Annotated in this window: 312 protein-coding genes, 4 tRNA genes and 1 pseudogene (1 of these 317 cut by a window edge); 165 read left to right on the top strand and 152 right to left on the bottom strand. The window is 43.3% G+C overall.

What is annotated here, in order from left to right:
- Window positions 1-2,382 (bottom strand): annotated as a pseudogene (locus ABDW02_RS15220) (T9SS C-terminal target domain-containing protein); the annotation flags it as partial.
- A 443-nt stretch (window positions 2,383-2,825) separates the two neighbouring features.
- Here ABDW02_RS15220 and ABDW02_RS15215 point away from each other — a divergent pair.
- On the top strand, window positions 2,826-4,808 hold the full coding sequence (locus ABDW02_RS15215; RefSeq protein ID WP_343635935.1) for a DUF4157 domain-containing protein: 1,983 nt from the start codon (window positions 2,826-2,828) through the stop codon (window positions 4,806-4,808).
- Window positions 4,809-4,895: 87 nt separating this feature from the next.
- Here ABDW02_RS15215 and ABDW02_RS15210 read toward each other — a convergent pair whose 3' ends face one another.
- Together ABDW02_RS15210 and ABDW02_RS15205 are read right to left on the bottom strand one after the other, a co-directional pair.
- Complete coding sequence (locus tag ABDW02_RS15210) at window positions 4,896-6,179, bottom strand: M28 family peptidase (protein WP_343635933.1); 1,284 nt, start codon at window positions 6,177-6,179, stop codon at window positions 4,896-4,898.
- A complete protein-coding gene (locus ABDW02_RS15205; RefSeq protein ID WP_343635931.1) occupies window positions 6,172-6,948 on the bottom strand; it encodes a hypothetical protein in 777 nt (258 codons plus the stop codon). Before ABDW02_RS15205 ends, ABDW02_RS15210 begins: the two co-directional genes overlap by 8 nt.
- 172 nt (window positions 6,949-7,120) lie before the next feature.
- Here ABDW02_RS15205 and ABDW02_RS15200 point away from each other — a divergent pair, with 172 nt between their 5' ends.
- A complete protein-coding gene (locus ABDW02_RS15200) occupies window positions 7,121-7,696 on the top strand; it encodes a thymidine kinase (RefSeq protein WP_343635957.1) in 576 nt (191 codons plus the stop codon).
- A complete protein-coding gene (alr, locus tag ABDW02_RS15195; RefSeq protein WP_343635929.1) occupies window positions 7,693-9,981 on the top strand; it encodes an alanine racemase in 2,289 nt (762 codons plus the stop codon). The genes ABDW02_RS15200 and alr overlap by 4 nt, the downstream gene beginning before the upstream one ends.
- A gap of 68 nt (window positions 9,982-10,049) precedes the next feature.
- On the opposite strand, the gene ABDW02_RS15190 is transcribed toward alr, so the two are convergent.
- From ABDW02_RS15190 to ABDW02_RS15180, 3 genes are read right to left on the bottom strand one after another with little or no spacing between them, the layout of a single operon-like run.
- A complete protein-coding gene (locus tag ABDW02_RS15190; protein ID WP_343635927.1) occupies window positions 10,050-10,808 on the bottom strand; it encodes an OmpA family protein in 759 nt (252 codons plus the stop codon).
- Window positions 10,809-10,837: 29 nt separating this feature from the next.
- On the bottom strand, window positions 10,838-11,245 hold the full coding sequence (locus tag ABDW02_RS15185) for a hypothetical protein (RefSeq protein ID WP_343635925.1): 408 nt from the start codon (window positions 11,243-11,245) through the stop codon (window positions 10,838-10,840).
- A gap of 1 nt (window position 11,246) precedes the next feature.
- A complete protein-coding gene (locus tag ABDW02_RS15180; RefSeq protein WP_343635923.1) occupies window positions 11,247-12,062 on the bottom strand; it encodes a methylated-DNA--[protein]-cysteine S-methyltransferase in 816 nt (271 codons plus the stop codon).
- A 397-nt stretch (window positions 12,063-12,459) separates the two neighbouring features.
- On the opposite strand from ABDW02_RS15180, the gene ABDW02_RS15175 reads away from it, so the two are divergent.
- Together ABDW02_RS15175 and ABDW02_RS15170 are read left to right on the top strand one after the other, a co-directional pair.
- Window positions 12,460-13,617: a hypothetical protein gene (locus ABDW02_RS15175; protein ID WP_343635921.1), complete on the top strand. Its 1,158-nt coding sequence runs from the start codon at window positions 12,460-12,462 to the stop codon at window positions 13,615-13,617.
- An 88-nt stretch (window positions 13,618-13,705) separates the two neighbouring features.
- Window positions 13,706-14,671, top strand: coding sequence for a T9SS type A sorting domain-containing protein (locus ABDW02_RS15170; protein ID WP_343635919.1), 966 nt, complete (start codon window positions 13,706-13,708; stop codon window positions 14,669-14,671).
- Between the two features lie 78 nt (window positions 14,672-14,749).
- Here the strand turns inward: ABDW02_RS15170 and ABDW02_RS15165 are convergent, their stop codons facing one another.
- From ABDW02_RS15165 to ABDW02_RS15105, 13 genes are all read right to left on the bottom strand, one after another.
- On the bottom strand, window positions 14,750-16,681 hold the full coding sequence (locus tag ABDW02_RS15165; RefSeq protein WP_343635917.1) for an SPFH domain-containing protein: 1,932 nt from the start codon (window positions 16,679-16,681) through the stop codon (window positions 14,750-14,752).
- 428 nt (window positions 16,682-17,109) lie between these two features.
- On the bottom strand, window positions 17,110-17,865 hold the full coding sequence (locus ABDW02_RS15160) for a T9SS type A sorting domain-containing protein (protein WP_343635914.1): 756 nt from the start codon (window positions 17,863-17,865) through the stop codon (window positions 17,110-17,112).
- Window positions 17,866-17,995: 130 nt separating this feature from the next.
- On the bottom strand, window positions 17,996-18,871 hold the full coding sequence (gene atpG / locus ABDW02_RS15155; protein ID WP_343635912.1) for an ATP synthase F1 subunit gamma: 876 nt from the start codon (window positions 18,869-18,871) through the stop codon (window positions 17,996-17,998).
- Between the two features lie 75 nt (window positions 18,872-18,946).
- Complete coding sequence (gene atpA / locus ABDW02_RS15150) at window positions 18,947-20,521, bottom strand: F0F1 ATP synthase subunit alpha (protein WP_343635910.1); 1,575 nt, start codon at window positions 20,519-20,521, stop codon at window positions 18,947-18,949.
- 10 nt (window positions 20,522-20,531) lie between these two features.
- Window positions 20,532-21,065 carry an ATP synthase F1 subunit delta gene (atpH, locus tag ABDW02_RS15145; protein WP_343635908.1) on the bottom strand — a complete coding sequence of 178 codons (534 nt, stop codon included), beginning with the start codon at window positions 21,063-21,065 and terminating at the stop codon, window positions 20,532-20,534.
- Window positions 21,066-21,074: 9 nt separating this feature from the next.
- Window positions 21,075-21,569: a F0F1 ATP synthase subunit B gene (locus tag ABDW02_RS15140; RefSeq protein WP_343635906.1), complete on the bottom strand. Its 495-nt coding sequence runs from the start codon at window positions 21,567-21,569 to the stop codon at window positions 21,075-21,077.
- 77 nt (window positions 21,570-21,646) lie between these two features.
- The gene (gene atpE, locus ABDW02_RS15135; protein ID WP_343635904.1) at window positions 21,647-21,868 is read right to left on the bottom strand and encodes an ATP synthase F0 subunit C; all 222 of its coding nucleotides are present in this window, start codon (window positions 21,866-21,868) and stop codon (window positions 21,647-21,649) included.
- Window positions 21,869-21,894: 26 nt separating this feature from the next.
- Window positions 21,895-23,019, bottom strand: a complete 1,125-nt coding sequence (gene atpB, locus ABDW02_RS15130; RefSeq protein WP_343635902.1) for a F0F1 ATP synthase subunit A — start codon at window positions 23,017-23,019, stop codon at window positions 21,895-21,897.
- A gap of 303 nt (window positions 23,020-23,322) precedes the next feature.
- On the bottom strand, window positions 23,323-23,691 hold the full coding sequence (locus tag ABDW02_RS15125) for a hypothetical protein (protein ID WP_343635900.1): 369 nt from the start codon (window positions 23,689-23,691) through the stop codon (window positions 23,323-23,325).
- A complete protein-coding gene (locus tag ABDW02_RS15120; protein ID WP_343635898.1) occupies window positions 23,684-23,929 on the bottom strand; it encodes an AtpZ/AtpI family protein in 246 nt (81 codons plus the stop codon). Before ABDW02_RS15120 ends, ABDW02_RS15125 begins: the two co-directional genes overlap by 8 nt.
- A gap of 15 nt (window positions 23,930-23,944) precedes the next feature.
- Complete coding sequence (locus ABDW02_RS15115) at window positions 23,945-26,611, bottom strand: hypothetical protein (protein ID WP_343635896.1); 2,667 nt, start codon at window positions 26,609-26,611, stop codon at window positions 23,945-23,947.
- Window positions 26,612-26,867: 256 nt separating this feature from the next.
- Complete coding sequence (locus ABDW02_RS15110) at window positions 26,868-27,527, bottom strand: CvpA family protein (protein ID WP_343635894.1); 660 nt, start codon at window positions 27,525-27,527, stop codon at window positions 26,868-26,870.
- Window positions 27,528-27,684: 157 nt separating this feature from the next.
- Window positions 27,685-28,395, bottom strand: a complete 711-nt coding sequence (locus ABDW02_RS15105; RefSeq protein WP_294673392.1) for a YebC/PmpR family DNA-binding transcriptional regulator — start codon at window positions 28,393-28,395, stop codon at window positions 27,685-27,687.
- A 138-nt stretch (window positions 28,396-28,533) separates the two neighbouring features.
- Between ABDW02_RS15105 and ABDW02_RS15100 the strand changes: the two genes are divergently transcribed.
- From ABDW02_RS15100 to ABDW02_RS15085, 4 genes are all read left to right on the top strand, one after another.
- On the top strand, window positions 28,534-29,949 hold the full coding sequence (locus ABDW02_RS15100) for a hypothetical protein (RefSeq protein ID WP_343635889.1): 1,416 nt from the start codon (window positions 28,534-28,536) through the stop codon (window positions 29,947-29,949).
- 109 nt (window positions 29,950-30,058) lie between these two features.
- Window positions 30,059-30,418 (top strand): hypothetical protein, encoded by a 360-nt coding sequence (locus ABDW02_RS15095; RefSeq protein WP_343635887.1) that lies wholly within the window; start codon window positions 30,059-30,061, stop codon window positions 30,416-30,418.
- A gap of 68 nt (window positions 30,419-30,486) precedes the next feature.
- Window positions 30,487-31,824, top strand: coding sequence for an RIP metalloprotease RseP (gene rseP / locus ABDW02_RS15090; protein WP_343635885.1), 1,338 nt, complete (start codon window positions 30,487-30,489; stop codon window positions 31,822-31,824).
- A 157-nt stretch (window positions 31,825-31,981) separates the two neighbouring features.
- Window positions 31,982-32,638, top strand: a complete 657-nt coding sequence (locus tag ABDW02_RS15085) for a hypothetical protein (RefSeq protein WP_343635883.1) — start codon at window positions 31,982-31,984, stop codon at window positions 32,636-32,638.
- 56 nt (window positions 32,639-32,694) lie between these two features.
- Here the strand turns inward: ABDW02_RS15085 and ABDW02_RS15080 are convergent, their stop codons facing one another.
- The 4 genes from ABDW02_RS15080 to queG all read right to left on the bottom strand — a co-directional run bounded on the left by ABDW02_RS15080 (window position 32,695) and on the right by queG (window position 39,289).
- A complete protein-coding gene (locus ABDW02_RS15080) occupies window positions 32,695-34,248 on the bottom strand; it encodes a DUF1501 domain-containing protein (protein ID WP_343635881.1) in 1,554 nt (517 codons plus the stop codon).
- A gap of 22 nt (window positions 34,249-34,270) precedes the next feature.
- Complete coding sequence (locus ABDW02_RS15075) at window positions 34,271-35,881, bottom strand: DUF1800 family protein (protein ID WP_343635879.1); 1,611 nt, start codon at window positions 35,879-35,881, stop codon at window positions 34,271-34,273.
- Between the two features lie 122 nt (window positions 35,882-36,003).
- Window positions 36,004-38,271: a CotH kinase family protein gene (locus ABDW02_RS15070; protein ID WP_343635877.1), complete on the bottom strand. Its 2,268-nt coding sequence runs from the start codon at window positions 38,269-38,271 to the stop codon at window positions 36,004-36,006.
- A gap of 70 nt (window positions 38,272-38,341) precedes the next feature.
- Window positions 38,342-39,289, bottom strand: coding sequence for a tRNA epoxyqueuosine(34) reductase QueG (gene queG, locus ABDW02_RS15065; protein WP_343635875.1), 948 nt, complete (start codon window positions 39,287-39,289; stop codon window positions 38,342-38,344).
- 180 nt (window positions 39,290-39,469) lie between these two features.
- Between queG and ABDW02_RS15060 the strand changes: the two genes are divergently transcribed.
- Entirely contained in the window at window positions 39,470-40,258 is a 789-nt protein-coding gene (locus ABDW02_RS15060) for a hypothetical protein (protein WP_343635873.1), read from the top strand.
- A 114-nt stretch (window positions 40,259-40,372) separates the two neighbouring features.
- Here the strand turns inward: ABDW02_RS15060 and ruvB are convergent, their stop codons facing one another.
- From ruvB to ABDW02_RS15010, 10 genes are all read right to left on the bottom strand, one after another.
- Window positions 40,373-41,392 (bottom strand): Holliday junction branch migration DNA helicase RuvB, encoded by a 1,020-nt coding sequence (ruvB, locus tag ABDW02_RS15055; RefSeq protein WP_343635871.1) that lies wholly within the window; start codon window positions 41,390-41,392, stop codon window positions 40,373-40,375.
- 72 nt (window positions 41,393-41,464) lie between these two features.
- Window positions 41,465-41,764, bottom strand: coding sequence for a GxxExxY protein (locus tag ABDW02_RS15050; protein WP_343635869.1), 300 nt, complete (start codon window positions 41,762-41,764; stop codon window positions 41,465-41,467).
- 244 nt (window positions 41,765-42,008) lie between these two features.
- Window positions 42,009-43,817, bottom strand: a complete 1,809-nt coding sequence (locus tag ABDW02_RS15045; protein ID WP_343635867.1) for a cbb3-type cytochrome c oxidase subunit I — start codon at window positions 43,815-43,817, stop codon at window positions 42,009-42,011.
- Between the two features lie 47 nt (window positions 43,818-43,864).
- A complete protein-coding gene (locus ABDW02_RS15040; RefSeq protein WP_343635865.1) occupies window positions 43,865-45,148 on the bottom strand; it encodes a cytochrome c oxidase subunit II in 1,284 nt (427 codons plus the stop codon).
- 33 nt (window positions 45,149-45,181) lie between these two features.
- The gene (locus ABDW02_RS15035; protein WP_343635863.1) at window positions 45,182-46,378 is read right to left on the bottom strand and encodes a quinol:cytochrome C oxidoreductase; all 1,197 of its coding nucleotides are present in this window, start codon (window positions 46,376-46,378) and stop codon (window positions 45,182-45,184) included.
- 28 nt (window positions 46,379-46,406) lie between these two features.
- The gene (locus ABDW02_RS15030; protein ID WP_343635861.1) at window positions 46,407-47,156 is read right to left on the bottom strand and encodes a cytochrome c; all 750 of its coding nucleotides are present in this window, start codon (window positions 47,154-47,156) and stop codon (window positions 46,407-46,409) included.
- A 45-nt stretch (window positions 47,157-47,201) separates the two neighbouring features.
- A complete protein-coding gene (locus ABDW02_RS15025) occupies window positions 47,202-47,738 on the bottom strand; it encodes a DUF3341 domain-containing protein (protein WP_343635859.1) in 537 nt (178 codons plus the stop codon).
- Window positions 47,739-47,747: 9 nt separating this feature from the next.
- Window positions 47,748-49,241: an NrfD/PsrC family molybdoenzyme membrane anchor subunit gene (gene nrfD / locus ABDW02_RS15020; RefSeq protein ID WP_343635857.1), complete on the bottom strand. Its 1,494-nt coding sequence runs from the start codon at window positions 49,239-49,241 to the stop codon at window positions 47,748-47,750.
- Window positions 49,242-49,261: 20 nt separating this feature from the next.
- Entirely contained in the window at window positions 49,262-52,600 is a 3,339-nt protein-coding gene (locus ABDW02_RS15015) for a TAT-variant-translocated molybdopterin oxidoreductase (protein WP_343635855.1), read from the bottom strand.
- A 33-nt stretch (window positions 52,601-52,633) separates the two neighbouring features.
- Window positions 52,634-53,974: a cytochrome c3 family protein gene (locus ABDW02_RS15010; RefSeq protein ID WP_343635853.1), complete on the bottom strand. Its 1,341-nt coding sequence runs from the start codon at window positions 53,972-53,974 to the stop codon at window positions 52,634-52,636.
- 323 nt (window positions 53,975-54,297) lie between these two features.
- Here ABDW02_RS15010 and ABDW02_RS15005 point away from each other — a divergent pair, with 323 nt between their 5' ends.
- A complete protein-coding gene (locus tag ABDW02_RS15005; protein WP_343635851.1) occupies window positions 54,298-54,690 on the top strand; it encodes a hypothetical protein in 393 nt (130 codons plus the stop codon).
- Between the two features lie 59 nt (window positions 54,691-54,749).
- Here ABDW02_RS15005 and ABDW02_RS15000 read toward each other — a convergent pair whose 3' ends face one another.
- Window positions 54,750-55,943 (bottom strand): TIGR03862 family flavoprotein, encoded by a 1,194-nt coding sequence (locus ABDW02_RS15000; RefSeq protein WP_343635849.1) that lies wholly within the window; start codon window positions 55,941-55,943, stop codon window positions 54,750-54,752.
- 40 nt (window positions 55,944-55,983) lie between these two features.
- Window positions 55,984-57,150: a formate-dependent phosphoribosylglycinamide formyltransferase gene (purT, locus tag ABDW02_RS14995; protein ID WP_343635847.1), complete on the bottom strand. Its 1,167-nt coding sequence runs from the start codon at window positions 57,148-57,150 to the stop codon at window positions 55,984-55,986.
- Window positions 57,151-57,349: 199 nt separating this feature from the next.
- On the opposite strand from purT, the gene ABDW02_RS14990 reads away from it, so the two are divergent.
- Together ABDW02_RS14990 and ABDW02_RS14985 are read left to right on the top strand one after the other, a co-directional pair.
- Entirely contained in the window at window positions 57,350-58,150 is an 801-nt protein-coding gene (locus ABDW02_RS14990) for a polyphosphate polymerase domain-containing protein (RefSeq protein ID WP_343635845.1), read from the top strand.
- Complete coding sequence (locus tag ABDW02_RS14985) at window positions 58,122-58,787, top strand: DUF4956 domain-containing protein (RefSeq protein ID WP_343635843.1); 666 nt, start codon at window positions 58,122-58,124, stop codon at window positions 58,785-58,787. The genes ABDW02_RS14990 and ABDW02_RS14985 overlap by 29 nt, the downstream gene beginning before the upstream one ends.
- Before the next feature lie 123 nt (window positions 58,788-58,910).
- Here the strand turns inward: ABDW02_RS14985 and ABDW02_RS14980 are convergent, their stop codons facing one another.
- Window positions 58,911-61,814 carry an AsmA-like C-terminal region-containing protein gene (locus tag ABDW02_RS14980; RefSeq protein ID WP_343635841.1) on the bottom strand — a complete coding sequence of 968 codons (2,904 nt, stop codon included), beginning with the start codon at window positions 61,812-61,814 and terminating at the stop codon, window positions 58,911-58,913.
- Between the two features lie 64 nt (window positions 61,815-61,878).
- Here ABDW02_RS14980 and ABDW02_RS14975 point away from each other — a divergent pair, with 64 nt between their 5' ends.
- On the top strand, window positions 61,879-62,727 hold the full coding sequence (locus ABDW02_RS14975) for an outer membrane beta-barrel protein (protein WP_343635839.1): 849 nt from the start codon (window positions 61,879-61,881) through the stop codon (window positions 62,725-62,727).
- Window positions 62,728-62,793: 66 nt separating this feature from the next.
- Here the strand turns inward: ABDW02_RS14975 and ABDW02_RS14970 are convergent, their stop codons facing one another.
- The 4 genes from ABDW02_RS14970 to ABDW02_RS14955 form a co-directional block, all read right to left on the bottom strand.
- Window positions 62,794-63,141: a hypothetical protein gene (locus ABDW02_RS14970; RefSeq protein ID WP_343635837.1), complete on the bottom strand. Its 348-nt coding sequence runs from the start codon at window positions 63,139-63,141 to the stop codon at window positions 62,794-62,796.
- 145 nt (window positions 63,142-63,286) lie between these two features.
- Complete coding sequence (locus tag ABDW02_RS14965; protein ID WP_343635835.1) at window positions 63,287-67,150, bottom strand: tail fiber domain-containing protein; 3,864 nt, start codon at window positions 67,148-67,150, stop codon at window positions 63,287-63,289.
- 14 nt (window positions 67,151-67,164) lie between these two features.
- A complete protein-coding gene (locus ABDW02_RS14960; RefSeq protein WP_343635833.1) occupies window positions 67,165-68,127 on the bottom strand; it encodes a gliding motility-associated C-terminal domain-containing protein in 963 nt (320 codons plus the stop codon).
- A gap of 328 nt (window positions 68,128-68,455) precedes the next feature.
- A complete protein-coding gene (locus tag ABDW02_RS14955; protein ID WP_343635831.1) occupies window positions 68,456-69,664 on the bottom strand; it encodes a gliding motility-associated C-terminal domain-containing protein in 1,209 nt (402 codons plus the stop codon).
- Window positions 69,665-69,877: 213 nt separating this feature from the next.
- Here ABDW02_RS14955 and ABDW02_RS14950 point away from each other — a divergent pair, with 213 nt between their 5' ends.
- The gene (locus ABDW02_RS14950; RefSeq protein WP_343635829.1) at window positions 69,878-70,732 is read left to right on the top strand and encodes an RteC domain-containing protein; all 855 of its coding nucleotides are present in this window, start codon (window positions 69,878-69,880) and stop codon (window positions 70,730-70,732) included.
- Between the two features lie 151 nt (window positions 70,733-70,883).
- On the opposite strand, the gene ABDW02_RS14945 is transcribed toward ABDW02_RS14950, so the two are convergent.
- From ABDW02_RS14945 to ABDW02_RS14925, 5 genes are all read right to left on the bottom strand, one after another.
- Window positions 70,884-71,066 carry a hypothetical protein gene (locus ABDW02_RS14945; RefSeq protein WP_343635827.1) on the bottom strand — a complete coding sequence of 61 codons (183 nt, stop codon included), beginning with the start codon at window positions 71,064-71,066 and terminating at the stop codon, window positions 70,884-70,886.
- 30 nt (window positions 71,067-71,096) lie between these two features.
- Window positions 71,097-71,300: a hypothetical protein gene (locus tag ABDW02_RS14940; RefSeq protein ID WP_343635825.1), complete on the bottom strand. Its 204-nt coding sequence runs from the start codon at window positions 71,298-71,300 to the stop codon at window positions 71,097-71,099.
- A 291-nt stretch (window positions 71,301-71,591) separates the two neighbouring features.
- The gene (locus tag ABDW02_RS14935) at window positions 71,592-72,341 is read right to left on the bottom strand and encodes a hypothetical protein (protein WP_343635823.1); all 750 of its coding nucleotides are present in this window, start codon (window positions 72,339-72,341) and stop codon (window positions 71,592-71,594) included.
- A 349-nt stretch (window positions 72,342-72,690) separates the two neighbouring features.
- Window positions 72,691-73,608, bottom strand: coding sequence for a hypothetical protein (locus tag ABDW02_RS14930; RefSeq protein ID WP_343635821.1), 918 nt, complete (start codon window positions 73,606-73,608; stop codon window positions 72,691-72,693).
- A gap of 58 nt (window positions 73,609-73,666) precedes the next feature.
- A complete protein-coding gene (locus tag ABDW02_RS14925; protein WP_343635820.1) occupies window positions 73,667-74,338 on the bottom strand; it encodes an OmpA family protein in 672 nt (223 codons plus the stop codon).
- Between the two features lie 259 nt (window positions 74,339-74,597).
- Between ABDW02_RS14925 and ABDW02_RS14920 the strand changes: the two genes are divergently transcribed.
- Together ABDW02_RS14920 and ABDW02_RS14915 are read left to right on the top strand one after the other, a co-directional pair.
- On the top strand, window positions 74,598-74,927 hold the full coding sequence (locus ABDW02_RS14920) for a hypothetical protein (RefSeq protein WP_343635818.1): 330 nt from the start codon (window positions 74,598-74,600) through the stop codon (window positions 74,925-74,927).
- Between the two features lie 167 nt (window positions 74,928-75,094).
- The gene (locus tag ABDW02_RS14915; RefSeq protein ID WP_343635816.1) at window positions 75,095-75,424 is read left to right on the top strand and encodes a hypothetical protein; all 330 of its coding nucleotides are present in this window, start codon (window positions 75,095-75,097) and stop codon (window positions 75,422-75,424) included.
- 100 nt (window positions 75,425-75,524) lie between these two features.
- On the opposite strand, the gene ABDW02_RS14910 is transcribed toward ABDW02_RS14915, so the two are convergent.
- Window positions 75,525-76,382, bottom strand: coding sequence for a ChaN family lipoprotein (locus tag ABDW02_RS14910; protein WP_343635814.1), 858 nt, complete (start codon window positions 76,380-76,382; stop codon window positions 75,525-75,527).
- A gap of 603 nt (window positions 76,383-76,985) precedes the next feature.
- Here ABDW02_RS14910 and ABDW02_RS14905 point away from each other — a divergent pair.
- From ABDW02_RS14905 to ABDW02_RS14895, 3 genes are read left to right on the top strand one after another with little or no spacing between them, the layout of a single operon-like run.
- Window positions 76,986-78,884, top strand: coding sequence for a sulfatase-like hydrolase/transferase (locus tag ABDW02_RS14905; RefSeq protein WP_343635812.1), 1,899 nt, complete (start codon window positions 76,986-76,988; stop codon window positions 78,882-78,884).
- Window positions 78,881-79,807 (top strand): diacylglycerol kinase family protein, encoded by a 927-nt coding sequence (locus ABDW02_RS14900; RefSeq protein ID WP_343635810.1) that lies wholly within the window; start codon window positions 78,881-78,883, stop codon window positions 79,805-79,807. The genes ABDW02_RS14905 and ABDW02_RS14900 overlap by 4 nt, the downstream gene beginning before the upstream one ends.
- Window positions 79,797-80,246 (top strand): hypothetical protein, encoded by a 450-nt coding sequence (locus ABDW02_RS14895; RefSeq protein WP_343635808.1) that lies wholly within the window; start codon window positions 79,797-79,799, stop codon window positions 80,244-80,246. Before ABDW02_RS14900 ends, ABDW02_RS14895 begins: the two co-directional genes overlap by 11 nt.
- A 206-nt stretch (window positions 80,247-80,452) precedes the next feature.
- Here ABDW02_RS14895 and ABDW02_RS14890 read toward each other — a convergent pair whose 3' ends face one another.
- Window positions 80,453-80,626 (bottom strand): hypothetical protein, encoded by a 174-nt coding sequence (locus tag ABDW02_RS14890; protein ID WP_343635806.1) that lies wholly within the window; start codon window positions 80,624-80,626, stop codon window positions 80,453-80,455.
- A 162-nt stretch (window positions 80,627-80,788) separates the two neighbouring features.
- On the opposite strand from ABDW02_RS14890, the gene ABDW02_RS14885 reads away from it, so the two are divergent.
- From ABDW02_RS14885 to ABDW02_RS14865, 5 genes are all read left to right on the top strand, one after another.
- A complete protein-coding gene (locus ABDW02_RS14885) occupies window positions 80,789-81,553 on the top strand; it encodes a hypothetical protein (RefSeq protein ID WP_343635804.1) in 765 nt (254 codons plus the stop codon).
- An 11-nt stretch (window positions 81,554-81,564) separates the two neighbouring features.
- Window positions 81,565-82,893, top strand: a complete 1,329-nt coding sequence (locus tag ABDW02_RS14880; RefSeq protein WP_343635802.1) for a methylmalonyl-CoA mutase family protein — start codon at window positions 81,565-81,567, stop codon at window positions 82,891-82,893.
- Window positions 82,890-85,022 carry a methylmalonyl-CoA mutase gene (gene scpA / locus ABDW02_RS14875; RefSeq protein ID WP_343635800.1) on the top strand — a complete coding sequence of 711 codons (2,133 nt, stop codon included), beginning with the start codon at window positions 82,890-82,892 and terminating at the stop codon, window positions 85,020-85,022. Before ABDW02_RS14880 ends, scpA begins: the two co-directional genes overlap by 4 nt.
- Window positions 85,023-85,233: 211 nt before the next feature.
- Window positions 85,234-85,956, top strand: a complete 723-nt coding sequence (locus ABDW02_RS14870) for a hypothetical protein (RefSeq protein ID WP_343635798.1) — start codon at window positions 85,234-85,236, stop codon at window positions 85,954-85,956.
- 227 nt (window positions 85,957-86,183) lie between these two features.
- The gene (locus ABDW02_RS14865) at window positions 86,184-86,468 is read left to right on the top strand and encodes a septum formation initiator family protein (RefSeq protein ID WP_343635796.1); all 285 of its coding nucleotides are present in this window, start codon (window positions 86,184-86,186) and stop codon (window positions 86,466-86,468) included.
- Between the two features lie 117 nt (window positions 86,469-86,585).
- Here the strand turns inward: ABDW02_RS14865 and ABDW02_RS14860 are convergent, their stop codons facing one another.
- The 6 genes from ABDW02_RS14860 to ABDW02_RS14835 form a co-directional block, all read right to left on the bottom strand.
- Window positions 86,586-87,767 carry a SpoIID/LytB domain-containing protein gene (locus ABDW02_RS14860; protein ID WP_343635794.1) on the bottom strand — a complete coding sequence of 394 codons (1,182 nt, stop codon included), beginning with the start codon at window positions 87,765-87,767 and terminating at the stop codon, window positions 86,586-86,588.
- A 42-nt stretch (window positions 87,768-87,809) separates the two neighbouring features.
- Window positions 87,810-88,919 (bottom strand): lipid-A-disaccharide synthase, encoded by a 1,110-nt coding sequence (gene lpxB, locus ABDW02_RS14855; RefSeq protein ID WP_343635792.1) that lies wholly within the window; start codon window positions 88,917-88,919, stop codon window positions 87,810-87,812.
- Entirely contained in the window at window positions 88,919-89,230 is a 312-nt protein-coding gene (locus ABDW02_RS14850) for a hypothetical protein (protein WP_343635790.1), read from the bottom strand. The genes lpxB and ABDW02_RS14850 overlap by 1 nt, the downstream gene beginning before the upstream one ends.
- Window positions 89,227-90,000, bottom strand: coding sequence for a 5'/3'-nucleotidase SurE (gene surE, locus ABDW02_RS14845; RefSeq protein WP_343635788.1), 774 nt, complete (start codon window positions 89,998-90,000; stop codon window positions 89,227-89,229). Before surE ends, ABDW02_RS14850 begins: the two co-directional genes overlap by 4 nt.
- Before the next feature lie 182 nt (window positions 90,001-90,182).
- Entirely contained in the window at window positions 90,183-91,796 is a 1,614-nt protein-coding gene (locus ABDW02_RS14840) for a hypothetical protein (protein ID WP_343635786.1), read from the bottom strand.
- Window positions 91,797-91,965: 169 nt separating this feature from the next.
- Window positions 91,966-94,812, bottom strand: a complete 2,847-nt coding sequence (locus ABDW02_RS14835; RefSeq protein ID WP_343635784.1) for a hypothetical protein — start codon at window positions 94,810-94,812, stop codon at window positions 91,966-91,968.
- A gap of 463 nt (window positions 94,813-95,275) precedes the next feature.
- On the opposite strand from ABDW02_RS14835, the gene polA reads away from it, so the two are divergent.
- Window positions 95,276-98,080, top strand: a complete 2,805-nt coding sequence (polA, locus tag ABDW02_RS14830; RefSeq protein ID WP_343635782.1) for a DNA polymerase I — start codon at window positions 95,276-95,278, stop codon at window positions 98,078-98,080.
- A 36-nt stretch (window positions 98,081-98,116) separates the two neighbouring features.
- Complete coding sequence (locus ABDW02_RS14825; RefSeq protein ID WP_343635780.1) at window positions 98,117-98,872, top strand: LuxR C-terminal-related transcriptional regulator; 756 nt, start codon at window positions 98,117-98,119, stop codon at window positions 98,870-98,872.
- Between the two features lie 70 nt (window positions 98,873-98,942).
- Here ABDW02_RS14825 and ABDW02_RS14820 read toward each other — a convergent pair whose 3' ends face one another.
- The 5 genes from ABDW02_RS14820 to ABDW02_RS14800 all read right to left on the bottom strand — a co-directional run bounded on the left by ABDW02_RS14820 (window position 98,943) and on the right by ABDW02_RS14800 (window position 110,362).
- Window positions 98,943-101,483: a T9SS-dependent M36 family metallopeptidase gene (locus ABDW02_RS14820; protein ID WP_343635778.1), complete on the bottom strand. Its 2,541-nt coding sequence runs from the start codon at window positions 101,481-101,483 to the stop codon at window positions 98,943-98,945.
- 175 nt (window positions 101,484-101,658) lie between these two features.
- Window positions 101,659-104,388, bottom strand: a complete 2,730-nt coding sequence (locus ABDW02_RS14815; protein ID WP_343635776.1) for a tail fiber domain-containing protein — start codon at window positions 104,386-104,388, stop codon at window positions 101,659-101,661.
- Between the two features lie 211 nt (window positions 104,389-104,599).
- Window positions 104,600-105,592 carry a gliding motility-associated C-terminal domain-containing protein gene (locus ABDW02_RS14810; protein ID WP_343635774.1) on the bottom strand — a complete coding sequence of 331 codons (993 nt, stop codon included), beginning with the start codon at window positions 105,590-105,592 and terminating at the stop codon, window positions 104,600-104,602.
- 351 nt (window positions 105,593-105,943) lie between these two features.
- On the bottom strand, window positions 105,944-106,864 hold the full coding sequence (locus ABDW02_RS14805) for a gliding motility-associated C-terminal domain-containing protein (protein ID WP_343635772.1): 921 nt from the start codon (window positions 106,862-106,864) through the stop codon (window positions 105,944-105,946).
- 126 nt (window positions 106,865-106,990) lie between these two features.
- The gene (locus ABDW02_RS14800; RefSeq protein ID WP_343635770.1) at window positions 106,991-110,362 is read right to left on the bottom strand and encodes an ATP-binding protein; all 3,372 of its coding nucleotides are present in this window, start codon (window positions 110,360-110,362) and stop codon (window positions 106,991-106,993) included.
- 112 nt (window positions 110,363-110,474) lie between these two features.
- Between ABDW02_RS14800 and ABDW02_RS14795 the strand changes: the two genes are divergently transcribed.
- The 4 genes from ABDW02_RS14795 (at window position 110,475) to ABDW02_RS14780 (ending at window position 117,057) form a co-directional block, all read left to right on the top strand.
- Window positions 110,475-111,629 carry a cystathionine gamma-synthase gene (locus ABDW02_RS14795; RefSeq protein WP_343635768.1) on the top strand — a complete coding sequence of 385 codons (1,155 nt, stop codon included), beginning with the start codon at window positions 110,475-110,477 and terminating at the stop codon, window positions 111,627-111,629.
- A 45-nt stretch (window positions 111,630-111,674) separates the two neighbouring features.
- The gene (locus ABDW02_RS14790; protein ID WP_343635766.1) at window positions 111,675-112,382 is read left to right on the top strand and encodes an SDR family NAD(P)-dependent oxidoreductase; all 708 of its coding nucleotides are present in this window, start codon (window positions 111,675-111,677) and stop codon (window positions 112,380-112,382) included.
- Between the two features lie 131 nt (window positions 112,383-112,513).
- Window positions 112,514-114,682, top strand: a complete 2,169-nt coding sequence (locus ABDW02_RS14785) for a M43 family zinc metalloprotease (RefSeq protein WP_343635764.1) — start codon at window positions 112,514-112,516, stop codon at window positions 114,680-114,682.
- Between the two features lie 191 nt (window positions 114,683-114,873).
- A complete protein-coding gene (locus ABDW02_RS14780) occupies window positions 114,874-117,057 on the top strand; it encodes a M43 family zinc metalloprotease (protein WP_343635762.1) in 2,184 nt (727 codons plus the stop codon).
- An 80-nt stretch (window positions 117,058-117,137) separates the two neighbouring features.
- On the opposite strand, the gene ABDW02_RS14775 is transcribed toward ABDW02_RS14780, so the two are convergent.
- Both ABDW02_RS14775 and ABDW02_RS14770 read right to left on the bottom strand, forming a co-directional pair.
- Entirely contained in the window at window positions 117,138-117,611 is a 474-nt protein-coding gene (locus tag ABDW02_RS14775; protein ID WP_343635760.1) for a hypothetical protein, read from the bottom strand.
- A gap of 21 nt (window positions 117,612-117,632) precedes the next feature.
- A complete protein-coding gene (locus tag ABDW02_RS14770; protein ID WP_343635758.1) occupies window positions 117,633-118,352 on the bottom strand; it encodes a 3'-5' exonuclease in 720 nt (239 codons plus the stop codon).
- A gap of 126 nt (window positions 118,353-118,478) precedes the next feature.
- On the opposite strand from ABDW02_RS14770, the gene ABDW02_RS14765 reads away from it, so the two are divergent.
- The 5 genes from ABDW02_RS14765 (at window position 118,479) to ABDW02_RS14745 (ending at window position 123,278) form a co-directional block, all read left to right on the top strand.
- The gene (locus ABDW02_RS14765) at window positions 118,479-118,961 is read left to right on the top strand and encodes a GAF domain-containing protein (RefSeq protein ID WP_343635756.1); all 483 of its coding nucleotides are present in this window, start codon (window positions 118,479-118,481) and stop codon (window positions 118,959-118,961) included.
- The gene (locus ABDW02_RS14760; protein ID WP_343635754.1) at window positions 118,937-120,475 is read left to right on the top strand and encodes an Ig-like domain-containing protein; all 1,539 of its coding nucleotides are present in this window, start codon (window positions 118,937-118,939) and stop codon (window positions 120,473-120,475) included. The genes ABDW02_RS14765 and ABDW02_RS14760 overlap by 25 nt, the downstream gene beginning before the upstream one ends.
- On the top strand, window positions 120,468-121,637 hold the full coding sequence (locus tag ABDW02_RS14755; protein ID WP_343635752.1) for a lysylphosphatidylglycerol synthase transmembrane domain-containing protein: 1,170 nt from the start codon (window positions 120,468-120,470) through the stop codon (window positions 121,635-121,637). Before ABDW02_RS14760 ends, ABDW02_RS14755 begins: the two co-directional genes overlap by 8 nt.
- 80 nt (window positions 121,638-121,717) lie before the next feature.
- A complete protein-coding gene (locus ABDW02_RS14750) occupies window positions 121,718-122,653 on the top strand; it encodes a ribose-phosphate pyrophosphokinase (protein WP_343635750.1) in 936 nt (311 codons plus the stop codon).
- Between the two features lie 40 nt (window positions 122,654-122,693).
- Window positions 122,694-123,278, top strand: a complete 585-nt coding sequence (locus tag ABDW02_RS14745; RefSeq protein WP_343635748.1) for a 50S ribosomal protein L25/general stress protein Ctc — start codon at window positions 122,694-122,696, stop codon at window positions 123,276-123,278.
- A 290-nt stretch (window positions 123,279-123,568) separates the two neighbouring features.
- Here ABDW02_RS14745 and ABDW02_RS14740 read toward each other — a convergent pair whose 3' ends face one another.
- Window positions 123,569-127,069, bottom strand: a complete 3,501-nt coding sequence (locus tag ABDW02_RS14740; RefSeq protein WP_343635746.1) for an N-acetylmuramoyl-L-alanine amidase — start codon at window positions 127,067-127,069, stop codon at window positions 123,569-123,571.
- Between the two features lie 136 nt (window positions 127,070-127,205).
- Complete coding sequence (locus ABDW02_RS14735; RefSeq protein ID WP_343635744.1) at window positions 127,206-127,547, bottom strand: DUF983 domain-containing protein; 342 nt, start codon at window positions 127,545-127,547, stop codon at window positions 127,206-127,208.
- A gap of 98 nt (window positions 127,548-127,645) precedes the next feature.
- On the opposite strand from ABDW02_RS14735, the gene ABDW02_RS14730 reads away from it, so the two are divergent.
- Entirely contained in the window at window positions 127,646-128,515 is an 870-nt protein-coding gene (locus ABDW02_RS14730) for a helix-turn-helix transcriptional regulator (RefSeq protein ID WP_343635742.1), read from the top strand.
- Between the two features lie 70 nt (window positions 128,516-128,585).
- On the opposite strand, the gene ABDW02_RS14725 is transcribed toward ABDW02_RS14730, so the two are convergent.
- Window positions 128,586-129,587 (bottom strand): NAD(P)H-dependent glycerol-3-phosphate dehydrogenase, encoded by a 1,002-nt coding sequence (locus ABDW02_RS14725; RefSeq protein WP_343635740.1) that lies wholly within the window; start codon window positions 129,585-129,587, stop codon window positions 128,586-128,588.
- A 239-nt stretch (window positions 129,588-129,826) separates the two neighbouring features.
- Between ABDW02_RS14725 and ABDW02_RS14720 the strand changes: the two genes are divergently transcribed.
- Genes ABDW02_RS14720 through ABDW02_RS14710 form a run of 3 tightly spaced genes read left to right on the top strand, consistent with a single transcriptional unit; the run spans window position 129,827 to window position 131,718 of the window.
- On the top strand, window positions 129,827-130,261 hold the full coding sequence (locus tag ABDW02_RS14720; RefSeq protein WP_124747704.1) for a Rid family hydrolase: 435 nt from the start codon (window positions 129,827-129,829) through the stop codon (window positions 130,259-130,261).
- Between the two features lie 9 nt (window positions 130,262-130,270).
- Window positions 130,271-130,855 (top strand): DUF2892 domain-containing protein, encoded by a 585-nt coding sequence (locus ABDW02_RS14715; protein WP_343635737.1) that lies wholly within the window; start codon window positions 130,271-130,273, stop codon window positions 130,853-130,855.
- 8 nt (window positions 130,856-130,863) lie between these two features.
- Entirely contained in the window at window positions 130,864-131,718 is an 855-nt protein-coding gene (locus tag ABDW02_RS14710) for a class I SAM-dependent methyltransferase (protein ID WP_343635735.1), read from the top strand.
- 59 nt (window positions 131,719-131,777) lie between these two features.
- On the opposite strand, the gene ABDW02_RS14705 is transcribed toward ABDW02_RS14710, so the two are convergent.
- From ABDW02_RS14705 to ABDW02_RS14690, 4 genes are read right to left on the bottom strand one after another with little or no spacing between them, the layout of a single operon-like run.
- Window positions 131,778-132,449, bottom strand: a complete 672-nt coding sequence (locus ABDW02_RS14705; RefSeq protein ID WP_343635734.1) for a response regulator transcription factor — start codon at window positions 132,447-132,449, stop codon at window positions 131,778-131,780.
- Window positions 132,425-133,219: an ATP-binding protein gene (locus ABDW02_RS14700; RefSeq protein WP_343635732.1), complete on the bottom strand. Its 795-nt coding sequence runs from the start codon at window positions 133,217-133,219 to the stop codon at window positions 132,425-132,427. The genes ABDW02_RS14705 and ABDW02_RS14700 overlap by 25 nt, the downstream gene beginning before the upstream one ends.
- Window positions 133,192-133,839, bottom strand: a complete 648-nt coding sequence (locus ABDW02_RS14695; protein ID WP_343635730.1) for a hypothetical protein — start codon at window positions 133,837-133,839, stop codon at window positions 133,192-133,194. The genes ABDW02_RS14700 and ABDW02_RS14695 overlap by 28 nt, the downstream gene beginning before the upstream one ends.
- 3 nt (window positions 133,840-133,842) lie before the next feature.
- The gene (locus ABDW02_RS14690) at window positions 133,843-134,169 is read right to left on the bottom strand and encodes a hypothetical protein (RefSeq protein ID WP_343635728.1); all 327 of its coding nucleotides are present in this window, start codon (window positions 134,167-134,169) and stop codon (window positions 133,843-133,845) included.
- A 229-nt stretch (window positions 134,170-134,398) separates the two neighbouring features.
- Here ABDW02_RS14690 and ABDW02_RS14685 point away from each other — a divergent pair, with 229 nt between their 5' ends.
- Entirely contained in the window at window positions 134,399-134,605 is a 207-nt protein-coding gene (locus ABDW02_RS14685) for a DUF3606 domain-containing protein (protein ID WP_343635726.1), read from the top strand.
- Window positions 134,606-134,682: 77 nt separating this feature from the next.
- On the opposite strand, the gene ABDW02_RS14680 is transcribed toward ABDW02_RS14685, so the two are convergent.
- Window positions 134,683-136,620, bottom strand: coding sequence for a YgiQ family radical SAM protein (locus ABDW02_RS14680; RefSeq protein WP_343635724.1), 1,938 nt, complete (start codon window positions 136,618-136,620; stop codon window positions 134,683-134,685).
- 197 nt (window positions 136,621-136,817) lie between these two features.
- Between ABDW02_RS14680 and ABDW02_RS14675 the strand changes: the two genes are divergently transcribed.
- The 15 genes from ABDW02_RS14675 (at window position 136,818) to ABDW02_RS14605 (ending at window position 156,827) form a co-directional block, all read left to right on the top strand.
- Window positions 136,818-137,570, top strand: a complete 753-nt coding sequence (locus ABDW02_RS14675; RefSeq protein ID WP_343635722.1) for an SDR family oxidoreductase — start codon at window positions 136,818-136,820, stop codon at window positions 137,568-137,570.
- Between the two features lie 120 nt (window positions 137,571-137,690).
- Entirely contained in the window at window positions 137,691-138,644 is a 954-nt protein-coding gene (locus tag ABDW02_RS14670; protein ID WP_343635720.1) for a hypothetical protein, read from the top strand.
- A gap of 77 nt (window positions 138,645-138,721) precedes the next feature.
- Window positions 138,722-142,591 (top strand): hypothetical protein, encoded by a 3,870-nt coding sequence (locus ABDW02_RS14665; protein WP_343635718.1) that lies wholly within the window; start codon window positions 138,722-138,724, stop codon window positions 142,589-142,591.
- Window positions 142,592-142,752: 161 nt separating this feature from the next.
- A complete protein-coding gene (locus ABDW02_RS14660) occupies window positions 142,753-143,211 on the top strand; it encodes a MarR family transcriptional regulator (RefSeq protein WP_343635716.1) in 459 nt (152 codons plus the stop codon).
- A 68-nt stretch (window positions 143,212-143,279) separates the two neighbouring features.
- Complete coding sequence (locus ABDW02_RS14655) at window positions 143,280-144,146, top strand: DUF4349 domain-containing protein (protein WP_343635714.1); 867 nt, start codon at window positions 143,280-143,282, stop codon at window positions 144,144-144,146.
- Between the two features lie 165 nt (window positions 144,147-144,311).
- Window positions 144,312-145,709, top strand: coding sequence for a leucyl aminopeptidase family protein (locus ABDW02_RS14650; RefSeq protein WP_343635712.1), 1,398 nt, complete (start codon window positions 144,312-144,314; stop codon window positions 145,707-145,709).
- Between the two features lies 1 nt (window position 145,710).
- A complete protein-coding gene (pdxA, locus tag ABDW02_RS14645; protein WP_343635710.1) occupies window positions 145,711-146,823 on the top strand; it encodes a 4-hydroxythreonine-4-phosphate dehydrogenase PdxA in 1,113 nt (370 codons plus the stop codon).
- Window positions 146,824-146,948: 125 nt separating this feature from the next.
- Window positions 146,949-147,533, top strand: a complete 585-nt coding sequence (locus tag ABDW02_RS14640; RefSeq protein ID WP_343635708.1) for a DUF177 domain-containing protein — start codon at window positions 146,949-146,951, stop codon at window positions 147,531-147,533.
- Between the two features lie 21 nt (window positions 147,534-147,554).
- Complete coding sequence (gene rpmF / locus ABDW02_RS14635; protein ID WP_144332201.1) at window positions 147,555-147,746, top strand: 50S ribosomal protein L32; 192 nt, start codon at window positions 147,555-147,557, stop codon at window positions 147,744-147,746.
- A 33-nt stretch (window positions 147,747-147,779) separates the two neighbouring features.
- Window positions 147,780-148,721, top strand: a complete 942-nt coding sequence (gene plsX / locus ABDW02_RS14630) for a phosphate acyltransferase PlsX (RefSeq protein WP_343635703.1) — start codon at window positions 147,780-147,782, stop codon at window positions 148,719-148,721.
- Between the two features lies 1 nt (window position 148,722).
- A complete protein-coding gene (locus tag ABDW02_RS14625) occupies window positions 148,723-149,712 on the top strand; it encodes a beta-ketoacyl-ACP synthase III (protein WP_343635701.1) in 990 nt (329 codons plus the stop codon).
- A gap of 35 nt (window positions 149,713-149,747) precedes the next feature.
- Complete coding sequence (gene accB, locus ABDW02_RS14620) at window positions 149,748-150,239, top strand: acetyl-CoA carboxylase biotin carboxyl carrier protein (protein WP_343635699.1); 492 nt, start codon at window positions 149,748-149,750, stop codon at window positions 150,237-150,239.
- A gap of 45 nt (window positions 150,240-150,284) precedes the next feature.
- A complete protein-coding gene (accC, locus tag ABDW02_RS14615; protein ID WP_343635697.1) occupies window positions 150,285-151,619 on the top strand; it encodes an acetyl-CoA carboxylase biotin carboxylase subunit in 1,335 nt (444 codons plus the stop codon).
- 137 nt (window positions 151,620-151,756) lie between these two features.
- Window positions 151,757-154,768 (top strand): hypothetical protein, encoded by a 3,012-nt coding sequence (locus ABDW02_RS14610; protein ID WP_343635695.1) that lies wholly within the window; start codon window positions 151,757-151,759, stop codon window positions 154,766-154,768.
- A gap of 112 nt (window positions 154,769-154,880) precedes the next feature.
- Window positions 154,881-156,827, top strand: coding sequence for a SpoIIE family protein phosphatase (locus ABDW02_RS14605; protein WP_343635693.1), 1,947 nt, complete (start codon window positions 154,881-154,883; stop codon window positions 156,825-156,827).
- Here ABDW02_RS14605 and ABDW02_RS14600 read toward each other — a convergent pair.
- The 6 genes from ABDW02_RS14600 to ABDW02_RS14575 all read right to left on the bottom strand — a co-directional run bounded on the left by ABDW02_RS14600 (window position 156,819) and on the right by ABDW02_RS14575 (window position 159,818).
- On the bottom strand, window positions 156,819-157,262 hold the full coding sequence (locus tag ABDW02_RS14600) for an energy transducer TonB (RefSeq protein WP_343635691.1): 444 nt from the start codon (window positions 157,260-157,262) through the stop codon (window positions 156,819-156,821). The genes ABDW02_RS14605 and ABDW02_RS14600 overlap by 9 nt on opposite strands.
- Window positions 157,263-157,268: 6 nt before the next feature.
- Window positions 157,269-157,685, bottom strand: coding sequence for an energy transducer TonB (locus tag ABDW02_RS14595; RefSeq protein ID WP_343635689.1), 417 nt, complete (start codon window positions 157,683-157,685; stop codon window positions 157,269-157,271).
- A gap of 7 nt (window positions 157,686-157,692) precedes the next feature.
- On the bottom strand, window positions 157,693-158,124 hold the full coding sequence (locus tag ABDW02_RS14590) for an energy transducer TonB (protein WP_343635687.1): 432 nt from the start codon (window positions 158,122-158,124) through the stop codon (window positions 157,693-157,695).
- 32 nt (window positions 158,125-158,156) lie between these two features.
- Window positions 158,157-158,885: an energy transducer TonB gene (locus tag ABDW02_RS14585; RefSeq protein ID WP_343635685.1), complete on the bottom strand. Its 729-nt coding sequence runs from the start codon at window positions 158,883-158,885 to the stop codon at window positions 158,157-158,159.
- Between the two features lie 8 nt (window positions 158,886-158,893).
- Window positions 158,894-159,271 (bottom strand): energy transducer TonB, encoded by a 378-nt coding sequence (locus tag ABDW02_RS14580; RefSeq protein WP_343635683.1) that lies wholly within the window; start codon window positions 159,269-159,271, stop codon window positions 158,894-158,896.
- 100 nt (window positions 159,272-159,371) lie between these two features.
- Entirely contained in the window at window positions 159,372-159,818 is a 447-nt protein-coding gene (locus tag ABDW02_RS14575; protein WP_343635681.1) for a hypothetical protein, read from the bottom strand.
- A gap of 138 nt (window positions 159,819-159,956) precedes the next feature.
- Between ABDW02_RS14575 and ABDW02_RS14570 the strand changes: the two genes are divergently transcribed.
- The 9 genes from ABDW02_RS14570 to ABDW02_RS14530 all read left to right on the top strand — a co-directional run bounded on the left by ABDW02_RS14570 (window position 159,957) and on the right by ABDW02_RS14530 (window position 170,238).
- Complete coding sequence (locus ABDW02_RS14570; RefSeq protein WP_343635679.1) at window positions 159,957-160,442, top strand: RNA polymerase sigma factor; 486 nt, start codon at window positions 159,957-159,959, stop codon at window positions 160,440-160,442.
- Window positions 160,439-161,518, top strand: a complete 1,080-nt coding sequence (locus ABDW02_RS14565; RefSeq protein ID WP_343635677.1) for a hypothetical protein — start codon at window positions 160,439-160,441, stop codon at window positions 161,516-161,518. Before ABDW02_RS14570 ends, ABDW02_RS14565 begins: the two co-directional genes overlap by 4 nt.
- 199 nt (window positions 161,519-161,717) lie before the next feature.
- Window positions 161,718-163,640: a stage II sporulation protein M gene (locus ABDW02_RS14560; protein WP_343635675.1), complete on the top strand. Its 1,923-nt coding sequence runs from the start codon at window positions 161,718-161,720 to the stop codon at window positions 163,638-163,640.
- Window positions 163,633-164,493, top strand: a complete 861-nt coding sequence (locus tag ABDW02_RS14555) for a hypothetical protein (protein ID WP_343635673.1) — start codon at window positions 163,633-163,635, stop codon at window positions 164,491-164,493. Before ABDW02_RS14560 ends, ABDW02_RS14555 begins: the two co-directional genes overlap by 8 nt.
- On the top strand, window positions 164,493-166,184 hold the full coding sequence (locus tag ABDW02_RS14550) for a hypothetical protein (protein ID WP_343635671.1): 1,692 nt from the start codon (window positions 164,493-164,495) through the stop codon (window positions 166,182-166,184). The genes ABDW02_RS14555 and ABDW02_RS14550 overlap by 1 nt, the downstream gene beginning before the upstream one ends.
- Window positions 166,181-167,290: a MoxR family ATPase gene (locus ABDW02_RS14545; protein WP_343635669.1), complete on the top strand. Its 1,110-nt coding sequence runs from the start codon at window positions 166,181-166,183 to the stop codon at window positions 167,288-167,290. Before ABDW02_RS14550 ends, ABDW02_RS14545 begins: the two co-directional genes overlap by 4 nt.
- On the top strand, window positions 167,290-168,621 hold the full coding sequence (locus tag ABDW02_RS14540; RefSeq protein ID WP_343635667.1) for a DUF58 domain-containing protein: 1,332 nt from the start codon (window positions 167,290-167,292) through the stop codon (window positions 168,619-168,621). Before ABDW02_RS14545 ends, ABDW02_RS14540 begins: the two co-directional genes overlap by 1 nt.
- Before the next feature lie 39 nt (window positions 168,622-168,660).
- A complete protein-coding gene (locus tag ABDW02_RS14535; RefSeq protein ID WP_343635665.1) occupies window positions 168,661-169,569 on the top strand; it encodes a hypothetical protein in 909 nt (302 codons plus the stop codon).
- Between the two features lie 33 nt (window positions 169,570-169,602).
- Window positions 169,603-170,238, top strand: coding sequence for a hypothetical protein (locus ABDW02_RS14530; protein WP_343635663.1), 636 nt, complete (start codon window positions 169,603-169,605; stop codon window positions 170,236-170,238).
- 5 nt (window positions 170,239-170,243) lie between these two features.
- Here ABDW02_RS14530 and ABDW02_RS14525 read toward each other — a convergent pair whose 3' ends face one another.
- On the bottom strand, window positions 170,244-170,513 hold the full coding sequence (locus ABDW02_RS14525) for a hypothetical protein (protein ID WP_343635661.1): 270 nt from the start codon (window positions 170,511-170,513) through the stop codon (window positions 170,244-170,246).
- Window positions 170,514-170,593: 80 nt separating this feature from the next.
- Between ABDW02_RS14525 and ABDW02_RS14520 the strand changes: the two genes are divergently transcribed.
- From ABDW02_RS14520 to ABDW02_RS14425, 20 genes are all read left to right on the top strand, one after another.
- Window positions 170,594-170,806 carry a helix-turn-helix transcriptional regulator gene (locus ABDW02_RS14520; RefSeq protein ID WP_343635659.1) on the top strand — a complete coding sequence of 71 codons (213 nt, stop codon included), beginning with the start codon at window positions 170,594-170,596 and terminating at the stop codon, window positions 170,804-170,806.
- 86 nt (window positions 170,807-170,892) lie between these two features.
- Window positions 170,893-171,345 carry a hypothetical protein gene (locus ABDW02_RS14515; RefSeq protein ID WP_343635657.1) on the top strand — a complete coding sequence of 151 codons (453 nt, stop codon included), beginning with the start codon at window positions 170,893-170,895 and terminating at the stop codon, window positions 171,343-171,345.
- 18 nt (window positions 171,346-171,363) lie between these two features.
- Window positions 171,364-171,681 (top strand): hypothetical protein, encoded by a 318-nt coding sequence (locus tag ABDW02_RS14510; protein ID WP_343635655.1) that lies wholly within the window; start codon window positions 171,364-171,366, stop codon window positions 171,679-171,681.
- A gap of 48 nt (window positions 171,682-171,729) precedes the next feature.
- Window positions 171,730-172,320, top strand: coding sequence for a hypothetical protein (locus ABDW02_RS14505; RefSeq protein WP_343635653.1), 591 nt, complete (start codon window positions 171,730-171,732; stop codon window positions 172,318-172,320).
- Between the two features lie 29 nt (window positions 172,321-172,349).
- Entirely contained in the window at window positions 172,350-172,886 is a 537-nt protein-coding gene (locus ABDW02_RS14500) for a YcxB family protein (protein WP_343635651.1), read from the top strand.
- A 38-nt stretch (window positions 172,887-172,924) separates the two neighbouring features.
- Window positions 172,925-173,656, top strand: coding sequence for a phytanoyl-CoA dioxygenase family protein (locus ABDW02_RS14495; RefSeq protein WP_343635649.1), 732 nt, complete (start codon window positions 172,925-172,927; stop codon window positions 173,654-173,656).
- A 17-nt stretch (window positions 173,657-173,673) separates the two neighbouring features.
- The gene (locus tag ABDW02_RS14490; protein ID WP_343635647.1) at window positions 173,674-174,285 is read left to right on the top strand and encodes a hypothetical protein; all 612 of its coding nucleotides are present in this window, start codon (window positions 173,674-173,676) and stop codon (window positions 174,283-174,285) included.
- Between the two features lies 1 nt (window position 174,286).
- On the top strand, window positions 174,287-174,682 hold the full coding sequence (locus ABDW02_RS14485; RefSeq protein ID WP_343635645.1) for a hypothetical protein: 396 nt from the start codon (window positions 174,287-174,289) through the stop codon (window positions 174,680-174,682).
- An 84-nt stretch (window positions 174,683-174,766) separates the two neighbouring features.
- A complete protein-coding gene (locus tag ABDW02_RS14480; RefSeq protein ID WP_343635642.1) occupies window positions 174,767-175,615 on the top strand; it encodes a methylated-DNA--[protein]-cysteine S-methyltransferase in 849 nt (282 codons plus the stop codon).
- A gap of 9 nt (window positions 175,616-175,624) precedes the next feature.
- Window positions 175,625-176,335 carry a 2OG-Fe(II) oxygenase gene (locus tag ABDW02_RS14475; protein ID WP_343635640.1) on the top strand — a complete coding sequence of 237 codons (711 nt, stop codon included), beginning with the start codon at window positions 175,625-175,627 and terminating at the stop codon, window positions 176,333-176,335.
- 61 nt (window positions 176,336-176,396) lie between these two features.
- Window positions 176,397-176,573: an Ada metal-binding domain-containing protein gene (locus ABDW02_RS14470; protein ID WP_343635955.1), complete on the top strand. Its 177-nt coding sequence runs from the start codon at window positions 176,397-176,399 to the stop codon at window positions 176,571-176,573.
- A 251-nt stretch (window positions 176,574-176,824) separates the two neighbouring features.
- Window positions 176,825-177,559, top strand: a complete 735-nt coding sequence (locus ABDW02_RS14465; protein WP_343635638.1) for a hypothetical protein — start codon at window positions 176,825-176,827, stop codon at window positions 177,557-177,559.
- Between the two features lie 49 nt (window positions 177,560-177,608).
- Window positions 177,609-179,084: a hypothetical protein gene (locus ABDW02_RS14460; RefSeq protein ID WP_343635636.1), complete on the top strand. Its 1,476-nt coding sequence runs from the start codon at window positions 177,609-177,611 to the stop codon at window positions 179,082-179,084.
- Between the two features lie 436 nt (window positions 179,085-179,520).
- On the top strand, window positions 179,521-180,513 hold the full coding sequence (locus ABDW02_RS14455) for an SDR family NAD(P)-dependent oxidoreductase (protein ID WP_343635634.1): 993 nt from the start codon (window positions 179,521-179,523) through the stop codon (window positions 180,511-180,513).
- A gap of 33 nt (window positions 180,514-180,546) precedes the next feature.
- Window positions 180,547-181,365 carry an AraC family transcriptional regulator gene (locus ABDW02_RS14450; protein WP_343635632.1) on the top strand — a complete coding sequence of 273 codons (819 nt, stop codon included), beginning with the start codon at window positions 180,547-180,549 and terminating at the stop codon, window positions 181,363-181,365.
- Between the two features lie 146 nt (window positions 181,366-181,511).
- Window positions 181,512-182,999 (top strand): S41 family peptidase, encoded by a 1,488-nt coding sequence (locus ABDW02_RS14445; RefSeq protein WP_343635630.1) that lies wholly within the window; start codon window positions 181,512-181,514, stop codon window positions 182,997-182,999.
- A gap of 109 nt (window positions 183,000-183,108) precedes the next feature.
- Complete coding sequence (locus ABDW02_RS14440) at window positions 183,109-184,041, top strand: NAD(P)H-binding protein (RefSeq protein WP_343635628.1); 933 nt, start codon at window positions 183,109-183,111, stop codon at window positions 184,039-184,041.
- Window positions 184,042-184,053: 12 nt separating this feature from the next.
- Window positions 184,054-184,980 (top strand): helix-turn-helix transcriptional regulator, encoded by a 927-nt coding sequence (locus ABDW02_RS14435; protein WP_343635626.1) that lies wholly within the window; start codon window positions 184,054-184,056, stop codon window positions 184,978-184,980.
- Window positions 184,981-185,132: 152 nt separating this feature from the next.
- Window positions 185,133-186,689: an aldehyde dehydrogenase family protein gene (locus tag ABDW02_RS14430; protein ID WP_343635624.1), complete on the top strand. Its 1,557-nt coding sequence runs from the start codon at window positions 185,133-185,135 to the stop codon at window positions 186,687-186,689.
- Between the two features lie 345 nt (window positions 186,690-187,034).
- Complete coding sequence (locus ABDW02_RS14425) at window positions 187,035-187,799, top strand: hypothetical protein (protein WP_343635622.1); 765 nt, start codon at window positions 187,035-187,037, stop codon at window positions 187,797-187,799.
- Window positions 187,800-187,801: 2 nt separating this feature from the next.
- On the opposite strand, the gene ABDW02_RS14420 is transcribed toward ABDW02_RS14425, so the two are convergent.
- The gene (locus tag ABDW02_RS14420) at window positions 187,802-188,005 is read right to left on the bottom strand and encodes a YwbE family protein (protein WP_343635620.1); all 204 of its coding nucleotides are present in this window, start codon (window positions 188,003-188,005) and stop codon (window positions 187,802-187,804) included.
- A 67-nt stretch (window positions 188,006-188,072) separates the two neighbouring features.
- Here ABDW02_RS14420 and ABDW02_RS14415 point away from each other — a divergent pair, with 67 nt between their 5' ends.
- The 4 genes from ABDW02_RS14415 to ABDW02_RS14400 all read left to right on the top strand — a co-directional run bounded on the left by ABDW02_RS14415 (window position 188,073) and on the right by ABDW02_RS14400 (window position 191,387).
- Window positions 188,073-188,573 carry a hypothetical protein gene (locus tag ABDW02_RS14415; RefSeq protein WP_343635618.1) on the top strand — a complete coding sequence of 167 codons (501 nt, stop codon included), beginning with the start codon at window positions 188,073-188,075 and terminating at the stop codon, window positions 188,571-188,573.
- Entirely contained in the window at window positions 188,570-189,307 is a 738-nt protein-coding gene (locus ABDW02_RS14410) for a DUF2071 domain-containing protein (protein WP_343635616.1), read from the top strand. Before ABDW02_RS14415 ends, ABDW02_RS14410 begins: the two co-directional genes overlap by 4 nt.
- 121 nt (window positions 189,308-189,428) lie before the next feature.
- Window positions 189,429-190,778: a SpoIIE family protein phosphatase gene (locus ABDW02_RS14405; protein WP_343635614.1), complete on the top strand. Its 1,350-nt coding sequence runs from the start codon at window positions 189,429-189,431 to the stop codon at window positions 190,776-190,778.
- Window positions 190,779-190,781: 3 nt separating this feature from the next.
- Window positions 190,782-191,387 (top strand): CHAP domain-containing protein, encoded by a 606-nt coding sequence (locus ABDW02_RS14400; RefSeq protein ID WP_343635612.1) that lies wholly within the window; start codon window positions 190,782-190,784, stop codon window positions 191,385-191,387.
- A gap of 37 nt (window positions 191,388-191,424) precedes the next feature.
- Here ABDW02_RS14400 and ABDW02_RS14395 read toward each other — a convergent pair whose 3' ends face one another.
- The 3 genes from ABDW02_RS14395 to ABDW02_RS14385 all read right to left on the bottom strand — a co-directional run bounded on the left by ABDW02_RS14395 (window position 191,425) and on the right by ABDW02_RS14385 (window position 196,456).
- Window positions 191,425-192,168: a hypothetical protein gene (locus ABDW02_RS14395; RefSeq protein ID WP_343635610.1), complete on the bottom strand. Its 744-nt coding sequence runs from the start codon at window positions 192,166-192,168 to the stop codon at window positions 191,425-191,427.
- Between the two features lie 93 nt (window positions 192,169-192,261).
- Window positions 192,262-194,706, bottom strand: coding sequence for a carboxypeptidase-like regulatory domain-containing protein (locus ABDW02_RS14390; RefSeq protein ID WP_343635608.1), 2,445 nt, complete (start codon window positions 194,704-194,706; stop codon window positions 192,262-192,264).
- Between the two features lie 31 nt (window positions 194,707-194,737).
- Complete coding sequence (locus tag ABDW02_RS14385) at window positions 194,738-196,456, bottom strand: peptide ABC transporter substrate-binding protein (protein ID WP_343635606.1); 1,719 nt, start codon at window positions 196,454-196,456, stop codon at window positions 194,738-194,740.
- Window positions 196,457-196,710: 254 nt separating this feature from the next.
- On the opposite strand from ABDW02_RS14385, the gene ABDW02_RS14380 reads away from it, so the two are divergent.
- Window positions 196,711-197,517 carry a hypothetical protein gene (locus ABDW02_RS14380; RefSeq protein WP_343635604.1) on the top strand — a complete coding sequence of 269 codons (807 nt, stop codon included), beginning with the start codon at window positions 196,711-196,713 and terminating at the stop codon, window positions 197,515-197,517.
- Between the two features lie 125 nt (window positions 197,518-197,642).
- Complete coding sequence (mce, locus tag ABDW02_RS14375) at window positions 197,643-198,044, top strand: methylmalonyl-CoA epimerase (protein ID WP_343635602.1); 402 nt, start codon at window positions 197,643-197,645, stop codon at window positions 198,042-198,044.
- Here the strand turns inward: mce and ABDW02_RS14370 are convergent.
- A complete protein-coding gene (locus ABDW02_RS14370; protein ID WP_343635600.1) occupies window positions 198,024-198,653 on the bottom strand; it encodes an HAD family phosphatase in 630 nt (209 codons plus the stop codon). The genes mce and ABDW02_RS14370 overlap by 21 nt on opposite strands.
- Window positions 198,654-198,691: 38 nt before the next feature.
- Between ABDW02_RS14370 and ABDW02_RS14365 the strand changes: the two genes are divergently transcribed.
- The 3 genes from ABDW02_RS14365 to odhB all read left to right on the top strand — a co-directional run bounded on the left by ABDW02_RS14365 (window position 198,692) and on the right by odhB (window position 203,266).
- The gene (locus ABDW02_RS14365) at window positions 198,692-199,036 is read left to right on the top strand and encodes a hypothetical protein (protein ID WP_343635598.1); all 345 of its coding nucleotides are present in this window, start codon (window positions 198,692-198,694) and stop codon (window positions 199,034-199,036) included.
- Between the two features lie 195 nt (window positions 199,037-199,231).
- Window positions 199,232-201,955, top strand: a complete 2,724-nt coding sequence (locus tag ABDW02_RS14360; RefSeq protein WP_343635596.1) for a 2-oxoglutarate dehydrogenase E1 component — start codon at window positions 199,232-199,234, stop codon at window positions 201,953-201,955.
- A 30-nt stretch (window positions 201,956-201,985) separates the two neighbouring features.
- Window positions 201,986-203,266 (top strand): 2-oxoglutarate dehydrogenase complex dihydrolipoyllysine-residue succinyltransferase, encoded by a 1,281-nt coding sequence (gene odhB / locus ABDW02_RS14355; RefSeq protein WP_343635594.1) that lies wholly within the window; start codon window positions 201,986-201,988, stop codon window positions 203,264-203,266.
- Between the two features lie 216 nt (window positions 203,267-203,482).
- On the opposite strand, the gene ABDW02_RS14350 is transcribed toward odhB, so the two are convergent.
- Window positions 203,483-204,412 carry a hypothetical protein gene (locus ABDW02_RS14350; protein ID WP_343635592.1) on the bottom strand — a complete coding sequence of 310 codons (930 nt, stop codon included), beginning with the start codon at window positions 204,410-204,412 and terminating at the stop codon, window positions 203,483-203,485.
- Entirely contained in the window at window positions 204,409-204,750 is a 342-nt protein-coding gene (locus ABDW02_RS14345) for a hypothetical protein (RefSeq protein WP_343635590.1), read from the bottom strand. Before ABDW02_RS14345 ends, ABDW02_RS14350 begins: the two co-directional genes overlap by 4 nt.
- Before the next feature lie 231 nt (window positions 204,751-204,981).
- Here ABDW02_RS14345 and ABDW02_RS14340 point away from each other — a divergent pair, with 231 nt between their 5' ends.
- Window positions 204,982-205,977: a tetratricopeptide repeat protein gene (locus ABDW02_RS14340; protein ID WP_343635588.1), complete on the top strand. Its 996-nt coding sequence runs from the start codon at window positions 204,982-204,984 to the stop codon at window positions 205,975-205,977.
- Window positions 205,974-206,582 (top strand): hypothetical protein, encoded by a 609-nt coding sequence (locus ABDW02_RS14335; RefSeq protein ID WP_343635586.1) that lies wholly within the window; start codon window positions 205,974-205,976, stop codon window positions 206,580-206,582. The genes ABDW02_RS14340 and ABDW02_RS14335 overlap by 4 nt, the downstream gene beginning before the upstream one ends.
- Before the next feature lie 31 nt (window positions 206,583-206,613).
- On the opposite strand, the gene ABDW02_RS14330 is transcribed toward ABDW02_RS14335, so the two are convergent.
- The 6 genes from ABDW02_RS14330 to ABDW02_RS14305 form a co-directional block, all read right to left on the bottom strand.
- Window positions 206,614-207,951, bottom strand: a complete 1,338-nt coding sequence (locus ABDW02_RS14330) for a saccharopine dehydrogenase C-terminal domain-containing protein (protein WP_343635584.1) — start codon at window positions 207,949-207,951, stop codon at window positions 206,614-206,616.
- A 151-nt stretch (window positions 207,952-208,102) separates the two neighbouring features.
- Window positions 208,103-208,429: a hypothetical protein gene (locus ABDW02_RS14325; RefSeq protein WP_343635582.1), complete on the bottom strand. Its 327-nt coding sequence runs from the start codon at window positions 208,427-208,429 to the stop codon at window positions 208,103-208,105.
- Between the two features lie 59 nt (window positions 208,430-208,488).
- The gene (locus ABDW02_RS14320) at window positions 208,489-209,550 is read right to left on the bottom strand and encodes an META domain-containing protein (RefSeq protein WP_343635580.1); all 1,062 of its coding nucleotides are present in this window, start codon (window positions 209,548-209,550) and stop codon (window positions 208,489-208,491) included.
- 110 nt (window positions 209,551-209,660) lie between these two features.
- The gene (locus ABDW02_RS14315; RefSeq protein ID WP_343635578.1) at window positions 209,661-210,977 is read right to left on the bottom strand and encodes a T9SS type A sorting domain-containing protein; all 1,317 of its coding nucleotides are present in this window, start codon (window positions 210,975-210,977) and stop codon (window positions 209,661-209,663) included.
- A 17-nt stretch (window positions 210,978-210,994) separates the two neighbouring features.
- Window positions 210,995-212,314 (bottom strand): hypothetical protein, encoded by a 1,320-nt coding sequence (locus ABDW02_RS14310; RefSeq protein ID WP_343635576.1) that lies wholly within the window; start codon window positions 212,312-212,314, stop codon window positions 210,995-210,997.
- 4 nt (window positions 212,315-212,318) lie between these two features.
- Window positions 212,319-213,542 carry an outer membrane protein transport protein gene (locus ABDW02_RS14305; RefSeq protein ID WP_343635574.1) on the bottom strand — a complete coding sequence of 408 codons (1,224 nt, stop codon included), beginning with the start codon at window positions 213,540-213,542 and terminating at the stop codon, window positions 212,319-212,321.
- Between the two features lie 171 nt (window positions 213,543-213,713).
- Between ABDW02_RS14305 and ABDW02_RS14300 the strand changes: the two genes are divergently transcribed.
- Entirely contained in the window at window positions 213,714-214,049 is a 336-nt protein-coding gene (locus ABDW02_RS14300; protein WP_343635572.1) for a hypothetical protein, read from the top strand.
- 3 nt (window positions 214,050-214,052) lie between these two features.
- Here ABDW02_RS14300 and ABDW02_RS14295 read toward each other — a convergent pair whose 3' ends face one another.
- The 9 genes from ABDW02_RS14295 to pheS form a co-directional block, all read right to left on the bottom strand.
- The gene (locus ABDW02_RS14295; protein ID WP_343635570.1) at window positions 214,053-216,953 is read right to left on the bottom strand and encodes a PKD domain-containing protein; all 2,901 of its coding nucleotides are present in this window, start codon (window positions 216,951-216,953) and stop codon (window positions 214,053-214,055) included.
- Window positions 216,954-217,073: 120 nt separating this feature from the next.
- Window positions 217,074-218,480: a tRNA uridine-5-carboxymethylaminomethyl(34) synthesis GTPase MnmE gene (gene mnmE, locus ABDW02_RS14290; protein ID WP_343635568.1), complete on the bottom strand. Its 1,407-nt coding sequence runs from the start codon at window positions 218,478-218,480 to the stop codon at window positions 217,074-217,076.
- Window positions 218,481-218,571: 91 nt separating this feature from the next.
- Complete coding sequence (locus ABDW02_RS14285) at window positions 218,572-220,002, bottom strand: T9SS type A sorting domain-containing protein (RefSeq protein ID WP_343635566.1); 1,431 nt, start codon at window positions 220,000-220,002, stop codon at window positions 218,572-218,574.
- 96 nt (window positions 220,003-220,098) lie between these two features.
- The gene (locus ABDW02_RS14280) at window positions 220,099-220,890 is read right to left on the bottom strand and encodes an ABC transporter permease subunit (protein WP_343635564.1); all 792 of its coding nucleotides are present in this window, start codon (window positions 220,888-220,890) and stop codon (window positions 220,099-220,101) included.
- Window positions 220,887-221,786 (bottom strand): ATP-binding cassette domain-containing protein, encoded by a 900-nt coding sequence (locus tag ABDW02_RS14275; RefSeq protein ID WP_343635562.1) that lies wholly within the window; start codon window positions 221,784-221,786, stop codon window positions 220,887-220,889. Before ABDW02_RS14275 ends, ABDW02_RS14280 begins: the two co-directional genes overlap by 4 nt.
- Window positions 221,787-221,913: 127 nt before the next feature.
- The gene (locus ABDW02_RS14270; RefSeq protein ID WP_343635560.1) at window positions 221,914-222,357 is read right to left on the bottom strand and encodes a nucleoside deaminase; all 444 of its coding nucleotides are present in this window, start codon (window positions 222,355-222,357) and stop codon (window positions 221,914-221,916) included.
- A gap of 3 nt (window positions 222,358-222,360) precedes the next feature.
- Entirely contained in the window at window positions 222,361-223,437 is a 1,077-nt protein-coding gene (locus tag ABDW02_RS14265; RefSeq protein ID WP_343635558.1) for a glutaminyl-peptide cyclotransferase, read from the bottom strand.
- Window positions 223,438-223,439: 2 nt separating this feature from the next.
- The gene (ytxJ, locus tag ABDW02_RS14260; protein ID WP_343635556.1) at window positions 223,440-223,799 is read right to left on the bottom strand and encodes a bacillithiol system redox-active protein YtxJ; all 360 of its coding nucleotides are present in this window, start codon (window positions 223,797-223,799) and stop codon (window positions 223,440-223,442) included.
- On the bottom strand, window positions 223,799-224,824 hold the full coding sequence (gene pheS / locus ABDW02_RS14255) for a phenylalanine--tRNA ligase subunit alpha (protein WP_343635554.1): 1,026 nt from the start codon (window positions 224,822-224,824) through the stop codon (window positions 223,799-223,801). Before pheS ends, ytxJ begins: the two co-directional genes overlap by 1 nt.
- Before the next feature lie 183 nt (window positions 224,825-225,007).
- Between pheS and ABDW02_RS14250 the strand changes: the two genes are divergently transcribed.
- The 3 genes from ABDW02_RS14250 to ABDW02_RS14240 all read left to right on the top strand — a co-directional run bounded on the left by ABDW02_RS14250 (window position 225,008) and on the right by ABDW02_RS14240 (window position 226,306).
- On the top strand, window positions 225,008-225,382 hold the full coding sequence (locus ABDW02_RS14250; protein ID WP_343635552.1) for a hypothetical protein: 375 nt from the start codon (window positions 225,008-225,010) through the stop codon (window positions 225,380-225,382).
- A 4-nt stretch (window positions 225,383-225,386) separates the two neighbouring features.
- Window positions 225,387-225,770, top strand: coding sequence for a hypothetical protein (locus ABDW02_RS14245; RefSeq protein WP_343635550.1), 384 nt, complete (start codon window positions 225,387-225,389; stop codon window positions 225,768-225,770).
- 158 nt (window positions 225,771-225,928) lie between these two features.
- Complete coding sequence (locus ABDW02_RS14240) at window positions 225,929-226,306, top strand: hypothetical protein (RefSeq protein WP_343635548.1); 378 nt, start codon at window positions 225,929-225,931, stop codon at window positions 226,304-226,306.
- 71 nt (window positions 226,307-226,377) lie between these two features.
- Here the strand turns inward: ABDW02_RS14240 and ABDW02_RS14235 are convergent, their stop codons facing one another.
- Window positions 226,378-229,185, bottom strand: coding sequence for a prolyl oligopeptidase family serine peptidase (locus ABDW02_RS14235; protein WP_343635546.1), 2,808 nt, complete (start codon window positions 229,183-229,185; stop codon window positions 226,378-226,380).
- A 70-nt stretch (window positions 229,186-229,255) separates the two neighbouring features.
- Here ABDW02_RS14235 and ABDW02_RS14230 point away from each other — a divergent pair, with 70 nt between their 5' ends.
- From ABDW02_RS14230 to ABDW02_RS14220, 3 genes are read left to right on the top strand one after another with little or no spacing between them, the layout of a single operon-like run.
- Window positions 229,256-231,346 carry a tetratricopeptide repeat protein gene (locus ABDW02_RS14230; protein WP_343635544.1) on the top strand — a complete coding sequence of 697 codons (2,091 nt, stop codon included), beginning with the start codon at window positions 229,256-229,258 and terminating at the stop codon, window positions 231,344-231,346.
- Between the two features lie 5 nt (window positions 231,347-231,351).
- A complete protein-coding gene (locus ABDW02_RS14225; protein WP_343635542.1) occupies window positions 231,352-233,556 on the top strand; it encodes a family 20 glycosylhydrolase in 2,205 nt (734 codons plus the stop codon).
- Window positions 233,553-234,251, top strand: coding sequence for a copper homeostasis protein CutC (locus ABDW02_RS14220; RefSeq protein ID WP_343635540.1), 699 nt, complete (start codon window positions 233,553-233,555; stop codon window positions 234,249-234,251). Before ABDW02_RS14225 ends, ABDW02_RS14220 begins: the two co-directional genes overlap by 4 nt.
- A 117-nt stretch (window positions 234,252-234,368) precedes the next feature.
- Here ABDW02_RS14220 and ABDW02_RS14215 read toward each other — a convergent pair whose 3' ends face one another.
- The 6 genes from ABDW02_RS14215 to hutI form a co-directional block, all read right to left on the bottom strand.
- Entirely contained in the window at window positions 234,369-238,091 is a 3,723-nt protein-coding gene (locus ABDW02_RS14215) for a reprolysin-like metallopeptidase (protein ID WP_343635538.1), read from the bottom strand.
- A 77-nt stretch (window positions 238,092-238,168) separates the two neighbouring features.
- A complete protein-coding gene (locus ABDW02_RS14210; protein WP_343635536.1) occupies window positions 238,169-240,466 on the bottom strand; it encodes a GH92 family glycosyl hydrolase in 2,298 nt (765 codons plus the stop codon).
- Window positions 240,467-240,534: 68 nt separating this feature from the next.
- Window positions 240,535-241,305 carry an AMP nucleosidase gene (locus ABDW02_RS14205; protein ID WP_343635534.1) on the bottom strand — a complete coding sequence of 257 codons (771 nt, stop codon included), beginning with the start codon at window positions 241,303-241,305 and terminating at the stop codon, window positions 240,535-240,537.
- 326 nt (window positions 241,306-241,631) lie between these two features.
- Window positions 241,632-242,753 (bottom strand): DUF4143 domain-containing protein, encoded by a 1,122-nt coding sequence (locus ABDW02_RS14200; protein ID WP_343635532.1) that lies wholly within the window; start codon window positions 242,751-242,753, stop codon window positions 241,632-241,634.
- An 85-nt stretch (window positions 242,754-242,838) separates the two neighbouring features.
- Window positions 242,839-244,053, bottom strand: coding sequence for a TraB/GumN family protein (locus ABDW02_RS14195; RefSeq protein WP_343635530.1), 1,215 nt, complete (start codon window positions 244,051-244,053; stop codon window positions 242,839-242,841).
- A gap of 64 nt (window positions 244,054-244,117) precedes the next feature.
- Complete coding sequence (gene hutI / locus ABDW02_RS14190) at window positions 244,118-245,350, bottom strand: imidazolonepropionase (protein WP_343635528.1); 1,233 nt, start codon at window positions 245,348-245,350, stop codon at window positions 244,118-244,120.
- Window positions 245,351-245,507: 157 nt separating this feature from the next.
- Between hutI and ABDW02_RS14185 the strand changes: the two genes are divergently transcribed.
- The 5 genes from ABDW02_RS14185 (at window position 245,508) to ABDW02_RS14165 (ending at window position 251,567) form a co-directional block, all read left to right on the top strand.
- Window positions 245,508-247,577, top strand: a complete 2,070-nt coding sequence (locus ABDW02_RS14185) for a CotH kinase family protein (RefSeq protein ID WP_343635526.1) — start codon at window positions 245,508-245,510, stop codon at window positions 247,575-247,577.
- Window positions 247,578-247,679: 102 nt separating this feature from the next.
- Window positions 247,680-247,764: transfer RNA gene (locus ABDW02_RS14180), tRNA-Leu, on the top strand.
- 326 nt (window positions 247,765-248,090) lie between these two features.
- Entirely contained in the window at window positions 248,091-248,561 is a 471-nt protein-coding gene (locus ABDW02_RS14175) for a TerB family tellurite resistance protein (RefSeq protein WP_343635524.1), read from the top strand.
- A 197-nt stretch (window positions 248,562-248,758) separates the two neighbouring features.
- Entirely contained in the window at window positions 248,759-249,643 is an 885-nt protein-coding gene (locus tag ABDW02_RS14170) for a hypothetical protein (protein ID WP_343635522.1), read from the top strand.
- Between the two features lie 82 nt (window positions 249,644-249,725).
- Window positions 249,726-251,567 carry a S41 family peptidase gene (locus ABDW02_RS14165; RefSeq protein WP_343635520.1) on the top strand — a complete coding sequence of 614 codons (1,842 nt, stop codon included), beginning with the start codon at window positions 249,726-249,728 and terminating at the stop codon, window positions 251,565-251,567.
- A gap of 115 nt (window positions 251,568-251,682) precedes the next feature.
- On the opposite strand, the gene ABDW02_RS14160 is transcribed toward ABDW02_RS14165, so the two are convergent.
- Window positions 251,683-252,990 (bottom strand): T9SS type A sorting domain-containing protein, encoded by a 1,308-nt coding sequence (locus ABDW02_RS14160; protein WP_343635518.1) that lies wholly within the window; start codon window positions 252,988-252,990, stop codon window positions 251,683-251,685.
- Window positions 252,991-253,214: 224 nt separating this feature from the next.
- On the opposite strand from ABDW02_RS14160, the gene ABDW02_RS14155 reads away from it, so the two are divergent.
- The 4 genes from ABDW02_RS14155 (at window position 253,215) to ABDW02_RS14140 (ending at window position 259,203) form a co-directional block, all read left to right on the top strand.
- The gene (locus tag ABDW02_RS14155) at window positions 253,215-255,704 is read left to right on the top strand and encodes an ATP-binding protein (protein WP_343635516.1); all 2,490 of its coding nucleotides are present in this window, start codon (window positions 253,215-253,217) and stop codon (window positions 255,702-255,704) included.
- Between the two features lie 10 nt (window positions 255,705-255,714).
- Window positions 255,715-257,073 (top strand): sigma-54 dependent transcriptional regulator, encoded by a 1,359-nt coding sequence (locus ABDW02_RS14150; protein WP_343635514.1) that lies wholly within the window; start codon window positions 255,715-255,717, stop codon window positions 257,071-257,073.
- Between the two features lie 601 nt (window positions 257,074-257,674).
- Window positions 257,675-257,938: a hypothetical protein gene (locus ABDW02_RS14145; protein ID WP_343635512.1), complete on the top strand. Its 264-nt coding sequence runs from the start codon at window positions 257,675-257,677 to the stop codon at window positions 257,936-257,938.
- On the top strand, window positions 257,842-259,203 hold the full coding sequence (locus ABDW02_RS14140; protein ID WP_343635510.1) for a hypothetical protein: 1,362 nt from the start codon (window positions 257,842-257,844) through the stop codon (window positions 259,201-259,203). Before ABDW02_RS14145 ends, ABDW02_RS14140 begins: the two co-directional genes overlap by 97 nt.
- 34 nt (window positions 259,204-259,237) lie before the next feature.
- On the opposite strand, the gene ABDW02_RS14135 is transcribed toward ABDW02_RS14140, so the two are convergent.
- Window positions 259,238-260,152 carry a YihY/virulence factor BrkB family protein gene (locus ABDW02_RS14135; protein ID WP_343635508.1) on the bottom strand — a complete coding sequence of 305 codons (915 nt, stop codon included), beginning with the start codon at window positions 260,150-260,152 and terminating at the stop codon, window positions 259,238-259,240.
- Window positions 260,153-260,352: 200 nt separating this feature from the next.
- Between ABDW02_RS14135 and ABDW02_RS14130 the strand changes: the two genes are divergently transcribed.
- Window positions 260,353-260,802 (top strand): hypothetical protein, encoded by a 450-nt coding sequence (locus tag ABDW02_RS14130; RefSeq protein WP_343635506.1) that lies wholly within the window; start codon window positions 260,353-260,355, stop codon window positions 260,800-260,802.
- A gap of 280 nt (window positions 260,803-261,082) precedes the next feature.
- On the opposite strand, the gene ABDW02_RS14125 is transcribed toward ABDW02_RS14130, so the two are convergent.
- From ABDW02_RS14125 to ABDW02_RS14115, 3 genes are all read right to left on the bottom strand, one after another.
- Window positions 261,083-261,156: transfer RNA gene (locus tag ABDW02_RS14125), tRNA-Asn, on the bottom strand.
- Between the two features lie 112 nt (window positions 261,157-261,268).
- Window positions 261,269-261,721 carry a single-stranded DNA-binding protein gene (locus tag ABDW02_RS14120; RefSeq protein ID WP_343635504.1) on the bottom strand — a complete coding sequence of 151 codons (453 nt, stop codon included), beginning with the start codon at window positions 261,719-261,721 and terminating at the stop codon, window positions 261,269-261,271.
- Window positions 261,722-261,786: 65 nt separating this feature from the next.
- On the bottom strand, window positions 261,787-262,701 hold the full coding sequence (locus tag ABDW02_RS14115; protein ID WP_343635502.1) for an N-acetylmuramoyl-L-alanine amidase: 915 nt from the start codon (window positions 262,699-262,701) through the stop codon (window positions 261,787-261,789).
- Between the two features lie 88 nt (window positions 262,702-262,789).
- Here ABDW02_RS14115 and ABDW02_RS14110 point away from each other — a divergent pair, with 88 nt between their 5' ends.
- Complete coding sequence (locus tag ABDW02_RS14110) at window positions 262,790-263,569, top strand: glycosyltransferase (protein ID WP_343635500.1); 780 nt, start codon at window positions 262,790-262,792, stop codon at window positions 263,567-263,569.
- A gap of 95 nt (window positions 263,570-263,664) precedes the next feature.
- On the opposite strand, the gene hemW is transcribed toward ABDW02_RS14110, so the two are convergent.
- The gene (hemW, locus tag ABDW02_RS14105; protein WP_343635498.1) at window positions 263,665-264,789 is read right to left on the bottom strand and encodes a radical SAM family heme chaperone HemW; all 1,125 of its coding nucleotides are present in this window, start codon (window positions 264,787-264,789) and stop codon (window positions 263,665-263,667) included.
- Between the two features lie 117 nt (window positions 264,790-264,906).
- On the opposite strand from hemW, the gene ABDW02_RS14100 reads away from it, so the two are divergent.
- The gene (locus tag ABDW02_RS14100; RefSeq protein ID WP_343635496.1) at window positions 264,907-265,248 is read left to right on the top strand and encodes a hypothetical protein; all 342 of its coding nucleotides are present in this window, start codon (window positions 264,907-264,909) and stop codon (window positions 265,246-265,248) included.
- Between the two features lie 103 nt (window positions 265,249-265,351).
- Here the strand turns inward: ABDW02_RS14100 and ABDW02_RS14095 are convergent, their stop codons facing one another.
- Together ABDW02_RS14095 and ABDW02_RS14090 are read right to left on the bottom strand one after the other, a co-directional pair.
- Window positions 265,352-265,660 (bottom strand): hypothetical protein, encoded by a 309-nt coding sequence (locus ABDW02_RS14095; RefSeq protein ID WP_343635494.1) that lies wholly within the window; start codon window positions 265,658-265,660, stop codon window positions 265,352-265,354.
- 141 nt (window positions 265,661-265,801) lie between these two features.
- The gene (locus ABDW02_RS14090) at window positions 265,802-266,992 is read right to left on the bottom strand and encodes an acyl-CoA dehydrogenase family protein (protein WP_343635492.1); all 1,191 of its coding nucleotides are present in this window, start codon (window positions 266,990-266,992) and stop codon (window positions 265,802-265,804) included.
- Window positions 266,993-267,248: 256 nt separating this feature from the next.
- Here ABDW02_RS14090 and ABDW02_RS14085 point away from each other — a divergent pair, with 256 nt between their 5' ends.
- From ABDW02_RS14085 to ABDW02_RS14055, 7 genes are all read left to right on the top strand, one after another.
- A complete protein-coding gene (locus ABDW02_RS14085) occupies window positions 267,249-267,968 on the top strand; it encodes a DUF4271 domain-containing protein (RefSeq protein WP_343635490.1) in 720 nt (239 codons plus the stop codon).
- A 31-nt stretch (window positions 267,969-267,999) separates the two neighbouring features.
- The gene (locus ABDW02_RS14080; RefSeq protein WP_343635488.1) at window positions 268,000-268,749 is read left to right on the top strand and encodes a uroporphyrinogen-III synthase; all 750 of its coding nucleotides are present in this window, start codon (window positions 268,000-268,002) and stop codon (window positions 268,747-268,749) included.
- A 177-nt stretch (window positions 268,750-268,926) separates the two neighbouring features.
- The gene (locus ABDW02_RS14075) at window positions 268,927-271,452 is read left to right on the top strand and encodes a transglycosylase domain-containing protein (RefSeq protein ID WP_343635486.1); all 2,526 of its coding nucleotides are present in this window, start codon (window positions 268,927-268,929) and stop codon (window positions 271,450-271,452) included.
- A 9-nt stretch (window positions 271,453-271,461) separates the two neighbouring features.
- Entirely contained in the window at window positions 271,462-272,157 is a 696-nt protein-coding gene (locus ABDW02_RS14070) for a CoA transferase subunit A (protein WP_343635484.1), read from the top strand.
- A 276-nt stretch (window positions 272,158-272,433) separates the two neighbouring features.
- Window positions 272,434-274,248: a hypothetical protein gene (locus tag ABDW02_RS14065; protein ID WP_343635482.1), complete on the top strand. Its 1,815-nt coding sequence runs from the start codon at window positions 272,434-272,436 to the stop codon at window positions 274,246-274,248.
- A 5-nt stretch (window positions 274,249-274,253) separates the two neighbouring features.
- On the top strand, window positions 274,254-274,910 hold the full coding sequence (locus ABDW02_RS14060) for a CoA transferase subunit B (protein WP_343635480.1): 657 nt from the start codon (window positions 274,254-274,256) through the stop codon (window positions 274,908-274,910).
- Between the two features lie 29 nt (window positions 274,911-274,939).
- Entirely contained in the window at window positions 274,940-275,656 is a 717-nt protein-coding gene (locus ABDW02_RS14055; protein WP_343635478.1) for a glycosyltransferase family 2 protein, read from the top strand.
- Window positions 275,657-275,728: 72 nt separating this feature from the next.
- Here ABDW02_RS14055 and ABDW02_RS14050 read toward each other — a convergent pair whose 3' ends face one another.
- Together ABDW02_RS14050 and ABDW02_RS14045 are read right to left on the bottom strand one after the other, a co-directional pair.
- Window positions 275,729-276,694 (bottom strand): acyltransferase, encoded by a 966-nt coding sequence (locus tag ABDW02_RS14050; protein WP_343635476.1) that lies wholly within the window; start codon window positions 276,692-276,694, stop codon window positions 275,729-275,731.
- Window positions 276,695-276,793: 99 nt separating this feature from the next.
- Window positions 276,794-277,153: a hypothetical protein gene (locus tag ABDW02_RS14045; protein WP_343635474.1), complete on the bottom strand. Its 360-nt coding sequence runs from the start codon at window positions 277,151-277,153 to the stop codon at window positions 276,794-276,796.
- Here ABDW02_RS14045 and ABDW02_RS14040 point away from each other — a divergent pair.
- The 8 genes from ABDW02_RS14040 (at window position 277,140) to ABDW02_RS14005 (ending at window position 287,619) form a co-directional block, all read left to right on the top strand.
- Window positions 277,140-277,979: a LysE family translocator gene (locus ABDW02_RS14040; RefSeq protein WP_343635472.1), complete on the top strand. Its 840-nt coding sequence runs from the start codon at window positions 277,140-277,142 to the stop codon at window positions 277,977-277,979. The two genes, ABDW02_RS14045 and ABDW02_RS14040, sit on opposite strands and share 14 nt — an antisense overlap.
- 56 nt (window positions 277,980-278,035) lie before the next feature.
- A complete protein-coding gene (locus ABDW02_RS14035; protein WP_343635470.1) occupies window positions 278,036-279,742 on the top strand; it encodes a hypothetical protein in 1,707 nt (568 codons plus the stop codon).
- 142 nt (window positions 279,743-279,884) lie between these two features.
- Window positions 279,885-280,238 (top strand): YraN family protein, encoded by a 354-nt coding sequence (locus tag ABDW02_RS14030; protein ID WP_343635468.1) that lies wholly within the window; start codon window positions 279,885-279,887, stop codon window positions 280,236-280,238.
- Between the two features lie 141 nt (window positions 280,239-280,379).
- Window positions 280,380-281,300, top strand: coding sequence for a pseudouridine synthase (locus ABDW02_RS14025; protein ID WP_343635466.1), 921 nt, complete (start codon window positions 280,380-280,382; stop codon window positions 281,298-281,300).
- Window positions 281,301-281,306: 6 nt separating this feature from the next.
- Entirely contained in the window at window positions 281,307-282,182 is an 876-nt protein-coding gene (locus ABDW02_RS14020) for a hypothetical protein (protein ID WP_343635464.1), read from the top strand.
- Window positions 282,183-282,282: 100 nt separating this feature from the next.
- On the top strand, window positions 282,283-283,986 hold the full coding sequence (lysS, locus tag ABDW02_RS14015) for a lysine--tRNA ligase (RefSeq protein WP_343635462.1): 1,704 nt from the start codon (window positions 282,283-282,285) through the stop codon (window positions 283,984-283,986).
- 457 nt (window positions 283,987-284,443) lie between these two features.
- Complete coding sequence (locus tag ABDW02_RS14010) at window positions 284,444-285,568, top strand: hypothetical protein (RefSeq protein WP_343635460.1); 1,125 nt, start codon at window positions 284,444-284,446, stop codon at window positions 285,566-285,568.
- Window positions 285,569-285,600: 32 nt separating this feature from the next.
- Window positions 285,601-287,619: an FG-GAP-like repeat-containing protein gene (locus ABDW02_RS14005; RefSeq protein WP_343635458.1), complete on the top strand. Its 2,019-nt coding sequence runs from the start codon at window positions 285,601-285,603 to the stop codon at window positions 287,617-287,619.
- 71 nt (window positions 287,620-287,690) lie between these two features.
- Here the strand turns inward: ABDW02_RS14005 and ABDW02_RS14000 are convergent, their stop codons facing one another.
- A complete protein-coding gene (locus tag ABDW02_RS14000; RefSeq protein ID WP_343635456.1) occupies window positions 287,691-288,323 on the bottom strand; it encodes a hypothetical protein in 633 nt (210 codons plus the stop codon).
- A 140-nt stretch (window positions 288,324-288,463) separates the two neighbouring features.
- Between ABDW02_RS14000 and ABDW02_RS13995 the strand changes: the two genes are divergently transcribed.
- Together ABDW02_RS13995 and ABDW02_RS13990 are read left to right on the top strand one after the other, a co-directional pair.
- On the top strand, window positions 288,464-288,745 hold the full coding sequence (locus tag ABDW02_RS13995) for a hypothetical protein (protein WP_343635454.1): 282 nt from the start codon (window positions 288,464-288,466) through the stop codon (window positions 288,743-288,745).
- Between the two features lie 135 nt (window positions 288,746-288,880).
- Window positions 288,881-290,515, top strand: coding sequence for an ABC-F family ATP-binding cassette domain-containing protein (locus ABDW02_RS13990; RefSeq protein ID WP_343635452.1), 1,635 nt, complete (start codon window positions 288,881-288,883; stop codon window positions 290,513-290,515).
- Between the two features lie 40 nt (window positions 290,516-290,555).
- Here the strand turns inward: ABDW02_RS13990 and recO are convergent, their stop codons facing one another.
- On the bottom strand, window positions 290,556-291,263 hold the full coding sequence (gene recO / locus ABDW02_RS13985; RefSeq protein ID WP_343635450.1) for a DNA repair protein RecO: 708 nt from the start codon (window positions 291,261-291,263) through the stop codon (window positions 290,556-290,558).
- Window positions 291,260-293,581, bottom strand: a complete 2,322-nt coding sequence (locus ABDW02_RS13980; RefSeq protein ID WP_343635448.1) for a two-component regulator propeller domain-containing protein — start codon at window positions 293,579-293,581, stop codon at window positions 291,260-291,262. The genes recO and ABDW02_RS13980 overlap by 4 nt, the downstream gene beginning before the upstream one ends.
- 110 nt (window positions 293,582-293,691) lie before the next feature.
- Between ABDW02_RS13980 and ABDW02_RS13975 the strand changes: the two genes are divergently transcribed.
- The 3 genes from ABDW02_RS13975 (at window position 293,692) to ABDW02_RS13965 (ending at window position 295,398) form a co-directional block, all read left to right on the top strand.
- Window positions 293,692-293,765, top strand: a tRNA-Arg gene (locus ABDW02_RS13975).
- Window positions 293,766-294,168: 403 nt separating this feature from the next.
- Entirely contained in the window at window positions 294,169-295,275 is a 1,107-nt protein-coding gene (locus ABDW02_RS13970) for a hypothetical protein (protein WP_343635446.1), read from the top strand.
- Window positions 295,266-295,398 (top strand) — tRNA-Ser (locus ABDW02_RS13965). Before ABDW02_RS13970 ends, ABDW02_RS13965 begins: the two co-directional genes overlap by 10 nt.
- Window positions 295,399-295,753: 355 nt before the next feature.
- Here ABDW02_RS13965 and ABDW02_RS13960 read toward each other — a convergent pair.
- Entirely contained in the window at window positions 295,754-296,431 is a 678-nt protein-coding gene (locus ABDW02_RS13960) for a DUF2461 domain-containing protein (protein ID WP_343635444.1), read from the bottom strand.
- A 195-nt stretch (window positions 296,432-296,626) separates the two neighbouring features.
- Between ABDW02_RS13960 and ABDW02_RS13955 the strand changes: the two genes are divergently transcribed.
- Window positions 296,627-297,121, top strand: a complete 495-nt coding sequence (locus ABDW02_RS13955) for an SRPBCC domain-containing protein (protein WP_343635442.1) — start codon at window positions 296,627-296,629, stop codon at window positions 297,119-297,121.
- A gap of 80 nt (window positions 297,122-297,201) precedes the next feature.
- Here the strand turns inward: ABDW02_RS13955 and ABDW02_RS13950 are convergent, their stop codons facing one another.
- From ABDW02_RS13950 to ABDW02_RS13895, 12 genes are all read right to left on the bottom strand, one after another.
- Window positions 297,202-299,457 carry a terpene cyclase/mutase family protein gene (locus ABDW02_RS13950; RefSeq protein ID WP_343635440.1) on the bottom strand — a complete coding sequence of 752 codons (2,256 nt, stop codon included), beginning with the start codon at window positions 299,455-299,457 and terminating at the stop codon, window positions 297,202-297,204.
- Window positions 299,458-299,463: 6 nt separating this feature from the next.
- Window positions 299,464-300,450, bottom strand: coding sequence for a polyprenyl synthetase family protein (locus ABDW02_RS13945; RefSeq protein ID WP_343635438.1), 987 nt, complete (start codon window positions 300,448-300,450; stop codon window positions 299,464-299,466).
- A gap of 3 nt (window positions 300,451-300,453) precedes the next feature.
- Window positions 300,454-301,395 carry a mevalonate kinase gene (locus ABDW02_RS13940; protein ID WP_343635436.1) on the bottom strand — a complete coding sequence of 314 codons (942 nt, stop codon included), beginning with the start codon at window positions 301,393-301,395 and terminating at the stop codon, window positions 300,454-300,456.
- A 3-nt stretch (window positions 301,396-301,398) separates the two neighbouring features.
- Window positions 301,399-302,454 (bottom strand): diphosphomevalonate decarboxylase, encoded by a 1,056-nt coding sequence (locus ABDW02_RS13935; protein WP_343635434.1) that lies wholly within the window; start codon window positions 302,452-302,454, stop codon window positions 301,399-301,401.
- Window positions 302,455-303,357: a GYDIA family GHMP kinase gene (locus tag ABDW02_RS13930; protein WP_343635432.1), complete on the bottom strand. Its 903-nt coding sequence runs from the start codon at window positions 303,355-303,357 to the stop codon at window positions 302,455-302,457.
- On the bottom strand, window positions 303,358-304,668 hold the full coding sequence (locus ABDW02_RS13925; protein WP_343635430.1) for a hydroxymethylglutaryl-CoA reductase, degradative: 1,311 nt from the start codon (window positions 304,666-304,668) through the stop codon (window positions 303,358-303,360).
- Complete coding sequence (locus ABDW02_RS13920) at window positions 304,668-305,687, bottom strand: isopentenyl-diphosphate delta-isomerase (RefSeq protein WP_343635428.1); 1,020 nt, start codon at window positions 305,685-305,687, stop codon at window positions 304,668-304,670. The genes ABDW02_RS13925 and ABDW02_RS13920 overlap by 1 nt, the downstream gene beginning before the upstream one ends.
- A 7-nt stretch (window positions 305,688-305,694) precedes the next feature.
- Complete coding sequence (locus ABDW02_RS13915; protein WP_343635426.1) at window positions 305,695-307,011, bottom strand: FAD-dependent monooxygenase; 1,317 nt, start codon at window positions 307,009-307,011, stop codon at window positions 305,695-305,697.
- A 1-nt stretch (window position 307,012) separates the two neighbouring features.
- Window positions 307,013-308,056, bottom strand: a complete 1,044-nt coding sequence (locus ABDW02_RS13910; protein WP_343635424.1) for a squalene synthase — start codon at window positions 308,054-308,056, stop codon at window positions 307,013-307,015.
- A gap of 373 nt (window positions 308,057-308,429) precedes the next feature.
- Window positions 308,430-308,792, bottom strand: coding sequence for a VOC family protein (locus tag ABDW02_RS13905; protein WP_343635422.1), 363 nt, complete (start codon window positions 308,790-308,792; stop codon window positions 308,430-308,432).
- Window positions 308,793-308,808: 16 nt separating this feature from the next.
- Entirely contained in the window at window positions 308,809-310,104 is a 1,296-nt protein-coding gene (locus ABDW02_RS13900) for a short-chain dehydrogenase (RefSeq protein ID WP_343635420.1), read from the bottom strand.
- Between the two features lie 73 nt (window positions 310,105-310,177).
- Window positions 310,178-310,852 carry a hypothetical protein gene (locus tag ABDW02_RS13895; protein WP_343635418.1) on the bottom strand — a complete coding sequence of 225 codons (675 nt, stop codon included), beginning with the start codon at window positions 310,850-310,852 and terminating at the stop codon, window positions 310,178-310,180.
- A 183-nt stretch (window positions 310,853-311,035) separates the two neighbouring features.
- Between ABDW02_RS13895 and ABDW02_RS13890 the strand changes: the two genes are divergently transcribed.
- Genes ABDW02_RS13890 through ABDW02_RS13830 form a run of 13 tightly spaced genes read left to right on the top strand, consistent with a single transcriptional unit; the run spans window position 311,036 to window position 322,414 of the window.
- A complete protein-coding gene (locus tag ABDW02_RS13890; protein WP_343635416.1) occupies window positions 311,036-311,956 on the top strand; it encodes a hypothetical protein in 921 nt (306 codons plus the stop codon).
- Complete coding sequence (locus tag ABDW02_RS13885) at window positions 311,953-313,188, top strand: hypothetical protein (protein WP_343635414.1); 1,236 nt, start codon at window positions 311,953-311,955, stop codon at window positions 313,186-313,188. The genes ABDW02_RS13890 and ABDW02_RS13885 overlap by 4 nt, the downstream gene beginning before the upstream one ends.
- The gene (locus ABDW02_RS13880; RefSeq protein ID WP_343635412.1) at window positions 313,170-313,511 is read left to right on the top strand and encodes a hypothetical protein; all 342 of its coding nucleotides are present in this window, start codon (window positions 313,170-313,172) and stop codon (window positions 313,509-313,511) included. The genes ABDW02_RS13885 and ABDW02_RS13880 overlap by 19 nt, the downstream gene beginning before the upstream one ends.
- Entirely contained in the window at window positions 313,508-313,993 is a 486-nt protein-coding gene (locus ABDW02_RS13875; RefSeq protein WP_343635410.1) for a hypothetical protein, read from the top strand. The genes ABDW02_RS13880 and ABDW02_RS13875 overlap by 4 nt, the downstream gene beginning before the upstream one ends.
- A complete protein-coding gene (locus ABDW02_RS13870; RefSeq protein WP_343635408.1) occupies window positions 313,978-315,066 on the top strand; it encodes a type II secretion system F family protein in 1,089 nt (362 codons plus the stop codon). The genes ABDW02_RS13875 and ABDW02_RS13870 overlap by 16 nt, the downstream gene beginning before the upstream one ends.
- Window positions 315,066-315,476 (top strand): type II secretion system protein, encoded by a 411-nt coding sequence (locus ABDW02_RS13865; protein ID WP_343635953.1) that lies wholly within the window; start codon window positions 315,066-315,068, stop codon window positions 315,474-315,476. Before ABDW02_RS13870 ends, ABDW02_RS13865 begins: the two co-directional genes overlap by 1 nt.
- Complete coding sequence (locus ABDW02_RS13860; RefSeq protein ID WP_343635406.1) at window positions 315,476-315,946, top strand: prepilin peptidase; 471 nt, start codon at window positions 315,476-315,478, stop codon at window positions 315,944-315,946. Before ABDW02_RS13865 ends, ABDW02_RS13860 begins: the two co-directional genes overlap by 1 nt.
- The gene (locus tag ABDW02_RS13855) at window positions 315,939-317,348 is read left to right on the top strand and encodes a GspE/PulE family protein (RefSeq protein ID WP_343635404.1); all 1,410 of its coding nucleotides are present in this window, start codon (window positions 315,939-315,941) and stop codon (window positions 317,346-317,348) included. Before ABDW02_RS13860 ends, ABDW02_RS13855 begins: the two co-directional genes overlap by 8 nt.
- The gene (locus ABDW02_RS13850) at window positions 317,348-319,255 is read left to right on the top strand and encodes a type II and III secretion system protein (RefSeq protein WP_343635402.1); all 1,908 of its coding nucleotides are present in this window, start codon (window positions 317,348-317,350) and stop codon (window positions 319,253-319,255) included. The genes ABDW02_RS13855 and ABDW02_RS13850 overlap by 1 nt, the downstream gene beginning before the upstream one ends.
- Window positions 319,255-320,409 (top strand): hypothetical protein, encoded by a 1,155-nt coding sequence (locus ABDW02_RS13845; protein ID WP_343635400.1) that lies wholly within the window; start codon window positions 319,255-319,257, stop codon window positions 320,407-320,409. The genes ABDW02_RS13850 and ABDW02_RS13845 overlap by 1 nt, the downstream gene beginning before the upstream one ends.
- Window positions 320,406-320,945 carry a hypothetical protein gene (locus ABDW02_RS13840; protein WP_343635398.1) on the top strand — a complete coding sequence of 180 codons (540 nt, stop codon included), beginning with the start codon at window positions 320,406-320,408 and terminating at the stop codon, window positions 320,943-320,945. The genes ABDW02_RS13845 and ABDW02_RS13840 overlap by 4 nt, the downstream gene beginning before the upstream one ends.
- Window positions 320,923-321,915: a hypothetical protein gene (locus tag ABDW02_RS13835; RefSeq protein WP_343635396.1), complete on the top strand. Its 993-nt coding sequence runs from the start codon at window positions 320,923-320,925 to the stop codon at window positions 321,913-321,915. The genes ABDW02_RS13840 and ABDW02_RS13835 overlap by 23 nt, the downstream gene beginning before the upstream one ends.
- Before the next feature lie 4 nt (window positions 321,916-321,919).
- Window positions 321,920-322,414, top strand: a complete 495-nt coding sequence (locus ABDW02_RS13830) for a hypothetical protein (RefSeq protein ID WP_343635394.1) — start codon at window positions 321,920-321,922, stop codon at window positions 322,412-322,414.
- 8 nt (window positions 322,415-322,422) lie between these two features.
- On the opposite strand, the gene ABDW02_RS13825 is transcribed toward ABDW02_RS13830, so the two are convergent.
- Entirely contained in the window at window positions 322,423-323,787 is a 1,365-nt protein-coding gene (locus tag ABDW02_RS13825) for a serine hydrolase domain-containing protein (protein ID WP_343635392.1), read from the bottom strand.
- A gap of 376 nt (window positions 323,788-324,163) precedes the next feature.
- Here ABDW02_RS13825 and ABDW02_RS13820 point away from each other — a divergent pair, with 376 nt between their 5' ends.
- On the top strand, window positions 324,164-325,945 hold the full coding sequence (locus ABDW02_RS13820; protein ID WP_343635390.1) for a YfiR/HmsC family protein: 1,782 nt from the start codon (window positions 324,164-324,166) through the stop codon (window positions 325,943-325,945).
- Here ABDW02_RS13820 and ABDW02_RS13815 read toward each other — a convergent pair.
- From ABDW02_RS13815 to ileS, 7 genes are all read right to left on the bottom strand, one after another.
- On the bottom strand, window positions 325,942-326,853 hold the full coding sequence (locus tag ABDW02_RS13815; RefSeq protein ID WP_343635388.1) for an AraC family transcriptional regulator: 912 nt from the start codon (window positions 326,851-326,853) through the stop codon (window positions 325,942-325,944). The two genes, ABDW02_RS13820 and ABDW02_RS13815, sit on opposite strands and share 4 nt — an antisense overlap.
- A gap of 24 nt (window positions 326,854-326,877) precedes the next feature.
- Window positions 326,878-327,861 carry an NAD(P)H-binding protein gene (locus ABDW02_RS13810; RefSeq protein ID WP_343635386.1) on the bottom strand — a complete coding sequence of 328 codons (984 nt, stop codon included), beginning with the start codon at window positions 327,859-327,861 and terminating at the stop codon, window positions 326,878-326,880.
- Between the two features lie 175 nt (window positions 327,862-328,036).
- Entirely contained in the window at window positions 328,037-328,915 is an 879-nt protein-coding gene (locus tag ABDW02_RS13805) for an exopolyphosphatase (protein ID WP_343635384.1), read from the bottom strand.
- A 101-nt stretch (window positions 328,916-329,016) separates the two neighbouring features.
- Window positions 329,017-331,728, bottom strand: coding sequence for a T9SS type A sorting domain-containing protein (locus tag ABDW02_RS13800; protein ID WP_343635382.1), 2,712 nt, complete (start codon window positions 331,726-331,728; stop codon window positions 329,017-329,019).
- 124 nt (window positions 331,729-331,852) lie between these two features.
- Window positions 331,853-333,883: a recombinase gene (locus ABDW02_RS13795; protein WP_343635380.1), complete on the bottom strand. Its 2,031-nt coding sequence runs from the start codon at window positions 333,881-333,883 to the stop codon at window positions 331,853-331,855.
- 88 nt (window positions 333,884-333,971) lie between these two features.
- Window positions 333,972-335,630 (bottom strand): T9SS type A sorting domain-containing protein, encoded by a 1,659-nt coding sequence (locus ABDW02_RS13790; protein ID WP_343635378.1) that lies wholly within the window; start codon window positions 335,628-335,630, stop codon window positions 333,972-333,974.
- A gap of 101 nt (window positions 335,631-335,731) precedes the next feature.
- The gene (gene ileS / locus ABDW02_RS13785; RefSeq protein ID WP_343635376.1) at window positions 335,732-339,211 is read right to left on the bottom strand and encodes an isoleucine--tRNA ligase; all 3,480 of its coding nucleotides are present in this window, start codon (window positions 339,209-339,211) and stop codon (window positions 335,732-335,734) included.
- A 202-nt stretch (window positions 339,212-339,413) separates the two neighbouring features.
- On the opposite strand from ileS, the gene ABDW02_RS13780 reads away from it, so the two are divergent.
- The 6 genes from ABDW02_RS13780 (at window position 339,414) to ABDW02_RS13755 (ending at window position 345,898) form a co-directional block, all read left to right on the top strand.
- Window positions 339,414-339,968: a sigma-70 family RNA polymerase sigma factor gene (locus tag ABDW02_RS13780; protein ID WP_343635374.1), complete on the top strand. Its 555-nt coding sequence runs from the start codon at window positions 339,414-339,416 to the stop codon at window positions 339,966-339,968.
- Complete coding sequence (locus tag ABDW02_RS13775; RefSeq protein ID WP_343635372.1) at window positions 339,938-340,801, top strand: anti-sigma factor; 864 nt, start codon at window positions 339,938-339,940, stop codon at window positions 340,799-340,801. Before ABDW02_RS13780 ends, ABDW02_RS13775 begins: the two co-directional genes overlap by 31 nt.
- 95 nt (window positions 340,802-340,896) lie before the next feature.
- Complete coding sequence (locus tag ABDW02_RS13770) at window positions 340,897-341,790, top strand: LD-carboxypeptidase (RefSeq protein ID WP_343635370.1); 894 nt, start codon at window positions 340,897-340,899, stop codon at window positions 341,788-341,790.
- A 68-nt stretch (window positions 341,791-341,858) separates the two neighbouring features.
- Entirely contained in the window at window positions 341,859-342,518 is a 660-nt protein-coding gene (locus ABDW02_RS13765; protein ID WP_343635368.1) for a hypothetical protein, read from the top strand.
- A 133-nt stretch (window positions 342,519-342,651) separates the two neighbouring features.
- Complete coding sequence (locus ABDW02_RS13760) at window positions 342,652-344,550, top strand: hypothetical protein (protein ID WP_343635366.1); 1,899 nt, start codon at window positions 342,652-342,654, stop codon at window positions 344,548-344,550.
- A gap of 1 nt (window position 344,551) precedes the next feature.
- A complete protein-coding gene (locus ABDW02_RS13755; RefSeq protein WP_343635363.1) occupies window positions 344,552-345,898 on the top strand; it encodes a hypothetical protein in 1,347 nt (448 codons plus the stop codon).
- Between the two features lie 24 nt (window positions 345,899-345,922).
- Here ABDW02_RS13755 and ABDW02_RS13750 read toward each other — a convergent pair whose 3' ends face one another.
- The 11 genes from ABDW02_RS13750 to cysS all read right to left on the bottom strand — a co-directional run bounded on the left by ABDW02_RS13750 (window position 345,923) and on the right by cysS (window position 360,792).
- Complete coding sequence (locus ABDW02_RS13750; protein ID WP_343635361.1) at window positions 345,923-347,365, bottom strand: aldehyde dehydrogenase; 1,443 nt, start codon at window positions 347,363-347,365, stop codon at window positions 345,923-345,925.
- 91 nt (window positions 347,366-347,456) lie between these two features.
- Window positions 347,457-349,082: an OmpA family protein gene (locus ABDW02_RS13745; protein WP_343635359.1), complete on the bottom strand. Its 1,626-nt coding sequence runs from the start codon at window positions 349,080-349,082 to the stop codon at window positions 347,457-347,459.
- Window positions 349,083-349,187: 105 nt separating this feature from the next.
- On the bottom strand, window positions 349,188-349,880 hold the full coding sequence (locus tag ABDW02_RS13740) for a response regulator transcription factor (RefSeq protein ID WP_343635357.1): 693 nt from the start codon (window positions 349,878-349,880) through the stop codon (window positions 349,188-349,190).
- A 2-nt stretch (window positions 349,881-349,882) separates the two neighbouring features.
- Window positions 349,883-351,502 carry a HAMP domain-containing sensor histidine kinase gene (locus ABDW02_RS13735; protein ID WP_343635355.1) on the bottom strand — a complete coding sequence of 540 codons (1,620 nt, stop codon included), beginning with the start codon at window positions 351,500-351,502 and terminating at the stop codon, window positions 349,883-349,885.
- Window positions 351,503-351,691: 189 nt separating this feature from the next.
- A complete protein-coding gene (locus ABDW02_RS13730) occupies window positions 351,692-353,023 on the bottom strand; it encodes a DEAD/DEAH box helicase (RefSeq protein WP_343635353.1) in 1,332 nt (443 codons plus the stop codon).
- 269 nt (window positions 353,024-353,292) lie between these two features.
- Window positions 353,293-353,847 carry a fasciclin domain-containing protein gene (locus tag ABDW02_RS13725; RefSeq protein ID WP_343635351.1) on the bottom strand — a complete coding sequence of 185 codons (555 nt, stop codon included), beginning with the start codon at window positions 353,845-353,847 and terminating at the stop codon, window positions 353,293-353,295.
- Window positions 353,848-353,973: 126 nt separating this feature from the next.
- A complete protein-coding gene (mgtE, locus tag ABDW02_RS13720) occupies window positions 353,974-355,323 on the bottom strand; it encodes a magnesium transporter (RefSeq protein ID WP_343635349.1) in 1,350 nt (449 codons plus the stop codon).
- A 126-nt stretch (window positions 355,324-355,449) separates the two neighbouring features.
- Window positions 355,450-357,015, bottom strand: coding sequence for an O-antigen ligase family protein (locus tag ABDW02_RS13715; RefSeq protein ID WP_343635347.1), 1,566 nt, complete (start codon window positions 357,013-357,015; stop codon window positions 355,450-355,452).
- A gap of 28 nt (window positions 357,016-357,043) precedes the next feature.
- Window positions 357,044-358,684 carry a S41 family peptidase gene (locus ABDW02_RS13710; protein ID WP_343635345.1) on the bottom strand — a complete coding sequence of 547 codons (1,641 nt, stop codon included), beginning with the start codon at window positions 358,682-358,684 and terminating at the stop codon, window positions 357,044-357,046.
- 149 nt (window positions 358,685-358,833) lie between these two features.
- Window positions 358,834-359,220: a ribonuclease P protein component gene (gene rnpA, locus ABDW02_RS13705; protein WP_343635343.1), complete on the bottom strand. Its 387-nt coding sequence runs from the start codon at window positions 359,218-359,220 to the stop codon at window positions 358,834-358,836.
- A 96-nt stretch (window positions 359,221-359,316) separates the two neighbouring features.
- Entirely contained in the window at window positions 359,317-360,792 is a 1,476-nt protein-coding gene (cysS, locus tag ABDW02_RS13700; RefSeq protein ID WP_343635341.1) for a cysteine--tRNA ligase, read from the bottom strand.
- Between the two features lie 627 nt (window positions 360,793-361,419).
- Between cysS and ABDW02_RS13695 the strand changes: the two genes are divergently transcribed.
- The 8 genes from ABDW02_RS13695 (at window position 361,420) to ABDW02_RS13660 (ending at window position 367,866) form a co-directional block, all read left to right on the top strand.
- A complete protein-coding gene (locus ABDW02_RS13695) occupies window positions 361,420-363,198 on the top strand; it encodes a UvrD-helicase domain-containing protein (protein WP_343635339.1) in 1,779 nt (592 codons plus the stop codon).
- A gap of 50 nt (window positions 363,199-363,248) precedes the next feature.
- Window positions 363,249-364,439 (top strand): acyltransferase, encoded by a 1,191-nt coding sequence (locus tag ABDW02_RS13690; RefSeq protein ID WP_343635337.1) that lies wholly within the window; start codon window positions 363,249-363,251, stop codon window positions 364,437-364,439.
- A gap of 435 nt (window positions 364,440-364,874) precedes the next feature.
- The gene (locus ABDW02_RS13685) at window positions 364,875-365,315 is read left to right on the top strand and encodes an Lrp/AsnC family transcriptional regulator (RefSeq protein ID WP_343635335.1); all 441 of its coding nucleotides are present in this window, start codon (window positions 364,875-364,877) and stop codon (window positions 365,313-365,315) included.
- Window positions 365,316-365,416: 101 nt separating this feature from the next.
- Window positions 365,417-365,791 carry a GxxExxY protein gene (locus ABDW02_RS13680; protein WP_343635333.1) on the top strand — a complete coding sequence of 125 codons (375 nt, stop codon included), beginning with the start codon at window positions 365,417-365,419 and terminating at the stop codon, window positions 365,789-365,791.
- 152 nt (window positions 365,792-365,943) lie between these two features.
- The gene (locus tag ABDW02_RS13675; RefSeq protein ID WP_343635331.1) at window positions 365,944-366,291 is read left to right on the top strand and encodes a YtxH domain-containing protein; all 348 of its coding nucleotides are present in this window, start codon (window positions 365,944-365,946) and stop codon (window positions 366,289-366,291) included.
- A 4-nt stretch (window positions 366,292-366,295) separates the two neighbouring features.
- On the top strand, window positions 366,296-366,646 hold the full coding sequence (locus ABDW02_RS13670) for a competence protein (protein WP_343635329.1): 351 nt from the start codon (window positions 366,296-366,298) through the stop codon (window positions 366,644-366,646).
- Window positions 366,646-366,891, top strand: a complete 246-nt coding sequence (locus ABDW02_RS13665; protein WP_343635328.1) for a DUF6327 family protein — start codon at window positions 366,646-366,648, stop codon at window positions 366,889-366,891. Before ABDW02_RS13670 ends, ABDW02_RS13665 begins: the two co-directional genes overlap by 1 nt.
- A 30-nt stretch (window positions 366,892-366,921) precedes the next feature.
- Window positions 366,922-367,866: an NAD(P)-dependent oxidoreductase gene (locus ABDW02_RS13660; protein WP_343635326.1), complete on the top strand. Its 945-nt coding sequence runs from the start codon at window positions 366,922-366,924 to the stop codon at window positions 367,864-367,866.
- A 9-nt stretch (window positions 367,867-367,875) separates the two neighbouring features.
- On the opposite strand, the gene ABDW02_RS13655 is transcribed toward ABDW02_RS13660, so the two are convergent.
- The 3 genes from ABDW02_RS13655 to ABDW02_RS13645 form a co-directional block, all read right to left on the bottom strand.
- A complete protein-coding gene (locus ABDW02_RS13655; RefSeq protein WP_343635324.1) occupies window positions 367,876-368,538 on the bottom strand; it encodes a hypothetical protein in 663 nt (220 codons plus the stop codon).
- A 62-nt stretch (window positions 368,539-368,600) separates the two neighbouring features.
- Complete coding sequence (locus ABDW02_RS13650) at window positions 368,601-368,834, bottom strand: hypothetical protein (RefSeq protein ID WP_343635322.1); 234 nt, start codon at window positions 368,832-368,834, stop codon at window positions 368,601-368,603.
- A gap of 83 nt (window positions 368,835-368,917) precedes the next feature.
- Window positions 368,918-369,463 (bottom strand): hypothetical protein, encoded by a 546-nt coding sequence (locus tag ABDW02_RS13645; protein WP_343635320.1) that lies wholly within the window; start codon window positions 369,461-369,463, stop codon window positions 368,918-368,920.
- A 73-nt stretch (window positions 369,464-369,536) separates the two neighbouring features.
- Here ABDW02_RS13645 and ABDW02_RS13640 point away from each other — a divergent pair, with 73 nt between their 5' ends.
- A protein-coding gene (locus tag ABDW02_RS13640; protein ID WP_343635318.1) for a C45 family peptidase crosses the window boundary here: on the top strand, window positions 369,537-369,917 show its beginning. The gene runs 1,293 nt beyond the window's last position; 381 of the gene's 1,674 nt are visible here — the first part of the coding sequence; the start codon lies at window positions 369,537-369,539; its stop codon lies off the right edge, out of view.

The following is a 369,917-nucleotide window of genomic DNA, read 5'->3' as shown; positions in this document are numbered from 1 at the left end:
GCCGTTGTAATCGTATTGTACTTTATCCTTGAATCCGTTTGCCACAATCGCACTCTCTGATGCGGATGTCAACTGCAATTCTCTTCCTCCGTTTCCGGTTCCGTCCAAACGCGTGATGCGTGGAGTTATCCCATATGAAGCCATATGCATGGTCCCCATGGATTCGGGAGCAGGATTATGCGGAATCAACTCCAGAATTTTCACTTCCCCAATGGCTGCTTTCCGGCTTCCCAGGAAGGGTTTCTTTTGTCCGTCCAGGCCATTAGCTTCTGTTGGGTCGTAAGTTTTGTAATTATTGTAGGCATACGAAATTGCCATGTAATAATAGCGCTTGAAATTCACCAGTTTCCGGTCACCGGAAGAAAACAAATCTTCTGTCACCCGGAATGAATGCCGGATACCTTCATCCGCACCTTTTACTTTCTCCACCGGGAAGGATGCCTGCAGGTTCTCATCGAATTCAAAATTCACCAAACGCTTCACTCCGTCTTTGAGATCCACCTGAGCTACCAAACGCGCCTTGGTCGGATCCTCCAGGTCGGAAACACTGACGTTGGATTTATTCAACTGGTAAATCATGTAACCCTGGAAACGGTAATACTTATCAGCATTCGGAACAGTTGTCCCGATAAACGGATCATATTCCTTGTAATCCTCAGACTTGTTGTTGGATGCAGAACTATTAGACAAGTAAAGAATCAACTCGTTGTTCAATTCCTGTCCGGTCAGATCCGGAGCATGCGGCCCTTCCAGTACGCGGAAACAATTTTCGAATAAAGCCTGTGCTTTGTCATCGGCAAGCCGTAATGATTTCACCGATTCAAACGGATCGCCACCGGCAGATCTTGCCCAAACCATTCCCACAGTGATGTTATTTACAGCGCCTGGTTTCAGCACGAAAGGTCCGGCAGATTGCAGGAAACGGCGGTCATAAGGCAAATTATTTGCAGTTTGTTCGGTCCAGACCGGCTGAGGAATTCCTCCTGTTCCCCATCCCAGCGGATCGGTATCATCCGGGAACATGAAATCACAGGTCACATTGGGGTTAACAGTCGGATCGGAGATATGCCCGTTTCCTCCGTAATAAAACGGCGTATTGTCTTTCCATCTTCCGCGCAGGAAATTGTAATAATCTGCCGCGGTGGTCGGATCTGTCTGGTTTGGATTTGCCCCTCCTCCTGAATTGATATAATACAGGAACCGTCTCATTCCGTAGCGTTCGTTGTCCACAATTCCATCTCCGTAACCGATTCCGTTCAGCGCTTCTCCCGGCCCGATTCCATAGGCATTGTCGATTGAATCATTATCCTGGTAAGGCCCTTCGAAGAAATCTACCCCGGCAGCCGGAGGACTTGTTCCGTACCCATAAAATCCCTGGTTATCGCCATCCACTGCATCACCATTGTAGAAATATCCCAATCCACGGCTCACATCACAGCCGGTGTAATCGTCGAACGGATCTCCAAGTGCTCCATCCACAAAAACCCCGAAATAGGTATTGTACAAGGTTTGCGTTCCGCGGTTGATCAATTCGTAATTGTAAAAGGTCATGTTATTGACCTCATCATTGGTGGCAAAAGCAAAAGCCTGTGCTCGGATTTCCATCCCGATAGGTTCACCCTGAGATTCGGTATGGATATTTCCTTTGTCGTTCATGACCCACCACATGTTGAAATCCCCGTAAAGCGAAACTCTCCGGTCGGTTTTACAGTCTTTTGTTCCGTTAATATCGTACCAGGGATAATCTCCCTCTTCCCATTCGTATTCGCCATCATTATCGCGGTCGAAGAAAGGTGCCAGGTGGTAATCCTGCCCTTTGCTGACATCTCCGTGAGCCGGCCAGTTCTTGATGAAATCGGGAACTTTATAATTCGGAAAATTAGTGCCTTGCAAGCTGGTTCCGTTCTGCTGATCCTGGACTCCTGCATTGTACCATGCATCGAATTGACGCACCAAATCTTTGCTGGAAGTAAAGTGATTATCGTATTTCAAACATTCGCTCGGGTCAATTTCTGCAGTTCCCGTTGAAAGTGGCCCTGTCCAGTAATCCTGTCCCTGGCGGTAACGCAAGGCTGCCAGTTTTAATTGTCCGTTGATATCCGTTCCTCCCAACCACAACGCCGAAGTGAAAAAACACATGATTTTGGAGTTCTTAGGAATTTCATATTGGGAGAAATTTTGACCCGGAACCTGCCACAAATTTCCCGCGGTATGGATCATTGCACGCACATTGTTGTATTCCATGTACGTGGTTTTATTTGCCGGTGCACAGCTGGCAGCTTTCGTGGGAATCGGTTTCTTTGCTTTCTCTGTACCCTGATAAACCTGAGAAAACAGGCTTTTCGAGCCGATAATAAAACCAAGGATCAATAGGAATCGCATTTTCTTCATAAATAGTTGCGAGTGAAGATACTTAAAAAACCAGAGCAATAAAAAAGCAATGAGACAAGGAGATATCGTTCCTTGTCTCATGACTGATCTAACCGACTATGGGTACTTATGTTATGTAGCAGTAGTTCCTCCGGAAGGGAACGAAAACTAACTAACCTAAAACTAACCTATTATGAAACAACTCCTTCCGGAAGTCAGCTTTGTTTTGAATACCAGAACTTGTTTAATCTGATAGAGCAAAAGTAGTTTTGGAAGTGTTGTAATAAAATACCGGAAAAGGTTGTTTTTGAGTACTTGTGACAGGGTAAACACACTAACTATTCTGGTGAGGTTTCAAGAGAAATATAACAAGTTCAGACATATTCGAAAAAAAATGATATTTTGTCTCCGGATTATTACACACTATAAAGGCAAAAAACTGCTAACACTGAATCATGAACATTAACGCTGATAAGGCACAGGAAAACAAAAACGAAACAGACTCAACTGAAAAATCTCAGCTAAGCAGTGGCGGAAAATGGTCAGTCCAATTTACAGATAACCGGCCGGAAGCAGGTATTCAGCGAAACGTGACGGAAATGATGGGTTCCAGTTCAAGGAGTAAACAAATTGCCCAGCTGCAACAAATGGCAGACAAGCATGCCACACAACCCGCATTTTCAGAACCCCTAAAACCAAATGAAACAGGTTTACCTGATGAATTAAAGTCTGGTATTGAACATCTTTCTGGTTATTCCATGGATGATGTAAAAGTACATTACCATTCGGATAAACCGGCCCAACTTCAAGCATACGCATTTGCGCAAGGAACAGATATCCACGTAGCTTCCGGACAGGAAGAACACTTGCCCCACGAAGCATGGCATGTAGTACAGCAGAAACAAGGCAGAGTGAAATCCACCTTGCAAATGAAAGGAGGAATCGCTGTAAATGATGATGCGGAGCTGGAACAAGAAGCAACTGAAATGGGTGCTAAAGCTGCACAGCTAAAACCATTAGACAATTGGGAGACAAGAATGAATCTTAATCCTAGTCAACAAGTATTTTCAGACAACAACCCCTTACAGGCGAAATTCAACCGCTTGAGCGAGGCAAGAATAGAAAAGATCCAAAAGGCAAGAAAGGAGGATGGAGAAGAAGTTGAGGGGGACTTCCTGGAAGGTCTTTATGAAAAAAACGTTTCAACAGTAAACGATTCGGGGAATCCTAACCTGTATTACAAAGTGATATCTGTAACAAAAGCTGTTATGAACAGAGTGGTAGATCCCAGGTCAAAAGACACATTAGCCACAAACATGATACCGCTTTTTGCAAATATTAAGAGCGAGAAGTGGGCTAAGGACAGGGATAAATTGCTCCAGGATGACTTGGAGTTATGGGACATTAATGAAAACGGACCATATACCGTTAAACAAGTTGCGGATGCACAACAATCGCTTATAGGGAAAGGAACTGCCGCAGCAGATAAATTTAAAAACGATGTCATCGGGTCATTACTTACCGGAGGAGTAATTGAGGAAGAATCCGGTGAATACGGAGCAATCGAATTCCGATTTGCGCATGAATCGGGAGACATGTATGTGCTGGAATCCGTTGAAGAAGACATGAGAGAAGTTTTAGCAAGTATCGATCCGAAGAACAAACATCCGAAAATGAGGGTGATTGGTGAATCCAGTAGTGCGTTACAGCGCTACAAACATTGCTACCTTGCGGCCAAACTTCCTTACCCGGATTTAAGAATCGGACAGTATTATTTATTTATTGAAGATTCTGTGGAGAACAGATTTATTAAAGCTCTTCTCGATTTTCACACATCGCAAGGCATTCAGGACCGTAGCTCCAAACTGACCGCCGGGAAAGCAGGTAACCCGGTAAAAAAACTACCGGATGCTCCTTTGGCTGATAACAAGACCCGGTTTAAGTCTTATCAGGCTTCTGCGAAAAGAGGAAGCAGGGATGCGGGCCAAAAAGCGGTCATGAACAATTATTCAGCTGAAGAATACGTTCGGGTTTTTAATGCGAAAGAGGCAAATGATAAGAGTTGGGAATGGCTGCACATTCAAGGAGCGCGATTAGGCGGAGCAAATATTCCACAGAATTTGGTTGCCGGAACAAGTGAGGCGAACTCTCATATGATCCCTTACGAAAGAGCCATTCATCAACTCAGTAAATTTTCGGGCCCACAACTACCTATAAATATCACCTGGACTGCAAGTCTGATCAAAGACGGGGACGGACTTAACACCCATATTTCCGATTCCATAACAATCAGTGTGGAAATGGATGAAATGCCAGATATGCAAGATGAGAACAACCTGGAGGACCTGCTGGGTATTTTCCCGATCACATTCAACCCGATTGAAGGTGCACAATTTACCAAATTCGACCGGGACACTGTAAAAACAAGATCAGAATAAGCTTAAAACGAAAAAACTTCCCCCATTTCGTCATATCGTGATATAACGAAAACATGATATCATGTTTTAATGATTATGGACAGAAGATTATCGCTTCCAGGCCACGACTTTCCCGAAATCGATCAGAAGCTGGTAAATGTTATTGAACTTACTGAAGCTCAATTCTTCGTAAGTATCATACACATCGTGGTAATGCTTGTTCGGCCCCATGGTGTACATGAAGAAAGCCGGCACTCCTTTTAGGGTAAAGAAATAATGATCGGAATTGGCGGCCTGGCCTCTCGATCCGATTTTCGGCAGGAATTGCTGTTTGTCGTTAATGGATTTCAAAGCATCAAACTGTTCCGGGAATAAGGTGGCATTGACAACCGTTGCTCCTTCTTCACCGCTTCCCATGATATCGAGATTGAACAGGAACTGGATATCTTTCAGCGGGAAAACCGGGTGTTCGGTGTAGTATTGGCTTCCCAGCAAACCAACTTCCTCACCGGCAAATGCCATAAATACCATATTTACTTCTGCCGGATTTTTTACATAATAACGGGCCATTTCCAGTAAAAGCGCCGTACCCGAAGCGTTGTCATTTCCTCCGGGGAAATAAGTTTCCTGTCCCATCCGGCCCAGGTGATCGTAATGTGCACTGAACACAAAATACTTTTTCGATTTCTTCCTGGCCGGAACATAAGCGATCACATTTCGCGCCGTGTGATCTATCATTTTCGCGTCTGCTTTGATTTGGAAAATCCAGTGATCCGAAGAAGCATCCAATGCGCCTGATTGTACCTGGAGCAAAGCAAACCGGCTTTGTTCCTGGCTCACACTCCAGGTAAATTTCGTATCTACCAGTTCAATAACCGGCATTGATTGACCCAAAGTCTTCGCCAGGTCTTTGGCTATTTTCAGGGTATCACCTTTCCAGTCACTAAAACGGAAAGCAAACCCGATTCCCATTTTGGAACCACTCATTGCGGCTTCACTGATCTTATTCTTCAGTTTTTTCCCGTTGAACAATTCAGCAAGGGTAATCTTGTAAACCTTTAAGCTGTCGGTAAAATAGGACGGGCAAGCCGGATCGACCACAAATTCTTTTCCGGGAACAAGCGCTTTCCCGTTTACGGAACAAGTCATCCTGTTCGGAAAGGTATTTACGTTGAATTGGAAGGGCTGGTAAGGTGTATTTTTAAAGAACTTACATCCCATCTTTTCGAATTCCCCCGCAATGAAGTTGGCAGCAAGAGAATCTCCTCCGTTTACGTAACCACGACCGTGAAAAGCCGGTGAACACAATTTTTCGACCGTCAGGCGGCCTTGTTCTACCTGTCCGAGCCCGAACAGTGGTATGAAAACCAGGAGCGAAAGGAATTTATGCATACTTGCGTTCTACTTTTTGAACAAGCTCAATCGCCAATTGACTGTCTGCGTCCCAATGATATTTATTGGCATAACTGCTAACCAAAGATCTTGCCTGTTCTTTCGAGGAAATATTCTCTATCTGATCGATCAGGCTGTTGAACTCGTCATTCGACCCGTTGAACAACTCCTGGATGATCTGCAAACGCTCATTAAATCCGAAAGCACCTTTCAGGGTATCGAGGCGCACAGACATCAATCGGGCAGCGAGTGTTCCGTCGTTGGAATTCAATTTTCCATAGATCGGATGCAAACCTTGTGTATTTTCAATCGGAGCCGCAAAACCAGGTTCCTTGATAACCGGAGCTTTTTCTGCTTCTACTTCACGTACCGGTTCAACGAATGCTTCAAAATGCTCCTCCTCTGCAGGTTCTTCGACTACTTTTTCTTCGATTAATTCGAAAGGAGTTACTTCATCGATCTCTTCATCGGTATCCATTCCGAACAAGTCATAAGAAGGTTCTTCCTGCGGTTCGGGATGCACTTCCTGAGCTTCCACAATCGGAACAATTTCCTCTTTCACAGGTGCAGGAGCTTCCGCAACAGGAGCAGTAGCCGCCTGGTTTCCGTAAACTTTCGCTTCCATTGCCTTGTACCGCAAAATGATTGCTCGCTCATTCAATTGATTGGTAGCAGCCGCAAAAGCTTCCAATTCGTCAAGAGTAGCTTCTCCCGACTTTATCTTCACCAATAAAGCTGTAATTTCTTCGATCAATGCGTGCATTTCCATATTCCTCGTGTTTCGAAATTTTTCAACATTTGTCACAACTTGTAAACCTCGCCTTCTTTAAGAAGCGATAATTCACAATTTTTGCAGTATAAAATTACAATTCAGAAAAACCGGTTTTGTTCCGAAAACGAATAGTTGTTTAAAGTGAATTGTTGATAACCCTGAAATAATGATGTTTTTAGAGCAAATTCCTTCTGAAGCGAGACAAAACGGATGGATTGAAGTGATCTGCGGATCGATGTTTTCCGGAAAAACCGAAGAATTGATACGCCGTTTGAAACGGGTGGAATTTGCACAGCAAAAACTCTTGCTTTTCAAGCCTGCGATCGATAACCGTTACCACGAGGAACAAGTGGTCAGTCACAAAGGTTCTTCCCTGGAAGCAATACCGGTAAAAAGCTCAGCCGAAATCCTCAAACACTGGAAAAAGGAACGCATTGTTGCTATTGATGAAGCCCAGTTTTTTGACAACGGATTGGTGGATGTTTGTACCGACCTGGCCAAACACGGAGTCCGGGTAATCATTGCCGGCCTCGACATGGATTATTTGGGAAGACCTTTCGGCCCGATGCCAGCGCTGCTTTGCATGGCAGAATATGTCACAAAAGTGCATGCGATTTGCGTTTCATGTGGTAACTTAGCACAATACTCCCATCGGACAACCAAGGACGAAGGACAGGTATTGGTCGGAGCAGTTGAAAAGTACGAACCGCTTTGCCGCAGTTGTTACAATAAAATTGAGCATTGAGATTACAGTATTCCATTGAAGCGTGTGCGGAAATTTTTGAAGCCGAGGTAGTTGGTTCAAGCATTGATTCCATTCTACATGTTTACTTCGATTCCCGCAAAATTCAACAGGCAAAAGGAGCACTCTTTTTTGCTCTGTCCGGTCATTCAAGATCTGGAAATGAATTCATTGAAGATGCTTACCGGCAGGGAATCTGCTTTTTTGTGATTGCGAAAAATACCACCGTTACTTTTCAGCCCGATGCAGTTTATTTCAAAGTAGATGATGTGCTGAACGCGCTTCAAAAACTGGCGAAGCACCACCGGAAACAGTTTACCTATCCCGTTGTTGCAATCACCGGCAGCGTAGGAAAAACAACCTTCAAGGAATGGATCTTCCATTGCATTTCGGACAAGTTTAAAGTAGTTCGCAGCCCGAAAAGCTTCAACTCGCAAATTGGTGTTGCTCTTTCCCTCCTGGAAATGCACGAGGGTGCTTCCATTGCTTTTATTGAAGCCGGAATTTCGAAACCCGGGGAAATGAAAATCCTCCAGGATATGATCCAACCGGATTACGGGATTTTTACCGCATTCGGGAAGGCTCACCGGGAGAACTTTGCCAACAACGAAGCACATTTGTTGGAGAAATGGGTACTTTTCCGCAATTGCCGTCTGGCATTTATCCCTCATACTTTTGCGGATCTGGAAAACCGCTTGCCGGGCAATTTCCAGGTTTGCCCCTCTTACGAAAATCATCGTTTTCCTGCCGGATACAATGGAATGCTGGGTGTTTTGAAAACCTTCCTGGCCTATTTGCAACTCGACCCGGTAGAAATCAAGGAACGCATGGACTCACTTCCCACTTTGGCCCTGCGCATGGAAGTTTTTGAAGGGATCAACGGAAATACGATCATCAACGATACTTACAACCTCGACCTGGATGCTTTGGGTGAAGCATTGATCTATCAGCGGCAACTGGCTCCGGAGAAAAAACGCATCGTGGTAATCGGGTTGTCTGAAAAGCACCTGCATGAAAAACTGGAAATTGAAAAACTGATCCAATCGTTCAATCCGGATGAATTCCATTTCATTCCCGAGGGAAAATCCATTCCATGGGAAAACTTTCACAACGCGGTTGTACTCGTAAAAGCGCACAGAGACCGGGCTTTCGAATACGAAGTTGCACGAGGGAAAGCCCTGAAACACCGGACCATTGTTGAGATCAATCTCAGCGCCATCAAACGCAATATTTCGTTTTATCAATCCCGATTGCCGAAAGATGTAAAAATCCTGGCCATGGTCAAGGCTTCGTCTTACGGATCAGGTGCCGATAAAGTTGCCCCTTTCCTGCAGCAAAGCGGAATCCGGAATTTCGGGGTTGCATTTGCGGATGAAGGGGTGGAACTGCGCAAAGCCGGAATCGGTGTTTCTTCGTCAATCGTAGTGATGAACCCGGATCCGGAACACAGCGACCTGATTATCGAGTACCGCCTGGAACCGGCCATTTATTCGTTCGAGCAATTGGATGAGTTCATTACCGCTTTGATCCACCGCAATATTTCTGCTTACCCGATCCACTTAAAATTCGATACCGGAATGCACCGTTTGGGGTTTGCACCGGCCGACAAAGAGCGCGTTCTGGCAGTTATCAATTCGCAGCCCGAAGTGCAGATCAAAGGAATTTATTCGCACCTGGCTGATGCCGATAATCCGAATCACAGTGCATTTACCCAAAAACAACTGGCTGCTTTCGATGCAATTGTTTCCTATTTCCGCAAGAATAGCCCGGACGCTTTCCTGGCACATGTGCTCAATTCGGAAGGTTCTTTACGCTACCCGGAAAATTGCTACGACATGATCCGCCTGGGGATTTCCATGTATGGCTATACCGAAAACCAGGAATTGAAAGCTTCCCTGGAATCAAGTGTTTCGTGGTACAGTTCCATTTCACAGATCAAAGCTGTTCCGAAAGGCGATTTTATCGGTTACGGCATTTCCTACGAAGCGATGGAAGACATGATGATTGCCATTGTTCCCGTTGGCTATGCCGATGGATTCCGGCGCAGTTTAAGCAATGGAAAAGGATCCGTTTACATTCACGGCATTCAGTGCCCGGTAGTAGGCCGTGTTTGCATGGATATGATCATGGTAGATATTACTTCCGTTAATGCGAAAATTAATGACACGGTGGAAATCATCGGGCAGAACCAACCGATGGACGTTTTTGCCAAAGCCATGGATACGATTCCTTATGAAGTGATGACGGGCTTGTCGAGACGGATGCACCGGGTTTATGTGGAGGAGTAAAATTCTTTATATCTCCCACAGACGAACATGGATGCTTTTCACACACCTTTCAGTAAAAAATTATAGATCTATTCTGCTTTCCTGTAGAAGATAGCTTCCACCCGGCGGTTCATGGACATGTGCTCTTCCGAATTGTCGGGAACTAATTCCATGGTATTACTGAATCCTTGTGCCGACATCCGTTTTGGATCTATGCCGTTTTGCACCAGGAAATTCATCACGGCTTCTGCACGCTTTATAGACAGCGGCATATCGTTATCACAGCAAACATGACCGTGTAATTTCAATTGAAGCGTGCTGTCTTCCAGCATCAGGTTTTTGAGTTCTTCCAAATTCGGATAAGAACTCGTCAAAAATTCCGATTTTCCACCCACAAAATTGATATTCAGGTTTAGCGGTGTATTTAACTCAACAGTCAATTTGGGTTTTGTAACGGTGATCTTCCCATACACCAACAGATCTACGCGCCGGTTCAATACATCAGGAGCAGTTCGGAAACCGGAAGTTTCATTCGCATTCAGGGTTTCCACCTTCACCCGGTTCAACCCGGAATTGTTCAATAACCGTTCAACGGAACGGATCCTGTCGCTGGCCAGTGCTTTGTTTCTTTTCAGGGACCCGGTGGAATCCGTATATCCGACCAACCGGATAAGGGTTAGCGAAGAAGCATCCATCTTTTCCAATTGGGACAGTAGCTTTTCTGCATCCAGGATTTCGGATTGATTGTAGGCAAAAGAGGCTGTGATCGAATCCTTACGAACTTCGTTTTGCGCACGGCAAAAAGCGACGGAAAAGATGACAACAGTTAAAAGTACAAGTGATTTCATAAGTCGGTTTTAGGTGAAACGGAAGAATGCTATTTCGTTACATCCAACCTGGAGATCCACCGGTATGCGTCCTCAAAATTCGAAAAGGTTTTCATCGGGATCGGCGGTTTTTTCATTCCGTAAATCAGGTTAATGATAAACCCGGTCAGTTTATTGGGAGCGATCATCGCCATAGCGGAATAGGTCACAGGAAGCTCTTTGGCTGCCAGTTCACGCGTTGCCTTATCCGGAACGGATGATTTTGCTATTGAGATAATCAGTTTCACCGGTTTTTGATCGTTCAATGACTTGACCAAAGCTACATTCGACGCAATGGTTTCGACTGTTCGGCTGCTCGGTTTCGAAGCCGCATAAATGGTATCGGCATCCACACGCCAATAGGTTGCCAGTTCTGATTCCCCGATCATGGGAGTTTTTAAAAGTTCTTCCAGTTTCATATTACTTTTCAATTGCCAGTAAAATTTGCTTGCGCCAGCTTCCCCAGCGGAACGTACCTATTTTACCGCTCTGACGGACTACCCGGTGACAGGGAATCAATAAAGCGACCGGATTTGCACCGACAGCTGCTCCAATAGCCTTTGAAACGCCCGGATCATGGAGTTTCCGTGCCAGGTCTTCATACGTAACCAATTCCGACTTAGCAAGCAGTTGAAGTTCATTCCAAACGCGAACCTGGAACGGCGTTGCTTTCACCGCTACCGGAATCACTGGAAGATCTTCCGTTTTGACAAAATAACTCATCAAAGCCTGGTAAGCCAGTTCATGCAGTTCCGTTCTTTCCTCTTTGACGGTGCTTTTCGGAAAAGCTCTTCTCAAACGGATCGAACCCACTTCCGCATCTTCAAAAGTCAATTGACAAATCCCCGATTCATGACTTGCAATAAACACATTTCCCAAAAAATAAGGAAAGATTGAGTAATACACTTCTTCCGGAGATTCCTCCACGATCTGAATATCCAGGTCAATGTGTGATGCCGGTTTTTCAGGCTCTTCGTCAAACGAATCAAAGATGGAAATCTGGGCTTGTTGTTTATCCACGCGGGCCAAAGACGGTGCAAAAGCATCCTGTACAAAACGGATGGGATCTTTGCCCAAATATTCCTGGAATAAGTGTTGCGTTTCCCATTCTCCCAATCCCAGGTGTTTAGACAATTCTTCTATCGTAACCCCAATTTGCTGTGAATCAAGCATCCATTTCAGGGTCCTGAACAACAAATCCATGCGGGGAGACTGGTATGAAAAATCGGAATCCATTTGCGGATGGAAAGTTAGGGAAAATCCTGGCTTAATAAATTCCTCTGTTTAGTTAAAAATAGTAGTTTTGCGAAAAAAAATTATGAAGTCAACCATCCTCCTGATAGCCATCTTTCCATTTCTTTTTACGGCTTATGGTCAAAACGTTTCAGATTTAGGAACATTTGCTATTCCTAAGAATTTCAACCAGAAGCACGATACCTACGTTTGCGATGACGCAGTGATATTGAATTATTCACCCTACCTTCCCGTAACCAGCCTGAACCTGATTAAATTCGGATTCTATCAACAAGCGCTGGTAAAATCAGGAACAGAATTTACCGAAAAAAGAATCCCCGTTGATGACGGAATTATCCAACAATGCTTTTATTCAGGCGATACCATTACCGAATTTCTTTTGTACTACAAGAAAGGTTTCCCAAAATATAAATGCACCTATGCTGTACGCAGAAGAAATTGTAAAACCCTGGAAATTTTTGGGGAGCAAAAAACACTTGCGGAGTATGAATTCAGCGATCCGGCAGCTTACCAAAGCATGCGTTTATTAAAAGCCGGAATTGGTTATGTTTTTATAGAAATGACCGATACTAAAGGAATCGTTACTTTTTTATCTGATCAATTGGAAGAGGAAAATAAAGTTGAAATTAATTCATCTACTTTTAATGCTATCAAATGTAAAGTGTGCTATTTCGCACTTGCAAATAGTGACCGGAGTATTCTAATCGGATTTTCAGACAGAGCTTTAGGCCCTTTGAATGCTGTCAAAAATAAAATCTTAAGACTAACTGATCAAGGCGAGTTATTTTGGTATGAAACGGCTTTAACTGATTCTGAATCATCCCTTGCATCTCACGGAAGTTATCATTACAATGTAAAAACAGAACAACTTACCTGGACGTTCTTTGCTCGTTCAAAAGAAAAGTACGGGTATGGAATCGTAAAATGGGACAGTGATGGCAGACTGGTTTCGAATCAGGTAGTACCGCTTGGTTTTGAGAATATTTTTAAGAACGAGCCAGAGATTATCAGTTATTTCAAAGCCAATAAACTCTCAACAACCGATATTTGGGGCAGACTTGATTATGCTGCATCTATCAGGTTGATGAATCATGAAAAAGAAGAGTATATCGTTATCCAGAAACCACACGGTACGTATGAATTAATCTCAGCTACCTATATTGTAAAAATAGATGAAGACGGAAACCCGGAATGGATCAAACCTATCCTTTCAGAAATCCGGGACCCCATGAATTTCACGTCGGCAAAACCATATTTCAGGAATGGTAAAATGAACTTATTGATTGCGGATTATTCCACAAACACCAAAAAAAATGAGCACGTAAATCTTTCATTCAGAAAAGAAGGAGCAACAGTTTCATTTTTTAACCTGGTACTGGAACCAAAGGACGGAAGCGAAATTATACATGATAAATATAGTTTCACTACAGAAACAGGCGTACAACTAACAAATATACTTGTGGATGAGAAAACTCATCAGGCAGTTATCGAAATTCTAAAAGGAAAAGAGTTATCCTACAAAAAACTAAAGCTTTGATCGCTTGAAAGGAGTTCACAAATGATGAGCTCCTTTTTTAATTGTACAACCTTTGAAGGAATTTTGTATCATTGAGTAAACCTCCGTTATGATGAAAACCACAACTCTACTCATTGTCCTGCTTTGCCTGAAAACCAGCTGGGGACAAATTCAATACCGTCCTATGCCGGAAACAGATGCAACCTGGATACAGGCACAGTTTCTATACAGCATCGGTGGTCACGAACACCAAACAATCACGACGGCTGTTTATATCACCGGTGATACGGTCATAAACGGCTTGACTTATGTGAAAATCGGAAGTCACGGAACATATAAGTGGATGGACGGATTTGGTACGCAAAATCCAAGTACAGGCGGCGGGCCGATTGCTCACTCAACCGGTTATTTCCGTCAGGATATCGTGCAAAAAAAAGTGTTTATCTGGAATTCCCCGAATCAAACAGACGAGCTACTTTACGATTTCGGGAGTTTGGTGATCGGCCAACCTTACCCGGAAACCGTTACCAATTACAATTATCCGAACCTGTTGGTCATGGGTCAGGATTCCGTGCAATTGATGGATGGTAATTACTACAAACGCTGGGTTTTGGGAACAAACTCACAAGACTCCGCTTATGTTTCCGTGATTGAAGGTGTTGGTGGCACGAGTGGATTCAATACGCCGATATATCCGGTTTTTGAGCAGGAATCTCATTTATTGTGTCACAAGGTAGGAACTCAGCAGCTTTATGAAGACTGGCGAGGCAATATCCTTCCTCCGGAATATTCCGAAGATTGTTCGCGGACACTTGCATTAGAACAAAAAGACGAAATCAAGCTGATTATTTTTCCGAATCCGGCAAACTCAAACGTTTCTATTCAATCAAACGGGTTGATCCGGTCAGTGGAAATCTGCAATCTGAATGGTCAATCACTGATTCGTCACGAGAACAGCAACAAGGACAATGAACTAAGTCTGGATCTGAATAATTTGAAGCAAGGTGTTTATCTGGCGCGGATTTTATCCGCAGATGGACATACGATGATGCGACAAATCCAATTGATCAGATAAAAAACACATAGGGGCGTTCCGTATGTACAGGACGCCCCTACTAGTATTATTCCGGTTTATTACCCGGTGATTTCGGTTTTATTTCTGCTGGCTTACTGATCTTCTGTGGGGCTTCCGTTTCTTTTCCGGATCCATCATTTCCATCAGTTTCAAACCCAGGAGGCCATCCATTGCTGATCCGCCCTGTTGTCCGTTTCCACCGATCAACACATCCGGGATCAACTTGATGTTTCCTTTGGAAAGCTCTTCCGTGATCTTGTATCGCGTAAAGTTTTCTCCACCCAATGCTTTTACGGCCAATTCGTAAGCTTCCGCTGTAGATTTACCGACCGCCAGGATCTTGCTCGCTTCTGCCGAACCGGTTTTCGAAATGCGTTCCGCTTCCGCATCTGCTTTCAATTTCACGGCTTCCGAATCTGCTTTCGCGCGGGCTCTTGTAGCTTCTGCTTCTGCCAATGCACGCATTTTCGTTGCTTCCGCTTCTGCATTCACGGCCAATTTCACCCCGGATGCATCCCCTTCTGCTTTTTTCACCGCTGCGTTCGCTGTGCGTTCCGCAATTTCCACACTTTGCTGTGCTTTTACGATGTCTTTCTGCATATCGGCAATCGCGGTTTCTTTCTCCATCCCCTGGCGCGTTTCCTGTGCCTGTTTCTGGGTTTCGTAAGTCACTTTCTGCTCTTCCGCGATCTTACGGTCGGTCAGCGTCTTCATCAAAGATTCCGGCGGCACGATGTCACCGATCAGGGTATCTACCGCGTTTACGTTGTATTCGTCCAACACTTTCTTGATGTGTTCTTTGGCAGATTCCTGTCTTTCCTTACGTGTTGACAAGAAAGCAATCACATCGCTGTCCTGCGCCGAGTTACGGAAGTAGTTACCGATCGTTGGTTCCAATACCTGTGTTACCAGGTTCACCATATTCCCGAAACGCGCAATGACTTTCGGAGCCTCATTGGTAGGAACGTGAATGATCTGGGAAACATCCAGGTTGAACGGGAAACCGTCTTTCGAACGCACGGTGATCGTAGACAGGTTCTTATCCAGGTTGTGCGATTCGCTGCGTGCCTGTGCCCAGTTCAATACGAGGTTCGTTGTAGGTACCAATTCCACTTTCATGGTGTATTTATTTACCGGGTATTTTCCCGGGCCAAACGGTTCGGACCACACACCTTTGCTTCCTTTTTCTACGATGTTCCCGTGTTTGAAGTCGATTCCAGTCAGGTCTTTTCCATCGTGACCGATGTATGAGATCACTACTCCCACGTATCCGATCGGAATTTCTGTCATCGGAGTTTCTTCCACCTGCAGCGCCCATGGGTTCAGGTTATACGATCCTGCCAAAATGACTGTCGGCTGCAAACCGCGGTTTCCTCCATTTTCGAGGAACGTATCGAAATCCTGGAAGTTGTTGTGCCCGGTAACTGCCTTACCTGCGATTTCTCCGTGTTCGATCGGCATACCATCCAAAGTCGTTACGATACCCACCATGCTTTCGCGGATGCGCACCATTTCCGTAATCGATACCTGGAACAACATCGTGTTGATACGGTATGAACCCGCCGTGATGTAGTTTGTTTGACGACCACGCTGTCCGTTATTTCTCAGGAACATGTCTGCGTCCTGGAAATTATCACATTCTACTTTACGTCCGAGGATGTTCCCAGTCGGGATTTCAGCACCATCCTTCGAAAGTACCAACCCGATTTTTCCTTCCGGAATCACCGTAAATTGTTCCATGGTGATTTCATACTGCCACACCCACATTCCGAAATACAATCCCGGAGCAAGTGTTTTAGCCTGGAAACCTGCTTCCCCGTTGATGGCAACAATGCGTCCATCCGGAAGCTCTTTGTGTTCGCCAAACAAGACGAACTTTTTCGTAACTAATCCGATCCTGTCTTCCGGAACGATGACCATTCCGAACAGGAAGCGTAAAATAAATTTGTAGAGGATCAAACAGATGACAATCAATCCGATCCACCAATAACTAAGTAACATTTCTTTCATCGATTTCTATTGTTTAAGTTTAAAAGTTGGCACGTTACTTGCCGTGTCAAATTTAGAAGAAAAGCATTCAAAACTCCCAGTCGGACCCATTTTCTTATGCACAGAAAAACCTTACCAAAAGTTCATGCAATGGATATGGATCCCGACTTGGGAGCGCCGTTGGCGGCAGGTTGACAGAACGAATTGTTTACCGGCCCGGTAAAAAAAGCGTTTGGTCAAACTGCCCTGACTTTATTTCTCTAAATAATTCACTTCAGTATCGTACAATCCGCCGTTGCGGACGAAACGTTTCTATTCCGATAGGAAGCTTGAGGGAAGTGGCCGGATTCCGGTGGGCTGTATCGTGAATGTGACATTCACGAGGTAAATGTATATAACCTGCATTATCTGCGAAGATATTTAGGATATTTTTACTAAAAATCTGTTATTTACCGGATGAATTTCAACTGCTTTCTTAAGCCATTTTCCGAGGAAATACGGGCAATGTAGCAGCCTTTTGACAAATTGGAAATATCTACGTCCTGAGAACCTTCCATTTGGCTTTTTTGGATCACTTGTCCGGATAAAGAGTAGAAGTTAATTTCCCAAATCACATGTTGATCTGCTTTTACAGTGAGTGTATTTTCATTACTCAACCATATGGAAATGTCATTGGTAACCTCCGGAATAGTAAGTGGAGTTTCCGGTTGCGGCGGATCCTGGAAATTTACACGGATGAAATACGGTTTTAAAGTGCCCTTCTGAATTTTAAACAAGCATGGGCTCACAATGTAAGCTTCCTGTGATAAATCGTAATAAAGAGGAGAATAATACCCTTCATACGTTATCGGGAACAGATCACCTTCCAAAACGGTAATCAAGTGATTTACTTCTGAAGTATCCACATTCACACACATACCGTCTGCATGCCAGTAAGCCGTATATTGCAGCGAATCTCCGAAAGGTAACGTGATTTCATAAGTAAGCGAATCAACGGTGACATCCATATCAATGTGAAAAGCGCCGTAGGAAAGCGGATTATTGACATTAAAACCATCCAGGCGAAAATGATCACTGGCGGTCCAATCCGTTCCATTGGCATGAAATAACTGAATCGATGCCGAACAAATTCCCTTTTTCTCCGGATCCTGGGAAAATCCTGTTAATGAACCGGAGATACATGCGATTATAAGTAGTTTCTTCATACCGCATAAACGCTTAAAACTTCCATTTGTTATAATCGGAGTTTTAAACTCCGTATAATTTTCGAAGTGCCAAACAAAAAAAGGCTTCCAGTTTCCTGAAAGCCTTCTCCTCTTATTATTCTTTTCAATATTACCCGTTCAATGCTTCCGCACCACCAACGATCTCTAAGATCTCGTTTGTAATGGCAGCCTGGCGGGCTTTGTTGTAGCTTAATTTCAAACTACGCTGTAACTCCTTGGCATTATCCGTTGCTTTGTGCATCGCTGTCATACGCGCTCCGTGCTCGGATGCGTTTGAATCCAACAATGCTTTGAACAATTGGATTTTTAACGTTTTCGGGATTAACTCTTCTACGATCTCTTCTTTCGAAGGTTCGAAGATGTAATCTCCGGCTTGTTTGTCGTCTTTTTGTTCTGTCGGAACAATTGGCAACAACTGCTCTTCCACTACTTCCTGGGAAGCTGCATTGATGAAGCTGTTGTAAATCACAACTACTTTATCGAACTTCTTTTCCAGGAATGATTTCATTGCAAAATCGGCAATTACGGAAACATTTCCGAAACTCAGATCTGCAAAAATGTCATCGACAATTCCGGTCCCGGAAGTTTCGAAATACATGTTTGAGCGCTTGAATGCATCTTTTGCCTTTTTACCTAAAGCAAGAAGGCTCACATTTGCATTTGCATACTCTTCGTTGATTGCCAGGTTTACTCGCTTGATGATGTTGTTATTGAAACCACCACACAATCCGCGATTGGAAGTAATGGCAATGATCAAAACGTTTTCAACAGGACGTGCAGCAGCCAGTGCATTTTCCGAAATATCCAACGAAGCTGTCAAATTACCCAGGATCTCCTGCAATTTCTCAGCATACGGACGCATTTGAGTAATGGCATCCTGTGCACGCTTTAATTTCGCAGCAGAAACCATCTTCATTGCAGAAGTAATCTGCATCGTAGATCCTACTGAAGTAATTCGATTTCGTATTTCCTTTAAATTTGGCATAACTTTAATTATGAATTATCAATTATCAAGAGTATTACCCCTTAATAATTGATAATTATTCAATTCATAATTCTATTAATATTTTGCAGCGATCTCTTTCGCAACTTTTCCTAGAAGATCTGTATCAGCATCTTCGTATTTTCCTGCTTTCAAACGAACCAATACATCTGAATGTTTCGCTTCTAAAAAGTCCAAGTATTCTTTTTCGAAATCTTTTACTTTGTTCACAGGAACGTTTTGCATCAATCCTTTTGTACCAACGTAGATGATTGCAATTTGCTTTTCTACCGGGTAAGGATCTCCTTCGCGTTGCTTCAAAATCTCTAAGTTACGAGCTCCTTTGTCCAAAACAGACTTCGTAGCCGCATCCAAATCAGAACCGAACTTAGCGAACGCTTCCAACTCACGGTATTGTGCCTGATCCAGTTTCAAAGTACCAGCTACTTTCTTCATGGATTTAATTTGCGCGTTACCTCCTACACGGGATACAGAGATACCTACGTTAATTGCAGGACGGATACCGGCGTTGAACAAGTCATTCTCCAGGAAGATCTGACCATCCGTAATCGAAATTACGTTTGTAGGGATGTATGCAGATACGTCACCCGCTTGTGTTTCGATAATTGGAAGTGCAGTCAATGAACCTCCTCCTTTTACGATTCCTTTCAAAGATTCAGGAAGGTCGTTCATTTGCTTAGCGATGTTATCATCAGCGATGATTTTCGCAGCACGCTCCAACAAACGGGAGTGAAGGTAGAATACGTCACCCGGGTATGCCTCACGGCCCGGAGGACGACGTAGTAACAATGAAACCTCACGGTAAGCAACTGCTTGCTTGGAAAGGTCATCAAATACGATCAATGCAGGACGTCCTGAATCACGGAAGAACTCACCGATAGCAGCACCAGTCATTGGAGCATAGAACTGCATTGGAGCCGGATCAGAAGCATTTGCAGCAACGATTACCGTGTAAGCCATTGCACCTGCATCTTCTAATTTTTTATAGATTCCCGCAACTGTTGAACCTTTTTGTCCTACTGCAACATAAATACAGAAAACCGGTTCCCCGCGGTCGTAAAATTCTTTTTGGTTGATGATCGCATCAATCGCAACAGTTGTTTTTCCTGTTTGACGGTCACCAATGATCAACTCACGTTGTCCGCGTCCGATCGGAATCATCGCATCCACCGCCTTGATACCTGTTTGAAGAGGCTCAGTTACCGGCTGACGGAAGATAACTCCCGGAGCTTTACGCTCGATTGGCATTTCGTACAATTGACCAGCGATAGGCCCTTTACCGTCGATTGGCTCACCGATCGTGTTCACTACACGACCAACCATTCCGTCACCAACGTTAACAGAAGCAATGCGGTTTAAGCGTTTTACCGTGTCTCCTTCTTTTACGGATGAAGAACGACCCAACAATACTACCCCTACGTTATCTTCTTCCAGGTTCAATGCAATTCCCTGCAATCCACCGTCGAATTCAACTAGTTCCCCGTATTGAACACCTTTCAATCCGTAAACGCGAGCGATACCGTCACCGATTTGTAAAACTGTACCTACTTCCTGCAATTCAGCTTCCGAACGGAATCCTGATAATTGCTCTCTTAAAATTGCAGAAACTTCTGCTGGTTTAACATCTGCCATGTTTTCCTTATTACTTCGTTAAACGTTGTTTCAATTTATTAATTTGTGATGCAACGGATGCATCGATTTGATTGTCGCCCATACGAACGATAAAGCCTCCGATCAATTCCGGATCAATCTTCTCCGTCAACTCAACAGTTCCTGTTGTAGAAGCCTGAACTTTGGAAACGATCTCCTTTTTTACTTTATCATCCAATTTATGTGCGCTGATCAATGTCACCGGAACAATTCCCTGATGTGCTTTCAATAAGTCATCAAAAGAAGCTGCGATCTGTGACAAATATGCTTCACGACCATTTTTCACAATCAGTTCTACGAACATGTTTGTTACTTTGTCGAATTGGTCAAAAATTGCATTCAAAACAGCAATCTTTTTATCTGCCTTCACAACCGGACTTTGAAGCATGTTCTCCAGGTCCTTGTTTTCAGCACATACTGTTGCCATGTATTTCATGTCCGCCGCAACTGCATCCACTTTGTTTTGTTCGATCGCAAGATCCAACAAAGCTTGTGCGTAACGGGAAGCTGATTTCGAACTCTTCATTTCTATCGATTAGTTCAAGTTAATATCACCTGCCATTTTCTCAGCCAACGCTTTTTGCTTTTCGTCTGAAGATAATTCTCCACGAACGATTTTCTCAGCGATTTCCAATGAAATTGCAGCAACTTGTGTTTTCAATTCAGCAATTGCAGCTGTTTTTTCGGTATTGATTGTTGCACGAGCCGACTCAACGATCTTGTTTGCTTCTGCTTTCGCAGTATTCTTAGCATCCTCCACCATTTTCGTAGCTGTTTCTTTTGCATCTTTTACGATTGCGTCACGCTCAGCACGAGCTTCTTTCAACAAGTTCTCGTTTTGTGCCTGCAACGCATGCATTTCAGCTTTTGTTTTCTCAGCCAATTCCAATGCATCGGAAATTTTTTGCTCACGTGCATTTACGGAAGCTAAAATCGGTTTCCAAATGAACTTGGTTAAAATAACCAATAATAGAACGAACACTAAGCCCGTCCAAAAAAGTAATCCTAAATCTGGTGTAATCAACCCCATCTTATCTCTGTTTTAATTTTTCAATTGTTGTAAAAAAGGCTTGTTGCAACCAACCGTTACAACAAGCTTTTCTTTAATTACTTCGCTCCTGTCTCAAGACCTAGTAGACCAACTACTACACCGAATAGAGCAACACCTTCGATCAACGCTGCTGCGATAATCATAGCTGTTTGAATTTTCCCTGAAGCTTCAGGCTGGCGAGCGATTGCGTCCATTGCTGAACCACCGATTTTACCAATACCCATTCCTGCACCTAAAACTGCAAGACCTGCTCCAATTGCTGCGATACTTCCGTACATGCTATTTTGAATTAAAAAATTACTAATTAATGGTGCGCTTCTTCAACCGCTGCACCGATAAACAATGCCGACAACATACAGAACAGGAACGCCTGTAAGAATGCTACCAACAACTCCAACACTGAGATAAACAATGCCATCGGCACTGACAAACCTCCCCAAGCTGCATTTTGATTAATAAAAATAATCGAGATCAATGCCAATACGATGATGTGACCTGCTGACATATTCGCAAACAAACGAACCATCAAGGCAAAAGGTTTTGTCAAGATCCCTACTAATTCGATAGGAATCATAATAATCAACAAAGGCTTTGGAACTCCCGGCATTGCAAAAATGTGTAGCCAGTAGTGTTTGTTTCCTGAGAAAACAGTCACCAGCAAGGTACAAACTGCCAGGAACAATGTTACAGTGATATTACCTGTTAAGTTTGCCCCTCCCGGAAGGAACGGAACCAACCCAAGCAGGTTATTGATGAAAATAAAGAAGAAGATTGTCAACAAATATGGAACGTATTTTTGGTATTTGTGGTGATTGATGTTTGCCTTAGCAATATCGTCACGAACCATTACAATCAAAACTTCTAAATATTTTGCCAATCCTTTCGGAGCAACCGGACCGTTCTTCTTGTAGAAACGAGCCACATTACTCATGATCAACAAAATCAACACCGCTCCCATGAACAATGAAAGCACATTTTTGGTAATAGAGAAATCGTATGGCTTTACCGCCCCGTGAACATGACCGTCCTCGAAAGACAATTCCCCGTTTTCCAATTTATAGATTTCTTCATGAAACATCGCATAACCAGCAGCAGGACCAACCCCTTTCACGTATTCATGCTCTTCATTTGTTTTAGAATCCATTCCTTTAGCAGCTTCTCCGTGGTAAAAATGTTTGGAAGAAAAAGTCTTCAACCCACCATCAACCAGGATAATCGGAAGATAAATAGAAACCGCATCATGGTGACCACCCCACAGGTGCCATTCGTGCGCATCAGAAATGTGGTGCATGATCATTTCCCCGACGTTAAACTCACGCTTTGCAATTTCAGCTTCTTCCGAACTGTGCTGAGAAGCAAATGAAGTTGAAAAAATCAGTATTCCTACCAGTAATGAGAAAAATCGTTTTGCACTGAAAATTAATGACATCGCTTATTTATATTTAGATAAAACCCTAAATTTTGGCGCAAAGGTAGTTAATCTTTCAGAAACACCAAGAAAAAATTGCAAACAAATCCCTTTTTTACCGCATTCCCGGTAAAGATTCATCTGATCACTGAAAAAAATGATTTTGAGAAGTTTATTCCGGGAAATAAATTTCCGGATGCATTCCTTGAGAATAGAACGAAAAAGGGATGTTTCGAGTTAAAATCAGACAAATAAAAATCGCATCGAATCCTGCTAAAGGGTCGCTACCACTAGCCAAATAGACAGATATCTATCCGTCTTTTATTAGGATTTCCGCACCTTCAGCAGCATCCAGATCGCCTGGGTGAAAAGCATAACCACGAAGAAGCTCATGAAGTACCAAACGAATTCCTTGAACGAATCTTTCCAGATGTACTTAACTATCAGCACGAAAAACAGCACTAGGATCATTTGAACCGCTGTTCCAAGTATGAATCGCTGGGCACGGGATTCTGCGGTTGCCCTGGAGCCCGACATCATAATTGCCGTACTGGAAAAGAAAATGACCAACAAACCGATAATTCCCGCAAGGTGGTTTTTGGGGATTTCCCATTGACTGTTCACTCCTATCAACACCAGATAAACGGCTGCAATTACTATTAAACTCAAAAAGGCTCCCAGGCTCTTACTCATTCTCTTTTTCTTTTGACATGTCGATTACTTCCTTGATGATGATGTACATCGAAACCACTACTCCGGTCAATGTGCAGATCAATGTCCACATATTTCCACCGTGATTGAATTTCTTGTCCAGCCATACTCCAAGGAGCGCTGTTGCTACGATCGTTCCGGCCATTTGAAATGCTGCACCGGTAAACCGAACGTAATTCTTGATTTGTTTTTTCGGCTTATTCTCAGGCTTCTCTTCCATGATATTCTTATTTGATCAATAGTTCTCGTCAAAGAACAACTGGTATTCTTCCAGCTTATTTGTATCAAATAAGGTAAGCAAATTTTTCTCTGAAATGAATAAAATTTTCATTTTTTGCATATCCAGCAAATGGTTTCGCGTGCGTTTGTAGAACGAAACATAAGAGGCCGCTTCGATATCATCCTTGAACTGTTTCACTAAAATCACATTGTCGTCCTTGAGCACTTTAGAAGTCACATTTAATCGCAGCTTGCCGTAATATTCTTTGTTGAAATCTACCACGCGTGTCTTCGCCACAACGTTGTTGATCTTATCCGTCAGGAAGATCAAAACAAACATCGGTTCGCCTTCCTTGTATTCATAGATACTTTTCTTCGTGAAATCTACCGCTTCATTTGCAGAATATCCGTTCATGATAATCTTCTTCATTTCCAGTGCCTTGTTGGCTTCCGGTGTTTTCGGATAAAGCGCTATCAAGGTATCCAGGACAGGCAAGATGGATTGTTTATTCTCCGTCATTTTTGCCTGGGCCATTGCTTTCAGCAACAAATACTTGCTGCGGTAAGGGTTATCTTTTTCTTCCGCCAATACTTTGTCTGCTTTCGCAACAACCGGATAATACAAGCCTCTTTCGTAACGGTCCAAATCCGTCAGGTAAGCTTCCTGGGTAAGTTTATCCCGTTCTTTCTTCTTCAGGAAATAATCCGGGTCACGCAAATAACCGGCATAATCCGAAGTCGGATAATTGATCAGGATGTAATCTTTCTGTTCCACAGCAGCCGGATCTTCCGGGTTGTGCAGGCGATAGATTTGGTAAGCTGCCAGCAACTTCATGTCGTGACTGAAATCCTGACCTAACATGGTGCGGTATTGCTTCTCAGCCAATCCGGGTTCGCTCAATTGTTCGTTGTAAATACCACCTGCATCGAAGTAGGCATTCATCATACGGTCGCGTGAAGCTTCCAAAGCAGAATCAGAAACGGGAAGTTTGGCAACCAGCATTTCCGGCGTCAGGGAATCCAGTGCTGTTACGTCCGAAGGTGCCGGGCTATTGGAGGAAGCCGTAGAATCTTCCGGATCTGTGAAGCTTGCAAAAACGATTTTATCGGAACGTCTCCAGTCGTCTTCGTTTGCACGCTGTCCCCATTGTTTTTTAAATTCCTCTAACCCTTCGGTTTTTGCTTTGTCATTATTCCAATAGAACTTATTGCCGCTTCCGTCCGGAGACTTTTTGCTTTGGATTTCCTGTATGGCAGCCAAACGAATTGCATCCTGTCTTTTGCGCTCTTCCTCATCCTTTTTCATTTTTTTGATCACACCTTCTGCAAAGGCCAATTGATCGGATGGAGAAAGTTTTGCAATGCGCTGGATACTATCTTCGTATTGAGCCGTCTCCAATGCATTTACCAGGCTCTGCAGTTTGGATGCTTTATTCTTGATTCCTTCATAATTCGGATAAGTTTCCGGGATCACTTTTGCACAACTGTCGTAATATTTTTGCGCACTCAGGTAATCCTTCCTGGAGAAACTCATATCACCCAGCTTTTCGTAAGCCATTCCTTTCTGGCGGTTGTTCGAAGTGGAATAAAACGCCGATTTGGTGTAATTTGTTTTCGCACCTTCGTCATTCGATTCCATTTGATCCATCTTACCTAACGTATAGTAGATCTGGTCTTTGAATTCGGCATTTTTGGTATCGCGAAGCATTTTCTTCAGGCTTTTGCGCACCTTTTCTCCTCCGGCATTCAGCGCATTCTTCAAATTTGCATTGAAGCTCATTTCGTATCCCGCATTGTACTTCTTTACACGGTCGTAATGGTAAGCAGCTTTCGCCCTGTCTCCCGCATTTTCATACAATTGACCCAGGATGTAGTTGATGCGTGCCTTGTCTTTTGATTTTTTGGCGTATTCCAATGCCTTCGTCAGGGCTTTTATTTCACCTTCCGAATCTTTTTTCTTTTCGGCAAACATCGCTCTTGTAATCGCCAAATCGTATCTCAGTTTCTTAGGAAACGGCGGAATTTCTTTCTGCTTGCTGTTCTTGCTTTTCTTCTTCTTTGATTTGGAAGATTTGGAGCTTTTACCGCCTTTAGGTTCCTTCGAGTCTCCATTTTCCATGGATTCCTGCGCTTTCTCCAGGTTGGTGATCGCGTAATTGGCTTCGGTAAGTTTCCCCTGAGCCATATAAGTTCTGGCCATCCACATTTCTGCGGTATAGGAAGATTTATCCTCTGAGAAAAACTTCTTGGTGTACTCGAAGTTCTTAAAGGCTACGTCGTAATCACGTCTGTAATAATTTGCAATACCGATCGTAATCCAGTTTTCATCGATCCAGCGGTTGTGTTCTTCCTTTTTGGAAGCAGGTTTTTCCATCGACGGCATCGCATGGCGCTGGATTACCTTAGTACATTTGGCAATGGCTGTATCGATTGGCGCATACATGTTTTTCACTTCCTCCTCACTTGGTAACTGAAGGATCGGAAGGACGGAATAGTAATCTTCTTTTTGATTTTCACGATAGGTTTTCATAGCCTCTTCCAACAAGTCATTCGCGTTGAAATAGCCGTTATAGTGTGCCGTGGTACCGTGATAAGCCCTGCTGAGCATCGTGTTCTTTTCAGTAGAACATGCCCATACCAGGAAAAGGATTCCTATATAAATCAAAAAATATATTCTCTTCATTCGAATGAAAAATCTGCGCCGATGTGATTAACGATTAACTAAGAAAAGGCAAATATATTGTTTTGTTTATCAAATCAATTCCAAATCCGGTAATTAGATTTGGCAATGTACCAAAAAAACAGAAGATCGAATTGCCAGGATGTCGCGCTCCCTCAAATCCCCAAATTCCCAAAAATACGCATAGACATCCATCTATTTGCCCAGCAGGAGTGCGGGTTTCCCGGAAATAACCGGGTACATTTATATCGGCGGGGATTTATTCCCCGTTCAAAGCAGGTTCCTTATCTCCATACTTCTGATGAATCTCCAGGATTCCCTTCGCATCATTGGCATCAATTCCCAGGCTGTCAGCAATTTCTTTTGCGCGAAGTACCTGGTCAACAGTCAATCCGGTGCTGTCGGTTTCATGGTGCAATGCATTTTTCAGGAAGATGGTACTTTCTCCTAAAGCAGGAACGGTTTTCGTAGAAACGGCTTTCACCGGTTCATACAACAGGGAAGATTCTTTGGTCTTAGCCGGGAAGAACTTGCTCTTTTCATCATAAGATTCTACCAAAACAAGCACAACACTCACAATATAAAGCGATTTGATCGTAGCAAATAAAACTCCCAGGAACTTGTTCAAAGGCGATAACTGGACCACTTTGATCATCTTTTCGATCATTTTTCCTGCAAAATAGATCATGGCCCCCACAATCAGGAAAGTAAAGGTAAAAGCAATAACCGGCAGGTATTCCGAATCAATCTCCAAAGAAGATTTCAACCATTCGGATGTATAATCAGAGAAATGGATACCAACGTAAATCCCGACCAGAATTGCCAGTAAAGTAAAGAGTTCGATTACAAATCCATGCTTAAAACCCTTGTAGGCTCCATAAAGAATCGGAATAAGAATCAGGATGTCCAGGAAATTCATGTTTCAAAATTGGGGAATATCGATAAAAGAAATTTCCAGGGACAGGAAAGATACAAACGGAACATTGTTAAACAAAAAATGGGGGCGCGATGTGTTGTTAAACACGTAGGGCCGCGATACATCGCGGCCCTACAGCATATTGTTTATCATGATCCGATTAACCCATATTGGTAAAGATCTGCTGTACGTCATCGTCGTCATCGAATTTATCCATCATTTTTTCGATGTCAGCCAATTGCTCTTCGGTGAATTCTACCGGAGTTGTCGGGAAGCGCTCCAAATTCGATTTAAGTACGGCAATTCCGCGCTCTTCCAAAGCCGAACCGATTGTTCCGAATGCGGTGTAATCTCCGTAAATGAAAATGCGGTCATCCGTTACCTCAATTTCTTCACATCCTGCATCGATCAATTCCAATTCCAATTCTTCCGGGTCAATGGATCCTGTATTTTCCAATTCAAAAACAGACTTGCGGTTAAACATGAATTCCAACTGTCCGTTCGGAACAACTCCTCCACCTGCTTTGTTGAAATAGGATTTCACGTTCGCAACGGTACGCGTCGGATTGTCTGTTGCACATTCCACGTAAACCAATACTCCGTGAGGCCCTTTTCCTTCATAATCCACCTGGGTAAAAGACGCAACATCTTTTTGAGCAGCTCTTTTAATGGCCGCATCGATATTGTCTTTCGGCATGTTCTCCGCCTTAGCATTCTGAATAGCCGTACGCAATTTGGCATTTGTAGCTGGATCTTGCCCGCCTTCTTTTGCCGCCATCGTGATGGCTTTTCCTAATTTCGGAAACAATTTAGACATTTTGCCCCAACGCTTTTCTTTAGCTGCTCTGCGATATTCAAATGCTCTTCCCATTTCTGTTGTATTATTATGATCGCAAAAATAATTCTTTAATTGAAAATGTAAAATTGAGAATTGAAAAGTTCTAAACTTTCCCTTCTTTTCAATTTTACATTCTCCATTTTCAAGTTCAAAAGTTAATATATTTACATTATGAAGGTCTTCGTGGTAATTTTTGCGTTTCTCTGTTTGAGCATCCTTTCCGTATCCGGACAGAATGAACCGGTTCGCAGACCACAATTTCAGACAAAAACCAGTTTGGTCTATTATTACTTCTGGGAAGAGGATGAAGACGGCACGATCCATCATTCCCGCACGTATGCTCCGTTCAGCCTGAACCGGGTTGTTTTAATTGATACCGTCAAATCTTCCGGAAAGTGTACGGTCAGTGATACTTCTTTTATGCAGCAGGTATTGGAAATCGGAAGAAATTATATCCATAAAGAACGGTTTACCCGAAGATTGCATGGTAATAAGTTTGTGTTCGAGTGCGTTTATCCGTCCGAGCCGCAAACCGTCATTTATATCAAGCGAAAAGGAAGCTGGCACAGTTACAACGGTGGGTTGGTTTTGAATTTCATTTCCTTCCGGGATAAGATTACCTTCACTTCTTCCGGGAATAACCTCTCACTGGCAAACCAGAAAAATATCGCGATCAAAAACAATACGTATCGGGTGGTTTCATACTACCTGGGAGATAACTCCGGCGGAGAACGGAAAAATCCGGCTTTCCAGCATGTATTTGCTTTTACGGGAGATGAACTGAGCCAGGAAATCATCCGCAACCAGCAGCCGGAAGCCAAACGCTATCTGATCTTTGTGAATGGTTACCGCGGCCCCAAATACGATAAGCATGAAAGCCGGAATGAAGTGTATATGAATGACCGCACCAATTACTGGTTCAAGATAGATGATCGTTTTATCAAACGCCTCAACCCCGACACCAGTTTTTACCTCGACGGAAGTTTCCCGGTAAGAACCTCGAACCATCATTCCAAACTCGGTTTCGGGTGGAGTTATATCCGTTCCGTCCATTCGCGTATTTCAAACAAAAAATACAAGCGCCTGAACCTGATCTCCAACCCGGAAGGCTTTGACTATCGTTACGCGCGTGGTATTCTTGCAGGAAAAGCTTTCCTGAACGAAATCCGGAACACCCCGAACAGCTACCTGGTTAAAGATACCATTGATATTGTTTGTCACAGTATGGGTTATGCCTACACGCTTGGCTTACTGGAAACTTTGAGAGGCCAGGTTGTTTTTGGAAAAGCTTATTTCCTTGCGCCTGAAAATGCCGGGTATAAGGGAATGGATTGGAACCAGTTTGAAGAAGTCTGGCAGTATGGCTCAAACCTCGGGCAAAAAGATGCCGATCCGTTGTGTTACCAGGACGGTGTTGCTCCACAGGCAACTGTTTGGGGAATTGATACCCAGCAATCGAATCATGTGGGACGGGTTTGTTCTCCCTACAACTGGCCGAATAAACATTTTGTCCATTCGCACATGGTCTACAGCTACGACTGGATCTTTGACCGGATACAAAAAGGAGAACCGGGATATATTCATTAGACTTTAGGACATCGGGATTTTAAGATATTAAGATATTAAGACTTTTTAGTCCTAATATCCTAAAGTCTTAATATCCTGATGTCCGTTTTTAATCAGTAATTTTGTAGTTATGGATTACGCATTGGAATTACGTTACCAAAACCTCACCAAGCAATTAGAGCCGACATTCGGGCCGGGACTGGATTTGCAGGCCATTCTTTTTTTGATCGGAGTAGAGGAATTGGGAATCGGATATAAAATATTTAAGAAACACGAGAAAACAGATTTGATGCACGTTGCGATTTGTACCTTGCTCGAACCTTACGGATATTATGCATTTAAGGGACGCGATACGGACAATTGGCCGCATTTCGAATTCCTGAAAGAACTTCCTCCATTGAGCGAAGAAGAACAACAGGCTTTTATGAAAGAAGCCATTTTGGAATACTTTGAGCATCACGGGTATTCTACTAAACATGTACAACCGTGATCAGGCAATAGGCATTCATGAATAGTAATTGCCTAATTAACTATATTTGTCTACTTTAAATAAAAACTATGGATTTTTGGGTTCGCGCAGCTCAGCTGATTTTATCACTTTCTCTTCTGATCGTATTACACGAGTTCGGACATTATTTGCCGGCAAAATGGTTCAATACCAAAGTGGAGAAATTCTACTTGTTCTTCAACCCTTATTTTTCGGTTTTCAAGAAAAAGATCGGTGAAACGGAATGGGGACTTGGCTGGATTCCGCTTGGTGGTTATGTAAAAATTGCCGGGATGGTGGATGAGTCCATGGACAAAGAACAATTGGCACAACCGCCTCAACCGTGGGAGTTCCGTTCCAAACCTGCATGGCAGCGCCTGATCATTATGTTGGGAGGGATCATTGTGAACGTGATCGTTTGTTTTGCAATTTACATCATGGTGCTAGCTGTTTGGGGAGAGGAAAAAATCGACCAGGACAAAATGGTAGACGGTATGTCCGTTAATCCTTATATGGAACAATTCGGATTTCAGCAGGGAGACCGCGTTTTAGCCGTTGACGGCAAAAAACTGGATGAATTGCAGCAATTGGGTGGAGAGATCCTGATTTTCAACATGCGTCATTTCAAAGTGAAACACCCCGACGGAAAAATTGAAACCATCGTGCTTCCGGAAGATATCGGTAACAAAATGTGGGAAAACGGTGCCGAAAAAGGTACATTCGATTTCAGATACTACATGTCGCCTGCCGATAGTATCGCACCAAAATCCGCAGCAGCAAGAATAGGCCTTAAGAAAGGTGATCAGTTCCTGAAGATAAACGGGCAGGAAATTGATTTCCACGATCAGTTGACTTCTCAATTATACCACAGCAAAGGAAAGAAAGCTCAGCTGACTATCCTGAGAGATGGAAAAGAAATCGAAAAAGAAGCATTCATCGGTCAAGATGGTATTTTGGGTGTGAACTTTAAAAAACTGAAAGTAAGTACGGACACGAGTGCTTTTTATACTCAGAACTATTCGTTCGGGGAAGCTTTCGTTTCCGGTTTCGGAAAAGGCCTTCGCACGATGTACATGAACGTGGCACAATTCAAGTATGTTGCAACAGCTAAAGGAGCAAAATCTGTGGGCGGTGTCGGTTCAATCGGGAAATTGTTCCCTGCAACCTGGAACTGGCAGGCTTTCTGGACATTGACGGCTTTTCTTTCCATGATGCTTGCCATTATGAACTTACTGCCTATTCCGGCATTGGATGGCGGACACGTGATGTTCCTGTTGTATGAAATGATTACCGGCCGTGCTCCGGGACAAAAATTCATGGAATATGCCCAATACGTTGGATTCTTCCTGTTACTGGGATTGATCCTGTATGCAAACGGGAAAGATCTGATCGGTGCTTTTTCGGGGTAGAAAAAGGCTCAAAAGTTCAAAGAGTTCCAATTTGAACCGTTAAACATTCTGAACTTTTAAATCATTAAATATAAAAAGGTGGCATAAGTCGAAAGATTTATGCCATTTTTGTAGAAAAGAAACACCCTGATAAATGTCAGGAACAAAAAAAGACAACATGAAACATTTACTATTATCAATTTTATTTCTTGCTGTAGTAGGGACTTCTATAGCACAAACAACGGGACAGATTTCCTACTCAATGGATTTCGCAAGTGATAATCCCGACATGGCTATGGCACTTCCTATGATGCAGGGATCAACGATGGAATTATACTTCATGCCTGATAAATCTAAAATCGAAATGACAATGGGTACATTCATGAAAATGAATACGGTTGCCGATGTTAAAGCGAACAAAGGATTGTTACTGATGGAAATTATGGGTAACAAAACGGCTACGGAATTGACCGATCTGTCAAAAGCAGAGAAGGAAAAAACAGAAGAGCCTAAAGTTGAAGTGACATCCGAAACAAAAGACATCGTTGGTTACAAGTGTACGAAAACGATCGTTCGTGATGCTGACGGAAATGAGGCAATCATGTGGATCGCAACTGATTTGAAAGCGTCTTTGAAAGGACAGCAACAGTTCGGAAACAGCAAAATTAACGGAGTTCCACTGGAATTTTCTACTGTAAACAATGGAATGACTATTCACTTCATTGCTACAAAATTCAACAAGAAAGTAGACAAAAAAGTATTCGGCATGGATATTCCGGAAGGATATACCAAAGTTTCCGAAGAAGATTTGAAGCAAATGGGAATGGGACAATAATCCTTTTCTATTCGAAATTAAAAAGCCCCGACGATAAATGTCGGGGCTTTTTGCTTTTAGATATTTTTCAGTTTGATGAACTTCTTGGTAAATGTTCCCGAGTTCTTGTGCACGGTAACAATGTAGTTTCCGGAAGGAGTTCCTTCCATATCGATCGGAACCAAATGTTCTCCCGGCTGGAATTCTTTTGAACATACTTCACTGATCAGTGTTCCTGCCGTATCGTAAACACGGATTGTAACGCGTTCGCCGGAACATTTGAACTTAAGGGTCGTCTGGTCCACACAAGGATTCGGAAATACCAGCACATCATTCTCCAGGGATTTTTCATCCAATCCTAAGTTGCAGGAATCCAAAACGGGAATGAAATTGATGGTTTGTTCGAACATTCCCTGGATATCTGCCACGTCAGCCTCAAACCAATCTCTCAAAATTGACGCATAGATGTCTCTGAAATCGATTTGCATCGGTACACCCGCCTGATCGACGATCGTATTGGAAATAACCGGATTCGGCCCGATAATGCCGCTGCTGATACATGATCCGAACAGGAACAAAGGTGCAGCATCTCCGTGATCCGTTCCGTCGCTCGCATTGGAAGCAATTTGACGTCCGAATTCCGAAAATGTCATTCCGGCAACCCGGTTTTCCAATCCCAGGAGGCTTAAGTCATTTTGGAAAGCTGCCACTGCAGTAGATACGCGGGAAAGTAAATCCGCATGTGCTCCGAGAGCAGGAGATCCGTCAACCACCTGTGCATTGTGCGTATCGAATCCATTCACATTGACAATGTAGATCTTCGTTTTCAACCCTCCGGAAATCATCTGTGCGATGTATTTCAGGTTTTTGGAGATCTCATCATTCGGATCGTACATGGTCGAAAGTGAATCACCTGCATTTGCAGCCGCATTCACCTGTGCTCCGTAAGCATTTGCCTGCACAATCAGCGTAGACAAGTATTCCATGTGCGCGCCGTAATATGTTCCGTCGTTCACCTGCCCGGTTTCTACCAGGTTGTAACTGTCGAACGGGTTATTGATCGCAACCGAGAAGTTCGCCGCCAATCCCTGGCAGGTCGCGGATACTTCATATCCCATACTGATCGCGAACGGATCCGGGTTCTGTGTATTGGGATAATCGTCCGGAAAGTTCGGGAATTCCTGGTCCAGGTATCTTCCCAGCCAGCCACGTGTTGCATTCTGGTCCAGCATCCCGGAAGTCCAGATATCCATCGAACGGAAATGCGAACGGTTTTGCTCCGGGTAACCCACGTTTTGAATAATGGATAAACGCTCGTTGTTAAACATGTCTCTCATCCCGGTCATAGCAGGATGAAGGGCATTTGTCGGTGTGATCGTCAGCAATTGATTTTGCGGGATCAAAATATTTGGTCGCTGGATAGCCAGGTTGGCGTATTGGTCCAAAGGTACCAAGGTCCCCAAACCGTCATTTCCTCCGTTTAATCGAATGATTACTAAAACCCGGTCTTCAGCAGCCCGCGAAGTCTTAAACAGGTCTTCCGTTACCGCTCCGAATTTAAAGTTCTTTAAAACCAGTGGTGCTCCAATAGATGAAAGTGCGACCGACTGTACAAAATTTCTTCTTTTCATAGTTTCTGATTTTGGTCTACACTTACATTACTTGTGATTCGGGAAGCTGGAACAAACGGTAAAGTACCAGTTCCACACGCTGTTTTACCGGGCCGCTAAGGGTGGTATTTCCGGGATCGGCTATGTAATCATTGTATTGTATCGTCCATTCAAAATCAGGCTGTCCGTTCGTCAAGATAGATTTCAGAACTGCTCTTTCAACCACTGAAACTCCTTTACAGGTAAAGACGGTTAAAATATCATCGATCACCTGCGGAGCACTCGACGGAATACTCAAATTATTGAGGAAGTTCAGCGTATTGATTTTAAAGGAATTTCCGCTCACTACGATTCCATTCGTAAGCGTCAGCAAGGAACTCAGATCAAAGCGTAATTTCAGTAAACTTGAATTTGCCCATAGGCGTGAGAAAGCCGGAGTCTGATAATAAGCCGTCCAGCCACCAACGCTCGGGGTTCTCAAATATTCCATTCCCATTACCTGCGATAGGTAATACAGGTTCAGGTAAATTTCATAGTTCACCGGCACGGAATAGTTCGGAACCGAACCGGATGCATTGAGCATGGTGAACAATAATTCCAGCGGATTCTTGATGATGGATCCGCGTACGGAAATGTCGTAAAAGTGCTCACTTTTCAGTAATTGCTCAATCACCGGCATGACCTCAAAATTGTTGGAAGTTAGGGTCGAAGCCATGTCTGCAATAACCGTACTTTCCACACTTGCCGTCAGATCGTAATTGACAAACCAGCGATAGATCTTGCGGCACAAGTATTTGGCCATATCCGGCTGACTGAAAATAATGTCGACGTAATTGGCATATTCGGTATTCCCTGAATCCGGAACAACTGCCGAACCGAAATAGGAACTTAATGTCTTGCTGGATGTATCGTGAAGAATCGGGTAAAACACACTCGACGGCTGACTGGCAGTAGTACTATACAAATCCGCGACTGTCCAGCCGGTCAGGATCTTCGCTCCCGCAGCAACATCTGCTTCCGTATAATTGGTATAATCACCCGTTCCGACCTGCGGCCCTTTTCCCACTGTAAATAATTCCAGCAGCTCACGGGCATAATTTTCATTCGGGGAAAACTGGTTATTCGTAGCACCATTCAGGAACAACAGCATCATCGGGTCGATGGTCATATCTTTTACCAACTGCTTAAAGTTCCCCAAACAATTCAGGCGGTACTTTTCATGCATTCCGTAAACAGCTTTCGCCTCGTTGGTTCCGTCCACTCCGAAATGATTGTCCCAAAACAAACACATTTTTTCCTGGATACTTACGTTTGGCTGATTGATCCGCTGCATGAACCAGGCACCCAGTGAATACAATCGTGCATTGTTCGTTGGCCCGGGACTTGCCGGATACACATCATTGACCCACGTGGACCCGATCGCAGTAACCGCTTCGTCCGGGTGGAAAGCCAATGGAGGAGAAACACTCGGAAGTGTTAGTAATTGAGCAACCGTTGCATTCATCCCGTTTGTTACAGCTTGTGTAATCTGGGTGAGCGTAGCTCCAAACATGGTTCTGCGCAATAAGTGGGCAGCTTCGGCCTTGGTCCAGGCACCGGTGTAAGGCGTTAAACTCAGTGAAATGGGCTCCTGTACGTTTTCTTCAGGAATCATAATAGTACGTTTTAGCAGCGGCAAAATAATACAAATAGTCGAAAACGGCAAGCGCAATCATGCTTCCTGCAATTTTCGACTATTTCGCATCCAATCGACTTGTTTTTTAAACAAGCAGCATCTTAGTATTTAACCAGTTGAATCGTTTTCGTATTTCCGGATGTATCGCGAACCTGCAACAAATAATTTCCGGCATTCCAATTCCGTGCATCCAATACAACTCCGTTTCCTTCCAAAATTCCACCGGCTGTTTGTCTACCCAACAAATCTATCACCTGGTAAGAACCGTTTATTTCCGTTTGAATCATAAAATCCGCATTTCCCGGGTTCGGGTAAATAGTTACTGAAAGCATGGTTTCTTCATTGAGTCCAAGGGAACAATTGTTCAACGCATTAAAAGTAGGAGCAGTAAACGTAAATGTTCCGCCATCCGGACAACGTGCATAGGAGATATCCGTTGTTTGCTGACCGAAATCAACCTGGTCATAAATGGTGAAACCGTCCGACAGGATAACGGATTCACCCGTTGCGCTCAATTTAAAATTGGTATGCAAACCACTTTGTTCCGAATCGTTGTCTGTCCAGAAAATCAGCACATCATTTGCGTTGATAGCAGTACCGACCGGAATTTGCCATTTGGTCAGATTGGTCACATCATCGGAAAGATACAGGCCGGAAAGATCCTTTGCAGCAGCAGTATGATTGTATAATTCTACCCAATCATCGTTTTCACCGTTGGAATCATACGCAGTAGAACCATTATCCGCCATCAGTTCATTGATTTGAATATCGCCGATCGCGGGTAAAACGATGGTTATGTTCAAGGTATGATATTCGTGTTCGGCACGGGCAGGGCTGAATAAACCCGCATTGGAATTCTCCGCATAAATATAGTATTCCATTACAATACCGTTCAATGTAACGTCCGCTCCATAGATGTGATCTCCTGCAGCTCCGTCGTTATGCATCCCGTCATCGAACATCTGTACCCGGTTGAAGCGTAAAGGATGCTCCAGGCGATAACCCAGAAATACACTTGTTTCATTGGAACAAGTTGCCGTAATGGTTACCGTTTCTCCATAGTTCGGTGCGTTATTGCTTGCTGCATAAGCAGTAATGGATGGTGCTGAAAGCAAATAGTCGGTATTCGACTGAAAAAATGAAACGCGTGCACTCATTAATTGCTGAATTCCAGGGATGGATGCTCCTCCGCCGGGGCCTCCGCCACCCGACACAGAAGTGGTCATTCCATTCTGGAACTGCGTATATGTATAGAATTTATAAGGATCTGCCTGAACCGATGCATCAATGGTCGTACGTATGGTATTCGCCGTTGTCAGGTAATCTCCCGAAGCAAAAATTTCCTGTACAATGGTTCTCAAATGCGCCATATACATCCGTTTGTACATCGGGTTTGCCATCACCTTCATGATCAAAGGGTGATTTGCAGAGGTACTGTTTGAAAACGGATCAAGTGTGGTTGCTGTATAGGATTGCCCTTGTGTCGGTCCACCGGGAAAACCGGCAAAACTCATGTTCAAATCCCAAACCGTAGGAACGAATCGTTGGTTCAGGTCTTTATACAGGTAATAATTCTGGCGGAATGCTCCGGAATAAGAATCGAGGTTTACCAGCACATTATTAAATGCCAGCATCCACAAAGCGCGGTCCATGTCTAATTTAGACTCAATCGCCGAAAAATTATTATTTAAGGTATTCGTCAGGTCAACCAGGTTGTTCCACCCGTAATCTGATTTCAGTTCATAACCGGTTGCATACAGGGAACTGTCCGCTCCGAGGTATTTCAAATCAGGGCTTACTCCGGCTCCCGGACCGGCACCACCTATCGGGTTACATTTGAAAAAGCTTCCGTCAGAGGTGTAATAATGATCGCCGTTGAACTTGGAATTGATGGACTCGGCATTGGAATATACTCCCCGCAATGTTCCGTTGATGTATACATTTGCGAAATTTGCTTTGGGGCAATCCATGTATTGTTCCAGGATGGCGTAGGACAACACTTCACGGATCATGGAAGGATCCTGATACCCATTTTGTAGTTTGATATCGGTGTATCCCTGGTAGTCGTAGCTTCCATGCACATAATCCAGTTCAATGTGAATCGGGTTTTTGTTGTTATTCTGATTGTAGGAACTATTTCCCTTGTATTTCACTCCAACGCTATCGAAGACGATCCCATTAATCCGGACAGAATCTGCCAGCAGGTAATCCTCCGTGGTTGTTGCAAGCGCGTCCAGTTGTGCGTCCCAATCCGAAAAGCCGAAAAAGAGTTCTATTTTCTGTACCGTTGAGCGGTCATAAAATCCCTGAGCATGGGAAAATGTGGCGAAAGTACATGCAAGCATGCACAATAAGATAGTTTGTTTCATGTTGTAGTTTTCCCTATGATGCTATTTATTATCAAAGGTTTAAATCACGATTAAAATAAAATGAACAAACTTATTCTTTATCACGGAAAGTGTGAAAGGAACTGACAAAAGAAATGTTTCTTTTCAACCCGGAAAACTTGGTTCTTTTAACTGCACTTCCTTTAAAAACTGCCTGGAAGGTTAATTCATCCAGGGCTTTCCAGTCTTCTTTTGAAAAGGACAGAATTTCTTCTTTGGGCAGGAATTCCGGTTCTGTATGCGGCTTTGAAAAACGGTTCCACGGGCAAACATCCTGGCAAATGTCACAGCCATAAACCCAATTCTCCATATTTCCACGGAACAATTCAGGTAAATCCGCATCTTTCAACTCAATAGTTGCATAGGAAATACATTTGGAGCCATTTACGATATAAGGTGCTTCGATTGCATCTGTCGGACATGCATCGATACATTTGGTGCACGTTCCGCAGTAATCCCGGATCGGTCCGTCGGGCTCGATTTCCAAATCACAAATTATTTCCGCGAGGAAGAAAAATGAACCCGCTTTGGGTTGGATCAGGTTTCCGTTCTTTCCTACCCAACCCACTCCGCTTTTTTCGGCCCAGGCTTTTTCCAGGATCGGTGCACTGTCCACAAAAACGCGTCCTTCTATTTCACCTATTTCTTCCTGTAGTTCGGAAACCAGTTGTTTCAATTTCGCACGGACTACATCGTGGTAATCTTTGCCATAGGCGTATTTGGAAATTTGAAAGGTATCTTCCCGTTGTGTGGTTGCAGGAAAGTAATTGTAGGCAAGAGAAATAACGGTTTTCGCACCGGGAACCAGTAATCTCGGGTCCAATCGCATGTCGAAATGGTTTTCCATATACCCCATCTTTCCATGTTTTTCCGCTTTCAGCCAATTCACCAATCGCGGTTCCTCGGAAGCCAGGAAATCAGCCCTGGAGAAACCCACATGCAGGAAGCCTATTTCTTCCGCTTTTCTCCGAATCTCTTTTTTTAGTTGATCTTGCTGCATACCCCATGTTCCGGCAATTGCTGCCGCTTATAAAATTAGCAATACTCATCGAGTTATGAAAACCGGTGGACGGGCTACAAACCCTGCTCAACTATTTAAATCGTTGGTGCTAAATTGTTTCCGTATCTTTGTTGAACACTTTAACGGCTTAGGTGTAAGCAGTCAAAACAAAAAATAATGATGAAAAAACTCTTTTTACTAATGCTTCCTTTGTTCGGAGCATTCTCTTTACTAGCCCAAAAATCCGAATACACGTATGTGGACGGCCTTTTAACCATTGACGGTGTGGAAGTGGCTAAGATCACCAAAATCAAAGATTCCGAAAACATGGGACTTACCAGTACATTTGAAGTGAATTCGATGGATGGAGAAAAACTGATCATTGCAGCTTACGCAGGAGAATTTGAGCAGGATCCCAATAACAACATGGACCATTTTTACCGTTTGACGTTTTTAACTGCTAATCAAATCGGGATTTTTACGGTAGCTAAAATGGGAACTGAGAAGTCTTTCGCCAAGCTATTGGGAAAAAGTGGCATTTTCACGGGTGGAAAACTGGACGAACAAAAAGTACAGGAATTCATCGCCAAAAAAGGAAAAGCACCGAAGATCGCTATGGATTATACGCTGGTGAGCCGCAACAAAAGCTGGCCCCTGAACTTGAAAGAGGATAAAACCATCGAGCAGGATTCCAAAACGATCGGAAGCTTTAAAGACATCAGTGTGAAAAGTACCGGAAATGATACCTACGAATTCAAGTTGCCTTCCGGAGTGACTATTGCAAAAGCAACATTTACGGGAGGGAACAATGCGAAGAATTGCGAAATGCAAACGATGAAAGACAATTTGAAGCGCGTAGTTCCGATTGCTTCGGCAGAAAATGTAACGTTCAGCGCATCTGCAATTGATCGCAATCAGCTGGTACTGGAACGAATTGTAAAATGGCTGGTGGCTAATCAATATTTGTAGGCAAACATTCAAATCATTGAAAATGTGTAGGGGCGAATAATTATTCGCCCCTACAAAATTCGATTCGGAAAATACGATAACATGTTTTCATGATATCGTTATATAACGAAGAATTTAAAACAATCCTCCCTGCAGCCAGCCCATATCAAAGCCCAGGTGCTTAAATGCTTTTTCGGTTGCTTTTCTACCACGTGGTGTTCGCATTAAAAATCCTTCCTGGATCAAAAACGGTTCGTAAACTTCTTCCAGCGTTCCGGCATTTTCCCCGATCGCTGTGGCAATGGTCGTCAATCCTACAGGCCCACCTTTGAATTTATCAATCAGTGTTTTCAAAATGCGGTTATCCATTTCATCCAAACCGTATTTATCCACGTTCAATGCATCCAAAGCATGCTGTGTAATCGCCAAGGTGATTGTTCCGTCTCCTTTTACCTGTGCAAAGTCACGCACGCGACGTAAAATGGCATTGGCGATACGTGGTGTTCCGCGGCTTCTCCGGGATATTTCAAAAGCTGCCTGCTCCTGGATCGGAATGTCGAGCAATTCTGCCGAACGTTCAACGATAGAAGCGAGTGTTTCCACGTTGTAATACTCCAAACGCGAGTTGATCCCGAAACGTGCTCTTAAAGGCGCTGTAAGCAATCCTGAGCGAGTTGTAGCACCGATAAGTGTAAAAGGGTTCAAACTGATCTGTACAGTCCGTGCATTCGCTCCTGAATCAATGAGGATATCGATGCAGTAATCTTCCATTGCCGAATAAAGATATTCTTCTACGACCGGGCTCAACCGATGGATCTCATCAATAAAAAGAACATCGCCCTTACCGAGATTGGTCAAAAGCCCTGCCAGATCACCCGGTTTATCCAAAACAGGCCCGCTGGTGACTTTAAATCCCACATTCAATTCATTCGCAATAATATTGGCCAAAGTCGTTTTTCCAAGTCCCGGAGGACCGTGCAACAAGACGTGGTCCAATGGTTCGTCACGCTTTACAGCAGCTTTCACAAAGATCTCGAGATTCTCCACGACCTGAGGTTGCCCCGCAAAATCGTTCAATAATTTCGGGCGCAATACTTTGTCGTATTCCTTCTCAGGATTCGATGCTTCAGATCTGTAGTCGAATGATTCTTCCATGTACGGTTACAAAAATACGAAATCAGAATCATCTTTAAACCACATAGTTCACATAGAACACATAGTTATTATTTATTCCGTAAGTATTCGATATTTGTCACCTACAAGTGTTTTTTGACCTCCATGAAAAATACTCATACAATTGAAGTTAATAAGTATTCCCTTAGGGGAATCCAAAAGCCTCATATAAGTTAGTACCTGCGCTTCGAATATTGGTTCAAAAGCTTTGACCGCTTTTAACTCGACTACTACACAATCTGCAACATACAAATCACAACGCAATATAGTTTCTAATATTTGGCCATTATAGGATATTGGAACAGACATTTCGGTTCTGAAGGGAATATTTCTATTTGTCAGTTCAATTTTCATGCATTCATGATAGATGCTTTCTAATAACCCTGGGCCTAATTGAGTATGGACCTAATAGCAGCTCCAATAATTTCATAAGTCAGTTCGTCTAAATAAGATTTTGTCATATTACTGTGAATAATGGATTATATATTTAATATAATAAAAATCAACGACATCCTAACTATGTGTTCTATGTGAACTATGTGGTTAGCAAAAAAAGAAAGGCGACTCTTTCGAACCGCCTTTGAATATCTATCAATTTCTAATGATCTCCTTCTTCACCTTCAGCTAAAGGAACAATCTGAGGAATGAAATCCTCTTCTGCTCCTGGCTTCGAGTAATCGTAAGGCCAACGGTGAACCTCCGGAATTGCTCCCGGCCAGTTTCCGTGTACGTGAACAACAGGAGTTGTCCATTCCAATGTGTTCGATCTCCAAGGGTTTTGAACCGCTCTAGGACCTCTGTAAATACTGTAGAAGAAGTTGAACAAGAAAATCAACTGACCAAATGCCGCGATGATCGCAAACACCGTGATAATCACATTCAAGTCCATAATCATCTCTTGTGTCGGTTTGTCGAAATCACCGTAAACGGAGTAATCGTAGTAACGACGTGGTGCTCCTGCCAATCCAACGAAGTGCATCGGGAAGAATACTCCGTAAGCTCCAACGATAGTTACCCAGAAGTGAGCGTATCCCAAACGTGTGTTCAACATACGTCCGTACATTTTAGGGAACCAGTGGTAAACACCCGCAAACATTCCGAATACTGCCGACATACCCATTACAATGTGGAAGTGAGCCACAACGAAGTAAGTATCGTGAACTGCGATATCCAAAGCAGAGTCAGCAAGGATAATACCTGTAACACCACCTGTAATGAATGTAGAAACCAATCCTACTGAGAACAACATAGCAGGAGTGTAGATGTTGGATCCTCTCCAGATTGTTGTGATGTAGTTAAACACTTTTACAGCAGAAGGAATCGCAATCAACAAGGTTGTAAATACGAATACCGATCCGATGAACGGGTTCATACCTGTAATGAACATGTGGTGACCCCATACAATGAACGATAAGAAACCAATCGCAAGGATTGAACCGATCATGGCACGGTAACCGAAGATCGGTTTACGTGAGTTGGTAGAAATAATCTCCGACGTCAGACCCAATGCCGGTAATAATACGATGTATACTTCCGGGTGACCTAAGAACCAGAATAAGTGCTGGTACAATAATGGTGATCCACCGTGGTTTTCCAACATTTCAGATCCAACAATGATATCAGAAAGGTAGAAAGAAGTTCCTGCCAAACGGTCCATCATCAACAACAATGCAGCAGACAATAGAACCGGGAAGGATAATACCCCTAAGATCGCAGTAATGAAGAATGCCCAGATTGTCAATGGCAAACGAGTCATTTTCATTCCTTTTGTACGCAAGTTGAAAATAGTCACGATATAGTTCAATGAACCCAACAAAGACGAAGCGATAAAGATTGTCATGGAAACCAACCACATAGTCATACCCAAACCGGAACCTTCAATTGCTTGTGGCAATGCAGATAACGGAGGGTAGATTGTCCAACCGGAAGACGCAGGTCCTGTTTCGATAAACAAAGACGCCAACATGATCAAAGAAGAGATCAGGAACATCCAGTATGACAACATGTTCAGGAAACCTGAAGCCATATCACGCGCACCGATTTGCAACGGAATAAGTAAGTTTGAGAACGTACCAGACAAACCACCTGTCAACAGGAAGAATACCATGATCGTACCGTGGATCGTAACCAATCCCAGGTACATGCTTTCTTTCATTACTCCTCCCGGAGCCCAGGTTTCACCCAGGAAAAATGACAGGAAATCCGATTCCTCACCCGGCCAAGCCAATTGGATACGGAACAAGATAGATAGTAACATTGCCACTACCCCCATAAATACAGCAGTCATCAGGAACTGCTTTCCAATCATTTTATGGTCTTGACTAAAAATATATTTAGAAATAAAACCTTCTTCATGGTGGTGATGTCCATGAGCGTCGTGATGTGCGTGTGCTTCGTGAGCTGCCATGATTTTATTTTTTTACTTTATTGTTTACTTAATTAATTATTGCGTGATTACATTGCTGCTACGACAGCAGAATCTTTTGCTGCCACTGCAGTTGAATCAGCCGGTGCTGCTGCCTTTGGTTTACCTACTGCATAGATGTTTCTGAATGTCTTGCAAGCGTCAGCCGCTTTCGGATCAAACTTAGAAACTCTCTTATACCACTTGTTGTAAGCCGGTCTATCCAATACAACAACTATCAACTTCATTTTGTAGTGGGAAGATCCACAGATCTTGTTACACATCAATACGTAGTTGAACATCGGGTTGTGCATTTTCTCACGCATCTCCTTAGTTGTAATGGAAGGAGTAAACTTAAAGCGTGTAGTTTGTCCCGGTACCGTGTTCATCTGAGCACGGAAATGAGGGAAGTAAGCAGAGTGAATAACGTCTTTCGAACGGAAGTTGAATTCGTAATCCTGTCCTTTACACAAGAATAAGGTATCATTCGCATTGAATACGATATCATCCATTGCACGTGCATCCAATGCGCTGTTGTGACGCGCTTTCAATTGGTACAACATACGGATCATGCGCTCTTTTCTAGCCAAATCCTTCACCATTAAATCATGGTCTTCAGGAACAAAAATCAATTTCGGGTTGTTCAATTTAGCTTCCAACGCACGAATACCAGTTGAACTGTTTTCCATACTGTCGATCGCATCCTGGATTGTTTTTGTCGTCAACAAAGCCATCGGGTTATTGTCGTTTGTCAATTTGTAGTCGAAATACCCCAATGTGTTATCGTCACCTGACATACGAACCGTCCAGTCAAACTGCTTGGAGAATAACTCAATTCGGATAGCCTCTTTGGAAGCGTGATCTGTTTGCTCATTCCAGGATCTCAATCCAAGGATGATGATCACGGCCAAAACGATAGCCGGAACTACTGTCCAAACCAACTCCAAACGGTTGTCATGCGGGAACCAATATGCTCTTACTCCCGGTTTGCGAACATATTTGAAAGCGAATCCGAACAATAAAGCATTCGTTAAGAAGAATACTGCAATAATGATCCACAAGTTCAAATCCATCAACCAGTCAGTTCCTTTTCCGTGAACCGAAGCAGCTTCCCCGCGACCGGTAAACCCGTACTCAGCAAACAAGTACAATACCGATGCGAAAAATGCCAGCATAAACACCAATAATAAGGTTGCGTTTAAACGGTTATCGCGATTCGGTATGTCTTCCTCACGACGATTTCTTAGTTTAGAAGAAAGCTCATACATACGCACCAGCTGTGCGACGGCAATAACTCCTAAAATGATAACTATTAATACGATTAGCTTTGTCATGTTTTTTATTTTATCGTAACAACAAGTGCCTTATTAAATTTCGTGGTGAATACTTTCGTCCAGGAACGGGTGATTTACCGGCATCAATGGAGCTTTTGTCAGGTTCGTTAAGATCACTCTGATAAAGAATCCTAAGAACAATAGCGCCATTCCGATTTCCATCGCTCCGATGTAAGCATGTTTACCCATCGAACCTCCCATTACCATCAAGTATGCATCTACCCAGTGACCTGCGAAAATGATTACTCCTACTGCAGTCAATACACCAGCGTGTCTTTTTGCATCACGGGACATCAACAGCAACATCGGGAATGCGAAGTTGATGAAGAACATACCGAAGTACAACATTTTGAAATCTTCAATACGTGTCAAATGGTATGTCACCTCTTCAGGGATGTTTGCGTACCAGATCAACATGAACTGAGAGAACCACAAGTATGACCATAGGAAAGATGTTGCAAATGTCCATTTTCCTAAATCGTGGATGTGGTTTTCATTTACTTTACTCAGGTATCCTTGTTTTTTCAAATACAATGTCAATGTTACCAAAACAACCATTGTAGAACACCACATTCCTGCGAATACGTACCATCCGAACAAGGTAGAGAACCAGTGCGCATCAATAGACATGATCCAGTCCCATGCGGAAGTTGAAGAGAACACTGCGAAGAATACTAAGAACAACGCTCCTTTTTTATAGTTCGTGAAGTGAATTGCTGATCCGCCAACACGATCCTCTTCCAATGAACGCATTTTGAAACCTCTCCAGAAGATGAAGTAAACTCCCATGTAAGCCAATGTTCTGATCCAGAAGAATACCTGGTTCAAATAAGCCGATTTCTTTACTAAGATCGGGTCGTGCTGTACATGCTCGCTATCCATCCAAACGTAGATACCTCCACCTTTCATCAAAGAAAGTGTCAATAGAGTGATCAACATCAATCCGATACCGTAAGGCAGGTAACCCGCTACTCCTTCAATGATACGCTTAACAGAAGCATACCAACCTGTTTCAGTTGCGTACTGTAAAGCCAGGAAGTACAATGCTCCTAAACCGATCGCGAAGAAGAAGAAGCTATCTACCAGCAAGTTTCCTAAGAAACGTGTTTTAAAATGCTCACCTCCATGGCAACTAAATTCTACCCAAATACCCAAACAAAGGCCGATAACTCCTAACAACATCAGGACTACCGTAAGGGATTTTGCTTTTGATGAAATCTTGAATTCCATTTCTATTTGTTTTCTGTCTTAGTAAATATTACTTCTTTGCCGTTGTATCAGCTACCGCCGCATTCGCTCCCCATGCCGGAGCACCGTTTGCGTCAAACGTTCCGTACTTCGCATCCTGGAACTTTCTTACGTAGTGTACCAAAGTCCAGATCTCTTTTTTATTCAACAAAGATGCGTGGGATCCCATCATTCCTTTACCGTAGTAAATAGAATAGAACATTTGTCCTTCCTGGATCGCTAAACCACTCAATACAGCCGCACCGGTATAAGCTCCGGATTTAACCATCGGTCCTTCTCCGTCACCTTTCTCACCATGACAGTGATTACAGTTTACCTGGTACAATGCTTTTCCGTCAGCGAACACTTTATCAGCAACTTCTTTGGAAGTCAACTTGATCGGGTTCACGTCAGCAGCAGCCATTTTGTATTCATAATCCGCATCTTCGTTTGAAGACAAATCATACTGGTACAAACCATGTGTTTCTGCAAACAATCTACCTGGCATACGGTGGTATGGAAGTAAGGTATGAACAGTTGCCGAATCAGTACCCCAATAAGGAATTGCATAACGCGGCGGAACCATTGCGGAACGGCGCATTTTCATTTCATCATTGATCTGTCCGCGAACTTCACCATAATCAACATACGGCTCAACCGCAGGAGAACGATACATATCAGGCATGTATTCTAAACCTGCACTATCAGGATCAGAAGAACACGCTGCTGCCAGCAACGCTACCACTGAAAACTGTGCAAATGCCTTGAATTTTACTTTCATCTGTATTGGTCTTTAAACTCTGTAAGACTTAAGATCTACAGTTAATTAATGAATATCTTTTTGATCTATTTCTATCACTCCCGTCTCATTCAACATCGCCATCAATTCTCCTTCGGAAAACTGACCGTTGTCTGATAAACGCAATTCCATTACGAATTTATCATCTGTTGTACGAGGATCAGGGTTTGTTGCCGGCATTCCAGGCAAAGTCTTATTCAATAATAAATAAGTGATCGCCATTCCGTGAGCAGCACATAATACGGTGAACTCAAACGTAATCGGAATGAAAGCCAAAACGTTATCCAAATATGTATCGTTCGGCTTACCACCGATGTTCATCGGCCAGTCGTGGATCATGAAATAGTTCATTCCAAGTGTTGCCAAAGTAGTACCTGTCAAACCATACAAGAATGCCATGATACCCAAACGTGTGTGTTTTACACCGATGATCGGATCAATACCGTGAATCGGGAACGGAGAAAACACGTCAGCTACTTTAACTCCTTTAGCGACTAACTTCTTTGCGCCGTCTTTTAGCACATCGTCGTCGTCATACATTGCATAAATTACTTTCTCTGCCATGTTTCTCTATTAATGATTGTTAATATCGTTTGTGCCTTCCGCGTTAGGGTCAGCGTGTCCTGTACCTGAATCCGGTCCGTGATCGTGTCCGTGACTACCATGACCGTTTTTAGCAAAATAAGGGTGAACAGGAGCAGTGTCGTTTTTATAAGATTCTCCGGATGACTTCAGGATTGTTTTCAATTCGTTCAACGCCAATACCGGGAAGAAACGGGCAAACAACAAGAAGAACACGAAGAACAATCCGATCGTTCCTACATATACACCTAAGTCGATGTGACTTGGGTAGTGCATAGACCAGGAAGACGGTAAGTAATCGCGGTGAATAGATGTTACGATAATTACGTAACGCTCGAACCACATACCGATGTTTACTACAATGGAAATGATGAATGTAAACAACAAGCTTCTTCTTAATTTCTTGAACCACATCAACTGCGGTGAAACCACGTTACAAGTCATCATGGACCAGTAAGCCCACCAGTATGGTCCGGTTGCTCTGTTGAAGAAAGCGTATGCTTCGTATTCAACACCTGAGTACCAGGAAATAAATAACTCGGTGATATATGCAGTACCTACGATAGATCCTGTTACCATGATTACGATGTTCATGTACTCCACGTGCTTGGTGTGGATGTAAGCCTCCAGTTTCATGGCCTTACGCATCACCAATAAAAGTGTTTGTACCATCGCGAACCCGGAGAATACCGCTCCCGCTACGAAGTACGGAGGGAAGATCGTTGTATGCCATCCCGGGATTACCGACGTGGCAAAGTCAAAGGATACAATGGAGTGAACCGAGAATACCAACGGTGTAGCAACACCTGCCAATACCAATGAAACCAATTCGAAACGGTTCCAGTGCTTCGCGCGTCCGGACCATCCGAAAGAAAGGATGGAATACATTTTCTTTGGAATCGGCTTCTTCACACGGTCACGGATCGTTGCGAAATCAGGAATCAAACCGATGTACCAGAATACCAGTGATACGGAAAGATACGTGGAGATCGCGAATACGTCCCATAGTAGCGGTGAGTTGAAGTTAACCCATAATGAACCGAAGTGGTTTGGCAATGGAAGTGTCCAGTAACCTACCCATAAACGACCCATGTGAATCAACGGGAACAAACCTGCCATGAATACAGCGAAGATTGTCATCGCCTCAGCAGAACGGTTAATCGCCATTCTCCATTTTTGACGGAACAATAACAATACTGCTGAGATCAGGGTTCCGGCGTGACCGATACCTACCCACCATACGAAGTTGGTGATATCCCAAGCCCAACCAACGGTTTTGTTAAGACCCCAAACTCCAATACCTGTTCCTAACAAGTAAAAGATACATCCTACTCCGTATAATCCGATAACTAAAGCGATACCGAATAAAATGTACCACATGCGCGGTGCTTTATCCTCAATCGGTTTACATACGTCCTCGGTAATCTCGTGATACGTCTTGTGACCTAATATGAGGGGTTCACGAATTGCAGCTTCCTTATGCATTAGACTTTAATTTTTAGCAATTAATGATTTACTTTATTTCCATGTCCCGGTTGCTCATGCTTTGCAGCATGCTCACCATGTCCGGCATGAGCAGCGTGCTCAGCTTTCTTGGCATCTGCAACAACTTTATCCAATTCAGCATTGTCGTTGTTACGAACTTTCACCTGGTACCAAACATTTGGCTTCACTCCTACTTCTTCCAAAGCCTGGTATGAACGCTTATCTGCAGATACTTTACGGATCTTAGAGTTTACATCGTTCCAGTCACCGAATACGATAGCTCCGGCAGGACAAGCATCTGAACAAGCAGATTCGAAGTCACTATCCTGAACCGTACGGTTTTGAACTTTAGCCTCTAATTTCACAGACTGGATTTTCTGAACACAGAATGAACATTTCTCCATCACACCGCGAGTACGAACAGTAACGTCAGGGTTCAATACCATACGTCCTAAATCGTCCTGAGCAGGGTTGATTTCTGTAAATTTCTTATAAGATGGGTAGTTAAACCAGTTGAAACGACGAACCTTGTAAGGACAGTTGTTAGCACAGTAACGTGTACCGATACAACGGTTATAAGTCATTTGGTTTAATCCTTCGTTTGAGTGCGTTGTTGCAGCAACCGGACAAACCGTTTCACACGGAGCGTGGTTACACTGCTGACACATCATCGGCATGTGAACTACAGCCGGGTTTGCAGTAGGGATTTCTGATTCTACGTAATCCAAATGTCCTAAAACAGGATCTTTACGTGTACCTACAGCAGCTTCTTCGCTGGAAGCAAAGTAACGGTCGATTCGCAACCAGTGCATCTCACGACCTCTGCGTACTTCGTCTTTACCAACTACCGGGATGTTATTCTCAGCCTGACAAGCAATGATACAAACACCACAACCGAAACACTGGTTCAAGTCGATGGTCATTCCCCAACGGTGACCAATATTTTCTACCGGGTGTGCATCCCACAAATCGAATTCTGAGATCGGAACTTCACCTTCATGTGTATGTAACACGTGCTTGTGGTTGTAAGCTCCCGGCTCTTCGTTTTGGTAAATGTCCAAAGTTGTTTCTCTAACGATAGAGTTACGGGACATTACCGTATGGTGAATTTGTGTTGCTGCGATTGGATATAGATCTGATCCTGCTTTTGTCAAAGATCCGATCACATCACTTTGGTATGTTCCGTTTTCCCATGTAAGGAAGCGGTATGCGTTTTTACCAACGGATACGCGGTTACCTTTTGCATCTGTTTCGAAACCTCCGTATTGTTTTGTTACGAATGCCGCGTTACCGATGTTCTCGTTTCCTTCTCCGCGTCCGTATCCAAGAGCGATACCGATAGTACCTGCTGCTTGTCCCGGTGACGGGTAAACCGGAAGTGTGATGGATTCTCCGCCAACTTTTACAGTTGCCGTGTTCAATCCATTCTCCTGGTCGAAAGTTGTTGCGTAACCTTCTTTTCTCATGGTCTCAGGCGACATGGTAATGTAGTTATCCCAAGTCACTTTAGAAATCGGATCCGGCATCTCCTGCAACCATGGGTTACCCGCCATATCTCCGTTTCCAATACCTGCTTTTTGGTACAATACTACTTCAAGAGCTCCGGATTTCGGTAATTTACCTGCTACTTTACCCATTGCAGCGTCGTTGAACACTACAGGAGCACCCGGCATTACGAAATCATCGTTACAGCTATTGTGAATAGCCATCTCCCAGTACGTATTGAAATCCGTGTATTTTGTCTGCATCGGGAAACCATACATTTCCCAATTCTTTTGAATGTACTCATAAGCTACACGTGAATCTTTTCCTCCACGGTGTTTCTTTCCGGCCCAAACCAATAGCGACTCCATTGCGGAAGCTGTATCGAATAACGGACGGATAGTTGGCTGAGCAATTGCATAATGACCCGCTTTCGGATTGTAATCCATCCAGGATTCCAATGCATGGTGGTCAGGAGCAATGTATGTACATTTTGTAGCTGTCTCGTCTCCGTAACCGGACAATGAAACGCTGATCTTAACTTTTTCAAGTGCCTCTGCAAACGCTTTACCGTTCGGTAAGTTGTAAACAGGGTTTGTTCCCAGGAAGAATACTGCATCCGGTCCTTTTCCGGCGATCACATCAGAAACCAGTTTCTGCATTTTCGCATCTTCGGACTGGAATAGTTGCAATTGCTTGTCGAAACGGATTGTTTTTCCGTAAGCTCCCAATACGCTGTTCAATTTGTTTGTCAGGATCTGAAGGGCTTTGTTATTGGAACCGCAAACAACTACTGACATTCCTTTGGAAGCTTTCAATGCTTTTACAGCAGCGTCTGCAACAGACTGCGCTTCTTTCGGCAAAGCAGAAGAAACTCCAGCATTCACTCCGAATTTACCAAGGATATAAGCCAATACATTTGCCTGCTCACTAGGCTTGATCATTCCGCGGTAATCTGCGTTTGAACCTGTGATAGACATTGTTGATTCGAACTGGAAGTGTTTGTTCATCCACTCTCCGTCCGGGTTACGGCGTTTTCCGTAATCAGCAGAGAATGCATTTCCAAGCAACCACGTACTTAAGAAATCCGCACCGATACTTACGATCGTTTTAGCTTGTGTGAAATCGTAATCAGGAATTGCACGCATTCCGAATGATTCCATGTTTGCCTCACGCATTCCTGCGTAGGAGATCGCATCGTACTGGATGAAGTTGAAATTCGGGTGAACCGTTGCCATTCCGTTTGCATCTTTCACTTCTCCGAAGATACTTGTAGACAAGTCCACGATAGCACCTTGCATAGATGGAGAAATTACCGAGTTTGCAACGAAAGCAACTTTACCGTTTGATTTCTTGATATTAGCCAATTCTGCCTGAACAGCACCGTCTAATTTATCCCATGAAATATCTTTCCCTCCTTTAGCCTGAGCCGTTTTCAAACGAGCGTTATCGTAAAGAGAAAGAACGGATGATACGATCTGAGGAGTTAAAGCTCCCTGCGTAAATCCGAAATCACGGTTTCCTTTAATATAAATAGGTCGACCTTCACGTGTTTTAACAACAATACTTGCATATGCGTTTCCATCGTAATAAGTGGACGCATACCAGGTAGCAACACCAGGTGTTACGTTTTCCGGTTTAACAACGTAAGGAATAGCTTTTGTAACCGGAGCCTCACATGCCGCAACTGTAGCAGCTGCAACACTGAATCCTAAGAATTTCAAGAAGTCACGACGTGCCGTTGATGTCTCAGCAAGTTGATCATCACCTAAGAATTCGTCAACAGAAACAGACGGAGAAAACTCCTGGTCTCTTGACTCAATGAATGCAGGTGTTTCATGCAATTCATCAAGACCTTTCCAATATTTTTTTGACATAGCCATAATCTTTGTTCTACTGTTCGAGATTGATTAATAGTGACATTTAGCACACTCCCAACCACCTAATTCTTTAACCGTTATTTTCTTGTCCTCAAGGAACTTGTTGTATAATTTTCTGTCTTTTAACAAACGGTTATGTATTTCATTGTAATAATTGCTTCCTTTAGAATCCAATGACCCCGCAGAGATTTCTTTCTCAGCGTGACATTCGATACACCATCCCATTGTCAATGTTGCTTTCGTCAACGGAATGTTACCTTCTACCTTGTTCAATTCGGAAACCGGCTGTACTTTAGCAGTTTCGTTCATTTTTGTCATATCACCGTGACACTGCTTACAATCAACTTGCCCGGCAACTACGTGTTGTTGGTGATTGAAGTAAACGTGATCAGGTAAAACGTGAACCTTGTTCCAGATAATTTCTTTTGTTTTTCCGGAGTATTTCTGAGTTGCAGGATCGTAACCGGCTGCCGCGTAAATCTTAGCGATTTTCTCTTGTTGCTCAGGAGTATTTCCGTTGATCTGCTTGTGACAGTTCATACAAACGTTCACAGTTGGGATACCTGCCGTTTTTCCGTCAATTGCAGAGTTGTGACAGTATTTACAATCGATTTGGTTTTTTCCTGCGTGAATGTCATGCGGGAATTCGATCGGCTGAGACGGCTGGTAATCTTCCAACACCCCGATTGAATACAGGGAAAGGAATAAAGAAACGATTAATGAAAGTGTAATCACCAATCCACCGATTCCAACGTAACGCTTGTATTTCCAGGCCCACGCTTTGAATTCCTGTCCGAATGAAAGATCATCATTCACAGTTTGTCCGTCGTGCTCTTTCGTTGCGTTTCTCAACTGACGGCGTACACCACCAACAGCCATAATAATTACAACGAACACAACACCCATCAGGATCCAAACCCAGGAAAGGCCTTCTTCTTCTACTTCACCTGTTGTTGTAGCAGCAGCACCTGCAGCATCACCACCTTCAGCCGCAGCAGCAGGATCAGGCTGAGAATCAACCCAATCAAAAATTGCATCGATTTCTTTTGTCTTTCCAGCCAAATCCGGGAATGTGTTCATCGCCGTTGGCTTGGTATCCTTCACTTTAGCAGCGTAAGGATCTGAAGCAGCAGCAACACTCCAGTTAGCTACCCACTGGTAAATAGATCCTTCCTTTGCTCCGCCGTCAGCCCATTTCTGACGAACTCCGAACAGTTTCGGACCTGTACCATCTTTGTGCGGGGAGTGACATGTAGCACACTTCGCTTTAAATAACGCTCCGCCATCAACCTGAGCGAAACTATCAAATGCACCAACAACAAAAACTGTTGAAAGCGCACCGATACACCATTGTTTTATACTTCTAAACATCTGATTATTAGATATTTTTGTTTCTACAATATGTTGTCAACACTATGTTAACACAGCAATTAACGATGGCAAATTTAGAAGAATAAGGGGTTTCTGTGACAGTTTTATGACAATTTCTGCACCCGATTTTTTAATTTAAAATGATTCTAAATAACTCCCTTCTTTCACATTTCTTAACAATCCCCTAATTTGCTAACACTTACGTCTGATTCGGCCGGTTTACAGGTAAATTTTCGGCCGGTTTTTTTTCAATGAAACCAGCAAATACACCATGAATGGAGCGCCTAAAAAAAATCGCTTAACTTTGCCAAAAGCTATTTGATATGAGAAAGGTGATTTTGATGACAGCGCTATTGATTATTTCCTATGCAGGAAATGCTCAGGTTACTATTGTTAAAGATAGTAGAATCGATGATTTGGTGCGTGCTCAGGGTCAGGGTTCAACGGCCACAACGGCACCCGAAATCAATGGTTACCGCCTTCAATTGGCTTTTGACTCCAATAAATCGGTGATTGACGATTCCCGTTCGCGTTTTTCAGCACAATTTCCGAAAGTAGACACCTACGTGGAATTCGTTGCGCCTCATTATTTTTTGAAGGTCGGTGATTTCAGAACACAATTGGAAGCAGAAAAGGTCAAAGCAGCTACTGCAGCGCAATTCCCGACGGGTTTTATTGTAAAAGAGAAGATTAATTTGCCGCGGATCGATCAGTAATTAGTAATTAATTATCAATTCTTCAAGTATCAATTATCAAGAGCATTCTTGATAATTACTTAATTCATAATTGATAATTTTATGGCTTTGCCCGAAACGTATCCACTCGAAACACATCCCTGTATCAAATAACCTCCGGTAGGCGCATCCCAGTCGATCATTTCTCCGGCAACGAATACGTTCGGAAAACGGTTCAATTCTCCCGATTCCGACAGTTCGGAGTCTGCCACCCCGCCCGCGCAGGAAATCACCTCTTCAATCGGCCGGAAACCTTTGATGCCGATCGAAAATTCCTTGATGGCTTTAGCCAATTCTTTCGGATCTAAAAACCGCTGTTTGGAAACGAAATTTTTGATCCAGAACACCGCTACTTCACCCAGCTTTAGTTCTTTTAATCCCTGTGATGGATTCTTTGCTTTTTTTAATACTTCAAACACCTTTTCACGGGTCATTTGAGGCTTTAGATCTACTTTGAAAACCGGTTTTTCCATTTCCCGTAAAGCCCTGTTGATCGCATAAACCGGTTTCCCTTCCAAACCATAGCTGGTACATACGATGTCTCCCGAACAACTTTGATCACCGCAGGAAACCCGGATGTTTTTCAGGATTTTTCCCTCCAAATCTCCCAGCCAGTTCTCATACAAAACGAGTCCCGAATTACTGGGTTGAAAAGGATTTAAGGCAATTCCTTTCTGCTCAAAAACAGAAGTCCATGCTCCGTCCGAACCCGTAACCGGCCAGGATTTTCCACCCAGGGCCAGAACCAGGTAATCAAATGGAATTGTTTCTGTTTCTCCGGGATTGCCGAGCGGCGTAGAAATGCCCTTGTCCACGATTAGTTGTTTTTCATCGAAGTCCAGAAAGCGCGTGTTTAGTACAAACTGCACTTTCGGCTCCAAAAACTGCTTCCAGGCATTCAGCACCTGGATCGGTTTAATAGTATCCTCCGGAAAAATCTTCCCGGAAGAACCCACTTTCGTCTCAATACCGATTTGTTTCAGGAATTTAATCCAGTCCTTATTCGAGAACTGCCTTACAGCCTGTTTGATCCAGTCCGAATCATACTTCTCCCGGAATTCACCCGGTGTTTCAGAATGTGTGAGATTGAATCCGCCATCACCGGCAACCAGGAACTTGCGTCCTACACTTGCCTTTTGGTCCAGCACCAGGATTTCACAGTCACTTTTCAGCAACTGCGTAGCTGCCATTAATCCGGCAGGCCCGCCGCCAACGATTACTACACGTTTCAACATACACTCTTTTTCCTCAAACTCACCCTCACACTCACACTGATTATTTATAGTTGATCGTGATCTTCTTCGCCAGTTCTTTTGCCCGATCTGTAACCTGAGTCACTTCCTGGTCCCCGGAATACAACACAACCGCCATTCTTCTGTAAGGACGCGTGGTTGGTTTCCCGAAAATGCGCACATCCGAACCTTCGACCTGGAGCACTTCTTCCAACCCGGAAAAAGTTGGGATATTATCCGATTCTCTATCTGCCAGAACCACGGCGCTTGCTCCGTTTTTCAAAGAAATGATTGATGGGATCGGCAAACCGAGGATTGCGCGTGCATGCAGTTCGAATTCACTGAAATTCTGGGTTCCCGCAAGTGTTACCATTCCCGTATCATGCGGACGCGGCGATAATTCCGAGAAATAAGCCCCGTCTTTCGTAATAAAGAATTCTACTCCCCACAAACCGGACCCTCCAAGCGCTTTGGTCACTTTCGCGGCCATTTCCTGCGCTTCTTTCAAATGATCCGGGTTCATCGGCATCGGCTGCCAGCTTTCCTGGTAATCTCCGCGCTCCTGTCTGTGACCGATCGGCGCGCAGAATAAAGTTTCACCGCTGTTTTGGGTAACGGTCAATAAAGTGATCTCATAATCGAACGGGATGAATTCTTCCACGATCACTTCTTTCAAGTCACCGCGCGAACCTTCGATGGCGTACGTCCAGGCTTTGGAAATTTCTTCTTTCGAACGGATAACCGACTGGCCTTTTCCGGAACTCGACATCAATGGTTTCACCACACATGGAATACCGATTTCCAGCACTGCCCGTTCAAATTCTTCACCTGTTTTTGCATAGAGGTAGTTGGCTGTTTTCACTCCCAGGTCTTTCGCCGCCAAATCACGGATTGCCTTCCGGTTCATGGTGAAATTAGCCGCCTTCGCTGAAGGAATCACCTGGATTCCCATTTTCTCGTATTCGTAGAAACGCTCCGTGCGGATTGCTTCAATTTCCGGAACGATCAAATCCGGGTTATGTTTCGCAACAATTGCATCCAGGGAAACAGCATCCAGCATATTGATGACTTCGAAAGAATCCGCTACTTGCATCGCAGGTGCATTTTCATAGCTGTCTACCGCAATAACTGTTTGTCCCAAACGCTGTAAAGCGATTACCAGTTCTTTTCCAAGTTCCCCGGAACCCAGGAGTAAAATTTTCTTTTGCATGTCCAAAAGTAGTATAAAGAGTTCAAAAAGTTCAATCGGGTTTCATTGATTTTGAACTTTTAATCTGTTCAACTTTTGAACCTTTCGCTAAATAGAAACCACCTTACACTTTATTTTTTTAACTATTTACAGCAAAAATTAAATAACTTCAATAGGAAAAATTACGTCATATAGATTATTAACTATATTTGAATTTATCATGAAGGGAAAATTAACTGATTTGTTGCACACTTACCATGGCATTTCATTGGAGGAATTGTCACGTGCTCCCTTGATGAACCGCGTAGATGAGAAATTTGCCTTTCCCATCAGTAAACTGGAAGCCTTCCTAGAGGAAATGCGCCCCTATTACGATGTGCTGAACATTGACGGGAAAGTGATCTTTGATTACACCAGCCAATACTTCGACAATTCCAACTATTCGTTCTTTTACGATCATCATAAGTCCCTTCCGCACCGCTTTAAAGTGCGCATCCGGACTTATCTGGACAGTAATAAGTCTTACCTGGAAGTAAAGGAAAAGATCAAAGGACGAACAGATAAGAACCGCATCAACATCGATGGTTTTACGTCGGATTTTTCAGACGATCAGCGCACATTCCTGCTGGATAAACTGCAAAAGCAAATCGATTTGAAACCGGTCATGGTAAACAGCTACCGCCGCATCACTTTGGTGAATAAATTGGTGGAAGAGCGCTTAACGATCGATTTTGACATCATCAACGGCACACTCGATGATCCGAATTGCAAGAACCAAACGCTTTCGGCCATTGTGATCGCGGAATTAAAACAGCCCAAACTCGATAGAACTTCTCCCTTCTATCAATTAATGAAACGCGAACTGGTACGCCCGTTCCGTATATCCAAATTTTGCTTCGGTATGATTGACCTTTACGAAGATGATCGTTTAAAGGCAAACAGGTTCAAGGCAAAAAAGCTACTTATACAAAAACTAATAAACAATTCATCACATGCTTCTCTCCCATCAGCCGGACTTTAAGTTGTTCGGTATTTCCTTTTTCAACGAAGACTTGTATGCGCTTCTGTTCAGAATGACCGTGAACCTGGTAGTTCTTATCATACTGATCCGCTTCATGTATTATACCAAGGCAAGACGTAAAGATTACCTTTTCACGTACTTCCTGATCGGTATGATTACCTTCTTCCTGTGTTTCGGACTAAAGAAACTCGATATCGACACCGGTATGGGACTCGGGCTTTTTGCCATCTTCGGGATTTTAAGGTACCGGACGGAAGGAATCGAGATCAAGGAAATGACCTACCTGTTCCTGGTAATTGGTCTTTCGGTTATTAATGCCCTGGCTTCGAACAAAATTTCCCTGGCCGAAATGGGCTTAATGAACGGTTGTTTGATCCTTTTAACAGCAGGTTTGGAATATTTGTGGCTTTTAAAGCACGAAACGCGCAAGATCATTGTCTACGACCGCATCGATTTGATCCAGCCGGAGAAATACAACGAAATGATGGTTGACGTTCAGCAAAGAACCGGTTTGAAGATCAACCGCATTGAGATCGGTAAAATTGATTTCCTGCGCGATGTTGCTCAAATCATGATCTTCTACGACGGAGACATTCAATCATTCGGCACCGGAGCAGGACCGAGTGATTCGGAATAAATCAATATGACATATAAAACACGTAGGGCCGCGATTAATCGCGGCCCTACGTGTTTTTGAACATCCGGTTGGTTTTACCAGTAGGGGCGAATAATTATTCGCCCCTACTGGTTATTTCTGAATTTACTTCACAGCATCCGCTTTCTCCCGGGCCTTGTTCATGATATTATCGGCCTTGGTTTGTGCTTCCGCTTCGAGTTTGTTTGCGCTGTTGTCGGCTTTCTTCTTGAGTTCCTTACAAGTTCCTTCCGCAATTTTCTTCTTCACGATATTTCCTCCGGCTTCATCCATTGCTGCGGTACATTGCTTGTCTGCTTCCGCACGGATCTGGTCACCGGCTTTCTTCGCTTCGGCTTTCACTTTGTCGGCTTCTTTTTGTGCGTCCGCCATAATCTTGTTTTTCTCCGCGATCAAATCCTTTTTCACTTCATCCACCTTATCTTTCACAATGATTTTCACGGAATCCTTCGCTTTATCCAGCATTTCTTTTCCTTGCGCCTTCAGGTTGTCTTTCAGGTTGCCCGTTGCTTTCAGTAAAGCTTCCTTGAAGTCCGTTTTGATCACCGGCTTGGTCACGGTTCCGCCAACCAATGCATTTACCGGGATGATATCCGGGATAGATCCCAGATTCAATTTCGGAGCAATACCGTTTACCTTGGCAATTCCCTGTTCGGCCGCTTTAACAATTCCGCCCGGGATCATTGCTTTCGGTACCTGCAAAAGCATTTTGTAGTCGATTTCCTGCGTAAAGGCAGTAGATCCGGTAATCTCCGTATCGATTCCGCTCATTTTAATCTTCAGTGGTTTCTTCAGGCTCATCTTTCCGTCTTTGAAGCTGAAGAATGCTTTCACATCTTTGAATGTCTGGTTGGAAATCTTATCCATGCTCAATGCATCTCCCAGTTTTTTCAACGGCTCAAAACCACTTATCGTAACGGTATTCGTAAAGAAATCCCCGTCACCGGCCAATGTATTGTAAACCGGCTCCAACGCCTTGGTCAAATCGCCCTTCAGGTTCAAAGTAGAACTGAACTTTCCTTTTGCATACTTCGCTACCGGCGCCAGTTTCCCGATTGTCAGGAAGTGTGAAGCAATTTCCTGGATATCGATTTCTTTCAGGTTATAACCCAAATCGATTGCAGGCTTGTTGTGATCTTTCGAGCTGTAACTTCCGCGAAGGCCAACTGTTCCGCCCATGGTATTCATAGTCAATCCGTTCAAAGAAGCCACTTCTTCCTTCACGTTTACATTTCCATTGAGGTTGTTGACATCAATTCCGTTGTAATGCAATTTCTGAACGTTCGTGTTCAGGTTGAAATCCACGTTTTCAGGAATCAACAATGGCTCGGCATTCGGATCTGCCGGAGCAGGTTCTGCAGAAGCCGTTGAAGCTGCCGGAGCATTCGATACACCCATCAACTGATCCAGATCCAGGTTATTACTATTGAAGTTGAACGCACCTTTCAGCAACTGGTCTTCTTTGTTGTTTCCGAATAAATATCCTAAGTAATTATCAATCTTCCCATCCATCGCGAAATCGGATTTACCCATGTTCGCATGCATTTTCTCCAAAGTCAGGTTTTGCGGACTGAAACGGAAAGTCAAATCCTTCACGTTCACATCTTCGTTCAAGTCTTTGGACTTATACAGGAAGTCGAATAATTCAATCAATCCTTTCGCGTCAAATTTTTCGTATTGTTCTTTTTCAATCGAACTCATGCGACCGTTCAATGCCACATCTGCATTGAGTTTACCTTTGTAGGATTCTCCTTCTGCCAGGGGCATCACCTTCCCGATCGTAGCCAGGTTTACTTTTGCCTTCAGTTTGGAGTTGATCAACGGGTCCGTTATCGGGTTTCTCAGCTTCAGGTTTGCGTCGATCAGGTTCCCCACGAACTCAGAGTGGAATTTCGTAACATCCAAAGTCATTTTATCCAGGTTGGAACCGCCGGCAAATTTAGAACCTGCATCCACCGTGATGTTATTGATAGAACCCAATCCTGCGTACTTGATGCTTGCCCGGTTTACATTCAACCCGAAATCCCATCCCGGAAGATTTTTCTCATCCAAACGGCCTTTTACTTCTCCGTTCATTTTTAAATCTCCTTTGGCAATCATGCTTTCGTAACCGCTTTGGTAGAAACTTGGGACCAATGACAGCAAATCTTTGAAGCTGATCTCTTTGGTATTCAATTTCAGGTCCATCTGGTCATGGTCCTTCAGCATCTGGTAGAAACCATCCAGTGACATCTTGAAATTATTCAAAGCAAAACTGTTTTCCTTCAGGGTGAATTTGGAATCATCTTCCTTGAATTCCATCAGCAGGTTCACATCCGCATCTGTTTTTACTTTCGACAAATAGCTCAGGCCTTCCATTTCAAAGGTTAGCTCATCCATCTGTGTACTTGTTTCGAAATCGATCACGTCTGCTGTTAAATCTCCTTCGCCGGTGTGGTTCAGGTTTTTGATGTTGGCATACATATCCGAAGCCTGGTCATCATAAACGATCTGAATATTATTCAGGGAATATTCTTTCAAAGACATTTTGAACTTGGAGGGCTCCTGGTCTTCAACCGGTCTTTCTTCCGTTGGGATCACGATATCGTAGTTCGCTTTTCCTTCCGGATCCACGCGTATATCGAACTTTGCATCCGAGATATGCACCTCGTCAATTTCGATTTCATCTCCACCGATTACATCCCATAAACCTACATGTGCCTCAATAGTTTTGACACTTGCCAACTCTACGCCCTTAAATTCCGTTCTACCTGTTACCTTCGTGTCATATAATTGGATAGTGACATTCGGGAACGTGGAAAGAAAGGTCAGGTCAAAGTCTTTGATAGTTACATCAGCCTTCAGGGATTTACTCACTTCCTTCAATACCATTTCCTTGATTTCATCCTTGAAAATTATAGGGATCAGGATGATTGCGATTAATAAGAATAACAGGGTAAGTCCTGTCCATTTGAAAAGTCTGCGAATGAAACTTTTCTTCTTTTTAGGCAATTTTTCTTTTCTCGACATGATAGGATTTTTAAGTATTAACCAAAGATTGTATCTTTACAATTCTACCAAAAATAAGCTTTTCATGAAACAATTAGCAGTCCTAACGTTATTAATTTTTAGTCCTTTTGTGAACCAGGCACAAATTTCTACCGGGAAGGTTGGAGACACTAAAAAGAAAACTACTGCCGAATCTGAGAAACAGGCAAAAGACCCTTCCGCGAAATACGATCCGGAAAAAGGAATGATGGATTTCACCGTATTTATCGGGGCCGGATACAGTATCGGATCTCACAGGCTGGCAGAGAACGGCGATTTGTTCGGCAGGCCTATCGGGATCCGGGCAGACGAAAAGATGGTAAACCGCTGGACCTACCAGGCAGGTGTGAGAAACCGCATCAACCGCTTTTTAAGCTTTGAAGCAGGATTATCCATTGACCGTTACGGAGAATCGTACGAATATAAATCGACTGACAATGACAGCGCTTATTCCTACGACCGCAAATACAACATGCTTGCTCTTCCGATCCAGTTGTACTTCACTTACGGAAAACGCGTTCAGTTGTTGGTCGGAGCAGGTTTCCAGCCTTACATTCCAATGGGCATGAGCACCAAATACACCATCGTGAATTCACAGGGATCGGATATCAGTCCGGATGATCCTTCAAAAACCATTGAAGGCCTGAACAGTGCCGGAATTAACCTCTTATTTTCAGCAGGTGTCCAGTACCGCTTCTCCAAATATGTTTCTGCTTACGTCATCCCGGCTTATTCAAAGGGATTAACGAATATTTACTCCAAACAGGAACCGCACAAGGAATGGTTGGATGCCCTGAATATCCGCTTCGGTATGGCATTCCATTTCCCCGAGTCTACAAAAACACGCACCAAAAAGGTCAAAGACCCGAATGCGAAGAAAGTATTTGAGTGGTAAATCCATTTTTCATAAAACACAGTGGGCGCGCGATTAATCGCGCGCCCACTGTGTTTTAGCCGGTTATCAACCCATCTTCCTCCCGTATATCTCATTCCGCAACTTCAGCAAACCCTCCAAAATTTCTGCTGACAAGCCGGAAAGCGCCTGTTCGTCATGCTTCAGATCAATGTTGTTGACTCGTTGTGTTTGGGCGAAGTACCAATCCTCCAGTTCTTCGGAAATATCGGATTCCTTCAGTCCCGCCAAAACAAAGATGCTTCGGTGAAGTTCCAGCTGCAAAGGAGTAGTGTCCAGCCCGCTAAGGCTCAAATGGTACAAATGCTTTTGTACTTTCAGATCGTCTGCAATGAGTCCTATCAGTAATTTAAAGAGGTCCTCGAAAGAAACATTCAGTGAATTGTTAGTATGCATAATTTTGAATCGGTTATGTATTTTGTAGAACCGTAAGGGCGTAAAATTTTACGCCCTTATGGTTCGAATCATTCCATTAGTGATCAAAGTGATTACAATATTCTACATATTAGATTAAAACCTTGCCTCAGGACTTAAAATAGATCTATTGTTTCATCATTTTCTTAGTCGCTACAACTTGTCCGTCAGCAACCAGCGTGTAAGTATACACTCCCGTACTCAAATCAGAACCAAATACCGTAACACTTCCCAATCCTCTTTCAGTTACTTCAACAGAGTTCATAAAGCGTCCGTTTCCATCATAAAAATGGATCTGTGCTTTCTTCACCGTTTCAGGAATGGAGAAATTGATGGTTGTCTGCTCTGCAAACGGGTTCGGTACATTCTGGTCAAGCACGATCGCATTGCGGTTGCTCAACGTCACGTTCAGGTTCTTGCGCACCTCTTCCTGTGCTGCTGGTGTATTCGCCTGTATAGCGCTTTGGTTCAACTGGCACAGTAAAGGTAAAATACCTGAAAGGCAGTTTTCCAGTTGTGTCAAACGGTTGTTCAGATCGTCAATCGTTGTCTGTTGTGCGCTGATCGTTGAATCTTGCTCAGCGTTCTCCGTAACCAGAACATGGATAAGCGAATCTTTGCTTTCAACTTCACCGTTCAGTTCTTCTATTGCCTCTGCCAAAACAGGAACTACTTTTTCGTACTTCACGTGCAATAGACTATCATCGGCTACGAAGGTTAAACGAGGGTCTATAGCTTGGATTTCTTGTGCAATAAATCCTACTTGGTTTAAACTGTCCAAACCAAGTTCAGGATGAACCGTATGGTCCCAATCATAGGAAACACCTCGCATCGCAAGAACTTTATCCAACGAACCAGTCAAGTCCTGTACATTGGTTTTAATGGATTCGTCAGAAAGTGAGATCGCATCAACCTTTTTGTTTAGTTCAATAATTGCAGCAGTGTTGATCGAAATGAATCCGTTATAGTTCAGTGCTTTGTAGGTTACTGCGGAATCAATCGGATTTCCCAGGGAATCAATAGATGACGGATGATAGCTGTCGTATACCAAACTAGGGAAAACATTGGCAACATCCTGTGCAATGTATCCGTACTGCAAATGATTGTCAAAATTCATCTGTGGGTAATGGATAGTATCCATCGTGTAACTTACTGGTTTCAACAACTGGATCAATTTAAGGGTGCTGTTCAACCTATTGACATTATTCTTGAACATTGAATCAGAAGTTTGGACATAAGATGCTGTTGTTTGAATGAGTCCATCAAAATAGCCCGCTCGTGCAAATTGTCCACCGTTAGCGGACCCATAGACACCATAGGCTACACCCACTGTTGAATTATTGTCTGCGTGACCTACTACACCATAGGACCCAAAAGCATCATTTGCTTTAAAGTAACCTCCATAGCTGGTAGATACGTTGGCGTATCCGCCTCTCCAGGCATATCCTTTGACACCGAAATTCAGCGCCGCATTGCGACCTTCGAACGATCCGCCTGTATTGCTTATCCTCTGGATGAATTGGTTCCCCTGGGCAATGCCAAATGCACCTATATATTCTGTTCCCTGAACAGTTCCTATATCGCGGTTATCAGCGTGCGAAGCAATCGTTGAAATGGAAAGAGAAGTGAGTTCTTTCTGATAAACGTTAAATTTAGCAGGAAGTGGTGTAGAGCAGTTATAACCAACGGCAACCTTGTTGACGCTAGTATTCCCGGTCGGAGTAAGATTGCTAAAATAGAAGTTCTGTCCGTTCAGGTTTAACCGTGTATTGGCAAACAGTGCACCCTCAGTTGCTGGAGCTCCGCATATTGCACCCACAGTCGGCAGAAACTGCCAGGTTCCGTTTCCGGCAAGGTACTGATTGGTGTTGCCCGAGAAACCAAGCTTGGATAAGGTAAGATCGTTCACATTTGCGTTGATTTGTCCAAGCATCAGGTATTGACCTCCCGTAGTTGATACATTACGGAAACGGGCATTCCCGTTGACATCCAACCTTTGCGTAGGCTGGTTAGGATAAGTCAGCCCTATAGCAATATCCCCGGCACCTGAAAAGATCAGGTTGTTACCACCCAATTGAACTTGTCGATTGCTGGTCAAAGGAGTATTCGTGCCTGGAGTTCCAATATATTCATCTCCCAACCGGATGATGCTTCCCGGGTTTCGGGACACACCGTTATCAGCAAAGAAAATCGCATTCCCAGGAACACCCTGAGGGCCTTGCGGACCTTGTGGGCCTACAGGTCCTGTTGCGCCTGTATTCCCTTGAGGCCCTCGACAATCTCCCGGGCTTGCTTGTAAATCACCATCAAAGTCTTCCGTCGCCACATCAAATACGCCATTTTGGTTTAGGTCCCAACACGGCAAACTCACACAATCTAAATAGTTATATTGTCCGTCCCCGTTCAAATCTTCATTTCCATCACCGATCCCATTGCCGTTCTGGTCCCAGCAATCCAATCCATCCGAAGTTTTATCAACATAGATCACATCGCCATCAGCATTAACGGCCAATACACCAGCTCCCGGGTTTGTCGTTATAGGAGAAGAAGTGTTCAGGTTTGAAAAACGAAGACCTGAACTACCGCCTGGAACGTTGGTTGCACCCCAGGAGTTTACTTCCAAAGTTGCCGTTGGTGTTTGGCTGTTTGCAGCAGGTCCATAAAGGTTAGCATTTGGATCACCTCCAATCCCAGTGTACACACCATTAGTTGCGGTAGGCGTCATTCTCATAGCCTCCAAACCGTCCGCTGTTCCAGCTTCACCTGCGGTACCATCCGTTGTAGTAAAAATATAGCGCATATCAGAATTCCCTATGCTACCCCAGGCCAAAGTTCCAGTGTTAGTTCCATCGAAAATTCCCAGGTACGTATGTGCTTCCGGAGCAGAGGCGTATGTTCCCATATCCATCCAGGAACGCCAGCTGTTTGGTCCATTAAATCCTAAGTGGAGCAAGCTTCTTGGCTGCGTTAAGGCTGTCGAACCGAGATAGCTGATTGCAACACGTGTAACGTTAGGAGAGCTGATACTTGACGCATGAGCGAATCCTTCTGTATTGATCAGTGCACCGCGGCTGGTGATGCGCATCCGTTCTCCCGTCGCAGTTGATCCGCCACTTCCAGACCACGCGGTCTGAATGATGAAAGGCGTGTGTTCCTGCCATTGCAGGTATCCGTACTGCCGGTTGCCCGTAGGTGCCAGTAAATTCTGCAATCCCAGTTTTAAACCATCTGTTCCGGTCTGTCCAGTACCAGGGAGACCACCACCCCCAATATTCGAAATTTGCATAAAAGTAGCCAAACCGCTTTCCGCATTGATATGAAAACGGTTCTGTGGCCTGTTTACATCGGTAAAAAGTGGCCCCACGCCGATATATCCTGCCGGGAAATTGAGTTCATTTAACGGCCCTGATGCCGTCATACGCATCATTTCGTAACCATCCTGGGAATTCCCAAGAAGTGGTTGCACCGCCCCTGGAAGGGTGTTTTGTGTGGTTCCGAACAGGAAGCGAAGGTTATCTGGACCGTCGGTACCACCAGCATCGTCGCTCCAGTAAACTACAGCATCGCTTCGGTTTGTGCCTTGCGGTTTCATACCCACATACATCGCATCTGAATTCTCGCGGGATAGCACCCCCGTTTTCATCCAACCGCGGAACTGCCCCCCGTTAAATATGGTATTGTTCGGTCCTTCCAGGTGAAGCATCGTTAAGGGGGTTTCTGTAGCGAAATAGTTATTGACGCCAATCCCAAAGTGACCCCTAACATCTACCATAAAGTTTGTGCCGAGGTAATTGAGGATTTCATCCCCATTCAGTCGCATTCTGGTTGCACCAGCGGTCCTGAATAATAGTGGATTCACACCACTGAAATTATCCCATCCCAAATACCGACCGCCTACAAAGGCATTTGTGGCAGAAGATGATTGCGAATTAGCTTCCTGATTAAAAAGAAGCAAGCTGACAAAAATTATTTGCAGTAATTTATTGTTCATTTTTGTAAAAGAATTTATTTCATCAAATGAATAAATCCGTTTACAATATTGTTTTCTAATTGAAGACGAAGGTAATAAACACCGTTGTTACATTCCTTTCCATCAAATTTCCCATCCCAGTATAAGAATTTTTCTCCTCTAGCAACACAATTACCCCACCGATTGTAAATTTCAGCCCCCGTTGCTCCTAGTGCTTCTAAATCAATAATGTAGTGATCATTTACTCCATCACCATTTGGTGTGAATATATTTGGTATTTCAAATTCCTTTTCGGTTACAGATACATCATCAATATACAGGTAAGCTGAATAGAAACTAGGAGTTGAGTTGCCTTGCAAATCTGAAACTAACAATTGTGGTGTCTTTTTAAAAACACCGATAGTAAGATAATTTTCATTCCCAACGGCTTGAAAAACACCTGTGACCTCTTGCCAATTAATTGTATCGCAAAAGAAGATTGTTGAGTCGCTTGTTATTTGCGGAGACAGAGGAATAAGAGAGTCTGTGTTCAGATTTAATTCTTGCGAAGTAAATAATGCACTAACTGAGTTTATACAGGAATGTCCCGCATTATTGATAAAAAATCGAACTGTATAAAATCTTCCTGATTGCAGAGTTTGTGTAAGTTTAATTTGAAGATATTCCGCATAAGGGGTTGATCCAACTTCATTTTGACCAAAGCCAAAAAAACCACACGCATTTCCACTATGTGCTGGTTGATCTCCTGCATAATTCTGAGGAACGCTGTACAAAAACCGTTGAAGTACAATATCAAATTCGGTACTACAGGCGTTAAAGTAATCTGGACTGCCTAATGTTGGTGAATTCCAATATTTACAAGCATTGAGATAGTATCCGCTGGATGTACTCGGACACCAGTTATACTCTTCAAAACTTCCATTAGGAACTAGATTCTGTTGGCCAATAGCAAAGAATAGTGTGAATAAGAAAACAATATGTAAAACGAATTTACTCAATCAATAAGTTTGTTTTAAAAGTAATAGTTTGTTTTTACCCGAAACAAGTTCGGGCAAGGAAACTTACTACATTTCGTAGATGTGTTACCTGCAAAAAGGTTGGATTATTTCTTCATACGCATTCAGTTTATAGGATTAATAAATAGTGATCATTCCTCCTTTCAATACTTAAATTCGAAAAGACATGCAAAGTTCGGGTTTGAGTTCGTAAAGGATTTACGTGAATATGATCATACTGTCAAGTTTTGAAGCTCAATTCAAATATACGCACTATTTACACATAAATGAGTAAAAAATAAAGAATAAGTAAAATAAAATACACACTAGCCTATCTTATCAACTCTATAAAACCCGTTTTAAGATGAGTCTCATTTTCGCAATCATAGAAAACCTGGTAGAAGTAAACCCCATCAGTTGCTTCACCTCCATCCCACTTCGAATCAGGACCGCCTTTAAACACACTATTTCCCCATCGGTTAAAGATTTCAAGTGAATGAATTAAAGTATTGAATTCAAAAAAGTCATTAATACCATCACCGTTTGGGGTGAAAATATTTGAAGGATTTACAACTTTGCTACAATCAATGTGACAGTTTTTAATCCCTGCTTCAAATTCAAGAGTGTCTATATATCCTACGACTTTGATTACTAGTTTATCATTAAGTTCCAAAGTAATTGTTGAATCGTTTGAATACCATTGCTCATTTATATACCAATCATATTTTGCCGAACCATGTGCAGTTAAAGTGAATGCTTCTCCCCAACAAATAGTATCAGGTATTTCAATGGTCAGGTTCTCGTTATAAGGAATAACATATACATCATCGAAATAATAATATGCAGCCCAAGGCGCAGGCCAGTTTACTCCAATATTTTGATGTAAACTATCTAGCATCGTTGTTTGATTACTCACAAAATTACCAATTGTAATAAATGCCTCTCCTCCAGATGCAAGGTACACATTTTCAATTTTTGTCCAGTCCTGTATATTCCAAATAACACCTGTATTATTAGTTATCTGGGGAGTTAAATACTCCATAGGCTGATTATTACCAAATTGAAATTCAGAGTTACTGGAAATGTGCATTCCAATATCGGAAGTAGCATAAATACAAGAGTCGGATTTTTGAGTATGAAAACCACATAAGTAATATTGGGAAGCAATTAATGGTGAGCTTAGTTGAACTTGAATATATTCTCTAAATTTTCCATATTTCATCATAAACCCCATATAGTTATCTCCTGTATTCGGATAACAAATTCCAGCAAAATTGTTAGGAACTCCCACAAACAAATGAGGAGGATTGACAATATATCCATTATTACATGTTGAAAATAAATCCGGCGTTGTTATACTTCCTGGTGGTACATGCCAGTTTTGAACAATCCAGGGATCTGTTAACCCTATATAATGACCGACCGGACATGAATCAATCAACTCAAAAGAAGGATTCGGCACAAGATTTTGTTGCCCGTTCAACAAAAACATCCTGAAAGAAAGAATAGAGAATAGAATAAAGGTCTTACTTAATCGCATTGCAAAAGTTAATACGATACACTGATGCATCCTAAACAAAAAAGTTGGATAAATGCTTTAAATTATTTTACACTAATGAGTATTAAAGTATCTTGAAGCGTAAAAAATATAATTGAAGCTAACTTAAATCTGTTAACTTTTGATAACCGGGTAACAATCGTTTAAAAAGTCTGTTAATACCCATTAGCACCACACAAGTTAAAACCACGTCACATGAAAGCTTTTTTAGAAAAGCTCGAATACAATTTTTACAACGAGCTGCAAACAATATTAGACACAGGAACAAAAGAAAACAACCTTCGGCCTGCTCTTGAATTAAGCCGGAAATACCTGGTTGATCTGAAAAACGAAATTATGAGCAGGGGATTCCAAAATCACCAGGATGAAATAACCTGCTTCAAGCTTACAAAGCCTAAATTGCAGGCAGAATTGATTTATTATAGGGGAATATTAATAGCCCAGCAAGACTTCCCACTGGGTTCAGATGAGAAAAAAATAGGTTACCTGAATGAGTACTTAAATAGGTTTCACCTGTTTTTCGAAGAAAACAGGGAATTCATTCGCTACAGCCGTTCTGAGTCCACAGACCTGGATCACCAATTTTTTATACGTGAAAATGCTATGGCAATGCATAAAGATTATGAAGTGGATTTTTCAGCTGTTGATTTCAGTTGGAATACTGGATATGATTTAGTATTAGCAAAAAGCATAGCATTTGAGAAATTGGAAAATAGGATAAAAATCGAATTATTTAGAATCACCAATTCTGACCAGGTACTCTTAGATCTTAATTCCGTATCAAACAACTCGAAAAAGGTACTGAAATGGACAGATTCCAAAACTTCACTGGTTGAATTGATTTATGCACTTCACTCCGTTGGCGTATTAAACAATGGTCAAATTGATCTCAAAACCATCACCGAAGTACTTGCAGATGTGTTCCAGGTAGAATTAGGGGATCATTACAGGACCTACCATGATTTAAAATCACGCAAAATCGATAGAACTAAATTCCTCAACAACCTCATCGAAACGCTAACCCGTCGCATGGAATCTGACGATGAATAAACCCTCACTCTTAAAATCTGCGTGCCATCAAAGAAGCCACCGCAGGTGGAACATAGTTCAAGAATCTATGTTCACCTGTCCCGACACTTCGGGATCTGTGGAAAAGAAAAATTTGCAATAAAAAAACGGCTCCTTGTGAGAGCCGTTACACTTATTTATTCCTTCTTCGTGTCAACCATTTCAACAACCAGGATACACAAAAACTGACCACCGCACCAATAACTGCGAGTACAATTGTTTTTATATAATCCTGCGAACCAATATTCGCAAGAACAGTAAGCACTGTTCCGGCCGTTGTACCGACACTGGTCGTATGATCGCTACTGTGCTGCATAACCAGGTTGTTTAATTGAACTACTGCTGGTTATGCTTCATTCCCGCAGTCGTCATCGGGATAAGAAGATGGATCAATGGTCAGTTGGATCTGCAAATTTTCCATCCCATTGCTTATACCTTCTTCAACTTGAAGATTTACAGCGCCGCTTAATTCAGCACCCGCCTTAAATCGTTTTGGCTTCTTGACATTCACCAGGATCTTCACCTGTCCTGCCTTATTTAAATGATTCATAATACATGTTTTAAATGATGTTTCTACTTTCCCTCGTCCACAGATGTAGCCTGTGAAACAGCCGTCGCAACCGATCCTGCCACGATGAGATATCCTCCGAAGGAGACTAATCCCGCAGGGATTGCAACAGGTGAGGCAACAAGCACCCCTCCTATCGCAATCAGGCATAACCCGATGTTGCGAACTACCCTGAAAAACCTTGGAGTAGTTGACTGATATCTTTTTTTGATGTTCATAATAAAGATTTTAAGACCGTAGCCTCCCGGAAGGGCTGCTACGGTTATGAAACAATTACTGGATTTCAACAATACTTAAAGCATTGAAGGCTCCGTTTCTCAACGGGTACTGGATGTTATTCACCTCCTGGTAAAAAGCAATGCAAAGAACAAACACATCGATCCCCGTGCCAGCTGGCGCAGTGTTAGGTGTCAATGAAATAGTTTGCTGCGTTTCATCAATTGGTAACTTGGTAAGTGCAGACAATTGAAAATCGCTCACACCCGAGTTAAAATCAATCTTTGCCCACCCGCATTGAAGGGAAAAATGGGTCGCTCCTACAGGAGAGGCAATATCATTCAATGGAATAATATCAGCAATGGTCACCTCACCACTACTTGTCGAAACAGCGAATGGTTTAGCCAAAACACTTCCTAAATTCGAGCGTTCATTAAAGTTGAACCCCTTCAAAAGTTCTTTCGCACTCGGATGGTTAATTCCCCCGGCAACATTTCGCCCACCTCTGCTACTGGTGGTATCCAGGTTTTTAACGTCCGTCATGACTTTCGTCATTCGGGCAGTTATCCGGTTATCAGATGCCATCAACAATAGTGGGCGCAAAGTATCACGAACGATCTTACCTGCTTTCGCAGAGGCTCCGAATTCTGCCCCGTTTTCACGTGTTCGAATATAAGCCGGATCAGTGGCAATACGTTTTGCATCAACCGAAGTGCGCATACGTGCAAGAGTCCCGTCTTGCGTTTGGTAGAAATTGACATTGTCCAATGTCCCTCTCACCTTAATCAGACCAGTTTGTTTAGCCATGATTTCTAAGTATTAATTTGTTAAATGACTGAAGGTCTTTCCCCCGTCTTCAATTACTTACCGCGAATCAGTAATTGATTGAAACAAATTTCAGGAGATCAAAAATCCTTTTTTCCCAAGACACACCTGAGTTGGGTGATTTTTTCGACCAGTTTGGGTCGAACGTTGGCCATTGCTGGCATATGGTAATAGAAATTTTTAAAAGGGATGCATTTTTACCCAATATGAGACTAGCCTGTATAGTTATTTTAGGACGAAGAACAACCCAGTTTCAAGTACGGGTCAAGTATGGGTCAAGTACGGGTATAGTATTAAACCATTAAGGTTTTAACATTCTGTTAGTTTATTCTCAATCTTCAAAGGAAGGAAAATTTACAGGCGATTTTAGGAGATCTGCGATGGTGTTTTTGGGGTCACCCAAATAAAATACTTCTCTTGCTTTGTCTACGACCCATTCTACTTCGAGGTTTTGAATGGCTTTATTAAATCCCACTACTTTAACAAAGATATCTTCTCCCTCCTGCAGGTTGTCGATCATTTGCGTCATGATATAACGGAATTTTGTGCGCTTATACCATTTGCTGGAAGAAGAGAACTGTCCCTGGTGTTTTCCGTCAACAATTAAGGTCAGTCTCCCTACCCTGTAAGTTACTTTTGCGGGAACTATTCGCTTAGACAATTCAAGGATAGTATCACTGGTCCAATCCTTCGAACTGATCGCTCCTTGGAGTAAGTATTTGGTTTTAGTAGTTTGGTCCACCTGGTGAACACAAACTGGAAGCGTATCACCAACTTCTAACTGGTCGTAAGGTATAATCCGGTCTCTTAGTGATTTAGGCAGGAAACCCGTTACGGAACCATATTTCCAGGCAAACAATGCACCCATTTCGATAATTAAATAAGCTCTGTTTTTATAAATAATGGTCCCATTGTAAGTTCTTCCTTGCTTCAGGCGAATGGGTTCAAACTTCAGGTCCTTCAAATCCAGGATACAAAACTCCTTCTCCATTTGGATCATGAAAATGTTGGCTTGAAAAATCACTTTTGCGAATGATTTGAGAAAGAGCGCATAAACTTCTTCTGAAGAATATTCAAATGGCATCCTGTAAAAAGGTACAAATGCATTATGCTCGTAAACTTTCCCGAAGAATCCTTTTTCATTAATGCCTACGATTCTGAACGGGACCTTTGTTCCGTCTTCATGCATCCTTTGAAGGTCTGTTAATGTAGGGATGGTATCCATTTCTATCAGCGAATGAGCATTCATCAAAAATAAAATAATTATGAAATAACCATACAGGTTAAATTAACGATGTCAGGTTATATTATCTTCGAAAAACAACCTCTACCCGCATATTTTTGCGTTGTTCTTCTATGTTTTTATTGGAAACCACCGGCATGGTATTGCTAAATCCTTTGCAAGTAATCCGCGAAGCCTTAATTCCTTTTGAAACCAAATACTTTTTCACACGCTCTGCTCTATTGACAGACAATTCATGCGAAGGGCGACAACACACATGGCCATTTAGCTGAATGCTCAGGGTGCTGTCTTTTTGCAGAATAGACAATAAGTTTTCCAGGTTTTCTGTAGATTCCGGAAGAATAATGTCTGTGGCAGATTCGAACTGGATATTTAGATTGATAGGAATATTCAGTGCAAATTTGTTTTCTATGCTGTATACCACTACATCTACTCTTCGGAAAATGCTGTCTATTAATTTTCTTCCTGCTCTAAGCTCATTTCTGTTAATACTATCTATAGCAAAATGTTTCACATTACTGGACCTCACAAGTTTTGAAACCGTCTTCAACCTTTTAGTAGCCAATTTTTGGTTTGTAGGCAAACTTCCTACGGTGTCGGTGTACGAAATCATGATCACCTTTCCATTTTGAGCTTTTATGGCACCCAAACGACTGATTAGTTTTTGCGGATTGTCAATATCAGCACTTCCTGACTTAAAAAATACAGGAATTGAATCAATCCGCTTCGTTTCCATTATTTGCTGAGAATTCAGATTAGTAATGAATGAAAAACAAAAGATAAATAGTATGCAAAATGAATTTAGGTTCATAAAAAATAGGTAAACAATGTTTATATTAAGCGTGATAATATACAATAATATCATTTGATCTTTATAGAAGAAGCTCACGCATTTAGCCTCTTCTTAATAGATTATCACGAAATTAAAACAATTTCTCATTTATGTATATTTAGTGGTAATTTATTTACTCAAATAAGTGAACAACTTTGTCACTATGCAGCATCGTGGCGAAATCGTAGAGAGAGCAATCCGGAAAAGCGGGTATCCCATTACCCAGATTGCAAGAAAATTGGGGAGAAGCAGGAGGTGGATGTACCTGATGTTTGACAATTCCCAGGTGGATCTCGAATCCATCATTCAGATCGGAAGGATCATACACCATGACTTTTCCGATGAAATCAAGGAATTGAGTGTTATCAACCCGGAGTCTTTTTCCGAACCCGAATCCAAATACAACAAACAGAATAAAGATTACTGGAAGAATAAGTACCTGAAGCTTTTAGAAAGCTACAACGCCTTGCTGAAGAAAACCAACCCGGAATAAACCGCCAAAAAAGACGGAAAAAACGGAAAAATTTCGTGCTCACTTATAGCTCAGATCTGCGCAATTACACTATTTTTACCACCCATTCCCATATCTGACTACAAATTCCCGCAAACGAGTATTTTGTGTTTAACATTATACTCGGTGAAGTGAAGATTTTTGTCACTATGCAACACCGTGGTGAAATAGTAGAAAGAGCAATCCGTCAGAGCGGATATCCCATTAGTGCTATTGCTAAGAAATTAGGAAGGAGCCGGAGATGGATGTACCTGATGTTTGACAACACGCAGATAGATCTGGAAACAGTCATGGCCATCGGTAATATCATCCACCACGATTTCTCCGACGAGATCAAAGAATTGGGCTCCATCAACAACCACTCTTTTGAAGATCCTGAAAATCCTTACAACAACCAGACTAAGGAATACTGGAAAAACAAGTATCTGAAATTATTGGAAGACTACAACGAATTGTTGAAGCGCACGAACGAGAAGTAAAATCAATTGAAAATGGAGAATCCGCCGCGGCGGATTGAAAAGTTCTTCATTTCCTGTTTGAGGATTTTCCTTTTCAATTCTACACGATCAATTCTCACTACTAATGCGTCGAGGTCATTGTCTCATTCACTACCACGATAAAATCGGCGCGGTTCAAATGTTCTTTCTGCAGTTTTCGAACGTCTTTCTGTGAAACGGTGGTAATTGTCCCGACTTTTGTTCCCGGAAGGTATTGCTGCACATACCACATAATTCCCTGGTGAAAATCCGAATGGAACGCACCGTTCAGGAAATATACTTTCTCGCCGTTCTTCACGTGCTGCACAATCGAGTGCCCCATCGTAGCATCTTTGATTGCCTGCGCATACGCAAAATTAATTCCCGAAGCATGCATTTCTTTGCCCATCTCGATCAGTTCCACATACTGCGTCAGGGTAGAATCAAATGGAAACGGCAGCGGTGCCATCAATTTTTTCTGGTTTTCGGGAAGCGTATCCAAAGCAGCCAGTCCTTTTTTGAAAACCAAACTGGCATATTTGCGGGTCACATTCGCAGCAAAAGGAATATTTCCCCGGGCAATGGCAGAATCCAGTACCGGTTTGTAATCCGTTTTGAAATTCGTCCACAACTCCGTAGAATCTTTCAAGGCTTTGTAAGATTTATTCGAAATATAATCATTCAACGCTTTTACCTGGTGCAGTTCAAACATTTCGAAACCAACGGCCAGTTTTGAACCTGTTACCTGCTTATTGAGTGCCAGCAATACATGCAGTTCCAGCCAATGCGAAATCGGGTTGTCGTGAAATTCCCCGAACAAAACCACCTGGTTCTGCGAAACCTTATCCATCATTTTTTCGAACGATACTTCCTTTCCTTTGGAATCAAAAATGCGGAAGGCTTCCAGTTCCTGGGCATAGGCCCCCGAACACATCAACAAGCAGAATACAAGATATTTCATGCGCCAAAAATAAGAACTTTGAAAATTTCGGTGCTACCTGTTTTGAAGTAAGCTGTTTCAAAACTACCCTTTAGAGAGTAGTGACGAAAATCCGGTTGTTTTTCGCACCTTTGAAAGGTATTCAAATACCAGGAGTTATGGGTAACAGTTCGCATAGATGATTCAAGCAGCAAAGGAAAAGCTTTGCTCGAATACATTTTGACACTTGATTTCGTGGAAGTAGATCAAGATGAGTTTCTGTTGACGGAGGAGCACGTTCAAATTCTGGATGAACGAAGAAAAAAACACCTCTCGGGTGAAAGTAAATCTTATTCCTGGGACGAGGTGATAAATGCTTTAGGTAAAAAAGAATAGCCTGATTCAATAGAAGGCAAATAGCTGTCAGGAAATTTCCATTTGTTGTTATTTACGAAGTATTTGATACTACAATCGTTGTATTTGCCGTTTTTCATACCAGCAGAAATTCCAACGATAAAATCCGGTCCGTCTGGAATGAAAATCATGCCGGCACAACAGCTATACAGTTCGTAACCGAAATTCTGACTATTTTTAAGTAATACAAACACAACACCTACCTCAAAAAGGTTGCTTATTTTTGTACTTATGTTGAAAAGACTGCGTCATGCTCTTCCGATAACACTAAAAAGTTTATTGCTGCGGATTGCAATCCTCTTGTTATTGATGACCGTCACGCGCATTGTCTTTTACTTCTTCAACCTGGATTCCTTTGCACATGTGCGTTTCACGGATTGGCTGGCCGGAATCTGGTTCGACTTGTCGACCGTAGGTTTGGTGCTCATGCCTTTCATCGTCTTCAGTTTATTGCCCGAAAAATGGCAGCAGAACTGGATCGTCCGGGCTTTGCAGGCTTTAACCTTTTTCATCCCCACATTGCTGATAGTTGCGCTGAACCTGATGGACACCGCGTACTACAATTTTACCCTGAAACGTTCCACTGCCGACCTGTTCGTAATCGTATCCGCCGGAAATGATGTGGGCCAGTTATTGGGAAGTTTTATTTCCGATTACTGGATGCTTATCCTGATCTTCATCATTGGGACCTGGCTCCTGATTCGCTTTTATAAAAGAACAAGCATCCGTAAATTAAAACGGACCGGGCAAAGCACGCTGCGAAAAGAACTCATCGTTTTCTTCATCGTGGTTCCTCTGTTCTTCCTGGCGGGAAGAGGTGGTTTCGGTTTGCGCCCGATCTCTTCCATCGATGCGACTTTATACACTCAGCCCGAAAACTCGGCCCTGGTGCTGAATTCCGCTTTTACCCTGTTGAAATCCATTGGGAAAGACGATTTGACGGAACAGCATTACTATACGGAGAAAGAACTCGACAAACTTTTCAATCCGAGACGTACCAGTCATCCGCAACACATCCTTCCGGATGGAACGAATGTCATGATCATTATGCTCGAAAGCTTCGGAAACGAATGGGTGGGACAATTCAATAACAGTGTTTCCTACACGCCTTTCCTGGATTCGCTCCTGACCCAGTCCTGGTATTTCGAATACGGAATTTCCAACGGGAAGAAATCCATTGAAGCCGTTCCGACCATTTCGGCGTCCATGCCAACTCTGATGGACAATCCATATATTTCTTCCGCCTATTGCAACAACCAGGTCCAAAGCTTGCCGAATATCCTTACCAAACACGGCTACAGTACCGCATTTTACCACGGTGCAACCAACGGTTCCATGCGCTTCAACAGTTTTGCATCCCAATTGGGCTACCAGGAATACGTAGGACGTTTCGAGTATAACAACGACAAGCACTTTGATAAAACCTGGGGTATCCTGGATGAATACTTCAATCCGTGGACTGCCAGACAGCTAACCGGGATGAAAGCGCCTTTCATGGCGAATCTCTTTACCCTTTCTTCCCATCACCCCTATTTTGTGCCGGAAGAATGGCGTTCGGTGGTTAAGAAAGGTCCGCATCCGATTTGTAAAAGCATTCATTACGGAGATATCAGCTTGCGCAAATTCTTCGAACAAGCCGCCAAAGAACCGTGGTTTCAGAAAACGCTTTTTGTGATTGTAGCGGATCACACACCTTCCAGCAACAGCGAGATTTACAATCAGCGCACGGAAATGTACCGCATCCCGATCGCGTTCTACGATCCGAGCGGAAAATTGCCCCGCAAACGCGAAAAAGCGATCTTCCAGCAAATCGATATCATGCCTACCGTACTGGATTTGGTGAACATCAAAACCGATTATTACAGTTTCGGGAACAGTTACTTCTCCAAAGAACCACGCGAAGCGGTCACTTACCTGGAAGGTTCCTATTATTACTTCCGCGATAATTTGTTGCTGGTTTATTCCAATGACAAAATGGTCGGATTATTCGATTTCACGATCCGTACCAAAAACCCGAAGGATCTCTTGCCTGCCAAAAAATCCGAAGCGGAAAAGATGGCAAGACGTTTGAAGGCGATCATTCAAAGATATAATCACGATTTAATCCATAATCAGACGGTTGTCCGATGAAAAAGAGAATTCGGTTCATAATCAATCCCATTTCGGGCGGGGTCAAAAAGGCCAGGGTTCCTCAGATGATAGAGGAACACCTGAACCATGACCTGTTTGATTATGATATCGCGATTACTCAATATAAACAACACGCCAAATCCATTGCGGAAGAATCAGCGCAGGAAGGAATTGACATCGTTTGTGCGGTTGGCGGCGATGGTTCCGTACACGAAGTCGGAACGGCATTGATCGGGACCAAATGTCACCTGGCAATTATTCCTACCGGTTCCGGCAACGGCCTGGCCAGGCATTTGAAGATTCCGCTAAAAACGCCACAGGCCATTCAGAATATCAATGAGCTCAACAGTATTCGCATGGATACCGGGTTGGCGAATGACAAACCATTTTTAGGCGTTGGAGGCTATGGCTTCGACGCATTTATTGCCAAGCGCTTCGATGAATATCACATTCGCGGATTTTGGGGTTATACCCAATTGGTTTACGAGGAATATTTTTCCTACAAACCACCAAGAATGAAAATTATCCTGCCGGATGAACAGATCAAGGGGAATTTCCTGTTGTGCTCCATTGCCAATTCTTCCGAATTCGGGAACGGGTTCTGCATTTCTCCCAAATCCAATGTGATTGACGGGCAGATGGAACTGGTACTTTTGAGTAAATTCTCCTGGTGGCGCACCATGGGAGTAATCAGCCGTTTTTTCTTTAAGAAAATCGAAGGTTCGAGGTATATCCGCATTGTTCCGTTCCAAAAAGCGCGGATTATCCTGGAAGTTCCTTTAGCCCATTACGACGGGGAACCTTTTGAAGTGCGCAAGGAAATTAATTTGGAAATCGTTCCGGCAAGCCTTTCTGTTCTGTGCGGAAAAGGATATATGGATATCGTCAATTTGAAACTTAAAACAGATGAACATGTTTATTGAAACTGATTTGGAAAGCGTACTGTCACATTTGAATAAACTGACGGCAGATAAAAAACCGGCCTGGGGGAAAATGTCGGCTCAGCGAATGGTGGAGCATTTAACAGATATGCTGCGCATCGCAACAGGAGAAAACCCGCAGGAATTACTGATTCCGGAAGATAAATTGGAACGCATGGTCGCTTTTTTATATACCGATAAGCCTATGGCCCGTGATATGGTCGTTCCGTTTGCAAAAGAAGGCACACCGCTTCGCAATGAAGAACTGGAACTGGCTATCGATGAATTTGTGGAAGTTTACCTGGATTTCCAGGAATTATTTGCTCAAAACCCGGAACTGAAAACAGTGCATGCTTATTACGGGCCGTTGAATTACGAACAATGGGACCTGTTGAACAGAAAGCACCTGACCCATCATTTTACACAATTCGAAATACTATAAATCATCTCTTGTCCGAGAATTAAGGTGATTTCTCATAAAAGCACGCTGATTCCACGGATTTACGCAGATAATTAACAATTAAACTCTGTACTCTCCGCCTCGGCGGATCGGAGTCTGCGAAATCTGCGAGAATTTTTTTGTCACCTATATTTTCGTACAGAACCATAAATTAAAAAGCCCCGGCATTTATCGTCGGGGCTTTTTGATTACTTCGCTTTTTCTACAGGAACATCCTTCTTCTTGCCAACAGCCGGTCTTACCTTTTTAACCGGTTTCTTTGCAACCACTTTATTCGGGTTCTCCTGTTTGGTTCCATCCTGTGCGTAAGTGCTCAGTGAAAGTCCCAATAATGCGATTACTATCAATGATACATTTTTCATAGCTTATTATTTTATTTCGGGATTTTACAATTTACATGCCAATATACGGAAAGTTCAAATGAGTTCAAAGGGTTGAAAAGTTCAAAAAGTTTGATCGTTCAAAGATTTGAACAGTTTAAACGTTTGAACTTTCGCTATATTTGAAAGCGAAACAACAAAGACATGGTTCAAGCCTTTAAAAATCACTGGACAGGAATAGAACAGGTCGCAAAAACATTGCTGAAAGGGAAGTTTTTGTGGTTCTTTGTTCCCGGACTGATCGTCGGATCGATTTACCTCTACTACAAATGGCAGGCAGAGAAAGTGCTCGCAATTGCGCATGTAGCAGACGGTGTTCCCCTGGTAGGTTCAGCGATCGGTTGGGTAGCCGACAGCGTTTTCAGTATTTTCGATCTGATCGTTTCCGAATTCTATAAATTTGTCATTCTGGTGGTTCTTTCGCCTGTAAATTGCATTCTTTCTGAAAAGTTTGATAGTTACCTGACCGGGAATGAATACAAATTCGATTTCATTCGCTTATTCAATGATTTCCTGAGAATGATCCTGATTGTTATCAGCGCCTTATTACTGGAATACATCTTCCTGGGAATCTGGTGGATTTTCTCCTGGTTCATGCCTGATTTTATCGGGGAAACCATTTTCTTTTTGATCGCTTCGTTCTTCGTGGGGTTCTCTTTCTACGATTACAGCATGGAGCGCTACGGATTGAATTTCTTCAAAAGCTGGGGAATGGGTTTCTCCAAAATGAGCTATATGCTGATTACAGGAGCAATTTTCACCTTGATGATCAAAATTCCGATGATCGGGATTATCGTGGCGCCGGTTTTAACAGCCATGCTTTCAACCGCCGTTTACATCCTGATGAATAAAAAAGAACAACCGGCACCTGCTCCCACTATTCAAGATCAAGATCTATTAGATACCTAAAAGAATAACACATGAATGACTTATTCTCATCCTTCCAGGCAAGTTCTAAAGAAGAATGGATCGCCATCCTGAAAAAGGAATTGAAGGGTGAATCGATCGATACATTGAACAAGATCAATCGCGTGGAAGAAATTGCTTTTCCGGCTTATTTCCACCGCGAAGATCAGCAAACCAATTTCTCCGATCCGGGTTTAGCTCCGTATACGCGCGGTATCCAGTCCAAAAACAACGATTGGACCATAGCTACGACCTTTCGCATTACGGACCTGAAAGAAACCAACCGGGAAATTGTTGCGGCACTAATGGCCGGAACGGATCATTTGGTTCTGGAAGCAACAAACGCAGATGCGATTGATTTCCATGTTCTTCTGAACGAAGTGGGTTTGTCTTTTATTCACACTACGTTCCGGGCAAAAACCAACCAACAGGTGAATCAGTTCCTGGTGTTTGCAAAAGAAGCTCCGGTATTGATCGAATATGCTGACAACGACGAATTATTAAAAGCGCATCTTCCGGATTACCTGGATAAAAATCCGAACCTGAAGCTTTACCACGTGGATGCATCACTGGTTCAACAAGCCGGAGGAACAACCTGGCAGGAATTGAGTATCGCATTGGCGGAAGGCCATGAATTACTGATCAAATTGCTGGAAAAAGGAATTGACATTGATACAGCTGCTGCAACCATTCATTTTACCTTCGGGATCGGAAGTAAATATTTCTTCGAACTGGCAAAGATCCGCGCATTCAGAACCTGCTGGGCACAAATTGTTTCGGCTTACTCTCCCCAACACACGTGTTCGCTGGCGGCTACCATTACTGCCCGAACCGGTTTTTTGAATACGAGTTTGAAAGATCCCTATACGAATTTATTGCGTCAGACTACCGAAGCAATGTCCGTGGTTCTCGGAGGAATCCAGCACCTGAACATTCAGCCTTATGACTGGTACTCGACCAATCCCAATACTGCATTTACGCGCCGCATGGCAACCAATATTTCCTTATTACTGAAAGAAGAATCTTACCTGCAGATCGTCTTGGATCCCGCGGGTGGTTCCTATGCTTTGGATGCATTGACAGAAACCATTGCCGAGCGCGCATGGAGTTCATTCCAGTGGATTGAACGAAACGGGAGCATCTCCCAAGAAGAAGTGCGCCAGGCACTCGCTTCGGAAATCGAAGAAAAAGCAGCCATGCGTGTAGCGGAGATCAAAGACAAAACAGAAAAACGCATCGGGATCAACATCTTCCCGAACCCGGAACAGGTGGAGAACAGCTGGAAAGCACTTCCTGCATGCTGGAACAACCTGAAACCTTTAATTTTAGAACAGGCCCTATGAGTATCCGTCAATCATTTGAAAACGTATCTTTAAATAAAGATGCACTGTCAGGAAAGGCTGAGAAAAGCGTTTTTTCTACCCCAGAGAAAATAGAACTGGCAAGTTACTATAACAAAGAAGATCTTGAACAGGTCGGACATTTGGGATTCGTGAGCGGATTGGCTCCGTTCCTGAGAGGTCCCTACGGCTCCATGTACGCTATTCGTCCGTGGACCATTCGGCAATATGCCGGATTTTCCACTGCGGAAGAATCGAATGCCTTTTACCGCCGGAATTTGGCGGCAGGACAGAAAGGACTTTCCGTGGCATTTGACCTGGCAACGCACCGCGGTTACGACTCGGATCACGAACGCGTAGTCGGAGATGTAGGAAAAGCCGGGGTGGCTATCGATTCCATCCTGGACATGAAGATTTTGTTCGACCAAATTCCCCTGAATGAAATGTCGGTTTCCATGACCATGAACGGTGCAGTGATCCCGATTATGGCATTTTACATCGTTGCAGCGGAAGAACAGGGCGTGAAACAGGAAGAACTTTCCGGAACCATTCAGAATGATATCCTGAAAGAATTCATGGTTCGGAATACCTACATTTATCCACCGGCTCCTTCCATGCGCATCATCGCGGATATTTTCGCGTACACCGCTGAAAAAATGCCACGTTTCAATTCCATTTCCATTTCGGGTTACCACATGCAGGAAGCGGGTGCAACCGCAAGTATTGAATTGGCCTATACGCTAGCAGACGGACTGGAATACCTGAGAGCAGGAATTAACGCAGGAATGGACGTAGACAGCTTTGCACCGCGTTTGAGTTTCTTCTGGGCAATCGGGATGAACCATTTCATGGAAATTGCAAAAATGAGAGCGGGAAGATTGCTTTGGGCGAAACTGGTTTCACAGTTCAACCCGAAAAGTGAGAAATCGCTGGCACTTCGTACCCATTGCCAAACCTCCGGATGGAGTTTAACCGAGCAGGATCCGTTCAATAACGTTGCCCGTACTTGTATCGAAGCCATGGCGGCAGGTTTTGGAGGGACGCAATCGCTGCATACGAATGCATTGGATGAAGCCATCGCTTTACCGACAGATTTCTCCGCGCGCATTGCCCGCAACACACAAATTTACCTGCAGCAGGAAACCGGCATGACGGATATCATCGATCCGTGGGGCGGAAGTTATTACGTAGAAAAACTGACCCAGGAATTGGTGGATGAAGCCTGGAAACTGATCCAGGAAGTGGAAGAACTGGGAGGAATGGCAAAAGCCATTGAAACCGGAGTTCCGAAAATGCGCATCGAAGAAGCAGCTGCCCGCAAACAGGCACGCATTGACGCCGGAAAGGACATCATCGTTGGAGTGAACCGCTACCAATTGGAAAAAGAAGACGCAATCGATATCCTGGAAGTAGACAATACCAAAGTGCGCGAATCGCAATTGGAACGCTTAAAAGTATTGCGCGAAACAAGAAATACCGAACGTGTAAAAGCTGCTTTGAAAAAACTGGCCGAAGCTGCACGAACAGGAACAGGAAATTTATTGGAAATTGCCGTAGAATGCGCCCGCGAACGCGCGTCGCTGGGAGAAATTTCACAGGCAATGGAGGATACTTTTGGAAGACACCAGGCAACCATCCGCTCGATCAGCGGAGTTTATTCGGCGGAAAGTATGAGTGATACCGATTTTGAAAAAGCAAAGGAAATGGTCGAAACCTTCGCAAAACTCGAAGGAAGAAGGCCGCGCATCATGATTGCGAAAATGGGTCAGGACGGACACGACCGCGGAGCAAAGGTCATCGCTACTTCCTTTGCGGACATCGGTTTTGATGTAGACATAGGACCGCTTTTCCAGACGCCCGGAGAAGCTGCCAAACAAGCCATTGAAAACGATGTGCACGTGTTGGGAGTTTCATCCCTGGCTGCCGGACACAAAACACTTGTTCCGCAAGTGATTGAAGAGTTGAAGAAACTGGGACGCCCGGATATCATGGTAGTTGCGGGAGGAGTTATTCCTGCACAAGATTATGACTTCCTGTACGATGCCGGGGTTTTCGGGGTTTTTGGCCCGGGAACAAAGATTTCAAAAGCCGCTCAGAAAATCCTGGAATTGCTGATTCAAAGTGCTGAATAATTACGGTAGGGGCGAAAAATCCTTCGCCCCTACCGGGAAAATAATTATCCATGGCACATTTTCAATCGGATTAATTATTAATGAATTACAGCCAAATAGAGAAGTATCTCCGGGAAAGATTCATTTTCCATAACGTCAACGAAACTTTTATTTAAAGTTTTCGTACATTCGGCATAGTTATTGGTTTTATCCATCAACGAAATTAAATATTATGAAAAAGCTTGTTCTGATTGGTGCCCTTCTTACTACCAAATTACTGGTTGCACAAGCACCGGAATATAACGATTTGCGTATCCTTTATGCTGACGGCGATTATGAAAAACTGGTTCGTGCGTCTGAAAAATATACCATGAATGACAAAACAAAGAGCGACGCCCTGCCGCACATGTGGATGGGAAGAGGTCTTTACAAAGTTTCCTTGAGTGGTTCTGATGATGAGAAGTACAAAAATGCTTACAAGGAAGCTATCGGAGAAGTAGGAAAAAGTATCAAATACGATAAAGACGGAAGTGTTCAGGCAGAATATGCCGAGTTTTACGATCAGTTTAAAAACAGTTTGGTAGAAACGATCCGGAATGAAGTAGAAGCTCCTGATTACAAAAAAGCTGCCACCTGGATCATGAAATATTACAAGATCAATATCAGCAGTATCGGGGCAAAATACCTGGATGGTGTGTGTAAATACCGCAACGCAGATAAGGGAGGTGCAAATACCATGTGGAAAGAAGCTGAAACCATGTTGAAATCCGTTTCGGATATTTCAAGCTGGGACCAGGCCGAAAAAGATTTGCTGATGATGGGAGTGATCCAAACAGCAGAATGCTACCTGAGCGCCAAACAAACCGACAAAGCGAAAGCTGTTATGGGGAAAGTTGCTCAATGGTACGAAACCAACGAAGATTTCAAAGCAAAATACGATCAGATCGTAAACTAATTCAAGTTACAAATAAGAAAAGCCCTGATTCCGTAAATACGAGATCAGGGCTTTTTCGTTCAAACAGGTTCAAAGGTTTAAACGGCAATATTGAACTCTTTGAACTCTTTGAACTCTTTGAACAATTAAATAATTGAACCTTTGCACCAATGCTATTAACATCTGCCGGAGGATATCTCGCAAACTTACCCGGAAGGAAACCACGCAATAAACCTTAACTTTGGACTATGAAGAAGTATCTTGCACCTTTCAGAAACAAATACATCCTTGCCTTGTGTCTTTTTACGGTGTACAATTTGTTTTTGGACGAAGTAGATATCTTCACCATCATCAACCAGAATAAAAAGCTCTCCGAATTGCGTTCTGCTCAATCAGAAATGAATTTAAAGCTCAAAGACACCAAATACATCCTTTCACAGATCAAAGATCCTTCTTACCTGGAAAAACTGGCCCGGGAAGATAAATTGTTCAAGAAAGACAACGAGGATATTTTTGTGATCACGTATAAATAATGTTCAAAGGAGTTCAAAAGGTTTAAAAGTTCAATTTGAACATTTGAACATTTGAACATTTGAACATTTGAACATTTGAACATTTGAACATTTGAACATTTGAACATTTGAACATTTTTAATCCAATTCCACAATCCTGGGCTGCTGATTGAAATACTGTTGTTCCTGGTAATTGATCACTTTAACACCCGGAAAGTAATACAAAGCAATCTGAATGTAACTGAATCCGTATTTGGCCATTTTCATCGCGCCTTCCTGGCATAACCCAACACCATGTCCATAACCGCGCCCTCTTAAAACAACTTCCGTTCCTTCCGGGTAACAATTGAAGAACGTAGATTTCAATTTAAAATGCTCCCGGATATCCCGCAACGGGATTCCCAGCCACGGATATTGATAAAAAGCGCATCTGTCTGCCTGGTTAAACGTATAGATCATAGGTCCCAGAACGGAATCGTTTACCGGGTAGTGGAAAGCAGTAACCAAGTATTCCATCCAGTCTGTCTGCGGAATACGCTTTTCCCAGGTTGCCTGTTTGGTATAAATACAGAAGGTATCTTTAAACGTACTCAGATAAGGAATTTTGTTGTTCCACACATAATCCGGTTCGGAAGTTTGCCCGCCACAATTGGCATGGAAATAGGCATCTACCAAATGGTTTTGCTGGTCCACCATCACCATTCCTTCTGTTTTCAGCACTGCGGAATCGATCAGGGGATTCAGTCTCAATTGATTGTGGTAAGCCTGACAGTGCGTTCTGTCGCACAACTCAAATCCTTCTTTCTGGTGTCTTGTTTTGTATTTCAGCGCATAAGTACGGCTCATCAATGCCTGGACTTTGTAATATTCAATTTCCTTTCCGCCACCGCCTTCGGATTCCACCACTCCGCTCAGGTAATTATTGATGTCTACCAGGTTCACAATAGTCAATGCGCCGTTCAAAGCTGTTATTTCAACATCGTCCTTGTATTTCCGTTCTTTAACTACCGGAGTTTTGGTTGAATAGACCAATGAATTGTTGAGTTTCGTAGCCACTAAAACTACTTTGGAAACAACAGCCACTTCGTTGACACCGACTTTCAGGGAGATCATGTTATTTCCTGTAACCGAAAGATCGACGAATTCGCTCGGAAGCAATGTTGCGAACAAGGTTGTATCACCGAATACATTGTAACTTCCTTCGGAATAGGCAAAGACGATCCGTTGAACGGAATAATCGCGCAAAACACCGATTCGCATTTGCTGAGAAAATACGAAAAACGGAAAAATAAACCCTATGAGCACGAATAAGCGCAACATCCTACAAAATTAGTTCCGTACCAAACTGAAATGGGCTCGGACTCAAATAGTTTTCAACAAGGACTGTGCAACTTTTTTCGAAGCGCCGCCTTTTCCTAACAATGCTTTTAATTTGGAATAATCCTCCAGTACCTGTTCACGCTTGCTTCCGCCTTTGATCACCAAAGACAATTCTTTCGCCAAACGTTCTGTGGTACAATCGTTTTGAATGAGTTCCGTAACCGATTCTTTGTCCAGGATCAGGTTGACCAATGAGATGTATTTCACGTTCACCAATCTTTTCGCAATCTGGTAAGAAATCGCATTCCCGATGTAGCAAACCACTTCCGGAATTTCAAACAACCCGGTTTCCAGAGTCGCCGTTCCGGAAGTTACCACAGCGGCTTCCGACTGCTGCAATAAAGGATAAGTCTGACCGTAAACTACGTCAACTTGTTTGTCGCCGATCAATTCCTTGTAAATAGCAATATCCATATTGGGTGCTCCGGCAATCACGAACTGATATTGCGGAAAAAGATCAACCAACGGAAGCATTACCGGCAACTTGGTACGCAATTCCTGCTTTCTCGAGCCCGGAAGCATCGCAATGATGGGTTTGCCCGTCGGAGTGATTTTCAGTTCCTGTTTCGGAAGTTCCTGGTATTGTTCAATTTCATCCAACAGCGGATGTCCCACGTATTCTACTTCGTAATTGTATTTCTTGTAAAAATCCGCTTCAAACGGAAGAATGCAAAACAACCGGAAGACATCTCTTTTGATCTTGTGCACACGGTTTTCCTTCCAGGCCCAAACGGTCGGAGAAATGTAATAATAGACTTTGATGTTGTTTTTCTTCGCCCATTCTGCGATTCGCATGTTGAAGCCCGGATAATCGATCAGCAACAAAGCATCCGGTTGGAATTTGAGAATGTCTTCTTTACAGAACCGGATATTTTTAAAGATAGTTCGAATATTCATCAACACCTCCACAAAGCCCATAAAAGCCAGGTCGCGAATGTGTTTGGCCATCGTTCCTCCGACAGCCTGCATTTTATCTCCTCCCCAGAAACGGATATCCAGATCGGGCTGTTCTGCATACAACTCCTTCATCACGTTTGCTCCATGCAAATCCCCCGACGCTTCTCCCGAAATGATATACAGTTTCTTACTCATCAGCGAATCAGGTTGACGTAAATAATAAACGGAAGGAACAAGGCTGATCCGACAATAATTCCACGCGCCAGGTCATAGCGTTCTCTATTCAGGAACACATAGAACCAAACCAGATTCGGGATGATGGAAAGCGACAGGAATTTGCTCATCACATTCAAATCCATAAAAAAGCGGTCCCAAAACAAGGAAAACGGGTAATGCTGTGCCCAGGAAATAATCAATATCGTTAGTGGAACACAAATAAACGGAGAAAGCATGCCGATAATCATTCCGGCAGTTGTCCGTGTATTCCAGTTAAATCTTCTTTTCATACCAAAATCTTTTTTAAATCAGCAATGGTTTTATGAGCTGTCAGATCAAATTGAGTCGGTACGATAGTCGCATAACCCTGATCTAAAAAATGTAAGTCTGTATCTGTTGCATCTTCGCGCGAATCAAATGTTCCGGTCAACCAATAGTAAGGCCTTCCGAACTGGTCCATGCGTTTATCGAACCGGTCTTCCCAAAACGCGTAAGCCTGTCTGCAAACTTCAATTCCTTTCAGTGCCTCAAGCGGTCCTTTCGGAATGTTGACGTTCAGGCAAACTCCTTGCGGCAAGCCGTGTTCCAATATCTGCGGAATAACTTGGTTCGCAACATGCATGGCAGCCGAGAAATCAGCATCCGGATCAAAATCACCGTAAGAAAAACCGATGCTCGGAACGTGCTCCATGGCACCTTCCACCGCTGCAGACATGGTCCCGGAATACAACACGTTCGTGGAAGAATTCAATCCGTGGTTTACTCCCGACAGGATCAGGTCAGGTTTGCGGTGCAGGACTTCATAAACTCCCAGTTTCACGCAATCTACCGGTGTGCCGCTGCACGAATAGGCTTCAATTCCTTCAAAAATATCTGAACGGTACAATCTCAGAGGATGTGAAATAGTGATGGCGTGGCCCATTCCCGATTGCGGTTTGTCAGGTGCTATGACCACCACATCTCCAAACTCCTGTGCAACAGCAACTAAGGAAGCAATTCCTTTTGCGTGAAGGCTGTCGTCGTTGGTTACGAAAATGAGCGGGCGATTCGAATTTTTCATTGAAAACAAAGATACATTTTTAGTTCCTGACTCGTTGAGGAGAGAATGTGAAAGTTTTGAAAAGTAACATTCAATTCAAAATGATGAATTCAAAATTCAAAAAATGGGAAACAGGATTTAATTATCAATATTTTGCATTTTGCATTTTGCATTTTGCATTTTGCATTTTGCATTTTGCATTTTTAATTAATTACAAAGCTCACAATCTTTTTTCCGCGGCTTCCAACCACAATGCGATTTCCCCAGGCAACCGGTGAAGATTCCCAAACACAATCCGTTTTGCGCTTCACAATGATTTCTCCGTTTAGTCCGTCAATGAGGTAAATGGTTCCGTAGACATCGGTGAAGAAAATGTAGCAATTTCCAGCTTTGTCGTAAAGATCGATCGGAGAAGCCCAGCTGTAATAGTCCATCGGGATGGAAAATTTTTCTTTTCCTGTGACCTTGTCGATAGCGACGAATTCACCGGCCAATGTTCCGTTTATCCTCGAAAAAATTCCATAAACCAGCTTATTTGCTTTTTTCTTTCCGGGTAAAACGGAAGCCAAAACACCCCCGGAATTCACCCGCCCGTTCAGTTTGGTATTGGTGGATTTCCGGGATACATCCCAGATTTCTTTCCCGGTAAGCCCGTCAATCTTGCGAATATGAGCTGTTCCGGTTTCACCTTGTTTGTCAACTTCGTTCCCGGTATACAAATACGGATGATTCTCTTCCTGCAAATCAATCACCATCGATGCATCCGTGTCGTCGTAATTATCCAGGTACCAAACCGGTTTCATGGTCATCAGGTTCATACAGAATACATTTCCGCCGTTATCTCCGAACCAGCCCAGGTTATTCCAGGCACCAAAACTCGACTCGATTCCGAGATCCGGGTGTTTTGAAATCCGGTAATTGAAAATAAAAGGTTCCGGGATTGCTTTCCCGCTTGCAATTTTTGTTTTATAGATCTGTCCGTTTTCAGCCGGGTGAAACCAATATCCTGTTTCGGCATCAACCAGGGAATTGCTGTCAAATGCTCCCCAGGCTCTTCTGGCTTTCGGATCCAGGCCATTGCGAAAGAAAATCTCTTCGCCGGTAAACAGATTGAAGATGTACGAACCGAACCGATCCCCGTTTTTGATACCTTGACCAACATACAACAGGCCATTCATTCTCGGATCCACCGAAACCGTTCCCTTGATCGGGTTTCCAATGGTTACATGCGGGCGTGTCGCCTTCCCGGTTTTCCAGTCAATGAAGTAAATATCTCCGCACAAACTCCCCACGATGACTTCCCTGAAATTGGCCTGATTTACATAGGTTTCTTCTATTCCGTGAAGCCTTTTCGCGATTTTCTTTGGCCATTTGATTACCAATGGTTGGCCCGTCCAGCCCGAACCGCCACCCCAGGAACCATATTCGGTCGTTCTGCCGTCATAACCGGTAATAAATTCCCAATCCAGTCGAATGTCTTTCGGTTTTCCTTTTAGAATGCCTCGCGTGGGCGCATTGCGCTGTGCATTTCCGCGAAAACAAAAAATTCCGTTTTCGGAATTGTAATCGTCAGTAAACAGGATTTCTTCTTCCGGATCGTGGCCTTCCGGGTTGTAAGTCCGTTGATCAAACATCGAAACATCCGATTCTTCCGGGTACTGAACCTTCCAGATTGCTCCGCCATCCAGGATGTTTTCCACGAATTGCGGCAATATGCGCATTTCCGGTTTTACATAATGAAGTGTTATCCCAGTTCCCAGGTAACCGACCAAAAAGACAATCCCGTAGGCAACGAATAATTTAAAGGCTCTGACCACCTCACAAATTTCGGGGAAATCGGGAACTGCAAATGTAGGAAATTGGAATAGTTATAAAGTTTCGGCTGTTAATTCGCAACAGAATCACGGATCATTGGAAAGTAAAAAAGCCATCCCACTCCGAAGAGAGGGACGGCTTTTCAAACAGGTTATTAGCTATAATTTAAAATCAGTGCTTTACAACACTTACTTTACGGGTAGTTGTTTCACCGTCCACAGTGATCTCCACCAAAATCATTTCATTTGAAACCATTGGCGAAATCGGCATTTTAAGCCTTTGTGGTCCCGCCTGGGCATCAATCGATTGATTAAGGAACACTTTACCATCTATTGTTTTGAAGGTAATGTTTACGGTTCCTGCATCTTTCGTTGTGAAATCGATATTGAGCTCCGTACTGGCCGGATTTGGGTAAAGCTTTAACGACTCTTCCATTGTTGGACCTGGCTGATAAATCGTTTGTGGATTTGGAATTGTATTACAATTGCTTACCACAATATCCTTACAAACCATTTTTTCACACTTCTGTCCGTTCGGCTTCGTAACAACAATCAGTACACAAACATGGTAAGTACCGTTTCCTGCAGCTGTATAGTTAATCACAGGACCTGAACCTGCATATGAACCATTAACTGTCCAACTATAGCTTGGTGGAATCGATGAATTTAGCATACATTGCGGAATCTGAGGTTGTCCCACGAGGTGGATATTACAGTTGTCAACCTGGAAATTAATTGTTCCGTTCAAGAGACTGCAAGGGCATCCACAACCAACTACATCAATCGTTTTGCATGATTCGGTCTGGCATACTTGTCCATTGGTGAGAACTGTAGTAAGTACCATACAAACTGTGTGACTACCATTTCCTGATGCTGGCATAGAGAATGGCGTTCCGGAACCAACGTATAAACCATCCACATACCAATCAATCGAGTAGCTTTGTATACATGGAGTCTGGTTAAAATATGCGTTGAAGTAACCGGTACACTGAACAATCTGCCAATTAAATCCTGCTACTATGTCACTGCAATTACATTGATCACAATCAGTTATTACAATGTCTTTGCACACTTCTTTGTGACACAGCGTTCCATCAGGTAAAGTTACCGTAACAAACAGACAGATGGTGTAAGTTCCATTAGCCGGAGCAGTCCAAACAAAGTTTTGTCCGCTTCCTACAGGTGAACCATTTACATACCATTCGTATTGGTAATTGGACATACAATTAGGACCAAAAGCCTTTCCAAATAGTTCCACATCGCACTTGTTTACCTGGTATCCGAAATCGGACTGTAATTGTTGACAGTTGCATTGGTCACAATCTTTCACTTCAACCAGTTGACATACTTCTTTGAAACATTTTTGTCCATTTGGCATAATTGTAGTAACCGTCAGGCAAACATTGTAGAAACCATTTGCCGGGAAAGTATAATCAAATACAGGACCCGAACCAACATACACACCATTTACCGACCAATTCCATCCGGTAATCTGCATACAAGCAGGAAGTCCTACAAGACCGGTGAAATGTCCCGTGCAATTTTCTATGTAATGATCAAAACCTATCTGAAGCTGATCACAATTACAAGGGTCACAGTCTTTCACCTTAACGATTTTACAGTATTCCTTCGTACAAGAACTTCCATCCGGCATAATGGTAGTTACCTGCAGACAAATATTATAAGGTCCGTTAGCAGGGAACGTATAACTCAGACTTGGTCCTGTTCCTGAAGGAAGTCCATTGACAGTCCATTGGTAAGTAAACTCTTTCATACAAGGTGGTGCCGAAACTACGGCATCGAAATAACCTTCACAGTTCACGATGTTGAAATTGAATGACGGTACCAGTTGATTACAATTACATTCGTCACAGTCTTTTACTTCAACCAGCTGGCATATTTCTTTGTAACATACTGTTCCATCATTTAAATTAGCCGTAATGAATAAACAGACATTATAGAATCCATTCGAAGTAAAAGTGTGACTAAAGTTTTGTCCGCTTCCTGCAGGTAAACCGTCTACATACCATTCATAATTGATGTCTTTAATACAACATGGTAACGAAGGATCTGCTACGAATTGGGCAATGCACTTATCGACCGTATAAGTAAAATGAGGTATGACCAGATTACAGCTACAAGGGTTGCAATCAATATTTACGGTGCGACAGGATTCTTTCGTACACTTGGTTCCATCAGCTAAGGTTACAGTAACTACCATGCAGACAGTATGCGGACCGTTGGTTAAGAATGCATAATTGAATGTCGGTCCGAATCCAGCTGAAACTCCATCAATAATCCATTCAATCTGAGTCGTAGTGTTAACACAGTTAGGGTTAACCATACTCGTGAATGTAGTAATACAATCAGTAGATGTTGAGTAAGTAAATTCAGGATGAATGTTTTCGCATGTGCAAGGGTTATCGTTACAATCTACGTCGATTGAACCTGAAAGAATGAAAGCTCCGACATTATCGATAAAATTGACAACACATTCGATCGTCCAAACTCCTGCGGCCGGTGATGAAACCGTATAACCAATCGGTGGACTTACCGTGTAAGGCGCTGACGGGGGAACAGTAAGCGGAATTCCAGGTCCGCCACCCGGTGGAATCAGTTGGATTGAAACCAAAACGTCATCCCAGGCGATACCAAAATTTGTGGTAAAACTAGTGGTTCCCGGTACAATGTTAAAGGTGCGTGAGAACGTGTAGTTTCCCGCTGCATTGTTAAAAATAGTACCTGAACCATTGATCCAGCAAGCATTTGTTCCTGATACAGGTGTTACCTGCCAATAAGGAAGGTAGCTTTGTACACGTTTTGCTACCGGACCAACCGGGCCTGAACTAATTGTCCAGAAAGGATCGGTCGCACCGATCGCAATGGCATTTCCCGCAGCATCAATTCCAGTACTGACATTGATATCAGGACAAGGTCCTCCAGCACCGGTTTGAGCTAGTAAGTTGTTTCCTGCACAATAAAGCAGCACGAAACAGACTAATTTTAGAAATTGTTTCATAAGATGTATAAGTAAATAGTGTGTAATTAAACTGTTAGTAGTTATTTTTTTAACATCGAAATGTTTAAGACGAGTCTAAGCGGATTTTTTCCATGGCGTGAATAGTTGTTTGTGAAAGAGCTAATATACAGCATGTTATAACCACTTCTTTTCACTACTTCAAAGTTTAACATTTAAGAAAGCGTTATGCCTGGCATGTTTTTCATCTAATCAATAGATTTCACGCCACAAAATGAAGACTACCCATCTATAATCTCTTTATTTTAATTGTGTATTAAATAACATGTTTGGTTATTTTGGCAAATTTATTACACAAATACTCCCATCTAAATCACCTAAAATATTGTGTCTCAACTTTAACTCTGTTTGAATAACCATTCCAACACCAAGGGGAAATTATTCGAAGAACAACCTGAAAATTGCCGAATTTGCCTTAAACTTGTACTTCAAATTCTCGAAAAATATGCTTACTCCGGAATCAGATAAAAAATTATTCCTCTTAGATGCTTTTGCCTTGATTTACCGGGCTTATTTTGCTTTTGCGAAAAATCCGAGGGTCAACTCCAAAGGACAAAACACTTCTGCCGCATTTGGTTTTACCAATGTGCTGATCGATATTCTCAACAAAGAGAAGCCCTCACACATAGCGGTTGTTTTTGATCCGCCCGGAGGAGCTACCAACCGGAATGTGGACTTTGCTGACTACAAAGCGCACCGGGAAGAAATGCCCGAAGACATCCGAAGTATGATCGAACCGATCAAACGCATTATCGAAGCATTTCGCATTCCGATGTACGTGGTAGAAGGCTATGAGGCGGATGACCTGATCGGAACATTGGCTAAAAAAGCGGAAAAAGAAGGATTCCTGACATACATGATGACACCCGACAAGGATTTCGGACAGTTGGTGAGCGAAAATATTTTCATTTACAAACCGGGGCGCGGAGGAGATCCTGCAACCGTTATGGGAGTGAAAGAAGTGTGTGAAAAGTTTGAAGTGAATGACCCGCTACAGGTGATCGACATCCTGGGACTATGGGGTGATACTGCCGATAATATTCCGGGAATACCGGGAGTAGGTGAAAAAACAGCCAAGAAACTCATTGCCGATTACGGTTCCATGGAAGGGGTGTTTGAAAATATAGAATCCCTGAAAGGAAAAATGAAGGAAAACGTTATCAATTTCATGGAACAGGGAAGGATTTCCAAATTGCTTGCTACAATCATCCTGGATTCACCGGTAGAATTCAATCCGGAAGAGTTGAAGTACCAGGAACCTGACAAAGACCTGGTCCTCGATATTTTTACAGACCTGGAATTCCGCAACCTCGCAAAACGGGTTACGGGAGAAGAAATCGTAGTTACTTCAGCCGGAGTAGATGAAAACGGCCAGCTGGACCTTTTCGGAACTCAGAGTTTGGTGGAAGTGCAGCAAGCTCAGCCGACAAGTGGCGTAAAAACGATTGCTACGGAAAAACCATCCTACCATTTAGTGACTTTGCCGGAAGAACGTAAAGCTTTACTAACTAAATTACTGAACGAAACATCCGTTTGTTTTGATACGGAAACAACAGATGTCAATGCATTGCATGCGGATCTGGTAGGTATGTCCTTTTCGTTCAAAGCACGTGAAGGCTACTATGTGGCAGTTCCTAAAGACAAAGCCGAAGCACAGGCTATTGTGGACGAATTCAAACCGTTTTTTGAAAGTGAAACAATTGAAAAGATCGCTCACAACATGAAATACGACATGCAGGTCCTGCACCGTTACGGAGTTGAATTTGCCGGACCTTTGTTCGACACCATGATCGCACATTATTTAATTCAGCCGGAGTCGAAACAGGGAATGGACTTTCTGGCGGAATACTACCTGAACTACACGCCTATCAGCATCGAAACTTTGATCGGGAAGAAAGGAAAAGGCCAGGGAAATATGGGTGATCTTCCACCGGAGGCCATTTGTGATTATGCCTGCGAAGATGCCGATATTACCTTCCAACTGAAACAATTGTTCGGGCCGCAGATCGAAAAAGAGCATTTACACAAACTGTTCTACGAAATGGAAATGCCGCTGGTATCCGTTCTTGCGAAAATGGAAGAAGAAGGAGTTGCCATCGACATTCCGCACCTGGAAGCATATTCCCAGCAATTGGCAAACGAAACCGCTGCTTTGGAAATCCGCATCAAGGAATTGGCAGGGATGGATTTCAACGTGGATTCTCCGAAACAATTGGGAGATGTACTATTCGAACACTTGAAAATCTCTGCAAAAGCCAAAAAGACCAAAACCGGTCAATACGCAACATCCGAAGATATTTTGCAACAGCATAAAAACGATCACGAGATCATTCCGTGTATCCTGGATTACCGTCAAATGAAGAAGCTGAAATCGACGTATGTGGACCCGCTTCCGACTATGAAAGATCCGGTTGACGGAAGAGTTCACACCAGCTATATGCAAACGGTAACCGCAACGGGCCGTTTGAGTTCCAATAATCCGAACTTGCAGAACATCCCGATTCGCAGCGAACGCGGAAAGGAAATCCGCAAGGCGTTTATTGCCCGTTCGGAAGATTATCAATTGATGTCGGCGGATTATTCCCAGATTGAATTGCGGATCATTGCTGCTTTGGCAAACGATGATAACATGATCCGGGCTTTCAGGGACAAGGTGGATATTCACCGGGCAACAGCAGCAAAAGTATTCCATGTAGAACTGGACGAAGTAACGAAAGACCAGCGCAGTGCTGCAAAAGCGGTGAACTTCGGAATCATTTACGGACAGTCGGCATTCGGTCTTTCCCAAAACCTGGGAATCAGCAGAACGGAAGCAAAACAAATCATCGATTCCTATTTTGCGCAGTATTCGACCATCAAAACCTATATGGACAAAGCGGTAAAAGACGCACGTGAAAACGGGTATGTGGAAACCATTATGCAACGCCGCCGGTATTTACCGGATATCAATTCGGCCAATGCAGTTGTAAGAGGTTTTGCAGAGCGAAATGCGGTCAATGCACCGATCCAGGGTTCTGCGGCAGATATCGTGAAATTGGCCATGGTTGCCGTAGACAGGGCGATGGTGAAAGCAAATGTAAAATCCAAAATGATCCTGCAGGTACATGATGAATTGGTTTTCGACGTGCACAAAGACGAGCAGGAAATCATGAAAGCATTGGTAAAGGAAGCCATGGAAACGGCTGTTTCATTGGCTGTTCCGATGGAGGTTGAAATGGAACTGGCTCATAACTGGCTGGATGCACACTAATGAATTATCAATCATCAGCGAATAATTATTAAGGATTTGTCAAACGAACTAAAACATTTGCAGGACGTGTGGGACAGTACCCAAAAGCGTGCTGTTGAAAATACGCATTTTCCCTTGCCGAAATTTGAGGATATTACTTCCAAAATAATCAGTCTGGGACCATTCTACTACTACATCATTGATTTCTTCGACATGTCGGTATCGCACGTCAGCGAACAGATCCGGGAAATTCACGGATTAAACCCCGATGAAACGACTTTCCAGGACATCCTGGGCACCATTCATCCGGAAGATGTTCCTTATGTTCAGAATACGGAACGCGCTATTGCGGAGTTTTACTATTCCAGACTTCGCCCGGAACAATTACTGAAGTATAAGATGAACTATTCTTTTCGCAGTAAAATGGCCGACGGGAATTATGCGCTTTTAAATCACCAGGCTATCCTGCTGACACTCGACACCAATGGCGGATTCGGGAAATCCCTGAATATTCATACGCGAATCGATCACATCACTGCGGTCAATAATCTTAAGTTTTCCCTGATCGGGCTGGATAACGAACCTTCTTTCATGAACATGAGCCTGAAGGAAAACATGCCGCTGGAACTGAGTAAACGCGAAATTGAAATCGTGAAATTGCTCGGAGAAGGAATGGACAGCTCCCAGATCGGGGAAAAATTATTCATCAGTCCGAAAACAGTCAAAAAGCACCGGAGCAACATCCTGAACAAACTGAATGTCAAAAATACAAGTCAGGCAGTAAAAGAGGCAATGGTTGCAGGTTTAATCTAAAGAACCGATAACGTATTCAAACAAAAAGGCGCTCCCGAAATGAGAGCGCCTTTGTTTTTTAGTTTTTCTTTTAGAATTTCTCCACGCGAATGGTTTCAGTTCCGTTCGGTGTTAAGACTTTCATCAGGTACAATCCCTGTTTCAGGCTGCTGATATCCAGATCTGCTTCTGTTTTGTTTTCAAGTGATCTTGAATAAACCAGTTTCCCGCTCAAATCAACCAACTCGATGTGCTGAATACCTGAGTTATTGTTCTTAACCGTCAGTTTTCCGTTACTTGGGTTCGGATAAACCTGCACGTGAACTCCTGCCTTGTTTTCGGCCAATCCCAGTGTACACTCGAAAGGTAAATTGAATGCCTCCACCTGGTCGTTACGATCACCCGGATCTCCCTGGTCTGCCGAATAACCTACTCCTCTTCTGGCAAATACTTTCCAGATCAAACATTTGTTTGCTCCGCCATAAAGCACCTGGTCTGCCGCAAGGATTCCATCGCGTCCGTCTACAAATCCAGGTCCGCAGTTGGTCATTTTCAATCCTTCGATCACTAAACTCATAGCTTTATTGTTTCCTCCCGTACCTGTTTTTATATTCGGGTCAAACCCGTATTCATCGATCAAAGCCCAGTTCAGATCCCACAGGATCGTTGCCCAAACGAAACCGATTCCGTGTGGCTCTGTCAAAGTATTGCTATTCGTATTTCCGTAAGTATAATCATTGATCGCAAAGTCCGTGGAATAAGGCGCCGGGCGAATTCCGGTTCCGTTATTCGGTTCATTGATCACGTAAGTTCCTACTCCTCTTCCGTCAGCAGCTGCATCGGAAGCGGTTTGTGTAATCATCAGTCCGAACCAGTCAGACCAGCCCTCACCCATTTGCTCGGCATTCCACAAACAGTCCGCATTATCTGCTCCACCAACCAAACGCGTAGAAATTCCGTGACCGTATTCGTGTGCAATGATCATGTTGTCGAAATCAGAATCCGTTGCGGTCAGATCTCCCGGATTTACGATCGTTCCGTTTAATGTGCTCCCAGAATTGATCTGGTTTACGAATGCATCTCCGTTCGGTTTTGAAACCATGATAGCCGGTATTGTTTCTGCACCGGTACCACCACCCATTGCCTGAGTGCTGGTTCCTACATTATTCATAATAATGACAGCCAGAGCACCGAAGTTTTGGCAAGCCAATACTTTATCGGCAAACGGACAATTTCCTCGTCGCACCAAAGCAATTTTTCCGGCCAGGGCCGCACCATTTGTAATGACTCCGCAGGCATCTGTCTGATCAGTTCCGTCATCCAAAACCAAAACGATGTCTTCCGTAATCGGAGTCGTCGGTACGGGAGGGCCAAACCCGGCTGTAGAACAGGAATAAGGTCCTGCAACAATTGCCGGTGAATTGATTGTCAATAAATCCGGAACGTTACTATCCGTCCACAAGTACATCTGCATGCGCGGATTTCCTCCATCGGGCGGTGTTCCGAAATTCGCATTGTTTGTTCCGCTTCCATCCTGCGCATCGGCCATAACCTGGTCCTGCCCCAAACCGGAACCGCTGTAATTCATTTCCTGGAAATTCCCGCTTTCTTCGTCAAAACCATAATGTGCCCAGATGTCGTGCATCATATTGTTCATGTAGAACAGGTTCGTAATAACAGCATCCAGGTTTCCCTGAACACCTACGGCAGAATCATACGGAAATACAAAATCCAATGCACTTCCTCCATCCGGTGAGTAACCCGGAACATCATCATCGTCAATATCATCGGAAGCATACACGTTATTTCCGCGTGTAATGGTGTATTCGTCGCCAGCAATTCCATCCGTATCGTGCCATCCGAAAGGAGAATAAACTCCGTCCGAAGGATTTGTAACGAGCACGCGATCTCCGTGTGCCGGACTGATATTCGGTAATGCGTAAACCTGGTACTGATCTGCTCCCGGAGGAGGAGGCGGAACCATCATGGATTGAGCAGCACGATGATTTTCGCCGGAACAATGCTCCACTGAGCAATGAGCGATCCAGTCATTTTGAAAGATCACCTCGCCGGTTTCGGCATTCAACCTCATCGACCACCAATGCTCCGAATTCACCGGATAAATACTCAGATCCCAGATGTACAGCAATTGTCCGTTGTGGCTTCCAAGGAACAATTTCACAGGAATATCTTCTTTCGAAACTCCGGCTTTGGAGAAAAGAAAACCGCTTCCGGTAGTTTGAAGCTGTTTCAAATCTGCAGCTGCCAAATTCAACTGTTTCAGGGAGGCATTCACTGCATCGGCAGCACTTAAAACCGGATGATTCACCGGTTCCGAAACGGAAACGAAGTTTGTCGTCACATGAATGACTTCATTGTTGCGAACAGTAATGATTCCGAATCCGTCAATAACCGGTAAGCCGTTTTTCGTTTGACGTACTTTGATGTGCTTTGTATTCGAAGCCTTCGAGGAAGCGCTTGAAACAATTTCCAGGTTCGAGAAGTCTGCAGCTTTCAGGTTCCAGCTAGTTGCATGTTCCTGCAAATAACGCTGAATAGAGGTCATTTCACTTTGTCCGAGACAAACATGCAGGATTGCCAGGAACAAAAAAGAGGAGAGTAGCTTTTTCATTGTCAGTTTTTTAAGTTGTCCAATGTACGAAAAAGATAACACAAATGCTCCACTAATAATTTAACTGCTGTTCCTGTTGATTTATCCAGTAAGGAACATCACCATATCGTGTTTTCGGACAAAAAAACATCCCCTGCAATCTTGCTGCAAGGGATGCGTATTTATTTTGAAATTTTTATTGCTTCATCATTTTCTTAGTCGCAACAACTTGTCCGTCTGCAACCAACGTGTAAGTGTAAACACCTGTGCTTAGATCCGAGCCAAATACAGTGATACTTCCAAGACCTCTTTCAGTGATCTCAACGGAATTCATAAAGCGGCCGTTTCCATCGTAGAAATGGATCTGCGCTTTCTTTACGGTTTCCGGAACGGAGAAATGGATGGTTGTTTGCTCTGCAAACGGGTTAGGTACGTTTTGATCGAGCACGATCGCATGGCGGTTGCTCAGGGTTACGTTCAGGTTTTTGCGCACTTCTTCCTGTGCAGACGGCGTGTTTGCCTGGATCGCGCTTTGATTTAACTGGCATAGTAGAGGAAGAATTCCGGAAAGGCAGTTTTCCAATTGTGTGAGGCGGTTATTCAGGTCGTTAATAGTCGTCTGCTGGGAATTTACCAATTCCTGCAAGCTGTCCTGGTTGTTTTCCAATGAATTGATCTGTGCTTTTTGATTTTGGTAACCCGATACCAGGATCGGCATTAACCCACCGGAACTGATGTGTTTGATTCCGTCTTCCCCGCTTTTAACCAAATCAGGAAGTACCGTTTCAAATTCCTGGGCAATGAACCCGTATTGTGTTCCCAGCATAAAGGTATCCTGAACGGTGTTCCATTCAAAAGTTCTTGGACGCAAGAGGTTCAGTAAGCTGTCTGCATTAAGCGTTAAATCCTGGATATTGTGTTTCAGGGTCGAATCCGAAGTTACACTGGTTCCGTTTTGAAGAATGGTTCCCCAAACATCCAATGAGGCGGCTGCATAGTATTTTTTGATAGCTACTTTATTGGAATTATCAATATTGATCGCCGGGATGTCCTGGTTGGCGGTTGCCAGTGAAGTATGAGCCGTGTAAAGATCACCGCCGCCATTCACATAACTTTGGATGTTGGCAGCACTTCCGGTATAACTGTTCCCGATTGAAACCACGTATTCCGGGCCATATACGTAATTCCCGAAGGAATGGGCTCTGAATCCTTTGGAAATGTTATCGCTTCCATAAGCATAGGATTCCTGGCCGGTAACTTTATTTTCCTTCCCGAAAACATAGTTGGTGTAACCCTGATTCTCATTATAAGCACCAATGGTATAGCCGTCTTGTGCACCGGTTGCAGTGTTTGATTTGTTGTGCGCTCCAAGTACGAAGTCTCCTTGTCCGGCGGTGGCGCTTGCGTTGTTCCCGATCTCGTTGTAATCTCCGAATACATTCGTTCCCTGGTTATATACCGTATTGGAATTTCCCCAAATGCCGTGTCCCCAACCCTGACCGGAAACTGCAGGATTATAATTGATGGTATTTGCCATTCCGAGGATAATATTCTGGTGCGCGCCCGTCAACGGTGAGCTTCCGTTATTCCAGTCTCCCACGATGAAGTTCCCGTAGACATTGCTGAAATTCATGTCAAACGTATTGCAGGTAACCGTGGTGTTGTGATACAATGGCCCACCCAACTCAACGGTAGAAGGATTCAATAAATTCAACCCGTTTTGAGCAGCAATAATTCCTCCGGCCGGTCCCGCGGGGCCTGTTGCACCGGTAGCTCCTGTTGGACCGGTTGGACCTGCAGGCCCTGTTGCTCCGGTTGGTCCTGCCGGACCCGCCGGGCCGGTAACTGTTCCCCAGGTTCCGTCTCCCAGCAATGCAACGGTATTGTTGTTTGGAAATTCCAATCTGGATAATTCCACATCATCCACATTGGTTCCGTTTTGAAATCCGAGAATAATCGATTGGCCTCCCTGAACCGGAACGTTGCGGAAACGCGCATTTCCATTTACGTCGAGAACTTCGGTAGGCATTATAGGCGCACTTAACCCGATTCCAACTCTTCCTGTACCGGAAAAAATTAAGCTTCTCCCTCCCAGTCTCACCTGACGATTAGCTGTCAGTGGTGTATTTGTGGTCGGTAGCATATAAAGATCTCCTAATTGATAGGCTGCCGAAAGGGCAGAGTTCCAGGAAACCCCATTATTAGCAGAGGGAGCCGGAACAGGTGGGATCGTTATACTGTGAAATGCTCCATCACCTCCCAGAAAAGTAGTTGGATTTCCATTAAAATCCAGTCTGCGTACGTTTACATCCGAAGCACCGGTAGCATTTACACCAACCAAAATGGAATTTGGAGTTGCAGCCTGTACATTACGAATTCTCGCATCACCGAACACATCAACGGTAGCAGTAGGGTCAGCATTTGCATTGATTCCTACCCTCCCGCCTTGAGGCAGGATTTGCAGGTTCCGGTTGGTATTGGTTTGGAAATCGGTATACACGCCGTTTGTGCGGGAAAGCCGGAATTGCCAGTCATCCTGTACTACTTCGAGTCTGCGATTTGCCGAAGTATTTGCCAGTTCCGCCTGATCTCCGATGCGCCAGAACCGGTTGCTGCCAACAAAAGCATGCACAGTCGCATTGGTCGCGAACTTGTAGTATTGAACAGTCGGGCTGATCAGGTCAAACCAAAATCCCTGACCTGCTTTGGCCAAAAATTCAAAGCGGTTATTCTGCCCGGAAACCTGCCCGCTTCCACCCCAAACAATGTGGGTTTCATTTCCGCCCGGCGAACTGGAAGTAAACAAATCCAGATTTCCAGGGCCGCTGAGCGGATCCAGGATGCGCAAGCCGTCACCGGAATTGCCGACGAGGGAGGTTAGGGCGTTATTGTGGGTAAAACGGGCAATGTTTATATCATTAGTCATCACCCATATATCGGATGCCCAACGGGTGCCGAAGATATTATTCGTGCCAAAAGCAGCATTGTTTCCAGCCCTAGACCAAAATTGATTATTATTTTGTCCAGAAGGTCCTATTCCTCCTGGACTATTACTAGTTTGTGCGTTAATATTTTGGGTGCCAAATAAAAAAACAGCTCCAAAAATAAATAGTGTTCTCTTTTTCATTGAATTGGTGTTACCTCACCAATTGGATAAAACCTGCTATGTTCGTATTATTAATTCTGTAAAAGTATATTCCATCCAAACATTCTTCACCTTTTTGAGTTTTCCCATCCCATGCGAAATTTTCCAAATCATTTTCATAAATTAAATTTCCCCAACGGTTTAGTATTGAAACTTTTTTTGAGGCATCTGAAAATGGAAGACTCCATAAATCATTGATTCCGTCATTATTAGGTGTAAATATATTAGGTATGTCTATGTTAACACTTGTTAGAACAACATTATCGATATAGAAATAGGTAACATATGGATTAACATATGTAGGGGAAATGTCATAACGACGTAAAGTGTCTGTTGATGTATCGTTCCGAAAATTACCAATAGTCACATATCGTTCGTGTCCACTCGCGATGAAAATTGTCTCAACATACTGCCAGTTTAAAGTGTCCCCAAAATGATTGGAATTGTAAAAAACACACTGTGGATTAACTGTTAAAGCAGCAGTGTTTGGACTGGAAATAGGAAAATCGGAGAAATAAGCTCCGATTTCATTTATCATTAAATCAGAATATTCTGCCAGTGACACTTCCATTGAAAGTTTATATATTTTGTTTTCCTCCAATTGAGAAATCAGTTGTCCTTGTATGTATTCCCACCACATAATCCCGGAGTAACCATCGTTTCCAGCACCACCGCCATAATTTGTAAAAGACCCTCCAAGATATCCATTCCCAGAATATGGATTTTGAATTCCTAAGGCATTGGCTGGTACAGATATTGTTGGATTCGTAGCGCATGTATTGAAATAATCGCTTGTACCATAAGTAGGAGCTTTCCATCCAATACACTTTTCTATTTCCTTTGGATTTTGAAATGGGGAACTTTCATATTGTGGACAACTAGAATACTCCTCAAAATCGCCATTATAAATCAGATTTGGCTGAGCCTGCGAGTGATTCAGAAGAACAAAAAGTAAAATAGTGATATAAAAAGCAGGTTTTATCAATTGATAAGTTTGTTAATAGTTGTTCCCGAAGTTCGGGAAATTTAGTAAAATAGTTCGCTTGATCTCACATCAAAGCGATAAGGAAACATTGCCATCTTTACAAAGATGTGTTTCATGCAAATAGGTTGGATTATGTTTTCATACGCTCAGTGATAGTTTAGTGAATAATAGTAGTACAACCTTCCGGGTAACGGTCCATTCTCAATGGATAAAATAAAGTGTCTGCATCCTGCAAACAACTAACAATCGTTAGATGACTTCATTGGTGAATAGTTGGAATTTTTACGCTATAACTTTAGTTTTAAGTTTTATAATCATATTGTTAATGAATTATTTGGCATTTGTTACAAGTTATCGAATCAGTTGGATATATCCGGATTCGATGTTTTCCTTAGTAGTTATTCGGTAGAAGTAAATGCCATCTGGACAATCCGCTCCATCCCACGAAAGCATATTACCTTCGACTTTATAAATTAAATTTCCCCAACGATTTATAATTTCCAATTGAGCTTTTGAGGCTAAAGAGAATTCCCATAAGTCATTAACGCCATCATTATTTGGCGTAATTATATTTGGATAATCTGTACATATTCCTTTCTCTCCATAATAACTAGCCCCATTAACAGACGATGTCAAATTGCAAACCTTGCTGCATTCTTTAGAAATAGCATTTGCTTTGTACAATGATAAACCACTAAATAAGAGTAATTCGGAAGCGTCATTAATCTTTGAAAGTCCAAACACGGAACCTATAGAAAGGTTATCTACAACTGTTACATTGACAATGGCATAAAAAGAACTCAATTCTATTTCTATCAGCTGATTCGAATCAGTTGTCATGAATAATTTATTGTTAAGGAATAGCAGATCTCCAGAACAATAATATCCCGTATTGCCTACAAATTGAATACTATTTGTATTCAAATTAAAACAATAAAGATCTGTCTCGTCATCCAGAAATAATAAACTATCATTTACTATTTCCAAGCCATCGCTAAATATTTGATCTCCATTTATGTTATAAATAGGAAAGGAACTTATTAATTGTTTTGAGTTAAAATCTATAACGTTTAGGTTTGCATCAACGGCATATATTTTATCGTTGACATAAGCTATATCGTTAAACATAGGAAGTTTTGCATAAAATTCCAAACAACAATTATCACTACAGATATAAATATCACCATTACTCATATTCACTAGTGATTTTGACTGAGCCAAAAGCATTTGTTCAGAAAAAATAGATATTAGAATTGTTAGAAATATTTTCACGTATCTTGAATAGTAGTACCGCATCGTTTGTGAATAATTGATTTAACACAAATGTAAAAAAGGTTACACTTTCGATAAGATGCAGCAAAAAGTAAATGGTTGGAAATTACCGAAATAAACTTCCGGTTAGTATTCGAGTTGCCAGCCACGCTGTTTCATGACGCGATGGAAGGTTACCAGGTCCTGGCCATTGGGAATTTGGAAGTAGCTGTTTTTAAAACGCACCCGGTGGCCTTCGATAATTTCTGTTTCGAGGTTGTAGGGGAAAAGGAATGCTCTTTCAGAGAACTGGTAAGCTTCCAGATCCTGCAGGAACCGGCGCAACAGGTTCACCGATTCGTTGTCGGATAATTCAAAATCCATTGCTCTGACGGACGTGAAAAAGTGCATTTCCCGTCTGGCGCGGGTCAACAAAACATTCAGGCGCTTGTGGCCGTTGGCCTGGTTCAGCGGACCGAAACGCATCTGGAAAGATCCTTCCGGGTTTCGCGCGTAGCCCAAACTGATGATCAGGCAATCAGCTTCGTCGCCCTGCACATTTTCCAGTGTTTTGAAGAAGAAGGTATTTTCTTCCTGTTTGGTGGTAATGAGTTCCTGAACTTTTGCCGAACAGGCTTTCCAGATCGTTTTCAATTGTTCTTCCGAAAAAGCCACGATTCCGATGATTTGCCGGTCCCAGTTCTGGTAAGTTTCGAGAAAGTCTGCAACGGCTTTTGCTTCGGGCATGTTTTTCCGCTCTTCGAAAATTCCGTTTTCCACGTAGTGGTGAAAAAGTACCTGTTTGCGCTGCGGAGAAGGATAAACAATCAATTCGTTCTTATAAAAATGCTGGTTGGAAAAGTGGATCAATTCCGGGTATTCCGAGCGGTAATGATGGCGCAACGGAACACGTTCAAAATAAAAAGAAGCCTGATGCAGCAAATCGTGGAAGCCGAAATTCTTCCCGAAATAGGAAGACGGCGCCATCTGTTGTTCGTCTCCGGCGACCAATGCTCTTTTGGAACGGAACAAGGAACCGAGCGCTCCCGGCAACGGAAGCTGACTGGCTTCATCGAAAAGTACGAGATCAAACAATCCTGTTTCCAGCGGAAAATGATCTGCCACCTGGTTCGGAGTTGCCAGCCAAACCGGGATGAGCAATTGCACCCACTCTTTCGCTTCGCTTGCGATCAGGTTCCGGATCGTAATGTGGTTCCGGCTTTTCCCGAATTCTTTCACCAACAGCGATTTGCCTTTTTTCAAACGGGCTTTGCGTTCCTTTTGTGCGGCAGATAGTTTTTGAGCCGGCGTTCGCAGCAATTCTTCGTATTCCGCAAATTGATTTTGGATTTGTACCCGCAGTGAAGCGGCAAAATCGAAGAACTCGGTGTTCTCGGTTTCTATCAGGGTCTCTAAGCGATCTTTCAGGGTTTCACCGGAAAATTTGACAATCTCCGGATTAACCGATTCGATTTTTCTCAGGGAACTGAACAGGATCATGGCCTGCAATTCTTCCCAGGTATTCATCTCATCCAACAGCGTGAAGAAAAAGCGCGGAAGTTGTTTCAGGTCTTCGTAAACACTGCTCAATTCCACAAATTCGGCTTGCTTTTGCTTTAAAAAGTCAAACAGAACCACCTCACCTTTCAATTCAAAATGACGGACCAGGTCGGTTCTCAATTGTTTGAGCTCTGAAGCGGACCCGATAATGGCTTGGCGTTTTTCGCTGGTCCAGCCGGCAATTTCACTTAATACGGAACCGCTTTCTTTTTCCAGGCTGGAAGCATACAACATGCCCATTTCCAGGGCGTGGCTGTTTGCGCCGAGGCCCAATTCACGAAAATAGGATTCCAGTTCCCGCCATTTTTGCATTTCTGCCAGGTAGTTTTTCCAGTTTTGCAATGCAATCTCAGGTAAAACAGACGGATCGTTCAGTAATTTCGCAATCGCTTTTCTGCGCTTTCGAAGCTGCAACCAGCTTGTGGCCTGTTCCCAGGATTCCAACTGGCTTTTCGAAGGTTCCTGTTTCCAGATCCGGTTTTCCGATTGGACCGAAACCAACCGGTCGCTCAGATCTTTCATCAATTGAACCTGCTTTTGGAATTTCTTCCACTCTTTGGGTTTCGAAAGAAGCTGGCTATATGCTTTGTATTGTTCGTTCTCAACCAATTGGCAACGTCCCAAAACAGCAATCGTATTTTCCAAATCACCGAATGAGACCAACCCGTCCAATTTCGACTGCAGCAAATCCAGTCTCGCCAGATTGTTCCGGATGAGCTGATCGCCGTTCCATTTTTCAAAAAATGCAGGTTTGAGCCCTTTTAGTTTGGAAAAGCCCAATTGTGCGTCCACTTTCCGGATCAACGGTTTGTATCTGAGCCACTCGTCGATAGTTGGAACAAGGCTGGAAAATTTCGCTTTTTGAACAGGGGTTTCATGAAGCAAATCCTGGAGTTCTTTGTAAGAAGCCCCGGCAAAATAATCCGCTGTATTCAGACGATCAAGCAGTAATTGCAGGTTGGCGTGAAGCTGTTCCGAAATCCTGAGATTCTGTGCAGATTGCATTTTTCCGCTTTCGAGTAAATTCCAGGTCGTCTTTAGTTGCCCCAGCAAATCCTTTGATTTGGTTTGACTGTGAACAACGAATGCGAAGGGGTCTAATTCCAGTTCGGAAAGCTTTTTGACCAGGACGTCCAGCGCCACTTTCTTCTCGGAGACAACCAAAGTCTTCAGCTTACTTTTTAGAGATTTACCGAGAATATTGATCAAAACCTGCGATTTTCCTGTTCCCGGAGGGCCTTGCAGCAAGGTGTTTTTCGTGTTTAACAGATCGAAAACCCGTTTTTGGTCTGCATCTGCCGGGTAAATCAAACCGGGAGATAATTCCAGGTTTTTGGCCGGTTCAAAATCATGTCCCAGCAATTGTTCCACCAACGCACTTTTCGTTTCCGACCGCTCGATGCCTTCCAACTCGCGCAGGAGGTGAAAACGGTGATAGTGAAAATTGCCTATGTGAATTTCAGAAGAATATTCTACTTCCAGGTTCAACTCCCGGAACTGATTCATGACCCATTCCAGTTTTTCCGGCAAGCTCAGATCTTCCGGTAGCTCATTCAGTGATTCCTTGTTCAGCTCGGAATAAAGAAACCGGATGTATGGATTTATTTCTGTTGATTCTTCCAGCAATTCCAGTTGAAGCGTGTTCGTAATCCGGACATACTCCCAGGTCAGCGGAACGATCAGCAAGGGAGATTTGATCAACCCGGTGCGGATATCCGAAGAAACGGTTCCAAGAACCAGGCATAGTGCATTCACATCAGATTCCAGCCGGAATTTATTCGCAGTTTGCCAGATTGTTTTCCACTTGTCTTCCAACGAAACCTGGAATTTAGCCGCGGGCAATTCCTCCAACTGAACCAGTGCATGAGCAGCTTCCGACAGGTTTACCAGCATGTCCGTTTTCGGCATGTCCGATAAGGCATGAATAAAGTCGCTGATATTTCCGCTTGAATAACTCATTGAATTGCTTAGCGAAAATAGTCAAAACTAGTAGGGGCGAAAAATTTTTCGCCCCTACTACATCGAAAAAAGAAATTAACTTTGTGATTCTGTAAAATTGAACTCATTTTCTATGAAAGAACAAGATATGAAATTCGGTACTAAAGCAATTCACGCAGGCGTACATCCCGACGAAACTACCGGAGCAATCATGACTCCCATTTTTCAAACTTCCACTTACGTCCAGGAATCTCCGGGAGTAAATAAAGGTTACGGATACGCCAGAGGGAAAAACCCGACGCGCGAAGCACTTCAGGCAAACATTGCAGCATTGGAAAACGGGAAACATTGTGTGTGTTTCAGCAGTGGTGTTGCAGCTACGGATGCCGTTTTGAAATTATTGAAGCCGGGCGACGAAGTCATTACAGGTGACGATTTATATGGAGGAACATACCGTTTGTTTACGAAAATCTATGAGAAATTCGGGATCAAATTTCACTTCATCGATTTGACCAACGCTGAAAATGTCAAGCAATACATCAATGCAAACACCAAATTGATCTGGGCGGAAACTCCAACGAATCCAACCATGCAGATCATCGATATCGAAGCGGTTGCAAACATTGCAAAAGCGAACAATATCATCCTGGTTGCCGACAATACATTCGCTTCTCCCTATTTACAAAATCCTTTGGATCTGGGAGCTACGATCGTGATGCATTCGGTTACCAAATACCTGGGTGGCCACTCGGATGTAGTAATGGGTGCTTTGATCACCAACGACACTGCGATCCACGAACAATTGTACTTTATCCTGAACAGTTCCGGGGCAAATCCGGGCCCGATGGATTCTTTTTTGGTACTCAGAGGAATCAAAACCCTGCACCTACGCATGCAGCGTCATTGCGAGAACGGAAAACAGATCGCTCATTTCCTGAAAGACCATCCGGCCATTGAAAAAGTGTACTGGCCAGGTTTCCCGGAACATCCGAACCACGAAATTGCTAAAAAACAAATGCGTGATTTCGGCGGAATGATCTCCATCGTTCTAAAAGATAAAAGCATTGAAAACACGTATCGTGTTGCTTCTTCCTTCCAGGTATTTTCACTGGCAGAATCTTTGGGAGGTGTGGAATCACTGATCAATCACCCGGCAACCATGACACACGCTTCTATTCCGAAGGAAGAGCGCGAAAAAGCAGGCGTTGTGGACAACTTATTGCGGTTGAGCGTTGGCGTTGAGCACGTAGACGACCTGATCGCAGATTTGAAACAGGCATTGGCATAACCAGTAGGGGTGAAAAATTTTTCGCCCCTACTTATATTTATGAACATGATCATCATCACAGGAACATCCCGCGGAATCGGGAAAGCAATCGCTGAAAACTATTTGGCAAAAGGCGAAAAAGTCATCGGCATCGGCCGGAACCATACCATTTCACATCCGCACTACTCGTCTCTTTCCTGCGATTTGAGCGATCCGGAGGCCGTCGACCGCATTTCTTTTCCGGATCTTTCCGATGAAACGGTGGTTTTCATTCACAATGCCGGCATCCTGGGAAAAGTGGATTATTTCGAGGAGCTGGAATCTGGGGAAATAGCCAAAGTGATGCAGGTAAACTTATTTGCAGGTGCAGCCATTTTACAGAAACTGCTGCGTCAAATTCCAGCGACTACTTCCTTCCGGGCAGTTTTCATCAGTTCGGGCGCAGGGAAAAACCCCATTGCATCCTGGGCATCTTACTGTGCTTCGAAAGCCGCAGTAGATCTGTTCTGTCAAACCATCCAACTCGAAGAGCAGCAATTGGGCCGGACGAATTTCCAGTGTCTTTCCGTTGCGCCGGGTGTTGTTGACACCGATATGCAGGCAGGTATTCGCAGCACGGATGAAAGTTCTTTTTCCGAAGTGGAGCGTTTTAAAGCATACAAAAATTCAAACCAGCTTTACACTCCGGAATTGGTTGCTAAAAAGCTCTTTAAGCTCGTACACGAAATGCCGTTGGGCCAGGTTATTTATTCCCTGCGCGATATAGATTTGTAAAGAAATCATGAAGAGATTGTTATTCACACACGCGTAAAGTTTTTCAAAATCAGGTCATTTATTAAACAAATGTCGTAACTTGTTGCACTCAAATTACGATACTTAGTAAAACTAGACTAGAACTTTAGCTAATGAAAAAACAACTTTCTACCGTTCTAACGTTGACCTTATGTCTCTCCCATTCGGTCTTTTCGCAAACCGGCGAGCGGAAATTAGACAACGGAAACATGCGCCAGGGCGAACATGTTGAATATTGCACCACGCATAAAAAAATGAATCAGCTTTTGTCTGATCCTCAGCGTGCAAAACAGTTCGCGAAGGAACAAGAAGAATTCGAACATGCACTTCTTGCCAAAAAAGGAGACAACGGCACCACGAAAGCAGTGGAATATACCATTCCCGTGGTTTTCCACGTACTACACAATGGAGGACCTGAGAATATTTCAAAGGAACAAATCATGTCTGCGTTGAGCATCCTGAACAGGGATTACGCCATGCTGAACCCGGATACGATTTCGGTACAGGCACCTTTTCAAAACATCCGCAGCAAAGCAGATATCAAATTTGTTCTGGCAACAAAAGCTCCTAATGGAGCCTGTTTTTCCGGAATTACCAGAACACAGAGCATTCAAACGTCCAACGGTGAAGATGGCACTGCGCAAGTGAATGCGATTGTAGCAGGAAATGATGTTTACAACGGTCAATGGCCGGGAAATAAATACTTAAACATCTTCATTTGCCAGGACATCGGTGGCGCCGCAGGTTACACCTTCAATCCGGGTGGCTGGTCGGCAACTTCCATGGGCAACGGAATCTGGGTTTTGAGCACTTACGTGGGCGATATGGGAACTTCTTCTCCATACACCAGCCGCACACTGACACATGAAGTAGGACACTGGTTAAATTTATCCCACGTTTGGGGAGGAACCAACAATCCGGGAGTTAGCTGCGGAAGTGACGGTGTTACAGACACACCTACCTGTATCGGTTCAACGGCTTGTTTCCTGAATTCAAACACCTGCGACGACGACAATGCTTACTGGGGCTTTGACCAGGTAGATAACGTAGAGAACTACATGGATTATTCCTACTGTTCCAAAATGTTTACTGCCGGACAGGTTGACCGCATGCGGACCTCCCTGACAGTAAATTCAACGGGACGTGCAAATGTAGTATCCGCAGCAAACCTGGCTACTGTTGGAGCAAATACGGCTCCTGTTCTTTGTTCTGCAAAATTCAGTGTACCCAGACAAGTGATCTGTGCCGGAGAATCCCTTCAATTCACAGATGAATCATTCAATGCCGTATCGGGATGGAACTGGTCATTTGAGGGAGGAAATCCTGCTACTTCAACTTCTCAAAACCCGGCAGTAACATATACTACTCCGGGAACTTATGCCGTTCAACTGGAAGCTACGGACGGATCTTCTTCCAACACCGCAACTATTTCGGGTTATATTACCGTATTGCCTGCTCCGACCGGAATTCCATATTACGAAAGCTTTGAAACATTCAACAACTTTGCAAGTCCGAACTGGTTTGTGGTAAACGGAGGTGGAAATCCATGGACCGTTGCTACCACAGTAGGAAGAACCGGAACACACTCTGCAAAACTGGAAAACTTTAACCAGGCGGCTTCTCAAATCGATGAACTGCAATCTCACTCCATTGATTTATCCGGAATTACTTCGGCAACCAATGCAACCCTTTCATTCAGATATGCATACCGCAGAAGAACAACTTCCAGCACAGACATTCTGAAATTATTCGCTACAAAAGATTGCGGGGAAATCTGGGATTTGCGCAGAACATTCACTGCAGCAACCATGTCGGGACCGAACCTGGAAACTTCTTCCTGGACACCAACTGCAACGGATTGGGTAACGGTTCACGTTACAAACATCACAACAGCTTACTGGACGGAAAATTTCCGGTTTAAGTTCCAGTTTACTGCCGGCGGAGGAAATAACATCTACATTGATGATATTAACATTTATGCGGGAGCACCGTCAGATGACATCGTGCTTGGAATAAATGACCACGGATCATTCCAGGATATCAATTTATATCCGAACCCAGCTGAAAATGAACTACAGATCAGTTTTAGTTCACAAACAGGAAATCGCCTGGAATTTGTCATTACAGACCTTTCCGGAAAGGCAATTAAAACACTTCCGGTTAACGCACACGAAGGATCAAACCTGGTATTTATTGAAACCACCGATCTTTCTGCAGGAACGTATTTCATTAAAATGATCGGTTCATCGGAAGAAAGAACGCTGCCGTTCGTAAAGAAATAACAGACAGATAATAAGGTTGGGATTTATTTTCCGACCTTATTTATTTCTGTTTAATCAACAATTCGGACACTTAAAACAAAAGTTACTACAGACTATGCAGAAAGTTTCTAAATTTCAAAGCTTGAACTGTATTCTGTTTCCAACTTTCCCCGATCATTTAAATCATTAAGTAATAAACTAGCTAGATAAAAATGAAAAAACAATTTTACTCGCTCCTAGGTATCTCTCTTCTTTCTACCACATGGAGTTTTGCTCAACAGCAAGGGCGCATTTTAGATAAGAGCAACATGCGTCATGGCGAAGATGTAGAATACTGCATCACGCACAAAAAGATGAACGAACTGAAATCAAATCCTCAATTTGCGGCTCAATATGCCCAGGACCAGGCGGAGTTTGAAAATCTGATGCTTGCAAAAAAAGGAGATAACGGTACTACCAAAGCAGTCGTTTACACGATTCCGGTGGTTTTTCACATTTTGCATGACAATGGAAGTGAAAATGTATCGAAAGAACAGATTATGTCTGCTTTAAACATTTTGAACCGCGATTACGCCATGCTAAATCCGGACACCGCTTCTATCCAGGCACCTTTCCAATCTTTAAAGAGTAAGGTTGACGTAAAATTTGTTTTAGCTACGAAAGCACCGAACGGAGCTTGTTTCTCAGGAATTACACGTACTCAAAACGCTATCACGAATGACGGCTCGAACGGTCAGGCACAAATCAATGCTATCGTTGCAGGAAATGATGTTTACAACGGTCAATGGCCGGGAAATAAATACATGAACGTGTATGTTTGTAAAGACATCGGAGGAGCGGCAGGATATACGATGCTTCCTGCAAGCTGGTCGGCAACAAGCATGCAAAACGGGATTTTCATCCTTCATAATTACTTCGGGAACATCGGTACTTCTGCTGAATATTCCAGCCGTGCTTTGACACACGAAGTTGGTCACTGGTTGAACCTGGATCACGTTTGGGGTGGAAACAACAACCCCGGATCAGCAGGTTGCGGCGGAACAGATGGTGTACAGGACACACCGGCAACACAAGGGTCTACATCCTGTAACCTGACAGCGAACACCTGTTCGACAGATAACGCATACTGGGGATTTGACCAGATTGACAACGTAGAGAACTACATGGATTATTCTTACTGTTCTAAAATGTTTACAATCGGACAGGTAAACCGCATGAGAACTGCACTTACGGTTAGTTCTACAGGAAGAGCGAATGTTATTTCTGCAGCTAACCTGACAGCGGTGGGAGCAAACACTCCGCTGGTACTTTGTACTGCTAAATTCAGCACTCCGAGAACAGTAATCTGCGCAGGTGAATCCATCACATTTACAGATGAATCTTATAACGCAGCAACGGGCTGGAACTGGTCTTTCACAGGAGGATCTCCTGCATCTTCCACCCAGCAGAATCCTACGGTTACTTACAATACACCGGGAACTTACGCAGTTCAATTGCAGGCAACTGACGGAAGCAACAGCAACACGGCAAACGTTCCAGCTTACATTACCGTATTGCCTGCAGGAAGCAACCTTCCGTTCTACGAAAGCTTTGAAGGTTCTATGAACTTAAGCAGCCCGAAATGGTTCGTTTACAATTCAAGCGGAAGTGCATGGGCTGTAACAAATACCGCTGCCAAGACAGGAACAAACTCTGCCAAACTGGATAACTTCAGTCAAACAAGCACCATGCAACTGGACGAATTGATCTCAGGACCAATTGACCTTTCAAGCATTAATTCAGGAACCGGAGTTACTTTGACTTTCAAATATGCTTACAGAAAGAAGGCGTCGGCTAACAACGACTTACTGAAAGTATTCGTAACATCCAATTGCGGTGACACATGGGATGTTCGTAAAACATTGACCGCTGCGACCATGTCCGGATCAAACACTGCAACTTCAGCATGGACTCCAAGTTCAGCTGATTGGGTTACCGTACACGTAACGAACATCACTTCCGGATACTGGAATGACAATTTCCGTTGCAAGTTCCAGACAACATCAGGTGGCGGAAATAACTTCTACATCGATGATATCAATATTTATTCAGGTGCTCCGTCTGAAACTCCTGTAACTGCAGGTTTGGCTGATCTTGGAAGCGTTGCAAACATCAACTTGTTCCCGAATCCGGCTGACAATGAAGTTCAGATTTCATTCAACTCTCAAACAGGAAGCAACCAAATCAAGTTCTTAGTAACGGATCTGGCAGGAAAAACACTTCAGCAACACACTGTAAATGCAAACGAAGGAAACAACCTGGTTTACATCGCAACTGAAAATCTTTCTGCAGGAACTTACCTGATCCGAATGGTTGACGCGACAGGCCAGAGAACACTGACTTTCGTTAAGAAGTAAATAAAAAACAACTGAAACCAATAAAAAATCCCGTAGCGATGGCAACATCTGCTACGGGATTTTTTTTGTATAAGCTTTGGTTAGAAACCTCTTTTCTTTTTGATCTCGGCAATAAAATCCGTCAGCTGCTTTTTATCTGCGAAATAAACGGCCACATTGGTTTCATGAAATATTTTCGAACCTGCCTTCTCATACACACTGGCTTCAACCTTGTCCAGATCCGTCAGGATATTACACGAATACATTTCCCCGTATTTATCCAGGTGTTCGATCTTGAATGCATTATCCATAATCACTTTAACGGAAACCTTACGAACCGTCAGTTCGCGAACAGTTCCTGTGCTTCCTTTGGTCAAAACCGTTGCATACAGATCATCTCCTACAATTTTTTGATGGTATTCCAGGATCGTTCCGTTGACATCCATCTGGAAGCATTTGGGACCATGAATCGTAATTGATTTGCCGTTGTATTTAATCACTTCCTGGGCATTCAGAGAGCCCAGGCTCAACAGGAAGATGCCGAAAAGCATCACCTTTTTTCTTGTCAGAATCATACTTGTAGTTGTTTGTTGCAGTTACTTAATATAAATTTCGCCTTCATCTACCAAAGGCTCTCCATTCATTCTCAAAAATAACTGAATTAATGCAACCACATCCTTTTCGCAATAAATACGTATGCGATCCAGGTCATTTTCCTCGTAATAAACACGTGCAACATCTGCCCCGGAAATATCATCTTTGGGTGTAGGTATCTTGAAAATGTGGCACAACAGGGCCAAACTCGTATAAGCTTTGTAGTCGCCGAATTTCCAGAGTTCCATTGTATCCAGGTGCTGGATTTCCCATGGCTTTTTACCCGCCAGGTTCAATACATTCGGTAAACCGATTCCATGGATCAACAGTCTTCGGCAAATAAACGGAATGTCGAATTCCTTCGAATTGTGTCCGCATAACAGGTGTTTCGGCGTGTTGTAATTATTTTCCAGCAGGCGCACAAATTGTTTCAGCAAAGTTTCTTCGTCTTCATGTGCAAAAGAAGTCATGCGAATAGATCTTCCGGTAACGGAATGATGTACAAACCCCACAGAGATACACACAATCTTACCGAACTCCGCGTAGATACCGGCTTTCTCATTGTAAACGTCAGTTTTTGTTTTGTTTTCTGTAAGGTAACGGGCATTTTTAGCGTCAAATAATTTGGTGGTTTCTAAGTCTAAATCAGCGTAGTTGTAAACTTCCGGTACGGTCTCAATGTCTAAAAACAGGATTTTGTCAAGTTGGCTCAAATCAAGCATAATAATTTTCGTTTTCCATTTAAGTTATGTAAAATTATCATTTACGGAAATGCTTTTTTTCAATTTTTTCAGCGAATAAATACATTTCTTATGCGTAAGGAATAGGATTCCTTATTTTTGTACATTATGGCAGAAGAATTAATTATAGCTCAGGCTTCCAAAGCGGAAAAATACACGACTTTGCTTCCACAGGTCCAGGCACTTTGTACCGGTGAACCGAATTTAGTTGCTAACCTGGCAAACATTGCTTCTGCTTTAAAAATGACCTTTGATTTCTTTTGGGTAGGTTTTTACCTGGTTGAAAAAGAGGAATTGGTTCTCGGGCCATTCCAGGGCCCCATTGCCTGTACGCGTATTGCCTACGGAAAAGGTGTTTGCGGATCTTCCTGGAAACAAAATGAAACGCTGGTTGTTCCGGATGTGGAAGCTTTCCCGGGACACATTGCCTGTTCGAGCGAAAGTAAAAGCGAAATCGTGGTTCCCATTCGAAAAAACGGTCAGGTTATTGCTATCCTGGACGTCGACAGTAATGCATTGAACGATTTTGACGGGATTGATGCGCAGTATTTAAATGAACTTTGCGAATGGGTAGGTACTCACTGTTTCTAGGACTCTTCCTTTTTTTGGCCGGTTGTGCCGAGGTTGTTCCACTTACCGGAGGTCCTGCGGATGAGCGTGCAGCACTTCCTGTAGAAGGAACTCAAAACCCGGAACAGGGTGCGCTTCACGTGAACCAAAATGAGCTTCACGTCAAGTTCAATGAGTTCTTTACGCTGAATGATCCGGCAAATACCGCGGTCATGAACCCGAATGCCGGGAAACTGGAAGTTACTTCCAGCAAAAGAGATCTGACTATTAAATGGGACGGCGCACTTCAGCCTAACACAACTTATATCATCCAGCTGAACGGAACCATCAAAGACCTCAACGAGAAAAACGATACCATTCACCAATTCGTTTTCTCAACCGGAGCTCAAATCGATTCCTTAAAAATAACCGGTGTGATCACAGACGGTTTTTCCAACAAACCTTCCAATGCCTTTACCATCGGTTTATACGATTCTGTCAAAGATCCGTTCAAGGAAGCGCCGAATTACATTTGCAAAAGCAACGCCCAGGGCGAATTTGAATTTTCCTATTTGAAAAAAGGCAACTACCAATTGTTTGCATTCCTGGACACCAACAAAGACCGGCTTCCTTCCGTTGGCGAAGACATTGCCTATACGACCGGACTCATTTCCAGCGGCGACAGTACATTCGCGCACATCCTGGCCTCAAAGCCCAAAAACCCGTTGAAGCAATTACAGGTGAAGATCAGCAATCCGGGAACTTTTACCGCTTATGGAAAGGAAATCAAGGAAACAGGACTGACCATCAACTCACAACCTGTCCAGATCATCAGGCGCTACACACCGGATTCGGTATTGGTAGCACTGCCAAGCGTTTCCAACGATGTATACACATTTATTGACGGCACGGATACCATTACGAAAATCATCCCGCTGAAAGACCGTTCCAGGAATTTCGCCATTTCCAACAAGGTTTATAAAAACGCCTGGTTACTGGGAGACACGCTTCTTTTTGAAACGAATGAATTCATCAGTGAACTGGACACTTCGCAGATTGTGGTGGAAGACAAAACAAAAATCAAACTGGCATACGACTATTCTTTTTCCGGGAACCAGGTAAGAATCGTTCCTAAGACCGCAACAGCTTTTGATCTCGTTATCAATTTTAAAACCGGGGCTTTGAAAGGGCTTGCCAACCAGAATGATTCCATCAAAATGGAGCTGAAAACCTACCGGACTTCTGACCTGTCGAACCTCAAACTGAATGTAGCAAGTTTGAAAGGACGCTGGGTCATCCAGTTAATGGATGGCGCCAATCCCATTCGCAGCTTTGTCAAAACTTCGGATTCAGATTCGATTATCGACTGGGTGAATTTAATTCCGGCTGTTTACCAGGTTCGCTGTATCCGGGATGTAAACGGCAACGGAAAATGGGATGCCGGGAATTGGGAAACCAAATCACAACCCGAAGAAGTGGTTCGTTTTGACATCAAATCGAAGCTCAGACCCAACTGGGACATTGAAGAAACCCTTGAAATGAAACCGAATGAGTGATTCCTTTGAAAAAACCTTTAGTAAATGGAGAATCTATCTCGCTTTGCTGATTGGTCTTTCAATTTCGGGAGGAATACTTATTTACAGCTTCACACGCACCGAATTTCACGAAGCAGAACAGGGAAAAGGCGATTACATCTGGAAAGACAGCAATGGCAATAAACGCATTGATTATACGGATCCGAAAGAGTTTATAGCCGTACCTGCCGGGAACTTCGAAAAGAAATCTGCTTATGAAGTCCTTTCCGACATTTCCTGGAACGGCAGTACTTTTTTCTGGATTTTCCTGGCACTTTTGGGAATGGTTGGCCGCGATATCGGATACATGCTCCGGATACGCATTCTGACTAAAAAACAACTGACCTGGAAGCAATCCTTTCACGTGATTATGTTGTGGGAATTTGCTTCTGCCCTCGCACCGGGCGTCATGAGCGGAGCAGCGGTTGCCATGTTCATTTTAAACCGGGAAAAAATTGCTTTGGGAAGAGCCACGGCCATTGTCATACTCACCGCATTCCTGGACAATCTATTCTATGTGATCGTAATTCCGGTTTTGTTCCTGTTCATTCCTGCCGGAAAATTATTCCCGAGTACCGGAAACGAATCCATGATGGCTGTTTTCTGGACAGGCTTTTCAGTCTTTGCCCTGCTTTGCCTGGTTCTCTTTTCCAGCATTGTCCTTTACCCGAAACTGGTCTTTCACCTGCTCACATTCTTTACACGCATTCCATTTTTAAAACGTTTTCGCCCCGGTGCTGAAAGAACAGGAAACGATGTGAGTACAACAGCACATGAACTGCGAAAAGAGCATTTTTCCTTCTGGCTAAAAGCTTTCGGCGCCACGGTTTTTTCCTGGTCGTCGCGTTTCCTGGTGATTAACTTCATCATGCAGGCTTTTTTGAGCCTGGGCTTCCTGCAGCAGGCACAAATTTTCAGCAAGCAATTTGTTCTGTGGATGTTTCTGCGCATTTCCCCTACCCCGGGCGGAAGCGGCGTTGCAGAATGGGCATTCGGAGAATTGTTATCGGAATTCAGCACCAGTGTTGTGCTTCTGGGAACGATGGCTGTACTTTGGCGTTTGGTTTCTTATTTCCCTTATTTGATCATCGGATCGGTCATTCTTCCGAGGTGGCTGTCCAAACGGCAAAAACCGAAAGACTAAATCGTTTTTCACCCGATTCAAAAAAATAATGCCGTTTCGGATATTATTCCTATCTTTGCGCTCTTAAAACGGTAAAAACCATGTCTTACGGCGTCAAAATTTTTGCGGGAAGAGCGTCCAAAACGCTTGCTGAACAAATAGCTACCAAGTTTGGAGCTAGTTTGGGTGATGTAAAAGTTACTGAATTCAGTGATGGTGAATTTCAACCATCGTTTGAAGAAACAGTGCGTGGTCAGGACGTATTTATCGTTCAATCTACCATGCCTCCGACAGAGAATTTATTCGAAATGTTGTTGATGGTGGATGCTGCAAAACGTGCATCTGCGCGTAAGATCATCGCTGTTATTCCTTATTTCGGATTTGCACGCCAGGACCGTAAGGACAAGCCAAGAGTTGCTATCGGTGCAAAACTGGTTGCAAACATGCTGATGGCTGCAGGAGTTGACCGTGTAATGACGATGGATTTACACGCCGACCAGATCCAGGGATTCTTTGAAGTTCCGGTTGATCACTTGTTTGCATCGACTTTGTTCTTCAACGAAATGAAAGCGTTGGATAACGGGAACCTGGTAATGGCTGCTCCGGACGCAGGAGGTGCGAAACGCGCCAATGCTTATGCCAAGAAATTGGATACCGGATTGGCAATTTGTCACAAACACCGCAAAAAAGCGAACGAAGTTGCAGAAATGACTGTTATCGGGGACGTTGACGGAAAAGATGTGATTTTGATAGACGATATGTGTGATACAGCAGGAACTTTGACAAAAGCTGCTGAATTATTCATTGAAAAAGGAGCAAAAAGTGTTCGCGCATTCTGTACACACGCTGTGTTGTCAGGACCTGCTTACGAGCGCATCAATAATTCAAAATTGACGGAATTGATCGTAACAGATACGATTCCGCTGAAAGAAAAAAGTGACAAGATTCGTGTCATTACCGTAGCTGATCTGTTTGCAGATGTAATCGATCGCCTGGTGAAAAACGAATCCATTAGTACGCATTTTATAATTTCATAAAATGATCCGCTCCGGCGGATGGATAAATAAATAAACAAACATGAAAGTAGCACAATTGAGCGGTTCGCCACGCGCGAACGTAGGGAAGAAAGATGCTAAAGCTTTGAGAGACTCAGGGCAGGTTCCATGTGTTCTTTACGGACAGGGAACTCAAACACATTTTTCTCTTTCTGACATTAAAGTTGAAAAATTGGTTTTTAACCCTGACGTTTTCAACATTGAATTGGATATCGATGGTAAAAAGACCAACGCGATCATCCAGGAGATCCAACAAAATCCTATCACGGATAAAGTAATGCACATCGACTTTTTGGAACTGGATTCCAAGAAGCCTGTTAAAGTTGCATTGCCGGTTCGTTTGACAGGTGCTTCTCGCGGTGTATTGGCGGGAGGTCGTTTGATGCAGGTTTTCCGTCGTTTACGTGTAGTTGGTCTTCCGGCAGATTTGCCAGAGGCTATCGTAATTGACATCACTAAATTGCGTATCGGACAATCTATCCGTGTGAAAGATTTAGAGAACGATGGTTTGTCTATTTCTGAAGCGAAAAACGCAGTTGTAGTTGCAGTTAAAATGGCTCGTGGAGCTTCTAAAGCTGCAGAGGCTGATGACGATGATGATGAATAAATAAGATTCTATCTGAACTTTATTAAATGAGAAGGGACGTGAATGATCACGTCCCTTCTTTGTTTTTTTGCTATAATGAATCAGGCCAAAAAAAAGCCATCTTTACTTTTACGCGAAGATGGCAACAACTAACTATTAGATTTAGGAGTAGGCTCTAATTTCTTTACCTACTTAGGATAGACCAAAGTTACTGAGCAACTTTGGTTTTCTCCTTCCCATTTTTCTCTAAAGCAGTTTTCAGTTTTTTAACCGTCATTTTTGACCAAAAACGATTTTTCAAACTTCCGTTTTTAGCGTTTTACAACAGATTTCACGATTGCCTTACCATCAATAAGATAAACCAATTGATAGACACCACTTGATAAATCAGTGATTCGCAGATCAGTTAACTCCGAATCGATGCGTTTTGTCAAAACTATTCTTCCCAGGCAATCCGTCAAACGAATTGTTCCGGAAGCTTTTTCCGTTTGAACGGTTAAATGATCCGTTGCAGGGTTCGGATAGATGTTGATCTTCCAATCAGCCGCATCTGCAAGTCCTGCTACATCTATCACCCGAATGAACTTACTCAGGGTGTCATCCGGACAAGCGTCATTTACTGCTATCAATCTCAATGTGTACAGTCCGGCACTTGTATATCCATGCCACGGGTTTTCATCCTGGCTCTGTACACCGTCACCAAAGTCCCAATTGTAACCGTTGGCATTTGCGGATGCATTCGTACAATTCAAAACCGCATTCGGCAGGTAAAGGGTGTCTTCGTTGATGCTGAACTGGGCACTCGCAGGTTGGCTTACCAATACATCAATCGTTTGCTGTACCGTATCGGAAGTAGCCGGCCCGTAAGCAATCAATTGCACCTGGTAAGATCCGGATGCCGGGAACCGGACTTTCGGATTCACCAGATTACTCGTTGCCGGAAATCCTCCCTGGAAAGTCCACGCATAACTGGTTCCGTCTACGGAAGTATTCTGGAATAACAGGGAATCCGTTGAACAGGTATACGTGTTCTGCAACAGGAATGAAGCAGATGGCGGGTTTGTCGGTGGTATCACGGTTTGCCCATCGGAAGACATGGCGGCAGAAAAAGCCCCTGCCCCGTTTTCCGCTTTCACGGAAACATAATATGTTGTTCCTGTTGTGAGGCTCAATCCTCCGATGCTGACATTCGTATTCCAATAGTTATTGGTCCAGGCAACGACATCTTCAGCACCCGGAGAAGTTCCGATTGCCACCCAGTAATTCGCAATATCTGAATTCGCGTCGGAAGAAATGGTCCAATTGGCTTCCAGCATGGAATTGCTGGTTGTCGTTGCAGCATCCGCAAATAATCCGTCGTTCACCGTTTGGATGGATGAAGGCGAGGTCCAGTCGATCTTCACATCCTGGGAAGAAATAGCCGATAAATTCCCCGCTACATCCTGAACAATAGATTTGATACGTCCTGCAGCAGTGGAAGAATTAGCGCTTTCGTAACGCATATCACCTGTTGAGCCAACCGTAATAGCAGTGCTGGCACTTCGTGAACGATAAACTCTCAGATCGTTTACTTTGTACACACAATTCCCGGTACGGAAAGAAATGTAATTCCCGGTTGTCAAAGGAGTCGGATCTGTCCACGTTCTTGCCAGTACATTATTGATATACACCTGGTGCTTCCCGGTTGTACGATCATAAGCTACTTTGTAATCGTACCATTGATCCACATTGAAATCGTAAGTCGCTTCGTCCACCAAACTGTAAACATCATTGGTAACCTCGTAAATCTGGATTTTATCGCTGTCTAGTCGGAAAAAGACAAAATAGGAATTCCCGCGGTTGGTCAATGTGGGATCACTGCAGAAATAATGCAATCCTGCCCGGCGGTTTGTCCCCGTTCCCGACATCGCGCCGGACCAATGGTACAGATAACGGTCGCTCAGGTTGCTGGTGACACTTGCCCAAAGGTTTGAATTCCCGTTGGACTCGTCACTGTGGACCAGATTTCCTCCGCTCAATGCCCACACGCCGGATTGGGAAGTCCAGCTTGCATGAATGGCTGCCTGGTCGAAATTATCGTTGAAAAATCCCTTTGCACCGTTCGAGCGCCAGTCGCTTCCATTCAGGTCCGTTACCTGGTAGAACGATTTATCGATGCCGCTTCCCCCGGAATTATCGGTATCGGTGTAGCTTGCCGTAAAGTCCTGCGTGATCCAGGTTACCGGAACACTGATCGTAGTCATTGGCGGCACTGCATCTCCCAAAGCCGGGTTGGTAATTACACTTGTCCAGTTTGCCACCCATCCTGCGGCAGTTGTAGCACAATCACTCCGGAATTCAACCAATAAAGCTCCGCTGGAGGAAGTGATGGTTCCCGGAGAAGTTGTTCCGGTATACGTTCCGATCAATGGAGCACTGTTTGTGGCTCCGTCGTAAATGTAGAGGTAATCCCAATTTGCCTCCAATGAGAAACTGGTGAAATTCAAGGTTACAGAACTTGCATTTGCCGGCTGGATCAAGGTAAAATAGCGCTGATCGTTGCTGTAATTAGCACCGCTTCCTCCTGTGTCGGTAAATGTTCCGCTTGCAGTATTGAGAGTTGTTTGGGTAGGATTATTATTGACCAATTTGTAATAAAGCGCCCAATCCCAATAAATTCCCGGGTCTGTATGCGTTTGGTTCGGGAAATGCTGATGTCCTTTGATCTTGATACATCCTCCGAGGGTATTTGTTCCTGTGGTTGCTGCACCGGAAAATGTTCTGAGCGGGCTGATCCCATAACCGCTCTGGCAAATGTCACGGGTAATTCCTGCCGATGCATTGTACAAAGCACTCGTGTACCATTGCGCCTGGCTCACATACCCTTCGTGTTCGTACCCGATCGTGTAAGGATTTTCAGAACCTACGTGCCAGGCTTTATTCGCTTCCAGCACCATTTGGGTTACCTGTCCGTCGGATGAGCGCACCACGTAATGGTAGGAAACGCTCGAAGAGCAATTCTGTGACCAGGAAATGGCTCCTGCGTATGTTCCCTGGATCGTATGAATGGTAATGGCCGAAATAGCTGTTCCGCTGCGGGAACTGAAATTACAGCTTGGTGCCGGATTCCAGATTGCCGGTCCGTACTCGGTCGATTTCGGGGAATTCCCGGTTTTCTTCGGAAGGTATTTCTGACCAGAACTTGTCTGAATGCCGGTTTCAGCGAAAATCACTTTCTGAGCACTCAATACGGCCAGATTCTGAGCTCCGAACAAGCTTACCAAATCAAAATTGTAGTTGGGGAAGTGATACAATGCCGAATTCTCATCGTTGTTGAGGAATTTAAACAGTTCGTACAATTCGGCATCCCGTGCGTAGGCATTCACTCGTCCCGAATCCGATAAATACGACAACCTGCTGAATACCTCTTTCAAAGTGTTCTGCAGCGAATTTCCTTTTAATTCGGTCATGTAGCCGTCCACCACTTTCGCAAAAGCATGGATTTCCGCCGCCGGATCTTGCTTAATTCGCAGCAGCGAAACTCCGGAAAGTTGGGAAACCAGTTTCATATTTTCTTTGAAATACCCTTTCCCTGTGGCAACCATTCCCAGGAAACCCGCAGATTTGGGCAATCCTGAACATGATTCCAGTTCTGAATCCGTCAGATAAGATATCCTGGTTTGAGTAAAAGAAACCGCTTCCAGGATTCCTTTCGGAACAGCAGGATAAGCACTGTAAGCCTGCTGGCAATAATCTTCAAAGTCTGCCCGGCTGGTCTGCGCCAGTGCTGTAAAGCCGAATAAACAGCTTGTGAATAGTAGGATTTTCTTCATACGTTTTCATTTTCAGTAGTATCGAACTAATATATTCAATTCTTTACAGACCTGAAAATCAACATGAATGAAAAAGGATTTAGTAATCTGAATTTCCGATGCAGGAGTTTTCAAATAGAGTATCTGACCTTTTCAATTACTCATGAAAAATATGGACCCAAAGGATGCGGGAAACGCGGTAGTTGAAGAACATGGTCAGTACCAAAATGGTAAACATGATCCCGAAAAGCCATCCAAGCGGGATGAACCAGTTGATCACCAGGAAAACAGCTATTAATTCCGCGATAGCCATCCCGTAGCTGATGTACATGGCACCGAAGAAGTAACCCGGTTCTTTATCAAACTTGTAGTTACATTCGGAACAGCGTTCGTGCATTTTCGGAGCTTTCAAATGAAGCAAAGATCCTTTTGTTTCAAATATTTGACCTTTTCCGCATATCGGGCAGGTTCCGTTGAGCAATGCTTTATAACTTGACATTTCTTCTTTTTTTACAAAGGTAGAGCGAAGCGTGCTCTTTGAGCTTTATTTTTTAGCTCCTATAATTATACAATTCGGACATTTTCTTAATTTTAAGCATGAATTTTCCGCGACTTCCCATAGAAAAATTTGACGAAAACGGCTTACTGCAAGCTTTTTATATTAATCGTTTTTCAGAACATTTGAAAAAATACCATTCGGACATTAACCATCCGCACAAGCATGATTTCTACCTGACCGTCTTTTTTGAAAAGGGTTCGGGAAGACACGACATTGATTTCAACGCTTATTCCATTCAGCCGAACAGCGTGTTCTTTTTGCAGCCCGAACAGATCCATCACTGGGAATTTGAAGAAGAAGCGGAGGGCTGGATTTTTTTCCATTCGGAAGATTTCTATAAATTGTATGTGACGCATTTCGAGTTATACCAATGGCCGTTCTTTCAATCCAGGGATTCCAATCCGAAACTGGACATTGCCGGAGATCAGGCAGCCTTATTGCAACAGCGCTTTGCGGAAATGATGTCGGAATACAAAGAGAATACGAAGCACTCTTTCCTGAAAATTGCAAGCCTCAGCCAGTTGATTTATGCGGATCTTGCCAGGATTTACGGAGAGCAAACTTCCTCAGGCCTTCCGAAGAACAACCTGTACCAGGATCATTTTCACCGCTTTATCAAACTCCTGGACGAACACTACATGGAACATAAAAATGCTTCGTTCTATGCTTCCGAACTGGCCATGACGACCAAACACCTGCACCGGGTTTGTTTATCGTGTGCCGGGAAAAGCACTTCGCAACTGATTGCCGAACGATTGATCCTGGAAGCTAAGCGGAAACTGGTCAGCGATTCGAAAAGTATCCAGGAAATTGCCGATGATCTGGGTTTTGAGAATTACCCGTATTTTCATTTGTTTTTTAAAAAACATGCAGGAGAAACACCGAAACAGTTCCGGGAACGAAATTGAATTATCAATTATCAGTTATTTAATTATCAAGAACACCCTTGATAATTGCATCATTCATAATTGATAATTATTAAGCCAGTTTATCACACAAAATTTTCATCTCGATTACCGGAGAGATCTTTTCGTAGAGAATGTTGTAAACGGCTTCGAGGATCGGCATTTCTACCTGGAATTTTTTGTTGATTTCCTTCACGCACTTGGTGGCGTAATATCCTTCCGCGATCATGTCCATTTCCAATTGCGCCGTTTTTACGGAATATCCTTTTCCGATCATGAAACCGAAGGTCCGGTTGCGGGAGAATTTGGAATAAGCGGTTACAAGTAAATCCCCCAGGTAAGCGGATGATTTCACATCGCGGTGGATCGGGCTCACTTCATCGATGAAATTTTCGATTTCCTGGATAGCGTTTGCGATCAAAACGGACTGGAAATTATCTCCATAACCCAATCCGGCACAAATACCGGAAGCAAGCGCATATACGTTCTTCAAAACCGCTGAAAGTTCTGTTCCGAATAAATCGTCAGAGGTAGTGGTTTTGATATAACGGCAAGCCAGCATACGGGCCATTTCTGTTGCAATTCCTTCGTGCTGACAAGCAATTGTGAGATATGACAAACGCTCCAATGCTACTTCTTCTGCGTGGCACGGCCCACAAATAATCCCGATATCTTTGTAGGGAGTTCCGAAAGTCTTGTGGAAAAAACGCGCCGGAATGGCATTGTATTCCGGAACAATTCCTTTTACTGCCGAAAAAACGATCTTTCCTTTGAAAAGTTCCGGGGTTGTTTCTTTGAATAATTCGACCAAAAAAGCAGACGGAGTTGCAACGATCAATACGTCGCAGCGTTTGATAATTTCTTCCAGATTATTGGAAACATGGATTTTGTTCAGGTCGAATTCAACTGACTGTAAATAAGTAGGATTGTGTTTGTATCTCATGATGTGAGCTACCTGATCTTCCCGTCGAACAAACCAGTTTACCTGCGCAAAATTGTTGCACAATATCTTCACCAAAGCAGTAGCCCAACTACCTCCTCCAATGACACCAACGGTTTTCATTCGCTTATTCATAGTCTTGACAAATGTACACATAATTCCGAATGCCGGATGCTGAATGACGAATTGTTGGCTATGCAACTTGCTTGCTTAATCGCCGATCAGGCAAGTAATTTTCAGAACTTCTTTTCGGAGGCCCATTCTGCAAATCTTTCTCCATTCATCATTTTCGGCAGTCGAAACCGGGAATTCGGAATTGGAAAATAATTCGTTATACAATCCGACAGAAAGCACTATCTTTGCTAAAAAATTTTATGGCAGAAGTTTCACGTATTTCCACGAATAAGGCACCGAAACCGGTTGGATTGTATCCTCATGCGCGCAAAGTTGGCAACCTCCTTTTTTTATCGGGAGTTGGGCCAAGAGTTGCCGGATCTGACGATATCGACTCAGCTGTTCCGGGATTGAAGCTGGATAAGAACGGGAACTTCATCGAGTTTGATTTTGAGGCACAATGCCGCAGTGTTTTTGACAATGTGCGCATTATCCTGGAAGAATCCGGATCAAGCTGGGACCAGTTGGTTGACGTAACTGTTTTCCTGGTGAATATGAAGCGTGATTTCCATGTTTACAACCGCGTGTATGCGGAGTATTTCAAGGACAATTTACCGTGCAGAACAACGGTTGAGATCAATTCGCTTCCAACTCCTATTGCCATCGAACTAAAGTGTATCGCAACAATTGACTAACTAAAAATTATGATTGGATTTATTATTCGCAGTGTGATCGCTGCAGGAATGTTATTCTTAACTTTTTACTCTTTTTACACCGGTTATTGGGGTTGGGGAATCTCCCTGATCATTCCGCTTGCACTGGTGATCCTTTCTTTCTTTTACAACGAGAACCTGGCTTTTACGCTGAATCACATGCGTACCGGAAACCAGGACAAGGCACAGCGTGCTATCAACCGCATTACAGCACCGCAATACATTCTTTCAAAACGCCAGAGAGCTTATGTGATTTACATGCAGGCGCTTTTGAACGCTCAGTCGCTTCCACACGTAAAAGTAGAAGGAATGCTTCGCCAGGCTATTCAGTTGGGATTGAAAAGAGGTCACGACAAAGCAATGGCACGTATGCACCTGGCTGGAATCTGTGTTCAAACAGGACGCAGACAGGAAGCTGTAACCTTGTTGGCTGAAGCAAAGAAAATGGATGACAGCGGCATGTTGAAGGACCAGATCAAGATGATGCAGAGTCAATTGCAGAATGCTCCTTCCAAAAACCAAATGCGTATGGCGCAAATGATGGGCGGTCGTAAGAAAATGCCTAAAATGCGCTAATCCCACGCATGAAATCTTTTGCTGATTTTCCGGAAAACTACGAGCTCATCGATGCGGGTGGCGGAAGGAAATTAGAACGCTGGGGAACTATTACTACCATTCGCCCGGAACACCAGGCTTATTTTGGAGCCGTTCTTTCACGAAAAGAATGGAACAACCTGGCAGACTGGGAATTCATTCCAAAATCGGAAGGCTCTTTACAGGGAACCTGGAAGAAACTCAATGAAAAAGCTCCTGAACAGTGGCTGTTTGCTACTTCCGGGCTCACCTTTCATCTGCGGATTACCAACAACAAGCACGTGGGGCTTTTCCCCGAGCAGCAATTCAACTGGACTTTTCTTTCCGAACAGCTGGATGCTTCCAAACGCTTTTTGAATGCTTTTGCCTATACCGGGGCGGCTTCTGTATTCGGGAGAAGAACAGGCGCTGAAGTCGTTCATTGCGACAGTGTTAAAGCCATGCTGGATTGGGGTTATCAAAACCAAATCGAATCAAATCTCAACGGGATCAAATGGGTACACGAAGATGCGCTGAAGTTTATCCGCCGGGAGGTAAAACGGGGCAACAAATACGATATCGTTCAACTCGATCCGCCGGCCTGGGGATTGGGCGCTAAGGGCGAAAAATGGAAACTGGAAGAATTATTGGGACCACTGATCGGTGAAGCCATCCAGTTATTGTATGAATCCGGTACTTTGATCTTAAATACCTACTCCCCTAAAGTTGACATTCCGTTTATTCAAAAGCTCACGAAAGAATTAAGCATTCCCGGAAAACAGGTCAGTAATTCCGAATTGTGGTTCAAGACAACCAGCGGCAAGGAGCTTTATTACGGGATAGTAACCAGAATTATCAATTATTAATGGATCAATTATCAAGAGCTCTTAAGAATTAGCAACTCTTGATAATTCATAATTGATAATTACTTTGGTTTCACCATTCCATTCTGAATTGCATACATTACCAAACCTACTACGTTTCTTGCTCCTACTTTATTCATCATCATGGTACGCGCGCTTTCGATGGTCCGGCGGCTTTTAAATAATTTATCAGCGATTTCCTGCGTGGTCATTTCACTACAGATCAATTCCAGGATTACCAATTCGTTTTCATTGAAAATCCCTGAACTTGTTTCAAACATGGGCTGAATTTTTCCGGAGTGAACCATTTTGGCAATAAACATTTTGGATGTACGATCGTTCAGATAATAACCGGTTTCTACCGCCGACCGGATCGCCATTTGGATTTCTTCTGCATCATCGTCTTTGGATAAGTAGCCGTTCGCCCCGTTTTCAATGGCCAGCTCCACAAATTCCACATCGTCATACATGGACAGCAGCAATACTTTTATTTCCGGAAATTTTTCCCGGATTTCCTTCGTGGCTTCGATTCCGTTTTTCACCGGCATCCGGAAGTCGATCAATGCCAGGTCGATCGGCGTTGTGTGCAAGGCATCTATGAGCAACTGGCCGTTCTCAACCGCCAACACCACTTCGAATCCTTCAATATCATTCAATAATTTCGCCAGGCCATTTCTGAAAATAGACTGATCTTCCGCAATTGCAATTCTTATTGTTCTTCCTTCGCCTCCCATGTTAAAGTTACTTTAGTTCCAGGCTCCATTAATTGGTAGGTAATTTCCGCACCAATCTGCTGTCCCCTGCTTTCAATATTTTTTAATCCTAAACTTTGTGATTTGAGTTTATCTTCCTTGGTTGGAATAAACCCTTTTCCGTTATCGATAAGCGTCATGCGGATACCTTCCTCGTTTTGTTCGAGTGTAATTTCAATAACCGTTGCTTCCGCGTATTTCAAAATGTTGTTGATGAGTTCCTGCAAAATACGGTAAACCGCCAGGCTCACTTCTCTTGTCTGAGCAGGATGTTTCGGATCATTTACTGCAATCACTGAAAAATGAATTCCCGTAATTTGCTGGGTCAGTGTATTGACCAAACTTTTTACCGCCGGTATCAATCCCAGTTCTTCCAAAATGGTCGGCAATAACCGGTTGGACAAACTCCGGACTTTGTTGATGGTAATTTGCACACCTTCATTGAGCAACCTGCGTTCATCATCATCAATCGGCAAGGAAGCAAATGAAAGTTTCAGTGCCGTAAGCGAAGACCCGATATCGTCGTGCAACTCAATGGCAATCCGTCGCTGTTCTATTTCCTTGGCATCCAGCGTAGCCTGCACCATTTCATTCTTATAATTCAATTCCAGCTGGATCATTTCCTGCTTTTTGCGGCGCATTTTCTGTTGGTACAAAACTGCAAACACGATGATACTCAAAGCCATGATAAACATTGCCAGAGTACCAATGATGAGAAAAAGCCCTAAGTTAGACGATACCTGCTGAGCCATAATGCGTATGAATATAAAACATTATAAAATAGTATCAGTCCTGAATTTACAATATGTAAAATCGATCGAACCTCTGAGCCGACATATCCCCGAATCACGTAATCATACAACACATTATACAATAAGATTGACGAATAAGACAAAAGCATTACTCCTCCTACCACGAAATAGACATCTTTAAAAGGATTAAACACTTTCTCCAGTTGGAACATCTCGACAAAATAACTAATAATGACAAATGCTATACAAGCGAAAGTAATGGAGGTTTGCACAGATGCATATTTACTCCAATCATCAAAAATATTTGTTAAGGTTGTAAGCACTAGCGCTGTTATTAACACAATTAAAAGAAGAATTTTACTTCTCTGTTTTGAAAACTGGTTAAAGAAGAAAAGTATCGGAAACACTAGTTCACCGTACATATAAATGCGATATAACCACAGATTGTTAATACCTTTAGAAGCTAAAATAGAACTTATTAATTCTACACCAAACGTAAATAAAAGATATGCCCATAATACTCCTCCGGCAAAAGAAAGGCGCCTTTGAATCAAAAGCGCCATTCCAATTCCAATAGGAAAAATGTAAGATGAAATAACAAAGTATTCCCAACTTCCCATCATTTACCTGTTTAACTTAGGGTCAATATTTAAAGGATTAGCAGTACTGCATCTGTCTGGACAAGGAGTCAATTGTTGAAAAATCAAACTCAATAAATCATTCTGATTTCCATCCGCCCCAACAACAACAAGGGTTGGACTTCCATCAGCATTTTTAGCAAAATACATGCGCAATCCTTTGCAATCACTTTGCGCCAGAAGCGCTTCTATGTGATTTCTTCCCATGAAAACACCTTTTACAGCATTTGGATTGTCAGCGCGGTATCTAAGTGTGTACTCACCGCCTTCTTGTAAAGTAATTTGTGATCCTTCATTTCCATCAAATGACATAATAATATAGTTTAAGTTATACCAGCCAATATTATATGGAATAAATTGAACTTCCAAACCGCTAAAACACGGAAATCAACCATATCCCTGATTTTAATGGCATTAAAATTTTCACAAACCGAAAAAAATGTGGTTTTCCGCAATGCATTTTCCGTAAAAATACGGTTGTTTGGTTCGAATCCGGCACATACATTTGCTTCAACAAAAAGAAATTAATTCATTGTTTGAGATGTTACACGAACTAATAAACAAACCGAGAGTAGACATTCACAGTAAAGTGAATATTACCTATTGGAGTGGTGAATTGAAGTGTTCTGAAGAAGAGTTGCTTTATTGTATATCGAAGGTCGGTTCTTCGATAGCTGCTATCGAAAGTTACTTACACATGAACAAATCATTGCTGCAGGTTTGGTCTTCGCGCAACATGGCAGGCTAATGACAAAAATATTATAGCAACAGGTCGTAAAGAAATTACCACTTCCACTTTCACTGAGTTTATACGCGGCCTGTTGCTTACTTTTTCTTCCTGCGCTCACTCAACCAATTAGGTACATTAGCGCCGGATTTCGAAGAATTGCCGCTATTTCTTTTACCACTATTCATAGTTTGGCTGGGTTGATCTCCCAATAACTGGGAGATTAGCTCCGGTCTTTTAGCCTTTGTCAAACGATCCTTGATCCAATCCCGGTTTTCCCGCTTGTACCAGAAGAAAAAGCGATTCTGATTTTTCTTTTCATCAGCACCTTTTGCCGTATAAATAGGTTTCAGCGTATACGGATGAACTCCTGTGTAATAAATCACTTCTGAAACGGTCATCGGTGTCGGTGTGAAATCCTGTACCTGTTCCAGCTGGAAGCCCATGTCTTTTGTTTCTGCTGCCAGGTTTGCCATATCCGCTTCCTCACAACCCGGGTGGGAAGAAATGAAGTAAGGAATCAACGGCTGGTTCAGTTGGTTCTTTTGCGAAATACGGTCGTACTTCTCTTTGAATTTGTGGAAATACTTGAACGACGGCTTGCGCATGACTCTCAAAGTGGCATCGGAAGTGTGTTCCGGAGCAACTTTTAACCGGCCGCTTACGTGCCGTGTAATCAACTGCTCGATGTACTCATCGTGATTACCGTCCTCGTTATTTTTATTGAAATCATCTACCAGCAAATCGTAGCGGATTCCTGAGCCCACAAAGGCTTTTTTAATCTTCGGATGTGCGTCGATCTTGCGATACAAATCGGTCATTGCCTTGTGAGAAGTATCCAGGTTGTTGCAAATCACCGGGTGAATACAACTCGGACTTGAGCAACGTTCGCAGATTGCCTCCACCTTTCCTTTCATGCGGTACATGTTTGCGGAAGGACCACCGATATCCGACAAATAGCCTTTAAATTCCGGGTGTTTTACCACCTCATCGATTTCGTTCAGAATGCTTTTTTCAGAGCGGGAAGCAATGAATTTCCCCTGGTGGGCGGAAATCGTACAAAAACTGCAACCTCCGAAACAACCCCGGTGCATATTGATCGAAAACTTGATCATTTCGTAAGCAGGAATTGCTCCGCGCTTCTTGTATTTCGGATGCGGCAAACGCGTATACGGCATGTCGAATGACTGGTCCATTTCCTTTTCGGTCATGGTTCGGTACGGCGGATTGATCACCAAAGTCTGTGAACCGATTTGCTGTGTAATGCGATTCGCCTTCAGTTTATTGGATTCCACCTCAACAATCTTGAAATTGGCTGCATAGGCCAGTTTATCTTTCTTGCAAACTTCATGGCTCGCCAGTTCAACCGTTTCCCATTGCTTGTTTTTCGGTAATTCTTTGGAGGAATCCTGGATAAATGCCACCTGGTTGATCGTAGTCAATGAACTGAACGGAACTCCTTTTTTCAACAAACGGAGTAAATCACGCAAAGGCTGTTCACCCATTCCATAGACCAGCAAATCCGCCCCGGAATCCACCAAAATGGATGGCATCAGTTCGTTCTTCCAGTAATCGTAATGCGTGACTCTTCTCAGTGACGCTTCAATGCCACCGATCAGCACCGGAACATCCGGATACAGTTCTTTCAGGATTTTGGTGTAAACCGTCGTGGCGTAATCCGGGCGAAAACCGGAAACACCTCCCGGAGTGTACGCATCCGTGGAGCGCAAACGTTTTCCGGCCGTATAGTGATTCACCATCGAATCCATACAACCTGCCGTTACACCGAAGAAATATTTGGGTTTACCCAGTTTCTTGAAATCACGTAAATCGTCTCTCCAGTTTGGCTGCGCTATCACACCGATCTTAAAGCCTTCACTTTCGATAATCCGTCCGATAACTGCCGTACCGAAAGCCGGGTGATCTACATACGCATCACCGGAAATCAGGACAACATCGAGCTCGTCCCAACCTCTTTTTTCAACTTCTTTCTTAGTAAGTGGCAACCAGTCTGTTATCGGTCTTTCAATATCCATGCTGCAAAGTTACGGAAAAAGAATCTTCCGTTCGTGAAAGCTTTTGTCGCTCTTAACGATTGTTTTCAAAAAGAAAACCGGCAATCAGAAATTTACCCGGGTAATAATTTGTTAAACTTCTGTAAAGTTTGTTCAATTTAATTGCAATCCAGGTTCGCACAAATTAAATTTATGGGAAACATTTAAACCTTTAAATTATGTCTTTATTAGAAGGAAAAGTCGCTTTCGTTTCAGGAGGTGGCTCAGGAATCGGGCGGGCAATCGCAGAAACCTACGCAAAAGAAGGAGCCAAAGTAGCAATTGCTGATATCAATGAAGCTCATGGTATGGAAACCGTTAAAGCAATTACTGATTCCGGAGGCGAAGCATTCTTTATGGCCGGTGATTCCAGCAAAGCGGAAGACAACAAGCGGTTCGTGGATGAAACCGTAGCTAAGTACGGAAGATTGGACATTGCCTGCAACAATGCCGGAATCGGTGGCCCGGCACTTCCAACCGGTGAATACCCGATTGAGGGCTGGGACAAAGTAATTGCACTGAACTTAAGCGGTGTTTTTTACGCATGCCGTTATCAGCTGGAACAAATGGAGAAAAACGGTGGCGGAAATATCGTTAACATTGCGTCCATTCATGGAACAGTTGCAGCACCAAACAGTCCGGCTTATACCGCTTCCAAGCACGGAGTTGTCGGATTGACCAAAAACATCGCGGCAGAATATGGTCAGAAAAATATCCGCTGTAACGCTGTCGGGCCAGGTTACATTGAAACGCCTTTATTGACGGCAAACCTGGATAAAGATGCCCTGACATACATTTCATCCAAAGCAAGCATGAACCGTTTGGGAACACCCCAGGAAGTTGCCGACCTGGTTACTTTCCTAAGTTCCGACAAGTCCTCATTCACTACCGGAAGCTACTTTATCGCTGACGGAGGTTATACGGCAGTATAATCCGGCTGAAAATAAGGAGGTTTCATCCCGCAAATAACACGTGACATCTCCTTATTTCTTTTCTTTCAGGAATTTTACGGGAACGTTTTCATTATTGAAAAAAAGATTACTTTTAATTGGATGAAGCGAACCCTTGTTTACCTGTTGATTTTATCCGGATTTTTACTTTCCAGCTGTGCACAAAAGAAGAAAGTTGAGGTCCGGAAATCCGAAATTGTTGCCGATCTGATTCACCCGCTTTATTTCCAGGAAGAAGTGTCTTCCCTGATCAATTTTCCGTTTTGGTTCAATGACAGCATCATTGCCCGACAAAAAATCCGGCAATTAACCGTTACCTCATTCAAAGGAGTCATTTCCGACACGAGTATTTACAACCCGGAATCCGAAGATGAAACCTTCCCGAAACGAACACTCATATACACATTCAATCAATCGGGGAGATTGGTTCAGCTTCAAATCACTGATTTCTCCGAGGGAATTGTGATTTCAAACCAATCCTTTCAAATCGGCAAGCCGGGCCAGCTGAATTACTGCGAAGCGATCCAAAAAGACAACCTCTACGGGGTTGAGAACAATACGTTCACGTATGATGCAGCACGGATTTCTGCCAATTATGCTTCGTTTGTGGCATCCAACGACATGGACCTGATCCATTTCGTACTGAACAAAAAATACTTCGGGCCGCTTTCGGTGGATTCCATTGCAAGCCCGCTTCCAAATGACTGGGTTATTCTGGGATCACCCGATAAACCGATGAAGCGCTATAAAGTGAGAAATAAAGTCAAGGAAACCTCTATTTCCAATTACGAATATTTTCAATCGAACTTTCCGAAACTGATTACGAACGAAGATTATCCGTTCTTCAAAAAGCGTTATTTCAACTACCAAAAAGGGCATTTTAACGGCTACATCGATTCGACCTTTATCGACGAAACATTTGTAACTTCCGTAAGATCGTTCATTTATTATGACAGCAAACGGTTGCCCACAAAGATTATTCATAAAAAAGAACATGCGGAAGGCGTAAACAATTACCAGACACATGAATTGTTCACTTATTCTTATTATCCGTAATATTTACGTTAATTTCGCATCAAATTAAATTCCTCAATTCCATGATCAACAATGCCTTAGAAAGAAAATTCATTCCGATGATCCTTCTTTCTCTTACTTCTCTTTTTGCACATGCTCAAACAGATAAGGTTACTATTGAAGGTAAAAGCTATTACGTTTATCCTCATCAGCAGGTAGTTCAGGGAATGCAGGATTATTACCTGAATTTTGCCGACAAAAAAGAAGTCATTCAAAGGGACGATCGCAACGAAAAAATAGTTTCCGTGCATGAAGAAGTTATTTCACCGCTGGAAAAACAAGCGGCGATTAAATTTCCCCGGTCTTATAAGAAGTATATCAAAGATTTCGAAGAAGTTTTGGAGAAATACCCGTATTTCCTCGTTACCACAGATAACAACATCAGCAACGATCCTACTCCCGCCCTGGTAAATCTTCCGGATGGAGATTACGTGATGTATTACCGCGATATCCCTTACATTTCAAAACGTGTATTGCGCTTTAAGAACAATATTGTAGCAGCTTTCTTTTCGATCAAAAACAACGTGATCACCGGAAAAAGCACATGGTTCACACCCGATGGAAAAATCGTCAAAACAGGAGATTACCTGAACAGTGAAAAAACAGGCACCTGGCGCGTATTCGAGTATGTTCAGAAAATCGACGAAACTTACACCTACGATCCGAAAGAATCCATTGAAAGCCGTTTTCAGAAATTAGCATACGACACAACGAAAATCACCTATACTTTCCAGGACGGAATGAAAAACGGCCCTTACACCGTTTACCAGAACCAGGAATTGATGACTTCCGGGAATTTCCTGGCCGACCAAACTTCCGGCACCTGGGAGATCTATGAATTTAAAACCACGGTAAGCGTTGATAAAAAAGGGAAACTGATTATTACCCGTGGAAAAGACAAAATACTGATCGACCGGTATACTTTGCGAAGCGATCAAAAAAGAGGAAAATCGCCGATCATTCGCCACAGCGTTATACCGTATGAATTCATGGGTTATAACCGGGAAGATTCACTCGTATTGGTAAACAGTTCCGGTACCGCACCGGCAATGGGCGAATACGACATGGGATATGCAACGGATTTCCCGGATTTCATCAGTTTTCTGACTATTGTGGAAAAAGAAACCGACAACATCGAATTACCGGAAGAAAACCTTACAAGCTATGAAGGCGAAGAAGCGTACGAAGGCGACTATTACGATTTTGAACCCGAAATGGAAATGGATCCGGGATTCGATTACAATGAAAACGAGTACTACGAATACGTTAATAAAAAACGCTACAAGCTCAATGACCTGATCGATTCCATGGGTTATTTATACGCTTATGAGGGAGTGGTCGAGCATTATTACCAAAACGGACAATTGCAATACCGCTTTGAAGTAAAAGACGGAAAATTACTGAAGGAAGAGCCGGTTTACTGGGACAACGGCACCATTGCAAACGAAGTGGTTTTCATCGCAGATTCCAATCAATATGTGCAACGTTTCTACGACTACAACGGGGTGAAATACTTCGAAACCCGGCACGATTCGAAGGGAAACCTGTTGAGTAATCCTTCGCAGAGAAATCCGGACATGGTGACGATTGATTCTAAAAATTACGACCGCAACTACGGCAATCCGACCATGATCTATTCCGAAGACAAGGAAATTACCATGGGAACCATGCCGGAAAGAATTCTGCTGATCGAAGAACTATTCAAAGTCGATTCTTCCGTAGCCAAACAAACTTACTTCTACCCGGAAACTCGGACATTGAATGTCTTCGAGCGAAATTTGATGGGCGATACCGTTTCCACCCAGGAAGTGGTTTTCTCCGAAGATTACATGAACGTGAATGCCGTTAAAACCTGGAATTACAAAAACATGACGCTTAAAACCATTCAGAACGGAACATTGGATGAATACTGGAAATTAAGCTTGTCGGATACTATTCCGCTGGAAAAACTGGCTTTCTACTGGGAATACAAATACTCCGTTGAAAAAGACAACGAACTTTGGGTGAATGGCAAGCCGTTTACAGGAACCTTTAAACTCACCGACAATACCGGAAGTTTCAGTGTAAAAGCAACCGATAAATCCATTCAGTTGTCACTTCCGGACAGTAAAACGGATTTAAAATTGTACCAGGCAGCCGTGAAGGCACATTTGAAATCCAAAAAGAGAAACGACCTGCTTTTGGGTTACATTCCGGAATTTGCCGGTTCAGGACAAATTTCACATGCGGTAACCGCTCTTTTCACCAACCTGTATGGTGTATTCGCAGCGCTTTACGAACGCCCTCCGTATAACTTCGACGGACGTGTTTATGGAGATGAGGAACTGTACGGTGCAAGAAGTGTCCGCACCGAAGGAGAATCCGTCTTTACCAGTGCAGAAGGAAAGTACCTGAACGGGAAATCAGAAGGCATCTGGACCTACAAAGATCAATTCGGGAAAGTACGGTCAACCATCGGATACAAAGATGGCGAAGCGCACGGAGACAGTTTTGATTATGGAGTAGTACTTCCGAAACCAAAACCGAAAAAAACCGAAGAAGAAGCTTTATATGCTTACGAAGATCCGCTTTCCAAATACGAGGAGTATCCATTAAAAAAGACTTATTACCTGGAGTCGAAATCCACTTATAGAAACGGAGCTTTGACGGGTGCTTATGTAACCCTGGACTGGAAAGGCGACACCCTCACCTATTCAAACTTTGTGGATGGTGCCAAGGAAGGACTTGAATTCAAAAGAAACCGCCTGTTTTTCAGTCAATCTTATTACCGGAACGGTTATATCGACGGGAATGTTAAAACGTATTTCACCAACCCCGAAAAAGATTCCGTGCTGATCTTCGACCTGAGCTTCAAAAACGGAGCCTTGCAGGGAGAATCCGTTGCTTACCATTCAAACGGTAAACTGGCTAAAAAAGGATTTTTCCTGGGTGGTCAGCCGATCGATGATTACGAAGCTTACGACACGCTTGGTTTCAAATACCAATACGTGAAATTCCAATACAACCAGCCTGTTGAAGAAAAGATCTGGGAAGAAAACGAATTAAGTGTGCGCTATGAATTCGACTGGAGAGATTCCATTCCGTTCAATTTTGCGGATATCACCAACAGTTCCAGCATCGATCAGCTGATTTACCAGGCAGGTTTTTCAGACTATGGCCTTTACGAACCGTACTACGGAAGGCCAAGTCTCGTGAACAAAACCGGGATCGATTATCACATCACCAAGTACTATCCGAACGACACCGTTGCACGCACAGGAACCATTTCAAAAGGAATCAAAACCGGATGCTGGAAATACTTCAATTATTACGGGAAGAAACTGATGGAAGTGGAGTACTTCGATACCATTATTAGCGTCAACGACAGCATTAAGTTCAAGTCTAAGGGAATCCTTTATTACCTGGATGAGCACGATAACCCGTTAAGCAAAAGCTGGATCATTGAAAAATTCGAGAAATATGATTGTTCCCACACCGATCACAACGAAGAACGCATGTTGTACTGTTTCTGGGAAAAAGACACCACTCAGCACCGCAGAAACGGCTATGTAAAAAATTATTACGACAACGGTTCCATTCAGAATGAAGGCTGGGTAAAGGACGGTTTACCAACCGGAATCTGGAAATTGTATGATGTAAGCGGCAACCTGAGCCAGGTGGGCGAATATGTTATGGGAAAACGCAACGGAAGGTGGTTGAAAGGTGATTTGGGCAGCGTGAAGAACATGAGCGAAATCTGCCTGAACCCGAACCTGGAAAACCTGGACGCCATCCTGAGTTACCAGGAAAAACTACTCGACGTGAGTGTTATTACTTACCAGATCGGGAAAGAACTGAAACGCAAATATTACGGAATTAACATGAACAACGGAGAAGCTCCGGAAGGCTATTACGGGGAGGAAGACATGTACATGAATTACGGCGAATAAGCCTGTTCCGAAAGAAATCCGGCGTCGGGGGAGCTATTTAATTCTCCCCCGACGACCAATCAATAAACAAGTTATACACTTCACTAATTCCCAAGGTAACAGTTACTTTGAATAACTGTTTTGGTCGTAACTTTGAATTTACTGAAACCTAAAATCAAGTTATGATTGAAATCGAAAACAGCAATATGGCCAAATTGATCGAGCTCATTGATTCGATCAAAGACATGCGTCACATTATTCAGGCTTACTTCAAAAAACAACTCAAAAACAACGACCTTGGAATTACGGTTGAAATGCTGGAAGTTTTAATGGTGTTATCCCGGACTTCAAAAATCAATCAAAAAGAAATTGCAGACCGCGTTCGAAAAAACAAGGCCAATCTGACACCCATCATCCATAAACTTTCCCTGAAAGGTTTATTGCACCGCAAAGAAGACCCGAAAGACCGGAGAAACAACATCATTTCGCTCACTGAGAAAGGAAAAAAATTGTGCAGCGACTACAACAGGAACTTTGAGGAGTTTTATGCAAACTTTTTGAAGGATGTAGATATTGAAAATATGAACAAAACAATCCTGATGTTTAAAACAATCGGGCAGCAGGTTTCCAAACTGGATTAAATTTCTTTTCTCCCCAACCTGAACCTTATTAGTAATCGTTTGTATAATAAGTTACTAATACCTGAAAAATGAAAAGATCAATCAATCCGTACCTGTTTGCCGGCCTATTTGCTATTCCGATGCTTATTTTTTCCTGTTCGCAGAGCATGGAATCCAAAAACTCACCTGAATCGGGAAACGCCTCTTCCATTCAATCCGAAGAGCAATCTTCCGGCTTAAAATCAACCGCTTCTGCAGACGAAGTGCAACAGAAAAAAACGGAAGAATCTTCCTTAAAGAAAAAGCTGATCAAAACCGGGAACCTGATTCTAGAGTCTAAGCACATTGAAAAGAGTAAAGCCCACCTGGATTGGGCAATTAAATCCCTGGACGGTTATTACGACAATGAACAATTCAGTAAGTCGGGTTATGAATACCGCTACTCGTTAACGGTTCGTGTTCCGGCAAAAAATTTCGACCGGATGCTCCGGGCCATTCAGGGTGGCGGGGACGAAATCGTATCCAAAAACATCAAAACCGATGATGTCAGCGCGGAATATGTAGACCTGGAAGCACGGCTAAAAAGCAAAAGAGCATACCTGGCACGTTATGAAGCTTTCCTCACGAAAGCTAAAACCATGGATGAACTCCTGCAGATCCAGGAACAAATCCGGGCGTTGATCGAGGAAATTGAAAGCCAGGAAGCAAGACTCCATTTTTTGGATGACCAGGTCGGTTACAGCACACTCGACATCGAACTATACAAAACCGTTAGCCAGCCGGTTGTGACATCAGAAGAACCGGGATTTTGGGAGAAAGCCAAAAATTCCATTGCAAACGGATGGACCGGGATCGTGGTGCTTTTCCTCGGATTGCTTTCCATCTGGCCATTGCTTTTGATTTTAGTTCCTGCAGGTGTTTACGGTTACAGAAAGCTGAAAAATCAGAAGAAATAATTAAGAGCGTTTCCGGGCGACTTCGACATTTCGACTACGCCCAATGACCGAAGCTCAGTCACACCGGGAACCAAAATAATCCTTCAAAATCAATTTAATTCGCAATTCAACATCCGCAATTCGCAATTCGTATGCTATCTTTACGACTCACGTAATTTCGATCATATGAATTTCAATACATCCGCTGCGTTCGACCAGCAAGAAGGCCTCGTTGTCCTTGTTGGGAAAAAGATTGAAACGCAAACCAGGCTGCCGAAAACGGTGGCCGAAGAACTGGAAATCTTTCACAAAAATGCCGATTTGCAATTCCTGCATCTTCCTCTGAAAGGGAAACACTTTGTGTTTATCAAAGAGCAGGCAAACGATGAAAAATTGCGCATCATGGGGCACAAACTTCGTACTGCTTTGCCAAAAGAAGTCAAAAGCATTTTCATTGACGGAGGAAAAAACAACAGCCTTCTGCTGGCTGAAGGTTTCGCACTTTCGGGTTACCAGTACCTGAAATACCGGAAAGAGGCAAAAAAGGAAAAATACGCATTGGAAACCATCGATTTTTCTGCAAAAATTACTGCTTCGGCCATTGAAGAACTTTCGGCAACTCTGAAAGCCGTTTTCTGGGCGCGCGATTTGGTAAACGAACCCGTTTCCGGGTTGAATGCCACGCAATTGGCAGAAGCTATCGAAGAAAAAGGAAAAGAAGCGCAGTTTTCAGTAACGATCCTGGAAAAATCCAAGATCGAATCCCTGAAAATGGGTGGATTGCTAGCCGTAAACAAAGGATCGGTTGATCCGCCGACATTTACCATCATCGAATACAAACCCAAAAAAGCCAGCAACAAAAAGCCAATTGTTCTGGTCGGAAAAGGAGTGGTATATGACACCGGAGGTTTGAGCTTAAAACCAACTGCGGGTTCTATGGACGCCATGAAATCCGATATGGCAGGAGCCGCAATGATGGCCGGAACCATTTACGCAGCAGCCATGATGGAACTTCCTATCCACCTGATCGGGTTGATTCCTGCAACGGACAACCGTCCAGGATTAAATGCTTATACTCCGGGAGACATCATTACCATGTACGACGGAACAACCGTAGAAGTGTTAAACACCGACGCAGAAGGCCGCATGATCCTGGCAGATGCATTGGCTTATTCCGATAAGTTCAAACCGGAACTGGTGATTGACGCAGCCACCTTAACAGGAGCAGCTGCACGCGCCATCGGGACACGCGCTGCGATTATGATGGGAAATGCTGACAGAAAATACTTCACCATGCTCAACGAAGCAGGAATGGAAACCTACGAACGCATGGTCGAATTCCCGTTCTGGGACGACTATTACGACGATATGAAATCAAAAATTGCCGATTTGAACAACGTTGGGAACGGCTATGCCGGAATGATTACCGCCGGAAAATTCCTCGAGCACTTCGTAAAAGCACCGTATATCCACATGGATATCGCCGGACCGGCTTTCCTTGACAGACCTCAGGATTACAGAGGTGTTGGAGGAACGGGAACAGGAATCCGTTTAATGATTAACTTCTTAAAACGCCTTGCATAAGATGGAAAAAGAGAAAATCAAAGAAGAAGGCCGTGCAGTTCCTATTCGAGTAGGAATTTCCATCGGAGACGTTAATGGTATCGGGCCGGAAGTAGTGATCAAATCATTGGCAGACAACCGTTTGTTACTGGATTGCACACCCATTATTTACGCTTCCTCCAAAACCATTTCTTTTCATAAGAAAGCAATGAATGAACCCGAATTCAATTACCAGACCTGCAAAACCGCCAATGAAGCGGTGAATCGCAAGATCAACATTATCAACGTCTGGAACGAGGAAGTTCAGTTCGACTTGGGAAAAGGAACCGAAGCAAGCGGAAAATATGCGTTCCTTTCCCTGGAAAAAGCAACCGAAGACTTGGCCTCCGGGAAAATCGACGTATTGGTAACAGCCCCGATTTCCAAAGAAGCAATCGGGAAAGCCGGATTCCAATTCCCCGGACATACCGAATACCTGGCACATCTGGCAGGAATGGACGAAGCATTGATGATGATGGTCAGCGGTTCGCTTCGCGTAGCTTTGGTAACGACACACGTACCGTTAAAGGACGTTTCAGGCACATTAACCCGCGAAAAGATCCTGGCAAAGATCAAAGCATTGGACAACAGCCTGAAAAAAGATTTCGGCATCCAGCGTCCGAAGATTGCAGTTTTCGGGTTGAACCCACATGCCAGCGAGAATGGAAAAATGGGAAATGAAGAAGCAGAAACCATCACACCGGCAATCAACATGGCCCGGAATGAAGATATTTTTGCCTTTGGCCCATTCCCGGCAGACGGATTTTTCGGCAGCCCGAACCGCGGTCAGTACGACGCCGTTTTGGCCATGTACCACGACCAGGGATTGGCAGCCTTCAAAGCATTGGCTTTTGAAGATGGAGTGAATTATACAGCAGGATTACCGATCGTAAGAACTTCTCCGGATCACGGTACAGCCTTCGACATTGCAGGGAAAAACGAAGCAAATCCGCAATCGATGCGCAGCGCTATCTACCTGGCAATCGACATTTTCAATACCCGTAAGTTTTTGAAGGAAATTGCTGCGAATCCGTTGCAAATCCAGGAGTCGGCACATCACCGGAAAAGAGGCGACCGGCAACATGAAATTGAGTAAGAAAATAAAAAATAAACGAATTAAATCGAGAATACGTATCAATTCGTTTATTTTTTCTACCTTTGCCCTCCAATTTTTGTGTAGTGAAGAAATCTGCGAAAGAGTTCATAATCCAATTTGTAGGATTGAAAATAGGGACGCATCGCTATGAATTCAACATAGACAAAACGTTCTTTGAAGGTGTTGAAAACACCCTGATTGAGGATGCAAATGTTCTGGTAGAACTTGCATTTGAAAAAAAGGAAACAATGATGATCGCGGAATTTTCGCTTTCAGGAACTGTTACCACTCCATGTGATCGCTGCAATGATCCGATGGAAGTAAAAGTTCACGGGGACTACCGCATTGTTTACAAGTTTGGGACAGAAGTTTCCGAAGACGAGAATTTGATTATTCTTCACCCGGAATCCTATGAACTGGACCTTTCAGCACCGATCTATGAGTTATTGGTCATCTCATTGCCGACCCGAAGAATTCATCCGGAAGGAGAATGCAACGAAGAAGTGATGGATTTGTACAACAAGTATATTGTAAATGCAAATCAGCCGGATGAAGACGATGACGATTGGGATGAAGACGACGAAGATTGGGACGACGATGAGGACAGCGGTGACTGGGATGATGAAGGAGATGACGATGATGATTCGGATGATCCTGACGACGACAGACCGATAGACCCGCGCTGGTCCGCATTAAAAAATTTGAATTAACGATTGAAATAAATAAGTAAAATGGCACATCCAAAACGCAGAACGTCCACGACACGTCGCGACAAGAGAAGAACTCACGACAAGGCAATCGCGAAGAACATTGCAACTTGTCCTACAACCGGACAACCACATTTGTTCCACCATGCACACTGGCATGAAGGCAAATTGTACTACAAAGGAAGAGTAGTAGCTGAGAAAGAAGTAGCGATTTAATTTCGCGCTGTTTAGTAGTAAACATTCCTCCTGATGAAGATAGGAATAGATATTTTGGGCGGTGATTTCGCACCAGAGGCCAATATAGCCGGTGCTGTACTTGCTAGAAAAGAACTTCCTCAGGACGTGCGTCTCGTGTTGATTGGCGACCAGGATCAAATCTTGAGTGGCCTAAACGCGTTGAATGAAGATCCGGCCGGGTATGACATTGTACATGCCCCTGACGTCATTACGATGCACGACCACCCTACCCGGGCAATTCCAACCAAGCCGCATAGCAGTATCGCGGTTGGTTTCGACCTGCTCGCCAAGAAGGAAATCGACATCTTTGCCAGTACAGGAAATACGGGAGCAATGCTGGTTGGTGCAATCTATAAGATCAACACCATTGCCGGTATTATTCGCCCGTGTATTACCTCCGTGCTGCCAACCGTTGACGGCAAAAACTCCATTTTACTGGATGTTGGTGCCAACGCAGACTGCAAACCTGATGTTCTTTACCAATTTGCCGTTTTGGGAAGTCTTTATGCCAAATGTGTTTATGGCGTGGATAATCCGAGAATCGGGCTTTTGAATATTGGTGAAGAAGAAACCAAAGGGAATTTATTGACGATAGCAGCCCACAAACTGATGGCTGAATCGGATGAAATCAATTTCATTGGAAACATCGAGGGTCGTGATCTGTTTACAGGTGTGGCAGACGTTGTTGTTTGTGATGGGTTCACCGGGAACATTGCTTTGAAGCAAGCCGAAGGAATCTACACACTCATGCGTAAACGGGGCTTGCGTGACGAATACTTCGACCGTTTCAATTATGAGAATTACGGTGGAACACCGATCCTCGGTGTGAAAGGTAATGTCATAATCGGTCATGGAATTTCCAACGATAAGGCCGTAAGAAGTATGCTACTGCACTCCTATGAGGTAGCAAAATCGGATCTTACAAAAAACATTAACGAAGCTTTTAATCAATAAAATGAGTAAAATCACCGCAGCAATAACAGGCATTTGTGGGTATCTTCCGGAGGAAGTGGTAACAAATGACGACTTAGCTAAAATTGTTGATACTTCTGATGAATGGATTACAACAAGGACCGGGATTAAAGAGCGACGCATTCTTCGCGAAGGCGCTTGTTCGGATATTGCCGCAGCAGCTGTAAAAGGATTACTGGAAAAGACAAATACCGACCCGCTGGACATCGAGCTGGTGATTTTGGCAACTGTTACTCCAGATTACCCTTTCCCTTCAACTGCAAATGTTGTTTGTGATAAACTGGGATTGAAAAATGCATGGGGCTACGATTTGATTGCAGCTTGTTCAGGTTTCATCTATGGTTTGCAAACAGGTGCAGGTTTTATCGAATCCGGAAAACACAAAAAAGTAATCGTAATCGGTGTGGATAAAATGAGCGCCATTTTGGATTATGAAGATCGTACGACTTGCGTCATCTTCGGTGACGGAGGAGGCGCTGTTTTGCTGGAACCGAACACGGAAGGATTAGGAATCCAGGATGCGATCCTTAAATCCGACGGAGCGGGAAGACAATATTTGTACCAGCCTGCAGGTGGGTCTGTCATGCCTCCATCCCACGAAACAGTTGATAAGCGTTTGCACTTTGTGAAGCAGGAAGGAAAACAGGTTTTCAAATTTGCAGTAACAAACATGGCGGAAGTTTCGGCTGAGATCATGCAACGCAATAACCTGACGGCTGAAGATGTAGACTGGTTGGTGCCTCACCAGGCAAACCTCCGTATCATCGACGCAACTGCCGACAGAATGGGGGTTCCGAAAGAAAAAGTAATGATCAACATTCAACGTTACGGAAACACAACTGCAGGTACATTGCCATTGTGTTTGTGGGATTGGGAAAAGCAATTGAAAAAAGGCGACAATTTAATCCTCTCCGCTTTCGGAGGTGGATTTACATGGGGTGCCGTGTATGTAAAATGGGCTTATAATTCTTAATATAATCGAAAAAACAACTATTAAATTATACTGATATGAATCTGAACGAAATCCAAGACTTAATTAAGTTTGTAGCAAAATCAGGTGTTACGGAAGTAGAAATTGAGCAAAAAGACTTTAAAATCACGATCAAATCAGAGACTAAAAAAGCGGAGTCTCAAATCATCGTGCAAGCAGCAGCTCCGGTTGTTCCTCAAATTGCGGCTGCTCCTGCAGTTGCAGCTGCTCCGGTTGCAGCGCCTGCGGCAACGCCACAAGCAGCTCCGGCAGCAACAGAAGATTCAAAATACATTACTGTTAAATCTCCGATGATCGGTACATTCTACCGTTCTTCCGGACCGGATAAAGAACCTTTCGTAAGCGTTGGACAATCCGTGAACAAAGGAGAAACAGTTTGTATCATTGAAGCAATGAAATTATTCAATGAAATCGAAGCTGAATTCACTGGTAAAATCGTTAAGGTATTAGTTGACGATGCTACACCGGTAGAATACGATCAACCATTATTCCTGGTAGATCCTGCTTAATCGACAAGTTGTACTACAACTTAGGTATTCATTAAACATGATTTTATGTTCAAAAAAATATTAATTGCCAACCGTGGTGAGATCGCTTTACGTATCATTCGTACTTGTAAAGAGATGGGCATCAAAACGGTTGCAGTATATTCTACTGCTGATAAAGAAAGCCTACCGGTTCGTTTTGCCGATGAAGCGGTTTGTATCGGGCCGGCTCAGAGCAGCAAGTCTTATTTATCGATAGCAAATATCATTGCTGCTGCAGAAATCACCAATGCAGACGCGATTCACCCGGGATACGGGTTCCTTTCCGAAAACGAGAAATTCTCTCGTGTTTGCCAGGAGCATGGAATTAAATTCATCGGGGCTTTGCCTGAGCAAATTGCCGGAATGGGTGATAAAGCAACAGCAAAAGCAACCATGATCGCTGCCGGAGTACCGTGTATTCCGGGATCAACAGGATTATTGAAAGATTTGGACGATGCACGTGAAACTGCTAAAAAAGTAGTTTACCCGATCATCCTGAAAGCAACAGCCGGAGGTGGTGGAAAAGGAATGCGTATCGTTTGGAAAGAAGAAGATTTACAGGCTGCATGGGATTCGGCACGCCAGGAAGCAGGTGCTGCTTTCGGTAACGACGGAATCTACATGGAGAAATACATCGAAGAACCTCGTCACATCGAGATCCAGATTGCAGGTGACCAGTACGGAAATGCCTGTCACTTATCCGAGCGCGATTGTTCCATTCAGCGTCGTCACCAGAAATTGGTAGAAGAAACTCCTTCTCCGTTCATGACTGACGAACTTCGTGAAAGAATGGGTCAGGCGGCAATTAAAGCTGCGAAGGCCGTAAATTACGAAGGTGTTGGAACAGTGGAGTTTTTGGTTGACAAGAACCGCGATTTCTACTTCATGGAAATGAACACACGTATCCAGGTAGAGCACACCATTACAGAGGAAGTAATCAATTACGATCTGATCAAGGAGCAAATTAAAATTGCTGCAGGAGATAAAATTTCCGGGAAGAACTACTATCCGCAAATGCATGCGATACAGTGTCGTATCAACGCAGAGGATCCGTACGCTGATTTCCGTCCGTCTCCGGGTAAAATTACAAGCTACCATTCTCCGGGAGGACATGGTGTGCGTATCGATACCCACGCTTACGCAGGTTATACGATCCCGCCAAACTATGACTCTATGATCGGGAAATTGATCGTAGTTGCTCAAACACGCGAAGAAGCAATTCTTAAGATGAAACGTGCATTGGATGAATACATCATCGAAGGCATCAAAACAACGATTCCGTTCCATCAAAAACTGATGGAAGATCCACAGTTCAACGAAGGAAACTTCACTACGAAGTTCATGGAAACGTTTGAGTTTTAAGATTTGAAAAATAATCATTGAAAGTCCAGGCGATTAATGCCTGGACTTTTTTATTTCCGGAAGAAAATCAAAAAATTAATTTGATATTTCAGAATAATATGTAAGTTTGGTGCTAACTAACTATTATTCAGCGTAAAATGAAACCAAACTTCTATTCACGAGGTTCCCAGGATGGAACCGTAAAAATCCTGTTATTCTCTTTTTTTGTAATGCTTTTTGGCCTTTCGGGATACGCTCAGGTCGGTAAGGATCTTGCCAAACCTCCAAAAGAAAGTGACACAGTCCCCATTAACGCATATTATCTTGCAAAGGACATGTATAGTTTTTTTAAAATTCCTCATTCTGTAAAGATTTTGGAGGCAAAAAAAATTCTAACAAAGCTTTGTTACTATGCAGGGACTGATGAACCTTATGAAATTAAGAAGATGATAGAAGGTTCTACTGTTATGGAAACACTACTAGATAGTTTACAAAATACAGCTCAGTTCGTTTCAGATTCGATTAAAGTAAAAAAAATACTCGATTGGAAAAATTCAACTCAAACAACGGTTATCGCTCTCCAAAAAAAGGACACACTTAATAAGAGAAATCGAGATGTCCTCCAAAAAGCCGAGAATATTCTTCAAAACATAACTAATGAAATAAAAGTTGAAGAAATTTCACTCCATAATTCGATCAAATTCGACGAAATAATTCTAGGGGATAAGAATTATACGAAAGCCTTAATTAAAAGCATTGACGGCACAGATTCTATCAAATTTAATTATGCGCTTCTTATTCATTTGCAAGATTCTATCCAACAAGAAAAAAAGAACATTGATTCAGAAGCACTTGCTATTTTCAATAGCCAGGTTGATTCAACGAAAGATAATTTGCTTGGAATTAAAATGAACTGGAATAACGTTAAAGCATTTATTACAGAATTTGGTAATAGAATTAATACAATCCAACAACAAAATGCTCAAATAACCATATCACTCATGGAATCTTCAGCAGGTTCGGTTTCCGGTTGGAAAATGCCTTCGGAAGCTGAAATGATAGATGCAGTAGCTACTTATATTGCTTCCCGTGTAAAACAGGAAACTGTGTTATGGTTTTTCGACCAGATGCGAAACAATACCGAACGCTACGAACTAATTATGACCGCCTTTCCTGAAACTATGAACTTAATACAGTCTTCCGAAGTCTTTGATGCTCCAAACATGGGTTCTGCATGGAAATATGCTTTGTCGAAAGACTTCGTTCATTTGCCTAAAAATATCCTAAGCAGCGAATGGATCAAAGAACGCATCCCGAAAGAACAGCAGAAGTACCTGGATCTAACCTGTATTTCCTGGGAAATAGGTGAATTGGTGAGTAACCGGCTTTCCTACCGGGATCTGATCAAACAACTTTATTTGAAGCGGAACCTGGATGATCCAACACAAATAGACAATTTCCCGGATAGCATTATTACTTTCCTCTATGCTGTGTCTAATGAGCTTTATATCGTCAACAATGCTTCCGTAAGAAACCTGACGTATGAAGAAATCAACTCCATGCCTTTTGGTCAATTGGAAATCATGCTGGAATTGCTAAACATGAAATATTCAAACAGCATCGATAAACTGTTTTTGCAGAAGTTCGAGCATAAGATCACCAAAGACCATAAAAAGGATATTGCCAAATGGATCGGGAACACCATGCTGGCTTTAAGCCAGTTTGACAAGATCATGCAACAGGTTGAACAATCCAGGAAAGGAGATAAAGGGGAAACGGTTCTTTTTGACGGATACAATACCTGGCAGCTAATCAGTCAGGTAGTAAGATCGTCTCTTCCAACGCGAAAAGAATCTGTTTACAAAAAATACCTCGACCGGGCAGATGATGCATTCGAGATCTATCATTTACTATCTGAAAAAAATTATGCTGGTGCAGTATCAAAAACGTTAGAGCTAGTGGATAGTTTGATTTATAATGAATACCTGATAGTTGATACAAACAATTATCATAGAGATTCTCCTTTTTTAATTGCGTTGAACCCAAAAACAAAAAGTGCTGGAAATTACCGTATAGACATTAGTACTCTTGATAACTATTTTATAGAACGGCGCGTGAAATCTAAGAAGTTCCCGAAAATTGCACGGCACTTAAACAAGGGAGATATTGTGGTTTCGATCTCTCCACAAAACATTATAAATATCGGCAATCTAAAATATTTAAAACTCAATAAAGATACTTTAGCAATAGCACTAAAAAAGGGTGAACATAAGTGGGAGAAAAAACGAATAGATCGCTTTTTAAACAAAATGAACAAAAGTGCATTAGATTACCTTATTAAAAATAGGAAAAACTGGGGAGGACGTCATACTGATAGTTCATTTATCCAATTCCCGGTAAACAGTATAGCTGCCCAAGCAATAATTTCTTCCGACAAAAAAGCCATGCAAATGATTATGAAATTGGCTTCTTTTCTAAATGATGTTGCATTATCCGATAATGAGAAAGAACTTAAGAAAGTGATTGAATCTTATGCACTTCCTCCGGGATCTTACAAACAAAAACGCAATTCGTGGCACTCCCTGACTTTGAATGCCTTTGCCGGGCCTTATGTCGGATTTGAAACGGCAGGTTTTTTAAATGCAAAAAGAAAGGATGATGGTTTTACCAGTTGTGCCTGGAATTACGGAATCTCAGCACCAATTGGCATCACTTATACAAAAACATTCGGTAAGCGAATCTACAATACTTCCCGGCTTCCGGATCTGGCCAAAGAAAACCCGGATTATATAAAAATAAAACGAAAAAACCTCTACAAACGTACGAATGCGAGCTTAAGCTTTACTCTTACTGCTATTGATATCGGAGCAGTGGTAAGTTACCGCATGAGCCACACAGAAAATGTACTGGACCAATCCTTTAAGTGGGAGCAATTCATCAGTCCGGGGTTCAACATCGGAATGGCAATTCCAAAAACACCCTTGACCGTACAGCTGGGATATCAATATACTCCCAAGGTTAGACGCATTATAACTGAACAGGTTGATACTGGAGAAGAAGTTTTGCGGAAAGATGAACATTTTGGTATGTGGCGTGCTTATCTCGGCGTATACTTCGATATCCCGCTGGTGAACTTGTGGATGAAAACGCGGAGTGTGAAATATGAATAACAATCTTGCGTAGGGACGCGACGGATCGCGTCCCTACTGCATTTGCCTTATTTATTACCGATAAAAGGACATAAATCGTTCCCGCTTCAACTATTTCCATAAATTCACCCTCGTGAAAACGAAACAAAGTATCCTGCGGCAACTACTGGTGAACATTCTTGTTCCGGTGCTGCTGATCTTTTCCACCGTTTTCTACCTGACTTACCAATACAATCTCGACAAAGTTGAAAACGACATTCAGCAGCAAAAGAAAAACATTGTGGAGGAAACGCGGAATCTGATCGAATACTACGATTTTTCCATGCGCACGCACGAACAATCCCTGATCCAGCGCATGCAAAACGTTTCCGGTGAAATTCAATCCGTATTGACCCGGCAAAACGCAAAAACGGTTGACCTTAACAGCTTACGATCTTCTCTCGGGATGGACCCGGCACGCGAAGATATTTACCTCATAGACCGGAACCTGCGCATTGTCAATACCACTTTCAAACCCGATCTCGGGCTTGATTTCAAAAAGCTCAATCAAACCTTCATTCCTTTTTTCAACCAGATCTTCCGATCCAAAAAGTTCAAGGAAGACCGTTTCGGACTGGAGATCAAGACCGGAAAAATCAAAAAATACAGCTACCAAACCTCGCCTGATGGAAAACACATCATTGAACTGGGCTTTTATTCCAAATCAGCCGACGAGTTCAAACAACTCCTGCTTTCCAAAATCCGCAGCCTGGACAAACGGTTCGAAGCCATTGACCGGGTTGAATTGTATTTGGGCGTAAAGAATATCCCTGACATTTCCATCAAAGATCCCAGGCTGCAAAAAGCCTATCTCCAATGCCTGGACAAGAAAAAAAATGTCATCATTGAGAATGACAACCCGGCTTCCAAAGGAAAGGAATTCACCGAATATGTGTTCCTCCCGGTATTGGAATCGAAATTGTATTCCGGGTATGTACTGGAATTGGGAACAAATGACCTCCCCTATCAAAACCTCATCAACGACCTGCTGCTTCGTTTCGGCGTCATTTTCGGGTTGACTCTGGTGATACTGACAGTTATTGTTTATTTCCGTTCACGCAAATTGACAAAACCCATCCAGCAACTGGCACTGAAAACAGAAACCATTTCAACCGACAACCTGGACCAAAGCATCGAAATTACCGGAAGCCTGGAACTGGATTTACTCTCGAAGAACTTCAATTCCATGATGCAGAAGTTGCGGCTTTCCTATGAAAACCTGGAAGAAAAAGTGGTGGAACGTACACACGAGTTGCAGGAACAAAAGCTCATCGTAGAATCCAAGAACCATGAAATCGTGGAAAGTATCCAATATGCGCGTTTTATTCAACAGGCACTTTTACCCCTGGAATCAGAGATTCAGGCTAGTTTCGATGAAAATGCATTTGTTTATTACGCTCCCAAAGACATCATCGCCGGGGATTTCTTCTGGTTTGAAAAACGGGGGCACCTAAGCTGGTTCGCGGTGGCAGATTGCACCGGACATGGGGTTCCGGGAGCAATGGTAAGCGTGTTATGCATCAACGCTTTGTACCAGTCACTGGCTTTGAATCCGCATCAAAGAACCGGGGAATTACTGGACCAGGTCCGTGAACTGGTTGTTCAAACACTCACTAAAGAAGCCCGCTCGGTCAAAGACGGCATGGACATTTCGCTGGGATGCTTCAATCACGAAACGAAGATGCTTCAGTGGACAGGCGCCAACAATCCGTTGTGGATTTTCCGCGGAGAAGAGATTTTGGTTACCGCACCGGATAAACAGCCGGTGGGACAGTTTGACGGAGCGAAGCCATTTACAACCCATGAAATACAACTCGAAGCAAACGACTGGATCATTTTGTTCTCAGACGGGTATGCAGATCAATTCGGCGGGCCGAAAAATAAGAAATACAAGTATGCGACTTTCCGGGATTTTATCCAGGCTCACCGGAACAAAAGCGGTGCTGAGCTCAAAGCTTCCTTAAAAGAAGAATTTGAGAACTGGAAAGGAAACCACGAACAGACAGATGACGTCTGTGTGATGGGAATTAAACTAGTTTAATTTGAAAATAACAGGAAGACTATAAAGGCTTTTAACCGGTTTACCGTTGAGCTTACCCGGATTCCAGTTCGGCATGGATTTGATCAACCGAACAGCTTCCTCATCACATTCCGGACAATCGGTAACCCCTTTTTTTACTTTTATATCCGTAATTTCTCCCGATTCCAGAACAACAAACTGAAGATAACATCTTCCCTCAAACTTTAAATTCTCAGCTATGTATTTTTTTAACGCACTTGTTCCTCCCGGAAATTCCGCCGGTTCTTCAGGCGTATCATAAACAAGTTCCTTTGCTTCCACAGATGATGCTTGTTTCGGGACAGCTTTTGGCGGAGGGCTTGTTTGTTTGGATGCAGGTAATGGTTCGGGATCTGTCTGTGAAAAAGATAGTCCGTAAATAAATTGTAACAGGGAAAGTATCACTAATTTTTTCATAGCCAGTTATTCAGGTTTAAAAATAATTGGAAGTGTAAATGTACTCTTTACTGGTTTTCCTTTTATTTTACCTGGTGTCCATCGCGGCATGGTATTCACGATCCGAACCGCCTCCTTGTCACATTCCGGGCAATCTATTACTCCCTTTTTCACCTGGGCATTGGCGACATCTCCGAGTTCATTCACTATGAATTGCACATAACATTTCCCCGCAATCTCCTTTTCCTTAGCAGATTCCGGGTACTTTACGTTTGTTTTCAGGTATTCCTTTAATGCCGACATTCCTCCCGGAAATTCAGCGGGTTCATCCAAAACCGGGTACATTATTTCCTCTTTAGGAGCGGGAGGAGCTTTAACAGGTTCCTGCGAAAAAGCAACTCCACATATAAGTTGCAGGAACGAGATTATCACTAATTTTTTCATGAATGAATTAATTATTCAGATCAAAAATGATGGGAAGCACAAACATACTGTTCACAGGTTTTCCTGCTATTTTTCCGGGTGTCCAGCGCGGCATATTCTTCACGACCCTAACCGCTTCCATTTCACATTCCGGGCAATCTGTTATTCCTTTTCTAATTTTTACCCAAGAGACATAACCACTATTACTTACCACAAATTCCACATAGCATTCTCCTTCAATTCCTTCTTTCTTAGCAGATTGCGGATAATGCAGGTTCGTTTTGATGTACTTCGTCATTCCTTCGTTTCCTCCTGGGAAAACAGCCGGCTCATCCACTACTCCGTAAATGGGTTCTTCGGTCTTTTCAACTTTCACGGGCTCAGTCAAAGCCGGTGGTTCCTGTGAAAAAGCAATTCCACAAACGAACTGGAGCGAAAAGGCCAATAAAATTTGTTTCATATTCATACGATGGTTTTTTAAAGATAGAAAGTCTAATTCAATTTGAAAGTAATTGCAACACGCATTGATACTTCAAGGGGCTTATCTTCTTTCGTAGCAGGATTCCATTTGGGCATGATACTAAACAGGCGCAAAGCTTCCAGATCGCAGCTCAAACAATCCCTAACTCCACGTAGAATTTTAAAATCACGGCAGACACCGTCTGCTCCAACCACAAATTTCACATAACATTTTCCCGTAAGCCCATAATCCAAAGCCTCCTGCGGATAATGCATATTTTCACCAAGCCAACGATTCAAAGCCGGTGTTCCACCCGGAAATTCAGCAGGTGTTTCATTATCAATAGCTACTTTCCTCTTTTTCTCCACAATCCCTTCCGACACCAGGACATCCTGCAACCTGAAAACAATTTTAACACTGTGCTTAACCGGAACAGGTTTTCCATTTCGCAATGCCGGTTTCCATTTCGGCATCAATTGTAGCATCAGGATCGCTTCCCGATCACAATCGGGGCAATCTGAAACACCGTGGCTGACCTTGAAATTCTGACAAGTACCATCTTCGCAAACAAGAAAGCTCACAAAACAAAGCCCCTCGTATTGCAATGATTCCTCGGGATAAATTAGGTTCTTGTCGATAAATGCTTTAAAAGCACCCGATCCCCCTGGAAATTGAGCCGCTTCATCGGGATTATCACAAAGTGTATCTTGTGCAAATGCATGGAATCCCACTATCAAAAAGAAAAACAATAAGAACTTCATGACATCTGTTATTCAAGGGTAAAAACAACAGGAAGAGTGAACTTACTCTCAATAGGCTTTCCATTCAATTTAGCAGGTTCCCAGGGGGGCATTAATTTTAAAAGCCGCAAAGCTTCTGCATTGCACGACGGACAATCCGGTATCGCTTTCTTTACGACGAAATCCGAACAAATTCCTTCTTTGCTAACCGTAAAAGAAACGTAACATCTCCCGGTCAGTTCTTTTTCAATAGCATCCGGAGGATAATTAAAGTTGGCTCTGGCGAATTTACTGTATTCCTTGTAACCTCCAGGAAATTGCGCAGGTTCTTCCGGGTCAACATAGCGTTCATACTGTGCGAAAGCGGTCGGACTAACCATCAAAAAGAATATCAGAAAGAACTTCATAAGCAGTCTGTTTAACTTCAATAGTAGTGTTTTTCCGAAACAATCGGAATACAGAAAATGGCAACTGTCTTTCTGGTTTATTGAAGGGCTTATTTTCCTACTATTCCAATCCCATCAAAGCTTTTATCTGGTCCCAGGCCTTATCCCGGTTGGTATTGTAACGCGTTTGAGCATCCGCATTTTGGTCTATAACATAATCGCTCAATCCCTGCGCCTCTTTTTTTAAGGACTGAAGACAGGCGATCAAATCTTTTACGTATTCCACATCATCTGCAGAAAGTCCGTTGCTTTTCGCCACTTTGCATTTTTCAAGCATATCGATCACCGACTGCAGCATCGCGGTTTGTTCACCCATTAATTCTTTCACGCGGTCCGCATCATACACCGCATTCACATGTGCATCAGCAATGGCACCGATAGTCAGATAAGTGTTGTAAATCGTGATGGAAGCAACTCCACCGAAAGCTTCACGGACATCGGCGTCACATTGTGCTTTTACCGTTGAAAATCCGAAGAAAGTGAAAAGAAGTACTGCTACAAGTTTCATAAGCTTTTTGTTAAATCACTACAATAATACGCTTTCAACTCACTATAAAACAAAGGCTTCGAAACTTTTTTCAAAAAAAATCATTTTCTGCTGTAACTTTATCCGTACCAAATAGTCTTACCACTGTTAAACGACTACATGACAAGAAGAGAATACAATGAGGCAGTTGAATTGTATGCTGATAATCTTTATCGGTTTGTAGTCAAACACACCCAAAACCGGATGTTGTCCGAAGATATCATCCAGGAAACTTTTGCAAAGGTTTGGGAAAAACATGAAACGATCGAGGCTTCCAAAGTGAAGTCTTATTTATTCACCACAGCTTACCATCAAATGGTGGACATGCTGAAAAAAGAAAAACGCACCACCAGCTTCGAAAGTCAGGAAGTGAAACAGGATGATCCGCTGAGCCATTTGTTCGACGTTCAGAAAACCCTGCAGGAAGCAGTAAACAAATTGCCGGAAATTCAAAAAACCGTCATTTTGCTGAGAGACTACGAAGGATACAATTACAATGAAATAGCAGAAATTACGGCCCTGAACGAATCACAGGTAAAAGTGTATATCTTTAGAGCCCGTCAGACCTTGAAGAACTACCTGAAATCAACAGAATTAGTAGCATGAAAAAACTCATTCATACCGACAATTACGAATCCTTTTACCTGGATTATCTGGAAGGAACGCTTTCCGAAGAGGAACGTATTGCGTTTGAAGAGTTCCTTGCTGCCAACCCGGAATTACAGGTAGACGAAGAATTGGTTTTCCTGGACGACACCCCGGAAAAAATGGACCCGCTTCAAAAATGCTTACTCAAAAAGGAAGACCTTTCGATCGTTACTCCTGAAAACCTGGAGTATTTTGCGATCGGAAAAGTGGAACAGGTGCTTTCTGCCAACGAAGAAAAATTATTCGACGGTTATTTAGCGATTCATCCGGAAGCGCAAAAAGTAGTTGCAGCTTACCGCGAAACACGTTTACAGCCGGTAGCAGTGGTTTACCCGAACAAAGAAGACCTGAAAGAAAAAGAAGTAACGCTGATTCCATGGAAAATGATCGGTGGAATTGCCGCTGCAGCTGCCATCCTTCTTTTGTTCTTCCAATTAGGATTCAATAACAATTCTACGAAGGAAACAACTGCGGACACTTTTGCTCAAAACAAGAAAGATAAAAAAGGTTCTTCCGGTAAAACGGATCACAAGAAACCTGCAAATGTGGTTCCTGCAATCGAATCAATCGGGGAGAATGACACGTACGTAGCGCAGAAAAGCAATCCGGCACCCGGAAACGGAAACAACCATGCAGCTTCGCAATCGAATGAGCGTCCGGTTCCGAACCAAAAAGAGAAAAAGAACACAGACCAGCTGGTTCCTGTGCAGCCTGAACCGGAGAAAAATCCGCTTGCAGAAAATAAGCCGCAGCCGCACCACCCGACGATTTTGCCGCAGGTTAAAGACGACAAACAGCCGGTTGCACCGACTTTCAATGAAGACGTGAACAAAGCTCCAAGCAAAGATTTAGCCTCCAACACGGGTGGTTCGAACATGAAAAACCCGATTCCGCTGATTACCAATACACTTTCGGAGAAAACCAAAACGCCGGTAGATTTCCAGACCGGAAAAGCAACGGAAACTCAAAAAGGCGGATTTTTCGTGAAAATCGGGAAGTTTGAGATCTCGCATAAGTCATCGAAGAAAAAATAATTCTAATCGTAGATTAGAACGTTCAATGAGATCCAATGTTTAAATAGTTCAAAAGAAGCAACCCAGAAAGTTTTAATAAAATAACTTTTGAACTTTTGAACTTTTGAACTTTTGAACTTTTGAACTTTTGAACTTCAAAATATTTTTCATCCGGGAATAAGATTCCGATTCAATAAAAAAGTTATTTTTATCCCTCCAGATGAAAGAAACCTCCTTCATAGAACAGAACAAAGAAAAATGGAAGAAATTCCAGTCTTTGACTTCAAATCAAACTAGTGATCCTGAAGAAATTGCAGATTTATACTCGGACATTACAGATGATCTGAGTTATGCGCAAACGTTCTATAACAAACGGACGGTTCGTGTTTACCTGAACCAGATCGCACAGGGCATTCACAACCTGGTGCACAAGCAGCGAAAAGATTCCTTCCGGAAACTGTTTACCGTTTGGCGGGTTTCCATTCCGTTGGAAATCTACAGATCACGTAAAAACTTATTGTTTGCTTTGTTCGTTTTCCTTTTCTGGACCATCATCGGGGCGATTTCTACCCATTTCAACCCGGATTTTCCGCGTATGATCCTGGGTGACAATTACGTGGAAATGACCCTGAAGAATATTGAAAAAGGCGATCCTTTGGGCGTTTATCACAGCGGTTCGCAGGTCAGTATGTTCCTGGAAATTACCCTGAACAACATCACGGTTTCTTTCTACACGTTCATCCTGGGAATTTTCTTTACGATCGGTACGCACATCATGATCTTCAACAACTCGGTGATGCTGGGTGCTTTCCAGTATTTTTTCCACCTGAAAGGCTTGCTTATCGTTTCATTCCTGGGAATCTGGATCCACGGAGCTTTTGAAATCAGTTCGATAGCCATTGCCGGAGGTGCCGGAATTACGCTCGGGAACGGTTTACTCTTTCCCGGTTCCTACACGCGCCTGCAAAGTTTACAGCTTTCGGCCAAAAGGGGCTTGAAAATTATGATGTCGCTCATTCCTTTCCTGATTGCAGCCGGATTTTTGGAAAGTTATGTGACGCACAATTACCAGGAACTCGCGGATTGGTCCAAATGGGCGATTATTTCGGTTTCATTTGCGATTATCATTTTCTACTACATCATTTACCCGATTGTAGTGGCAAGACGCCATCCGGAATTGGTCCATGAAAGTGATCCGCCGATCAAAACATATGTCAACGTCTTTGAACTGAACAAAATCCGTACGTTCGGGCAGATGTTCTCCGACAGTTTTTCGTTTTACCGCGTGCACATCGGGAAGATCATGCGCTACAACCTAGTTCTCACCATCCCGATTATCCTTGCAATTATTGTATTCCAGGATTTGATGCGCTACGAAGATTTAACCCATCAGTACGAGTACGACTGGGCTTCCCAGTTGAGCATCATTATGGGATTTGACATCCAGTCGTTCAGTGATTTCGTGGTGACTTTGCTCTGGACCATCATTTTATCCGTTTTCACGCTTTCAATCCTTTACCATTTCAGGAACCAGGAACAAAAAGTCAGTTTCAAACTGTTCGTTCCGTTTATGCTTCAAAAGCTTCCGGGAACCTGGCTGGGATTGAGTTTCCTTTTCCTGATCCTTTTCTACGTTCCGTGGTACTGGATGTTCCTGGTGCTTTTCATTGCGCCTTTCTTTTGGATGCAGGGAGCATCGATTGTTTTGGGCGAAGAACGTTTCGGCAAACGGTTTGGGAATGGTTTCCGCTACGGAGCAAGGAATTACGGAAATGTTTTGCTGGGTATTTCGCTCATGGGACTGGTATTATTCATTTTCGCGCAACCCATTGCCTGCGTACTGAGTTACCAGGAAGTCAATTTCATGCGGGAACCGATGCTGGAAGATTTCCTCGATAAATTCGCAGATTTCATCAAAAATGTTTCCCGCTATTACACTTCCGACTTTTTAGTGCCGGCAAATATTGCCCGTCAGCTGGTTTATGTAGTGTTTATGCTGTTCTCATTGCCGTTCTTCGTCATTATGATGGGATTCATGTTCTATACTTTCCGCGAACAGAATGTATCAACCGGCTTGAGAAAACAATTCGAGAACTTCGGAAAACGCAAGCGTTACCAGGAAACATCCTTAGACTTTGACTAGATTCTTTTTACATATCGTTTTTTGTTGTTTTCCCCTGCTCCTCTTCGCTCAGAAAAAGGAAAAGGAGCTTACTACGCGAGAAAAGTGGAACCAGATCCGCGAGGAACACGGCTACAAGCAATCCGACAAGTACAAAGGCCCGGAATCGGATTATTACCAAAGCCCGACCTCCATCAACGAATCGTATTCAACCGGGACGGGAACGCCGAACGGAACAACCAAACCTTACCAGGGAACGCCCTATTCTCCGAAAGACCTTGAAAAAGGAAAAAGCGGTAAAGAAGGAGACGGCGGAACAGGAACCATTGAAGAAGATCCGAATATCGAACCTTCCGAAGATGTAGACGTTCCGGATTTTGACGCACCCAGAGGCCCGAATATCGATGCACCGGATATTTCCGTGAACTTCTGGAAATGGCTCGGCATTATTTTATTGGTAATTGCATTGGCAGTCCTGATCTTCTACATCATCAAGAACAGAAGCCCGCGCATTAAGACCATTCCATTCGAAGCATTGGTGGAAGACCTCAATCCGGCCGAGATCAGCAAGACCGAATTGGAATTGCGCCTGGAAGAAGCTACGGCTGCCGGCAATTACAAGGAATGTGTCCGTATTTATTTCCTGTTTGCCATGAAAGAACTGATCCAGCGCAGGTGGATTTTCTGGAAAAAGGAAAAAACGAACATGCATTACATCATCGAGGTGCAGGGACGACCGATTTCCCGCGAATTCGAACAAATCGTTTCTATTTACGACCTGGTCTGGTACGGGGATTACTCCATTGATTCCAACAGTTACCAGGTAATCGAACCCCAGCTGAAAACAGCTTTCCAAAAAATTGAAAAAGCGTAATGAACAAAAAAGTCATCATATCATTTTTGGGATTTGCACTTTTCATCGGGCTGGTGATCTGGTTTTTGGACGGTTCTGCCGACGCTTCCGGAAGACACATTCAGAAAAGGTACAGTTCCAACTGGGAAAAAACTTACGATCTGAAAGACGAAAATCCGCGGAACATTGCCTTCTTCATGGATTTACTGGACGTTCATGTCAAAGATTCCATTTACAACCTGAAATACTGGTCGGACCTGGACAGCATTCCCAACCACGAAGAAGCCACTTATTTGTTCATCGGGAATGAATTCGGTGCACCCAACGATTACTACGATTCCATCATACATTATGCAGACAGCGGAGCAACCGTTTACATCAGCTTCAATCACCTGACGAGCAATATCTACGACCGTCATTTCGAAGAAGGCGCTTTTTACTGGGATTACAACAAGGTGCTTTTCGCCTATATCGGTGATACAACGCTTCCTTTCTACCATGTGTTCGAGAACGATACGATTTACGAAGACTGGTATTCTTTTTCGGAGACCGAAATCATCGATACGAATTACCGATCTTACCTGTTTGCGCTGAAGCATCCTTTTGCCTTCTACGAGAAACACCACAAAGGAAAAGTCCATTTTCACAGCATCCCGAATTTGTTTGAGAACTACCAGGTCATTCAACCGAACGGATATGCCCATGCGCGACTGGTGCTGAACAAAATCCCGAAAGACAAACCGGTTATTTTCCTGACCTGCGGTATCAACGATTCCAGTCAGCAAACTTCGATCTATGAGGATGAAGATGCCGAATCGGACGGAGCGGAAAAAGAGGACACGTCACTCATCCAGTTTATCCTCAAAAACCCGGTTTTACGCCTGGCATTCCTGTTATTGATTGTTCTGTTACTGTTATACGTTTTCTTCCGGGCAAAACGAAAAGAAGAAATCCTTCCGGGATACAGCCAGAAGCGTAACATGTCACTGGCTTTCGTGGAAACGCTGAGTTCGATCTATATTTCGCGTAATTCACCGATCGGTGTGCTGCAGGTAATGCGTAAGAATTTCTATTCGGCCATCAACCGGCATTTTTACATAGACCTTTCCCGCAAGGAAACACGCGAACAGAACCTGGAAAAACTGATAGCCAAAGTTCCTTACGATTCCGATAAGCTGGTGGATATTGTCAATAGCCTGGATTCCCGTAAAAACCACGTGGACAACCGCCACCTGGGAGCTACTTACGCCAAAATCCGTGCATTCTATCTGGAAATCGGGATTGTGCGCCCGACAGAGAGCTTTGTTGCTTCAGACAAAGAAGTGAACCTCGACAAATCGATCTGGATCGGTGCATTTATCTTATTGATGGGATTAATTTCCCTGTTCCGCGGGTTGTTCCTGTTATCACTCGGAGGAGGAGTCGGAATGTTATTCATTATCCCGGCAATCGTGTTGATTTATTTTGCTTCCCGTTACATCCGCATTCCGGTTGCAAGTATCCAGGCAGACCAAATCATTATTTACGGGCTTGTTTTAGGAAAACGCGTCATTTCGTTGAACCAGACCATTCATTGTACGGTGGAAAAAACACACGTTACGTTCGAATGCGAGGACGGAAATACGTTTATTATACGCCAGTCACTGCTTTCACGAAGAGCAAAGTCGGCATTGAACCAATTTGTAGAATTCATTAAACTTCATAAATCATGATCCAGGAAGGAAATGACGATTTAGCGGCATATATGCCAAGCGAAGGACAGCCGAACGAGGCTGGTTCCAATAACCCGGAGGAACAGGCAAGTGCTTTGTCGAACCCGGCCGAGACAGCCGCATCATCCAGTTCAGGTTTTGTTCAACGCGACCAGACCGAATTGTTGTGGGTTGCTGAAAAAGTAAACCGCGTGCGCGAAGAAATGCGCAAATACGTGATCGGGCAATCGGAAATGATCGAATTGTTGCTTGCAGGAATTTTCTCCAACGGACACATTCTTTTGGAAGGTGTTCCGGGAGTTGCAAAAACTTTGTCTTCCAAAGCTTTGTCGCGCGTATTGCACGTGGATTTTTCGCGGATCCAGTTCACCCCGGATCTGATGCCTTCGGATGTCATCGGTACTTCGGTATTCAGTATGAAGGACAGCGAATTCAACTTCAAGAAAGGACCGATCTTCTCCAACATCGTACTGATCGATGAGATCAACCGTGCACCGGCGAAAACACAAGCCGCTTTGTTCGAGGTCATGGAAGAGCGCCAGATTACTTACGACGGAACCCGTTACGACATGTCTTTCCCATTCCTGGTAATTGCTACGCAAAACCCGGTGGAACAGGAAGGAACGTACAACCTTCCGGAAGCACAATTGGACCGTTTCCTGTTCAAGATCAAACTGGATTACCCGACACTGGACGAAGAAACATTGATCTTAACACGATACAAAGAACAAATCCAGGCTCCGGACCTTTCCACTATCACAGCTGTCTTTACGGCAGATGAATTGCACAAGGTGCAGAAAGTGGTGGAGAAAGTGATCATTGAAGACCGTTTGATCCAGTACATTGCTCAAATCGTGAATAAAACACGGAACCATTCCAAATTGTACCTGGGAGGTTCGCCGCGTGCTTCACTTTCTATTCTAAAGGCCGCAAAAGCATTCGCAGCTATTCGCGGGCGTGATTTCGTGACACCGGATGATATCCAGTTCGTAACGATCCACGTACTGAATCACCGTTTGATCCTGACTCCGGAAGCGGAAATGGAAGGCACTCAAATGGAAGAAGTGATCCGTGAAATTGTTCAAACAATCGAAGTTCCGCGTTAATGAAATTGCTTGCAAGTTTACATCTCACCCGCTTTTTCTTCCTCGTAGCAGGAACAGGAATTGCATTGGTCGGAGGAGGATTTTTTGTTCCCTTCCTGGGCATTATCGGCAAAACGGTTTTGTTTGTGTTGCTATTTGCCTTGATTCTGGATGTATTGCTTGTGAACCTGTATAAAGAACCGATCCGTGTGCAGCGAAAATACCAGGAACGCATGAACCTCGGCGACGAGAATAAAGTGCAGGTTTCTGTGCTGAACCAGACTGCTCAACCTTTGCAGGTGGGAATCTATGAAGGATATCCGCTCTTCATGCAAAAACGGGCTGCTGTCTGGAATACGATTTTATTGCCTAAAAAAACGAAAGACTTTCATTATTCCTTCACTCCCACCGAACGCGGGGAATACGAATTCCGCGATGTGGTGATCTTTGTCCGCTCCACCCTGTTCCTGGCTCAGCGTCGCATTGTCATTCCATTGGTGGAACGCATCGAGGTGTATCCTTCTGTTTTACAGATGAAGCAGTACGAATTGAAAGTCTTCAACCAGCAAACGCTTTCGCAGGGAATCAAAAAAGTGCGCCGAATCGGTAACACCAGCGAATTTGAGCAGATCCGCAACTATGTGCAGGGAGATGATTTACGCACCGTGAACTGGAAAGCAACGAGTCGCAAAAACGAATTGATGGTGAATCAATACCAGGAAGAACGTTCGCAGCCGGTTTATTGTGTGATCGATAAAAGCCGCCCGATGCAGCTGGCATTTCACAAAATGACCATGCTGGATTATGCGATTAACTCCACGCTGGTATTTACGAATATTGCCTTGCGAAAAGGTGACCGCGCCGGTTTGATTACCTTCTCCGACAAAATGGGAACCATTGTTCCGGCAGAGCGTAACCAGGGACAATTGAAACGCATCCTGGAAAGTTTGTACAACCAGAAAACGCTGTTCAAGGAAGGAAACTTCGAGTTGCTGTACCAAACGATCCGCAAACAGGTGAAAACACGCTCGCTCCTGCTACTGTTCACCAATTTCGAAAGTGAATTTGCGATGCGCCGTGCCTTGCCGATGCTGCAGCGCCTGAACAAGCGCCACGTACTGGTGGTAATCTTCTTCCAGAACAACGAATTGCAGGAACTAGCCCAACAACCGGTCCACACCCACAAAGAACTCATTGAAGCCACTGTAGCCGATAAAATGTCGAACGTGAAATGGAACATTGCCCGCGAATTGCGCCAAAATGGCATTCAAACCATCCTTTCCAAACCGGAAGATTTGTCTATCAATTCAATCAATAAGTATTTGGAGTTGAAGGCTAAGGGGGTGATATAGGAAAAGCGTTAGAAAACCACTTACTACTAAATAACCATTATGAACAAAGAATTGGATAACTCTGAGCAAGCTGCAAGTGATTCAGATATTACTAAAGATAATATATTTGCTCGACCTGCTTTAAAACCTGGTAGTAAAAAGAAAGATGAAAAGGAAGCAAAAGAGAGTCTTCTAGTTAATTATGCATCATTAAAATCAAGAAAGACTAAATTTTTTCTTCTCTTATTATTTTCTTTCTTCTCAGTTTCAATATTCATAATAGTCGCCTATTTTGCGTGGTTAAACTGGCTTCCATCAGTTTGGAATTGGGGTTTTAATCCAACTACTTGGCGGGGTTTTCTTGCTTTCTACGCTACTCTCTTGCTTGCAATTTCGCCATTTCTCTCCTTATTAATTTTCGGTGATATAATAGAAGGTATATTTAAACTTCTCATTTCCGAAACGCAAAAAAAGCTTGATAAAAAAATTGAAGAGAATGAGCAAAAACAGAAAATTTACATAGAAAAAATTGAAGAACATGATAAAAGTGGTTTGATATCTTTAATTACTTTCAGCAAACTTGAATTAGAAAATTACTATAATATTGGATTAAATCAGACACAAAAAAGTTATAGATATTCAATTTTTTCAATGTGGATAGGTTTCATGATTATCATGTTTGGTATTATTTCTTACATGATGCCTTTACCCTATATTAATCAGAACCTGGTTAATGGTAACTTTCAAATTCTTATTCTTGGAAGTGGAATAGTAGTTGAATTAATATCCGGATTATTTCTTTGGATATACAAAAGCTCGCTATCTCAATTAAAATACTTCTATAACCGTCAAATTTTTATTCATAATTCATTATTAGCCTTTGCCATTTCTGAATCAATGGACAATTCAGATGAGTCAAAGAAAATAATAATTGAAAAAATACTTGAATTTGGATTAAATAATAAATGAACCTACCCATAATATCTATAATTGGACAAACCAATGAATAAAAATGAAACTAACGCACTTGAGATTATTAAGTCAGATTCATCATTCATAACTGAAGCAAGCGATTCAATAATTCATTTGCTAAATGATTCAAATGTTGTTGATGACATACCAATAATTGGACTGATTACAAAACTTGGAAAAATCGGTTTTGGACTTAGCAATCATTTGTTCGAAAAAAAGCTTTATTCTTTTTTATTCGAAATTAAAGACACAACTCTTGAAGAACGAAATTCTTTTATTAAAAAATTAGATGAAAAGGAGTATTCCGAAATAGGAAATTCAATTACCATTCTCTTAGAAAAATATGACAGTTTGACTAAGGCTAAATATTTAGGCATGCTCTTGAAGGCAAGCATTAAAGAAGAAATTACAAATGAAACTTTCATGCGGATTGCGCTAATAATAAATAGATTAATGGTCTTTGACATACAAAAGCTTCCCTTATTCTTAAATGAGATACCTCATACCGGAAATTATGTAATTGAACTTGAAAATCAAGGTTTAATAGAAAAAACCGGCTTGAAAATGCAAGGACAAAATAGCCATACTAATTATTGGATCTATTATTATAGACTTTCAAACTTAGGCACTGTAATGGTAATTAAGCTAAAACTATACGAACATTAATTTCCTCAAATCCCCTTCAACTCCCTAAAAATCTCTTCCGCCAATTCGTCGATCTTTTCAGTCGAATCGTATTGTTCCAGATCTGCTGCTTGTTCAATGAGTTTATAGTACATTTCAAAATTCTGTTCGACTTCTGAAATTTCCATCAAGGAGAAAATCACTTTTGCATTGCCTAACGGATAGTGATTCACAGGAACATTCAACCGATCCAGGGTGTTTGTCAAACGGGAGATCTTAATATCATCTTTGATAAGCGTTAGGACATTCGTCTTCATAATAACGGATTTGTTACAAATATAATTTAAATAACGAATCCGTTATCAAGTTCTAGATAGAAATTATCTAAAATTGCTTGATGGAAAATCAAGACTTAATAGCATTGGGTAAACGAGTTAAGGAACTTCGATTGGAGAAGAATCTAACTCAGTTTGAGCTTGGTGCAAGAATTGGCAAAAATGCCAGTTCAATTGGAAGACTTGAAACCGGAAGAGTGAATCCATCATTTCTATACTTGAAAGAATTAGCTAAGGGTTTGGAAGTCCCATTAACTACTTTGCTTGATTATTAAAAATCACTACTATAAACAAACAATTCTGCTGAGATCACTAAGGTTTGTATTAAATCTAACTCTATTAATCACTTAAAAAACAAATCATGAGTAAACCATTTCGCCACAATGCTGGCTTCGGAAAACGAATGGAATACTTTGTCATAAGTAAAATGCTTGAGCAAGGTCTGGATGTTTACATTCCACTAATTGATGATAATGCAATCGATGCAGTTATCCGGAAGCATGACGGCACCTTTGTAGAAGTTCAAATTAAAGCACGATCCAAGGATGTTTTATTTGGTGACGCTGCACTTTTTGCAGCTATAACTCATGAATACCGTAGTAATTATTACTTTGTTTTTTATTCGCATCGATTAGATAAAACCTGGATTCTATCTTCTGAAGAATTTATTGCAGAAGCCGTCCAAAATAAAACCGGGAAAAATGCAGGTAAACGCTCAATTTGGTTTAACGGAAAAAGTACAAAAACTCAAACTGAACATCCACATCCAAGATTCGATAAATACTTAAAGGAAAATTTTGAAATGTTTAGATAGAAACAACACTTAGAAATTATGACACCAGAAGAATTTGTAAAAACCTTTTATAACGAAAAGGAAGATCTTTTAAGAGCATATTTGTCGCAAGATACAGAAACCAATGTCGGAGAATTAATCAAATCTCTAAACCTAACAGATCAACAATTTGAGATCTTAAAGAAAGTACTTGACAGTTCATTCACAGATATTTTCTATACTATTCTTTTAGGGCTAGATGGCTGTGCTTCAATTGGAGGAATTCAAGAAATGTATGAGTTGAGAGATGAAAATGGAAATCAATTAAGCGGTGATATAGAAGGTTATGCTTATGAATATTTTCATGGAGAAGATTAAAGAAAAACCGTAATATTGCACGGAAGATAACTATCAATTACAAAAACTATGAGCCACCAGGAATCCATGCGAAATGCAGCTGAAATAATGCGGCTGAAAAAAGAAAAAGAAGCTCGTGAGGACAGAGAATTCTATGAGCGGATTACTTCCGGCACACAATGGGTTATCTTCAAAGCTGTAGTTGTTTTCTGTACGCTGATGCTGGTGATTTCAACCATCGAGGTGTTTGTTGACGGCCCTACCAAAAAGCTAACGGAAAAAGACTGGAAAATTGACCGGAACTGGGAATATCCCTGGCACCAGGTTCTGGATGTGGAAGGATATATGTTCTCTCCTGCCCTCGGAGACTGGCTGGACCATGTGGACAACAGCCTTAAATTAACTTATTCTCCCATTTTTCGAACAGGCAAAAAGTTAAGCTACGACCTTAAAATCAATGAATACGCAATCCGGAAACACGAAGAAATCAGGGAACGATCCATCTTCGACTGGTTTCCCTGGTTCCAGATTTTATTGCTGATCCCGCTAATCACTTTCCTGTTAAAACGCCAAAGCCCGTGGTTTAACTTTGCACGGATTGCGTCTTTGGTTTTCGTCTTTCCCGGAACTTTGCTGGTGATCTTTTTTACCTTGTTGTAAGTAATTTGGTTCGTTTCAAACCGTTATAAATGTCCCGCTTGAACACAATTGATATCACGTTTGAAATCGATCGATCCAAAGAGCTTTATAAAAAGTATTTTAAGTTCGAACGGAAAAGAGAATTCAAAAAAGCGCCTGTAAAGTTTCTGTATGGATTATGGGCCGTACTGATCATCATTGCTATATCTCTGCAAATCGATGCGCTTTGGATTATCGGATTCATTTGTGCAGTTCTCACCACGGTGTTTTTCCTCTACTTTTTCATTAAATTTCAAATGGCCTTCAACAAATTTATAAAAGAACTGGAAAAAAAAGCAGGGTCCGATGATAAGGACTTTCAATTCGGTTTTAACTCTGAATCAATCATCTACAAATCCAGAAACATAAGTTCCGAGATAAAATGGGATATGATTAATGGATATATCATTAATGATGATGACATTTACCTGTACATAGAAAACAGAGAGCTTTTAGACATTATTTCAAAAAGAATCCTGGAAGAACAAATATTTGAGAATTTCAAAAGCATGCTCTTTGAGAAATGCAATCAACTTCGAGGCAGATAGTAGAATTTCTTTGTTATTATCAATCGCAATTAATGTAAATGCCAGAAATTCCCAAACACCGACAAGAACTGCTTGAGAATGGTTTCTCCATTGTAAACGATATCTATTCTACCGACGAGATAAACAGCATACTGGCTGTTATTGATCAGGCAGATACCTCCAATGATACATTCCGGAAAACAACCGACCTGTTTGCTATCCGGCAATTTTTAAAGGAAATTCCTTCTGTTGTTGACCTGGTTTTTACAGACCAATTGAAAACCCTGATCAAAGAAGTTGTAGGCGATAGCTGCTTTGTTGTTAAGAGCATTTATTTCGACAAGCCGGAAGCTTCCAACTGGTATGTGGCCTATCACCAGGATTTGACTATTTCTGTGGACAAGAAAATTGAACTCGAAAACTTTGGTCCCTGGACTACGAAACAAAATCAATTTGCAGTTCAGCCACCGTTAACGTTTTTAGAAAATATCACCACGATCCGGATCCATCTGGATGATACGGACGAAAACAACGGTGCTTTGAAAGTTATTCCAAAATCCCATTTAAAACAAATTTACAGACCTGAAACGATAGATTGGACACAGGAAACCGAAACAATCTGCCGTGTAGAGCAAGGCGGTGTGATGTTCATGAAACCGTTAACCTTGCATAGTTCCGGCAGAACGATTAATAACCGGAAAAGGCGTGTTATTCATATTGAATTTTCAAGCATGGAATTACCGGCAGCATTAAATTGGGCGGAAAGAATTAATTTAGAAGAACTTCTATAACCAATAATGTTCTTCCAATGAACAACTCCATTTACTACCTCTTAGGCCACATCGACAATTATGCGGGCGGATTTTCATACGAGGAAGGAATTTTCAAACGAATCAGTCTTCTAGGTGCCGATTGGAAGATCAATCCTGAAAAAGTACACAAATCTGAAAGGCTTCTTAAAAAATCTGCTGCGATCCTGGAAGAGAACAATCTTCCGAACGATATCCGTATTGAAAAATGGGAACAAGATAAAGGCCTGACAATTTTCTCCAAAAATTTGGTGGAACTGATGGATATCTCTATTCCCCGGAAAAGTTCCTGGTTCGGAAGAGACGATTTTCAAATGGATCAATCCCTTTTTGATGCATTTGAATGGAGAAATACGGAATCCAACTCTCACAAACAGCGTTTGAATTTTTTAGCCGGGGTAATGGACTCCAATGCCGTTGATAACCAGCTTTACTTTTACAACGACTACGACAAATGTGTATTGACACATTCCATTTTGAAATGCTTTGCAGACGATGGTGACCAACTTATCCTGGAATCCAATTTTGGAATTCCGTGGGTGGACATCATCAAAATCAAAAAAGAAGGTCCACTCTGGAAAAGCATATTGAAAAGACCTTCTTCTAAATAACATGGACCAGAATCAACTACATATCTTCTCCAAAGCCTTCTTCGAAGCAAATTACCGGAAAGCAAAACTTCCCAAAAAATTCCGGTTGGACCAGGTCAATGAAATTGAATTTTATTCCGAGGGAATGCGGGGAGGATGTACCGTGCGTTTCTTTATCAGGAAAAACAGTTCGGGTGAATGGTTCATGGATTTGTTCGGGGGCGACGATTATGTTTCCTGGCACAGGCGCATTCATCAGAACGGTGAAATAACGGATCTTGAGAATTTCCAGGGCCGGTTCGGCAAACCGTTTTACTCCGATGATCCGGAAAGGACTGCGCGGGAACACCGGGAAATACAGGAAAATAACGACCGGGTTCATCAACTGCTTATTGAAAAAGGATTGGAAAAACCTTGATCACTTTCAGGCAGGGAAAAGAGCAACTTTCGGGTTTTACGACAGCCATACACTTCTGATATTTGCAGGAGAAACATTCAGAACATGAACGAGCAGGAACAACTCAATTACAAGCGGATTGCCGAAGCTATCGAGTACATCAAAAACAACTTCAGGGAGCAGCCCAACCTGGACGAAGTTGCTTCTAAAGTGCATTTAAGCCCTTTTCATTTTCAACGGTTATTCAGAGAATGGGCAGGAACAACTCCCAAAAAATTCCTGCAATACATCAGCATCGAGCACGCAAAAAAACTACTGACCAACCAACAGGCTACACTTTCCGATACTGCTTTCGAAACGGGACTTTCCGGTACCGGCAGGCTTCACGACCTGTTCATCCGGATTGAGGGAATGACTCCGGCAGAATATAAAAACGGAGGCAAAAACCTGTCGATCAACTACAGCTTTGCTGAAAGTCCTTTTGGCCCTATGATCGTTGCTTCCACACCAAAAGGTGTTTGTTACATGGCTTTTGAAGAGCAGGAAGAAAAAGCACTCACTAACCTGAAAGTCAAGTTTCCGCATGCGGCCATGGAGCGAAAATCAGATCTTCTGCAACAAGACGCGTTGTTTATTTTTCAAAACAATTGGGAGCGGTTACCCGAAATAAAACTGCATTTAAAAGGAACTGACTTTCAACTGAAGGTTTGGGAAACGCTTTTGAAAATTCCCATGGGAAAACTGGCTACTTATGGCACAATTGCAACGCAGGTTGGAAATCCGAACGCTTCACGGGCAGTTGGAACAGCAATAGGAAGTAATCCGGTTGCCTTTTTAATTCCTTGTCACCGGGTCATCCAATCATCGGGGAATTTAGGCGGCTACATGTGGGGCAATACGCGCAAAACGGCAATCATAGGCTGGGAAGGTGCCCAAACCAGTTCTGAAATCTAAACCGGGATTATGGAAATCAGCTCTAAACTAGAACAGGTCGATTGGCAAGCCGTTACCGAAGCCATGCACCAAAAAGGATTCGCAGTGATCCCGGATCTACTGACCAATGAACAAACTGAAATGCTGAAAGCCATGTACGATGATCCGGCAATTTACCGAAAAACTGTTGTTATGGAACGTCATCGCTTCGGTTTGGGTGAATACAAGTATTTCAATTATCCCTTGCCGGAAATCATACGGGAAATCCGGACCCGCATTTACCCGAAACTTGCACCTATTGCCAATGCCTGGTTCAAAGCATTGCACATGGAAACTTCATTTCCACAGCAACACAGCGAATTATTGGAACAATGTGCTCAGAGCGGGCAACAAAAAGCAACGGTTTTGATCCTGAAATACGGGAAAGGCGGTTTTAATACGCTCCACCAGGATTTATACGGAGAATGTTATTTCCCGATCCAACTGGTGCTGTTCCTCAGTGATCCCGAAACCGATTTTACGGGCGGCGAATTTGTATTGACGCAGCAAATCCCGCGGGCACAATCCAAAGCCATTGTTCTAAAGCCCCATAAAGGTGATGCACTGATTTTTACAACCCATTTCAAACCGGAAAAAGGAACGAAAGGTTATTACAAATCCGTTATGAAACATGGCGTGAGCGAAGTCCACACCGGAGAACGGTATACACTGGGCATTATTTTTCACGACGCCGTCAGCTGAAATGATTTTACACAACGAACTCACCGACCGGGAATTGAGAAGAAGGATCAGGAAGTAGGAAATCCGTTTCGGGGGAAATAAAACGCTGAAAATCTACGGAACGCTGGCCTGCACTTCCGGCAAACGCATGAAAAGAGAAAACCGGGTTTTCTTCTCCGATGAACAGGAAGCCATTTCAACCGGTTTCCGGCCCTGCGGCCATTGTTTGAAAAAAGAGTATCTGACCTGGAAAGAATAGGACGCGGTTCTGCGAAATGGGTTTTGCACCATTGCAACATTCCGGAACAACCATCGAACAAACCCGACAAAATCTCCATATTGCTACTTTCGAATAGTGCTATATTGTCCTGTTGATTTCCGGGAATGAAAGGGAGATTGCACGAATTTTGCACGGAATGTTGGATTTGAAAAGCAAATAATAGCAATTCACATGCACGAAATCTTAACTTTACAACTAACAGTCATTGCGCGTCAATCAAAACGTTCAACATGAAAAAAGAAACTACAGCAACTCATCCCATCGTCCTTGAAGATCCAACATCTGACAGGCGAATAAAACCGGCTCATTTATTACCGAGTCCGGATTCCCGTCTGGATTCCATGCTGGATAAAGCTCATCCGATCAGTGACAAGAGTATTCCGTACAGGGATCTTACCAGTCCTGAAACAAAGCGTGAAAGCATTCAGCGCCTCATCGATAAACTGGACGTGAAGCACAGCTTGCGTTACCAACGTACTCCGGAAGACACGTATTGCAATGTTTATTCGTATGATTACTGCTATTTCTCACAAGTTTACCTGCCTACTGTTTGGTGGACAGAGGAATCTATTGAGAAACTGCTGGCTGGAGAAGAAGTGGAAGCAGTTTTTGAAGAAACGGTTGACCGGATTTATTCGAGTGCTATCCACGACTGGCTGAGTGAATGGGGACCAGGTTTCGGCTGGAAGCAAATGACTGATCTGGATGAAATTCAGCGAAAAGTAAACGAAGAAGGCGGAGTAGGGATTATTTGCGCCAAACGGAAAATCAAAGGCCTTTCCGGACACATTGTTCCGATCGTTCCTGAAACTCATTTGAAAAAAGCATACCGGGAAAACGGGGTCGTCAAATATCCTTTGCAGTCGCAAGCCGGAAAATTGAATTACAATTACTTCGCAAAAGCCCGAAAAGACTGGTGGAACCATGAGCGTTATTCTTCCCATGTCTTCTTTTACCACGCTTAAATAAAACCAGATTCTGAAATACGCTACTTATAAAAGCCAATTGAAATAAATGAACGAGAAACCGAAACAAAAACTGTACTGGGGAATTGGATTAGAAAACGAAACATACTTGCAATTCGAAGAATCGCTCCTCGTTTCCGGTGCATTCATACAAGAAAAAATTGGCCATGAACGCTATAGCATTGATTACAGAAAGTGCTACAAAGATGGAAGTTATGCAATTCCTGTAGCAACTGCTTTTGATAAAAACCTTACCTACAGGGTGAGCCGGATGATGAACAGTCATTCACTGGAGAAAGTCGATTTAAACTGGCAGCATAAAACCATCGCCGGTACTGAACCATTGGAAGACAACCCGGAATATTCGGGAAAATCGATCCTGGAAAACTTCCTGGAAACCCAGCCATACAATATCCGGAGTATGCTCACTCAAAAGAACAATCCGATGGGATCCGTGAACTTTGACGGAGATTCCATTGAATTTGTAACCAAATACTTTGAAAACAGAACCATTTCCGATTCGTGTGATGAACTGGCTGCTACCAAGAAGCTCTTTATCGATAAAATCAATGAATCTGCTGTACTGAACGGAAAATTGCGTTTCCCGGATTACAATACCGGGTTCAATATGTTCATGTCGAACCAGGAAAACATCGTGTTATTCAACAACGGAACATACCATTTCCACATCACGCTGCCGACACTTACGGAAAACAGCCGCATTATTGATTATGAAGATTTTGAAGCCAAACATGCCAATGCCATCTATTTGCTGCAATGGTTCGAACCGCTTTTCATAGCAACACTCGGAAGCCCCGATATCATGCAGGTGATCAGCGAAAAATATCACTTGAAAGAACAGTTCGCCGGTGGTTCCATGCGGAATGCCATGTCGCGCTATACCGGAGTTGGTACATTCCATAAATCCATGGCAAAGGGAAAAATCCTGACTTATCCGGTCGAAGACTTTCGAAAATTGTTGAAGTTTAAAAAAGAAGAAAACATTTGGTGGCGCGATCAGATTGCGGATGATTTTGATTATGAACTGCTTTCGGATGTCGGTTTGGATTTCAACCAGGAAAAAATATATCAAAGCGGTTTCGAATTCAGAAGTTTTGATGAATTCCCGGCAAGCTATTTACCAAATCTGCTGCACGCTATTATAATCATCTGCGAGCATTCTTTGAACCTCCCAAATGTACCCTGGGGACACTACAGCGTGGTATGGAACAATCTGGTGTTTAAAGCACTGAAAACCGGTTACCGGACAGAAATCACTTCCGAAGAAAAACAGGAAGTCCTGGAAGTATTAAACCTTTCGGCCCTTCAATCAGAATTTGACCCGGTTGTGAAATTAGACGAATTTTTCTTCCGGATCATCGCATTGTTACATGAGAAATACAAGGACAATAATACCTGCATCAACAATATGCTGGGCGATAAACCGAATACGGTTCCGAAGTGGGATAATTTCAATGAATACCAGGTAGCACAGCATTTAAAACAGTTGGAGGCAGTTGAATAGGACGTTTCATCTTTCTATTGTTCGCTGAAGATTGATTCAGGTCTCCGTGAGATTGACAAGTGTTCCCGTGAGATTGACTTCGGTTCGTTTTACAAGGGCTTGGGTCTCTGAGTTATTAACAAAGGTTTGTTGAAGATTGACAAATCTTCGCTGGAGATTGACTTCGATCCGCAAAATACCAGTGTGGGTTCTCCGGAGATACGTTCCGTCTCACTGTAGAAACGATAACTGCAAAAGCTCTGGAGAACCCGTCGAAACAAACCTGTCAAAATCTCCATATTGCAATATTCGAACATGGCTATATTGCCATCTTGCAAATTCGCAATGAAGTTTAAAATTGGCCGTTTGAACAAAGCATATTCGGACGTTTGAACAAAGTCATCACCACTGTTATCCCCTAATTTTGTCTCAACAAACAAGTTTAAATCAGATCAAAATGGGACAAAACAATTATCAGGGAGCGTTACAGAAACCACTCGGTTCAGGATTTAACGCCAAATCAACTACAAGCGATGTTATCAAAGGGATTAACCTTACCGGGAAAATTGCCATCGTAACGGGCGGAAACACCGGTATCGGATTAGAAACAGTCAAAACCCTTTCCTTGGCCGGCGCAACAGTTATTGTTCCGGCACGCGATACCGATAAAGCAGCCAGAAACCTGGACGGAATTCCGAATGTGGAACTGGAAAAAATGGATTTAATGGATCCTGATTCCATCGATGCCTTTGCTGAAAAGTTTTTGGCTTCCGGCAGACCATTGCACCTGCTCATCAACAATGCTGGAATCATGTGGGTGCCGCTGCGCAAAGACAAACGCGGGTATGAATCGCAACTGGCAACCAATTACCTGGCTCCGTTTCAGCTGACAGCAAGGTTGTGGCCGGCATTAAAAAAAGCAAACGGCGCAAGAGTTGTCAATGTTTCTTCCGGAGGACACCAGTTCTCAGATGTTGATTTCGAGGATCCGAATTTCCTTCACCGGGAATACGAAACCCTGCTTGGTTACGGACAATCGAAAACGGCGGTCAATCTTTTTTCACTGGAATTGGACGTGCGCGCCCAGGCATACAATGTGCGAAGTTATTCCCTGTGTCCGGGTGCTGTCGGTGAAACAGAACTGGCGCGTGAAGCTCCTGCCGACCTGTTCCAAAAACTGGGCTACACCGATGCGGAAGGAAAGATTCTGCCGGAAGTGGCCGCACGATTGAAAACTATTCCCCAGGGAGCGGCAACAACTGTGTGGGCGGCAACCAGTCCTATGCTCGACACTATCGGAGGTGTTTATTGTGAACATGCAGATATCGCACTTCTGAGCAATGATACTACACAGGTTGGCGGTGTCAAACCTTACTCTTTGGACGAAACACACGCAAAACGCTTGTGGAAACTAAGCGAGGAAATGACCGGAATAACATTCGGCTTCTAGTTGATTTTTGTATCTTTCAATCACACAAGCAAGATGGATTACCAGGTAAATTATATAAACCCCGAGATTAAACTTTCCAGTTACACGGGCAAGTTATTTAAAACCGAAGCGGCATTCGAGGATCATTTGCTTGTGTGGTTGATTTCAGGAGAAACGAAAATCATCCAGGCAGATGAACGTTTTGTGTTCGGTCCGGGAAGTACTTTTTTAATCCCAAGGAACCAATTGGCCACGATTATCAATCTTCCAAAGGACGGAGAGCCTCACAAAGCAGTAGCTATGCACCTGTCGGCTAAAAGATTGCGCGAATTTTACGGGAATGAACCTGTAAAACGAAAAACGGTCACTCCAAAAATTTTCAGTTTCCGGAAACATCCTTTGCTGGAAAGTTGCCTGGCTTCGCTCATTCCCTATTTTGACATGCAGGAAAACTTTCCCGAAAGCATCGCTTCTCTGAAAATTACGGAAGCCATTTCCATCCTCCATACGATTAACGAAAACATCGACGCTGTGTTAGCAAACTTTGATGAACCTCACAAAATCGATCTGACCGCTTTTATGGAGAAGAACTTTATGTTTAATATGCCCCTGGAAAAATTCGGGTATTTGACCGGACGAAGCCTGACCACGTTCAAACGCGATTTTCAAAAGGCTTTCCAGGTCACACCGCAGCGCTGGCTGACCAAAAAAAGACTGGAACTGGCACATTACCAACTTGCCGAAAAGCATAAAAAACCGGTGGAAGTTTATTATGAAACCGGGTTTGAGAATTTATCCCATTTCTCGTATGCTTTCAAAAAACAGTTCGGTTATTCACCCGTTCAGCTTATAAGCCGGAAAAATGCTACTTAAGCATGTTTTATGATTGCCGGAAAAAATTGGGAAAAGTAATTTCTAAAAAATCCTGCGCATAGCTAAACATCTCCAGGCAAACCTTTTACCTTGCGGATTCTAAATTTTGAAGTAATTTACCGGTCGATTTACCATTTACTAAGAGTATGAAGCTGCTAAAACCAACTATTGCATACATTATCGGATTCGCATTGAGCGGTACTGTTTGCGCACAGATTGCTGTTCCAAATAATGGCTTCGAACAAAAAGATCCGGCATCTGATACCCAAACCGCGTTCTGGAAAGCAGAGAATGATCAGTTCCTGTGTAAAACCGATAACAAAGAGTTCTTCAAGGGTAAGTACAGTCTGAAGCTGGAAAGTAATACTGAAGGACATCATTTCTTTAACCAGGAATTTCCTTTTAAATCGCATGGGTTGAGGAAGTTTAAACTAAGTTGTGCTGTCAAAACAAAAGATCTGGATGGGAGTATTATTCTGGGAGCAAGGTTATTCGATAACACCGGGGCACTGCTTCCAAAAATGCTGTTTAAACTAACGGAAACGAAAAACCAGGACTGGACACTGGCAGAAGGGTTTTTTGTAGCTGAAAAGGAAGCTGCCAAAATCCGGATTTTCGGAGACCTTCTTGGAACCGGAACCGCATGGATTGACGAAATAAGCGTGGAAGAACTTCCGGAACCAACCAAAGCTCCATCCGTTGAAACAGCCATGTACATTCACGAATACTTCGATATCGTATATGAGAATTCTATTATTACCGATAAGAGTTTCATTGCCGGAATCAAATCGAAGACAATGCAATTGTGTGGTGACAATACGAGCAAAAATGAGTGCAGATACATACTTCAATACTTCACCACCTCCAAACTCAACGACAAACATTCCTTTTTTACTACGCCTGAAGAATGGAAAAATATGGTTGAAGGAGGAAAACATCCGGGTACCGGGGAAAACCTGCACAATTTTCCAACCGGGAAAATGCTGGATAACTCAATCGCCTACCTTTCCCTGCCCATGTTCGTTTCTTCAGACCCTGATCTGTTGGCGAAATATGCAGATACGCTGCAAACACTTATTTCATCTTTTGATAAACAAGAAACGAAAGGCTGGATCATTGATTTAAGCCAGGATATGGGAGGAAATTGTTTCCCGATGATTGCCGGAATTGGTCCGCTTATTGGCAACGGGGTTTGTGAACACTCCTTTTCGGGCAACGGAACAGTGAGGCAACTGATTTATAACGATGGATGGACCGGTACAGCGTGGATTGGCGGAGACAGTTCGCTCGTTTTTATGAAATCCAACCCCTATCAATTAAAATACAAAAACAAGCCCATTGCGGTTATTTATGGAAACAACACCGCCAGTTCAGGGGAAGTAACAGCTCTTGCATTGATAGGACTTCCCCACACAAAAAGCTTCGGGCAGGAAACCTACGGCGTTTCAACACGCGTTGACAATTTTGAATTGAGCGATGGCTCGTACCTGAACCTGGCTTCAGGAATAGATGCAGACAGGAATAAAAATAAGTACGGCGGGAAAATAAAACCAGACGTCGAAACGAAAGACACGGAAACGGCCATCCGGGCAGCGGTAAAATGGATCCTGGAAAAAAGAACCGATTCCAGGTAACCACCGGATAGAAAATCGGCTCCTATTCATTTCGGCTACAACAACAGTCATTTTGCTTACATGCGTTTGTTGCGTTGCCTGCACCTTTGTGATATTAAAAAACAACAGGATGCAAATCGTATTAACAGGCTCATTGGGCAACATCAGCAAACCTCTTGCACAGGACTTAATTGCAAAAGGACATTCGGTAACCGTAATCAGCAGTAACCCGGCGAAACAAAAAGAGATCGAAGCATTGGGAGCACGCGCTGCTATCGGGAAATTGGAGGGCGCTTCTTTCCTTACAAAAACAGTTACCGGAGCAGATGCCGTTTATTGCATGATTCCCATGAGTATGACCGAAACGCACTTTCGCAAGTACATGCATACCACCGCGAATACCTATGCACAGGCAATCCAACAAGCAGGAATCAAACGCGTGGTAGTATTGAGCGGTTGGTCTGCAGATTTGATCAAAGGCGAAAACGTAGAAGGAATTTTTACCGAATTACCGGATGTTTCGATCAGTATTTTGCGCCCGGGAGCTTTCTACACCAACTTCTTTTTCTCCATGGACCTCATCAAAGGCAAAGGTTTGGTGGGGAAATACCTGACACTTCGTTATTCAGGTTTGATGGCTTTACTGACCGGTAAAACCGGCTTACTGATGGGAAACTACGGTGAAAATGACCGGATTGTCTTTGTTTCTCCGAAAGACATTGCCGAAGCAGCAGCTGAAGAACTGGTAAGCATTCCCGCAGAAAAAGTGAAAGTGCGTTACGTAGGAAGTGAAGAACTGACCTGCAACGAAGCAGCAAAAATCATCGGAACAGCTATCGGGAAACCCTGGCTGAAATGGGTACGGATCTCCGACAAACAAATGCTCCAGGGATTGAAAATGGCGAAAATGCCTTTGGAACTGGCAGAAACGATGGTCGAAATGCAATCGGTGATGCACAGCGGAAAGCCGCTTCAAAACTTTCACCGGAACAATCCAAAAATGGGAAAAGTGAAACTACGCGATTTTGCCAGAGAATTTGCAGCAGTTTATCATCAAAAGTAATATCATTGCAGTATGTCGAACGCGAAGCCGCACAGAGTTCAATCCATCAGTGAGTTTCACCGCTACAGGGGCTTGCCCGGGCCGAAACATCCGCTGATCAGTATAATCAGCATGGAAGATTTCACGGAAATACCTGAATTCAATGACATGTACGCGGTATTTGACTTCTATTTCATTGCCCTGAAACGCATGAAAGGTGTGAAATACAAATACGGGCAGATGCATTACGATTTTGAGGACGACGGGATTTTGTTCTTCATGTCGCCGAACCAGGTGCTGAAAATGGAGATCTACGAAAAGGAAATTTCCGAAAGGCCATCCGGCTGGATCCTGCTCATACATCCTGATTTTATCTGGAATACCTCACTAGCAAAGACGATCAGGCAATACGAGTTCTTCGACTATTCGGTTCACGAAGCCTTGTTCCTTTCAGAAAAAGAAGAAACAACCCTCAACGGGATTGTGCAACTCATCCGGCAGGAATACCATTCCAACATCGACAAGTTCAGCAAGCAGATCATCATTACACACATTGAGAACCTGTTGAGTTATTGCGAGCGATTCTACAACCGCCAGTTTATTACACGGGAAAAAGCAAATCACCAGGTGCTGGAACAACTCGAAAAGCTGCTGACAAACTATTTCAACGATCCCGATCTGGCTTCCACCGGTTTACCGACCGTTCAATACGTTGCTCAACAACTGAATCTTTCACCGGGCTACCTCGGAAGTTTGCTACGCGTGCACACCGGGCAAAACACGCAGCAGCACATTCATGAAAAACTGATCGAAAAAGCGAAGGAAAAGCTTTCCACTACAGCACTTTCCATCAGTGAAATTGCCTACGAACTGGGCTTCGAGCATTCCCAGTCATTCAGCAAATTATTCAAGACAAAAACCAATCTATCCCCTTTGGAGTTCCGACAGGCGTTTAATTAAATTTCTCACGCAGATTATGCAGATTTACGCAGATAACATGCAGGTCCTGTCTCCCGCTTGAATCCTTAACATTTATTCGCTGGATAATTCATTGAGATTCACGGCGAGTCGTCAAAAAATTGTGTAATTTTGCACAAACTAATCGAATAGGAATGTCAGCAACAGCAACAGATCTTGGAATACAAGAAACATTAAAAACATTGGGAATTGAAGCGGTAAACCGCGGAGCTTCCACAGGAGGATATTGGTTTAACACACGTGGAGCTCAAATCGATTCAGTTTCACCGGTTGACGGACAAGTGATTGCATCGGTTTCTTCTGCAACGGAAGCAGAATACGAAGCAGTGGTTTTGAAGGCTCAGGAGGCATTCAAATACTGGAGAATGATTCCTGCTCCGAAACGCGGAGAGGTAGTTCGCCAATTGGCGGAGAAAATCCGTGAGAAAAAACAAGCTTTGGGTGAGTTGGTTTCCTATGAAATGGGAAAATCCTTACAGGAAGGTTTAGGAGAAGTTCAGGAAATGATCGATATCTGTGATTTCGCAGTAGGTCTTTCCCGTCAATTATACGGTCTTACGATGCACTCTGAGCGTCCGGGACACAGAATGTACGAGCAGTACCACCCGCTTGGAATCGTAGGAATTATTTCTGCATTCAACTTCCCGGTGGCTGTTTGGAACTGGAACACGGCTTTGGCTTGGGTTTGCGGTGACGTTTGTATCTGGAAGCCATCCGAGAAAACACCTTTGACTGCTATCGCTTGTCAGAAGTTGACGCAGGAAGTATTCGAAGCAAACGGAGTTCCTGAAGGAGTTTCCTGTTTGCTGATCGGGGACGCCGAGCTTGGAAAATTAATGTCCAACGACGTTCGTATTCCATTGGTTTCTGCAACCGGTTCTACCCGCATGGGGAAAGCTGTAGGTGAAGCAGTTGGACGCCGTTTAGGAAAATCCCTGTTGGAATTGGGAGGAAACAACGCAATCATCATTACTGAAAGTGCTGACTTGAAAATGGTTGTTCCGGGTGCTGTATTCGGTGCTGTAGGAACTGCCGGACAACGATGTACTTCTACACGCCGTTTGATTATCCACGATTCTATCTACGATAAAGTGAGAGATGCATTGGTAAAAGCTTACGGTCAGTTGAAAATCGGGAACCCGCTGGATCAAAACAACCACGTTGGGCCGCTTATCGATAAAGATGCCGTTGCTGCTTACCAGAATGCATTGGTACAGGTAGTGGAAGAAGGCGGAAAAGTATTGGTTGAAGGTGGTGTTCTTTCAGGAGAAGGTTACGAAAGCGGATGCTACGTAAAACCTGCAATCGCAGAAGCACAGAATACTTTCAAAATCGTTCAGCACGAAACATTTGCACCGGTATTGTACTTAATGAAGTACACAGGAGGTGTGGAGAATGCAATCGCGCTTCAAAATGGAGTTCCGCAAGGATTATCTTCTGCAATCATGACCAACAACCTGCGCGAAGCAGAAGCGTTCTTGTCACAGGCAGGTTCTGACTGCGGAATCGCGAACGTAAACATCGGTACTTCAGGTGCTGAGATCGGTGGTGCTTTCGGTGGTGAAAAAGAAACAGGTGGCGGACGTGAGTCAGGATCCGATGCATGGAAAGTTTACATGCGCCGTCAGACAAACACGATCAACTACTCGGATTCATTGCCATTGGCACAGGGAATCAAATTTGATTTGTAAGATCAATCAAACATATTCGGAACGGGCTGCGATGTATCGCAGCCCGTTTTGTTTATATCAACCAAATTCCATTCATCACAAATACACGAATATTTTAGAAACGTCCGTCGTGACGAATTTGCTTCTTTGTTTTTCCAGGGCGACCGTAGGCGCCCTTTCTATTTGCGCATTTGCAGTAATTTGGGAGTGGGTATCAATGTAATTACTATGCTCTCTACCCAAAATAAAATCTCCGGATTTGCGTTTGATTCTCAAACCCAAACGATGAGATTATCGCTTTTCATACTGCTTTTTTCCAATTATTGCTTCGCGCAAAAATCATTGCCGGAGACTCGCTTTTACAACATGTTCAAAATTGATTCGCTGATCCGGGGAGATTGGAAGCTGGTGAGAACAGTTGTCAATTACCAGGAAAGCCGTGAAAAGAAAAACGAATGGCTGAGAATAACCAACGATTCCCTCTTGCTCCTTAGCGAACATTCCAAAAGGTTTTATCCTGAGCCGATTTCCAATCAGTACAAATACGAAGTAACAAAAGACCACCGGCCCATTCCATCGCATCATTTGAATGTCTACCATCAAAAAGGAAAGAAAATAAGCGACAATCAATACTTCGACATTTCGTTCAAGAGCTTCCATGAACTGGTGATTCGATCAGAATCTGATTTGGATGAAGGTATCGGAACAACCCGAATTCACATCGTACGTGTTTATGAACGCGTGGGGCAACAAAACCCAATTTCCCGGTTGCTGAGTACAAACGCCTGGTATTACTGCAAAGACCAGGCACAGGAATTTTTACAATTGAATGCTTCGAAAGAACTGGAATTTCATACCGATTCTCTGTTGGCCGGGAATTGTAGCTCAAATTCTACCATTCTGCGGTTCAAAAATTCCATGGACGAACTGAATTTTACACTTGATCAGCAATCCAATCAGATAATCGGGTTTTTCTCCGGTGAACAAAAAGCAGTTATTGACGAACAGCACCAATTGCTTTACCTGTTTTTCGGAAATATGATACTGGCTTACCGCGTCAAAGAGCTTACGGAAGAAAAATTGATCCTTGAACAGGATAATGAACTCACAAGACGGTTAAATACACAGTAAAGTCAATCCACATCCCCGTCGATGATCTCCGTCACTCTTCCTACTAATTTATCAACCGTCATGATCTTGATCCCATGCGGATGAGAAGGCGCACTCGTCAGGATGGATTTCACAATACCTTCTGTTAACTCTCCGCTTGCCTGGTGTTTCTTCTGAACAAAGAGAACCAGCATTCCCGGTTTGATGTCTTTTCGCAATGGTTTCATGGTTCAAAGATAAGCAAGGACATTGAATGAAGGATTTTATTACCTTTAAAAGACAATTCGTCCGAAAATGGAATCCAATCGAATCAAGCAATTTCTACCCGTAGAAAAATACCGGATCGTCACCAAATTATCTCCTGAAGAAGTCAAAGAGCATATCGCTCACCTGCTCTTTTCGGAATATAACGGAAAACTCGTTGGAAATACATTCAAAATAAACCGGAACATCAACTACCAAAACTCTTTCTTACCGGAAATAAAAGGAACTATTACAACCTGCTTAGGGAAAACAGAAGTTGATCTATCCATGACTTTAACGTTATTCGTAAGGATATTCATGATTGTTTATTTCTCACTATTGGCAATTCCGTCCGCAGTTATTCTGCTGGTACTGTTCCGCCGGCTGTTGCACTTCTACTTTGAAGGCCTTAGCCCTTTTTTAGTCATTCCCATTGGAATGTTCCTGGTTGCTTATCTACTCATGATACTGGCATTTAAAGGGGAAGCTAGAGGAAGCAAAAAACGGTTGAATACGCTTTTGAAAGCAGAAACTATTTCCTCTCAATCATGAAAAAAGAAACCAAAAACGCGCTTTTTCAATCTGTTTCCCACAGATCCTGGCCACTCCCGGCAAAAAGCTGGAGGTATTACCAGGAATGGAACCATGCTTTATTCCTTCACTGGAAAGTTTCCCCGGATTTACTGGAACCTTTTATTCCAAAGGATCTGACACTCGATACTTTTGACGGAGAAGCATGGATTTCCGTGGTCGCATTTACGATGCAAAAGATCCGTCCGAAAAACCTGCCCGCTTTTTCTCCTGTTTCCGATTTTCACGAAATCAATGTCCGGACTTATGTGAATTACAATGGGAAAGCCGGGGTTTATTTCCTGAATATCGAAGCGCAAAAGCTGGTTTCGGCCAAACTTTCCAGGTTGCTTTCGGGATTGCCTTATGAAAAAGCAAAAATGGTCCGGGTCCGGAAAAACATCCTTCAGGAATATACTTCAGACCTGAAGAAAAAAGGATTCCGCTTCTCTGCGAAATATGCGGTTTCAGATCAGAGCGTGCCAAAAACAGAACTGGACTCGTGGCTGACGGAAAGGTATTGCCTGTACCTGGATCGTGGTCCGCAAACTTATATCTATGAAATTCATCACCTGCCCTGGGAATTGCAGCAAGTGAAGGTCGAAGAAATCCATACGGATTATCGGCTGGGAAAAATTGATCTGAACCATCCACCGGATCGCATTCATTATTCACCGGGCGTTAACGTAATTGCGTGGAGCAAACAAAAGCTATAATAAACCATATAGGTCATATAGAAAACATAGATCATAGATATAGCCCTCAAAGAGTACAAATAAAGCTATGTGCGCTATGTACTATGTGGTTCGCATGATGCAGAATGCTATATTTAACCCCATGATTGCGCAAATACTCAACAACGGAATTACTACTGAGAACCCTGATTCTCTGAATCGTAAGATCCGTATTGGAAATCTGATCGCCCTGTTGACGGCAACTATCATGTTCTGTTACACGCCAATCTATTTTTACTACCATCAGCCGGCAGGCATTTTCAACAACGGTTTTTTCTTCCTGGCCAGTTTGGTGACTTTCTTCCTCATTCACCGGAAAAAATACCGGCAGGCTTTCTTCTTTCACGTTTGCTGTGGATTCATTTACTTCATTGAAGGAACGCTGGCCTACGGCTTGCAAACAAACCTGCATTTTTACCTGTTGATTATGTGCATGATCAGTGCCGTGATGTTTGACCGGCGAAAAACCATTCAGGGATTCATTGCCTTTGCCATTCTTTCATTTTTCGGTTTGATCACCTGGCTGAATTTGCATAAGCCGTTTATTACGGACCTGGAGCAATCCGAAACGGTTCAAACCATTATCGGGAATGTCAATTTGCTGCTGCTTTTTATGATCAGTTCGCTTTTTATTTTGTTCTTCAAGGAAGACATGCTGAAATCACAGAAACACATCCTGAAACAAAAACAGGTCATCGAAGCAAAGAACAAAGACATGCTCGACAGCATTCAATATGCACAACGCATTCAGTTGGCCTTATTGCCGGGCAGAAATAACCTGCAAACGCTTTTCCCCGGATCTTTTCTCCTGTTCCAGCCCAAAGACATTGTAAGCGGCGATTTTTACTGGATTTTCCAAAATGAACAATACCGCTTCGTTGCTGTTGGTGACTGCACCGGTCATGGTGTTCCGGGAGCATTGATGAGCGTACTGGGAATTAATCTTCTGAATGAGATTGTAGAGAACAAAGGTGTATTGGAACCTGCAGAAATTCTGAACGAACTGCGTTCGGGGATTATTGCTGCATTCGACAAGGAAGGTAAAAGCAGTGAATACAAAGACGGAATGGATATTTCGATCCTGCGGATCGACCGGAAAGTGAACACCTACGTTTTTGCGGCTGCCAATAATGGGGTTTACCATATTTCGGGGCAAACACTCGAAGAACGAAAGGCGAACAGACAACCGGTCGGCTATTCACACGACCTGAAACCTTTTACGCAACAGGAATTCCCGTTCCAAACAGGTGATTTGCTGGTTTTGTTTACAGATGGTTTTGCAGATCAGTTCGGAGGGCCAAAAGGGAAGAAATTCCGGTACAAAAATTTCCAGGAACTCCTTTTGAACAACCGGGAAAAAGACCTGCAAAAAATACTGCCTGAAACGTTTTACGAATGGAAAGGGGAATTGGAACAAATTGATGATATTTGTGTCCTGGGTATCCGACTTTAACCGATGAAAAAAACCGTCTTCCTGTTACTTGCCATTAGTGCCACAAGTGTCCTGGTCTTCCTTCTCTATCAGAAAAACACCGCCCCAACGCGCAATTACCAAATCGGTGACCGGTTGGACAGTTTAAATAACGTAGTGGTGTACTACAACGGCGGAATGGGCAACGTCAGCGGAAGAAACACTTCTCCCGACGGATACAACATCGGGTTGAAATACCAGTGTGTGGAATTCGTAAAACGCTATTATTACGAATACTACAAACACAAAATGCCGAACGCTTACGGAAACGCCATCGACTTCTTCAATAAAGATCTCAAAGACGGTGAATTAAACAAAGACCGTGATTTGATCCAATACACCAATCCCAGCAAGACCAAACCTCAGATCGGTGATTTAATTGTTATGGACGCAACCTGGACGAATGAATACGGACATGTGGTGATTGTTTCAAATGTTACTGAAGATGAAGTAGAGATCATCCAGCAGAATGCCGGGAACCCGGATCACCCGAGGGATGTTTTTGACCTGGAACAAACGGATGGATTGTGGGAAATCGACCATTCGCGGATTCTGGGTTGGTTACGCATGAGAAAAAGCGCCAGCTTTTGATTCGATACGGCAAACGTTAGAGCAGCCTATTACGATATTAGTTATAAAAAACTGTATCCCTGAAATAAATCGTATTGTTTTTCACCTCAAAACGGAGGTCGTAATCCCGGGATCTTAATTCCTCATCAATTTCCGTATCAATCACTTTTTCGTGCACATGCATCACGATGCTTTGCGGAGTTTTGGATTCAATCGTGAATTCACTTTGAACAGGAGTATGTTCTTCGCGGGAATCCATCCAAACAGCTACAGCAAAGTCAAGGCCTCTGTTAACCATTTTTCCGTTCAAACGGAACGCCACCGGTGAATCAACACAATTCCCGCCTTCGGTAATTATCCGGGAAAGAAAAATGTATTCTCCCGACCGGACCAGCAATTTGCTCAATTCATAAGCACATGCTCCATTCGCTATCGGAATTAATCCATTACTCATTATTTTGAATCCTTTCTCCTTGGTTTCGGTCAACCGGAAAAACGGATAATGGGTTTCTGCGGGATTTTCCAAGTAGCAGCTTGCAATCCAGACATCTTTACCGACTCTTAAAAAAGTGGCCAGCGTGTCTTCTTCGTCGTAACCCGAAAGATCGTATTTATCCAATAATTTGAGTGAAAAATCGCGTTCGAGGCGTTGTAATTCCTCAGCGTTTAAATACCCTTTCTGTTCTTTGAGTTTCTCAAAGAGTTTTCCGTCGTTGATTTTCTTTTGCCGTTTGGGACTATTGCACGCAAGAAGCAGCGAAGCAATGGTTATAACAATCCAGAATCCTTTCCAATCTCGCATCTTCACACATTTTGATAGTCAGACGTAACATTTCGGAATTACGTTTTCATCCTAATTTCAGACAAAAAGAAGCCCGATCAAAACAATTAAGTGTTATTCTTTCTTTCCGCTGGCCAATTTGAAACTGATCCGGTAATAGAAAATCGGAAGGAAGCCCAGCTGCGTCTTCTCTGCCAAGGGTTCTTTGCTCGGATCCGCCAGATCAGGCGCGTAAGCCAATCCCAGGATATTTCGTGTATTCAGGATGTTTACCAAATCCAAACCGATCTCGTGCGTAACTTTCTTCGCGTTCATTTTCCAGCTGATCTTTAAATCCGCACGGAAATAGTCTTTGAACTGACGCGTATTGAATGCCGAATCGCTGAAGATTAATTCCTTTTGAGCCGTTGTAGCCGGCAGATTGATATAGCCGTAGCGCTTTCCTCCTGCTACCGTTACTTTTCCACCCAAACCAAGCGTGTGTTTTTTACCCAGCTTGAATTCTTTTCCGAACAATACGTTTGCCGTATACAATCCATTGTAGCTGGTATTGCGCTCCACACCATCGCTTCCCTTGTATTTACTGTCGTAGATAGAAACGGTTGTGAGCACATAAAAACTCTTGTCGAAGAACTTTTGAAGCGTTAGTTCCAGACCGTAATTCATTCCCGTTCCGGTATTCTTCAACGTATCCGGGAAGAAACGCGCAAAACCGCTTCCCTGGTTGATCATCGAGAAGGAAGAAGGCTGAACCGTTACCGGAACTTCATACAGGTACTGGTAATAAATTTCCGTCTTGAACTGGAATCCTTTCTTGAAATTCTTTTCATAACCGATAGCGGAATGCATCGACTTGGTGAAACCCATGTTCTTATTGTGGTAGATCTGGTTTCCGGCTGCATCTTCCAGGTGATACGTGTAGGTATAATAAGGTTGTGTCTGACTATGTAATCCGGCACCGGCAAATAATTTCTGGTTTCCTTTCATCGACCATTTCCAACCCAAACGCGGTTCCACCGGACTTAGTGAATTGCTGAATGAATAATACTGCGCATGCAATCCGGCTGTGAAATCCATGGTTTCCGTGATGCGGTATTTCCACTGGAAGAAAGGCTGCACTAAAATTCCTCCCTGGCCTTTATAGTCCCAGCGATTGATGAAAGCTGTTCCCGAAGTATTCAAAACACTGTCGATCATGTTGAAGGTCAGGAAATCCGCATTCAATCCTGCTTTGATAATGTGCTGCTTACCGATCTTGTGATTGATGCTGAACATTCCCGAGTATTTCGCAATCTTGAAGTCATAACCCATGATGCGGTAAATGCTGTCCACGCGGATTTTCACTTCCGGCTCGCCACCGTTGTAAGTCGTATCCAACGAGCGGTTCAACAAATCATGGTGCGAATGCTGGTCTTCAATACTTCCAGAGAAAGTTGTTGTCAGGAAAGTACGTTCGGAAAGTGATTTCTTATAAGTCAACCCGGCAACAGCCATTCCCGTTCCGAAATACTGATCGCGGTCACCTTCTCCGTATAAGTCGGTGGTATATTCGGTTTGCTCGGAAATCAGGATTTTGATATCGCTTTTCCCTCCGATTCCCCAAAGGGAAAGCTGTCCTCCTTTCTTGAGCGGGAAATTGAACTTAAAAGCTCCGTCGCCATAAACCGGAACGGCATCCGTACCGATGCGGATTCCCATGAACTGGAACAAGCTCAGCGTCGAATAACGGCCCATGATCAGGTAACTCGCATTGGTTTTCTTGCTCAAAGGTCCTTCCGCCATGACTTCTGTTCCCAGGAAACCGAACTGCCCGGTAAATTCGTGTTGTTTGGAATTCCCGTTGCGCAGTTTCAAATCAAAGATTCCCGAAACAGAGTTTCCGTATTCAGCAGGGAAAGCAGACATGAAGAAATCTGAATTCGCCAGACTTTTGTTGTTGATGATCGAAACCGGCCCACCGGAACTTCCCGAAATGGAGAAGTGTGAGGGATTCGGAATATCAATTCCTTCTACTTTGTAAACAATTCCAAGCGGTGAATTTCCGCGTACCACGATATCATTCCGGGAATCATCGGCTCCCTGAACTCCGGCAAAGTTACTCGCCATCCGGGCAGGATCTCCCCGCGAACCGGCATAACGTTCTGTTTCTTCCACTGAAAACTGCTGGGCAGAAACAGTCGCCATTTCATTTTTGACTTCACCCTGTTTCTGTGCCACAACCACTACTTCTTCTACTTCACTGATGCGTTCCTTGATCTTGATCTCCAATACGGTTTGCTTCCCGGAATTCACCTCAACAGAAGCCGAGTAGTTTTCATAAACCGTTGATTTAATCGATAAGGGATGTTTTCCGACAGGAACATTCAAAAATTCGAACACACCTTCATCGTTGGTCATGGTTTTCAGCTTGGAGCTATCGGAAAGACTGATGATGACCTGTGCTCCGAAAACCGGGAAATCCGATTCCGAATCCAGCACGGTACCACGAACAGTTTGGGTAGGTTGCGCAATCAATACGGATACGAACGCGCAAAACAATACGGTAAGAATAGTTTTCATTCTTTGATTATATCAACCCGTAAATATACACTTATTGAATAGACTTCAAATATTCTTCTTTCGTCCACTCTTTGATATACACTTTGCGTAAATCCAAAAATTCCATCGGGTTATTTTTCAGGTTGCGCACACGCGAGTAACTCAAAGTGAAATCATTGGCATACCAAAGCGGGATGATTGGCGGGTTCTTCATCAGCTCGATCTCTGCCTTACAGAATAATTCCAGTCTTCTTTTCTGGTCAGCCGAACGGCCTTGCTCAAAATACTTGTCAAACAACGGATTGACATAACGGGATTGGTTTCCGCTTGAAGGCAGGTCTTTGGATTTCGGAACGATTTTCCCGTAAAAATTCCCCAGGAAAGTTTCCGGGCTGGAATAATCCGCAACCCAGGCAGTACGGAACATGTCTCCCCGTCCCATATTCCCGTCTTCATTTCGTTGTTCGAAATTGGAACCGTCAATATTTACATTGATTCCCAAAGTCTGGTAAATCTGATCGGCCAATTCTTCTGCAACCGCCGTGTTCAAATCACTGATATCCAATCTCAGGTCCACACTTCCGAATCCTTTTCCGTCCGGGTAACCTGCTTCAGCCAATAGTTTTTTTGCCATTTCAGGGTTGAAGTCATATCCGTATTTCTTAATCTCAGAAAAATTGTAGCCTTTGAACACCGAACTGATAGGCGGAGTAATTCCATAAATCCCGTATTCGTAAAATTGGTTCCGAAGCACATTATCCGCCAGGCGTTTCCGGTCGATCGCATAATTGAATGCCTGTCTGACACGCACATCCTGGAAACGCGGATCATTCATATTGAAGAAATAATACTGAGTAGTCAATAAAGGATTGTTATACAATTCCTTCAACGGGGGCTGCGCATTGAAATCAGAAATTCGTCCGTCCAGCATTTCAGTAATGCGGGAAGTAGGCAAACCGGAAATCATTAAGGTTTTGCCCTGTTCAAACATTTCCAATTGCTCCAGCTTTCTGGTCTGCACATAAAAAACAACCGAATCCAGGTAAGGCAATGCATTTCCTTTGTTGTCGACCATGTAATAATCGGGGTTCTTTAGCAAAATATACGTTTCGTTATCTGTTGGCTTTGTAAAACAAAAAGGGCCTGTTCCAACTACATCTGTTTCCTTGTTTGCTTCTGCAACTTTTCGCGACACGATGCTTGCACTCAGGTTCGCCAGTTTATTGATGTAGGTCTGGTCGGGATTCAACAGGGTAATCTCAAAGGTGTTCTTTCTGACCTTCATACCGCTGATCGATTTTGCTTTTCCTTCGTAGTATTCCTTTGCTCCTTTTACCTGGTTGGAAAGCAGGAACACGTAAGCCGCGGTTGGATTTCCTTCTGCATTCGGTTTACAGGCTTTTTCAAAAGTGAACAGGACGTCATCAACAGTCAGCTTGCGCTCATCCATGGATCCGAACACCGGATTATCGTGAAAATAAATATCGTCACGGATCGTGAATGTAAAAACCGTTCCGTCATCGCTGATGCTCCATTTCTCGGCAATTTGCGGCTGAAGCGAGAGATCTTCCGCGTTGAAACTAACCAACCCTTCCATGACCTGTGAAAGCAGTTCGAAAGAATAGACATCGTTCACTTCTCTGGGAATAAAAGTAGTAGGTGTATTATCCAAAGCCATTTTAAAACTTCCTCCTGCAAATTCAAATTGCTTTTTATCTGAACCACATGATGTAAGGATAAGAATCAGGAAAATTACGGGAACTAATTTCATAGTAGGCAAGCGTTTATTCAATACAAGAATAGAAAAAATCTTTTACTAAAATAACTTAAAAAAACAAAATATTCATATCCCAAATATCAAGTTTCTAATCGAAATTATCGACGAACGGTCGAAATTTCATGATAAATTAACTCATTGGCTGGTTGAAGCGAAAAAAATTTTGTAATTTCGTACTCTAAAATGTTGGTAATGTAAAAAATAGCTATTATACTTGCCACAGTTTTTAGTGTAGCTACTAGATAAAAATGAAACAATTACAAACAATCTTACTTTGCTCTTTCGCGTTACTGCTAAGCTTTTCAAGCTCAGCGGTTCTTTCCATTGAAGGAAGCTATCAGGGTAAAAACTTGTACGTCCAAAATCCTGAGGATGGAGACGGTTTTGGTTTCTGCGCGACCAAAGTAACCGTAAACGGTGATATCCTTCCGGGCGGAACAGCCATTTCGGCTTTTGAAATCGACTTTTCTCTTTTTAATATAGAAATAGGTGAACCTGTATTTATAGTTATAGAACATAACGATGGGTGCAAACCAAAAATTTTAAATCCGGAGGTATTACTTCCAAGAAGTACCTTCAACACGGTTGACATTCAAATCCAGAACAGCGGAATGCTTACCTGGAAAACAACCAACGAACAGGGAAAACTTCCTTTCATTATCGAACAATACCGCTGGAACAAATGGGTGAAAATCGGTGAAGTTCAGGGAAAAGGAACACCGGGAACAAATTCTTATGAATTCCTGGTTGCGCCTCACTCCGGTGAAAATACAGTTCGTGTGGTTCAAATCGACCATTCCGGTGCAAAAAGAAACTCCAAAGACGTGAAGTTTACTTCTTCGGTTCCTGTCGTCGTCAAGAACCCGGTCAAGGTCAAGGATCAAATCAATTTTACAGCCTCCGGGAAACCGATCGAAACCAAGTACGAGATCTATGACGCCTACGGAAATATCGTCAAGAAAGGAATCGGCTCATCGGTCCCTTGTTCGAACTTACTGAAAGGAGCTTATTACATCAACTTCGACAATAAGACAGAGAAATTCTTTAAGGGATAACTCTATCAAAAGATATCTTGAACCCTGACAGGCATCGTCAGGGTTTTTTGTTTTATCTAAATTTGATTTCTGTGGGACGCGATTAATCGCGCGGCCACCGTTATTCTTTTTATTATCTTCATCCCATGAATAAAATCGAACACATCGGAATTGCAGTCAAAAACCTCGACGAGGCAATTAAAACATATACCGAATTACTTGGCACCGAATGCTACAAAACAGAGGCAGTAGCAAGCGAAGGTGTGAAAACTGCTTTTTTCCAGGTCGGAGAATCAAAAATCGAATTGTTGGAGGCAAGTAATGAAACAAGCCCCATTGCTAAATTCATTGAAAAGAAAGGCGAGGGAATCCATCACATTGCATTTGACGTTACCAACATCGAAGCATCCATGAAAGACCTTGCTTCGAAAGGATTCCAGTTACTGAACGAACAGCCGAAGAACGGTGCAGACAACAAACTGGTAGCATTCCTGCATCCGAAATCTTCGAACGGGGTTTTGGTAGAATTATGCCAGGAAAAAGGGTAAATCAAACACCTCTTCGTTTTTGCCGAGTAAGATCGCTTCAATCCCGGCAGCTTTAGCACCTTCAATGTGCTGCGGACTGTCATCGATGAAAAGTGTTTTTGCAGGATCCAGGTTGTTTTCCGAACAGATAAATTCGAAAATCTCCTTATCCGGCTTGCGCATCCCGATAGCAGAAGAGAAATACGTTTTCTCAAAATACTGTTCCAGGTTGCGATGCCCCACCGCTTTATCGAGTGATCTTCTCACTGCGTCGATGTGCAGGTCATTCGTATTACTCAATAAAAAGAGACGGTATTTCTGTGAAAGCGCTTCCAGCCGTTGCAGGCGTTCTACCGGGAAATCCAGGATCATGGAATCCCATGCATGGACAACTTGGTTTGCGGTAGTTCCCGGAGGTAATAAATCCAGTAAGCGGTTCACGAAATGAAAAGAGGAAATTTGCCCGGTCTCATAGCGGTCAAACAACTGTACTTGCTGCAACTGCGAATAAGATGCTCCAAAATTGGCCAGCCCGAGCGCAACAAATGCTTTTTCTGTTAAATCGTAATCCAAATTCAACAAAACGCCTCCCAAATCAAAAATGATTGCTTCTTTTGAGTTATTAATCATGCTGCAAAAGTACTAAGTTCCACAGGAATCACCGGATTATGGAAGAAAAAGATTTAAATGAGCTCGTTCGGAAAATTCAATTGCGGTTGAGCCGGCGCAAATTGCTTGAAAAATTGCAGGCACAGACCCACAAAGACTTTCAACGCGCCGGAATTCCGGATTTCGAACTGAAAAGTACCGATCCCGCAGCCTGGAACGAGGAAATACAGACGGCACTGCAAAAATTGACTGAAAATGAACTGCAGCACCTGCTCTACCTCATCGATATACCGGAAACCATTTTAAGGGAAACCAACTCGCACGAAAACCGGCTGTTTTACCTTTCCAATGCCATCTTACACCGGGAATTGATGAAAGTGTATTTTCAAATCCAGTTCAAGTAGGGATCAATTCTCGGTGAATAATGATCGATTATCAGGACGAACCTAAAACCCCTCCTGATAATTCATTCATTCATAATTGATACTTAATCTTCAGCCTTGTAACAATATATAGCAATTTTGCATTTTTTTATCGCGATTTTCGCTTCTCGCTTGGACTAAAAGTTTTAACTTTACCCACCATTATAGTGCACCAACATGGATAAAGTGACGTACGTCGGAAATGCAGATGTAAATGCGATAGATCATTTATATCAGTCATACATAAAAGACCCTGAAAGCGTAGATCTTAGCTGGCAAAAATTCTTTGAAGGATTTGATTTTGCCCGCACGAACTTCGAAGACGGTGGCGACATTCCTGAAAACTTTCAGAAAGAATTTAAGGTAATTAACCTGATCAACGGGTACAGAACCCGCGGTCACCTGTTTACCAAAACCAATCCTGTACGCGAGCGCAGAAAGTACGAACCAACCCTGGCAATCGAAAACTTCGGTTTGGATGCGTCTGATCTGGATACTGTTTTCCAGGCAGGAGAACAAATCGGTATCGGGGCAGCAACCCTGCGTGATATTATCCAGGATTTGGAGCAATGCTACTGCCAATCCATCGGTATCGAGTATATGTTCATGCGCGAACCGGAACGTTTGGAATGGTTCAGAAACAGCATTGAAGTAAAGAACCGTCCGAAATTCGACATCGAGCGCAAAAAGCACATCTATAAAAAACTGGTTCAGACTTCCAATTTTGAAGCCTTTTTGGGTAAAAAATACGTGGGTCAGAAGCGTTTCTCCGTAGAAGGCGGTGAAGTGCTGATCCCGGCTTTGGATGCCCTGATCGAAAAAGGATCAAGCCTTGGCGTAGAGTATTTCGTGATGGGAATGGCTCACCGCGGACGCTTGAATACCTTGACAAATATTTTCCAGAAACGCCCTCAGGATATCTTCTCCGAATTTGAAGGAAAAGAATTCGACGCTGACGGTGCTTTTGACGGAGACGTGAAATACCACCAGGGATATACCAGTTCAACAACCACCAAAGACGGAAAAGTAGTTGGCCTGACCTTGGCTCCGAACCCTTCTCACCTGGAAGCAGTTGACCCGGTTGTTCAGGGAATTGCACGTGCAAAACTGGACGCTCATTTCAAGGATGAGAACAAGGTTTGCCCGGTTATGATCCACGGTGATGCTGCTGTTGCAGGACAGGGAATTGTTTACGAAGTTATCCAGATGGCTTTGCTTGATGGTTACAGAGCAGGTGGAACGATCCACATTGTGGTAAACAACCAGGTTGGATTTACAACGAACTTCCACGACGCACGTTCCTCTACTTATTGTACGGACGTAGCAAAAACGACTTTAACTCCCGTTTTCCACGTAAACGGAGACGATATTGAAGCGGTTATCCAAACGATTGAGATCGCTATGGAGTACCGTCAGAAATTCCACCGTGATGTATTCATCGATTTGTTATGTTATCGTAAATACGGACACAACGAAGGAGATGAGCCTAAATTCACGCAGCCGAATTTGTATGACATCATCGCAAAACACCCGAATCCGAAGGTGATTTACCAGAAGCAATTAACGGCCGAAGGTTCATTGACTGACGAAGAGGTTAAAACGATCGAGGATGAATACAACAACTACCTGGAAAGTGAATTTGAAACAGCCCGCAAGAATGAAAAAGCAGTTGTTTGGGATTTCCTGAGTTCTACCTGGGAAGGTTTCCGTCATAGTACTTCGGCAGATTTCGATTCCAGCCCTGAAACAGGAGTTCAGAGAGAGAAATTATTCGAACTTGGAAAGAAACTGGCTACTTTACCGGAAGGTAAAAAGTATTTCCGCAAAATTCAGAAAATCTTCGACGACCGTTTAGCAGCGGTTGAAAACAATAACCTCGATTGGGGAACAGCAGAAATGCTGGCATACGCCACTTTACTGGACGAAGGAATTCCGGTACGGATTTCCGGACAGGATGTGGAGCGCGGTACCTTCTCTCACCGTCACGCTGTGGTAAAAACAGAAGACACCGAAGAAGAAATCGAGACATTGAACATGCTTTCTGATAAGCAGGCACCGTTTACTGTTTACAATTCCCTGCTTTCCGAATACGCCGTACTTGGATTCGAATACGGGTATTCCCTGGCCACTCCGAAAGGGTTGACAATCTGGGAAGCACAATTCGGGGATTTCTTCAACGGTGCACAGATTATGATCGACCAGTTCATTACTGCCGGAGAAGACAAATGGTCTACTCAAAGTGGATTGGTAATGCTGCTTCCTCACGGATACGAAGGACAAGGTGCAGAGCACTCCAGCGGACGTATGGAACGTTGGTTACAGCAATGTGCCGATGACAATATCCAGGTTGTAAATACTTCTACACCTGCAAACCATTTCCATTTGCTTCGCAGACAGCTGGTTCGTCCGTTCCGTAAGCCTTTGGTTGTTTTCTCTCCGAAAATGATCCTGCGTTTACCTGCTGCAACTTCCACTTTGGAAGAAATGGCAAACGGTTCTTTCCAGGAAGTCATTGACGATCCGAATGCAAAAGCAGGACAGGTGGATACGCTGGTTTTCTGCTCCGGGAAGTTCTATTACGAAATGAAGGAAAAAGCGACTGAAATGGGTGTTGACAATATGGCTTTTGTCCGTATCGAACAATTGTACCCGTTGCCTCAGAAACAAATCGATGCGATCGTTGCAAAATACAATGCTAAAAATGTAATCTGGGCCCAGGAAGAGCCGGCAAACATGGGAGCATGGACTTACATTGCAATGAACCTGAGACACATTCCGTTCAAAGGAATTACACGTCCTGCATCTGCAGCTGCGGCTGAAGGTTCCAAAAAATTACACGAGCGCCGCTTGAAACAATTGTTTGCAGATGTATTTCAATTCGCATCCGTAGCAGCTAAATAAGATTATTAGAAAACTAAATACGATTCAATTATGTCAATCCTTGAAATGAAAGTACCTAGCCCGGGAGAATCAATTTCTGAAGTAGAAATTGCAACCTGGCTGGTTTCGGACGGTGACTATGTAGAAAAAGACCAGGCTATTGCAGAAGTAGATTCTGACAAAGCAACCCTGGAATTGCCGGCAGAACAATCCGGTATCATTACCTTGAAAGCTGCTGAAGGCGATGTAGTAAAAGTAGGACAAGTAGTTTGTTTGATCGATACTTCCGCTGAAAGACCTGCAGGATCAGCTGCACCGGCTGCTGAAGCCCCAAAGGCCGAAGCGAAAGCTGAAGCAACTCCGCAACCTGTTGCTGCTCCGGCTGAAAAAACCAGCGCTCCGACACCAAATCCGGGACCTGTAAGCGATAGTTACGCAAAAGGAACTCCTTCACCGGCTGCTGCGAAAATCATGGCTGAGAATGGTGTATCCGGTGCTAAAATCAACGGTACGGGAAAAGACGGTCGTATCACGAAACAAGATGTGGTAAGCGCTATGGCTGCCGGAATTCCTGCTGATGCTGCTCAGGGATGGGGAGGAACACGCGACCAGAACCGCGAGAAAATGTCCATGCTTCGCCGTAAAATCGCAGAACGTTTGGTTTCTGTGAAGAACGAAACAGCGATGTTGACGACTTTCAACGAGGTTGATATGAAACCGATCATGGACCTGCGTGCAAAATACAAGGATCAGTTCGCTAAATTCCACGATGTGAATCTTGGATTTATGTCTTTCTTCACGAAAGCAGTAACGGAAGCATTGAACTTATTCCCTGCAGTAAACGCCCAGATTGACGGAAATGAAATCGTATTCCACAATTATGCAGATGTAGGTATTGCCGTTTCTTCTCCGAAAGGATTAATGGTTCCAGTTGTACGCAACGCAGAGCAAATGAGCCTTGCTGAAATCGAAAAAGAGATCAAGCGCCTGGCAGTAAAAGCCCGTGACGGGAAAATTGCTCCGGAAGACATGACCGGTGGAACGTTTACAATCACCAACGGTGGAGTTTTCGGTTCTATGATGTCTACACCGATCATCAACCCGCCGCAATCAGCTATTTTGGGAATGCACAACATCATTGAGCGTCCGGTAGCTATTGACGGAAAGGTGGAAATCCGCCCGATGATGTACCTGGCATTGTCTTACGATCACCGCATCATCGACGGAAAAGAATCTGTTAGCTTCCTGGTAAAAGTGAAAGAAATGATCGAAAACCCGGAAAGAATCATTTTCGGAGGAAAAGATCCTTACGCAGTACTTTTAGGATTGTAATTACAACCAAGAGATATAGACCCCGTTTGCATTGCGAGCGGGGTTTTTCATTGATACAAGTTCAAAAAAGAATTCAAAGGTTCAAAAGGTTTAATGGAACATTTTTGAACGCTTTGAACCATTTGAACCTTGTTTAATCTTTGATTAAACGAAAAACCGGCACAGAAAATTCTGCACCGGTCCTCACACGCTACGCAAGTTAATCAGGTAAGTTGATCAGTTGTATTTCTTCGCCTTCGTACCATCTTCGTATACATAAATGACCAAACCGGGAGTGTCTGTATCTACCGTTTGCCCCATGATATTTACAACTTCCTTGAGCGGATTCTCTTTTAGGGTATCGTCTACCACAACCCATTCGTCAAATGTTCTTCGTGTTCCGTCTTTATCCACCTGGGAAATCCGGTAATAATTCTTTTTATCAACCGACGGATTGGAATGAATCGCAGCATATTGTTGCTTTTCGGAACTGTTTCCTTTGGATTTAACAATAGCTACATCCGACCAGATTTCTGCCTCCGGGTTGGTTGACCACTGAACCTCGAAATAATCGTTGTTATTTTCAGACAAGGTAGTCCATTGTAATTGGTTCTCGCTACCCATTCTTTTTCCGGTAAAGGCATACATTTCCACCGGAAGGACCACATTGCAGACAATATCGAAATCGGTTATTTTATACCCCGTGTATGTAAACGAGTTATCCGACTGGAAATTGAAGCGGAAACGGATATTGGAAGAGGTCGGCAACGTAATTGCAGGAATAGTCATTCCGGGTGAAGACCCGAAATTACCGGTCCAGCCGATTCCCACCCCGTAAGGATTGATCCATGTTGTTCCGTTGTCCAGCGAGTAATATATAAACATAAAATCATAAGTGTATTCAGCATTCCCGAATGCAGTAAACGTTACGGATATCGTACTCGCATTCGCACAGGAAGCATCAATAGAAGGTGACGTATAGGTCGTATTCGCATTGTTGGCGTAACTTCCCGTACAATTCGTGGTAACGTACCCGCAACCCGGCCGCCATTGTAAAGCACCGGAACTTGTCCAGCCCGGATCAACACCTGGGGTCCACGTATAAGGCAATTGTCCGAACGCAGCAAAACCCATTGCCACGATCAAACCTGTCAAGAACCTTTTCATGACTTCTTCAGGATTGCTTTCGGTAAATACTTGTCGCGGGCTCTCAGGGTAATGATTAAACCCTGATCATTGGTGAACGAGAAATCTACAGATTCTCTTCGCAGGTCTTCATACTCAGAAACATCAAAGGAATGAATGTCGAATCCCATCACCCGGGAATCATCGATAGAATAGCTCTCACAGTAGTAGTATGTGATAGCTTCCAGCTTTTGCTGCGGCATAGCTGTCAGTTGTTCTTCGGTAAAATGAATCAGTAACCTCTGGTCGTAAGCGGACTGGTCCTGACCAAAAGAAATTGACGCAAGAGTTAGAAGAACAATTAGGAGTAAATTGTTCATCGTTTCAGTTTATTTTAAGTTATAGTACGCTGAAAATAACGCTTTCAACTAATTCATTCATTCATAAATGATCGGAATAATTCTCCAAATGAATATTTGCTTTTACACGACGAATATTATTTCCCCGGTAATTACTTCGAGTCTTGCACACCAACGTTTCTGAAGAAGAATACGTTTCCTGCTAATAGCTAAATACATTTCCTTATTTTTGTTGTCAGATTCATTTTAAGTATGCGCATTCTATTTTTCATTGGTTTTCTGGTATTAGTGAGCTCTTGTGGCGGAAACGGTTCGAAAAAACCTCAAAAGGAACTTTCTGTCGATCAGCTATTCAAAAAATACCCGGATAGTGTTCCGATCCTGATCAAACATGGGAACCTGATGCTGGAACGCTACGATTACGACAAGGCGCTTCAGGATGGAGCTAAAGCATACCGCATGCAGCAATGGAACATTGAAGCGCGGTTCTTGTATGCCAATGCATTGAACAACCGGGCGAATCGAACACCAAGCGATGTAATGGCAGCACAATCCCATTTCAAATTCGTTATCAAAAAAGACCCGAAAAATACACAGGCCCTGGTTGCGCTGGCAACTACTTATGCCCAGCAGGGTGACAATGAAAAAGCGTTCTACTACATCAACGAAGCACTTCGCATCAATAAAAGATACCGCGATGCCTACATTCTGAAAGGAAGTATTTATCTGAGCCTCGATAACCGCGATCTGGCAAAATCTTCTTACCAGACGGCTATTGAACAGGACCCGGATTTCTTTGCCGCTTATATCAAACTGGGACTAATCTACCAGGAAGAACACAATCCGTTGTGCATCCAGTATTTCATTACAGCTACACAGATCCGGCCGAATAACATCGAAGCTTACTACAACCTGGCTTATGCTTACCAGGATTTTGACAAATTGGAGGAAGCCCAGGAGACTTACCGCATCATGCTCAAAAAAGACCCGACCTTCACTCCTCCCCTGTTCCAGATGGGATGGATCAAGCAGTTCAAACAAAACGATGCCGACAGTGCAATTTACTTTTACAACGAAACGCTGCAAAAAGAACCGCGTTATGTGGAAGCATGGCACAACCTGGGATTGATCTATGAAACAAAGGGTGAAAAATACCAGGCAATTCAGTACTACCGCAAGGCTCTGAAATACAATCCTGAGTTTGCGATTTCAGAAGAGGCCATCAAGCGTTTATCCAAAACCAAATGACGCCGAAAAGGGCCCTTCTCTTTCAAACCCTGGTTGAAGGACTGATCCCGGTATTGGGTTACTTTTACTGGAATTGGGATGCCAGTTTTATCCTGTTGTTCTTCCTCATCGATTGGTGCCTCTTCTGGACACTGAGTGTCCTGAAAGCGCGGAAACGGATTCAGTTCAGCGGAAACACTTCTGAAAAGCAATTGGCAACCAAACACTTGGCGATTGGCTTTTTATGCATTCTAAGCACTTCTCTGGCTGTTTTCTTTATTCTTCCGAATATTCACCCACATTTCGAATGGACGGAGCGTATATGGGCGTTTTTGAGTTACAGCGACATGGGAATCCAACAGGGAATTATTCTGATCCCCTTAATGGTCCTGAGCGGATACCTGGCTTACAGGCAACAATTCCTGCTTCCACAGCTTTACCGGAAATACCCGGTCAATTATTTTACACGTGAAAGTGCGAAACAGGGAATCATCCTTTCGCTGGTATTCGGCATCGTTTTGTTGATTTCCCGCTTTGTCGTCTTCCCCGATGAAGTGCTCCTGTTCGGAACAGTTGCCGGGGTAATCGCTTACCGCTTAATCACAAGAAACACCCTGGCTGTATAAACTCAAATCCGCAATCCGCAATTCGCAATTCTTACACAACTTTCTCCAACTCCTGGAAAACCACTCCTAAATCCTCCAATTCATCCAAAATCGGGTCATAAATTTCCGGTTTGGTAGGCAGTAAAACTCCTCGCTCCGAAATATGGCCGTTCAGGATCAGTTTGGCGCAGATTCCAACAGGATATCCAACAGTTTTCGACATTGCCGTATGCACCTGGTCATCTCCGAGGTTCACCATGGAAGATTCAATGAAACGCTTTTCGCCGTTCAGCAAATAAGTAAATTGGTGCACCATTACCAGCATGTCTTTATCCTGCGGTTCCAGCACCCATTTTTCAACCAGGATCTTTTCAAGGATTTGGGCAGGTGTGGCATTCTTCAACCCTATTTGGGAAGAATCCTCAAATAAACCCAGCCATTCGAAGCGATAAAGATCCGTAACACCGTATTGACGGCAGAAATTACGGAACTTTTCCTCTACGGTTAACTCTTCGTCGAAAGGCAAAAAGGCATTCAGGAAACTTCTTGGCGTCATGTTCTCCGAATCCTGCAAAATAACGTGATCATCGGTTAAACCAAGCTGCACGAAAATATTCCACGCCTGACAGAACCCGCTCTTGCGAAGTGTTCCGCGGTAAATCGTCGGGATGTCATCCAGGCCGTAAATATGCCGGTAAGACAACGAATCGCGGTTGGCATAGCCTTCAAATTCTCCGTACTCGTGAACAGAGATGTTATCCAGGCGGCTAAAAACCTGTGTATAGGGAATGTATTTGTATTGATGTCTGTCGATGTAACGTGCAGTTCCGCCCTGGGCTGCCAAAACCACGTTTCTCGGGTTCCAGGTGAACTTATAGTTCCACGGATTCGTATCGCTTTCCGGCGCTATTAATCCCCCGCAATAGGATTTGAAACCGGTGATCTCGCCTCCCAGGTTTTTGATCGAATCGATGATACGCATGGCGCTCATGTGGTCAATTCCCGGATCTACTCCGATTTCGTTCATGAAGATCAGTCCTGCTTTTTGCACCTCTTCGTTCAATTCCTTCATTTCAGGAGAAATGTAAGAAGGGGTGATCAAATGCTTTTTCAATTCGAGGCAATCCCTGGCAATCTCCATGTGGAATCTTGCCGGAAGCATGGAAATGACGAGATCCGCCTGTTGCAATTCCGCCCAGCGCTCTTCTCTTTCCAATGCATTAAACGAAAGCGCTTCTCCATTCGGATGCCCCGCCAGTTTATGCTTCACGAGCTCCAGTGACTGATCCACCACACGCAGTTGCCAATTGTTTTCAGAAGCGTGATCAAGCAGGTATTTTATAAGCGTAGAAGCAGAGAGGCCGGCGCCTAAAAGCAAAATTCGTTTCATAATTATAAATCAATACACGAAATTAACGGAATTCGACGAATTCAGATAGAGAATTAACCTTATTTACATTGAAAAGCTAAAATAAAGGGTGAAAACAAAAAAGTCCCGGCGATAAATGCCGGGACTCCCTGTTCACTATTTCAAGAAATGATTAATTCTTCAATTCGGAAAGCTTGAATGACTTACCGTGCATTGAGCTGGTTACTTTAAACCAAACTCCTCCGCAATTGCTTCCGTCCAAATGCTTGATCTCTGTTCCTTCGCTGTAGCTGAATCCCTTGGAAGCACCAGCACTGATGTAGTTATGACCACCGTTCACACAGTATTTGTACTCCGAAGATGTATCATTGATTACTTTAAATTCGATGTTGCTCAGTACTTTCTCAGAAGAAGCCTTCGTGGAAGTAAATGACTGAATTCCTAATGCTCCAACAAATGCCAATGTTGCAAACGCAGAAATTTTGATTAGCTTTTTCATAGTAAAAAAATTTTTGGTGTATAAATATATGAAAACTGAAATTAAAACTCTAAATAAATTTATTCGGTTGCGTCAGCCGCAAACATTAATACCAACTTCCCGGAAGCATCGTAAATATTAAATACGCGTTCCGCGAAATCAACCGTTAATCCCTTGCTTCTCAAAATCTCCATAAAACGACGCTCGGTATTGGCAACCAGTTCATCTGCACACATCATTTTGGTGGAGATTATGTCCGAAAAAACCACCGTATTTCGGGTAGTCGACATATTCCCTGAAATGCGGTTACAACCGTTGCTTCCCGTGAAAGAATTGGTTGCCATATCCATTTTCAAAGCTGCATCGGTTTTTTTAATCGTCATACCGTCCATCTGGATCAGTCTCAGGGTTTGCTGGTTGAAAAAGTTCCACGGAGTTTTCTCCGGTCTTCCGCCATTCGTGGCAGATGGGTCCTGCGGAACCGGTTTGGTACCCGTTTCAAAAACAAGCACCTCTTTTTTCTTTGATTTCCAGATCATCATACTTCCAGCGTGGGAAACCTTGAACGACTTGTCGGAAATGGATTTTAGGAACTCGTCTTCAACCGCCATTTGCATATCCGGACAAGCCATTTTGGTAGACATACCGGTTTTAACGCAAATCTTCGTCTGTTTTTTATTCATCTTGACCGGAGCACTGAAACTGTTGCAGCCGCTTCTTCCTGAAATCTGGTGAAAAGTACTGTCGAAACTCAGTGAAACATCCGCATCGGTTACTTCTTTTCCATTCATGCGGATCACTTTGTAAATCACACCCTGGCTCCCGCTGATCATCGGTGTAACAGAAATCACTTTATCCAGTTTGTAAAGGTATTTCGACAAATCCTGCGGAACAGGTTCAGGGCGTTCTGTTTCGATCACATCGATCACATACCGGTTTCCCGGAACGTATTCAAATCCTTTGATTCGATCGTAGAATAATTCCCACTTATCAGACCCTTCTTTTTTCACCTGGAAACATTCCTGCGCCATCATCCGGCGACACGGAACACATTCTTCCTTGACGGTCATTCGAATCGTCTTTTGCCCAAAAACCGCCGTTTGGGTAAGCAACAGGACCATTAATAAACCAATGCTTTTCATAATATGTAATTTTGTCTTCAATTTACAAATTTGCTGCCAAACTCTTCGGCGCACCTGCGAATATAAAAAAAGCTCCCCGAAGGAAGCTTTATCCTTTGCGAGTTCCTCGCTTATTCGATCACCAATTGTTTCATCAGTGCTTTCTGGGTATTATGATCCAGCAAGCGCACGAAATAAGTCCCTTTATTCAAATCATGTACTGACAATACATATCCGTTGGTGTTCATTTCCCGGGTCAAAACCGTTCTTCCCGAAAGATCGATTACAGCAATTGTTTTTGCTCCTTCGGATTCGCAATGAATGGTTACCTGGCTGGAAGCCGGGTTCGGGTACAATGTCATTTCATCTTCCTTTGTGTTTTCGGTTAATCCCAATACACAGGTTTCGTTTACCGGGCTTCCGTCGCAGTAGTTGATCGGGTATAGGTATGCCATTTCTGCCGGAGGATTTGCCGGTTGAAGGTCCATGTTCGTACAGCCTAACTGGTGTACCAGGAAATCCCTTACGAAATTCGCCGTTGTATCCATATAAGCAATCTGTGCAGCGCTTGTTCCGGCATAGGGAACGTGCGGCGCGCCCAAAAATGTGTACAATTTATGTGGGTGGTTTAACGCACAACTTCTTTCCAGTAGCATACGGCTTCCGTCCAGGTACATGATCGGAACACCCGGATTTACAACTCCACGGTTGTATTTCACTGTGCCATCCGCCGTACCGTGAACAGATACCAGAGGAACGTCTCCTGCTTCCATCCAGCTGTAACGTCCCAATGCACCGCAAAGATTAATTACTCCGGCCACTTTGGTAGAATAGCCCGGGTTACCGCTTGCTCCTTCCATTCCGCCAAGAGCCGCCAGGTTGGTCGCATCGATGTAGTCAGCAATCTCGCAATCCTTGTCCAGGTAACCCACATGCAACGCAGTAATTGCACCCGCAGAACTTCCCCCGATAAAAATACGCGTCGTATCGATCTTGTAAGTATTGGTGGTTGCCCGGTCTTTGTAGAAGAAACGGATGGAAGCCTTCAAATCCTGTGTAGCACGAAGCACGGCTTTGATCGCGTTAACAGAATCTACCGGGAAGAATCCCAAACGGTAGTTAATTGAAGCGCACGCATATCCTTTCTTTGCAAAACGATTGGATAGTTCTTTTACATCCACATCCGTTTTTGTACCAAGCTGGAAACTTCCTCCGTGCACCCAAATAATTAAGGGCCTTGCAACGGAAGTATCCGCAGCAGGTTCATAGAAGTCTAGAGTCAAGGACGTAGTTGCTCCCGAAAAGGAAAGATTGGATCCGTAAACAATATCACTTGTAAGGTTTACAGTCGAATAAACATCGCTGGCATATCTTCCGCTTTGACAAGGTGTTTGTGCAAATGCAGCAGTAGATAAACCAACTGATAGTAGTAATGTAGAAATTTTCATCCTGTTGATTTTTTAAATTATGGGAATATAACTGATGGATAACTCGCAGCGTTTACCGCCGGAATTTTAGCATGGTATTTCTCGTTTAATGCGCGTATAAATTCATTGGTAATCAAAGCATTTCCTCTCGGGTTAAAATGAATCCCGTCCAGTGAGAAAGCACCGCCGGAAACAAATTTCGTACTTAATGTAATTCCATTGTATACCACTCCTGTTTGCATGTTGGTCACCAGTTCATCCGGTTTTGCAAGTGCCAGGTTGTAATTCTGTGCAATGGCGGTAATGGCAGCGTTGTATTGAGCAATCACTCCTCTGATCTCCGTTAGTTCATCCAGTGTCAGAACAAGCTGGTCCCTGAACGGGAAAACAGAACCCATCGAATTGCATTTCACCGAATCTAGAGGTGTACTCAACAATACCAATTCTCCTTCCACCATGTGCCTTACACTAAAGGCTCCTGCGCCCGGGTCCTGGATCATAAACCCATTCGGGCCTTCCTGGAATGAAATCCCGATGGGGTTATAAATGGCATTCAATGAAGCGGCTTTATCCGGTGTCAGGTTCAATCCGTTCCATGGAATCGTCGTAAAATAAGGCATTTCCGTGACATCCGGAATCAGCGAAAGCACTCCTTTTCTGCCGCTTCCGATCATGGAAACAACCAATTGTTCATAGTATGCACTGAAAGTCGCAGGATTGATATATGTTGCGTTGCTTGCACCTCCCTGGGCGTAAGGGAGAATGTCTTCTATTCCCACAAACAAGGCAAAACAAGTCGGATCTGAGGCAAGGGCATCGTTCAGAACGCTGGCACTACTTGAAGAACTCATGCGTCCGAAGAACGGGTTGAACATTCCATAGGAAGAAACATTGATAGCAGAAACCGTCATTCCCGGAACGCCGAAATTCCCGAAGGGCTGAGAAGCATTGTAGACATTCGCGTTCAGTGCCGCCACATCTCCGTTTGCCGCCAGGCGCACCGGCGATAGGGAAGTAACTCCCAGACAATCGGTTTTGTATCCCAATTTGAAGCGCGACATGCCCGAACCGCTCACACCGACAGAATTTGACGGCATGTAGGGCTGATTAAATGCTCCGGCGCCAACTTTTTGCAGCTGCTTGCTCAGCAAATTCGCAATGGAATACTGCTGACCGTCGTAATACAAAGCATCGTCCATGTAACCTGCAGTATGGGAACCTCCGATCATCACAAAACGCGACGGATCCAGTTCACCCGCCGATGTTTCGGGAGCTTTGTATTTGGGTTTACAGGAACTCAGAGTTCCCACTCCCATTCCGATAGCTAACGGAATAATGATGTTTAAAATGTGCTTCATGTGCTTACCATTTATAGCTTAATCCAATTCCCGGGGAAATGGCGATCGTTGTGAATGTTCCGCTTAAGTTCGATTCCAGGTTGCGGTCCGTTCGTTTGATGCGTGTATAATAAAACGAGAGGTCCAGGTTGAAATGCTCGTTGAACTTAAACCCTAAACCGGCTGTTCCGTAAATGCGGTTTCCATCCGGGGATTCCGGGGTTACATAACCCGATTGTACCGGCGAGAAACCATAACCTCCTCCCAGTCGAATAGCAATCAGTTCCGTGGCTTTGAAATTGACACCTCCACGGATGGCAATGATGCTTTTATACTTTCTGGCAGATTTGGTATCTACCAAACTCGCCGTGTTCGACTCGTAATCAAACGCAAGGGTATCGTAAGCTTTCCAGCCAACATAGTTGATATCCAGTACGGCCTGCCATCTTTTTTGAGAATCATACGAAGCGCCCAGCGTTACCACACTTGGCAAAGGCAATGAAGAAGTGAAAGGCCCGTTCGGGAAATTGGCACTCAGAGATTCCGGGACCGTAAACGTTGCTTCCCCGTCTTTTACTTTCATCGAAACCTTCGAACGGTAAGTCAGTCCGAGGGAAAAATGAGAATCAATCTTCGCGTTCACTCCTAAGTTATACCCAAAACCCAGGGCTTTCCCGGTAAGTTCGGCATGTCCGAAAGCTCCGTCGGGAAACTGCACAGGAATGTCTTTCTGCAAATCCACTTCTCCGGTAGAAACAATGAAACCTGCTCCTACACCGATGTGGTCGTTGATCTTATACGAAACTGTTGGCTGGAAATAGATCGACTTCAGTGACAACTTCGTTAATGCAAACCTCCCGATCCAGGCATCTTCGTATTGGATCGTACTTCCGAAAGGAGTATAAACGGCCAGGCCTACTTTCAGGGATTCCACTTTTTTAAATCCGAAAAGCGCATAGGCTGAAAAAGGAGTTCCCATCGGGGAATTGGTCCGGTAGCCTTCACCTGAGGCAGAATCTACAAAAAGCGTATTGGCAAAAATCGGGGAAAAACCGGCATTGATCTCGCTCTTCTTCACAAAGGCAACACCTCCCGGATTATAAAACAAAGCAGACGCATCTTCGGAAAGAGCAGTTCCCGCCAATCCCATTCCCTGCTGTTTTTGTCCCTGGAAATTTACCTGGAAACCTTGTGAATGAGCGGATATCACAGCCCAAAAGCTGCATAGAAGTAGTACTGATTTTTGCATAGTTGAATGCGTTTACGTGGAGTAAGATATAAAAAATATATGTACGCACAATAAATTTAACAACCTGTCCAAAAAATTCAGGAGTCAGTTTATTTTTTTGATTCAGATTCTTTAGAATAAACGACTTATCTTAAAAGTATATTCCTATATTGCGCTACCAATGAATCAGTTATGAAAACAAGCTTTATCTTTTTTATCGGAATGCTTTTGAGTTTGAGTTCTCAGGCACAAAATCTGGCAAGTGAACCAAAAGGAAGTTATGGAGGCGACGGAAAGAACGCACCCCATTTACAATTGAAGGAAGACCACACGTTCATCTATACAGATTTGACCAAGGCTTCCAAACCGGTTGTTGCAGAAGGAACCTGGTCTCTGGAAGGCGACGAATTGGTTTTAGAACCGAATTCCAAAACAAACCTCAATAAACGGTATACAATGACCCGTGAAGGAATGTGTATAAAAACCAGAAAGAATTTCGCATTCTACACGCTTTGCAACTGTAAGTAACTCTTAACGCATCATATTCAAATGACCGTTGAAGACCTCGTAACTGTCGTCATTCAGGCTTTTGATCCGGATTGTCCAGGTGTAAATTCCCGCCTGGACTAATTTTCCCATATAGGTTCCGTCCCATCCTTTCGTTACATCGTGCGACTCAAACAACGTTTCTCCCCATCGGTTAAAGATCGTGAATGAATAATTCTGTAAATCGTATCCTGCAGATATAACCGGAGCGAACACATTGTTGAATTCATCGCCATCAGGGGTAAAAGCATTCGGAACATAGATCAGTTTATTCTCACGCACGGTAATAATGAGCGTTGCAACATCCGTACATCCGTTCGCACTCGTTACCGTTAAAGTCACCGGGTAATTTCCGGGTACCTGCGGAAAATGATGACTCGGATTTTCCAGGTCACTGTTATCTCCGTCACCGAATGTCCAGAAATACGTATCGCCGTTCAGCGAATGATTGTCGAACTGGCTGGTTGTCTCTGTTTGCGGAAGCACTTGCGGATTTGCACTGAAGCTGGCATCCGGGATCGGCGAAACCGTAATGTAATTCGTTTTGGTCGTACTTGATGAACAGCCGTTCAGTGTATTCGTCAAGGTAATGGAATAAGTTCCCGCAGTAAATGTATGCTCCGCAGTGCCAATCGTATTCGCTGTCGTGTTATCTCCAAAGTCCCAGGAAGAACCTGTCACGGACGGATCTGCTGTAAAATGAACGGTTAAAGGACTGCAGCCGCTTAATACATCAGCCGTAAAGTCGGAATCCGGTAATGGATTTACTACCACATCCATGGAATTGGTTCCTCCGCAGCCCTGTGTGTGAACATAGTTGATCGTGTGTGTTCCTGCACCCGCAACCGCAGGATCGAAAACTCCGGTCGCATCAGTAATTCCCGTACCTGTCCACGTTCCTCCCGGAATATCTGCAGTCAGGTTAACCGGAAGTGCATCCGTACAAAAAGGGCCTGCAGCAGTAAGATTCGGAGTTACCGGGTTGTTCACAGTTATGGACATCGTTGCAGTAGTAGCACATTGACCGGCATCCGGGGTAAAAGTATAAGTCCCGGAAGTGGTGTTATTGATGGTTGCCGGTGACCAGGTTCCGGTGATCGAATTGCTTGAAGTTGCCGGTAAAACCGGGGCCGTAGTTCCCGAACAAAATGCCGGTATCTGTGTAAATGTAGGCGTAGGCGCAGCTCCAACTACAATTGCTATGGTTACCGGGGCAGCACAAGGGTTTCCGGTCGGAGTAAAGGTATAATTCGCAGTTCCCGCTGTTGTAGTATTCACCGCAGCAGGTGACCAGGTTCCCGCCACTCCGTTATCTGAAGTCGTTGGCAATGATTGCGGTACATCATTCACACAATATTGCGGATGAGCAGGAAATGTCGGTGTAACAGAAGGATTGACCGTTACTGAGATATTCACCGGAGTCGTAGAACATTGTCCCGAATTGGGAGTAAAAGTATACGTTCCCGATGCCGTGTTGCTGATTACGTTGGGCGACCAGGTTCCTGCAACTACCGGTGTATTGGTTTGAGCAGGGAATGCAGGTGCCGCCTGGCCCGAACAAAACGCAGGAACTGCAGCAAAAGTGGGAACTACTCCCGAACTCACTGTAATCGTGGCCGTTTCTACTGAAGTGCAGCCCAGCGAAGAAGTCGCATTCAGGATTGCTACATAAGTTCCCGGTGTGGAATAAGTAACCGAGTGTGGTCCCGCACCTGTAGCATTTGCAGGTGTTCCCGATCCGTTTACAAAATTCCAGCTCAGGGAATTGTAATCCGTAGATGTGCTTCCGTCAATGGAAATAGGAGTTCCGGAACAAACCACGAAAGGGCCTCCGGTAATATTCGCGTCCGGTCCTACGAAAGTTCCTGTTCCGCCCCAGTTCAGGGTAAATCCGTTCGTGGCGTTCGTATTGTTAATGAGAATTGCATAACTGGTTCCGGCAGTCATGTTCACCTGCTGCACATATCCGTCCTCGATTCCCGACCAGCCCACAGCTTCACTCACGTCCGTGGAAGATGCATTCATCCCGGTACCGCCGTTCGCACCGGCAGCAGAAGTAGCAGAACAGCGAATGGCCGTTCTCGGACCGCATGGATTGGACGTGCTCAACTGGAAAACGATAAAGTCGATATCATCGATCTGGTTTGCCGGCAAAATGTCCATGGTAAGCGTTCCCGCTGTCTGACAAGTCCAGGTATACCACACCGAATTGGTTTCAAAAATCCCGAAACCGGACAAACAGGTTCCCGCATTTTCGTTGTTGTTTACTCCGCCACTTGTCAGGTTCGTCACACTGATCGGGTTCTTGTTGCACAACCTTCCCGCACCACCACAATCAGCAGAAGCGGTTGGCGGCGGCGTGTAATTATTGATGCACAACTGGAATGTTCCTCTTTGCGTGGAAGTAGTACTGATACGGATAAAATAAGTCGTTCCCTGCACCAGCCCGGAATTGAACAATTGGGAATCGGGAGATCCGCCTGTTCCGTTCGTACATCCTCCGGGAAGCTGCGTCAATCCGCCCGCACAAGTTCCAGAATAGATAGCGATCCGCGGCTGCATCATCGTTGCTCCGTTCACAGAAATCAGGACATTGGTCCCGATCGCCACAAAGGAAAACCACACATCGGAAGTAGCAGTAGCTGTCCAGCAGGAACCTACTGAAAATCCGCTGGCAGTAGAGCCGGCGCTGGTATATTGGTTTGCGGAAGAGCAAAAATTGGTGACATTCGTTAGCGCAAGAGCCTGATCACAGTTATCTCCCTGGGAGAATACTCCGGAAGAAAACAAAAGCAGTGAAACGAATAAAAGACCCCGGGAAAGAAACAGTAAACGGGTTTTCTCGGAATGGGCCTCATTCGATAAAAAAGGGGGCGTATTTTTCATCGACGTCAGTAATAATATCAGAAGATTAGTTTCTTCTATTGTATTGACGAAATCGGTGGTGATAGGTTGCTTCGGACAACAAATCAGTAGCGGTGGAAAATTTCACACTCCTACTGCTAGTTACTTCCCAATACAAAACTTACTGAAAATATTCGCCAGCAAATCATCTTCCGAGATTTGGCCCGTAATACTGCCCAGCCAGAACATGGCCTGGCGGATGTCCATCGCTACAAAGTCGCCGGTAATGTTGGTTTCCAGTCCCCATTTGGCTTTTTCGAGGGAATCCTGCGTTTTTTCCAAAGCATCCAGGTGGCGCGCATTGGTCACAATGGTGTCAGACTGGGTGTTGAATGATCCGAGGATTTGTCTCGACAACCAGGATTTCAATTCCGCAATCCCGCTTCCGTTTTTCGCACTGATCGGCAGGAAGGGTGTTTCATAGTTCCAGGGGATATCCTGTTGGTCCGAACGCAGATCGTACTTGTTTCCGATCACCAGAAAATGTGCGCCCGGGTATTTCTTTGCCTGTTCGTCTGCCCATTTTCCGGTCTCTTCCGAACTCATGGATAAATGTCCCTCCTGTGAAGCATTGTTCCCGCTGAAATCACTCAGCATCAACACAATTTTGGCTTGTTTGATCTTGTCCAGCGAACGCTGAATTCCCAGGGCTTCGATTTCTTCGGCAGCTTCCTCGCGGATTCCGGCTGTGTCAATCAAACGGAATAAGATCCCGTCTATGTTTAAGGTTTCCTCGATCACGTCGCGCGTTGTTCCAGCAATGTTGCTCACGATCGCACGGTCTTCTCCCAAAAGCTGGTTGAGCAAGGTACTCTTCCCGGTATTCGGTGCTCCTACAATTGCTACCGGAACCCCGTTTTTCAGCACATTACCCAGTTCAAAGGATTGGATCAACCTGCGGACATAAGCCAATACTTCAGTCACCAAAGCAAGCAATTCGGTCCGGTCGGCAAATTCCACGTCTTCTTCCGCGAAATCCAGTTCAAGCTCCACCAGGGAAGCAAAATGGATCAGTTTTTCCCTCAAATCACGTAATTCATTCGAAAACGAACCGCGCATCTGGTTCATCGCTACTTCGTGTGAACGGGCTGACTCGGAAGCGATGAGGTCGGAAACAGCTTCTGCCTGGCTCAAATCCATTCTTCCGTTCAGGAAAGCTCGCATGGTAAATTCTCCCGGTTTGGCCAGTTCACACCCGTTTGCCAGTAATAACCGGATAATTTCCTGCTGGATAAAAACAGATCCGTGACAAGCAATTTCAACCGTATTTTCACCGGTAAAACTATGTCCTTCATGGAAAATCGTTGCTACTACCTCATCCAAAACGGAACCGTCCGTGTTTTTCAACCGGACAAAATGTGCGCTGTGTGAAAGTGCCTGTTCAAAGGACTTGCCGGCAATTTTTGACAAGATCGAAATCGCGTCCGGCCCCGATAAACGGATCAAAGCAATCGCCCCCATTCCCGGAGCAGTGGATAACGCACAAATAGTCTTTGGAGAAATACTCATGGTGCAAAGGTAATGACGAATTATGAATGCAAAAAACCCGCAGGGGTGCGATTATCGCATCCCTACGGGTTTTCGTTAAAAAGTGTTCTTTTTAGTGTTTCACAAATGCCTTAGCAGATCTTCCCGCTTCGTGTTCAATCACCAGGAAGTACTTCCCGCTTTCCAGAGAATGGATGTTGATGGTATTGGAAAAAACCTTCTCGGAAAGAACCGTTCTTCCTGAAAGATCCAGAACAGACACCGACTGAATCCCTTTCAATTCTCCGAAATTCAGGTTCAGTTTTTCACTGGCAGGATTCGGGTACAATTCGAAATCGCCGAAGGATGCTTCTTCCAGTCCGGCGCAGCTTTCAACAGTAATCGTAATGGTTGTGCTGTTGGAACATCCGTTTGCATCAATACCCGACACTGTATACACTTGTGTAGCGGAAGGTGTTGCTGTTACAGTAGATCCTGTTGAACTGCTCAGCGATCCGGCAGGACTCCAGGTATAGGTATTTGCTCCGGAAGCTGTTATCGTAGCGGAGTTTCCTGCACAGATTGTTCCGTTTACAGGAAATGGAGTAGCATTAATGGTTGGAGGTGCAGCAACCGTCAGGTTCATTCCGTTATCCGTTCCCGTAGTCGCCGGGTTCGATGCATCCACACGAATGCGGTATCCGTTACCAGCCGGCAATCCGCTTGGAATTGTTGCAGAAATACTCAAACTTCCTGTTGCAGTAGAAGACAAAGTTCCGATTGCAGTCGGAGCAGCAAAAGATCCTGCACTGTTGGATAATTGTGCCGTGTAAACATTTCCGGAGTTGATTGTTCCCGTTACTGTGAAAGGAACAGAAATATTTGCTGTAGTATTCGAACAATAAGTAGTTGTCGTAATCGCTCCTGTACCTACTGTTGCACCCGCTCCCGGAGTTCCTGTAATTTTTACTTCATCAATTGCAAAAGCAGGATCGTTTCCGGTATTGCCGTTTTGCCATCTGAAACGGAATTTCAGGGCAGGCGCATTGTCAAATGCCGGAAGCGCAATGGAAGCATTGGTCCAGGTAGAAACACCCGAATACTGTCCTGAAGCAGCAGTCCAGGTACCTCCCCCATCTGTGGAATATTCTACAATTCCGTAAGCACTTCCGCTTGCCCCGTCACACAAATAGATAAACGTCAACGTAACGTTCGTGAAACCTGTTGTACCGATCGGTGTTAGCGTAGCACTTTGATTGGAGGAAGATCCGGTATCGAAGGAAGCATTGCAGATTCCAAAACCACACGCCTGTGTATTATAAATGTGCAGGTAAGCGGAATTCGGCCCGTTCGTTACTCCGGCCGGTTCATCCGGTGTGTCGGCAACAAGCCCGAAACCGGAGTTATCCACGTATTCCGAATTAATAACCCACTGATTTAAACCCGACCCGCCATTCAGGGTCCAGTTTCCTCCTCCTGCCTCGAAATTGTCCTGGAAAAGAGTGGTTTGGGAATGAGTTGACAAGCCCGTAAACAGGGCTCCACATAGTAATAGTTTATTCATAGTAGAAGTTTAATGTCCCGCAATTTAGAACACAGACTTCGAAATTCCAAACTTGTTAGTTTGTTAACGAAATGAAGGCTAACCAGTTAGCTTTTTTTACAGGTCTCTTCGTTTAAGAATAAAATAAGTCACTGCAAAACAAAGCACGATATAAACTCCTGCCAAAGACAACTGCTCGGTCGAACTCAACAGGAAGATGTCGTTATTCGCATTTTTAGGTCCCGAGTGAATGACTGCTTTAAAGAAAGGAATCGGAGTCAGGTCCGCATAAATCTTCAGCGGGAAGAACTGGTACATTTTCTGGGAAATAATATTCCCCACAATGGTTTCAACCGGGAAGTAAATGATGAATGTAACAATTGCAATAGCAGGTCTTTTCACCAATATGGCAAAAAGGAATGCAAAGCTGAAGTAACCGATCGTCTGGAGGAAGTAGAGCATGTTCAGGTGAATGTTCTGGTAGAAATCCGTATTTGCAGATTCGATCAAACCGATTACCAAGCCGCAAAGGAAAGTATACACGGTCGCAATGGTACTCAGGAAAATCACGAAAGCAAACTTCCCGAAAATCACCTGTCTTTTGGTAAGCCCGTCAATGATGTTTTGCCGCATGGTTTTGTACTGGATATCATTCGTAGTAATGACAACCACCGAAACCGCCAGCAGGATATTGAAGAAACTTGCACTATAGGTAACGAAACTCCAGATATGCGGGAAATCAAACGTGTTTGCCTGTGTGAAAATGGCCTTCAACCCGGGATTCATCTTGAAAAAGAAGTTCATAAAGTACATCCAGCAAGGAACGACCACCATATAAACCGCAAACAATATTTTAAGAGTATGGAATTTTCTCAATTTGGCATACTCCAATGCTATAATCTGTCTCATAATTTCATTCTTTCTAAGAAAATAGTCTCTAAACTTTTTTGATAAGCGTGTAATTCCGAAAGATAAATACCCTTCTCTGCTATCATGCGGTTCAAATCGGCACCACTCAGGTTTTCGTCCAATTCCACCATCAACGAATTCGGATCTTCGGTCAGAATCTTCACAACCGGCAAGCCACGCAAAACGGATAGTAACTTGTCAGGATCGTCGGCCATTAACTGGTAAGATTTGCGCTGCAGCAACAGTTCGGTCATACTTCCGTTGTAGACCATTTCACCTTGCTTCAGCATCACCACGTGCGAACAGATTTTTTGAACTTCATCCAAAATGTGTGAGGCAAGAATGATCGTTTTTCCTTCCGCACCGATCTTCAGGATCAATTCCCTCATTTCAGCGATTCCCTCCGGGTCCAATCCGTTAGTCGGTTCATCCAGCACAAGCACTTCCGGGTCAGAAAGCAAAGTGGCGGCCACAGCCAGGCGTTGTTTCATTCCCAGGGAATAAGTACGGAAAGTTCTTTTGCCGCGCTCTTTCAAATCCACGTATTCCAGTACCTCTTCGATTCGGGCTCCCGGATTCGTCATGTTTTTGATCGTAGCCGTTACCCGTAAATTATCATAAGCATTCAAATACGGGTAAAAGTTGGGAGTTTCCAGTAAACACCCGATCCGCAACCGGTTCTTGTCCTCCTGTCCGTTCCCGAACCAGGAAAATGAACCCTGAGTGGGGTGTAAAATTCCCATCAACATGGCCAAAGTGGTAGTTTTACCACTTCCGTTGGGACCAAGCAGACCATAAACATTTCCTTTTTGGATACTGAAAGAGATATCCTTTACGGCTTCCACTTTCTTATATCTTTTGGATAAATTAGTTACTTGCAAAACAATCTCTGACATACGCTGGATTTTAACCAAATCTAACGAATAATCATTACTACGGAGAAAAAAGGATACGCGAATGGTAAAAATCAGGTGTAAACCGGTAAAAAACCAGTAGGGACGAAAAATTTTTCGCCCCTACCAATTATCGTTTTTCTTTAAAAAAATCAATCATTAGCTGCGAACATTCGTTCTCCAATGGCCCTTTGCTGACAACCGTTTTGGGGTGATATAATTCATTTTGGAAACGGCCGGCTCCGCGCTTTTCATCACGGGCAGCAAAAATGATCTTGTCCAGCTGCGACCAATACAAAGCTCCTGCACACATCACGCAAGGCTCAAGCGTCACGTAGAGCGTACAATCTTTCAGGTATTTTGCTCCCAGGTACTCTGAAGCCGCCGTAATTGCCTGCATTTCCGCATGCGCCGTCACGTCGTGTAACCGTTCGGTCAAATTATGAGCCCGGGCAATGATCTGGTTATTGACCACAACGACCGCACCAACCGGGATTTCTCCCAGTTCGAAAGCCTTTTGCGCTTCCATATACGCCTGGCGCATGAAATATTCGTCGTTGTAGGGAGAGATCATAAATTACTTCGCAAATTGAACTTCGAAGGTCTTCGTCCAGTATTTTCCGGTCATGTAAGTTTTCTTCGTCAGCTTGTTATAAGCGATCCCGTTCAGTACATCACCCGTTCCTTTTCCGCGGATCACCAACTCGTTGGCATCGATTTCCTGCAAAACACGGCCGGTTGTCGGTTCAATCACCAAAACAGTCCCCGTTTGGTAAACATTCGCATAGATCTTCCCGTCGATGTATTCCAATTCGTTCAGGTTCGTTCTTGGCCCTACGTTGTCGTAAACTTCAATCACCTTCGTTGCCTGGAAAGATTTCGGATCCCGGAAGGTAATGCGCTCGGAACCATCTGACATAATAATCGATTTTCCGTCGTTGCACAATCCCCAACCCTGGCCTACATAAGTAAACTCGTTCTTCAACACCATGGTTTTCTTATCGTATACAAAGCACTTGCTGTTTTGCCAGGTAATCTGGTAGATCAAATCTCCCAAAATGGTAATTCCTTCCCCGAAATAAGTAGCGTCCAACCCGTTTTTCGGTTCCAGGAATGCTCCCGTCTGCAAAGAAACCGGCCCGATCACCGTTTTTCCCTGCTGCCCCGGATCTCCGGTACCTTCATACAACTGGTTTCCGTCAAACTCATAACCCTGCGTATAGTTTTCCGGGTTGTGCGGCAATTCATTGACAATTTTCACAAACAGGATTTCCGGGTCAATGTCTGAAGTTACACGGACAATCGCCGAATTATCCAACACCGTTCCGTCCTTAAACGTCGATCTCAAAATCAAAGATCTGGAACCCACACCGTAATAATTCGTTTTCAAAGCAACTGTTCTGGTCTGCGCTTTCGGGTTATTCCAGGTCTCAAATACCGAATCATTGTAAAGCAATTCCACTTTCGCCAAACCTTCAGGGATCACGAACTTAATAGGAATATCCTGTCCGTACTTTGCCTGCGGATCACCCGGAAGGTCAAACTTTGCCATTTCCAGTTCTTCCGATCCGCCGCCCGAACGCATCAAAGGAACAAGGATAAAAGCTGCCAATACCAGGACGAGAAGTATAATGATTCCGGTTCTTCTTTTCATAATTAAATGAGTTTCAAAATATCTGTTGCACTTATTCCGTTGTGTGTTTCCGTATAAATGACTTCGTGATTACTGATTAAAATAGCCTGCGGAGATTGGTGCTCTACCTTCGTGAGCGCTGCAATTTCGTTCGACAATGAACGATACGCCAATAAATCCAGGTAAACGCAGGTTGCTCTTTCCGGGTCCATGTTATTCTCAAAACGGTTGAGCGCCATGGAAGAAATGCTGCAGCGCGTACTGTGCTTGAAGAATAAAACCGGCTTCGTTTCCGAAGATTTCAACAGTTCGTGTAATTGTTCAGAGCTCGTCAATTTCACCCATGGAAATTCGGCCTTCTGTTTGCTTGAAAAAAGTCCCATCAGAAATTCACTCCTTTAAATTGTTTCAGGAAGCGCACGTCGTTTTCCGAGTACAATCGCAAATCGTTCACCCGGAATTTCAACTGGGCAATGCGCTCAACTCCCATTCCGAAAGCAAAACCTGTATACGTTTCCGAATCGATCCCGGAAGCTTCCAATACGTTCGGATCTACCATTCCGCAACCCAAAATTTCGAGCCAGCCGGTGTATTTACACACGTTGCATCCTTTCCCGTTACAGATCGTACAGGAAACATCCACTTCCGCACTTGGTTCCGTAAACGGGAAATAAGACGGGCGCATACGGATCTTTGCCTTATCCCCGAATAAGGATTTGGCGAAATAGTCCAGCGTTTGCTTCAGGTCGGCAAAAGAAACATTCTTATCGATGTACAATCCTTCCACCTGGTGAAAGAAACAATGCGCACGGGCAGAGATTGCCTCGTTGCGGTAAACCCTTCCCGGCGAAATGGTCCGGATCGGCGGTGTGGAAGATTCCATCACACGCACCTGTACCGATGATGTGTGCGTTCTCAAAGCCATTTCGCGTTCTCCTTTTTCAATGAAGAAGGTATCCTGCATATCTCTTGCCGGGTGTTCCGGCGGGAAGTTCAATGCCGAGAAATTATGCCAATCGTCCTCGATTTCCGGTCCTTCAGAAACCGAATAACCGATGCGTTCAAATATCGCGATGATCTCGCTGCGAACAATGGAAAGCGGATGTCTTGCCCCGAAAGGAACCGGTTCTGCCGGTCTGGTTACATCCACATCGGAATCTGCACCTTGTACATTTTCCAGGCTCTCTTTGGAAAGCATCCATTTTTCTTCCGCCAGGATTCTCAAGCCATTCAAAAGCTGCCCTACTTCCTTCTTCTCCTCGTTCGGAACGTTTTTCAACTCCCCGAAAAGGTTCTTCAATTCTCCTTTGGAACCCAAAAAGTGAATACGGAACGCTTCTACAGAATTGAGATCTGTGACGGCATAATTTTCGATAGCTTCCTTAGCTGCAGCGATTTGCTCTTTCATTCTTTTTTTACAACCTTTTTACTTTCTAAACGTCTATCTCAAAAAAAATTACGGGAAATGTAACTTTTTCTTTTAATTTGATGTTTAAAAACATACTTTTTCGAGCAACGAAGTTACGAAATTGTAGAGAATCAGATTATAAACGCAAAAAGATTATATTTACATCGAAATAAAAACAACACTATGAACAAAATGGTACGCAATATTGGATATTTCTCCTTGATGTCGATACTTATCGTATTGTCTTCCTGTAAGAAAGACCCATCTGTATTAAAAGTTTTTGTACGTTCATCAGACAATCAATTGGTTAGTAATGCGAAAGTGATCATCATTGCAGATGTGAACTCCGATCCGCCAACTCCTGAATATGTAGATACCGTTCAAACAAATTCATCCGGCTTTGCCTACTTCGATATGGAAGATTTTTACGCAAAACTCGGAAAGAAAGAAACGGTAGGTTACTTCGATGTATTGGCTAAAAAGGACCAGGTACAAGGATCCGGATACATCCGTTGCAGAAAGAATATCACTAACGTAATCACCGTAATTATACCATAATAACATGAATACACTTATTAAAACAGCATTTTTCGGAGCACTTGTTTTGGGTATGGGTGTGGTCTTCTCATCTACAGGTTGTAGAAAGAAAAAAGACACGACTGCTTTAATTTACGTGCTGGATGCTAACAATTCACGCGTAGCAGGTGCGCAGGTTGTACTGAAAGGAGAATCAACCGTTCCGAATTCACCGCCGGTTGTTCTTTTTGATACAACTTTGAGCGATGCTTCAGGTGTTGCTTCTTTCAACTTCAATGATGTTTACCAATTGGGTCAGGCCGGTGTAGCGGTGCTGAATATCGAAGCAAGAAAAGATGCACTTACCGGTGAAGCGATCATCAAGATCGAAGAAGAAAAAGAAAACCAGGAAACGGTATTTATTCAGTAATTGCTGAATCTCAGATAAGATAACCCCGGCTTCACAAGAACGCCGGGGTTTTTTATTCACGCAAAATTCAAAAAGGAACATCCGCAACACGCTTTTATTCATTTCAAAAGCGCTAATCCCTATTTATAGTTGACATTGCAGTATTAAACCAGTTTGTTATGTTATCACGTTCAATGTTGATTTTGGGAATAGGTGCAGCAATCATCACTATCGGCTCTTGCCGCAAGAAAGAAGATACGATTGCAAAGATCTATGTGATGGATCAAAATAACAGTCGGGTAGCAGGTGCAACGGTGGAATTAATCGGGGAAGATACAGGAGGTTCCGGGAATCCCAATCACGGAGCAATCCGTGACCCGAAAGTAGCAACGACTAATGAGCAGGGTGAGGCCACATTCAATTACAACGATATCTATCAGTTGGGGCAGTGTGGCGTCGCCGTATTTAAAATAAAAGCAAGCTTGGGTGGTGCCGTGGGAAACGGCATCATCAAAGTTGAACAGGAAGAAACAACCGAGGAAACGGTGTTTATTTAGGCTTCGACTCCGCTCAGCCTGCTTATAATATTCTTTTAAAGGTCACTGAACGTAATCGAAGTGCCCTTTTTTTATTCCGTCAATTCATATTTGTAATTCTTCCCCTTCTGGATCGCAGGAATCCCCTCCTTCAACCACAATGGTTCCGGTTTATTCAACAGGTAATAATCGAAGAACTGGCGCATGCGGATGCTCAAATCCATCCTGTTTGCAGGTTTCATCAGGTTGTGGTCATCCCCGTTATAGTTCAGCAGCCAAACAGGTTTTTGCAATCGGCGTAAACCGGTATACAATTCAATTCCCTGGTACCACGGAACGGCGCCGTCTTCGTCGTTGTGCATGATCAGCAACGGTGTTTTCACTTTTGGCAGGCCGAATATCGGGCTGTTCTCCACGTACAATTCCGGTGAGTCCCAAATGGTTTTCCCGATGCGGCTCTGAGAGTGTTCGTACTGGAACTGGCGGCTGTACCCGGATCCCCAACGGATTCCACCGTAAGCGGAGAACATGTTCCCAACCGGTGCTCCGGCCATCGCAGCTGCAAAGCGATCGGTCATGGTGATTAATTGCGCTGTTTGGTAACCTCCCCAGCTTTGTCCCTGCAATCCCATTCGTTTGGAATCAATGTTCGGATACTTTTTCAAAACCGCATCCGTTCCGCTCAAAATACAATCATAAGCGCTGTTTGCAGGATGCCCTGCCGTATAGCGGATATTCGGGATGAAAACCACATAACCGGCAGAAGCGTATTCCGTCGGGAAAATAATCGAAGCGGTTGGTTTCGGAGCATAGTGATTGTGAATTTCATCCGAGTACATTTCGTAATAATAAACCAACAACGGGTATTCCTGGTTCGGATCAAAATTCTCCGGTTTATACACCAATCCCTCCAGCGGAATTCCGGAATAGCTGTTCCATTTGATCAATTCTACCGTAGACCAGTTGTATTGGCTTTGCTGCGGATTTGCTACCGAAATGCGGGAAATCTCATCACCTGGTTTCGTTGTGGCAAACAAATCCGGGAAATCACTGTTCGAAGAACGGTTGAAAATGATACGGTTGCTTTTCTTCGCCTTGATAAACCCGAAGTAATTGTGCCCGGAACCAGAGATCAGTTCGAAGGGAGCTTTACCGGCTGCTTCATTCACGCGGTACACATCCATCATTTTCGTTAGTTTGCTGAAACGTGTCAACACCAGGTTTTCCGGGTAAAAGTATACGGAATCGGCATTCAGGTTATAGAGCGAATAATTGTAATTCGTGTCCTGCTCCGAGCTTTGCAGATAGTTCGTGAAGGAACGCAGTTGTCTGGAAGCCACATCGTAAGTAAGAATGTCTTTTTCCGCCTGGACGAAAATCGTGCGGTCGTTTGGCCCCCAACCGATGATTCCCATCGGATCGTCCTCTTCGATCATTCCGTTCTTGTCTTCAAAGAAATTCCCATTCCAGCTGCAGGTAATGCATGCTTCCACCTGGGAATCCGTATCCATCAGGTAATATTCTTTCGTGCGCTGGTTCCAGAATACAAATTGCTTCCCATTCGGGGATAAATATCCTCTCGTATACACTTTCTCTCTTAATGCAGAAAGCTTTCCGTCAGAAACCCGGATCAGGTAGTAATTGGTCGGGTTCATGGTATTCCAGGTCTGGTAACGGTAAGCTTCATCGCAACTCGCTAAAATGTATTCTTGGTTGAAGCGTTCGGAAGCTTGCAGGTATAAACTGTCGTTTCCAAGTACAACTGCCTGTCCGGAATTCAGGTGATAAACGGCCAGGTTGGTCCGGCTCTGATCGCGTTTCAATTCCACCAATTGCTGTGGTTGCAGGCGCTTGTCTTTCCAGTGCCACAAATCCACTTTCGACTTTTCTGTTTCCAGCAACGTGTCTTTGAACGGTTTTTCCGGACGGTCAGCCACTCCGAAAAACACATCTGCATCGTTATTATTCAGATACGGTTTGAAATTGGAAGACAACACCTCGTTATTCTCAAACTGCATGGATGTATCGATCAATTGCTTAAACGCTTTTGTCTCCGGGTTGATCGTAAATAAGGACCAGCGTTTATTGGAAGCCGTATCCACCGTTGCCAGTCCAAGTAGTGTATTATTCTTCCCGGAGAACGTAATTCCTGCATATTCCGAAACGCGCTTTTGATCACTCCAGACTTCCTTTTTCGTGAAATCGTAGATTCCCAAACGCACCGAATCTTTCTTGAATTTCTCCTGCTGAATGAAAACAGCATACTTTCCGTCTTTACTCAATTCGAACTGTGTCACATGCCGGAAGCACTTCTTTTCTTTGGAAACAGGATCAATCAGGGTCAGTAATTTCCCGTCCGTTTTTACTTTTCCTTTCTTCTTCTCCCGTTTCGCTTCCTTTTTCGTTTCTTTTTTACTGAGATATCCTTTCGGCCATTCGTTCTTGTTGGAAACAAAAGCCAGTGCATTGCCTTTTTCAGAAAGCTTGAATTCCTTCAACTGGTCGTATTTCTTCAGCGAACCATTCGACAAGTACCAGATCCCCAAAGAATCTTTCGGCCATTTTTCCTTGTTCATCTTTGCAAGTTCCGCTTTACGCAGCGTGTCAAATCCCGGATGGATCTTAAAGACCACATAGCTGCCGTTTTCGTCTATTTTAGGCTCATATCCGCGAGCAACAGAATCTTTCTTCCCCGTTTCCAGGTTTACGAAATACAAAAAACCATCTCCACGATACGGCTTTATCGAATACACACTGAACTTTCCGTCCTGGGAAAGTTGTACATCACCCACTCTGTTCCAGGAATTGTAGACATCCGGTCCTAAAATTTTCTTCTGACCAAAAGCGTGCAACCCACAAAATACCGCAACCAAAACACTAAATCCAATCGATGCTTTCATGAAAACCAAGTAATTTTAAACGAATGGTTAAATATAAATACTTAATTTGTGACGCAAATAATAAAAACAGATGATCCTTCGAAAAGGAATAGTATTGGTGATTACATTACTTTGGGTGTTCCAATCCGATGCATTTTCTTACGAAATTCCTAAATCTGAGCTGGATATCCGGAACAATACCACCCCAAGACCGGCTTCACCTATCGAATTATTCAACCTCATTGACCCGGTAGAAAAGACAGATGTTACAGACGAGCCCGCAGGAAAAAAAATCTCCGGTTCCGATAAAAAATCAACTGCCGGCGACAGTATTGCCGTATTGAAATTATTAAATGCCGCCCAGCCAATTGCCCATTCCGACTATAAAAAAGCTTTCAAGCTCACCACGGAAGCCATGCAGATTGCAGAAGCAACGAAAGACAAAGAGCTCATCGGACGCGCGCAGAACACCATGGGGAATTTGTATTGGTTTTCGGGTGATTACACGCACGCTTCCGAATACTACATCGATGCACTGAAGAATTTCCAAAAGACCAAAAACAAGGCGCAAATTGCCGAATGTTACCGCAATATCGGGTGGATTTACCTCGGACAAAAGAAATACGAACTTTCCGAAGACTATTTACTCAAATCCCTGAATCTCAATATTAAAATTGACAACAAGAAACGCATCATTATCAATTACGATGATCTCGCGAACCTGTATCTGACTTCCGAACAATACGAGAAAGGTCTGAAAGCTTGTGAGAAATCGATTGCCCTGGCAAAAAAATACCGGTTTCCGGATGCCATCGGGACCATCCATATCACAACCGGCCTGCTCAATTATGAATTGAAACGTTTGTCTGAAGCTGAAAAGGAATACAATGACGGAATCGGCATCCTGGTAAAAGTTCCGAATGAATCCTATAACCTGTGCCTGGGTTATCTCGGTCTTGGAAAAGTGAAAAACGACCAGGGAAAATTATCCGAAGCACTGCCGCTTTTTGAAAAAGTGATCGCATTGGGAAAAGACCATAATTTTCCACCGGAACTGGCAGAAGGGTATTATCTGGCATCCAGGATCTACCGCGCTCAAAACAATCCCGGGAAAGCATATGATTACATGGAGCTTTATGCGGAAACCAATGATTCGGTGAATGCGCGCAATAACCGCGATTACATCCAGGAAATGGCAGCGAAACTGGAGTACGAACAAAACAAGCTACAGATCAAATCCCTGGAACAGGAACAAAAACTATCGGATGCACGTTTAGACCGCGAACGCAATTTCAAGATCTTCCTGATCGTCATTATTTTCTTCCTCTTCCTGTTTGGATTCTTCATTTACCGTTCCTTCCTGCGCAAAAAGAAGGACAATCAACTCATTGCAAAGGCTTACCAGGAAATTGAATCCAAGAACAAAGACATTTCCGACAGCATCGAATACGCGCTGCAAATCCAGCAGGCACGGCTTCCCCAGGTGGAAACCATCCAGCAATCATTCCCGGAGTTTTTCGTGATGTACCTTCCCCGCGATATCGTGAGCGGCGATTTTTACTGGTTCACCGAAACAGACAGCGGAAAGAAGATTTTTGCCGTTTCGGATTGTACCGGCCACGGAATTCCGGGCGCTTTTATGAGCATGATGGGAATTGACGGGCTGAATTATGCTATCCTGGAAAAACGCATTGAGAGCTCTTCCCAGATTCTCAATCATGTCAATAAATTCATCATTGAATCATTGAAACAGGACCTGGAAACCGTTAAGAACAAAGACGGGATGGATACGGCAATCTGTATTTTCGAGAAGGACTTGAGCAGCGTAAAATATGCCGGGGCCAACAGGCCGCTTTGGCTGATCCGCAATAAAGAACTGATCCAGTATGCTCCGGATAAAATGTCCATCGGCGGAAACAATTATTCCGACTTTGAATTCAATGAAATCACTATTCCGCTCCAAAAAGGAGATTCTATTTATTTATTCTCAGACGGATACCCCGACCAGTTTGGCGGCGAACGCAACAAAAAGTTCATGACCAAGAACCTGAAGCAATTATTGCTGGAAATTACCCACCTGTCGGCAAGAGAACAGGAGGCGATCCTGCAAACGAGCCTTCAGAACTGGAAAGGTTCTTTCCCTCAAATTGACGACATCATCCTCGTAGGAATTAAACTTTGATCTTTATGAAAATTACGCTTGTTGGTTTGTTGTTCTTTTTTACAACCCAATTATCAGCTCAGCACAGCCTCGTATTCCCACAGCCATCCAACGTGGAACAAACGGCAGATAAATTCGTGTTCAACGGCCGTTTACTGGTCGACAAAGCACAAATTCCCTCCGAACTGTTTCCCTATTTGCAGCAATTGTTCGGAAGACAATTCATCCACCTGGAATTGAGTTCAGCGAAGGATGCCACCATTCGCCTGAAGCAGATCCAGACCTTTGTGTATACCGAAGGGTACCAGCTTGCGGTAAACAATTCGGGGATCGATATTGAATACAGCAGTACGGAAAGTTTGCGGAATGCCTTTCAAACCCTGAACCAGCTGATTCAAAATCCGAAAGATATTGCCGGTGTCCGCATTTCCGATCAACCCACGTATGCTTACAGAGGTGTTCACCTGGATTGCAGCCGTCACTTTTTCTCCATCCGGGAACTGATGAAATTCATAGACCAGCTGGCAAAACTCAAGTTCAACCGGTTCCACTGGCATTTGACAGACGACCAGGGCTGGCGGATCGAGATTAAAAAATACCCGAAACTGACAAGCGTCGGAGCGTGGAGAGACAGTACACTGATCGGTCATTTCAGCAAGCAACCCGCAGAATGGGATCATACGAAATACGGTGGTTTTTACACGCAGGAAGAAGCGAAGATATTGGTGGAATATGCACGTATTCGCGGAATTGAAATCATCCCTGAAATAGAAATGCCCGGACATGCCAGTGCGGCTATTGCTGCATACCCGGAACTTAGCTGCACGGAAAAGCAGATTCCGGTAGTTGGTACCTGGGGCGTTTTCGACGATGTCTTCTGCAGCCAGGAGAAAACACGTTCATTCCTGAAAGATGTACTCGACGAAATCATCGACATTTTCCCTTCGCAGGTCATCCACATCGGCGGCGACGAATGCCCGAAGGTCAACTGGGAGAAATGCCCGAAATGTAAAGCGGTAATGACAGAAAATCACCTGAACAACAGCCATGAACTGCAGAGCTTTTTCATCCGCGACATCGAAAACTACGTGAACTCAAAAGGACGTACCATTATCGGTTGGGATGAAATCCTGGAAGGCGGGCTCGCTCCGAATGCGCAAGTGATGTCGTGGCAGGGAATGGAAGGCGGAATTGCAGCTGCCAAATTGAAACACCAGGTAGTCATGACTCCGACTTCCTATTGTTATTTTGATTATTACCAGAGCGGGCATCCTTCGGAGCCATTAGCAATCGGTGGGTATCTTCCTTTGGAGAAAGTCTATCAATTCGATCCGGTCAAAGGATTGGACGATGAATACAAACGCTACATTTTGGGCGGACAGGCTAATCTCTGGACGGAATACCTGCCCACTATCCAGGCTGTTGAATACAGTGCATTCCCAAGACTGGTTGCCATGGCGGAAGTGTTGTGGAATAAAAGCAAAGTTCCCTACGCGGATTTCGTGGAAGCATTGTCCGCAAACTACCTGGCACAGTTGCGCAACGACGGTGTGCGGTATTCCACTTCCTTCCTGGACCCGAAACTGGAGATCCGGCCTTCCCAAAAGGGTGTCGGCTTTGATTTGATCAAACCGGTAGAGGATGTTGTTTTTACCGTTAATAATGAAATCGTCACCGGGATCACTATCGGGCGGACGGATCAGGTGCAGGAACACCGTTTCATCGTTCATTCCAATATCGGCGACCAGGAATTGCGGGTATGCGACTATACCTTTACTTCGCACCTGGCCCTGGGAAAACGCATCCGCTTTGATACCGAACCGCATGAAAAATACAATCACAACGGTGATTTCGGGTTAACGGATGGCGTTGTAGGAAAGAAACCGTGGAAAGGAAACGAGTGGCTCGGATTCAATAATGACACGATCAGATTTACACTCGACCTGGAAGAACTGACTTCTTTCACCGCTATTCAAATCGAAACACTGAATGATCCGGGATCGTGGATCTATCGCCCGGAAAGGTTTGTCATTCAACTCAGCAAAGACGGCAGGAAATTCAAAACGGCTAAAAAATCGAAATTGACCGGCGACCTCATCCAATTGAAGAAAAAAATGAAAGCGCGTTACGTGAAGGTATCGATCTTCAATAAAGAATTGATTCCTCCCGGGCAAACCGGCGCAGGTTTTACACCGTGGACATTTATCAACGAAATTATTCTGACCAAATGAAAATAGAAATTTGTACAGGAACCCTGGAAGCTGCACGTATTGTCAGCAAACAACCGATAGACCGCATTGAAACCTGCATTGCACTGGAGCAAGGCGGACTCACGCCGTCGAAAGCCATGGTTTCCTGGATCCACAATACCTTTCACCTGGAACAGCATGCATTGATCCGCGTTCGCGCGGGCGGTTTCGTTTACAACTACGATGAGATCGTGGTGATGCGTGACCAGATCCTGGAACTGAAAGATTCAGGAATTACCGGTTTGGTTGTCGGAGCTTTAACGAAAGATTTCAAATTGAACCTGGAAGCACTTGAAACCTGGAAACGCACCGCTCCAAATGTCGATTTCACCTTTCACCGGGCCTTCGATCATGTAGCTGATTGGAAAACGGCAATGGACCAACTCATTAAACTGGGTTTTAAGCACATTTTAACCAGCGGTTCCGATCTGAGTGTCGCACATGGCATGCATCGCCTCAAAGAGCTTGTTTCGTATGCAAACGGACGCATTGAGATCATGGCCGGCGGCGGCGTGAGTGAAGAATTGATCCCCGAACTCAAAGCAACCGGAGTGGATGCCATTCATTTTTCCGGAACATCCAAAGTTACGGTCGAATCGGGAACGGCTTTCGAAGAAACATTGCTGCTTCCGGATGAGAACAAACTCACGGCTATTCTTGCCGCGATACAGGGCTAACCTACCAGGTTGATTGGAATTCGCGCTTTAACGAACCGCCGATCCTCAAAAGAGTTATATCAAACAAAAATCCCCGACACCTCACTGGTATCGGGGATTTCTTTATTCAGCTAATTATTAGTTCTTAATCAATTTGAAGGACTGAATTGACCCACCTACTTCAATATTCAGGAAGTAAACTCCCTGAGCTTCCGTAGAAATATCGAAGGTAATTCCGCTCGTTGTCTGCGGTTTCTCTTCGCGGATCAATCTTCCGGTCACATCGCGGATCACAAATGATTTCAGGTTCACTTCTTTGTTAAATGAAACCGTGATTTTTCCATTCGTAGGGTTCGGGTAAACCGAAACATCTTCAAAATTCAGATCGTCGATTCCCAGATTCGTGATGTTCACACACGCACTGGTATCCGTACAACCATTTCTGGTAACAATTACCGCATAGGATCCGTTTGCAGTTGCAATGTATGACTGACCATTCGCTCCTGAGATCGGTGTATTTGTCGTACAGTTGATCCACTGGTAAGTTGCAGTTCCCTGCGCAGAAGAGATCGTTGTTCCGGCAACTGTTGTATTCAGGTTCAATGTTGTTTGGGTAACCGCTACAGAAGTACAAGTTCCCCCGGTTACACAACCTCCTTCACCTCTTACAAAGTAAGTTCCCGCTGTGGAAACGTTGATGGATGTTCCTGAACCTACAGCCGTTCCGCCACAAGATCCGGAATACCATTGCCAGTTCGTTGCATCATTCAATGTTCCTGCAGTTACAGACAAAGTAGTTGATCCTCCCGGGCAAATTGTAGTTGACCCACCGATAGTTGCTGCAGTTGGTGGAGTACAAGGTGCTGCCGGAGTGTAACAAATCTGAAGTCCCCATGAACTCAAAGATCCTCCATCCTGGTTAACAGCATCCGAAATCGTTAAGGTCCATACTCCACTCATATTTTCACCATCAAAAGCACTTAGTAAATCCTGCGCCTGGTAAGTTCCGCCACCAACAGGAGGACAAGGCAGTGCTCCCGGAGCAGCTTCATCGTCGAAGTTTACATTGAAGTTATCTTCATCATCGCAGATTTGATCCCATAGAGTAACCACCGTTCCTGCCGGACTTGTCAACGTTACAGTGAGGTCATTGATCCAGGAATGCGTTCCCGCTAAATTCACTACATCCAGATCGTTGATCGTTCCTCCAGCTGCAATAGACAAAGTAGAAGTTACAGTCGGTGTTCCCGAAGCGGAAATGGTTACCGGTACGTTTGTAGCGTTAAACGTCATACAGGAAGCAGTCGTAAACGAGAATGTTGCAGATGCTGCAGGAGCAGAGCAGGAATTCAATGTTTCGACTTTCCAGTAATAAGTTGTTGCCGGACTTAACAAAGTGGCTGTATAGTTCGGAGAAGTTAATCCCGTTGCACTTTCTACAACTGTTGTGAATCCGGCATCTGAAGCGATAGTAATGTTATACTGAACACCAACACCCGGGTTTGTCCAGGTCATGTTCGGGCTCACAGGAACACTTGTTGCAGCGTTTGCCGGACTTGTTAAAGTAGCAGCAACTACACCGCTCGTAGAAATCAGAACCGTTCCGTTTGCAAAATGTGCTCCGGAAGTAGACGTTCCGTTTGCCGTTAAAGAATATGTTCCCGGAGTTGCTCCCGCTGTATTGGAAATCGTCATCGTAGCATTTGTTCCCGGAGTTGCAGGGTTCGGCGTAAATGTTACGGTTGTTCCTGCCGGGTTACCTGTTGCAGATAAAGTTACCGGATCTGAGTACGAACCGATTTGACCTACCACTACCGTAAATACGGCGTCAGTTCCCTGACAAGCCGATACTGTGGAGTTCTGGAAGTTCAGCGTATAATCGTTTGTTGCTGCTGTAATAGCGAATACATTGTTTGAAACGTCGAAGAATGTTCCGTTTTCACACATCACCATGATGATCGCAGTTGTTGTAGCAGTATTTGGTACGGTAATCACCTGCGATCCGTCATTCGGAACATCATTCGCAATTACGGAAAAAGTAGCCCCGCCGTCTGTAGAAATCATGACGTCTACATTTGCACAGGCAACCGGTGCAACGTTTGTATTGGCTACCGACCACGTTACTGTTTGTGTGGAGTTCCCCGGCCAGGAAATTCCTGAAGCTGTCGGGTAATTCACGATAAAAGGCCCTGCCGATGCTGTTGTTGTGATCACCAGATCAGCATGATCGTTACAACCACCGTTTGCTTCATTATCTCTGACCGTACAACGGAAGTTCATAGTTCTGCTTACCGTAGGAAGTACTTCCCAGGTAAACGGCCCGCCCGACATTAAGCTGGCAATCGAAGGGAAATAACGTGTTCCGCTGGTAGAAGGAGTTCTGGAACGGAAATTCGGCCCGTTGGTAGATGTTCCTACCGGTGGTTGCGTGGAGTTTTGGTTGTCCATCTGTTCCCAGCAGTAGGTCAATACGTCTCCGTCAGCGTCTGTTGCAGTTGCAGTCAATGCGAAAGGAGTGCTTGCAGGAATCGTTACTGATCCTACGGTTCCTGAAATTACCGGAGCACTTTGAGCAGGAATCGGAGTTGAAACAGCACATGAATTTCCACTTCCGTTGATGAAAATATGCATTTCGTTCATGTTTACTCCATGGAAATTGTCATCGGAATGTGGCTGAACATCCTGAGGAGAGCAAATTCCGGCATATGCCATGATCGAACTACCGGAACCCGGTTCCATAGCAGTAGGACCGTTTGCATTTCCGCTGCATGAACCAGCATTTCCTCTGAAACTATGGTTTCCTGAAAATTCGTGACCCATTTCGTGTGCCACATAGTCAATATCAAATGCATCACCTACGGGAGCACCGGAACCGGTAACACCACTCGCCTTTTGGCCGGAGTTACAAACGACTCCCAAACCTGCCAAACCTCCGGAATTCGTTCCGAATACGTGACCGATATCGTAGTTCGCAGAACCGATTACCGATGTTACATTCGTTTGATTCTGATTGATCATGGAACCCGGGTTCCCGTTGGTATAAGGATCTGTCGATGCGTTCGTATAGATCAACAAGTTGTTGTTCGGGATAATGGTCAGTGTAACTGCCAGATCACGCATGTAAACACCATTTACGCGGTTCATCGTTGTTACCTGTGCAGCTTGTGCCAACGCAACGGTTCCACCCTGGAAGGTCGTGTATTCGGCAGTAGCAGCCAAAGCCAGGCGGTAAGTACGTTTGGTACAGTTCCCGAAACTTTTTACAATTCCGTCATTTGCACCTTTGATTTCCGTACCAAGCTCTGCTTCTACCTGACATGTAAATACTTTGTCCGTTGTATAATCTGCCCTGGAATAAACCACGTAATGTTCGATATCGCCTCCTCCAAAGGAATACGGATCAATAAACACAGTCGATTTTCCCGGAATCAAAGTCATCGCATGGAAACCTTGTGGAGTCAGGTCAAACTTCACTACTTCTCCCGAATTGTCCATCGCTATACCATCATAGGAACGGATTTCAGGAAATTGTGCAGCCAATCCCGGAGACATTGTTTCGTTTTCATGGACCTGATAAGACCCGACCGTACCATCCGGTTTCGGAAGTTCAATAAAAACCGGGATGTAATTCGGATCATCTATGCGCTTAGCCTGCGACAAAACCTGGTGCATTTTGGAAACATCCAGTTTAAAGGTTAAGAATTTCGTCGGCTTGATGTAGCGCGTACCGCTTGGAGCGATTTCGCTTTCCGAGATCATTTTCCAGGTACCTTTTGGCAGCTTGTTAGCTTGTGAGAAAGCCACAGAACACAGAGATACGCCAAGGAAAAATACGCCGGAGAGTAGTATTCTTCTTTTCATAAGAGAGTAATTTTGAGCTCTGAATTTACGATTTAAATCGGTACCTCAAATCACTTTTAACACAGAAGATTGAATTCTCAAAATGTCTTTGCCGGCTTATTGGTCATTTCAAACACCAGTTTACCACCGTTTTTAATGTGCTGGTAACTCAGCTTAAAGTCTTTTAGTTTAACTCCGTTCCAGTAAACAGACTTCACATAAGTATTCTTTTCACTTTGGTTCTTAGCCGTGATGTCAATTACCGAACCGTTCTCCAGGTTGATCTTTGCACTCTTTACCAGCGGACTTCCCAGGATGTATTCATCCGAACCCGGGCAAACGGGATAAAATCCGAGTGAACTGAAAATGTACCACGCACTCATCTGACCGCAATCGTCGTTTCCGCTCAGACCGTCAATTTTGGCAACGTACTTCGTTCTCAATACCTGGCGGATGTATTTCTGGGTCAAATCCGGTCTTCCTACCCAGTTAAACAGGTAAATGACGTGGTGGGAAGGTTCGTTTCCATGAACGTAAGAACCCATAATTCCTTCCCGCGTAATGTCTTCCGTGTGTTCGAAGTACCTATCCGCCAATTGCATGGTAAACAAGGAATCGAGGTGCGAAGCAAACTGTTTTTTGCCACCCATCAGAGCAATCATCGAGTCAACCTGGTGTGGAACATACAAACTGTAATTCCAGGCATTTCCTTCGATATAACCTGCCTGGTGTGTTTCCAGCGCATCGAATTTCTCAATGAATTTACCAGAGCTCAATTTTGCACGCATAAACCCGGAAGACGCATCGAAAACATGCTTATAATTGCTACTTCTTTTTGAGAACTCTTCGTAAATATCCATGCGTTTCAGGCCGAGCGCCAATTGTGCAATGCACCAGTCGTCATACGCATATTCGAGGGTTTTGGAAACCGAACTTCCACTTTTATCTTCCGCTACATATCCCAGATCGATATACGAATCAATTCCCTCAAAATAACGGGTGCGCGCAGTTTGAACACACGCATCCAGGGCCTGGTCGTAATCAATTCCCTGCAATCCTTTGTTGTATGCATCCGAAATAACAGAAACGGAATGATAACCGATCATGCACCAGTTTTCATTGGCATAATGCGACCAGACCGGCAGCATCTTTTCGGCACTTTGTTTTTGATGAGCGATCATGGAATTAACCATGTTGGCATTTCGCTTGCGCTGCACCAGGTTGAACAAAGGATGTAGCGCCCTGTAAGTATCCCAAAGCGAGAAGGTGGTGTAATTGACCGCTTGCCGGTCCTTATTGTACCAATTCGCAAAATCCAAACCGCGGTACTGCCCGTTGTAATCCTGGTAAACCGTAGGACCCAAACACGTATGGTAGACCGCCGTATAGAAATTCGTCAAATCGGCTTCATCAACCATTTGAACGTCAAACTTATTCAATTCCTGTTCCCAGGAAGTTTCTCCGGCTTTCACATATCCGTCAAAATTCCAGTCCGGGGCTTCGCGCTCCATATTTTCAACGGCACCTTCCATACTTACGGAAGACAAAGCAACTTTCATCAGAAGCTCTTTCGAAGCATCCAGGTCAAAGTCAAAAAAGGCTCTCAATTGCGCGGCCGACATTTCCGGGAAATTATCTTTCAGGTTGAACTTGCGCCAGAATCCCTGGTACACTTTTTTCGACTGGAAATCATCGTAACCGTAGGATTTGATCGGTTTGGAAAATTCGATCGCAAAATAGACTGTCCGGTTACGTGCCCAACCGGAAGTTTGGCGGAAACCGATCAAATGGTAAGCATCTATCACACGAACGTAAGTATTTACGTTCTTCCCGTTATAGTTGTAAATGCCTGAAACAAGGTCGAGGATAATGTGTGCCGAATCTGTATTTGAAAACGAGTATTTATGAATCCCCACGCGGGTGGTCGTCGTCAATTCCGCTTTGATTTTGTGATCATTCAACAACACGGAATAATAGTTCGGACTTGCTTTTTCATTTTCATGACTGTAAGCAGACCGAAAACCACTCTTCGGATTGGAAGCTGTTCCGGGATTCAACTGTAATTTCCCACTCGTGGGCATTATCAGGATATCGCCCAGGTCCGAATGGCCCGTGCCGCTGAAGTGCGTGTGACTGAATCCAACAATCGTAGGATCTTCGTACTGATAACCGGCGCAGTATTTATAGACATCCGGATTGTATTTCCCGTCAACGGAGTAAGAAAGTGTATCCGTATCCGGGCTCAACTGCACCGATCCGAAAGGAACTGTTGCACCGGGAAAAGTATGTCCCATTTTGGAAGTTCCGATCAACGGGTTAACGTATTTCAATTTGCTTTGAGCTGAAACAGAACCTGCAAAAAGAAGGATTCCAACAGTTAGAAGAGAGAAACGCATGGATTCGATTTTTACGAATATACCAATTGTTTCCCGCAGAGGAGCGCAGAAGAACACAGATTTTTTTACTAGAAGCGCAAGTGTTTCACGGTATGTCCGTTATTGATCAACTGTTTCAGGGAATCAATCCCGATCATCAGGTGTTTATCCACAAATCCAGCGGTTACTTTCGAATCGCTTTCGCTGGTTTTCACTCCTTCCGGTGTCATCGGCTGATCGCTGACCAAAAGCAATGCACCAGTCGGAATCTTATTGGCGAACCCGACCATGAAGATCGTAGCCGTTTCCATATCGATCGCCATTGCACGAATGCTGCTCAGGTATTCCTTGAACTTATCATCGTGTTCCCAAACTCTGCGGTTGGTTGTATAGCAGGTTCCTGTCCAATAGTCGAAACCGGCATCACGGATCGTGGTAGAAATCGCTTTTTGCAAGGCAAAGGCAGGTAGTGCAGGCACTTCCGTTGGGAAATAGTCATTACTCGTTCCTTCTCCGCGAATAGCTGCAATCGGCAGGATCAGATCCCCGACTTCACTTTTGTTTTTCAGACCACCACATTTTCCCAGGAAAAGGACCGCTTTGGGTTTGATCGCCGACAATAAGTCCATGACCGTTGCAGCAGAAGCACTTCCCATCCCGAAATTGATAATGGTAATTCCATGAGCCGTTGCGCATTGCATGGGTTTGTTTTTACCAATGATATCCACCTCGTACATATCCGCAAATTTTTCCACGTAATTCAGGAAATTGCAGATAAGAATGTATTCTCCGAAATTTTTTAATTCCTCTCCGGTATAACGGGGAAGCCAGTTGTTTACGATTTCTGATTTTGTTTTCATTGTGATCTGTGTTTGGTGAAAATAACGAAGAAATTCGAGATCACTGTGTTATTTTTTGGTGAAAATGCCGCTAAAACGATATTAGCGGGTTATTGGTTGTTTCACTGCGCTCACGGTTTTTTAAACCATGAGGGACAAGAGGAGCACAAAGCTTATTTTTTAATCAAAATGCATAAAAACCTTCGTGATGCGCATGCAAAGTGGTGAACTATCTCGTTTCGCTGCGCTCACGTTTTTAAACTACAGGAACACGAAGAGCCCGAGGTTTATGTTTTTTAAACATATAGATAAAAAATCCTCGTGTGCCTGGTGTGCTTCGTGGTGCACTACTTTCGCAGGAACGTCCAGAAGGTTTTCTTCGTAATTCCTGTTACTTTGATCTGCGGATATAACTCACTGAACGAAGCCGGAATTTTGATTTTCTTCGAATCATCCCAACTCATTTTTGCACCGAAAGCTTCACCGTCCGTAATTTCCAGGTAATCAACCTCTTGTTTGGTATGCGTGAGCCAGAAAAACACTTCCGGTTTTCTTCCTGCATATTCATTGGCCTTGAAGCGTTCGCTGATCACAAAATTCTTCCACAACTCTTCTACATCATTCCGGAATTCCAATGGTTGAAACGCCCGGATCAGGGCATTCCGGATTCCATTATCGAGGAAATAAACCACGTGGCTTTTTTTCAATTCGTAGCGGTGTCCGTTGTTGTAAGATGAGATCAGGACCAATAAATTGGCTTTCGCGAATAACTTCACGTATCGTTCCACGGTTTCATTATCCAGTCCGCACTTTTTACCCAGGTCGTTGAAGCTAATCACTTTTCCGATATTGAAGGCCAGATGACGCAATAACTTAATCAGGTTTTCTTTTTTATTGATGCGCTCGGAAGCACCCAATTGCGTAAAAATACTCGATTCGATAATCTCGGAGATCAGTTTTTCGGCTTGTTCTTCCTCCGCCACTACTTCCGGATAATACCCGTAGATCAGGCGCTGCTCCAGGGATTTATCTTCCTGAACCAAGCCATGGAATTTGGCACTTTCCGGGTACGACAGCGGGAATAAATTCAATTCCAGGCCTTGTTCACGCAGTGCTTCCCACAAATCTTCGTGCAAATCCGGTTCGAAAGAACAAAGCAGTAACACGTTCTCCAGGGAATCCTGTTCAATAGCAAAATCGATATATTCCTGCAGGTTTTCCAGCAATTGTGCATCGCGGATAATGACTACTTTTTTATCCTGACTGAAAGCTTTCAACTCTTTCAGGTCATTCATGGCTTTCCGTTCTTTTTTATTCGAACAGTCAATGATGCCGGTGTTGGGATCTTCCAAATTGAAAAGCCGGGAAACAAGTGTTAACCTTCCGGTTCTGCGCGCTCCTTTCAGAACAACGATTTTACTTTCTTCGCATTTTTGACGCAGGACCGGTTCAAGTATTCTTTCAATCATGATTCACAATTAGTGAATCGAAATTACTCCTATCCGATAAATTCATTTGAAGGTTGCGAAAAATGAATAAACAACTGCTTGTTGGTTACTCCTTTTCTGTCAGAATTTCAAACTTTTGGAAGAATTTCAGGGGGCGGTCGGAATGCATGAATTTGTTTCCGCCGTAACAGATCAGTTCGTAACAGACATCTCCAAACTGGATGAAGCGTTTCCACTGATACCCTTTGATCGGGTCGAGAACCAGGCCTTCGATTCCTTTTGCCCCGTCGTCCAATATAAATTCTTTGGTTTGTGCAATGTCGTTTTCCAGGAAGTTATAGCGGTGATCATCCAAATAATCGGAAGATCCGTGAATGAGTAATTCGAACGTATTTCCCTGTCCCAACTCCTGGTAAATGTAATGTTCTTTATTATCGTCTGTAAGCTTGGTCGGTTTCCCGCCAAAAGTCATCCGGAAGGAATTTTCTTCATCTGTGACCGCGTAAGTTCTCCAGGATTGAACCAATTTTTTGGCTGTTGCCGTTGTATTGTCGTAAGTGGCTTTGACCGCACGAACCTGGAATCCTTTCTGTCTCAATAATTGCAGCACACCATCTGTTCCGTACAAATGTCCTGAGCCGATTGCACAAAAAACGGTTCGTTTGCGCATCAGGGTATCCAGTCCTTTCACCATGATCTGGTTTCGCTTGGTGATCAATTCATCATATGCTTCCGGTGAACTTTTAAATTGTGCTTTCAGCATGTTGGTCAGCGAAGCAATATCACCGTTGATATACGTTTGAATAAACGCCTCTTTGGTAAAGAATAACCCGTTGATTGCCGCTCTCGTATTGAACAATTCCGGGTTTTCCGCCAATTTTAACTGATCCTGGACGGTTTCCAGCTGATAAAATCCTTTGCCCCCGCAATAGCCGGTTTGCTGAAAATAAGCATCCAGGAATTGCGGCCTTCCGTCTTCCGACCCGTAAACAGTTTGTGTCGCCTTTTTGGAACTTGCAAAAGAACGTTTCTTATCGAACAGGTCAAAATTGAAGAGATTCAGGCGCACATCGTACTGGTCGTAGATTTGGGTAACGTCTGTTTCCAGCACCACTGCATCCACACTGGCAAAAGCACTGTACAACGAATCCGGGAAATTGAACAAACGCGGATCATTGGAATGCATACTCCCGAAAATATAACTGATTTTCTTCGTCCGCGGTGCTTTGACTTCCCACAATAGCTGGTACTCTTTCTCCCCTTCCTGGCCCAGGGCCTGAAAGCAGTTCAGCAGAAAAAGCAAGCATCCGATTTTGTACATAGCGCTAAGATCCAAAAAAACAATTATCCGTTTGTTTCCAGTAAGTTAAACAAAGCCAAAGTTACTAAAAAATGAGTCGCTCTACATGATTTTCTCCGAATGCATAGGGAATATATGCCAGAGAATCTATCGGTTTTGTTAAAATGACCGGTGTAGACTTTCCAAGTGAGATCGTTCCGTGCGATTTGGACAATCCCATCGCGTAGGCTGCGTTGATCGTCAAAGCGTTCAGTGCTTCTTCTGGAGTGAGACGCATTTTCACGCATGCCAGCGAAAAAATCTGCTGCATATTGTCGCACGGAGTCGTTCCCGGATTGTAATCCGTAGCCAGCGCAACGGGTAATCTTTCCTGGATAAATTTACGTGCATTTCCGTACGGAATACTGATAAAATGGGAACATCCCGGGAGGAAAGTCGGCATACAGCCGCTTCCTTTGAGCACTTCAATATCTTCGTCATTCGATTCTTCGAGGTGGTCTACGGAAAGTGCTCCCAATTCCACGGCAGCTTTTACTCCGCCCATAATGGAGAATTGGTTCACGTGCACTTTCGGGATCAACCCCACTTTTTTTCCCTCGGAAAGGATGTATTGCATTTCTTCTACGGAAAAATAATTGCGCTCACAGAACACATCGATGTAATCTGCCAATCCTTCTTTTGCAATCAGCGGAAGCATTTCATGAACGATCAAATCGATATATGCCTGGTGATTTTCCTTGAATTCCTTTGGAAAAGCATGCGCCCCGAGAAAAGTCGCTTTGATGGCAATTCCTGCTTCTTCCTTCAAACGTTTGATCACCCGCAGGATTTTCAGTTCTGCTTCAACAGAAAGCCCGTACCCGGATTTGATTTCAACAGCTCCGGTTCCGTTTACTTTCATTTTATTGACGCGTTTCAAAGCTTCCTGAAACAATTCCTCTTCCGAAAGTTCGCCCAGTCTGCGCGCAGAATTCAAAATTCCGCCCCCTTTCAAAGCAATTTCTTCGTAAGTAAGTCCGTTGATCCGGTCTACGAATTCTTCTTCACGTGTCCGGGCAAATACCGTATGGGTATGCGGATCACAAAAAGCAGGCATCACACTCTGGCCCTCCGCATCGATCACTTCCACACCACGCCAGTCGGTAATTCCTTCCCAATCTTCCATGGAACCGTAAGCCATAATAATTCCGTCTTCCAACGCCAAAAATGCATTTTTGATAGTTGGAACATGTTTCATCGCGTCGCCGCAGATCATTTCCGGAAAGTCTTCTCCCGCCTGGTAAAGTGTATGAATATTTTTGATCAGGATCTTTGCCATTTAAATCGTTTTTTTCAAGTCCCAAATTTACGAAAGAAACGCTAACTGGTAGGGGCGAAAAATTTTGCGCCTCTACCAAACACCGATCTGTTAAAATTCAATATTAAGAAATCATTAACCCAATTTTAACTACATTCGTTATTGAACTACGAAAAACATGAAAAAAACGCTCCTCGGCTTATTTCTAAGCATCTCTTATTCTGTATTTTGTCAAACATTCACAGGTGGCGGCGGACCGATCAATGACAATGCAACAATTGACATTCCCGTAACGGTTTCGGGGCTTCCTACGACTATCGATACTTCGAATTTCGGTTTGGAAACCGTTTGTATCAACCTCACGCATACGTGGGATGCCGATCTGACGGTTTGGATCGTTGCTCCTGACGGAACAGTCGGTTTGTTGTTTTCAAATACGGGAGGCGGTGACGACAATTTCACCAATACCTGCCTGAATACGGATGCTCCCACCAGTTTATCTTCCGGAACGGCCCCTTTTACAGGAACCTTTAAACCTTCCGGGCAAATGGGATTGGTCAACAACGGACAAAACCCGAACGGAAGCTGGAAATTGCGTGTAAACGACAATTACGGTGCCGACCAGGGAAATGTTATTTCCTTTTCCATTACCTTCGGGAACAATCCTGCGGGCTATTTTTCCTTTACCTCATCGCTTCTGCCGATTGTGGAAATTAATACGAACGGAAACATCATCCAAAACGATCCGAAAGTGATGGCTGACATGAAAATCCGGTTCAACGGCCAGGGTGTACGCAATTACATGACAGACGCCCCGAACGACTACAACGGAAAAATCGGCATTGAGTACCGCGGTAATTATTCGCTGTCGCTTCCGCAAAAACCATATGCTTTTGAGACATGGGACGTAAACGGAAACGCGATCGATTCCTCTTTGCTGGGCATGCCAGCCGAAAGTGATTGGGTTTTACTGGCCAATTACAACGACAAATCCTTTGCACGAAACATTCTTCCCTTTCACCTTTTCGATTCGATGGGAAATTACGCCACGCGCATGCGTTTGGTAGATGTTGTTCTGAATGGGGAATACCAGGGAATTTACCTGTTGGGAGAAAAGATCAAACGGGATAATAACCGGGTGGATGTCAATAAACTCGAACCGGCGGAAATTACCGGAATCGATTTGACGGGCGGTTACATTTTGAAAATTGATTACTGGGACAACACCAATTCCTGGCAATTGAGCCACAGTCCGATCGGTTATCCGGGACTGGACATCCACATGGTTTACGTGTATCCGAAACCGGATGAAATCGTTCTTCAGCAAAAAACATACATTCAAACGTTCATTGACGATTACGAAAATGCTTTATACGGCTCCAATTTCACCCACCCGAGTCTGGGTTACCGTGCTTTCATCGATGTTCCTTCCTTCATCGATTATTTCATTGTGAATGAAGTGTGCCGAAACGGCGACGGATTCAAAAAAAGCCGCTATTTCTCGAAAGACCAGGATAAAGCCGACGGAACAGTCAAGAAATTGAAGGCTGGTCCGGTTTGGGATTTCGACTGGGCGGAAAAAGACATGTGGAGCGGATCTGAAGACGGGTCGCAGTTCATCTACGATCAGTGTGATCAGGATGTGAACGCACCGGGATGGTATATCCGTTTGTTGCAAGACACTTTGTTCGCTAACGAATTACGTTGCCGCTACGACGATTTGCGCAGAAGTATTCTGAAAGAATCCTACATTGACGGAAAAATTGATTCGGTGGCTCAGACTGTCAATGAAAGCCAGGTTTGGCATTACCAGACGTGGGGACACTTGGGAAGCCCAACCGGAACGCCGGAAGTTCAGGCTCCAAGTCAAACGTATGCGGAAGAAGTGCAGCGTTTGAAAGACTGGTTTCACCGGAGATTGATATGGCTCGATGCAAATATGCCGGGAACGTTGAACGGGTGTAGCATGATGGGAATCCAGGATTTGGTAAATACCAATAAGATCACCGCTTATCCGAACCCATTCTCATCAATCATTACGGTTGAATGGACACAGGGAGACTTGACAGGAGCGAAATTAGCTATCCGCGACGGATCGGGAAGACTTATTAAAACACAGGAAATTTCCAGTGATGCCGCTTACGATCAATCACTAACAATCAGTGATTTACAGGATCTGTCAAGCGGTGTTTATTTTATCGAATTGGTAAAGGGAGACGAGCGCGCGATGCTGAAGATTATTAAATAAGCAGGATTTTTTCAGATATACTTGCTGAATTGAAATAATTCCTTATTTTTGCACCCGCTTACAATGGTAAGTGACGCTGTCAGTCGGACAGCAAATTGAAATGCCTCGGTGGCGGAACTGGTAGACGCGCTGGATTCAAAATCCTGTACTTTCGGGTGTGCCGGTTCGATTCCGGCCCGAGGTACCAATAAAAAAGCTGATGATTTTTTCATCGGCTTTTTTATTGCCCTCTTCTCTCACACGCTTCTTCACTCTTATCAATTTCTCTTCATCAGCTTTTTTACAGTGTGAGTGTGAGAACTGAATGTAAAGATCTCTCTAAATTAGTAAGAACAGATCTGCACAGCCCTATTTTTTTGTCCTCATTCCGCTTCTCCTTCTTCTTTTGCGAGCCGTTATTTTCTGAGAGAGATCAATAACTTTCCCAAACCGGGTTTTTACTTTCCGAAACTACCCGTTCTACTGATTGCAATAATCTACTTTTAGCGCATTATTAATTATAAACTATTTACTATGGGACTTTTTGATAAATTATTCAATTCCAATTCTTCAGCTTCAACGGTTTCTTACTCTCCTAAAAACGAACAGGAAGCCTGGGTTGCCATTATGTACTCCTGTATGGCGACTGACGGGGATGTTTCAGAAATTGAAATTGACAAACTACTAAACTTTCTCGTCTTCAAGACTATGTTCAACGGACACAACGTTGTTGAAGATCTTTACAAACCTGCCATGCTAGCGCAAAAACAAATCGGAAGTAAAGAAGTAATAGACAGCAGCGTTTCTTTGATCAAAGACGAAAGCAAGCCGACGCTATTTGCATTGGTAATGGAAATTCTTTTAGCTGATGGTGTTTTAGGTTCGGATGAGCAAGAAATTGCCGAGTACCTTACAAATGCTCTCAACTTAAATCCGGAGACGGCTCAAAAAATCGTGGAAGTAATGCTGATAAAGAATCAGGGAAATTTTGTTGTAGTGGGTTAGTCATTCTTTTAACAACCGTTGATGTCCTCCAAAAGTTCGATTTCCTTCCGTACCGATGTAACACGAAGTTGAAAAGCCTTCGGAAATTTCCAGAGGCTTTTTTCGTTTCCAGACTTTTTCAAAAACAGATAAAAATACCCTTGTTATTCAACGGCAACTTTGTTATTTTCGAAGCCGAAACCATTATTCACTACAACATGAAACCAATCTTTACTTTTGTTACGCTGGTTCTTGCGTTTACAACTTTCGGGCAAGACACTACCCATCTGGGAAAATCTTTTGTAATGAGCCAAAACTATAAGGCTCGTGAATGCAACGCCGTGGGGGAACCGATTCCCGGAGACACAAATAGCTGCATTCTTTTAATGGGTTTTCTACTTCGCGTAGAAGCCATAACCGGGTCCAATTATGTCATTCACATCGCTGAGTTTTCACATTCCAAAGAACTGAACGAAAAATTTGTCAGGAAAACCGCTCTTTACCCAACCGGCGAAGAGAATAAACACGGTAAAAATGCCAACTCATCCAATTTGCCTGAACCAACGGAACACGAACTCAAAGTTTACTTCCTTATTCCCATCAATCAATTCAACTTTTTGACTGACCCTCAAATACCTGTTCAGTCCCGGCATACTTTTACCGCAGGAATCCCGACCATTCCGGCCAAATTGCGTTTCGGGAATGGTGGCACGGGGAATGATCCGCGTTATTTCCGCTTTGAAGGGAATATCAGCCTCGGTTTATCCGCAGGATGGAAATATTCCTTCGGGAAAGGCTCTACCAAATACGCCATGAACCTGCTCACGGGATTTACCGTTGCTTCGGTGCCGGTCGACAGCATTACTACCCGGGGAAAAGTCAATTCTTCCACTACCTGTGCGTCATTCTCCCCGCATTTCGGGTTGGTTTTCGATGTAGACAAAGTTCAATTTGGACTTTACACCGGATTGGATTTCCTGTATGGAGAACCGAACAAATATTGGGTTTACCGGAATCAACCGTGGTTGGGAATCGGGATCGGTTATAGTTTATTCCAGGTCGGCGGCCAATCTGCAAATACCAAGAACACCAAGCCGGATTGACAGTCGGAGTTTCTACCCAAAGAACGTTAAAGGCGACATTTCACCGGGTTTTCTTTATTTCTTTGCTGGCAAAACCCATTGCATGAAATTCGCCTTTGCCCTTTTACTTGTGCTACCCGCCTTTACTTTTGCACAAAAACCGTTGCCTCTCAACCGGAAAAAATCCTTTTCAGTTTCCCAAAGCGAGGTAAAAAACTTTGTCCTGAAACTGGAAAAAGGTAAAAACTACCAAATAATGGTGGAGCAAAAAGGCATTGACGTTGAATTGCATTTGAAAACCCTTGCAGGAGTTGAAGTGGCTTACAAGGATAGCCCGAACGGGAAATACGGTCCTGAAATCATAGATGTTTCCATCCAAAACAACACGGATTTTGTGCTTTCGGTGCAGCCGCTCAAAGATGCAAACAATGCTCAAAAAGGAAAATGCACGGTTTCAGTTGCTGAAGCTGTAAAAGACGACCAACTCATTCAAACATTTCTTACTCCGAAACAGGCATTGGAAGATTTGACTGTTTTCAGAGCTATCCGCGAAAAGGCAAATTCCGGTTTTTACAGGTACCGCACAAAAGCCCAAATTGACAGTTTGTATTCGGTTTATACTTTGCAGATTAATCAACTAAAACAACCCATGCCGATCACGGAATTCCATAAGATCATTATGACTTTGACAGATTTTGAAGGAAGTAATCACAACAATACGCGCTTGCCGCATCATGCTTCCAGCTATATCCCCAAAGACAAGGGGTATTTTACTTTTCATTTCCGGAATATCGACAACAAACTGATTGTAAATTTTGAAGGAGGAGAAATTCCGCTTGGATCGGAAATAATCAGTATTAACGGCATTTCCTCCGAAGCGTTGAAAGAGCGCTTTTCAAAATACTATACCACCGACGGATATAATCAAACCGCTAACGACAAAGCGTGCATCGAAAACAGTTTTGGCTGGATTTTCCCGTTCGAACTGGGAATTTCTGAAAGGTTTGACATTGTTTACAAAGCACCCTATTCAAATGATGTCCGGAAAATTTCTTTGCCTGGTGTAAACAGGTCCGAAAATAGTTCACGCTATATAAACCGTTATTCTGCCAAACTGGATAGCCTGACCGATTTTGATTTCCAGGAGAAATATAGCTTTAAGCGCATTTCACCGCAAACTGCCCTATTGAACTTTCGCATTTTTACGATGGCAAACAATGCCGAAGACCCGGATTTCGAGCGTTTTTCAAACTATTTAGATAGTTTATTTCTAAGTTTTAAGTTGGATAAAACGCAAAACCTCATCATTGATATCCGAAACAATCCGGGTGGTAATGATCCGACTTACGAAAAGGTTTTCACTTATCTGACCGATCATCCGTTCCGGGAAAATACAGAAGCTTACATCATCTTCCGGAAACTTCCCTATCCGGAATATTATAAATGGAATTCGAGCGAAAAAAGCAATCAGAAACGGGAATTGGCCGACTTGAATGAGTATCTTCAAACTACTTTTTCAGTTCGTAAAGACAGTGATGATAAATTCTACCAGGATCAGCAATTCAACCCGACCTATTACCCGGATTCCAATCGTTTCCAGGGAAATATTTATTTATTGATCAATGAAGACGTCGGTTCTGCAGCCTCGCATTTCGCTTCTCTGGTCAGAGGACATTCGAATGCAACCATTGTGGGAGTGGAAACTTCCGGTGGTTATTACGGTCACAACGGGCATTTTCCGGTTGAATACGTGCTTCCGAACTCACAGATAACGACCCGCTTCTCAATTGTGCATGTCACGCAGGATGCTCCGAATAAAACGTCTCAGCCGGTTGGAAGGGGAATTATTCCGGATCATGAAGTCCATCAATCATTTGAAGATTTCATGCATAACGAAGATACCCAGATGAAGCACGTGCTTAACCTGATTTCACAGGGCAAATAGATGGATGTCTATCCGTATTTTTGAGAAGTTTTTGCGCCGTTCACGCAAATACCTAAACAAAAAGCGCCGCTCCGTCTTCAGACAGAACAACGCTTTTCGCTGTACTACATTGGGATTACTGTTTCACCAACAGCTTCTTTATTAATAGCCCCTTATCACACTGAACAAGCGCCAGGTAAACTCCCGCGTTCAGGTTGCTTACTGAAATATCTGTGCTTGTTGTCTCCAGCATCAATGCACCCTTCAGATCTACAATACGAATCGATTCGATCACTTTTCCGGACTCAACTTCCAGGTGAATCATATCTGAAGCTGGATTCGGGTATATGTGCACCTGCGTTTCCTGCACATTTTCTTCGATACCGTTTGTCTGCGCGTCCAACAGGTATAATCCTGCCATGGAAACATCTGTGGTAACGAAATCCGTCATGCTCACCGCTTTCACGTCGTACCAAACCTTGTTTCCCTTCACCATCAACTTACCGAAGGGTGTGATCGAAGCCGGTAATCCGTTCCCGATTTTAGAAGCGGTCAAACCACCATCCGTACTCAGGTATACATCATCGGAATTTCCGCCCGCCTCTACAAAGAAAATTCTTCCGTCCGGAGTACCGATGATCTGGTAACTGCTTAAATTCTGGGAATTTCCATTGACTACATGTGTAGTTTGAACTAAATTCCAATTCAATCCATTGTCCGTACTTTTGTACAAACGCGTAATTCCATCAGATAATACCGCGTACAACCCACCTGCATTCTCAAAGAAATTTGTTACCACATCATTGTTGGTAGTAATTGCTGGTGTGATGGAGGTAGGTTGAATGCTGGAAAAATTCCCGTTATCCACATACATGATGAAATTCGGCATGGATTGTTTCCCTCCCAGGAAAACGCGCGTTCCCCTCGTATATGTGGAGTACAATTCAATCACATTCGTGGCAGCCTGCACAGGAGTACCGCCGGAAGCAGGAACCGTGTAAATTTTGGTGTCGTTTTGCTGCTGGAAGAACAAGGTTGAAGCATTAACTTCTCCGAAGACACCATTTGCCTGAGGAACCAAAGAAGTCCAGTTGTCCACACCCATAAACTGATAAGCTCCGTTATTGGGTTGAATGTTTTTGAATCCGATGATTTTATTGCTGAGTTTCAAAGCCCATAAACCGGTTGGATTATTTACCTGTGTTGCAAGCCCGGTGAAATCGCGTGTAAAATTGTTACCGCCATCGGTGGAAACATAAAATCTGCGGGTCGACTCCATGGCTCCGGTTCTTCCGGAATAAATGATCGTATCTCCTTTATTGAAATAGTAAACCGACGTTGACCAGATTGAATCCAGGTTGGTATGTATCCTGGACCATTGCTGTGCCTGACTTTGGAACGCTGCAAACAAAATAGCGAGTGAGAATAAGTAGCTCTTTTTCATAATTATAACTTTCAGTTTGATGAGCCAAAATTCTTCTTTTCCATTCCGAAATAAAATAACTCAATTGCTGTATAATGGATAATGCATTTAAAACCTGCTTATTAGAAAAACCCCAAAGCTCATTCAAAACCACTTTTTGTTTAATTATTTCGTCAAAAAATTCATTTTGAAAATGAAAATTGAAGGAAAATGCTTAATTTTTCAAATTGAAAATTCATATCAATATGAAAAACGGCTGGAGAAATATTCTTTTTGAACGGATTCTGTTTGTAGTTATCGGCTTACTCCTGATCTTTGTTTGCACCACCGGATACTGGGTCTACGATCGCTTATCGCAAGTTTCTGAAAGCCCGCTTCCAACAAACCTGAAAGAAAACCGCCGTTTTATCGTACGGGATTTGAACAGCAATATTCTAAAATCCGATAATCTTACCTATTCATACCTTTACCAAAACAATGCAGACGCACTGCTTGACTTTGAGATCCTGGAATCACAGACAACCCGCAAGATGGATTTGCTGAAATCCTATAAAACAGACGATTCTACTTATCAAAAGCAAATCCGGAAATTGAGTACTCTGGTCAAAGACCGTTTCCTGAATCTCGACACCCTGATGAGCATCAAGAATGAGAACCGGGTGAATGAAACCATGTCGATCATAGAAAACGAGGTTCAAAACGCCAGCGAAACTGCGCGGATCAAGATGGAAATCCGCGATCGTGTTAATGCGCTGCAAACCCCGGAAACCCAGCCTCAAACTGCCACCGGGGAAGAAACCAAAAAGAAGTGGTTCCAGCGAAAAAACAAGAAGCAAAATACGCAAACGACCACAACAACTGCTCCTGTTCAACAACCTATAGTGAAGATCAAAGCCTCTGAAATTGCAGAAGCCAGTACGAATGAGATCGCTAAGAAAATTCAGTCTGTTAAAGACAAAGCGGTTTCCAAAGAATCTTTGCTGAACTTGTATAAATTGAACCTGGAGCAGGAAAACAACCTGCTAAGCAAGCAGATCGGGCAGATTTTCCAGGCTATCGAACTTGCCGACAAACGGGAATTGCTGAAAGAAACCCAGCACGCCAAAAATGTAGCTGCAGAAACCAACCAGATTATCTTCCTGTTCAGCATCATCTCTACTTTATTGATCCTGATGATCGTGGTGCTCATTATTACCTTGTTTAATAAGTCGAAGGAAACAAATGCCCAATTAAAACTGGCGAAAGATAAAAGTGATCAGCTGACAGAAGCCAAATCGCGCTTCCTGGCAACGATGAGTCACGAGATCCGCACACCGCTGAATGCTATTTCGGGATTTACGGAGCAATTGTTCTTTGAACCTTTGAATCAGAGTGCCGCCAAAAAAGTAAAGATCATTCGCAATTCGGTCAAACACTTGTCGCAGATTACCAACGAGATTCTCGACCTTTCCAAATTGGAAAAAGACCACATACAGCTGGAAAAAATAGCTTTCAACCCGGCTAATGAGATCATGATGCTGCACGAGCAATACGAATTGCAGGTAAGGGAGAAAAACAACAGTTTGGTGGTGGAACTGGACCAAAAACCTTTCCCGAATGTATTGGGAGATCCGCTGCGTTTCCGCCAGATCATCATTAACCTGATCAGCAATGCCAATAAATTCTCCAAAGACAGTCTGATTACCATTCATTTGAGGTATGAAGAACTTGAAAAGCGCCAGATTCGTTGCCTGATAGAAGTACAGGATCAGGGAATCGGGATGTCCAAGAGCCAGTTGGAACGCATTTTTGAACCCTTTGAACAGGCAGATCCAGGCGTAACACGCAAATATGGCGGAACCGGTTTGGGATTGAGCATCACCAAGCAAATCATCGACAAACAAGGCGGAACAATTCGTGTAAACAGCGAAGAAGGCGTAGGAACGACCTTTTACATCGAAATTCCTTTTGAAGAAACGGAAGACCAGGTAGATGCTCCACGCGAACCTTCACGAACTGATTTTTCCTTTTTAAAAGACAAGAGCTTACTGATCGTAGATGACGAGCCCTTCAACAGAACGCTATTGCGAAGCATGTTCCATGGAGTCAACATTAACCTGATGGAAGCCACAAACGGCCTGGAAGCTCTGGAACAATTGAAAAACAATGATGTCGACATCGTTCTCCTGGACGTACGCATGCCTGAAATGAACGGACACGAATTGCGCGAAAAAATGGCCGAAATGGAAACACTGGACCAGATTCCGGTGGTTGGACTCACCGCGACATTAAATCCGGAAAAAAGACAGCGCATGCTCGATTCGGGCTGGACGGAAGTCCTCACAAAACCTGTAAATCCGGAAGAAATCCGAAGAATTTTATACCAAATTTATAAAGATAACAGTATGGGAACTCAATTAGATGAAGCCGATTTCAAAAGTCTTCAAAAACTGACCAATAACAACGAGAGCTTCTACAAGGAATTATTGCAGACTTTCGTGAATTCCACGGAAAACGGATTGGTCAAAATGAAACAACTGGTAGCGGATGAAAATTGGAGCGATGCTTCCGAACTGGCTCATCAATTAGCTGCTCCGTTCAAACATTTCGGGGCGAATAACTGCTATACCACTTTGAAGGAAATCGAGCGCATGGGCAAAGAAACCAAAGTGGATCCTTCCATTAAAGAATTGATGGAAGTTTTCGAGGAGCAGGCCAAACACATCATTACACAGGTAAAAGAAAAACTAAACTAAGCATAGCATTATGGAAACCGGGGTTACACAACGCATTTTTATTGTAGAAGACAACGATTGGTACCAAAAATTACTGGTGCATACCGTTTCGTTGAATCCGGATTATGAAACGGAGGCTTTTTCAACGGGGAAAGAATTATTGAGCCGCCTGAACGAGGACGTTCCTGATTTGATTACCATGGATTATCGCCTGCCGGATATTTCCGGGGAAGAACTGCTGGAAAAGATAAAAGGCATGTGTCCGGGAACACAAGTGATCGTTATTTCCGAACAGGAAGAAATCGAAACGGCCGTAAGCTTATTGAAATTGGGAGCTTATGACTACATCGTAAAGGGTAACGATCTGCGAAATCGCTTGTTGAACACCCTTGCGAATGCTCAAAACCAGACCAAACTCCTGAAAAAGATCGAAAAACTGGAAAAAGAAGTTCAAACGAAATACAATTTCAGCGATACGATCATCGGGCAAAGCAGTAAGATGCAGCACATTTTCATGTTGTTGCAAAAAGCGGTTTCCAATAATATCACCGTATCCATTACCGGGGAAACCGGAACAGGTAAAGAAGTCATTGCAAAAGCGATCCATTACAATTCAATTTATAAGGACAAGCCTTTCGTAGCGATCAACGTTGCTGCTATTCCCAAAGAACTGTTCGAAAGCGAATTATTCGGGCACGAGAAGGGTTCATTTACCGGCGCAAATCAAACCCGCATCGGGAAATTTGAAGAAGCAGACGGAGGAACCTTATTCCTGGATGAAATTGCAGAGCTTGACCCGGTTTTCCAGGCAAAGTTGCTGCGTGCACTCCAGGAACGCGAAATCACACGTGTAGGAGGAAACAAAGTATACAAGTTCAATTGCCGGATCATTGTTGCAACGCACAAAAACCTGCTCCAGGAAGTAAAATCAGGAGCATTCCGCGAAGATTTGTACTACCGTTTATTCGGTCTTCCAATCGAACTGCCGCCGTTGCGCGAACGTGAAAAAGACACCTTGTTGTTGAGTAAAAGTTTTGTGGAACGGTTCTGCAAGGAAAATGGCATGCCGGTAAAGAAAATCAGTCCGGCAGCCCAGAATAAGTTATTGGCATATCCGTGGCCGGGGAATGTGCGCGAATTGAAATCAGTGATCGAACTGGCCTCGGTGATGTGTATGAACGATGTGATCGAGGCAGATGATATCGTGGTAGCAAGTGCAGACATTCTTTCCGGAATTATTGCCGAAGAAATGAGTTTGAGAGCTTATAACCGAAGAATCGTCCAGTTATTTCTCGACAAATACAACAACAATACGAAAGTGGTGGCAGACAAATTGGATATCGGCCAAACGACCATTTATCGCATGTTGAAAGAAGAAGAAGAATACTAATTCTTTTCATTTTGAAAATATTTTTTTCATTTTGAAAATAATTCGGAATGTACCAAAAACTAAAACCCTTGATTTCTAAGGGTTTTTTCATTTAATCCGGCTTTGGCACGTTCTTTATAATAGAATCAGCAAGAAAATCACTTTTGAAAAACGATTCAAGTGACTAAGAGTTGAAATAAGCATTGAGTTATAAAGGAAATATTTCCGTTCGAAGTGACAATGAGGTCTCAACTGAGACCTCGTCACGAAAAAAGAAATACTCCAACACGATCTTGCAATAGTGTAGACTTAGGAATTATGGTATAGTGGGTTTGAATTACAAAATTCCTAAGGCACCTGTTGCGACATTGAAGATTATGAAGAAAAATATTGAAGAGCGTACTATCAATCATAACGCTATAAGTTAGGTAACAATTAGGTTAGTTTAGGTTTCAGTTTAGGTTTAATTTAGAGGTAATACATGTACAGGTTGATAGTGAAGTACGTGTGGTAGCTACGCCCCCGATGGAGAATATTCATCGGGGGTTTGTATTTTACAAAAATAAGTGAATGAATTTCTGTAACTTTTAGTCTGTTAAACAGTCTTAGATCTAAAAATCCTATGAAACGAGCTATTCTCATTTTCCTATTGATCATTTGCGCCCTTTCCGGCCAGGCTGTTCATGCGCAGATTACCTACCGTTACGAAACAAGCCTGAAGGACCTTTCAGGAGATAAACTAGCTGTTCATTTAAAAATTTCCGGATTTTCAGCCGATACACTCACGTATTGTTTTCCGAAGATTATTCCCGGAATTTACGGCGCCATGAATTTCGGACAATATATTCCTCCTTCGAAGTCTTCGATAAAAAAGGAAAAAAACTGAAAACGGAACAAAAAGACTTGAATTCCTGGAAAGTTTACGATGCCCGGAATATTGCCCGTGTTTCATACCTGGTCGATGACGCCTGGGAAACTTTTGACGAAAAGATGACGGAAGGTTTTTACCGCTCTGCCGCAAGTTCTTTCAGCGATAGTTCCTTTGTCATCACTCCGAACAGTCTTTTCGGATATTTCCGCGGACACATTCATCACCCGATCGAAATCATTGTCCGTAAAGGAATCAACCTTTATCCGGCTACCAGTTTGAAAAAGACCCTGAAACTCAACCAGGACCTGTTTTATGCGAAAAACTACCATCAATTGGTTGACAATCCGATCATTTATGCACTACCCGACACAACGATCTTTCATTTGCCCGGCATTTCCGTTGAAGTAGCCTGCTATTCCACTTCCGGAAAACACATTTCAAAAGACATTGCAGAATATATCCGGCCGCTTTTAATGGCACAATCGAAATACCTGAACGACAAACTGCCGGTGGACCATTACACCTTCCTGATTTATCACAGTCTGGCACCGAATCGCAACCATATTATCGGTGACGGCCTCGAACATTCCAACTCCACTTTGATCTTACTGTACATGCCACTGGATATTGAAACCATTCGCCGGAATGTTTACGGAATTGCCAGTCATGAGTTTTTCCACACGCTCATGCCGCTTGGCCTGCATTCGGAAGAAATCGAAAATTACGACTACAACGAACCGAAGTTCTCGAAGCATTTGTGGCTTTACGAAGGAATGACGGAATATTTTACCATGCACATGCCAGTAAAAACCGGGTTACATACCGAAAAGGAGCTTTATAAGGAAATGGAGGAAAAGATCAGATACATGAACCGCTTTGATCCCAAACTGGCCCTGACAGAACTGAGCCTCCACCCGATGGAAATGCAGGACCAATATTACAATATCTATTTGAAAGGTGCGCTGATCAATTTATGCATGGATATCCAACTGCGCGAACTGTCCGGTGGTGAATACGGAACGAAGGATCTTGTTTTGGATTTAATTGCCCATTACCGGGGAAAACCGTTTGAAGACGAAAAATTGTTTCACGAAATGGCAATTGTCAGCGGATATCCTGCACTGGAAGAATTCGCTGCAAAGTACATGCTGGGAACAGAACCCCTTCCCCTGGAGGAATTGTTGCTCAAAGCTGGATTAAAACTGGAAAACGGAAAGATTTCAGAAGTGGAAAATCCGACTCCGGAACAACAAAAGTTGAGAAAGGACTGGTTGCATTAAGCGTTTTACCATATCCGACGATTATCCGGTGCATCTAGATTTTCTTCGGATCAGGTTGCTCGACAATTCTTGATTCTCCTTTCGGCTGGATCTTATGACCGTGGAAAGTTGCGTATTGCTTGGTGAATTCCGCACCGAAAAAGAGGATCATGCAGGAATAGGAAACCCAAAGCATGACCAAAACGATCGACCCGGCGGCTCCATAGGCTGAACCGGGGTTTGCCTTCGCGAAATAAATTCCCAGGCCGAATTTCCCCAGGATAAACAGCAAGGCCGTCACCATTGCCCCGATCCAGACATCGCGCAATTTGATTTTTGCGTCCGGCAATATTTTAAACATCAGGGCAAAAAGCACCGTAATCACCGTAAAGGATAGCACAAATCCGGCGATTTTCAATAAAAACGGTACAAAATCCGGAAAGTGGTCCTTAATCATTTCACTCAAAGCTTCCAGCCCGGTAGTCAGCAGCAGCGAAACCAGCATGAGAAACCCGATAGACAAAACCAATCCGAATGAAAACAATCGAGTTTTGAGTGTTTTCAGCCATTTTTTCTTGGCCACCACTTCCACCTCCCATATTTGGTTCAGCGAAGTCTGCAATTCGGTAAAAACTCCCGTAGAACCCAGAATCAGGGTCACGATTCCTACGATGGTTGCAATCACGGAACTTTTCTCTTCCGAAACTTTTGCTATGATGCTTTCTATTGATTCTGCCGTATTGTCTCCAAGTGCTCCCCGGATCTGATCGGATACTTCCCCGCGTACCGCATCTTCCCCGAATACCAATCCGGCTATCGCAATGACAATAACCAGCAAAGCCGGAATCGAGAATACCGCATAGTAAGCCACTACTGCACTTTGCCGAAAAGGATCAGCCTTTAACCAATCCTTGAAAGTTGCTTTTGTAATGGCATATAAATTCCTGATAGATGATTTCTTTTTGGGCATAAACAGCTGTTTTATACCAGAATAATTTAGGCTTTTCAGCACAGAATTCCAAAAACCAATCGCCGGATGTGGGAAAGATGTAAGATTTTGCCGGAATGTTGAAAGTTTGGAAATGTCGGTTGTTTCTTCTTACATTAGACCAAACGAGGATCCTGAAAATCGTAGAAACAGAGTAAGGCACTATTCATTTATTCACACTTATGAAAAAACACTTTTTACTTTCAGTGGTATTCCTGATGCTTATTTTCCAGGGAATCAGCCAAAAAGGCACACCGACCTGGTCGGTAACCAACAACGGTTCTTTCGGGACCTGTAATTACACCGTTTGCCTGGAGATTGCCATCCGCAACATTTCCACCCAGGTAGTTTCGAGTTCCGAATGGGTTTGCCACAGCGTTTCCCCCGGAAACACAGCTTTCTATTCACAGGCTTTCCCTGTAAGTCCGGCACCCGGCTACGAAATAGCAGTAGTGAATGCAACAGCAACCTACGGAACCACGACGTTCACCAACATGAGTATGACCGTTTGGAATACAGATGTACGTTTCGGAGCATGCAGCGGCGGACCGTCATCCAACTGGGTTACCATGTGGCAACGAACGGGAACATATTCATTTACCATTCATGAGGATTTGATTGTGGGGATGTAACAAAAGCATTAAAAAATGTAGGGGCGTAAATTTTACGCCCCTACATTTTTCTCGTGCTCACACGCTCTCATTCTGAAAAAAGAAAAAGCACCCTAGAATGAGAAGCAGAAAGAGAATGAGGTAAAAAGAAAAAAGCACTTAACTTTCGTCAAATGCTTTTTTCTTTTTCGCTCCCTCTGCTGGGCTCCCCGGCGTTTCGCTGCGCTTCAGCCGGGATAAACTTCTTGCCCAGAAATAGTAATAAATGAAAAAGTCCGACGTAAAAATCGGACTTAATCTGCTCCCTCTGCTGGGCTCGAACCAGCGACCCTCTGATTAACAGTCAGATGCTCTAACCAACTGAGCTAAGAAGGAATCTTGCTTTCGCGGTTGCAAATATAGACAAAGAATTGTGTTTAATACAACCCCGATTAAAAAAAAATGAAATTATTTTTAATTAAATCCAGTACTAGCCTGACTTTCAACGCTAAAAATCGTCTTCAGTCAATGTAAAATCGTCCAAACTTGCATCGCAACCTTCGTCTTCACATGGTGATTCGTTGTCGTCGATCATGTCAAACGGAAGATCATCTTCACATTTTGCAGGTCTTAAAATATTTGTCCGGGATACATTCAAGCGGATTTCAGACCTGGAAGAACCGTCTTCCTGGGAAAAGGATTTTGCAAACGGCGTTCCCACCAATTCAACCAATGCTCCTTTCTTTAAAAAATCCAGGATACGCATGTTGGCGCCTTCTTTCTTCCAAATGGTGCAATTTACCCAGGTTGTTTTGGTCCTTGCTTCTCCAGTACGCTTATCGCGCCAATTCTTATTGTGCGCAACCGGAAAATTTACTGCAATGACTCCGCGCTCCATTTGTTTCACAACGGCGTCCTTTCCAATATTTCCAATCAAGCGTGTTTCAAAAACAGTTGCCATATTTTTATTGCTGGTAAATTATAATGTTTGAAGTGTGTTTCTCCACAAAAATAATACATTTCGGGCTAATTCTTTCGTTCTACTACGATTGAATCGGGGAAACCCTTCTTTTTCACTTCATTACAGTAGTCTTCTGCTTCTGATCTGGAAGAAAAATTACCGGAAAAATACTTATAGCGATAACCTGTTTGTGCAACCTGCGAGCGGCTTACAGCGTGTTTCAGGTTTTTAAAACTCCCTTTTTCGGTATCCAGCCATTCCTTCGAACTCATGATCTGAACGCTGTAGGTTTTATCGCCGTTTGCAACTGTTTTTGAGTCTACCGACTTTTTGGTAAAAGAAATATTGGTGTGCGTTTCCTGCAGATGGCCGCGCATAGCACGAAATAAAGCAGATGCAATGACATCCTGGCCCTGCGACGTATTCAGGTAATTGGCTTCGGAAACATTGGTCATGAAACCGCATTCCACCAATACACTCGTCATTTCGGTAAATTTCAATACCTGCAGGGAATGTTCCCGGTCATCGGAATCTTTCACCCCTCTTGATTTGCGCCCTGCACGTGTTTTGAATTCATTCTCGAATGCCCTGGCCAATTTCACGGATTTTTTTGAGCTCATCGAATGTACATGCGATTCGGTTCCTTTGATATTCACATTCGGACTTCCATTGATGTGCACGGAAATAAAATAATCCACCTTTTTGGAATTCGCCATTTCTACACGTTCATCCAATGTCGGGTAGCGGTCATCTGTCCGTGTGTAAAGAACCGTTACATTTTCCAGTCGCTCGGAAAGATAAGCTCCGAATTTCATTGCAATTTTTAATGTCAGGTCCTTTTCGGGCAATAAATTTTTATCCGCAGCCTCATGCCCAGGATCCGAACCGCCATGCCCGGGATCAATTAAAATCGTAATTCCCTGCCCCATGGAATGAAAGGAAAGAAATACCAAAAGGAAAAAACTATAAACTAACCGCATACCGCAAATTTAGGGGGCAATCGAATTCCTTCCGTAACTATTCCAAAAGGTTACTAAATAGTAAATGTTAATTTTCTATCTTTGCGCCGTGAAAGCAACTCTTATTATTTCCGTTTACAAAGATGTCAGTGCATTGGATGCCGTTCTGCGGAGTGTTGCTTTACAAAAAGAAAAAGATTTCGAAGTAATCATTTCACAGGATTGCGACGATCCGTGTTTCGATGAACTGATCGAAAAATTCCGCACTTCTTTCCCGATTAAACATTTGCAGCAACCCGACCAGGGATTCCTGAAAACGAAAATGCTCAATAAGGCGATCCGCGCTTCGGAAAGTGACAAACTGATCTTTATTGACGGAGATTGTGTGCTTCATCCGCGTTTTGTGAAGGAATACGTACGTTACATTCAGCCGGGAAGGTTTTGTATTGCGCGCCGCGTAAACCTGGACGCTGAGACTTCCCGAAAAATCCGCAATGGAGAACGCACTGTTCCGGGATACATCGAAATGATCCGGAATAAAAGTACCAGCGTGGAAGAAAGTTTCCCTTTATGGAGTTTGCTGCAGCGGAAACTGGTTCCTTTACTGGGATCAAACATGGGCTGGTACAAAGCCGACCTGGTAAAGATCAACGGATTTGACGAAACATATATCACTCCCGGATTCGGAGAAGATACGGATATTGAATTCAGAGCCAGAAAAGCAGGAATTGTTCCTTTTTCAACCCGCTATAAAACCATTCAGTACCATTTATTCCACGAGCGGCCGAACCGGGAAAACCTGGTGAAAATCAGCAAAGATTTGTTTGCAGAGCGCAAAAAACGCGAAGATTACCGTTGTCAGTTTGGGTTGGAGACATTGGAAGCATAGCTCCAATGAGTTCAAAAAAATTAAAGAGTTCAAAGAGTTTAATCAAATTTGAACATTTGAACATTTGAACATTTGAACATTTGAACATTTGAACCTTAATTAATTATAAATAGTTCTGCCGCAATCCCGTCTGCCAGTAACCTTCCGGCTTCCGTAAGCACAATGCTTTCAGGCGTTTCAATGAGTAATTGCTGATCTTCGTAATCTTTTACGATCTTGAACCATTCTTTATCCGGAGAAATATCCTCAAACAACTGAAGCTTCGAAACTCCCCATTTGGTGCGCAATCCGATCATCAACGTTTCATTGAAGCGGTCAAAAGAAGAAAGTATCTCGATAGTTTCGGGCAAATTCCCTTGTTTCAATGCAGTCATGTAAGCTTTGTTGTTCGCTTGATTCCAATAGCGCTCTTTTCCGTTGTAACCGTGTGCCGAAGGACCGATTCCGAGGTATTTCACCCCTTGCCAATAAGCCGTATTGTGTTTCGAATAATGTTCATTCCGGGCAAAATTGGAAATTTCATATTGCTCATAACCTGCTTCCTTCAGAGTCGAAACCAATAATTCAAATTGTTCGGATTGCTGTTCGTTGGAGGAAACGGTCAACTTTCCTTCTTTTACCCATTTGGACAAAGCAGTCCGTTGTTCAACCGTCAAACAGTAAGCTGAAATGTGTTCCGGGTTCAACGCAATAACCTGCAGCAACTGGCTTTTCCATTCTTCTGCCGTCATATTAGGTAAGCCGTACATCAGGTCCAGGCTTAGTTCGTCAAAACCCGTTTGTTTGGCATTTCGCACTGCATTTAAGCCATCGGCTGCCGAATGGCTCCTGTTCATCCATTTCAGTTGTTCATCGTTGAAGGATTGGATGCCGATACTCAAACGATTTACGCCCAATTTTTTCCAGGTCGTAAGATTCTCCGTGGAACAATCGTCGGGGTTGCATTCCAGGGTTATTTCGACCTGGTTACTTACTCTGTAACCGGATTTTACCTGCCCGATCAGCTTTTGCAGTTGTCCGGAAGTGAGTACACTCGGAGTTCCGCCACCGAAATAAATAGTTTGGAATTCTTCATCCTTCCAGGATTCCGACCGGATCTTCAATTCCGTGCACAAAGCCTCTACCATTTCGTTTTGGTACGAATGATTGGTAGAAAAATGAAAGTCGCAGTAACTACATTTTTGGGCGCAAAAAGGAATATGGATATAACAACCGGACATGCTGCAAAATTAGGCATTAATCGGACTCCCTGATGCAATGAAGATCTTTCTGCAAAATCAAATGTTAAAAAACGCTTTTAATTTTTACTCTTACCTAAAAAGATATACTTTTCAAATATGGGATTTAAAGAACAACAGGCAGCCATTCAACGAGAATTAGATCGATTTATCGACTTATTGGGGGTTTTATTGCCGCGTTATTCTAAATTACTGAAGCTCAAAAATCTAACGGAAGATGAATTACACGAATTAGGCGAAATAGAACACTTCCTGATTGGTGTAACCGGTCGCATTTCCGAAATCAAACAAGTCCTCGAACAAGACGTTTACGGACACTCCCTGGACTTGTATTACAAACTAAAAGCTAAGGCAAATTTAGGAGATGAACACGCAGCGAAAAAATTAAGTCGTCTACGCGATTCGTTCAATGACTCCATGATATCAATCAACTGGAACTAGGTATCATACGAAAACATGCTCCAATTAAAAAACCGCTGAATCGCTTCAACGGTTTTTTTATATCCGGGTGACTTTCCGCCGCGCGAACTCATTCACATTTAAACTAGCTTATCCCTCCAATTGCAAAAATTGCCAGAATACCCGTTCCTAATAAAGAAAGGCTTACAATCGCACAAATTCTGGCAGCCTTCATTTTTTTGTAGGAAGATTCCGTATATAAAAGTGGATTATTCTTATAATCATTCATTGCTTTTCCCGTTCTTGTCAAAGTCATTACCGCCAGGATTATTCCGATAAGATTCAGGCTAAGGGGAATAGAAATAATTCCCATTGCTAAAGTACCACCCGCCCGTTCAAGATCTCTCTGAGGTTCGTTGGTCATTATATATGAGTCTAATGTTTCGTTTTCCATCGTTTTTTCATTTAGATTGAGGTGCTAAAATAAAAAAACCTCCGGAAATGCATCCGAAGGCTTTAATATTCTGAAATAAAACAGTTTAAAGGAGTCAAAGCGTTTAAACTTTTTGAACCTTCTAACCTTTTGAACTAATTATTAAGGTTTTTCTCTTGTGAAAGCCGGAATTCCTGTTACGTCCATTCCGGTAATCAATAAGTGAATGTCGTGTGTTCCTTCGTAAGTAACAACCGATTCCAGGTTTGCCATGTGGCGCATCATGGAATATTCGCTGGTGATTCCCATTCCACCGTGGATCTGGCGAGCTTCACGCGCGATATCCAAAGCAATCTCTACGTTGTTTCTCTTGATCATCGAAATCATTGCAGAAGTTGCTCTTCCTTCGTTTCTCAATTGTCCGACACGCAAAGTAATGAACTGTGCTTTTGTGATCTCCGTGATCATTTCCGCCAATTTCTTTTGTACCAACTGGAATGAACCGATCGGAACACCGAATTGGGAACGTTCTTTGGAATATCTCACTGCCTGATCGTAGCAATCCATAGCAGCACCCAAAGCACCCCATGCGATTCCGAAACGTGCAGAATCCAGACAGCTCAACGGAGCTCCCAAACCGGAACGGCCGGGAAGTAAGTTTTCTTTCGGAACTTTTACGTTTACGAAGATCAACTCACCTGTTGCAGAAGCGCGAAGAGATAATTTCCCGTGCATTTCAGGAGTTGAAAATCCTTCCATTCCGCGTTCAACAACTAATCCGTGAATACGGCCACTTTCGTCTTTCGCCCAAACAACAGCGATATCTGCAAACGGTGCGTTGGAAATCCACATTTTTGCCCCGTTCAATAAGTAATGATCACCCATGTCTTTGAAGTTGGTAATCATACTTCCCGGGTCAGATCCGTGATCAGGCTCCGTTAATCCGAAACAACCGATCATTTCTCCTGTAGCCAGTTTCGGCAAGTATTTCATTTTTTGCTCTTCGGTTCCGTACTTCCAGATCGGGTACATCACCAATGAACTTTGAACGGAAGCCGTAGAACGCAATCCTGAGTCACAACGCTCCAATTCCTGCATGATCAAACCATAGGAAATCTGATCCAATCCCGGACCACCGTATTCTTCCGGAATATAAGGTCCAAAAGCACCGATTTCACCTAATCCTTTCAACAAATGCATCGGAAAAGTTGCCTTTTCATAATGCTCGTCGATGATTGGGGAAACCTCTTTCTTTACCCACGCACGAGCAGCGTCACGTACTAACTTTTGCTCATCTGTAAGCAATTCATCCATTAATAAATAGTCCGGATGAGAATATAAATCAGATTTCATTCGAGTTTTTTTTCAATTATCGGTGCAAATGTAATGAAATCAAACGAATGAATAAAATACATGTTCAAACATGGTTCAAAGGTGTTTAAGGAATTTCTTTTGAACTTTTGAACTTTTGAACTTTTGAACTTTTGAACTTTTGAACTTTTGAACTTTTGAACTTTTGAACTTTTGAACTCTTTATACATTGAACATTTGACATTTGAACATTTGAATTCTATTAATAGTACTTTTGTAACGGATAAAGATTCAGCGGATGCAATTAAGCGGACAACTCTTCAGTACTTCAACGGCCAATGAGGTAATGGTTCTCACGGAAAGGAGCACTCATTATTCCTATTTGATTATTGCCGCACTAGGGATGTGTCTTTTATTAATATCTGCTGCACGTTTGAGACAACGGGAAATATTCCTGATCCTCGGTCAAAACACGTTTTTCTTTCAAAGCTTTTCAGAACAATACAAAAACGGTATCCGGGAAAATCCGCTTTCATCCATTTTCCTGGTCCTTCAGTACATTATTATCAGCGGAATCTATATTTACTGGTACAATCATTTTTCCCTGGTGGATTTCAATACTTATCAAACAATTTTATTGACCACATTCCCAGCAATCCTGTTGGTATATCATCTGTTCACCATTTCACTTGCGGGGACTATTACCGGTTTCCGCGAAATTATCCAGGAAGTCAACCAGTTGACCCTGACCATGGCCCAAACAGCCGGAATCGTGATCCTGATTGAGTTCTTTTTCATTTATTTCCAGCCAGAACTCGTTACTGAGTCGCGGTTAATCATTGGCGGAACGTTTTTATTTTTCATTGTTTTGCGAATTATTCGCGCATTTTATCATGCCATCCAATTGGGTGTATCATGGTATTATATAATTTTGTACCTTTGGACCCTTGAAATTTTACCTCTGCTGATAGCCATAAAACTGGTTTTCCCGAGCGAGATTTCAAGCTGGTTAGGTTAAGTAAATGTTGAACGCTAAAACAAAATAAACCTTGAGTATTAAGACGATATTGGTTTCACAACCGAAACCAGAAGGAGATAAATCTCCGTATTTTGATTTGGCCGAAAAGTATAAGTTGAAAATTGATTTTAGGCCGTTTATTCACGTGGAAGGAGTTTCTGTCCAGGAATTCCGTACTCAGAAAATAGACTTTAAAGATCATACTGCTGTTATCTTAACATCTAAAACTGCTGTAGATCACTTTTTCCGTATCGCTGAAGAAATTCGTTTCGAAGTTCCGGATACGATGAAGTATTTCTGTATTTCAGAAGCCGTTGCTTTATACTTGCAGAAATATGTGACTTACCGCAAACGCAAAATTTTCTTTGGAAAACAAACCATTGAAGATTTGGTAGACCCGATCAAAAAACACAAAGGAGAGAAATTCCTGCTTCCTTGTACCGATATTTTGCAGGATAAAATTCCATTAACACTGGAAGAAGCAAAAATCCCGTTTACCAAAGCAATGCTTTACAGAACCGTTGCTTCGGATCTGAGCGATCTGGAAGACGTGTACTACGACATGCTTGTTTTCTTCAGTCCGGGTGGAATTGAAAGTTTGTTCAAAAACTTCCCTGATTTCAAACAAAACAAAACTCTGATCGCTGCCTTCGGCCCTACAACGGCAAATGCAGTGGTGAAAAACAACCTCAGACTGGATGTTCACGCTCCGATGCCAAATGCACCAAGCATGACCGCTGCTATTGAAAATTTCATTAAAGAGAACAATAAGAAAAAATAAAAAAACAAGTAGGGCCGGAAAATTTTCCGGCCCTACTTGTTTAAACTCCAGCCATCCATTCTTTTTAGCATTTTTTTGTTAGAAAGTATCTTTTAAATCACTCAACTATTGCTTCTGAATTTCGATATTTGCCTTTGCGAATAGTATTTCGTTATTTTTACCATTCAAATGAGTCGTATGGCACAAAAAAGTAAAGGACCGACAGCGTCAGCGTCTTTTTCACCGAAAGAGCATAAAAGAGCAACAATTGCTTATTGGCTGCTTGCCACTTTTCCGCTTTATTTCATCGGAGCATTGCTTTTATTTCAATCGGAAGACAACCTTCCTCCTGTTGCGATGCTGGACAATCCGCCGGAATTATTGGCTTCGGTAATTATTGCCGATGATGGTGAAACGGAATTGGGCCGCTACTGGAAAATCAACCGGACTTCGGTTGAGTACCGCAAAATCAGCCCGAACGTTACCGATGCATTGATTGCTACGGAAGATGAGCGTTTCCACGATCACTCGGGGGTGGATTTCCGCGCAATCGGTCGTGCGATTATCAATGTAGGTGGTGCCGGAGGTGCTTCGACCATTACTCAGCAACTTGCAAAACAACTCTATACGCTTCAATTGCGTGAACGCGAGGAATTGGCCCGCGCTAACGGAGAAGATGTATCATCCGGATCTTCCGGAAGAATCGGAAGAATGTGGGGCCGTCTGAACGAAAAAGCCCGTGAAAATATCATTGCTACCCGTTTGGAAGCACGCTTTACGAAAGAAGAGATCATCACGATGTATCTGAACCAATTCGATTTCTTATACAACGCCGTAGGAATTTCCAACGCTTCGAAAGTGTATTTCAATAAGAAACCAGGTGAATTGTCCAAAGAAGAAGCAGCTATGCTTGTCGGAATGTGTAAAAACCCGGCTTTGTACAATCCTTATACGTTCAAAATCAAGAATTACCGGCTTTCCCTGGCACAGAAAAAAGGAGTGGATCAATCTGCCATTACCGAGACTGAAATTTCAGAAGCCAGAGCAGCAGACAGCTTGCGGGCACTCACAAGACGTAACCAGGTATTGAAGCAATGGTTGAAAAACTCGGATGAAGGGAATGAGGCATTGCGTCAAAAACTGACCGAAGCTGAATACGAGCGTTTGAGTAAAAAACCATTGGTTACCAATTACCAGATCGTAGATCACAAACGTGGAATTGCTCCGTATTTCAGAGAATCTTTGCGAAACGAGGTAACGGAATTATTGAGTTCCAAGAAAGAAGACGGTTCATTGGTTTACAAACGTGAAGATGGGCTCCCTTACGACATTTACCGCGACGGATTACGTATTTACACTACTTTGAATGCAGACATGCAGGCACATGCGGAATACGCACTGGAAAGACATCTGAAAGACGAAATGCAGCCATTATTCGACAGAAATAACAAGTCGGCAAAAAACTGGCCTTTCTCCAATTCATTGTCCCAGGATGAAGTAAATAGCATCATGAACTCGTCCATGCGCCGTTCGGACCGGTACATCCGACTTTCGGAAGCAGGAGTTTCCGAAGCGGAAATCAAACGTATTTTCAACGAACCGGTTGAAATGCGCGTATTCAGCTGGAAAGGCGAACGCGACACGATCATGAGCCCGATGGACTCGATCCGTTATTACAAATCCTTCCTGCAAGCCGGATTGATTTCTATCGAACCAAGTACCGGGTTTGTGAAAGCATGGGTTGGCGGAACGAATATCGACCACTTTGCATACGATCACGTGAAACTGGGGAAACGACAAGTAGGTTCTACTATCAAACCATTCGTTTATGCAGCCGGAATTACCATGAATGTGGTGAAACCGGGACTCGTGGTTCCGAATATTTCTTATTGCGTAGATCTATATGACCCGAACGGAAACCCGGATGGCCAATGGTGTCCGAGAAACTCCGACGGAAGCGGAAACGGTGGAACAATCTCCATCATGAAAGGACTTGCCCTGTCCAAAAACAACATTGCGGTTTATATCATGAAACAAATGGGCGCATTGGCAGGGCCGAAAACGGTAGCAAAACTGATGCGCGATATGGACATTGAACTGCTTGACAGAGATGTTGTTCCGGCCATGTGTCTGGGTTCTATGGATTTATCGCTTTACGAATTGGTGGGCGCACAGGCAACTTTCGTCAACAAAGGAATTTTCAATAAACCAACAAGTATTCTTCGCATTGAAGACCGCGCAGGACATGTGATTTACAGCGCGAAAACGGTTTCCAAAGAAGCCATGAACGAAAACGTGGCTTACACGGTATTGAAAATGATGCGTGGAGTGATCCAGGGTGGTACCGGAAGCAGATTGCGCGGTGGTGCTGCTTACGGAGGAATTTCTTATCCGACAGCCGGAAAAACAGGAACTACACAAAACAACTCGGATGGTTGGTTTGTAGGATTAACTCCGGATCTGGCAACAGGAGTCTGGGTTGGAGCAGAAGACCGTGGTGTCCGTTTCCGAAGTACCGATTTGGGGCAGGGGGCACGAACCGCTCTACCGATCTACGGATATTATATGAACAAAGTCTACAAAGATCCGAAAATAGCTATTTCAACTACGGACTTTGAGGTTCCTCGAAATTTCGATAATTCGGTATTTAACCTCACAGGTGTTGAAATTGATCCGGCGGTGGCCGATTCAACGGCCAACATTGTCGAAGAAATACAAATGTGATAAAAGACCATGAATAAAGTTGTAAAAAACGTAGAAGAAGCCCTGGCTGGCATTGAAGACAACATGACCCTGATGGTCGGCGGATTCGGACTATGCGGAATTCCTGAAAACTCCATTGCACAATTGGTGAAAATGGGAACGAAAGGTTTGACTTGTATTTCAAACAATGCCGGGGTCGACGACTTTGGTTTGGGTTTGCTCTTGCAAAAGAAGCAGATCAAAAAAATGATTTCTTCCTACGTGGGTGAAAACGAAGAATTCGAACGCCAGATGCTTTCCGGTGAACTGGAAGTGGATTTAATCCCCCAGGGTTCTCTGGCTGAGCGTTGCAGAGCCGGAGGTGCCGGAATCCCGATGTTCTTTACTCCAGCCGGGTATGGAACAGAAGTAGCCGAAGGAAAAGAAGTACGTGTTTTCAACGGGAAACCACACATCCTGGAAAGTGCATTAACAGCCGATTTCGCATTGGTAAAAGCCTGGAAAGGTGATACGGAAGGAAACCTGATCTTTAAGGCTACTGCCCGCAACTTCAACCCGATGATGGCTATGGCCGGAAAAATCACCGTTGCAGAAGTGGAAGAACTGGTTCCCGCAGGAGAATTGGACCCCAACTTCATTCACACTCCGGGAATTTTCGTTCAGCGCATTTTCCAGGGAGAAAAATTTGAAAAACGCATCGAGCAAAGAACTGTTCGTCAGAAATAAATGACCTTCTTTCGATTAGATAATAAGTGGCTGATTTGGCCACTTTTTCTTTTTCTAGTAGTTTAATTTCTTCAACCGAGGTCATAGAACCAGGTAAATCTTTCAGGGATTCATATTAAAATTCTTGCGGTAACCAAAAAGTGAGAGAAGAAAAGCGATCCGCCGTGGCGGATTGATCTTGTCCCGAAGTTTCGGGCTTCTTGCAGCTATTATTTATTGATTGCAACCGAAATCATTTTACATTTGCATGAATCTAAACGAAAAAACAGGACTATTTTGATTCAAAAAAACTCCAAAACTATTTATTCTGACTCTTCGGAACGGCTCATTACCTGGATACTCTTTTTGGGGTTGCTGATCTACGCCATTTTAAGAGCCTGGATTGTGGAACCTATTCACGATGAAGTAGCAACTTATTTTCATTACATCGAAACGGGGGAAATCAGAGGTGGCCGTTCGTTGATGGACGCCAACAATCATTTGTTCAACAGCTGGCTTGGAAACCTTTCGTACCGCTGGTTCGGGGAACACTTCTTCCTTTTCAGGCTTCCTGCTGTTTTGTGTTTTTGCCTGTACTTTTGGTCGAGCAGAAAACTGACCCGCAACCTGAACCTGGGAATCTGGGGAGAACTTTGTTTTGTGGCATTGAACACCATTCCGTGGATTTTCGACTATTTCAGCTATACGAGGGGCTATGGCCTGGCAATCGGATTTTTCATGGCCGCTTTATTCCAATTATCCGTTTGGCTGAAGGCGAAACATACCGGTCATTTGATCCTATTGCTTTTATTCCTTTATCTGGCCGTGCTTTCAAATCTGACTTACCTCGTTACGAGTTTGATTCTTTGCGCTTACGTTGTTTTCATCGCCCTGCTTTTTGCGAAGAAAATAGGGATCAAAGCCCTGGTATTCCATGCATGTTTAGTGATCGTTTTCTGCTTTTCACTCCTTCCGCTGATCCGGTTCAGTTTCGAACTGAAGGAAGCCGGCGCTTTGTATTACGGAAGCCTGGACGGACTTTGGTGGGTAACCGGGAAAACACTTTCGCGCTATATTTTATTTTACGATGCAAACTGGCTCCGTATTGCTTACCTGCTGATCGGCTTCGCAGGAGCAATCATCCTGTTCCTGCAATGGCGAAAAGAATCGTGGCTGAATTTTCTTACCGGTACTTCTTTCTGGTTGTGTATGCTCATTGCCGGAAACATTTTCGCGATCCTTTTCCTGGCAAAAGTGATGAAGGTCAATTACCCGGAAGACCGCGCAGCAATGTACCTGATTCCTTTAAGTATCCTGGCACTGACCGTGCTTTTTGTCCGGCACAAATTCTCCCGGTATTTCCTGGTAGTACTTTTGTTCTTCCCGGTTAGTTTTCTCGCAAAATTGAACTTAAACACCTCTGTTTTCTCTCCGGATGACCGCATGAGCAAAGCATTCTACGAAGCTGCCACGAAAGATCTGAAACCGAACGAAACGGTGAGTATTTACCCGATTCAGCAGTTGACTTATGCTCATTTTGAGCGCACGAACCCGGATCATCCGGTAAAACATGTAGGAACGCTTCAAAAAGACTTCCAGCCGGGCAGTGATCTGATCCTCACCAAAACAACCTGGCTATTCCCGAAAGACGATATCAGCGCTTACAAAGTCGTAGCGAAGGATCCGGCCAGCACGTACATTGCTTTGAGGCGAAAAATTCCTTTCAAACAAGTTCATTTATTCGATTCGATCGGAAAAACCAAACAATCCGATGAGGAATTTATCCTGTTCTACGACGGACCGATCCGACCCGAATGGCGCAACAAGCAGATCCAGATCAACCTGAAAGGTGACTGGAAAACGGACAAGCACCTGAACGATTTCAACGCAGTAGTTTCCACGAACGATTCTTCAGATGTCAATTTGAGATATGAATATCAGAACCTGCGCTGGTATTACGGAGAGAATGTGCAGCAATTTAAATTGAACTATCCGTACAGCGCAAAGCATTTTCTGAGCGAAGAATCCCGATTGATTATTTATATTTGGAACCCGGAAAGAAAGCATTTCAAGCTATCACGTCCGACCATTGAGATTATTGAGTTAAAATAAAGCACATGGCACTAGATAAAAACGGAATTGCAAAACGCATTGCACAGGAATTACAGGACGGTTGGTATGTAAACCTGGGAATCGGTATTCCGACTTTGGTTGCAAACTACATTCCTGAAGGCATCGAAGTGGAATTCCAGTCTGAAAACGGGATTCTTGGAATGGGGCCTTTCCCGTTCGAAGGAGAAGAAGATCCGGATCTGATCAACGCCGGAAAACAAACCGTAACATTGAGACCGGGAGCATCCATCTTTGATTCTGCTACTTCATTTGCCATGATCCGCGGCCAGCACGTTCAGTTGACGGTTCTCGGAGCCATGGAAGTTTCCCAGAACGGGGATATCGCCAACTGGAAAATTCCTGGAAAAATGGTGAAAGGAATGGGTGGAGCGATGGATTTGGTTGCTTCTGCCGAGAATATTATCGTCGCGATGATGCATTCCAACAAAGCCGGTGAATCGAAAATATTGAAAGCTTGTACGTTGCCTTTGACAGGTGTCGGCTGCGTGAAGAAGGTCGTAACCGAACTGGCTGTGCTGGAGATCAAAGACAATAAATTCCACCTGATTGAGCGCGCTCCGGGGGTGAGTGTGGAAGAAATCGTTTCCAAAACAGAAGGAGATCTGGTTGTACCCGATTTTGTGCCGGAAATGAACCTCTAATAAAATTCCCTTTTTTACGTTATCCAGACATGATTCAAAAATTATCCATTCTTATACCGGCTTATAACGAAGGCCCAACCATTCACCTGATCCTGGACAAGATCAAAAAGGTGCAATTGGAAAACGACGTTCACAAAGAATTGGTAATTGTCAACGATTGTTCAAAGGATAACACCGTTGAACGCATTGAAGCGTATATGGCCGCAAATCCGGAAATGGATATCCGTCTTTTCTCACAGCCTTACAACCAGGGAAAAGGAGCTGCCATCAATCGCGCAATCCAGGAAGCAACCGGAGAATACATCATTATCCAGGACGCGGATCTGGAATACGACCCCGAAGAATACAATTTGCTTTTAAAACCGGTTTACATGGACAATGCAGACGTGGTTTACGGTTCCCGCTTCATGGGACATCAACCTCATCGTATTCTCTTTTACTGGCATTCCAAAGGAAATAAATTCCTGACAGGACTTTCCAACATGATGACGAACCTGAATTTAACCGACATGGAAACCTGTTATAAGTTAATCCGTTCTTCGATTGCAAAAGATATCAAGATCAAGGAAAACCGTTTCGGAATTGAGCCTGAAATCACTGCAAAACTGGCAAAACGCAAAGGAATCCGCATTTACGAAGTGGGTATTTCCTATTACGGAAGAACATACGAAGAAGGGAAGAAAATTGGCTGGAAAGACGGTTTCAGAGCGATATTCTGCATCATCAAGTACCGCTTCACAAATTAATTATCAATAATGAATTGGTTAATTATCAAGAAGATTACTGCTTGATAATTCATCATTGAATCATTGATCATTCTAATACTTAATGCTCTTCGACCAGCGTATCGAGCGTTGTTCAATCACCCTGTAATAGCAGTAGGCAAATACGATCGCGCCCAAAACAGCACATGTGAAATACACCCACGGGTTCCAGTCGACATGTCTTTGATTCTTGCAATAGTACAGGAATAATCCGCCGGAAAATCCATGTGTGAGGTACAGGGAATAAGAGAATTTCCCGATTGATTCCAGCCAGATACTTTTGATTTTTACCCAAAGCAGGAATACTACTCCAATTACCGAAATCACCACGTCCTCCATGGGGAAAATCAGGTACAGGAACACCAAACAAGCAGCAATCAAACTGTAATTAAGCACCAGGCTGCGCGATCTGTAAATCTCCGAACAGGCAATTCCTATCAGGAAAAAAGGGATATTATGGACCAGGTCGATCGAATGGAAATAATACGCTGAAATAAGTGCTGAAAAGGTAATCAATGCGTAACTCCAGATCGTTTTGTGGAGCGGAATGACCAACAGGCCAATCACCAGGTAAAACAAAAATTCCACCTTCAGCGTCACAAAAATCGGGTTCATCCATTGTGTATCCTTGAACAGATCTACCGAAAGCGTGGCGTTCTCGAGCAACTGTTTCGCCGAATACGGAAAAGGCCATCCGAAAAAGTACGGTGCGATACAGATCAATGCGATGGTTCCCAAAAAGGGTGGAAAAATACGTGCAAATCGCTTTAGGAGGTATTTCGGGTAGTTCTGAATACCGAACGAAGTACTTGTAAGCGAATAATAGATTACAAAACCGGAAATGATGTAGAACAATTCTACGCCCTGCGCACCGAATTCGGAATACTTGCGAACAAGCTCATTTTCGATCAACGGGCCCTTTGCATCCGAAAAGGAAATAAAATGGAAGAGCAGTACGATCAAAGCCGCCAAAGCGCGCAACGATTCGATATGGCCCAAATGTTTTTTCCCCTTTTCCAATCTGTCACTAAAATAATGAGATTTCCCAAAACGCAATAAAAAAACCCTGACGTCCCGGGTATCTTCGGGAGTCAGGGTTAAACGTATTTTAAGCCGCTTTTAGTACAATTCCTGTTTCAAAGCTGTACGGTAATCCTTGATTTCTTCTCTGTTGATCTTGTGTTCCGCATTTTTCAATAAGTTCAGTAAGTAAAGGAAGTTTTCCTGGTCTTCGATCTCCAGCGGATATTCGTTCCCTTCCTCATCTTCCTCGTATTGTGCCTGAACATCAAACGCGTTTCTGTCCTGCAGGTACTCATAAGACAAACGTAAAACCTTCACCACCAAAGGATCTTGTTCTTTCAAAGCTTGTTCGCGCAATTCTTTCAAATCCTCCACAACACCTTTGTAAGCGATCCCTTCTTTTTCCACGTTGGAAATAATTGTTTCTAATTTTTTATTGGCAATGGCCGTTTTCATACTTCAACTTTCAAGACATGGCAAATGTAATGACTTCTTAGCAGTTAAAATAGCATCTATATCGTTTTTTTACAAAATCATTCGGATTTCCGCTTCCAAACCATGCTTTCTTTCAGAAATCCCGCTCACGCGTAAATCGAATGACTATATTTGTAAAAACAGAAAAACCGAACTTTTGCTAGATATTTTACTCAAAGGAATTATTACCGGATTTATACTCAGTATAATGATCGGTCCCGTATTCTTTCTTCTTTTGGAAACAAGCATCCGAAAAGGAATCCGGGCCGCCATTGCATTTGATCTGGGAGTGCTTCTTTCCGACCTTGTTTACATCCTCATTGCGCTTGTTTTTTATGCCCAGGTTACCAAAATAACCTCCGGTGAATACGGGCACATCATTTCGATCGTGGGTGGATTTGTTCTCATGATCTTCGGCCTGGTAACCCTGCTGAAGAAACCCAAAGAGGATAAAAAAGAAGCGGACAAACAACTGAACAATCAAACCAAGGACCTGATTTTACTCGGACTCAAAGGTTTCCTGCTGAATTTTGCCAACCCGGGAGTAATCTTTTACTGGATTACCGTAATCGCACTTGGAGCAGACGGGAAAAAGAACGCGGACAATGCCATTGACGAAAGCACTTACTGGTACATCCTGATCATCATGGTTACCTTCTTTTCGGTAGATCTTCTGAAAATTATCGGGGCAAAGAAACTCCGTCCTTTCATTACCGACAATGTACTAACCGGATTGAACCGCCTGATCGGCCTGATCATTATCGGAACAGGTGTGCTGTTGGTCATCAAAGGTTTCCTGCATAAATAGCTCTTGTAACATTTCACCCCATTCATAATTATACAGTTAAAAACATCATTTATTCCATGAAGTTCGTTTGTTTCCTCTTTTTGTTATGCGCTTTCACAGGATTGGGCCAGGTTATAAACAAAGAGAACCTGACACCCAAGGAGAAAAACTATTATGATTTTCAACAAACCAAGCTGGAATCCATCGGGAGTTATTACAAGGATTTACTGGGAGAATCGCGTGATAAACACGGAAAATGGCTGTATTACGACCGGTTCGGAACCGTGATCGAAGAACGCAATTATTACCGCGGGAAATTACATGGAAGAGTGGTTTCCTTCCACCCGAACGGTAAAAACAAGCAGGAAGGTTATTTCAAAATGGGAGAACAGGACAGCGTCTTCCGCGAATGGAACGAACTGGGAAAACTCAGCGTCCAGGGAAATTATAAATTGGGAAAACCTGTTGGTTTTTGGGAATACTATTACCTCACCGGGCAGAAAAAACAAGTCGAAGAAATCATTGATACCACGACTTACCTGCGTGACTTCTGGATGCCCGACAGCCTTCACACCCAAAAAGTAAAGGACGGAAACGGGGAATACCTCACTTTCTTCGATACCGGAATGGAAAAAGAATGGTATAACTACAAAAACGGGTTGAAAGACGGCCCTTTTGAGGAAGTTTCCATTTACGGGTATCTGCTGATCAGCGGAAAATTCAAGAACGGGCAAAAAGACAGCACCTGGAATTTCTTCTATTACACCGGGAAGACCGAAAAAATCAGCAATTATGTAGAGGGGAAACTGGACGGGCCGTACAAGTATTTTTACGACAACGAGCAGGTAAACGTAGAAGGAACTTACAAGAACGGTGAAAAATCCGGTTTGTGGACCTGGTATACCAAAAAGGGAACCAAAGACATGGAAGGTTCTTTCGATAATGGAAAACAAAACGGCAAATGGACGTATTGGTATCCGACAGGGGAATTGCGCAATTACGCCGAATACGATCACGATAAGAAAACCGGCACCTGGCAGTATTTTTACAAAGACGGAAGTAAATTCAAAAGCTCACCTTATGTCGATGATCTGAAACAAGGATTGTGGGAAACCTGGTACGAAAACGGACAGCTGCTTATGTCCGGAAAGTATGTGAAAGACAAGGAAGAAGGAACCTGGGTGAATTATTGGGAAAACGGGAAAGAAAAGAACATTGCCACATTTAAGAACGGTCTTTTGAACGGAAAATGGGAATCCTATTTCCCGACAGGGAAACCGAATGTTTTCGGAAATTACAAAGACGGGGAAAAAACGGGCGAATGGACCAGCTTCTTCGACAATGGAAAACCGAAAGACGTATTCAATTACAAAGTCATTACCAAGAAATCGAAAATCCCGAACGGGCCGCTGAAAGACTACGATGTGAAAGAAAGCATCAAAGACGGACACGCTGTTTCCTACTCTCAAAAGGATTACAAGAAAACCGAAGAAGGAGATTACAAAAACGGCGAAAAGGACGGAGTTTGGTACACATACTGGCCGGGCGGACATATTCCGAGCAACACCACGACTTACAAAAACGGGTTATTGGAAGGTAAATCCACCGAGTTGGACAGAAGAGGAAATCCTGTTTCAGAAACCGAATACAAAAACGGCCTGAAACACGGAAAGATGAAAATCTACGACAAGCGCGGAAAAGTAGCCAAAGAACTGGAGTTTGAATTCGGGCAGCAAGTGATCAAAGGTGCCGGAGGCAGCAGTATTGAGTTTAAAACGCGCTAATGCTGTTCAATGTGTTCAAAACGTTTAAAGGGTTTAAACAAATCTTCTTTTTGAACTCTTTTGAACTCTTTTGAACTCTTTTGAACTCTTTTGAACTTTGCAAAATGTCATCTTTTTTCTTAAATTATATAAGAAAAGGCTCATGACAGACCAGGAATTAGGCATTTTCGGGGAGCAGATGGCTCAAAAATTTTTGCTCAGAAACGGTTACACCATTCGCAAGACGAACTACCGCTATTTGAAATTCGAAATAGATATCATTGCACAAAAGGACGAAAAGATTGTCGTTGTTGAAGTAAAAACGCGGCAAACGGCAGAGATCGGTGAACCCTGGATGGCAGTTACCAAAAAGAAGCAGCGGCAAATCATCTTTTGCGCCAATGAATACATCCAATCCCGCGATTTGCCCAACGAAGTACGTTTCGACATCATTTCGATCGTTCACAATCAATTCCGTACCAAGCTGGAGCATATTGAGGATGCGTTTTCGACATAAATTGAAATTTTCATGTAGGCACGCGATTAATCGCGCGCCTACATGAAAAACCACTTGATTTTCAGCTTTGTAACTTTTCTCAATTAAACGTCTTATCTTTGTGCCGTCTACTGCGATAGTAAACATTAAATTCTGCTCGTGATGAACACAAGAAAAACAGGTACAGGGAAAGGCCGTACCACAACCGGAAGAGGTTCAAAACCTACTTCTTCAAGAACCGGGAAACCGGCACCAAAAGGCGCAAAGCCTAAAAGCGCATCCAAGCCCGCAGCAGCGGCTGAAGGATCTTCAAAACCTCATTTCAAACCGAAAGTTCGCAAAGGTGATCCATTGCCGACTTTCAACGAAGAAGATGTCCGTTTGAACAAATACTTGTCGAATGCCGGAGTTTGCTCCCGCAGAGAGGCTGATGTATTGATCCAGACCGGAGTTGTTTCCGTAAACGGTGAGATCGTTACCGAATTGGGGTACAAGATCAAGAAAGGGGACAAAGTACAGTATGACGGTGAAACGATCAATGCTGAGACCAAACGTTACGTGCTTTTGAATAAACCGAAGGGATTCATTACTACGATGGATGATCCGCTGGGGCGCAAAACCGTAATGGGATTGGTCATCAATGCCTGCAAAGAACGTATTTATCCGGTAGGTCGGTTAGACCGCGACACAACCGGGTTGTTGCTGTTCACAAACGACGGGGACATGGCTAAAAAGCTGACTCACCCGCGTTATGAGGCTACCAAGATTTACCACGTGGAAACCGATAAACCGGTTCAAAAAGAACATTTGGAATTATTGATGCGCGGAATCGAACTGGAAGACGGACGCATCCAGGCAGATAAGGCAGAATACGTTACAGACGGAAAATCCGGCCGTGAAGTCGGGATTGAGATCCATTCCGGGAAAAACCGCATCGTACGCCGTATGTTTGAAAAACTGGGATACGAAGTGGTAAAATTGGACCGCGTTCAATTTGCAAGCTTGACGAAGAAAGATTTGCCAAGAGGTTATTACCGCCATTTAACGGAGAAAGAAGTGAGCTTTCTTAAAATGACTAAATAAATCAACATGCACAAAAAGCTGTTATTCCTTTTCCTTTTAGCAGTGATTGCCACCCCGGCTGATGCACAGATCCGAAAGCATCAACGGAAGAGAAGTACCAATGCCGGTACACTTTTCTTCTATTGGGGCTATAATCGAACTGCGTACACACCGTCGACGATCCATTTCCTAGGCTCGAACTATGATTTCAAGCTCAGCGGTGTAAGAGCAACGGACAGGCAACCGAAATTCGGGGCAAACCTGTATTTGAATCCGATGAATATGACGATTCCGCAATACAACTTCCGGATCGGATATTATTTCACGGAAAAATGGGCCTTGTCTGTTGGTGTAGACCATTTCAATTACGTGATGGCGCACAACAAGGAAGTCACGTTGGACGGTCATTTCGATTATGGGGCGGATTCTACCTGGGAAGGAAATTACACGCAGGAAAGTTTGTTGATAGATCCGGCCCAATTGCATTATGAGCATTCGGGAGGATTGAATTATTTGAGAATCGAATTGATGCGTTCATTCGACTTGTTGGAACTGGGAGACAGAAGACAGTTTGCAGTTACCGGGAATGTTGGTTTGAACATCGGCCCGATGCTGACGACAACGAATTTTTACTTTGCAAACCAGCAGACAAATCGTTCGACAGCACTTTCCGGTTATGGAATCGGTGCAAATGCCAGCGCCCGTCTCGAATTTTTCAAGCATGTATTCATCCAGGCGGAAGGCGGATTGGCCTTTGCTCATCTTCCCGGAGTGAAAACCCGGCCGGCAGATCGAAACCAACGTGCAAAACAAGCTTTCGGATTAGCTTCCTACAATGTATCTTTGGGACTGATGTTCTACATCAAAACCAAGAATGGCTGTGATAGCTGTCCGCATTGGTGATGTCAGGTTCAAACATTATTAAATTAAATACTAACTATTAAAATAGAACCTCGGATTAAGGTCCTGAAATCTTAAATCCTGAGGTCTTAACATCAAAAAAATGTCACAAGAATTATCAGAACAAGAAATCCAGCGACGACAAACGTTGCAACACTTACGCGATGCGGGGATCGATCCTTATCCTGCTGCACTTTACCCGGTAACCGATTATTCCGCTTCTATCAAGAACAATTTTGAAGAAGGAAAGATCGTTTGCCTGGCAGGTAGAATGATGAGTCAGCGTGTAATGGGAAAGGCTTCTTTTGCTGAATTACAAGATTCCGAAGGAAGGATACAAGTGTATTTCAACCGCGACGAAATTTGTCCGGGAGAAGACAAAATGCTTTACAACGACCTGTTCAAAAAGTGGCTGGACCTGGGTGATTTCATCGGGATCAAAGGAGAAGTGTTCAAAACGCAAGTGGGAGAAGTTTCCGTAAATGTGAAAGAATTCCAGTTGTTGAGCAAATCCCTGAAACCGCTTCCGCTTCCTAAAACGGATGCCGAAGGAAACGTACATGATGCATTTACTGACCCGGAATTGCGTTACCGTCAGCGCTATGTTGATTTAGTGGTAAATCCGCAGGTGAAAGAAGTGTTCGTAAAACGCACGAAATTGTTTTCAGCGATGCGTAATTTCTTCAACGATGCCGGTTATATGGAAGTTGAAACACCGATTTTGCAGGCAATTCCCGGAGGAGCTTCTGCAAGGCCGTTCATTACGCACCACAATGCGCTGGATATTCCTTTGTACATGCGTATCGCAAACGAATTGTACCTGAAAAGACTGATTGTAGGTGGATTTGACGGAGTTTATGAATTCTCGAAGAATTTCCGCAACGAAGGAATGGACAGAACGCACAATCCGGAATTTACAGCCATGGAAATCTATGTTTCTTACAAAGATTACAACTGGATGATGGATTTCACGGAGCGTTTATTGGAACATTGTGCAACAGCCGTAAACGGAACAGCAGAATGTACGTTCGGTGAACACAAAATCAGCTTCAAAGCACCGTACAAGCGTGTAACCATGCGTCAATCCATCATTGATTTCACCGGTTTTGACATTGCCGGTAAATCGGAAGATGAATTGCGGGCAGCTGCCAAAGGAATGGGAATTCAGGTGGATGAAACCATGGGGAAAGGAAAATTGATCGATGAGATTTTCGGGGAAAAATGTGAAGGAAATTACATCCAACCGACGTTCATCACGGATTATCCGAAAGAAATGTCGCCATTGTGTAAAACACACCGCGACAACCCGGAACTGACGGAACGATTTGAATTGATGGTCTGCGGAAAAGAAATCGCGAATGCTTATTCCGAGTTGAATGACCCGATCGATCAGCGCGAGCGTTTCGAAGACCAGGTGCGTCTTTCCGAAAAAGGAGACGATGAAGCAAACGGATTGATCGACCAGGATTTCTTACGTGCTTTGGAATACGGAATGCCACCGACATCCGGATTGGGAATCGGAATGGACCGTTTGATCATGTATCTGACCAATAATCCTTCTATCCAGGAAGTATTGTTCTTCCCGCAAATGCGCCCGGAGAAAGTGGTAAAAGTGGTACTGAATGAAAACGAGCAATTGATCTTCGATATCATGCAGCGCGAGAAAAGCATGAACCTGCTGACTTTGAAAGAATCGGTAAACCTGAGCAACAAAGCCTGGGATACCAGTATCAAAGGATTGACAAAACACGGATTACTGAAAGTAACCAAAACAGACGATATCCTGAATGTTGACCTGGTAGGATAATCTATCATTCAAATACATTGAATCCCTGGTTTGCTGAGACGAATCAGGGATTTTTTGTGAACCACATAGTGCACATAGAACACATAGCATTATCCAAAATATGTAGCCTATGGTTTGGTTTCTAATGGTTCAATTGTAAAAAGGCCAATATGGCAGACAGATAGAGGTTATTATATCTCTGCGTGTTCCTCTGCGTTCGTTCGTCCCGACACTCAGGGCCTCCTTGAAACAAACAGATGTAATTCAAATCCGGAATCACCGAATCAATTTGTTAAGAATTTATTCCTGTATTGATAAATCAACAAAATTTTCACAAACACTCGTTTCAAAGCAACGTTTCTTATCAATCCGGACTCTATAGTATTGTGAAACAATTGTTAACGGAAAGGAAGGATTATTCAAAATAAATGCTACCTTTTTCCAAACTTACCGAAAGGTAAAAGCTACAATACGCTTTATGAACCGAAAAAGAACTGATTCGAACCGACTGATTATCTCTTCCTGTGCCATAGCGGCGCTGGTTTTGATGCTTTTTACAGTTCCCGCTTGTAAAAAGAAACCCAAAGTAGAACCCATCGATCCACCCGTGGAAGAAAATACGGGAGTTTCTGTTGACCTGACAACGGTTCCGTATCCCAAATTGTCCGATTACCGCTTTTTTCAGGGTGATCTTAAAAATCAGACACCTGCCGACAAAGTGATTCCTTACGAGCCTGCTTCAGGACTTTTCACGGATTATGCGCATAAAAAGCGCTTTATCTGGATGCCGAACGGAACTCAGGCAACCTACAATGGCGATCACAACGTACTGGAACTTCCGGTTGGTGCTGCTTTGATCAAAACCTTCTACTACGACGATGTGCAGCCCGCAGGAAATACCCGCATTATCGAAACACGCATTATGATCCGGAAATCTTCGGGTTGGATCTTTGCCAATTACGTCTGGAACACCGAACAAACAGAAGCTTACCTGGATATGAACGGAAGCTATACCAATATCAGCTGGCTTCAGAACGGAACTCCGAAAAGCACTGCTTACCGCATTCCCAACCAAACGGAATGTCATACGTGTCACAAACTCAACGACGAGCCTATTCCGATCGGGATCAAACCTCAGAACCTGAATATCGATTATGCCTATGAAAGCGGCACTCAAAATCAATTGCAAAAATTGATCGCTGTCGGGTATTTGCAGAATAACCTTCCGGGAAATATCGTCTCTACAGTCAATTACATGGACCAGACGAAAACTGTTGACGAACGCTTTCGTTCTTATGTGGACATCAACTGTGCGCACTGTCACGCCGAAGGAAAACACTGCTCCTACCGCCCGATGCGCCTGGCGTTTTCAGAAACCGATGAAGCCATTAACTTAGGTTTGTGTGTGGAACCGGAAGAATTTATCAATTCAACTCTAGCCTATATCATTAAACCAAGCGACAAAGCCCGCTCGATGATGTATTATCGACTGGGATCTACCCTTCCGAGCGAACGCATGCCACTACTCGGCAGAACCATCGTTCACGAAGAAGGTTTACAGCTTCTTGAAGAATGGATCAATTGGAAACAAACCTGCAACTAATACCCTATTTATGAACTTAAAAACCAAGGATTATGAAAATTAATTTTACTTTTTTCCTTTTGCTGGGAATCCCGGCAATTTCCCAGGCTCAAAACACCTGTGCTACTGCTTTGTCGATCATGCCGGCAACCACGTATGTAGTTACGGCTGTTGACGGGACAGATGTACCAACATTGGTTTGTACTACAAACGGTACTGGCCAGACTGCCGGTGAGTGGTATACCTACACTCCCAACGATGATTATACCGTGACTTTAACCACGGACCTTCCGGCTTCAAACGGAACCGATACCCGATTCCATGTTTACTCCGGAGTTTGCGGGGCACTTACCTGTGTTACCGGAGACGATGACAGCGGAAGCGGATTAACTTCTTTGGCTACTTTCAACGTAACCAGCGGAACAACTTATACCATTGCTTTTGACAATCGCTGGTCTTCCAACGGGTTCAGCTTTAAGCTAACGGAAAGCCCGATCGTTGTGCCTCCGACACCTCCGATTACTTTTACCGCAAGTACATTCCCGACAGTTAGCGGAACTTATGGTTTGGCAACAACAGACATGAACGGTGACTTTTTGGATGATATCGTGACCGTATCTTCTTCCAGCGTACAAATCCTGTATCAGCAAACCAACGGTTCTTTCACTACAACAAACATCCCTACTTCCACTACTATGTTCCAGCCTTCCTGGAGTATGGCAATCGGGGATATCGATAAGAACGGATTCAACGATATGCTTTACGGAAGCGGTTCGGGTGTAACATTTATGAAAGCAAATGCAACAGGAACGGCTTATACGGAAATCTCCGGTACGGAATACGTATTCTGTCAGCGCACGAATTTCGTGGACATCAACAACGATGGGAACCTGGATGCATTTTCCTGCCACGATATCGATCCGAATGTTTATTACATCAATGACGGAAGCGGGAATTTGACTTTCCATACAGGCGGATTGGGTGATCACCCGGAAGGAGGAAACTACGGCTCTATCTGGATGGATTACGATAACGACGGTGACCAGGATTTATACATTGCTAAGTGCCGCGGAGGTGCTTCCACTGCGAAAATCGATGAATTGCACCGCAACGACGGTGGTGGAGTTTTCACAGACGTTTCTACAGCTGCCGGAATGGCAAACCCAAGCCAGTCATGGTCTTCCGCATGGAATGATTACAACAACGACGGTTGGATGGATGCGTTGGTTGGAGCAAGTTCCACAGATGACGGCGGGCACTTCCTGATGAAAAACAACGGAGACGGTACATTTACAGACATTACTTCCGGTTCCGGATGGGATGTAAACACGAGCTTAAGCATCGAACACGTTTCTTTTGATTTCGATAACGACGGATATACGGACGTAATGGGAGGCGGAAACAAAATCATGTTCGGAAACGGTGATATGACCTTCTACCCGATCGTTTATGCCTTTCAAAGTGGTTCTGTTGGTGATTTGAACAATGACGGATTCCTGGATGTAAGAAACGGGAATACGGTTTATATGGCAAATCCGAACGGGAATAACTGGATTACTATCAATCTTCAGGGAATTCAAAGTAATTACAATGGAATCGGTGCACGCGTAGAGATTTACGGTTCATGGGGAAAACAAATCCGTGACATCAGAAGCGGTGACGGTTTCAGATACATGAATACGTTGAATGCTCACTTCGGTTTGGGAACTGCAACGGTGATTGACTCGCTATTTATCAAATGGCCTTCCGGACATGTTGACCAGATCAACAACCCAACGATCAATGAGCCGATCACGGTGGTTGAAGGTTCACATCCTTTGAGCTTACTGGAAGTTGACGGGAAGAAAATCATCCTGTCTCCGAACCCGACAACGGATTATTTGACTATCGAGAACTTTGATCTGTTAGATGCTTCCAGCATCCAGGTTTACTCACAATTGGGAGAACGCGTGATCAATACCGATAAAAAAGACTCGAAACTTTCATTAGCCGGATTGACTAGCGGACGTTATTTCTTAGTAATCCAAACGAAGAACGGAGAAAAGTATTCCGAATCATTCATTAAAATGTAACAGAATAAACGAATCAAAAAGGGCGTCCGGTTAAAACCAGGACGCCCTTTTTAATTTTATAAAACTTGTGATTACATTTTGAAAACTACCCCTCCGGTAATCAATGATTTTCCGTAACCTGCTTCTGCATAAATACCCACTTTTTCGCTAGGGAAATAACGGATCCCAACATGTGGCCCGATGAAGAATAAAGCTCCTACACGGGAATCGTAGTAAGGATCATTATCATACTTGTCGCGGACATTTCTGAAAACGGGACCGCTACCGATGTTCAAACCACCATAAACGTCCAGATGGTCTGCAAAATTTTTCCCGGCTTTATCGGAAATCAGCTGCAAAAAGTGAAAATTCGCAATAAATCCGATTGGTACTCCAACACTCCAATACGGAGAATTTGAAGGAGCATAATAACCCGGAGCATATACACCACCGTAGTAATATCCGGCTCCCCGCATTGCGATTTCTCCTCCTACCATAAAACCGAGCCCGATATACTTATGAACGCCGAACTCCATTTGGAAATTAAGCGCCCCGTAATTCGTGTTATAGGCTCTGTCATAATCAGAATAAATGGAATAGTGCTGGTTTACACCTAAACCTAACTGCAAATAACTGCTTCCACTTCCTCCAAACCCCTGGGCCTGGGAATTGCCTGCCAACAACACAACTGTTGCCAACATTAGCATCAATTTTACCTTCTTCATAACCAACTTTTTTCACTTATTTGTTAAATCAAATATAAACAAGTCGAGTAAAAAGTTGAGATAAATCAACTTTTTTTGTGATTTGACTCATTTTAATCCGATTCGTTGATTCTGACCTTTGACATATAAATCAGAAGGTTATGGAAACACAGAAAATAAAAGAAAGCACCTGGATGAAACTCGAAAATCTGGCTACACAATACCGGTTCGGGGTGATTGCGATCTCATTATTAATTATAGGATGTTTAGGCGGTATTGCCATGAATTACGGTGCCGCACTCCATATATGGTCTTTGATCGCAGTAGTTATTCCAACAATGACAACGCTTAGTTTACTTTTAGCAGTTGCTCCAATGAGATGGATCCTGAATGCATTCATTGTCACGCTTATTATCGACCTGTTGGTCATTTTCATCATCTGACAAACTACTACCTAAATTGAAAGCAGGGATGGAAAATTTTCCATCCCTGCTTTTTGTATAAAGTTGTCAGTACCTTTGCACTTCCAAAATCTGATGAAGCAGCCCATTATGGATGCTTCACCACAAAGAAAAATTATGATCTCAGTAGACAGTGTAACGGTAGAATTCAGCGGTAAAGTTTTATTCAGTGATGTTTCTTTTGTCATTAATGACACGGACAAGATCGCGTTAATGGGTAAAAACGGTGCCGGGAAATCGACTTTGTTGAAAATCCTTGCCGGAGTGAACAAAGCCACCAAAGGTGGGGTTTCTGCTCCCAAAGACGCCGTAATTGCTTATTTGCCCCAGCACTTGCTGACGGAAGATAATTGCACCGTTTTCGAAGAAACCAGCAAAGCTTTTGCGGGAATTTTCGCCATGCGCGATGAGATCGAAGCCCTGAACCAGGAATTGACAGTCCGTACGGATTACGATTCGGACGACTACATGAAACTGATCGAACGCGTTTCCGAACTCAGCGAAAAGTTTTACTCCATCGAAGAGATCAATTACGACGGTGAAGTGGAGAAGGTGCTGAAAGGAATGGGATTTGAGCGCGAAGATTTCACGCGGCCAACTTCCGAATTCAGCGGTGGCTGGAGAATGCGTATCGAATTGGCAAAAATCCTGCTTCAAAAACCGGATCTGATCTTACTGGATGAGCCTACCAACCACATGGATATCGAGTCCATTCAGTGGCTGGAAGATTTCCTGGTGAACAGTGCAAAAGCTGTGGTGGTAATTTCCCACGACCGCGCCTTTGTGGACGCAATTACCAATCGCACCATAGAAGTAACCATGGGACGCATTTACGATTACAAAGCCAAGTATTCCCACTACCTGGAATTGCGCAAGGAACGAAGAGCACAACAACAAAAACAATACGAAGAACAGCAAAAGTTCATCGCGGAAACTACCGAATTCATTGAACGGTTCAAAGGAACATATTCCAAAACACTGCAGGTTCAATCGCGGGTAAAAATGCTCGAAAAACTCGACATCATTGAAGTGGACGAAGTGGACAATTCCGCTTTGCGTTTGAAGTTCCCTCCTGCCCCACGCTCGGGTTCTTACCCTGTAGTAATTACCGATCTTCAAAAAAAATACGACGATCACACGGTATTCTCAGATGTAAATGTGACGATCGAACGCGGGGAAAAAGTGGCTTTTGTGGGAAGAAACGGAGAAGGAAAATCGACCCTGGTAAAGGCAATCATGAAGGAAATCGGCTACGAAGGAAACCTGGAATTGGGACACAACGTTCAGATCGGGTACTTTGCGCAGAACCAGGCTTCTTTGCTGGATGAAGAATTAACCATTTTTGAAACGATCGACCGCATTGCCGAAGGAGATATCCGAACGAAAATAAAAGATTTGCTGGGCGCTTTCATGTTTGGCGGAGATTCTTCTACCAAAAAGGTAAAAGTATTGTCGGGAGGAGAAAAAACGCGCCTGGCGTTGATTAAATTGCTGCTTGAACCTGTCAATTTGCTGATTCTCGATGAGCCGACCAATCACCTGGACATGAAAACGAAAGATATCATCAAGGATGCCCTGAACGCTTTCGACGGAACGCTGATTCTTGTATCCCACGACCGGGATTTCCTGGACGGTTTGGTAACCAAGGTTTATGAATTCGGGAATAAGCGGGTGAAAACGCATTTCGATGACATCAACGGTTTCCTGGCAACGAAGAAGATGGAAAACCTGAAAGAAATCGAACGGAAATAACATTTACGGTATGGACTCGATGCATCGCGTCCATACGCATTTAATTAAAAACGGTTCTGATTATTTCCAGGGATTTCATTTTTCGCATACCGCTTATATGGAACTGATAATATTCCAGCCAGGCATCAATCAGTTTTACCCGTTCTTCCCTTGGAATAGAAAGCGCCAGGAAATCCAGTTTTTCGTATTCCAGACTATCCGTTAACCAATGAAGCCAGGGTTCTTCCAGGTATGAAGGCAAAAAAGGCAGTTCATTGGTGAATTTTCCTTCCTGCAGTTCAAAATACTTCGGGGTATTGCTTTGTACTTCGGGTTGGAATCCTTCCAGTTTGGAAACCTGCGCCAAAAACCAGATCAGGTAATTGCTAAGCTCTTCACTTTCATTCAACCAATGAATTTCCCGACTTAGAAAAGCAAACAGTTTTTTATCCTGGTGATTGTCCCGCAAACAAATCAGCATCAATTCGGAAACGAAAAAGGCGATACTCGATTTCAAGGGATTTTCCAGCAGCCGATGCAAAGGTTCCAAAGACTGCATCTCAGTGAGCTTCAACAAACTGCTATCGTTTCTTTTGTAGTAAGTGATTTCCACCAATTCCAGGGGAAACAGGATCAAACCCTTTTTCTTTTTGGCTCCCTGGAACAGGAAAGTTTGTAACCCCGATTCAAGGGTAAAAAGATTAACAATTAAACTGGTTTCAGAATAAGGCAAACGCGATAAAACAACTGCTTTATCCGTTATTTTCATCGGATAACAACTACTTTTCCTACTTTCTTCCCTTTTCCTTCCGTTGGAGCCGTCCAGATAAAATATACTCCGGAGCTCACAGCTTCTCCGGTCAGTCGTTTACCATTCCAGGTTGCAGTTCCACCGTTTGAAGTAGTTTTATAGACTAGGTTCCCGGCTGCATCGGTGATTTTCACATCACTTCCGTACTTAATTCCCTGGATAGTAATCGGCCCTGTAAATTCAGGCTTTACGGGATTCGGGAAAACAGTTGTTGAAGCATAATCCGGATCTTCGTATGTGGCATCCGTGCGGAAAGAAACCATTCCGTTATCGGTGATGATGAACAACTCCCCGGTAAGGTGATTGAATTCCATGTCCAGAACCGTATTGGAGATCATAGGTGAATTGTCCTTGTTGTAATTTGCAATCACTTCCTGACCGTCTGCAGAAACCAGGAAGATTCCCGATTCAGCCGTTCCGATCCACTTTCTGTTACCGCCATCCACTTCAATATCGGAGATGTAGGAATTTCCGAGCAAAAGCTCCACATTCCCGTCGTAAGTAACCAAAATGCGTGAAACATCTGTTGTTCCGGCGGCAGAAAAGATTCCTGCGCTGTTGTATAAAACGGCCAGTCCGTTATCTGTTCCGATCCAGATCTCATTGTCGAAATCCACAGCCAAAGCGGTTACGTTATCCGAAGGCATGTTTCCGGATCCTTCACCGGTTTGCATTACTTTGATAATATCGTCCGAAGTATTGGAAATGGTTCCGTTATCCTTGTAGCCCATCAATCCTTTTCCGTAAACTCCGACCCATTTATGTCCGTTGTAATCGATTGCCAGTTCCGAAGCGTAGGCATTGGAAATTAAAGAATTGTTTGACATGGCATACCAATTCCCATCTGCTGTTTTGACTTTCAATATTTTGGAAGAGTACCCGTTGACAATCCACAGGTTCCCGTCGTCATCGTATTCCAAAGCAGTAATACACGTCATGTTATTCCCAAGCGCCGTATTCTCCAGGATTGAGTTGGAAGCTCCGTAAACATTCGTGATTTGTGAACCATTCACCATGCTCAATCCATTCTGGCAATATCCGCCCAATGCAACCTCATCTTCGTTTTTCGGGTTAATGGCTGCTGTACCTATGTCCCACACTCCATTCGCCCACTGTGTAGGTTGTGTAGAATAATCGAACAAAGTCCAGTCTTCATCTTTCATGGTATATGCTCCGGGAGTACTAAAACTCAATGAAACCCGGTCGATTGTTCCGGCAGTTACCACCATTTTCCCGTTATATCCGTTGATGCTGAAAAAGTCATTTTTCGGAGGTCCTTCCTTTGAAATAATCTTTGAAGTTCCGAACTGGTCGTATTTGACCAATCCGTTCTTATAGTCTGCAATCCAATAGCTGGTTCCCTGAAAAGTAACCGACTGGATTTGCGGAGCAGGATTCGAATATCCGGAAATACCGAAAAAGATCGAAGCGTCTTCATTAAACAGCAGGTATGAATCCGAAAAGCTTACTCCCAGCTTATTATTAACAATCTGGAAGTTCACAATCTCCATGGGATTGAACTGATGGCCAATGACTTCCTGCAATCCGCCGGATGTAACTTTCATAATGGAATCGCCGCCATATGCCTGCTTTTTGGCCAGGATGTAAAGTTCATTGTTTAAAACCCCGCCTTTCGTATACGAAACATCCAAAGCAGGTTCGTCCACGCGGGTATCTATGCTCCAGTTGTTCGGATTCCCCAACAAGGGATTATTCGCAAACGCCCTGACCATTCCGTCATTGTGAACTGCATAAATAGAATCGTTCACAAACAATACCGATTGGTAGTTTTTGGGAACACCGAACGGATTGTAGGTATCTTTTACTTCGTGTTTATTGGGGTCGAGCACAACGATCGCGAAACCGGTTGCGGCAAACACTCTCCCGTTTTTCGAGGTAAAGCTGTTGATCCGCTTATTTCCGGTAATGGAAGCCAATTTTACCGCAGGAATATTGACGATTGTTCCATCCGAATAAAGCTGATCGATGTTTCCGTTGTCGTAACCGATGAAAAAAGATTTCGTTCCTGCATCGTAAGAAATGCATGAAACGATAATATCCGAAAGTCCGTTCTGGTCGTTGTAGATTTTTGTTTCACCTGCGGCTTCGTCGTATTCGATCACCCCGGTTTTCAATGCCGCCATGGCAAGTCCGTCACCGTAAGCCACATCAATTGCCTGAGAAGCAGCCACATGCATACGCCACTGACCTGTTCCAAGCTGTGCAAATGCAGCGGAAGATAAACCCATTAAACCGACTAAAAGAAGACTTCGCATGAAATTTGTTTTGGTGTATAAACGCATACTCTTCAAAATTATTGGAAAAATCGCAAGAGAAGTCAAAAAAGGAACTAATTTTGGGGAAGATTGAAGAACTCAATCGAAATGGCTCCGTGGCGCAACTGTATAGCGCATCAGATTTCGGCTCTGAGGGTTGGGGGTTAGAATCCCTCCGGGGTCACAAAAGAAAAAAGCATCACGAACATGATGCTTTTTTCTTTTACCTCATTTTCATTCTGTTTCTCATTCTGACCAAATTTCCTCCGGATGCTTTTTTCTTTCAGAGTGAGAGCGGAGAGTGAGAATGAGGAAGGGAATCCGAGTTCGAAACTTTGACCTGATTTTCCTCTCTCAGGAGGAGGTAGCGAAGTGAAATCTCCCGCAAATTATTGATTTTATTGTGTTTTCTCGTCAAATCAGAGTCGTTCGAATCCAATTGGGTTTTCTGGTATCATTCTATTCGATAAAAAGTTTCAAATCCTTTAAAAAATCATTGGGAATATATATCATTAGGTTCACAAGAAAAAGCCTTGTGAAAAATCACTTTCTGAGTATTTTAGTGATTGAAAACCACATCCTAGTTTATGAAACACTATAAGAAATTCCATAATAGAATTGCAGAAATAAATGACAGTATTATTTACCATACTTTCTGTTCAAAACAAATCGAAAATGAAGTAGAACACTTTAAAAAGAATTACAAAGGTTCTAAACCATTAGAAAAAATAGCGAATAGAGAAATTTTCAACTCGAATATTTACTCTGGTAAATTCAATAAAACAACAAGGGAGATTACTGAATCAATTAATAAATCAAACCAGTTCATTTATGATAATTCTTTAATATTAATTTATCTTCAACTCGAAATTTTCGTACAAGAATACTATACATCAATCCAATCTATAGAAAGATTTTTAAGAGGAAAAAAAATCAAATTACGGCTTGATGAATTTAAGCTAATCCAATCCAATAGTTTAGATAAATTGGATGAAAAACTCAGGACACTTGTTGAACAATATTTAAAAAAAGGAATTATTCTCAATGTTACAAGAAGAGAAAGAGAACGTGAAGAAATTCAAGAAACTACATCATTAATTGATTTAAATACAAATCAAGTTGTCAACTCTGTTCTTTATAATTTGGGAGTTTGTAATGAAAATTGCGAAGTTAGTTCACATTGGGGAACAATTTTAAATAGAAACAATATACCATTTCAGGTATTATTCGATACTCTTGAATATTTTAGGTTAAGAAGAAATGTGATTGCTCATCGTGAGCCAAATGATCGCGCAAATGGTACTTTTGGCGATTTCATTAGCAAAAAAGGAGAGTTTTTAAATCATCAATGGAATGTGATTAAAGGATTAGACAATCGATATGTTGATTTTGAATCAAATAGATTAATGTTTTCTAATTATTTAGAAGTTATTGAATCCATTAATATTCTTCGAAAAATAGCTGACAATCTTGACTCAATGTTTTCCTCCGTTTTTACGGAAAAGGAGTTATTATTATATTTTTATGAGTCGTTCCAAAGTGATAGAATAATTGAAAACAAAGGTAATTTTAATCTTTCAACTGATTTTGATAGGTTTTATTCTAAATTTAAAGGGTACTTAAATAGTAATTTTGTTAAATTAACGATTACTAAAGAAGAAATAAAAGAATTTTTAATGAATTTAGGAAAGTAGCTACTGGTAGAGCAACCTCCTTGGAACAAGTTCCAATAGACCTTGTTTCAAGGGGCTTAAGACTAGAGTTCTAAGGGGCGTTTGATAGTTTTTACACTGTTGGTTCGAATCCAACCTTTCCTGCAAAAAAATACAAAAGATAACAAGGTGGGTTGCTACTGAATTCTCGTCAAGTCTTCCACCAAATAGTTCGAAACATCTCTCATCAGGGTCACAAAAGAAAAAAGCATCACGAACATGATGCTTTTTTCTTTTACCTCATTTTCATTCTGTTTCTCATTCTGACCAAATTTTCTCCGGATGCTTTTTTCTTTCAGAGTGAGAGCGGAGAGTGAGAATGAGGAAGGGAATCCGAGTTCGAAGTTTCGATCTGATTTTCCTCAATCTGAGGGAGGTGACTAACTTAAATCTCCCGCAAACATTGATTTTCATTTCCGTTTTTTTGACCATTGTCAACGGTCCAAATTCACTGACTTTCTTATAAGATCGATTCCCCGTTCGAATCTGTAGTTAACACTTCACTCATATAATCAAAAAACGGACGAAGTGCCCGGAATGTTTGATCCAGTTTTTCCGCGAAGTCTGATTGCAGTACTTCTTTGTCCGTAAAATGGTGTCTCAAAATAAATTGCTTTTTCCGGATGAGCTCAATAGCCGGATGATCCTTATCAAAACCTTTTGGGGCTGTTTTTACTCCATCACCCTTTAGTTCCCCGAATGTCTCTATAAACTCGGGCTGACTTATCAGCTCCTTCCATTCTTCGTAATTGAAACTGATATCCTCCCGAATGCGTTTTAAATCATCCGGACCTGGGGAAAAGAATCCGCCGCCCATAAAACTGTTTCCAGGTTCCAAGTGAAAATAATATCCACCCCGCAAATAGGCTGTTGCTCTGCTGAACCGGATTCCGAAATGCGTTTTGTAAGGAGCTTTGTCTTTTGAAAAGCGCGTATCAGCATAAATACGGAACAAACTTGCTTTCCCGGATGCTGTTTCAATGGAGTCATGAACCCTCATTTTTTCGAGTAAGGAATCCGCAAAAGCAATGGCATTTTGATGCGCCTTTTCATAAACTGCTTTGTTTGTTTGAAACCAATCCCGGTTGTTATTTGCTTTTAGATCGGACAGAAAATCCAGCGTATATTGTTGTATCATAGCGTAAAGGTAATGAAGAAGTAAAGTCTACGCTCACACTTCATTCAGACTTTCTTCGCTCATTTCTCCAAACAATGGTTTTTCAACAAAAATTTTCAAAAAAATGAAAATAAATTTGCGAAACCGAATAGTTGCATATATATTAGCAACCAAATAGTTTCATAAAACTATTCAAACCGTTTAAAAACAGGAAAAATGAAAAATTTACTCTTTGACTTTACCGTTGACAAATCCTCCAAAATGGTATTTGTGAACAAACAATTTGATGCAGAACTGGATTTGGTTTGGGACGCATTTACCAAACAAGAATATTTGGACCAATGGTGGGCGCCGAAACCTTGGACATCCCGAACGAAAGTCATGGATTTCAAAGTTGGCGGAAAGCGGTTTTATGCCATGGTAAGCCCCGAAGGCCAGGAGCATTGGTCTATCCAGGAATATACGGCCATTAATCCGAAAACGAATTTCAAATACCTGAATGCTTTTGCAGACAAGGACGGAACTCCGAACCTTCCCGGTTCCAATTGGGATTTTAACTTTAGTGAAGAAAACGGGATCACCCGCGTGGATATTTCCATTTACAACGAATCGCTGGAGCGCATGGAGCAAATGATCGAAATGGGCTTCCAGGGCGGATTCACCATGACCTTAAACGAATTGGACCAACTATTGCCAACCTTCAAAAAATAGCATTTTCGCTTCCCTTAAAAGAAAAGAGCATTCAACCGGTGTTAAATGCTCTTTTCTTTCTATTTCGTCTCGTACTTGTTTTAGGAATACCAGCGGTAATAACGCGCTATCGCCCACAAAGGGAAAACATTCCGGTAAGCCGTGTAGGTAATTGCACAATTCCCGTTGAAGATGCCTGAAACTCCTTCCTGCGGAAAATCGCCGTTTGTTTCCTGGCGGGAAAGGATAAATTCTATTCCTTTTTCAATAGCTGCTTTGTTGGGATGCTTCGCTTTCATTAAAGCCAAAAGTGCCCAGGCCGTATTGATTATTTGTCCGTCTTCGTGTTCTACATAGCGATGTTGCACACAGGATTCGAAAGATTCTCCCCAGCTTCCGTCAGCGCGTTGTTTACTCAACAAAAACTCACAACCTTTTTGGATTTCCGGGGAAGGCGTTCCGTTTTCGTAACTTGGAGAACCGGCAGTTAACAACCCTTCAATTCCGAACCAGGTACCATAGGTGTAACACACCGCCCAGCATCCGTACCAGGAACCATCCGGATCTTGTTTGGATTTCAGGAATTTGGCTCCACGCTCCAGGGCAACTTTGATATCTTCCCGTCGATAATCGTGGTGTTTAGTGAATTCTTTTAATCCCTGGATAGAGGCAGAAGAACATTCCGTATACCTTGCCTCTGTCATGATATTCTCGAATAACAAAGCTGGATTCAATACTTCAATCCATTCCGGAGCTCTTTGTCTTTCGTAAGATGCCCAACCACCGTCTTTATTTTGCATCTTTAACAACCAGTCAACAGCAGGTTTCAACCGTTCCAGACCGATGTGGTTTTTCTTGTTGATGTGTTCCTTGTTGTTGTACAAAACTGCGGTTTTCATTCCTTCCGACGTACAATCCGTGATTGCCCATCCGTGATCAATGGTTGAAAACGGCCAGCATCCGAGTGTTACATCCCCCCAGAATTTGTCGTAATCTTTTGCATTGCGCTCAATTTGGGTGGTATCGATGTAGCTGTAAATCTTCTCAGCCATTTCCGGGAAAGCAGTTTCCATATCTGCTTCGATCAAAGCCTGGCCTGCAAATGCAGTATCCCATAATTGAGATCCGTTATAACCCGCCATTTTTGCTCCATCCTCTGCAATCCACAAATAATCTTTCCAGCGTCTTACGTGGCCTTTGAACTGTTCGGAATCTTTCCCGTGATTGTGCCACGCACAAATGGAGTTGATGGCCTGGTTTACAGGGCCAATATTGATGTACCGCGTATAAGTATCTTCGAAATCGATGTAATCTTCTACGTACTTAAGGGATTTTTTCCGGAAACGTTTCGAATGGATGCGCTCGTAGGCATTTATAATACCACTCAAACGGAGATACCATTTGCTAACCGGGTTGTAAATATCTGTTTCACAAGCTTCCCTGCGTGCTTTTTTCCAGTCGATGGAATCATAGGAAGTGGTATAGAGTTCGTTTCGTAATTCTTTGAGTAACGGAGTCAGTTCTGCCTTCACCTTTTTACCGTAGCAGTATGACATCGGCAAAAAGATCATGCGGTTGTGGCACCAGTATTTTCCGGGATGAAAAGGAACCCATTTCGGAAATTTCCACATTTCCGGCAAAAGCGCGTCATTTCCTTTCCACTCATAAACGTTCAGCAGCGACAGGTAGAACTTCCCCCATTGCGGAACTCTTGTTGCGCCACCGTGGCTTAAAATCCAATCCTGTGCGCGTTTCATGTCCGGATTGGAAAGATCTTCTCCCAAAATACGCAAAGTCACGTATTGCATGACTGTTCCGAACATGGTTGAATGGCCTTCGATGTGTAATCCCCAGCCACCGTCTTCGTTCTGGTGATTCCAGATATTGCGCTTGATCAGAACCTGCATCGGCCTTTCGAAAGGCGATCCGGTCATATAAGATGCAATGACCAATCCCGGGATCAGGAAAAGCGGGCCTCCGTAATCACCTGCCCAATTTCCATCCGGTTCCTGCATGGTTTCGTAAAACGAAAAACCATTCAGCAGGCTCGTGTATGCTCTTTCTTTGAGTGAACCTGAACCATCTGATGAGATAATCTCCGGATCTCCGACTTGCTTCCTGCGCAAATAACGGATGACCCGGTCAGCGGAATTCGGGTTGACTTTCTTGTCAAAAAGAAACGCACGGTCAAATGCTTTTAAAAAAGCCATTCCTTCCGGTTTGTCCCAATCGGAATCCGATTGAATGATTCCTCTCAACTCTTCGGGAAGTTCAAACTGCCAGGTTTGTTGTCCGTTTTTCGAAGCAAACTTCCAGGTATCCCAAAAATAAGCGGGATCTTTTTGATCGAAATTCATCGCTTATCAGGTTGTTCTGCGAAGCATGATTTCGCCCAATTCGATCATTTTTCGTTTATCATCTTCGGAAAGCCCGGAAGACATCACCGCTTCAACAGATTTGTCGTGCAATTCTTCCATTTTATCCAAAGCGATTTTATCTACACCGATTTCCTTAAAAATAGCCTGGAACCCGCTGATTTTCGCTTCTTCGTTTTTCTCAGCAAATAATTCGGTGATACGTGCTTTTTGATCTGCATTGGCGTGTTGCATGGCATTGATCAGCAAGTATGTTTTTTTATTCAGCAGGATATCGCCTCCGATTCGTTTTCCGAATGAATCATCCCCGAATGTATCCAGGTAGTCATCCATGATCTGGAATGCCAATCCTGTGTACAATCCGAAATCGTATAGTTTTTTCTGATCTTCCTCGGAAGCATTCCCCAAAATCGCACCTACTTCACAAGCACATCCGAACAGTACAGATGTCTTCAGGCGGATCATGTTCATGTATTCGTCCACAGTTACTACGTCCTGTGTTTCGAATTCCATATCGTACTGCTGTCCTTCCATTACTTCCTGAGCCATTTTCAGGAAGCTTTTCAACAAAACCACTGATTTATCTTCATTTCCTTTGATCAACAACCCAACGGAATGAGGCAACATCGCATCTCCTGTTACAATCGCTTTATCTACGCCGTATTTCTCATGAACCGTGATTGTTCCTCTTCGCAAAGGAGCTTTGTCCATGATATCGTCGTGTACTAATGTGAAATTGTGGAACACTTCGATTGAAATAGCCGCAGACATAGCAGCTTCAGTACTTACGCCAAATCCCTGTGCAGCCATCAACACCATGATCGGACGCAAACGCTTTCCTTCCAATGTCATGATATGGTAGGTGGAATCCGCCAAATTACTCGGGAAACCTTCCAATGCAGATGTCTCCAAAAATTGAACGATTGCCTGTCTTTGGATTTCCAAATCCTGTTTTATTGTAGTTGTTGTTGTCATACTTTAAAATCTATAGAAAACTTCTAATTCTTCGTCTTTTAATAATTCCTGGGTTTTTTCCCAGTTTTGAGTAAACCCGATCATGTATCCGCCACCGCCGGCACCGCAAATCTTCAGGTAATAATCTTCAGAATCCAGGCCTTGCTTGACAATTCCCTGGTATTTTTCCGGGATCAGGTAGTGCATTTCATCCAGTTGGAATTTCACCAATTTCTGCAGATTTTGATAAAAACTCTCGGTATCTCCGTTCAGGAAATTCATGATTCCTGCATTGGTATACTCGATCAATTTGGTTTCCATTTTTTTCTGAACATCTTCCTTTTCGCAAGCGGTGTTGAATTGCTTGATCAGTTTCTCGGAATTTCGTGCTATTCCGGTATTCAACAGGAACATGACATTCTTTCCGGCTTCATCGTAAGCAGGAATGTCCACCCGTTCGATTTCCTTATTGGCTTTCAGCAACAAGGGTTTATTGATAATGATACTCAAAGGATCAATCCCGGAACTTTTCCCGTGAAAATGCCCTTCCAGGCTTCCCAGATAGCTTTTCAGGCTCTGAATATGATCCATGGTCAAATGTTTCAATTCATCTTTGAAATCTCCGGCCTTTTCCAGGTAGCGCAGGAATATTGCGGCAACCAATGCACCGGAACTTCCCAGTCCGAAACCTTGTGGAATATCACTTCTGAAGAACAATCCTTTGTCCAGTTCTTTGGACAGTTTGTTCACATTCAGTTTGAATGTATCGTCGGTGTGATTTTCTAAAATATGTTTGAAGAATTCTCTAATACCTTTGTTCGACAATACGGCCATTGCGCTTTCTTCCCCGTTTTCAGGGTAGCACAATTCCCCGGAGAATTTACTGAACGGAATAGTCAGGGCCATTCCATTGTGTAAAACGCCGTATTCTCCAAACACCAGAATTTTTGAATGAACGCTTTCCATTTCTTAACTATTCAATTTTGTCGGTCCGGCCCCTTCCTGATCGAAAATGACTTTTTTATACGTGTCGCGCAAACCGTTATGGATAAACTCTTCTACCTGTGCTTCGTAAGCCTTCGGATAAAGCACGTGAACGTTCGGTCCTGCATCCAGTGTAAAACAAACCGGAATATTATTTTCCTTGCGGAATTCCATCAATCTTTCAATTGCTGTAATGGTTCCCGGTTTTACCAGCAGATAATAATCCATAGATGTCATCATCATCGCGTGCAATGTCAATGCTTCCGATTCACATAGGTGAATGAATGCTTCCATGTTGCCGGTCTTCAGGATTTCCACCAATTCCGCCGTGCGTTCGTTTGCCTGCTTGAAACGGTTTTCTGCATATGGATGATTATTCATCAGCGAGTGACCTACTGAACTGGATACTTTTTTCGGCTCGTCTTCGATGATCAAAATGGCATCTTTCATGTTTTGGAACACCGGATGTACGTCTTTGATCTCGATCGCATGCTCGTTTGAAGAGTTTTGGATTTGGTCATTTTCTCCCCATTGTGCAAATGCCGGGTACATACTGCGTGATGCACTTCCGCTTCCCAATCGGGCCAAATTACTTGCTTCCGTGTAAAAAGTGGCGTCTTTTTCTTTTCCCTGCAAGCTGTAAGCAATGTCTAAAAGTGCCAGGGAAATAGCTCCGAAAGCAGATGCAGAAGAAGCAATTCCTGCTGAATGCGGGAAACTGTTCGAGGAATTGATCGTAATCGCTTTCTCACCGATAAACGGGAAGTATTCGCGGTTATCAAACAAAAACTTAGCAACGCGTTGACCGAATTTCTCATTCACTGCTCCTTCAAAAAAGTAGGATAACTGAACCACTTCATCCGATGTTTTGTCGGATAATTCGGCCTCAACTTCTGTGAACGAATTGGACAATGTCAAACTCAGGGAGGAATTACAAGGAATTTGATTTCCCTTTTTCCCCCAGTATTTAACAATTGCAATATTAGACGGGCATCGCCACGTTACTTTTACGTTATTCATCAGTTCCTTGTCTGTTTCCATTTATTTTATAAATTCCTTGTAGGTAAATAATACATCGTGTCCTTTATCCTCAAAATAGTTTTTTGCCGTTTGGAGGTCTCTGTATGTCGCCATAAAAAAATCTCCGCCCCATGCACCCAACGATTTGATGCTGTAGGGATAATCTGCAAATAAACGCTCTTTTAATTTAGTAGTCCCTATAACGGAAGAAATTAACTCTTCAGATTGGTCCAATTGCTGCTCGAACACCTCAATTTCGCTTGTTTGCAACGCATTTGAGATCAATGCATTCATGGTATCGATGTGTTCCTGAGTAACGATCCGGTCTTTGAAACGCTTGATTTCTTCGCGGGAGTTTTGCTTGTTTCCCAGGTAAATAAACAACAATTGATTGGTCACCGACTCCTGAAGATGTACTTCTTTTTTCACTTCGCCGTTGGCATAAATAATTGCCGCTTCTGCAGTTGCACAAGCCACGTCATATCCCGATCCGCCGAAAGACACATCCAGCAGTTTCCTTGCCGCTACTCCCGACCATTGGCTCAATAAGCTGATCAGGGTAGAACTGGAACCGATTCCCCAATTCAAATCGAAATTTGCTTCTGATTTGAATGCCTGGTTGAAATCCAGATCCGGTTTTTCCGCACGGATTACCAGGAGCAATTGTCTCAGGATTTCCGCAACTTCTTCGTTATTGGTTTTAAGCACGGTGAAATCACTGCTCATAGCAGCAGAAAACCACATGCCGTCTTTGGCATAACTTTCCCAGGTAAGCTCATCGGACTTTGTCACGGTAAGTGTTTGTCCGAATTTCAGAGGAAAGGCCAGACTATCTGATCCGTTCAGAACCAGGTATTCACCAAAAAGCATCAGTTTTCCTGATGCCTTATAGGTCCTTATTGTATTTTCTGTAGTAACTGTCAATTATACTAATTGAAGGGATTCAACATAGGTACGAACTGCAGATACGGAGACATTCTTGTCTTTGAAGTAAGCTACGATCTTGTCGCGGTCTTCTTTTTTCACTTCCAACTGGTTCATGATATTGAACAAGTGCATTTTCATGTGTCCTTGCTGAATACCGGTTGTTGTCAATGATTTAACCGCACCGAAATTGTTTGCCAATCCTGCTGCTGCAGCGATTCCCATCAATTCTCTTGCGTTCGGGAAATCCAGCAATTCGTGTGAAAGCTTTACCAACGGGTGTAAGTTCGTCAATCCGCCAACTACTCCCAATGCGATCGGTAAATTCAGTTCAAACCGGAAGATATCGTTCTCAATTGTACAGTTTGTCAAAGAAGAATAACCGCCGTTCATACTTGCAAACGCGTGGCCGCAAGCTTCAACCGCTCTGAAGTCATTTCCGGTTGCCAATACCACTGCATCAATTCCGTTGTAAATTCCTTTGTTGTGGGTGGTTGCACGGTAAGGATCTACCTGCGCAATTCTTACTGCCGTATGGAATTTTTTCGCGAACTCTTTCCCGGAAACACCTGCAACGATTCCATCCAGGTTTTTCACGTCTGTTTCCACCCAGCATTTCACTACACAATTCGGTGTCAGGTTGGAAAGAATGGACATAATGATTTCCAGTCCGTCTTTTTTAAATTCCGGTTGGTTCTGATGCCAGTTTCTAAAGATATCCGCGAATCTTTCCAGGCAGGAATTCACGAAATTTGCCCCCATTGAATCCATGGTTTCAAAGGTTACAAACAGCTGCATCAATCCCGGCTCCTTGTCTGAAAGATCTTTCAGAATAATATTTTTAACGCCTCCACCGCGGTTACGCATGTTTACGGTAATATCTTCTGAACCGCTGAATAGCAATTGCTTTAATTCATCAAAACGGTTATTCAGTTTTTGAATGTCATCGTGCCACAGGAAATGAACCTGCCCTACTTTTTCGGTATCAACAATTTCTGTATGGAAACCTCCGAAAGCTGACCAGAATTTCGCGCTGTTTGCAGCTGCAGCCACCACGGAACTTTCTTCAATGACCATCGGAACGGCAAAGGTCTTTCCATTGATCAAAAAGTTCGGAGCGATGCTGTACGGCAAGTGGAAATTCGAAATCGTATTTTCACTAAACTCATTAATCACTTCCTGAACAGCAGCCTCCGGGTGATCAAAACTTTTAAACGTTTTCATCGTTTTCTCAGGCGATTCAAAGAATTTTGTAATCGCTTCCAACTTCTCCTGCTTGCTCTTTTTTGAGAATCCTTCTATTAATTCCATTATCTTATTTTTAGAAATTTTTGCGCCATTAATAAGCCTTTTATTTGTATTTCAGCAAAGTTATCCAGGGCTTCCTGTGATTCATTTGCATACTTTAAAAATGGCGCTGCCTGACCATAAACTGCCGGGATGTTTGCTTTGGAGGTCACGTAATAACCATCCAGAAAGTTTTTAATCCCACCACTTATAATCACATTATTACATTTACGTTCAGATCCCAGTTCCTGGATTGCGGTATTTAAAAAATCGACCATTTCGGAAGCAGAATGCCCCAAAGCAATTACATCTTCATAATGTGCTTTCAATGGTTCGTTACGCAATAATTCTAATTTGGAGAAGTTCGTTCCGCCGTTTGCAGCAAAGTCGAGTGCCAGAATCGGTAATTTCAGCAATTCTCTCATGCTTTCAGGACCAAATCCCTGGCCTACTTCCTTCACAATGATATTCGTGTCGATTTCGTTCAGCAATTGCTTGATGGTAACAAGCGGAGAACGCTGAATCAAATCTCCTTCCGGCTGCAACCATTCCTGCAGCGGATTCACGTGTACGATCAACCCGTCTGCATCCAGCTTATTTACCAATGCCTTTAACTTCGAGGTCTGTCCTTTATCAATCAATCGCTCAATCTGTGCAATTCCCACATTGGCGTATAGCGGAGATGCATCCCCTAAAATCGGGCGCAGGTTAAAATCATCGAAATAGGTATCGTCTTCCAGAATCACCCGGCAAGAACCCAATCCCATCCCGAAACCGTATTTACCGGCTGTTTTTGCCAGCATTTTGTTGATCGGGCCTGCTGCAGAGGTACCACCGGTCATGCTTGAAATCCAAACCGGATAACGCATCGTTTTATTTCCCAGCTGAATGGGCATGTCCGCTTGTTCCGGATGACCTTCCAACATCGGTTCGTAATAAAAACGACCATCCGTTAGGGCACTTTGCGAAGCAAAAGCCAAATCCAAATGATTCTTTTTTCTTAAGTCCGCTGCTTCGAGCGATTCGTGTTCAATTTTCTCCATCAGATCATCAGATCATTGCCGGAACTCCTTCATCCTTTAAAATCGGACGAATAATTCGTGAGGCATTTTTGTATAAGCGTATTTGTTTACCCGGTTTTGTAATAAAATGTATCGGGTGCTGCATGGCCACTTTGAAAAAGTGTTTCAACAGGAATTGTTTGTCCCTGTTTATTCCAGAAAGAATGGAAAGCGGGCCTGTAGCCTGTTCTCCTCCTTTTTGCAAGTATTCAAAGCATGCATCCTTCAATTCATCATTGGTGAACACTTCATACAAAGCGTTTGCCAAAATATTGATGGTCTCTACATTTTTTCCCCGGCTTTTATAATATTCATTAACGGCGGATTCCAATTTCGTTTCATCCTGGAAATCAATTCCAGCCAATTGACCGTTCAGACAAAGAATATCTGAGAAAGTCGCTGTCATTCCACCACCCGTCAACGGATGTCTCATATTTAAGGAATCACCCAAAAGTGCGGCACCTTTCCTGCGGAATGCCTGACCTTTCATGGAATGGTTCGGCATTACTTTAAAAGATTCTTCTTCCAGTGCCTTCAAAAATGAACCGATCATTTCTTCCGGCAATATTTTTACAACGCTTTCTTTTAAACGTTCAATTGACTCTTTACCCATTTTAGGAGCTTTCCCGCCCGGATAGTCGATTAATATGCGGTATGCGTTGGTGTGAATCGGGTAAACCAGGATCGGAAAATCACTGGTAACGATCATGTGACCGTAGGACGGGAATTCCAAATTCAGGTCCTTCAGTACCAATCCCATGAAGTAAGAAGTGACCTTCTTGTTCACTTTGCTCAACTTATCGCGGAGTACAGACATCGGCCCGTCGGAAACGACAGTCAATTTTGCATATTGGGAAACCGTTGTTCCGTCTTCCTGCGTATAGCTTACGCCGATGATGGTGTTATCTTTTTCCAGGATTTGAGTGATATTTCCCTGAACCACTGTAATGTTTTCTCTTTTCTCCAGTTCCTTGCGGATGTTGGTCAGGAATTTCCCGTTTCTCAAACCGATTCCTTTGATGCCTTTTTGGATTTCATCGTAGTTGATCGTAAAACGTTCGTTTCCCTTGATCAGGTTATAACCATTGACTTCCTGTGCGTCGATGCCTTCCAGCAAATGGCTCAATCCCAATTCTTTCAAAGCCAGGATTCCGCCCGGCTGCATTAATTCACCGATAATTCTATCCGGTTCTGTCAGGTCGCGCTCCACGACCAAAATGCGTGTGCCTGCAGGTTGAGAAGCAGCAAACACTCCTCCTGCAACTCCGGCACCAATGACTATAATATCAAATTCACCTGTGCTCATCTTATTGAATTTTGGCTAATATTGATTTGATTTTACCTGTTTTATCCAGTTTCTCCAGACTCTCCAGAATGGCAACGAATTCTTTTTTCGTACTGTTAAAGTCCTGAATAGCGATAAAGTATTTCGCTGTTTTCCCCTTTCTGATTTTTACATTTTTGTGTAAAACATCGGGATTGTTGTACAATTCTTTCAAGGTTGCAATAGCCATCAATTGCGGGATGGCACAAAAACGGAAGACTTGTTGATTTTCCAGGCATTCCAAAAATTCCAGGCAAGCAGGAACGTGGCCAAGCGCGTTTAGCACGGTTTCGTTCAATGCAGCAAGCCCTTTTTCCTCATTTGCCTGTAATTCGTGTAAAGTATTCGCTTTATTTTTCCAGGATTCCTCCGGCCAGAAAATACGCCCCTGCTCCAGATCTTCTGCAAAATCACGAATGATGTTTGTTTTTTGAAGGAACAAGCCCATTTCATTGCTCAGGCTTTTGTTGGCCAACTTATCGCTGGTTTCCAGTTTTGAAGCGAGGAACAACCTGCTCAAACCGATTCCGACCAATCCGGCAACATAATAACAGTAATCGTCCCAATCCTGGTAACTTCCAACTGTTTCATGTGCATACTTGTTCATCCCGATCGCCATTTCATGCGTAATTTCGGTAATGACTTCCTGGTATTGCGGCCCGAGTTTCCGGTATTCGCGGATTACTTTATCGAAATGAAGCATTAAATCCTGGTAATCCTGGGTATCCCCCACATTTTCAAGGGTAAATTCTTCTTTATTGATGCGATCGGCAAAGGTAAGCAGCATTTCTTTCTTGATGGAATTGTCGATGTTCATGTCATCTTCAATGGTATCAAGGCCTCTTAATACGAGGTAAAACAGACAAACAGGATTTTTCAGTTCTTCAGGCAACTGCTGAATCACCACAGCAAAAGAACGTGACACTTTCTTAAGTGCTTCATAGCAATAACTTAGATCATCTGTGGATTGAGATAAATCTTTCAAACGATGCTCGGAAGGTTTGAATTGTTTAAACTCTTTCTTCATCTTCATAAGATAAACCAACTCAGACACATGAAAGGAATAATATGCCACCCTTCTAATCATTACTTTTCCTCATTTTGTAGGGCACAAAAGTACGTACATTTTATAGATCTCTCCTAATTTTAACTTTAAAAACTAATTTTATAGCGTTTATACGCACAGATTCGTTTTTTTAACACGCTTCCAAGCGTCATCCTGTTTAATTCCGAACTTTTTGTTTGAAAGTTATTTCATTCGGCGTGATATCTTGTAGCTTGTTCAATTTCACTTTTCAATGTTGTTTTTCAGGCATATAAGCATTTATAGGCAAGATTAGCGAATAAAAAAAGCATCCCTTTTCGCGATGCTTGATGTGAATTCGGTTTTTAAACGATCATTAGCCGGCAGGTTCCCACAATTCAATTTTAGTTCCTTCCGCATCCAGGATGTGTACGAACTTTCCAAAATCGTAAATCGCTACGTCATCTAAAACCGTTACGCCGTTTGCTTTGAATTTTTCCAAAAGCCCTTCCAGGTTCTGCACCTTGTAATTGATCATGAATTCTTTTTTCGACGGTTTAAAATGGCCTCCTTCTTTTTTGAAAGGCTTCCACTGAAGGGATTCCAGGCTCGCCGATCCCCAATCATTGAATTCAATTCCTAAATTCTCGGTGTACCACTTCTTCGTTTCATCCAGGTTTTCCGTGTAGAAGAAAACTCCTCCTATTCCGGTCACTTTCGGTTCTTTTTGTTCGCTCATATCCTTGTATTTATCTTTAAAAATCAAATAATTCTTTTGCTTCTTCCAGCAACCCTTCTCCTTCTTCACCGGCTTTCTTCGTGGCTTCCTTCAGGGTTTCTCCATTGCTGAAGCCATCAATCTGATCCACTGCATTTTCGAGCACTTCCGTCTTTTTCGCAATTTTGGATGCATTCGGGGTCTTGCTTTTCTTCAGCAATTTGTTCGTATTTACATCCTTCAACCGGTTATACGTGAAAGCACTTGCAATTTTGAGCATGAATACCTTATCGTAAACATCTTTCAGAACCGTTTCGGGATCATCTTTCTTCAGGTATTCGATGGATTCATCGATCAACGCTTTGTCATCATCGGTCAACAGCTTGCTTTTCTTTAATTTTTCCAGGGAGGCAATAGCTTTATCGTTCTCTCCCTTTTCGAGGTGCACATAGACTTCAATAGCCCAAACCGCTTCGTTGTCGATTTTCAGCGTTTTGCAATCCTTCAATACCTGTTCAAAATCCTCCAAAACACGCTCGTGATCTATTTCCCGTTCCATCATCAGGCGGTCTACTCCGCGGTACAAATGGTTCATTGCCCGGAATGCCGCATAAGCTTGTTTTTGATCAAATTGCCCCAGCTGCATGGAATTGATCGTCGCTCTCAAATCCAGGTTTTTATTCTTTTTCAGCCATTCCAGGTTATTGGAATACTCGTTTTCAGATAAATAGTAGAAACCTTTCTGCATAAAGACAAATCCTCTCAAAAACCGCAGATCGCCTTTCAATTCCGAATCCGGCAGCAACTCAACATCTGTTTCCGAGCATTCGTATAACGCGATCTCTGTTCCCAAACTGCTGCTTGTCATAGCCAGAATGGTCAGGAAAGCATGTTCACGCGCTTCCTGTTCGGCTTTCGCCTTCCCTTTGAAATAATGAGCGCTTTTCGTTCCGTCCCAAAACCTGCGAAACGCATCTACGATAACCGGAAATTCGTCTTCATCCGTTTGCGTGACGAACCCATCCATTTGGTCGTAAAGCTGGTACATGGCCCAGTAATCTTTTACCGATAAATCATCTGCACGATTGAGTTTCATGATCTTTTGGACCAGCTTATCCGAATCGCGTTTAAATGCTTTGAATTTGGTAGAAGTTGTGTCGTCGGAAGCATATCCGCGGAACATCAGTTTGACGAATTTGTAAGGAACTACCTTTCCGGAAACCAGGTTCTCGTTCAAGGCAATGCGATCCAACTCGAGCAATTCTTCATCTGTTTTTTCGGAAGAACAAGCAATTAAAAAGAGTAGTAATGAGAGGTAAAGCAGTTTTTTCATCGTTTCCACGGGTAATGAAGCTCGTTTCGTTTCCAAAAATGAAAAAATTAATCGGAGTGACAAGAGTCTTCACTCACTTTAGCACATAGCCCAGGGTCACGAACCAGGAAAACCCGGAAAGTCCGCCAATTTTGTTGGAATATGCCGCCACGTTATTTTGATGTCCCGGCCCGAACCAGGTTTTCCGCCATTTGTCTTTGGTGAGATCGTAGCCGTATTCCGCAACCAGGGAAAGTGCCACCGGCCCCATTTTCACTTTCGGCTGAATCGACAATTTGGGTGCAAAGTACAGGTTTCGCTGCTTCATCCCGGGATTCGTCAATAAAATACGGCCCGCATCAAACCCGAAGTTAAACACCAGGTCGAAGTTCTTTGCCCGTGGAAAGGCATCCAGTCCCAAAAACGTCAGCCCGAAATTGAACCCACCCGATTTAGCCGTCGTGCTGTCGTTGATGGAAATCCGCTGCGGCAAATAGACGCAAATCTGTGCATTCCCGATAAAGTACTTGCCGCCGGTATCAATCGAATCGCCCAAAACAGTAAGTCCAGCGCCCACATACTGCAGCGGCGCCAACCACTGAAAATCCGAAAACGTGCTGTACCGCTTTTCCACTTGCGAACCGAACATCGGCCGGTTCAACGTCCGGAAACCGTAGATCAGGTCCACAGAGGAAATATCCCTGCTGTTTCGCTGGCCAATTGCTCCGAAGCTGAGAAGACATATTAAAAGGACGATCCCGGTTTTCATGGGATTAAAGGTAGGGATAAAATTGGGAGGAGGGGTTGGAGAAGGAAAAAGAGTGAGATCTCAAAATCATTTGCTATAGTCTTATTTGATCTAATCGCTTATTAATACTAATATGCTATATTATACCGTTCGCTTCAAAATAATCAAGCATTTGATATTTTGACTACTTTTATCAAAAAAAATATGAACCAATCAACTAAATTAACAGTCTACACATTGTCTGAACGTCTTGTTTTTCTGGCATTTGCACTGCTTTATTCTTTCGTTGGTTTTTCTCAAAAATTTGAGATCGAAAATAAATTTCACATCAAACAGGATGACAAATCAATCGTATTCCGGGTACTGGATGTCGATGATAGTCAGCTGAAAAAATACAATTCGAAAAAATACTACTACTGGTTTAAGTCTCAGAAAGTTTTGGTCACACAAGGTGGAAGTTCCGGAAGTCTTTTGAACGGTGATTACGAGTCTTTTTACAAAAACAATCAACTCGCTGAAAAAGGGCTTTTTAAGAAGGGATTGAAAGATGGAACCTGGAAATTCTGGAACCCAAACGGAATCCTGATTCACCAGGAAACCTGGTCAAAAGGAACCCAGATCGGTAAGCAGTTGTATTACAATGAGGACGGATTGATCCAAAAAACCATCATCTATAAATCCAACCAAACGGAGATCATTGCCCGGGATACGACCATTCTGAAAAAGAAAAAAACGGTTTTAACTACTGTCGCTGATTCTACCGGCAAACTGATTTCTCAAAGCCGTTATTCGGATTACAAGCTGGACGGTACGCAAATAGCCCGGGATCAAAATGACAGCCTGATCAAAACCGTTTACAAAAAAGGAGTTTTGGTTCCTGAAAAAACCAAAAAGGAAGATGCTAAAACTGCAAAGGGTAGTTCGGAAAAGCTTACGTTCAAGCAAAAAATGAGCAATTTCTGGGAAAAACTGAAGTTTTGGAAGAAGTTTAAGAAAAAGGACAAGTCAGGCGAACCGAAACCTCCGAAAGCGGAAAAACCAGCGAAAGATTCGTCTAAAAAACCGAAGGAGAAAACCCAAAAGGAACCGGATCAACCCAAAGAAAAGAAAAAACGCACGGAATGATTCGTGCTTCCGCCATATCGTACGCCATCGTTTTTGCACTATTCATCGGACTTCTTGCTTCCAGTGTCTTTTTTATTTTCAGTACGCAAAAGCGCATTGAAATTCATCACACCGGGCAGGAACACCTGTTATTGGATTCGCGCCAGGCTATTCAATTAGGCCTGCAAAAAGTCAAGGTCAACGACTCGCTTCGCTTTATTCACTTAAGCGGGGATACCAGCCTGATCCGCAAGTCTCTTTGGGGATCTTATTTGCTGATTACCAGTAAAACCTATAAAAACCAGCGCAGCATCACGCGATCTGCATTGATTGGCAGTGAATTTGAAGAATCGATTCCCTCCCTGGTTATCCGGAATGGTTCCGATGGATTGAAAATCGGGGGCGAAACCTTCATTGAAGGAGATGTTTATGTACCCAACAAACGGGTCGACCGTTCGTATATCGGAGGGAAAAATTACACCAACCCGGAACTGATTTCGGGAAAGGTGGAAGATGTCAAAGAATTGCACCTGAATCTTTCCAAAAGCTTTGAAAATATTTCGACTGTCTACTTTACCGGCAACATGACTTCCAAACCTTTTGAACCGAAAGATACTACGGTCAGTTTTTTGGAGGAAGGTATTTACTATCAGTCTTTGGAGGCGATTCCGATAACGCAAAAGCTCCAGGGAAAAATCATCATTCAAAGCTTCGATTCATTGGTTGTTTATCCGCAGGCCCGGTTGAAAAATGTAATCCTGATCGCTCCTAAAATTTACATCAAACAAGGTTTTACCGGAAGTTTACAGGCCTACGCTTCGGAACGCATCCTGTTGGAAGATTCTGTGACTTTGAGTTATCCGAGTACCCTGATCATGAACGAAAAAACCGCCAGTTCGACTTATGAACCGCATTCCGTTTACCTGGGACACAACACTTCCGTATTGGGAGGAATTTTACTCACGACCCAGCAATATGATTTCCGGAAACAACCCAAACTGACCATTCAAAAAGATGCCGTTGCGGCCGGAATCATTTTTAATTGCGGAATTACTGAAACGTACGGAGCAATCATCGGTAGCTTAAATACTTCCGAAACCCTGACGCTTGCTGGCGGAGGCTCCTATACCAATCACCTGCTGGATGCCATTATTTCCACCAAGAGGCTTCCGAAAGAGTTTATTTGTCCGGCCTGGCTGGAAATCTCCGATCATTCACGAAAAAAAATCATTTCATGCGAATTAGAAAGCTAAAAGCCTCCAGTATCGCTGAAATTGCAATCGCTCTATCCATTATTGCGATTTGTTTTGCATTGGGTTCGAGACTCTTTATTCAAAGTGCACGTTCTACAGTACAATTCCAGGAAACAATCGAGCAATCCGAATTTCAATCTTTGTTATTCACTTCCTATTCGCTGGATTCAAGTATTTACGATCCGAAACTCTGGAATGACAAGCTGACAACGATCGAAACAACGATTGACCAAAAAGATTCGGTAAAGACCGAACAGATTTCATTAAGAAACAGCATTCAGACAAACTGGATACAGGAATTTACCTGGCCGAAAAAACCATGAGGAACCGGACCAACATACAAGCATTTTCGATTCTGGAACTGGCGGTTGTCCTTTCCCTGACCGGCCTCTTTATTTCCCTGTTCTTCCTTTCGGTCAACAGTTTCAACCGGTCCCTGCAGCAGGAAATCATTATTAAAAATGAACTGAACGGGTTTTTCCAGTTTCGCGCTACTTTCTGGCAGGACATGGAAAAGGCAGATTCATTTGACCTGGCAAAAGATCAACTTACCTGCTTCCGTAATTCGGATTCCATTGTGTACCGCATACTCGATGAAAAATTAAGCCGTTCCTATAAAAATCACGCAGCGTTATTCGATGTAACAGCCCTTTCCATTGAAAAAACAACACTGAATCATCATCCTTTGGTCGATTTCAAGTTGGAATGGAAGAATACCGCATTTTCATTGAGTTATCCGTTACAGAAACAGAATACCAACAGTATCAACACTTATTTTAATCAAAAATCATGGCAGAGGCAGTAGCTAAAACGAGTTTTTTAAAGCGGGATATCGTTTTGGGGAAACCTCTGAACGATAAATTCAAAGAGCATTTCTACGGCGAATTTGCCACGCTCATTGAAAGTGGAATTGATATGCGTCGGGCACTTCAGCTGATCATTGACGAACAGGAGAAAAAGAATGTACGCAGCCACATCGAAACTTTACTCGACGACCTGATAAAAGGGAATTCCCTTTCCGAGTCCATGCAGAAATCGGGTCATTTTACTCCTTACGAATACCAGAGTATCCGCATCGGTGAGGAATCCGGGAGGCTGAAAAACGTACTTTTTTCCTTGTCCAACTACTTTGCTTCGAAGGTAAAGCTGAAAAGACAATTGGTTAGTGTGTTCACCTATCCGGCATTCGTTTTTTCAATCACGGTCGGGGTTCTTTACTTCATGCTGAACTTCGTGGTTCCCATGTTTAAGGACGTATTTAAGCAATTCGGGCAGGAACTTCCCTGGTTAACGCTGAAAATCGTTTGGTTATCGGAAAATTTCGGGTCGTTTATGTTCTGGTTCCTGCTGATCGGGATCGGAACGGGCGTTTACCTTTACTCGCAGAAAAACGAAGACTGGTTCCGGAAATTCAGCGGGAACTTCATTCTTAAAATTCCCATTTTCGGGAAACTGATCCAAAAAATCTACATCGCCCGCTTTTGTCAGAGTATGGCATTGTTGCTCGAGGCAAAAACTCCGCTGGTCAAAGCATTGGATTTGGTCTCCGAAATGATTCGCTTTTACCCGATGCAGCAAATGATTTCAGCTGCCAAAGAGGAGATTTTGGCGGGAAATTCACTGCATGAAGGCCTAAGTAAGTTTGAAATTCTGGATAAAAGATTAATTTCGCTAATTAAGATCGCCGAAGAAATCAATCAATTAGATCAAACTTTCCATCGATTAACCATTCAATACAACGATGAGATTGAATACCGCACAAAGATGATCGGGACCATCATTGAGCCCGCCATCATTGTAATTATCGGTCTAATAGTAGGAGTTATTATGGTGTCCATGTACTTGCCGATGTTTAACCTAAGTAATGTCATTAAATGATGAAGTTGAATAAACATAGAAAACTGAAAGCCTTCTCTCTTGCAGAGATTTTGATTGTTTTGGCAATCATGGGAATTCTATTGATGTTGGTGATCCCCAATCAAAGCGGTATTGCAACACGTACCAAAAGTATGGAGGCTCAGCAGGAACTTCGGATGATCCATAACTTGCAATATGCCTATTTCCTGCAATATTCCAAGTATTCACTGGACACCAAAGAAATTAACTACATTCCGCACAAACTGATCACTGAAGGAGGTACGGCATTGTACCGGATCACGGTGGTGGAAGCATCTCCGTCCGGGTTCAAGGCAAAAGCCGAAGCAGTACAGGATTTCAACGGAGACGGAAAATTCAATATCTGGGAAATAGACCAGGAAGGACAACCTAAAGAAACGCAACCCGATTAATGGTTCTCATTGCTGTCATAGTGATTTTGGCTTCGATCCTTTACCAGGATTTTCGCTACCGGGAAATCTGGTGGTTCACACCTCCTTTGCTTCTGATCGGCGGATTTTTCTATAAATGGCAAACGCTGAACTGGGAACATTTCCTGTTCAACTTTCTATTCATCAGCATGCTCATCAGCTTTTTAGTGGTGTATGTCCGGATCCGTTTCAAATCCAGTAATTTATTCCGGGATTACTTCGGACTGGGCGATGTGTTGGTACTGATGGCCATCACCCCGTTTTTCGGATTTCCGTTCTTCATCTACTTTTTTACAGCCGCTACAATTATCAGTCTGCTGGGATATTTAGTGGTTTCTCTGTTCAAAAAGCAGCAATCAATCCCTTACGCAGGCTATATGTCGCTTTGCACGATCGCGTTCCTGTTGTTGGTTCACTTTAACGTAACTCCTTTTTCCGTTTGGTATGAGTGATTTGAACAACATACAGGTTTCTGCCGAATTGCAGCAGGTCATTCCATCCGATCTGGCATGGCATTACCGCGTTATTCCGGTGGAAATCACGGATCAGGTGGCCAGATTCTATGTTGACAAGGCTCAGAACTTCTCAAACGTAGAGGAAGAACTGAGCGCCCTATTAGGTAAAAACGTGGAATTAACGGAAGGGCCTACCGAAGTCATTCAACGGGCTTTGGGGAAATTTTTCCGGAGAGCGAACCAGGAAAAACAACTGGTCTTCAATGCAAATATTGATTTTGTGGACCGGATTATCCAGGATGCAAACCATTTGGGAAGCAGTGATATTCACATTGAAATCTACGAAGACCGTGCACGTGTAAGAATCCGGATTGACGGCCATTTGATTGAACGCTATTCGATCGATAAAACAGAATATTCGGAATTGATCAACAAAGTGAAGATCCGTTCCAATCTCGACATTTCCGAAAAACGATTGCCGCAGGACGGACGAATCCAATACGAGAACTTCGATATCCGGGTTTCTATCCTGCCTACTTTACACGGAGAAAAGGTCGTGATGCGTATTTTGGGGAAAGATGCTTCTTCCATCAACATTACACAACTTGGACTCACCGAAAACGATTTGCGGAACTACCAGGAAGGAATCAAAAAACCGCATGGAATTGTGCTGATCAGCGGTCCGACAGGTTCGGGAAAAACAACAACCTTGTACGCAACGCTGAAACAACTGAACGACGAAAAGCGGAACATTGTTACTGTTGAAGATCCGATCGAATATACACTCGAAGGAATCAACCAGGTACAGCTAAAAGAGCAGATCGGGTTGACCTTTGCAAGCGCACTTCGTTCCTTTTTACGCCAGGATCCGGATGTGATCATGCTCGGAGAGATCCGCGACGGAGAAACGGCTCAAATGGCTATACGTGCCGCCTTAACCGGCCACCTGGTATTGTCAACGATCCACACCAATTCGGCGTGGGGAACTATTTCGCGTTTGATCGACATGGGAGTTCCTTCTTTCCTGATTGCCAGCACCATCAACACCTCTGTCGCCCAGCGCTTATTGCGAAAACTTTGCCTGGACTGCAAACAGGAAGTAACTACTTCCCCGCTCGATTGGCCCAGAACTTTTGACGAAAAAAATATCCCGGAAAAGGTGTTCGAAGCAGTTGGCTGTGACACCTGCCACTTTACGGGTTATAAAGGAAGAACAGCGATCTATGAGGTCATTCCGATCGATTTCGAATTGTCGGAAAGCATTAAAAACAACGAATCTACTGTGGAACAAAAACTGATCGACAGGAACATTATAACATTGAACAAACAAGCACTTGAATTAATTAAATCGGGCGTAACTTCCCTGGAAGAAGCCTATCCGATACTAACTGAAATCTAATGAAAAAATACCTGCTTATCCTCTTTCTATGCTGTCTTGCCGGTTCACAAACTGCGCTCGCTCAACATTTTACTGAGCCCGTATTGCGGACAAAACTGGATAGTTTGAGTCTCACTTCGAAAGGGTTGAACAACACCTTTCAACTGAATGTGTCAGGTTTGCCTCTTTCGGAGCTTGTAAACTCCATCGCGCTGGAAAACAACCTGAATATCAGCATCGATCCGGCGTTGAACAATGCGGTTTCCTACAATTTCTTCGATGCGAAAGTAAAAGACGTTTTGGTATTCCTTTACGAGCATTTCGACGTTGAATACCGGTTCGTGGGGAATATCCTGGCGATTACCAAGCGGGAAATCCGCAAGGAAATTCCGCAACCTAAGTTTGAAAAGAAAATCGACGTAAAATACAATCCTTCGAACGAGTTCCTGTCTGTGGACCTGAAAAACGACAGTTTATACAAAGTCATGAAGGAAATCAGTTACCTGAGTGATAAAAACATTGTGATCGCTCCGGATGTGCGTGACAAACCGATTACCGGTTACTTCCTCAACAGGCCATTCGACCAGGTGATTGAAATGACTGCAAAAGCGAACGGACTCGAAAGTTCAAAAGATGAAACCGGTATTACCTATATTTTTGCTGCAAAACCTGAAAAAGCGGGTTCTTTGCAAGGAACTAACTCCGGTTTCAAACCAACTACAGATTTTGAGCAAACCGGTATCCAGATCAAGAAAAACGAATTCGGGACATTGGACCTGATTGCTAACAATGCTGAAATGGCCGACATTATCCGCTATGCTTCCCAGGAATTGCTCACTCCTTACTTCTTCTACAACAAACCGGAAGGAAAAGCGAGTTTCCAGCTGCAGCATGTTACTTTCCCGGAAATCCTGGACCTGCTTTTTGTGGGAACCAAATACGCTTACAAAGAAGACAACAAATTGTTCCTGATCGGGGAAAACAAATCGGAAGGTATTCGCGTGACGGAAGTTGTGCGGATGGAAAACCGGACCATTGAAAACGTCAAAACATCTATTCCGAAAGAATTGATGCAGGATCTGGACGTGAACGAATTTACCGAACTGAATGCATTGATCGTAACGGGTCCGGCCAGAAAAGCAAGCGAATTGCGGGCATTCCTTTCTTCCATTGACGTGGTAGTTCCTTTGGTTCAGATCGATGTCATGATCCTGATCTCAGAAAGATCAAGCACCGTTAAAACCGGAATGAAAATGGGACTTGGCGACAAACCGACCGTAACCAGTGGAACTGTTTTCCCAACCCTGGACGTGAACCTGGGAGCAAGTACCTTGAACAACATTCTGAACACCATCAACGGGTTCGGTGTTGTGAACCTGGGAGCCGTAACTCAAAATTTCTACGCTTCCCTTCAATTGCTGGAATCAAACGGGATGATCGATGTGGAAAGTACCCCGAAAATCACGACACTGAGCAGTCATTTGGCAACGGTCTCAATCGGGCAAACCACGTATTACCAGGAACAGCAGGTAAATTTCCAGAATACAGTCGTCAACCAGGGTGTTTTGACTTCCAAGATCTGGAAATCCGTTGATGCGAACCTGACGGTAAAAATCAAGCCTTTTGTTTCCTCAGACGGGAATGTAACGATGGATATCACGTTGACCAACGACGATTTCGACGGGAGTAAAGTGGACCCGACAGCTCCGCCAAATGCTACGAAACAAACTTTCGAATCGGTAATCCGCGTTCAGAACGGAGACGTGGTATTGCTGGGTGGTTTGGATAAAAAACAAAACAACAACAGCGGTGAAGGAGTTCCTTTGTTATCGCGTGTTCCGGTTATCAAGTGGTTATTCAGCAGCAGAAATAAATCGAAGCGAAAGTATAAATTGCACATCATCGTTCGGCCAACGGTCACTTATTAATGAAATTGCCTTTTCAACATAGCGCCCCCAAAAAGTACAACCTGGTTTTGATTCACAATCATTCCGGGAATGCTTTGCTGCACTATGCCGTTATTAGCGGACAAACTACCGCGCACGACCTGGTGTCTTTTGAATCGATGGAAGAAATCCTGAAAAAAGCGGATAAGACCATTCCGTTCATCATTCATGTGAGAGGTGCGGGAATATTGGCTCGCAGTGTTGAAAATGCACCGAATTACAAGGAACGTTTACTGGTTTCGGGAAGAGAAGACGAATTCTATTTTAACAGCTACGAACGATCCGGTTCTATTTTGGTTTCTTTCGCCCGGAAAAATGTGATCGACGAGTTTTTGCAACCGATCGAAGCTGCTAAAGGATTCATTTGGGCATTGTACATCGGGCCATCCATCCTGCCTTTTAGAGTGGAAAAATTGACTACCATCCAATCGGATTATGTGCTTGCTTTTCCGACTGCAGACCAGGTCATTCTTTCGAAAAACGAACAGGAGTTATCCGAAAAGCAGGTTCTGACAGCTTACACGGAAGCCATTATCAACTACACGTTCCAAAAACATACGCATCCGGATCCGTTCTACCAGGCCATTGATGAAGAAACCTTCCAAAAAACGAAATCGAATTACAAAGATTTCAGGCAATTCCGCATTATCGGGTTGAGTATTCTGGGCTTCTTTTTAATTACGCTGACCGTTAATTACTTTGTGGTGAACCACCTCAACCAGGTTGCAGTTGATTACGAAGAAGAAATAGCCGGTTACCAGGATAATTTCGCGGTAATTGACCGCATCAAACAGGAAAAGCAGCGAAAACTGGTCCTGTTCCAAAACTCCGGAATGCAATCCCGTAATCTGCTGTCTTACTATGCCGATGAAATCGGGGTAACGGTTCCCAAAGACATCCAATTCACCGAAATGGAGCTTTTTCCATTGGCGCAGCAACTGAAACCCAAGCACAAAGTGGAAACGGATAATTCCCGGATTATTATTCATGGGATTACCCTGAACAGCAAAATCCTCGATGACTGGATGGAAGACCTGGAAAAAAAGGAATGGGTACAAAGTGTAGAAGTAATCAATTATTCCAGATTGGATGATCGCAATTCAATCTTTCACATCATCATACACATCCGCGAATGACACTTTTTGAAAAATATAGCTACAAACAAAAGAACCTGGCGCTGCTGATCCTGGCAGTACTTCTTTTTGCTGTATCTTATAAAAGAGCATTCAGTAAAACGATTGAAACAAACAATTACATCAACGAACTGGAAATCAAAAAGCAGGAAGCACTCAATTCCCAGAAAGAAATTCAATTGCTGCAAAAAAATGTGGCCCGGTTAAATAAGCTGCTCGGGAAAGAAAACGTTTCAGTGGAAGAAGTACAGCAAGGGTTTCTGAACTTCCTGGCCCAAAGATCTTCCAAAATTGAGGTCAAACAAATCGATGAAGTTTACGGATTTGAACATCCTGATTTCAAAATCAATACCTTTAAGATCGAACTGAGAGGCGATTTTATTTCCGTTCTCAAATTTATATATGCCCTGGAAGGATCTTTTGAAGATGCACGGCTCATCCATTTTTTAATGAGCTCGGAAAAAGATCCGGTAACCAATAAAACAGATTTAACAACTACCTTATTAATTCAGAACTATGTACAAAAGATATATCACTAAGCTACTGGCGATTTTTGTTGCCCTGAGCCTGTTCGGATGCAAGGATTTCATCGAGAAAGACATTTCCGGGGAAACTCCGGTATTGATTCTTCCGGCCAATAATTCCACGATCAACGCAAATCCGGTCCACATCAAATGGGAAGAACTGGAAGGAGCAACCAAGTACCGCATTGAGATCGTTAGCCCCGAGTTTGGGAACATCCAAAGCTTTCCGCTGGATTCGATCGTGACCGGCACCAATTTCTTCTTCGGGTTGGATTCTGCACAGTATGAAATCCGCATTACAGCCATGAATGCCGGTTTCAGTTCCAACCCATCTGCAATCAAACGCTTTTGGGTCGGAACATCACAGGGAAGTTCCAATGGAAGTGTTACGCTGGGTTCACCCGCTTCCGGAGCTTATTTCAATGAAGATTTCACGGGAGTTTTCTCCTGGAACACCCAGTCTTTATCCAACGTTTCGAGCTGTACCTTTGAATTGCATGCAACAGAAACCTTTTCCGGAACCTTGCTGGATATTGCCGATCAGTTAAATTCAGTGACCATCAATTCACTAAACGGTACGCAATTGAACGAAGGAGCTTATTCCTGGGGAGTAAAAGCCTATTTGACCGGAGGCGGTGAAACGAGTTACTCCAAGCGCGTTTTTTACATCGATAAAACAGATCCTGGAAGCGGAACACCGGTTTCACCTGCGAATAATGGAACGGCGCCCGCGGGATCCATTACGTTTGACTGGAATTTACCGGCCGATGTGGGAATCGTTCAATCTCCGGTAGGCGGAAAAGTAGAATTATCCACTTTTGCCAATTTTGCCACCATTTATAAAAGCGGTACAAGTACTTCCAATTCTGTTTCCATCGCCGATATTGTTCCCGGAACGTATTACTGGCGCGTGATATTAATAGATGAAGCAGGGAATGAAGGTCCTGTTCCGACTACAGTTTACAACACCATAACCGTACAATAATCCTTTGAAAAACAAACGCTTCACATATGTTTTATTGGTGGTGGTAGGTTTTATCTACTTCAAACTGTTTGTGCGCATCAGTTCCAATATTACAGAGGAAGGAAATGTACCTGTGGCACAGGTCGATGAAATGAAACTGGAAAATATTCAGCCGAAGAAAAATTTCCATTTAAAAGCGAATTATGCAGATCCTTTTCTGAAAACCGGCCGCATTGCTGTGAAACCTGCTGCAACCGCCGGCAATGAAAATCTGGCTCCTCCGGAACCGCCTAAGAAGAAGGAAAAGCCTCCGGTCTACTGGCCTGCCATTAAGTATTATGGCCTTGTACAGAAAACCACTTCCAAAAAACCGCGGGCATTGATCTCCATCGACGGTACGATGTATAAAATCTATCCCAACGAGGAAATATTTGACGGCATCGTGATCAAATCCATCACGCGCGAGAACATGGTCATTACCTTCCAGAAGGAAACCAAAACCATTTCGCTGAATCCTTAAGAAAAACCTTATTCGGAAATTTTCTTCAACGGTAATTTGGAACCGTTTACCCGCATTTCACATTCGGAATATGTTCCGTTATTCCGTTTGATGAAATCAAAGATAATTCCCTGAGAAGGATTGAAAATCCGGCTTGGGCTTAAAGCATATGTTTCGAGGATCATTTTATTCATAAAGCCGTTTCCTTTGGCAACACGGATCCGCAATTGTCCTTTTGAAAGATCTGCAATGACTTTATAACCCTCTTCCGCATTCTCATAAGTTCCCAGCAAAGCTGCCGTTTCTGCGGTACTCAACGTCACTTTTTTGAAATTCGGAATCTCTACCTGCTTATCAAACAGAATGTCTCCTACAAGGATTAAAATATCATTCATCGGATAAACCGTTCCGTTCTGCAGCAATGCTACATTGATCTTATCTTCCGTAAAATAGGTTGCTGCAGAAGTAAATCCTTCAATTCTTCCGGTATGACCGAATCCTTTATGCTCATCAAAATTAGCCTTCATCAATCCGTAACCAAACATGGAACCTGCCGGAAGCATCTGTTTAAGGCTTTCTTCAGACAGCAGCTTTCCATTGAACAACGCGTACATAAATGTGTTCAATGTTTGAGGATTGGAAAGCAGAAACCCCGAACCATCCGCAATCGGGCATTCCCGGATCTCGTAATCTTCTACCCAATTCTCATTCGAAATATGAAATGAATTTGCTTCATTCTTTTGATAATCCAATAAATGGAATGTTCCGTATACTTCCTTTTGTTCCAGTGAATTCAGGCTGTTTTTCAATACCTCATTATAACCGGCCCCATTCACTTTTTCAACAATAAGTCCCAAAAGAATGTAGTTCAAATTATTGTAAACCGTTTTCAAGCTATCCGGATTTGGTTTTCCTTTATTTACCGTCGCAATCAGTTCGCTTTCCGTTTTTGATTTTCTCAATTCTTCCAGGTCATCAACCCGGTGAAATATCGGGAGCTTGTTTTTATGTACTAATAATTGTTCGATGGTAACTGTTGAAGCTCCATTCAAATCCGGGAAAAATTCCACAATAGGTTGTTTCAGGGAAAGTTTACCCGATTCTACGGATTTCATAATCAAAAACGCTGTAAAAACTTTGCTGATTGACCCGATCCGGTAGTGTGTTTTTTCCTTTGAAGCAGGAATGTCTGTTCCGTTTTTCTTGTTGGAGATACCGTAACACTTCGCGTATACTTCTTTTCCGTCTTTGAAAATGCTGATACTTCCCATGGACATCTGATTTTCATTCAGCTGATTGAACAGCGAATCCAGCAAGCGCGTTTTTTGAGCACTGAGCTGAGCAAATGTCTGACCAGATAAAAGCATTAAGCATACAAGAAGTTTCTGTTTCATGATTGAATGAATTATGCGATAAGCGGGTAAAAATAATCATCCGGACTTTAAACAGACACGGTATCCGAAATTATTCCTGTGAAATTCAACACTTTTAGTAAGCGATTCTCTGCACTATTCCATTATAATGTGAATTTTAACTTTCAATCGCTCACTGATCGTTACTAAAGACACATTGCGGAACTTAAAGGAATCTGTTTCAAGCGGGCTTAGCACCTGTTTCTGCTAAATCGAAGCGAAAAAGAAGAGAAAAACCCCGGATTATTTAACCCTTTCTTATTACAGAACTTTTCCGCCATAACTTTTGTTTTTCATACCTTTGTGCCAATTACACTCTTACATAAACCGTTTCGAACAAATTTTTTTGATCGTGGACATGAACAGTATACCTTATAACGGCTCATTCGCTAAGCGATTGAAGTACCTGCTTGCATTTTTACTCGTAAGTTTTGCTTCGGATGCTTCTGCACAATTTTCACGATCCGACGAATCCGTTGCCACCAGCCTCTATCCGATCATGCTGAATACAAGCTGGGAAAATCAGGCTTCTTTCCAGACTTTTCAAATCGGAGTGCTCGACAGCGATACTTCGTTTTACAGCATTCTTCGCAAAAAATACGAGGGAATTTCTCTGAGAGGAAAGAGAGTCAACGTGGTCCACTTCAAAAGTCCGGATGCGATCAGCGCCACACAGGTGCTTTGTGTCGATAAAAAGTTCAACAAGAAAATCGAAAAAATTGCCAAAGCAATTTCAGGAAATCCAACACTTTTGATCACCAATTCGTGCAAGGACGATGATTATGTGATGGTCAACTTCAACGGCCGCCTGAAAAAAGACGATTTCACCGTGAACCAGGCCAACATGGAAAAAGCCGGGTTGAAACTCACCAATCAATTCGAGCAATACATGGAAGGAACCGTTCAGTGGGAAGAATTGCTGAACGAATCGACTGAAAAGCTGGAAAAAGAGCGCGAAAAAGTTGCGGCTAAGGAAGAAACCATTAAGGATCAAAAAGCGAAGATCAACTACCAGAAACTCACGCTCAAAGAGAAAATGAAAATGCTCGATGAGCAAGGCACCATCCTGGAAGAACAGGCGCAAAAACTGGAAGACCAGGCAAAAGCCATTTCAGACCAGGAAGATATTTTATTCGAACAGAAACGCAACATCGAGGCGCAAAAAGGCCAGATCAACGAACAGCTGCAAAAACTGGGCATGCAGCGCGTGATTCTCATCATGGCACTGGTTGTACTGGTACTGATTCTTGGGATTGCCTATATTTTGTACCGAAATGCTGTGCAGCGTAAAAAATCAATCCGTGAACTTTCCGAACAGCACGCTATTGTGAGCAGCCAAAAAGACCAGATCGAAAAGATCCTGTTCGAACTAACCGATAGTATCCGCTATGCATTGCGCATTCAAAATGCGGTATTACCGGACGAACAAACGATTCGCGGCACCATTCCGGGTGATTTCTTCGTGATGTACAAACCGAAAGACATCGTGAGCGGGGATTTCTTCTTCGTGGACCGCAGAGGCGACTGGACACTGGTTGCAGTAGCAGATTGTACCGGTCATGGTGTTCCCGGAGCTTTTGTGAGCATGTTGTGCATCAGCTTGCTGAATGAGATCGTCAAACAGCAGGAAATAACGCGCGCAGACATCATTTTGAATGAATTACGCGACAAAGTAATTGATTCCTTGCAGCAAAAAGGAATCCAGGGCGAACAAATGGACGGAATGGACATTTCCCTCTTATTGATCAACAACAAAACATACAAGTGTCACTGGTCCGGTGCCAACAACCCGTTGTACATCGTTTCTGCGAAAAGCAACAAGCTGGAAGAACTGAAACCGGATAAGCGCCCGATTGCGATCTACCCGGATATGAAGGAATTCACCAATCACGAAATGGTGGCGAATAAAGGCGATGTCTTCTACTTATTCACGGACGGTTATTCCGATCAGTTCGGAGGTGAAAGAGGGAAAAAATTCATGAGCCGTAACTTCAAGAACCTCCTGGCAGAAAATGCCCACAAACCGATGAATGAACAAGGGAAGATCCTGGATTCAACCATTGAGGCATGGAAATCTGCGTACAGCGAGGATTTAGAACAGGTAGACGATATTACGGTTCTTGGAATACGGATCGGTTAATGAAAAGACTGCCTGAATTCCAGCGGGCTTAATCCCGTTTTGCTCTTAAAAAGCTTACTGAAAGATTGCGTATACTCGAAACCGAGCCCGTAAGCTATTTCAGAAACTGTAAGCCCAGTAGTAGACAGCTTTTCTTTGGCTTTTTCAACTACTTTCCCGTGAATGTGCTGCTGGGTGCTCAAACCCGTAGTCACTTTCAGTACATTACTCAGGTAATTCGGAGAGATATTCAGTTCAGCTGCCAAATCGTTTACCGTAGGTATGCCGGCTTCGGCCAGATGAATATCCTTGAATTTGGCATCCAGTAATTTTTCGAGGCGATCAAGTAATCCATGATTGCTGATCTTACGCGTAAAGAACTGTCTTTGGTAAAAGCGCTCTGAATAACTTAATAAAGATTCCAGTTGAGAAACAATAATGTGTTCGCTGAACTGATCCACATTCGCACGATATTCCCGCTCAATATTCGTTATGAACTGCACAAGTACCTGTTCTTCCTTTTCAGAAATAAATAAGGCTTCATTTACCGCATAATCAAAAAACCCGTACTGACCGATTGTCTTTGCAAGCGAAGTTCCCCACATAAAATCCGGGTGAATCAAAATCATCCACCCCTTGCTTTTAAAACCCTCTTCAGCCTGGAAGGAAAACACCTGCCGGGGAGCTAGGAAAAACAACATGCCGTTATCAAAATCGTACTGCTGCTGGCCATACTTATACTTCACGTTTCCGCTAACCGTTTCTTTTAATGAGATCATATAGAAATCAAACACCACAGAAACGGCCTCATCTCCCGAATACGCAGGAACCTCTTCCAGATTGATCACACTGATCAGCGGATGCTCCGGAGCTCCGATTCCCAGAATGCGGTGATATTCTTCGATCGTTTTTATGTGATATGGACTCATTTTCAGTTATTCGGTGATTCTTTATCAGGAATCTTTCCTGAAATGTACTGCAAATTCCTGAGCAAAATCCCTCATTTTTACCTTTCCCAACTGAGCCGGTCTGTTTTTATAATAATCTTCGAAAACACTGCCGTCGTGCATCACCTTGTTCATTTCTGTAAATTCGAGCGCAATGTTCTGAGGAGCACCAAATTGCTTCATGGCTGAAGTCATTTGTTTATCACTGATCAGTACCCATTTTAAATAAGGTTTACCGACTGCCGCTCCCAAAATAGATGCGACTTCCTGGCAGGTAAGCTCTTCGCTGGCAACATACCTGATTTTGCGTCCGTTGAAGGAGGAACACAATTCTTCGGAAACTGCTTCGGCAATATCATGCGGAGAAACCCAGGGCACTTTATCTGCTGCTCCGTAATTGGAAAGAATAATCCCGCTATATCCCTTCAACAAGCCTTTTAGTCCGTAATGACGCAGCGTAATCAATTTACCCACGAAACCGGCTAAAAATCCCCGACCTTTGATCATGTCAGTGAATGCGTACAAATTGTAATCAAAAGAACCCGGGCGTATATGCGTCAAAGCAATCTCCGAAGGAAGTTCTTTGAAAACCTGCTCAACCAGGTAATGAAAAACCAGCAGCCCGGTGTGCGCTTTCTTTTCTGCACCCACGCTGCTCAAATGCACCACCTTTTGAATACCATTTTCCTGAATTGCATGTACATAATTTTTAGCGATTTGTACTGCTTCTTTTTTGTAATCCGGTGCAGCAGCATCGAAAAACCGAAAGGGAGGCAGCATGCAATAAGCCGCATCGTGTCCTTTAAAAGCACTTACCAGAAACGCTGCATCTTCTACTTTCCCGATTTTCGCCGTAGCTCCGAGCGCTTCAATTTCAGGAGTTCTTTCTGCATTGCTGGAAATCACCGTTACGGCGTGGTTTTGACTTACCAGCAATTTCACGAGCGGTTTGCTGATATGACCCAAAGAACCTGTTACTATAACTTTCATACTTTGATTTTTATAATACAAAGTTGATCTTTAACAGTTTCTTACCTGTGTTCAAATCTAAGGTCGTTGTGTGATTATTTCATTTTTTAAAAAATGTGAGGAATGTCGGAAAACCACAGGAAGATTTGCCCAGCGTAGAGAATTCCACACTCAAAACTCACACTCCATACTGATTTTACACTTTCTTCTTATGCAGATCGTAAACGATTCCGTCCGACAAACCGATCTTGGGAACGTACATTTCCTTGCATTTAAGCGCATTCATACAAAAACGGAAGATTTCCAGTGCCGGAACAATTACATCCGCTCTATCGGGCTTTAGCTGGAAGAGATCCATACGTTGACCCACACTTAACGGCTCCAGTTCTGCATACAATTTATTCATGGCTCTCAGAGTAACCGGAGCTTTTTCCTTAAAACCTAAAATCTTGTGGATCTTGTTGATATTCCCGCCTGTTGCGTAGACCAGATGCGGATTGTCCTCCACATGCTCTTTGATCCAGTCTTTGAGTTCGCGCCAGTCCTTCTTATCGACTTTGTTTTTGAGCATACGCACCGTACCGATATCAAAGCTTTTGGCTGCCACACGTTTTCCGTGCTCAAATACGTTGATTTCTGTTGATCCTCCGCCGACATCGATCACCAAATAGGATTCGGAGCGCGCAATATCCAACAGCGCAAACGTTCCGAAGATCAGGCGGGCTTCTTCATCTCCGGAGATGATTTCGATTTCGATGCCTGTATTCCGTTTAATCTGGCGTATGACTTCCGTTCCGTTTCCGGCATCACGCATTGCACTCGTTGCGCAGGCACGGATCGCAGAAACATCAAAAATATCCGCAATGAGGCTGAAAGCTTTCATGGTCTTAATGAACTCTTCGGCTTTTTTCACACTGATCTCTCCGGAATCAAACACTTCGCCTCCCAAACGCAGGGGAAGTCGCGTATAAGAGATCTTCTTGACATACGGATGCCCGTTTTCCTTGGCGATTTCACCAATGAGCAATCGAGCTGCATTCGATCCGATATCTATGGCTGCGTATTTTTTCGGCATGAATTCCGAAATTAGCGAAAATGCTTTAAATCCCTTCACTCTTTCAACAAAAAATGCCGCCTCCCGGAGAAGACGGCATTTTAAAAATCAATGGACCGGTTTTATTTAACGATCACTTTTTCTACAACGCTTCCCTGAGCATTGCTAAAGTGAAGGAAATAGATTCCCTTTGCCAAATGAGAAACTTCCAATTGTGTTTCCGTATTCATAGACAAAGAAGATGCCGGGTAAACCATTTTCCCATCTTCGGAGATCATAGAGAACGTTACGTCTTTTCCGGTTTTAATCATCACTACCGAATTTGCAGGGTTCGGATAAACTTCCAATCCGAAATCAGCCAATTCTTCGATTCCTGCACAATCTTCTACCGTAATTGTCTGAGAGATCGCGTCTGAACATCCGTTGGAAGTTACCGTATAAGTAATGGTTTGCAAACCTACTCCAGCTGTTGCAGGGTCGAAATTTCCTCCTGTTACACCTGCACCGCTATAAGTTCCTCCGGCTGGAAGACCTCCAGTCAGGCCAAATGACGGATCCTGAATACATACATTCGTAAATGCTGCAAGTGAAGCTGTCGGAGCTGCATTCAAAGTAAATGTAGAAGTTGCAGATCCCATACATCCGTTTGCATCCGTATAGTTATAAGTCAAAGTGATTGAACCTGCTGTTAATCCGGCCGGATTAAAAGTAGAACCTGAAACTCCTGTTGAACCGGAGAACATTCCTCCTGCAGGAGAAGCACTCAATGTTACAGGGCTTGCATTGTCACACAAGTTTCCAACCGGAGTAAATGTTACTGTAGGGTTTGTATTGAATACCACAGAAGCAGTTCCTGTACCTGCAGCAGAACATCCGCCCATGGTCACGTTTGAAACCGTATAAGTTCCGTTTGCAGTTGCAGTAATTACATACGGAGAAGCAGTAACTCCCGTAACAGTTGTTGGTGTTGTACCGTCAGAATATGTAATATCCCATGGGCCCGCTCCGGTCAAAGCAACGTTTACCGGGAAAGAACCTGTACCACATTGTGTTCCGCCACCTGAAACAGCAGCAGTTGGTGTAGCAGCGATCGTTACACTGAATGTCTGAGCATCTGCCGGACAAGAACCGTTGGCAGCAATCGAATTTGTTACGGTATAAGTTCCCGCGTTACTGGAAGCTAAATTGATCACTCCTGTAGAAGCATTGATCACCAATCCTGCAGTAGAACTGAATGATCCTGCACTTGCTCCCGCACCGTATACCGGGCCAGGATTCGTTCCGTTCGTACAGTAGCTGGTTTGCGGGTATGTAAATGTAGCATCCGGAGCTCCTGAAATCACAACCGTTTGAGTACTTGTATTCGGACAAGATCCGGAAGTAGTATAAGTCACCGAATAAGATCCGGCAGTACTTCCTGCCACGTTGATCTCCCCTGTTGAAGTATTTGCAAATACCAGTCCCGCCGGTGTAGCAGAGAATGTACCCGCTACGGAAGTAGTTGGGATCTGGTTTGGAGAAGCATCACAAATAGAGTTGGTCGGATAAGTATAAGTAGCATTATCCAACGGATTAATGGTAATTGTTTGTCCTGCTGAAGCCGCGGAAGTACATCCGGTTGCTGTTGCCGTAACGGTATAAGTTCCTGCTGTGCTTACTGTAATGGATTGGGTTGTTGCACCGTTTGACCAGGTATTTCCTGTAGCAGCAGATGAAGTGAGGACTACACTGCCCCCCGGACAAAATGCAGTTGGCCCGCCAGGCGTAACTGTAGGAACTGCAGGTGCAGGGTTCACAGTAATGGTGTGTGTGGTGTTGTCCACGCAGCTGTTAAAGAATCCACCGATTGTTACCAGCATCACGTCGTAAGTTCCTGCAGCCGGATGTGTATAGGTCGTTGTACCGTTCCAGATATACGGCGACATGTTATCCATATCGTAGACGTAAGTAGAATCCGACGTTGCTAATCCGAAATAAGACATAAACACGTTAAAGTTCGACATTCTGTTACCCAGGATTGACGTTGGGGTTGTTCCGTTTGTGTAAGTAACCGGTGTTCCCTGGCAAACTGTAGTTGCAGAAGTAGTGAATTGCGTATTGATGGAGTAATTCACGATCGGACCAGCCAATAATTCAAAATTGTATGGGCCGGGAGGAAGTGTTGTACCATTTCCGGGGAAATTCGTTGCATCATTTGTCAACACCGGAACACTCACATAAGCACCGGCAGAATTCGGGTAATAAGAGGATTTGTAGCGTAAAAAGTCTTCATCGTAAGTTTGTCCCGGAGCAAGATCCGTCACATAGAAATTCAAAATACTGTTTGCATTGGTCGGTGTAAGAACAATGGCATAATTTCCTGTAACCGTAACCGGAGAAGCGAAAGTTACATAGCGATAACCGTATGCCGTAGCAGTAATGGTAACATTGCCACTTCCAACTAAGGTTGTCGGTACATTGGAAGCATTCACGTTGTAAATCGCCGCATTTACGATAACTGATGCAGCACCTGTTGTGGCTTTCGCACCATAGAATTCAATCCCGGTAATTGTCAAACTTCCGGAATTCAGATAGGTTTGGGAAATCGACTCGTTATCCGATGCGTACGCATTGAATGTGTAAAAATTGTCTGTTCCCAAAATCTGCTCTTTTGCCTGCGGATACCGCAATGTATCCTGACAAATTAATGTTTTAACCTGTGATGGTGAGGAAGAAGTTGGCACTTGTCTGAGTTGAGGATTTGAAACATGACTTAACCCCATTTTAGCGCCCTGTTGCGCAAAACTCCAAGTACCTCCCGCCAGAAGCGAGAGAACCAGTAATGATTTTTTCATAGTAAGTTAATAAATTAATGTGCCTCGAATATAGGGAATCAGTGCCTTATTTCTAAAGAATTTAACATTTTGAACGAGTAAATACGTTGATTTTTAACAATTGATACAGCAATTACTGATCTTGTCAAGAATTCTTCAGGGGAAGGAAAAATGCAAGTGGTTTTTGCCTGAAATATACCCAAACGGAAAGGAATAAATACTTCAGTTCGGAAATTGGAATATCACGGGAACGCAGCGCCAGCCAAAGTGAAAGGGCAAAGCTTACAATGAAATTTACAAAACCTATAATTCCTATTCCGATGATTCCCATCACAACCGGATACCAACCAATTTCAAAATGACCGCCAAATAATCCGAGGGCCATGTTGCCCGCAGCAAATGTAATGTGCCGGATATCGAGGTTCAATCCGAGAAAAATCCCGATTGATGCAGTAGAGCCGAGAAATACTCCGAACCAGAAATTGGATGCCACTCCGGCCCATTTTGCTTCAATCCATTCCGCAAAACGTTTGGCGTTCTCTTTTCCTAAGGAAATCTTCAGCACAGGATGCTCCTTAACCCGGTTGTAAATCTTTTTGTGCTTGATCTTGTTGGAGATCGATCCTGAAATAATTCCCGCCAGGAACAGGAACACTCCTGCAATCGCCGCATGCAGGATTGCCCAGGACGCAATGGGATTCAGATCGGTCATTAAATGTTCGCTTTTGGCTTCATCCACGATGTGAAAACCTGCCATTCCCTGCAACAACCAGATCAATAGCATGGCAACCGGAAAGGCCACGAACACATTTCCCACAAAAGCAATAAACTGTGACCGGAACAAATGCGAAAATAAAATGGCAAAAGAACGGTGCCTGTCGGTATCATGGACCGAATCCGACAATCTGTTCTCAATGGATTTGACGATAGCAGCTGCGGTCATGGCCGGTTGTTTGGTTGCCAGGGTAAATCCCAGCAAATAGATTACGATAAACCCGAACGCATAATTCAGGCTGTACAATAAAGCATGTCCGAAATCGCTCACCTCTGCTTTACTTAGTACTACTTTGAACAAACACAAAAAACCCACTATCAATCCTCCGCCCATGGCAGTCAACAACATGTGCCGGTATTCCTTTTTCGATTCGGTAATGTAATGTTCTCCCGTTTTTGCCGTATGCTGAGTTACTTCGTAAGCGATTGTCTGCGTACTATCCAGCATCAACCTGCGGATGTTGTTCTTGCGGCAATTGTATTTGATCAGCCGGATCGCCAGGTAAATCGAATTATCGCGCTGGTCCTCTTTCGAATCCGTAGCCAATAAGGGCAATAATGCTTCTATACGGAATAGCTGCTGCCGGATACGCAGCAAACTCTGGTTCACGCGAATGGAAATACCAAACTTCGCACTGTTATCAAAAGCAGTATTGATAATCTGGTGACAGCCCTGAAGCAATTGGATCAAATCCTGAAAATCGGGGTCTGTGGCCGAAACCGAAAAATGGCGTTGCTGAACAATTTTTGAAACGATGATATCCAGTTTCTTTTCAAACAGTTCAAACGGACTTTCCACATTTTCGTATTCCGGAACCATGATCAGTACATCCTGTTCCAGCGCTCTTCCGCTGATCCGCTGAATGAGCAAACTGATCCCGCTGATGATTTCCGTGACCGGTGAATGCTGACTTGCTTCTTCCGCATCGTAGATCGTACTTAAATCAAGCAATACGATCAATTCATTGATTTCCGGCAAAGCAATTTCCTGGATCCACTCAAAGTCATTCTGCTTGTAAAAAACCTGGTTCAGTAAAAACTGTAACGTGTCCGGTTCCGGTTGTTCGGGTAATATTTTTGAAGCCAAACGTTCCCGCACTTCCCGCAGAAAATATGCATCCCGGATTATCCCGGAATCCGTCAGAATAGACGTGAATTTGCGGTTTTTGAATACATTCCGCAAATAAACAGCCATCGCGTAACGCCTTACAGCGTGCTCGTTCAGGTAATCCAAAAGCGGCTGAATGCTAACCGGTTTCTCTTTGTCTATTTTTTCCGGGCGAAAGTGAGCAACCAGGTCAACCAGGAATTCCAGGTTGTTCGACGTGTAATCCGCTTCGTTGTAAAAATCATCGAATAACTCGTCCAGTTCTTTCCTTCTGCTTTTTCTAAACAATTGCATTTCCCGGTCTTTGACTTAAAATTACTAAGACAAATGAAGTAACCGGTATTTCAATCCCTGAAATATGAAAGATTTAAGTTCTTTTCTCTTATAAACGAACAATTCTTGCTGTAACTATTCCCTCACCGGATTCGAAATGAACCAAATACATCCCTGATTCAATTCCCTGAAAATCAATCTCTCCTGCGGGAGCATTTATTTCTCTGACTAATGAGCCATTCAGGGAAAAAACAGATGCTTTCTCAATTTTTGAATCTGATTGGTATAATAAACGATCATTCACAGGATTTGAATAGGAGATTTGTATGCTTTTCTTCTTTTCGATTCCCAGGGAAATCAGTTTATCGAAATACATTTTCTTTACAAAACCGTGGTAATAGCTTTGAGTTGTTTCGGCTTCTACTGCAGGTCCCAGGTTAAAATCAAAATCGCCGGTGTAAAATCCGGTCATTACTACGGTATCCCCCGAATCTTTTGCAAGATCCATCACTAATATGCCCCCGGTTCCCTCAAAACGCGTTGCCCATCTTACGTCTCCGGCACTGTTGTACCAGGCACAATACGTATCGTAGGGATTATTCGGAATCAGTTGCAAGCCGGTAGTTGGCGCCATAAAGTAAGTCGTGTCATAAAAGCTCCCTAAAAATAAGATGGTTCCATCACTTAAGACTTTTATTTCCGAGATTGAATTAACTCCCTGGCATTGGATGTTACGAGACCATTGCACCGTACCGTTTTCATCGAGCTTCAACAAATACGCATTCAAATTGTTGGGCAAATTATAGGTTTCGGAACCCATTTGTACCATGCCCTGATAACGTCCTCCGATTATTGCTTCATTGTTTGCAGTTAAGGCTATTCTGTCCGAATAAGCCAGAATCGTGCTTACAATTGTTTTTGCCCACGTAAAATTTCCGTCCGGGGTTAATTTCAAGACAAAAGACTGTGGATTACTCGACGGATTCTGCACCGTGAAATCACCCGCAGATGGATCTAAATCGACCGTATCCATGAAACTACCGGTAATCCAGATATTCCGGGAAGTATCAATTACCAGGTCCGATACACCTATTCCTTCATTCCAGGTCCTAACCCATTCAAATGCTCCCGATTCGTCCAGCTTCAAGAGGAAGTTTCCTACATAGCTGTCAGGCGAAATGATTTCGGTACCGGAACCAGGATCAACATCCAAAGCTCCGGTGAATGATCCGCTCAACAAAAGGTGATCCTGATTATCGTTATCAATAAAATGGAACCACTCGTTTGAACTACTTTGTACAAGCTTAAACCATAACTGATTTCCATTTCCGTCTAATTTCAGAATTCCCATGTCCCGAGAACCGGCCAAAGAGTAATAAGTACTATCATTCAAATCAACCAGCGAATCTTGAAAATTCACAGCAAGCAAAATATTTCCCTGTGAATCAAGCACCATTAAATCCCGTTCACTGCCCTGGGGCAGAAAACCCGTCATTTTTTTAGACCACAAATAATTCCCGGAGCGATCATATTTTGCCAGATAGGGTTCAGTTACTGAATTAATAGTAGTGTATTGTGCAACTCCTGCAGATGGATCCAAATCCACGCTATCCGAAAAACTTCCATATACATAAACATTTCCGGCAGCATCTATTTCCACATAAGATCCGTTCGATGTTGCACCCTCATTGGAAATAGTCCACCCCAAATCCTGTGCATAGATTGTTGAGCAGAAAAGAAAAAAGATAACTAGTAATCTGTTTACCATGGTTTTTTGATTTATTATGGTTATTGTCCTGAACGGAAAATTGCTCCGGTTAGTTGGAAAAAGGCCCTCAAATGAAGGCCTTTTAATTTATTCTTTTAAAATCAGATCTTATCCACACGGATCAATGTATCCGCATCTTCTTCTATATCTGTAGAAAGTCCTTCGAAAGAATCGGAAGTGATCTTTAAATCCGTTGCCAGAACCTCATCACAGATAAACTGCTTATTTGCTTCTGCTGCAAGCTGGATGAATTCGGAAGATTTGAGTGTTAAACGGATTTTGTCCGTAACCTCCAATCCGGAATCCTTGCGCAGGTTCTGGATACGGTTCACCAATTCCCTGGCAACTCCTTCCATACGCAAAGACTCGGTAATAGTCGAATCCAAAGCAACGGTCAACCCGTTTTCAGACGCAACCAACCATCCCGGAATGTCTTCCGCCCGGATTTCAAAATCGCTCAAGTCAAGGATTACTTCTTCTCCGTCAACTTGTCCTCTCCAGCCTTGGTTTTGCTCGATTTGCGCAATACCATCCTGGTCCATTTGTGCTACCAAAGCAGCAATAGACTTCATCTGTTTTCCGTATTTCGGCCCGATGGTCTTGAAATTGGCTTTGATGGATTTCACAAAGACATTATTCGATGCATCCAGCAATTCCAGTTCTTTCACATTCACTTCTGAAAGGATCAATGCCTGAACGTGCTCGATATTTTTAGCAAACTGGGCATTCAGAACAGGAACCATGATCTTTTGAAGCGGCTGACGCACACGGATTTTCTCTTTCGCACGCAATCCGAGTACCAGAGAAGAAACGTTCTGAGCAATTTCCATTTGTGCTTCCAGTTCCAAATCGATCAGGTCTGTGTTCGATTTCGGGAAGAATGCCAAATGAACCGAATTCACCGGATGACGGCCCGAAAGCTCATTCAGATCCGAGAATAACTGATCCAGATAGAACGGTGCAATCGGTGAACCCATGATCGCAACTGCTTCCAGACAGGTGTATAATGTTTGGTATGCCGAGATCTTATCTGCTTCGTAATCACCCTTCCAAAAACGTCTGCGGCAAAGGCGTACATACCAATTCGACAACTGATCCGTTACGAAATCCTGGATCAAACGGCCTGCTTTCGTCGGTTCGAAAGAAGCATAAGCCTCATCTACCTGAGCAATCAATGAATTCAGTTTCGACAAAATCCAGCGGTCGATTTCCGGACGCTCTTCCAACGGAATTTCTGCTTCCGAATAATTAAACCCGTCAATGTTTGCATACAATGCAAAGAATGAATACGTGTTGTAAAGCGTTCCGAAGAATTTGCGCTGCACTTCCGAAATTCCATCTGTATCGAACTTCAGGTTGTCCCACGGCTGCGCATTGGTAATCATGTACCAGCGCGTCGCATCCGGACCGTATTTCGACAAGGTTTCAAACGGATCTACGGCATTTCCTAAACGCTTGGACATTTTCTGTCCGTCCTTGTCCAGTACCAACCCGTTGGAAACAACATTCTTGTAGGCCACCGAATCAAAACACATCGTAGCAATTGCATGCAACGTGTAGAACCATCCGCGCGTTTGGTCCACCCCTTCCGCAATAAAATCTGCAGGATACGAGCGGTTATTGTCAATCAATTCTTTATTCTCGAACGGATAATGCCATTGTGCATACGGCATCGCTCCCGAATCGAACCACACATCGATCAGATCACTTTCGCGCTTCATCGGCTTTCCGGAAGCAGAAACCAGTGTAATTTCATCCACATAATTTTTATGCAGATCGATTTGTGCGTAGTTCTCCTTCGAGAAATTATTCGGTTTAAATCCTTCCAACGGGTTTGCAGTCATGAAACCAGCCGAAACCGCTTTTTCGCATTCCGCTTTCAATTGTTCTACGGACGAAATACAAACGCGCTCATCACCGTCTTCTGTTGACCAGATCGGGATCGGAATTCCCCAATAACGGGAACGGGAAAGGTTCCAGTCGTTGGCATTTTTCAACCATTCCCCGAAACGCCCGCTTCCTGTAGAAGCCGGTTTCCAGTTGATCGTATTGTTCAGAGCAATCATGCGCTCTTTCACGTTGGTCACTTTGATAAACCAAGAATCCAGCGGATAGTACAAAACGGATTTATCTGTTCTCCAGCAATGCGGGTAACTGTGTTCGTATTTCTCGATCTTAAATGCTTTGTTCTCGATTTTCAGTTTCAGAGCAATGCGCTCATCCACCGACATGTATGCTTTCAAATCCGGGATCACAGACTTCAATCCTGCGCGCTGTTTTTGAAATTCAGCTTCCGTTTCTTCGTCTGTCAGGTAATCTGCTTTCACATATTCACCTCCCAAACCGAAAAGCGGATCGGAAACTTCCGGGCGGAAACGTCCGCGTAAATCCACCAAAGGAACCGGAACACCTTTCTCATCCAGAACAAGCATCGCAGGAACTCCTGATTCTGCAGCCACGCGCGCATCATCCGCACCGAAAGTAGGCGCAATGTGCACGATTCCCGTACCATCCGAGGTCGTTACGAAATCTCCGGAAATAACACGGAAAGCCTGATCCGCATTTTCATACGGTAATGCGCCCGGCAACAGTTGTTCGTAACGGATTCCGACCAGGTCAGAACCTTTGCACGAACCAAGTACCACAAACGGGATTTGTTTTGCCCCTGCTTCGTAGCTGCTCAATTCAGCTTCTGTTTCAACAGCAACAAATCCTTTTCCGAAATGTGCGGAAAGGAGGTCTTTCGCCAAAACAACCTGGATCGGTTCATGCGTATAAGGATTAAATGTCGAAACCAATACGTATTCGATATTCGGGCCCACACACAAAGCGGTGTTTGAAGACAAAGTCCACGGAGTTGTTGTCCATGCAAGTAGGTACGCAATGCCTTGCGTACCTACATTGTCATGGAACGGCAATTCTTGCCCATCTTTTATTTTAAACTGTGCCACAACCGTCGTATCTTTCACATCGCGGTAGCAACCCGGCTGGTTCAACTCGTGAGAGGAAAGCCCCGTACCCGCCATCGGTGAATACGGCTGGATCGTATATCCTTTGTACAGTAAATTCTTTTCGTATAACTGGCCAAGCAACCACCAAACTGATTCCATGTATTTCGGATCATAGGTAATGTACGGATCATCCATATCGACCCAATACCCCATTTCTTCCGTCAAACGGTTCCAGATATCCGTGTAGCGCATCACCGCCTCCCGGCATGCCTTGTTATAATCGTCCACCGAGATCTTCTTCCCGATGTCTTCTTTGGTAATTCCCAGTTCTTTTTCCACACCTAATTCCACAGGAAGGCCGTGCGTATCCCAACCGGCTTTACGCTTTACCTGTTTTCCTTTCAGCGTTTGGTAGCGGCAAAAAATATCTTTAATCGAGCGAGCCATTACGTGGTGAATACCCGGCAGCCCGTTTGCTGATGGCGGCCCTTCAAAGAAAACAAACGGCTCCGCCCCTTCTCTTGTCGAGATGGAAGCTTCAAAAACGCGCTCATTTTTCCACTTTTCAAGAACTGATTGCGCAACGTTCGGCAAATTCAGTCCTGAATACTCGTTATACTTCTGACTCATAAACTTTAAATCGATTAAAGGTAATTTTCAAACAGATGCAAAGGTACTAATTTCCTGCTGGATTTCAGCAGATCCATCTCAGCTATAATGGATGTCTGTGGGGACGTGATGCATCGAGTACCTACCAATCATATCTGTAATTAACCTCCCGATATTTTCCATTTTGGATTTTGAATTAATTTTATTCATTAAATTCGTTCTGTTGGATTCATTGAATAGCATAGAGATTAATGACTTGGTTCAAAAGGTAAAAGCGGGAAACCAGAACGCTTTCGGCGAAGTCTATGACCGCTATTCAGGTGCTATCAACGGCGTGATCAACCGGTTTATTACCGATGAAGTAATTGCTCAGGATGTACTTCAGGACACTTTTATCAAAGTCTGGAAAAACATTCAAATGTATGACGATACGAAAGGAAGTTTTTTCACCTGGATGCTCAACATTGCCCGCAATACATCTATTGACGCGTTACGAAAATTAAAAAAAGAAGGTAAGTCCGAAATCCAAATTCTGGAAACGACCGTAAATAGCTCAACAACAGTTCAACAGAATGTGAGTGCCATCGGTTTGAGACAATTGGTGGAACGCCTTCCTGCTGAACAGCAAACAATGATTGAGTACTTGTACTTCAAAGGCTATACACAACAAGAAGTAGCAGATGAGCTGGACCTTCCGCTCGGAACTGTGAAAACGCGTTCGCGTATGGCCATGATGGAGTTGAGGAAATGGTTTACATTATTGATATTGTGGATATAAACGAATACATAGCGTCAGGAATTTTGGAGTCGGTAACGCTCGGTCTTGCTTCCCCACAGGAAGTTCAGGAAGTGGCATGCCTGTCTAAAATCTACCCTGAAATTCAGGCCGAGTTTATCCGCGTTCAGAAACGCTGCGAGGAAATGATGCTTGAAAATGCTCAGGCACCGGATCCTTCTGTTCGTGCATCTCTGTTAAAAGCCATTGCAGAAACGCCACAGGAAAAAGCCCCTGAGAAAAAGACCGAAGCAAAAATTGTCGCTTTGAATACTGCTCCTGAAATCATAGGAGTAAGCCCGATGTGGAAAATGATGGCAGCCGCATCTGTGATCCTGGTAATCGGGATCGGTGCACTTTGGTTCTTATCCAACCGCGAAGTAAAACGCATGGATAACATCATCGCTTCCATGGAAAAAGACCAGTTGAAAAATGATCAGATCCTTCAGGCAATGACTATTGAGAAGGACCATTTACAAACGGTTCAGGAAGTATTGGCTGCAGAAAGCGTGCGTACGGTTAAAATGACCGGAACGGCTATGGAACCGGAAGCGACGGTAAAAGTCATGTGGAACACAGACATGAAGAAGGCAGTAATGCACGCAGAAAAGATTACTCCGCCACCGGCAAACATGCAATACCAGTTGTGGGTAATCGCTGACGGAAAACCGGTTTCAGTGGGTCTTTTCAACTACGATGAAGTGGAACAAATGACCGAACCTTTCGATGTAAACGCTCAAAACATTACGGCTTTTGCCATAACCCTAGAAAAAATGGGCGGAAGCCCGACACCAACTATGGAAAAAATGGTGGTGATGGGCCCAATCAACGGTTAATCAATATTCAAAAAGTAGGCCTGCGATTAATCGCAGGCCTACTTTTTTTGATCTTTTCAATTTTAACATTTTCCATTTTCAATTACCTTTAGGGTATGATTTGTCCTCCAAAATTGGTTCCCGGCGATACAATTGCATTGGTTTCTCCCGCAAAAGCTATTGAAGCAACATACATTGACTTCGCAAAAGCGTATTTTGAAGAGCAAGGCTTCAACGTACTTGTAGGTTCGCGTGCAGCCAGTGAATACCGTTATTTTTCCGGGACGGATATGGAACGCGCTGCCGACTTGCAGTGGGCAATTGATCACCCGGACGTTAAAGCAATTGTTTGCAACCGGGGCGGTTACGGTGCAATCCGTTTGTTTGATACGGTAAACTGGGCAAACCTGCTTCGCGAACCGAAGTGGTTGCTTGGATTTTCGGACATTACCAATTTCCATTGCCTCGGACTGAAACTGGGAATTGAAACGGCTCATACCAGCATGCCGCTAAATTTCCGGGAAAACACTCCCGAATCGCTGGAATCTTTGGTGAATGTCCTTCAGGGAAAACCAAACGAATACAACTGGCAACCAAATGCATCGAATAAGGCGGGAATTGCAACCGGAAATGTAGTCGGTGGAAACCTGTCAATCCTCTATTCGCTGCTGGGAACACCCTATTCCCCGGATTATGCCCACACCATTTTGTTTATTGAAGACATCGGTGAACAGGTTTATCATTTGGACCGCATGCTTTGGGCTTTCAGGTATGCAGGTGTATTTGACCGCATTGCAGGATTGATCGTTGGAGGAATGACCGACATGAAGGACACAGCAACTCCAACGGCATGGAATGTGGAAGAACTGATCCTCGAACACACCAAATACCGTTCGTTTCCAATTGCATTCGATGCACCCGTGGGCCATATAAACGACAACCGGGCTTTTATTTGCGGACGGGAAGCCACATTTGAAGTTACGGAAAACCACATTTCTTTCGTCCAATAGAAAGATTTCTTAGTTGGTACTGTTTTTGCTTCGTCCAGTTCTGTATTTTTGCACTTGAAAATTGACTTATGCGTATTTTTCTGATTGGGTTTCTGATTCTTGTACTTTCTTCCTGTGTGGACATTTGGGATGATATCACCCTTCACGCAGATGGTAGCGGTACCTATAAGTATACCGTGAACATGAGCGCGAGCAAAGTAAAGATCAATTCGATCCTTGCATTGGATAGTGTGGATGGAAAACGCGTTCCCAAACTCCCGGAAATCAAGGAGAAAATAGAATATTACCGCAATAAGCTCGAGGAAAAAGAAGGCATTTCCAACGTGCGTGTAGAATCCGATTACGACAATTTTATTTTCAAGATCTATGTCGATTTCGAATCGGTTTCGGACCTGCAAAGCGGCATTCGCGAAATTATCAAAGAGGAAGTCAAAGACAAAAGCGATCCTGCTCTGAATGAGAACTGGCTGACCTGGGATGGAAAAACCCTGACCCGTGTTGTTCCGAATTTTCAAAGCGTCATCCAGAAAATGAAAGCGGAAGACCAGGAAAAACTCAAAAAAGGAAAATATACCTGCGTTTCCCGCTTTGATAAACCGATTGTAAAATGCGATAACGCACAGGCAAAAATTTCCCCGTCGAAAGTAGCAGGCCTGATCGAGTCGAATACCTTTTCAGTAGGAACAAACCCTTCTATCCTGAAAAGCACCTTCGTTGTTTCCAACTAGTTTCCGCGGATTGCTCAAAAAAGCAGGCATTTTAACACAAGTTATCAACCAAATACCCGTTGATAAACCAAATCGGTATTTCAATTCAAAAAATGATTTTACTTTCGTGTAGAATCCGTTCATTCATCCATTTATGAAAATTAAAATCTTAATTCCGATCACCCTTTTGGGAGCAATTTCATGGGGGCAGAAATCAGAAGATATCATTCCTAAAGATGCCGTTACGGTCTTTAGCCTGAACAATATTTCCATTCTTCAGAAGGTTTCCATGGATGAATTGGTTTCCTACGATTTCATGACCGAATTGCAGTCCGAATTATTCGACGGTTCTACCCAGGGAAAAACCCTGAAAGATGCCGGGATCGATTTTAACCAGAAGATGAATATTTTCTACGGAAAGAACCCCGAATTCGAAATTTCGGGCTTTACTTTCGGGATTACGGACAAAGAAAAATTGTTTACGGTTTTCGATGATTTCGACCGCAAAGAAAGTTTGGTTGCAGGAACGGAATACTACAACAATTACTTCAATCATTTGATGATCCAGGGAAATGTGGGCTTGTTGATCCGCGTGGATACGGACCAGGAAAAACTGACTGAAATCACCGATTCTATCTGGACTTCCCGTGGATTTGAACTTCCATGGTATGAAGATGAGTACTTCGACGAAGAACAGATGGGTGATTACGATGAGGAAGAACTGACAGATGACGATCCGACTATGAACGAGGAAGGCGATGAAGTAGAAGAAATCATTGAAGAAGAAGTGGACGAAACACCGATAGCTGTGGACGAAACAAGTGATCTGTTCAAGAATTATTACGAATTGCGCGACAGCATCGAATCGGAATATTCCCGCAAACGGCTGGAACTGATTACCGAAGAACTTTTCGCAAAGAAAGTAAACCTGAAAGCACAGGATGCGCGTTTGGCTGCTCAGTTGACTCATCCTTCAGACGGGATTTTTTACCTGGATAACAGCCGTAATTTCAAAAACACAAATAGTTTGTTCTACCTGCAAGCCATGTTCCCGGATCTGTACCGTGACCTGAACGAATTGTACACGGGGAATGTCATGCTGGGCGATATCGTTTTGAACCAGAAATCCATTGATCTAAAGATAGAAGCAAACTATGGTAACGGGCTGGGAAGTATCTACGAGGAACTGAACAGTGCCAAATTCGATAAAAATGTGTTGAAATACATCCCGAAAAACAATACCGGATTCTTTACTTACAAGATCGATTTGAAGAAAGGCTATGAAAAAGCGTATGAAGTGATCATGCCGATCCTGAGCGAAGAGAAAAATGCACGTATTTCAGCAAATGTACTGACGATTGAATTATTGAACGATTTCATCAACACCGACGAGGTTTTCAATACCTACAAAGGAAGTATGTTCGGTACCTTCAACGGGATCAAACGGGTGAAAACAAAACGTGTGGAGTTCTTCTACGACGAAGAAACATTCGAATACGGTGAAAAAGAAATCGAGTCGGAAGAAGACATGCCGGTTTTCACTTTAGGGTTTACAACAGGCCGTCCGGATATCCCGAACAAGATCCTGAAACACATGTCGCGCATTACTTCCCAGTTCAAGAACATGGGCGATTACTGGGTATACGAAGAAGCGATCCTGAATTCAGTGCCTTTGTACATGATCAATAAAAACGGGTTGTTCATCTTCACCAATGACGAAGATCTGGCGAAAAACCATTCCAACGGATACGGAGCAGATGCTATTGCCGGAAAACAAGTGAAAAATGCAGTGAAAAGCGGTTCTATTTACGGATATATGAACCTGGGAGACATGATCAATCGTCTTCCGGAATCCATCCTGAACGATCACCGTTTTGATATCCTGGCATCCATGAAAGGTAAAAAAGGAGAAGTGGAAGTAATTTCTTCCAAAACATCCCGCCAGAAAACAACCTACAACCTGACGTATAGCTTTGACGGCACTTTCGACAACGCAGGAAAATATTTATTGGATTTAGTGAACACCGCTTACCTGATATCCACAACGAGATAAAATGAAAGCAGAAGGGGTTGGAAATAAAGTTATGTTAATCGCATTGCTGTGCGCAGCATTGGCGTTGTTTCTTTATATCCGTCCGCGCCTGTTTGCCGGTGACCCGCCCCCAAGCCTCCTGGATCGTCTTCCCGAAAGTGAAGTGGTAGGAAGGTACAACTTGTTGAACATCGCCAAGGAAACAAACTCGCTGATGTTTAAGAACAAAGTTCCTTTCAGGGAGTACATGACTTACGACTTTTTACTGGGTCAGGCAAAAGGAATCGGGATCGATATCCAAAGTACAGGTTATTTTTTCTCCAACGGAAAAGACGAATGGGGAACCTTTGTAACAGTGATTGACAGTTCCAAAATCCAAAACGGGTTGAACCGCCTTGAACAGTACATTCACGTTTCCGACACGGTGGTTTACAACCGGAAAGTCAAGAAAATCAAAGACCTCGGCCTCTACATTTTCTACGACAAGGATTACCTGCTGGTTTACAAAGGGACCAAGATCAAAAGGCGCATCGGGAAAGCTATTTTTGCGCACGAAGGAGACATTGAAAATTCCTGGGAGAAATTCCTGAAGAACCCGGTATTCAAAGACGAAGACATCGTACTTTATTCGCATTCCCCGCGATTGAAAAAATTCGGGTTGGATTATGCTTTGTGCGCACATGACAGTGATTCGCTCAATATCAAGCTGAAAACATACCTGCATTCCAGCAAACCGCTTAAAATAAAAGAAAAGGAATCGGGAATGAGCTTTGAAAGAAGCAAACATTCTACGAAAGCACTGGATATTCACCTGGATATCTCCGAATTTAAAAAAGATCCGAGCGGGCCGCTTTACAAATGGATTCTTGATCTCGGGAAAAAAGTGAGTTTTCCTACCTCTACATTTTTTGAAGCCTGGGATGGCGATTTATCCTTCCAGGAAGGCGGTACACAGCTGATTAATGAAGAGGTCGTTGAAATCGGTTACGACGAAGAATTCAACCCGGTAGAAGTCCGGAAAGTGAATAAAGTAGCCGTTCCGGGATATTCTCTTCTGTTTTCGGTGAATGAGAACGGCCAGAAACTGGTTGCGGCGCTCTTTACGAAGGGAATTGTGACCAAGCAGGGAAAACACTACCACTTCCTGTTTTCTCCACCGCTAACACTCAATATTCTTCCGAAAAGCATCAGTGCCTATACTGCCGGGAAATCCCCGAAAATAACAACCGGTTCTTCCTGCAGTGGTCTGTGGAATTACCGTGGAACAGATGTGCTTTTCCGCATTGATTCCCTGAAGAAAAAAGAGGTTTATGGCTCGCTCGAATTCGAGGTTGCAAGTTTGATCAAACGGGGGAAAAATAAAAGATAATTGAACCTGTATATAATCCTAATTTTAATAAGGAATAAACACATTCTTCGCTTCGGTAAAGAAACGCAGTGCTTCCCAACCGCCTTCTCTTCCTACTCCGGAAGCTTTTACTCCACCAAATGGTGTTCTCAAGTCGCGAACCAGCCAGGAGTTGATCCAAACGATCCCAGCCTGTACTTTATCTGCGGTTCTGTGCGCTCTTTTCAGGTCGGATGTCCAAATAGTGGCACTAAGTCCGTAAACGGTGCTATTCGCCATCATTAACACTTCTTCTTCGGTATCGAAAGGAGTAATTGTCACCACCGGCCCGAAAATTTCTTCCTGGTTCGTTCTGCAGTCATATGAAAGACCTTCGATCACGGTCGGAGCGATGTAATACCCTTCGTTGTAAGGAGCATCCAGGATCACGCGTTTTCCTCCTGTCAGGATTGTTCCTCCTTCTTCTTTGGCCAATTCGATGTAAGAAAGCACTTTTTCCATGTGTGGTTTGGAAACAACAGCGCCCATTTTCGCATTCGGATCGGAAGGATTGGAAACCGTCAATTGGTTGACACGTTCTACAAAAGCCGTTTTGAATTTTTCGTAAATGGTTCGTTCAATGAAAATACGTGATCCGCACAAACAGATTTGTCCCTGGTTGGCAAAGGAAGAACGAACCGTGGTTTTGATCATTTCATCAAAATCACAATCCGCGAAAATGATATTCGGGTTCTTTCCGCCCAATTCCAGAGACAACTTCTTGAACATCGGTCCGGCAGTACGCGCAATGTATTCACCTGTTTTCGTCCCGCCGGTAAATGAAATGGCTTTGATTTTCGGGTGTTTCACAATCGCATCTCCGGCATGTTGGCCCAATCCGTGAATAATATTCAGAACACCTGCTGGCATACCGCTTTCTTTTACTACTTCACTCAACAAGTATGCAGTATATGGTGTAATTTCAGAAGGTTTTGCAATCACGCAGTTACCTGAAGCCAAAGCCGGGGCAATTTTCCAGGAAAACAAATACAGGGGAAGGTTCCACGGTGAAATACATCCGACTACTCCGATCGGCTTGCGGGTTGTATAGTTGATTCCCATTCCTTCCATGTAATGCGATTCGGAAGCAAAGTGCTCCACTGCCGTGGCGAAAAAATGGAAATTGGAAACCGCGCGCGGAATATCCACATGCGCCGCCAATGAAAGCGGTTTTCCGTTATCGCGGGATTCTGCAGCCACAAATTCATCCATGCGCTTTTCAATACCCAAACTGATACGCATCATGATGGCACCGCGCTCTTCATTGGTCATATTCGACCAGATCGGGAATGCTTTTTCAGCAGCCTGAACCGCCAGTTCTACATCTTCTTCCGTAGAATTCGGAATTTCTCCATAAACTTTACCGGTTGCCGGTTCGTAATTATCGATGTATTGCCCCTTAACCGGTGCAAGTAATTCTCCGTTGATAAAGTTTTGAAGACGAATCATTGTTTTCTATTTTTCATTGCAAAGATAAGAAAAAGCGAATGCTTTTATCATTCCGGGTAGGGGTGGAAAATTTTTCACCCCTACCTATATTTTACATTTTAAATTTCACGCCAACCTGCAAATACAGGGAGAAATTCAGTCCTCCGGAATTCAGGTAATTGGTGCAGACCCCGAGGTTGGTGTAAAACCGGTCGAATGACAGCGAAAAGGGATTGTTATTGTAAGCCGCGCCGATGTACAAAGCGTGGATCAGTCCGGCGTTCGGACGATCACTGATGAATGTGAGATTGGTTCCCGCGTAAGCCGCCAATGTGGGGTGAAAATCATGGATCAATGAGCGGTTTGCATTCCCGATAAACGTCTGCTTGTAAGGGTCGAAGGAAAAGATCAGGTAATCTGTTTCGAGCATTGCCTGGAACCGTGCTTTCAGATCCACTCCAAGGTTTAGGCTGTACTCGAAACGCGTGCCCGTATATTGCGCATACCCGGAAATGGCCGCCGCACGGAAATCGTAATTCCAGTAAGTTGCTTCGAGTCCGTATTCGAGCGCATTCAATCCGCCTCTTGATTCCGGTAAACATTGATGCGGGCCCAGGGTATCCAGCGGATAATTGATTTTCAACGAATCTCCCGACGGAATGCAGGTTGAGCGATTGGAATAAACGTTCCAATCTTTGTTTTTCAAATATTCAGCCGGAACGCTTGCAAAATAATAGGGCCTGTTGCGTATCCCGAATTTGGTATGCCATTCGATCGGCCGGTCGTAATTTTTATCGAAATAATAGGACCTGGAAGGCGAAACATAATCCTGCGGAACGATCAGCAGGTATTCTCCCTCTAGCATTTTCTTTCGCAACTGTAAATGCTGCATGATGTAGACTTCCGGCAAAAGCTCCGATTTCAATTTCAGCGGGGCATTCATATCTTTGTCACAGACAATGCATTCGTTATAGTCGGCATGGACTTTTTTCTTTGTCAAGACCCCGTAAGATTCAAAGTCGGCTTCCTTAATTCGCGCCCTGTAACGCTCGTGGCGCCACCAGCCTTCTCCGCTCATTTCCAGCTTCCACTTAATGATTTTCGCATATTGGGAACCTTTCGTGAGTGTGTAATAAACCTGGTTCCTGGAGAATAAATGTGGTTCCATTTCCAGGATTACCATATTGCTCCTGCCGTCATTGAAGCGGATAATGTTGCAATTCTTCATCACCGAATCAGAAAGCACAAAGCAGGTTTTCGTATTTCCGAAGTATTCGTACAATTCGGTAGAATCTTCCACCAGTTTTCCGGCATAAAACAAATGGATTTCGACCCTCCTGTGATTATCATTGGGATTGCGAAGTGCATTTTCTTCTCCGCGGGCAAAGCTGGAAACCGGAGTTTTTGCAGGAAGGATCTTAACCAAATATTCTTTGACTTTATCCGCCCGTTTGTGAGAAAGGCGCATATTCAGTCGTTTCTTCCCGGTAGAATCTGCATAGCCAATGACCTGCAAACTATCTATTTTCTTCAGGTTGTGGGAAAAAATGTATTTGTTGATCTCCTGTTTGTTGTCTTCCAGCAATTTGTAATCACCGCTTGGATAATAAATGGAAAAGACTTCCTGGGCAGACGCGTATTGATTACTGAGCACCAACAGGTTCAGTAACAGGCCGGTTTTTATACCCCAAGAAAAAAGACCCGCCAAACGACGGATCTTCCGATTATTTTTCCGCATCACTGAGCGAATATAGTTTTTATCCTGAAAGTTTCAACGTTCAAAAAGTTCCGGAGGTTCCAAATGTTGAACTTTTAAACTCTTTAAACCGTTTGATCCTGTCCACTATTCGTGAACAATCAGTTTGAATCCTTTTCCGTGGATATTCAGGATTTCGATGCGCTCATCTTCTTTCAGCAATTTGCGCAATTTGGCAATGTATACATCCATGGAGCGGCCGTTGAAATAGTTGTCATCTCCCCAGATTGCACGCAAAGCAGCTTGTCTGTCCAAAACTTCATTGCGGTTTTTGCACAACAGGTGAAGCAACTGCCCTTCCTTCGTTGTCAGCTTTTTATTTTCCTCTTTCAAATGAAGGATTCGTGAAACCGGTTCATACTGGATATTCCCGATTTGCTGAATTTCGCTTTCGTCGTTATCGGAACCGCCCGTACGTCTCAAAATTGCTTCGATACGCGCCAGCAACTCTTCCATGGTAAACGGTTTGGTCATGTAATCATCCGCACCACTTTCGAAACCTTCCAGTTTATCTTCCTTCATTGCTTTCGCTGTCAGGAATAAAATCGGGATTTTAGGATCAATCAAACGGACTTCTTTTGCAAGCGTAAAACCATCCATTTCAGGCATCATTACATCAAAAATACAGAAATCGAAATGTCCGTCTGTGTATTTTTCATACGCGTGCTTTCCATTGCGGGCAAGCTCTACCTGATAACCTTTGGCTTTAAGAAACGTTTGTAATAATTGACCTAAATTGTCATCATCTTCTGCTAATAAAATTGATTTTTGCTTAGCCATAATTATCTTTTTATTGTTACACGAAATTCTGAACCTTCTCCTACCTGACTCGTCACATGCACGCTCCATCCGAACATGTCGGAAAGTGCTTTCACGTAACTCAGCCCCAACCCGAAACCCTTCACATTATGAACGTTTCCGGTCGGAACACGGTACAATTTATCAAATATTTTCGAGATATGTTCACGTTTTATTCCAATTCCTTTATCAATCACAGACAATTCCAAACGATCGGCAAACACTTCCAGTTTTACCGTCACGTGAATTTTGTCTTTGCTGTATTTAATTGCATTATCAACTAAATTGTTCACCATATTCGTGAAGTGCATGCGGTCTGCTTCAATGTACACTTCCTGTTTCGGCATTTGAAGGATTAGTTCTCCATCCATCCCGGCAATGCGGAAGGATGCAGTTTTGGCCACCGATTGGATAACTTCTACCACCGGAACCTGTTCCATCTTCACTTTCAATTCACCGCGATCAATCACCGCACTTTGTAAAATGGACTCCACGAGCACACTCAGACGCTTGTTCTCTTCCTGGATCATCTTAACGAATGGTGCTGCATTTTCCGTTTGTCCACCCATCATCGAAGGATCGTGCATTGCTTCGCACGCCAGTGAAATCGTTGAAATCGGTGTTTTAAACTCATGGGTCATATTCGATATGAAATCATTTTTCATTTCGAACAATTTCTTCTGGGTCAAAATCGTACGGAACATGTAAGAAATCGTAATGATAATGAGTACCGCAAGGATCAAACTCACAATCAGCAAACTTCCCATGGATTTCAATACGAAGAACTTACTGTTCGGGAAATTCACATGCAGCATCAATTTGTCTTCCAGGATCTTGTTCGGGAACAACATGGCGACATGCGTTTTAACCGTATCCAGTTTCACATCGTAATTCGGAACCGTTTGCTTGTCGAATTTCACCGGCTCATTGTTTTCTTCCACCACAACGAACTTGAAATCATCAGGCAGCTTATCCGCCATCAGTTCTTTCCGGATTATAGAATCCAGGATCTTCAGATCGATGCGTTTTTCCGGGTCCAGGTACATGTTGTCTCTGAAGGTTTCCACCATCAATTCGTTGATGTATTTCGCTTTTTTGACAATCTTGTGCATTACCCGCTGATCCAGGTGATAAGCTGCGCGCACGGAATCCTTGTGGAATAAGCTCATGCCTCCGCCATCGAACAATTCGTGGATTTGTCTCACGTCGCGGGCAAGTACTTCCTGCTTGGAATACAATCCGGAGATCGAATCGTAGCTATTCCCGGTAACGATCAGGTAATTTTCAAGTTTTCCCTTTACCGTCAGGACCGTATCGCGGATCGAAATGGATTCTTTTACTTCAAATAAATTTTGGAATTCTTCCTTGAGTACATCTTTGTATTGCCCGGAAACGTCTTTACTCATCAGGTTTGAGTACCTGCGGACATCTTCTACTTTCTCGTAACGGATGGCTATCCGCTCCAGGGCCGTGTTGATCTTACTCTTAAAATCATCTGATTTCCGGTCATACAATTGAAGAGTTTGAAAAATCTGGATCAGCAAAAGTGCCAGCATGGCAATCCACACTGCAGTAATTACAAGATTGATCCGAATTTTAATCATAGATAGCGAATGTAGGTGAAATGTTAAAATTAACAAGTCACTTAACGTTTTTTAGGAATTGAAAAGATACTTCGACTCCGCTCAGTCTCCTTTCAATTCATATCCGTCTTCCACTTCAGAAAATTTTTTAGTCCCTCAGTATGCTCCTGTTAGTTGAAATACGGTGACTGAGCGGAGTCGAAGGCAGCACTATTTCTTCTTGCTCCCGCGCTTCTTCGGCTTTCCATACTTTTCCTGCATGGCTTTCTTGTGATTGTAGCGCACATTCACCTTTTTGTTTTTGGCTTTCTTTTCGTGGAATGCAGGTCCGGCCTCATCTTTGGCAGGCGTTTTCACCAGGGTATTCTTCATAGCCACCTGTGGCTTCTCAAACTCCAGTACCAGTTCTGACAATTCCACTTCCTCCGGGAATTCAGTAATAGCTACCTGCTTATTCATAAATGCTTCAATCTGCCCGAAAAACACCTTGTCCTTTTCCGAAACAAAACTAATCGCATGACCTTCTTTGTCCTGGCGACCAGTTCTACCGATCCTGTGGATGTAATTCTCCACGTTATCCGGAATATCAAAGTTGATGACGTGTGTCACATCCGTCACGTCGATACCACGCGCAATCAGATCCGTTGCGATCAACACCCGGTAAATTCCGTTCTCAAAGTGATTGACTGTATTGAAACGGAAATTCTGTGCTTTTTGTGAGTGAATAATTCCCAGTTCAATCTGGAGAAGAGGTTCCAGTTCGTCAAATAATTTTTCGGCTAAAACGCGTGAAGAAACGAAAACAAGCACTTTGGTCATGTCCTTATTTTCTTCCAGCAAGTATTTCAACAAGTTTACCTTGGAAGTAAAATTCGGAACTGAAATCGCGTCCTGTTTGATTTTCTCCAACGGAGTTCCCGCACGGGCAGCCTCCACCCGGATCGGGTTATCGAAATAATTATCCAGGAATGTTTCTACCTCTTCCGAAAGTGTTGCCGAAAACAACAGGTTTTGTCTTTTTTCCGGAAGCAACTCAAAAATGCGCATCAACTGCGGCCTGAAACCTAAGTTCAGGGTTTCATCCACCTCATCGATCACCACTTTTTTGACATTCTTCAGTTGTAAAGACCCGTTGGCTGTGAGGTCGAAAATACGGCCGGGCGTTCCCACCAGAACATCCAATCCCTGCAACACCATTGCTGCCTGGGTATTGATATTCGCTCCACCATACACTCCGCCTACAACCACATTCATGTAAGGCGTCAGTTTTTCAACTTCCCGCACCACCTGAACAACCAATTCCCTGGTCGGAACAATGATCAGTATCTGCGGGTGCGGTTCTTTGGAAAATTTCCACAAAGAAAGCATCGGAAGCAGGTAAGCCAGCGTTTTTCCCGTTCCCGTTTGCGCCAATCCGATCACATCCTTTCCGGACATCATCACTGAAAATCCAGCCGACTGAATGGTGGTCGGTGTTGTATATTCAAGTTCGTCTAAAGCCGTTAATATCGGTTTTTTGATATTCAGATCGTGAAATGTCATGCGGGAAATTTTTCACAAAGGTAAGCAATCCATTTTTGTGAGGCCGCAAGTCTGTGTACTTTCTAAAACCCAACTCACTTAAACTGAAAATCAGGAGAAAAGTTGGTACCGGTTTCGATTCGTTCAATCTCCTTTTATGGGAAAGAAAAACCCCGGCATTCAAAATATTGCGAAAGCCGGGGTCTTTTTGCTATGAGTTAGCCGGTATGTCCTGAATTTATTAAGCCGTAACTCTAATTTCGATTCGTTTGGACGTTTAACTGAGTCAATTACATTTTAGGCATCAACACTTTGTCTACTACATGAATCACACCGTTTGATTGGTACACATCGTAAGTAGAGATGTTTGCCACGTTTCCTGCTTCGTCTTTGATCGTAATGTTGTGATCTCCGTTCATCATCGCCCACAATTTACCTCCGGAAACAGTCATCATTTCTGCTTTTCCTCCTCCTTTTTTAATAGCTGCCGCAATGGTATTGAAATCCATTTTTCCGGCAACCACGTGATAAGTCAATACTTTTGTCAATGTTGCCTTGTTCTCTGGTTTCAACAAAGTTTCTACTGTTCCAGCCGGAAGATTTTCAAATGCGTCATTTACCGGAGCGAAAACCGTGAACGGGCCTTTTCCCTGTAATGTTTCAACCAAACCTGCTGCCTTAACCGCTGCAACCAATGTTGTGTGGTCTTTTGAATTCACTGCATTCTCCACAATGTTCTTTGCCGGGTACATTGATTCACCACCAACCATTACAGTTTGAGCAAATGAATTTGAAAATAAAGCTGTTGAAGCTACTAACGCAATTGATAATAATACCTTTTTCATAATCGTCAAGTTTTGAATTAAATAATTTGACTCAGTTACGACCTGAAAAAAGTTTTGGATTTCTGCAACGTGAAAAAAAATGAAATTTATTTGAAATTAAATTACAAAAAACTGGAAACCAGTTAATTAATTTAAAAGCAAAAGTCCTATTGTAAAATAGATAAACAGTCCCAGGACATCATTCGTGGTAGTAACAAAGGGACCTGTTGCCAGGGCAGGATCAATTTTGTACCGGTTCAGAACGAGCGGGATCATGGTACCGAAAATCGCTGCAAAAATGGTCACTGTTAAAAGAGAAATACTTACTACGAGTGCCAGGCGGTAATCATTGAAGAAATAGGATATACCGAAAATCAGGGAAGAGCACAGCAGCCCGTTTACCAAACCTACGATGGCTTCCTTTCCGACTTTCGAAAGGATACTGTCAAACGGATCGTTTCCGCGCGCCAGTGATTGCACTACAATTGCGGAAGATTGAACTCCTACATTTCCTCCCATCGCTGTGATCAGTGGGATAAAAAATGCCAGCGCAGGAAGGTGTGTGATATTCGTTTCAAACCGCGAAATAACCTGAGCACTCAGGATTCCGCCCAGCATTCCGATTAAAAGCCACGGCAAACGCGCTCTTGAAATCCGGAAAACACTTGAATTGGATTCTACTTTTTCCGAGATACCGGAAGCCAACTGGAAATCCTTGTCCGCTTCTTCCTTGATCACATCCACCACGTCATCGATGGTAATGCGGCCTACCAATTTACCCTGCAAATCCACCACGGGAACAGAAACCAGGTCGTATTTTTCCATCACCTTGGCAACCTTCTCGGAAGAATCGCTGGTGGTAACGAAAATCAGGTTTTTTCCTTCGTACAGGTCCCGGATCGGGGTTTTCGGACTGGCGAAAAGCAAGCGTTTGAGGGAAAGTACTCCCACTAATTTATTGAGATCATCCACGACGTAAATCGTATAAACCTGCTCCACGTCCTCTGCTTGTCTGCGGAGTTCGACCAATGCACGGTTCACTGGCCATTCGAGTTTTGCCTGGATGAATTCCTTTTGCATCAAACCTCCGGCCGTGTCTTCGTCGTAATTTAAGAGGTCTACGATATCATCTGCGGCATCGTCGTCCTCCATCTGGGAAATAACCTCCTGGATCTTTTCATCCGGAAGTTCTCCAAGGATATCGGCAGCATCATCAGAATCCAGGTTCTCCAATTGCTCAGCCATTTCCTTAGACGATAAAGAAGCCAGGAAACGGTCCCTTACTTCTTCCTCCAATTCCATCAGAACGTCGGCCTGAAGCTCTTCATCCAATTGATAATAGAGGTATTTGGATTGCTCCATGGATAACTCATCCATGATTTCGGCAATATCCGCAAAGTGAAGATCGGTAATGTGCTGTTTGATCCATTGATCATCCTCCGACGAGATAGCTTGTCGGATGCGCTCCAGAAATTCTTTCGTTAGTTCAAAACGCATGGATACTCAATTTTGGTGCAAAAGTAAGGCTTTCAAATCCAAGAAGCAACCCCTTGCAGATTACGCAATTATTAAATCCATCTTCACTGGAAATTTGCAGGGATGAAAAATTTTTCGCCGCTGCAATTAACCTCTGTATAAAATCTTTCTGCCGGTAATGAAGAACGCGAAGAAGAAGGCTACGAATGAAACACCGGTCTGTGTTTGCAAGGTATCTTCGATCAGGAATGAAAGCATGGTAATGACCAAAAATCCGGTCCATTCGAACGCATTGATACGCAACGCAGTTGCAAGCTGAATAAACCACAACGCAGCAAAAGCACAAAAACAAATTATTCCGGCAGCTATCCAGGTTGTCAGGAATTGGTTGTGGGTCAAATGCTGGTTTTCAAGCGTTAATTTGGAATGATTGGTCTTGTAGGCTTGGGCAAAAGCGGTTTTCATGTCTCCGATTCCCACACCGATCAGTGGATGCGATCGGATGATTGTAATCCCGGCTTTAAGCGATTCGATTTTTTCCAGGAGCGATTTTCCGTTCGGGTCCTCCGCGTTGCTGAGCTGACCGCGCATACGGTACAATTGCGCTGAAATCCCTCCTTTTGCCATTTCCACGGAAGCAAAGCCCAATTCCACATTCCGGATGTCCTGTTTGCTCATTTTCTGAAAATCGACGGAATCCTTCCGCAATCCTTTTGAGGTCATATATCTCCAGAGAATATTCCGGATCGGGTTTCCTTTTAAATCCACTCCTGTCCGGTAATTTACAGCGGATGCTTTGGACCATTCTTTCTCCAGTTCTCCGTCCGCAATAAATGCTTGTACGGGATAACCGTTTTCCCAATTAATCTTCCAGATCAGGTCAAAGGTGTATTCGTTCCCATTTACTGTTTTCTTACCGTAATCTTCCCTTTTCACCTGCATCTTATGCGGAGTGGGTTGCAGGTTGATATACAGGAAAATTCCCACGAACAGGATACAGGCACTGAACGACGCAATAAATGTCCGTTTGATCCAAAGCGTGCGAATCGATTTTACTTTAAACCAGAACATCATCAAGACTACCCCGGAAAGGGTAAAAACTCCCATCCAGATTTGGGAAAGGATGGTGTAGTAGATGAACCAGGCAGCCAATAAAACGGCAATCCAGCGGTAAGGAAATTTCCGGATCCACCAGGCCGCACAAAAAACCACTGCAAGGATAATCATCATGGCATAACGCAGGTGCGAAACGAACAGGGAAAGACTTCGGATATCGTCGTAAACTTTGGAGCCCCACCAGTGAAAATAAGTTCCGGTATTGATGAAACTCGACAGGAAAACAGCTACCAGGAAGGTCAAAACGACCCATTTGTAATGTTTGAAATCCGTGAGCGGAATAGCAATGATGGTCAACGGAATGGCATAAAGAGTCAATTCCCGGCGGATCATGTTCCAGGCTTCGTGTTTATCCGTTGTCCATAGAACCGAAAGCAATTCCAGGGCGAAATACGCGAAGAGCAACCAAAGCCAGCGGTTCGAACTCCAGTTTTTCCAAACCGTTTTCCAATCCCAAAGGAGAATTACATTGAGACCTAAAAGCATCGTTCCAATGGAAAGAGGAATCTTGCTGAAGGGCAACCCTGCTGCAATTCCCATCATTGCAACCAATTGAATATAGTAATGAACGGATTTCCCGGTCAGTTTATCCAGCATAAGTAATCGCTATATAAATCGATAACGCTTATTTTCCGAGAATAGTATTTACTCTTTTAGGATCTGAAAGAACTTCCAATGCTTTCTGAACATCCAGGTCATACTGGAATGCCTGCTCTGCACGACCGTTTTGATAATAGTAACGCGATACGATCTCACTGGATAAAATTTCTGTGATCTCATCTTTGAATTTATCCAGGTCACGCTCCTTGGAAGGTGTTACTTTGGATAACAATTGTTCGTAATCGGATTTGATGTCTTCAAAATAGCCTTCGTCTTCAGCGGTTTTCTTCATGCGCTCCAATTGTTCTTCGGAAGCGGTTGAATAGGTGAAATCCTGTTTCAGGGCATATGCTTTGAATGCATCGTAATCTGCTTTGCTCAACTGGAATGATTTCGCCGGAGCGATTGTTTCGTGGGAACGTTTGTAATCGGTAGCAAAATTGAAAATAACGTTGTTGCTTACCAGCATCAACAGCAAGCGCGAATAATCGTCTTTTTCCACAACGATATCCGGTTCGATTCCACGTCCGTCGATTACTTTACGGCCATTTGCCGTTGTAAATGTCTTCAACAGGGAATCTGCAATCGCTTTCGGTTTCTCGCCCAATTCTTTGTCGTAGTATTCCAAACGCTGTACACAACGACCGGATGGTGTATAGTATTTTGAGATGGTCAGCTTGATTTTTGATCCGTATTTCAGGTCAAATGTACGCTGCACCAATCCTTTCCCGTAAGAGTTTTCCCCGATAATTACCGCTCTGTCCAAATCCTGCAAACTTCCCGAAACAATCTCCGAAGCGGAAGCGGATCCTCCGTCAACCAGCACAACCAGCGGAATATTCAAATCCAATGCATCGGCTGAAGTCGCATAGGTTCTGTTCTCCTCCGGAATACGTCCTTTGGTGGTAACTACGGTTTGACCTTTCTTCACGAAAATATTTACGATTTTCACCGCTTCGATCAGCAAACCTCCACCATTTCCGCGCAAGTCCAGAATCAGGTTGCTCATTCCCTGCTGCTTCAATTTTCCGTATGCTGCAATCACTTCTGCCGAAGCAGTTTGTGTAAAGCTGTTTAGTTTGATGTAACCGGTTGTTCCGTTGTTCAGCATCCCGAAATAAGGAACGTCTGCCAGTTTGATCTCATCTCGTGTAATGGAAATGGTTTTTTCCTGTCCGGCACGCTCCACGCGCAATTGAATGGTAGAACCTTTTGGCCCGCGCAAACCATCCGAAACCTCATCGCTTGGTTTTCCCTTCATGTCTTTTCCATCAATGGAAAGGATTTTGTCTCCGGCCATTGCACCAGCCAATTGAGCAGGTTTTCCTTCATAAGGTTCTGCGATGTAGGTATAATCTCCCATTTTACGGATCAAAGCACCAATTCCGCCGTATTGTCCGGTGGTCATCATGCGGTAATCCTCCATATTCGATTCGTGGTAATAAACGGTATACGGGTCCAGCTGCTTCAGCATGGCATCGATAGCGGTTTTGCTCATTTCTCCCGGTTTGATCTCATCCACGTAGTTGGTTTCCAACTGCTGGAAAATGAGGTCCATCAATTCCATGGACTTGATTTCTTCGAATCCGTTAGATTGTGCTTTTAGCGGGGAATTGAAACCAATTAAGATGGTTATCAGGGCGAAAACATGCAAGAATTGCTTCATATTGCTGATCAAATTTTGATAATGACTTTCAAAAACCATTCCGTAAAATGGATTGCAAGCTGGTAAAAATACCGAAAGATTAGTTACCCGGCTTGATTTTTTAGGTTTTTTGACGAATGGGTTGGTCACCGGATGAATGTTGCTGATTTTTATGCTTCTGTCTGCAGGTCCGCAATGAGTTTCCCGAGCAGTTTCCGCATACATTTTTCCAGTTCCGGGTACGTCAAAATTTCCTTATTCGTATAAACGATAAAAAGAGCGAGTTGTTTTCCCGAAGTGTTCAATAAATCTTCCAACGGCTGTTTTTCTTTCCGAAGCACTTCTTTGATCAAGCGTTTCACATAATTTCGGTCGTGTGCCCGCTTGAACTGGCGTTTCGGGGCAGAGATCACAACCTGGAACGGAACTTTTTCAACGATTTCCGCTTCCAGGTAATAAACACTCAATGGAAATGCACGCAATTGCTTTCCCTCCTTGAAGAGACTGTCGATTGTTTTCCGACTGCAGAGTTTGTATGCTTTTCCGAAATGCTCCATTTGGATATCAGGATCTTAAGACTTCAGGATTTTAGGACTCAGATTGCAATCCAGTCCTAAAATCATAATATCCTGATGTCTTAAAGTCCAATAAGTCTATTTCACCGTCCAGCTTACGCCGTCTTTCCCGTCTTTCACCACGATTCCGGCTTCTGCCAGGCGATCCCTGATTTTATCCGAAGTGCTCCAATCCTTGTTCTCCCGGGCATCTTTACGCATATCCAGCACTAAGTCCATGACCGTTGTCAATGCCGCATCATTTCCGGCAGATGATTTTTCAATCGTCAAACCAAGTACGTCGCATACAAATCCGGTGAATTCTTTGGACAGCAATTCCAGATCAGCAGCAGTAATGGTTGCTGTTCCGTCTGAAATGGTATTGATGTATTTCACCGCTTCGAACAACCCTGCTACCAGCATCGGCGCATTAAAGTCGTCATCCATTGCTTTGTAGAACGAAGCGACCAGCGCCTGCACATCCTGGGAAGATTCTCCCTTTGTTTCCAGAGAACCTAATTTCTCAAAGGCTTCGGATAAACGGGTAAATCCTTTTTCAGCTGCATTCAGCGAGTCCGGAGTGAAATCCAATGTACTGCGGTAATGCGCCTGCATCATGCAGAAACGGATCACCTGCGGAGAATACGGTTTATCAAACACTTCCGTCGTTCCATCCACGATTTCCTTCGGCAGGAAATAATTCCCCAACGATTTGGACATTTTTTGCCCGTTTACATTCAACATGTTTGCATGCATCCAGTAATTCGCCGGACTAACCCCGACAGAACCGCAGCTCTGTGCAATTTCGTCTTCGTGGTGCGGGAATTTCAAATCCAAACCACCACCGTGGATATCGAATTTGTCTCCCAGGTATTTGGTGCTCATTGCCGTACATTCGATGTGCCAGCCCGGATTTCCGTCTCCCCATGGTGAGCGCCAGATTTGCATATCATCCGGGTTTGCCTTTTTCCACAAAGCGAAATCCGCAAAGAAGCGTTTTTCGTCCTGTGCATTCAGTTCGCGTGTTTCTTCAGCCAGTTCGTCGACCTTGCGGCCACTCAGTATTCCGTATTCGAATTTCTCACTGTAAGCGCGTACATCGAAATACACGGAACCGTTTACCACGTAAGCGAATCCGTTTTCAATAATCTTCTCGATCACTTCGATCTGTTCCTGGATATGTCCGGTTGCCGTTGGTTCGATAGCCGGGGGAAGCATGTTGTAAATGCGCTGTAAATCCTGGAATTTCACATTGTACTTGTAAACAATCTCCAATGATTGAACCTGTTCCATGCGAGCAGCTTTTCCAATGGAATCAACTGCTTCACCGGCAGAATTGGTAATGTGTCCGGCGTCGGTAATATTTCTGACATATTTCACCTGATAGCCCACATACATCAAATAGCGATAGATCAAATCGAAATTGATGAAGGTGCGCATGTTTCCCATGTGCGGTTCGCTGTAGAGCGTCGGTCCACAAACATACATTCCAACTTTACCGTCAATAATCGGCTTAAAGGCTTCTTTTTCACCTGAAAGGCTGTTGTAAATCTGAAGTTTGGAATGTGTGCTCATTGCTGCTCTGTTTGTTTTGAAAGTTTGTACGCGAAGATAGGGAGAAATTCCTCTTACTTTACCTTCAGCTTTCGCACTAACGTTTGTTGCTGTTCGTCTTCGCCTGCAAAACAGGCTCTTCCAAGGCAAAAAAAGTAAGCAAAAATGCCTTAACCCAATTACGGCGTTCAAGCAGCCTTCCCTTTCGGACTTATTCACGAAAAGAAGGGATCAGGATCCCAAATGGAAAGCACTTTTCGGACTAAGTAACCGAAACGGAAGGCTTTTACTTTCTTCTCGCAATTAGAAGGGCGGGTAACGATCCCAATAGATCTCTCAATCCACAGTCGTGTAATTGGGTTTTCTCCGCAGTATCGACTCATCTATGAAGTACGATCCATTTTACGAAAACAAGCATTATTCTAAGTAGAAGCATATAGAATATTAGCACATGATTGTTCTCTGTTTTTTAAATCAAAACTATGTGGTCTATATTCCTATTGTAGGCATCAATCGTATCTATTTGTTTGAACAAGTACTTGGTTTTTTCGGAAACATTTCTGAACTTAAATAAAGAAAGGGTTGTTAATCATCGTGTTGAAATGACAAAAACCCTCCGGATAACTAAATTTTTTAACTATTCACTTTATGAAATTAACTTCCGAGCAAGAAGTCATCCTGAAGGAAAGCGGTAACTTAAAAATCAACGCCGTTGCCGGATCAGGAAAAACTACTACGATTATTGAATATGCCAAAACCCGGAATCCGAAATCGGCTATTCTTTATCTGGCATTTAACAAATCCGTCAAACTGGATGCAAAGAAAAAATTCCTGCAGCACGGATTGAAGAACGTAACTGTTGAAACCGCTCACTCCCTGGCCTACCGGAATGTTGTGATGAACAGCAACTACAGGATCAATGCTTTCGGTTATAAAATTCATGAGATTGCAGAGATTCTCGGAATAACCGGAAACGATGAAAAGCATTCTGAATTTGTACTGGCCAATCACATTAAGAAGTTCTTCTCCTACTTTTGCAATAGCGACAAACAACGCATCGAAGAGTTGAATTACCTGGAAATTGTAGCTGATCCGAAAGCAAAAGCATTTGTCAGGACTCACTATACATTCATCCAGAAACAAACCATCAACTTGTTTCTCAAAATGGAGCAAGGCAAGATTGAAATTACCCATGATTTCTACCTAAAGAAATTCCAATTGTCTAACCCTAAACTTCATTACGACTATATTCTGTTCGATGAAGGACAGGACGCATCAGCCGCTATGCTGGACGTTTTCTTTAAACAATCGGCAACAAAAATCATTGTTGGCGATACGCACCAGCAAATCTACAGTTGGAGATTTGCCGTCAACTCACTGGAAAAAGCAGATTATCAAACGCGTTTTCTGTCTGCCAGTTTCCGGTTCAACCAGGAAATCGCGGATTTAGCCATGAGTGTTTTGGGCTGGAAAAAGTTCCTGGATCTCACGAATCAGTTGTCCATCATTGGCGACGGAAAAAGGACGGAAGTGAAGTCTAAAGCAATCATTGCACGTACGAATCTCGGGTTGCTGCTGAAGGCCATAGAGTATGTCACGGAAAACAAAGCGATTCAAAATATCTACTTCGAGGGAAATTTCCATTCTTACACTTATGCCGAAGACGGTGCGTCACTTTATGATGTTTTGAACCTGCACAACAACAAAAGAGGCATGATTAAAGACAAACTGATCCGGGAAATGCAATCCATGAAAGAACTGGAAGAATATATTTCCAAAACCGAAGACATGGAATTAGGGATGATGGTAGAAATCGTGAAGCGATACGACAATGAAATTCCGAAGATTATTAAACTGATTAAAGAAAAACACCTGACGGGTGATGACAAGGAACAAGCTGAAATGATTTTCTCAACCGTTCACCGGTGCAAGGGAATGGAATACGATTCGATTGAACTGGCAAATGATTTCATCTACGAAGAAAAGGTAAAGAAAACTGCCGTCGATCTGAAAAAAGAAAATTTCAGTTATACCAAACTCACGGAAGAAATCAACTTGTTGTATGTTGCGATCACCCGCACCAGGAACCAATTGTTTATACCATTGAAGTTCATCCCAACTTCGTTTCAATCTTTTGAGAATTCGGAAACAATCCATGTTTTGAGATCCGAAGTTCCCGAAGAAGTAGAAGAAGAACTGTTTGATAATCCTTCCGGTACACTTTCCGTTCCGGCTTCCAAAAGTTATTCTGTGGAGGAATTCAGGACGAGACATGCCGATGCATACAAACCCTGGACGGATGATTTTGATTCCGAGCTTTCCGAACTGTTTGCCCGGGGAACCAACATCAAAGAACTGTCAAACTATTTTGGAAGGACCAACGGGGCAATTCGTTCCCGGATTAAGAAATTAAATCTCCGTGACTGACCAAAGACCTACAATCCATCCCAGCCAATTTATTTATACTTTAGCCGCGAATGAATACCGAATCTCAAAAAAACAAACTGGGTTTCCTGGATGGTGTGCGCGGCGTGGCGATGCTGATTGTTGTGTTGCATCATTTCGCATTGGCGTTCTTTCCGGCTATTAATTACCTGGATCCCGGGAAAATTCACCTGGGAGACGGATCAACGGAATTGCTGATTGCCAAAACGCCGCTGAATATTTTCTTCAACGGAGGATTCGCGGTTTCGATCTTCTTTGTTTTAAGTGGTTTTGTGCTCAGCTATAAATTTCACCTTTCCGGAAGCCGTAAATTGCTGACGGATTATGCCGCAAAACGCTATTTCCGGTTGTTTCTTCCGGTTGCCGGTTCCATACTTCTCTGCTATATGCTTCATGTATGCGGACTTTTCACCAATCAGTCTGCGGGAACAATGACGAAGTCGGAAGAATGGCTCGGAGGATTGTTTAGTGGCATAAAAGGCCCGGGTGATGTTTTGAAGAACATGTTCCTGGACGTATTTTTGAATAATGATAACCGCTACAACGCTGTTCTATGGACGATGACCATTGAATTCCTGGGTTCTTTACTCCTATTCTCTTTTTTGGCTTTGGCCGGGAATTCCAAAAGAACCATGTTGCTTCATGTGGTTGTTGGAGTGGCGATCCTGTTAACCGACAAACAATTTTACGCTGCTTTTATACTCGGATCGCTGATCAGCCGGCTTTTTATAGACGGTTTTTCATTTCCGGAAGGATATAAAGGAATGCTTATCAAGATCCTGCTGTTGGCCGCCGGAGTTTATTTCAGTTCATTCCCCATGGGCTTTCACACACAGGAAAGCATGTGGCGCTGGCTGGATTGGAGCTGGACAAGCGGTTACAACATTTTCCACGTGGTCGGAGCTTTTTGTATCCTGTTGGTGATTTGCTTTGACAAAACCCTGACTCGTTTCTTTTCGATCAAACCTTTTCTTTACCTGGGAAAAATTTCCTTTTCGTTCTACCTGATCCACTTACCGGTGATGTGTTCGCTTGGTTTTTATGTCTTCGAAATGTGCTGGAAACCGGGAACTTACTTTGTTCCTTTCCTGATTGCATTCGGTAGTTGTATGCTCGTAACCCTGGTGATTTCGCATTTTTACTACAAATGGGTCGACAGAACCAGTATTCGCTTCTCTGAAAAAATAGGGAAATGGATCACAAAAGGGGACGAAACACCATAAAAAATCCCGGCCGAATTTCGTCAACCGGGTTTTAACGCAGTAGTAATTTAGACTGTGGTGTCTAAATGGGGTTCTTGTTTTTGTGATTAATCAATTTCAATTTCCCACTTCCATCTTCTACGACGGTGAAAATTTAATAACGTTGTGTGGACGTTTGTTAAATTTTTGCGGAGATATTTTTATCCTGTTTAAAATCAGGATACAAACCAACTAAAAACAAAGCTCTTTTAACATTTCGCTTTTTCGCAGTCATCTCAAAATTCGTTAGCATTCAGAGTTTTATCTGCTAAGAGCGCCGCTAAGTAAAATCAAATTTGGTTTCATTCACCATTAACAGAATATTATTCTATATTTATAGAAAATGAAGAACAATCATTCTGTTTTTTACGGTTTTAACTGCTCGAACCAGAATTTTTTTCTCAAAAACGCTTCGATATGTCCGCATTAGATTCGATCGATCATCAAATTATTGCACTTCTCCAGTCAAACGGAAAGATGAATAACAAAGAAGTAGCCGGTAAAATCGGCTTGTCCGTTACTCCTACTTTTGAACGCATCAAACGCCTGGAGCGGATGGGAGTCATACAAGGTTATACCGCTCTTATTAATCGGAAAGCAGTTGGGAAGGAGTTAAAGGTTGTTTGCCAGGTGAGTTTAAAAAGCCATGAAAAAGAAGGAATTGACGTTTTTGAAACCGCGATCCGGGAATTGCAGGAAGTCATTAACGCCTATCACGTGGCAGGAGCAACAGATTATATGCTCATGATTGAGGTTGCGAATATGGAGGTTTACCACGACTTTCTGAAGAACCAGCTTTCACGTATCCCGCATATCGGGCAGGTAAACAGCAGTTTCGTGATGTCGGAATTGAAATAGCCAGTAGCCACGAATTCACGAATTTGGCTTGGCTAACACGCTCGCTTTTTTTATATTTTAAGTGCTTGTTTGAAAAGATGTTTTTCACTAACTTAAAGTGAATGAAGCATTTAATATTAGAGAGCGAAGCTTATGAGATTATAGGCATTTGCATGGAGGTCCACCGAAATCTAGGACATGGTTTTTCAGAGATTGTTTACAAAGACGCCTTGGAATATGAGTTCAGGATAAACAAAATTCCTTTTGTACGGGAGAAAGAATTTAAGGTTCATTACAAAGACATTATTTTACCGCACTATTTTTATGCGGGTTTTGTAGTTCTTGACTCCATTATTCTCGAAGTAAAATCTGTAAGCCGACTTACCAAATCACATTATGCACAGGTAATTAACTATTTAGCAGTTTCGGATCTTCCGCTTGGTCTAATGATCAATTTCAACGAAGACAGCTTGAAATACAAACGTTTTGTCCTTTAAAGTGTCGAGCGCGTTAGCCGAGCTAAAAATTCGTGAATTCGTGGCTTTTACCTTTCGACTCAAACTGAAAATTAAAGTTAAAAGATTCGCCGACTTGTTCGGTCGCTTATTTTTTTGGCTACATTTATTAGGAACACATAAAACAAAGTATCATGTCAAGTAACAATATCATCGTAGGACTCCTTGCAGGTGCTGTAGTTGGAGCAGGTATCGGAATTTTATTAGCCCCTGAAAAAGGATCTGATACCCGTCAGAAGTTGAAAGATCAACTGGATAAAGGAAAAGACGGTTTGTTGGATAAATTCCAGGAATTAACGCAATTATTGCAGCGCAAGGCAGAAAACGCCGGCGAAGACATCAGCGAATTTTTGGATAAAGCGATTTCAAGCGGCATTCATGAAAAAGATGAATTAATTTCCTTACTGGAAGAAAAATTAGAAACGTTGAAAAAAGGTGCTCAAAAAGCTGCATCAACAGCAGCTTCAGCAGCTAAGGGTTAATCAAATGGCATTTGAAGAACTAAAAGAGAGTACTCGTAAGGTCCAGGAGGAAACCAAAGCTTACGTAGAAAGCACGGTACAATATTATAAGTTGTGGGGATTCCAATTCATTATGAAATCGACCCGCACGATTGTCAAGCTGATACTGGTTGGTTTCTTCCTGTTGATCACTTTTTTATTCGGGTCTATCGCTGCTGCACTGGCAATCGGAGACGCGCTTCATAGTCCGGCACTTGGATTTTTGATCATAGCCGGCGGTTATTTCATTTTGGTCCTTTTAATCCTGTTTCTGCGCCTTAAATTTATTGAAAGGTACATCTTACGCACATTTTCTAAACTTTTTTTTAAGGACTGATGGAAAAGAAGCCACAAATATATTCGTCATTTGAAGAAATTGAACTGGATCTTCAAATCCTGAAACTGGAGCGTGAAATTCATGCCCAAAAGATCAAGCTAAACCTTGAAAAAACAGGCGAAAACCTGCGTCCCGTTAATTTGATCAATGATTACCTGGGCACCACCGACAGAACCAACCTTTCCGTGATCGAACAGGTTTTCAAGATAATTTTACAGTTCTTAGTAAAACCCATTAAAGAATAAAAAGTATTTTCGGAATACTAAATGCACTCCATGAAAAAAGTATTCTTTCTTGATACCGTGCACCCTATTCTTTCCGAAAGACTCACACAAAGCGGCGAATACGAATGCATTGAAGCTCATGACTGGACCAGGGAACAGTGCGAATCGCAACTCGGTGATGCACATGGTATCGTGATCCGTTCCCGCTTCACCATGGATGAATCCTTCCTGAAATTTACTCCTGCTCTGCAGTTCATTGCCAGATCCGGTGCCGGAATGGAAAATATTGATGAAGCTTATTGCGCTTCACGTGGAATTCAACTTTACAACGCCCCGGAAGGAAACCGGAATGCAGTGGGTGAACATGCGTTGGGTATGCTATTATCCCTGATGAATAAAATCCACACGGCAAACCGGGACGTAAAAAACGGGATTTGGGACCGGGAAGGAAACCGCGGAGAAGAATTAGACGGAAAAACGGTCGGGATTATTGGCTATGGAAATAACGGGAAAGCGTTTGCCAAAAAATTGCGCGGATTTGACATCACCTTGCTTGCCTACGATAAATACAAAACGGGTTTCGGCGATGATTTCGTAATCGAAGCGACCCTGGAAGCTCTTTTGCGTAAATCAGATGTGATTTCTTTCCACATTCCTCAAAACGAAGAAACCATTTATTTCGCGAACCAGGAATTCTTCGATGCTCTCGGGAAGCCAATTTACCTCCTTAATTTATCACGAGGAAAAATAGTTGAAACTAAATGTTTAATCGAATCTATTTTAAAAGGAACAACGAAAGCAGCTGCATTGGACGTGAACGAATTTGAAAAGAAATCTTTCGAGCAGCTCTTTGATCAAACAGATAATGAGCAATTGAAATTCCTGTTGGAATCCGACCAGATTTTGTTGACACCACATGTAGGAGGATGGACAACCGAAAGCTATTATAAACTTAGTTCTGTTTTAGCCGATAAAATCCTGGAAGTAGAAGAGTAAATTTTACTATTAATTGTAAATCTTAATGATAGCCTGCTTGTTATCAAGTTTTACTTGAATCAATAAAACCTGATTTTTCGGCAAGTCGGAAATGTTCAACTGATTGGTTAGTTTGTTTTGTACAGCTATTCTTCCGGATAAATCGGAAACCTGAAATACTGCTTCACGTTCATCCTTTACCTTTAAGATTCCCTCTTTCCATTCCAGGAAAGAAGCTTCGTTTAATTCGGTAATTGCATTCGTGGAAGGTGTCACAATGAATTCATAGCTAATTTCCTGAATAACGGAAGCATTATCGGGATCGTACACGTCGAAGTAACAAATGCCGTGTCCCGGAGTTCCGTTCAGCATCGCACCGATAATCAGTTTGGTTGCAAAAGCCTGGTTTGCCAATAAATTAAAATCTCCGCTATCTCCTACCTGGACGTTTGCATGAAAAGTAGTTTGATCATCCATGGAGATCTGCCATTGCACCGGAACATTATCGAAATGAGTCGCTTTCCATCTCAGCACTGTATCTGTAGAGATATCCGAAAAAACCTCGATGTACCAATGTGCCGGAGATTGACTGGTTGTTTTTACCAGCAAAGCGGAAGTATCCGGAATGTGAAAAACCTGCGCCCGGGAAGAAAAGCACAAAAACAAACTGAGGGAAAAGATCAAATGTCTCATAACAAACAAAAAGCTACCCGCCTGTGAAACAGACAAACAGCTTTCTCAAAGGTATTAAAAAATTATTTCAGGCTGCATTTCCGTTCAGCGTGGTACATATTTCCCCCAAAGCTCAGACTCACGTCGCTGTTCAGATCCTTGCACTCCTTCTTGGCTTTGAATTTCGTTGCAGTTATCTTCGTCTCATCCGACATCTGGTATTCTCCTTCCGCATAATAATCGCAGGAACAGTTATAGTCCTTTTTGCAGGCCCCCAGGGTTGTTATGAGTATTATTCCAAAAATTGCTGTTTTCATAGGTAGCATTAATAACGCTCCAAATGTATGATTATTACCTGATTTATCCGGGAATCTGTTCAGTGATTCGAAAAAAGATGCTTTTAAAGCGTGAAAACCAGGAAAACATCCTCCATAATCCGAAAACCCAGTTCGTATTGCTGCGATTCAAATTCAAGCACCAAACGTTCATTCGATGCTGAAATCAGTGTCACTTCTTCTTTCAAATCCGGGATCTGCCCTTCTTTCCATTTGTAAAAAGCCTCTTTGGCTCCCCAAATCAAATGCAGTGCAATTTCATCTTCGGCGAATGTAAGTTCCCGTTCATTCCGGAAATAATCCTGTCCCTGTTTCAATCGTGCAGAAAACGGTTGAATGTCAATTCCAACCGGTTCGGAACCCACGCTCACGGCAAACCATCCTTTTGCATGGGAGATTGACAGGAATAATCCGGGTTTTTGCACCAAATAAGGTTGTCCGGTTTCTTTGTAGGCAATTTCCGGATCACTGTGACCCAACTCTTTCAGCAGAGCCTGAACACCGCCTTTTTCCACAGCGCGTTTGCTGATGCCTTTCGCAATCATCTGATCGTAATCTTCCTGTCTGAAATAAGCCAGGGTAGAATTTTGACTGTTAATTATGCTTATCATCGTTTAACGCGGTTGAAATCACTGACATTCCGCTCAAAAATAGCGTATATTTGTACTCAATTATTGAATAAGCGTGATCAAAATCCTCTTAAAATACCTATTCCGTCTCATTTGGATTCCGACAGAGTTACTTTTCGCATTTATTTTCGTGTTATTTACGATTATTCTGTTCAACGCCCAGATTGACACACCTGAAGTTCCGGAAATCCATGTCGGCGAGCGCAGACAGGTCGGAAAAGATCATTATGTACTTGGAAATTCCTACCTGAAAAAGAATCAATACGGCGTTTGGGAAATGTACCTGGAAGGCGAACCTTACGAAAGAGGCGTTATCTATGGGAAATTGGCTAAAGAGCTGGTCCAGGAGCAGGAAGATATTTTTGTGGGACAGATCAACAACTTCCTCCCGAACAAAATGTGGAGACACGTCATTAAACTGATGGTCGGATTCTTC

The sequence above is a fragment of the Fluviicola sp. genome (assembly GCF_039596395.1).
GTDB lineage: Bacteria > Bacteroidota > Bacteroidia > Flavobacteriales_D > Crocinitomicaceae > Fluviicola.
Note: the sequence above shows the minus strand (reverse complement) of the source record. Positions and strands in the feature narration are given on the sequence as shown.

Bases quoted from the DNA above. Each gene is read 5' to 3' on its own strand.
- ABDW02_RS13980 (WP_343635448.1), bottom strand. From the start codon at position 293,581: ATGCGAAGTCTTCTTTTAGTCGGTTTAATGGGTTTATCTTCCGCTGCA.
- ABDW02_RS14285 (WP_343635566.1), bottom strand. From the start codon at position 220,002: ATGAATAAACTATTACTATGTGGAGCCCTGTTTACGGGCTTGTCAACT.
- ABDW02_RS14775 (WP_343635760.1), bottom strand. From the start codon at position 117,611: ATGATTCTGACAAGAAAAAAGGTGATGCTTTTCGGCATCTTCCTGTTG.
- ABDW02_RS15015 (WP_343635855.1), bottom strand. From the start codon at position 52,600: ATGTCAAAAAAATATTGGAAAGGTCTTGATGAATTGCATGAAACACCT.
- rnpA (WP_343635343.1), bottom strand. From the start codon at position 359,220: ATGGAGCATTTCGGAAAAGCATACAAACTCTGCAGTCGGAAAACAATC.
- ABDW02_RS14055 (WP_343635478.1), top strand. From the start codon at position 274,940: ATGATTCAAAAATTATCCATTCTTATACCGGCTTATAACGAAGGCCCA.
- ABDW02_RS14245 (WP_343635550.1), top strand. From the start codon at position 225,387: ATGAATACACTTATTAAAACAGCATTTTTCGGAGCACTTGTTTTGGGT.
- ABDW02_RS14770 (WP_343635758.1), bottom strand. From the start codon at position 118,352: ATGCTTGATTTGAGCCAACTTGACAAAATCCTGTTTTTAGACATTGAG.
- ABDW02_RS15165 (WP_343635917.1), bottom strand. From the start codon at position 16,681: ATGAAAGAAATGTTACTTAGTTATTGGTGGATCGGATTGATTGTCATC.
- queG (WP_343635875.1), bottom strand. From the start codon at position 39,289: ATGCAGCAAGATCAACTAAAAAAAGAGATTCGGAGAAAAGCGGAAGAA.
- nrfD (WP_343635857.1), bottom strand. From the start codon at position 49,241: ATGCATAAGGAAGCTGCAATTCGTGAACCCCTCATATTAGGTCACAAG.
- ABDW02_RS15095 (WP_343635887.1), top strand. From the start codon at position 30,059: ATGGATTACGCATTGGAATTACGTTACCAAAACCTCACCAAGCAATTA.
- ABDW02_RS14320 (WP_343635580.1), bottom strand. From the start codon at position 209,550: ATGAAAAGCATTGGTTTATTAATGGTCCTGTTGCTTACCCAAACGGCG.
- ABDW02_RS14005 (WP_343635458.1), top strand. From the start codon at position 285,601: ATGAAAATTAATTTTACTTTTTTCCTTTTGCTGGGAATCCCGGCAATT.
- ABDW02_RS15170 (WP_343635919.1), top strand. From the start codon at position 13,706: ATGATGAAAACCACAACTCTACTCATTGTCCTGCTTTGCCTGAAAACC.
- ABDW02_RS15190 (WP_343635927.1), bottom strand. From the start codon at position 10,808: ATGAAATCACTTGTACTTTTAACTGTTGTCATCTTTTCCGTCGCTTTT.
- ABDW02_RS14405 (WP_343635614.1), top strand. From the start codon at position 189,429: ATGATTGCGCAAATACTCAACAACGGAATTACTACTGAGAACCCTGAT.
- ABDW02_RS14705 (WP_343635734.1), bottom strand. From the start codon at position 132,449: ATGGGAGGCGAAGGAAGAACAATAAGAATTGCAATTGCGGAAGATCAG.
- ABDW02_RS13935 (WP_343635434.1), bottom strand. From the start codon at position 302,454: ATGGAAACAGACAAGGAACTGATGAATAACGTAAAAGTAACGTGGCGA.
- mgtE (WP_343635349.1), bottom strand. From the start codon at position 355,323: ATGCGTTTTGAACTAACGAAAGAATTTCTGGAGCGCATCCGACAAGCT.
- ABDW02_RS13915 (WP_343635426.1), bottom strand. From the start codon at position 307,011: ATGAGCACAGGTGAATTTGATATTATAGTCATTGGTGCCGGAGTTGCA.
- ABDW02_RS14475 (WP_343635640.1), top strand. From the start codon at position 175,625: ATGGAAATCAGCTCTAAACTAGAACAGGTCGATTGGCAAGCCGTTACC.
- ABDW02_RS14815 (WP_343635776.1), bottom strand. From the start codon at position 104,388: ATGACTAATGATATAAACATTGCCCGTTTTACCCACAATAACGCCCTA.
- ABDW02_RS13775 (WP_343635372.1), top strand. From the start codon at position 339,938: ATGGTTTACATTATTGATATTGTGGATATAAACGAATACATAGCGTCA.
- ABDW02_RS13745 (WP_343635359.1), bottom strand. From the start codon at position 349,082: ATGCGGAAAAATAATCGGAAGATCCGTCGTTTGGCGGGTCTTTTTTCT.
- ABDW02_RS13825 (WP_343635392.1), bottom strand. From the start codon at position 323,787: ATGAAACAGAAACTTCTTGTATGCTTAATGCTTTTATCTGGTCAGACA.
- ABDW02_RS13670 (WP_343635329.1), top strand. From the start codon at position 366,296: ATGGCATTTGAAGAACTAAAAGAGAGTACTCGTAAGGTCCAGGAGGAA.
- ABDW02_RS14755 (WP_343635752.1), top strand. From the start codon at position 120,468: ATGAGTGATTCCTTTGAAAAAACCTTTAGTAAATGGAGAATCTATCTC.
- ABDW02_RS13845 (WP_343635400.1), top strand. From the start codon at position 319,255: ATGAAATTGCCTTTTCAACATAGCGCCCCCAAAAAGTACAACCTGGTT.
- pheS (WP_343635554.1), bottom strand. From the start codon at position 224,824: ATGAAAGAGCAAATCGCTGCAGCTAAGGAAGCTATCGAAAATTATGCC.
- ABDW02_RS15185 (WP_343635925.1), bottom strand. From the start codon at position 11,245: ATGAAACTGGAAGAACTTTTAAAAACTCCCATGATCGGGGAATCAGAA.
- ABDW02_RS14175 (WP_343635524.1), top strand. From the start codon at position 248,091: ATGGGACTTTTTGATAAATTATTCAATTCCAATTCTTCAGCTTCAACG.
- ABDW02_RS14545 (WP_343635669.1), top strand. From the start codon at position 166,181: ATGATCCAGGAAGGAAATGACGATTTAGCGGCATATATGCCAAGCGAA.
- ABDW02_RS15060 (WP_343635873.1), top strand. From the start codon at position 39,470: ATGAAAAAACTCTTTTTACTAATGCTTCCTTTGTTCGGAGCATTCTCT.
- ABDW02_RS15045 (WP_343635867.1), bottom strand. From the start codon at position 43,817: ATGGCAGCTCACGAAGCACACGCACATCACGACGCTCATGGACATCAC.
- ABDW02_RS14590 (WP_343635687.1), bottom strand. From the start codon at position 158,124: ATGAAACAAATTTTATTGGCCTTTTCGCTCCAGTTCGTTTGTGGAATT.
- ABDW02_RS14930 (WP_343635821.1), bottom strand. From the start codon at position 73,608: ATGAATGCTCATTCGCTGATAGAAATGGATACCATCCCTACATTAACA.
- ABDW02_RS14680 (WP_343635724.1), bottom strand. From the start codon at position 136,620: ATGGATATTGAAAGACCGATAACAGACTGGTTGCCACTTACTAAGAAA.
- ABDW02_RS14610 (WP_343635695.1), top strand. From the start codon at position 151,757: ATGAAACCAAACTTCTATTCACGAGGTTCCCAGGATGGAACCGTAAAA.
- ABDW02_RS14265 (WP_343635558.1), bottom strand. From the start codon at position 223,437: ATGAAAAGAAGAACCGGAATCATTATACTTCTCGTCCTGGTATTGGCA.
- ABDW02_RS14295 (WP_343635570.1), bottom strand. From the start codon at position 216,953: ATGAAAAATACGCCCCCTTTTTTATCGAATGAGGCCCATTCCGAGAAA.
- ABDW02_RS13730 (WP_343635353.1), bottom strand. From the start codon at position 353,023: ATGACATTTCACGATCTGAATATCAAAAAACCGATATTAACGGCTTTA.
- ABDW02_RS13805 (WP_343635384.1), bottom strand. From the start codon at position 328,915: ATGCCGAAAAAATACGCAGCCATAGATATCGGATCGAATGCAGCTCGA.
- ABDW02_RS13710 (WP_343635345.1), bottom strand. From the start codon at position 358,684: ATGAAGCAATTCTTGCATGTTTTCGCCCTGATAACCATCTTAATTGGT.
- ABDW02_RS15205 (WP_343635931.1), bottom strand. From the start codon at position 6,948: ATGGAAATGCACGCATTGATCGAAGAAATTACAGCTTTATTGGTGAAG.
- ABDW02_RS14455 (WP_343635634.1), top strand. From the start codon at position 179,521: ATGGGACAAAACAATTATCAGGGAGCGTTACAGAAACCACTCGGTTCA.
- ABDW02_RS15050 (WP_343635869.1), bottom strand. From the start codon at position 41,764: ATGAAAATTGAACTGACAAATAGAAATATTCCCTTCAGAACCGAAATG.
- ABDW02_RS14660 (WP_343635716.1), top strand. From the start codon at position 142,753: ATGATTGAAATCGAAAACAGCAATATGGCCAAATTGATCGAGCTCATT.
- ABDW02_RS13795 (WP_343635380.1), bottom strand. From the start codon at position 333,883: ATGCAATTGTTTAGAAAAAGCAGAAGGAAAGAACTGGACGAGTTATTC.
- atpB (WP_343635902.1), bottom strand. From the start codon at position 23,019: ATGTCATTAATTTTCAGTGCAAAACGATTTTTCTCATTACTGGTAGGA.
- ABDW02_RS14740 (WP_343635746.1), bottom strand. From the start codon at position 127,069: ATGAAGAAAATCCTACTATTCACAAGCTGTTTATTCGGCTTTACAGCA.
- ABDW02_RS14495 (WP_343635649.1), top strand. From the start codon at position 172,925: ATGCCAGAAATTCCCAAACACCGACAAGAACTGCTTGAGAATGGTTTC.
- ABDW02_RS14580 (WP_343635683.1), bottom strand. From the start codon at position 159,271: ATGAAGTTCTTTCTGATATTCTTTTTGATGGTTAGTCCGACCGCTTTC.
- ABDW02_RS14980 (WP_343635841.1), bottom strand. From the start codon at position 61,814: ATGTCGAGAAAAGAAAAATTGCCTAAAAAGAAGAAAAGTTTCATTCGC.
- ABDW02_RS15075 (WP_343635879.1), bottom strand. From the start codon at position 35,881: ATGATTCCTGAAGAAAACGTACAGGAGCCCATTTCACTGAGTTTAACG.
- ABDW02_RS15120 (WP_343635898.1), bottom strand. From the start codon at position 23,929: ATGGAAGAGAAGCCTGAGAATAAGCCGAAAAAACAAATCAAGAATTAC.
- ABDW02_RS14525 (WP_343635661.1), bottom strand. From the start codon at position 170,513: ATGAAGACGAATGTCCTAACGCTTATCAAAGATGATATTAAGATCTCC.
- ABDW02_RS14985 (WP_343635843.1), top strand. From the start codon at position 58,122: ATGCTTCTCTCCCATCAGCCGGACTTTAAGTTGTTCGGTATTTCCTTT.
- ABDW02_RS14835 (WP_343635784.1), bottom strand. From the start codon at position 94,812: ATGAAACAATTTCTAAAATTAGTCTGTTTCGTGCTGCTTTATTGTGCA.
- ABDW02_RS14715 (WP_343635737.1), top strand. From the start codon at position 130,271: ATGATTGGATTTATTATTCGCAGTGTGATCGCTGCAGGAATGTTATTC.
- ABDW02_RS14490 (WP_343635647.1), top strand. From the start codon at position 173,674: ATGAACAACTCCATTTACTACCTCTTAGGCCACATCGACAATTATGCG.
- ABDW02_RS14415 (WP_343635618.1), top strand. From the start codon at position 188,073: ATGGAATCCAATCGAATCAAGCAATTTCTACCCGTAGAAAAATACCGG.
- ABDW02_RS14885 (WP_343635804.1), top strand. From the start codon at position 80,789: ATGGTTCAAGCCTTTAAAAATCACTGGACAGGAATAGAACAGGTCGCA.
- ABDW02_RS13810 (WP_343635386.1), bottom strand. From the start codon at position 327,861: ATGAAAGTTATAGTAACAGGTTCTTTGGGTCATATCAGCAAACCGCTC.
- ABDW02_RS13990 (WP_343635452.1), top strand. From the start codon at position 288,881: ATGATCTCAGTAGACAGTGTAACGGTAGAATTCAGCGGTAAAGTTTTA.
- ABDW02_RS14365 (WP_343635598.1), top strand. From the start codon at position 198,692: ATGGAAGAAAAAGATTTAAATGAGCTCGTTCGGAAAATTCAATTGCGG.
- ABDW02_RS13740 (WP_343635357.1), bottom strand. From the start codon at position 349,880: ATGGCTAAGCAAAAATCAATTTTATTAGCAGAAGATGATGACAATTTA.
- ABDW02_RS13910 (WP_343635424.1), bottom strand. From the start codon at position 308,056: ATGAAGAAAGAGTTTAAACAATTCAAACCTTCCGAGCATCGTTTGAAA.
- ABDW02_RS15030 (WP_343635861.1), bottom strand. From the start codon at position 47,156: ATGAAAGTAAAATTCAAGGCATTTGCACAGTTTTCAGTGGTAGCGTTG.
- ABDW02_RS14575 (WP_343635681.1), bottom strand. From the start codon at position 159,818: ATGAAACTTGTAGCAGTACTTCTTTTCACTTTCTTCGGATTTTCAACG.
- accC (WP_343635697.1), top strand. From the start codon at position 150,285: ATGTTCAAAAAAATATTAATTGCCAACCGTGGTGAGATCGCTTTACGT.
- ABDW02_RS15005 (WP_343635851.1), top strand. From the start codon at position 54,298: ATGAGAAAGGTGATTTTGATGACAGCGCTATTGATTATTTCCTATGCA.
- ABDW02_RS15040 (WP_343635865.1), bottom strand. From the start codon at position 45,148: ATGACAAAGCTAATCGTATTAATAGTTATCATTTTAGGAGTTATTGCC.
- pdxA (WP_343635710.1), top strand. From the start codon at position 145,711: ATGGAAAAAGAGAAAATCAAAGAAGAAGGCCGTGCAGTTCCTATTCGA.
- ABDW02_RS14465 (WP_343635638.1), top strand. From the start codon at position 176,825: ATGAAAAAAGAAACTACAGCAACTCATCCCATCGTCCTTGAAGATCCA.
- ABDW02_RS13955 (WP_343635442.1), top strand. From the start codon at position 296,627: ATGAAAAATTTACTCTTTGACTTTACCGTTGACAAATCCTCCAAAATG.
- ABDW02_RS14500 (WP_343635651.1), top strand. From the start codon at position 172,350: ATGTCCCGCTTGAACACAATTGATATCACGTTTGAAATCGATCGATCC.
- ABDW02_RS13715 (WP_343635347.1), bottom strand. From the start codon at position 357,015: ATGCTGGATAAACTGACCGGGAAATCCGTTCATTACTATATTCAATTG.
- hutI (WP_343635528.1), bottom strand. From the start codon at position 245,350: ATGGCAAAGATCCTGATCAAAAATATTCATACACTTTACCAGGCGGGA.
- ABDW02_RS14430 (WP_343635624.1), top strand. From the start codon at position 185,133: ATGTCAGCAACAGCAACAGATCTTGGAATACAAGAAACATTAAAAACA.
- ABDW02_RS15200 (WP_343635957.1), top strand. From the start codon at position 7,121: ATGTTTTTAGAGCAAATTCCTTCTGAAGCGAGACAAAACGGATGGATT.
- ABDW02_RS14070 (WP_343635484.1), top strand. From the start codon at position 271,462: ATGAATAAAGTTGTAAAAAACGTAGAAGAAGCCCTGGCTGGCATTGAA.
- ABDW02_RS14820 (WP_343635778.1), bottom strand. From the start codon at position 101,483: ATGAAAAAGCTACTCTCCTCTTTTTTGTTCCTGGCAATCCTGCATGTT.
- atpG (WP_343635912.1), bottom strand. From the start codon at position 18,871: ATGCCAAATTTAAAGGAAATACGAAATCGAATTACTTCAGTAGGATCT.
- ABDW02_RS15105 (WP_294673392.1), bottom strand. From the start codon at position 28,395: ATGGGAAGAGCATTTGAATATCGCAGAGCAGCTAAAGAAAAGCGTTGG.
- ABDW02_RS13840 (WP_343635398.1), top strand. From the start codon at position 320,406: ATGACACTTTTTGAAAAATATAGCTACAAACAAAAGAACCTGGCGCTG.
- ABDW02_RS14780 (WP_343635762.1), top strand. From the start codon at position 114,874: ATGAAAAAACAATTTTACTCGCTCCTAGGTATCTCTCTTCTTTCTACC.
- ABDW02_RS14585 (WP_343635685.1), bottom strand. From the start codon at position 158,885: ATGAAGTTCTTATTGTTTTTCTTTTTGATAGTGGGATTCCATGCATTT.
- ABDW02_RS13690 (WP_343635337.1), top strand. From the start codon at position 363,249: ATGAATACCGAATCTCAAAAAAACAAACTGGGTTTCCTGGATGGTGTG.
- ABDW02_RS13850 (WP_343635402.1), top strand. From the start codon at position 317,348: ATGAAAAAATACCTGCTTATCCTCTTTCTATGCTGTCTTGCCGGTTCA.
- ABDW02_RS14435 (WP_343635626.1), top strand. From the start codon at position 184,054: ATGTCGAACGCGAAGCCGCACAGAGTTCAATCCATCAGTGAGTTTCAC.
- polA (WP_343635782.1), top strand. From the start codon at position 95,276: ATGCTTACTCCGGAATCAGATAAAAAATTATTCCTCTTAGATGCTTTT.
- ABDW02_RS14345 (WP_343635590.1), bottom strand. From the start codon at position 204,750: ATGAACAATTTACTCCTAATTGTTCTTCTAACTCTTGCGTCAATTTCT.
- ABDW02_RS13750 (WP_343635361.1), bottom strand. From the start codon at position 347,365: ATGATTCGTCTTCAAAACTTTATCAACGGAGAATTACTTGCACCGGTT.
- ABDW02_RS13835 (WP_343635396.1), top strand. From the start codon at position 320,923: ATGTACAAAAGATATATCACTAAGCTACTGGCGATTTTTGTTGCCCTG.
- ABDW02_RS14695 (WP_343635730.1), bottom strand. From the start codon at position 133,839: ATGGGAAGTTGGGAATACTTTGTTATTTCATCTTACATTTTTCCTATT.
- ABDW02_RS14270 (WP_343635560.1), bottom strand. From the start codon at position 222,357: ATGATCTCTCCCTACAACGACGAATATTTCATGCGCCAGGCGTATATG.
- lysS (WP_343635462.1), top strand. From the start codon at position 282,283: ATGTCACAAGAATTATCAGAACAAGAAATCCAGCGACGACAAACGTTG.
- mce (WP_343635602.1), top strand. From the start codon at position 197,643: ATGAATAAAATCGAACACATCGGAATTGCAGTCAAAAACCTCGACGAG.
- ABDW02_RS14700 (WP_343635732.1), bottom strand. From the start codon at position 133,219: ATGGCTCAGCAGGTATCGTCTAACTTAGGGCTTTTTCTCATCATTGGT.
- ABDW02_RS13800 (WP_343635382.1), bottom strand. From the start codon at position 331,728: ATGAAAAAATCATTACTGGTTCTCTCGCTTCTGGCGGGAGGTACTTGG.
- ABDW02_RS14420 (WP_343635620.1), bottom strand. From the start codon at position 188,005: ATGAAACCATTGCGAAAAGACATCAAACCGGGAATGCTGGTTCTCTTT.
- ABDW02_RS13895 (WP_343635418.1), bottom strand. From the start codon at position 310,852: ATGAAAACCGGGATCGTCCTTTTAATATGTCTTCTCAGCTTCGGAGCA.
- ABDW02_RS13925 (WP_343635430.1), bottom strand. From the start codon at position 304,668: ATGGAATTAATAGAAGGATTCTCAAAAAAGAGCAAGCAGGAGAAGTTG.
- ABDW02_RS13770 (WP_343635370.1), top strand. From the start codon at position 340,897: ATGATTTGTCCTCCAAAATTGGTTCCCGGCGATACAATTGCATTGGTT.
- ABDW02_RS13880 (WP_343635412.1), top strand. From the start codon at position 313,170: ATGCGAATTAGAAAGCTAAAAGCCTCCAGTATCGCTGAAATTGCAATC.
- ABDW02_RS14020 (WP_343635464.1), top strand. From the start codon at position 281,307: ATGCACAAAAAGCTGTTATTCCTTTTCCTTTTAGCAGTGATTGCCACC.
- ABDW02_RS15115 (WP_343635896.1), bottom strand. From the start codon at position 26,611: ATGAAGAGAATATATTTTTTGATTTATATAGGAATCCTTTTCCTGGTA.
- ABDW02_RS14940 (WP_343635825.1), bottom strand. From the start codon at position 71,300: ATGAATCATTTAAATAAGGCAGGACAGGTGAAGATCCTGGTGAATGTC.
- ABDW02_RS14325 (WP_343635582.1), bottom strand. From the start codon at position 208,429: ATGAAAAAGCTAATCAAAATTTCTGCGTTTGCAACATTGGCATTTGTT.
- ABDW02_RS13680 (WP_343635333.1), top strand. From the start codon at position 365,417: ATGAAGCATTTAATATTAGAGAGCGAAGCTTATGAGATTATAGGCATT.
- ABDW02_RS14210 (WP_343635536.1), bottom strand. From the start codon at position 240,466: ATGCGTTTCTCTCTTCTAACTGTTGGAATCCTTCTTTTTGCAGGTTCT.
- ABDW02_RS14250 (WP_343635552.1), top strand. From the start codon at position 225,008: ATGAACAAAATGGTACGCAATATTGGATATTTCTCCTTGATGTCGATA.
- ABDW02_RS14450 (WP_343635632.1), top strand. From the start codon at position 180,547: ATGGATTACCAGGTAAATTATATAAACCCCGAGATTAAACTTTCCAGT.
- ABDW02_RS13890 (WP_343635416.1), top strand. From the start codon at position 311,036: ATGAACCAATCAACTAAATTAACAGTCTACACATTGTCTGAACGTCTT.
- ABDW02_RS14275 (WP_343635562.1), bottom strand. From the start codon at position 221,786: ATGTCAGAGATTGTTTTGCAAGTAACTAATTTATCCAAAAGATATAAG.
- ABDW02_RS14990 (WP_343635845.1), top strand. From the start codon at position 57,350: ATGAAGGGAAAATTAACTGATTTGTTGCACACTTACCATGGCATTTCA.
- ABDW02_RS14310 (WP_343635576.1), bottom strand. From the start codon at position 212,314: ATGAAGCACATTTTAAACATCATTATTCCGTTAGCTATCGGAATGGGA.
- ABDW02_RS15025 (WP_343635859.1), bottom strand. From the start codon at position 47,738: ATGGCAGAGAAAGTAATTTATGCAATGTATGACGACGACGATGTGCTA.
- ABDW02_RS14485 (WP_343635645.1), top strand. From the start codon at position 174,287: ATGGACCAGAATCAACTACATATCTTCTCCAAAGCCTTCTTCGAAGCA.
- ABDW02_RS14385 (WP_343635606.1), bottom strand. From the start codon at position 196,456: ATGAAATTAGTTCCCGTAATTTTCCTGATTCTTATCCTTACATCATGT.
- ABDW02_RS14170 (WP_343635522.1), top strand. From the start codon at position 248,759: ATGAAACCAATCTTTACTTTTGTTACGCTGGTTCTTGCGTTTACAACT.
- purT (WP_343635847.1), bottom strand. From the start codon at position 57,150: ATGCAAAAGAAAATTTTACTCCTGGGTTCCGGGGAACTTGGAAAAGAA.
- ABDW02_RS13995 (WP_343635454.1), top strand. From the start codon at position 288,464: ATGGAAACACAGAAAATAAAAGAAAGCACCTGGATGAAACTCGAAAAT.
- ABDW02_RS14720 (WP_124747704.1), top strand. From the start codon at position 129,827: ATGGCAGAAGTTTCACGTATTTCCACGAATAAGGCACCGAAACCGGTT.
- ABDW02_RS14095 (WP_343635494.1), bottom strand. From the start codon at position 265,660: ATGGAAAACGAAACATTAGACTCATATATAATGACCAACGAACCTCAG.
- ABDW02_RS13665 (WP_343635328.1), top strand. From the start codon at position 366,646: ATGGAAAAGAAGCCACAAATATATTCGTCATTTGAAGAAATTGAACTG.
- ABDW02_RS13865 (WP_343635953.1), top strand. From the start codon at position 315,066: ATGAAGTTGAATAAACATAGAAAACTGAAAGCCTTCTCTCTTGCAGAG.
- ABDW02_RS13855 (WP_343635404.1), top strand. From the start codon at position 315,939: ATGAGTGATTTGAACAACATACAGGTTTCTGCCGAATTGCAGCAGGTC.
- recO (WP_343635450.1), bottom strand. From the start codon at position 291,263: ATGAAAATAACGGATAAAGCAGTTGTTTTATCGCGTTTGCCTTATTCT.
- ABDW02_RS15100 (WP_343635889.1), top strand. From the start codon at position 28,534: ATGAAGGTCTTCGTGGTAATTTTTGCGTTTCTCTGTTTGAGCATCCTT.
- ABDW02_RS14185 (WP_343635526.1), top strand. From the start codon at position 245,508: ATGAAAAAAACGCTCCTCGGCTTATTTCTAAGCATCTCTTATTCTGTA.
- ABDW02_RS13970 (WP_343635446.1), top strand. From the start codon at position 294,169: ATGAAACACTATAAGAAATTCCATAATAGAATTGCAGAAATAAATGAC.
- ABDW02_RS14665 (WP_343635718.1), top strand. From the start codon at position 138,722: ATGATCCTTCTTTCTCTTACTTCTCTTTTTGCACATGCTCAAACAGAT.
- ABDW02_RS14120 (WP_343635504.1), bottom strand. From the start codon at position 261,721: ATGGCAACTGTTTTTGAAACACGCTTGATTGGAAATATTGGAAAGGAC.
- ABDW02_RS14655 (WP_343635714.1), top strand. From the start codon at position 143,280: ATGAAAAGATCAATCAATCCGTACCTGTTTGCCGGCCTATTTGCTATT.
- ABDW02_RS13870 (WP_343635408.1), top strand. From the start codon at position 313,978: ATGGCAGAGGCAGTAGCTAAAACGAGTTTTTTAAAGCGGGATATCGTT.
- ABDW02_RS14155 (WP_343635516.1), top strand. From the start codon at position 253,215: ATGAAAAACGGCTGGAGAAATATTCTTTTTGAACGGATTCTGTTTGTA.
- ABDW02_RS14425 (WP_343635622.1), top strand. From the start codon at position 187,035: ATGTTCAAAATTGATTCGCTGATCCGGGGAGATTGGAAGCTGGTGAGA.
- ABDW02_RS14880 (WP_343635802.1), top strand. From the start codon at position 81,565: ATGAATGACTTATTCTCATCCTTCCAGGCAAGTTCTAAAGAAGAATGG.
- ABDW02_RS14595 (WP_343635689.1), bottom strand. From the start codon at position 157,685: ATGAAAAAATTAGTGATAATCTCGTTCCTGCAACTTATATGTGGAGTT.
- ABDW02_RS14150 (WP_343635514.1), top strand. From the start codon at position 255,715: ATGGAAACCGGGGTTACACAACGCATTTTTATTGTAGAAGACAACGAT.
- atpA (WP_343635910.1), bottom strand. From the start codon at position 20,521: ATGGCAGATGTTAAACCAGCAGAAGTTTCTGCAATTTTAAGAGAGCAA.
- ABDW02_RS14865 (WP_343635796.1), top strand. From the start codon at position 86,184: ATGAAGAAGTATCTTGCACCTTTCAGAAACAAATACATCCTTGCCTTG.
- ABDW02_RS14690 (WP_343635728.1), bottom strand. From the start codon at position 134,169: ATGTCATTTGATGGAAATGAAGGATCACAAATTACTTTACAAGAAGGC.
- ABDW02_RS14335 (WP_343635586.1), top strand. From the start codon at position 205,974: ATGACGCCGAAAAGGGCCCTTCTCTTTCAAACCCTGGTTGAAGGACTG.
- lpxB (WP_343635792.1), bottom strand. From the start codon at position 88,919: ATGAGTAAGAAACTGTATATCATTTCGGGAGAAGCGTCGGGGGATTTG.
- ytxJ (WP_343635556.1), bottom strand. From the start codon at position 223,799: ATGGGACTTTTTTCAAGCAAACAGAAGGCCGAATTTCCATGGGTGAAA.
- ABDW02_RS14040 (WP_343635472.1), top strand. From the start codon at position 277,140: ATGGCCGTTTTCATACTTCAACTTTCAAGACATGGCAAATGTAATGAC.
- ABDW02_RS14060 (WP_343635480.1), top strand. From the start codon at position 274,254: ATGGCACTAGATAAAAACGGAATTGCAAAACGCATTGCACAGGAATTA.
- ileS (WP_343635376.1), bottom strand. From the start codon at position 339,211: ATGAGTCAGAAGTATAACGAGTATTCAGGACTGAATTTGCCGAACGTT.
- ABDW02_RS14860 (WP_343635794.1), bottom strand. From the start codon at position 87,767: ATGTTGCGCTTATTCGTGCTCATAGGGTTTATTTTTCCGTTTTTCGTA.
- ABDW02_RS15110 (WP_343635894.1), bottom strand. From the start codon at position 27,527: ATGAATTTCCTGGACATCCTGATTCTTATTCCGATTCTTTATGGAGCC.
- ABDW02_RS14075 (WP_343635486.1), top strand. From the start codon at position 268,927: ATGGCACAAAAAAGTAAAGGACCGACAGCGTCAGCGTCTTTTTCACCG.
- hemW (WP_343635498.1), bottom strand. From the start codon at position 264,789: ATGTCCGGTTGTTATATCCATATTCCTTTTTGCGCCCAAAAATGTAGT.
- ABDW02_RS13815 (WP_343635388.1), bottom strand. From the start codon at position 326,853: ATGAGTCCATATCACATAAAAACGATCGAAGAATATCACCGCATTCTG.
- ABDW02_RS15140 (WP_343635906.1), bottom strand. From the start codon at position 21,569: ATGGGGTTGATTACACCAGATTTAGGATTACTTTTTTGGACGGGCTTA.
- plsX (WP_343635703.1), top strand. From the start codon at position 147,780: ATGAAGATAGGAATAGATATTTTGGGCGGTGATTTCGCACCAGAGGCC.
- ABDW02_RS14625 (WP_343635701.1), top strand. From the start codon at position 148,723: ATGAGTAAAATCACCGCAGCAATAACAGGCATTTGTGGGTATCTTCCG.
- ABDW02_RS14220 (WP_343635540.1), top strand. From the start codon at position 233,553: ATGAAAATAGAAATTTGTACAGGAACCCTGGAAGCTGCACGTATTGTC.
- ABDW02_RS14900 (WP_343635810.1), top strand. From the start codon at position 78,881: ATGAAAAAGAGAATTCGGTTCATAATCAATCCCATTTCGGGCGGGGTC.
- ABDW02_RS14390 (WP_343635608.1), bottom strand. From the start codon at position 194,706: ATGAAAACTATTCTTACCGTATTGTTTTGCGCGTTCGTATCCGTATTG.
- ABDW02_RS13765 (WP_343635368.1), top strand. From the start codon at position 341,859: ATGCGTATTTTTCTGATTGGGTTTCTGATTCTTGTACTTTCTTCCTGT.
- ABDW02_RS15160 (WP_343635914.1), bottom strand. From the start codon at position 17,865: ATGAAGAAACTACTTATAATCGCATGTATCTCCGGTTCATTAACAGGA.
- ABDW02_RS15010 (WP_343635853.1), bottom strand. From the start codon at position 53,974: ATGTTTAGAAGTATAAAACAATGGTGTATCGGTGCGCTTTCAACAGTT.
- ABDW02_RS13885 (WP_343635414.1), top strand. From the start codon at position 311,953: ATGATTCGTGCTTCCGCCATATCGTACGCCATCGTTTTTGCACTATTC.
- ABDW02_RS13940 (WP_343635436.1), bottom strand. From the start codon at position 301,395: ATGGAAAGCGTTCATTCAAAAATTCTGGTGTTTGGAGAATACGGCGTT.
- ABDW02_RS14000 (WP_343635456.1), bottom strand. From the start codon at position 288,323: ATGAAGAAGGTAAAATTGATGCTAATGTTGGCAACAGTTGTGTTGTTG.
- ABDW02_RS14670 (WP_343635720.1), top strand. From the start codon at position 137,691: ATGAAGCGAACCCTTGTTTACCTGTTGATTTTATCCGGATTTTTACTT.
- ABDW02_RS15215 (WP_343635935.1), top strand. From the start codon at position 2,826: ATGAACATTAACGCTGATAAGGCACAGGAAAACAAAAACGAAACAGAC.
- ABDW02_RS14280 (WP_343635564.1), bottom strand. From the start codon at position 220,890: ATGAGACAGATTATAGCATTGGAGTATGCCAAATTGAGAAAATTCCAT.
- ABDW02_RS13860 (WP_343635406.1), top strand. From the start codon at position 315,476: ATGGTTCTCATTGCTGTCATAGTGATTTTGGCTTCGATCCTTTACCAG.
- ABDW02_RS15180 (WP_343635923.1), bottom strand. From the start codon at position 12,062: ATGGATTCCGATTTTTCATACCAGTCTCCCCGCATGGATTTGTTGTTC.
- ABDW02_RS14520 (WP_343635659.1), top strand. From the start codon at position 170,594: ATGGAAAATCAAGACTTAATAGCATTGGGTAAACGAGTTAAGGAACTT.
- ABDW02_RS14735 (WP_343635744.1), bottom strand. From the start codon at position 127,547: ATGTCAAGTTATAAAGCATTGCTCAACGGAACCTGCCCGATATGCGGA.
- atpE (WP_343635904.1), bottom strand. From the start codon at position 21,868: ATGTACGGAAGTATCGCAGCAATTGGAGCAGGTCTTGCAGTTTTAGGT.
- ABDW02_RS14920 (WP_343635818.1), top strand. From the start codon at position 74,598: ATGCAGCATCGTGGCGAAATCGTAGAGAGAGCAATCCGGAAAAGCGGG.
- ABDW02_RS13905 (WP_343635422.1), bottom strand. From the start codon at position 308,792: ATGAGCGAACAAAAAGAACCGAAAGTGACCGGAATAGGAGGAGTTTTC.
- ABDW02_RS14505 (WP_343635653.1), top strand. From the start codon at position 171,730: ATGAGCCACCAGGAATCCATGCGAAATGCAGCTGAAATAATGCGGCTG.
- ABDW02_RS14035 (WP_343635470.1), top strand. From the start codon at position 278,036: ATGAAGTTCGTTTGTTTCCTCTTTTTGTTATGCGCTTTCACAGGATTG.
- ABDW02_RS14600 (WP_343635691.1), bottom strand. From the start codon at position 157,262: ATGAAAAAATTAGTGATACTTTCCCTGTTACAATTTATTTACGGACTA.
- ABDW02_RS13685 (WP_343635335.1), top strand. From the start codon at position 364,875: ATGTCCGCATTAGATTCGATCGATCATCAAATTATTGCACTTCTCCAG.
- ABDW02_RS14130 (WP_343635506.1), top strand. From the start codon at position 260,353: ATGAAAAAACACTTTTTACTTTCAGTGGTATTCCTGATGCTTATTTTC.
- ABDW02_RS14225 (WP_343635542.1), top strand. From the start codon at position 231,352: ATGAAAATTACGCTTGTTGGTTTGTTGTTCTTTTTTACAACCCAATTA.
- ABDW02_RS15070 (WP_343635877.1), bottom strand. From the start codon at position 38,271: ATGAAACAAACTATCTTATTGTGCATGCTTGCATGTACTTTCGCCACA.
- mnmE (WP_343635568.1), bottom strand. From the start codon at position 218,480: ATGAGTATTTCTCCAAAGACTATTTGTGCGTTATCCACTGCTCCGGGA.
- ABDW02_RS14945 (WP_343635827.1), bottom strand. From the start codon at position 71,066: ATGCAGCACAGTAGCGATCATACGACCAGTGTCGGTACAACGGCCGGA.
- ABDW02_RS14685 (WP_343635726.1), top strand. From the start codon at position 134,399: ATGTTACACGAACTAATAAACAAACCGAGAGTAGACATTCACAGTAAA.
- ABDW02_RS14410 (WP_343635616.1), top strand. From the start codon at position 188,570: ATGAAAAAAGAAACCAAAAACGCGCTTTTTCAATCTGTTTCCCACAGA.
- ABDW02_RS14360 (WP_343635596.1), top strand. From the start codon at position 199,232: ATGGATAAAGTGACGTACGTCGGAAATGCAGATGTAAATGCGATAGAT.
- ABDW02_RS14025 (WP_343635466.1), top strand. From the start codon at position 280,380: ATGAACACAAGAAAAACAGGTACAGGGAAAGGCCGTACCACAACCGGA.
- ABDW02_RS14790 (WP_343635766.1), top strand. From the start codon at position 111,675: ATGATCATCATCACAGGAACATCCCGCGGAATCGGGAAAGCAATCGCT.
- scpA (WP_343635800.1), top strand. From the start codon at position 82,890: ATGAGTATCCGTCAATCATTTGAAAACGTATCTTTAAATAAAGATGCA.
- ABDW02_RS14675 (WP_343635722.1), top strand. From the start codon at position 136,818: ATGTCTTTATTAGAAGGAAAAGTCGCTTTCGTTTCAGGAGGTGGCTCA.
- ABDW02_RS14045 (WP_343635474.1), bottom strand. From the start codon at position 277,153: ATGAAAACGGCCATTGCCAATAAAAAATTAGAAACAATTATTTCCAAC.
- ABDW02_RS13755 (WP_343635363.1), top strand. From the start codon at position 344,552: ATGAAAGCAGAAGGGGTTGGAAATAAAGTTATGTTAATCGCATTGCTG.
- ABDW02_RS14935 (WP_343635823.1), bottom strand. From the start codon at position 72,341: ATGGCTAAACAAACTGGTCTGATTAAGGTGAGAGGGACATTGGACAAT.
- ABDW02_RS13645 (WP_343635320.1), bottom strand. From the start codon at position 369,463: ATGATAAGCATAATTAACAGTCAAAATTCTACCCTGGCTTATTTCAGA.
- ABDW02_RS13820 (WP_343635390.1), top strand. From the start codon at position 324,164: ATGAACAGTATACCTTATAACGGCTCATTCGCTAAGCGATTGAAGTAC.
- ABDW02_RS14315 (WP_343635578.1), bottom strand. From the start codon at position 210,977: ATGAAAATTTCTACATTACTACTATCAGTTGGTTTATCTACTGCTGCA.
- ABDW02_RS14570 (WP_343635679.1), top strand. From the start codon at position 159,957: ATGACAAGAAGAGAATACAATGAGGCAGTTGAATTGTATGCTGATAAT.
- ABDW02_RS15000 (WP_343635849.1), bottom strand. From the start codon at position 55,943: ATGTTGAAACGTGTAGTAATCGTTGGCGGCGGGCCTGCCGGATTAATG.
- ABDW02_RS14085 (WP_343635490.1), top strand. From the start codon at position 267,249: ATGCAATTAAGCGGACAACTCTTCAGTACTTCAACGGCCAATGAGGTA.
- ABDW02_RS13900 (WP_343635420.1), bottom strand. From the start codon at position 310,104: ATGAAAAAACTGCTTTACCTCTCATTACTACTCTTTTTAATTGCTTGT.
- ABDW02_RS14200 (WP_343635532.1), bottom strand. From the start codon at position 242,753: ATGATTGAAAGAATACTTGAACCGGTCCTGCGTCAAAAATGCGAAGAA.
- ABDW02_RS14950 (WP_343635829.1), top strand. From the start codon at position 69,878: ATGAAAGCTTTTTTAGAAAAGCTCGAATACAATTTTTACAACGAGCTG.
- ABDW02_RS14400 (WP_343635612.1), top strand. From the start codon at position 190,782: ATGAAAAAAACCGTCTTCCTGTTACTTGCCATTAGTGCCACAAGTGTC.
- ABDW02_RS13945 (WP_343635438.1), bottom strand. From the start codon at position 300,450: ATGACAACAACAACTACAATAAAACAGGATTTGGAAATCCAAAGACAG.
- ABDW02_RS13760 (WP_343635366.1), top strand. From the start codon at position 342,652: ATGAAAATTAAAATCTTAATTCCGATCACCCTTTTGGGAGCAATTTCA.
- ABDW02_RS14160 (WP_343635518.1), bottom strand. From the start codon at position 252,990: ATGAAAAAGAGCTACTTATTCTCACTCGCTATTTTGTTTGCAGCGTTC.
- ABDW02_RS14530 (WP_343635663.1), top strand. From the start codon at position 169,603: ATGAATAAAAATGAAACTAACGCACTTGAGATTATTAAGTCAGATTCA.
- ABDW02_RS14215 (WP_343635538.1), bottom strand. From the start codon at position 238,091: ATGAAAAGAAGAATACTACTCTCCGGCGTATTTTTCCTTGGCGTATCT.
- ABDW02_RS14765 (WP_343635756.1), top strand. From the start codon at position 118,479: ATGGCAGAAGAATTAATTATAGCTCAGGCTTCCAAAGCGGAAAAATAC.
- ABDW02_RS13695 (WP_343635339.1), top strand. From the start codon at position 361,420: ATGAAATTAACTTCCGAGCAAGAAGTCATCCTGAAGGAAAGCGGTAAC.
- ABDW02_RS14135 (WP_343635508.1), bottom strand. From the start codon at position 260,152: ATGCCCAAAAAGAAATCATCTATCAGGAATTTATATGCCATTACAAAA.
- ABDW02_RS14100 (WP_343635496.1), top strand. From the start codon at position 264,907: ATGGGATTTAAAGAACAACAGGCAGCCATTCAACGAGAATTAGATCGA.
- ABDW02_RS14445 (WP_343635630.1), top strand. From the start codon at position 181,512: ATGAAGCTGCTAAAACCAACTATTGCATACATTATCGGATTCGCATTG.
- ABDW02_RS14800 (WP_343635770.1), bottom strand. From the start codon at position 110,362: ATGAGTTATTCAAGCGGAAATATCAGCGACTTTATTCATGCCTTATCG.
- ABDW02_RS14725 (WP_343635740.1), bottom strand. From the start codon at position 129,587: ATGAATAAGCGAATGAAAACCGTTGGTGTCATTGGAGGAGGTAGTTGG.
- rseP (WP_343635885.1), top strand. From the start codon at position 30,487: ATGGATTTTTGGGTTCGCGCAGCTCAGCTGATTTTATCACTTTCTCTT.
- ABDW02_RS14785 (WP_343635764.1), top strand. From the start codon at position 112,514: ATGAAAAAACAACTTTCTACCGTTCTAACGTTGACCTTATGTCTCTCC.
- ABDW02_RS14205 (WP_343635534.1), bottom strand. From the start codon at position 241,305: ATGAAAACAAAATCAGAAATCGTAAACAACTGGCTTCCCCGTTATACC.
- ABDW02_RS14515 (WP_343635657.1), top strand. From the start codon at position 170,893: ATGAGTAAACCATTTCGCCACAATGCTGGCTTCGGAAAACGAATGGAA.
- ABDW02_RS14795 (WP_343635768.1), top strand. From the start codon at position 110,475: ATGAAAGAACAAGATATGAAATTCGGTACTAAAGCAATTCACGCAGGC.
- ABDW02_RS14915 (WP_343635816.1), top strand. From the start codon at position 75,095: ATGCAACACCGTGGTGAAATAGTAGAAAGAGCAATCCGTCAGAGCGGA.
- ABDW02_RS14090 (WP_343635492.1), bottom strand. From the start codon at position 266,992: ATGAAATCTGATTTATATTCTCATCCGGACTATTTATTAATGGATGAA.
- ABDW02_RS14340 (WP_343635588.1), top strand. From the start codon at position 204,982: ATGCGCATTCTATTTTTCATTGGTTTTCTGGTATTAGTGAGCTCTTGT.
- ABDW02_RS14030 (WP_343635468.1), top strand. From the start codon at position 279,885: ATGACAGACCAGGAATTAGGCATTTTCGGGGAGCAGATGGCTCAAAAA.
- ABDW02_RS14730 (WP_343635742.1), top strand. From the start codon at position 127,646: ATGAATTTTCCGCGACTTCCCATAGAAAAATTTGACGAAAACGGCTTA.
- surE (WP_343635788.1), bottom strand. From the start codon at position 90,000: ATGAAAAATTCGAATCGCCCGCTCATTTTCGTAACCAACGACGACAGC.
- ABDW02_RS13950 (WP_343635440.1), bottom strand. From the start codon at position 299,457: ATGAATTTCGATCAAAAAGATCCCGCTTATTTTTGGGATACCTGGAAG.
- ABDW02_RS13875 (WP_343635410.1), top strand. From the start codon at position 313,508: ATGAGGAACCGGACCAACATACAAGCATTTTCGATTCTGGAACTGGCG.
- ABDW02_RS14565 (WP_343635677.1), top strand. From the start codon at position 160,439: ATGAAAAAACTCATTCATACCGACAATTACGAATCCTTTTACCTGGAT.
- atpH (WP_343635908.1), bottom strand. From the start codon at position 21,065: ATGAAGAGTTCGAAATCAGCTTCCCGTTACGCACAAGCTTTGTTGGAT.
- ABDW02_RS14535 (WP_343635665.1), top strand. From the start codon at position 168,661: ATGAACAAAGAATTGGATAACTCTGAGCAAGCTGCAAGTGATTCAGAT.
- ABDW02_RS14975 (WP_343635839.1), top strand. From the start codon at position 61,879: ATGAAACAATTAGCAGTCCTAACGTTATTAATTTTTAGTCCTTTTGTG.
- ABDW02_RS14905 (WP_343635812.1), top strand. From the start codon at position 76,986: ATGTTGAAAAGACTGCGTCATGCTCTTCCGATAACACTAAAAAGTTTA.
- ABDW02_RS14300 (WP_343635572.1), top strand. From the start codon at position 213,714: ATGAAAACAAGCTTTATCTTTTTTATCGGAATGCTTTTGAGTTTGAGT.
- ABDW02_RS15035 (WP_343635863.1), bottom strand. From the start codon at position 46,378: ATGGAATTCAAGATTTCATCAAAAGCAAAATCCCTTACGGTAGTCCTG.
- ABDW02_RS14560 (WP_343635675.1), top strand. From the start codon at position 161,718: ATGAAAGAAACCTCCTTCATAGAACAGAACAAAGAAAAATGGAAGAAA.
- odhB (WP_343635594.1), top strand. From the start codon at position 201,986: ATGTCAATCCTTGAAATGAAAGTACCTAGCCCGGGAGAATCAATTTCT.
- ABDW02_RS14955 (WP_343635831.1), bottom strand. From the start codon at position 69,664: ATGCGATTAAGTAAGACCTTTATTCTATTCTCTATTCTTTCTTTCAGG.
- ABDW02_RS13650 (WP_343635322.1), bottom strand. From the start codon at position 368,834: ATGAAAACAGCAATTTTTGGAATAATACTCATAACAACCCTGGGGGCC.
- ABDW02_RS14890 (WP_343635806.1), bottom strand. From the start codon at position 80,626: ATGAAAAATGTATCATTGATAGTAATCGCATTATTGGGACTTTCACTG.
- ABDW02_RS14440 (WP_343635628.1), top strand. From the start codon at position 183,109: ATGCAAATCGTATTAACAGGCTCATTGGGCAACATCAGCAAACCTCTT.
- ABDW02_RS14195 (WP_343635530.1), bottom strand. From the start codon at position 244,053: ATGTACAAAATCGGATGCTTGCTTTTTCTGCTGAACTGCTTTCAGGCC.
- rpmF (WP_144332201.1), top strand. From the start codon at position 147,555: ATGGCACATCCAAAACGCAGAACGTCCACGACACGTCGCGACAAGAGA.
- ABDW02_RS14480 (WP_343635642.1), top strand. From the start codon at position 174,767: ATGAACGAGCAGGAACAACTCAATTACAAGCGGATTGCCGAAGCTATC.
- ABDW02_RS14350 (WP_343635592.1), bottom strand. From the start codon at position 204,412: ATGAAAAGGTTCTTGACAGGTTTGATCGTGGCAATGGGTTTTGCTGCG.
- ABDW02_RS14305 (WP_343635574.1), bottom strand. From the start codon at position 213,542: ATGCAAAAATCAGTACTACTTCTATGCAGCTTTTGGGCTGTGATATCC.
- ABDW02_RS14395 (WP_343635610.1), bottom strand. From the start codon at position 192,168: ATGCGAGATTGGAAAGGATTCTGGATTGTTATAACCATTGCTTCGCTG.
- ABDW02_RS14230 (WP_343635544.1), top strand. From the start codon at position 229,256: ATGATCCTTCGAAAAGGAATAGTATTGGTGATTACATTACTTTGGGTG.
- ABDW02_RS14910 (WP_343635814.1), bottom strand. From the start codon at position 76,382: ATGAAATATCTTGTATTCTGCTTGTTGATGTGTTCGGGGGCCTATGCC.
- ABDW02_RS14710 (WP_343635735.1), top strand. From the start codon at position 130,864: ATGAAATCTTTTGCTGATTTTCCGGAAAACTACGAGCTCATCGATGCG.
- ABDW02_RS13675 (WP_343635331.1), top strand. From the start codon at position 365,944: ATGTCAAGTAACAATATCATCGTAGGACTCCTTGCAGGTGCTGTAGTT.
- ABDW02_RS13920 (WP_343635428.1), bottom strand. From the start codon at position 305,687: ATGGAGAAAATTGAACACGAATCGCTCGAAGCAGCGGACTTAAGAAAA.
- ABDW02_RS14380 (WP_343635604.1), top strand. From the start codon at position 196,711: ATGAAACAATTACAAACAATCTTACTTTGCTCTTTCGCGTTACTGCTA.
- accB (WP_343635699.1), top strand. From the start codon at position 149,748: ATGAATCTGAACGAAATCCAAGACTTAATTAAGTTTGTAGCAAAATCA.
- ABDW02_RS14870 (WP_343635798.1), top strand. From the start codon at position 85,234: ATGAAAAAGCTTGTTCTGATTGGTGCCCTTCTTACTACCAAATTACTG.
- ABDW02_RS14370 (WP_343635600.1), bottom strand. From the start codon at position 198,653: ATGATTAATAACTCAAAAGAAGCAATCATTTTTGATTTGGGAGGCGTT.
- ABDW02_RS13655 (WP_343635324.1), bottom strand. From the start codon at position 368,538: ATGAGACATTTGATCTTTTCCCTCAGTTTGTTTTTGTGCTTTTCTTCC.
- ABDW02_RS14970 (WP_343635837.1), bottom strand. From the start codon at position 63,141: ATGCATACTAACAATTCACTGAATGTTTCTTTCGAGGACCTCTTTAAA.
- ABDW02_RS14650 (WP_343635712.1), top strand. From the start codon at position 144,312: ATGAATTTCAATACATCCGCTGCGTTCGACCAGCAAGAAGGCCTCGTT.
- ABDW02_RS14850 (WP_343635790.1), bottom strand. From the start codon at position 89,230: ATGAAAAGAAGATTTAACTGGAATACACGGACAACTGCCGGAATGATT.
- ABDW02_RS14510 (WP_343635655.1), top strand. From the start codon at position 171,364: ATGACACCAGAAGAATTTGTAAAAACCTTTTATAACGAAAAGGAAGAT.
- ABDW02_RS14330 (WP_343635584.1), bottom strand. From the start codon at position 207,951: ATGAAACGAATTTTGCTTTTAGGCGCCGGCCTCTCTGCTTCTACGCTT.
- ABDW02_RS13660 (WP_343635326.1), top strand. From the start codon at position 366,922: ATGAAAAAAGTATTCTTTCTTGATACCGTGCACCCTATTCTTTCCGAA.
- ABDW02_RS13725 (WP_343635351.1), bottom strand. From the start codon at position 353,847: ATGAAAAAGGTATTATTATCAATTGCGTTAGTAGCTTCAACAGCTTTA.
- ABDW02_RS14750 (WP_343635750.1), top strand. From the start codon at position 121,718: ATGTCTTACGGCGTCAAAATTTTTGCGGGAAGAGCGTCCAAAACGCTT.
- ABDW02_RS14165 (WP_343635520.1), top strand. From the start codon at position 249,726: ATGAAATTCGCCTTTGCCCTTTTACTTGTGCTACCCGCCTTTACTTTT.
- ABDW02_RS15210 (WP_343635933.1), bottom strand. From the start codon at position 6,179: ATGCATAAATTCCTTTCGCTCCTGGTTTTCATACCACTGTTCGGGCTC.
- ABDW02_RS14235 (WP_343635546.1), bottom strand. From the start codon at position 229,185: ATGAAAGCATCGATTGGATTTAGTGTTTTGGTTGCGGTATTTTGTGGG.
- ABDW02_RS14965 (WP_343635835.1), bottom strand. From the start codon at position 67,150: ATGAACAATAAATTACTGCAAATAATTTTTGTCAGCTTGCTTCTTTTT.
- ruvB (WP_343635871.1), bottom strand. From the start codon at position 41,392: ATGGAAGAATCATTCGACTACAGATCTGAAGCATCGAATCCTGAGAAG.
- ABDW02_RS15080 (WP_343635881.1), bottom strand. From the start codon at position 34,248: ATGAAAAGAAGAAATTTTGTACAGTCGGTCGCACTTTCATCTATTGGA.
- ABDW02_RS14540 (WP_343635667.1), top strand. From the start codon at position 167,290: ATGAAATTGCTTGCAAGTTTACATCTCACCCGCTTTTTCTTCCTCGTA.
- ABDW02_RS14145 (WP_343635512.1), top strand. From the start codon at position 257,675: ATGAAACGAGCTATTCTCATTTTCCTATTGATCATTTGCGCCCTTTCC.
- ABDW02_RS14895 (WP_343635808.1), top strand. From the start codon at position 79,797: ATGTTTATTGAAACTGATTTGGAAAGCGTACTGTCACATTTGAATAAA.
- ABDW02_RS14115 (WP_343635502.1), bottom strand. From the start codon at position 262,701: ATGCGGTTAGTTTATAGTTTTTTCCTTTTGGTATTTCTTTCCTTTCAT.
- ABDW02_RS13960 (WP_343635444.1), bottom strand. From the start codon at position 296,431: ATGATACAACAATATACGCTGGATTTTCTGTCCGATCTAAAAGCAAAT.
- ABDW02_RS15125 (WP_343635900.1), bottom strand. From the start codon at position 23,691: ATGAGTAAGAGCCTGGGAGCCTTTTTGAGTTTAATAGTAATTGCAGCC.
- ABDW02_RS14745 (WP_343635748.1), top strand. From the start codon at position 122,694: ATGAAAGTAGCACAATTGAGCGGTTCGCCACGCGCGAACGTAGGGAAG.
- ABDW02_RS13790 (WP_343635378.1), bottom strand. From the start codon at position 335,630: ATGGTAAACAGATTACTAGTTATCTTTTTTCTTTTCTGCTCAACAATC.
- ABDW02_RS14240 (WP_343635548.1), top strand. From the start codon at position 225,929: ATGTTATCACGTTCAATGTTGATTTTGGGAATAGGTGCAGCAATCATC.
- ABDW02_RS14550 (WP_343635671.1), top strand. From the start codon at position 164,493: ATGAACAAAAAAGTCATCATATCATTTTTGGGATTTGCACTTTTCATC.
- ABDW02_RS14760 (WP_343635754.1), top strand. From the start codon at position 118,937: ATGGGTAGGTACTCACTGTTTCTAGGACTCTTCCTTTTTTTGGCCGGT.
- ABDW02_RS14010 (WP_343635460.1), top strand. From the start codon at position 284,444: ATGAACCGAAAAAGAACTGATTCGAACCGACTGATTATCTCTTCCTGT.
- cysS (WP_343635341.1), bottom strand. From the start codon at position 360,792: ATGAGCACACATTCCAAACTTCAGATTTACAACAGCCTTTCAGGTGAA.
- ABDW02_RS15085 (WP_343635883.1), top strand. From the start codon at position 31,982: ATGAAACATTTACTATTATCAATTTTATTTCTTGCTGTAGTAGGGACT.
- ABDW02_RS14925 (WP_343635820.1), bottom strand. From the start codon at position 74,338: ATGGAAACGAAGCGGATTGATTCAATTCCTGTATTTTTTAAGTCAGGA.
- ABDW02_RS13735 (WP_343635355.1), bottom strand. From the start codon at position 351,502: ATGATTAAAATTCGGATCAATCTTGTAATTACTGCAGTGTGGATTGCC.
- ABDW02_RS14460 (WP_343635636.1), top strand. From the start codon at position 177,609: ATGAACGAGAAACCGAAACAAAAACTGTACTGGGGAATTGGATTAGAA.